402 protein-coding genes, 1 pseudogene and 1 riboswitch (2 of these 404 running past the window's edge) are annotated in these 456,003 nt (G+C 67.6%); of the genes and pseudogenes, 210 read left to right on the plus strand and 193 right to left on the minus strand.

Annotation, left to right across the window (positions count from 1 at the left end; genetic code table 11):
- From AC07WJ_RS04815 to AC07WJ_RS04835, 5 genes are all read left to right on the plus strand, one after another.
- Positions 1 to 467: the end of an IlvD/Edd family dehydratase gene (locus tag AC07WJ_RS04815; RefSeq protein WP_494933368.1), read on the plus strand. Its footprint begins 1,339 nt before the window's first position; only the last 467 of its 1,806 coding nucleotides appear in the window; its start codon lies off the left edge, out of view; the stop codon is at positions 465 to 467.
- 108 nt (positions 468 to 575) lie between these two features.
- Positions 576 to 1,508 carry a class I SAM-dependent methyltransferase gene (locus AC07WJ_RS04820; RefSeq protein ID WP_494933369.1) on the plus strand — a complete coding sequence of 311 codons (933 nt, stop codon included), beginning with the start codon at positions 576 to 578 and terminating at the stop codon, positions 1,506 to 1,508.
- Complete coding sequence (locus AC07WJ_RS04825) at positions 1,505 to 2,248, plus strand: pseudouridine synthase (protein WP_494933370.1); 744 nt, start codon at positions 1,505 to 1,507, stop codon at positions 2,246 to 2,248. Before AC07WJ_RS04820 ends, AC07WJ_RS04825 begins: the two co-directional genes overlap by 4 nt.
- Before the next feature lie 102 nt (positions 2,249 to 2,350).
- The gene (locus tag AC07WJ_RS04830) at positions 2,351 to 3,184 is read left to right on the plus strand and encodes an isocitrate lyase/PEP mutase family protein (protein WP_494933371.1); all 834 of its coding nucleotides are present in this window, start codon (positions 2,351 to 2,353) and stop codon (positions 3,182 to 3,184) included.
- A 40-nt stretch (positions 3,185 to 3,224) separates the two neighbouring features.
- On the plus strand, positions 3,225 to 4,373 hold the full coding sequence (locus tag AC07WJ_RS04835; protein ID WP_494933372.1) for a GNAT family N-acetyltransferase: 1,149 nt from the start codon (positions 3,225 to 3,227) through the stop codon (positions 4,371 to 4,373).
- Positions 4,374 to 4,403: 30 nt separating this feature from the next.
- Here AC07WJ_RS04835 and AC07WJ_RS04840 read toward each other — a convergent pair whose 3' ends face one another.
- On the minus strand, positions 4,404 to 4,643 hold the full coding sequence (locus tag AC07WJ_RS04840) for a hypothetical protein (RefSeq protein ID WP_494933373.1): 240 nt from the start codon (positions 4,641 to 4,643) through the stop codon (positions 4,404 to 4,406).
- 189 nt (positions 4,644 to 4,832) lie between these two features.
- On the opposite strand from AC07WJ_RS04840, the gene AC07WJ_RS04845 reads away from it, so the two are divergent.
- Positions 4,833 to 5,759, plus strand: coding sequence for a metallophosphoesterase (locus tag AC07WJ_RS04845; RefSeq protein WP_494933374.1), 927 nt, complete (start codon positions 4,833 to 4,835; stop codon positions 5,757 to 5,759).
- Positions 5,760 to 5,816: 57 nt separating this feature from the next.
- Here AC07WJ_RS04845 and AC07WJ_RS04850 read toward each other — a convergent pair whose 3' ends face one another.
- From AC07WJ_RS04850 to AC07WJ_RS04870, 5 genes are all read right to left on the minus strand, one after another.
- Positions 5,817 to 9,362 (minus strand): indolepyruvate ferredoxin oxidoreductase family protein, encoded by a 3,546-nt coding sequence (locus AC07WJ_RS04850; RefSeq protein ID WP_494933375.1) that lies wholly within the window; start codon positions 9,360 to 9,362, stop codon positions 5,817 to 5,819.
- 252 nt (positions 9,363 to 9,614) lie between these two features.
- A complete protein-coding gene (locus AC07WJ_RS04855) occupies positions 9,615 to 10,451 on the minus strand; it encodes a class I SAM-dependent methyltransferase (protein WP_494933376.1) in 837 nt (278 codons plus the stop codon).
- A complete protein-coding gene (locus tag AC07WJ_RS04860; protein WP_494933377.1) occupies positions 10,448 to 11,524 on the minus strand; it encodes a glycosyltransferase family 4 protein in 1,077 nt (358 codons plus the stop codon). Before AC07WJ_RS04860 ends, AC07WJ_RS04855 begins: the two co-directional genes overlap by 4 nt.
- Positions 11,521 to 11,922 carry a 6-pyruvoyl trahydropterin synthase family protein gene (locus tag AC07WJ_RS04865; protein WP_494933378.1) on the minus strand — a complete coding sequence of 134 codons (402 nt, stop codon included), beginning with the start codon at positions 11,920 to 11,922 and terminating at the stop codon, positions 11,521 to 11,523. The genes AC07WJ_RS04860 and AC07WJ_RS04865 overlap by 4 nt, the downstream gene beginning before the upstream one ends.
- An 87-nt stretch (positions 11,923 to 12,009) precedes the next feature.
- Positions 12,010 to 12,987 (minus strand): zinc-dependent alcohol dehydrogenase, encoded by a 978-nt coding sequence (locus AC07WJ_RS04870; RefSeq protein ID WP_494933379.1) that lies wholly within the window; start codon positions 12,985 to 12,987, stop codon positions 12,010 to 12,012.
- Between the two features lie 132 nt (positions 12,988 to 13,119).
- On the opposite strand from AC07WJ_RS04870, the gene mdoH reads away from it, so the two are divergent.
- The 4 genes from mdoH to AC07WJ_RS04890 all read left to right on the plus strand — a co-directional run bounded on the left by mdoH (position 13,120) and on the right by AC07WJ_RS04890 (position 17,546).
- Positions 13,120 to 14,841 carry a glucans biosynthesis glucosyltransferase MdoH gene (gene mdoH, locus AC07WJ_RS04875; protein WP_494933380.1) on the plus strand — a complete coding sequence of 574 codons (1,722 nt, stop codon included), beginning with the start codon at positions 13,120 to 13,122 and terminating at the stop codon, positions 14,839 to 14,841.
- Positions 14,838 to 15,596, plus strand: a complete 759-nt coding sequence (locus tag AC07WJ_RS04880; RefSeq protein WP_494933381.1) for an FkbM family methyltransferase — start codon at positions 14,838 to 14,840, stop codon at positions 15,594 to 15,596. Before mdoH ends, AC07WJ_RS04880 begins: the two co-directional genes overlap by 4 nt.
- Positions 15,597 to 15,620: 24 nt before the next feature.
- Positions 15,621 to 16,583, plus strand: coding sequence for a hypothetical protein (locus tag AC07WJ_RS04885; RefSeq protein WP_494933382.1), 963 nt, complete (start codon positions 15,621 to 15,623; stop codon positions 16,581 to 16,583).
- 75 nt (positions 16,584 to 16,658) lie between these two features.
- Positions 16,659 to 17,546 (plus strand): UTP--glucose-1-phosphate uridylyltransferase, encoded by an 888-nt coding sequence (locus AC07WJ_RS04890; protein ID WP_494933383.1) that lies wholly within the window; start codon positions 16,659 to 16,661, stop codon positions 17,544 to 17,546.
- Between the two features lie 22 nt (positions 17,547 to 17,568).
- On the opposite strand, the gene AC07WJ_RS04895 is transcribed toward AC07WJ_RS04890, so the two are convergent.
- The 3 genes from AC07WJ_RS04895 to AC07WJ_RS04905 form a co-directional block, all read right to left on the minus strand.
- On the minus strand, positions 17,569 to 19,236 hold the full coding sequence (locus AC07WJ_RS04895) for a pilus assembly protein TadG-related protein (protein ID WP_494933384.1): 1,668 nt from the start codon (positions 19,234 to 19,236) through the stop codon (positions 17,569 to 17,571).
- A gap of 13 nt (positions 19,237 to 19,249) precedes the next feature.
- Entirely contained in the window at positions 19,250 to 19,687 is a 438-nt protein-coding gene (locus tag AC07WJ_RS04900) for a TadE/TadG family type IV pilus assembly protein (protein ID WP_494933385.1), read from the minus strand.
- A 405-nt stretch (positions 19,688 to 20,092) separates the two neighbouring features.
- Positions 20,093 to 21,985: an outer membrane beta-barrel protein gene (locus tag AC07WJ_RS04905; protein WP_494933386.1), complete on the minus strand. Its 1,893-nt coding sequence runs from the start codon at positions 21,983 to 21,985 to the stop codon at positions 20,093 to 20,095.
- A 203-nt stretch (positions 21,986 to 22,188) separates the two neighbouring features.
- On the opposite strand from AC07WJ_RS04905, the gene AC07WJ_RS04910 reads away from it, so the two are divergent.
- Together AC07WJ_RS04910 and AC07WJ_RS04915 are read left to right on the plus strand one after the other, a co-directional pair.
- A complete protein-coding gene (locus AC07WJ_RS04910) occupies positions 22,189 to 23,175 on the plus strand; it encodes a KpsF/GutQ family sugar-phosphate isomerase (RefSeq protein ID WP_494933387.1) in 987 nt (328 codons plus the stop codon).
- A gap of 113 nt (positions 23,176 to 23,288) precedes the next feature.
- A complete protein-coding gene (locus AC07WJ_RS04915; RefSeq protein WP_494933388.1) occupies positions 23,289 to 23,996 on the plus strand; it encodes a lipase family protein in 708 nt (235 codons plus the stop codon).
- Here the strand turns inward: AC07WJ_RS04915 and AC07WJ_RS04920 are convergent.
- From AC07WJ_RS04920 to AC07WJ_RS04930, 3 genes are all read right to left on the minus strand, one after another.
- Positions 23,959 to 24,264, minus strand: coding sequence for an AzlD family protein (locus AC07WJ_RS04920; protein ID WP_494933389.1), 306 nt, complete (start codon positions 24,262 to 24,264; stop codon positions 23,959 to 23,961). The two genes, AC07WJ_RS04915 and AC07WJ_RS04920, sit on opposite strands and share 38 nt — an antisense overlap.
- On the minus strand, positions 24,261 to 25,067 hold the full coding sequence (locus tag AC07WJ_RS04925) for an AzlC family ABC transporter permease (RefSeq protein ID WP_494933390.1): 807 nt from the start codon (positions 25,065 to 25,067) through the stop codon (positions 24,261 to 24,263). Before AC07WJ_RS04925 ends, AC07WJ_RS04920 begins: the two co-directional genes overlap by 4 nt.
- Before the next feature lie 76 nt (positions 25,068 to 25,143).
- Complete coding sequence (locus tag AC07WJ_RS04930) at positions 25,144 to 26,010, minus strand: AraC family ligand binding domain-containing protein (RefSeq protein WP_494933391.1); 867 nt, start codon at positions 26,008 to 26,010, stop codon at positions 25,144 to 25,146.
- A 299-nt stretch (positions 26,011 to 26,309) separates the two neighbouring features.
- Between AC07WJ_RS04930 and AC07WJ_RS04935 the strand changes: the two genes are divergently transcribed.
- The 8 genes from AC07WJ_RS04935 to AC07WJ_RS04970 all read left to right on the plus strand — a co-directional run bounded on the left by AC07WJ_RS04935 (position 26,310) and on the right by AC07WJ_RS04970 (position 34,947).
- Positions 26,310 to 28,304 carry an AMP-dependent synthetase/ligase gene (locus tag AC07WJ_RS04935; protein ID WP_494933392.1) on the plus strand — a complete coding sequence of 665 codons (1,995 nt, stop codon included), beginning with the start codon at positions 26,310 to 26,312 and terminating at the stop codon, positions 28,302 to 28,304.
- Positions 28,301 to 29,101: an ABC transporter ATP-binding protein gene (locus tag AC07WJ_RS04940; protein WP_494933393.1), complete on the plus strand. Its 801-nt coding sequence runs from the start codon at positions 28,301 to 28,303 to the stop codon at positions 29,099 to 29,101. Before AC07WJ_RS04935 ends, AC07WJ_RS04940 begins: the two co-directional genes overlap by 4 nt.
- A gap of 184 nt (positions 29,102 to 29,285) precedes the next feature.
- Positions 29,286 to 30,230: a branched-chain amino acid ABC transporter permease gene (locus AC07WJ_RS04945; RefSeq protein ID WP_494933837.1), complete on the plus strand. Its 945-nt coding sequence runs from the start codon at positions 29,286 to 29,288 to the stop codon at positions 30,228 to 30,230.
- Positions 30,231 to 30,244: 14 nt separating this feature from the next.
- Positions 30,245 to 31,321 carry a branched-chain amino acid ABC transporter permease gene (locus AC07WJ_RS04950; protein ID WP_494933394.1) on the plus strand — a complete coding sequence of 359 codons (1,077 nt, stop codon included), beginning with the start codon at positions 30,245 to 30,247 and terminating at the stop codon, positions 31,319 to 31,321.
- 86 nt (positions 31,322 to 31,407) lie between these two features.
- On the plus strand, positions 31,408 to 32,730 hold the full coding sequence (locus AC07WJ_RS04955) for an ABC transporter substrate-binding protein (protein WP_494933395.1): 1,323 nt from the start codon (positions 31,408 to 31,410) through the stop codon (positions 32,728 to 32,730).
- Between the two features lie 181 nt (positions 32,731 to 32,911).
- Positions 32,912 to 33,757 (plus strand): ABC transporter ATP-binding protein, encoded by an 846-nt coding sequence (locus tag AC07WJ_RS04960; RefSeq protein ID WP_494933396.1) that lies wholly within the window; start codon positions 32,912 to 32,914, stop codon positions 33,755 to 33,757.
- Positions 33,758 to 33,838: 81 nt separating this feature from the next.
- A complete protein-coding gene (locus AC07WJ_RS04965; RefSeq protein ID WP_494933397.1) occupies positions 33,839 to 34,525 on the plus strand; it encodes a zinc metallopeptidase in 687 nt (228 codons plus the stop codon).
- A 26-nt stretch (positions 34,526 to 34,551) separates the two neighbouring features.
- On the plus strand, positions 34,552 to 34,947 hold the full coding sequence (locus AC07WJ_RS04970; RefSeq protein ID WP_494933398.1) for a nuclear transport factor 2 family protein: 396 nt from the start codon (positions 34,552 to 34,554) through the stop codon (positions 34,945 to 34,947).
- 192 nt (positions 34,948 to 35,139) lie between these two features.
- Here the strand turns inward: AC07WJ_RS04970 and AC07WJ_RS04975 are convergent, their stop codons facing one another.
- Genes AC07WJ_RS04975 through otnK form a run of 3 tightly spaced genes read right to left on the minus strand, consistent with a single transcriptional unit; the run spans position 35,140 to position 37,837 of the window.
- Positions 35,140 to 35,922 carry a hydroxypyruvate isomerase family protein gene (locus tag AC07WJ_RS04975; protein WP_494933399.1) on the minus strand — a complete coding sequence of 261 codons (783 nt, stop codon included), beginning with the start codon at positions 35,920 to 35,922 and terminating at the stop codon, positions 35,140 to 35,142.
- Between the two features lie 5 nt (positions 35,923 to 35,927).
- Entirely contained in the window at positions 35,928 to 36,584 is a 657-nt protein-coding gene (gene otnC / locus AC07WJ_RS04980) for a 3-oxo-tetronate 4-phosphate decarboxylase (RefSeq protein WP_494933400.1), read from the minus strand.
- Complete coding sequence (otnK, locus tag AC07WJ_RS04985; protein WP_494933401.1) at positions 36,581 to 37,837, minus strand: 3-oxo-tetronate kinase; 1,257 nt, start codon at positions 37,835 to 37,837, stop codon at positions 36,581 to 36,583. Before otnK ends, otnC begins: the two co-directional genes overlap by 4 nt.
- A 411-nt stretch (positions 37,838 to 38,248) precedes the next feature.
- Here otnK and AC07WJ_RS04990 point away from each other — a divergent pair, with 411 nt between their 5' ends.
- The 12 genes from AC07WJ_RS04990 (at position 38,249) to AC07WJ_RS05045 (ending at position 47,747) form a co-directional block, all read left to right on the plus strand.
- Positions 38,249 to 39,457, plus strand: a complete 1,209-nt coding sequence (locus AC07WJ_RS04990; protein ID WP_494933402.1) for a flagellar hook-length control protein FliK — start codon at positions 38,249 to 38,251, stop codon at positions 39,455 to 39,457.
- Positions 39,458 to 39,470: 13 nt separating this feature from the next.
- A complete protein-coding gene (locus tag AC07WJ_RS04995) occupies positions 39,471 to 40,127 on the plus strand; it encodes a flagellar hook assembly protein FlgD (RefSeq protein WP_494933403.1) in 657 nt (218 codons plus the stop codon).
- Positions 40,128 to 40,317: 190 nt separating this feature from the next.
- Positions 40,318 to 40,593 (plus strand): CtrA inhibitor SciP, encoded by a 276-nt coding sequence (gene sciP / locus AC07WJ_RS05000; protein WP_038301404.1) that lies wholly within the window; start codon positions 40,318 to 40,320, stop codon positions 40,591 to 40,593.
- Positions 40,594 to 40,771: 178 nt separating this feature from the next.
- A complete protein-coding gene (locus AC07WJ_RS05005) occupies positions 40,772 to 40,963 on the plus strand; it encodes a hypothetical protein (protein ID WP_494933404.1) in 192 nt (63 codons plus the stop codon).
- A gap of 26 nt (positions 40,964 to 40,989) precedes the next feature.
- The gene (aztA, locus tag AC07WJ_RS05010; RefSeq protein WP_494933405.1) at positions 40,990 to 41,727 is read left to right on the plus strand and encodes a zinc ABC transporter ATP-binding protein AztA; all 738 of its coding nucleotides are present in this window, start codon (positions 40,990 to 40,992) and stop codon (positions 41,725 to 41,727) included.
- Positions 41,728 to 41,741: 14 nt separating this feature from the next.
- Positions 41,742 to 42,608: a zinc ABC transporter permease AztB gene (gene aztB / locus AC07WJ_RS05015; RefSeq protein WP_494933406.1), complete on the plus strand. Its 867-nt coding sequence runs from the start codon at positions 41,742 to 41,744 to the stop codon at positions 42,606 to 42,608.
- 22 nt (positions 42,609 to 42,630) lie between these two features.
- The gene (locus tag AC07WJ_RS05020) at positions 42,631 to 43,581 is read left to right on the plus strand and encodes a metal ABC transporter solute-binding protein, Zn/Mn family (protein ID WP_494933407.1); all 951 of its coding nucleotides are present in this window, start codon (positions 42,631 to 42,633) and stop codon (positions 43,579 to 43,581) included.
- 66 nt (positions 43,582 to 43,647) lie between these two features.
- Positions 43,648 to 44,736, plus strand: coding sequence for a CobW family GTP-binding protein (locus AC07WJ_RS05025; protein ID WP_494933408.1), 1,089 nt, complete (start codon positions 43,648 to 43,650; stop codon positions 44,734 to 44,736).
- Positions 44,733 to 45,470: a hypothetical protein gene (locus tag AC07WJ_RS05030; RefSeq protein WP_494933409.1), complete on the plus strand. Its 738-nt coding sequence runs from the start codon at positions 44,733 to 44,735 to the stop codon at positions 45,468 to 45,470. Before AC07WJ_RS05025 ends, AC07WJ_RS05030 begins: the two co-directional genes overlap by 4 nt.
- Positions 45,471 to 45,597: 127 nt before the next feature.
- The gene (locus tag AC07WJ_RS05035; RefSeq protein ID WP_494933410.1) at positions 45,598 to 46,308 is read left to right on the plus strand and encodes a class I SAM-dependent methyltransferase; all 711 of its coding nucleotides are present in this window, start codon (positions 45,598 to 45,600) and stop codon (positions 46,306 to 46,308) included.
- A 69-nt stretch (positions 46,309 to 46,377) separates the two neighbouring features.
- Complete coding sequence (locus AC07WJ_RS05040; RefSeq protein WP_494933411.1) at positions 46,378 to 46,659, plus strand: Rdx family protein; 282 nt, start codon at positions 46,378 to 46,380, stop codon at positions 46,657 to 46,659.
- Positions 46,660 to 46,778: 119 nt separating this feature from the next.
- Complete coding sequence (locus tag AC07WJ_RS05045) at positions 46,779 to 47,747, plus strand: tripartite tricarboxylate transporter substrate binding protein (RefSeq protein WP_494933412.1); 969 nt, start codon at positions 46,779 to 46,781, stop codon at positions 47,745 to 47,747.
- A 25-nt stretch (positions 47,748 to 47,772) separates the two neighbouring features.
- Here AC07WJ_RS05045 and AC07WJ_RS05050 read toward each other — a convergent pair whose 3' ends face one another.
- Positions 47,773 to 49,365, minus strand: coding sequence for an OpgD/OpgG family glucan biosynthesis protein (locus tag AC07WJ_RS05050; protein WP_494933413.1), 1,593 nt, complete (start codon positions 49,363 to 49,365; stop codon positions 47,773 to 47,775).
- A 195-nt stretch (positions 49,366 to 49,560) separates the two neighbouring features.
- Here AC07WJ_RS05050 and AC07WJ_RS05055 point away from each other — a divergent pair, with 195 nt between their 5' ends.
- The 4 genes from AC07WJ_RS05055 to AC07WJ_RS05070 are packed head-to-tail and all read left to right on the plus strand — an operon-like array spanning position 49,561 to position 53,076.
- Complete coding sequence (locus AC07WJ_RS05055) at positions 49,561 to 50,340, plus strand: SDR family NAD(P)-dependent oxidoreductase (protein WP_494933414.1); 780 nt, start codon at positions 49,561 to 49,563, stop codon at positions 50,338 to 50,340.
- Positions 50,341 to 50,388: 48 nt separating this feature from the next.
- Positions 50,389 to 50,703, plus strand: coding sequence for an NIPSNAP family protein (locus AC07WJ_RS05060; RefSeq protein ID WP_494933415.1), 315 nt, complete (start codon positions 50,389 to 50,391; stop codon positions 50,701 to 50,703).
- A 32-nt stretch (positions 50,704 to 50,735) separates the two neighbouring features.
- Complete coding sequence (locus AC07WJ_RS05065) at positions 50,736 to 52,280, plus strand: acetolactate synthase large subunit (protein ID WP_494933838.1); 1,545 nt, start codon at positions 50,736 to 50,738, stop codon at positions 52,278 to 52,280.
- 40 nt (positions 52,281 to 52,320) lie between these two features.
- Positions 52,321 to 53,076 (plus strand): hypothetical protein, encoded by a 756-nt coding sequence (locus AC07WJ_RS05070; protein WP_494933416.1) that lies wholly within the window; start codon positions 52,321 to 52,323, stop codon positions 53,074 to 53,076.
- 54 nt (positions 53,077 to 53,130) lie between these two features.
- On the opposite strand, the gene irrA is transcribed toward AC07WJ_RS05070, so the two are convergent.
- Entirely contained in the window at positions 53,131 to 53,646 is a 516-nt protein-coding gene (irrA, locus tag AC07WJ_RS05075; RefSeq protein ID WP_494933417.1) for an iron response transcriptional regulator IrrA, read from the minus strand.
- A 217-nt stretch (positions 53,647 to 53,863) separates the two neighbouring features.
- On the opposite strand from irrA, the gene fabA reads away from it, so the two are divergent.
- The 3 genes from fabA to fabI all read left to right on the plus strand — a co-directional run bounded on the left by fabA (position 53,864) and on the right by fabI (position 56,723).
- On the plus strand, positions 53,864 to 54,376 hold the full coding sequence (gene fabA / locus AC07WJ_RS05080; protein ID WP_494933418.1) for a 3-hydroxyacyl-[acyl-carrier-protein] dehydratase FabA: 513 nt from the start codon (positions 53,864 to 53,866) through the stop codon (positions 54,374 to 54,376).
- Positions 54,377 to 54,441: 65 nt separating this feature from the next.
- Entirely contained in the window at positions 54,442 to 55,668 is a 1,227-nt protein-coding gene (fabB, locus tag AC07WJ_RS05085; protein WP_494933419.1) for a beta-ketoacyl-ACP synthase I, read from the plus strand.
- A gap of 197 nt (positions 55,669 to 55,865) precedes the next feature.
- Positions 55,866 to 56,723: an enoyl-ACP reductase FabI gene (gene fabI, locus AC07WJ_RS05090; protein WP_494933420.1), complete on the plus strand. Its 858-nt coding sequence runs from the start codon at positions 55,866 to 55,868 to the stop codon at positions 56,721 to 56,723.
- A 64-nt stretch (positions 56,724 to 56,787) separates the two neighbouring features.
- Here the strand turns inward: fabI and AC07WJ_RS05095 are convergent, their stop codons facing one another.
- Positions 56,788 to 57,429 (minus strand): TetR/AcrR family transcriptional regulator, encoded by a 642-nt coding sequence (locus AC07WJ_RS05095; protein ID WP_494933421.1) that lies wholly within the window; start codon positions 57,427 to 57,429, stop codon positions 56,788 to 56,790.
- Positions 57,430 to 57,575: 146 nt separating this feature from the next.
- Here AC07WJ_RS05095 and AC07WJ_RS05100 point away from each other — a divergent pair, with 146 nt between their 5' ends.
- The 6 genes from AC07WJ_RS05100 (at position 57,576) to AC07WJ_RS05125 (ending at position 64,229) form a co-directional block, all read left to right on the plus strand.
- The gene (locus AC07WJ_RS05100; RefSeq protein ID WP_494933422.1) at positions 57,576 to 58,760 is read left to right on the plus strand and encodes an ABC transporter substrate-binding protein; all 1,185 of its coding nucleotides are present in this window, start codon (positions 57,576 to 57,578) and stop codon (positions 58,758 to 58,760) included.
- Between the two features lie 91 nt (positions 58,761 to 58,851).
- The gene (locus AC07WJ_RS05105) at positions 58,852 to 59,730 is read left to right on the plus strand and encodes a branched-chain amino acid ABC transporter permease (RefSeq protein ID WP_494933423.1); all 879 of its coding nucleotides are present in this window, start codon (positions 58,852 to 58,854) and stop codon (positions 59,728 to 59,730) included.
- A 4-nt stretch (positions 59,731 to 59,734) separates the two neighbouring features.
- On the plus strand, positions 59,735 to 60,805 hold the full coding sequence (locus tag AC07WJ_RS05110) for a branched-chain amino acid ABC transporter permease (RefSeq protein WP_494933424.1): 1,071 nt from the start codon (positions 59,735 to 59,737) through the stop codon (positions 60,803 to 60,805).
- Positions 60,805 to 61,560: an ABC transporter ATP-binding protein gene (locus tag AC07WJ_RS05115; protein ID WP_494933425.1), complete on the plus strand. Its 756-nt coding sequence runs from the start codon at positions 60,805 to 60,807 to the stop codon at positions 61,558 to 61,560. Before AC07WJ_RS05110 ends, AC07WJ_RS05115 begins: the two co-directional genes overlap by 1 nt.
- A gap of 12 nt (positions 61,561 to 61,572) precedes the next feature.
- A complete protein-coding gene (locus AC07WJ_RS05120; protein WP_494933426.1) occupies positions 61,573 to 62,346 on the plus strand; it encodes an ABC transporter ATP-binding protein in 774 nt (257 codons plus the stop codon).
- A gap of 17 nt (positions 62,347 to 62,363) precedes the next feature.
- Positions 62,364 to 64,229 (plus strand): AMP-dependent synthetase/ligase, encoded by a 1,866-nt coding sequence (locus AC07WJ_RS05125; protein ID WP_494933427.1) that lies wholly within the window; start codon positions 62,364 to 62,366, stop codon positions 64,227 to 64,229.
- A gap of 106 nt (positions 64,230 to 64,335) precedes the next feature.
- Here the strand turns inward: AC07WJ_RS05125 and AC07WJ_RS05130 are convergent, their stop codons facing one another.
- The 9 genes from AC07WJ_RS05130 to efp form a co-directional block, all read right to left on the minus strand.
- On the minus strand, positions 64,336 to 65,091 hold the full coding sequence (locus AC07WJ_RS05130; protein WP_494933428.1) for a 3-ketoacyl-ACP reductase: 756 nt from the start codon (positions 65,089 to 65,091) through the stop codon (positions 64,336 to 64,338).
- Between the two features lie 3 nt (positions 65,092 to 65,094).
- On the minus strand, positions 65,095 to 65,868 hold the full coding sequence (locus tag AC07WJ_RS05135) for an enoyl-CoA hydratase/isomerase family protein (RefSeq protein WP_494933429.1): 774 nt from the start codon (positions 65,866 to 65,868) through the stop codon (positions 65,095 to 65,097).
- Positions 65,865 to 67,457 (minus strand): acyl CoA:acetate/3-ketoacid CoA transferase, encoded by a 1,593-nt coding sequence (locus AC07WJ_RS05140; RefSeq protein WP_494933430.1) that lies wholly within the window; start codon positions 67,455 to 67,457, stop codon positions 65,865 to 65,867. The genes AC07WJ_RS05135 and AC07WJ_RS05140 overlap by 4 nt, the downstream gene beginning before the upstream one ends.
- Entirely contained in the window at positions 67,450 to 68,478 is a 1,029-nt protein-coding gene (locus tag AC07WJ_RS05145) for a LacI family DNA-binding transcriptional regulator (protein WP_494933431.1), read from the minus strand. Before AC07WJ_RS05145 ends, AC07WJ_RS05140 begins: the two co-directional genes overlap by 8 nt.
- Positions 68,475 to 69,203, minus strand: coding sequence for an amino acid ABC transporter ATP-binding protein (locus AC07WJ_RS05150; protein WP_494933432.1), 729 nt, complete (start codon positions 69,201 to 69,203; stop codon positions 68,475 to 68,477). The genes AC07WJ_RS05145 and AC07WJ_RS05150 overlap by 4 nt, the downstream gene beginning before the upstream one ends.
- Entirely contained in the window at positions 69,184 to 69,840 is a 657-nt protein-coding gene (locus tag AC07WJ_RS05155) for an amino acid ABC transporter permease (RefSeq protein WP_494933433.1), read from the minus strand. Before AC07WJ_RS05155 ends, AC07WJ_RS05150 begins: the two co-directional genes overlap by 20 nt.
- Positions 69,837 to 70,520: an amino acid ABC transporter permease gene (locus tag AC07WJ_RS05160; protein ID WP_494933434.1), complete on the minus strand. Its 684-nt coding sequence runs from the start codon at positions 70,518 to 70,520 to the stop codon at positions 69,837 to 69,839. Before AC07WJ_RS05160 ends, AC07WJ_RS05155 begins: the two co-directional genes overlap by 4 nt.
- A gap of 73 nt (positions 70,521 to 70,593) precedes the next feature.
- Positions 70,594 to 71,412 carry a transporter substrate-binding domain-containing protein gene (locus AC07WJ_RS05165; RefSeq protein ID WP_494933435.1) on the minus strand — a complete coding sequence of 273 codons (819 nt, stop codon included), beginning with the start codon at positions 71,410 to 71,412 and terminating at the stop codon, positions 70,594 to 70,596.
- A 287-nt stretch (positions 71,413 to 71,699) separates the two neighbouring features.
- On the minus strand, positions 71,700 to 72,269 hold the full coding sequence (gene efp, locus AC07WJ_RS05170) for an elongation factor P (protein ID WP_494933436.1): 570 nt from the start codon (positions 72,267 to 72,269) through the stop codon (positions 71,700 to 71,702).
- A 120-nt stretch (positions 72,270 to 72,389) separates the two neighbouring features.
- Here efp and epmA point away from each other — a divergent pair, with 120 nt between their 5' ends.
- Positions 72,390 to 73,442, plus strand: a complete 1,053-nt coding sequence (gene epmA, locus AC07WJ_RS05175; protein WP_494933437.1) for an EF-P lysine aminoacylase EpmA — start codon at positions 72,390 to 72,392, stop codon at positions 73,440 to 73,442.
- Here epmA and AC07WJ_RS05180 read toward each other — a convergent pair.
- From AC07WJ_RS05180 to AC07WJ_RS05195, 4 genes are read right to left on the minus strand one after another with little or no spacing between them, the layout of a single operon-like run.
- Positions 73,432 to 74,040 carry a GNAT family N-acetyltransferase gene (locus AC07WJ_RS05180; protein WP_494933438.1) on the minus strand — a complete coding sequence of 203 codons (609 nt, stop codon included), beginning with the start codon at positions 74,038 to 74,040 and terminating at the stop codon, positions 73,432 to 73,434. The genes epmA and AC07WJ_RS05180 overlap by 11 nt on opposite strands.
- Complete coding sequence (locus tag AC07WJ_RS05185; RefSeq protein WP_494933439.1) at positions 74,037 to 75,983, minus strand: molybdopterin biosynthesis protein; 1,947 nt, start codon at positions 75,981 to 75,983, stop codon at positions 74,037 to 74,039. Before AC07WJ_RS05185 ends, AC07WJ_RS05180 begins: the two co-directional genes overlap by 4 nt.
- Positions 75,980 to 77,035 (minus strand): MoeA family protein, encoded by a 1,056-nt coding sequence (locus AC07WJ_RS05190; protein ID WP_494933440.1) that lies wholly within the window; start codon positions 77,033 to 77,035, stop codon positions 75,980 to 75,982. The genes AC07WJ_RS05185 and AC07WJ_RS05190 overlap by 4 nt, the downstream gene beginning before the upstream one ends.
- An 11-nt stretch (positions 77,036 to 77,046) precedes the next feature.
- Complete coding sequence (locus AC07WJ_RS05195; protein WP_494933441.1) at positions 77,047 to 77,937, minus strand: substrate-binding domain-containing protein; 891 nt, start codon at positions 77,935 to 77,937, stop codon at positions 77,047 to 77,049.
- A 104-nt stretch (positions 77,938 to 78,041) separates the two neighbouring features.
- Here AC07WJ_RS05195 and AC07WJ_RS05200 point away from each other — a divergent pair, with 104 nt between their 5' ends.
- The 3 genes from AC07WJ_RS05200 to AC07WJ_RS05210 are packed head-to-tail and all read left to right on the plus strand — an operon-like array spanning position 78,042 to position 80,343.
- Entirely contained in the window at positions 78,042 to 78,743 is a 702-nt protein-coding gene (locus AC07WJ_RS05200; protein WP_494933442.1) for an ABC transporter permease, read from the plus strand.
- Between the two features lie 5 nt (positions 78,744 to 78,748).
- Positions 78,749 to 79,465 (plus strand): ATP-binding cassette domain-containing protein, encoded by a 717-nt coding sequence (locus AC07WJ_RS05205; RefSeq protein WP_494933443.1) that lies wholly within the window; start codon positions 78,749 to 78,751, stop codon positions 79,463 to 79,465.
- Between the two features lie 26 nt (positions 79,466 to 79,491).
- The gene (locus AC07WJ_RS05210; protein WP_494933444.1) at positions 79,492 to 80,343 is read left to right on the plus strand and encodes an ABC transporter substrate-binding protein; all 852 of its coding nucleotides are present in this window, start codon (positions 79,492 to 79,494) and stop codon (positions 80,341 to 80,343) included.
- 6 nt (positions 80,344 to 80,349) lie between these two features.
- On the opposite strand, the gene AC07WJ_RS05215 is transcribed toward AC07WJ_RS05210, so the two are convergent.
- From AC07WJ_RS05215 to AC07WJ_RS05290, 16 genes are all read right to left on the minus strand, one after another.
- Positions 80,350 to 81,234: an ABC transporter permease gene (locus AC07WJ_RS05215; protein WP_494933445.1), complete on the minus strand. Its 885-nt coding sequence runs from the start codon at positions 81,232 to 81,234 to the stop codon at positions 80,350 to 80,352.
- Between the two features lie 3 nt (positions 81,235 to 81,237).
- A complete protein-coding gene (locus tag AC07WJ_RS05220; RefSeq protein ID WP_494933446.1) occupies positions 81,238 to 82,179 on the minus strand; it encodes an ABC transporter permease in 942 nt (313 codons plus the stop codon).
- A 12-nt stretch (positions 82,180 to 82,191) separates the two neighbouring features.
- Positions 82,192 to 83,715, minus strand: a complete 1,524-nt coding sequence (locus tag AC07WJ_RS05225) for an ABC transporter substrate-binding protein (RefSeq protein ID WP_494933447.1) — start codon at positions 83,713 to 83,715, stop codon at positions 82,192 to 82,194.
- A 65-nt stretch (positions 83,716 to 83,780) separates the two neighbouring features.
- Positions 83,781 to 84,842, minus strand: coding sequence for an ABC transporter ATP-binding protein (locus AC07WJ_RS05230; RefSeq protein WP_494933448.1), 1,062 nt, complete (start codon positions 84,840 to 84,842; stop codon positions 83,781 to 83,783).
- The gene (locus AC07WJ_RS05235) at positions 84,839 to 85,867 is read right to left on the minus strand and encodes an ABC transporter ATP-binding protein (RefSeq protein WP_494933449.1); all 1,029 of its coding nucleotides are present in this window, start codon (positions 85,865 to 85,867) and stop codon (positions 84,839 to 84,841) included. Before AC07WJ_RS05235 ends, AC07WJ_RS05230 begins: the two co-directional genes overlap by 4 nt.
- Positions 85,867 to 86,580: a DUF1028 domain-containing protein gene (locus tag AC07WJ_RS05240; RefSeq protein ID WP_494933450.1), complete on the minus strand. Its 714-nt coding sequence runs from the start codon at positions 86,578 to 86,580 to the stop codon at positions 85,867 to 85,869. The genes AC07WJ_RS05235 and AC07WJ_RS05240 overlap by 1 nt, the downstream gene beginning before the upstream one ends.
- Positions 86,577 to 88,379, minus strand: coding sequence for a gamma-glutamyltransferase family protein (locus AC07WJ_RS05245; protein ID WP_494933451.1), 1,803 nt, complete (start codon positions 88,377 to 88,379; stop codon positions 86,577 to 86,579). Before AC07WJ_RS05245 ends, AC07WJ_RS05240 begins: the two co-directional genes overlap by 4 nt.
- Positions 88,380 to 88,449: 70 nt before the next feature.
- Positions 88,450 to 89,226 carry a short-chain dehydrogenase/reductase gene (locus tag AC07WJ_RS05250; RefSeq protein WP_494933452.1) on the minus strand — a complete coding sequence of 259 codons (777 nt, stop codon included), beginning with the start codon at positions 89,224 to 89,226 and terminating at the stop codon, positions 88,450 to 88,452.
- A 24-nt stretch (positions 89,227 to 89,250) separates the two neighbouring features.
- Positions 89,251 to 90,039, minus strand: a complete 789-nt coding sequence (locus AC07WJ_RS05255; protein ID WP_494933453.1) for an enoyl-CoA hydratase — start codon at positions 90,037 to 90,039, stop codon at positions 89,251 to 89,253.
- A 37-nt stretch (positions 90,040 to 90,076) separates the two neighbouring features.
- Positions 90,077 to 91,270 carry a CaiB/BaiF CoA transferase family protein gene (locus AC07WJ_RS05260; RefSeq protein ID WP_494933454.1) on the minus strand — a complete coding sequence of 398 codons (1,194 nt, stop codon included), beginning with the start codon at positions 91,268 to 91,270 and terminating at the stop codon, positions 90,077 to 90,079.
- Positions 91,271 to 91,357: 87 nt separating this feature from the next.
- A complete protein-coding gene (locus AC07WJ_RS05265) occupies positions 91,358 to 92,155 on the minus strand; it encodes an alpha/beta fold hydrolase (RefSeq protein ID WP_494933455.1) in 798 nt (265 codons plus the stop codon).
- 3 nt (positions 92,156 to 92,158) lie between these two features.
- On the minus strand, positions 92,159 to 92,533 hold the full coding sequence (locus tag AC07WJ_RS05270; RefSeq protein WP_494933456.1) for a hotdog family protein: 375 nt from the start codon (positions 92,531 to 92,533) through the stop codon (positions 92,159 to 92,161).
- On the minus strand, positions 92,520 to 92,951 hold the full coding sequence (locus tag AC07WJ_RS05275; RefSeq protein WP_494933457.1) for a MaoC/PaaZ C-terminal domain-containing protein: 432 nt from the start codon (positions 92,949 to 92,951) through the stop codon (positions 92,520 to 92,522). Before AC07WJ_RS05275 ends, AC07WJ_RS05270 begins: the two co-directional genes overlap by 14 nt.
- Entirely contained in the window at positions 92,948 to 94,456 is a 1,509-nt protein-coding gene (locus tag AC07WJ_RS05280; protein WP_494933458.1) for an acyl-CoA synthetase, read from the minus strand. The genes AC07WJ_RS05275 and AC07WJ_RS05280 overlap by 4 nt, the downstream gene beginning before the upstream one ends.
- Positions 94,453 to 95,226, minus strand: a complete 774-nt coding sequence (locus AC07WJ_RS05285) for an enoyl-CoA hydratase/isomerase family protein (RefSeq protein WP_494933459.1) — start codon at positions 95,224 to 95,226, stop codon at positions 94,453 to 94,455. The genes AC07WJ_RS05280 and AC07WJ_RS05285 overlap by 4 nt, the downstream gene beginning before the upstream one ends.
- Entirely contained in the window at positions 95,219 to 95,839 is a 621-nt protein-coding gene (locus tag AC07WJ_RS05290) for a TetR/AcrR family transcriptional regulator (protein WP_494933460.1), read from the minus strand. The genes AC07WJ_RS05285 and AC07WJ_RS05290 overlap by 8 nt, the downstream gene beginning before the upstream one ends.
- Positions 95,840 to 96,064: 225 nt before the next feature.
- On the opposite strand from AC07WJ_RS05290, the gene AC07WJ_RS05295 reads away from it, so the two are divergent.
- The 6 genes and pseudogenes from AC07WJ_RS05295 to AC07WJ_RS05320 form a co-directional block, all read left to right on the plus strand.
- Complete coding sequence (locus AC07WJ_RS05295) at positions 96,065 to 97,252, plus strand: substrate-binding domain-containing protein (RefSeq protein WP_494933839.1); 1,188 nt, start codon at positions 96,065 to 96,067, stop codon at positions 97,250 to 97,252.
- Between the two features lie 151 nt (positions 97,253 to 97,403).
- Positions 97,404 to 98,186 carry an ABC transporter ATP-binding protein gene (locus AC07WJ_RS05300; protein WP_494933461.1) on the plus strand — a complete coding sequence of 261 codons (783 nt, stop codon included), beginning with the start codon at positions 97,404 to 97,406 and terminating at the stop codon, positions 98,184 to 98,186.
- The gene (locus tag AC07WJ_RS05305) at positions 98,179 to 98,916 is read left to right on the plus strand and encodes an ABC transporter ATP-binding protein (RefSeq protein WP_494933462.1); all 738 of its coding nucleotides are present in this window, start codon (positions 98,179 to 98,181) and stop codon (positions 98,914 to 98,916) included. The genes AC07WJ_RS05300 and AC07WJ_RS05305 overlap by 8 nt, the downstream gene beginning before the upstream one ends.
- Before the next feature lie 13 nt (positions 98,917 to 98,929).
- The gene (locus tag AC07WJ_RS05310; protein ID WP_494933463.1) at positions 98,930 to 99,961 is read left to right on the plus strand and encodes a branched-chain amino acid ABC transporter permease; all 1,032 of its coding nucleotides are present in this window, start codon (positions 98,930 to 98,932) and stop codon (positions 99,959 to 99,961) included.
- 5 nt (positions 99,962 to 99,966) lie between these two features.
- The gene (locus tag AC07WJ_RS05315) at positions 99,967 to 101,028 is read left to right on the plus strand and encodes a branched-chain amino acid ABC transporter permease (protein ID WP_494933464.1); all 1,062 of its coding nucleotides are present in this window, start codon (positions 99,967 to 99,969) and stop codon (positions 101,026 to 101,028) included.
- A pseudogene (locus tag AC07WJ_RS05320) lies at positions 101,024 to 101,164 on the plus strand (IS630 family transposase); the annotation flags it as partial. The gene AC07WJ_RS05315 and the pseudogene AC07WJ_RS05320, both read left to right, overlap by 5 nt.
- A 46-nt stretch (positions 101,165 to 101,210) precedes the next feature.
- On the opposite strand, the gene AC07WJ_RS05325 reads toward AC07WJ_RS05320, so the two are convergent.
- The 7 genes from AC07WJ_RS05325 to AC07WJ_RS05355 form a co-directional block, all read right to left on the minus strand.
- Entirely contained in the window at positions 101,211 to 102,017 is an 807-nt protein-coding gene (locus AC07WJ_RS05325) for an IclR family transcriptional regulator (protein ID WP_494933465.1), read from the minus strand.
- 94 nt (positions 102,018 to 102,111) lie between these two features.
- The gene (locus tag AC07WJ_RS05330) at positions 102,112 to 102,798 is read right to left on the minus strand and encodes a hypothetical protein (RefSeq protein ID WP_494933466.1); all 687 of its coding nucleotides are present in this window, start codon (positions 102,796 to 102,798) and stop codon (positions 102,112 to 102,114) included.
- A gap of 54 nt (positions 102,799 to 102,852) precedes the next feature.
- A complete protein-coding gene (locus tag AC07WJ_RS05335) occupies positions 102,853 to 103,563 on the minus strand; it encodes an ABC transporter ATP-binding protein (protein WP_494933467.1) in 711 nt (236 codons plus the stop codon).
- A complete protein-coding gene (locus tag AC07WJ_RS05340; RefSeq protein WP_494933468.1) occupies positions 103,560 to 104,312 on the minus strand; it encodes an ABC transporter ATP-binding protein in 753 nt (250 codons plus the stop codon). Before AC07WJ_RS05340 ends, AC07WJ_RS05335 begins: the two co-directional genes overlap by 4 nt.
- Complete coding sequence (locus tag AC07WJ_RS05345; protein WP_494933469.1) at positions 104,309 to 105,559, minus strand: branched-chain amino acid ABC transporter permease; 1,251 nt, start codon at positions 105,557 to 105,559, stop codon at positions 104,309 to 104,311. The genes AC07WJ_RS05340 and AC07WJ_RS05345 overlap by 4 nt, the downstream gene beginning before the upstream one ends.
- A 3-nt stretch (positions 105,560 to 105,562) precedes the next feature.
- Positions 105,563 to 106,504 carry a branched-chain amino acid ABC transporter permease gene (locus AC07WJ_RS05350; protein WP_494933470.1) on the minus strand — a complete coding sequence of 314 codons (942 nt, stop codon included), beginning with the start codon at positions 106,502 to 106,504 and terminating at the stop codon, positions 105,563 to 105,565.
- Between the two features lie 77 nt (positions 106,505 to 106,581).
- Positions 106,582 to 107,823 carry an ABC transporter substrate-binding protein gene (locus tag AC07WJ_RS05355; RefSeq protein ID WP_494933471.1) on the minus strand — a complete coding sequence of 414 codons (1,242 nt, stop codon included), beginning with the start codon at positions 107,821 to 107,823 and terminating at the stop codon, positions 106,582 to 106,584.
- Positions 107,824 to 108,351: 528 nt separating this feature from the next.
- Here AC07WJ_RS05355 and AC07WJ_RS05360 point away from each other — a divergent pair.
- From AC07WJ_RS05360 to AC07WJ_RS05400, 9 genes are all read left to right on the plus strand, one after another.
- Positions 108,352 to 109,170 (plus strand): SDR family NAD(P)-dependent oxidoreductase, encoded by an 819-nt coding sequence (locus AC07WJ_RS05360; protein WP_494933472.1) that lies wholly within the window; start codon positions 108,352 to 108,354, stop codon positions 109,168 to 109,170.
- Between the two features lie 51 nt (positions 109,171 to 109,221).
- Positions 109,222 to 109,992 (plus strand): SDR family NAD(P)-dependent oxidoreductase, encoded by a 771-nt coding sequence (locus AC07WJ_RS05365; protein WP_494933473.1) that lies wholly within the window; start codon positions 109,222 to 109,224, stop codon positions 109,990 to 109,992.
- An 87-nt stretch (positions 109,993 to 110,079) separates the two neighbouring features.
- Positions 110,080 to 110,823: an SDR family NAD(P)-dependent oxidoreductase gene (locus tag AC07WJ_RS05370; RefSeq protein WP_494933474.1), complete on the plus strand. Its 744-nt coding sequence runs from the start codon at positions 110,080 to 110,082 to the stop codon at positions 110,821 to 110,823.
- Positions 110,824 to 110,899: 76 nt separating this feature from the next.
- The gene (locus AC07WJ_RS05375; protein WP_494933475.1) at positions 110,900 to 111,679 is read left to right on the plus strand and encodes an SDR family NAD(P)-dependent oxidoreductase; all 780 of its coding nucleotides are present in this window, start codon (positions 110,900 to 110,902) and stop codon (positions 111,677 to 111,679) included.
- Positions 111,679 to 113,403, plus strand: a complete 1,725-nt coding sequence (locus AC07WJ_RS05380; protein WP_494933476.1) for an FAD-dependent oxidoreductase — start codon at positions 111,679 to 111,681, stop codon at positions 113,401 to 113,403. The genes AC07WJ_RS05375 and AC07WJ_RS05380 overlap by 1 nt, the downstream gene beginning before the upstream one ends.
- A 39-nt stretch (positions 113,404 to 113,442) precedes the next feature.
- Complete coding sequence (locus AC07WJ_RS05385; RefSeq protein ID WP_494933477.1) at positions 113,443 to 113,739, plus strand: YciI family protein; 297 nt, start codon at positions 113,443 to 113,445, stop codon at positions 113,737 to 113,739.
- Positions 113,740 to 114,096: 357 nt separating this feature from the next.
- Entirely contained in the window at positions 114,097 to 114,705 is a 609-nt protein-coding gene (locus AC07WJ_RS05390) for a TetR/AcrR family transcriptional regulator (protein WP_494933478.1), read from the plus strand.
- 12 nt (positions 114,706 to 114,717) lie between these two features.
- Entirely contained in the window at positions 114,718 to 115,815 is a 1,098-nt protein-coding gene (locus AC07WJ_RS05395; protein ID WP_494933479.1) for an efflux RND transporter periplasmic adaptor subunit, read from the plus strand.
- Between the two features lie 107 nt (positions 115,816 to 115,922).
- A complete protein-coding gene (locus AC07WJ_RS05400; protein WP_494933840.1) occupies positions 115,923 to 119,111 on the plus strand; it encodes an efflux RND transporter permease subunit in 3,189 nt (1,062 codons plus the stop codon).
- A 34-nt stretch (positions 119,112 to 119,145) separates the two neighbouring features.
- On the opposite strand, the gene AC07WJ_RS05405 is transcribed toward AC07WJ_RS05400, so the two are convergent.
- Entirely contained in the window at positions 119,146 to 120,246 is a 1,101-nt protein-coding gene (locus AC07WJ_RS05405) for a calcium:cation antiporter (protein WP_494933480.1), read from the minus strand.
- 152 nt (positions 120,247 to 120,398) lie between these two features.
- Between AC07WJ_RS05405 and AC07WJ_RS05410 the strand changes: the two genes are divergently transcribed.
- Entirely contained in the window at positions 120,399 to 120,971 is a 573-nt protein-coding gene (locus AC07WJ_RS05410; protein WP_494933481.1) for a hypothetical protein, read from the plus strand.
- A gap of 50 nt (positions 120,972 to 121,021) precedes the next feature.
- Positions 121,022 to 121,582, plus strand: coding sequence for a GNAT family N-acetyltransferase (locus tag AC07WJ_RS05415; RefSeq protein WP_494933482.1), 561 nt, complete (start codon positions 121,022 to 121,024; stop codon positions 121,580 to 121,582).
- A 16-nt stretch (positions 121,583 to 121,598) separates the two neighbouring features.
- On the opposite strand, the gene AC07WJ_RS05420 is transcribed toward AC07WJ_RS05415, so the two are convergent.
- The 7 genes from AC07WJ_RS05420 to AC07WJ_RS05450 all read right to left on the minus strand — a co-directional run bounded on the left by AC07WJ_RS05420 (position 121,599) and on the right by AC07WJ_RS05450 (position 127,451).
- Positions 121,599 to 122,492 (minus strand): PfkB family carbohydrate kinase, encoded by an 894-nt coding sequence (locus AC07WJ_RS05420; protein ID WP_494933483.1) that lies wholly within the window; start codon positions 122,490 to 122,492, stop codon positions 121,599 to 121,601.
- Between the two features lie 98 nt (positions 122,493 to 122,590).
- Positions 122,591 to 122,929, minus strand: coding sequence for a cupin domain-containing protein (locus AC07WJ_RS05425; protein WP_494933484.1), 339 nt, complete (start codon positions 122,927 to 122,929; stop codon positions 122,591 to 122,593).
- A 14-nt stretch (positions 122,930 to 122,943) separates the two neighbouring features.
- Positions 122,944 to 123,708, minus strand: coding sequence for a 2-dehydro-3-deoxy-D-gluconate 5-dehydrogenase KduD (gene kduD / locus AC07WJ_RS05430; RefSeq protein ID WP_494933485.1), 765 nt, complete (start codon positions 123,706 to 123,708; stop codon positions 122,944 to 122,946).
- Positions 123,709 to 123,713: 5 nt separating this feature from the next.
- The gene (gene kduI / locus AC07WJ_RS05435) at positions 123,714 to 124,550 is read right to left on the minus strand and encodes a 5-dehydro-4-deoxy-D-glucuronate isomerase (RefSeq protein ID WP_494933486.1); all 837 of its coding nucleotides are present in this window, start codon (positions 124,548 to 124,550) and stop codon (positions 123,714 to 123,716) included.
- Between the two features lie 28 nt (positions 124,551 to 124,578).
- Complete coding sequence (locus AC07WJ_RS05440; protein ID WP_494933487.1) at positions 124,579 to 125,859, minus strand: TRAP transporter large permease; 1,281 nt, start codon at positions 125,857 to 125,859, stop codon at positions 124,579 to 124,581.
- Between the two features lie 4 nt (positions 125,860 to 125,863).
- Positions 125,864 to 126,391 carry a TRAP transporter small permease gene (locus AC07WJ_RS05445; protein WP_494933488.1) on the minus strand — a complete coding sequence of 176 codons (528 nt, stop codon included), beginning with the start codon at positions 126,389 to 126,391 and terminating at the stop codon, positions 125,864 to 125,866.
- A 67-nt stretch (positions 126,392 to 126,458) separates the two neighbouring features.
- Positions 126,459 to 127,451 carry a TRAP transporter substrate-binding protein gene (locus tag AC07WJ_RS05450; RefSeq protein ID WP_494933489.1) on the minus strand — a complete coding sequence of 331 codons (993 nt, stop codon included), beginning with the start codon at positions 127,449 to 127,451 and terminating at the stop codon, positions 126,459 to 126,461.
- Positions 127,452 to 127,585: 134 nt separating this feature from the next.
- On the opposite strand from AC07WJ_RS05450, the gene AC07WJ_RS05455 reads away from it, so the two are divergent.
- Positions 127,586 to 128,281: a GntR family transcriptional regulator gene (locus AC07WJ_RS05455; RefSeq protein ID WP_494933490.1), complete on the plus strand. Its 696-nt coding sequence runs from the start codon at positions 127,586 to 127,588 to the stop codon at positions 128,279 to 128,281.
- 75 nt (positions 128,282 to 128,356) lie between these two features.
- Here the strand turns inward: AC07WJ_RS05455 and AC07WJ_RS05460 are convergent, their stop codons facing one another.
- From AC07WJ_RS05460 to AC07WJ_RS05470, 3 genes are read right to left on the minus strand one after another with little or no spacing between them, the layout of a single operon-like run.
- Complete coding sequence (locus tag AC07WJ_RS05460; RefSeq protein WP_494933491.1) at positions 128,357 to 128,758, minus strand: (R)-mandelonitrile lyase; 402 nt, start codon at positions 128,756 to 128,758, stop codon at positions 128,357 to 128,359.
- 33 nt (positions 128,759 to 128,791) lie between these two features.
- A complete protein-coding gene (locus AC07WJ_RS05465; protein ID WP_494933492.1) occupies positions 128,792 to 130,387 on the minus strand; it encodes an MBL fold metallo-hydrolase RNA specificity domain-containing protein in 1,596 nt (531 codons plus the stop codon).
- Complete coding sequence (locus tag AC07WJ_RS05470; RefSeq protein ID WP_494933493.1) at positions 130,387 to 131,163, minus strand: LOG family protein; 777 nt, start codon at positions 131,161 to 131,163, stop codon at positions 130,387 to 130,389. Before AC07WJ_RS05470 ends, AC07WJ_RS05465 begins: the two co-directional genes overlap by 1 nt.
- Positions 131,164 to 131,416: 253 nt before the next feature.
- On the opposite strand from AC07WJ_RS05470, the gene AC07WJ_RS05475 reads away from it, so the two are divergent.
- The 5 genes from AC07WJ_RS05475 to AC07WJ_RS05495 all read left to right on the plus strand — a co-directional run bounded on the left by AC07WJ_RS05475 (position 131,417) and on the right by AC07WJ_RS05495 (position 139,022).
- A complete protein-coding gene (locus tag AC07WJ_RS05475; protein WP_494933494.1) occupies positions 131,417 to 132,862 on the plus strand; it encodes an aldehyde dehydrogenase family protein in 1,446 nt (481 codons plus the stop codon).
- 247 nt (positions 132,863 to 133,109) lie between these two features.
- Entirely contained in the window at positions 133,110 to 134,024 is a 915-nt protein-coding gene (locus tag AC07WJ_RS05480; protein WP_494933495.1) for a LysR family transcriptional regulator, read from the plus strand.
- A gap of 125 nt (positions 134,025 to 134,149) precedes the next feature.
- Positions 134,150 to 136,210 carry a hydantoinase/oxoprolinase family protein gene (locus AC07WJ_RS05485; RefSeq protein ID WP_494933496.1) on the plus strand — a complete coding sequence of 687 codons (2,061 nt, stop codon included), beginning with the start codon at positions 134,150 to 134,152 and terminating at the stop codon, positions 136,208 to 136,210.
- A gap of 12 nt (positions 136,211 to 136,222) precedes the next feature.
- The gene (locus tag AC07WJ_RS05490; RefSeq protein ID WP_494933497.1) at positions 136,223 to 137,995 is read left to right on the plus strand and encodes a hydantoinase B/oxoprolinase family protein; all 1,773 of its coding nucleotides are present in this window, start codon (positions 136,223 to 136,225) and stop codon (positions 137,993 to 137,995) included.
- Between the two features lie 37 nt (positions 137,996 to 138,032).
- On the plus strand, positions 138,033 to 139,022 hold the full coding sequence (locus AC07WJ_RS05495) for a Bug family tripartite tricarboxylate transporter substrate binding protein (RefSeq protein WP_494933498.1): 990 nt from the start codon (positions 138,033 to 138,035) through the stop codon (positions 139,020 to 139,022).
- A gap of 96 nt (positions 139,023 to 139,118) precedes the next feature.
- Here the strand turns inward: AC07WJ_RS05495 and AC07WJ_RS05500 are convergent, their stop codons facing one another.
- The 7 genes from AC07WJ_RS05500 to AC07WJ_RS05530 form a co-directional block, all read right to left on the minus strand.
- Positions 139,119 to 140,456, minus strand: a complete 1,338-nt coding sequence (locus AC07WJ_RS05500; RefSeq protein ID WP_494933499.1) for an amidase — start codon at positions 140,454 to 140,456, stop codon at positions 139,119 to 139,121.
- Between the two features lie 22 nt (positions 140,457 to 140,478).
- On the minus strand, positions 140,479 to 142,233 hold the full coding sequence (locus tag AC07WJ_RS05505; protein WP_494933500.1) for a TRAP transporter large permease: 1,755 nt from the start codon (positions 142,231 to 142,233) through the stop codon (positions 140,479 to 140,481).
- The gene (locus tag AC07WJ_RS05510) at positions 142,230 to 142,898 is read right to left on the minus strand and encodes a TRAP transporter small permease subunit (RefSeq protein ID WP_494933501.1); all 669 of its coding nucleotides are present in this window, start codon (positions 142,896 to 142,898) and stop codon (positions 142,230 to 142,232) included. The genes AC07WJ_RS05505 and AC07WJ_RS05510 overlap by 4 nt, the downstream gene beginning before the upstream one ends.
- Before the next feature lie 110 nt (positions 142,899 to 143,008).
- Positions 143,009 to 144,142, minus strand: coding sequence for a TRAP transporter substrate-binding protein (locus AC07WJ_RS05515; RefSeq protein WP_494933502.1), 1,134 nt, complete (start codon positions 144,140 to 144,142; stop codon positions 143,009 to 143,011).
- Between the two features lie 219 nt (positions 144,143 to 144,361).
- Positions 144,362 to 145,114: an SDR family NAD(P)-dependent oxidoreductase gene (locus AC07WJ_RS05520; protein WP_494933503.1), complete on the minus strand. Its 753-nt coding sequence runs from the start codon at positions 145,112 to 145,114 to the stop codon at positions 144,362 to 144,364.
- 289 nt (positions 145,115 to 145,403) lie between these two features.
- On the minus strand, positions 145,404 to 145,787 hold the full coding sequence (locus tag AC07WJ_RS05525; RefSeq protein ID WP_494933504.1) for a type II toxin-antitoxin system VapC family toxin: 384 nt from the start codon (positions 145,785 to 145,787) through the stop codon (positions 145,404 to 145,406).
- Positions 145,787 to 145,999, minus strand: coding sequence for an AbrB/MazE/SpoVT family DNA-binding domain-containing protein (locus tag AC07WJ_RS05530; RefSeq protein ID WP_494933505.1), 213 nt, complete (start codon positions 145,997 to 145,999; stop codon positions 145,787 to 145,789). Before AC07WJ_RS05530 ends, AC07WJ_RS05525 begins: the two co-directional genes overlap by 1 nt.
- Before the next feature lie 261 nt (positions 146,000 to 146,260).
- Between AC07WJ_RS05530 and pimC the strand changes: the two genes are divergently transcribed.
- Both pimC and AC07WJ_RS05540 read left to right on the plus strand, forming a co-directional pair.
- A complete protein-coding gene (pimC, locus tag AC07WJ_RS05535) occupies positions 146,261 to 147,460 on the plus strand; it encodes a pimeloyl-CoA dehydrogenase large subunit (RefSeq protein ID WP_494933506.1) in 1,200 nt (399 codons plus the stop codon).
- A gap of 111 nt (positions 147,461 to 147,571) precedes the next feature.
- Positions 147,572 to 148,720, plus strand: a complete 1,149-nt coding sequence (locus AC07WJ_RS05540) for an acyl-CoA dehydrogenase family protein (protein WP_494933507.1) — start codon at positions 147,572 to 147,574, stop codon at positions 148,718 to 148,720.
- Positions 148,721 to 148,916: 196 nt separating this feature from the next.
- Here the strand turns inward: AC07WJ_RS05540 and AC07WJ_RS05545 are convergent, their stop codons facing one another.
- The 7 genes from AC07WJ_RS05545 to AC07WJ_RS05575 all read right to left on the minus strand — a co-directional run bounded on the left by AC07WJ_RS05545 (position 148,917) and on the right by AC07WJ_RS05575 (position 156,418).
- Positions 148,917 to 149,189 (minus strand): hypothetical protein, encoded by a 273-nt coding sequence (locus AC07WJ_RS05545; protein WP_494933508.1) that lies wholly within the window; start codon positions 149,187 to 149,189, stop codon positions 148,917 to 148,919.
- A gap of 292 nt (positions 149,190 to 149,481) precedes the next feature.
- Positions 149,482 to 150,405, minus strand: a complete 924-nt coding sequence (locus AC07WJ_RS05550) for a dihydrodipicolinate synthase family protein (protein WP_494933509.1) — start codon at positions 150,403 to 150,405, stop codon at positions 149,482 to 149,484.
- A 28-nt stretch (positions 150,406 to 150,433) separates the two neighbouring features.
- On the minus strand, positions 150,434 to 152,167 hold the full coding sequence (locus AC07WJ_RS05555; RefSeq protein ID WP_494933510.1) for an IlvD/Edd family dehydratase: 1,734 nt from the start codon (positions 152,165 to 152,167) through the stop codon (positions 150,434 to 150,436).
- A gap of 62 nt (positions 152,168 to 152,229) precedes the next feature.
- On the minus strand, positions 152,230 to 153,747 hold the full coding sequence (locus AC07WJ_RS05560; RefSeq protein WP_494933511.1) for a tripartite tricarboxylate transporter permease: 1,518 nt from the start codon (positions 153,745 to 153,747) through the stop codon (positions 152,230 to 152,232).
- A 12-nt stretch (positions 153,748 to 153,759) separates the two neighbouring features.
- Complete coding sequence (locus AC07WJ_RS05565; RefSeq protein WP_494933512.1) at positions 153,760 to 154,236, minus strand: tripartite tricarboxylate transporter TctB family protein; 477 nt, start codon at positions 154,234 to 154,236, stop codon at positions 153,760 to 153,762.
- A 73-nt stretch (positions 154,237 to 154,309) separates the two neighbouring features.
- Complete coding sequence (locus tag AC07WJ_RS05570; protein ID WP_494933513.1) at positions 154,310 to 155,308, minus strand: tripartite tricarboxylate transporter substrate binding protein; 999 nt, start codon at positions 155,306 to 155,308, stop codon at positions 154,310 to 154,312.
- A gap of 72 nt (positions 155,309 to 155,380) precedes the next feature.
- Positions 155,381 to 156,418 carry a 4-hydroxythreonine-4-phosphate dehydrogenase PdxA gene (locus AC07WJ_RS05575; RefSeq protein ID WP_494933514.1) on the minus strand — a complete coding sequence of 346 codons (1,038 nt, stop codon included), beginning with the start codon at positions 156,416 to 156,418 and terminating at the stop codon, positions 155,381 to 155,383.
- Between the two features lie 133 nt (positions 156,419 to 156,551).
- On the opposite strand from AC07WJ_RS05575, the gene AC07WJ_RS05580 reads away from it, so the two are divergent.
- Positions 156,552 to 157,937 (plus strand): flagellar biosynthesis protein FlgA, encoded by a 1,386-nt coding sequence (locus AC07WJ_RS05580; RefSeq protein ID WP_494933515.1) that lies wholly within the window; start codon positions 156,552 to 156,554, stop codon positions 157,935 to 157,937.
- Positions 157,938 to 158,034: 97 nt separating this feature from the next.
- Here AC07WJ_RS05580 and AC07WJ_RS05585 read toward each other — a convergent pair whose 3' ends face one another.
- Complete coding sequence (locus AC07WJ_RS05585; protein WP_494933516.1) at positions 158,035 to 158,466, minus strand: MarR family winged helix-turn-helix transcriptional regulator; 432 nt, start codon at positions 158,464 to 158,466, stop codon at positions 158,035 to 158,037.
- 65 nt (positions 158,467 to 158,531) lie between these two features.
- Between AC07WJ_RS05585 and hmgA the strand changes: the two genes are divergently transcribed.
- The 4 genes from hmgA (at position 158,532) to AC07WJ_RS05605 (ending at position 162,887) form a co-directional block, all read left to right on the plus strand.
- The gene (hmgA, locus tag AC07WJ_RS05590) at positions 158,532 to 159,881 is read left to right on the plus strand and encodes a homogentisate 1,2-dioxygenase (RefSeq protein WP_494933517.1); all 1,350 of its coding nucleotides are present in this window, start codon (positions 158,532 to 158,534) and stop codon (positions 159,879 to 159,881) included.
- A gap of 7 nt (positions 159,882 to 159,888) precedes the next feature.
- Positions 159,889 to 161,196: a fumarylacetoacetase gene (gene fahA, locus AC07WJ_RS05595; RefSeq protein WP_494933518.1), complete on the plus strand. Its 1,308-nt coding sequence runs from the start codon at positions 159,889 to 159,891 to the stop codon at positions 161,194 to 161,196.
- A 64-nt stretch (positions 161,197 to 161,260) separates the two neighbouring features.
- Positions 161,261 to 161,896 carry a maleylacetoacetate isomerase gene (gene maiA, locus AC07WJ_RS05600; RefSeq protein ID WP_494933519.1) on the plus strand — a complete coding sequence of 212 codons (636 nt, stop codon included), beginning with the start codon at positions 161,261 to 161,263 and terminating at the stop codon, positions 161,894 to 161,896.
- 184 nt (positions 161,897 to 162,080) lie between these two features.
- The gene (locus AC07WJ_RS05605) at positions 162,081 to 162,887 is read left to right on the plus strand and encodes an IclR family transcriptional regulator (protein WP_494933520.1); all 807 of its coding nucleotides are present in this window, start codon (positions 162,081 to 162,083) and stop codon (positions 162,885 to 162,887) included.
- Positions 162,888 to 163,009: 122 nt separating this feature from the next.
- Here the strand turns inward: AC07WJ_RS05605 and AC07WJ_RS05610 are convergent, their stop codons facing one another.
- The 7 genes from AC07WJ_RS05610 to AC07WJ_RS05640 all read right to left on the minus strand — a co-directional run bounded on the left by AC07WJ_RS05610 (position 163,010) and on the right by AC07WJ_RS05640 (position 170,017).
- Positions 163,010 to 163,537 carry a carboxymuconolactone decarboxylase family protein gene (locus AC07WJ_RS05610; protein ID WP_494933521.1) on the minus strand — a complete coding sequence of 176 codons (528 nt, stop codon included), beginning with the start codon at positions 163,535 to 163,537 and terminating at the stop codon, positions 163,010 to 163,012.
- A complete protein-coding gene (locus tag AC07WJ_RS05615) occupies positions 163,512 to 164,273 on the minus strand; it encodes an SDR family NAD(P)-dependent oxidoreductase (RefSeq protein WP_494933522.1) in 762 nt (253 codons plus the stop codon). The genes AC07WJ_RS05610 and AC07WJ_RS05615 overlap by 26 nt, the downstream gene beginning before the upstream one ends.
- Before the next feature lie 213 nt (positions 164,274 to 164,486).
- Positions 164,487 to 165,209, minus strand: coding sequence for a glutathione S-transferase N-terminal domain-containing protein (locus AC07WJ_RS05620; protein ID WP_494933523.1), 723 nt, complete (start codon positions 165,207 to 165,209; stop codon positions 164,487 to 164,489).
- 32 nt (positions 165,210 to 165,241) lie between these two features.
- Positions 165,242 to 165,913 (minus strand): EthD domain-containing protein, encoded by a 672-nt coding sequence (locus AC07WJ_RS05625; RefSeq protein WP_494933524.1) that lies wholly within the window; start codon positions 165,911 to 165,913, stop codon positions 165,242 to 165,244.
- 120 nt (positions 165,914 to 166,033) lie between these two features.
- Positions 166,034 to 166,987: an MBL fold metallo-hydrolase gene (locus AC07WJ_RS05630; protein ID WP_494933525.1), complete on the minus strand. Its 954-nt coding sequence runs from the start codon at positions 166,985 to 166,987 to the stop codon at positions 166,034 to 166,036.
- Between the two features lie 45 nt (positions 166,988 to 167,032).
- On the minus strand, positions 167,033 to 168,784 hold the full coding sequence (locus AC07WJ_RS05635) for an FAD-dependent oxidoreductase (RefSeq protein ID WP_494933841.1): 1,752 nt from the start codon (positions 168,782 to 168,784) through the stop codon (positions 167,033 to 167,035).
- Between the two features lie 15 nt (positions 168,785 to 168,799).
- Positions 168,800 to 170,017: an NADH:flavin oxidoreductase/NADH oxidase gene (locus tag AC07WJ_RS05640; RefSeq protein WP_494933526.1), complete on the minus strand. Its 1,218-nt coding sequence runs from the start codon at positions 170,015 to 170,017 to the stop codon at positions 168,800 to 168,802.
- Between the two features lie 380 nt (positions 170,018 to 170,397).
- Between AC07WJ_RS05640 and AC07WJ_RS05645 the strand changes: the two genes are divergently transcribed.
- The 5 genes from AC07WJ_RS05645 to AC07WJ_RS05665 all read left to right on the plus strand — a co-directional run bounded on the left by AC07WJ_RS05645 (position 170,398) and on the right by AC07WJ_RS05665 (position 176,227).
- Positions 170,398 to 171,621, plus strand: coding sequence for an ABC transporter substrate-binding protein (locus AC07WJ_RS05645; RefSeq protein ID WP_494933527.1), 1,224 nt, complete (start codon positions 170,398 to 170,400; stop codon positions 171,619 to 171,621).
- Positions 171,537 to 172,688, plus strand: a complete 1,152-nt coding sequence (locus AC07WJ_RS05650; protein WP_494933528.1) for a branched-chain amino acid ABC transporter permease — start codon at positions 171,537 to 171,539, stop codon at positions 172,686 to 172,688. Before AC07WJ_RS05645 ends, AC07WJ_RS05650 begins: the two co-directional genes overlap by 85 nt.
- Positions 172,689 to 172,692: 4 nt before the next feature.
- Entirely contained in the window at positions 172,693 to 174,504 is a 1,812-nt protein-coding gene (locus AC07WJ_RS05655; RefSeq protein ID WP_494933529.1) for a branched-chain amino acid ABC transporter ATP-binding protein/permease, read from the plus strand.
- 8 nt (positions 174,505 to 174,512) lie between these two features.
- Positions 174,513 to 175,226 (plus strand): ABC transporter ATP-binding protein, encoded by a 714-nt coding sequence (locus AC07WJ_RS05660; RefSeq protein ID WP_494933842.1) that lies wholly within the window; start codon positions 174,513 to 174,515, stop codon positions 175,224 to 175,226.
- 305 nt (positions 175,227 to 175,531) lie between these two features.
- Complete coding sequence (locus AC07WJ_RS05665; protein WP_494933530.1) at positions 175,532 to 176,227, plus strand: GntR family transcriptional regulator; 696 nt, start codon at positions 175,532 to 175,534, stop codon at positions 176,225 to 176,227.
- Positions 176,228 to 176,243: 16 nt separating this feature from the next.
- On the opposite strand, the gene nikR is transcribed toward AC07WJ_RS05665, so the two are convergent.
- Positions 176,244 to 176,678 carry a nickel-responsive transcriptional regulator NikR gene (nikR, locus tag AC07WJ_RS05670; RefSeq protein ID WP_494933531.1) on the minus strand — a complete coding sequence of 145 codons (435 nt, stop codon included), beginning with the start codon at positions 176,676 to 176,678 and terminating at the stop codon, positions 176,244 to 176,246.
- 67 nt (positions 176,679 to 176,745) lie between these two features.
- Positions 176,746 to 177,531, minus strand: coding sequence for a cobalamin-binding protein (locus AC07WJ_RS05675; RefSeq protein ID WP_494933532.1), 786 nt, complete (start codon positions 177,529 to 177,531; stop codon positions 176,746 to 176,748).
- Between the two features lie 203 nt (positions 177,532 to 177,734).
- On the opposite strand from AC07WJ_RS05675, the gene denD reads away from it, so the two are divergent.
- The 13 genes from denD to AC07WJ_RS05740 all read left to right on the plus strand — a co-directional run bounded on the left by denD (position 177,735) and on the right by AC07WJ_RS05740 (position 194,614).
- Entirely contained in the window at positions 177,735 to 178,709 is a 975-nt protein-coding gene (gene denD, locus AC07WJ_RS05680; protein ID WP_494933533.1) for a D-erythronate dehydrogenase, read from the plus strand.
- Positions 178,710 to 179,023: 314 nt separating this feature from the next.
- Positions 179,024 to 179,488 carry a (2Fe-2S)-binding protein gene (locus tag AC07WJ_RS05685; protein WP_494933534.1) on the plus strand — a complete coding sequence of 155 codons (465 nt, stop codon included), beginning with the start codon at positions 179,024 to 179,026 and terminating at the stop codon, positions 179,486 to 179,488.
- Positions 179,489 to 179,509: 21 nt separating this feature from the next.
- Entirely contained in the window at positions 179,510 to 181,666 is a 2,157-nt protein-coding gene (locus tag AC07WJ_RS05690) for a xanthine dehydrogenase family protein molybdopterin-binding subunit (protein ID WP_494933535.1), read from the plus strand.
- 22 nt (positions 181,667 to 181,688) lie between these two features.
- Positions 181,689 to 182,006, plus strand: a complete 318-nt coding sequence (locus tag AC07WJ_RS05695; RefSeq protein WP_494933536.1) for a c-type cytochrome — start codon at positions 181,689 to 181,691, stop codon at positions 182,004 to 182,006.
- Entirely contained in the window at positions 182,003 to 183,274 is a 1,272-nt protein-coding gene (locus AC07WJ_RS05700) for an FCSD flavin-binding domain-containing protein (protein ID WP_494933537.1), read from the plus strand. Before AC07WJ_RS05695 ends, AC07WJ_RS05700 begins: the two co-directional genes overlap by 4 nt.
- A 4-nt stretch (positions 183,275 to 183,278) precedes the next feature.
- Positions 183,279 to 183,710 (plus strand): sulfur oxidation c-type cytochrome SoxX, encoded by a 432-nt coding sequence (gene soxX / locus AC07WJ_RS05705; RefSeq protein ID WP_494933538.1) that lies wholly within the window; start codon positions 183,279 to 183,281, stop codon positions 183,708 to 183,710.
- A gap of 4 nt (positions 183,711 to 183,714) precedes the next feature.
- A complete protein-coding gene (locus AC07WJ_RS05710) occupies positions 183,715 to 184,182 on the plus strand; it encodes a SoxY-related AACIE arm protein (RefSeq protein WP_494933539.1) in 468 nt (155 codons plus the stop codon).
- Positions 184,183 to 184,184: 2 nt separating this feature from the next.
- Positions 184,185 to 184,502, plus strand: a complete 318-nt coding sequence (gene soxZ, locus AC07WJ_RS05715; RefSeq protein ID WP_494933540.1) for a thiosulfate oxidation carrier complex protein SoxZ — start codon at positions 184,185 to 184,187, stop codon at positions 184,500 to 184,502.
- A gap of 2 nt (positions 184,503 to 184,504) precedes the next feature.
- Positions 184,505 to 185,278, plus strand: coding sequence for a sulfur oxidation c-type cytochrome SoxA (gene soxA / locus AC07WJ_RS05720; protein WP_494933843.1), 774 nt, complete (start codon positions 184,505 to 184,507; stop codon positions 185,276 to 185,278).
- 338 nt (positions 185,279 to 185,616) lie between these two features.
- A complete protein-coding gene (locus AC07WJ_RS05725; RefSeq protein WP_494933541.1) occupies positions 185,617 to 187,017 on the plus strand; it encodes an efflux transporter outer membrane subunit in 1,401 nt (466 codons plus the stop codon).
- Complete coding sequence (locus AC07WJ_RS05730) at positions 187,014 to 188,390, plus strand: efflux RND transporter periplasmic adaptor subunit (protein WP_494933542.1); 1,377 nt, start codon at positions 187,014 to 187,016, stop codon at positions 188,388 to 188,390. Before AC07WJ_RS05725 ends, AC07WJ_RS05730 begins: the two co-directional genes overlap by 4 nt.
- Positions 188,387 to 191,506 carry an efflux RND transporter permease subunit gene (locus AC07WJ_RS05735; protein WP_494933543.1) on the plus strand — a complete coding sequence of 1,040 codons (3,120 nt, stop codon included), beginning with the start codon at positions 188,387 to 188,389 and terminating at the stop codon, positions 191,504 to 191,506. Before AC07WJ_RS05730 ends, AC07WJ_RS05735 begins: the two co-directional genes overlap by 4 nt.
- A 3-nt stretch (positions 191,507 to 191,509) precedes the next feature.
- On the plus strand, positions 191,510 to 194,614 hold the full coding sequence (locus AC07WJ_RS05740; protein ID WP_494933544.1) for an efflux RND transporter permease subunit: 3,105 nt from the start codon (positions 191,510 to 191,512) through the stop codon (positions 194,612 to 194,614).
- Positions 194,615 to 194,751: 137 nt separating this feature from the next.
- On the opposite strand, the gene AC07WJ_RS05745 is transcribed toward AC07WJ_RS05740, so the two are convergent.
- Positions 194,752 to 196,194: a hypothetical protein gene (locus AC07WJ_RS05745; protein WP_494933545.1), complete on the minus strand. Its 1,443-nt coding sequence runs from the start codon at positions 196,192 to 196,194 to the stop codon at positions 194,752 to 194,754.
- 93 nt (positions 196,195 to 196,287) lie between these two features.
- On the opposite strand from AC07WJ_RS05745, the gene AC07WJ_RS05750 reads away from it, so the two are divergent.
- The gene (locus AC07WJ_RS05750) at positions 196,288 to 197,328 is read left to right on the plus strand and encodes an OmpA family protein (RefSeq protein WP_494933546.1); all 1,041 of its coding nucleotides are present in this window, start codon (positions 196,288 to 196,290) and stop codon (positions 197,326 to 197,328) included.
- Between the two features lie 81 nt (positions 197,329 to 197,409).
- Here AC07WJ_RS05750 and AC07WJ_RS05755 read toward each other — a convergent pair whose 3' ends face one another.
- The 9 genes from AC07WJ_RS05755 to AC07WJ_RS05795 all read right to left on the minus strand — a co-directional run bounded on the left by AC07WJ_RS05755 (position 197,410) and on the right by AC07WJ_RS05795 (position 207,758).
- A complete protein-coding gene (locus tag AC07WJ_RS05755; RefSeq protein ID WP_494933547.1) occupies positions 197,410 to 197,946 on the minus strand; it encodes a nuclear transport factor 2 family protein in 537 nt (178 codons plus the stop codon).
- A 186-nt stretch (positions 197,947 to 198,132) separates the two neighbouring features.
- Positions 198,133 to 199,278, minus strand: coding sequence for an acyl-CoA dehydrogenase family protein (locus tag AC07WJ_RS05760; protein ID WP_494933548.1), 1,146 nt, complete (start codon positions 199,276 to 199,278; stop codon positions 198,133 to 198,135).
- Positions 199,279 to 199,535: 257 nt separating this feature from the next.
- Positions 199,536 to 199,976 carry a MaoC family dehydratase gene (locus tag AC07WJ_RS05765; protein ID WP_494933549.1) on the minus strand — a complete coding sequence of 147 codons (441 nt, stop codon included), beginning with the start codon at positions 199,974 to 199,976 and terminating at the stop codon, positions 199,536 to 199,538.
- Positions 199,973 to 200,812: a shikimate dehydrogenase family protein gene (locus tag AC07WJ_RS05770; protein ID WP_494933550.1), complete on the minus strand. Its 840-nt coding sequence runs from the start codon at positions 200,810 to 200,812 to the stop codon at positions 199,973 to 199,975. Before AC07WJ_RS05770 ends, AC07WJ_RS05765 begins: the two co-directional genes overlap by 4 nt.
- A complete protein-coding gene (locus AC07WJ_RS05775) occupies positions 200,809 to 202,440 on the minus strand; it encodes an acyl CoA:acetate/3-ketoacid CoA transferase (protein ID WP_494933551.1) in 1,632 nt (543 codons plus the stop codon). The genes AC07WJ_RS05770 and AC07WJ_RS05775 overlap by 4 nt, the downstream gene beginning before the upstream one ends.
- A gap of 16 nt (positions 202,441 to 202,456) precedes the next feature.
- Positions 202,457 to 204,535 carry an ABC transporter ATP-binding protein gene (locus tag AC07WJ_RS05780; RefSeq protein ID WP_494933552.1) on the minus strand — a complete coding sequence of 693 codons (2,079 nt, stop codon included), beginning with the start codon at positions 204,533 to 204,535 and terminating at the stop codon, positions 202,457 to 202,459.
- Positions 204,536 to 204,543: 8 nt separating this feature from the next.
- Positions 204,544 to 205,428, minus strand: coding sequence for an ABC transporter permease (locus AC07WJ_RS05785; protein ID WP_494933553.1), 885 nt, complete (start codon positions 205,426 to 205,428; stop codon positions 204,544 to 204,546).
- Positions 205,425 to 206,435 (minus strand): ABC transporter permease, encoded by a 1,011-nt coding sequence (locus AC07WJ_RS05790; protein ID WP_494933554.1) that lies wholly within the window; start codon positions 206,433 to 206,435, stop codon positions 205,425 to 205,427. The genes AC07WJ_RS05785 and AC07WJ_RS05790 overlap by 4 nt, the downstream gene beginning before the upstream one ends.
- Positions 206,436 to 206,738: 303 nt before the next feature.
- Entirely contained in the window at positions 206,739 to 207,758 is a 1,020-nt protein-coding gene (locus tag AC07WJ_RS05795) for a LacI family DNA-binding transcriptional regulator (protein ID WP_494933555.1), read from the minus strand.
- An 85-nt stretch (positions 207,759 to 207,843) separates the two neighbouring features.
- Here AC07WJ_RS05795 and AC07WJ_RS05800 point away from each other — a divergent pair, with 85 nt between their 5' ends.
- The 5 genes from AC07WJ_RS05800 to AC07WJ_RS05820 all read left to right on the plus strand — a co-directional run bounded on the left by AC07WJ_RS05800 (position 207,844) and on the right by AC07WJ_RS05820 (position 212,624).
- Complete coding sequence (locus tag AC07WJ_RS05800) at positions 207,844 to 208,611, plus strand: enoyl-CoA hydratase/isomerase family protein (RefSeq protein WP_494933556.1); 768 nt, start codon at positions 207,844 to 207,846, stop codon at positions 208,609 to 208,611.
- Positions 208,608 to 209,630, plus strand: a complete 1,023-nt coding sequence (locus tag AC07WJ_RS05805) for a Gfo/Idh/MocA family protein (RefSeq protein WP_494933557.1) — start codon at positions 208,608 to 208,610, stop codon at positions 209,628 to 209,630. Before AC07WJ_RS05800 ends, AC07WJ_RS05805 begins: the two co-directional genes overlap by 4 nt.
- Positions 209,627 to 210,622, plus strand: coding sequence for an NAD(P)-dependent oxidoreductase (locus AC07WJ_RS05810; RefSeq protein ID WP_494933558.1), 996 nt, complete (start codon positions 209,627 to 209,629; stop codon positions 210,620 to 210,622). Before AC07WJ_RS05805 ends, AC07WJ_RS05810 begins: the two co-directional genes overlap by 4 nt.
- Before the next feature lie 11 nt (positions 210,623 to 210,633).
- Entirely contained in the window at positions 210,634 to 211,479 is an 846-nt protein-coding gene (locus AC07WJ_RS05815; RefSeq protein ID WP_494933559.1) for an amidohydrolase family protein, read from the plus strand.
- A gap of 110 nt (positions 211,480 to 211,589) precedes the next feature.
- Positions 211,590 to 212,624 carry a Bug family tripartite tricarboxylate transporter substrate binding protein gene (locus tag AC07WJ_RS05820; protein ID WP_494933560.1) on the plus strand — a complete coding sequence of 345 codons (1,035 nt, stop codon included), beginning with the start codon at positions 211,590 to 211,592 and terminating at the stop codon, positions 212,622 to 212,624.
- 273 nt (positions 212,625 to 212,897) lie between these two features.
- On the opposite strand, the gene AC07WJ_RS05825 is transcribed toward AC07WJ_RS05820, so the two are convergent.
- From AC07WJ_RS05825 to AC07WJ_RS05850, 6 genes are all read right to left on the minus strand, one after another.
- The gene (locus AC07WJ_RS05825) at positions 212,898 to 214,523 is read right to left on the minus strand and encodes an ABC transporter substrate-binding protein (protein ID WP_494933561.1); all 1,626 of its coding nucleotides are present in this window, start codon (positions 214,521 to 214,523) and stop codon (positions 212,898 to 212,900) included.
- A 195-nt stretch (positions 214,524 to 214,718) separates the two neighbouring features.
- Complete coding sequence (locus AC07WJ_RS05830; protein ID WP_494933562.1) at positions 214,719 to 215,207, minus strand: MaoC family dehydratase; 489 nt, start codon at positions 215,205 to 215,207, stop codon at positions 214,719 to 214,721.
- A gap of 11 nt (positions 215,208 to 215,218) precedes the next feature.
- Positions 215,219 to 215,992 carry a 3-ketoacyl-ACP reductase gene (locus tag AC07WJ_RS05835; RefSeq protein WP_494933563.1) on the minus strand — a complete coding sequence of 258 codons (774 nt, stop codon included), beginning with the start codon at positions 215,990 to 215,992 and terminating at the stop codon, positions 215,219 to 215,221.
- Positions 215,993 to 216,164: 172 nt separating this feature from the next.
- Positions 216,165 to 217,781, minus strand: coding sequence for a gamma-glutamyltransferase (ggt, locus tag AC07WJ_RS05840; RefSeq protein WP_494933564.1), 1,617 nt, complete (start codon positions 217,779 to 217,781; stop codon positions 216,165 to 216,167).
- Between the two features lie 35 nt (positions 217,782 to 217,816).
- A complete protein-coding gene (locus tag AC07WJ_RS05845) occupies positions 217,817 to 219,331 on the minus strand; it encodes an ABC transporter substrate-binding protein (RefSeq protein ID WP_494933565.1) in 1,515 nt (504 codons plus the stop codon).
- 193 nt (positions 219,332 to 219,524) lie between these two features.
- Entirely contained in the window at positions 219,525 to 221,054 is a 1,530-nt protein-coding gene (locus AC07WJ_RS05850; protein WP_494933566.1) for an ABC transporter substrate-binding protein, read from the minus strand.
- Between the two features lie 246 nt (positions 221,055 to 221,300).
- Between AC07WJ_RS05850 and putA the strand changes: the two genes are divergently transcribed.
- The 8 genes from putA (at position 221,301) to cydX (ending at position 233,285) form a co-directional block, all read left to right on the plus strand.
- Entirely contained in the window at positions 221,301 to 225,176 is a 3,876-nt protein-coding gene (putA, locus tag AC07WJ_RS05855; protein WP_494933567.1) for a trifunctional transcriptional regulator/proline dehydrogenase/L-glutamate gamma-semialdehyde dehydrogenase, read from the plus strand.
- Positions 225,177 to 225,182: 6 nt separating this feature from the next.
- Positions 225,183 to 226,010, plus strand: a complete 828-nt coding sequence (gene proC / locus AC07WJ_RS05860; RefSeq protein WP_494933568.1) for a pyrroline-5-carboxylate reductase — start codon at positions 225,183 to 225,185, stop codon at positions 226,008 to 226,010.
- Positions 226,011 to 226,211: 201 nt separating this feature from the next.
- Entirely contained in the window at positions 226,212 to 226,784 is a 573-nt protein-coding gene (locus AC07WJ_RS05865) for a GbsR/MarR family transcriptional regulator (RefSeq protein WP_494933569.1), read from the plus strand.
- 145 nt (positions 226,785 to 226,929) lie between these two features.
- A complete protein-coding gene (cydD, locus tag AC07WJ_RS05870; protein ID WP_494933844.1) occupies positions 226,930 to 228,594 on the plus strand; it encodes a thiol reductant ABC exporter subunit CydD in 1,665 nt (554 codons plus the stop codon).
- On the plus strand, positions 228,591 to 230,279 hold the full coding sequence (locus AC07WJ_RS05875; RefSeq protein WP_494933570.1) for an amino acid ABC transporter ATP-binding/permease protein: 1,689 nt from the start codon (positions 228,591 to 228,593) through the stop codon (positions 230,277 to 230,279). The genes cydD and AC07WJ_RS05875 overlap by 4 nt, the downstream gene beginning before the upstream one ends.
- Positions 230,280 to 230,366: 87 nt before the next feature.
- Positions 230,367 to 231,944, plus strand: coding sequence for a cytochrome ubiquinol oxidase subunit I (locus AC07WJ_RS05880; RefSeq protein WP_494933571.1), 1,578 nt, complete (start codon positions 230,367 to 230,369; stop codon positions 231,942 to 231,944).
- A gap of 5 nt (positions 231,945 to 231,949) precedes the next feature.
- Positions 231,950 to 233,104, plus strand: coding sequence for a cytochrome d ubiquinol oxidase subunit II (gene cydB / locus AC07WJ_RS05885; RefSeq protein WP_494933572.1), 1,155 nt, complete (start codon positions 231,950 to 231,952; stop codon positions 233,102 to 233,104).
- A gap of 16 nt (positions 233,105 to 233,120) precedes the next feature.
- Complete coding sequence (gene cydX / locus AC07WJ_RS05890; RefSeq protein WP_494933573.1) at positions 233,121 to 233,285, plus strand: cytochrome bd-I oxidase subunit CydX; 165 nt, start codon at positions 233,121 to 233,123, stop codon at positions 233,283 to 233,285.
- Positions 233,286 to 233,343: 58 nt separating this feature from the next.
- On the opposite strand, the gene AC07WJ_RS05895 is transcribed toward cydX, so the two are convergent.
- Both AC07WJ_RS05895 and AC07WJ_RS05900 read right to left on the minus strand, forming a co-directional pair.
- Entirely contained in the window at positions 233,344 to 234,888 is a 1,545-nt protein-coding gene (locus tag AC07WJ_RS05895) for an MFS transporter (protein WP_494933574.1), read from the minus strand.
- A 30-nt stretch (positions 234,889 to 234,918) separates the two neighbouring features.
- A complete protein-coding gene (locus AC07WJ_RS05900; protein ID WP_494933575.1) occupies positions 234,919 to 235,659 on the minus strand; it encodes a 3-oxoacyl-ACP reductase family protein in 741 nt (246 codons plus the stop codon).
- A gap of 100 nt (positions 235,660 to 235,759) precedes the next feature.
- Between AC07WJ_RS05900 and AC07WJ_RS05905 the strand changes: the two genes are divergently transcribed.
- Both AC07WJ_RS05905 and AC07WJ_RS05910 read left to right on the plus strand, forming a co-directional pair.
- Positions 235,760 to 236,383, plus strand: coding sequence for a TetR/AcrR family transcriptional regulator (locus AC07WJ_RS05905; protein ID WP_494933576.1), 624 nt, complete (start codon positions 235,760 to 235,762; stop codon positions 236,381 to 236,383).
- Positions 236,384 to 236,517: 134 nt separating this feature from the next.
- Positions 236,518 to 236,988: a nuclear transport factor 2 family protein gene (locus AC07WJ_RS05910; protein WP_494933577.1), complete on the plus strand. Its 471-nt coding sequence runs from the start codon at positions 236,518 to 236,520 to the stop codon at positions 236,986 to 236,988.
- Between the two features lie 259 nt (positions 236,989 to 237,247).
- Here the strand turns inward: AC07WJ_RS05910 and AC07WJ_RS05915 are convergent, their stop codons facing one another.
- The 6 genes from AC07WJ_RS05915 to AC07WJ_RS05940 form a co-directional block, all read right to left on the minus strand.
- Positions 237,248 to 238,744 (minus strand): patatin-like phospholipase family protein, encoded by a 1,497-nt coding sequence (locus AC07WJ_RS05915; RefSeq protein ID WP_494933578.1) that lies wholly within the window; start codon positions 238,742 to 238,744, stop codon positions 237,248 to 237,250.
- 150 nt (positions 238,745 to 238,894) lie between these two features.
- A complete protein-coding gene (locus AC07WJ_RS05920) occupies positions 238,895 to 240,265 on the minus strand; it encodes a sensor histidine kinase (protein ID WP_494933579.1) in 1,371 nt (456 codons plus the stop codon).
- A gap of 25 nt (positions 240,266 to 240,290) precedes the next feature.
- The gene (locus AC07WJ_RS05925; protein ID WP_494933580.1) at positions 240,291 to 240,965 is read right to left on the minus strand and encodes a response regulator; all 675 of its coding nucleotides are present in this window, start codon (positions 240,963 to 240,965) and stop codon (positions 240,291 to 240,293) included.
- Positions 240,966 to 241,046: 81 nt separating this feature from the next.
- Positions 241,047 to 242,420 carry a S1 family peptidase gene (locus AC07WJ_RS05930; protein WP_494933581.1) on the minus strand — a complete coding sequence of 458 codons (1,374 nt, stop codon included), beginning with the start codon at positions 242,418 to 242,420 and terminating at the stop codon, positions 241,047 to 241,049.
- Between the two features lie 108 nt (positions 242,421 to 242,528).
- Entirely contained in the window at positions 242,529 to 242,999 is a 471-nt protein-coding gene (locus AC07WJ_RS05935; RefSeq protein ID WP_494933582.1) for a hypothetical protein, read from the minus strand.
- Positions 243,000 to 243,483: 484 nt separating this feature from the next.
- Positions 243,484 to 244,404: a hypothetical protein gene (locus AC07WJ_RS05940; protein ID WP_494933583.1), complete on the minus strand. Its 921-nt coding sequence runs from the start codon at positions 244,402 to 244,404 to the stop codon at positions 243,484 to 243,486.
- A gap of 174 nt (positions 244,405 to 244,578) precedes the next feature.
- Here AC07WJ_RS05940 and AC07WJ_RS05945 point away from each other — a divergent pair, with 174 nt between their 5' ends.
- Complete coding sequence (locus AC07WJ_RS05945; RefSeq protein ID WP_494933584.1) at positions 244,579 to 245,637, plus strand: caspase family protein; 1,059 nt, start codon at positions 244,579 to 244,581, stop codon at positions 245,635 to 245,637.
- 52 nt (positions 245,638 to 245,689) lie between these two features.
- Here the strand turns inward: AC07WJ_RS05945 and AC07WJ_RS05950 are convergent, their stop codons facing one another.
- From AC07WJ_RS05950 to AC07WJ_RS05970, 5 genes are all read right to left on the minus strand, one after another.
- On the minus strand, positions 245,690 to 247,462 hold the full coding sequence (locus AC07WJ_RS05950; protein ID WP_494933585.1) for a caspase family protein: 1,773 nt from the start codon (positions 247,460 to 247,462) through the stop codon (positions 245,690 to 245,692).
- A 141-nt stretch (positions 247,463 to 247,603) separates the two neighbouring features.
- Entirely contained in the window at positions 247,604 to 247,909 is a 306-nt protein-coding gene (locus tag AC07WJ_RS05955; protein ID WP_494933586.1) for a hypothetical protein, read from the minus strand.
- A 243-nt stretch (positions 247,910 to 248,152) separates the two neighbouring features.
- The gene (locus AC07WJ_RS05960) at positions 248,153 to 248,515 is read right to left on the minus strand and encodes a hypothetical protein (protein ID WP_494933587.1); all 363 of its coding nucleotides are present in this window, start codon (positions 248,513 to 248,515) and stop codon (positions 248,153 to 248,155) included.
- A 117-nt stretch (positions 248,516 to 248,632) separates the two neighbouring features.
- Entirely contained in the window at positions 248,633 to 249,259 is a 627-nt protein-coding gene (locus tag AC07WJ_RS05965; RefSeq protein ID WP_494933588.1) for a hypothetical protein, read from the minus strand.
- A gap of 146 nt (positions 249,260 to 249,405) precedes the next feature.
- Positions 249,406 to 250,068 carry a transposase gene (locus AC07WJ_RS05970; protein WP_494933589.1) on the minus strand — a complete coding sequence of 221 codons (663 nt, stop codon included), beginning with the start codon at positions 250,066 to 250,068 and terminating at the stop codon, positions 249,406 to 249,408.
- A gap of 1,356 nt (positions 250,069 to 251,424) precedes the next feature.
- Between AC07WJ_RS05970 and AC07WJ_RS05975 the strand changes: the two genes are divergently transcribed.
- The 5 genes from AC07WJ_RS05975 (at position 251,425) to AC07WJ_RS05995 (ending at position 257,554) form a co-directional block, all read left to right on the plus strand.
- On the plus strand, positions 251,425 to 251,835 hold the full coding sequence (locus AC07WJ_RS05975) for a hypothetical protein (RefSeq protein WP_494933590.1): 411 nt from the start codon (positions 251,425 to 251,427) through the stop codon (positions 251,833 to 251,835).
- Between the two features lie 354 nt (positions 251,836 to 252,189).
- Complete coding sequence (locus AC07WJ_RS05980) at positions 252,190 to 253,221, plus strand: ABC transporter substrate-binding protein (protein WP_494933591.1); 1,032 nt, start codon at positions 252,190 to 252,192, stop codon at positions 253,219 to 253,221.
- A 33-nt stretch (positions 253,222 to 253,254) separates the two neighbouring features.
- Complete coding sequence (locus AC07WJ_RS05985; RefSeq protein ID WP_494933592.1) at positions 253,255 to 254,280, plus strand: ABC transporter substrate-binding protein; 1,026 nt, start codon at positions 253,255 to 253,257, stop codon at positions 254,278 to 254,280.
- 11 nt (positions 254,281 to 254,291) lie between these two features.
- Positions 254,292 to 256,496 (plus strand): ABC transporter permease, encoded by a 2,205-nt coding sequence (locus AC07WJ_RS05990; protein WP_494933593.1) that lies wholly within the window; start codon positions 254,292 to 254,294, stop codon positions 256,494 to 256,496.
- A complete protein-coding gene (locus AC07WJ_RS05995; RefSeq protein ID WP_494933594.1) occupies positions 256,493 to 257,554 on the plus strand; it encodes an ABC transporter ATP-binding protein in 1,062 nt (353 codons plus the stop codon). The genes AC07WJ_RS05990 and AC07WJ_RS05995 overlap by 4 nt, the downstream gene beginning before the upstream one ends.
- 6 nt (positions 257,555 to 257,560) lie before the next feature.
- On the opposite strand, the gene AC07WJ_RS06000 is transcribed toward AC07WJ_RS05995, so the two are convergent.
- The 7 genes from AC07WJ_RS06000 to AC07WJ_RS06030 form a co-directional block, all read right to left on the minus strand.
- Entirely contained in the window at positions 257,561 to 258,454 is an 894-nt protein-coding gene (locus tag AC07WJ_RS06000) for an amidohydrolase family protein (RefSeq protein ID WP_494933595.1), read from the minus strand.
- Positions 258,455 to 258,773: 319 nt separating this feature from the next.
- Positions 258,774 to 259,574: an SDR family NAD(P)-dependent oxidoreductase gene (locus tag AC07WJ_RS06005; protein WP_494933596.1), complete on the minus strand. Its 801-nt coding sequence runs from the start codon at positions 259,572 to 259,574 to the stop codon at positions 258,774 to 258,776.
- Positions 259,571 to 260,119, minus strand: a complete 549-nt coding sequence (locus tag AC07WJ_RS06010) for a carboxymuconolactone decarboxylase family protein (protein WP_494933597.1) — start codon at positions 260,117 to 260,119, stop codon at positions 259,571 to 259,573. The genes AC07WJ_RS06005 and AC07WJ_RS06010 overlap by 4 nt, the downstream gene beginning before the upstream one ends.
- Entirely contained in the window at positions 260,119 to 260,271 is a 153-nt protein-coding gene (locus AC07WJ_RS06015) for a hypothetical protein (protein ID WP_494933598.1), read from the minus strand. The genes AC07WJ_RS06010 and AC07WJ_RS06015 overlap by 1 nt, the downstream gene beginning before the upstream one ends.
- Complete coding sequence (locus tag AC07WJ_RS06020; protein ID WP_494933599.1) at positions 260,271 to 260,876, minus strand: hypothetical protein; 606 nt, start codon at positions 260,874 to 260,876, stop codon at positions 260,271 to 260,273. Before AC07WJ_RS06020 ends, AC07WJ_RS06015 begins: the two co-directional genes overlap by 1 nt.
- An 8-nt stretch (positions 260,877 to 260,884) precedes the next feature.
- Positions 260,885 to 261,706, minus strand: a complete 822-nt coding sequence (locus tag AC07WJ_RS06025) for an alpha/beta fold hydrolase (protein WP_494933600.1) — start codon at positions 261,704 to 261,706, stop codon at positions 260,885 to 260,887.
- The gene (locus tag AC07WJ_RS06030) at positions 261,703 to 262,671 is read right to left on the minus strand and encodes a Bug family tripartite tricarboxylate transporter substrate binding protein (protein WP_494933601.1); all 969 of its coding nucleotides are present in this window, start codon (positions 262,669 to 262,671) and stop codon (positions 261,703 to 261,705) included. The genes AC07WJ_RS06025 and AC07WJ_RS06030 overlap by 4 nt, the downstream gene beginning before the upstream one ends.
- A 179-nt stretch (positions 262,672 to 262,850) precedes the next feature.
- Here AC07WJ_RS06030 and AC07WJ_RS06035 point away from each other — a divergent pair, with 179 nt between their 5' ends.
- On the plus strand, positions 262,851 to 263,813 hold the full coding sequence (locus AC07WJ_RS06035; protein WP_494933602.1) for a LysR family transcriptional regulator: 963 nt from the start codon (positions 262,851 to 262,853) through the stop codon (positions 263,811 to 263,813).
- Between the two features lie 61 nt (positions 263,814 to 263,874).
- On the opposite strand, the gene AC07WJ_RS06040 is transcribed toward AC07WJ_RS06035, so the two are convergent.
- Genes AC07WJ_RS06040 through AC07WJ_RS06050 form a run of 3 tightly spaced genes read right to left on the minus strand, consistent with a single transcriptional unit; the run spans position 263,875 to position 266,897 of the window.
- Positions 263,875 to 265,071, minus strand: coding sequence for an ABC transporter substrate-binding protein (locus tag AC07WJ_RS06040; RefSeq protein WP_494933603.1), 1,197 nt, complete (start codon positions 265,069 to 265,071; stop codon positions 263,875 to 263,877).
- Complete coding sequence (locus AC07WJ_RS06045; RefSeq protein WP_494933604.1) at positions 265,068 to 266,123, minus strand: N-acetylglucosamine-6-phosphate deacetylase; 1,056 nt, start codon at positions 266,121 to 266,123, stop codon at positions 265,068 to 265,070. Before AC07WJ_RS06045 ends, AC07WJ_RS06040 begins: the two co-directional genes overlap by 4 nt.
- 27 nt (positions 266,124 to 266,150) lie before the next feature.
- Entirely contained in the window at positions 266,151 to 266,897 is a 747-nt protein-coding gene (locus tag AC07WJ_RS06050; protein ID WP_494933605.1) for a glucosamine-6-phosphate deaminase, read from the minus strand.
- A 120-nt stretch (positions 266,898 to 267,017) separates the two neighbouring features.
- Between AC07WJ_RS06050 and AC07WJ_RS06055 the strand changes: the two genes are divergently transcribed.
- Entirely contained in the window at positions 267,018 to 268,208 is a 1,191-nt protein-coding gene (locus AC07WJ_RS06055; protein WP_494933606.1) for an ROK family transcriptional regulator, read from the plus strand.
- 553 nt (positions 268,209 to 268,761) lie between these two features.
- On the opposite strand, the gene AC07WJ_RS06060 is transcribed toward AC07WJ_RS06055, so the two are convergent.
- Positions 268,762 to 269,958 carry an ABC transporter substrate-binding protein gene (locus tag AC07WJ_RS06060; protein WP_494933607.1) on the minus strand — a complete coding sequence of 399 codons (1,197 nt, stop codon included), beginning with the start codon at positions 269,956 to 269,958 and terminating at the stop codon, positions 268,762 to 268,764.
- A gap of 110 nt (positions 269,959 to 270,068) precedes the next feature.
- On the opposite strand from AC07WJ_RS06060, the gene AC07WJ_RS06065 reads away from it, so the two are divergent.
- Positions 270,069 to 271,253, plus strand: coding sequence for an AGE family epimerase/isomerase (locus AC07WJ_RS06065; RefSeq protein ID WP_494933608.1), 1,185 nt, complete (start codon positions 270,069 to 270,071; stop codon positions 271,251 to 271,253).
- Between the two features lie 31 nt (positions 271,254 to 271,284).
- Here the strand turns inward: AC07WJ_RS06065 and uxuA are convergent, their stop codons facing one another.
- Both uxuA and AC07WJ_RS06075 read right to left on the minus strand, forming a co-directional pair.
- On the minus strand, positions 271,285 to 272,466 hold the full coding sequence (uxuA, locus tag AC07WJ_RS06070; RefSeq protein WP_494933609.1) for a mannonate dehydratase: 1,182 nt from the start codon (positions 272,464 to 272,466) through the stop codon (positions 271,285 to 271,287).
- Between the two features lie 40 nt (positions 272,467 to 272,506).
- Positions 272,507 to 273,217, minus strand: coding sequence for a GntR family transcriptional regulator (locus AC07WJ_RS06075; protein ID WP_494933845.1), 711 nt, complete (start codon positions 273,215 to 273,217; stop codon positions 272,507 to 272,509).
- A gap of 524 nt (positions 273,218 to 273,741) precedes the next feature.
- Between AC07WJ_RS06075 and AC07WJ_RS06080 the strand changes: the two genes are divergently transcribed.
- The 3 genes from AC07WJ_RS06080 to AC07WJ_RS06090 are packed head-to-tail and all read left to right on the plus strand — an operon-like array spanning position 273,742 to position 276,562.
- Positions 273,742 to 274,809 (plus strand): ABC transporter ATP-binding protein, encoded by a 1,068-nt coding sequence (locus AC07WJ_RS06080; protein ID WP_494933610.1) that lies wholly within the window; start codon positions 273,742 to 273,744, stop codon positions 274,807 to 274,809.
- An 8-nt stretch (positions 274,810 to 274,817) separates the two neighbouring features.
- Positions 274,818 to 275,714 carry an ABC transporter permease gene (locus AC07WJ_RS06085; RefSeq protein ID WP_494933611.1) on the plus strand — a complete coding sequence of 299 codons (897 nt, stop codon included), beginning with the start codon at positions 274,818 to 274,820 and terminating at the stop codon, positions 275,712 to 275,714.
- A gap of 5 nt (positions 275,715 to 275,719) precedes the next feature.
- A complete protein-coding gene (locus tag AC07WJ_RS06090; RefSeq protein ID WP_494933612.1) occupies positions 275,720 to 276,562 on the plus strand; it encodes an ABC transporter permease in 843 nt (280 codons plus the stop codon).
- Between the two features lie 110 nt (positions 276,563 to 276,672).
- Here the strand turns inward: AC07WJ_RS06090 and AC07WJ_RS06095 are convergent, their stop codons facing one another.
- The 7 genes from AC07WJ_RS06095 to zwf form a co-directional block, all read right to left on the minus strand.
- Complete coding sequence (locus tag AC07WJ_RS06095; protein ID WP_494933613.1) at positions 276,673 to 277,074, minus strand: MmcQ/YjbR family DNA-binding protein; 402 nt, start codon at positions 277,072 to 277,074, stop codon at positions 276,673 to 276,675.
- Positions 277,071 to 278,348 carry a peptidase T gene (pepT, locus tag AC07WJ_RS06100; RefSeq protein ID WP_494933614.1) on the minus strand — a complete coding sequence of 426 codons (1,278 nt, stop codon included), beginning with the start codon at positions 278,346 to 278,348 and terminating at the stop codon, positions 277,071 to 277,073. Before pepT ends, AC07WJ_RS06095 begins: the two co-directional genes overlap by 4 nt.
- Before the next feature lie 125 nt (positions 278,349 to 278,473).
- Entirely contained in the window at positions 278,474 to 279,490 is a 1,017-nt protein-coding gene (locus tag AC07WJ_RS06105) for a Gfo/Idh/MocA family protein (RefSeq protein WP_494933615.1), read from the minus strand.
- 10 nt (positions 279,491 to 279,500) lie between these two features.
- Entirely contained in the window at positions 279,501 to 280,517 is a 1,017-nt protein-coding gene (locus AC07WJ_RS06110) for a Gfo/Idh/MocA family protein (protein ID WP_494933616.1), read from the minus strand.
- 8 nt (positions 280,518 to 280,525) lie between these two features.
- Positions 280,526 to 281,713 carry an extracellular solute-binding protein gene (locus AC07WJ_RS06115; RefSeq protein WP_494933617.1) on the minus strand — a complete coding sequence of 396 codons (1,188 nt, stop codon included), beginning with the start codon at positions 281,711 to 281,713 and terminating at the stop codon, positions 280,526 to 280,528.
- Between the two features lie 164 nt (positions 281,714 to 281,877).
- Complete coding sequence (locus AC07WJ_RS06120) at positions 281,878 to 282,375, minus strand: CinA family protein (RefSeq protein WP_494933618.1); 498 nt, start codon at positions 282,373 to 282,375, stop codon at positions 281,878 to 281,880.
- A complete protein-coding gene (gene zwf / locus AC07WJ_RS06125) occupies positions 282,372 to 283,760 on the minus strand; it encodes a glucose-6-phosphate dehydrogenase (RefSeq protein WP_494933846.1) in 1,389 nt (462 codons plus the stop codon). Before zwf ends, AC07WJ_RS06120 begins: the two co-directional genes overlap by 4 nt.
- Between zwf and AC07WJ_RS06130 the strand changes: the two genes are divergently transcribed.
- The gene (locus AC07WJ_RS06130) at positions 283,641 to 284,567 is read left to right on the plus strand and encodes a YdeI/OmpD-associated family protein (RefSeq protein ID WP_494933619.1); all 927 of its coding nucleotides are present in this window, start codon (positions 283,641 to 283,643) and stop codon (positions 284,565 to 284,567) included. The genes zwf and AC07WJ_RS06130 overlap by 120 nt on opposite strands.
- A gap of 248 nt (positions 284,568 to 284,815) precedes the next feature.
- The gene (locus AC07WJ_RS06135) at positions 284,816 to 285,730 is read left to right on the plus strand and encodes an adenylate/guanylate cyclase domain-containing protein (protein ID WP_494933620.1); all 915 of its coding nucleotides are present in this window, start codon (positions 284,816 to 284,818) and stop codon (positions 285,728 to 285,730) included.
- A 20-nt stretch (positions 285,731 to 285,750) separates the two neighbouring features.
- On the opposite strand, the gene AC07WJ_RS06140 is transcribed toward AC07WJ_RS06135, so the two are convergent.
- From AC07WJ_RS06140 to AC07WJ_RS06150, 3 genes are all read right to left on the minus strand, one after another.
- The gene (locus AC07WJ_RS06140) at positions 285,751 to 286,032 is read right to left on the minus strand and encodes a PAAR domain-containing protein (RefSeq protein ID WP_494933621.1); all 282 of its coding nucleotides are present in this window, start codon (positions 286,030 to 286,032) and stop codon (positions 285,751 to 285,753) included.
- Positions 286,033 to 286,095: 63 nt separating this feature from the next.
- On the minus strand, positions 286,096 to 286,725 hold the full coding sequence (locus tag AC07WJ_RS06145; RefSeq protein WP_494933622.1) for a tail fiber domain-containing protein: 630 nt from the start codon (positions 286,723 to 286,725) through the stop codon (positions 286,096 to 286,098).
- 40 nt (positions 286,726 to 286,765) lie between these two features.
- A complete protein-coding gene (locus AC07WJ_RS06150) occupies positions 286,766 to 289,420 on the minus strand; it encodes a caspase family protein (RefSeq protein WP_494933623.1) in 2,655 nt (884 codons plus the stop codon).
- A gap of 500 nt (positions 289,421 to 289,920) precedes the next feature.
- Here AC07WJ_RS06150 and AC07WJ_RS06155 point away from each other — a divergent pair, with 500 nt between their 5' ends.
- Entirely contained in the window at positions 289,921 to 291,222 is a 1,302-nt protein-coding gene (locus tag AC07WJ_RS06155; RefSeq protein WP_494933624.1) for a peptidoglycan DD-metalloendopeptidase family protein, read from the plus strand.
- Between the two features lie 268 nt (positions 291,223 to 291,490).
- On the opposite strand, the gene AC07WJ_RS06160 is transcribed toward AC07WJ_RS06155, so the two are convergent.
- Genes AC07WJ_RS06160 through AC07WJ_RS06170 form a run of 3 tightly spaced genes read right to left on the minus strand, consistent with a single transcriptional unit; the run spans position 291,491 to position 294,118 of the window.
- A complete protein-coding gene (locus AC07WJ_RS06160; RefSeq protein WP_494933625.1) occupies positions 291,491 to 292,081 on the minus strand; it encodes a peroxidase-related enzyme in 591 nt (196 codons plus the stop codon).
- Positions 292,078 to 292,584 carry a CMD domain protein gene (locus AC07WJ_RS06165; protein WP_494933626.1) on the minus strand — a complete coding sequence of 169 codons (507 nt, stop codon included), beginning with the start codon at positions 292,582 to 292,584 and terminating at the stop codon, positions 292,078 to 292,080. Before AC07WJ_RS06165 ends, AC07WJ_RS06160 begins: the two co-directional genes overlap by 4 nt.
- A gap of 40 nt (positions 292,585 to 292,624) precedes the next feature.
- Positions 292,625 to 294,118, minus strand: a complete 1,494-nt coding sequence (locus tag AC07WJ_RS06170) for an NAD(P)-binding domain-containing protein (protein ID WP_494933627.1) — start codon at positions 294,116 to 294,118, stop codon at positions 292,625 to 292,627.
- A gap of 279 nt (positions 294,119 to 294,397) precedes the next feature.
- On the opposite strand from AC07WJ_RS06170, the gene AC07WJ_RS06175 reads away from it, so the two are divergent.
- From AC07WJ_RS06175 to AC07WJ_RS06205, 7 genes are all read left to right on the plus strand, one after another.
- Positions 294,398 to 295,189, plus strand: coding sequence for a Crp/Fnr family transcriptional regulator (locus AC07WJ_RS06175; RefSeq protein WP_494933628.1), 792 nt, complete (start codon positions 294,398 to 294,400; stop codon positions 295,187 to 295,189).
- A gap of 220 nt (positions 295,190 to 295,409) precedes the next feature.
- On the plus strand, positions 295,410 to 296,747 hold the full coding sequence (gene tssK, locus AC07WJ_RS06180) for a type VI secretion system baseplate subunit TssK (protein ID WP_494933629.1): 1,338 nt from the start codon (positions 295,410 to 295,412) through the stop codon (positions 296,745 to 296,747).
- The gene (gene tssL, locus AC07WJ_RS06185) at positions 296,744 to 298,216 is read left to right on the plus strand and encodes a type VI secretion system protein TssL, long form (RefSeq protein ID WP_494933630.1); all 1,473 of its coding nucleotides are present in this window, start codon (positions 296,744 to 296,746) and stop codon (positions 298,214 to 298,216) included. The genes tssK and tssL overlap by 4 nt, the downstream gene beginning before the upstream one ends.
- A 28-nt stretch (positions 298,217 to 298,244) precedes the next feature.
- Positions 298,245 to 301,820: a type VI secretion system membrane subunit TssM gene (gene tssM / locus AC07WJ_RS06190; protein WP_494933631.1), complete on the plus strand. Its 3,576-nt coding sequence runs from the start codon at positions 298,245 to 298,247 to the stop codon at positions 301,818 to 301,820.
- Positions 301,792 to 302,502, plus strand: coding sequence for a type VI secretion system-associated protein TagF (gene tagF, locus AC07WJ_RS06195; RefSeq protein WP_494933632.1), 711 nt, complete (start codon positions 301,792 to 301,794; stop codon positions 302,500 to 302,502). Before tssM ends, tagF begins: the two co-directional genes overlap by 29 nt.
- A gap of 4 nt (positions 302,503 to 302,506) precedes the next feature.
- Positions 302,507 to 303,325, plus strand: a complete 819-nt coding sequence (locus AC07WJ_RS06200; RefSeq protein WP_494933633.1) for a PP2C family protein-serine/threonine phosphatase — start codon at positions 302,507 to 302,509, stop codon at positions 303,323 to 303,325.
- A complete protein-coding gene (locus tag AC07WJ_RS06205; RefSeq protein ID WP_494933634.1) occupies positions 303,318 to 305,642 on the plus strand; it encodes a serine/threonine-protein kinase in 2,325 nt (774 codons plus the stop codon). Before AC07WJ_RS06200 ends, AC07WJ_RS06205 begins: the two co-directional genes overlap by 8 nt.
- 16 nt (positions 305,643 to 305,658) lie before the next feature.
- Here AC07WJ_RS06205 and tagH read toward each other — a convergent pair whose 3' ends face one another.
- Genes tagH through AC07WJ_RS06220 form a run of 3 tightly spaced genes read right to left on the minus strand, consistent with a single transcriptional unit; the run spans position 305,659 to position 309,458 of the window.
- Positions 305,659 to 307,002, minus strand: a complete 1,344-nt coding sequence (gene tagH / locus AC07WJ_RS06210) for a type VI secretion system-associated FHA domain protein TagH (RefSeq protein WP_494933635.1) — start codon at positions 307,000 to 307,002, stop codon at positions 305,659 to 305,661.
- Positions 307,003 to 307,030: 28 nt separating this feature from the next.
- Complete coding sequence (locus tag AC07WJ_RS06215) at positions 307,031 to 307,585, minus strand: DUF6931 family protein (protein WP_494933636.1); 555 nt, start codon at positions 307,583 to 307,585, stop codon at positions 307,031 to 307,033.
- A gap of 13 nt (positions 307,586 to 307,598) precedes the next feature.
- The gene (locus AC07WJ_RS06220) at positions 307,599 to 309,458 is read right to left on the minus strand and encodes a type VI secretion system Vgr family protein (protein ID WP_494933637.1); all 1,860 of its coding nucleotides are present in this window, start codon (positions 309,456 to 309,458) and stop codon (positions 307,599 to 307,601) included.
- Between the two features lie 389 nt (positions 309,459 to 309,847).
- Here AC07WJ_RS06220 and AC07WJ_RS06225 point away from each other — a divergent pair, with 389 nt between their 5' ends.
- From AC07WJ_RS06225 to AC07WJ_RS06270, 10 genes are all read left to right on the plus strand, one after another.
- Positions 309,848 to 310,402 carry an OmpA family protein gene (locus AC07WJ_RS06225; RefSeq protein ID WP_494933638.1) on the plus strand — a complete coding sequence of 185 codons (555 nt, stop codon included), beginning with the start codon at positions 309,848 to 309,850 and terminating at the stop codon, positions 310,400 to 310,402.
- 92 nt (positions 310,403 to 310,494) lie between these two features.
- Positions 310,495 to 311,898 carry a type VI secretion system protein TssA gene (locus AC07WJ_RS06230; protein WP_494933639.1) on the plus strand — a complete coding sequence of 468 codons (1,404 nt, stop codon included), beginning with the start codon at positions 310,495 to 310,497 and terminating at the stop codon, positions 311,896 to 311,898.
- A gap of 101 nt (positions 311,899 to 311,999) precedes the next feature.
- Complete coding sequence (gene tssB, locus AC07WJ_RS06235; RefSeq protein ID WP_494933640.1) at positions 312,000 to 312,518, plus strand: type VI secretion system contractile sheath small subunit; 519 nt, start codon at positions 312,000 to 312,002, stop codon at positions 312,516 to 312,518.
- Between the two features lie 48 nt (positions 312,519 to 312,566).
- The gene (gene tssC / locus AC07WJ_RS06240; protein ID WP_494933641.1) at positions 312,567 to 314,060 is read left to right on the plus strand and encodes a type VI secretion system contractile sheath large subunit; all 1,494 of its coding nucleotides are present in this window, start codon (positions 312,567 to 312,569) and stop codon (positions 314,058 to 314,060) included.
- 105 nt (positions 314,061 to 314,165) lie between these two features.
- Entirely contained in the window at positions 314,166 to 314,645 is a 480-nt protein-coding gene (locus tag AC07WJ_RS06245; protein WP_494933642.1) for an Hcp family type VI secretion system effector, read from the plus strand.
- Between the two features lie 176 nt (positions 314,646 to 314,821).
- Positions 314,822 to 315,388, plus strand: a complete 567-nt coding sequence (tssE, locus tag AC07WJ_RS06250) for a type VI secretion system baseplate subunit TssE (protein WP_494933643.1) — start codon at positions 314,822 to 314,824, stop codon at positions 315,386 to 315,388.
- Positions 315,385 to 317,349 (plus strand): type VI secretion system baseplate subunit TssF, encoded by a 1,965-nt coding sequence (tssF, locus tag AC07WJ_RS06255; RefSeq protein ID WP_494933644.1) that lies wholly within the window; start codon positions 315,385 to 315,387, stop codon positions 317,347 to 317,349. Before tssE ends, tssF begins: the two co-directional genes overlap by 4 nt.
- Positions 317,346 to 318,365 carry a type VI secretion system baseplate subunit TssG gene (gene tssG, locus AC07WJ_RS06260; protein ID WP_494933645.1) on the plus strand — a complete coding sequence of 340 codons (1,020 nt, stop codon included), beginning with the start codon at positions 317,346 to 317,348 and terminating at the stop codon, positions 318,363 to 318,365. The genes tssF and tssG overlap by 4 nt, the downstream gene beginning before the upstream one ends.
- Positions 318,366 to 318,407: 42 nt before the next feature.
- Complete coding sequence (tssH, locus tag AC07WJ_RS06265; protein WP_494933646.1) at positions 318,408 to 321,035, plus strand: type VI secretion system ATPase TssH; 2,628 nt, start codon at positions 318,408 to 318,410, stop codon at positions 321,033 to 321,035.
- A gap of 98 nt (positions 321,036 to 321,133) precedes the next feature.
- The gene (locus tag AC07WJ_RS06270) at positions 321,134 to 322,267 is read left to right on the plus strand and encodes a hypothetical protein (protein ID WP_494933647.1); all 1,134 of its coding nucleotides are present in this window, start codon (positions 321,134 to 321,136) and stop codon (positions 322,265 to 322,267) included.
- Between the two features lie 77 nt (positions 322,268 to 322,344).
- Here AC07WJ_RS06270 and AC07WJ_RS06275 read toward each other — a convergent pair whose 3' ends face one another.
- The gene (locus AC07WJ_RS06275) at positions 322,345 to 323,298 is read right to left on the minus strand and encodes a hypothetical protein (protein WP_494933648.1); all 954 of its coding nucleotides are present in this window, start codon (positions 323,296 to 323,298) and stop codon (positions 322,345 to 322,347) included.
- A 301-nt stretch (positions 323,299 to 323,599) separates the two neighbouring features.
- On the opposite strand from AC07WJ_RS06275, the gene AC07WJ_RS06280 reads away from it, so the two are divergent.
- The gene (locus AC07WJ_RS06280; RefSeq protein WP_494933649.1) at positions 323,600 to 325,195 is read left to right on the plus strand and encodes an ABC-F family ATP-binding cassette domain-containing protein; all 1,596 of its coding nucleotides are present in this window, start codon (positions 323,600 to 323,602) and stop codon (positions 325,193 to 325,195) included.
- 254 nt (positions 325,196 to 325,449) lie between these two features.
- Here AC07WJ_RS06280 and AC07WJ_RS06285 read toward each other — a convergent pair whose 3' ends face one another.
- A complete protein-coding gene (locus AC07WJ_RS06285) occupies positions 325,450 to 326,424 on the minus strand; it encodes a Bug family tripartite tricarboxylate transporter substrate binding protein (protein ID WP_494933650.1) in 975 nt (324 codons plus the stop codon).
- A 145-nt stretch (positions 326,425 to 326,569) separates the two neighbouring features.
- Positions 326,570 to 327,343, minus strand: coding sequence for an IclR family transcriptional regulator (locus AC07WJ_RS06290; protein ID WP_494933651.1), 774 nt, complete (start codon positions 327,341 to 327,343; stop codon positions 326,570 to 326,572).
- 95 nt (positions 327,344 to 327,438) lie between these two features.
- Between AC07WJ_RS06290 and AC07WJ_RS06295 the strand changes: the two genes are divergently transcribed.
- Positions 327,439 to 328,056 carry a nuclear transport factor 2 family protein gene (locus AC07WJ_RS06295; protein WP_494933652.1) on the plus strand — a complete coding sequence of 206 codons (618 nt, stop codon included), beginning with the start codon at positions 327,439 to 327,441 and terminating at the stop codon, positions 328,054 to 328,056.
- A 27-nt stretch (positions 328,057 to 328,083) separates the two neighbouring features.
- On the opposite strand, the gene lpdA is transcribed toward AC07WJ_RS06295, so the two are convergent.
- The 6 genes from lpdA to AC07WJ_RS06325 form a co-directional block, all read right to left on the minus strand.
- Positions 328,084 to 329,481, minus strand: a complete 1,398-nt coding sequence (gene lpdA, locus AC07WJ_RS06300) for a dihydrolipoyl dehydrogenase (RefSeq protein ID WP_494933653.1) — start codon at positions 329,479 to 329,481, stop codon at positions 328,084 to 328,086.
- Between the two features lie 5 nt (positions 329,482 to 329,486).
- On the minus strand, positions 329,487 to 330,794 hold the full coding sequence (locus tag AC07WJ_RS06305) for a dihydrolipoamide acetyltransferase family protein (RefSeq protein ID WP_494933654.1): 1,308 nt from the start codon (positions 330,792 to 330,794) through the stop codon (positions 329,487 to 329,489).
- A 2-nt stretch (positions 330,795 to 330,796) separates the two neighbouring features.
- Entirely contained in the window at positions 330,797 to 331,810 is a 1,014-nt protein-coding gene (locus AC07WJ_RS06310) for an alpha-ketoacid dehydrogenase subunit beta (RefSeq protein WP_494933655.1), read from the minus strand.
- A 4-nt stretch (positions 331,811 to 331,814) separates the two neighbouring features.
- Positions 331,815 to 333,047 carry a 3-methyl-2-oxobutanoate dehydrogenase (2-methylpropanoyl-transferring) subunit alpha gene (locus AC07WJ_RS06315; protein ID WP_494933656.1) on the minus strand — a complete coding sequence of 411 codons (1,233 nt, stop codon included), beginning with the start codon at positions 333,045 to 333,047 and terminating at the stop codon, positions 331,815 to 331,817.
- Between the two features lie 480 nt (positions 333,048 to 333,527).
- Positions 333,528 to 334,121, minus strand: a complete 594-nt coding sequence (locus AC07WJ_RS06320) for an ASCH domain-containing protein (RefSeq protein ID WP_494933657.1) — start codon at positions 334,119 to 334,121, stop codon at positions 333,528 to 333,530.
- 38 nt (positions 334,122 to 334,159) lie between these two features.
- The gene (locus AC07WJ_RS06325; RefSeq protein ID WP_494933658.1) at positions 334,160 to 334,591 is read right to left on the minus strand and encodes a VOC family protein; all 432 of its coding nucleotides are present in this window, start codon (positions 334,589 to 334,591) and stop codon (positions 334,160 to 334,162) included.
- Positions 334,592 to 334,660: 69 nt separating this feature from the next.
- Here AC07WJ_RS06325 and AC07WJ_RS06330 point away from each other — a divergent pair, with 69 nt between their 5' ends.
- The 13 genes from AC07WJ_RS06330 (at position 334,661) to AC07WJ_RS06390 (ending at position 345,426) form a co-directional block, all read left to right on the plus strand.
- Complete coding sequence (locus AC07WJ_RS06330) at positions 334,661 to 335,272, plus strand: TetR/AcrR family transcriptional regulator (protein WP_494933659.1); 612 nt, start codon at positions 334,661 to 334,663, stop codon at positions 335,270 to 335,272.
- Between the two features lie 151 nt (positions 335,273 to 335,423).
- The gene (locus AC07WJ_RS06335) at positions 335,424 to 335,621 is read left to right on the plus strand and encodes a hypothetical protein (RefSeq protein ID WP_494933660.1); all 198 of its coding nucleotides are present in this window, start codon (positions 335,424 to 335,426) and stop codon (positions 335,619 to 335,621) included.
- A gap of 207 nt (positions 335,622 to 335,828) precedes the next feature.
- Positions 335,829 to 336,503 carry a response regulator transcription factor gene (locus AC07WJ_RS06340; protein ID WP_494933661.1) on the plus strand — a complete coding sequence of 225 codons (675 nt, stop codon included), beginning with the start codon at positions 335,829 to 335,831 and terminating at the stop codon, positions 336,501 to 336,503.
- Entirely contained in the window at positions 336,500 to 337,864 is a 1,365-nt protein-coding gene (locus AC07WJ_RS06345) for a sensor histidine kinase (RefSeq protein WP_494933662.1), read from the plus strand. The genes AC07WJ_RS06340 and AC07WJ_RS06345 overlap by 4 nt, the downstream gene beginning before the upstream one ends.
- 290 nt (positions 337,865 to 338,154) lie before the next feature.
- The gene (locus AC07WJ_RS06350; protein ID WP_494933663.1) at positions 338,155 to 339,015 is read left to right on the plus strand and encodes an energy transducer TonB family protein; all 861 of its coding nucleotides are present in this window, start codon (positions 338,155 to 338,157) and stop codon (positions 339,013 to 339,015) included.
- A gap of 27 nt (positions 339,016 to 339,042) precedes the next feature.
- Entirely contained in the window at positions 339,043 to 339,960 is a 918-nt protein-coding gene (locus AC07WJ_RS06355; protein WP_494933664.1) for an alpha/beta fold hydrolase, read from the plus strand.
- A complete protein-coding gene (locus AC07WJ_RS06360; RefSeq protein ID WP_494933665.1) occupies positions 339,957 to 340,100 on the plus strand; it encodes a hypothetical protein in 144 nt (47 codons plus the stop codon). The genes AC07WJ_RS06355 and AC07WJ_RS06360 overlap by 4 nt, the downstream gene beginning before the upstream one ends.
- Position 340,101: 1 nt before the next feature.
- Entirely contained in the window at positions 340,102 to 340,779 is a 678-nt protein-coding gene (gene tenA / locus AC07WJ_RS06365) for a thiaminase II (RefSeq protein WP_494933666.1), read from the plus strand.
- 733 nt (positions 340,780 to 341,512) lie between these two features.
- A complete protein-coding gene (exbB, locus tag AC07WJ_RS06370) occupies positions 341,513 to 342,541 on the plus strand; it encodes a tonB-system energizer ExbB (protein ID WP_494933847.1) in 1,029 nt (342 codons plus the stop codon).
- Between the two features lie 4 nt (positions 342,542 to 342,545).
- Positions 342,546 to 343,043 (plus strand): TonB system transport protein ExbD, encoded by a 498-nt coding sequence (gene exbD / locus AC07WJ_RS06375; RefSeq protein ID WP_494933667.1) that lies wholly within the window; start codon positions 342,546 to 342,548, stop codon positions 343,041 to 343,043.
- Positions 343,040 to 343,906 (plus strand): energy transducer TonB family protein, encoded by an 867-nt coding sequence (locus tag AC07WJ_RS06380; RefSeq protein ID WP_494933668.1) that lies wholly within the window; start codon positions 343,040 to 343,042, stop codon positions 343,904 to 343,906. Before exbD ends, AC07WJ_RS06380 begins: the two co-directional genes overlap by 4 nt.
- Before the next feature lie 5 nt (positions 343,907 to 343,911).
- The gene (locus AC07WJ_RS06385; RefSeq protein WP_494933669.1) at positions 343,912 to 344,739 is read left to right on the plus strand and encodes an ATP-binding cassette domain-containing protein; all 828 of its coding nucleotides are present in this window, start codon (positions 343,912 to 343,914) and stop codon (positions 344,737 to 344,739) included.
- A 42-nt stretch (positions 344,740 to 344,781) separates the two neighbouring features.
- Entirely contained in the window at positions 344,782 to 345,426 is a 645-nt protein-coding gene (locus tag AC07WJ_RS06390; protein WP_494933670.1) for an invasion associated locus B family protein, read from the plus strand.
- Between the two features lie 232 nt (positions 345,427 to 345,658).
- On the opposite strand, the gene AC07WJ_RS06395 is transcribed toward AC07WJ_RS06390, so the two are convergent.
- Genes AC07WJ_RS06395 through AC07WJ_RS06405 form a run of 3 tightly spaced genes read right to left on the minus strand, consistent with a single transcriptional unit; the run spans position 345,659 to position 349,568 of the window.
- Positions 345,659 to 347,206, minus strand: a complete 1,548-nt coding sequence (locus tag AC07WJ_RS06395; RefSeq protein ID WP_494933671.1) for an ABC transporter substrate-binding protein — start codon at positions 347,204 to 347,206, stop codon at positions 345,659 to 345,661.
- Between the two features lie 26 nt (positions 347,207 to 347,232).
- Positions 347,233 to 348,081: an alpha/beta hydrolase gene (locus AC07WJ_RS06400; protein WP_494933672.1), complete on the minus strand. Its 849-nt coding sequence runs from the start codon at positions 348,079 to 348,081 to the stop codon at positions 347,233 to 347,235.
- Positions 348,081 to 349,568 carry an amidase gene (locus AC07WJ_RS06405; RefSeq protein ID WP_494933673.1) on the minus strand — a complete coding sequence of 496 codons (1,488 nt, stop codon included), beginning with the start codon at positions 349,566 to 349,568 and terminating at the stop codon, positions 348,081 to 348,083. Before AC07WJ_RS06405 ends, AC07WJ_RS06400 begins: the two co-directional genes overlap by 1 nt.
- 52 nt (positions 349,569 to 349,620) lie before the next feature.
- Between AC07WJ_RS06405 and AC07WJ_RS06410 the strand changes: the two genes are divergently transcribed.
- From AC07WJ_RS06410 to AC07WJ_RS06425, 4 genes are all read left to right on the plus strand, one after another.
- Positions 349,621 to 350,580, plus strand: a complete 960-nt coding sequence (locus AC07WJ_RS06410; RefSeq protein WP_494933674.1) for a GntR family transcriptional regulator — start codon at positions 349,621 to 349,623, stop codon at positions 350,578 to 350,580.
- Positions 350,581 to 350,656: 76 nt separating this feature from the next.
- A complete protein-coding gene (gene aptA / locus AC07WJ_RS06415; RefSeq protein ID WP_494933675.1) occupies positions 350,657 to 351,991 on the plus strand; it encodes an omega-aminotransferase AptA in 1,335 nt (444 codons plus the stop codon).
- Positions 351,992 to 352,099: 108 nt separating this feature from the next.
- Positions 352,100 to 352,711, plus strand: coding sequence for a pyridoxamine 5'-phosphate oxidase family protein (locus tag AC07WJ_RS06420; RefSeq protein ID WP_494933676.1), 612 nt, complete (start codon positions 352,100 to 352,102; stop codon positions 352,709 to 352,711).
- 131 nt (positions 352,712 to 352,842) lie between these two features.
- The gene (locus AC07WJ_RS06425; protein ID WP_494933677.1) at positions 352,843 to 354,513 is read left to right on the plus strand and encodes a thiamine pyrophosphate-binding protein; all 1,671 of its coding nucleotides are present in this window, start codon (positions 352,843 to 352,845) and stop codon (positions 354,511 to 354,513) included.
- A 65-nt stretch (positions 354,514 to 354,578) separates the two neighbouring features.
- Here AC07WJ_RS06425 and AC07WJ_RS06430 read toward each other — a convergent pair whose 3' ends face one another.
- Complete coding sequence (locus AC07WJ_RS06430; protein ID WP_494933678.1) at positions 354,579 to 355,790, minus strand: MFS transporter; 1,212 nt, start codon at positions 355,788 to 355,790, stop codon at positions 354,579 to 354,581.
- Between the two features lie 113 nt (positions 355,791 to 355,903).
- On the opposite strand from AC07WJ_RS06430, the gene AC07WJ_RS06435 reads away from it, so the two are divergent.
- The 3 genes from AC07WJ_RS06435 to msrA all read left to right on the plus strand — a co-directional run bounded on the left by AC07WJ_RS06435 (position 355,904) and on the right by msrA (position 357,892).
- The gene (locus AC07WJ_RS06435; RefSeq protein WP_494933679.1) at positions 355,904 to 356,506 is read left to right on the plus strand and encodes a TetR/AcrR family transcriptional regulator; all 603 of its coding nucleotides are present in this window, start codon (positions 355,904 to 355,906) and stop codon (positions 356,504 to 356,506) included.
- 119 nt (positions 356,507 to 356,625) lie between these two features.
- Positions 356,626 to 357,120: a peptide-methionine (R)-S-oxide reductase MsrB gene (gene msrB / locus AC07WJ_RS06440; RefSeq protein ID WP_494933680.1), complete on the plus strand. Its 495-nt coding sequence runs from the start codon at positions 356,626 to 356,628 to the stop codon at positions 357,118 to 357,120.
- A 40-nt stretch (positions 357,121 to 357,160) separates the two neighbouring features.
- Positions 357,161 to 357,892, plus strand: a complete 732-nt coding sequence (msrA, locus tag AC07WJ_RS06445; protein WP_494933681.1) for a peptide-methionine (S)-S-oxide reductase MsrA — start codon at positions 357,161 to 357,163, stop codon at positions 357,890 to 357,892.
- Between the two features lie 21 nt (positions 357,893 to 357,913).
- Here the strand turns inward: msrA and AC07WJ_RS06450 are convergent, their stop codons facing one another.
- Positions 357,914 to 358,618 carry a haloacid dehalogenase type II gene (locus tag AC07WJ_RS06450; RefSeq protein WP_494933682.1) on the minus strand — a complete coding sequence of 235 codons (705 nt, stop codon included), beginning with the start codon at positions 358,616 to 358,618 and terminating at the stop codon, positions 357,914 to 357,916.
- A 251-nt stretch (positions 358,619 to 358,869) separates the two neighbouring features.
- Between AC07WJ_RS06450 and AC07WJ_RS06455 the strand changes: the two genes are divergently transcribed.
- Positions 358,870 to 360,099, plus strand: a complete 1,230-nt coding sequence (locus AC07WJ_RS06455; RefSeq protein ID WP_494933683.1) for an aminotransferase-like domain-containing protein — start codon at positions 358,870 to 358,872, stop codon at positions 360,097 to 360,099.
- Positions 360,100 to 360,103: 4 nt separating this feature from the next.
- On the opposite strand, the gene AC07WJ_RS06460 is transcribed toward AC07WJ_RS06455, so the two are convergent.
- Complete coding sequence (locus AC07WJ_RS06460; protein WP_494933848.1) at positions 360,104 to 361,984, minus strand: ABC transporter ATP-binding protein; 1,881 nt, start codon at positions 361,982 to 361,984, stop codon at positions 360,104 to 360,106.
- A 300-nt stretch (positions 361,985 to 362,284) separates the two neighbouring features.
- Here AC07WJ_RS06460 and AC07WJ_RS06465 point away from each other — a divergent pair, with 300 nt between their 5' ends.
- Both AC07WJ_RS06465 and AC07WJ_RS06470 read left to right on the plus strand, forming a co-directional pair.
- Positions 362,285 to 363,220: an SMP-30/gluconolactonase/LRE family protein gene (locus AC07WJ_RS06465; RefSeq protein WP_494933684.1), complete on the plus strand. Its 936-nt coding sequence runs from the start codon at positions 362,285 to 362,287 to the stop codon at positions 363,218 to 363,220.
- Positions 363,221 to 363,266: 46 nt separating this feature from the next.
- Positions 363,267 to 364,010, plus strand: a complete 744-nt coding sequence (locus AC07WJ_RS06470) for an SDR family oxidoreductase (protein WP_494933685.1) — start codon at positions 363,267 to 363,269, stop codon at positions 364,008 to 364,010.
- A 153-nt stretch (positions 364,011 to 364,163) separates the two neighbouring features.
- Here AC07WJ_RS06470 and AC07WJ_RS06475 read toward each other — a convergent pair whose 3' ends face one another.
- On the minus strand, positions 364,164 to 364,658 hold the full coding sequence (locus tag AC07WJ_RS06475; RefSeq protein WP_494933849.1) for a Ros/MucR family transcriptional regulator: 495 nt from the start codon (positions 364,656 to 364,658) through the stop codon (positions 364,164 to 364,166).
- Positions 364,659 to 365,330: 672 nt separating this feature from the next.
- Between AC07WJ_RS06475 and AC07WJ_RS06480 the strand changes: the two genes are divergently transcribed.
- From AC07WJ_RS06480 to AC07WJ_RS06515, 8 genes are all read left to right on the plus strand, one after another.
- A complete protein-coding gene (locus AC07WJ_RS06480) occupies positions 365,331 to 366,809 on the plus strand; it encodes a DUF6212 domain-containing protein (protein ID WP_494933686.1) in 1,479 nt (492 codons plus the stop codon).
- A 41-nt stretch (positions 366,810 to 366,850) separates the two neighbouring features.
- The gene (locus tag AC07WJ_RS06485) at positions 366,851 to 369,517 is read left to right on the plus strand and encodes a glycosyltransferase (protein ID WP_494933687.1); all 2,667 of its coding nucleotides are present in this window, start codon (positions 366,851 to 366,853) and stop codon (positions 369,515 to 369,517) included.
- Between the two features lie 676 nt (positions 369,518 to 370,193).
- Positions 370,194 to 371,507, plus strand: coding sequence for a Hint domain-containing protein (locus AC07WJ_RS06490; RefSeq protein ID WP_494933688.1), 1,314 nt, complete (start codon positions 370,194 to 370,196; stop codon positions 371,505 to 371,507).
- Between the two features lie 354 nt (positions 371,508 to 371,861).
- On the plus strand, positions 371,862 to 372,662 hold the full coding sequence (locus AC07WJ_RS06495; RefSeq protein ID WP_494933689.1) for a hypothetical protein: 801 nt from the start codon (positions 371,862 to 371,864) through the stop codon (positions 372,660 to 372,662).
- Positions 372,663 to 372,705: 43 nt separating this feature from the next.
- A complete protein-coding gene (locus AC07WJ_RS06500; protein WP_494933690.1) occupies positions 372,706 to 373,830 on the plus strand; it encodes a calcium-binding protein in 1,125 nt (374 codons plus the stop codon).
- A 111-nt stretch (positions 373,831 to 373,941) separates the two neighbouring features.
- Positions 373,942 to 374,712, plus strand: a complete 771-nt coding sequence (locus tag AC07WJ_RS06505) for a SapC family protein (RefSeq protein WP_494933691.1) — start codon at positions 373,942 to 373,944, stop codon at positions 374,710 to 374,712.
- Complete coding sequence (locus AC07WJ_RS06510) at positions 374,709 to 375,557, plus strand: SapC family protein (protein WP_494933692.1); 849 nt, start codon at positions 374,709 to 374,711, stop codon at positions 375,555 to 375,557. The genes AC07WJ_RS06505 and AC07WJ_RS06510 overlap by 4 nt, the downstream gene beginning before the upstream one ends.
- Positions 375,554 to 376,852: a glycosyltransferase gene (locus AC07WJ_RS06515; protein WP_494933693.1), complete on the plus strand. Its 1,299-nt coding sequence runs from the start codon at positions 375,554 to 375,556 to the stop codon at positions 376,850 to 376,852. The genes AC07WJ_RS06510 and AC07WJ_RS06515 overlap by 4 nt, the downstream gene beginning before the upstream one ends.
- Here the strand turns inward: AC07WJ_RS06515 and AC07WJ_RS06520 are convergent.
- The 5 genes from AC07WJ_RS06520 to AC07WJ_RS06540 all read right to left on the minus strand — a co-directional run bounded on the left by AC07WJ_RS06520 (position 376,781) and on the right by AC07WJ_RS06540 (position 382,851).
- Complete coding sequence (locus AC07WJ_RS06520) at positions 376,781 to 379,303, minus strand: glycosyltransferase family 2 protein (protein ID WP_494933694.1); 2,523 nt, start codon at positions 379,301 to 379,303, stop codon at positions 376,781 to 376,783. The genes AC07WJ_RS06515 and AC07WJ_RS06520 overlap by 72 nt on opposite strands.
- An 18-nt stretch (positions 379,304 to 379,321) precedes the next feature.
- A complete protein-coding gene (locus tag AC07WJ_RS06525; RefSeq protein ID WP_494933695.1) occupies positions 379,322 to 379,966 on the minus strand; it encodes a class I SAM-dependent methyltransferase in 645 nt (214 codons plus the stop codon).
- A 75-nt stretch (positions 379,967 to 380,041) separates the two neighbouring features.
- Positions 380,042 to 381,118: a hypothetical protein gene (locus AC07WJ_RS06530; protein WP_494933696.1), complete on the minus strand. Its 1,077-nt coding sequence runs from the start codon at positions 381,116 to 381,118 to the stop codon at positions 380,042 to 380,044.
- The gene (locus AC07WJ_RS06535) at positions 381,112 to 381,978 is read right to left on the minus strand and encodes a beta-1,6-N-acetylglucosaminyltransferase (protein WP_494933697.1); all 867 of its coding nucleotides are present in this window, start codon (positions 381,976 to 381,978) and stop codon (positions 381,112 to 381,114) included. The genes AC07WJ_RS06530 and AC07WJ_RS06535 overlap by 7 nt, the downstream gene beginning before the upstream one ends.
- 12 nt (positions 381,979 to 381,990) lie before the next feature.
- Positions 381,991 to 382,851, minus strand: coding sequence for a polysaccharide pyruvyl transferase family protein (locus AC07WJ_RS06540; RefSeq protein WP_494933698.1), 861 nt, complete (start codon positions 382,849 to 382,851; stop codon positions 381,991 to 381,993).
- Between the two features lie 778 nt (positions 382,852 to 383,629).
- Between AC07WJ_RS06540 and AC07WJ_RS06545 the strand changes: the two genes are divergently transcribed.
- The 3 genes from AC07WJ_RS06545 (at position 383,630) to AC07WJ_RS06555 (ending at position 389,374) form a co-directional block, all read left to right on the plus strand.
- Entirely contained in the window at positions 383,630 to 385,378 is a 1,749-nt protein-coding gene (locus AC07WJ_RS06545) for a type I secretion system permease/ATPase (protein ID WP_494933699.1), read from the plus strand.
- Between the two features lie 16 nt (positions 385,379 to 385,394).
- Positions 385,395 to 386,729: an HlyD family type I secretion periplasmic adaptor subunit gene (locus AC07WJ_RS06550; protein ID WP_494933700.1), complete on the plus strand. Its 1,335-nt coding sequence runs from the start codon at positions 385,395 to 385,397 to the stop codon at positions 386,727 to 386,729.
- Between the two features lie 188 nt (positions 386,730 to 386,917).
- The gene (locus AC07WJ_RS06555; protein WP_494933701.1) at positions 386,918 to 389,374 is read left to right on the plus strand and encodes a glycosyltransferase family 2 protein; all 2,457 of its coding nucleotides are present in this window, start codon (positions 386,918 to 386,920) and stop codon (positions 389,372 to 389,374) included.
- A gap of 90 nt (positions 389,375 to 389,464) precedes the next feature.
- On the opposite strand, the gene AC07WJ_RS06560 is transcribed toward AC07WJ_RS06555, so the two are convergent.
- The 3 genes from AC07WJ_RS06560 to AC07WJ_RS06570 are packed head-to-tail and all read right to left on the minus strand — an operon-like array spanning position 389,465 to position 391,866.
- Positions 389,465 to 390,202 carry a TetR/AcrR family transcriptional regulator gene (locus AC07WJ_RS06560; RefSeq protein ID WP_494933702.1) on the minus strand — a complete coding sequence of 246 codons (738 nt, stop codon included), beginning with the start codon at positions 390,200 to 390,202 and terminating at the stop codon, positions 389,465 to 389,467.
- A 55-nt stretch (positions 390,203 to 390,257) separates the two neighbouring features.
- Complete coding sequence (locus AC07WJ_RS06565) at positions 390,258 to 391,043, minus strand: enoyl-CoA hydratase-related protein (RefSeq protein ID WP_494933703.1); 786 nt, start codon at positions 391,041 to 391,043, stop codon at positions 390,258 to 390,260.
- A 46-nt stretch (positions 391,044 to 391,089) separates the two neighbouring features.
- Positions 391,090 to 391,866: an enoyl-CoA hydratase gene (locus tag AC07WJ_RS06570; RefSeq protein ID WP_494933704.1), complete on the minus strand. Its 777-nt coding sequence runs from the start codon at positions 391,864 to 391,866 to the stop codon at positions 391,090 to 391,092.
- A 289-nt stretch (positions 391,867 to 392,155) separates the two neighbouring features.
- Here AC07WJ_RS06570 and AC07WJ_RS06575 point away from each other — a divergent pair, with 289 nt between their 5' ends.
- The gene (locus AC07WJ_RS06575) at positions 392,156 to 392,938 is read left to right on the plus strand and encodes an SDR family NAD(P)-dependent oxidoreductase (RefSeq protein WP_494933705.1); all 783 of its coding nucleotides are present in this window, start codon (positions 392,156 to 392,158) and stop codon (positions 392,936 to 392,938) included.
- 19 nt (positions 392,939 to 392,957) lie between these two features.
- Here AC07WJ_RS06575 and AC07WJ_RS06580 read toward each other — a convergent pair whose 3' ends face one another.
- From AC07WJ_RS06580 to AC07WJ_RS06595, 4 genes are all read right to left on the minus strand, one after another.
- Entirely contained in the window at positions 392,958 to 393,668 is a 711-nt protein-coding gene (locus AC07WJ_RS06580; RefSeq protein ID WP_494933706.1) for a nitroreductase, read from the minus strand.
- A 94-nt stretch (positions 393,669 to 393,762) separates the two neighbouring features.
- A complete protein-coding gene (locus AC07WJ_RS06585) occupies positions 393,763 to 395,022 on the minus strand; it encodes an ABC transporter substrate-binding protein (RefSeq protein ID WP_494933707.1) in 1,260 nt (419 codons plus the stop codon).
- 84 nt (positions 395,023 to 395,106) lie between these two features.
- On the minus strand, positions 395,107 to 396,807 hold the full coding sequence (locus tag AC07WJ_RS06590) for an AMP-binding protein (RefSeq protein ID WP_494933708.1): 1,701 nt from the start codon (positions 396,805 to 396,807) through the stop codon (positions 395,107 to 395,109).
- A gap of 89 nt (positions 396,808 to 396,896) precedes the next feature.
- Positions 396,897 to 397,679 carry a TetR/AcrR family transcriptional regulator gene (locus AC07WJ_RS06595; protein WP_494933709.1) on the minus strand — a complete coding sequence of 261 codons (783 nt, stop codon included), beginning with the start codon at positions 397,677 to 397,679 and terminating at the stop codon, positions 396,897 to 396,899.
- A 162-nt stretch (positions 397,680 to 397,841) separates the two neighbouring features.
- Here AC07WJ_RS06595 and AC07WJ_RS06600 point away from each other — a divergent pair, with 162 nt between their 5' ends.
- The 5 genes from AC07WJ_RS06600 to AC07WJ_RS06620 all read left to right on the plus strand — a co-directional run bounded on the left by AC07WJ_RS06600 (position 397,842) and on the right by AC07WJ_RS06620 (position 409,155).
- Complete coding sequence (locus AC07WJ_RS06600) at positions 397,842 to 399,050, plus strand: ABC transporter substrate-binding protein (RefSeq protein ID WP_494933710.1); 1,209 nt, start codon at positions 397,842 to 397,844, stop codon at positions 399,048 to 399,050.
- Between the two features lie 103 nt (positions 399,051 to 399,153).
- Positions 399,154 to 402,432, plus strand: coding sequence for an acetyl-CoA carboxylase family protein (locus tag AC07WJ_RS06605; protein WP_494933711.1), 3,279 nt, complete (start codon positions 399,154 to 399,156; stop codon positions 402,430 to 402,432).
- Between the two features lie 86 nt (positions 402,433 to 402,518).
- Entirely contained in the window at positions 402,519 to 404,147 is a 1,629-nt protein-coding gene (locus AC07WJ_RS06610; protein ID WP_494933712.1) for an AMP-binding protein, read from the plus strand.
- A gap of 46 nt (positions 404,148 to 404,193) precedes the next feature.
- Positions 404,194 to 405,798, plus strand: coding sequence for an AMP-binding protein (locus tag AC07WJ_RS06615; protein ID WP_494933713.1), 1,605 nt, complete (start codon positions 404,194 to 404,196; stop codon positions 405,796 to 405,798).
- Positions 405,799 to 405,855: 57 nt separating this feature from the next.
- Complete coding sequence (locus AC07WJ_RS06620; RefSeq protein ID WP_494933714.1) at positions 405,856 to 409,155, plus strand: acetyl-CoA carboxylase family protein; 3,300 nt, start codon at positions 405,856 to 405,858, stop codon at positions 409,153 to 409,155.
- Between the two features lie 330 nt (positions 409,156 to 409,485).
- Here AC07WJ_RS06620 and AC07WJ_RS06625 read toward each other — a convergent pair whose 3' ends face one another.
- Positions 409,486 to 410,229 (minus strand): GntR family transcriptional regulator, encoded by a 744-nt coding sequence (locus tag AC07WJ_RS06625; RefSeq protein WP_494933715.1) that lies wholly within the window; start codon positions 410,227 to 410,229, stop codon positions 409,486 to 409,488.
- Between the two features lie 348 nt (positions 410,230 to 410,577).
- Between AC07WJ_RS06625 and AC07WJ_RS06630 the strand changes: the two genes are divergently transcribed.
- The 5 genes from AC07WJ_RS06630 to AC07WJ_RS06650 are packed head-to-tail and all read left to right on the plus strand — an operon-like array spanning position 410,578 to position 414,785.
- Positions 410,578 to 411,192, plus strand: coding sequence for a glutathione S-transferase family protein (locus AC07WJ_RS06630; RefSeq protein WP_494933716.1), 615 nt, complete (start codon positions 410,578 to 410,580; stop codon positions 411,190 to 411,192).
- Positions 411,185 to 412,429 carry a CaiB/BaiF CoA transferase family protein gene (locus AC07WJ_RS06635; protein ID WP_494933717.1) on the plus strand — a complete coding sequence of 415 codons (1,245 nt, stop codon included), beginning with the start codon at positions 411,185 to 411,187 and terminating at the stop codon, positions 412,427 to 412,429. Before AC07WJ_RS06630 ends, AC07WJ_RS06635 begins: the two co-directional genes overlap by 8 nt.
- A gap of 59 nt (positions 412,430 to 412,488) precedes the next feature.
- A complete protein-coding gene (locus AC07WJ_RS06640; RefSeq protein ID WP_494933718.1) occupies positions 412,489 to 413,100 on the plus strand; it encodes a carboxymuconolactone decarboxylase family protein in 612 nt (203 codons plus the stop codon).
- Between the two features lie 3 nt (positions 413,101 to 413,103).
- A complete protein-coding gene (locus AC07WJ_RS06645) occupies positions 413,104 to 414,003 on the plus strand; it encodes an amidohydrolase family protein (protein WP_494933719.1) in 900 nt (299 codons plus the stop codon).
- A complete protein-coding gene (locus AC07WJ_RS06650) occupies positions 414,000 to 414,785 on the plus strand; it encodes an enoyl-CoA hydratase/isomerase family protein (RefSeq protein WP_494933720.1) in 786 nt (261 codons plus the stop codon). Before AC07WJ_RS06645 ends, AC07WJ_RS06650 begins: the two co-directional genes overlap by 4 nt.
- A gap of 301 nt (positions 414,786 to 415,086) precedes the next feature.
- On the opposite strand, the gene AC07WJ_RS06655 is transcribed toward AC07WJ_RS06650, so the two are convergent.
- From AC07WJ_RS06655 to AC07WJ_RS06725, 15 genes are all read right to left on the minus strand, one after another.
- Positions 415,087 to 416,058, minus strand: a complete 972-nt coding sequence (locus AC07WJ_RS06655; RefSeq protein ID WP_494933721.1) for a Bug family tripartite tricarboxylate transporter substrate binding protein — start codon at positions 416,056 to 416,058, stop codon at positions 415,087 to 415,089.
- Positions 416,059 to 416,255: 197 nt separating this feature from the next.
- On the minus strand, positions 416,256 to 417,272 hold the full coding sequence (locus tag AC07WJ_RS06660; protein WP_494933722.1) for an amino acid ABC transporter substrate-binding protein: 1,017 nt from the start codon (positions 417,270 to 417,272) through the stop codon (positions 416,256 to 416,258).
- A 16-nt stretch (positions 417,273 to 417,288) separates the two neighbouring features.
- A complete protein-coding gene (locus AC07WJ_RS06665; RefSeq protein WP_494933723.1) occupies positions 417,289 to 418,206 on the minus strand; it encodes a 2-hydroxyacid dehydrogenase in 918 nt (305 codons plus the stop codon).
- Positions 418,203 to 418,841, minus strand: a complete 639-nt coding sequence (locus tag AC07WJ_RS06670) for a fumarate hydratase C-terminal domain-containing protein (RefSeq protein ID WP_494933724.1) — start codon at positions 418,839 to 418,841, stop codon at positions 418,203 to 418,205. Before AC07WJ_RS06670 ends, AC07WJ_RS06665 begins: the two co-directional genes overlap by 4 nt.
- 7 nt (positions 418,842 to 418,848) lie before the next feature.
- Positions 418,849 to 419,718, minus strand: coding sequence for a fumarate hydratase (locus AC07WJ_RS06675; RefSeq protein ID WP_494933725.1), 870 nt, complete (start codon positions 419,716 to 419,718; stop codon positions 418,849 to 418,851).
- Between the two features lie 204 nt (positions 419,719 to 419,922).
- Positions 419,923 to 420,699: an enoyl-CoA hydratase-related protein gene (locus AC07WJ_RS06680; protein WP_494933726.1), complete on the minus strand. Its 777-nt coding sequence runs from the start codon at positions 420,697 to 420,699 to the stop codon at positions 419,923 to 419,925.
- Complete coding sequence (locus AC07WJ_RS06685) at positions 420,696 to 421,076, minus strand: nuclear transport factor 2 family protein (protein ID WP_494933727.1); 381 nt, start codon at positions 421,074 to 421,076, stop codon at positions 420,696 to 420,698. The genes AC07WJ_RS06680 and AC07WJ_RS06685 overlap by 4 nt, the downstream gene beginning before the upstream one ends.
- The gene (locus AC07WJ_RS06690) at positions 421,076 to 422,404 is read right to left on the minus strand and encodes an aminotransferase class III-fold pyridoxal phosphate-dependent enzyme (protein WP_494933728.1); all 1,329 of its coding nucleotides are present in this window, start codon (positions 422,402 to 422,404) and stop codon (positions 421,076 to 421,078) included. Before AC07WJ_RS06690 ends, AC07WJ_RS06685 begins: the two co-directional genes overlap by 1 nt.
- A gap of 275 nt (positions 422,405 to 422,679) precedes the next feature.
- Entirely contained in the window at positions 422,680 to 424,161 is a 1,482-nt protein-coding gene (gene pdxR / locus AC07WJ_RS06695) for a MocR-like pyridoxine biosynthesis transcription factor PdxR (protein ID WP_494933729.1), read from the minus strand.
- An 11-nt stretch (positions 424,162 to 424,172) separates the two neighbouring features.
- Positions 424,173 to 425,780: a hydantoinase B/oxoprolinase family protein gene (locus tag AC07WJ_RS06700; RefSeq protein WP_494933730.1), complete on the minus strand. Its 1,608-nt coding sequence runs from the start codon at positions 425,778 to 425,780 to the stop codon at positions 424,173 to 424,175.
- On the minus strand, positions 425,777 to 427,780 hold the full coding sequence (locus AC07WJ_RS06705; RefSeq protein ID WP_494933731.1) for a hydantoinase/oxoprolinase family protein: 2,004 nt from the start codon (positions 427,778 to 427,780) through the stop codon (positions 425,777 to 425,779). Before AC07WJ_RS06705 ends, AC07WJ_RS06700 begins: the two co-directional genes overlap by 4 nt.
- 43 nt (positions 427,781 to 427,823) lie before the next feature.
- Positions 427,824 to 429,464 carry a dipeptide ABC transporter ATP-binding protein gene (locus tag AC07WJ_RS06710; protein WP_494933850.1) on the minus strand — a complete coding sequence of 547 codons (1,641 nt, stop codon included), beginning with the start codon at positions 429,462 to 429,464 and terminating at the stop codon, positions 427,824 to 427,826.
- Between the two features lie 56 nt (positions 429,465 to 429,520).
- Complete coding sequence (locus tag AC07WJ_RS06715) at positions 429,521 to 430,366, minus strand: ABC transporter permease (protein WP_494933732.1); 846 nt, start codon at positions 430,364 to 430,366, stop codon at positions 429,521 to 429,523.
- Positions 430,363 to 431,394, minus strand: coding sequence for an ABC transporter permease (locus AC07WJ_RS06720; protein WP_494933733.1), 1,032 nt, complete (start codon positions 431,392 to 431,394; stop codon positions 430,363 to 430,365). The genes AC07WJ_RS06715 and AC07WJ_RS06720 overlap by 4 nt, the downstream gene beginning before the upstream one ends.
- 2 nt (positions 431,395 to 431,396) lie before the next feature.
- A complete protein-coding gene (locus AC07WJ_RS06725) occupies positions 431,397 to 433,022 on the minus strand; it encodes an ABC transporter substrate-binding protein (RefSeq protein ID WP_494933734.1) in 1,626 nt (541 codons plus the stop codon).
- A 327-nt stretch (positions 433,023 to 433,349) separates the two neighbouring features.
- Between AC07WJ_RS06725 and AC07WJ_RS06730 the strand changes: the two genes are divergently transcribed.
- From AC07WJ_RS06730 to AC07WJ_RS06740, 3 genes are all read left to right on the plus strand, one after another.
- Positions 433,350 to 434,117: an SDR family oxidoreductase gene (locus tag AC07WJ_RS06730; protein ID WP_494933735.1), complete on the plus strand. Its 768-nt coding sequence runs from the start codon at positions 433,350 to 433,352 to the stop codon at positions 434,115 to 434,117.
- A gap of 53 nt (positions 434,118 to 434,170) precedes the next feature.
- A complete protein-coding gene (locus AC07WJ_RS06735; protein WP_494933736.1) occupies positions 434,171 to 435,202 on the plus strand; it encodes an L-idonate 5-dehydrogenase in 1,032 nt (343 codons plus the stop codon).
- A gap of 51 nt (positions 435,203 to 435,253) precedes the next feature.
- Positions 435,254 to 435,351: riboswitch (glycine riboswitch) on the plus strand.
- Positions 435,352 to 435,484: 133 nt separating this feature from the next.
- Complete coding sequence (locus AC07WJ_RS06740) at positions 435,485 to 436,750, plus strand: D-amino acid dehydrogenase (protein ID WP_494933737.1); 1,266 nt, start codon at positions 435,485 to 435,487, stop codon at positions 436,748 to 436,750.
- A gap of 131 nt (positions 436,751 to 436,881) precedes the next feature.
- On the opposite strand, the gene AC07WJ_RS06745 is transcribed toward AC07WJ_RS06740, so the two are convergent.
- Complete coding sequence (locus AC07WJ_RS06745) at positions 436,882 to 437,790, minus strand: LysR family transcriptional regulator (protein ID WP_494933738.1); 909 nt, start codon at positions 437,788 to 437,790, stop codon at positions 436,882 to 436,884.
- Positions 437,791 to 437,937: 147 nt separating this feature from the next.
- Between AC07WJ_RS06745 and AC07WJ_RS06750 the strand changes: the two genes are divergently transcribed.
- The 14 genes from AC07WJ_RS06750 to AC07WJ_RS06815 all read left to right on the plus strand — a co-directional run bounded on the left by AC07WJ_RS06750 (position 437,938) and on the right by AC07WJ_RS06815 (position 453,502).
- On the plus strand, positions 437,938 to 439,275 hold the full coding sequence (locus AC07WJ_RS06750; RefSeq protein ID WP_494933851.1) for an acyclic terpene utilization AtuA family protein: 1,338 nt from the start codon (positions 437,938 to 437,940) through the stop codon (positions 439,273 to 439,275).
- On the plus strand, positions 439,272 to 439,628 hold the full coding sequence (locus AC07WJ_RS06755) for an AtuA-related protein (protein ID WP_494933739.1): 357 nt from the start codon (positions 439,272 to 439,274) through the stop codon (positions 439,626 to 439,628). Before AC07WJ_RS06750 ends, AC07WJ_RS06755 begins: the two co-directional genes overlap by 4 nt.
- 50 nt (positions 439,629 to 439,678) lie before the next feature.
- The gene (locus tag AC07WJ_RS06760; RefSeq protein WP_494933740.1) at positions 439,679 to 441,256 is read left to right on the plus strand and encodes an ABC transporter substrate-binding protein; all 1,578 of its coding nucleotides are present in this window, start codon (positions 439,679 to 439,681) and stop codon (positions 441,254 to 441,256) included.
- On the plus strand, positions 441,253 to 442,407 hold the full coding sequence (locus tag AC07WJ_RS06765; RefSeq protein ID WP_494933741.1) for a serine hydrolase domain-containing protein: 1,155 nt from the start codon (positions 441,253 to 441,255) through the stop codon (positions 442,405 to 442,407). Before AC07WJ_RS06760 ends, AC07WJ_RS06765 begins: the two co-directional genes overlap by 4 nt.
- A gap of 425 nt (positions 442,408 to 442,832) precedes the next feature.
- Positions 442,833 to 444,434: an ABC transporter substrate-binding protein gene (locus AC07WJ_RS06770; protein ID WP_494933852.1), complete on the plus strand. Its 1,602-nt coding sequence runs from the start codon at positions 442,833 to 442,835 to the stop codon at positions 444,432 to 444,434.
- An 80-nt stretch (positions 444,435 to 444,514) separates the two neighbouring features.
- On the plus strand, positions 444,515 to 445,450 hold the full coding sequence (locus AC07WJ_RS06775; RefSeq protein WP_494933742.1) for an ABC transporter permease: 936 nt from the start codon (positions 444,515 to 444,517) through the stop codon (positions 445,448 to 445,450).
- Positions 445,451 to 445,460: 10 nt separating this feature from the next.
- The gene (locus tag AC07WJ_RS06780) at positions 445,461 to 446,282 is read left to right on the plus strand and encodes an ABC transporter permease (RefSeq protein ID WP_494933743.1); all 822 of its coding nucleotides are present in this window, start codon (positions 445,461 to 445,463) and stop codon (positions 446,280 to 446,282) included.
- Positions 446,279 to 447,259: an ABC transporter ATP-binding protein gene (locus tag AC07WJ_RS06785; protein WP_494933744.1), complete on the plus strand. Its 981-nt coding sequence runs from the start codon at positions 446,279 to 446,281 to the stop codon at positions 447,257 to 447,259. Before AC07WJ_RS06780 ends, AC07WJ_RS06785 begins: the two co-directional genes overlap by 4 nt.
- On the plus strand, positions 447,252 to 448,262 hold the full coding sequence (locus AC07WJ_RS06790; protein ID WP_494933745.1) for an ABC transporter ATP-binding protein: 1,011 nt from the start codon (positions 447,252 to 447,254) through the stop codon (positions 448,260 to 448,262). Before AC07WJ_RS06785 ends, AC07WJ_RS06790 begins: the two co-directional genes overlap by 8 nt.
- Positions 448,263 to 448,313: 51 nt before the next feature.
- Positions 448,314 to 449,303, plus strand: coding sequence for a D-cysteine desulfhydrase family protein (locus AC07WJ_RS06795; protein ID WP_494933746.1), 990 nt, complete (start codon positions 448,314 to 448,316; stop codon positions 449,301 to 449,303).
- Positions 449,304 to 449,585: 282 nt separating this feature from the next.
- Entirely contained in the window at positions 449,586 to 450,617 is a 1,032-nt protein-coding gene (locus tag AC07WJ_RS06800; RefSeq protein WP_494933747.1) for an extracellular solute-binding protein, read from the plus strand.
- Positions 450,618 to 450,687: 70 nt separating this feature from the next.
- Complete coding sequence (locus tag AC07WJ_RS06805) at positions 450,688 to 451,866, plus strand: ABC transporter ATP-binding protein (RefSeq protein WP_494933748.1); 1,179 nt, start codon at positions 450,688 to 450,690, stop codon at positions 451,864 to 451,866.
- The gene (locus AC07WJ_RS06810; RefSeq protein ID WP_494933749.1) at positions 451,863 to 452,699 is read left to right on the plus strand and encodes an ABC transporter permease; all 837 of its coding nucleotides are present in this window, start codon (positions 451,863 to 451,865) and stop codon (positions 452,697 to 452,699) included. The genes AC07WJ_RS06805 and AC07WJ_RS06810 overlap by 4 nt, the downstream gene beginning before the upstream one ends.
- Positions 452,700 to 452,704: 5 nt before the next feature.
- Positions 452,705 to 453,502 (plus strand): ABC transporter permease, encoded by a 798-nt coding sequence (locus AC07WJ_RS06815; protein ID WP_494933750.1) that lies wholly within the window; start codon positions 452,705 to 452,707, stop codon positions 453,500 to 453,502.
- On the opposite strand, the gene AC07WJ_RS06820 is transcribed toward AC07WJ_RS06815, so the two are convergent.
- Entirely contained in the window at positions 453,383 to 454,462 is a 1,080-nt protein-coding gene (locus AC07WJ_RS06820) for a LysR substrate-binding domain-containing protein (RefSeq protein WP_494933751.1), read from the minus strand. The genes AC07WJ_RS06815 and AC07WJ_RS06820 overlap by 120 nt on opposite strands.
- A gap of 263 nt (positions 454,463 to 454,725) precedes the next feature.
- On the opposite strand from AC07WJ_RS06820, the gene AC07WJ_RS06825 reads away from it, so the two are divergent.
- A protein-coding gene (locus AC07WJ_RS06825) for a class I adenylate-forming enzyme family protein (RefSeq protein WP_494933752.1) crosses the window boundary here: on the plus strand, positions 454,726 to 456,003 show its 5' portion. 429 nt of this gene lie beyond the right edge of the window; 1,278 of the gene's 1,707 nt are visible here — the first part of the coding sequence; its start codon is at positions 454,726 to 454,728; its stop codon lies off the right edge, out of view.

The raw sequence follows: 456,003 nt of genomic DNA on the forward strand, positions 1-456,003 counted from the left end.
ACGCGACCTGCGTGCTGTTCGTGCGCGGCGTCGGCCCGCTCGGTTATCCGGGCTCGGCGGAAGTGGTCAATATGCAGCCGCCGGCTGCGCTGCTGAAACAGGGCATTCGTGACCTGCCCTGCATCGGGGACGGCCGCCAGTCGGGCACCTCGGGCTCGCCGTCGATCCTCAACGCCTCGCCGGAAGCCGGCGCCAATGGCGGGCTCGCCGTGCTGAAGACCGGTGACAAGGTGCGTGTCGACCTGAAGAAGCGCTCGGCCAACATCCTGATCTCGGAGGCCGAATTCGATCAGCGCATGGCCGAGCTGAAGGCCAATGGCGGCTACAAGGTGCCGAAGAGCCAGACGCCCTGGCAGGAGATCCAGCGCTCCATGGTCAGCCAGCTGTCCGACGGCATGGTGCTGAAACCGGCGGTCAAATATCAGAAGATCGCGCAGAAGCGGGGCATTCCGCGCGACAATCACTAAGGCCGCGAAGCGCGGCTTTCCGTGCTCCCCGTCTCGCCGGCGGGGAGCACTTTTCATTTGGGCCCATCACCATGGTCTTGGGGCCGGCCGCGCGTTAAGAAGCGCGCCATGACAATATCCCGCTCCACTGACGCCTCCGCCTTCGGCCTCTATGGCCTGCCGCCCGACGATCTCGCTGAAGTCCCCGCTGGCGCGCTCCAGTTCTCGCCGCTGATGCCGGGTTCTTTGACGCTCGAGGCGCAGGATGAGGGCTCGCTCGCCGGCATGGTGGTGCTGGCGCCGCCGGGGACGCTCGAGCGCCGCTATACCCTGGCGCTGGCCCTGCGCGCGACGCAGCCCGGTGCGACGCTGATCGCGCTGGCGCCCAAGGACAAGGGCGGTTCGCGTCTGCGCCGGGAGCTCGAGGATCTCGGCTGCTCCGTTGGGGAAACGGCGCGCCGGCATCATCGCATCTGCGAGGTGGCGCGGCCGGCCAGCCTCGATGGCCTGGCAACCGCGCTTGCCGAAGGCGCGCGGCGCCTCGTGCCCGAGATCGGGCTGCAGTCTCAGCCGGGCGTGTTTTCCTGGGACCGGACCGATCCGGGCAGCGCATTGCTGGTCGCGCACCTGCCGAAGCTGGCCGGCCGCGGCGCCGATCTCGGCTGCGGCATCGGCTTTCTGTCGCGCGCCATTCTGGCTTCGCCGGCGGTCCAGAGCCTCGCCCTGGTCGATATCGATCGCCGGGCCCTGGACGCGACCCGCCAGAATGTCGCCGACGCGCGCGTCGCCCGCATCTGGGCCGACCTGCGCCAGCCGCCGGGCGACCTGAAGGCGCTCGATTTCGTGGTGATGAACCCGCCCTTCCACGATGGCGGCACCGAGGACAAGGCACTCGGCCAGGCCTTCGTGCGCCGGGCCGCCGACCTCCTGAAACCGCGCGGCACCTGCTGGCTTGTCGCCAATCGGCACCTGCCCTACGAAGCGGTCCTTGCGCCGCTGTTCAAGACCGTGACCATGCGGGTCGAGACCGGGGCCTACAAGGTCTATGAGGCGCAGAAATGAGCAAGCCGACGCCCACCCTCCGGCTCGACCGGCTCCTGGCCAATCTCGGCTATGGCTCGCGCCGCGAGGTGCAGGGTTTCGTCGATGCCGGGCTGGTGACGCTGGACGGCGTGGCGATCGAGGATGCCGACCAGCGCATCGCCGTGACCCGCGACCTGTCGCAGCGCATGGTGGTGCGCGGCCGGCCGCTCGATCCGCCGCCCGGCGTGGTGCTGATGCTCAACAAGCCGCTCGGCGTCACCTGCTCGCACAAGGAAGTGGGACCGCTGGTCTATTCGCTGCTGCCCGACCGGTGGCGCCGGCGTGACCCGGCGATCTCGACCGTCGGCCGGCTGGACAAGGAAACCTCCGGGCTGCTGCTGCTGACCGATGACGGCGGTCTCTTGCACCGGATCATTTCGCCGAAAAACCACGTGCCCAAGCGTTATCGCGTCACGCTCGACCGGCCCTTGCGCGGCGACGAGGCGGCATGCTTCGCCGCCGGCACCTTGCTGCTGGAGGGCGAGGAGAAACCGCTTCTGCCGGTCGAGATGGAGACCCTGTCGCCGACCAGTGCGGTGGTGACCCTGCACGAGGGTCGCTACCATCAGGTCCGGCGCATGTTCGCCGCGGTCGGCAATCACGTCCAGGCGCTTCACCGGGACTGCATGGGGCGGCTGGCGCTGCCCGACGACCTGGAGCCGGGCCGCTATCGCATCCTGGGCGAGGCCGAGATCGCCGCCGTGCTGCCCGAGCGCTAGGCGCCTATTCGTCCCTTCAATCCCCGGCATCACCAGGATTGTCTTGCGCGGCGGGCCTTTCGGCGGAAGTCTGCCGTCGATCAAGCCTCGATGGGGAACGTCATGGACACCGCAGCGAAACGCGCAGCCTTCCGCCGCCTGCACGACACCGGCTGTTTCGTCATTCCCAATCCCTGGGATACCGGCTCGGCCATGATGCTGAAACATCTCGGCTTCAAGGCGCTGGCCACGACCTCGTCGGGCTTCTCGTTCTCGCGCGGCCTGCCCGACATGGACTGGGCGGTGCCACGCGACATGGTGCTCGAACATGTCGCCGAGATCGTCCGGGCGACCGATCTGCCGGTCAATGCCGATTACGAGTCGGGTTACGCCCATGATCCCAAAGGTGTCGCCGAGAATGTCCGGCTCTGCGCCGAGACCGGCGTCGCCGGGCTGTCGATCGAGGACAATACCGGCGATCCCGCCAAGCCGCTTTATGATTTCGACCTGGCGGTCGAGCGGGTCGCCGCGGCGGTCGCGGCGCTGAAGGGCACGGGCGTGCTGCTCACCGCACGCTGCGAGGCACATCTCGTCGGCTATCCGAATGCCCAGGCCGAGGCGGTGAAGCGGCTCAAGGCTTTTTCCGCCGTTGGTGCCGACGTGCTCTATGCGCCGGGCCTGCGCAAGGCCGACGATATCAGCGAAGTGGTCGAGGCGGCCGGGCCGAAACCGGTCAACCTGTTGATCTCCGGACCGATCGGCATCACGGTCGCCGATGCCGCGGCGCTCGGCGTGCGCCGCATCAGCGTCGGTTCGGCGCTGGCGCGCGCCGCCTGGGGCGGCTTCCTGAAGGCCGCGCGCGAGATCGCCGGGCCGGGTACATTTAATGCCCTGGGCGAGGGCGAGCCCTTCGGCGCGCTCAACACGTTCTTTCGCGAACACGGCGCCAAATCCTAGGGGATGGCGAGCACCGACACTGCATGACTGGAGCGACAACGTGACTGCATTGAAATTCGGGCCGGTCGTCGACGCGACCCCGGCGCCACGCCCGGCCCATCACATCATCGAGGGGCGCTATTGCCGATTGCGGCCGCTCGATCCGGCGCGCGACACCGATGGCCTCTACGCCCTGTCGCACGGACCGGAGATGGATGCGCAGTGGGCCTATCTGGCGTCCGGGCCCTATCCCGACAAGACCGCATTCGCCGCCCATGTCGCCAAGATCGCGGGCGGCACTACCGACCCGGTCTATTGGGCGATCATCGATCTCGATGACCGTGCCATCGGCTGGCTGTCGCTGATGCGCATCGACCTGGCCAATCGGGTCATCGAGGTCGGCTCGATCCTCTATACGCCGGCGCTGCAGCGCACTCCGGCCGCGACCGAAGCCCAATATCTGATCGCGGCCTATGTCTTCGAGACGCTCGGCTATCGCCGCTACGAATGGAAGTGCAACGATTTCAACGTGCCGTCGAAGCGGGCGGCGAAACGTTTCGGTTTCACCTATGAGGGGTTGTTCCGCCAGCACGTCATCGTCAAGGGGCGCAACCGCGACACCGCCTGGTTCTCCATGCTCGATATCGAATGGCCGCAGCGCAAGCTCGCCTTCGAGCTATGGCTGGATCCGGCCAATTTCGACGCCGCCGGCCGGCAGAAGGTGGCGCTCGGCGTGTTCAACCAGTTGAGCGCGACCGAAGGCTCGTTGACGCTGCGCCGGGCCACGCTTGCCGACGTGCCGGCCATCCAGGCATTGAAGACGGCCGCCTATTTGCCCAATGAATCCATTATCGGCGTCGCCTCCATGCCGCGCATGGCCGATTATGCCGCGCTGATGGCGAACCATGAGATCTGGGTTGCCGATGGCGACGATCATCTGGCGGCCTGCGCGGTGTTCGAGCCGGGCCCCGAGCCGGTGATCTATTCGCTTGCCGTCCATCCGAAGGCGCAGGGCAAGCATTACGGCGATGCCATCCTGGCCTTTTGCGAGGCGCGCGCGCGGGCGCTCGGGGCCAAGACGGTGAAACTCTACACCCATGTGAAGCTCACCGAGCGGATCGCTTGGTATGCGCGCAAGGGGTTCGAGCCGACCCATGTCGAGCAAATGCCCGACCGGGCGGCGCAGCACATGAAGAAGACGCTGGGCTAGACGCGCCGTCGGTGGCGCAGGCGCGACCGATCAGCGGAACGGCTCGGCCCTGATGGCCGAGCGGTAGAAGGCGATGGTGGCGACGAGGCCGGCCAGCGAGCCGATGCCGACGGCGACATGGATTGCCTGGTCGCCCATCTTCAGGAGGCCGGCCAGCGCCCAGCCGCCGGCGGCGCCCGTGCCGATGGTCTCGCAGGCGATCAGGATGGTCGCGCAGACGACATTGGTGACATTCGTCCAGTTGATCGGGCGGTCGGCGGCAGCGGCCATGAGTCTTCGGTCCCAGTCATCGGCCCCGAGGGCGAGAAACGGTTTCGATCGTTCTTTTGACGGCAAAAGCCGGCGGGATCAAGATGGCTCGCGGTCGCGGGCCGCGGGCTTCCCTCGCACGATGTCATGATGACGTAGCCGGAGATGGGCAGGATCGCTGCGAACCTCCCCTTGCATTCGGAGCCTTGGATGATCTCGCGACGCAACCTTCTGGCATCAGGCGCGGCGGCGACGCTGGTCGCCCCCTTTGCTGGCTTCATGGCTGGCCCGGCGCTCGGCCAGGCCGGGCCGCTGTTCCGCTTCGGCATCGTCGCCGATCCGCAATATGCGCCGGTCGTGCCGAACCTCCGCATGGGCCGCTATTACGCCAACAGCCTGTGGAAATTGTCGGAGGCGATCGAGGTCTTCAACAAGGAGGACCTGCGCTTCGTCGCCACCCTCGGCGACATCATCGACCGGCACTGGGAAAGCTTCGGTCACGTGCTGCCGCTCTATGACCAATTGAAGCACGAGCGCTTCTTCCTGCTCGGCAATCACGACTACGAGGTCGCCAACGACTATCTCGCTTCCGTCGTGCGCAATACCGGCATGCCCAAGGCCTATTACGACTTTGCCGGCGCCGGCTATCGCTTCATCGTGCTCGACGGCAATGACGTCAGCACTTTCGCGCCGCCGCGCGGCGACGCGCGCCGGGAACTGGCGGCCGAGCGGCTCGCCGCGCTGAAGCAGAAGAACGCCGTCAACGCGCAGAGCTGGAACGGTTCGTTGAGCGATGTCCAGTTCGCCTGGCTGGGTGAGACGATGGCCAAGGCCAAGGCCGCGGGCGAGAAAGTCATCGTCATGGGCCACTACCCAATCTACCCGGTCAATATCCACAATCTCTGGGATGCCGAACGGGTGGTCGAGCTGTTGACCGGCTTCGACAATTTCGTCGCCTATTTCTGCGGCCACAACCATGCCGGCAATTTCGGCGAGATCAACGGCAAGTATTTCGTCAATTTCTGCGGCATGGTCGATACGCCGGCGACATCGGCCTATTCGATCGTCGAAGTCCATGCCGAACGGCTGGACATCCGCGGTTTCGGCCGCGAGCCGAGCCGCTCGCTCAAGATCTGACACGGCCTCCGCCGGGCCCGCCGCCCGACAGGCCGGTCCTGTCGGGGGCGAGCAACCCTATTCGGCGGCGAGTTTCGCCGCCGGTTTCGGCTGGCTGCGGAACTCGGCGAGGAGGGCTGCCTCTTCGGCTTTGGCCGCGGCCAGATGGCGCGCCTTGACGTGGCCGAAGCCGCGGATCTTTTCAGGGATGCCGGCAAGGCCGACCGCGAGCGCGTGGTTGTCGGGTGTCAGTTTCGCCAGGATCTCGTCGACCAGCGCCTGATAGTCGGTGATCAGCTGGCGTTCGGTCTTGCGCTCGTGGCTGTAGCCGAAGACGTCGAAGGCGGTGCCGCGCAGGCCCTTGAATTTGGCCAGGATCCTGAACCCGGTCATCATGGCGGGGCCGAAGCTCATCTTGCGCGGCAGGCCGGTATTGCGGTCGATCCGGGCGAAGAGCGGCGGCGCCAGATGGAACTCGAAGCGCAGGTTGTCGCCGTCGAAGGCCTTGGCGACCTGTCTCTGGAACGTGCCGTCGGTATAGAGCCGGGCGACCTCGTATTCGTCCTTATAGGCCATCAGCTTGAACAGATAGCGGGCGATGGCCTCGCTCAGACCTTGCTTGCCCGGTGTCCGGTCGGCCTCGGCGCGGCGCGCCCTGGCGACGATATCGGCATAGCGCGCGGCATAGGCGGCATTCTGGTAGCCGGTCAGGAAGGCGACGCGGCGCGCGATGCTGTCGTCCAGCGTCTCGGAGATCCGCTCGACCGCCGAAGGGCTCGTGGCCGGCTTCACCAGGGCCTCGACCGCCGCCATGTCGTGGGCGGAAAGCCGGCCCCAGCGGAAGGCGGTGACGTTCATCGGCACGGCTTCGCCGTTCAGCTCGATCGCCCGTTCGATGGCGGCCGCGCTCAGCGGCAGGGCGCCGATCTGATAGGCATAACCGACCAGGAACAGGTTCGAGGCGATCGAATTGCCCATCAAGGCGGTCGCGAGCCGCTGCGCGTCGATCAGATGGGTCGTCTCGCGGCTGGCATGGGCGATGATGGCGCGCTTCAAACGTTCGGACGGCAGCGAGAAATTGGCGTCGCGGGTGAACTGGCCGGGCAGCATCTCCACCGTGTTGACCACTACCTTGGTGTCCGGCTTCATCGAAGCCAGCGCCTTCTTGCCGCCGGCGATGACGATGTCGCCCGACAGCACGAGATCGGCGGAGCCGGCATGGACGCGGATCGAATGGATGTCCTGGGGCGTGCGGGCGATGCGCATATGCGAGAAGACCTCGCCGCCCTTCTGGGCAAGGCCGGCCATGTCGATCAGGCCGACGCCCTTCTTCTCCAGATGGCAGGCCATGCCGAGAATGGCGCCGACGGTGACGATGCCGGTGCCGCCGATGCCGGCGATCAGCACGTTGTAGGTGTGGCCGATTTGCGGGATCACCGGCTCGGGCAGGCCGGAAATGTCGGCCGCCACGCTCAGGCCCTTGCCCTTCTTGATCTCGGCGCCGTGCACGGTGACGAAGCTCGGGCAGAAGCCCTTCACGCAGGAAAAGTCCTTGTTGCAGGACGACTGGTCGATGGTGCGCTTGCGGCCGAATTCAGTCTCGACCGGCTGGATCGACACGCAGTTCGATTGCACGCCGCAATCGCCGCAGCCTTCGCAGACGCTTTCGTTGATGATCACCCGCTTGATCGGGTCCGGGTATTGCTTGCGCTTGCGGCGGCGGCGCTTTTCCGCCGCGCAGGTCTGGTCGTAGATCAGCGCGGTGACGCCGGGCAGCTTGGCGAGCTCGATCTGGATCGCCTGCAGGTCGTCGCGATGGTCGAAGGTGGTGCCGATGGGGAAGACCGCGCCGGTGCCGGCATATTTATCCGGTTCGTCGGAAACGACCGCGATCCGCTCGATGCCCTCGGCGCGCAATTGCGCGGCGATCATCGGCACCGTCAGGCTGCCCTCGTGGGGCTGGCCGCCGGTCATGGCGACCGCGTCGTTGAACAGGATCTTGTAGGTGATGTTGGTCTTGGCGGCGACCGCGAAGCGGATCGCCAGATAGCCGGAGTGGTTATAGGTGCCGTCGCCGAGGTTCTGGAACACATGGCCGCGCTTGGAGAACGGCGCCTCGCCGACCCAGTTGGCGCCTTCGCCGCCCATCTGGGTGAAACCCTCGGTCATGCGGTCCATCCACAGCGCCATGTAGTGGCAGCCGATGCCGGCATAGGCGCGCATGCCGTCGGGCACGACGGTGGACGTGTTGTGCGGACAGCCCGAGCAGAAATAGGGCACGCGGGCGGCGATCGACGGCGTGACCTTCAGGACCTCTTGGGCCGCCTTCAGGCGCTTCACATTGGCGGCGATCTCTTCGACCGGGCCTGAATGTTTCAGGATGCGCTCGCCGATGCAGATGGCGACGTCATTGGGATCGAGCGCGCCATGGACCGGGAACAGCCACTCGCCCTTTTCGTCCTTCTTGCCGATGACCACGGGCTGGTTGGCCGAGCCGTACAGCTCTTCGCGCACCTGCACCTCGATCAGCGAACGCTTCTCCTCGACCACGATGATCAGGTCGAGGCCGCGGGCAAAATCGGTCAGTTCGCCCGGATCGAGCGGCCAGGTGCAGCCGATCTTGAACAGGCGGATGCCGAGATCATTGGCCTTCACCTCGTCCAGGCCCAGCTCGTCGAAGGCCTGGCGGGTGTCGAGATAGCTCTTGCCCGTGGTGATGATGCCGATCCTCGGCTTGCGGCCGCCTGAGGTGACGATACGGTTGATCTTGTTGGCCTTGACGAAGGCGAGCGCCGCGCCGCGCTTGTACATGTGGAGCCGCAGCTCCTGCTCGTGGCGGTCGTCTCCCGGGCGGATCGACAGGCCGCCCGGCGGCATGGCGAATTCGGCTTCACTCGGAATGACGATCTTCACCCGGTCGATCGAACCGTCGATGACGCCGGTCGATTCGACCGTATCCTTCATGCATTTGAGCGCAACCCAATTGCCGGAATAGCGCGACAAAGCCCAGCCATAGAGCCCGTAATCGAGGATTTCCTGGGCGCCGGCCGGATTGAGGATCGGCATCATCACGTCGACGAAGTGAAACTCCGACTGATGCGCGACGGTCGAGGATTCGGCGGTGTGATCATCGCCCATCAGGCAGAGCACGCCGCCATTCTTCGACGAGCCCGCGAGATTGGCATGGCGGAACACGTCGCCGGAGCGGTCGACGCCCGGGCCCTTGCCGTACCAGACCCCGAAAACGCCGTCATATTTGCCTTCGCCACGCATCTCGGCCTGCTGGGTGCCCCAGACCGCGGTGGCGGCGAGGTCCTCGTTCAGGCCTGGGGTGAAGACGATGTCGTTGGCCAGCAGGTTGCGCTGCGCCTTGAAGAACTGCTGGTCGAGGCCGCCGAGCGGCGAGCCGCGATAGCCGGAGACGAAGCCGCCGGTGTTGAGGCCGGCCAGCCGGTCGCGTTCCTTCTGCATCAAGGTGAGCCGGACCAAAGCCTGCACGCCGGTGACGAAGATGTCCTTCTTGGCCAGGTCGAACTTGTCGTCGAGGCTGACATCGTCGAGCCTCAGGCTGTTGACGAGACGGGAGGCCGCCGCAGGCGTGTTGTCCGCAGGTGTTTCGGCCATCGCGGTCTCCTGGTCTTCCTGCGGCGCCGTCGGCGCCACGCCCCCCGGCGCGGTGGATCCCCTGAATGTCCCAGGAAATGCCCGGCCCTTAGGTCGCAGATGCTGTCACGCCGAAAACGCTATGTCGATTTCATTCTAAACTGCGTGGACGCAAGGAGATTGCGTAAAGGCTTGAGAAAACTTGTCTTCTTGCTGCAGCGCACAAATTCCGCGGACGCCCGCGCGCCGGGCAAGAAGCCGCCGGGTGGCCGGTCAGCGCGGGGTTGCGAACAGGTCCTGGTGGCCTGTCTCGCAGGTCACGCCGGTTAGCCGGGCGGCGAGCCAGGCCTCGATCTCGGTTTGTCCGACATGCCCGGTTTCGCCGACCGCGCCGGCAAATCCGGTGACCAATTGCCTGGCGAGGCCGGCCATGTCGGTGCCGATATGCCAGGGGCTTGGCTCGCAGGTCACCGCATAGCCGGCCTTGGCGAAAGCCTTGGTCATGATCGGCACGGCCTCGGGACCGGCGGCCGGGCCGAAACCCTTGTCGGTCGCCTGGTGGGCATGAAAGGCCTCGCGCATGGCCTGGTCGGCCGGGTGCGGCGGTGCCCAGTTCTCCGTGCCGTCATAGGTCAGCACGGTGTAGAGCGGCAGCCGGCGCAGCGCGAGGGCGGCGACGAAACGGTCGATCCATGGCGCGGAGACGAGGTCGAACAGGGCCGCGGCCGTAACCAGGTCGGCGCTTGGTGCCAGAACCCGGTCGAGATCGGTGTTGAGATCGGCTTCGGTGAAGCTGACGCGCAGCGACTTCGTGCCCTTGGTCAGCACCAGGACCTCGCCGTCGCTGGAAGCGCCGTCGGCCCAGGCGGTCAGCCGGCCACGCGCCGCGGCGAGGAGTTTCGGATCATAATCGACCAGCCGCCAATATTGCCGATCCGGCAGGGCCTCGGCGGTGCCGCGCAGGTTCGAGCCGGCGCCGCAGCCGAGATCGACGATGTCGATCGCGGCGCGCCCGGCGAAATGCCTGGCGACTTCGGCCAGCAAGGATTTCGACCGGGCGGCATGATCGGCGGGTTCGCGCAAGGCAAGCCAGTCAGCGGAAAAACTCATGCGGTCTGCTTCCTTCGCTGGTCTCCGGCGGCGATCCGGCGCACGACCGAGGCGACGGTGCGGGCGGTGTCGTCCCAGCGCGGCAGCGTTTGCCCGACGGTCCAGGCGGCGTCGGAGAGTTGCTGGCGTAACCCGCCGTCGCCCAGAGCGCGGGCAATGGCGACTTTCAGCGCCGTGACGTCTCCGGGCGGCACCTTCAGGGCCGCGCCCTCGGGAACGGTCTCGGCGGCAGCGCCGCCCGTTGTGGTGACGATCGGCAGCCCGCGTGCCATCGCTTCCGCCAAAACCATGCCGTAGCCCTCATGGAGCGAGGGCATCACGAAGAGGTCGGCGAGGCCATAGAGCCGCGCCAGCGCCACATCGGAGAGCGGCCCGGCAAAGGTCACGTGTCGCCCGAGTTGATTGCGGGCCATGGCGCGGTGCGCGGCGCCATAGGCGTCGCGATCGCGATCGATCGCGCCGACGATGATGAGTTCCCAGGCCAATGTGCTCAGCGGGCCGAGCGCGTCCATCAGCAACTCGTAGCCCTTGCGCCGCGAGACCGCGCCGACCGCGAGGATGGTTTTTACCGCGTTGCCCGAGCCGGCGGCGCGCGGCGCCGGCTCAGTGCCGGGTTCCGCCACGCTGATGGCATCCGCGGGAACGCCGTAGTCCTGAACCAGGGTGCGCGCGGTCACGCGGCTGGTGACGATCACGGCACGGGCGTGCCGCAGTGCGTTCGTCTCGGTGACTTGGAGCCCTGCCGCCACACCGGGAGCGATGCCGCTTTCCAGCGCCAGCGGGTGGTGGACCAATGCGACGAGGGGGGCCTTGATCGACGCGCACAGGTCCGCGGGAAATGCACCAAAGGCCAGGCCATCGACGATGAGCACGTCATCGGCGGAGACCGCACTCAGCGCCGCCGCCGTTTTCGCCAGATCATCGCCGGTGGGAAAGGGGAAGGAGCCGGGAAGCTGCAGGTGGCGCGTCGCGATGCCATGGGCATGTGCGCGCGCCAGCACTTCGCGGTCGTAGCGGTAGCCGCCGGTCGGGGCGTCGAGATCCCCCGGGATGGCGAAGACCGCTTGGATCATGCGACCGGTCCCTCGAAGCTGGCGCGGGCGAGGTCGTGCTCGTGCAGCGTGACCCTGATCCTGGCGAGGGTTGCCCCGTCGGCGCCGAGCGTGCCGGATCTGGCCGCGGCCGCGCAGGCGTCGAAAACATGCTTGCACAGGAATTCGGTGGTGGTCAGCTTGCCCTTGAACTGCGGCAGGCTATCGAGATCCTGATAGGCGAGTTCCTTCAGGGTCTTGCCCAGCACGTCCAGGGCCGCGCCGATATCGACGACGACATTGTGCCGGTTCAGCGTCTCGCGAAAAAAGGCGACGTCGACGACGAAGCTCGCGCCGTGCTTGCCCTGGGCCGGTCCGAAGAACGGATCAGGCAGCGAATGGGCGATCATCATGCGGTCGCGGACTTCGACGCTGTACATGCGTGGGATTCCCTTGCAATGGCCCGGATCGGGCGGGGCGACCTTAGGTCATTCAGTGCGGATCTGAGAAGGCCGCGCGGCCGGCGATCAGTAGCGCACCGCCGTGGTCAGGCCCGGTGCGCCCGGCGCCAGGATGCGCGGCATTGCGCCGGCGAGATCGTCGAAGGCGATCTCCTCGGTGATCAGCTGGTCCAGCCGGTCGTCGGCGAGCAGCGCCACGGCTTTTTCGAGCCGGCGCCGGCAGGTCCAGCGCGGCCGGCGCGACGGCGCGACCTGGCCGACCTGCGAGGAGATCAGCCTGAGCCGGCGGGCATGGAAGGCGGCCCCCAGCGGCACCGCCGGATCCTCGTCGCCGAACCAGGAGAGTTCGACGACGCTGGCTTCGTCGCCGGCGCAGGCGAGCGCGCAGGCGAGCCCCGCCGCCGTCGCCGAGGCATGGAAGGCAATGTCGACGTCGGCCGGCCCGTCCAGCGGCTTGCTGAAGCGGACGCCGAACAGGTCGGCATAGATGCGCCTGCCCGGGTCGACGTCGACCAGGGTGACCTCGCAGCCGGTTATGCCGGAGCAGAGATAGGTGACGAGCAGGCCGACAAGGCCGGCGCCGACCACGACGATCCGGTCACCCGGGCCGACGCCGGCATCCCAGACCGCGTTCAGCGCGGTTTCCATATTGGCGGCCAGCACGGCGCGCCGGGCCGGCACATCGGCGGGCAGCACCACCAGCGGCACCTTGTCGAGCGGCACCAGCACGCGGTCCTGGTGCGGCGCCAGGGTGAACACGGTCTTGCCGACGAGCGTCTCCGGGCCGGCCTCGACCTGGCCGACGGCGCAATAGCCATATTTGACCGGGAAGGGGAATTCGCCCTGCTGCAGCGGCACGCACATGCGGTCGCGGTCGCTCGCCGGGACCAGGCCGTTGAACACGAGCCTTTCCGTCCCGCGGCTCACCCCGCTATACAGCATGCGAACCAGCGCCTCGGTCTCGCCGCGTTCGCTCAACATGGTCTCGCGCAGCTCGACATGGCGGCGCGAGGCATACCAGAGCGCGCGGGCGGCCAAAGCCATGATGTCTTCTCCCTTGGCGCCGCCCGATGGGGCGACGGAGGTCCGTTGATGAACGAGCTCATGCCCACCGTCTCGAACGATGGCGGCCGTCCTGCGGATCAAGGCTCTACGACGCCGGCGGGGCTTCAGTCCATGGCCGACTTGCGCGACCGGCGCCGGCTGGTGCTGGGATTGAATATCGGCACCTGGTTCATCCTGAACTGGGCGGCCTGGTCGATCCTCGGCGCCGGCGGCTGGACCCCTGTCGATGTCGTGCTGGCCATCGCCTTCGCGATCGCCACGCCCTGGACCGTGCTCGGCTTCTGGAACGCGGTGATCGGGCTTTGGCTGCTGCATGGCGTGGAAGATGGTTTCGAACAGGTGGCGCCGTTCGCCGCGGCCGGCGACACCGACGTGCCGATCACCATTCGCACCGCCATCTTCATGACGCTGCGCAACGAGGACCCGGCGCGGGCCATCGCCCGGCTGAGGATCGTCAAGCAGAGCGTCGACGCCACCGGCTTCGGCGACCGCTTCGACTATTTCATCCTGTCGGACACCAATCAGCCCGAAGTCGCGGCAAAGGAGGAGGCGCTCGCCGCCGCCTTCGCCACCGAGGCCGGCGCCGACCGCGTCGTCTATCGGCGGCGTACCGACAACCAGGGTTTCAAGGCCGGCAATGTCCGGGATTTCTGCGAGCGCTGGGGCATGCGCTACGAGCTGATGCTGCCGCTCGACGCCGACAGCCTGATGGCCGGGAAGACCATCGTCCGGCATGTCCGGATGATGCAGGCCTATCCGAAGATCGGCATCCTCCAGAGCCTGGTCGTCGGCATGCCCTCGTCATCGGCCTTCGCGCGCATCTTCCAGTTCGGCATGCGCCAGGGCATGCGCTCCTACACGATGGGACAGGCCTGGTGGGTCGGTGAATGCGGCCCGTTCTGGGGCCACAACGCGCTGGTCCGGATCAAGCCCTTCGTCGATCATTGCGCCCTGCCGGTGCTGCCGGGCAAGCCGCCGCTCGGCGGCCATATCCTGAGCCATGACCAGGTGGAGGCGACCTTCATGCGCCGCGCCGGCTATGAGGTGCGCGTGCTTCCCGAAGAGGAGGGCTCCTGGGAGGAGAACCCGCCGACCATCCTGGAATTCTCGCGCCGCGACGTGCGCTGGTGCCAGGGCAACATGCAGTATCTGAACCTGTTCGACGTCAAGGGGCTGGAGCCGATGAGCCGGTTCCAGCTGCTCTGGGCCGTCCTGATGTTCGTCGGCGTGCCGGCCTGGACCCTGATGATCGCGCTGTCGCCGTTCCTGGCGCTGCACGGGCCGTCGCGGGTGACCTTCCCGGCGGGGTTCGCGATCTTCATCTACATCCTGTTCTTCATCATGTACCTGATGCCGAAATTCGCGGGGATCGCCGATATCCTGCTGACGCCCGGCGGCACCACGCGATATGGCGGCGGCCTGCGCTTCGCCGCGGCGGTGGTGATCGAACTTTTCTATTCGTTCCTGCTCGGCGCGCTCACCTCGTTCCGCATCACCGTGTTCATGATCGGCCTGGCACTCGGTCGCTCCGTCGTCTGGGGCGGGCAGCAGCGCGACGCCATGGCGCTGAGCTGGCGTGAGGCCTTCGATGCGTTCTGGCCGCAAATGGCCTTCGGCGTACTGGTCGTCGGCCTGCTGTGGCTCGGCTCGCCACGCGCGGCGTGGTGGTCGCTGCCGCTCACCCTCGGCTTCCTGGTGGCGATCCCGTTCGCGGTGCTGACCGCCTCGCCGCTGCTCGGGCGCGTGTTCGTCGCACTCCGGCTCTGCGGCGTGCCGGAGGAGTTCAATCCGCCGCACGAGATCGTTTCGGCCCGGGCCGGGGAGGCGTCATGACGCCGCAGCAGCGGATCGCCGAGCTCGTCGCCGTGGCGCGCTCGGTCGTCACCTATCACGGCGACCCCGCCAAGGCCGCGCAAATGGACAGGCTCTATGCCGGTTTCGTCGGCCCGGGCAGCCTCGCCTTCGACATCGGCAGCCATGTCGGCGACCGTGTCGCGAGCTTTCGCCGCCTGGGCGCCAGGGTGGTGGCGCTGGAGCCGCAACCGGGACCGGCGCGGGTGATCGAAACCTTGTTCGGCGACGATCCGGACGTGACGCTGGTCCGCGCGGCCTGCGGCGCGACCGAGGGCACGCTGGTGTTCAAGGTCAACAGCGACAATCCGACGGTCTCGACCGCTTCGGCCGATTTCATCGCCTCCGCCGCCGGCGCCGGCGGTTGGGAGGGCCAGGTCTGGGATCGCGAAATCACGGTTGCCGCGACGACGCTCGACCACCTGATCCGCGACCACGGCGTGCCTGGCTTCGTGAAGATCGACGTCGAAGGTTTCGAGGCCGACGTGCTGGCCGGGCTGACCCGGGCGCTGCCGGCCTTGTCCTTCGAGTTCACCACCATTCAGCGCGGCGTCGCGCTCGCCTGCCTGGACCGGCTGGCGACGCTGGGCGGTTACGGCTTCGACCTGGCGCTCGGCGAAAGCCAGCGGCTGACATTCGGCCGTTTCGTCTCGAAGGACGAGATGGCGGCGCATCTGAGCGGACTGCCGCACCAGGCCAATTCGGGCGACGTCTACGCCGTGCTCTCAAGGGAATGACGCATGAATCTTGGGAGTGAACGCATGAAGCTCGCCGCCGTCCTTGCCGCCCTGTTCCTCGCCACGACCGCACGGGCGGCTACGCTCGACGGCCTGGCCGTCGACGTCACCAACGGATCCGAGCCGGTGCTCTGCGCCGAGAAGGACAATGTCACGCTCAACCTGGCCAATCCGGCGGTGCGCTCGTTCCGCATCGAGGCGGCGCATCCGGCCTATATCGGCGCGCTCAGCGTCGACCGCTTCGCCGCCGACTGGACCGCTTGCCCGATGAAGGAGGCCGCGCTCGCCCAGCCGATGCCGGATCGCATCACGCTCTACGAGACGGTGGAGTGGCAGGTCATCGGCTATCGCGAGAAGGGCTTCTGGCGGCCGTCCGACACGGTGGTCCGGGTCGGCGACCGCACCGAGCGCAACATTCACCTGATCCAGATCTGGTATCGCTTCCAGGACCGCGCCGAGGAGGTGCTGGTGGTCTATCCGACCGACGGCTATTGGCGCGCCCGACCTTTGCCCCCGGCCAATCTGCGCTGGACCGCCTATGGCTCGTCCTTCCTGATCGGGCCCGTGGTGGTCGAGGAGCGGCCGATCGTCAAGATCAAGGAAATCGCCTTCGACCCGGCGACCAAGACCTTCACCCTGGCCTATCCGGACGGCAATTCGGCGACCGTGCGCCTCGCCACGCTGAACCAGGAACTGATCGGCCTGGACGTGGCCTTCGCGCGGCCGATCGCCGGCGGGCCTTTCGCGGCGCTGCGTTCCATGTATGTCACCGAGTTCAACGCCGACGTGGCGCGGGTGGCGCTGCGCGAAAAGGATGCCGCAGGCTGGCGCGAAGAGGCGATCCTGCCGTTCCGCCGCGGCAATGCGACGGATCTGTGGGCCGGGCGGCTGGTGCCGTCGAGGCACAATACCTCGGCGCCCGACATGGTGTTCAACGCCTTCCGGGCGGAGCCGCCCGCGCCGGGCGCGGCCCAGATCCAAAGATAAGGCTGGTCACACGCCGTTCAGAAATTGCGCATTATGTCTCGAGGCACCGCACCAATCAGACGAGGTTCTTGATCCATGGTTCGTCGCATTCGCAAGGCCGTTTTCCCCGTCGCTGGCCTCGGCACGCGTTTCCTGCCCGCCACCAAGGCGATCCCCAAGGAAATGCTGACCGTCGTCGACCGTCCGGTGATCCAGCATGTGGTGGACGAAGCGCGCGAGGCCGGCATCGAGCATTTCGTTTTCGTCACCGGCCGCAACAAGCAGGTGATCGAGGATCATTTCGACAAGGCCTTCGAGCTGGACGCGACGCTCGAGGCACGCGCCAAGACCGCTGTCCTGGAAGAACTCCGGCGCGACCTGCCGGCGGCTGGCGCCACCTCGTTCACCCGCCAGCAGGAACCGCTCGGGCTCGGCCATGCGGTGTGGTGCGCGCGCGACATCATCGGCGACGAGCCCTTCGCGCTCTTGCTGCCGGACATGCTGCATCTCGCCAGGCGCGGCGGCAAAGGCTGTATCGCCGCGATGCTGAACGCCTATGAGGCGACCGGCGGCAATTATGTCGCGGGCTACGAAGTGCCCGACAGCGAGACCCATCAATATGGCATTATCGGCAAGGGCAAGCCGGCCGCCGGTGGCGCCTATGAGATCGCCCAGATGGTCGAGAAGCCGGCCAAGGGCACGGCGCCCTCGAATGTCGCGATTTCCGGCCGCTATATCCTGCAACCGGAGATCTTCAGGATCCTGGAGACCCAGGAGCGCGGCGCGGGCGGTGAAATCCAGCTCACCGACGGCATGCTGAAGCTGCAGCAGAAGCAGCCGTTCTTCGGCTTTACCTTCGACGGCGAGATCCACGATACCGGAACGAAGCTCGGCTTCCTGACCGCCAATGTCGCCTATGCGCTGCGCCGCGACGATTTGAGCGGGCCGTTCAGGGCGGAGCTCGGCCGGCTCGCCGCCGGCTGAGCGGCGCGCCCCGCTCCGGCGGTCATTGGACCAGGACGGCGCCGTCGCAGCGCAATCCGATACCCCAGACATCGGCCTGGCCAAGGCCGATGCCGAGCGACTGGAGAATACCGGACAGGAGCTGGTCGATCGACGGCGTCGCGCCCGAGATGATGCCGCTGACCAGCGGCCCGACCGCGCCGCCGAGGCCCAGGTTGAGCAGGCCCAGCACGGAGATGTCGAGCTGCAGGGTATTGACCAGACCGCTCAGCAGCGACTGGGTGAAATTCGTCGTGCCGACGGTTTTCTTGGTCTGGTTGTTGATCTCGGTCATGTTGAAGGTGACCGGCGTCGCCGTCATGTTGGTGACCTGGACATGGGCGCGTCCGAGCACCGACAGCACGGGCGTGTCGACCAGCGCGACCGCCATCGGGGCGACCGGCGCGCTGTAATTGTTGAAATTGGCCATCGAGACGCTGCCGATCCAGGCGTCGATGACGGCGGGCGTCACGCCGAGCGTCATGGTCGAGCCGCTGGCGTCGGGGAATGTGCAGTTGATGGCGTTGAGGCGCGCGGTCGCGGCCGCGACCTCGACATAGAGCGGCAGGTTGACCGAGGCGATCGAACCCGAGCCGAGCAGTTGCAGGTTGAGCAGCAGCCGGGTTTGCGCGGTGTGGACGGTGGCGCCGACATTGCCCACCGTCATCCAGCTCGTGCCCACCGGCCGCTCGCCGATGCCGAGCGTCAGCGACGCCGTGGCGATGCCCGGCACATTGAGGCCCAGGGCCAGCTGCACCTGCCGGTTGCCATTGGCGATCTGGGCCGTCGCGTTCAGCAGGTCGAAGGCGGCGACATTGATGCCGAGATTGGAGCCCTGGCCGATCGGCAAGGTCTGGTAGGGCCCGGCATCGATCAGCGAACTCAGCGCCATCCTGCTGGTCGAGGCGTTCAGCGACTGCGAGATGCTGGAAAGCGCGCGGCTGGCATTGGTCGCGCCGCCTTGCGAATTGAGCGTGGAGGCGACCAGGGCATTGACGACGTCGACGACCTTGAGGTTAGAGCTCAGCAGCTGCGAATAGGTGCCCGCGGTCAGCTGGGCCGTGGTGGCGAGCTGGTTCATGAACTTGAACAGGTCGATGCGGGCGTCGACAAGGGACTGATAATCCATCACCGACAGGGTAATGTTCGTGCCGAGCAGCGATCCGAGCAACTGGTTCAGCAGCCCGCCATTGAGCGATACCAGCCGCGAGCCGATGGCGAAGGAGGCGAAGGACGATGTCGCGGCGGTCGCGGTCGACCGGATCACGAAATAGTCCTGGCCGGTGATGACCCTGCCGAACACCAGGTTGGTTCGCGAGTTGATCGTCACCCGTGCGGCGTTGGGAGTGGTGCCGGCCAGCTGGAAACGGTTGTTGATCTGGGTGGCGGGATTGGGCGTGTAGGTGCCGAGTTCGACGGTGATGGGACTGTCGACGGTGATGGCGTTACGCTGGACGGTGGCATTGGCCGCCCGGGAGGCGCGGGTCAGGTCGCTCGCCGCCGCCAGCGCCGACAGGTCCGCCACGCTCTGCGCCTTGCGTTTGTCGACATAGATCTTGCCGAGATCGACGCTGAGGGCGCTCATGCCGATGACCACGGTGGTCATCAGGCCGGCGATGATCGCCACGGAGCCCTTGGTTTCGCGAAAGAAGGAACGCAGTGCCGGGAACAATGCTTGGCTCCTCTCAGTAGCCACCGCGTTGAATGGCGGCCGACCGGACGATCAGCGGCGACGGCATCGGGACAAGATTGGGAAGGCTGTAGATGAAGCTCTGACTGGCGTCGTAGCTCAGCTGTACCGTGAAGGTGCTGGTCGTCGGATCCGTCGCGGCGGCGACCAGAACCAGGCGGCTCGGCTGGATGAAGGGGTAATTGCCCGACTGCGTTTGAATGGTGTTCGAGGCCAGCGTGGCCCGTTCGGTGTCGCTCAGGCCGGCGACCGATGCCCTGGCGGCCTCGGCCGCGAGCTGTTGCACGCTCTGCACGACGCTGAGGTAGCCGGCGAACGTGATGATGCCGAACAGGATCATCAGGAACACCGGTACGATGATCGCGAATTCGACCGCCGATGCGCCGTCCTGGCGTCGGGCGAAAGGCCGCAACAATTTCCAGATCTTGCTCATGCCGAGAACATTGCTTGAGACAATTAAATAATTTCTGAATCATGTTCTCTAAACATATATTACGTAACGTAATGGTTTGTCGTTTAATTCGGTTTAGCTCCATCGATCTGTGGTATCCGTCGAACGAAGACAGTTCGTTCTGGCTTTTGAAAGGTTTGGCAAACTTGGTTCTCGCGGTCCGAACGTTTCCAATCCTTGATCAAAAAAATGGATACAGGACTTATTTGGTGGCGTTGAATTTGCGGGAAGCTTACGTAAGGAAATGATCGAGCTGTCAGCTAAATGCAAGCTGGCCATGGAAAGACATCGGGAGCGAAAATGCAGCGCTGGCCGAGGCGATGACTTCCCGGGATCGAGCGGACGCTTGAGGGGGTGGTCTCGCGTTCCGAGGCGACGGCGTGGCGATCAGCGCTGCAGCCTGAGGCCGAGAAGGAAGATGTTGGCCGAGTAACTTTGCCCGGGCTGGTTCGACATCAGCATCTCGCGCCGTGCTTCGCCGCGGATCTGCAGGTTGCGCGAGGCGCGGTAGATCAGGTTGACGGAGGCGATCAGCCGCTGGTCGACCCGGGGATCGCCGACATAGACGTCCTGGCCATAGGCGAGCCGCGCCGTGCCGATCAGCCAGCGCCTGAAGGAATGCTCGAGTTCGACCGAGAAATCGCGCCGCTGAATGCCGGCCGCGCCGGTGGTGAAGGTCTCGTCGATGACCGATTTGGCGCCGAAACGCACGGTGGTGAGCGCCGTGGCCGTCCAGATCAGCGCGGCATCGAAGGTCGGCACGCGAATGTCGACCAGCGTCGGGTCGAGATTGTCGCGGACGAGATAGCCGACCGCGACCTCGCCGGTGATCAGGCGGCTGAGCTCGAAGGTCGAGCCGACCCGGTAGCTTGTGGATGTCGAGCCCTGGAGAAGGCCGCTCGGTGAAACCAGCGTGTCGAAGCCGTGGCGCTCGACGCCGACCTCGACGAAGGGACGCAGGCCCGGCGTCAGCTCGTAGGAGGCACGCAGCCTCAGGCCGTAGGCGTTGTAATTGCGGTTGCCCTGCGGAATGATCGTGCCGTTATTGGTGACGGCATCGTCATAAGTATAGCGGTCGACCGCGCCGCGCAGGGTCAATTGCAGCCGGCCGACATCCTGCACCAGGGCCGCCGTGCCGCCATATTGGCGCACCAAAGGCAGGCTCTTCAGCGACGAGCCCGGGTCCGACGGCAGGTTCGACGATCCCGGTGACTGGGCGGTCAGGTTGTAGCGCGCCTCGGTGTCGATGCGCGTCGTCCGCGCCAGGTCGACACGGCCGGTGACGACGGCGTTGACCTCCGGGCGGTTGACGTCCGGATCCGAGAAATAGGCCGAATAGGTGCCGCGCAGGCGTGCCGTCAGTTCGTGGCGCGACCAGTCCGAGCGCGCCTGGACCTCGCCATAGGATTGGGTGAACAGGGAGCCTTGGGCGCCGTCATGCAGGCGGCGCGGGTTGGAATCGTAACCGAGCGTCAGGTCGGCGGTGGGCGTCACGACGAAGCTGCCGAGCCTCAGGCCAACCGGCGCGAAGGGATCGGCCTCGACAGCCGGGGTGCGGGCAAACGAGATCACCTCGCCGGTCACCGGATCGATCACCGCATTGCGGCCGAGCGGATTGGCGTTGGGCAAGGCGCGGCCGGTGGTTGCCTGGGTGCGGTCGGTGACCAGGGGCACGTCGACCGGGCGAAGCGGCTGGACCGGCGTGGCGACGCCGCGGCCACCCGGGCCCAGCGCCCGGCGATCCTCGCGCGACAGATTGATCACGGATGTCTGCGGCGGACGGCGCGCCGGCGTCGGCAGCCCTGCGGCTTGCCGCGTCGCGGCCGGATCCGGCGGCGCCGGGCGTCGCGGCATCCGGCCGGTCCGGCGGTTGGCGACCAGCGCCGGCCGGGATGTCATCGGGCGGGACGGCGTCGCCGCGGGCACCGGGGCGGGCGCGGCAAGGCCCGCTGCTGGCGGCGTTCCGGGCCGGGGCGGGGTCGGGTCGATCCAGGGCGCGCGGCGGTTCTGCGTGCGTTGCCGGTCGCGGCGCGCGGCGTCGGTCCGTTCGGCGCCCGGCGCCGGGGCCATTTCCGTGCGCAGGCCGGCGGCGTCGGCATCGCTGGACGCACCGCCGCGCGCCGTCGCGTCCCTGTCCGATTCGATCGGTGCCAGTCCGCGCCAGCCCTCGTTCTGCCCGGGGTCGTCGACCAGCGGCGCGGCGCCCGGGGACGGGGTCGAACCGCGCAAAGCCTGGCCGTGCACGGCCGCGCCCGCCCCTGCCAGGACGAGTGCGATCATGCTCACGGTTGCAAGGTGGCGGGCGGCGCGACCCAAAGATGACCCTTCCGGCACGAATTTCCTCAACAAGAGGTAAAGAGCCGTGGTTAACGTCGGGTTGATGCGCGGGTGCCTGTTCACGCAACGAACCGCCCGAGCCGGGCGGGGTGCGCTCGGGACGCAGCCGTGGTAGAGCGACCAGCCTTCGTCAGCGGACAGGCTTCATGACATCCTCCATCCCGGCCACCAACACCATTCTCACCTCGGCGCTGCGTACGCTGTCGGTGGAAGCGGCGGGCATCGTCGCGCTCGAGGACGCGCTGGCGAACGGGCTCGGCGCGCCATTCACCGCCGCCGTATCGCTCTTGATGAAGGCCAAGGGCCGCGTCATCGTCACCGGCATGGGCAAATCCGGCCATGTCGGCCGCAAGATCGCCGCGACCCTGGCCTCGACCGGCACGCCGGCCTTCTTCGTCCATCCGGGGGAAGCGAGCCATGGCGATCTCGGCATGGTGACGCCGGATGACGTCATCCTGGCCTTGTCCTGGTCCGGCGAAACCGTGGAGCTGCGCGACCTCGTCGGCTTCTCCCGTCGGTTCGGCGTCGGGCTGGTGGCGATCACTTCGGTCGCCGATTCGGCGCTGGGCAAGGCAGCCGACGTGTGCCTGGATCTGCCGCGCGCCGAAGAGGCCTGTCCCAACGGACTTGCGCCGACCACCTCGACGCTGATGCAGCTCGCCATTGGCGACGCCCTGGCCATCGCGCTCCTCGAGGAGCGCGGCTTCACCGCCGCCGACTTCCGCACCTTCCATCCCGGCGGCAAGCTCGGTGCCGTGCTGGCCCTGGTCCAGGACGTCATGCATACCGGCGAGGCCGTGCCGCTCGCCGGGCTCGGTGCGCCGATGACCGACGTGATCCTGGAAATGACCGCCAAGGGCTTCGGCTGCTGCGGCGTGGTCGACCGCGGCGGCCGGCTCGTCGGCATCGTCACCGACGGCGATCTGCGCCGCCACATGCAGGCCGATCTCCTGGCCCTGCCGGTCGAGGAGGTGATGACCAAGGCGCCGAAGACGGCGCGGCCGGACCAGTTCGCCAGCGAGGTGCTGGACCTGCTCAACCGCACCAAGATCACCGCTCTGTTCGCGCTGGAGGCCGGCAAGCCGGTCGGCATTCTGCATGTCCACGATCTCTTGCGGGCCGGCGTCGCCTGAGGCGCGGATGCGGCCCGAGCCATGCAAACGCGCCAGGATCGCCCAATTCACGCCCTGTTCGGCGGCTTCAGATAGACCGGCCTTGATGATCGGATGCGCCGGACGGGACTGAGATGAGATTTTTTCCGCTGGTGATCCCGGCGCTGTGTTTGAGCCTTGCAGTGGCCGGCGCCGCCGGTCGCGCCGATGCCGCGCCGACGCTCCAGATGGCGGGGCGCGTTCAGCAGAACCCGCCCGCCGTCGCGGCTCCGGCCGCCCGGATCTACCTGTTTCGCGGCCTGTTCGACGTGTTTTCGCTGGGCATCGACAGTCTCGGCGGCAAACTGCGCCGCAAAGGCTATGCCGCACGCACCATGGGGGTGGCCAGCTGGGAAGCGGTGGCGGCCGAAATCGTCCAGCGCCGCCGCGCCGATCCCAGCGAGCAGATCGTGGTGATCGGCCATTCGCTCGGCGCGGATGCGGCGGTCAGGATCGCCAATCGCGTGGCGCGCGAAGGCCTGGCGCCGCTGGCCCTGGTCGTCACTTTCGATCCGGTGTCGCGGCAGGAGGTGCAGGGTGGCACCCGCCGGCTGGTCAATCTGTTCCAGTCGAACAATGGCTGGGCCGTGCCGCTGCGCCGTGGGCCGGGTTTCACCGGCGACTTCGTCAACGAGGACCTTCGCGACCGCGGCGGGCTCAATCATCTGAACATCGACAAGGATCGCCGCCTGCATGACGGCATCATCGCCTGGATCGATCAGGCGGTGGCGGAGGGACAGGCGCGCCGGCAGGGCGCCAGCGCCTTCAGCCACCCAGCACAGCCCGCAAGACCACGATGGTGACGACGCCGGTCGCGATGGTGCCGATCAGCGGCAGCCGCATCGCCGCCAGGATGGTGATGGCCCCGGCGCAGGTTTCCGCCCAGCCGGTGGCGAGCAGGGTCGGCGCGATCACCGCCGTCAGCACGGCCGCCGGAATGGCGTCGACCGCCGCCTTGGCGCGACCGGTAAAGGTGATGCGATCGGCGATCACCAGGCCGCCGAGGCGGCAGGCATAGGTGACCGCCGCCATGCCCAGGATGGCCAGCATGGTCATCAGGTCGAGCTTCATGAGGTGATGTCTTTCGGGGCCATGTCTCTTGAGGCGATGTCTCTTGAGGCCACGTCTCTTGAGGCCGTGCCGTTCGGGGCAGGGGGCTCGGATGCGCCGTCCCCGCCATAAGCCAGCACGGCGGCGGCCATTCCCGCGACAGCACCGGCCAGCACGTGCCAGGGGGATCCGAGGGCGAGGTAGGCCCCGGTCGCGGCGACCGCGCTGGTCACCACCACCAGCCCGGTCCGCGGACCGGTGACGAAACCGGCGACCAGCCCGATGAAGATGGCGGTGAAGGCAAAATCGGCGCCGAACCGCCGGGGATCGCCGAGCAGCGGTCCGACGATGGTTCCGGCATAGGACCAGAGCACCCAGTTCACGAAAAACACCGCGCCCATGCCGAAGAAATAGGCGGCGGTGATCGGCCGGCGCGCGGCGCGCCGTTCGCTCAGCGCCCAGTTCTCGTCGGCCAGGACATGAAAGCCCAGCAGCCGGCCGACCAGCGGCAGTTGCGCCACCTTGGGCGCCAGCGAGGCGCTCATCAGCAGGAAGCGGGCGTTGATCAGCAGGGTTGAAAGCACCAGCGCGGCCACCGGCACCGGCACGGTCCACAATTCTATCGCGGCGAGCTGTGCGCCGCCGGCGAAGACCAACGCGGAAGACAGCGCCACTTCGAGCGGCGACAGGCCCTTGGTGGTGGCGATCGCACCGTAGAGCAAGCCAATTGGGGCGGCGGCCACCATGGCGGGCCACACATCCGCGATGGCATCGCGGAATTCGGACAGGGGTCTGGACATCGGCTCGGCCGGCAGATCGGTCATCGCGCCATCATGGCGCGCGGTGGTCTCGGGCTCTTGAACGAAATCGGCATGGGGTGGGCCTTCGGCTCGCCCGGGCCTATTCGGCGACGGAGCGCCGGTAGGCGCCGGGCGTCACGCCGAGCCGCGCCTTGAAGGCGCGGGTCAGATGGGCCTGGTCGGCAAAACCGGTGGCGGCCGCCGCTTCGGCAGGGGCTGTGCCGTTCTTCAGGCTGTCCTGGGCGCGGCGGACCCGGACGTCGATGACATAGGCGTGCGGCGTCAGTCCGATCTCGCGGCGGAAGGCGCGGATCAGGTGATGGGTCGACAGGCCGGCGGTGGCGGCGAGGTCGTCGAGCCTGAGGTCCTCGCAATAGCGTGCCTCGATCAGCGAGCGGACGCGTGCCACCGGTCCCGGCTCGCGCCCGAGGGGGCCTTCGCGCAGCTCGGCATGCAGCACGAGCATGCGGCCATAAGCACGCAGCAGCAGCTCCTCGCCGGCCAGCCCGTCCTGGTTCCGCTCGAGCGCGCCATGGGCGGCGGCGAACAGCCGCGCGCCCTCGGGATCATGGACCACCGCCTCGCGGAAGAACGGCGTGTCGTTGACGACATGGCCGGCGATCGATCCGGCGACGAGCCGGATGAAATCGATCCCGGGATAGGTCATGCGATAGGAATAGCCGCCATAGGCCGGCGCGCCGTCGTGGACGTCGAGCGGATTGTTGAACACGAGGTCGCCGGGACCGGCGAAATGCCGCCGGCCACGGGCGTTCCAGGTCTCGCAGCCGGCCTCGATATTGCCGATCGCGTAGGTGTCGTGGGTATGCGGCGCATAGGCATGGTGGACGAAGGTCGCGCGCAGGCAATCGATGCCGCCGAAGCGGCTCGCGGCGAAGAACCGCGCGGCCTCGCCCTCGCCAAGCGGCAGGGCGCCGAGCGCTTCGACCTGGGTAATCGGCCCGTCCATGGGCATTGTCTACCACGCCCGCGGCCCGGTTCTTGAACGAAATCGGCATGGATCGCCGCGCCGTGACGGCCGCCCGCGTCGCGCCCGTTCGCCGCCTACGACTTCCGTCTCATCGCTCCTCCTCCTTTCGACCCCTTGATTTCATCGACCGCGCGTTCAACTATCCGCCCAGGCTGTCCTGACGAGACGGCCCGCGGTCGTGCGAGCGGTCGCCACGAACCCGGAAAACCGGGTCGGTCAGAGGGATGGATGGTGTGGCCTCGCGCCGCGCCGCCAGGAAACCAGGGAGGACGCCGGCTGTGGCAAACCACGCCGACGCGCGTGCCGTTTCCGGCGCGAGCGATACGTTTCCGAAGCTTCTGGCCTTGAACGCCACGCGGTTCGCGACGCGTCCGGCCATGCGCCACAAGGATCTCGGCATCTGGCACAGCTGGTCCTGGGCCGAGGTCGCCCGCGAGGTGCATGATTTCGCGCTGGGCCTGCGCGAGCTCGGCCTGGCGCGGGGCGACAAGGTCGCGATCGTCGGCCGCAACCGGCCGCGGCTCTATTGGTCGATGGCGGCGATCCAGTCGTGGGGCGGGGTGCCGGTGCCGGTCTATTCGGACTCGGTGGCCGAAGAGATGGCCTATGTGCTCGAGCATGCCGAGACCACCATCGCCATCGTCGAAGACCAGGAGCAGGTCGACAAGGTCCTGTCGGTGTCGGATCGGCTGACCAAGCTCAGCCACGTCATCTATGACGAGCAGCGCGGCCTGCGCGACTACGATCATTCCCGCATGCATTCGTTCGACCAGGTCCAGGCGATCGGCCGCGCGGTGGCCAGGGACCCGGCCAAGGCAGCGGCGCTGGCCGCCTCGATCGCGGAAGCCAAGGGCTCCGATCTCGCCATCATGCTCTACACGTCGGGCACCACCGGCCGGCCCAAGGGCGTGATGCTGAGCAATGACAATCTCATCGTCTCCGCGCGCAACGGCAACCTGTTCGACCGGCTCGACGAGAACGAGGAGGTGATCGCCTATCTGCCGCTCGCCTGGGTCGGCGACAATATCTTTTCCTATGCCCAGTCCTATGTCGCGGGCTTCTGCGTCAATTGCCCCGAAAATGCCGAAACCGTCACCGACGACCGGCGCGAGATCGGCACGTCCTATGCCTTCGCGCCGCCGCGCATCTACGAGACGCTGCTGACCCAGACGATGGTGCGGATGGAGGATGCCAGTGCTTTCAAGCGCCGGATGTTCCACTACTATCTCGGCGTGGCCAAGCAGTGGGGCGAGAAGATCCTCAATGGCGAGAGCGTGCCGATCGCCGCGCGGCTGAACTATGCGCTCGGCCGGTTCCTGGTCTACGAACCCCTGAAGAACCGGTTCGGCCTGAGCAGCATTCGCGTCGCCTATACCGCGGGCGAGGCGATCGGCCCGGAGATCTTCCGCTTCTTCCGTTCGCTCGGCATCAATCTGAAGCAGCTCTACGGCCAGACCGAGGCGAGCGTCTATATCACCGCCCAGCCGGACGGCGAGATCTATGCCGACACGGTCGGCAAGCCGAATATCGATGTCGAGATCAAGATCGACCCCAGCGGCGAGGTGCTGTTCCGCTCGCCCGGCGTGTTCCAGGGCTATTTCAAGGATCCCGAGAAGACAGCCGAAACCAAGACGCCGGACGGCTGGGTGAAGAGCGGCGATGCCGGCTTCTTCGATCCCAAGACCGGCCATCTGCGCATCATCGATCGCGCCAAGGATGTCGGCAAACTGAAGTCCGGCGCGCTGTTCGCGCCGAAATATATCGAGAACAAGCTGAAATTCTATCCGAACATCAAGGAGGCCGTGGCCTTCGGCCAGGGCCAGGACTTCGTCACCGCCTTCCTGAACATCGACCTGACCGCGGTCGGCTCCTGGGCCGAGCGACACAACGTCAACTACGCCTCCTATCAGGAGCTGGCGGGCCATCCCGACGTCATCGCGATGCTGGCCAGGCATGTCGACGAGGTGAACCGGTCGCTCGCCGAAGAGCCCCTGATGGCGGGAGCGCAGATCAAGCGCTTCCTGATCCTGCACAAGGAGCTCGACGCCGATGACGGCGAGCTGACGCGCACCCAGAAGGTCAGGCGCAGCTTCATCGCCGATCGCTACCAGTCGCTGGTGACCGGCCTCTATGATGGATCGAAGCGGGCGCATATCCGGACCGAAGTGACCTTCGAGGATGGCCGCAAGGGCATCATCGAAGGCGACCTGGCCGTCATCGACATGGATCTCCACGCGGCTGCCGCGACATCGTTCCAGGAGGCCGCGGAATGAGGGGGCCGTCGCCAACCGACATCGCCGCCGGCGAAGTGATCCTGGCGGTCGAGCATGTCTCGCTCGCCTTCGGCGGGGTCAAGGCGCTGACCGACGTGTCCTTCGACATCAAGAAGGGCGAGATCCGCGCGATCATCGGCCCGAACGGCGCCGGCAAGACCTCGATGCTCAACTGCATCAACGGCTTCTATTACCCGACCGAGGGCCGGATCACCTTCAAGGGCCAGACGCGGCCGAAGATGCGGCCCTATGAGGCGGCCTCAGGCGGCATCGCGCGCACCTTCCAGAACGTCGCGCTGTTCAAGGGCATGTCGACCCTCGACAACATCATGGCCGGTCGCACGCTGAAGATGAACTCGAACTTCTTCTGGCAGCTGTGGCGCTACGGGCCGGCCATGCGCGAGGAAATCGAGCATCGCAAATTCGTCGAGGAGATCATCGATTTCCTGGAGATCCAGCATGTCCGCAAGGTGCCGGTCGGCAAACTCCCCTACGGCCTGCAGAAGCGGGTCGAGCTCGGTCGGGCGCTGGCCATGCAGCCGGACGTGCTGCTGCTCGACGAGCCGATGGCCGGCATGAATCTGGAGGAGAAGGAGGACATGTGCCGCTTCATCCTCGACGTGTCGAACCAGTACGGCACGACGATCGCGCTGATCGAGCACGACATGGGCGTGGTGATGGACCTGTCCGACCGGGTGGTGGTGCTCGAATATGGCCGCAAGATCGCCGACGGCACGCCGGACGTGGTGAAGGCCGACCAGCGGGTGATCGACGCCTATCTCGGCGTGGCGCATTGAGGAGGGCCCGATGACCGATGTGAGCATCGCCCCGAAGCCGACCCTGTCCGAGGGCCAGCGCGGCTGGTTGACCGCCGCGGCCGTGCTGGTCGTGCTGGTCGGCGGCCTGACCTTCGCGACCCTGAAGGGGCTGATCGGCCCGGCCGACTGGACCTACAAGATCCTGGTCGACCCCTTCGTCACCATGTGGGGCCTGCCCGACCTGTTCATCCAGACGGTCTGGGAGGGTTTCGTTGCGGGTGTCCTCTATGCCCTGATCGCGCTCGGTTTCGTGCTGATCTTCAAGGCCTCGGGGGTGTTCAACTTCGCCCAGGGCATCATGGTGGTGTTCGCCGCGCTGTCGCTGGTCGGGGTCTATGAATTCCTGACCCAGAAGCTCGGCCTGCCGCCGGGCCATGTCGCCGCCCTGCTCGCCACGCTCGCCGCCGTCGGCATCATGCTGGTGCTGTCGATCGCGGTCGAACGCGTGGTGCTGCGGCCTCTGGTCAACCAGCCCGACATCATCATGCTGATGGCGACCGTCGGCCTGTCCTATTTCCTCACCGGCTTCGGCGAATATGTCTTCGGCGGCAATCCGAAGGTGATGATCACCAGCGAGCTGGGGCTGCCGACCGGCTCGTCCAGCATCGACGTGCCGGGCGGACGGATCAGCGTCCAGCATCTCGACGTCGCGGCGGCGGTGATCGCGCTCGCGATGATCGTCATCCTCGCCCTGTTCTTCCAATATACCCGGATCGGGCGGGCGCTGCGGGCGGTCGCCGACAGCCACAAGGCGGCGCTCTCGGTCGGCATCTCGCTGAACCAGATCTGGGTCATCGTCTGGTTCACCGCCGGCATCGTGGCGCTGGTCACCGGCATCATGTGGGGGGCGCGATCGGATGTGTCCTTCGCGCTGGAGATCATCGCTCTGAAGGCGCTGCCGGTGCTCATTCTCGGCGGCTTCACCTCGGTGCCCGGCGCCATTGTCGGCGGCCTGATCATCGGCATCGGCGAGAAGCTCGGCGAGTTCTACTGGGGGCCGCTGATGGGCGGCGGCATCGAGACCTGGCTCGCCTATATCATCGCGTTGATCTTCCTCATGTTCAGGCCGCAGGGCCTGTTCGGCGACAAGATCATCGAGCGCATCTGACGGGAGCCTGAGCCGTGTTCTACCGCGAGGCCGGACAATACAAGACCAGCTACCAGGCCGACATGGCGATCTTCCCGCTCATGCAGGATCGCCTGGGCGTCGCCGCCATCGTCGCGCTCGCCTATGCGGTGCCGCTGTTCACCGGCAATTTCGTCATCTCGACGATCATGCTGCCGTTCATGGCGCTGGTGCCCGCGGTGATCGGGCTCAACATCCTGACCGGCTATACCGGGCTCATCTCGCTCGGCTCGGCCGGTTTCATGGGGGTCGGCGCCTATGCCTGCTACAAGCTGACGACCCTGCTGCCCGAGGTGAATATCCTCGTCTGGATCCTCTGCTCGGGCTTTTTCTCGGCGGCGATCGGCGTGGTGTTCGGCCTGCCGAGTCTCCGGATCAAGGGGCTCTATCTGGCGGTGGCGACGCTGGCCGCGCAGTTCTTCCTGCAATGGTCCTTCGTCCGCATTCCCTGGCTGTTCAACTACAATCCGTCGGGTGCGATCGAGGTGCCGCTGCGCACCCTGTTCGGGGTCGCGATCACCGGTCCAACGGCGGCCGTCGAGGTGAAATACCTGGTCGCCCTGTCCTTTGTCGTGCTGCTCACCTGGGTCGCCTCGAACCTGGTGCACGGGCGCGTCGGCCGCTCCTGGATGGCGGTGCGCGACATGGACATCGCGGCCCAGCTGATGGGCATCAAGCTGTTGGAATCGAAGCTCCTCGCCTTTGCCGTCTCGTCTTTCTATTGCGGGGTATCGGGCGCGCTCTTCGTGTTCATCTATCTCGGCGGCGCGGAAGCCGGCACCGAGTTTTCCATCCGCCTGTCGTTCCTCATCCTGTTCGCGGTCATCATCGGCGGGCTCGGCTCGACCATCGGCTCGTTCTTCGGCGCGGGCTTCATCGTGGCGCTGCCGACGATCCTGAAATTCGGCCTGCCGGCGATCGGCATCGCGATTACCGGATCGATCGCGGAAAAGCTGGTGGTCATGGTGATCGGCGCATTGACCATCTACCTTCTCATCGTCGAGCCGCACGGGCTTGCCCGGTTGTGGCAGATCACCAAGCAGAAGCTCCGGGTCTGGCCGTTCCCCTATTGAACCACCGCCCCAACCCTTCACGACCGGACGATCAACGGCCGGCAGAACAATCAAGACCGAGCGCGTCGCTCAAGGGAGGATATGCCATGAAGCTCACTCGAACCGTACTGGCGCTCGCCGCCGGCATCGGGGCCTTCGCCTCGCTGCCGGCCGCCGCCCAGGACCAGATCATCTTCGTCAACAACACCTATCGCACCGGCCCGTTCTCCGGCTCCGGCATTCCGATCGCCGACGGCACGCGCGACTATCTGATGATGCTCAACGCCCGCGACGGCGGCATCGGCGGCGCCCGCATCGTGTTCGAGGAATGCGAGACGCAATACGACACCCGCCGCTCGGTCGAGTGCTGGGAACAGGCGAAGTCGCGTGGCTCGGTGCTCTATGCGCCCTGGTCGACGGGTGCTACCCTCGCCACCATTCCGCGCGCCCATATCGACAAGATGCCGATCTTCGCCATGGCCTATGGCCTGTCCGCCGCCTCCGTCGGCGGGTCCTTCCCCTGGGTGTTCAATCCGCCGTTGACCTATTGGGACGGCGCTTCGGTCTGGATCCAGTATATTGCCGGCCGCGAGGGTGGCCTGGAAAAGCTGCGCGGCAAGACCATCGGCCTCGTTCATCTCGACGCCCCCTTCGGCAAGGAGCCGATCCCGGTGCTCGAGGCGCTGGCCAAGGAATATGGCTTCACGCTGAAGCTCTATCCGATCAATCCGAACGAAATGCAGAACCAGTCGTCGACCTGGCTCGGCATTCGCCGCGACCGGACAGACTGGGTGCTGCTGCAGGGCTGGGGCGCGATGAACCCGACCGCGGTGCGCGAGGCCGGCCGCGCCGGCTTCCCGCGTGACAAGCTGCTTGGCATCTGGTGGGCCGGCGGCGATGACGACGCGCGTCCCTCCGGCGCCGATGGCAAGGGCTATCTGTCGATCTCCTGGCACCAGGTGGGCACCAATTTCCCCGTCATCCAGGACATCCTCAAGCACGTCGTCGATCGTGGCCAGTCGCAGGCGCCGCGCGAGAAGGTGGGCGAGAACCTCTACAATCGCGGCGTCTATCAGGGCATCCTGATCGCCGAGGCGATGCGCACCGCCCAGCGCCTGTCCGGCCGCAAGGCCATTACCGCCGACGACATGCGGCGCGGCCTGGAATCGCTCGATATCTCGGCGGCCCGCTGGACCGAGCTCGGCGCGCCCGACTTCGCCGCGCCGGTCAAGCTGTCCTGCCAGGACCATAACGGCCACCAGGCCGCCTTCCTGGTCCAGTGGGACGGCACGAAATGGGCGCGCGCGACCGATTGGATCACGCCGGACCGCGCCCGCATCCGGCCGCTGCTGGAAGAGGCCGCGCGGGCCTATGCCGCCTCCAACCAGGGGTGGCCGCAGCGCACCGAGGCCTGCGACCAGCGCTCGTAAGACGACAGATCCCGGGGCCGCGATCCGTCGCGGCCCCGCCTTATCCGGACCCGTGCCCTTGCCGCCATTCGCCCGATCGGGGCGGCGCGCGCAGGCGCCGGTCCGACCGGGGCGAGCCCCATCCACCCGCGCTTTGCGGCGCCCCTCCTGCGTTCATGGAGGGTGACTGACGGACCGCCTCATGATCGTCGAGACCACCGCCGGCATCGCCGCCGAAACCGGGCAGGACGAGATCCTGGCGGTCAGCAATATCGAGGTCGTCTACGACCATGTGATCCTGGTGCTGAAGGGCGTGTCGCTGACCGTCCAGCGCGGCGGCATCGTGGCGATCCTGGGCGCCAACGGCGCCGGCAAGACCACCACGCTCAAGGCCATTTCCAATCTCCTGCATGCCGAGCGCGGCGAGGTGACCAAGGGCTCGATCGTGTTCGAGGGCGAGCAGGTGGATCATCTCTCACCCAACGACCTGGTGCGCCGCGGCTGCATCCAGGTGATGGAGGGGCGGCATTGCTTCGGCCATCTGAGCATCGAGGAGAACCTGATGACCGGCGCCTTCACCCGGCGCGACGGCAAGGCGGCGATCCGTGCCGACCTGGAGAAGATCTACAATTATTTCCCCAGGCTGAAGCAGCGGCGCACGTCCATGGCCGGCTACACCTCGGGCGGCGAGCAGCAGATGTGCGCCATTGGCCGGGCCTTGATGTCGCGGCCCAAGATGATCCTGCTCGACGAGCCCTCGATGGGGCTGGCGCCGCAGATCGTCGAGCAGATCTTCGAGATCGTGAAGGATATCAATGCCAAGGAAGGCGTGTCCTTCCTGCTGGCCGAGCAGAACACCAACATGGCGCTGCGCTACGCGACCTATGGCTACATCATGGAGACCGGCCGGGTGGTGATGGACGGCACGGCGCAGTCGCTGCGCGAGAACGAAGACGTCAAGGAATTCTACCTGGGGGTCGCCGAGGGCAACAAGAAGAGCTTCCGCGACGTGAAAAGCTACAAGCGCCGCAAGCGCTGGCTGGCATAGCCGATCGCGAGCCGCCATGTTCGCTGTCCTGGCCCGCGGCGGATTCGTGTCCCGCCGGGGCGGTCAACGGCGCTTTCGACCATGCCCTTCATCATTCTTCTCGGTATCGCCGCACTGCTCCTCCTGATCTTCGGGCCGCAATTCTGGGTCAAGGCGGAGATGCGCCGGTACGCGGCCGAAAGGGCCGACTTTCCCGGCACCGGTGGCGAGCTTGCCGAGCACCTGCTCGAGCGCGCGGGCCTGTCGCGCATCAAGGTCGAGCTGACCGACGGGGGCGATCACTACGATCCGATCGACGGGGCGGTCAGGCTCAGCCCCGATATCCATGGCGGCCGCTCGGTCACCGCGGTCGCGGTCGCGGCGCACGAGGTCGGCCATGCCCTGCAGCATCGCGACGGCGACCGCCTGCTGCTGGCGCGGATCAAGATGGCCGAGGGTGCGCGGGCGCTGGAGATCGGCGCCACCGTGCTGTTCGCCACGGCGCCGCTGGTGCTGGCTTTCGTCCACTCGCTGCCGCTGGTGATCCTGCAGATCGTGGTCGCCGTGATCCTGCTCGGCTCGCGCCTGGCCATGCATGTGCTGACCCTGCCGGTGGAGTTCGATGCGAGCTTCGGCAAGGCTCTGCCGATCCTCGACAAGGGCGGCTATCTGCCGGCGGGCGACCTGCCGGCGGCGAAATCGGTACTCAGGGCGGCGGCCTTCACCTATGTCGCCTCGGCCCTGGTGACGCTGCTCGACGTCACGCGGCTGTTCCGGATCTTGCGTTGATTTGTTTTGGTGGGCATGAAACCGCGATGAGCTCCGAGATTCTCGATCGCTGGTACGCAGCGCTGAAGGCCGGCGATGCCGGGGCACTGGCCGCCGTCACCACCGAGGACGTCAGCGTCCGCTGGAACGGCCCGGTCGGGGTCGTGCCCTGGGCCGGCCTGTGGCAAGGCCGTGCCAAGGTGATCACCTTTTTCAAGCGGGTCGCCGAGCATCTCGAGATCGTGTCCATGACGACGATCCAAAAGATCGAAACGCCGGACGCCGTCGCGCTGGTGCTCGACGGCCATTGGCGGGTGCGCGCGACCGGCGAGGAGATGCAGGTGCGCGCCGCCAATCTGTTCCGCTTCGAAGACGGCCGCGTCGCGGCTTATGAGATCTATCCCGACAGCTTCACCTTCGCCCAGGCGATCGCCCGGGCGTGAGCGGCGCCGGGACGCCCGGCTTCACCACCCGGTCCGTCATGGCCGGCCTTGTGCCGGCCACCCACGTATTGCCTTGGCTGAGAAGACGTGGATGGCCGTGACAAGCACGGCCATGACGCAGTGAAAAACGGTGTGCCGGCGGTCGATCGTGGGTGGTTCCTCTCGCCGGCGATCGGACACGCCCGCGTCCCGTCAAAGCGTGACGCCGAGCTTCCTTACCCAGGCCAGGCCCTTGTCGGTGCCGGCGCGCGGCCGATATTCGGCGCCGACCCAGCCGGCATAACCGAGCCGGTCGAGGGCCGCGAAGACCGCCGGGAAATGCACCTCGCCCTCGTCGGGTTCGGCCCGGCTCGGCACGGCGGCGATCTGCACGTGGCCAATATGCGGGAGCCAGTATTCCAGCTTGGTCAGGATGTCGCCCTCGGCGACGCCGACATGGAAGACGTCGAACATGATCTTGATATTGGGCCTGGCGGTGCGGGCGATCATCTCGCCGGCGCCGCGCAGCGTCGAATAGAAATAGCCGGGGGCCGCGCGCGGGTTCAGCGGTTCGAGCAGGATGGTCAGGCCATGGGCCGCCGCCTTGTCGGCGGCGAGCCGCAGGTTGTCGGCGAAAACCGCGGTGGCGACGGGAATGTCGGCCGGAGCGACCAGGCCGGCCATGGCATGGATCGAGGTGCCGCCGGCCGCGACCGCCCAGGCGATGGACTGGTCGATGGCCGCCTGGAACTCGGCCTGCCGGCCGGCCAGTGCGCCGAGCCCGCTCTCGCCCTTGGCGAGATCGCCCCGCGCGGTATTGACGCCCAGCACCTGCATGCCGTGCCTGGCGCAAGCGGCGCGCACGGTGGCCGGATCGGTGTCATAGGGCCAGTGCAGCTCGATCGCCTTGAAGCCGGCCCTGGCGGCGGCCTCGATCTGGTCGAGGAGCGGCCGGTCGGGCCACAGGAAGCCGAGATTGGCGGAAAAACGCGGCATGGCGGTCAGCCCTTCAATTTGAACGTCGCTTCGAGATCGGCAATCTCCCGCGCGGCGAGGTGGCGCACCGCCATGCCGCGCGTCAGGATCGTCAGCTTGGCAGTCTCCTCCAACTCCTCCATGGCGAAGACCGCCGCGTCCAGGCTGGTGCCGGCAACCACCGGGCCATGATTGCCGAGCAGGATCGCCGGATGGGCCGGCGCCGTGGCGCGGATCAGGGGCGCGACGTCGGCGGAGCCCGGCCGGGTATAGGGCACGACCGGCACACGGCCGACGCGCATCACCACATAGGGCGTGATCGGCGGGATGGCGTCGTCAGGATCGACATCGGCGAGGCAGGACAGGGCGGTTGCATAGGTCGCGTGCAGATGCACCACCGCGCGGGCGGAGGCACGAGCCTCATAGAAGGCAAAGTGCAGCGGCAGTTCCTTGGTCGGAGCGTCGCCGGCCAGGTGCTTGCCGTCGGCATCGAGCCTGCTGAGGCTCGCCGCATCGAGAAAGCCGAGGCAGGAATTGGTCGGCGTGACCAGGAAGCCGTCGGCGAGCCTGACGCTCATATTGCCCGACGAGCCGGGTGTCAGGCCGCGCTCGAACAGCGAGCGGCCCCAGCGCACCAGGCCCTCGCGCGCGGTTGTTTCCTCCGATGTCCAGGCCGCGCTCATGGCGTCCCCAGGGCGGCCAGCGCCTTGTCGTAGAAGTCGACGGCACCGAAATTGCCGCTCTTCAGCGCCAGCCGGATCGGCCGGGGGCCTTCCGCCGCGAGCGCCGGCACGCCGGGATCGATCTCCGGCCCGATATGGAAGCGCTCGACCTCGAGCGCGGTGACCACGGCCCCCGAGGTTTCGCCGCCGCCGACCACCAGCCGCTCGACCCCGGCATCGGCGAGCATCACCGCGAGCTCGCCGAAAAAGCCTTCGATCGCCTCGGCGACCTCGGCCGTGCCATGGCGCTCCTGGGCGGCCTTGACCTCGGCCGGATCGGCCGAGGAATAGACCATGGGGGCAAGCCCGATACGGCCCATCACGTGGTCGAAGGCTTTTCCGGTGGTCATGGCGCCGCTGATCACCTCGTCGGGCAGCACCAACAGGCCCGGATGTTTGGCGGTGTAGGCAACGACCTGGGCGCGCGACTGGGTCGAGCAGGAGCCCGACAGCACGGCGGCCGGCCCCTGCGCCTGGGAGAAGCTGGTGCCGCTGCCGGAGAGCAGGCCCGCGGCACGGAAATTGGCCGGCAGGCCAAGCGCGATGCCCGAGCCGCCGGTGACCAGCCGCGCGTCGGCGATGGCCGCGCCGATGGCCAGGAGATCGTCGTCGACCACGGCATCGACCACGGCGAGGCGACGCTTCGCGGCGGCCTCGGCGGCCAGCGCCGACGCGATCGCCGCGCTGCCGCCGCGCACGGTCGCGTAGGGCACGAGGCCGACCTCGCCCTGCGTCTGATAGGCGAGCCAGCGGCGAATATCCGGGTCGCTCATCGGGGTGAGCGGGTGGTTCTGCATGCCGCTTTCGTTGAGCAGCCGGCCATTGACGAAGAGATGACCGTTGAACAGCGTGCGGCCGGTCGCCGGGAACACCGGGCAAACCACCGCGACATCGGCGCCGAGCCGCTCGATCAGCGCCTCGGCCACCGGGCCGATATTGCCTTCCCGGGTGGAATCGAAGGTCGAGCAATATTTGAACAGGATCTGGCGGGCGCCCTGAGCCAGCAGCCATTCGCAGGCCGCCAGCGACTGGGCGATCGCTTCGCCGGCCGGGATGGTGCGGCTTTTCAATGCGACGACGCCGGCCTCGCAGGCGGCGGGCGCGGCACCCGAGGGCACGCCGACGAATTGCATGGTGGCCATGCCGCCCTTGGCGAGCGTGTTGGCGAGATCGCTCGCGCCGGTGAAGTCGTCGGCGATGCAGCCGAGAAGCATGGTGTGGGCCCTTGGGAATCGGTCGGGGCTGCGATCTTAGTTATTTGAGACGACCCGGCAATTCTTGCCGGGCCCGGCAGCGGATTCCGAGCGCGAAAAACGGGCGGCATTGCTGCTTCGCTGAAATTGCTGGGCTTTTCGATGCCGGGCCCCTGGCCCGGAGCTTGCTGATCCGACGGCGGTTCTTCAGGTCCGACGACGGGGGCATGCGCGGTGGCAGCGACGACAACAGGAACGGTTTCGACCGCGACCTCGAATCCGGTCACGCGCAGTGACAACCGCACCCGATCCGGCCAGGGCGGTGCCAGCGACGCGACGTCGCCGCAGTTCAGCGAAGCCCTGGATGCCGAGGACAAGAGGAACGAGACGCGTCCGAGCGCGCGACCCGTGCGGCCGCCGCCGCGTCGCCCGATGGCCGCCCCCGATGTCGCGCCGGCCTCGCAGGACGCGGTCGCCGCCCCGCCGCCGGCTCCCGAGAAGCGCCAGGCGGCAAAGACCGAACGCGACGGCGATCACGATGCCAAGGCGGACGACAAGACCAAGGCCGCGCCGCCGGCCAGGGACGATGCCGCCCCTGCCAAGGATGCGGCGGTCGTCGACGCCTCCCAGCCACAGCAGGCCCCGGCCGCAACGCCGGCGGCCGTTGCGCCGGTCGCGGGCCAGCCGGCCGCCGCGCCGGATGCCGCGAGCGCCGAGGGCGACGCGACGGCCGTCGCCGCCATCGGCAACGCCGCGCCGGTCGTCGATCCGAACGCCGCGGCCGCGGGCCAGCCAGCGGCCGCCGCGGCCAAGGCCACGACGGAAGCGCCCGGGCAGGGCCCGGCGCTGGCGGCGGCTCTGACCGAGGCGGCGCCGGCCGCGGCCGAGGCGGTCAAGCCGGAATTGCATGCCGCCAAGGCGGAAGCCGCCACGCCGGCCAACGCCGCGCCCGCAGCCGCAGCGGCTCATGCCGCGCCGGTGGAGGCCCCCAAGGCCGAAGCCAAGACCGACGGCAAGTCGGAAGCCAAGGCCGAGATCCGAGCCGATGCCGCCGCGCCGCAAGCCGCGCCGACATCGGCCGAGACCCGGGCCGCGGCGCCGGCCGACGCGCAGACACCGGCCGCGGCGAGCACGGCCTCCTCCGGTCCTCTGTCCTTTGTCGGCGAGGTCGCCCAGAAGGTGGCGGCCCAGACGGCCGCGCCCGGCTCGGTGGTGCCGATCCATGCGCTCGCCGTCACCATCGCTGCGCGCGCCTCCGCCGGTTCGACCCGGTTCGACATCAAGCTCGATCCGGCCGAACTCGGCCGCATCGAGGTGAGCCTGACGCTCGACCGGGAGGGGCGCGTCAAGTCGAAGATCGTCGCCGAGAAACCGGAGACGCTGGAGCTCCTGCAGCGTGACCAGCGCAACCTGGAGCGGGTCTTGAGCCAGGCGGGCCTGAACGCTTCCGAGGGCTCGCTCGAGTTCTCGCTGAAGGACCAGGGCAATCAGGGCTCGCCGCGCGACCAGTCGAACCCCGGCCAGACGCGGACCTGGCAGACGCTTGTCGAAGATCCCAACGGCGCGGCCGTCCAGCAGGCCTCGGCCGCGACCTATGCCCGTCTCGCCGCAGCCCGCGGTGGCGTCGATATCCGAATTTGAGAGGAACGAAGCAATGGTGGACGCAACCTCATCGGCCTCCGGCGCCAGCAATACGTCGGGCACGAGCGGCGCCAGGCAGAAGCTGTCGACCAATTTCGACACCTTCCTGATGATGTTGACGACGCAGTTGAAGAACCAGGATCCGACCCAGCCGATGGACGCGAACCAGTTCACCCAGCAGCTGGTGCAATATTCCCAGATCGAGCAGCAGCTGGCGACCAACGACAAGCTGGACAAGCTGATCGCCAACTCGCAGAACAGCCAGACGACGACAGCGCTCGGTTATCTCGGCACCAAGGTGTCCTTCGACGCGAGCCAGGCGACGCCCGGCACGGCGTCGACGTCCTGGACCTTCACCGCGCCGACGTCGGGCGACTATACGATCCGCGTCCGGGATGCCGCGGGCACGCTGGTCAAGGAGACCACGGCCAGCATCACCGGCGGCACCGCGTCGAGCTATACCTGGGACAATGTCCGCAGCGACGGCTCCCCGGTCGGCACCGGCACCTACACGATGGAGCTGTGGCAGGGCAGCGGGTCGAATGCCAAACAGGTCGGCGTCGTCAATAACGGCCAGGTCTCATCGGTCGACACCTCGGGCAGCGAGGTCACCGTGACCGTGGGCACGCAGAAAGTGCCGGTCAGCAAGATCAAGACGATCTCGCTCTGAGGTGTCGGGCCATGACGGCGAGCGCTCTCCTGAGGCCATTTCCGGGACGCGTCCTCGCGCGTTTGCAGGCGATTCGGAGAAGCTACAACGATCGCTTGTTTGTACGGATCCCATTTAGGCCAAATTTAACCCCCGGTCGGTACTCTCGCTTCATGACGTGGTCAGTCGCGTGCGTTGTGTGAGAGTATCTATGACCGAACCCATGCGTCCGAGGGTGAAATATGTGATCGGTCCGGACGGTAGTCCGCTGACGATCGCGGATCTCCCACCGCCCGACACCCATCGCTGGGTGATCAGGCGGAAAGCGGAAGTTGTTGCCGCCGTGCGTGGCGGTTTGCTGAGCCTCGAAGAGGCCTGCAAACGCTATACGCTGACGGTCGAGGAGTTCCTGAACTGGCAACATTCCATCGACCGCCATGGTCTTGCTGGTCTGCGCACCACCCGCATCCAACAATATCGTCAATAAATCCTTAATGCCCCGTGCATTCGTTACGTCGGTGCCCGACCGGGCGCCGGCGCTTTCGGCGTTTGGCCGGGCGTGACGAGGGGCAGGGCATGGTGCCCCGGGCCTTGCCGGACCGGCGCATTCTGGACATGATTTCTGTGATACTATAACAAGATCGTTTGAAACTGCGGTCCGCGTTATGCACGATCACGTCCACGCTTCGCACAGCCATTCCCCCGTTGCGCATGCCGCCGCGCCGCACCGCCATGGCGCGGCGCCGGCGGCCCCATCGGGCGTTTCCGTGCTGCTGATGTCGGTGCCGGCGCGGCTCGGGGTGGCGGTGGGTCTCGTGGCAGTGCTCTGGGCGCTGGTTGCCTGGGCTCTGGTCTGAGGCGAAAAACGGTGTCATCCCCTGCCATGTCCGCTGTCCGGTTTCGCAACCTCACCCTCGGTTATGATCGCCATCCGGCGGTGCATCACCTCGACGGCACGATCCAGGCGGGCGACATGCTCGCGGTCGTCGGCCCGAACGGCGCCGGCAAGTCGACGCTGCTGAAAGGCCTGGCGGGGGCCATCAGCCCGCTCAGCGGGGCGATCGAACTGAGCGATGCCGGTCGCGGCAAGGTCGCCTATCTGCCGCAGGCCGCCGAAATCGACCGTTCCTTCCCGATTTCTGTGTTCGAGCTGGTCGCCATGGGCCTGTGGCGGCGCAGCGGCCTGTTCGGCGGCCTGTCGCGCGCCGACCGCCACACGATCGACCATGCCCTGGCCGCCGTCGGGCTGACGGGCTTCGAGGGCCGGATCATCGGCACGCTGTCGGGCGGACAATTGCAGCGCATGCTGTTCGCCCGCCTCCTGGTGCAGGACGCCCAGCTGATCCTGCTCGACGAGCCGTTCACCGCCATCGACGCCAAGACGACGGCGGATCTGCTGGCTCTCGTCTGCCGCTGGAATGCCGAGAAGCGCACCATCGTGGCCGTCCTGCACGACATGGAAACGGTGCGCGCGACATTTCCCCAGGCGCTGCTGCTGGCGCGCCGGCCGATCGCCTGGGGCCGCACAGTCGACGTGCTGACCGCGGAAAACCTCACCGCCGCGCGGCGCATGACCGAGGCCTTCGACGACCACGCGGCGGTTTGCGCCGTGGCAGCCTGAGGGCCGGTTTCGTGATGTATGACATGTTCATCGGACCCTTCGTGGAGTTCGAATTCATGCGCCGGGCGCTGGTCGGCGCCATCGCGCTGTCGCTCGGCGGGGCGCCGATCGGCGTGTTCCTGATGCTCCGGCGGATGTCGCTGATGGGCGATGCCATGGCGCACGCGATCCTGCCGGGGGCGGCGGTCGGCTTCCTGCTGTTCGGGCTGCAGCTCATCCCGATGACGGTCGGCGGCATCGTCGCGGGCCTGGCCGTGGTGTTCGCGGCCGGCGTTGTCGCCCGTTTCACCGCCCTGAAGGAAGACGCCTCGCTCGCCGCCTTCTACCTGATCTCGCTGGCGCTCGGCGTCATCATCGTCTCGATGCGCGGCTCCAATGTCGACCTGATGCATGTGCTGTTCGGCACGGTGCTGGCGCTCGACGACCCGACGCTGCTGTTGCTCGCCGGCATCACCACGGTGACGCTGATCGCGCTGGCCGTGCTCTGGCGGCCGCTGGTGCTGGACTGCGTCGATCCCGGCTTCCTGCGCTCGGTCAGCCGCGCCGGAGCGCCGGCCCATATGGTTTTCCTAGGCCTCGTGGTGCTCAACCTGGTCGCCGGCTTTCATGCGCTCGGCACGCTGCTGGCGGTCGGGCTGATGATGCTTCCGGCGATCGCCGCGCGCTTCTGGGGACGCGATGTCACGGCGCTCTGCGCCATCGCCATGCTGTTCGGCGTGGTTTCGGGCTATGCGGGATTAGTGTTATCTTATAACATGGCGACGCCATCGGGGCCCTCCATCGTCTTGATGGCCGGGCTGGTCTATGCGGTGTCCCTCGTGTTCGGGCCGCGCGGTGGTCTGGTGCCCACTTACTGGCCCGCGCGCCATCGCGAGGCCTGAACTCGCGAAAAGGATGCCGCGGATGATCACGCGCCGCTTGCTCTTGCCGACGCTGCTGCTGGGGCCGGGCTTTGCCTCGACCGCGCTGGCCCAGGCGCCCGTTGCGGCCGCCGCCGCCGGCGCGATGCCGGTGGTGACCACCTTCTCGATCCTGGCCGATCTGGTGCGCTCGGTCGGCGCCGAGCGGGTCGCGGTGACCAGCCTGGTCGGCCCGGACAGCGACGCCCATGCCTATTCTCCGAGCCCGGCCGACGCCAGGACGATCGCCGCGGCCAAGCTCGTCTTCGTCAACGGCCTCGGCTTCGAGGGGTGGATCAACCGGCTGATCCGATCGTCGGGCACCCGCGCCAAAGTGATCACCGCGAGCACCGGTGTCGCCGCGCTGAAGGCCGAAGACGACCATGGGCATGGCCATGGGAGCGGCCACAGCCACAGCCACAATGAGAACGATCCGCATGCCTGGCAGAACGCCCTGTTCGTCAAGCGCTATGTCGCCAATATCCGTGATGCCCTGACCGCCGCCGATCCGGCGGGCGCCGAGCTGTTCGCCCGCAACGCCGCCGCTTCCTCGGCCTTGCTCGATGCGCTGGATGCCGAGATCAAGACCGAGACGGCGCGCATTCCGGCCGAGCGCCGGCGCATCCTGACCACCCATGATGCCTTCCAATATTTCGAGAAGGCCTATGGCATCGAATTCGTGGCGCTGCGCGGCGTGGCGAGCGACGCCGAGCCCTCGGCGCGCGAGCTCGCGCAGATCATCCGGCAGATCAAGCAGGGCCGGATCACCGCGCTGTTCATGGAAAACATCACCGATCCCCGGGCCATGCAGCGCATTTCCGCAGAGACCGGCGCGCGCCTCGGCGGCCGGCTCTATTCGGACGCGCTGTCGGGCCCGGACGGCCCGGCCGCCACCTATCTCGCCATGATGCGCCACAATATCCGACAGATCAGCGGTGCATTGGCGCAAAGCTGACGCGCCTTTTGCAGCGCGCTTGCGTACCCTATCTATTGCCGACGCTTGTCCCCCGACGGATGACCCATGACCGAAGCTCTCCAGAAGATCCCCGTGACCGTGCTGACCGGCTATCTCGGCGCCGGCAAGACCACGCTGCTCAACCGGATCCTGTCCGAAAACCACGGCAAGCGCTTCGCCGTGATCGTCAATGAATTCGGCGAGATCGGCATCGACAACGACCTGGTGGTCGGCGCCGACGAAGAAGTCTTCGAGATGAACAACGGCTGCATCTGCTGCACCGTGCGCGGCGACCTGATCCGCATCATCGAAGGCCTGCTGCGCCGCAAGGGCAAGTTCGACGCGATCATCGTCGAGACCACCGGGCTCGCCGATCCCGCCCCGGTGGCGCAGACCTTCTTCGTCGACGAGGAAGTCGGCGCCAAGACCATGCTCGACGCGGTGGTTACGGTCGCCGACGCCAAATGGCTCCTGGACCGGCTGAAGGACGCGCCGGAGGCGAAGAACCAGATCGCCTTCGCCGACGTGATCCTGCTCAACAAGACCGACCTGGTCAGCCCGGCGCAGCTGCGCGAGGTCGAGGCGCGCATCCGTGCCATCAACCCCTATGCGGTGCTGCACCGGACGCAGAAATGCGCCGTCGAGCTCGACGCCGTGCTCGGCCGGGGCGCCTTCGACCTGGAGCGCATCCTGGAGATCGAGCCGGCCTTCCTCGAGCGCGACGATCACGACCATGATCACGATCATGGCCATGACCATGGTCATCACCACCACCACGGCCACGATCATCACCACGATCACGACCATACCGGCGACGATTGCGACCATCCGAGCCACGGCCTGAAGCACTATCACGACGAGGACATGCAGTCGGTATCGTTCCGGACCGACAAGGTGCTGGATCCCGACAAGTTCTTCCCGTGGATCCAGGACCTGACCCAGGTCGAAGGCCCGAAGATCCTGCGCTGCAAGGGCATCGTGGCGTTCAAGGACGACCCGGACCGCTTCGTGTTCCAGGGCGTGCACATGATCCTCGACGGCGATCACCAGCGCGCCTGGAAGGACGATGAGGCGCGGGAAAGCCGGGTCGTGTTCATCGGCCGCGAATTGCCGATCGACAAGATCAAATCGGGCTTCGAGGCCTGCGTCGCGTGACCGAAACGGCGATACGCCGGCTGAGGCTCGCCTCCGGCCTGGTGCTTTTCGCCTATATCACGCTGCACCTGATCAATCATGCGCTCGGCGTGATCTCGCTGGATCTCGCCGAGCGCGGCCTCGGCCTTGCCGTGGCCGTCTGGCACAGCCGGCCCGGCACCGTGCTGCTTTATGGCGCCGCCGCGGTTCATTTCATCCTGGCCTTGCGCACGGTGTTCCTGCGCCGCCACTGGAACCTGCCGCCGATCGAAATCGTCCGGCTGGCCTCGGGCTTCACTTTGCCGCTGCTGCTGATCGGCCATGTGGTGGCGACCCGCGTCTCCGCCGCCTTCTTCGAGATCCCGCCGAGCTATGGCCGCATCGTCACCTTGCTGGTCGCCTCCGGGTCCGAGGGCTGGCAACTGGCGTTGCTGGCGCCGGGCTGGCTGCATGGCTGCCTCGGCCTGTGGATCTCGCTCAGGCGCCTGGCCTGGGCGCAGCGGTCGAAGCCGGTTCTGATCGCGCTGGTGGTCGCCATGCCGCTCGTCGCCGCGCTTGGTTTCTTCAGGATGGCCAGCGAGGTCGATATCAGCCCGGTCGCGGTGGCCCTGCGGCAGCCGGCGGCCGGGCTGCGGCCGGGCCTCGCCGCCTGGCAGACCGGCCTGATGCGCGGCTATCTCCTGGTGCTCGGCCTGACGCTGATCGCCGGGCAGCTGCGCTACCGGTGGCTGGCGCGCCGGGGCCGGGAGACCTGAGGGCAAGCGCTTCGGCCGGCCGGCGTCGGGCCGACATGGCGTGGCCGGATGGCTGGCCTGCCGGCCGGTCATTGCTCAATGGCCCAGGCTCTGGTCCTTGTTGCGTGGCAGGAGGCATCGGTCCGACATGAGCAATGATCCCGCGGCGAAATTCGATCCTTCCCGGGCCGGCGAATACGAGCAGCAGAGCCGCATTGCCCTGGCCGGCTATGACGCCTGCCACGAATTGTCGGCCTGCATGCTGGCCGCCGCGCTCGGCAGCGGCCAGGCCGCCCGCGTCCTGGTGGTCGGGGCGGGCGGGGGCGCCCAGGAGATCGTCACGGCGGGCGCGCTCGAGCCGGCCTGGGACTTCGTCGCGGTCGATCCGTCGGAACCGATGATGGAGCTGGCGGTGGCGCGGGTCGAGGCCAAGGGGCTCGCCGAGCGGACCACTTTCCATCTCGGTTATGTCGACGACCTCTCGGCCCATGAACGTTTCGACGCGGCGACGCTGATCGGCGTCCTGCATCATTTGCCCGGCGATGCGGCCAAGCAGGCGATCCTCAAGGCCATCGCGGCCCGGCTGCAGCCGGGCGCGCCGCTCATCCTCGCCGGCAACCGCTTCGCCTATCAAAGCCAGCCGCTGCTGCTGGCGGCCTGGGGCCAGCGCTGGCGCATGCATGGCGCGACACCGGCGGACATCGAGGCCAAGCTCGGCAAGATCCTCGAGGGTGCCGACCCGCCGCATTCCGAGGAGGCGATCGCCGCGCTCCTGCACGGCGCGGGTTTCGAGGCGCCGACCCGGTTCTTTTCCAGCCTGTTCTGGGGGGCCTGGATCGCCCGCCGAAAGGCCAATTGAGCCGACCGGTTCCGATCGGGTCCGCGTCACGCTGGACGGCGCGCCCTTTCCTCGCCATCGTCTGACACCATGACCGACAAGCCGCGCATCGCCATTCTCTACTGTACCCAGTGCAACTGGCTGCTGCGCGCCGCCTGGATGGGCCAGGAGCTGCTGTCGTCCTTCGGCCAGGACCTGGGCGAGGTGGCGCTGATCCCCGGCACCGGCGGCGTGTTCGAAGTGCGGGTCAACGACGCGCTCATCTGGGAGCGCAAGCGCGACGGCGGCTTTCCCGAAGCCAAGGTGCTGAAGCAGCGGGTGAGGGACCTGGCCTGGCCGGAGCGCGATCTCGGCCATTCCGACCGGAAATGACCGGTTTGGCATGGCCGCCGGGGTGAGCCCGGCTCAGCAGTCCAGCCATAGAACTCATTTGATCGGGTGACCGCCGCTCGCCATCCTCGCCGCCTGGACGACTGTCGGAGAAACAGCCCATGGCGCGCCTCGCAGCCCTTTTCGCCGCCCTCATCGGCCTCGCGGCGCAACCGTCGCCGGCGGCGGCCCAGGCCTTTCCCCAGCGGCCGGTGCAGATACTGGTGCCCTTTGCCGCCGGCGGCGCGGTCGACGTCATCGCCCGCACATTGGCCGATGCGCTGGCCAAGAGCTGGGGCCAGCAGCCGGTGGTCGACAACCGTCCGGGCGCCGGCGGCCAGGTCGCGTCGCAGGCGCTGGTCCGCTCCGCACCCGACGGCCAAACGCTGCTGATCGTCGCCAGCGGCCATCCGCTGAACCAGTTCTTCTATCCCAGGCTCGGCTACGACACTTTCGCCGACTTCACCCCGATCACCCAGATCGCCTCGTCGCCGCTGGTCATCGCCGTCAGCGCCAAGGATGCCGCGCCCGACCTGAAGCGCTTCCTGGAAGGCGCGCGCGGCCGCCCCGGCGGGCTCAATTACGGCGTCTCGGGGTTCGGCACCTCGGCCCATCTCGCCGGCCTGCTGGTGGCCTCCTCGGCGGGCGTCGAGCTGACGCCGATCCCGCACCGGTCGGGTACGCAAGCCCTGCAATCGGTGATCTCGGGCGACCTGCCGATGAGTATCAACCCGCTGGTCGAGGTGCTCGGCCAGGTGCAGTCCGGCCTGGTCCGGCCCATCGCGGTCACCAGCGCCGTCCGCTCGCCGGCCCTGCCCGATGCCCCGACGGCGGCGGAGGCGGGCTATCCGGGCTTCGAGGCGGGCGTCTGGTGGGGCGTGCTGGCGCCGGCCAACCTGCCGGCGGAGCTCAAGGCGCGGTTGCACAAGGACATCGTCGCGGCCCTGGCCGAACCGAATGTCCGGCGCATGCTCGAGACGATCGGGGCGACGCCGGTCGGCTCGTCGCCTGAGGAATTCGACGCCTATATGCGCGTGGAAGCCGCCAAATGGGGCCCGGTCATCCGCGCCGCCAATGTCCGGATCGAATAGATTCCGGGGGGCGGTTCCTGTCCGGCTACTCGACCTTCCAGGGGAAGGTCCAGGTTTCGGTCAGCGCCTTGGTGCCAGTGCGCAGGAAGGCGCGCAGGTCGACCGTCTGGCCGGCCTCGCCGATCACGTCGATGCCGGCGCGGAAGCCGCGCGTCTGGGTGTTCGGCACCAGGAAAGTGCGGGTGATCCGGGCATTGGAGGCGGTGGGCACCACCTGCACCAGGTCCGGCTGGGTCAGGTAATATTCCAGGTCGCCACCGACGAAGTCGACGATGAAGCGGGCGGCATTGGCTGGCAGCGCCTCGCTCGAGCCGAGCGCGACCGGTTTGGTGCGATAGGTGTTCAGCGCATAGGCGCCGGGATGCAGCCTGGCCTCGTTGGTGGTCGACACCACCCGATAGGCGAAGGTCAGGGTCTGGCCCTGCTCGACCGGGCGGCTCGGCACCCAATAGGCGACGATATTGTCGTTGGTCTCGTCGGATGTCGGCAATTCGACCAGCTCGACCCGACCGTCGCCGAAACCCTCGCGCGGTTCGACCCAATAGCTCGGCCGCATCTCGTAATTGAGGTCGAGATCCTGGTAGTGCTCGAAAATCCGGTCGCGCTGCATCAGGCCGAAACCGCGGACATTGCGGTCGGCGAATTGCGAGATCTCGGGGGCCTTGGGATTGCGCAGCGGCCGCCAGATCCATTCGCCGGTGTCGGAATGGATCAGCAGGCCGTCGGAATCGTGCAGTTCCGGCCGGAAGTCGTCGAAGGCCCGGCGGTCGTTCTCGGCGTAGAAGAACATGGACGTCAGCGGCGCGACGCCGAGCTTCGGGATGGCGCGGCGCGGGAACAGCGTGCAGTGGACGTCGAGCACGGTTTCCTGGGCCGGAAACACAGTGAAGCGGAAGGCACCCGTCAGGCTTTCGCCGTCGAGCAGGGCGAAAATGGTGCAGGAGGCGGCATCCGCGGTCGGCGTCTCGACCCAGAATTCGCGGAAGATCGGGAATTCCTCCTGGCCGGGGCCGGCGGTGTTCACCGCGATGCCGCGCCCCGACAGGCCGTATTTCTGGCCGCGCCCGAGGAAGCGGAAATAGCTCGCTCCCAGGAACGAGATGAGCTCGTCCTGCACGCGCGGATCGTTCAGGGGATAGTGGATACGGAAGCCGGCAAAGCCGAGATCGACCGGCAGCGGCCGTTCGAAGCGGTTGCGGCCGTAGTCGAACAATGCCGCGGCATAAGGCACGGGCGTGGGAATGCCGTCGCGGATGACGTTCACCACCACGGGGTCGCGGTAGATGAAGCCGAGATGGAACATCTGCATCCGGAACGGGCCATTGGCCTGGCCGAGCAGCGCCCGCTCGGGGCGGAAGCGCATTTCGCGATACTGATCGAAATTCATCGTGGTGAGCGCCGGCGGCAATTGCGGCCGCGGCGGCTCATAGGCCAGTCCGGCGAGTTCACGGGCCCGGCGCACCACGTCCTCATAACCGAAGCGTGCGGTCGGCTGCGGCGTGGCGGATGCCGGAGGCGGGGTCTGGCCGGTCTGTGCCTTGGCGGCGGCGGGCCAGGCGATGCCCGCGGCGGCAAGCAGCTTCAGGGCATCGCGGCGGGCGAAAATCGGCAGACTCATGAAGCCTCTCGGCAGAAACACGCGCACGCCGAAGGAGGCGTCCTGGGGTCATGACCCCAAGGCATGAAACCGTCAAGAGGGAGGTATATGGGCACACGCAAACGGATGCATCTGCATCGCAGCTCATCGCGTCGCCGGCTTGCAGACAGGGCCGCCGATTTGCCAGTGTGCCGCGGCAATCAGTGGAGATGCGTAATGGCCCCCAGGGATCTTCTCGACATGACCGGGCGCGTCGCGCTGGTGACCGGCGCCGGCACGGGCCTGGGTGCGCGCTTCTGCGCGGCATTGGCCGAGCATGGCGCGGCGGTGGCCGCGGTCGCCCGGCGCGCCGACAAGGTCGAGAGCGTGGCGGCGGCCATTCGCGCCGCGGGCGGCAAGGCGATCGCGGTCGCCGGCGACGTTACCGACCCGGCCTCGATCAAGCAGGCTTTCGATGCCGCCGAACAGGCCTTCGGAACGGTCGACGCGGTCGTCGCCAATGCCGGCATCGCCATTCCGGGCCGGGCCGTGGAAACCAGCGACGCCGACTGGCGCGCGGTGATGGCGACCAATCTCGACGGCGTGTTCTTCACCGGCCGCGAGGCGGCCCAGCGCCTGCTGGCCGCCGGCAAGCCGGGTGCCATCGTCAACATCGCCTCGATCCTGAGCTATGGCGTCAGCAAGGGCACGGCGTCCTACGCGGTCTCCAAGGCGGCGGTGGCGCAGGTCACCCAGGCCATGGCCTACGAGCTGGCGTTCAAGGGCATCCGGGTCAATGCCATCGCGCCCGGCTATGTCATCACCGACATCAACCGCGACTACCTGACCAGCGACAAGGGCCAGACCATGCTGCGCGACATTCCGGTCGGGCGGTTCGGCGAGGAACAGGATCTCGACGGCGCGCTGCTGCTGCTGCTCTCCGAAGCCGGCCGGTTCATGACCGGCACCGTGGTCACCGTCGACGGCGGACATCGCATCGGGCTGCGGGGCGTCTAATCGCACGCGGCATAGCTCGGCAGCGAAAACTCGACTAGGGACCACGCCATGATCATCGACGAACGCACCTACACGACGCTGCCCGGCAAGGTGAAGGCCTTCCTGGAGATCTACGAGCGCCTGGCCCGGCCGATCCAATGGCCGATCCTCGGCGATCCCATCGGCTTCTTCGTCACCGAGGTCGGCGAGCTGAACCAGGTGGTCCACATGTGGCGCTATGACAGCATGGCCGACCGCGAGCAGCGCCGCGCCAGGCTGGCGACGGCGCCCGGCTGGGGTGCCTATCTCGATACCGGGACGCCGCTTCTCCTCAAGATGGAGAACCGGATCCTCGTCCCCACCGCCTTTTCGCCGTTGAAGTGACGGCCGTTTCCGGAGCTCTTATGACCAAGTCCATGAACGGGGCCGAGAGCCTCGTGCGCACCCTCGTCGCCGGCGACGTGACGGTGAGCTTCACCAATCCGGGCACGTCGGAAATGCACTTCGTCGCGGCGCTCGATCGCGTCGACGGCATGCGCTGCGTGCTCTGCCTGCATGAAAACGTCGCGACCGGCGCGGCCGACGCCTATTACCGGATGACCGGCAAGCCGGGCTCGACCCTGCTGCATCTCGGCCCCGGCCTCGCCAATGGACTGGCCAACCTGCACAACCTGAAGCGCGCGCGTTCCGGCGTGGTCAATATCGTCGGCGAACATGCGACCTATCACCGCGTCTACGACGCGCCGCTGACCTCCGACATCGAGGGCATTGCCGGTTCGATGTCGCAATGGGTGAAGACCTCGGTCTCGGCGACCGATGTCGCCGCCGACGGCGCCGCCGCGATCACCGCGGCGAGCCAGCCGCCGGGCCAGATCGCCACCTTGATCCTGCCCGCTGATACCGCCTGGAATGTCGGCTCGGGTCCGGCGCCGGTCGCCGCCGCCGCCGCCCCGGCCAAGGTTGCCGAGGCCGCCATCGAAGCGGCCGCCAAGGCGATCCTCGCCGGCGGCAAGCCAATGATCCTGCTCGGCACCGACGGCGTGCGCGAAAAGGCGGCGGCGCTCGCCTCGCGCATCCAGCAGAAGACCGGGACGCGCATCCTCGGCCAGACCTCGGTTGCCCGCATGGAGCGCGGCGCCGGCCGCGTGGCCCTCGACCGCTTGCCTTATCCGGTTGACAGTGCGCTCGCCGCCACCAAGGGGATCACCCATCTGATCCTGGTCGGCACGCAGGCGCCGGTCGCCTTCTTCGCCTATCCGAACAAGCCGTCCATGCTCTATCCGCCGGAGGCGGAGGTGGTGACGCTGGCGACCCCGGCCGAGGACGCGGTCGATGCCCTGGAGCGGCTGGCCGAGCGGCTGGGCGCCGCCAAGACCGAGCCCCTGCTGACGGCGCCGCGCCGGACCGAGCTGCCGAAGGGCGCGCTCAACCCGGATACGATCGCCGGGGTGATCGGCAATCTGATGCCGGAAAACGCCATCGTGGTCGACGAGTCGGTGACGACGGGCCGCGGCTTCTTCCCGCATTCCTACGGCGCCGCGCCGCATGACTGGCTGCAGCTGACCGGCGGCGCCATCGGCGAGGGCCTGCCGCTGGCGGTCGGCGCGGCGGTCGCCTGCCCGGATCGCAAGGTCGTGTCGCTGCAGGCCGACGGCTCCGGCATGTATTCGCTGCAGGCCTTGTGGACCATGGCGCGCGAAAGGCTCGACGTGGTCGTCTGCATCTGGGCGAACCGGACCTATGCGATCCTGAAGCTCGAGCTCGCCAATGTCGGCGCGGAAAATCCGGGCCGGAAAGCGCATGACATGCTCTCCCTCGGCGATCCCGACCTGGACTGGGTGTCGCTTGCCCGCGGCATGGGCGTGGAAGCGACCAGGGTCGATACGGCCGAGGCCTTCGCCGACGTCTTCGCCGCGGCCGCCAAGCGCAAGGGGCCGTTCCTGATCGAGGTCCTGTGCTGAACCGGTCGCGTCACGCCCGCGATTCAGCGATGATCCGGGCGTGACCGAATTGCCCGCACCCGCCGCGTCGTCCTTCGCCGCCCGCTACGGCCTCGCGCTCGTCGATGCGGGCTGGCGGGTGGCGCTGCATCTGCTGCCCTATGCGCTGCTCGCCGGCATCGTCGCCGAGATGATCATCAGGCTGCGCGTGGCGGCGGTGTGGAAGTTGCCGCTGGTGCTCGGCGTGCTCGGCTCGCTGCATTTGGCGGTCATGCTCGGAGCCTATGTCGCGACGCTCCGACGCCTGGTCCAGCAGGGTCTCGACGTGCCGTCGGCGCGCCATCACGTCGGCGCGGCCTGGCGGATCACGCTCGAGACGGCCAGCATGCTCCTGCTGGCGCTGGTCGCGGGACTGGCACTGACCGGCGCGATCGACCTGGCCGTCAATCTTGCCGATGCGAGTTTCGACGAACGCTGGCCGTGGATCCTGGCGCGGGCGGTGGCGACCGCCACGGCGCTCGGCGTCATCATGATCTTGCTGATCGCGGCGACCGCTCTTGCCGGCTCGTCGGCCGGCGCGCGCGTCGGTCTCGCGCAGGCGACCAGCGCCTTGAACCGCGCCTCGACCCGGGCAGCGGCGGTCATCTGCGTGGTCGTCGTGGTCGGGACGCTGGCAACCGTCCTCGGGGGCCTGTTGGGGCAAGCGGCGGGCCTTTGGCCACCTGCGCTCGCCGCCGGGCTCGCCAAGGCGCTCGGGTTCCTCGGCGCGGCGACGACACTGAGCATCGGCGCGTCGACGCTCGCGGCGGGCGATTGACCGGCGGCGTTGGAATGATCGTCTTTGAGGAGCGGCGTGCCGGAGCCTTTTGGCTCAGGCTTCCTTGCGGCGCAGGCGGACGATCACGTCGACGCGGGCGACCTCATAACCTTCCGGCGTCTGCGGCAGCTTGTCGACCGCGATATGCGGGCCGGGAATATCGAAGACCGTCGTCTCGCCTTCGACGATGAAGTGGTGGTGGTCGGCGAGGTTAGTGTCGAAATAGGCCTTCGAGCCGTCCACGGCGATTTCACGCAGCAGGCCGGCCTCGGTGAACTGGTGCAGCGTGTTGTAGACGGTGGCCAGCGAGACCGGCACCCGCGCCTTGGCCGCCTCGTCGAACAGCATTTCCGCGGTCACGTGCCTGTCGCCCTTGGCGAACAGGATCCAGCCGAGCGCCATGCGCTGGCGGGTGGGCCTGAGGCCGACCTCGCGCAGCATGGTGCGCACGTCATGGATCGGGCAGCCCGTGCGTTGCAGCAGGCTGACCCGCTCCTGGGCCGACAACTTCCCGTCCGCCGAAAGGGGCGGCTCGTGATGCGTGAGGTCGATGAGTGTCCGGATCGTCATTGGTTCTATTTTAGGAATTCCCCAGCGGTTCTGCAACCCATTCGCAGCGCAGAAGGTTGATGAACTGGGAAGCGCCGCGGCGGCCGGTCAAAGGACCTGTCCGGAAAGGCCAAATTCGGATCTCGTCTCCTTTTGCCCCACCCGAACCCCTGTGTTAGAGAGGCGCCGCAATGGTCCCGGCGGAGGGGCCGCGACAAGAGGCGGATGAAACAAAGCAATGAGCGAGCGCAAGTCGAGCTTCACCTATGAAGAGCTTCTCGCCTGCGGGCGGGGCGAATTGTTCGGCCCCGGGAACGCGCAGTTGCCGCTTCCGCCCATGCTGATGTTCGATCGCATCACTTCGATCGCCGAAGATGGCGGCGCCAACAACAAGGGCCATGTCACGGCCGAACTCGACGTGAAGCCCGACCTTTGGTTTTTCCCCTGTCATTTCAAGGGCGATCCGGTCATGCCCGGCTGCCTCGGCCTGGATGCGTTGTGGCAATTGACCGGCTTCCATCTCGGCTGGCAAGGTCTCCAGGGGCGCGGCCGGGCGCTCGGGGTCGGCGAGGTGAAGTTCTCCGAGATGGTGCTGCCGACCACCAAGAAGGTGGTCTATGGCGTCGATTTCAAGCGTGTCTTCAAGTCGAAGCTGGTGCTCGGAATCGCCGACGGCTGGCTGGAAGCCGACGGCAAGCGCATCTACGAGGTCAAGGACATGCGGGTCGGCCTGTTCAACGCCGCCGCTTGATCGCCTGATTCGTCAGTACAACCTCGCGGCACGATACCCGCGACATTTAACCGAAGAGGCCGCCTATGCGCCGCGTCGTCGTCACCGGAATGGGCATCGTCTCATCCATCGGCAACAATTCCAACGAGGTCCTGGCTTCGCTTCGTGAGGCCAGGAGCGGCATCGCGCTGGCGCCGTCCTTCGTCGAGCACGGCTTCCGCTGCCAGGTGTCGGGGGCGCCGACGCTCGATCCCGCGACCATCCTCGACCGCCGCGCCATGCGGTTCCATGGCGGCGGCTCGGCCTGGAACCATGTCGCCATGGACCAGGCGATCCTCGATGCCGGTCTCGAAGCGGCCGAGATCAGCCACGAGCGCACCGGTATCGTGATGGGCTCGGGCGGCCCGTCGACCCGGGCGCTGGTGGATGCCTATGACAAGGCGCGCGAGAGCGGCAATTCAAAGCGCGTCGGGCCGTTCGCGGTGCCGAAGGCGATGTCGTCGACGGCCTCGGCGACCCTGGCCACCTGGTTCAAGATCAAGGGCGTCAACTATTCGATCTCGTCGGCCTGCGCGACCTCCAACCACTGCATCGGCAATGCCTATGAGCTGATCCAGTGGGGCAAGCAGGACGTCGTCTTCGCCGGCGGCTGCGAAGAGCTGGACTGGACCCTGTCGGTACTGTTCGACGCGATGGGCGCGATGTCGTCAAAGTTCAACGACCGGCCGAGCACCGCCTCGCGCGCCTATGACGCCAATCGCGACGGCTTCGTGATCGCCGGCGGCGCCGGCGTGCTGGTGCTCGAGGAATACGAGCACGCCAAGGCGCGCGGCGCCAAGATCTATGGCGAGATCGCCGGTTATGGCGCGACCTCCGACGGCTACGACATGGTCGCACCGTCGGGCGAAGGCGCGGTGCGCTGCATGCGCATGGCGCTGCAGGGCGTGAAGGCCAAGGTCGACTATATCAACCCGCACGGCACCTCGACGCCGGTGGGCGATCTCAAGGAAATCGAGGCGATCCGCGAGGTCTTCGGCGGTGCCGACAAGAGCCCGCCGATCTCGGCGACCAAATCGCTGACCGGCCATTCGCTGGGCGCGACCGGGGTCCAGGAGGCGGTCTATTCGCTGCTGATGATGAACAACGGCTTCATTTGCGAGAGCGCTCATATCGAAGAGCTGGATCCCGACGTCGCCGACATGCCGATCGTGCGCAAGCGGATCGACGATGCCAAGCTCGGCTGCGTCCTGTCCAATTCCTTCGGCTTCGGCGGCACCAATGCCACCATCGTGATGAAGCACGTCGATGCCTGAGGCGGCGCGGTTCGCTTTCATAATTCGTATCCAATCGTGATGAGTTTAATGTCACCGGGCGGTCGCAGACTCGTGGAAGATGCGGGAAGATCAGGATCCCAGGGCGAAAGGCCATGTGGACGGACCGTTTCGCACATCCCCACCTTCACCTCGTCGAACGCGGTGGCACGGCCGGTCGTCAACCGAGGAGCAAGCGCGTGACGGGATTGATGCAGGGCCGTCGCGGCCTGATCATGGGAGTGGCGAACGATCACTCCATCGCCTGGGGCATCGCCCGGACGCTCGCTGCCCATGGCGCCGAGATCGCCTTCACCTATCAGGGCGAAGCGCTCGGCAGGCGGGTGCGGCCGCTGGCCGACAGCATCGGCTCGTCGCTGGTGCTGCCCTGCGATGTCGAGGATATCGCGACCGTCGACCAGACCTTCGCGACGATTGCCGAGACCTGGGGCGGGCTCGACTTCATCGTTCACGCCATCGGCTTCTCCGACAAGAACGAGCTGAAGGGCCGCTATTCCGACACCACGCGCGAGAATTTCTCGCGCACCATGGTGATCTCCTGCTTCTCCTTCACGGAAGTGGCCAAGCGCGCCGCGGCCCTGATGCAGCCGGGCGGCTCGATCCTGACGCTGACCTATGGCGGTTCGACCCGGGTCATGCCGAACTACAACGTCATGGGCGTTGCCAAGGCGGCGCTTGAGGCTTCGGTGCGCTATCTCGCGGCCGATTACGGCCCGCTGGGCATCCGGGTGAATGCGCTGTCGCCGGGTCCGGTGCGGACGCTGGCCGGCGCCGGCATTTCCGACGCGCGGCTGATGTTCAATTTCCAGAAGCGTCACGCCCCGCTCCGGCGCACCGTGTCGATCGATGAGATCGGCGGCTCGGCGCTCTATCTCCTGTCGGACCTGTCGACCGGCGTGACCGGCGAGATCCACTATGTCGATTCCGGCTACAACATCGTCTCCATGCCGCATCCGGAGGCCCTGAAGACCCTGGACGCGGCCGAACAGGCGGTGGAAGACGCTTCCAGCCGTTCGCGCGGGCAGGCCGCCGAATAGGCTGTGGCCTCGGCCGGGTTCGGCGCCTCCGCGCACGGTCTCGCGCAGGCGTCGATTTGACCCGTCAAGGCGCAGGCAGAGGCTCGAGCCCGGCAAAGACCTGGGCGACCACGGCTTTCGCGAGCTCCGCGGGGCCAAGCTCGCCATCCGCCTTGTGCCAGCGGCCGATGCCGTTGAGGCTGCCGAGCATCGTGAAGGTCGCGATTTTCGGATCGCAGGGGCGGATCGAGCCGTCCTTGATGGCCTCGACGACCAGCGCGCGGATGCGCGTATCGATCCTGCGGCGATGGAAGTCGATGCTCTCGCGGCTCTGCTGGCTGAGGCCGCTGATCGAGACGCGGACGGCGCATTTGCCGAAATCCTGGGTCATGATCTCGGCATAGGCCTGAAGCGCGTTGCGCAGTCGCTCGGCGCCGCTGCGGGTGGTGTTCTCGGCGGTTTTCAGCGTCGCCTCGATCAATTCGAAGCCGACCTCGAAGCAGCCGACGAGAACCTCCTCCTTGTTCTTGAAGTAATAATAGATCGTCGGCTTGGTGACGCCGAGCTGGCTCGCCACGTCGCTCATCTGTGTTTCGCTATAGCCCTTGTGGCAAAACAGCCGGGCGGCCTCGCGCAGTACGGCCTCCTTCTTCTGCCGGCGTTCGCGATCCCTGTCCTCGGCGGACAGGAAGGGCGAGGCTCGCATCGGCGATGTCGATGTCCCCACGAAACAGCTCCTCGGGCCGCGTCAGGCAGCGCGCCTGCCTAGCAGGCTCCTCTGTCGAATGGCCACCCTTCTGCGCCCAACTTACCCGTTGGTAAATACGCTGATCCACTGGTAGCCTTCAAAAAAAACGACAGAGGGAGGACATCATGACTTCACGCTTGGCCACGTCCCGCTTCGCATCGGCGGCGCTCATCGCTGCCTTGGCGTTCGCCGCGGTTCCGGCGGCGGCGCAGACCGCGGGCGTCACCGATACCGAGATCCTGCTCGGCTCGTCGGTCGATCTCACCGGCCCAGTGGCGGCCATCGGCGTTCCCATGAAAGCCGGCTTCGAGATCGCCGCCGACATGATCAACGAGGCGGGCGGCATTCACGGCCGCCGGATCCGGGTGATCGTCGAGGACAATGGCTACGATCCCCGCCGCGCCATTCTGGCGGTGCAGAAGCTCGCGACCCGCGACCGGGTCTTCGGCATCGTCGGCCTGCTGGGGTCGGCCATCACCCAGGTGGCCTTGCCGATCACCGCCGAGCGCGGCTTGCCCATGCTGTTTCCGGGCGCGCCGACGCGGGTCGTCTATGATCCGCCGCAGCGCCTGTCGTTCGGGTTCGTCACCGGTTACGACATCCAGATGAGCGCGGCGACGAAATATGCCCATGACGAGCTGGGCAAGCGCCGCTTCTGCATGATGTACCAGGACGACGAGTCCGGCGAGCAGGCGCTGGCCGGGGTCGAGCGCAAGCTTGCCGAGCTGAAGCTCGCCCTGGTCGAGAAGACCACCTACAAGCGCGGCGCGACCGATTTCAGCGCGCAGTTCGCCAGGATGCGGGCCGCCAATTGCGACGTCGTCATGCTGGGAACCATCACCCGCGAGACGGCGGCTGCCGCTCTCGAGCGCGAGAAGATCGGCTGGGACGTGCCGCTGTTCGCGCCGCAGGGCGGCGTGGCGCGGTCGGTGATCGCGCTCGCCGGCAAGGCGGCCGAAGGGCTCTATGGCTTTACCCCGTCGCTGCCGATTCCGCTGGTGACCGATGAACCGAAGGTCGCCGAGGCGATCCGCCGCTTCAAGGAGCGGAGCGGGCGGACCGACAATCCCGACGACTTCTTCCTGACCGGCTATGCCGCGGTCATGCTGTTCGCCGAAGGCGCGCGCCATGCCGGCCGCCAATTGACCATAAACAGCTTCGTCGCCGGCATGGAGCAGGTTCGCGACTTTCCGGTCGGCGCGGGCTTTGGACGGATGACCTTCACGCCTCAGCAGCGCCTCGGTTCCAGCGCCACCTTTGCCCTGCAGGTGCGCAACGGCGCCTGGACCTTGATCCGGCAGATGAACTGACCGGCGGCCGAGACGTCAGGCCCGGCCCGGCGGGGGCCGGGCTGCCTCATGCCATTCCCAGCCTCTTGATCCAACCGGCAGGTGGTGCCCCTTGGCCCAGTTCCTCCAGCAGATCGTGTCCGGCGTCTCGGTCGGATGCGTCTACGCGCTCATCGCGCTGGCCTTCGTGCTGATCTACAAGGCGACCGAAACCGTCAATTTCGCCGCCGGCGAATTGATGATGATCGGCGCCTTTCTCGGCTTCACCTTCATCTCGATCTATGCGCTGCCGCTCTGGCTGGCCGCGATCGCGGCAATCGCCGCGACGGCGGCGCTGGCGGCGGCGCTGGAGCGGGTCTTCCTCCGGCCGATGGTCGGCGAGCCGGCCTTCGCCGTGCTGGTCGTCACCATTGGCCTCGGCCTGTGCATCCGCTCGGTGGCGCTGATGGTCCCGGCCTGGTCGGGCGAGACCGTCAGGATCACGACGCCGCTCAGCGGATCGGTGCTCAGGGTCGGGTCCATCGTCGTGTCGGCCGATCACCTCGCGGTCATCGCGGCAACGGTTGCGATCGTCGGCGGCTTCTTCGTCTTCTTCCGGCGGACCCGCGCCGGCCTCGCCATGCAGGCGGTGTCGCAGAGCCAGCTGGCGGCGACCTATATGGGGGTCAGGACGCGCTCGATCTCGACGCTGGTCTGGGCGATCGCCGGTGCGATCACCGCGATCGCAGGCCTGCTGCTCGCGCCCATCGCCTTCATCCACGTCAATATGGGCCTGCTCGGCCTGAAGGCCATTCCGGCCGCCATCATCGGCGGTTTCTCCAGCCTGCCGGGGGCGGTGGTCGGCGGCATCACGCTCGGCATCTGCGAGAGCCTGGCGGGCTTCTATCTGCCCGAGGGCTTCAGCGACATTGCCGGCTACATCCTGGTCCTGGTGGTGCTGGCGCTCCGCCCCGAGGGCCTGTTCGGCGAAAAGATCCAGAAGCGGGTGTGAGCCAATGCGCTATATCCTCAGGACCAGCTATCGCCAGGATACGCGCCTGTTCAAGGAGGGACTGCCGCAATATGGCTGGTATCTCGCGATCCTGGCCGCAGCGCTCGCAGCGCCTGCCGTTCTCGGTATCCACCACGTCAGCCAGCTCACCTTCGTCCTGATCTTCGCGATCGCCGGCATCGGCTTCCAGATCATGCTCGGCTTCTGCGGCCTGATCTCGCTGGGGCAGGCGGGGTTCCTGGCGATCGGCGCCTATGCCTGCGTGTTCCTGGAGCGCCGGGGCGTGCCCTTCGTGCTGGCCTTGCCGGCGGCGGCGCTGATCTCGGCTGCCGCGGGTGCGGCGCTCGGCGTGCCGGTGCTCAGGCTGAAGGGCCTCTATCTCGCCATGGCGACCATGTCGCTCGGCTTCATCATCGAGGAGGGGGCTGCCCGCTGGACGACGGTGACCGGCGGCAATTCCGGGCTGTCGGTTCCGCCCATCTCGGTCTTCGGCCATCGCCTCGGCAGCGACGTTCCGCTCTATTTCCTCTGCCTCGGCCTCCTGCTGGCGTCGCTATGGATCGCCGCCAACCTGCTGCGCTCACCGACCGGCCGCGCCATGGTGGCGGTGCGCGACAGCCAGATCGCGGCGCAGTCGATGGGCGTAGAGGCGGCGCGCGTGAAGACCAAGGCCTTCGCGCTCAGCGCCTTCTTCACCGGCATCGCCGGCGCGCTGATGGCGCATAAGCTCAGCTTCATCAGCCCCGACCAGTTCACGCTCGCCATCTCGATCGACCTGCTGATCATGATCCTGATCGGCGGTGTCGGTTCGCTGCGCGGCGTGGTGTTCGGCGCCGTCTTCCTGGTGGCCATGCCGGAGCTCTTGGCCGAGCTCGAAAAGCTGCTTCCCGGCGGCAATATTCCGGCGCTCAGGCCGCTCGCCTTCGGCCTGCTGCTCATCCTGGTCATGCGGTTCGAGCCGCGCGGCATCAACGGGTTGGTCGAGAAGGCGGTGGACTACGTCAAGCTGGCGCCGCTCTATCGCAAGGGCATGTTCAGCCGGCAGCGCAGCTTCGCCAAGTCGGAGCGCTGGTAATGCTGCTGGAGGCGCGCAATCTCTCGGTGGCCTTCGGCGGTATCAAGGCGGTCGACGACGTCAGTTTCACGGTGCAGCCCGGCGAGATCTTCACCATTATCGGGCCGAACGGCGCCGGCAAGACCACCATCTTCAACCTGGTCAGCCGGATCTACGATCCGACCGGCGGCGACATCTTCTATGGCGGCGAGGCGATCACCCGCGTCGCGCCGCAGGCGGTCGCACGGCTCGGCATTGCCCGGACGTTCCAGAACATCGAGCTGTTCGACCATGCCTCGGTGATCGACAACATCCTGGTCGGCTGTCACGTGAAGGTCCGCAGCGGGCTTCTGTCGGAGCTGCTGTTCACGCCGGCCGTGCGGCGCCAGGAAATGGATTTCCGCCGCAAGGTCGAGGAGATCGTCGCGTTCCTCGAGCTCGAGCACCATCGCGACGCGCCGATCGCCTCGCTGTCCTACGGCATCCGCAAGGTGGTCGAGATCGGCCGGGCGCTGGCGCTCGGGCCGAAGCTCCTGCTGCTCGACGAGCCGTCGTCCGGGCTCAATCCGGAAGAGACCGAGGACATGGTGCATTGGATCCGCGACATCCGCGACGATCTCGGCGTCACGGTGATCATGGTCGAGCACGACATGACACTGGTCCGGCGTGTCTCCGACCGCGTTCTGGCGCTGGAATCGGGCCGCGTGCTGGCGCTGGGCGACGCCGACCAGGTGATTTCCGATCCGCGTGTCGTGCGCGCCTATCTCGGCGACTGAGGGAGACCGGCCATGACCTCCACCCTGTTGTCGCTGTCGAATGTCGAGACCTTCTACGGGCGCATCATGGCCGTTCGCGGGGTCAGCCTGGCGGTGCCGGAGGGCGCCATCGTGACGATCCTCGGATCGAACGGCGCGGGCAAGTCGACCATTCTCAAGACGATTTCCGGCATCATGGCGCCGCGCAAGGGCACGATCACCTTCCAGGACCAGCCGATTACCGGCCTTGAAGGCGCCGAGGTCGTCCGCCGCGGCATTTCCCACGTGCCCGAGGGCCGGGAGATCTTCCCGTTCATGACGGTCCACGAGAACATCCTGATGGGCGCCTATCTGCGCCGGGATCGCGACGCGGTGGAGCGCGAGATCGCCGCCTGGTTCGAGACCTTCCCGATCCTCGGCGAACGGGCGCGCCAGCCGGCGGGGCTCCTGTCCGGCGGCCAGCAGCAGATGCTCGCCATCGCCCGCGCCATGATGAGCAAGCCGTCGCTCCTGCTGATGGACGAACCCTCGCTCGGCCTGTCGCCGCTGCTGACCAAGCAGATCTTCGCCATCATCGGCGACATCAACCGGCGCTTCGGCACGACCATCCTGCTCGTCGAGCAGAACGCCCGGCAGGCGCTGGCGACCGCCCATTTCGCCTATGTGCTGGAGCTCGGCCGGATCGTGCTGGAGGGGCCGGCGGCCGAGCTCATGGAAAACGCCGACGTCAAGGAGTTCTACCTCGGGCTCGCCGACCAGGGCGTGCGCGGCGAGCGGCGCTGGAAGCGCAAGAAGATGTGGCATTGAGCGGAGCACCGGCACCGATGAACGCAGTTCCGCACGAGCCACCCCGCACGGCCTTCGACGATGCCTCATGGACCGAGGCGCCGTCCTTCCTGCGCAATTTCACCGACCTGTTCCTGGCCCGTGCGCAGGCCTCGGCGGATCGCCCGGCGCTCTACGAAAAGCGCCTGGGGCTGTGGCAGGAAACGACCTGGCGGGGCTATGCCGAGCGGGCCGCGCAGATCGGCCACGGTCTGCTGGCGCTCGGCCTGGGCAAGGGCGCGGTGGTCAGCGTACTGGCGCAGAACGCGGTCGACTGGGTCGCCGTCGACATGGGCACGCTCGGCATCGGCGGCATCTGCAGCGGCATCTATCCGACCGATTCACCTGCTCAGGTCGGCTACCTCTTGAAGGATTCCCGCACCCGGGTGGTGTTCGTCGAAGACGAGGAGCAGCTGGACAAGGTCCTGGCAGGGCGGACGGACTGCCCGGAGCTCACGGCGGTCGTGGTCTTCGACATGAAGGGCCTGTCGCATTTCAGCGATCCCATGGTCATGTCGTTCGAGGCCTTCCTGGCGCTCGGGCGCGACCACCAGATGGGCCATCCCGGCGCCTGGCACGATGCCGCGGCCAGGCAATCGCCCGACGATCCCGCCATCATCGTCTATACCTCGGGAACGACCGGGCCGGCGAAGGGCGCGCTGGTGACCCATCGCAGCCTTCTGTTCATCTGCTACAGCGTGCGCCAGTGCCTCGAGCGGCCAGAGGGCGCCACGCTCCTGTCCTTCCTGCCGCTCTGCCACATGGCCGAGCGCATCTGCGGCTCCTACCTGCAGATCATGTGCGGCAACGTGCTCTATTTCGCCGAGAGCATGGAGACGGTGCCCGAGAACCTGCGGGAGGTGCAGCCGCATTTCGTGCTGGCCGTGCCGCGGATCTGGGAGAAGCTGCATTCGCAGGTCGTGGTCGGGCTGAAGGAGGGCGTCGGCCTGCAGCGTTGGCTCTACGAGCAGCCGCGCGCCGCCGGCGAGCGGATCACGCTGGCCGCCGAGCAGGGCCGTCCCGGGGCGCTGCGCGACCGTCTGGTCTTCGCGGCTGGCGAATGGCTGGTCCTGCGCAACCTGAAGCGCATGATGGGGCTGTCCCGCGCAGGCAGCCTGCTGACCGGAGCGGCGCCGATCTCACCCGACCTGATCCGCTGGTATCGCAGCATGGGCTTCAGGATGCAGGAGGCTTACGGGCAAACCGAATCGACCTGTTTCCTGACCGTGACGCCGGCCGACGTCGCCCGTCCAGGCACCGTCGGCAAGGCGATCCCGGGCTGCGAGGTGAAGCTGTCGCCTGAAGGCGAGATCATCGCGCGCGGTCCCAACGTCTTCCGCGAATATCTGAACAAGCCGGACAAGACCGCCGAGGCGATCCAGGACGGCTGGCTGCGCACCGGCGATGTCGGCCGCTTCGACGATGATGGCCTGCTCAGGATCGTCGACCGGCTGAAGGACATCATCATCACCGCCGGCGGCAAGAACATCACCCCGTCGGAAATCGAAAGCCAGCTGAAGTTCAGCTCCTATATTTCCGATGCCATCGTCATCGGCGACCGCAAGCCCTACCTGACCTGCCTGGTCATGCTCGACCACGACAACGTCGCCAAGTTCGCCCAGGACAAGAGCATCCCGTTCTCGAACTTCGCGAGCCTGACGCGGGCGCCCGAAGTCGTCGCGCTGATCGAGGGCGAGGTCGCCCGGGTCAATGGCCAGTTCGCCCGCGTCGAGCAGGTCAAGCAGTTCCGCATCATCGATCGCGTCCTGACCCCCGAGGACGAGGAAATCACCCCGACCATGAAGCTCAAGCGCAAGTTCGTGCACGAGAAATTCGCGACCCTCATCGCTGAAATGTATCGCTGAGACGCGACGGCGACACCGAGGGCTCGCTCCCACGAGCGGCAATGGCCGCCGCCTTCGCTTCAGTCGACAGCGCCCACTTGACCACGAGGATGGCGCCGGGCCGGTGTCACAGGCGGTGCAGATGCAAACCGCCGTCGACATGGAAGACGTCGCCGGTGCTGAAGGGATGGGCGCCCGAGGCAAGCGAGGCGACGGTGCGTCCGACATCCTCCGCCTCGCCCCAGCGGGCGACGGGCGTCAGGCCGTCGGCGATCAGGGCGTCGTAACGGGAGGCGACCGGCGCGGTCATCGGCGTGCGGATCACGCCCGGGCGCACTTCGTGGCACATGATGCCGAGCTCGGCGAGCCTGAGCGCGAAGAGCTTGACCATCATCGATGCCCCGGCCTTGGACATGCAATAGGCGCCGCGCTCCGGCGAGGGCAGCGCCGCGCTTGCCGAGGTGATCGAGATGATCGAGCGCGGCGGGCCGGAGGGAGCCGGCTCGCTCGCCATCTGGCGGGCGACCGCCTGGGTCAGCAGGAAGGTACCGCGCAGGTTGACCCCGAGCACATGGTCGAATTCCGCGGCATCGCCCTGCAGGAGATCGCCACGGGTCCGCATGGGAATTCCGGCATTGTTGACGTGGCAGGCGAGCGGCCCGAGGGCAACGGCCATCCGGGCGCCGATCGTGGTGGGATCGGCGGCGATGTCGCCGGCGACCAAAGCGAATTTTCGGCCGCGCGTCGCGACGGCCTCGGCCGTCTCGGCGAGAGCGGCCTCGTCCAGGTCGTTCAGGACGAGATCGTGGCCGGCCTCGGCGAGGGCGACCGCGATGGCGCGCCCGATGCCGCGGGCGGCGCCGGTGACGCTGGCAATGGCCATGATTCAGCGTCCTTGCCAGACCGGCGGGCGCCGGTCGCGGAACGAGGCGATGCCTTCGCGGGCGTCGTCGGTGGCGGCAGCGATCGCCCCGCCGAGTGCCTCGAGCGCGCGCGACGGACCGTCATTGTCATGCGCGGCGAGCGCCAGCTTGGCGGCGGCGACCGCGACCGGCGCGCGCCCGGCGATCATCTCGGCAAGGCGCGTGGCCTCGGCCGCTGCGTCGGCTCCGTCGAACACCTCATTGACCAGCCCCCAGCTCTCCGCCCGGCCGGCATCGATCCGATCGCCGGAAAAGATCATCTGCTTGGCGCGCGGCAGGCCGATCGCGCGCGGCAGGCGGCCGGTGCCGCCCCAGCCGGGGAAGGTGCCGATGGAGACTTCCGGCATGGCGAACATGGCTTGCCGGCTGGCGAAACGCATGTCGCAGCAAAGCGCGAGCTCGAGCCCGCCACCGAAGCAGGCGCCCTCGATCACCGCGATGGTCGGCACGCGCAAGGCGGCGAGCCGTCCGAACACCGCATGGCCCGGAATGATCCAGCGCTGCCACATCTCCACCGCGCTCAGCCCCGACCAGGCATGGATATCGGCGCCGGCGCAGAAGGCCTTGCCCTCGGCACGCAGAATGACCGCACGGATGTCGGATGCCGCTTCGATCGCGGCGCAGGCGCCGGTCAGCCCGTCGAGCATCGCGAGCGTCAGGGCATTGAGCTTGGCCGGCCGGTTGAGCGTGATGGTGGCGATGGCGCCGCTGACCGAAAACAGCAGTTCGTCGTTCATGCCTGTGCTCCGAGATCGAGGCCCATCGGGGCCGGGTCGAACAGCCGCGGATCCATCGGCTTCAGGTCGCTCGCGACCTTCAGCGGGATCTCGGCCTGGTCGAGAATGTCGCGCTTGAGATCGATGCCCGCGGCGATCTCAATGATTTCAGGGCCTTCCGCGCCGAGGCGGAGCACGCAGCGTTCCGTGACGTAGAGCACCTGCGTGCCGACCGCCCGGCCGCGGCGGCCGGAGAAGGTGACGTGTTCGGCTTCCGGCACGAATTTCCTGAGCTTGCCTTCCTTGAGAATGGACAGGCCGCCATTGGCGATGGCGACGTCGAGCCCACCGGTGGTGAAGGTGCCGCTGAAGACCACGCGCTTGGCGTGCGCCGTGATATCGACGAAGCCGCCGGCGCCAGCGGTCAGGTAGGGCCTGGAACCGAGCCGCGAGACATTGACGTCGCCATCGGCCGAGACCTGCAGGAAGGACAGCATGGCGCAGTCGAAGCCGCCGCCCTGAAAGTAGGTGAATTGCTGGGGCGAGGCCAGGATGGCATCGGCATTGGCGGCGCAGCCGAAGGCGAAACCGGTGAGCGGCATGCCGCCGACCGCGCCCTGCTCGATGGCCCAGGTGACCTTGTCGGCCTGGCCTTCCGCGAGCAGCACGCGCGGCACCACGGCCGACACGCCGAAGCCGAGATTGACCGCCCAGCCCGATTTCAGCGCCATGGCGGCGCGGCGCGCGATCACCGTCTCGATGCCGAATTCGGGGATCTCGAAGGCGGAAACGGGAAGGCGGATCTCGCCGCTGATCGCCGGGTCGTAGTCGATGCCGGTGGTCTGGCGCTGGTCGGCCGCCACGACGACATGGTCGACGAGATGGCCGGGCACCACGACCTGGCGCGTCGGCAGCGAATTGCCGGCCACCACCCGCTTGACCTGGGCGATGACGATACCGCCGTGATTGCGCACGGCGATGGCCTGGTCCAGGGCGCCGAGCGGCGCGCCTTCATGTTCCATGCTGATATTGCCGCGCTCGTCGGCGGTGGTGCCCCTGATGATCGCGACGTCGGGCACGATATTGGGGAAGTGCAACCACTCCTCGCCGCCGAATTCGACGACCTTGACCACCGGCGGCCGGGCGCGGGCGGCCTCGTTCATGGCGCAGCCGTGGCGGCGCGGATCGACGAAGGTATCGAGCCCGACCTTGGTGAGCACGCCGGCGCGGCGCGCGGCGACATCGCGGTGCATGTCGAAGAGAATGCCGGATGGAACGTTCCAGGCGGCAATTTCATTGGCTCCGATCATCGACCAGATGCGCGGCGAGGGCAGCGATGACGGGCCTGACGGATAAGAGCCGGCGAGCACGGCGCTGATCAGCCCGGGCTGTGCCAGATGATCGATGCCGGCAATGCCATACATGTCGCCGGCGGCGATCGGATGCAGGGTGGTGAGGTTGCGCGGATGGCCTTCCGCCGCGAAACGCTCGCCGATGGCCTGGAGCACGGCATCGGGGCAGTTCAGGCCGGAGGAGGAGGACACCGTGACGACGGCGCCGTCCGGGACCAGGCGCGCGGCGGCCTGCGCTGAAATGACCGACTTAGACATGGCGAGGTCCATTGGCTGAAGGCGCGCCGGTCGTATGGCGGACGACCAGGCGGGCGGGTTGAAGGGCGGCCCGGGCCGGGGCGTCCGGCAGCCTGAGGCGGTCGAGGATCAGTTCGGCGGCCTTGCGCCCGAGACCACGCGCCTCGCTGGCGACGGTGGTCAGGGCGGGCGTGCGCAAGGCGGCTTCCATGATGTCGTCGAAACCGGTGATCGAGAGGTCGCGGCCGGGCGTCAGGCCGTGCTGGGCCAGCGCGAGCGCCGCGCCGATCGCCACGATGTCGTTGAAGCAGACGAGCGCGGTCGGTCGCGGCACGAGCGTCAGGAGCGTCTCGGTCGCGGCGAGGCCGCCGGCCAGTGTCGGCGGGCAGGCGATCGTGGCGGGGCGGGCAAGCCCGGCCGCCGCCATGGCCTGGATAAGACCGGCCGAGCGCTCGCGCTGGACCGAGGTTTCGCCGGTATGGCCGGCAAAGGCGATGTGGCGGTGGCCGAGCGCGATGAGATGATCGCCAATGGCCCGCATGCCCGGCTCGTTCTCGACGCCGGCATAGTCGGAGGTCAGGTCGTCGACCCGTCGCAACATCTGCACCAAGGGCAGGCCGGCGGGGATCTGCGCCCGGAGATCGGCGGCCGCGCTGCCGGCGGCGGCGCACAGGATCAGCCCGTCGAGGCGGTGCTCGCGCATGCGCGCCAGGATGCGCGACTGGCGGTCGCGATCGTCCTGGGAGTCGGCGATCAGCACCAGGGCGCCATCCGCCTCCAGGCCCTCGGAGACGCCGGCGGCCAATTCCGAATAGAAGGGGTTGGCGAGATCGAAGACGATCAGGCCGATCGTGCCGGAGCGGGCACCGCGCATGGCGGCCGCTGCCCGGTCATAGACATAACCCAGCTGCGACGCGGCCTGATGGACCCGCTCGCGGGCCTCGACCGAGACCGGCGCGCCGCGCAATGCCAGCGAAGCCGTCGATTTCGACACGCCGGCCTGCTCGGCGACCTCGATCAGCGTCGGCCGCGTGGTCGTCACAGAACGGCCCCCAGGAACTGCTGGAGCTCGGGCGTGCGCGGCTGGCCGAAGAAGGCTTCGGGCGCGCCCTCCTCGTGGATGCGGCCCTGGTGGAAGTAGACCACCCGGCTCGCAGCGCGGCGCGCGAAGGCCATTTCATGGGTGACCAGCAACATGGTCATGCCCGAGCGCGACAGGCCTTCCATGACCTTCAGCACCTCGCCCGTCAGTTCCGGATCGAGCGCCGAGGTCACCTCGTCGAACAGCATCACCTTGGGCCGCATGGCCAGGCTGCGGGCGATCGCCACGCGCTGCTGCTGGCCACCGGAGAGCTGCTCGGGGAAGGCGTCGTATTTCTCGGCGAGCCCGACCTCGGCCAGCACCGCCTTGGCGGTGTCGCGGGCTTCCGCCGGGCTCAGCTTCTTCACCAGGCGCGGGGCGAGCTCGATATTCTTGCCGACGGTCAGGTGCGGAAACAGATTGTAGGACTGGAACACCATGCCGACATCCTGGCGCAGCGCCCGGAGCGAGGGCTCGTCGCCGGCGAGCTGGTGGCCGGCAATGGTCACCTTGCCGGAGTCGGGCGTTTCCAGGCCGTTCAGGCAGCGCAGGAAGGTGCTCTTGCCCGAACCGCTGCGACCGATCACCGCGATCAGCTCGCCCTCGGCGACCGACAGCGAGACGCCGTCGAGCACGGTCAGCGAACCGAAGGACTTGCGGACGTCCTCAGCCACGACGACTGACATGGAGCCTCCTCTCGAGCCGCTGGCTCATCACGCTGAGCGGCCAACACATGGCGAAATAGAGCAGGGCGACCGAGCCGAAGACCCAGAAGGGCTGGAAGGTCACGTTGTTCATGAGGGTGCCGGCGCGGGCGAGCTCGACGAAGCCGATGATCGAGGCGACCGAGGTGTTCTTGACGATCTGGACCATGAAGCCGACGGTCGGCGCCACCGCCAGCCGGACCGCCTGCGGCAGCACGACATAGACCATGCGCTGCATCGGCGAGAGCGCCAGCGACGAGGCGGCCTCCCATTGCTGGCGCGGCACGGCCTCGATACAGCCGCGCCAGATCTCGCCGAGGAAGGCGCTGGCATAGACGGTCATGCCCAGCGCGGCGGCGACCAGCGGCGGAAAGCGCCAGCCGAAGGCCGGCAGTCCGTAAAAGACCAGGAACAGGACGATCAGCACGGGGGTGCCCTGCACCATGCCGATCCAGCCGGCTGCAAGGCCGCGGATCACCGCATTGCGCGAGACCCGCATCAGCGCGACCACGAGGCCGACCATGCCGCCGCCGAGGAAGGCGAGGCAGGACAACAGGATGGTCCAGCGTGCCGCCTCGACCAGAAAGGTGAATTCGGCGGGCCCGAAAGCGCGGATCATCGGCGCACCACCACCGCGCGGCGGCGCGCGAACAGGAGTTTGCCGACCAGGTTGAAACTCAGCCGGAACAGCACGGTGAGGCCGAGATAGAGACCGGCGAGCACGATGTAGATCTCCATCGAGCGATAGGTGCGGCTATCGATCAGCGCGCCGGCGGAGGTCAGCTCCTCGACCGAGATCTGCGACAGGATCGAGGAGGCGAGCATGGTCAGCACGAACTGGCTGGAGAGCGCCGGCCAGACCCGTTCGAGCGCCGGCAGCAGCACCACATGGACCAGGATGTCGCGGCGCGTCAGGCCGAGCGAGGCGCCGGCCTCGATCTGCGACTTGTGCGTCGCTTCGATGCCGGCGCGAATGATCTCGGCGGAATAGGCACCGAGATTGACGGTGAGCGCGATCAGCCCGGCCGTCACCGCGGATATGCGCAGCCCGATTCCCGGCAGGCCGAAAAAGACCAGGAAGAGCTGGACCAGGAAGGGCGTATTGCGGATGGCTTCGACATAGGCTCCGGCCAGGATCGACAGGACCCGGCTGCGGCTGGTGCGCGCGATGGCGCAGAGCGTGCCGATGACGACGCCGAGCAGGATGGCGACGGCGGAGATCCAGACCGTCTGGACGAGGCCGTTGAGGAGCGCGTCCGCTTGCGCCCAAACGTCGGAAAAGACGAGGACCGGGAACATGACGATGCCGTTCTGAGCGATGAAAAGGCGGTCGAGCCGGCGCGGCCGAGGCGGCCGCGCCGGCTTTGCGGGATCAGAAGACCGGCAGTTCCGGCAGCGGCGCGTTCAGCCACTTCTTCGAGATCTCGTCGAGTTCGCCGGAATTCTTCATCCACCAGATGGTGTTGTTCAGCCACTGGTGCAGCTCGAACTGGTCCTTGCGCACCGCCATCGAATTGGGCTGCAGCGCGAAGACGAATTTGAGCTCGGCATTGGCGCCGCGGTTCTGGCCGAGGATCTGGGTGATGGTGGTGTCGGGCATGGCCGCGGCATCGACCTGGCGGCTGAACACGGCCTGGGCGCAGGTGGCATCGTCGTCGAAGCGCACGATATTGGTGCCGGCCATGGCCATGCGGGTGAGGGTGGTGTCCTGCGGGCTGCCGCGCGGCACCGCGACACGCTTGCCGGCGAGGTCGGCGAGCGAGGTGGCGGCGAGGTCCTTGGCCGCCATGATCGACGTGCGGAACGTGCTGTAGGGCATCGGGAACATGATGGTCTTGGCGCGCTCGGGTGTCGGTCCGAGGGTGGCGATCAAGAGGTCGACGCGCTTCGACTGGAGCGCGGGGATGCGCGCCGGCGGCGCAAGAGCCGTGATCTCGGCCTTCACGCCCATATATTTGGCGATGAGATTGGCGACGTCGACATCGTAGCCGACCGGCTCGCCGCGCTCGTTGACGCTGCCGAAGGGCGGTACGCCGGAAACGACGCCGATCGCGATGCTGCCGCGCTTGGTGAATTCTTCCGGGGTCGAGGCCTCGGCGGCCTCGGAGCTGGCCATGACGGCGGCTGTCGCGACCGAGCCGATGGCGAGAGCGCCGAATGCGAGGCGGCGTGACGGATTGTGGTCGTCCATGAAGACTCTCCTCGTCTGCGTTTCCAACGACTGGGCTTCTGGAACGTTCCAGTCTTGATTTAGATCGTTCCATATGACGAAATTTGAGTCAAGCGCCGCGCCTGTTCGGAGCGGCCGGAACCGCGCGGGGCGTTGCTCAGGCACCTGGCCGGCGTCCGAAGCGGCCGGCCTGGCGACGGTTCGGCGCAATAAAAAAAGGGACGGCCGAAGCCGTCCCTTTTTTCATATGATCCGAACCGGGCCGGAGCGTCGCGAAGCGCTCCTGAGTCCCTGCCTTGGTTCTTGCTTCAGTCCTTGGCGCGCTCGTAATAGGCGCCGTCCTCGGTGTTGACGACGATGCGCGTGCCGGCGCCGATATGCGGCGGCACCAGGGTGCGCACGCCATTCGACAGGATGGCCGGCTTGTAGGACGAGGACGCGGTCTGGCCCTTGGTCACCGGCTCGGTCTCGACCACTTCCAGCGTGATGCGCTGGGGCAGTTCGATGCCGACCGGATTGCCCTCATAGACGGAGAGCTTCACTTCCATGTTTTCCTGAAGATAAGGCTTCATATCGCCCAGGATGTCGTCGGGAACCCCGATCTGCTCGAAGGTTTCCTTGTTCATGAAGTGATTGCCGTCGCCATCCGAGTAGAGATAGGTGTAGGGCCGGTCCTCGACGAAGGCGCGCTCGACCATCTCGGTGGTGCGCCAGCGCTCCGACACCTTCACGCCATCGGACAGACGGCGCATGTCGACCTGGGTCACCGGAGTGCCCTTGCCGGGATGGATGTTCTGGGCGGTGACGATCAGATAGAGCCTGCCGTCGACTTCAAGGATGTTGCCCTTGCGGACGGAAGAGGCGATGACCTTCGGCACGGATGTCGTCCTTGGATTGGCGGGTGCAGCTTGGATGGGGCGGTCGCCCCTCGCAATCGGTTCCGCCGTCGCATAGACGAAGTTTCCGAAAAGCGCCACCCCGAAGCGGTCAAGACGCCAATGACATCCTCTCCCTGGTGGGCCAAGGACCGCCATGCCGACCGCCGTCCGTTCCTGGTGGCGCGCGGCAGGATCAAGCAGCGCTTGCGCCGGTGGTTCGAAGCCGAGGGCTTTACCGAGGTCGAGGCCGGCCTGCTGCAGGTGTCGCCGGGCAACGAGGCGCATCTGCACGCCTTCGCGACCGAAGCGGTTGCCATCGACGGCCGCCGCGCGCCGCTCTACCTGCACACCTCGCCGGAATTCGCCGCCAAGAAGCTGATCGCCGCCGGCGAGACCCGGATCGTCGATTTCGCCCGGGTGTTCCGCAATCGCGAGCGCGGCCCGCTGCACCATCCCGAATTCACCATGGTCGAGTGGTATCGGGTCGGCGCTCCCTATGAACAACTGATGGCCGATTGCGCCGCCATCCTGGCGCTGGCCTGCGAGGCCGCCGGCCGGACGCAACTGACCTGGCGCGAGGCGGTGGCCGATCCCTTCGCCGAACCCGAACGGGTGACGCTGGCCGAGGCTTTCGACCGCCATGCCGGCATCGATCTCCTGGCGACCATCGCGGCGTCGGGCGAAGCCGATCGCGACGATCTCGCCGGCCGGACACGCGCGGCCGGCATCCGCGTCTCCGACGACGACACTTGGGCCGACATCTTCTCCAAGGTGCTGGTCGAGCGGATCGAGCCGAAGCTCGGTTTCGGCCGGCCGACCATCCTGTGTGAATATCCGGTGAGCGAGGCGGCTCTCGCACGCCCCAAACCCGCCGATCCGCGGGTCGCCGAGCGGTTCGAGCTCTATGCCTGCGGCGTCGAGCTCGCCAATGGCTTCGGCGAATTGACCGATCCGGTCGAGCAGCGCCGTCGCTTCGAGATCGAAATGACCGAGAAGGCGCGCGTCTATGGCGAGCGCTATCCGATCGACGACGATCTGCTGGCGGCGCTTGCCGTCATGCCGCCGACCAGCGGCATCGCGCTCGGTTTCGAGCGGCTGGTGATGCTGGCGGCCGGCGCCCGGTCGATCGACGAGGTCGTCTGGACACCGGTGCCGGACAGCTTCAGTCGATGAGCGGAATGTGCGGCGCGGCGGAGCGCGGCAGGAGGCCGGTCAGTCGCGGATCGTCGAAAATGTCGATGCCGAAGGCATAGGGCACGAAGCCGCAAGCGGTATAGAATTTCATGGCGCCGGGATGGTCGTGCGTGCAGGTGTGCAGCCAGACCTTGGCGATGCCGGGGCGCCAGGCGCTCTGAAGCGTCTTGGCCATGACGAGACGTCCGAGGCCCTGGCCGACGGCTTCCGCGACCAGGCCGAAATAGACGATCTCGACTTCGCCGTCGGATCTCAGATCGAGCTCGACCATGCCGATCTCGGCGCCGTCGCGCTCGACCGCATAGACCTCGACCCGCGGGTTGCCGATGATCGCGGCGAGCGCCGCATCGGACAGCACCAGGCGCGATGTCCAGAGCCAGTCGTCGCCGACGCGGCGGAACAGGGTGCGATAGCCGGCAAGCTCGGGCGCGGCGATCCGGCGCAGCCTCGGCTCGTCGGGCAAGGCGGCCTGCGGCGGCGGCGCGGTCATGCCGAGCCAGGTGACAGCGGCGGTCAGCTTGCCCTTCGGCACGAGATGGGTGCCGGTGAGGCTGGTGGGCGTCGAAACATCGGTCATGCCTGGGATCCGTGGTCGGCCGGGGTGAAGCCCAGCGCTTCGAGCGCCGCGCCCGCCTCGGCGATCGCGCTGCGAAAGGTCTCGATCGCCGCCGCCTTGCGCGGTTCGACCGCGACGGCGAAATCGTAGTGTTCCTCGGCGAAGGCAATGAAGCCGAGGCCGTTGGCCTCCGCCACCTGGCGGATCGCCATGCCCCAGTCGGCCCGCCCCTGGGCGACGCTGGCTGCGACCGCATTGTGCGACCGGGGCTGGTTCCAATAGCCCGGAGGCTTGCGGCCGGCGAGCAACTGGTCGAGCAGGATGCGCGTGCCGGCCCCCTGGTTGCGGTTGACCATCAGGCAGGCGGGATCTGCCAGGGCCCGTTCCACCGCTTCCCGGGCTTCGGTGATCCCGGCGAAGCGCGGATCTCCCAAGGCATGGACAATGCCCTGCATGCGCCGCCAGCCGGCAATCAAGGTCATGGCGTGGTCGAGGAAGGGCCGGTTGTAGATGCCACTCTTCGGATCGAACAGGTGGATCGGTGCGAGATCGCATTCGCCGCGCCGGAGCGCCGAAAGTCCGCCGAGACTGCCGAGCGCCAGCGAGCGGGCGCTCAGGCCGTGATCGACGAGGCGGCCGATCACCGCGTCGAGACCGACGCAATGGCTGCCCATGATGACGAGGTCGGGCACATGGACATGCGGCGTGAACAGGGTCACCGGCGTCACGGTGTCGGCCGGCATGGCTTCCGCCAGCGCCGCGATGGTGACGAAGCCGTCGGCCTGGGAGAAAGCGGTGACCGAGCCGGAGCCCTTGCCGATCGGATAGGCGACGGGGCCCTCGGCGCTCGCCGACAGCGCGACCATGACGAATTCCGTGCGGCCGAGATCGGACGGCACGCGCACCGGCACGCGCGCGGTGAGCTCGACATCCTGGCGCGCCGGCTGACCCGCCAGCACCCGCAGCACCGGCACGACGATGTCGTGAAAGGTGAACATGGCCGAGGTCGGAAAGCCCGGCAGGATCACCACCGCCTTGCCGTCGCAGACGGCAAGGCACAGGGGCTTGCCGGGCTTCAGCGCGACGCCATGGGCGACGATGCCGGGCGATCCGAGCGAGCCGACGATGCGATAGGTGAGGTCGCCGGCGCCTTTCGAAGTGCCGCCCGACAGGATCACCGCGTCACAGCTGGCATGGGCCTCGCGCATCGCGGCTTCGAGCCTTGCGGCGTCGTCGGCTATGGCGCCGAAGCGTACCGGTTCGCAGCCATTCTCCTCGAGCGCGGCGGCGACGATGGCGCCGTTGGAATCATAGATCGCGGCGGGGCGCAGCGGCTCGCCGGGGGCCACGAGTTCGTCGCCGGTCGAGATCACCGCGACGCGCGGCTTCCGCCAGACCTCGGCCTCGGCAAGGCCGACGGCGGCCAGCATGCCGATCTCGCGCGCACCGACCGTGGTGCCCCGGCGCAGCAAGGTCTCGCCGCGGGCGATATCGGATCCGGCAAAGGCGATGTTCTGGCCGGGCGCCGGGGCGCGCCTGACCATGAGCCGGCCGTCGGCCGCGATATCGGTATGCTCGATCATCACCACGGCATCGGCGCCGCGCGGGATCGGGCCGCCGGTTGCGATCGGCGTGGCGGTCGCCGAGAGAACCGCGAGCCTGGGCGCGAAACCGCAGGCGATGGTCTCGCCGTTGAGCGTGAGAAGAGCGGGGGCCGCCTCCGAGGCGGTGGCGACGTCACCGGCCTGCACCACGAAGCCGTCGACCACCGAGCGGTCGAAAGGCGGCGTATCGACCGGGGCTGCGATATCGGCGGCGAGCACGCGGCCGACGAGCCGATCGAGCGGCACGGATTCCGATCCGAGCGGCCGCGGCGCCAGCGCCGCGCCGAACCGGCTGACCGCCTCCGCGCGCGTCAGCACGGTGAGGAACTGATCCTGGTCGAGGCTTGAACGTTCGGTCATGCGTCTGGTCCAGGTATCAGCGGGGTGTCGATGGGAATGGCGGCAAGCGGCGTACCGGGGCCTGCCCCCTCGCTCTCCGGCGGGATCAGCGCGACCGCCTCGGCCCTGAGCAGGGCCTGCAGCGTCACCTGGCCGACCGAGAGAGGTTCATAGCCGCCAGCGACGACCCGCAGCAATGCGACATCTGTGCAGCCGATCGCCGAGCTGATCTTGGCCGTGAGTGGCAGCGTGCGGGCGTTGATCGCGCGGGCGGTCAGGCGTGCGACGACCGGCAGGACGAGGGCGTAGAAGGCCGCGAGCGCGCCGTCGAAGCGCCCGGGCAAGAGGATGACGGGGGAGCCGTCCGCCCGCACGGCTGTGCCGGCGGCTTCGCCGGGGCGCAAGGCGAGGCCGCGAACGGCCGATGACGCCGCCGGGCCGGCGGCGGGGACATCGCCTTCGCCGAGGCAAAGGATGAGATCAGCGTCGGCCGGCTGAACCTCGACGAGGCCCAGCGCGCCGAGGCGGGCGGCAAGCCAGCGGCGGGTGGCCGGATCGCCGGACGAGACGATGGCGAAATGCCCGCTCAGCACGGCGATTTCGGCAATGCCGGCCATGGCGAGGGCGAGCCGGATCTCCGGCGTGACGGTGGCGCCGCGTTCGAGGATCAGGGCTTCCCAGGCGAGGTCGGAGCCGGCCAGGGCGACCTGCTCGCCGGGATAGGCGGCCTGGCCGATTTCGATGAAGGGGCCGGACATGGTCGCGGCGGCGGCCGGGATCACCGCGTCGGTTGCCGGCGGCAGGGCCTCGCCGCTCCGGATGGGCGGCGGCGCCTCGGCCAGGACCACCGGGGCATAGGGTGACGCTCCCACCAGGTCTGCCGCCGCCACCGCGATGCCGTCGCGCATGGCGATCGCATCTGACGGCACCGGGCCGGGAGCCCGCACAGGCTCGGCCGCGACACGCCCGAGCGTTTCGGCCATTGCGATCCTGGTGGCGCCAACCGGCCTCAGATCCGCGAGCAGCGGGGCCAGCGCATCGGCAACCGAAACAAGGCGAGGCGGCTCGGTCATCGGCTGCGGCTTCACATGTTGAGCCGGACCAGGCCGGCTTCCGTCACATCATAGCCGCCAAGCGAGCCGGCGCGACGGGCGAAGTCCTGATGACGCAGGCAAGCCAGAAGTTTCTGCGGTCCCGGCTCGAAATAGCTGCGCCGGCGCAGCACGAGATCGAAACGCTCCCAGATGACCGGCAGAAAGCCGAGCCCATGGGTGGCGGCCACCGCGCGTGTCGCGATACCGCAATCGGCTTCGCCCGTGCGTATGGCGAGCGCCAGGTCCATGCCGGTCGGATAGGGGCCGGCCGCGCTGTTCAGCTTGTCTGATGGCACCGAGAGCCGGTCGAGCATGGCGGCGAGCAGCAATTGCGCGCCGGCGCCGGCCTGGCGCAGCGCGAAGCGCGCGCCGGCCTTGACCGCGCCGGCGAGGTCTTCCAGCGCCAGGGGATTGCCGGCCGCGACCACCAGGCCCTGCTCGCGGCGAGCAACCGCGATGACCACCGCGTCGTGCAGGCCGGAGCGCGCGGCCACGCCGGCGAGATTGCTCGCGCCGTCGTGATCAGGGCCGTGCAGGTGAATCGCAGCGGCCGCCACCTCGTTGCGCTCCAGGCGGTCGAGACCGGTTTCCGAACCCTCGGCCAGCAAAGCAAGGCCGGAGCCCGACTGCCGCGCCGCCCATTCGAGCAGCGGATCGTGGCTGCCGCCGATGATCGGCGGCGGTGTCTCAGCGACGAAACCGGCCGGCCGGGCAAGCCCGGCGGCGAGCCAGCGGTCGAGTGCCGCCCGGGGAAACAGCCATTTGCCGGTCACCTTGGTGCAGGGCACGGCGCCCTGGGCGACGAGGTCGTAGAGCTTGCGGTCCTTGAGCCTGAGATAGGCCGCGGCTTCATCGGTTGTCAGATAGCTGGTCCCATGCATTGAGCTGCACCTTCATGCAGGAATTCCATTGTTGAAAATCATAGGCCCGGCTCCATAACCAATGCAATCGAGATGAAGGTCTTCAAGAGGAAGGACCGTCGCTCTTGGATGTCAGCGCCGCCTTCGCCGCAGCCTTTGGCCTGATCCTCGGGCTCGATCCGGGCTTCCTCGCCATTGTCGGCCTGTCCCTGACGGTGACATTGACCGCCGTGCTGATCGCCGCCGTCATCGGCCTGCCGCTCGGCGCGCTGCTGGCGCTGGCGCGGTTCCCCGGCCGGTCCGTGGTCGTGGTGGTGGTCAATGCGCTGATGGGCCTGCCGCCGGTCGTCGCCGGCCTGATGATCTTCCTGGTCCTGTCCAGGTCCGGTCCGCTCGGGCGCCTCGGCCTCCTGTTCACGCCATCAGCCATGGTCGCGGCTCAGGCCCTGCTGGTGCTGCCGATCATCCTGGCGATCACGCGCCAGATCGTCGAAGATCTGCACGGCGAATATCGCGAGCATCTCGCCTCCATCGGTTTGACCGGCTGGCGAGCCATTCCGACGCTGCTGTGGGACGGCCGCTTCGCGCTGGCGACGGCGCTGCTCGCGGGCTTCGGCCGGGCCAGCGCCGAGGTCGGCGCCGTGCTGATCGTCGGCGGCAACATCGCCGGCTACACCCGCACCATGACCACGGCGATCGCGCTGGAGACGTCGAAGGGCGACCTGCCCTTGGCGCTCGGCCTCGGCATCGTGCTGATCGGGCTGACGCTCACCATCAATGCGGTCACCTATGGCGCGAGCCGGATCGGCGCGCGCTATGTGGGGTGACGGTCATGCGTGACACCGTGTCGATCCTGCCGCTGACGGTGGAGGGGCTCGGTTACGAGGCCGGCGGCAAGCAACTCGTCGGCGATGTCGGCTTCGTCGTGGCGCGCGGCGGCATCACCGTCCTGCTCGGGCCGAACGGCTCGGGCAAGTCGCTGACGCTCAGGCTCTGCCACGGCCTGCTCACGCCGAGCACCGGCCGCGTCGCCTGGGCCCATGCCGGTGGCGCCAAGCGCCATGCCATGGTGTTCCAGAAGCCGGTCATGCTGCGGCGCTCGGCGGAGGCCAATATCGTCCATGCCCTGGCCGCCGGCGGGGTGCCCTGGCGATCGCGCCAGGGGCTGGCGCGCCAGGCGATGGAGCGCTTCGGCCTGGCGGCGCTGGCAAGCCGGCCGGCCCGGCTCCTGTCCGGCGGCGAGCAGCAGCGGCTCGCCATCGCGCGCGCCTGGGCTCTCAAGCCGGAGCTCCTGTTCCTCGACGAGCCCTCGTCGCAGCTCGATCCCGGAGCGACCCGGCAGGTCGAGGCGATGCTCGAGACGCTGGCCGCCGAAGGCGTGACGCTGGTCATGGCGACCCATGATCTCGGCCAGGCGCGCCGGCTCGCCGACCAGGTGCTGTTCTTCCATCGCGGCCGCCTGGCCGAGCAGGCCCCGGCTGAAGCTTTTTTCGCAGCACCGGCGACCCCGGAGGCGCGCGCCTTCCTCGCAGGTGAACTCTTGTGGTGACCCCCATCCGCTCAAGGAGCCGTCCAATGATCACGACCCGTCGTCTTCTCCTCGGTCTCGGCGTGGCCGCCGCCCTGGGTGACGTCGCCTTCGGCCAGACCGCGCCGGCGCCGGCGGCCGGGCGCTTCATCACGGTGGCCTCGACCACGTCGACGGTCGATTCCGGCCTGTTCAACCACATCCTGCCGCTGTTCAAGGCGAAGACCGGCATCGAGGTTCGGGTGATCTCGCAAGGCACCGGCCAAGCGCTCGACACCGGCCGGCGCGGCGATGCCGACGTGGTCTTCGTTCATGCCCGCGCCGCGGAAGACAAGTTCGTCGCCGAGGGGTTCGGCGGGCCGCGCCGGCCGGTCATGTATAACGACTTCGTGCTGGTCGGGCCGAAGGCCGATCCCGCCGGCGTGCGCGGCAGCCGCGACATCGCCGCGGCCCTCAAGGCGATCCAGACCAAGGCCGTGCCCTTCGTGTCGCGGGGCGACCGCTCGGGCACCCACCAGGCCGAACTGGCGCTGTGGACTGCTTCCGGCATCGATCTCGCGGCAGTACGCGGGCCCTGGTATCGCGAGATCGGCCAAGGCATGGGAGCCGCCCTCAATACCGCCTCGGCGATGAACGGCTATGTGCTGACCGACCGTGGCACCTGGCTGTCGTTCAAGAATCGCGGCGACCTGGAGATCGTCGTCGAAGGCGACCGCCGGCTGTTCAATCAATATGGCATCATGCTGGTGAACCCGCAGCGCCACGCCCATGTGAAGGCGGCCGACGGCCAGGCCTTCATCGACTGGGTCCTGAGCGCCGAGGGGCAGAAGGCGATCGCCGACTACAAGATCGAGGGCCAGCAGCTGTTCTTCCCGAACGCCGGCGATGCCGGCGCTTGAGATCGCCTATTTGGCTTTCGGATCGAGCGCGTCGCGCAGGCCGTCGCCGAGCAGGTTGAAGCTCAGCACGGTGACGAAGATGGCAAGGCCGGGGAAGATCGCCATCCAGGGCGCCTGGGTGAGGAAGCGCTGGGCCGCGTTCAGCATCGAGCCCCAGGACGGCGTCGGCGGCTGCTGGCCGAGCCCGAGGAAGGATAGCGAGGCCTCGGCGATGATGGCGGTGGCCACCGTCAGCGTCGCCTGAACCAGCAACTGCGGCAGGATGTTCGGCAGGATATGGCGCACGGCGATGCGCCAGCGCGGATTGCCGACGGCGCGGGCCGCCTCGACATAGTCCTCGGTCTTGACCGCGATGACCTGGCCGCGCGTCAGGCGAACGAAGACCGGCGTCGCGGTGATGCCGATGGCGATCATGGCATTTTGCAGCGAGGGGCCGAGAAAGGCGGCGAGTGCGATCGCCAGGATCAGGAAGGGGCAGGCCAGCATGGCGTCGGTGAAGCGCGAGATCAGCCCGTCGGTCCAGCCGCCCAGATAGCCGGCGGTGAGCCCGAGCGGCACGCCCGCGAGAATGGCGATGGCGACCGAGACGACGCCGGCGGCAAGCGAAGCGCGGGCGCCGAAGACGACACGGGCGAAGACGTCGCGGCCGACCTCGTCGGAGCCGAACCAATGGGCCGCGGACGGGGCCTGGCGTACCGCGCGCCAGCTCTGCTGGATCGGGTCGTGGGGCGTGAGATAGGGCGCGAAAATCGCGGCGACGACGATCAGCACCAGGACGGCGAGCGCCACCATGGCGCCCTTCCGGGCCTTCAGGCGGCGCCAGGCCCGGCGCGCCGGGCTCTCGACTTCCGCCGCGGCGATGGCGGCGAGAATGCCTTGGCTTGAGGCCATGGGTCAGCTCCTCAGCCGCGGGTTGGCGAAGATATAGCCGATATCGGCCAGGAGGTTGAGCACGATATAGGTGGTGGCGGTGACCAGCACGACGCCCTGGACCACGGCGTAATCGCGGTTGAACACGGCATCGACGATCAGCTTGCCGAAGCCGGGGACCGAGAAGATCTGCTCGGTCAGCACCGCGCCCGACAGCAGCGTGCCGAACTCGAGCGCGCCGAGCGTGATGATCGGGGTCAGCGCATTGCGCAGGGCGTGTTTCAGGATCACCCGCTCCTCGGCCAGGCCCTTGGCCCGCGCGGTGCGGACATAGTCGCTTTCCAGCGCCTGCAGCATGGCGGCGCGGGTGTGGCGCATGAGCACGCCGGCGAAGGAATTGCCGAGCACGAAGGCCGGCATGACGGTGGCTGCCATCGAGCCCCAGAAATTCTCGAAGGGCGAGACGTAGCCGGAGGCCGGCAGCCAGCCGAGCTGCACCGAGAACAGGAAGATCATCATGATGCCGAGCCAGAAATTCGGCGTCGAGATGCCCCAGAGCGCGATCACGTTGACCGCGTAGTCCCACACCGTGTTCTTCTTGACCGCCGAAATGATGCCGGCGGGGATGCCGATGGCCAGTGTGAACAGCATGGCCATGACGGCGAGCTGGACGGTGACCGGCAGCTTCTGGGCGACCAGATGGGCCACCGGTTCCTTCAACCGCATGCTTTCGCCGAGATCGCCGGACAGGACGCCGCCGATCCAGGCAAGATACTGGACCGGCAGCGGCTGATCGAGGCGATAGCGCTGGCGGATCTGTTCGATCACCAGCGGGTCCTTGTCCTCACCGGCCATGACGAGCGCCGGATCGCCCGGCAGCAGTTGCTGCAGCAGGAAGATGATCACCGAAACGAAGAACAGGGTCGGGACCAGCTGGACGATCCGCTTGCCGATGAGGGTCAGCATGGTGGCCGCCCGTCAGTTCGGCTTGAGCGTCAGGCCGATGACCCGGACCAGGCCGTCGGGCATGGGCCGGTAGCCCTCGAGCCTGACGGTGTGGGCGATGATGACGGGGCGATGATAGAGGTAGACGATCGATCCCTCCGTCAGCAGTCGCTCGGTGACGCGCTCATAGATCGCCTTGCGGGCGGCCGGGTCGGATTTGGCGCGCGCCTCCTGCATCATCGCGTCGACCTCGCGATTGCAATAGCCGCCATAGTTCTGCGGCTGATTGCAGCCGTGGAAGATGAACAGGTTGCCGTCCGGATCGGTGCGTCCCGACCAGTTGAGCATATAGGCCTGGTAGCGGCCCTGCTCTGCCTCCTGCAGCGAGGTGGCGAATTCGGTGACGCGGATCTTCAGGTCGAAGCCGGCCTCGGCGGTCATCGCCTGCAGCACCTCGGCGACCTGGCGAACCTCCGGATTGTTCGGCACCATGAAGTCGACGGCGATGGGCGTGCGGATGCCGGCCTCGCGCAGCAGGCGCTTGGCCCGCTCGATGTCGCGCAGCGGCACCGGGAAGCGGCTCTGATAATAGGGGTTCTGCGGGTTGATCCACTGATTGCCGGGCGCGGCCTGGCCGTTGAACACCACCTGGTTGATCGCCACCCGGTCGATCGCCAGCGAGAAGGCCTGCATGACCCGCGGATCCTGGCCGAAGGCGGTCTTGGCGGCATCGCTCTTGGCGACATTGAGCGTCACGCCCTGGTAGCCGAGGTCGATGGCGGTCGACAGCCGGAGGCGCGGATTGGCGCGGATCTCGGCGACGTCGGTCGCCAAGGCGCGCTCGATCAGGTCGAGCGAACCGGCGCGCAGATTGGCGAGCCGGACGGTCGAATCATTGATCGGCCGGTATTCGATCCGGTCGATCCTGACCTGATCCTTGTTCCAGTAATCGGCGAAACGCTCGACCACGATGCGGTCCTGCTGGACGCGCTCGACCAGGCGATAGGGTCCGGCGCAGATCGGCCGGGCGCCGAAGCGTTCGCCGGCCGCGCGCGCGGCCTTCGGGCTGATGATCATGCCGGCGCGGTCGGTGAGCTGGGACAGGAGCGGCGAGAACGGCTGTTTCAGCACCAGGCGGACGGTCAGGGGATCGACCACCTCGACCTTGTCGACGGAAGCGAGCTCCGGCCGGCGGAACGAGCCGGGCAAGGTCATGTGCCGCTCGATCGAGAACTTCACCGCCTCGGCATCCATCGGCTCGCCGTCGTGGAATTTGACATCGGGCCTGAGCCTGATGGTCATCGACAGGCCGTCGGCGGCGGTTTCCTGCGACAGCGCCAGTTGCGGCACCACCTGCAGCTTGTCGTCGATGTCGAACAGCTTGTCGCAGATCGACGCGAAGACGATGCGTCCGACATAGGTGCGGCCCAGCGTCGGATCGAGCACGTCGGGATCCTCGGCAAGGCCGATGCGCAGCGTCGTCGGCTGAGCGCTCGCGGCGGTCATCGAAGCGGCAAGCAGCAAGGCCGCGGCAGTCCATCTGGTGATTTTTTTCATCGGTCCCATCCTCTGGTGTTCAGGCGCGTTCGCGCTCTTGAATCGGGTCGTCTCGCAGCCGGGGTTCAGCCGGCCGTTTCGGGTTCGCGCGCAAAGGCGGCGATCAGCCTCTCCAGTCTGAGATCGGCAACCGCCTCGCGCGGCACGATGTCGCCGGCCGGCGGCAATTCGGACCAGCGATGGCAGGCGGTGGCGTGGTTCGCGCCGGTCAGCGCCGGCCGTTCGCTCCGGCAGCGGTCGATCACGTGGGGGCAGCGGGTGTTGAGGTGGCAGCCGGTCGGCGGATCGAGCGGCGAGGGCACATCGCCCTCCAGAAGCTGCCGGTCGCGGGCGATGCCGGGCGCGGCCACGGGGATCGCCGAGAGCAGGGCGCGCGTATAGGGATGGCGCGGCTCGGCGAACAGCGTGTCGGTCGGCGCCGTCTCGACGATGCGGCCGAGATACATCACCGCGATCCGGTCGGCGATATGTTTGACCACCGCGAGATCGTGGCTGATGAACAGGAGCGCCAGGCCGCGCCGGCGCTGCAGGTCGCGCAGCAGATTGAGAATCTGGGCACGGATCGACACGTCGAGCGCCGAGACCGGCTCGTCGCAGACGATCAGCTTCGGCTCCACCGCGATGGCGCGGGCAATGGCGATGCGCTGGCGCTGGCCGCCGGAAAATTCATGCGGGTAGCGCAGCGCCTGGTGTGGCTGCAGGCCGACCTCGGCCAGCAATTCGCCGACCCGCCGCGGCCGTTCGGACGACGGCACGATACCGTGCAGCATCAAGGGCTCGGCCAGGATGTCGCCGACCGTCATGCGCGGGTTGAGGGAAGCGAAGGGGTCCTGGAAGATCAGCTGGGCGTGCCGGCGCTTCTCGCGCAGCGCCGTGGCGCCGAGGGTCGCGAGGTCATCGCCGTCGAACGTCACCTGGCCGCCGGTCGCCTCGATCAGCCGCAGCACCAGCCGGCCGACGGTGGACTTGCCGCAACCGCTCTCGCCGACGAGCGCCAGGGTCTCGCCGGCGGCGATGCTCAGGCTGACGCCGTCGACCGCGTGAACCTTGGCCAGCACCCGGCCGAAGGCGGAGGTCCTGGCCGGGAAATGCTTGGTGAGGTCCCGGGTTTCGAGCAGCGCGGTCATGCCACCAGCCTTTCCAGCGGCGCGCGCCGGCAGCGCGAGGAATGGCCCGCGCCAATGGCGGCGAGTGTCGGCGGTGCGGCGAGGCAAGCGGGCTCGACAAAGGGGCAGCGCGGCGCGAAACGGCAGCCCTTGGGCGGCGCCGTCATGTTCGGCACGCTGCCGCTGATGGCGGCAAGCCGGTCCTTGCGGATGTCGAGCCGCGGGATCGAGCCGATCAGGCCGACCGTATAGGGATGCTGCGGATTGCGGAACAGCTCGGCGACCGGCGCGCGTTCCACCACTTGGCCGGCATAGAGAACGATCACCTCGTCGCAGACCTCGGCGACCACGCCGAGATCATGGGTGATCAGGATGATCGCGGTGCCGGTCTCCTCGCGCAACTGGCGCATCAGCTCCAGGATCTGTGCCTGGATGGTGACGTCGAGCGCGGTGGTCGGTTCGTCGGCGATCAGCAGGCGCGGATCGCAGGCGAGCGCCATGGCGATCATCACGCGCTGGCGCATGCCGCCGGAGAGTTTGTGGGGATAGTCGTGGAAGCGCGCCTCGGGCGTCGGGATGCGCACGCGGCGCAGCATCTCGATGGCGCGCCGGGCGGCCTCCTCGCGCGACACCTTGCGGTGGCGGATCACTGCCTCGCAAATCTGGTCGCCAATGGTGAAGCTCGGATTGAGCGAGGTCATCGGCTCCTGGAAGATCATGGCGAGCCGGTCACCACGCAGGTCGCGCAAGCCGTCCTTCGGCATGTGCAGGAGCTCGTGGCCCTCGAACCTGACGGCGCCGGTCACCTCCGCCGCGCCCGGCGGCAACAGGCCCATGATCGACAGCGAGGTGACGCTTTTGCCCGAGCCGGATTCGCCGACAATGCCGAGGGTGCGCCCGGCCTCCAGGGTGAAGGAGACGCCGTCGACGGCATGGGTGCGCCGGCCGTCCTGGCCGTGAAAGGTGACGGAGAGCTCGCCGACATCGAGGAGCGGACCGGTCGCCGCGCCGGCAGCCGAGGCGGACGGGGCGAGCGGCGCGCTCATCAGGATGCTTCCTTTGTCACAGCGGCCGCGATGGCGGCGTTGATCACATCGCGGTCGATGCCGCCGACCGGATCCGCCTTTGTGGCGAAGAACCGGGCGAAATGGACATAGCGCTCATGGGAGACCCGCTCGAGGCGGGCGAGTTCGGCGAGCGGATCGGCGTGGTCGTCGACCCGCAATGACAGTGCCGGATAATCCTCGGTGGTGTGGATCAGCAGTGCCGCCGACTGCCGGCCGCGCTTGTCGCCGCCGGCGGCCTCGCCTGCCGCCATGGCCTCGATCAGCCGGCGGGCGAAGGGCAGGGCGCCTCCGGCCCGGAGTGCGGTCGCGGTGGTGTCGATGACCCCGGGGCCGGCCAGCATATTGCCGGCGATCGAGAAGCCGTCGCCGATCAGGTGGCCGTGCCAGCCGACGCAATCGGCGCCGGTATGGGCGGCGAAGCGCCCGCTCCGGTCCAGCACATGCAGCTGGCGCTGGCTGGCGCCGGCATCCGGGCCGGTGAGCTGGCGGACGACGTCCTCGGCCGGCACTCCGTCGCGCAGCAGGCGCAGCCCGCGGGCGCCATAGGTCGGATTGGTCAGCGCCTGGGTCGCCAGCGCGCCGGCAGCCGGGTCGATATGGGGCACCAGCGCGCCGACGGCAAAGAAACGGGTCGCCACGGCGATGCCGATCGCACCCGTTTCATGATCTCGCGCGATGATGGACCAGGTCATCGGCCGACCGCATATCCCTGCATGCCGCGCGGATTGGCGGCGGCCTTCAGCCGAACGCCTTCGCGGCTGGCGCCGGTGAGCCGGCCTTCCGACCAGTCGCCGCCGATCTCGACCTTATGGCCGCGCCGGTCGAGCTCCTCGATGGTCGAGCGCGGCAGGCGGTTTTCCACCACGACGACGCCCGGGCGCGATTCGCGTGGCCAGAACGAGCCGGGGAAATGCTCGGTGTGCCAGGCCGGTGCGTCGATCGCCTCCTGAAGATTCATATTGGAATGGACGTGGCGCAGGAACATTTGCGGGATCCACTGGTCCTGCTGGTCGCCGCCGGGCGAGCCCCAGGCGAGGTAGGGCTCGCCATCGCGGAAGGCGATGGTGGGGGTGAGCGTCGAGCGCGGCCGCTTGCCCGGCTGGAGCGCGGCCGGATGGCTCTCGTCGAGCCAGAACATCTGGGCGCGCGAGCCGAGGCAGAAGCCGAGCTCCGGAATGACCGGCGAGGATTGCAGCCAGCCGCCCGAAGGCGTCGACGACACCATGTTGCCCCAGCGGTCGATAATGTCGAAATGCACGGTGTCGCCGCGGGTATTGCCGCTGGTGAAGGTCTCGATCTCGCCGACCGTCGGCTCGCCGGCGCCGGTCGCGCCGACCGCCACGCGCTTGCCCGCCGACACCCGGGCCTCGACCTTGCCGCCCGCCCCCGCGATGGTGCCGGGGCGAAGCTCCAGCGAGGCGCGGTCGGTGATCAGCTTGCGGCGCTCGGAGTTATAGGCTTCCGACAGCAGGGTCTCGATCGGCACGTCGACAAAGGCCGGGTCGCCGTAGAAGGCCTCGCGGTCGGCGAAGGCGAGCTTGGCGGCCTCGACCACCAGATGGACGAAGTCCGGGCCGGCCGGATCGAGCTTGTCCAGGTCGAACCCTTTGAGCAAGGCGAGCTGCTGCAGGCAGACCAGGCCCTGGCTCCAGGTGGTCGGCTTGAACACCCGGTAGCGGCCGTAGTCATAGTGGATCGGCGCTTCGACGGAAGCCTTCCAATGAGCCATGTCGTGGCCGGTCAGGACGCCGCGATGGTGCCGGCCGGTGACGTCGAAGACGTCCTGGGTGCGGCAGAACATGTCGATCGCCTCGGCGACGAAGCCTTGCGACCAGACATGGCGGGCGCGTTCGATCTCCTGCTCGCGGGTGCCGCCCTGGCATTCACGCAGGATCCGCTCATAGGTCTCGGCCAGCCGGACATTGGTGAACATTTCGCCCGGCTGCGGCAGCCGGCCGCCAGGCAGATAGACCGCGGCCGACGTCAGCCAATGGTCGCGGAACAATTGCTCGACGGTGCGGATCGTCTCGGTGATGCGTTCGACCAGCGGATAGCCGTGGCGGGCATAACCGATCGCCGCCTCCAGCACGTCGCTGGGCCGCATGGTGCCGTAATCGCGCAGCATCAGCATCCAGGTGTCGAAAGTGCCGGGGATGCAGGTCGCGAGCAGGCCCGTGCCGGGCACGAGATCGAGGCCGAGCGAACGGTAATGGGCAATGGTGGCCCCCGCCGGCGCCGGGCCCTGGCCGCAGATGACCTCGGTCTGCTGGCGCCTGACGTCATAGAGAATGACCGGCACGTCGCCGCCGGGACCGTTCAGATGCGGCTCGACGATCTGCAGCGTGAAGGCGGCGGCCGCCCCCGCGTCGAAGGCATTGCCGCCGCGCTCCAGGATGCCCATGCCGACCGCGGAGGCGATCCAATGGGTCGTGGTGACGACACCGAAGGTGCCGTCGATCTCGGGGCGGGTGGTGAAACGGGGGGCGCTCAAGGTCTTATCCTGAATGATAGGGAAAGGCAGTGCTGGAACCGCGCCGGGACAGGCCGGCACGGTTCGATCATCATGCGCCACGGAAGGCGCCGCCACCGTCGACATCGAGGACGGCGCCGGACACATAACCGCAGGCGGGAGAGGCGAGGAATGCCGCGGCATTGGCGATTTCGGCAGGTTCGATCGGCCGGCCGAAGGGCAGGTCGGCCAGCATCTCTTCCCAGCGGCTCTCGTCGCCGAAGGTCGCCTTGGCGCGCTGCTTCGACAGCGACACGATCCGGTCGGTGCGGGTCGCCGCCGGGTTGATGCCGAAGACCCGCACGCCCCATTCCTGCGACTTGCCGCCGACGGCGCCGGTAAAGGCCATCAGCGCGGCATTGCCGGTGGCGCCGCAGATATAGCCGTAGCGCGGCGACCGGCCGGCCATGCCGATGACATTGACGATGACGCCGGAGCCGCGGGTCTTCATGGTGCCGAGCGCGAGCCGGGTCAGGTGGATATAACCCATGACCTTGAGCGACCAGGCCTCCTCCCATTGCTCCATGGAGAGGTCGAGCAGGCCGCCGCCGGGAATGGCGCCGGCATTGTTGACGAGAATGTCGACGGCCGGCTGGGCGGCCCAGAGCTTTTCGCGCTCCGGCCCCTTGGACAGGTCGGCCGCCACCGTTTCGATCGGGCCCTGGTGGCGGGTGCGCAGGTCGGCCGCGGCCGCGTCCAGCCTCGCCTGGTCGCGCGCCACCATGATGACGCGTGCGCCTTCGGCTGCAAAGACCTCTGCCGAAGCCAGGCCGATGCCCTTGGAGGCGCCAGTGACCAGGACGGTCTTGCCGCTCAATCTGAGATCCATGGGCCGGTCTCCCTGTCTTGCCTGCTATTCGCCGATGAAGTTCGGCAGGCGCTTTTCCAGGAAGGCCTTCTGGCCCTCCTTGTAATCGGCGCTGTCGAAACATTTGGCGATCAGGGCTTCGACCGCCGCCGGATCCTGTTTCGCCTCCGGCCGCGACAGCTCGATCAGCGAGCGCTTGATCGCGGCGAGCGTCAATGGCGCATTGGCGGCCACCGTGCCGAGATAGGCGTCGACCTCGGCCTGGAAGGCCTCGCGCGACCAGGCGCGGCTGATCACGCCCAGGCGCTGGCCGTCGGCCGCGTCCAGGATGCGCGCCGAGATCATGATGTCGGCGACCGGGCCGATGCCCAGCTTGTTGACCATCATGCGCATGTTGGAGAAGCCGTAGCCGAGGCCGAGGCGGGCGGCCGGCACGCGGAAGCGCGAGTCGGCGGTGGCGAAACGCAGGTCGCAGGTCAGAGCCAGGGCGCAGCCGCCGCCGAAACAGATGCCGCGGATGACGGCGACCGTCGGCTTGGCCGCGTCATGCACCGCCGCCATGCCGGCCGCGACTGCCTTGTCGTAGGCCTTCACCGCGTCCTCGCCGGTGCGCCTGGCGCCGAATTGCGAGATGTCGGCTCCGGCGCAAAAGGCCTTTTCGCCGGCGCCCTGCAGCACGATGACCCGCACCGACCTGTCGTCCTCGGCACGCTTGATCAGCGCCGGCACGCTCGACCACATGTCGAAGGTCATGGCGTTCATCTTGGCCTGGTGATCGATGGTCAGCCGGGCGATGCCGCCGGCCGCCTCGTAATGGATCGATGCCTGGTCCACGGGATGCCCTCTCAAACGATCTTGTCAAACGATCTCGTCAAACGATCTTGTCGGTCTTCAGCCGTGCGATGGCGGCCGCGTCGAAACCGGCCTCGCGCAGGATCTCGTCGGTATGCTCGCCGGCCTCGGCGATCGGCGTGGCGATGCCGGCGGGCGTGCGCGACAGCACCACGGGCTGGGCGATCAGGCGAATATCGCCGCGCGCGTGATGCGTGACCGGCACGGCCATTTCGAGGTGTTGGACCTGCGGATCGGCAAAGACCTCGTCCATGCGGTAGATCGGTCCGGCCGGCACGCCCTCGGCCTCCAGCCGCTCCAGCCAGACGGCCGAGACCTCGGCGCGGAAGATCGCCTCGAGAATTTCGCGCAGCTTCGGGCGGTTGGCGAAACGTTTGGGCGCCGAGGCGAAGTCGGGATGGGCGGCGAGGTCAGGGTGGGCGATGGCGCGGCAAAAGGCTTTCCACTGGCCTTCGCCGCCGACCGCCACATTGATATGGCCGTCCTTGGTCGGCACCACGCCCATGGGCGTGGAATTGGGATGATCATTGCCGTTCTGCGGCGGCACCTTGCCGTCGACCGTGTAGACGGCGGCCTGGAAGTCGCACATGGCGATCTGCGCCTGCAGCAGCGAGGTATGCACCCATTGGCCCTCGCCCGAGCGCTCGCGCTCGGCCAGGGCCACCAGGATGCCGGTCACGGCATAAAGCCCGGCGGCGCTGTCGGCGACCGCGATGCCGGCGCGCATCGGGCCCTCGCCGGGATGGCCGGTGATCGCCATCAGGCCGCCCATGCCCTGGGCGACCTGGTCGAAGCCGGCGCGGGTGCGATAGGGGCCGTCCTGGCCGAAACCGGAGATCGAGGCCAGGATGACGCGCGGATTGACCGCCTTCAACGCCTCGTAGCCGATGCCCATGCGGTCCTTCACGTCGGGCCGGAAGTTCTCGACCACGATATCGGCGGTTTCGACCAGCTTCATGAACACGGCGTGGCCGGCCGGCGTTTTCAGGTTGAGGGTCAGCGAGCGCTTGTTGCGATGCAGGTTCTGCATGTCGAAGCCGTGGCGCGCGCCCGACATGCCCTCATTGGGGTCGACGCCGGGCGGGGCCTCGATCTTGATCACGTCGGCGCCGAAATCGGCCAGCACCCGGCAGCAGGTCGGGCCGGCGCGCACCCGCGTCAGGTCCAGGACCTTCAGGTTCGACAAGGCGGATGACGGCTGCGGACGGGTCATGGCTGGCGGCACTTCCTTCGGGGCGTCACACTAGGATCGAATGGCGCCTGTCAGGAAGAGGGCAGCAGACATGACAGCTTGTTTTGATCAGAGGAGATCGGCGAAGGCGGTGATCGCGGCGTTGAAGGCCTCGGGCTGTTCGAGCTGCGGGGCATGGCCGGCGCCGGCCAGGCTGACGGCGCGGCCGCGCGGCGCGTTTGCGCCGATCCATCGGGACACCGCGGGCGAATAAAGCTGGCTGTCGGCGCCGGCAATCGCCAGCAGCGGCAGGTCGAGGTGCCTGACCGTCTCGCGGTGATCGGCCGCGGCCAGCGAGCGCCAGAGGCTCGCCATGGTCGGCCCGTCGCTGGTCTCGACCACCAGGGCCGTCCCGCGATAGATATCCCCGGCGGGATCGAGGCTGGCTGAGAACATCGCCCTAGCGATCTTCGGCGCATAGCGCGGCCAGGCGTCGGCCATCCGGTCGGCGGCGCCGAGCATCTCGGCGAGCGTCTGGCCATTGGCGAGACCGAGCGGCCAGGTCGCATCATTGGCGACCTTGGCCGTCATGTCGACCACGACAAGTCCGGCAAGTCCCGCCGTTCCGCGCCGCGCGATATGGTCGAAAGCGACTGTCGCGCCCATCGACCAGCCGACGAGAACGACGTCGTGCAGCCGGGTCTCGTCGAGATAGGCCGCGAGCGCGGCTGAGAGATCCGCGATCGAAAGCCGTGGGTCGGGCCGGGCTTTGGAACCATGGCCGGGCAGGTCCGGCGCGATGGTGCGAAAACCCCGCGCCGCCAGGCTCTCCTGTTCCACGAAGAAGGCGCCATTGGCCGACCAGCCGTGCAGAAAGACCAGGGGGCGGCCCTGCCCGACATCGTCGATATGGGTGAAGACCGCCACGCGTCAGGTCTCCATCGACCGGGCGACGTCCTTCACCAGGACCAGCGCGCGGCCGGTCGCCAGGACATGGCCGTCGGCGCCGGTCAGCGTGGTCGAGAGATCGCAGAGATGCTTGTCGGGGCGCAGCCTGATAATGGCGACGGTGGCGGTGACCTTTTCATCGAGCCGCGGGCTGGCGGCGAAACTCAGCTCCTGCTTGAGATAACTGGTGCCGGACCCGGGCAATTCGACGCCGAGGAGGTAAGAGAACAGCGCCGCGATCAGCGGCTCCGGAACATGGGTGATGCTCGCCGGCGGGACACCCGCGAGGCCGGCAAAGGCCGCGATGTCTTCGGGCGTATAGCAGCGGGTCAGGCTGGCGCTGTCACCGACCTTCATGGCCGCCTCCGCTGATCGCGATGTCGGCGGTCGCCTCGCAGACGGTCTCGCCATCGGCGAGGCGGGTGACCCGGAACGCCAGGCGCGCGCCGGCCACCGAGACCGCTTCGACTTCGCCGGAGAAGACCAGCGGCTCGTCCGCGAAGGCAGGCGCCGGAAACATCAGGGTCTGGCCTGTCTGGCGCGCCGCGGGCCAATGCCGGCGCACCAGGCCCCAGAGCACGGTATAGAGCAGCATGCCGTGGGAGACCGTGCGGCCGAAACGGGTGGCGCGCGAGAAGTCCGGATCGACATGGATCGGATTGTCGTCGCCGCTGACCCGCGCGAAGCGGTCGAAATCGGCCTGGGACAGGGTCACGGTTTCGGCGAAGAGCGGGCCGAGTGCGATCGGCGGGCCGGCTGCGGGACTGCCGGTCATGATTTGGCCCCGTCGGCGACGATGGCGCGCAGCACGTGTTTCTGCACCTTGCCCGCCGCGGTGCGCGGGAAGTCCTGAACCAGGGTGATGTGTTTCGGCACCTTGTAGGCGGCGAGCCTTTCGCGGGCATAGGCCCGCAGCGCCTCGATATCGATGGTTACGCCGGGCCGCGCCATGACGACCGCGTGGCCGACCTCGCCCCACCGCGGGTCGGCGACGCCGAGGACGGCCGCCTCCAGCACCGCCGGGTGGGCGTGCAGGACGATCTCGACCTCGGCCGGATAGACGTTCTCGCCGCCGGAAATGAACATGTCCTTGATCCGGTCGACGATGAAATAATAGCCGTCCTCGTCCTGCCGGCCGACATCGCCGGAGCGCAGCCAGCCGCCGGGCGCGAAGGCTTTCGCGGTGGCGTCCGGATTGCCGAAATAGCCGGGTGTGATCCCGGGGCCACGGAACAGGATCTCGCCGGATGCGCCCTGCGGCACATCCCGGTCCTCGAGGTCGACCAGGCGCACCTCGGCCATCAGCTGCGGCTTGCCGACCGAGCCGATCTTGGCCAGCGCATTGGGCCGGTCCATGAAGAACACGGTCGGCCCGGTCTCGGTCATGCCCATGCCGTTGCAGACCACGACGCCGCGTTCGAGGAAGGCGCGGATCAGGCTTTCCGGCAAGGGTGCGCCGCCGCAGCCCCAGTGCCGCACGGCGGAGAAATCGGTGGTGGCGAAGGCCGGATGCAGGCTGATCGCCTGGTAGATCGCCGGCACGCCGAAGAACAGCGACAGCTTGGCCTCGGCGACCAGGGTGATCACCGCATCGGCGTCGAATTTCGGGATGATATGCGAGGTGCCGCCGGCGATGAACACCGGCAGGCTGTGCAGGTTGATGCCGGCGGTGTGGAACAGCGGCAGGAAATTCAGCACGTGGTCGCTGGCCGAGGCGCCGGTCGCCTGCTGGACGTTGACGGCATTGGCCAGCGCCATGCCGGCGGTCTGGATCACCGCTTTCGGCTTGCCGGTCGTGCCCGAGGTATAGAGCAGATACCAGGGGCGGTCGGTTTCCCAGGGCGTGCCGGGCCGGCCGCGTGGCACGGTGCCTTCGCGCCTTGCCTCGTAGTCGGTGAAGCTCAGGAGCGGTACCCGGTCGCCAGCGAGGGCCGCCGCAAGCTCGGCGGTCGCACTGTCGGCGAGCAGCAGGCGCGCGCCGCTGTCGGCGAGGATCGGCGCGAGTTCGGCCGCGGTCTGGCGCCAGTTGAGTGGCACCAGGATCAGCTTGACCTTGGCGCAGGCGAACAGGATCTCGAAGAAGATCGCGGTGTTGTGGCAGAGCACGGCGACACGCTCGCCCTCGCCAAGCCCCATGGCTTCGAACAAGGTCGCGGCGCGCTCGGCATGGCCGTCGACATCGGCGAAGGTCCAGCTGCGGCCGGTCGCCAATTCCGCGAAGGCGATGGCGTCCGGCGTCAACTCGGCCCGGCGGCGGCAGAGATCGGGAACGGTCTTCATGCGGTCCTCGACAGGAAGCGGGCCATGCCGGCCTCGGTCTCGGGCGTTTCGATCAAAGCCAGGAAATGCTGGCGCTCGCGTTCGAGGCCGCGGGCAATGGTCTCGTGGCGCTCGGCGCCGATGAGCAGCGACCGGGTTGCCCGCAAGCTCGACGGCACCTTCGCGCGCAGAGCGGCGAGCCAGGTCTCGACGGTCGGCACGAGGCGGTCCTCGGCGACCGCCTCGGTGGCGAGCCCGAGCGCCACCGCCTCGTCGGGGCCGATCCGGCGGTTGAGCGCCTGGATGGCGCCGGCGCGCGCCGGGCCGATGCGTTCGGGCAGGAGAGCGGTCCAGCCGCCATCGGGGGCGAAGCCGACCTCGACATAATAGGGCTGGATGAAAGCGCGTGGGCCCATGGCGACGAGGTCGGCGGCGAAGACCAGGCCGCAGGAGCCGCCGGTGACCGGGCCGGCGAGCGCCGTGATCAGCGGGCAGGGCAGGTCGAGGAGTTTGAGGATCACCGCATTGAGCGCGCCGATCAGGGCTGCCGCATAAAGCCGCCGCTCGACGCGTGGCCGGCCGGCAAAGGCTGCGACATCGCCGCCGGTGGAGAAGCTGCGGCCGGCGCCGGAGAGGACCACCGCAGCGAGATCGGCGCCGGTGCAAAGGGCCAGCGCCGCGTCGAGTTCGGCCAGCAGTTCCGGCACCAGGCTGTTGTGCCGCTCTGGGCGGTTCAGCACGATGCGGGCGACGCGGTCGTCGATCCGCAGATAGACCAGCGGTTCAGCCATGTCGCCGCGGCCCCATGCCATGGGCGATGAAATCATAGGCCGCTTCGGCGATGTCGTGGAGCGGCGTCGCATCGTCCCAGATGGCGAAGCGGCGGCCGACCATGTCGGCGACCCCCATCAGCGCCCAGGCGCGCACCTCGGCATGGCCGGGCGAGAGCTCGTCGCGGCCGACGGCCGCTTCCAGGTTCGCCGTGTAGGTCGCAGCGAGGTCGACATAGTATTGCCGGTGAATGGCGGCATCGACGAACTGCGATTCCGCCACCACCCGGTAGAGGTTCGGATTGTCGCGGACGAGGGCCAGGAAGGCGTGAAGGCCGCGCCGCTCGGCGTCCAGGCGGTCGGTCGCGTCGACGATCGCCAGGGAGAGATGGCGGCGCAGCTTCCGGCCCATGCGCAGCACCAGTTCGCGCAGCACGTCCTCCTTGGACCGGAAGTACAGATAGAAAGTGCCCTGGGCGACGTCGGCTTCCGCGGTGATGGTGGCGATCGAGGCCTCGGCGAAGCCTTTCACCCCGATCTCGCGTTCGGCGGCATCGAGAATGTTCTGGCGCGTTCGCTCGCCGCGCTTGGTTTTCGGGACGGGCAGCGGGCCGGCGGGATGGGGCGAGGACATGGCCGTCTCAAGCTGGTGTGGCGGCGCTCGGGCGCTTGTCGGCGGCCTTCGCGCTTGACGCATTTCGATGCTCAAGCTAGCGTGACATGAAACATGACTCAAGTGTCAGTTTTGATGTCATCAACCGGTGATGCCAGGATCGAATGATGATCCGGACCGGGTGGTGGTGTTGATGGTTGGATGGTCCGGATCAGGGAGGATCCCATGGGGAAGCTGAAATATGCGATGGTCGCGGCGACGCTGGCCGTCGGTGCGCTCACCGGCATGAGCGACATGGCGAGCGCGCAGGTGCGCGACGTGAAAATCTGCCTGATCGCCGGCCGCACCGGCCCGCTCGAAGCCTATGCCAAGCAGACCGAAGCCGGCTTCATGATGGGCCTGGAGTTCTTGACGCGCGGCACCATGCAGGTCGGCAACATGCGCCTGCAGGTCATCGTCAAGGACGACCAGCTCAGGCCCGATCGCGGCAAGGCGCTGCTCGAGGAATGCTATAACGACGACAAGGCGGATATCGCCGTCGGCACCACCGGTTCGCCGGTCGCGCTGGCCATGCTGGCGGTCGCCGAAGAGGCCAAGAAGATCCTGATCGTCGAGCCGGCGGTGGCCGACAGCATCACCGGCGAGCGCTGGAACCGCTACATCTTCCGCACCGGCCGCTCGTCCTATCAGGACGCGCTTGCCGCGGCCGCCTCCGTGCCGGCCAATGAGGACGTGTCGATCGGCATGCTCGGCCTCGACACCGCCTTCGGCCGCGACGGCGTCGCCGCCTACAAGGCGGCTCTCGCCGCGATCCGGCCGCGCGCCAGGATCGTCGCCGAGGAATATGCCGCCGGCAACACCGCCGACTTCGCGCCCTTCGCCGAACGGCTGTTCGCCAGCCTGCGCGACCGGCCGGGCAAGCGGATCATCGGCTTCATCTGGGCCGGTGCCCACCCGATGGCGAAATTCGTCGACATGCGTCCGGAGCGGTTCAACATCGCGCTGGCGCCGGGCGGCAATATCCTGCCGGCGATGAACGCCTGGAAGGCCTTCGCCGGCACCGAGGGCGGCATCTATTATTACCACGACTTCCCGCGCAACCCGCTGAACGACTGGCTGAAGGCGGAGTACCAGAAGCGCTTCAACGCGCCGCCGGACTTCTTCGTGGCCGGCGGTTTCGCGGCCGCCGCGGCGGTCGTCGCAGGTCTCGAAAAGGCCGGCTCGCCCGATACCGAGAAGCTGATCACCGCGCTCGAGGGCCTGACCTTCCAGACCCCCAAGGGCCCGATGACCTTCCGCCGCGAAGACCATCAGGCGCTGCAGGACATGTATCACTTCCGCATCCGACCGAATGCCCGCGACAATGATCTCCTGGATCTGGTCGCGACCATCCCGGCCGCCGACATGCCGCTGCCGATCACCAACCGGCGCTGAGGCGCGCCACCGTCGTCATGGCCGGGCCTGGCCCGGCCATCCACGCCTTCGATCCGGCGGACAAGTCGTGGATGCCCGGCACAAGGCCGGGCATGACGAATTGGTTCAGGTTCGATCCCGTCGAGACATTCAAGTCCTGCCTGAGATATCCATGTCCACACCCGTCCTGGAAACGCGCGACCTGACGATCCGCTTCGGCGGCCACGTCGCCGTCGACAGCGTCAGCTGCGCCTTCCATGCCGGCCAGCTGACCGCCATTGTCGGCCCCAACGGCGCCGGCAAGACAACCTATTTCAACCTGGTCTCCGGCCAGCTCGCCGCCACTTCGGGCCAGGTGCTGCTGCGCGGCACCGATATTACCGGGCTCGGCGCCGCGGGACGGACCAAGCGCGGCATCGGCCGGGCCTTCCAGATCACCAGCCTGTTTCCCAATCTCTCTGTCATCGAGAACGTCCGGCTCGCCGTGCAGGCGAAGGCGCGTGGTGCCGCCGGCCTTCTGTCGCGCTGGGCGAGCCATGTCGACTGGATCGACAAGGCGGAGATCTATCTCGCCGAGGTCAATCTCGGCGCCGTGCGCGACACCGTGGCCGCGGCCTTGCCGCATGGCGACAAGCGCAAGCTGGAGGTGGCGATCATGATGGCGCTGGAGCCCGACGTCTTCATGTTCGACGAGCCGACCGCCGGCATGTCGGTGGACGAGGTGCCCGTCATTCTCGACCTGATCCACAAGCTGAAAGCGCGCGGCGACAAGACCATCCTGCTGGTCGAGCACAAGATGGACGTGGTGCGCTCGCTCGCCGACCGGATCATCGTGCTGCACAATGGCCGCCTGGTCGCCGATGGCGAGCCGGCCGAGGTGATCGCCTCGGCGGTCGTCCAGGAAGCCTATCTCGGCCAGGCGCCGAAGCGCGCCGCGGAGGCCGCCCATGGCTGATGTTGCGACCCTTGATCCGCTGATGACGCTGCAGGGCGTGCACACCCATATCGGCCAGTACCATATCCTGCAGGGGGTGGACCTCGTGCTGCCGCGCGGCGGCATGACCGTGCTGCTCGGCCGCAACGGTGCCGGCAAGACCACGACACTGCGCACCATCATGGGGCTCTGGGCACCGTCGCAAGGGTCGATCCATTTCGACGGCCGGCTGATCGGCGGCCTGCCGACACCCGACATCGCACGCTCCGGCATCGCCTATGTGCCGGAGACCATGGCGGTCTTTTCCGACCTGTCGGTGCGCGAGAACATGATCCTGGCGGCGCGCGACGGGCCGATCGACCAGGCGCGTCTCGACTGGATTTTCGGGCTGTTTCCGGCGCTCAAGAAGTTCTGGCAATTGCCGGCCGGCGTGCTGTCCGGCGGGCAGAAGCAGATGCTGGCCATTGCCCGGGCCATTGCCGAGCCGCGCCGGCTGATCCTGATCGACGAGCCGACCAAGGGCATCGCGCCGGCCATCATCGAGGCGATGATCCTGGCTTTCGCGGAGCTGAAGCGGGAGACGACGATCCTGCTGGTCGAGCAGAACTTCCGTTTCGCGGCGAGCCTCGGCGATCAGGTCGCCGTGATGGATGACGGCCGCATCGTCCATCGCGGTTCGATGGCCGAGCTTGCCGGCGACGAGGCGCTGCAGACGCGGCTCCTCGGCCTTTCCCTCGATGCTCACCAATAGGAACCGGCGCGCCATGACGATCGCCACGCCTGTTGCTCCGACGACCGCCCCGGCCGAAACCTTGCCGGCGGTCCGCCGCGACCTCCTGCCGATCCTGCTGCCGATCGGGCTGGCGGCGGCGGCGCTGCCCTTTGTCGGCAATCCCAGCACCTGGGTGGCCCTGACGATTGCCGCGCTCGCCATGGGCATGATGATCTTCGTCATCGCCAGCGGCCTGACCCTGGTCTTCGGCCTGATGGACGTCTTGAATTTCGGCCATGGCGCCTTCATCGCGGTCGGCGCCTATATCGCCATGAGCGTGCTGGCGCTGCTCAGCGGCTGGATGCAGGTCGATTCGCTCGCCTGGAACCTGACCGCGCTGGGGCTTGCCGCCGCGATCGCCATGATCGGCACCGGCCTGCTCGGCTGGGCCTTCGAGCGGGTCATCATCAAGCCGGTCTACGGCCAGCATCTCAAGCAGATCCTGATCACCATGGGCGGCCTGATCGTCGCCGAGCAGATGATCCATGTGATCTGGGGCGGCGACCAGAAGGCCATGCCGCTGCCGCAGGGCCTGCGCGGCGCCTTCATCGTCGGCGACATCGCCTTCGAGAAGTTCCGGCTGCTGGCTGTTGTCGTCGGCCTCGTCGTTTTCGCGGCCATGGTGCTGGTGCTCAACCGCACCAAGATCGGGCTCCTGATCCGCGCCGGCGTCGAAAACAGCGAAATGGTCGAGGCGCTCGGCTACCGCATCCGCCGGCTGTTCGTCGGCGTCTTCGTCGCGGGTTCGGCGCTGGCCGGGCTCGGCGGCGTGCTCTGGGCGCTCTACCGGGAAACCCTGACGGCGGCGATCGGCGGCGACGTCATGGTGCTGGTCTTCATCGTCATCATCATTGGCGGGCTCGGTTCGGTCGGCGGCTGTTTCCTCGGCGCCATCCTGGTGGCGCTGATGGCCAATTACACCGCCTTCCTGGTGCCGAAAGTGGCGCTTGCCTCCAACATCCTGCTGATGGTCGCCATTTTGATGTGGCGCCCGCAGGGCCTCTATCCGGTCGCCAAGAGATAAGCGCCATGCTCAACGCCATCCTGTCGGACGACCTGCCGAAGAGCCGCATCCTCTCGGTTATCCTCGCCGCCATTCTGATCGGACTCGCCTTCGCGCCCTTCCTGTTCGGCGGCGCCGCGGCGATCAACACGGCGGCGAAGATCTGCATCTTCATCGTGCTGGTGGCGAGTTACGACCTGCTGCTCGGCTATACCGGCATCGTCTCCTTCGCCCACACCATGTTCTTCGGCATTGGCGGCTATGGCGTCGGGCTGGCCATGTACAGTTTCGGCCCGACCTGGCCGCTCGTCTTCATCGGGCTGGTGATCGCGCTGGCCGTCGCGGTGGTGCTCGCTTTCCTGATCGGCCTCTTGTCGCTGCGGGTGCGCGCCATTTTCTACGCGATGATCACGCTGGCGGTGGCTTCCGCCGTGACCATCCTGGCAACCCAGTTCTCCGAATATACCGGCGGCGAGGACGGCCGGTCGTTCCGGGTGCCCGAAATGCTCCGCCCGGGCTTCAAGCTGATCGACACGCCGCTGTTCGGCCTCGATATCACCGGCCGGGTGGTCGCCTATTACCTCATCTTCATCTCGGCCCTGGCGCTGTTCCTGGGCGCACTCAGGGTGGTCAACTCGCCCTTCGGCCGCGTGCTGCAGGCCATTCGCGAAAACGACATGCGTGCCGAGGCGCTGGGCTTTCGCGTGGTCTATTACCGCACCGTCGCCAATTGCCTCGCCGCCGCCATGGCGGTCTGCGCCGGCGCCATGAGCGCCTTGTGGCTGCGCTATACCGGTCCCGACACCACGCTGTCCTTTGCCATCATGCTCGACATCCTCTTGATGGTGGTGATCGGCGGCATGGGCACGATGTATGGCGCGGTGATCGGCGCCACCCTGTTCATCGTCGCGCAGAACTACCTGCAGAAGCTGATGGCGAGCGGGGCCGCGGCCACCGAGGGCGTTCCGCTCCTGTCCAAGCTGCTGCACCCGGATCGCTGGCTGCTGTTTCTCGGCGTGCTGTTCGTTCTGAGCGTCTATTTCTTCCCGACCGGCATTGTCGGCCGGCTCAGGGCCGGGCGGCGCTGAGACGCGGGGCCAGGGGAAACGCAACAAGCGGCCCGTCGCACGCGTCCCCTGCAAGACCATGACCTTCATTGCAGCCCTTCGCCGTGATCGGACCGGCGCGCCTTGGGTGCTGAACGGCCCGATCAACGGCGAGGCGTCCTGGACCTGTGCCCAAGTCGAACCGATCGGCGACGCCCAAGTTTCTACTCGGCCGCATCCAGGTTCTTCTTGCCGTCGGCGAGTTCGGCGACGCGCAGCGTGATGTCCTTCGCCGCCTTCTTGGCGAGCTTGATCAACTGGGCCTCGGTGACCGGCGGGGGGCTCAGCGTCGGATAGGATAACGAGATCGCGCCCATGATCTCGTTGTTCTCGTCGAACACGGGCGTCGCGATCCCCACGAGCCCCTCGGAGATTTCGCCGCGGGACAGGTAGTAACCGTCCCTGCGATTCTTCTGAAGCGCCGCGCCGAAGGCGGTCCAGTCGGCCCCGATCGCATCTCGACCGGGATCGCCCTCGGAGCGCTCGAAAATCCGTCGCTGGCGCCGCCTGTCGAGGTGGGCGAGGATGATGCGCGCCTGGGCTCCTCTGAAGACGGGAAGACGCCTTCCCGGCTTGAGCGGCATTTCGGAGGAATTCTCAGGCCGCGTTGAATAGACGTTGACGGCGCGGTCCTGGTACATCCTGCACAGGAAGGTATGGACGCCGAGTTTCGTCGAAAGCGCCTCCATCACTTCCTTGGCGGCGAGCAGGATCGGATCGAAGTTCGAGAGGATGAATTCGAGCTCCATGACCGTCGGCCCGGGTGCGTACCGCCCGGAAATCCGCGAAAGCAGCCCGATCTCGTGCAGGTCGTGCAGATACCGGTAGGCCGTCGCCTGACTGACCTGCAGGACCGATTCGACGTCTGCGACTGAAATGGTCGGCGAATTCTCCGAGAACAGATTCAAGATCTCGGCGACGCGCTTAAGTACAGAGGTCTCGTTCTGCGACTTAGCAGGAGGCATCAGCATTCTCTCGTTTCGTCATGCGACGACGTAGCGTTCTGTGTTAACGGAGGCCGGCAAAAAATCAAATTGCGCAAACTATAGCGAATCGTCATGGCGATTATTTTCGAAGAACGAATTCGCCCGCGAAGAAACGCGTCCCGCTCGCGATGAAGTGAGATATGTCGTGCATGATTTCCTCCTTTCCACGATCGCTGTCGAAGTATCTCGTCAACATGTCGTCGAATGTCGGGAAGTTCAGCTCGGCGATCCCGCCAGCAGGGCGTCCTCGTGAAGCATCGACGATCCAGTTTCTGACGTATTTGTCCATTCCCACATGCACGCGCAGGGCAAGCGGAACGTGGATATCCCAGCTGCGCCGAGCCGCCGATGCGGGCAGGTCCGGGTGGAAGTTCAGCCGGCCAATGTATTTTATTCCGGGCGATCGCTCCCCGAGCGCCACGACCTGCCGGTCGAGCTGTACGATCTCCTCGACCTGATAGATCTCGGCCGCGGCGACGTCGTCGACACAGGAAACGAGCGCCTCGAGCCCAGGCTCCGCCTCGTCCACCGGAGGGGAGAGCTCGACGATGACGTCGTAGATCGCATCGTCCTCCTTATGGTCCAGATTCACGGGACGAAACGGAACCCCTGCAGGCGTTTCCTCGACCAGGTTGACGATCAGCTGCCCGCCTTGGGGAGCCGCTGCGGCGACCTTGCGCGCGGCGCGCAGGTACTCCGCCTGGAAATCCGCCTTTCGGCTGCGATCGCGTCCGGTCAGGTAGATGAAGTATTTCGATGCCGTCACGTGCAGCTCCTGCGGCCGGGGTTCGCCGCGCAGACAGGTGCGAGGACCCGATGCCTAGGCGACTTCAAGCCATTCCCGACGCACTGACGGTGTCGCGAGCAGCTCTTCCGGCGTTCCCTCGAAGACAATGGCGCCATGTCCCATGATCAGGCATCGGCTGCAGAGCTTCAGGGCGATCGTCATTTTCTGCTCGACCAGGACCGACGCCACGCCTTGTCGGTTGATGTCTCGCATCACGTCCGCGAGATGCTCAACGATCTTGGGCGCGAGACCTTCGGTCGGTTCATCGATCAGGATGACCGCCGGTTGGCCCAGCAGCGAACGGCACAGGGTGAGCATCTGCTGCTCGCCGCCCGAGATCGATCCCGCCTTGACGTTACGGCGTTCCCTGAGGCGAGGGAAAAAGCCGTACATCTCCTCGAGGCTCCACGTCTTGGCGTTCGGCCGGGGAGCGGCAATACCGATCTGCAGGTTCTCCTCGACCGTGAGGTTGCTGAACGCCAGTCGCTCTTCCGGGACATAGGCGATGCCGGCGCGGTTGATCTTGTGGGACGGAAGCCCGGCAAGCTCGTTCGCGCCCAATTTGATCGAACCGCGGGTCGGTGGGACCAGACCCATGATGGCCTTCATGGCTGTCGACCTGCCCGACCCGTTGCGGCCGAGCAGGGCGATCATCTCGCCGGCCGCCAAGGTGAAACTCATTCCGTGCAGAATGTGGCTCTTGCCGTAGTGGCTGTGCAGGTCGGTCACGGATAGCAGGGTCATGCGGCCACCTCGCCGAGATAGGCTTCCTGGACCCGGCTGTTCGCACGTATCTCGTCCGGCGTACCCGACGCGATGATCTCGCCATAGACAAGGACCGATATTCGGTCGCAGAGGGAAAAGACGACTTCCATGTCGTGCTCGACGACGAGGAGCGTTTTCCCGGACGTGATGTCTCGGATCAGATTGATCATGTAGTGCGTTTCCTCGCGCGACATGCCGGCCATAGGCTCGTCCAGAAGGATCACGTCGGCGCCCGGTCCGATCGCCATTCCGATCTCGAGGGCGCGCTGCTCCGAATAGGTCAGATCGCCGGCGAATTTGTCCCGCGCATGGGTGAGGCGAACCAATTCCAGCAACGCGTCGGTGTCGCGGTTGACTGCGGTCGCCCTGGCGGCGAGCGAGAACAAGGCAAAACGTCGGCCGTGCTTGGCCATCGCCGCGATCCGAAGATTCTCGTACACGCTGAGGCGCGGGAAGATCGTCGTAATCTGAAACGATCGCGACAATCCACGGCGGGTGATCAGGTGAGGAGCCAGCCCGGCGATGGAGATGCCGTTCAGCCGGATATCGCCGCTCGATGGCTTGTACAGGCCCGAGATCAAATGGAAGAGCGTCGATTTTCCGGCACCGTTGGGGCCGATCAGGGCGTGTCGCTCGCCCGGCTTCACGTCGAGATCGACGCCCCGGATGATCTCACTCTCGCCAAAACGCTTTCTGAGGCCGACCAGCTGGATGATGTCGTTGGTCATCGGGTGTGCTCCTCGGCGAGGGCGGCCGTCGGAGATGTCCGGCGACCGGTCCGGGACAGCACCAGCCATAGGAGGCCGGCGCCGGCGGCGATCGCCAGGGGCGGAACAAGCCAGGTCGACACGGCGGTCGGATCCCAGCTGAGGCCATAGAGCGTTACGGGTGGCCAGGCCTTGGTTCTGGCGACGATTGCGGAATAGCGCTGGTCGAGGATACGGGAGGTCAGTTCGAGGAGGGTGACGACGCCCGCCGCGGCGAGCAAGCCCGGCGGGAACAAGAGGGCCCGCAGCTTGAGGGCGCCCCAGTTGCGCTCCTTGAACTCGCTTACGACCCTCAGCCAAAGCATGGCCACGCCGTCACCCATGAACATCATGATGATGACGAAAAGGATGCCTTGATAGAGCAGCCAGTTCTTCGTCACGTCGGAGACCAGGCTGCCGAACAGCGCGAAGACGAAGGCACCGACCGCCGGGCCGAAGAACACGCCTGAACCCCCGACGAAGGTGTGCAGGACGACCGAGGCCGACAGGCCCATGCCCAGCATCGAGTAGTTGATGCTTTCCGTGGTGAACGCCAGAAGGCCGCCGGCGATGCCGGAAAACATGGCCGACACGCCGAACACGATGACCTTGGTGTGATGGAGGTTGTAGCCCAGGAAGGAAACCCGGCGCTCGGCCTCTCTCAATCCGAGGGTCAAACGGCCGAACAGCGTCTGGTTATAGGCGTAGAGCAGGCCGATACAGAGGACGGTCCAGGCGACGACCGTATAGTAGACGTGAACCTCGTTGCCGTAGTCGAACGCCGACCAGGGCATCCGCATCGTGGTCAGTCCCACCTCGCCGCCGAAGATCCCGCCGAGATTGGGCGCGAGCGCATGGAGCAGCTCCGCCAGGGCGAGCGTCACCATCGAGAAGTAGACGCCGCTCCTCAAGGTGGCAAAGTATCCCGCGCAAAGTCCGCCGATCAGACCGGCGACGCCGCCGACGAGCGGCAGAAGCGGTGTCGGAAGCCAGAGAGTACCCTTCTCGACCGCTTGCATCGCGTGGATGACGGCAAACCCGCCGATGGCGAAATAGGCCGCGTGGCCGAAGGAGAGCATGCCGGCGCGGCCGCTCAGAAGATTGAACGCCATCGCGAACAGGACGGCGATCAGCGCTGTCGTCAGCACGCCGACCACGTGTCCGCTGAGGACGAGGGGCGCGCCGAGAAGCAGGACGACGACCGAAGCCAGTTTTCCGATCCTGAGCATGTTCTAGTTCCTGTCGCCCATGAGGCCGGCGGGCCGCGTCAGCAGCACGACGAGCATCAGCAGCGCGGGTAGGGAGGCGGACAGCGACGAGATCTTCAGGGTGAGAAGACCCCCGATCTGCCTGGCCTGCTCGCCGTAGCCAAAGATCTGCGCGACGTCCGCGAGCGAGACCTGGAACCCGACCGAGAACGAGGTGAGGAGGCCGATCAGCAGGGACGCAATGAAGGCGCCGAGAAGTGAGCCGAGGCCCCCCACGACCACGACGACGAAGGCGATGACGCTCATCTCCGCCGCCATTGTCGGGCTCGTCGTCAGGAGAGCGCCGCCCACCGCTCCCGCCAGGCCCGCCATCCACGCGCCGACGCCGAAGACCCCCAAGAAGACCAGGGGGACGTTATGGCCGAGCACGGAAACCATGCCCGGGCGTTCGACGGACGCGCGAACGACGATGCCGATGCGGGTCTTTTGGAGCAGCAGGTAGAGTAACCCCAGAAGCACCATCGCGACTGCGGCGACGAAGACCCGGTAGGAGGGAAAATTGGTTCCGAACAGCGAGAAAGCAGGGCCGCTCAAGAGCGAGGGAGGACGATAGGCGACCGGGAAATTGCCCCAGAAGAGCTTGGTCAGTTCCTCGAATACGAAGGCGACGCCGAAGGTCAGGAGGAGTTGCTGCGAATGCCCAAAGCCATGGACCCGCCTCAGCATGAAGCGTTCGATGAACATCCCCGTGGCCATCACGATCAAGGGCGCGATCAGCAGGGCCAGCCAGAAATTGGACATTCGGGCGATCGTGAAGGAGAGATAGGCCCCCAGCATGTAGAAGGACGCGTGTGCGAAGTTGACGATGCCCATCATGCCGAAAATGAGCGTCAAGCCTGCCGAAATCATGAAGAGAAGCAGGCCGTAGACGAGGCCGTTGAGCGTCGAAATTACGATGAATTCCATGCCGGGTTACCCTTGTCGAGAACGCCGGCTCCCTGACATCGGAAGCCGGCGTCCAAATCGCCTTGAACGCTGGCGTGTTACGACGGACGTTCCATCCGGCACCGCGGATCGACAGGCACCGCGCTGTCTTCGGGCGAGACGACTTTCAGGAGCCTGAAGCCCATATCGGTCCCGTCGACCTTGTAGCGAGCCTCCCTCGAGACCTCGGACACGGTCACGGGGAGAAGCACCTGGTGGTCCTCTCTCCTGAACGACCAACGGCCGGCCGGGCTCTCGTAGCTGGCATTCTCGAGGGCCAGGGCGATGGCCCGCATGTCGACATTCCCACCGGGCGTGCTGACCTTCTTCAGGGCTTCGCCCAGAAGCAGCGTCCCGAACGCGGTCGTCGGCTCTTCGTTGTAGGGGTAATGGCCGATCACCGCCTTGAAGTCTTCGGCGAAGGCTTCACCGGCCCTGCCACCAGCCTCCAGGTTGTAGAGCTTCACCAGGACGGCGCCCAAGGCCGAGGGCCCCATCGTGCTCAACGCCCCGGTCGTATCGAGACTGGTATTGCCGACGTTGATCTTGAGGCCGGCATCGCCCAGCGCACGCATGAACAGGATGATGTCGTTGCCCCAGTTCCCGCTCAGGATCGTGTCCGCGCCCGAGGCTTTGATCTGCGCGACGTAGGGTGAGAAGTCCTGGATCCTCGCGGTGTCGTGCAAGGTCGAGCCGACGATCTGCGCGCCGGCGGCCCTTACGTTGAGCGCCTGTGCCCTCTCGTGATCGACGCCGTACGAGTAGTTCTGATTGATGCTATAGACCCTGCTTCCCAGCCTGCCCGTATCCCGCATCGCGGTCACGAGCGCCCTGATCCTGATGAACGGGTTGCTGGCGACCTTGAACGCCCAGAAATGGCATTTGTCCGCGGTGAATTCCGCGGCTTCGGATCCCTCCATCATGAAGAGGATCTCTTTGCCCCTGTTGCGCAGGTTGTATTTGCGAATGTCTTCGGAGATCTGCGCGGTGATAGCCGAATTGGTCGATTGGATGATGATACGCGCGCCATCCGCGATGGCGGCCCTCAGCTTCTCGGCGGCGCCTGCGGTCTGATTGAGGCTGTCATATTCGGTGACGACGATCGGCTCGCCGTTGAAGCCACCCTGCTGGTTCAGCTTTGCGATGGCGTAACGGACGCCTTCGACGAAGGGGATGGCGGTTTGAGCGTTCGGCCCCGAGAACGCCTCGATCACGGCGATCCTGAGAGGTTCGGCATGCGCCGTGGCGCTGCCGAAGGCGCACAGGGCAGCGATGGCGGCCGAGCGAAGGTATTTTTTCATCGAATACTCCTTGGGCATCGTATTATAAGCTTTTTTTGAGAAGAAGAAGGCGCACGAAATCATCCCGCGAGCCAGGTCGGCTCGTGATGATTGAATTCGCTGCGTCAGATCTCGATCGCCATCGCTCGGTCGCTGGTCGCCCCGTCGAAGCGCACCCGAAACCATCGGGAGCCGGGCGCGATGCGGCGATCGCTCGCAGAGCTAATCAATTGATCGAGAAGGGATTTATGTTCCGGTTCAGCCGCCTTCCGCATGGGCGGTATGGGTCATTTCGTGGCTCCTCCCCCTTGTGCCGATGGTTTTCTTGTGCGATCAAACTTCGCATATAACGAGAATACGGTCGCACACCTCCCGAGGGCTGTCAACGAGGTGGCGCGCAGGGTCGGCCGGCGCGCAAGTATTCGATGTCGTGTTCAAAATAATGTTCGGGCGAACGAATGTTCGGCCATTGCCCTGTCTTCGGTGACGGGGCGCGAGACGTGGGCGGCCTCGCAGCCGGTCACCGGAAACGAAGGTAGGAAGCGGCTGATGAGTGCTCAACGCGAAGCGTGGTTGGATTTCTCGGGCAAGACCTGCGTGGTCACCGGAGCCGGCGGAGGTATCGGGCAGGAAATCGCGGCGTCGTTCGCCGCCTCGAAAGCGAAAGTCGTCGTTCTCGATCACAGCCGGGAGGGGGCGGAGGCGACGGAGACGATGATCCGCGACGCCGGCGGAACGGCGATTTCGATCGTTGCCGACGTGACGGATGCGACCGCGATCGATCGGGCCGTCGACCGGACGAAAGAAGCATTCGGGGACTGCCACATCCTCGTCAACAATGCCGGCATCCTCCGTTTCGGTCCGTTGGAAACGGTCGCTCCGGAAACGTGGGACCAGACGATCGCCGTCAACGTGAAAGGCTACCTGCTTTGCGCCCAGCGCTTCGGGGAGCGCATGCGGCAGCGCCGATCGGGAGCGATCGTCAACGTCGCGTCGATCGCAGCCACCGAACCCCATCCCTATTGCGGGTCCTACAGTGTGAGCAAGGCGGCGGTGGTCATGCTGACGCAGCAACTGGCATTGGAGTGGGGGCCGTCAGGCGTTACGGTCAACGCCGTCAGCCCCGGCTTCATACCGACCCCGCTCAATACCGAATTTTACGCGGTTCCAGGCGTGACCGAGCAGCGCAGCAAGCTCGTGCCTCTGCGCTCCCTGGGGTCGACGCGCGACGTCGCCCATTCGGTCATGTTCCTCGCCAGCGGCTTCGCCCGCTACGTCAACGGCCACAACCTCGTGGTCGATGGCGGGCTCTCGCATACCTCGATGATCCACGTCCCGCGGCCGGGCTACGACGACGGCGGACGCTAGCCGCACCCCGGTTCAGCACGATCGCGCACAAAGCCCCAGGAAAGAAATCAAATGTCGAATTCCGATCAAGCCACGACGGGTTGGTTGCCAGAGCGATATTCGCTCGCGAATCAAACGGCGGTCGTCACCGGGGGTGCCAAAGGCATCGGCGCCGCCATCGTTCGCGAACTCATGGCGCTGGGGTGTCGCGTGGTCGTGTGGGATCAGGACGTCTCCGGTGTCGAGACGATGCCTGGCAAGCTCGACGCCATCGCCGTCGACGTGACGAGCCAGGAAGCGATCGAGGCCGCCGAAACCCGAACCGCGTCGCTCATTGGTACGCCCGACATCCTGGTGAACAACGCGGGCATCCAGGGCCCGACGGTCCCGCTCCAGGACTATGAGAGGACCGCGTGGGATCGTGTCATCGCGGTCAACCTCACCGCTGTCTACGCGGTCAGCAAGATCTTCGTGCCGGGGATGAAAAAGCGGAAGTCCGGGCGGATCATCAACATCGCTTCGGTCGCCGGGATACGCGGCCTGACCGACGGATCGGCCTATGGCGCATCGAAGGCCGGGGTGATCGGCTTTTCCGTCGGGTTGTCCAAAGAGCTGGTGGCCGACGGCATCTCGGTGAACTGCGTGGCTCCGGCGCTCATCGATACGGACCTCAAGCTGCAGATGTCGGCCGACTTCATTCAGAAGGCGACCGATCGGGTGCCGATGGGACGTCTGGGCAAGGCGGAAGAAGTGGCGGCCACCGTGGCTTGGATCGCGACGCCGGCCTGCAGTTTCACCACCGGCGCGGTTTTCGACGTCGCCGGCGGGCGGCTCGGCCTGTAGCCGCCCCATGAGCGCGAACGGCCGGAGGGAGGATCGCTTCCGTCGGGCCCTTTCCCATTCACCTTCACCATGAAAGCGGCACAGAAAATGAGCCAGCAAACCGACATGCCCATCGTCCTTGTTACGGGCGCCGCCAGGGGTATCGGACTTGCGACCGCCAAGCGATTGGCGGCCGACGGTTTTCACGTCGTCATGACGGACGCCGACCGGCAAACCCTGGAAGCATCGGCGACGGCCCTTTCGCAGGCAGGCGCGCCATCCGTCGAGGCGCATCAACTCGACATCCGGGACGAGAGGGCCTGCGAGGCCCTCCTTGACCGGTTCACGCACATCGATGCGTTGATCAACAATGCCGGGGTCTTCGAGGTCAAGAAGACGGCCGAGCTGACGACCGACGACTTCAGGCGCATGTTCGACATCAACGTGATCGGAATGTTCGTGCTGGCGCGCGGTGCCGCTGCCCGAATGACATCGAGCGGGCGCATCGTGAACATCGCGTCCCGCGCCTATCTCGGCGCGGTTGACTATGCTCACTACGTTTCGTCGAAGGCCGCCGTCGTTGGCTTGACGCGCGCGCTGGCGCTGGAACTGGCGCCGCGCGGCATCCTCGTCAACGCCGTTGCGCCCGGCGTCATCGACACCCCGATCCTCGCCGCCTGGAGCGATGAAGCCAGGGCCAAGCTTGCCACCGCCCAACCCGTCGGTCGTCTGGGGCGCCCCGAGGACATCGCGGCGATGGTTTCGTTCCTCGCCTCGGCGAAGACCGAATTCATCACCGGTCAGACGATCCTCGTCGATGGCGGGCGCTCGCTCGGCGGGCTCGCGACCTGAGAGACGAATTCAGTTCCCCATGTGACTCCCAGGATACGCAAACGTACCCGCGCGGTACGTCGCAGAGGATCCAGAAATGCTTCAGTTGAAAGATAAGATTGCCGTCATCACCGGTAGCTCCTCGGGTATCGGTCTCGCCACCGCGAAGACCTTTCTGCGCGAGGGTGCCGTCGTTCTCGGCGTCGATCTGACCCCACCGCCGGCCGATTTCGCCGAGACGAAGAACTTCGCAGCGCTCCAGCTGGATCTCACCTCGCCAGGAGCGCCCGAGCGCGTCATTGCCGACGCGATGGCAAAGCACGGCCGCGTGGACGTGCTGGTCAACAATGCCGGTATCGGCAACTCCCGACCGGTCCTCGATACCAGCGACGAGGACCTGGCGCGCTACCTCAGCGTGAATATCGCGGCGCCTTTCGCGCTTTGCCGGTCGGCGATCGCCGTGATGAGGGGCAAGGGCGGCAATATCATCAATATCGCCTCGGTATTCGGGATGTTGGGAACAGCTCGCGCCTCTGCATATGCTGCGACGAAAGCCGGTCTGGCAGGGCTGACGCGGCAGTTGGCGGCCGAGTACGGCCGAGATGGCATCCGCGTCAATGCGGTTTCACCGGGGCTCATCGCCACCCCGCTGGTCCGCGAGCGGCTGGAAACGAACCCGTGGTTTCGACGGTCGATGATCGAGGATTGTCCGTTGGGCCGCCCGGGCCGCCCCGAGGAGATCGCGGAAGTGTGTGCCTTCCTCGCGTCCGATGCGGCAAGTTTCGTATCGGGCATCGTGATGCCCGTGGACGGCGGCTGGTCCAGCACCAAGTTCCTGCCCGAGCCCTACGCCCAGGCGGAAGCGGAATCGGTCTGATGCACGCCATCTCAAACGGCCAGGCGGCGGCCGAGGAGGCCGTGGACATCCTCGTCTTCGGCAGCGGGGCCGGCGGATTGGCGGCGAGCCTGTTTGCTGCCAAGCGCGGCCTGAAGGTGTTGCTATGCGAGAAGTCCAGCCTGCTCGGCGGCACGACCGCGACGTCGGGGGGCGTGCTTTGGGTGCCCGGCAATCGTCAGGCGCGGGAGGCGGGGATCGACGATACGATCGAAAACGCCCGCACTTACCTGCGACACGAGCTCGGCAACTATTATCGGGAAGATCTCGCCGAGGCCTTCCTGGAGAGCGCGGGCCCGGCAATCGACGATATCGAGGACGGCACGTCGGTCGCATTCGACCTGATCGCGTCGCCGGACTACCACCCGGATAGCCCGGGCGGCGTCGACAAGGGGCGCTCGATCATGGCGCGCCGCTACGATGGCAATCGGCTGGGAGCGGATTTCGCGCTGGTGCGTCCGCCGATGGACAGGCTCATGGTCTGCGGCGGCATGATGGTGGGTCCGGACGAGATTCCCGCCTTCGTCAGACCCTTCGCCTCCGTGGCGAACTTCAGGCGCGTCGTGGCAAGGCTGGCTCGGCACGGCCTCGACCGGCTCAGATATCGACGGGGTGCACAGGTCAGCAACGGCAATGCCTTGGTCGCGAGGCTGCTGCACAGCCTCAGGATGCACAAGGCCGACATCTGGGTCGATGCGCCGTTGAAGGAGCTGATACGGACCGGCAACCGCGTGGAAGGGGCGATCGTTGAAAGGAATGGACGCCTGGTTCGGGTGCATGCGCGGTTGGGAGTCGTTCTGGCGACCGGTGGGTTCCCTCAGGACCCCGCGCTGCGCCGCGAGCTCTCGGCTTCTTTCCCGCACGACCACTCGATGGCGTTCGAAGGAAACACCGGCGACGGCCAACGTGCGGCGCGCGCCGTCGGTGCGGTCGTCGACACGGAACTGGGCAGCCCTTGCCTCTGGACCCCTTCTTCTTTGCTGAAGGAACGTGACGGGAAGAACGTCCCGGTCATCTACGGTTATCTCGACCGGGGCCGCCCCGGGATCATCGCGGTCGATCCCGAAGGGCGCCGGTTCGTCAACGAGTCCAATTCGTACCACGACATCGTGGCGGCTCTGTTCGAACGCCGGGCATCGCTCGGCGCCGCCGCGAATGCCCGCTTCCACTTCATCTGCGATGCGGCCTTTGTCCGAAAGAACGGATTGGGCGCGATCCGGCCCTGGCCATGGTCGCCCAGTCTGTCGCCCTTCGTTCGGAACGGCTACATCACCACGGCTCGGACCCTGCCGGAGCTTGCGCGCAAATTGGGTATCGATCCCGCGGCCCTCACGGCGACCGTCGCGCGTCACAACGGGTTCGCCCAGACCGGCAAGGATATCGATTTCGGCAAGGGGTCGACCTCGTTCAATCGTGTCTGGGGCGATCCGGCCGCGGGACCCAATCCCAATCTGACGCCGATCGTGAAGGCTCCCTTCGTCGCCCTCCCGATCCTGCCGGCGACGCTCGGCACGGCAGTGGGCCTGAAGACCAACGGCGACGCGCAGGTGCTCGACGCATCGGGGGCCGTCATCCCGGGATTGTTCGCTTGCGGGAACGAATTGGCCTCGTCGATGCGCGGCTTCTATCCGGGGGGCGGGATCACCCTCGGTCCCGCGGTCGTGTTCGCTTACCGAGCGGTTCTGAAAAGCTTGGCGGCAGTCTGAGCACGTCCCGCGCCGTCAAGACGTCAATGGAGATGATCGATGCCCTATGCAATCAGCTGGATGGACGAGCCGGGAACCGCGGAGCTTCGCCTGGAGCTGCGCGGCGCGCACCTGGACTATATGCGCGAGAACCTCGCGCGCGTGCTCGCCAGTGGAGGACTGCTGGACGACCCCGGTGAGGTCGGCTTGGGCGGGCTGATCCTGCTCGATATCGACAGCAGGGAGGAGGCCGAGAATTTCGTGAAGGCGGATCCATTCTACACGGGCGGGCTCTATAAGAACCCGGTCATTACCCGTTGGAGGAAGGCCTTTTACGACGGGAAGGCCTTTATCTGAGCGGCCCTTGGATATCCTTCAAAACAGCGCTGGCTGAGCCATGCGGCGGCCTGGTGCCCGATGGCCTCGGGTGCAGGCGCCCCGACCGATTCCGGAAAAGGGGCAAGCTCGTCTTGCCCAGGCTGGTCCCGGCCATCCACGTCTTCATCGTCGCGGCGATGCGTGGATGGCCCGTGACGCCCATTGGACGCGCTTTTTGTCCGCTCCTCGCGCCGGCCTGGCTCCGGACTATGGCCTCCCACGTCCATCCACACGGATTTGTTAACCCAGGGCGGCGTTCCGATCATCCTTCCCGCTTGACCGATTTCTGATAACTGATAAATATCCAAAATCATCAGTCATCAAGAATCAGGTGTCATGACGGTCAAAGCACGCCTCACCCCGGAAGAGACCCGCGAGCGCATCCTTGAGGTGGCCGAGGAGCATTTCCGGCGTGTCGGTTATGCCAAGACCGCGGTTGCCGACATTGCCGGCGCGCTCGCCATGAGCCCGGCCAATGTCTATCGCTTCTTCCCGACCAAATCGGCGATCTGCGAGGAAATCGCTAAGCGCCTGCTCGCGGAAAGCACCGCCGAGGTGCGCGCCATTGCCGCGCGGGAGACCTCCGCCGCCGATCGTCTCGGCGAGATGGTCCTGGCCATCCACCGCTACAACAAGGGCAATTTGACCGAGGAGCGCCGGCTCCACGACATGGTCGAGCACGCCATGGTGGAGAGCTGGGGCGTCATCAAGGCCTATCTCGAAGGCCTGACCATGATCTTCGCCGACGTTATCCGCGAGGGAATGGTGGCGGGTGAATTTGCCATTCAAGATCCGATCGAAGCCGCCCTGTCGTTCAAGCAGGCCCATGTGACCGTGTTCCATCCGACCCTGATCGCGCATTGCGCCGGATTGGACATGATCGATGACCTGGAAGAGCAGGCCCGCCGCCTGACCCGTTTTGCGCTTCGCGCGCTGAAAGCCTGAGGAAACGCCGCCATGCGTCACCGCGTTCTCTCCCTTCTCACCGTTTCGCTGCTGGGCCTGGGGCTCGCGGCCTGCAATGACGGCAATGCCAAGACCGAGACGCGCGCCGGCGAGGGCGATGCCCGCGCCGTCGTGGTCGAGACCGTGCGGTTCCAGCCGCGCACCAGCGAGCGCAGCTTCGTCGGCAGCGTCCGTCCGCGCATCGAGAGCGATCTCGGTTTCCGCGTTTCCGGCAAGATCGCCGAGCGCCTGGTCCAGCAGGGCGAGCGGATCAGCCGCGGCCAGCCGCTGGCCCGGCTCGACGCGGCCGATCTCGCGCTGCAGAAGCAGCAGGCCGAAGCGGAACTGGCGGCGGCCGAAATCAATCTCAACGCCAGCGAAGCCCAGGACAAGCGTTCGCTCGACCTGAGGCGCGCCGGCTGGGCGACGCAGGCAACCGTCGACCAGCAGATCGCCCGCACCGCCGACCTGCGTGGCCGGCTCGACCGCGCCAAGCGGGCGCTCGACCTCGCCGTCAACCAGCTCGCCTATGCGACCCTCATTTCCGACGTCGACGGTCTGGTCACCGCGACGCTGGCCGAGCCCGGCCAGGTCGTGGCCTCGGGCACGCCGGTGGTCCGGGTGGCACGCGCCGGCGAGCGCGAGGCAGTGGTCGCGGTGCCGGAGGCGCTGATCGAGCGCGTGCGCACCGGCCAGGCGACGGTTTCGCTCTGGTCGAATGCCGGCAAGCGTTACGGCGCCAAGCTGCGTGAATTCGCCGCTTCCGCCGATCCGGCCACGCGGACCTTCCAGGCCCGCTTCACCATTCAAGATGCCGATGATGGCGTCGTCATAGGTATGACGGCGACTGTCACGGTCGGCGAGCCCGCGTCCGCCCGCGTGGCTCGCCTCCCTATCTCCGCGCTCTATTCGGAAGGGCGCGGCGCGTCGGTCTTCGTGGTCGATCCGGCCACCGGAGGACTGACGCTGAAGCCGGTCACCGTCGAGGGCTATGACGGCCGCGACGTGCTGATCGCCGGCGGCGTGGCCGATGGCGAGAAGGTTGTCGCGCTCGGCGTGCACAAGCTCGATGCCGGCCAGCGCGTGCGGGTGGTCGAGACCCGCAACTGAGAGGGCCGGACGGCCCCGTCAGAGCATCCGTCGCATCATCCCAGTCAGCGCCCGAGTTTCGCGGGAGAGGCCCCATGTCCGCCGCACACGACGCCCATGATCCGTCCCTGACCCGGAACAACTGGTCGCATTGGGCGGTGACCCATCCGGCGCTGGTCCTGTTCATGATCCTGGCGCTGGTCGCCGGCGGGGCCTTTTCCTATTTCCGGCTCGGCCGCGCCGAAGACCCGTCCTTCACCATCAAGGTCGCGGTCATCACCGCCGTCTGGCCGGGCGCCACGGCGCGCGAGATGCAGGACCAGGTCGCCGAGCGGATCGAGAAGAAGCTGCAGGAGCTGCCCTGGTTCGAGCGGGTGCAGACCTATACCAAGCCCGGCTTCACCGCGATGCAGCTGGTGTTCCGCGACAATACGCCGGCGCGCGACGTGCCGACCCTGTTCTACCAGACCCGCAAGAAGCTCGACGATCTGCGCGGCGAGCTGCCGGCCGGCCTGATCGGCCCGAACGTCAACGACGAATATGGCGACGTCGATTCGGTGCTCTACACGCTGACCGGCGACGGCGCGAACTATGCCGAATTGAAGCGCATCGCCGAGCGGCTGAAGAGCCGGCTGCTGCGCGTGCCCAATGTCACCAAGGTCAATCTCTACGGCGCCCAGGACGAGCGCATCTTCGTCGAGTTCAGCCATGCCAAGCTGGCCACCCTGGGCGTACCGGCCTCGGCCATTTTCGAAAGCTTGCAGCGGCAGAATGCGGTGGTGCCGGCGGGCACCATCGACACCGGCTCGGTGCGTGTGCCGCTGCGCGTCACCGGTGCGCTCGACGGCGTCGCGGCGGTGGCGGCGACACCGGTCGAGGTCAATGGCCGGATCTTCCGGCTCGGCGACATCGCGACCATTACCCGCGGCTTCGTCGACCCGCCGACCTTCCTGATCCGGCAGGAAGGCCAGCAGGCTCTGCTGGTCGGCGTGGTCATGCAGAAGGGCGCCAATATCACGACGCTCGGCGAGGAGCTCGCCAAGGCCCGCGACGAATTCCGCCGCGATATTCCCGTCGGCATCGAGCTCGGCCAGATCGCCGATCAGCCCAAGGTGGTCGAGCACGCGATCTCGGAATTCGCCCGCTCCTTCCTCGAGGCACTGGCGATCGTGCTCTTCGTCAGTTTCGTGTCGCTCGGCTGGCGCACCGGCATCGTGGTGGCGCTGTCGGTGCCGCTGGTGCTCACGGTGGTGTTCATCGCCATGTTCGCGCTCGGCATCGACCTGCATCGCATCTCGCTCGGCGCGCTGATCATCGCGCTCGGCCTCCTGGTCGACGACGCGATCATCGCGGTCGAGATGATGGTGGTGAAGATGGAGCAGGGCTGGGACCGCCTGTCGGCGGCCGGCTATGCCTGGACCTCGACCGCCTTTCCCATGCTGACCGGCACTCTCGTGACGGCCATCGGCTTCCTGCCGGTCGGCCTCGCCAATTCATCGGTCGGCGAATATGCCGGCGGCATCTTCTGGGTGGTCGGCCTGGCGCTGATCGTCTCCTGGTTCGTCGCGGTGATCTTCACGCCCTATCTCGGCGCCAAGCTGCTGCCGGATTTCCACAAACTGGAGCAGCGCAAATATGAGCGCGCGGCGGCCCGCGCCGCCAAGCGCGGCAAGCCGGCGCCGCCGCGGCCGGATCATTCCGACCCGCATGCGATCTACGAAACCCGCATGTACCGAATCCTGCGCCGTGCCGTCGGCTGGTCGGTCGACCACAAGTTCTTCGTGGTGGCCAGCACGCTGGTGGTGTTCGTCGCCTCGGTGGTCGCCTTCGGCCGTGTCCAGCAGCAGTTCTTCCCCATCTCCGAGCGGCCCGAGCTGTTCTTCGAGATGCGCATGCCGCAGGGCACGGCAATCACCGCGTCGCTGGAAACCGCCAAGCGGGCCGAGGCCATGCTCAAGGGCGACAGCGATATCGAGACCTATACGACCTATGTCGGCCAGGGCTCGCCGCGCTTCTGGCTCGGCCTCAATCCGCAGCTGCCGGACGAATCCTTCGCTCAGATCGTCATCATCTCAAAAGACCTGGAAGCCCGTGAGCGCATCAAGGCGCGGCTCGAGGCCGAGGTCGCCAGCGGCAAGTTGTCGGAGGCGCGGGTGCGCGTCGACCGCTTCAATTTCGGCCCGCCGGTCGGCTTCCCCGTGCAGTTCCGGGTGATCGGCACCGAGCCGCAGGCGGTGCGCGACGTGGCGATCAAGGTGCGCGAGGTCATGCGCGCCAATCCGAATACCCGCGATGCCCATCTCGACTGGAACGAGCAGTCGCCCTCGGTGAAGCTGGTGGTCGACCAGGACCGCGCCCGCTCGCTCGGCCTCAATGTCCAGGACGTGGCGCAGACGCTGCAGACGCTTTTGTCCGGCGTCACGGTCACCAGCGTGCGCGACCGCACCGAGCGCGTCGACATCGTGGCGCGTGCCGTCGGGCCGGAGCGCGTCGATCTCGGCCGTATCGGCGATCTCACCATCATCGCCCGCGGCGGCGTGCCGGTGCCGCTCGCCCAGGTCGCCCGCATCGAATTCGAGCAGGAAGACCCGATCCTGTGGCGGCGCAACCGCGACCTGACCATGACGGTGCGCTCCGACGTGCGCGACGGCATTCAGCCGCCGGTCGTCAGTGCCCAGGTGCAGGCCGCGCTGAAGGACGTGATCGCCACATTGCCGGTCGGCATGCGCATCGAGCAGGGCGGCGCGGTCGAGGAATCGGCCAAGGCCAACAGCTCGATCTTCATCCTGTTCCCGGTCATGCTGCTCGCCATGCTGAGCGTGCTGATGCTGCAGCTGCAGTCGTTCTCGCGGCTGTTCCTGGTGTTCTCGACCGCGCCGCTCGGCCTGGTCGGCGCCTCCTTCGCGCTCAACGTCACCGGCGCGCCCTTCGGTTTCGTGGCGCTGCTCGGCCTGATCGCGCTCGCCGGCATGATCATGCGCAACACGGTCATCCTGGTGCAGCAGATCGACGAGGACCAGGCCAATGGCTATTCGCTGCACGACGCGATCATCGAGGCGACGGTGCGCCGGTCCCGTCCTGTGGTGCTGACCGCGCTCGCCGCGATCCTGGCCATGATCCCGCTGGCGCGCTCGCTGTTCTTCGGGCCGATGGCGATCACCATTGCCGGCGGCCTGTTCGGCGCGACCATCCTGACGCTCTTGTTCCTGCCGGCGCTCTATGCGGTCTGGTTCCGGGTCAAGCCGGCGCACAAGCAGGAAACCTCCGCGGCGCCGGCGCCCATCGGGCAGTTGCAGCTGCCGATGGCGGCAGAGTGACGGTCTGACCTCGTGATTCCCCGCCTTCGCGCCCTTATGGCGCGAAGATCAGGAAGACATAGGTGGCGAACAGCACCAGGTGCACCACGCCCGGCAGGATGTTGGTGCGGCCGCCGCCAAAGGTGACCAGGCTGACGCCGAAGGTCAGGATCAGCACCACCATGTCGCGGTTGTCGAGGCCGAGGCCGATCGGCTGGTTGAGCACGATGGCGACCAGGCAGACCGCGGGAATGGTCAGGCCGATGGTCGCAAGCGATGAACCGAGCGCCAGGTTGAGGCTCTTCTGCAGCTCGTTGCGCTTGGCCGAGCGGACGGCGGCGATGCTCTCCGGTAGCAGCACGAGCATAGCGACCAGCAGGCCGATGGCGCCGATCGGCGCGCCGACGAAGTTGACCGCGATCTTGACCGATGCGGCGAAATGCTTGGCGAGCAGCACCACGCCGACCAGTGCCAGCGTCAGCAGTGCCACGCTCTGGGCGACCGCGCGATTGTCGGGCACATGGGCATGTTCGTCGGGCGTGGAAACGCCGGAATCCGACAGGAAATAGTCGCGGTGCCGCACGGTCTGGACATAGAGAAACACGCCGTAGAGCACCAGCGTCGCCACGCCGACATAAACGAGTTGGGAGACGTTGAAGAACGGCCCGGGCACGCTGGTCGTGTAATTGGGCAGGATCAGCGTCAGGGTCGCAAGCGGCATCAGCACGACCAGATAGGCGCTGGCGCCGGGCAGGCGGAAGCCCTGTTCGCCATAACGCAGCCCGCCGAGAATGATGCAGATGCCGACGAGGCCGTTGCACACCACCATGACCACGGCGAAGACCGTTTCGCGCGCCAGCATCGGGCTGCCGTCGCCGGCCAGCATGATCGAGACGATCAGCGCCACCTCGATGATGGTGACGGCAAGGGTGAGCACCAGCGTGCCATAGGGCTCGCCGGTACGGTGGGCGACCACGTCGGCGTGATGGATGGCGGCGAAGACGGCGGCGACCAGCACGGCGAATTCGATCAGGGGCCAGACCACGGCGGTGCCGGGAATGGCATTGATCAGCCCGGGGGCAAAGGTACCGATGACCGCGACGACAAGCGCGAGAATGGGCGTGATGACGGATTTTGGGCGCCGGCCGGCGGTCATGCGGGGTGTTCCATTGTTCTGGGTGCTGCCGCACAGTGCGGGCGATCGTCCGCGGGTTCAACCCCGTGTGACCACGGAAACGGCGATTGACCGGCTTTCCCGGGGCGGCCTAGCGTCGCAAGATCTGTCGCGACTCACGGAGCCGGTTCGTCATGGCGCCAGCCGATAGCATGATGCGCACCCTGGCCGGGCTGGTCGCGGCCCTGATGACCATGGTCGTTCCGGCCGCCGCGCGGCCGGCCGACGATATCGCCGCGGCGCGGGCCTGGGATATTCTCGGCACCTGGCGGATCGATTGCGCCGCGCCGCCGAGCCGGGCCAATGGCAGCCTGACCTATGCGGTTCGCGACGGCCGCCTGGTTCATCCGCGCGATTTCGGCGACGTTCGCGACGAATTGCAGGTGCTGTCGGCACGCGTGCTGGCGAACGGACGGTTCGAATTCGTCATTCGGTTGCCGGATGGCGACCAGCGCCGCAGGTTCACCCTGACCAGGGGGGATGACGGGCGCATCCGCGTGATCGACAATGTCGCGGTCGGAACCCGCAACTACTCGATCCGCGACGGTGCCCTGGTCGCGACCGGCAAGCCGAGCCGTTGGCAGACCCGATGCGAGACGGAGGGTGTCGGGGCGTCCGGGCCGGCGTCGGTCACCCCCGCCGCGCTTTCGGCGACAACCGTCCCCCACGGCCCGATCTCACGCGCGCGGTGGTTTCAAGGGCTGTGACGCCGGTCTCGAATCCGCTTTGCTGGCTGCCCTGACAGGATGCGCCCGACATGGCCAAACAGTCCATCCCGCACCCGATCCTCTCGACCCAGCGCCTGCGCCTGCGCCAGTTTCGTGCCGAGGACGCGGACGCGATGCATGAATGTTTCGCCGATCCCGCGGCGATGCGCTTCTGGAACCAGCCGGTCTATACGAAGCGCATCGAAACCGAGCGTAGCGTACGCAACTTCATCGACTGCACACCGTCCTATTATCGCTTTTGGGCGGTGGCCGATGCCGGGACCGATCGCTGTCTCGGTCTCGTCAATTATCACGACGGCCACATTCGCAGCCGGCGCGCCAGCATCGGCTATATGATCGATCCGGCGCGCCACCGGCAGGGCATCGCCACCGAGGCGGTTTCGGCCATGCTCGACTTCTGCTTCGGCGAACTCGGCCTGCACCGGCTTCAGGCCTTCATCCACCCCGACAACAGCGCCTCGATCGCGCTCGCCGAAAAGCTCGGCTTCCGCCGCGAAGGCCTGTTGCGGGACAACCTGCGCGTCGGCGACCTCTGGCGCGACGATCTCGTCTACGGCCTGCTTTCGAGCGATCGGAGGAGCCGGGCCTGACGTCGCATTGCGCGTCTCAGCCAGCCGTTTCGAATTCTTTCCTCACCGCCGCGATATCGGCCAATGTCGGCAGGCTCGTCTCATTGCCGAGATGCTGGACCGAATAGGCGGAGGCCGCGCGGGCGAACCGGAAATGCTCGTCCCAGCCGGCATCGGGATGCGCCAGCCAGGATGCCACATAGGCGCCGTGGAAAATATCGCCGGCGCCATTGGTGTCGATCACCCTGATGGCGGGCACCGCCAGCGCCGGCATGGCGTGGGTAGCGGCCTTTTCGTCGATCCAGATCAGGCCGCGCTCGCCGAGCGTCACCGCGCCGATGCGGCAGCCCCGGGCATGCAGATAGGTCAGCATTTCCCGGGGCGTGAGCTCCATCTGCTCGCAGAGCCGCTCGGCGACCACGGCGATATCGATGAATTCCAGCAGTTCATGGGTGTTGGAACGCAGGCCGCCGCCGTCGAGCGAGGTGGCGATGCCGGCATGGCGGCAGGCCTTGGCATAGGCGATGGCGGCGTCCGGCTGGTGGCCGTCGAGATGCAGGATGCGGCAGCCGGACAGATTGAGGTTGGGGAAGGGATGCAGATAGTCGTCGTCGCGGGCGCGCAGGATGGCGCGCTTGCCGTCATTGGGGATGACGAAGGAGAGCGAGGAGCGTTTCACCGGGCGCGGATGCAGGAACACGCCGTAGCGGGCCGCCATGTCGGAGAACATCCGGCCGAGCCAATCATGCGCCAGCGAGGCCAGAAGGTCCGGCGCGACGCCGAGCTTGGCGGCGGCGAAGGCGGCGGTCACCGCGTTGCCGCCGAAGGAAATGGCGTAGTCCCTGGCCACGGCCTTGTCGTCGCCGGAGGGAATGGCGTCGGCGACCATGGTCACGTCGATATAGGTCTGCCCGATGAAAAGCGCTTGCACGATCACTCTCGATGCTGATTGCCAAAATCACCCGCGAGAGTGGCCGAGATGAGGCCGAGGTCCAAGAGTGGCGCGGCCAAGGCTGCCTTGCATCGCCCTCAGCCGATGAAATCCGCGCGCATCGGCGCGAAGGTATCGACCAGCTCGCCGGCCTCCAGGCAGAGCGCCGAATGCACCACGTCGGTCGGCACGATGAAGCTGTCGCCGGCCTTCAGGATGCGTTTGACGCCGCCAATGGTCATTTCGAACCGGCCGCTGGCCACCAGCGTGCACTGGATATGCGGATGGTGGTGGGCAGCGCCCACCGCGCCGGTCTCGAAGACCACCCGGACCAGCATGACGGTGGCGTCGTAGCACAGGATCTTGCGCTTCACGCCGCCGCCGAGATCCTGCCACGGCACGTCGCCGTCATGCAGATAGATGTCGCTGCCGATCATGTCGGTTCTCCCGGTCAACGCGCCAGCCAGCCGCCGTCGACGGCGAGCACGGTGCCATGGACATAGCTTGCGGCATCGGAGGCGAGAAACACGGCGGCGCCGCCGAGTTCGCCCGGATCGCCCCATTTGCCGGCGGGAATGCGCGCGAGGATGGCGGCGTTGCGCTCCGGATCGGCGCGTAGCGCCTGGGTATTGTTGGTGACGAAATAGCCCGGGGCGATGGCGTTCACATTGATGCCTTTGGCGGCCCATTCGCAGGCGAGCAGACGGGTCAGGCCGGCAAGCCCGCTTTTCGACGCGGTATAGGAGGGGATGCGGATGCCGCCCTGGAACGACAGCATCGAGGCGATGTTGATGATCCGGCCGCGGCGGTGCTCGGCGACCATGCGGCGGGCCACCGCCTGGCTGAGGAAGAACACCGACTTCAGGTTGACGTTCATCACGTCGTCCCAGTCGGCTTCGGTGAAATCGAGCGAGTCGGCACGCCTGATGATGCCGGCATTGTTGACCAGGATGTCGATCGGGCCGGCCTGGCTGGAGGCCTCGGCGACGACCGGCTCGATCACGTCGATGGTGGCGAGATCGGCCTTGATCGCCAGGAACCGGCGGCCGAGCGCGGTGACCGCCGTCTCGGTCTCGTCCATGGCCGAGCGACCGACGGCGACGATGTCGGCGCCGGCGACCGCCAAGGCGATGGCGATCGCCTGGCCGAGGCCGGTATTGGCGCCGGTCACCAGGGCGCGGCGGCCGGCAAGCGAAAAATTGACCGGGTTCGTCATGGCGATCACCGAAGGTCCGCCATGGGCACCATATCCATGTCGGCGAAGTCCTGGTTGTCGCCGCCCATGGCCCAGATGAAGGAATAGGCCGCGGTGCCGCAACCGGAATGAACCGACCAGCCGGGCGAGAGGATCGCCTGTTCGTTGGCGACCACCAGATGGCGCGTCTCGGTCGGCTCGCCCATCATGTGGAACACCCGGGCGTCGGCCGCGAGATCGAAATAGAGATAGGCCTCGCAGCGCCGGTCATGGACGTGGCTCGGCATGGTGTTCCAGATATTGCCGGGTTTCAGTGTGGTGAGGCCCATGACGAGCTGGCAGGAGGCGACCCGGCCAGGGATGATATATTGCCGCAGCGTGCGGGTATTGGCCTGTTCCTGACTGCCGAGCTCGATCGCATTGGCGTCGGCCTCGCGCACCAGCACCGTCTTGTGGCGGGCATGGGCCGGCGTGCTCAGCAGGTAGAACTTGGCGGGATGGGCGGCATCCAGGCTCTCGAGCTGCACCTCCCTGGTGCCCATGGCGACGTAGAGCATGTCGCGCAGGTCGACCTTGAAAGCCTCGCCGTCGCAGGTGACCCGGCCCGGGCCGCCGATATTGCAGATGCCGAGCTCGCGCCGTTCCAGGAAAGTCTCGGTGCCGATCGCCTTGGCGGTTTCGAGCTTCAGGGGCGCCACCGTCGGGGTGATGCCACCGACCACCAGCCGGTCGACATGCCAATAGGTCAGCTTGATCTCGCCGGGATGGAACAGGCTTTCGATCAGGAAGTGGCGGCGGAGCGCGGCGGTGTCGTAGCCGGCGGCGGCTTCAGGGTGAGAGGCTTGACGAATGTCGATGGTCATCGAAATCCCCGATGCGGTGAGGCTGAAATCAGCGGAACAGGTTGGGCAGCCAGAGCGAGAAGCCCGGGACGTAGGTGATCAGGAGCAGCACGGCGACGGAGGCGCCGTAGAACGGCCAGATGGTGCGCATGCTCTCGGCGATCGTCACCTTGCCGATCGCGCAGGCGACGAATTGCACCGAGCCCACCGGCGGCGTGTTCAGGCCGATGCCGGCATTGAGGATCAGGATCACGCCGAAATGGATCGGGTCGATGCCGAAGGCTTTCACCACGGGCAGGAAGATCGGCGTGCAGATGATGATCATCGGCGCCATGTCCATGAAGGTGCCGAGCACCAGCAGCACGATGTTGATCAAGAGCAGGATGACGATCGGGTTGTCGGAGAGCTGGCGCATGAAGGCAATCGTTGCCGCCGGCACCTGCAGGAAGGCCATCAGCCAGCCGAAGGCGCCGGCCGTGCCGATGACCAGCAGCACCATGGCCGTGGTGCGCACGGCGCCGAGGGTCGCATCGACGAACTCGCGCCAGCCGAGCTGACGATAGACCACGAATGTCAGCAGCAGCGCATAGACGACCGCGACGCACGAGCTCTCGGTGGCGGTGAACACGCCCGAGCGGACGCCGCCGAAGATGATGCCGATCAAGAGCAGGCCGGGAATGGCGACGACCAGCGCGCGGGCGATCGCCAGCCCGCCGGGAAAGGACTCGGCGGGATAGCCGCGCCGGACCGCGACGATATAGGCGGTGATCATCAGCGCCAGCGCGAGCAAAAGGGCCGGCACGATGCCGGCGGTGAACAGGTCGGCGATCGAGATATTGCCGCCGGCGGCGAGCGAATAAATGATCATGTTGTGCGATGGCGGCACCAGCAGCGCGATGATCGCCGCATTGGCGGTGACATTGACCGCATAGTCCCGGTCATAGCCGCGCTTGGCCATTTGCGGGATCATGATGCCGCCAATGGCGGAGGCATCCGCCACCGCCGACCCCGAAATGCCGCCGAAAAAGATCGAGGCCAGCACGTTGACCTGGCCGAGCCCACCCCTGAGATGGCCGACGAGCGTCGCCGCGAAGGCGATCAGCCGGTCGGCGATGCCGCCGCGCATCATCAGGTCGCCGGCATAGATGAAGAAGGGGATGGTCAGCATGGCGAAGGCGTTCATGCCGGAATTGATCTGCTGGAACACCACCATCGCCGGCAGGCCCATATAGACGACGGTGGCGAGCGAGGCGATGCCGAGGCAGAACGAGACGGGCGTGCCGATCAGCAGGAGACCGCCGAACACGCCGAAGAGAATCCAGAGTTCCACGACGTCAGATCTCCACTTTGGGGGCTTCGACCGCCTTGATGGCGGCGTCGGGATCGGCGATGACGCGCACGAGCTTTTCGAATGAGAACAGGGCGATGAGCAGCCCGCCGCCGGCCAGCGGCATGTAGTCGACGCCCTGGGGCAGGTTGATGCCGGGCATCTTGGCCGCCCAGGTCTCGACGGTCAGCTCGTAGCCGTACCAGGCCATGAACAGGCCGAAGCAGATGATCAGCAGATTGGTCGTCTGCATCAGCACGATCTTCAGCGTCGGCGGGGCGTAATGCAGGCCGATCTCGAAACCCATATGGGTGCCGTCGCGCACGCCGACGGCCGAGCCGAGCAGGATGAACCAGCTCATCAGCAGGAGCGCCGCCGGCTCGGTCCAGCTCGGCGAGGCATTGAGCACGTAGCGGCCGAACACCTGCCAGGCGACCATGGCGGTCATGACCAGAAGGCCGATGCCCGAGAGCCACAGCGCAAGTCTCGAAATCGGCGCGAGCACGCGCGAAAGTGCCGCCGCGGTTTGACGCATGAAAGCCTCGTGGAATGGAGAAGTCGAAGGACCGGCGCGTCGGCCGCGCCGGCCCGGCCCAGCCCGATCAGGCCGAGGTGACCGCCTGGATCTTCGCGACCATGGCCTTGAGCCCGGCATCCTTCACATATTTGTCGTAGATCGGCTTCATCGCGTCGATGAAGGCCTGTTTCTCGACCGGATTGACCTGCGCCCCGCGGCCGCGGACGGTGGCCTCCGAACTCTTCTCGCGGGCCTGCCAGAGCTCGCGCATCTTCAGCACGGATTCCTTGGCGCTGGCGCGAACGATGTCGCGATCGCCGGGGCTGAGCTTGTCGAAGGAGCGTTTCGACATGACCAGCACTTCCGGCGACATCGAATGCTCGGTCAGCGAATAGAATTTCGCGACCTCGAAATGGCGGGTCGATTCGAAGCTCGGCCAGTTGTTCTCGGCGCCGTCGATGACGCCGGTCTGCAGGCTGGTATAAACCTCGCCGAAGGGCATCGGCGTGGCATTGGCGCCGAGCGCATTGACCAGGTCGATGAACATGTCGGACTGCTGGACCCGGATCTTCATGCCCTTCATGTCGGCCAGCGTCGCGATCGGCCGCTTCGAATTGTAGAAGGAGCGGGCGCCGGAATCGTAGAAGGCGAGACCGACCAGGCCATGGGCGGAAAAGGCGTTCAGGATGCCGTCGCCGATCTCGCCGTCCATCACCTTCTGCATATGCGCCACCGAGCGGAACAGGAACGGCAGCGACGGCACGTTGGTTTCGGCAATCAGATTGTTGAACGGCGCCATGTTGATGCGGTTCATATCGATGACGCCGAAGCGGGTCTGCTCGATGGTGTCCTTTTCCTGGCCCAGCTGGGCGGAATGAAACACGTTGATCTTGATGCGGCCGCCGGTGCGCTGCTCGATCAGGCTGCCCATGAACTTGACCGCCTCGATGGTCGGATAGCCATCGGGATGGATGTCGGTGGATCTGAGCGTCACGGTCTGGGCAAAGGCCCGGCCGGTGAGGGCGGGGGTCGCGACAAGCGCGGCGGCGGTGGACATGAGCGTCCGGCGTGACAGCATGGTTTCCTCCCGGTTGGCCGTCATGTTCCCTTCTGGCGACGGGGAACATTCAAAGCGCGCCCGCGTTTATGGGGTTTCGCTTCGCCGGATAGTCTAGTATGCACTTGTATGGAAGTTCAAGCCCAGGACCAATGATGCTCGATCTCGCGCCTCTTCAATCCGGTTCGCCCCGCGCGGTCGAAAGCGCCGCGGCCCGGATCGAACGTGAATTGCGGATGCAGATCATCGATTTGACGATCAAGCCGGGCGAACGCCTGTCGGAGACCGAAATCGGCGAGCGCTTCCACGTTTCGCGCCAGCCGGTGCGGGAGGCCTTCATCGCACTGATGCGGGCCGGCCTGCTCGACGTTCAGCCGCAGCGCGGCACCGTCGTGGTGAAATTGTCGGTGCGCCGCATGCTCGACGCGCGCTTCATCCGCGAGGCGCTGGAGCTGGCGATCATCCGGCGTGCCTGCGAGCGCTTCGATCCGCATTACCGCGACCGTGCCCATGCGTTGATCGAGGCCCAGGCCAAGGCCGTCGAGGCCGACGATCACCGAACCTTCCAGAAGCTCGACACGCTGTTCCACGTGGCGCTCGCCGAGGGCGCCGGCTGCCTCGCGGCCTGGGCGGCGATCGAGCAGCAGAAGGCCCATATGGACCGGGTCTGCGCCCTGACCCTGCACAGCATCGGCACGATGGAGCCGCTGGTGGCGCAGCACCGGGCGATCCTGGAGGCGGTCGAAGCCGGCAATGCCGAGGCAGCGGTCGCGGCGATGACCCATCACCTCAACGAGATTCTCCGCGCGGTCGCCGGCATCGAGCTGAAATTCGCCGATCTTTTCGAGTGAGGCGGGGCGCAGAAAGCTCAGCTGAATCAACCCTCTCCCTTTGGGAGAGGGTTGATTTATCGTCGCTTTTCAAATTCAGGCCCGCGGCCCGTACTGCTCTTCCGACACCTGTTCCAGCCAATCCACCGTCTTGCCGTCCAGGCTCTCCTGGATGGCGATATGGGTCATCGCGGTGGTGGCCGTCGCGCCGTGCCAGTGTTTCTCGCCCGGAGGGATCCAGACGACGTCGCCCGGGCGAATCTCCTGGATCGGGCCGTCCCAGGTCTGGGTCCAGCCGCAGCCGGAGGTGACGATCAGGGTCTGGCCGAGCGGATGGGTATGCCAGGCGGTGCGGGCGCCGGGTTCGAAGGTGACGTTGAGGGCGCGGACCCTGGCCGGGGCGGGGGCCTCGACGATCGGGTCCTGTCTGACGCTGCCTGTGAAATAGTCGCTCGACGGCCTGGTCGAGGGGCGGGATCCTGACCGCTTGATGTCCATCTCAGTCTCCTTCGGATTGTCGGGACAGCCGTTTCAGTCTTCGCCGGCGAGCGCGCGCTTCAGCCGCCGCAGGATGACGTTGCGCGAGCGGTCGTCGGCGGCCTTGTCGAGCGCGGCGCGCAGGTCGAGCAGAAAAGCCGCGGTATCGTTGTGCCAGTCGTGGCCGACCACGCGGTCGGGCTCGAGCCGGCGGGTCGGCACCGGCGCCAGGATGCGGGCCTGGCCGGCAGCGATCTCGATGGTGTCGTCGAGATGCGGCACCATGACCTGTTCGGGCGGCACGATCCGTTCGCCGACGGTCGGCGCGAAAGCCGCGAGCGCCCGTTCCTCGGCATGGACAAGGACCACGCCCGAGCGGATCGGCTTGCGCGCGGCGAGCCAGTCGAGCACTTCGCTGCGGTCGGCGTGGCCGGAATAGGCGTCGATCATCCGGATCGTCGCCTGCACCTTGACCTCGTCACCCTGGATGTTCACCGTCCGGGCACCGTCGAGGATGATGCGGCCGAGCGTGCCCTCGGCCTGATAGCCGACCATCAGCACCGTGGTCGACGGCCGCCAGAGATGGTTCTTCAGGTGGTGGCGAATGCGGCCGGCGTCGCACATGCCGCTTGCGGCGATGATGATGTGGAAGCCGCGCAGGCGTTCGAGCGAGCGGCTCTGGTCGGCGGATTCGGTGAAGCGCACCTGCGGCGAATTGGCCAGCCGTTCGAGCCCGCCATTGTCTTCCAGTTCGCCGGCATGGCTCTGAAAGATCTCGGTGGCTTTGATGGCGAGCGGCGAGTCGACGAAGATCTGGGCTTCGGGCACCTCGCCCTGTTCCATTGCCGACAGGAGGTCGGCGAGGATTTCCTGGGTGCGCTCGACGGCAAAGCAGGGGATCAGCAGCGGGCCGCCGCGCTTGGCCGCGGCATTGACCTCGGCGGCCAGCACCGCGCGCCGGCCGCTCACCGTCGTCGCCGGCCGGTCGCGGTCGCCATAGGTCGCCTCGCAGACGACCAGGTCGAGATCGACCGGGCCGTTCGGATCCGGGTGGAACAGCTTGGCGTCGGGCCCGAGGTCGCCGGACATCAGCACCCGGACCGGCGCTGTGCCGTCGCTTTCGGTGAACTCCAGTTCGATCGAGGCCGAGCCGAGAATATGGCCGGCATTCCAGTAGCGGGCCCGGATGCCGGCGCCGAGCGGCAGCCACTTGCCGTAGTCGACAGCGCGGAACTGGTCGAGGCAGGCGACCGCGTCGGCCGCCGTATAGATCGGCTCGACCTTGGCCTCGCCCTTGCGGCTCTTGCGCCGGTTGAGCTGCTCGACCTCCATTTCCTGGATATGGCCGCTGTCCGGCAGCATGATCGAGCAGAGATCGACGGTCGAACGGGTGGCGTGGATCGGCCCGCGGAAGCCGGCCTTGGTGAGTTTCGGCAGCAGGCCGGAATGGTCGATATGGGCGTGGGACAGCAAGACCGCGTGCAGGTCGGCCGGGCGGAACGGAAAGGTCCGGTAGTTCAGCGCCTTGAGCGTCTTCGAGCCCTGGAACATGCCGCAGTCGACCAGGATGCGCCGGCCATTGGCCTCGAACAGATAGGACGAGCCGGTGACCACCCGGGCGGCGCCCAGAACATGCAAGCGGATCGACATCAGGCGGCTCCCTTCGGTGATGGCGGGGCGATACCGTCGGCCTTGGCGATCAGGTCCCAGAGCGCGGCGGGCGTATCGGCGAAGCTCAGGAGGTCGAGTTCGGCCCGGCTGACCATGCCGGTTTCGACCAGGGTGTCGAAATGGACGACCGAGCGCCAATATTGCTCGTCGAACAGCACGACGGGAATGGCGCGCATCTTGTTGGTCTGCATCAGTGCCAGCACCTCGAACAGCTCGTCGAACGTGCCGAAGCCGCCGGGAAACACCACCAGGGCATTGGCGCGCATGGCCAGATGCATCTTGCGCATCGCGAAATAGTGAAACAGGAAGGTCAGGTCGGGGGTCGAATAGGCGTTCGGCTCCTGCTCGTGCGGCAGGCGGATGTTGAAGCCGATCGAGGGCGCGCCGGCATCGGCCGCGCCGCGATTGGCGGCCTCCATCAGGCCGGGGCCGCCGCCGGTGGCGATGACATTGTCGCGACCGCCCTGATTGGCCCTGAGGGCGCCGCCGTTCAGCGAGGCCAGGCGGCCGAATTCGCGTGCCGCCGCATACCACGCGGCTTGCCGCCCCGGGCCGTCCTCGCGCACCCGCGCGCTGCCGAACACGACGATGGTCGAGCGCACGGCCCAGCGGCGCAGCGCCTGTTCGGCCTTTTCGTATTCGAGCAGGAAACGAACGCCGCGCTGGGCTTCGGCCAGCAGGAAATCCTGGTCGAGGGCGGGCAGGACATAGGAGGGGGAGGCGAGCTGGGCGGCGTTGGAAGCGGGGTCATGCATGTCTTGATGTCTCAGGCTCACTGTCGGGATCCGATGGTAGACCCAGGACGGGCCGCGGTCGACCGGCCGCGATCGGGCCGGCCGGCCGGCGACCCTGCCATGCGGGCGGCTTGCTCTGGTTTCACGCGCCGGAATGTGCAAACCATGCCGGCCCTATCAGGGCCTTGGTCGTGCTGAGCGGCACCCAAGCCCGACTACAGGCCGCGATCCGGTATCCCCGTCCGGATCGATGCAATCTCGGAGAAGCGACGCCATGACCACCGTGTTCCGCAATTTCATCGCAGGCGAGTTTGTCGCCGTTGAGAAGGCCTCGCCCAACCTGAACCCGTCCAATACCGGCGATGTCGTCGGCGAATATGCCCAGGGCTCGGCCGACGACCTGAAAGCGGCGGTCGCCGCCGCCAAGGCCGCCTTCCCGGCCTGGAGCCGCTCGACCCCGCAGGAGCGCTATGAGGTCCTGAAGAAGGCTTCCGACGAAGTGCTGGCGCGCAAGGACGAGCTCGGCAAGCTGTTGTCGCGCGAAGAGGGCAAGACCCTGCCCGAGGGCATTGGCGAGGTGACCCGCGCCGGCCAGATCCTGGCCTTCTTCGCGGGCGAGGCGCTCCGCCTCAACGGCGAGCTGGTCAATTCGGTGCGTCCGGGCGTCGGCATCGAGGTCACCCGCGAGCCGGTCGGCGTCATCGGCCTGATCACGCCCTGGAACTTCCCGATCGCCATTCCGGCCTGGAAGCTGGCGCCGGCGCTCGCCTATGGCAATACCGTGGTGCTGAAGCCGGCCGATCTGGTGCCGGGCTCGGCCTGGGCGCTGGTCGACATCCTCAACCGTGCCGGGCTGCCGAAGGGCGTGCTGAACCTGGTCATGGGCCGCGGCTCGGTGGTCGGCCAGGCCATGCTGGAACATCCCGATGTGGCGGCGATTTCGTTCACCGGCTCGGTCTCGACCGGCCGGCGGGTGGCCGCGGCCTGCGTCGCATCGACGCCGATGAAGAAGGTGCAGCTCGAAATGGGCGGCAAGAACCCGCTCGTGGTGCTCGACGATGCCGACCTCGGCGTCGCGATCGAGGTTGCCGCCAACGGCTCGTTCTTCTCCACCGGCCAGCGCTGCACGGCGTCTTCGCGCCTGATCGTCACCGAGGGCATTCACGACCGCTTCGTCGACGCCCTGACCGAGCGGATGAAGGGCCTGGTGGTCGACGACGCGCTGAAGGCCGGCACCCATATCGGCCCGGTGGTCGACGAGAGCCAGCTCGGCCAGGACGAGAAATACATCGCCATCGGCCGCGACGAGGGCGCCAAGCTGCATTGGGGCGGCGAGCGGCTGAACCGCGACACGCCTGGCTTCTTCCTGCAGCCGGCGCTGTTCACCGGCGTCACCAACGACATGCGCATCGCCCGCGAGGAGATTTTCGGGCCGGTCGCGGCGGTGGTCCGGGTGAAGAACTATGACGAGGCGCTGGCGGTGGCCAACGACACCGATTTCGGCCTCGCTTCGGGCATCTGCACCACGTCGCTGAAATACGCGACCCACTACAAGCGCAATTCCGACGCCGGCATGGTGATGGTCAACCTGCCGACGGCGGGCGTCGACTATCACGTGCCCTTCGGCGGCCGGAAGGGCTCGAGCTACGGCCCGCGCGAGCAGGGCGCCTATGCCCGCGAGTTCTACACCACGGTGAAGACCAGCTACACGCTCGCCTGAGCCTGGCCCGTGACTGCCCGGGCCCGACCAGGCCCGGGCTTTCGCCGCTCCTGCAGCGCATCGCTTGCGCCCCGGCCGGCCGTCCACGCAGGACCGCCCGCCGGGGCGCAATGCTGTTCGGCCCGCCCTCCCGGCCGGGGCCAGGTGCCGCGCCCCGGCCACATGACGCGATATGCGCCGGGGACTGGCGCCGGAGCCGCCGGCGCGGAAGACTGCGTGCCGTTGTCCCGGCGCGGTAGGACTTGCCATGGAACTCGACGCCTTTCGCCTGTTCGCAGCCGTCGTCGATCACGGCAGCATCGCCGCGGCCGCGCGCAGCTTCGGCATTTCACCGTCGCTCGCCAGCCGGCGCATCGCGGCGCTGGAGCAGGATGTCGGCGCAAAGCTTCTGCTGCGCACGACACGCTCGATCGCAACGACCCAGGCCGGAACCGCCCTGCTCGGCTGGGCGCGCCATGCGGTCACCGACTGGGCCCGCATCCGCGATGAGATCGGCGCCATGCAGGGCCGGGCCTCGGGCCTCGTCCGCATCGCCACCAACGACTATGCGGCTTCCGCCTATCTGCCGACGCTGCTGGCGAGCTTCGCGGAGCGCCAGCCGGACGTGCGCATCGTGATTTCGATCGCGCAGGAGCCGGCCCGCCTGCTCGACGGCGCCTGCGATCTCGCCATTCACGCCGGCCGGCGCCCCGATGCCGAGCTGATCGGCCGCCGGATCTATGAATATAGCCGGCGGATCGTCGCCTCGCCCGCCTATCTGGCGCGCCGGGGCACGCCGAGGACGCTTGCCGAACTCGCCGGCCACACCTGCCTGACTCATACGGTGAGCGAGCCGGCGGAATGGCATTTCGAGGCCGCGGACGGCCGCCTGCATGCCCTGCGCATCCATTCGCAGCTGGCTTGCGACAGCTGGACCATGCTGCTGGCGCTGACGCTTGCCGGCGCCGGTGTCGCTCGCCTCTCCGACTCGCTGGTCCGGGACGGGATCGCGGAGGGCCGGCTCGTCGACCTGCTCGGCGAGCTGCGCTCGGTCTATCCCGACGGCGATCCGCCGGCGATGTGGGTCCTGGCCGCCCACAAGGATCTGCCGCTGCGCACGCGCCTGCTGGCCGATCACCTGACCGAAGGCTTGCTGGCCAACCATCGCCGCATCCGCGGCTAGCTTGCCATTCGGCGGGGACTCATTCGTGCAGAATCTGCACGAACCCAAATCATGCGCGCCGGCTACTCATGCCGCCGTCCCTGGCTCACTCTCGGTGTCAAGAGCTGACGGGTGAGGGAACGAACGTGCCGCATTTCATTGCCGCCGATACCGGCGGAACCTTCACCGACGTGACGGTCTACGATCCGGTCAAGGGCGAGATCCGCTTCGGCAAGACGCTGACGACCTATCGCGACCTGATCGACGGCGTCGTCGCCGGCATCGACGAGGCGGGTGGGGACATCGGCGACACCGCGGCGCTGCGTCATGGCACGACCCATGTCATCAACGCCTTTCTGCAGCGGCGCGGCGCGAAGGCCGCGCTGGTCGCGACCCGCGGTTTCCGCGACGTGCTGGAGATCGGGCGCGGCAACCGGCCGGTGCCGTTCGACACCGGCTCGCGCCGTGAGCCGCCGCTGGTGCCGCGCGCGCTGCGTTTCGAGGTGACGGAACGGGTGGGTGCGGATGGCAGCGTCATCGAGGCCCTCGACGAGGCCGAGGTCGAGGCGCTCGCTTCCGTCCTGATCGCGGCCGGCGCCGAGGCGGTCGCCGTTTCCTTCCTCAACGCCTACGCCAATCCGCGCCATGAACAGCGCGCCGCCGCGATCCTGAGCGCACGCCTGCCCGGTGTCTATGTCACCGCGGCCACCGCGCTGACGCGGGAATGGTTCGAATATGAGCGCAGCGCGACCGCCGCGGCCAATGCCTTCGTCGGCCCGGCGATCGCGGCCTATGCCGGCGGCTTCTCGCGGCGCCTGAGCCAGCGGGGCTTTGCCGGAACGCTGGCGATGATGGGCTCCAATGGCGGGGTCATGCCGTTCGAGGCCGCGGTCGAGCGGCCGGTGGCGCTGGTCGAGTCGGGGCCGATCGGCGGTGTGATCGCGGCGGCGGCCTATGCGCGCGCGCTCGGCCTCGGCAAGATGATCGCCTTCGACATGGGCGGCACGACGGCGAAATGCGCGCTGGTCGAGGATGGGGTCTTCGCCGTGCAGCCGACCTATTGGGTCGGCGGCTATGCCCGCGGCTTTCCGATCAGGAGCCCGGTGCTCGACATTGTCGAGGTCGGTGCCGGCGGCGGCTCGATCGCCTGGGTCGATCCGCAAGGGCGCCTGCGAGTCGGGCCGCGCAGCGCCGGCTCGGAGCCGGGTCCGGCATGTTTCGGCCGGGGCGGCGGCGAGCCGACGGTGACCGATGCCAATCTCAGGCTCGGACGTATCGGGGGGCAGAGCTTTCTCGGCGGACGGCTGGCGCTCGATGCCCAGGCGGCCCATGCGGCGATCGCCGGGCGCGCGGCGGTGCCGCTCGGTTATGGCGACGGCGAGGCGGCGACCACGCGGGTCGCCCATGGCATCCTGGACATGGCGACCACCCTGATGGCCGGGGCGGTCAAGGAGGTGACGGTCGCGCGCGGCCACGATGTGCGCGATTTCACGCTTTTCGTGTTCGGCGGCGGCGGCCCGATCTTCGGCGTCGAGCTGGCGCGGCATCTCGGCATCCGGCAGGTCATCGTACCGCCGCAACCCGGCAATTTCTCGGCGGTCGGCATGCTGCTGGCCAATGCCCGGCTGGATGTGGCGCGCAGCCTGGTAACCGATCTCTCGGCCGCCGGCATGGCCATGCTCGAGGCCGCCCTGGCGGAACTGAAGGGCGAGGCCCTGGCGGCGGCGGCGCGGGAATTCGCCGGCCGCGACGTCCTCCTGCACTGGCAGGCGGACATGCGCTATCGCGGCCAGCGCCACAGCATTCCCGTCGATTTCGTGGGCGTGCCGACCGCCGACGGGCTGCGCGCGGCTTTCGAAGCCGGCTACGGCAAACGCTTCGGCCGCACCTTGGGCGAGGACTTCGCGCCCGAGATCGTCGGGCTGCGCGTCACCGCCGAAAATCCCGGCGACCGGCCGGACCTCGGCTTGCTGGCGCCGGCCGCCGCGGCCGGGACGCGACCGGCGCCGGTTGCCCATCGGCCGCTGCATCTGCGCCCGGGTGGCTGGGTCGATGCGCCGGTCTGGCGGCGCGACACCTTGCCAGCCGGCTTCACCCTGACCGGTCCGGCGGTGATCGAGGAATACGGCTCGACCACGCTGATCGGCGCCGGCGACGTCGCGACGATCGGCGCCCTCGGCGAGATCGCCATCCGCCTGATCGATTGAGGAGAATTGTCCGTGAGCGACGCATTGCCGGAAACCGATATGGCGCAGGACCCGATCGAGATCGAGATCCTGCGCCACGAGATCCTGTCGATCCCCAACCAGATCGAGCGCAATATCGAGCGCAGCGCATTCAGTCCGCTGGTGCAGGAATATAAGGACTATTCGGTCGGACTGGTCGACCCCGAGGGGGCACTGATCGCCCAGTCGCGCGGCAGCCTGCCGATTTTCGTCGCCAATGCATTGGGCACCGGCGTGCGCGAGGCGATCACGGTGCATGGCGCGGGTGCGCTCCGCCACGGCGATGCGATACTGACCAATTCGGCGGCAACGCTCGGCCAGCACCTCAACAATGTCGTCCTGCTCACGCCGGTGCGCGAGGGCGGCGAGGCCAATGGCGCCCTGCTCGGCTTTTTCGCCGTGCTGGTTCATTGGATCGATGTCGGCGGCTCGGCGCCGGGATCGAGCACCGGCACCGAGACGACGGATGTCTGGCAGGAGGGGCTGCAACTGCCCTGCGTCCGGTTGCTGGATGGCGGCCGTCGGGTCGAGGACATGTTCCGGCTCTGCGCCACCAACAGCCGCTTTCCGCGGCTTCTGCTCGGCGACCTCGAGGCGCAGCTCGCCGGCTGCCTGCTCGGGCGCGACATGGTGCTCGACATCGCGCGCCGGCGCGGTGCGGCCATGCTGCGCGCGACCGTCGAGACGATGCGGCGCCAGGCGCGGGAGGCGGCCGCCGATGTGATCGCCGCGATCCCGGCCGGCATCTATGAGGCGGAGAGTTTCCTCGACGGCGAGAAGGGCGTCAGCGTGCCGATCCGCGTCGCGGTCCACGCGGCGGACGGGCGGCTGACGGTCGATCTCTCGGGCCTCGGGCCGCAAATGGCGGGCCCGTCCAATGCCGGCCGCAACGGCGGGGCGGTCGCCGCGGCACGGATCGCCGCCAAATATGTGCTGACGCCGGAGGAGCCGGTCAGCCAGGGCGATTTCGACCTGCTCGACGTCGAGGCGCCCGACGGCACCTTTCTGACGGCGAGCCCCGATGCGCCCATTGGCGGCTCGGGCAACACCATACCGACCGTCGTGGACACCATCCTCCGGGCGATCGGCGGGGCGCTGCCCTCGCATGTCGCCGCGGCCCACCATGGCACCTATGGTGTCCACACCCTGTTCGGCCGGCTGCCGCAAACCGGCGAACTTTTCACCAATCTGGATACGGTGACGGGTGGCTGGGGCGCGACCGCGGAGGAGGACGGCGCGTTTCCGTTGCGCTCCAACGCCCATGGCGACGTGCCCGACATTCCCGTCGAGATGCAGGAGGCGCTCTACCCCTTCCTGCTCATGCGCAAGGCCCTGCGGCCCGACAGCGGCGGGCCCGGCCGGCGCCGTGGCGGATTGGGCGTGGAGAAGGACTATCGCATTGTCGCGCCCTGCAAGGTGGGCCTCAAGTTCGAGCGCGGCCAGTGCCCACCCTGGGGCCTGGCGGGCGGCGGCGCCGGCGAGACCTGCTTCGTCGAGATCACCAGGGCCAATGGTGAGAGCCTGCGTGCCTGGAAAGGGACCTTCGCGCTCGACCCCGGCGACCGGATGCGGGTCGTCTCCGGCGGCGGCGGCGGCTACGGACCGGCCTTCGAGCGTGAACCGGAGCGTGTCCTGGCCGATATCGAAGCCGGCTATGTAAGCGTGGAGCAGGCTGCCGCCAGCTATGGCGTCCTGCTGACCGCGGAGGGGCGGCTGGACGTCGCGGCCACCGCCGCGCGCCGCGCCGCGCCGGGCGCAAGACCGTAAATCCAAGCGTGACGACAAAAAAGACAGGGAGAGAGAAATGCCGGATTTCCTGATACCACGGCGCACCGTCCTGGGGGCGGGCGCCGCGCTGCTCGCCGCAACAAGCGGAGCCAGGGCACAGGCCTGGCCGAGCCGGACGATCCAGATCCTGGTCGGTTTCGGCGCCGGCGGCGTCAGCGACGTGGCGACCCGCCTGCTCGCCGAAGGGCTCAGGCCGCTGATCGCACAGCCCATCGTGATCGAGAACCGCGCCGGTGCCAGCGGCATGATCGCCGCCGGCGTGGTGGCACGTGCCGCTCCCGACGGCTACATGCTGCTCGGCGTGCCCGGCACCATCACCATCGTGCCCTCGGTGATGAACAACCTGCCGATCGACGTGCTGCGCGATCTCGAGCCGATCACCATCTACGCAACCTCCCCCAACGTGCTGGTGGTCAGGCCGGATCTGCCGGTGCGCGACGTGGCGGAATTGCTGGCCGCGATCCGCGCCAAACCGCCGGAGGACTTCGCCTATGCCTCGTCGGGCCTCGGCACGACGGTGCACCTGATGGCCGGCATGATCGAGCGCGCGGCCGGCATTCGCATGCGCCACATTCCGTTCCGCAGCTCGGCCGATTCGATCCGCTCGGTCATGGCGGGCGAGCTGCCCATGGTGTTCTCCTCGGTCAATTCGGCGCTGCCGTTCATCCAGTCCGGTTCGGTCAGGGCGCTGGCGGTGGCGACCGAGAAGCGCACGGCCTTCCTGCCCGATGTGCCGACCTTCGACGAGGCGGGGCTGCCGGGCATCCGCTCCGACACCTGGTTCGGACTGGCGGGCCCCGCCGGCATGCCGCGGGCGCTCGTCGAGCAGATCGCCGCGCTATGCGACAAGGTCATGGCGGATCCCGAGATGCAGGCGCGGTTCTCGGCCCTCGGCGCCCAGCCGACCGGGCTCGGGCCGGATGCGGCACGCGCTCAGATGGAGCGCGAGGTGAAGGCCTTCGCCGAACTCGCCGCGGCCATGGGCATCAGGCGGGAAGGGCAGTGACCGGTATCGGAACGATCCGCGGCGCCTGAGCTGGAGGATGGGCGCGCGGCTCAATCCGCCGCGGTGCCTGTTCTTCAGGACGGGGCGAAAGGCGTCTCAGGTCTCGCGCGCCAGCTGCTCGACCAGCAGGCGCGCGGTCCGCAGAAGCCGGCCGTCATCGCGGCGGGCGCCGACCAGCTGCACGCCGATCGGCAGGCCGTCGGCCTCGAGCAGGGGCAAGGTCACCGCCGGCACGCCGAGACAGGTCCAGAAGGCGTTGAACACGGGATCGCCGGTGTAATCGATGCCTGACGGTGCCGGCCCGGCGGCGGCGGGCGTCAGGATCGTGCCATGGTCGTAGAACAGTGCCTCGATGGTGCGGTAGAGCGTCTCGCGGCGCTCGAGCGCCGCGGCGTAATCGACGCCGCTGAAGGCCCGCCCTTCCTCGATCATCACGACGAGTTCGGCCGAGACAAGCGCCGGGGTGCGGTCGAACAGCGGGCCGAAATGATAGGCGAGCTCGACCAGCTGGATGACGCGGGCGGCGGCGAGGCCCGCTTCGATCGACCGGTCGATGTCGATCTCGACGACCTGGTGGCCGAGCACCTCGGCGAGCTCGCCGAAGGCCTCGCGCATCGACGCGGCGGCGGCGCCCCAGGCCGGCGATTTGACCAAGGCGAAGATCGGCGGGATCGGCCAGTCCATGGTGGCGAGCCCGACCAGGCCGGCGCGGCTCTGCGCCAGGCTTGCCGGGTCGCGCGGGTCATAACCCTGGAGCACATCGCCGGCGAGCGCCAGGTCATCGACCGAGCGGGCCATGACGCCGACGGTGTCGAGCGAATGCGCCTGGGTGAGCACGCCCGGGCGCGGGATGAGGCCGAAGGTCGGCTTGAAGCCGTAGACGCCGCAGAACGAGGCCGGACGGATCACCGAGCCGGCGGTCTGGGTGCCGAGCGCCAGCGGCACCATGGTGTCGGCGACGGCGGCCGCCGAACCGGAAGACGAGCCGCCGGGCGTATGGGCGGGATTGTGCGGGTTGCGTGTCGGGCCGGGATGGCGAGCGGCAAGCTCCGTCGTCACCGTCTTGCCGATGATCACGGCGCCGGCGGCCCGGAGTGCCGCGACGCAGGCCGCATCCGTCTCGGGCCGGTTGCCGACAAAGGCCGGCGAGCCATGTTCGGTCGGATAATCCGCCGTCTCGATGACGTCCTTGACCGCCACCGGCACGCCGTGGAGCGGGCCGGTGCCCTTGCCTTCGATCCGCGCCTGGTCCGCCGCCCGGGCGGCCCTCAGCGCATGGTCGGGATCGATATGGACGAAAGCCTGGAGCGCGTCCTGGCGGGCCGCGATCCGGTCGAGACAGGCGCCGACCAGCGCCTCGGAGGTGATCTCGCCACGCCGGATCAGATCGGCCGCCGCGGTCGCGGTCAGCCCGGTCAAGGGGTCATGCGTCATCGCTGCTCGCTCAGTCCCCAACCTAGGACCCGCCATAGAGGAAATTGGGTAGCCAGACGGTGAGGCCGGGCCACACGTACATGATCACCATACACAGCACGACGATGAGCATGTAGGGCATCATGCCGGCGAAGATCTGGTTGATGGTGACGTGTTTGGGCGCGACCCCCTTCAGGTAGAAGGCCGACATCGCCACCGGCGGCGACAGGAAGGCCGCCTGCAGGTTGACGAAGACGAGCACGCCCCAAAGGATCGGGTCGATGCCGAAATGCTTGAGCAGCGGCAGGAAGATCGGCACGAAGATGATGATGATCTCGGTCCATTCCAGCGGCCAGCCGAGCACGAAGATGATCGCCTGCGACAGGATCATGAACTGCATCGGGGTCAGGTCGAGCGACAGCACCCAGCGCTCCAGCAGGGCCTGGCCGCCGAGAATGGCGAAGACGCCCGAGAACAGGGCCGAGCCGACGAACAGCCAGCACACCATGGAGGTGGTCTTGGCGGTGAGGAACACCGCCTCCTTGGTGCGCGACCAGTTGAGCGTGCCGGCATGGAGCGCCAGCAGGAAGGCGCCGGCGGCGCCGACCGCGGCCGATTCGGTCGCCGTGGTGATGCCGAACAGGATGACCACCAGCACGACGGCGGTGAGGATGCCGAGCGGCAGGATCGAGGTGGTGAGCAGCTTGACCAGCTCGAACCGGTCCGCCGTCATGCGCCAGTAATAGCGCGCGAGCATGAGCGCCGAGGTCGAGGCGAGGCCGGCGAACCAGAGATAGAAGGCACGCGACGGTCCCTTCTCGGCGGCGCTGGTCGGCTCGGCTGAAACGCTCGCGGAGCCGAGCTGTTCGAGCCCGGCCGGGCCGGCCTCGACCGCGCCGGCCGGCAGGTGAATGGCGACATACCACCAGATCAGCGCATAGGTGCCGGCGGTCAGCGCGAAGGGCACCAGCGCGTAGCCGAGATTCTGCAGCAGGGCGGCGTAACCCATGGGCCGGCCGTCGACGGTGATGGCGCGCGCCTTGGCGGGTGAGACCAGCGCCTTGCACAGGCCGGCGAGAATGTTCTTCGAATAGGCCTCCTGGAACCGCGTCAGCCAATCCGGCACCGGTACCTTGGTCTGTTCCGGCGGCAGCGGCGGGGCGAGCTTCGGATTGATCAGCGCCGAGCCGACGATATAGACGAGATAGAGCAGGGCCAGGAAGAAGCCTGGGAACATGGCCGCGGCATAAAGCTTGACGATCGACTGCCCGGCGACCGCGGCATAGACGATGATCATCACCGAGGGCGGAATGAGGATGCCGAGCGTGCCGCCGGCGGTGATGACGCCAGCCGCCAGCCGGACATCGTAGCCGGCGCGCAGCATCGGATTGAAGGCGATCACGCCCATCAGCACGACGACCGCGCCGACCAGTCCGCTGGCGATGCCCCAGAAGGTGCAGACGATCAGCGTCGCCACCGCCAGCGAGGCCGGCACCCGGCTGAAGGCCAGCTGGATCGAATAGAACATCTTGTCGACCAGGGCGCCGCGCTCCATCACATAGCCCATCAGCACGAAGAGCGGGATGGACAGCAGCACGTCATTGGTCATCGAGCCGTAGGTGCGCTGGACCATCAGGTCGAAGACGAGATTGTCGGTCCAGGCCTGGCCGGACTTGAAATAGGCGATGAAGCCGAAGACGATGCCGAGCCCCATCAGCGTGAAGGCGGTGGGAAAGCCCAGCATGATGACGACGACGATGAGCCCCAACATCAGGAGGCCGAGGGCGGGATCGCTCATAGCTGGGGGCCTCCGCCGAGGCCACGCTGATGGGCCGCTTCGTCGATGTTCTTGGCCTGCGCGATGGCCAGCTTGCGGGTTTCGTCGTCGACATATTCGCTCTGGGCGAGCTGCTGCTCGACCACGTCGATCTCGTTGACGTCCTTCAGCCGGCTCGGCCATTCGCCGGTCTTCAGGCAGACGACGCAGCGCACGACTTCGGCGAAGCCCTGCAGCATGACCAGTGCGCCGGCGATCGGGATGATGGTCTTGAACGGATAGATCGGCGGACCGTCGGCGGTGACGCTCGAGTGCTCGCCGATGCGCCAGGAATCGGCGGCATAATGATAGCCGGCATAGATCAGCGCCAGGATGCCGGGGAAGAAGAACACCAGGTAGAGCACGAGATCGAGGGAGGCCTGGGTGCGCGGCCGCATCGAGCTGTACAGGAAGTCGCCACGGACATGGGCGTTCTGGGCCAGGGCATAGGCGCCGCACAACATGAAGGTCGAGCCGTAGAGCATGTTGCTCGCGTCGAAGATCCAGGCGGTCGGGGCATTCAGGACGTAGCGCTTGAACACTTCGCCGCAGACCAGCAGCATCAGGATGACGATCAGCCAGGCCGCAGCCTTGCCGACCCAGGTGCTGATGCCGTCGACCGCATGCAGGAATTGTTGAACCGTCATGGCAAACCGGGGTTGGAGCACGCGGCCGGCGGCGCGCATCGGCCAGGACAAGGGCAAGACAAAGCCGGCACCATTCGCCCGCGGGGAGCAAACGGGCCGGCGTTGTCGGGTCAGCGCTGCCTTGCGACGCCGTTGGCGCCGAAATAGTGGTCATAGGCCATGCGGCGATTGACCACCGTGTCCTGCTCCCACTGGGTGGCACGGCGCGCGAAGGCCAGCTGCGATTCGAGGATTTCCTTGAACAGCGGGTTTTCCGCCGACTTCTTGGCGATGACCTCGTCATAGACCTGCAACTGGCGGCGCAGCACCGTGTCCGGGGTCTTGTAGAACCGCACCCGGTCCTTGGTCTGCAGCTCGATATAGTCCTGCGAATAGCGGTCGATGGCCTTCCAGGACATGTCGGAGGAGGCCGCCTCGACGGCGTTCTCGATGATTGCCTTCATCCGGTCGGGCAGTGCGTCGAATTTCGCCTTGTTGAACGAAATCTCGAACTGCTCGGCGTTCTGGTGATAGCTCTGCAGCATGCAGACCTTGGAGACGTCGGCGAAGCCGAGCACCCGGTCCGACGAGGCGTTGTTGAACTCGGCCGCGTCGAGCAGGCCGCGATCCATCGCCGCGACGATCTCACCGCCAGGCAGCGCATTGACCGCGGCACCCATGGCGCTGAACACGTCGATCGAAATGCCCACGGTGCGGAACTTGAGGCCCTTCAGGTCGTCGACGCTGGTGATCGGCCGCTTGAACCAGCCGAGCGGCTGGGTCGGCATCGGGCCGTAGGGGAACGACACGACATTGGCGCCGATCGAGCTGTAGAGCTTGGCCAGCAATTGCTTGCCGCCGCCATATTTGTGCCAGGCGAGCAGCATGTTGGCGTCCATGGCGTAGCCGGGGCCGGAGCCCCAGAGCGCCAGCGCCGTCTGCTTGCCGTAGTGGTAGACGAGCACGCCGTGGCCACCGTCCAGCGTGCCGCGCGAGATGGCGTCGAGCAGGCCGAAGGCGGGCACGACGGCGCCCGCCGGCAGCACCTCGATCTTCAGGTCGCCGCCGGTCATGTCGTTCACCTTCTTGGCGAAATCGACGGCGAATTCGTGAAAGATGTCCTTGGACGGCCAGGTGCTCTGCCACCGCATCGAAATCGGCCCCTGGGCCTTGGCGACGGTCGGTGCGACGACGGTCGCCGCGGCGGCGAGTGCCGATCCGCGAAGGAATTTACGGCGTGATTGTGCTGACTCTTGTAGTGCCATGGTGCTCCGCTCCCTGATGTCGAGACCTCTTTGCGGGTCATCTGTTCAATATACGACATCGGGCGAAGCCGAACGCAAGGTTAAACATGCGCCGTGATGTAACTGCGTCGTCCGGTCGCTCGTGCCTTTACGTCAATCATGGCGGTGGCGCGCGGGACGGGGTCGGCGGGACGGGCCGGCCGGCGGCGGGGTATCGGCCGCCGCCGGCCGCGCCGCGGATCAGCCGAGCAGCTGGCCGCCATCGGCGATGACGGTCTGGGCGGTCACCCAGCTGGCCAGAGGCGAGGCCAGGAACAGCACGACATTGGCGATTTCCTCAGGTCTTCCGAGCCGGTCGAAGGGGATCGAGCCGAGCACGCGGTTGTAGAGCGTCGGATCGGTGGTCTTGCGCGCCTCCCAGGTGCCGCCGGGAAATTCGACCGAGCCCGGCGCGACGCAATTGACCCGGATGCCCTTGCGGGCGAGGGCCGCGGCCTGCGACGTCGTGTAATTGATCACGGCGGCCTTCACCGCGGCATAGGCGGCCGTGCGCAGCGACGGACGGAAGCCCGAGATCGACGCGATATTGATGATCGACGCGCCCTTGGCTTGTTCCAGGAAGGGCAGGGCGGCGCGGCTCGCGCGGACCACCGCCATGATGTCGACCTGCATGCCGGCTTCCCAGCCCTCCTCGGTGTCGCCCTGGCCGAAGCCCGAGGCATTGTTGACGAGGATGTCGATGCCGCCGAGCGCCTTGGCGGCGTCGGGAATATAGCCGGCAATGGAAGGCGCGCTCGCCAGATCGCAGGGCGCAAAATGCACGGTGCCGCCGAACCGGCCGATCTCGGCGGCGGTCGCCTTCAGTGTGTCGGCGCCGCGCGCGCAGATCGAGACGCTGGCGCCGGCCTCGGCGAAGCCGAGCGCGATGGAGCGGCCGATGCCCCGGCTGCCGCCGGCGACGACGACGCGCTTGCCCTTGAAATCGAAACTCATGATGCACTCCTGGTGGGTTTGGTAAGGGGTGAGTTGCGCCGCCGGCGGGCGGCGGGGCACGGCCTCGTCACGTCGACGATGTGGCGGATGGCGATAATGCGTATTGTCCGACGACCCGGGCGCCCTGGTGGGTTCGCGAGCCTAGCCGTGGCGGCGTGCGCCGCAAGGGCTGAAAGGCCGGCCTGCGCGCGGGGCAGGCGCGCTTTTGCAATTGGTTCCTTTGCAGCGACCGCGTTCTCTACGAAGCCCTAGGTCTTGCATCGATGGTTTGGCCGCTTTGCCTTCGCCATCATCCCGATTTGGTCTTGGGCACCAGAATCACGTCGGGAAGGCCTTCGAAGTGGCTGTCGCAGGTAAGGCAATCCGCCCCGAGATCGAGTGCGGTGGCATAAATGATCGCATCGGCCGTTGCGAGCTTATGGGTGCGACAGATCTCCGCCGCCCGCAATGCGATGCGTGTTTCCAGCGGTGCAACCAGACATCCCATCGTATAGGCGATCGCTTGATCGGCGGCTTCCTCGGAAACCTCTCGTGTCAGCCATTTGACGAGTTCGAGCTGAACAAGTGTCGGTACCACCGTGTCGGTGACCTTCGGCCAATGTTCGGCCAAGGCCGCAGCCGTTGGGCTTGCCTTCAACCATTCGATCCAGGCGGAGGTATCGACGACCCGCATTACGCACGATCCTTTCGGTCGCGATAACCCCTGTCGTCGGCCCCCCGGGCGATGCCCGCAAGATCGGCAAGTTCCGGCGCCGGCATCACCATGACACCCTTGCCCTTGGGAATGAAAACAAACTCCTGGCCCGCATGCCATTGCTGGGCAGTGCGGACTTCCTTGGGGATGCTGATTTGGAATTTGGCCGACAATTTCGCGCGAGCGGTCATTTCTGGCAATTTCCCTATCGATCAAAGAAATGTAAGAATATCATAACCCCGGACTTCTCCAAAGGCCTCGGCGATCCTTCCAATGACGCTGGCTCCGCCCCTCGGCTGAAAGGGCGATCCCAGGTTCCTGTTGCCATGGCGGCCGCATGACGGTTGAATGCGCCAACAAACATTCGCGCGGGTATGTCGGCCCGGGCATGAGGAAACGATCAGCCCGATGCCGTGAGGCGGCCGGGCCGCGATAGTTCGAAGGAGGACGAGATGGAACTCAAGTTCACCGATGAGGAACTGGCTTTCCGCAAGGAGGTCCGCGCCTTCATCGACAAGCACCTGCCGACCGCGCTGCGCGAGAAACTCGCCGCCGGCCATCATCCGAGCCGCGACGACATCGTGTTCTGGCAGAAGACGCTGAACGCTCATGGCTGGGGCGTGCCGCATTGGCCTAGGGATTATGGCGGCACCGGCTGGAGCGCCATCAAGCAATATATCTTCCAGGAAGAGATGATGATGGCGCCGTCGCCGCCGCCGCTCGCCTTCGGCATCAACATGGTCGGGCCGGTCATCGCGACCTTCGGCAACGCTGCCCAGAAGGCGCGCTATCTGCCGCGCATCGCCAATCTCGACGACTGGTGGTGCCAGGGCTTCTCCGAGCCCGGCGCGGGATCGGATCTCGCCTCGCTGAAGACCAAGGCGGTCAAGGACGGCGACCACTATGTGGTCAACGGCCAGAAGACCTGGACGACGCTCGGCCAATATGCCGACTGGATCTTCTGCCTCGTGCGCACCGACCCGACGGTGAAGCAGCAAATGGGCATTTCGTTCCTGCTGATCGACATGAAGACGCCGGGCATCACGGTCAAGCCGATCCAGACCATCGACGGCGGCCACGAGGTCAATGAGGTGTTCTTCGACGATGTCAGGGTGCCGGTCGAGAACCTGGTCGGCCAGGAGAACAAGGGCTGGGACTATGCCAAGTTCCTGCTCGGCAACGAGCGCACCGGCATTGCCCGGGTCGGCATTTCCAAGCAGCGCATTCGGCGCATCAAGGAGCTCGCGGCGATCGAGCAGCGCGGCGGCCGTCCCCTGATCGAGGACCAGCGCTTCCGCGAGAAGATCGCCGCCGTCGAGATCGAGCTGAAGGCGCTGGAGATCACCCAGCTGCGCGTCATCGCCGCCGAATCCAAGCGCGAGAAGGGCCGGCCGGACCCGGCCTCCTCGGTGCTCAAGATCAAGGGCTCCGAGCTGCAGCAGGCGACCACCGAACTCCTCATGGAGGTGATCGGGCCGCATGCCGCGCCCTATGCGCCGGAGGACGATCACGGCTCCAACGAACCGCCGATCGGCCCGGAATGGGCCCAGACCATCGCGCCGACCTATTTCAACGTGCGCAAGGTCTCGATCTATGGCGGATCCAACGAGATCCAGAAGAACATCATCGCCAAGGCCGTTCTCGGGCTTTGACGGGTTTCAGGGCGTGAGCGTGCTCGCGGCCGGTTGCGGCTGGCCGCGATGCGCAGGTCTCACGCCGATCAACCGACATCAGTCCCGCTCAGGGCAACAGGATCGCAAGACATGGATTTCGATCTGACGGAAGAACAGCGCCTGCTGAAAGACTCGGTCGACGGCTTCCTGACGGACAGCTACGACTTCGAGACGCGCAAGAAATACGCCGCGCTGGCCGGCGGCTACAGCCCCGAGATCTGGGCGAAATTCGCCGAGCTCGGCTTGCTCGGCCTGCCCTTCGCCGAGGCCGATGGCGGTTTCGGCGGCGGCGCGGTGGAAACCATGCTGGTGATGGAGGCGCTGGGCAAATCGCTGGTACTGGAACCCTATCTCGCAACGATCGTGCTCGGCGGCGGCGTGCTGCGTCATGCCGGTTCGGCCGCACAGAAGGCGGCCCATATCCCGGCCGTCGTCGAGGGCACGCGGACGCTGGCGCTCGGCACCACCGAGCGGCATTCGCGCTACGACCTGTTCGATGTCTCGACCACGGCGAAGAAGGACGGCGCGTCCTTCGTGCTCGACGGTGAGAAGGCGGTGGTGGTGAATGGCGCAACAGCCGACCATGTCATCGTCACCGCGCGCACCGCCGGCTCGCGCCGCGACAAGGGCGGCATCGGACTGTTCCTGGTTCCGGCCGACGCCAAGGGGGTTACCCGGCGCGATACCGCGACCCAGGACGGCACCCATGCGGCCGAGATCACGCTGTCGGGCGTGCGGGTCGGGCCCGAAGGCGTGATCGGGGATCCGGAAGGCGGCCTCGCGGTCGTCGAGCGGGTGGCCGACGAGGCGATCGCGGCGCTTTCGGCCGAGGCGGTGGGCGCCATGGACGAATTGCAGGCGATCACCGTCGACTATCTCAAGACGCGCAAGCAGTTCGGCGTCAATATCGGCGCCTTCCAGTCGCTGCAGCATCGCGCGGCCGAAATGTTCGTGGCGCTCGAGCAGGCCCGCTCCATGGCCATGCTCGCGGCCATGACCAGCGAGGAGCCGGACGCGGTCGAGCGCCAGGCCATGGCGTCGGCCGCCAAGGTTCAGATCGGCCGCTCGGCCAGGATCATCGGCCAGGGCGCGATCCAGCTGCACGGCGGCATCGGCATGACCATGGAGTACAAGGCCGGCCACTATTTCAAGCGCCTGACCATGATCGACACGCTGTTCGGCGATGCCGACCACCACCTCGCCAAAGTCGCCGAATTCGGCCGGCTCGTGGCGGCGTAGGGGGAGGCTTAACTGATCCTCTCCCAGAGGGAGAGGGTGGCAGCGTCAGCTGCCGGGTGAGGGGTCGTCCCTCTCCGGATAGGGCGGTATTCGCGGCGCGCATCGGCATCAGTTCTAAGCGGTTACGCCCCTCACCCGGCGCCTGACGGCGCCACCCTCTCCCTCCGGGAGAGGGTTGATTTGGTGGCGCCTTTTCTCACGGCGGTATCTGAGCACGCTGGCGATAGATGCCGGCAGCTCTCGCAATCATCTCGCGGGCTGTGTCCTGCGGCATCCAGCCCGCGTCATAGGGAGCTTCACCCCACGGTTCCTCGTATTGCCACTCGGCGGGGTAGACGTTCGGGCCTGGGTAGACTTCAAAGCTCCATTGCTGCCCTCTGGCGCGAAAATAGAACGGCTTGCCGTCGATGCGGCCTTCCGCTTGGACGGGGCAATTGCCATCCATCCAGTCGATCGAAAACTCGGTCATTCATGGCCCCCCGGGAGAGCGTCGCAAGCTAACGTAGGCTGGGAGGGCGACAGCGCCAAGGTCGCCGATTTCGGCCGGCTGGTGGCGGCGTATGGGGGCGGGTGAGGCGCGTCAATTGACCCTCTCCCAGAGGGAGAGCGCGGCAGCGGCAGCTGTCGGGTGAGGGGTCGTCCCTCTCCGGATAGGGCAGTATTCGCGGCGCGCATCGGCATCAGTTCTGAGGGCTTACGCCCCTCACCCGGCGCCTGACGGCGGCACCCTCTCCCTTCGGGAGAGGGTTGATTTATCTGCCTCAATGCCCCCAGCGCAGCGCCAGCGGGTTGACCTCGCGGGCGAGCTCCAGGAGCCCGGCCTTGGTCGCCGGATGCAGGGCGTCGAGCGGGTGGCGGACGTGGTCGGAGGCGATCACCTTGCCGGCCTGCATCACCGTCTTGGTGGCGCGCAGGCCGCATTGCCGGTTCTCGTAGTTGATCAGCGGCAGGATGCGGGCGTAATGGGCGGCGGCTTCGGCGCGGCGGCCGGCGGCGTGATGCTGCACCACCGGCTTGATCAGGTCGGGCAGCAGCGCGCTCGACATGGTGGCGGTGGCGCCGGCGTCGAGATCGGCCATCAGGGTGATCGATTCCTCGCCGTCCCAGGGGCCGACGATGGCGGCACCGCCCTGTTCGATCAGGCCGCGGAGCTTGGCCGCGGTACCGGCGATCTCGATCTTGAAATAGCAGACCGCCGGCACGGCCTTGGCGAGGCGGACCAGCGCCGGCACCGGCAGCGCGACGCCCGAGAGCGGGGCGTCCTGCAGCATGATCGGGATGGGGGCAGCTTCCGCGACGCGGGCGAAATGCTCGACCATGCTCGCCTCGTCGGCGCGCAAGGTCGCGCCGTGATAGGGCGGCATCAGCATCAGCATCTTGGCGCCGGCCTTATAGGCCTTGGCGGCACGCTCGGCGGCGATGCGGGTGGAGAAATGGCTGACCGTGACGATGACCGGCACGCGGCCGGCGACATGGTCCAGGCAGAGCGTGGTCAGCTGGTCGCGCTCGACATCGGTCAGCACGAACTGCTCGGAATAATTGGCCAGTATGCAAATGCCGTCGACGCCCTGGTCGATCATGCAGTCGAGTACCCGGCGCATGCCGGCGAGGTCGAGGTCGCCATTGTCGAGAAAAGGGGTCGGGGCGACCGGATGGACGCCCTTGTAGACGGGGAAGGCCGACATGCGTTTCTGCTCCCTGGGATCTTGAACGTCAGTGGTTGTCGCGCGGCACGGCCGAGCCGGACCGGCCGACCAGGAAGTCCAGGTCGGCGCCCTTGTCGGCCTGCATGACCGTGTCGACATAAAGCTTGGCATAACCGCGGCCGGTGTGCAGCGGCGGCTCGGGCGGCGTCCAGGCGGCGCGGCGCGTGGCAAGTTCGGCGTCGTCGACATGCAGGTGCAGCCGGCGCTCGGCGACGTCGAGGGTGATCAGGTCGCCATTCCTGACCAGTGCCAGGTTGCCGCCGGCGGCGGCCTCGGGCGCGACATGCAGCACGACGGTGCCATAGGCGGTGCCGGACATGCGGGCATCCGAAATGCGCACCATGTCCTTGACGCCCTTTTTCAGGAGCTTCGGCGGCAGCGGCATGTTGCCGACCTCGGCCATGCCCGGATAGCCCTTGGGGCCGCAATTCTGCAGCACCATGATCGAGCTCTCGTCGATGTCGAGGGCGTCGTCATTGATGCGATGGTGCAGGTCCTCGATCGAGGAAAACACCACGGCGCGGCCGGTGGTTTTCAGGAGATGGGGCGAGGCGGCGGAGGGCTTGATCACCGCGCCGTCGGGGGCGAGGTTGCCCTTGAGGATGGCGATGCCGGAATTGGCCTTGAACGGCTTGTCGAAGGCGTGGATCACCTCCTCGTTCCAGCATTCCGCGCCCTGGACATTGTCCCACATCGAGCGGCCGTTGACGGTAACGGCGTCCTTGTGCAGCAGGCCCTGCTCGGCCAGGCGCTTGAGCACCACCGGCAGGCCGCCGGCATAATAGAAATCCTCCATCAGGAACGAACCCGAGGGCATGATATTGACCAGGCAATGGACCTCGCGGCCGAGCCGGTCGAAATCGTCCTGGTTGAGCTCGACGCCGAGGCGGCCGGCCAGCGCCAGGAGGTGGATCACCGCATTGGTCGAGCCGCCGATGCCGGCCAGCGCGCGGATGGCGTTCTCGAAGGCCTGGCGGGTGAGGATCTGCGAGATCCTGATATCGTCCTTGACCATCTGGACGATGCGCCGGCCGGCCTCGCGGGCGAGCAGGTTGCGGCGGGCGTCGACCGCGGGGATCGCGGCGTTGCCGGGCATGCCCATGCCCAGCGCCTCGACCATGGAGGCCATGGTGGAGGCCGTGCCCATGGTCATGCAATGGCCCTGGCTGCGATGCATGGCCTGCTCGGCCTCATGGAATTCGGCCAGCGTGATTTCGCCGGCGCGCAATTGCTCGGACATCGAGATCGTATTGGTGCCTGAGCCGATGAGCTGGCCCTTGTAGCGGCCGGACAGCATCGGGCCGCCGGATATGCCGATCGTCGGCAGGTCGACGGAAGCCGCCCCCATCAGCAAAGCCGGCGTGGTCTTGTCGCAGCCCATCAGCAGCACCACGCCGTCGAGCGGGTTGCCGCGGATCGATTCCTCGACATCCATCGAGGCGAGGTTGCGGAACAGCATGGCGGTCGGCCGCAGCTGGGTCTCGCCCAGCGACATGACCGGGAATTCCAGCGGAAAGCCGCCGGCCTCCAGCACGCCATATTTGACGTGCTCGGCAATGGTCTTGAAATGCGAGTTGCAAGGGGTGAGCTCGGACCAGGTGTTGCAGATGCCGATCACCGGCCGGCCATCGAACTGGTCGGCCGGGAAGCCGCGGTTCTTCAGCCAGGAGCGGTAATAGAAACCCATCTTGTCCTGGCGGCCGAACCATTCCTGGCTGCGCAGCTTTCTGGTCGAGCTCATGGGGTGGGACTTTCGAAGAAGGTGGATGCGGGGTGGAGGAAGCGTGGCCTGGGGAACGGGCCTCAGCGGGTCTCGGCGGCCGGCCTGAAGGCGCTGAGCAGCCAGCCGGCGAGCCGGGTGACCAGCGGCCAGAACAGCAGCAGGAAGGCGAGCGCCATCAGGGTCGCGACCAGCGGATTGGCCCAGAAGATCGCCGGCGAGCCCTTCGACATGATCAGCGACTGGCGAAAGGCATCTTCCGCCTTGTCGCCGATCACCATGGCGAGAACCAGGGGCGCGATCGGATAGTCGAGCTTCTTGAAGACATAACCGACAAAGCCGAAGGCGAGCGCCAGCCAGAGGTCGAAAGGCCGGCCGGCGACGGTATAGGCGCCGATGAAGCAGATGGCGACGATGGCCGGGCCGATAATGGCGAAGGGGATGCGCAGGATCGCCGCGAACAGCGGCACGGTCGCCAGCACCAGGACGACGCCGACAATGTTGGACAGATACATCGAGGCGATCAGACCCCAGACGAAATCCGGCCGCTCGACGAACAGCATCGGGCCGGGATTGAGGCCCCAGATCATCAGGCCGCCGAGCATGACCGCCGCGGTGGCCGAGCCCGGCACGCCGAGCGCCAGCATGGGCAGCATGGCGCTGGTGCCGGCCGCGTGGTCGGCGGTCTCGGGCGCGATGATGCCGTCCGGCTCGCCGGTGCCGAGCTTGTCGCGGTTCTTCGAGAAGCGGCGGGCGAGGCCGTAACTCATGAAGGACGCCGCCGTCGGGCCGCCGGGCGTGATCCCCATCCAGCAGCCGACAATGGCGGAACGGAGCAGCGTCACCCAATAGCGCGGCATGCTGAGCAGGGTCTTCCAGACGTCGCGCGCCGAGACGCGGGCGCGGATGCCGTCGAGCTTCATGCCCTCCTCGATGGTGATCATCAATTCGCCGAGGCCGAACAGGCCGATGACCGCGACCAGGAAGCTGACGCCCGCGATCAGGCTGTCGAAGCCATAGGTCAGGCGCAGGCTGCCGGAGACCGAATCCATGCCCATGGCGGCGAGCGCGAAACCGACGCCGATGGAGACGATGGTCTTCATGGCGGTGGCGTTGCCGAGGCCGACGAAGCTGGCGAAGGCCAGGAAATAGACCGCGAAGAATTCCGGCGAGGAGAACTTCATCGCGAAACGGGCGACCGTGCCGGACAAGGTGGTGATCAGGATGATGCCGAAGAAGGCGCCGATGCCGGCCGACAGGAAGGCGTAGCTGAGCGCCGCCGTCGGCTGGCCCTTCTTGGCCATGGGATAGCCGTCGAAGGTGGTGGCGACCGATGACGGCTCGCCGGGAATATTGAACAGGATCGAGGTGGTCGAGCCGCCGAACAGGGCGCCCCAATACATGCTGGTGAGCAGGATGATCGCCGCCACCGGGTCCATGGTGAAGGTCAGCGGCAGCAGCAGCGAGACGCCGTTCGGCGCGCCGAGGCCGGGCAGCACGCCGACCAGGATGCCGAGCAGCACGCCGACCACCATCAGCATCAGGTGATAGCTGGTCAGCGCGACGCTGAAGCCGTGGATCAATGCGTTCAAGCCATCCATGACAAGCGTCCTCTAGAGACCGAGAGCGGCCTCGAGAGGCCCTTTGAGGAGCGGCGTGCTGAAGGCGTATTCGAGCACGAGATAGAGGAACACGGGTATGCCGAGCGAGACCGCGAGTGCGGCCGGCAGGCGATAGCCGTTCTGGAACACCATGGTGGCGAACAGGTAGAGCGCGGTCGCGACATAGAGCCCGAGCAGCATGGCGACCGCGACGAAGGTGATCATCGGAATGACGAAGCCCATGACCGACCTGAACTGCTCGCGGCTCAGGAAGTCGGCGGTCAGGCCGGCGCGCTGGGCCACGCTCTGGCCGGCGATGACCAGGCTCGCGGCGGTCACGACGAGCCCCATATAGAGCGGAAAGGTGCCGGCTTCGGGACCGGACGGCCCCCAGCCGACGCCGAACTCCAGCGCGCCGACCGCAATGGTGAGCCCGAAGGCGGCGGTCACGCAGGCGGTCGCGATCTCTGCGGCGAAGCGCGTAATCATCGCTGTCTCCCGGAGCGGCAAGGGGAGGGGGAAGGGAAGGACGCGGCCCGTGGGACGGGCCGCGGCGGAGAGGTCAGCGGGCGGTCCAGCCCTGCTGCTCGAAGACGGCGCGGTTCTTCGCCTCGTCATCGGCGATGAAGGCGCGCAGCTGGTCGCCGGCCATGAAGGTGCCGGTCTGGACGGTGCGCGTGATGTAGTCCTGCCATTCCGGCGTCTCGCTCACCTTTTTCAGCACATCGGCATAGAAGGCGACGGCATCAGCCGGAACATTGGCCGGCAGCCAGACCGTGCGCGGCATCTGGAAGCGTTCGATCGGAATGCCTTCCTCGCGGCAGGTCGGAATGTCGGCCCAGCCCATGTCGGCGGTGACCCGGGGACCCGAGGCCAGGCGCTGCTGCGAGAACACGCAGAGCGGCCGCACCTGGCCGGCCTTCCACTGGCCGATATTCTCATTCGGGTTGTTGGTGTTGGAATCGATATGACCGCCGGCGAGCTGGTTGGCTGCCGCGCCACCGCCCTGGAACGGCACATAGATGAACTTCACGCCCGACGCGGTCTCGATCATGCTGGTCAGCGTCTGATCGGTGTCGCGCGACTGGCTGCCGCCCATCTTGATGGTTTCCGGGCGGGCCCGGACCGCGTCCAGGAAGGCGCGCGCGGTGCGATATTCCGAATTGCTGTTGACCCAGAGCAGGAACTCGTCGAGCGCCATGCCGGCGACCGGGGTCAGGTCGGTGAGCTTGTAGGCGAGCCTCGCCACATAGGGCAGGAGATAGGCGTTGTTGGTGCCGAAAATCAGCTTGTGCGGGTCGCTCGCGGCCGTGCGGGCATAGATATAGCCTTCGGCGCCCGAGCCGCCGCCCTTGTTGACCACCACGACCGGACGGTCGAACAGCTTGTACTTGGTGATGATCGCCTGAATGACCCGGGCGAAATTGTCGGTGCCGCCGCCGGGCGACGAGGTCACGACGAATTCCACCGGGCGCGACGGCTGCCAGGCGGCCTCGGCCGCGCCTGCCGTCAGTGCGATGCCGAGGATCGCCGAACCAATGCGTTGAGCCAGTTTGAGCATGAGGCCTTCTCCCTGATGTTGCCTGCCCGCCGGCGGCCGTTGGATCGGCCGTCCGGAATGGTTGGTGAAGCGTCAGGCCGCGACTTTGCGGCGATTCAGTCCTTCGGTCGCCATGCGGATGGCGAGCTTGAGCGCGGCGCGGCTGGCGCCCAGATTGGCGATGCCCTCGCCCGCGATCTCATAGGCCGTGCCATGGGCCGGCGTGCAGATCGGGAAAGGGAAGCCGCCGATCAGGGTGACGCCGCGGTCGAAGCCCATCAGCTTCATCGCGATCTGTCCCTGGTCATGATACATGGTCAGGACCGCGTCGAAATCGCCGTTCTTGGCGCGCAGGAACACGGTGTCGGACGGGAACGGGCCCTGGACGTTGAACCCCTGGGCCTTGGCCTTGGCCACCGTCGGTTCGAGAATCTCGATCTCCTCGCGGCCGAAATTGCCACCGTCGCCGGCATGGGGATTGAGGCCGGCCACCGCGATGCGCGGAGAGGCGAAACCGGCGGCGCGCATGGCGCCGTCGGCCAGCGCCAGGGCGCGCAGGATGCGGTCCTCGCTGATGTTGCGGGCAACCTCGCTCAGCGGGATATGCGAGGTGACGCGGGCGTTCCACAGGCCTTCGAGGATGTTGAATTCGCTCGCCGGGCCGTCATAGCCGATGGCGTCGCGAACGAAACGGATCTCGTCGTCGTAACCGGGATAGGCAAAGCGCATCGCCGCCTTGTTGAACGGGGTGAAGAACACCGCGTCGGCGCGGCCGCCGGCGGCATGGCGCAGCGCGCGCCGGAAGTTCTCGGTGGCGAAACGGCCGCCGGCGAGCGTCGCGGTGCGCGGCGTGACATCGGCGATGCCGAGATGGCCGAGATCGACCAGCATGGGCCGGCCGGGCTCCGGCTGAGCCGCGTCCTCGGAGGCCACGACCTCGACCGCCGGGTCGACCTTGGCGACGGCGGCGCCGCCATCGAGGATGCGCTTGTCGCCAAAGATCACGAAGCGCGCGGCCGACCGGAGGTCGGGTTCGACCAGGAGCTTGGCCAGCAATTCCGGGCTGATGCCGGCCGGGTCGCCCATGGCGACGGCAATGGTGGGCAGCTCTGTCGCGGCCGTGGCTGTCATGTCGCGCCTCTTTGATCCGTCTCGCCGAGGAGACGTTGCACACTCAGTATTCTGTATGCAATATTCAGCGCAAAGGTCAAGGGGCGGGTCAAACCACCTCCGTGGACGGAACGCAGAGGACGCTGGGCTCACGATGAATTTCCACACAACCTACGCCGCCATCGCCACGCCGATCGAGACCTGCGTCGTCGGCAGCGGCGGCTTCGGCCAGAGCTTCATCGCGCAGGCCCAGCACGTGCGCCTGATGGGCGCGCGGATCGCGGTCGATCGCGATGCCGAGACCGCGGCCCAGGCGCTCCGCCTGTCCGGCATCCCGGCCGACCGGATCCGCGTCTGCGCCGACACGCGGGCGGCCGCGGCGGCCTGGAAGGACGGACTGTTCGTCGCCGCCGGCTCGCTGGAGACGGTCATCGACCTGCCGTTCCAGGTGCTGGTCGAGGCGACCGGCCATCCGGAGGCGGCCGCCCGTCATGCGCTGCTGGCGATCGAAGCCGGCCGGCATGTCGCGCTGGTCTCGAAGGAGACCGACAGCGTCTGCGGCCCGGGCCTGGCGCGGCTGGCGCGCGACCGCGGCCTGATCGTTACGCCGGTCGACGGCGACCAGCCGAGCCTGCTGATCGGCCTGATCACCTGGGGCCAGGTGCTGGGCCTGGAGATCATCGCCGCGGGCAAGTCGAGCGAATATGACTTCGTTTTCGATCGTGCCGCTGGCACGGTGACCAGCAACGAGGTGAGCCGGCCGCTGCCCGAACTCGCCGGCGCCTGGGACGTCGGCCCCCGCGACCTGAAAGCGGTCAGTGCCGCGCGCGAGCGGCTCATCGGTGGACAGTTCCCGCTGCGTGCCGTGCCGGATCTGTGCGAGCTGACACTGGTCGCCAATGCCACCGGCTTCATCCCGGATCGTGCCGATTTCCATGCGCCGGTGGCCCGCATCCCCGAGGTCGCCGGCCTGCTCGCCGAACGCGCCGATGGCGGCCTCATGGACGGCATGGGCCGGCTCGATGTGTTCCATCATCTGCGCGCGCCCGACGAGGCGAGCTTTGCCGGCGGCGTCTTCATCGTGGTCAAGTGCCGGGACAAGACGAGCTGGGACATGCTGGCCAGGAAGGGCCACGCGGTGAGCGCCTCCGGCGAGACCGCCATGCTCTACTTGCCGCGCCACATCCTGGGACTGGAGGCGGCGACCAGCATTCTCGATGCCGCGGGCCTCGGCCGCTCCGGCTATGGCGACGACTACCGGCCGCGCATCGACCTGGTGGCCGTCGCCGTGCGCGATCTGGCGGCGGGCACCGTGCTGACCGCCAGCGGACACCACCACACCATCGACGGAGTGCGGGCGGAGATGCGGCCCGCCGCCGCGCTCGCCGCCGGCGAGCCGGCGCCGTTCTACCTGGTGGCCGACCGGCCGCTGGCGCGCGCGGTCAAGGCCGGTGAGCCGATCCGGCTCGGCGATGTGGCGATGGACGAAAAGTCACGGCTCTTCGGCCTGCGTTTGCGGCAGGATCAATTGTTCGCCTGAGGCCTGCGGGGGCCGTCCCGGCGGCCTCGCATCCTGGCAAGCGCCGCCGATCGCCGCCGATCCGACCGGACTCGAAAAAAGCCGGCGCCGCGCGCCGTCACACCCGGAACAGCTTCTCGAGCTTGTCGAGCGAGGCGATGAGTTTGTCAGCCTCGGGGCCGAGCGCAGCCAGGATGCGCTGTTCGAATGCCAGCGCCCGTGGAACGAGGTCGGTATAGGCGCGGCGCCCGAGTGTCGTGAGCGTCAGGATTTCCTCACGGCGATCGGTATCGCTTTCGTACCGCTTGAGCCAATGCCGTTCGTCCAGGGCGCGCACGGCGCGGCTCACCTTGGTCTTGTGCATGGATGAATGGGTGCCGATCGCTTTCGCGCCCATCTTCTCGAATTGGCCCAATGTCGCCAGGACCCGCCATTCCGGCACGGTGAGATCGTGGTGGGCGCCGTAAACCGTCCTGAACTCGAGCGAGACGGCACTCGTGATCCGGCTGAGCCGGTAGGGGAGAAATCGTTCGAGCGCGAGGGTGGTCATGGATTGTTAGTTACAAAAGCAACGGTTACAAATGCAACAGATATCGTTCAGACGGGATGACGACCATGGAAAAATCCTCGTTTCCGGTGCAATCGACCGCAACCGGCGGGTCGACGCTGCAGGCCGGCTACATGTCGGGCTTCGGCAATGGCTTCGAGACCGAGGCGCTTCCGGGCGCGCTGCCGATCGGTCGCAATTCGCCGCAAAAATGCGCCTATGGCCTCTATGCCGAACAGCTCAGCGGTTCGCCCTTTACCGCGCCTCGGACCACCAATGAGCGCTCCTGGCTCTATCGGATCCGCCCGACCGTGGCGCATTGGGGCCAGTTCAGGAAGCTGGATGCCGGCCTCTGGCAGACCGCGCCGGGGGAGCAATCGGAGCTGCCGATTGGCCCGCTGCGCTGGGACCCGATCCCGATTCCCAACGAGCAGCTGTCTTTCGTCGAGGGGGTCCGGACGATCACCACGGCCGGCGACGGCGGCACCCAGGCGGGGATGGGCGCGCATGTCTACCTGATCACCCGTTCGATGACGGACGAGTATTTCTACAATGCCGACGGCGAGATGTTGTTCGTTCCCCAGCAAGGCGACCTTCGGCTCTGGACCGAATTCGGCATTATCGAGATCGAACCCGGCGAGATCGCGGTCATCCCGCGGGGCGTGAAGATCCGGGTCGAGCTCCGCAACGGTCCGGCGCGCGGCTATCTCTGCGAGAATTATGGCGGCGCCTTCACGCTGCCGGAGCGCGGGCCGATCGGCGCCAATTGCCTGGCCAATCCGCGCGATTTCCTGACGCCTGTCGCGGCCTACGAAGACAAGGACACGCCGTCGCGCATGTATGTGAAATGGGGTGGGGCGATCTGGGCCGCCGACATCGCCCATTCGCCCCTCGACGTGGTCGCCTGGCATGGCAATTACGCGCCGTACAAATATGATCTTCGCCGCTATTCGCCGGTCGGCCCGGTGCTCTTCGACCACGCCGATCCCTCGATCTTCACTGTGCTGACATCGCCCTCGGAGACGCCGGGCACGGCCAATATCGACTTCGTGATTTTCTCCGACCGGTGGCTGGTCGCGGAGAATACGTTCAGGCCGCCCTGGTACCACATGAATGTCATGAGCGAGTTCATGGGGCTGGTCTATGGCCAATACGATGCCAAGCCGCAGGGTTTCGTGCCGGGCGGGGTCTCGCTGCACAACTCGATGCTGCCGCACGGCCCCGATGTCGAGGCCTTCGAAAAGGCCAGCAATGTCGAGCTCAAGCCGCACAAGCTCGAGGGCACCATGGCCTTCATGTTCGAGACGCGGTTCCCCCAGCGGGTCACCGCCTATGCGGCCGGCTCCGCGGCGCTGCAGAAGGACTATGGCGCCTACGGGCACCAGTTGAAGAAGCACTTCAACCCGAACCAGCGATAACCGGATCATGCAGCAGATCGACAAGACGCACGACCGGACGCTCCGGAGCTGGTTGCCGTCGGCCAATGGCCATCAGGATTTCCCGATCCAGAATCTGCCATTCGGCATCTTCAGTCCGCCCGGCGGGGGGGCCAGGGGAGGCGTGGCCATTGGCGACGCAATCCTGGACCTTGCCGCCGCGCTGGCCGCGGACCTTTTCGAGGGCGAGGCGCGAAAGGCAGCCGAAGCTGCTTCAGGCGCGACGCTCAATGCTTTTCTGGCTCTGGGCGCGGAGCCGCGGCGAAGGCTGCGCGCCCGTCTGTCGGAGATCCTGGCCCTCGGCAGCGCCGCGCAGGGCGCGGCCGAACCATGCCTGCACGCCGCCGCGGATTGCACGGTGCACCTGCCGGCCACCATTGGCGACTACACCGATTTCTATGTCGGCATCCATCACGCCACCAATGTCGGCCAGCAGTTTCGGCCCGACAATCCCCTGCTGCCCAACTACAAGCACGTTCCCATCGGCTATCACGGCCGGGCCTCCTCGATCGGCCCATCCGGGACGCCCGTCCGCCGTCCCAACGGCCAATCGAAACCGCCGGACGCCATCGGCCCGAGCTTCGGTCCGACGCAGCGGCTCGACTACGAGCTGGAGCTGGGGGTCTGGATCGGCGCAGGCAATGCCCTTGGCGAGGCGATCCCGATTGCCGCGGCGAGCGAGCATGTCGCGGGTTATTGCCTGCTGAACGATTGGTCGGCACGCGATATTCAGGCGTGGGAATATCAACCGCTGGGGCCGTTCCTGGCCAAGAATTTCGCCAGCACGATCTCCGCCTGGGTGGTGACGCCGGAGGCATTGGCGCCGTTCCGTATCGCCCAGCCGCCGCGGCCCGAGAACGATCCCGTGCCGCTGCCCTATCTGCTGGACCAGGCCGATCAACGCGAAGGCGCGCTCGATCTGGAGCTCGAGGTCCTGCTGCTCACGCCCGGCCTGCGGGCCAAGGGACTAGCGGCGCATCGGCTCGGCCTTTCCAACGCGCGGCACATGTATTGGACGGTCGCGCAGATGATTGCTCATCACACCTGCAACGGCTGCAACCTGAGGCCGGGCGACCTCCTCGGCACCGGGACGATTTCCGGGCCGGACGCCACGGCTTGCGGCAGCATCCTGGAAGCGACGCTCGGCGGGAAAAATCCCATCGTGCTCGCTTCCGGTGAAGAGCGTCGCTTCCTGCAGGACGGGGACGAGGTGATCCTGCGGGCGCGCGGCCGCCGCGAGGGTTTCGCCGCGATCGGCTTCGGCGAGTGTCGCGCCACCATCATGCCGGCGCGGTGACGCGCCGGCGATCCGCCGCCTGTCGCGGTGCGATCGCGAATGTCCTGAAGAGCGAGGCGATAGCTTGAAACTCTATACCTACTGGCGATCCACCTCGTCCTATCGGCTGCGGATCGGCCTCGCGCTGAAGGGCGTCGAGGTCGAGCATTGCCCTGTGCACCTGGTCCGCAACGGTGGCGAGCAGAATGGCGAAAGCTACAGGGCGATCAACCCTCAGGGCCGGGTTCCGGCGCTTGCGCTCGACGACGGTGCCGTCCTCACGCAATCGCCGGCCATTCTCGAATATCTCGAGGAGGTCTATCCCGATCCGAGGCTCCTGCCGGCGGACCCCGTCGCACGCGCAAAGGTCCGGGCCGTCGCGGCGATCATCGGCTGCGATATCCATCCTCTGCACAATGTCGGTCCGCTGAACCACCTCCGGAGGGAATTCGGCGGCTCGGACGCGGATGTCGGTATTTGGATCTCCACCTGGTCGCGGCAGGGCTTCGCGGCGATCGAAACGATGATCGGCGGCGACGGATTTTGCTTCGGCGCGGAGCCGAGCCTCGCCGACGTCTATCTCGTGCCGCAGCTCTATGCCGCGCGGCGGTTCAAGGTGGACCTGGCGGACTATCCCCGGATCGTGCGGGTCGAGCGCATCGCGGCGGAACATCCCGCCTTTCAAAAGGCTCACCCGTCGCGCCAGCCGGACGCGGAATAGCGCCCGTCTCGGGCGACGGCGTCGCGGCAGGCCCCGAGGAACCCGTTGCGAGGCCGCCGGCGCGCGCTTCGGCCGGCCGGCGCATCGCGAGGCGCCGTGCCTTGAGGTGCCTCCTGGGCTCGGCTATAGCCGGCGGGGTGGCGGGCTCGCTGCCGATTCGACAATTTTACGGGATCCCGGGGGCATGAGCATCAAGGGGCGCGGCGTGCAGTCGATCGAGGTCGGCGGCCGCATTCTCGTCGTCCTCGGTTCCGAGGCGCGGCCGATGATGCTGCGCGACCTCGCCCATCGCGCCAAGCTCACCCCGGCGCAGGCCCATGCCTATTTGCTGTCGCTCCGCCGGCTCGAGTTGGTGGAACAGGACGAAGCCGGCCGCTATCGCGTCGGCCCCTTCGCGCTGACCCTCGGCATCGCCCGCATGTGGGGCTCCGATCCGCTGAAGCTGGCCATGCAGCGCCTGTCGCAGCTTGCGGAAGAGACCGGCATGATGGCGACGATCCTGGTGTTCGGCACCCGTGGCCCCACGGTCGTCTATGTCGAAGAAGGCGCCAACCAGATTCAGGTGAACGTGCGTGCCGGCACGCTCTATTCGATGATGGGAACGGCCAGCGGCCGGGTGTTCTCGGCCTATCTGGCGGACAGCGTCGCCAGGGTGCGGATCAAGGCCGAGATCGCCGAGGGTCCCTCGCAGTTCATGGTTGGGGCGCCGGCCTCGCTCCGCGCGGTCGCGGCCTCCAACAAGATGGTGCGCGCCGCCGGCTATGCGACGACGGAAGGCGTGCCGATCCCGGGCATCAATGCGGTGTCCGCACCGGTGTTCGACAGTGCCGGCAGGATGCAGTTGGCGATCACGCTGATCGGACCCGTCGGCGGGATGAGTGTCGCCGCCGAAAGCCCGTTCGTGGCGGCGACCGTCGCCTTCTGCGCGAAGCTGTCGGCCGATCTCGGCTATGATCCGAACCGGCTGCTGGGCGGCGAAGGGCCGGTCTGACGGGAAAAGCAAAGGCGGCCGAGCCGCGGGGGCACCCTGCAAGGTCAGCCGGCCGAAGCATGGACGCCCGCCAATGCGCCATCGGACGATGGTCGCGCTGGCGGGCTCGATGCTGCGGCAGGTCAGGACGCGGTGCGCGCGGCCTTCTCGATCCCGTTGCGGATCCAGTTGTTGTACATGGTCTTCATATCAGGCGAGGCCGGCTGCAGCTTCATCACCGCGCCCACCATCTCGCTGGCGAACATGAAGGTGATCCAGGCGGTCAGCTCGACGATTTCCTCGTCGGAGAAATGCGCCTTCAGGGCCTGCCAGTCCTGTTCCGGCACGTCCGTCGGGTTGGTCGCGACGGCCTTGCCGAAAGCCACGGCGGCTGCCCAGCGGGGATCGTCATAGCTGCCCCTCGGCGCGCCGAGCGAGGCGCAGAACGCGCAGCCCGAATGTTGCGCGACCATCCGGCGGACTTCTTCCTTGAGGCCGGCGTCGACGACGCCGCTGAAGCGCATCGCTTCGTCGAGCGCGTTCCACGGTTTGGCGATCTCCGGACGAAGCGCCATGATCTGGCGGAATTCGCTGCCCGGGACGCCCGTCTTTCCTTGTATCCTTGCCATTGTTGGCCCTCTCCGTTCACATCGCAAGAAATCCGCCGTCAACGGGGATCATGACCCCGTTGACGTAGCTCGCCAGCACATCCGATGCGAGGAACAGCGCGGTGCCGACGAGTTCGTCGGGTTCGCCCACGCGGCCCATCGGGATGCGCTTCACCAGCATCTCCATCTTGGCGTGGTCCACGCCGATCCAGGTGTTCATCGGGGTCCGCATCGTGCCCGGGGCGATGCCGTTCACCCGGATGCCGAAGGGCGCGAATTCGACGGCCATCTCCTTGGTCAGGAGCAGGACGCCGCCCTTCGACGAGGCATAGGCCGCGCCCTTGGTCGCCAGCCCGAGGAAGGATTGCAGGGAACCGATATTGATGACCGTGCCGCGCGTCCGCTTGAGCTGATCGAGCAGCGACACCGTCGCGTAATAGACGCCGGTCAGGTTGACGTTGATGATCCGCTGCCAGGCATCGAGCGCCTGCTCGCTGTCGCTGTCGCCGCGGAAGATGATCCCGGCATTGTTGATCAGGATCGACGCATCGCCCATTTCGGCTGCGATCCGCGCCGCGACGTGCTTGCCGTCCTCGCGGCTGGAGACGTCCCAGCGCAGCCCCAGCGCCGCCCGGCCCTCGGCGCGCACCAGCTCGGCCGTCTCATTGGCCAGCGCCTCATCGACATCGGTCGCGACGATGCTGGCGCCCCATTTGGCCAGGCCGACCGCCAGCGCGCGGCCATTGCCTTGCCCGGCACCCGTGATGACGCAGAGCTTGCCGTCGAGAAGTGGGTACATTGAAATTAGCTCCCTTGTGCGGACGGATGGCCGGTCGGCCTGTGGGATTCTGGCTCCCGGCCTGATCGATCACCGCTTCCTCTCCGAAACGAAACCCGCCAGTGGCGTGTCATTCGTCGTTTGTTATCTGCAAATCTATTCGCTATTTGATAGCGCCGGACGATGGGCTGCGCAAGCCGGAAAACGACGATCTCGCACCGGCTTGGGCAGGGGTCAGCGTGTAGCGGCATGGGGGCCGCGGCCGAGGACGCGATCCACCTCCGCCGGGGTCGCGGTGGCGAAGGTGGACGGGTGCGCGTCGATCTTCGCCAGCGCGCGAATGACCGCCGGCCGCTCGGCGATCCGCCGATACCAATGCCAGAGATGGGGATAGCTTTCGCCATTCTCCGCGGTGAACGGATGTGTCTCGCCGAACATCCGCGCCTCGGTGCGGAACCACGGAAAGGTTGCGATGTCGGCGATCGAATAGTCGTCACCGCCGAGGAAGGCGGTCTTGGCCAGCCGGTCGTCGATCAGCCGGTAAAGCCGTTTGACCTCGGTGGTATAGCGCGACACGCCATAGTCGTTCTCGGCGGCGAAGCGGTTGAAGTGGTTGAACTGGCCGAATATCGGGCCGATGCCGGTCAGCTGGATCATCAGCCATTGAAGCGCGTCGCTGCGCCGGCGCGGATCCGCGGGCAGCAGCGCACCGGTCTTTTCCGCCAGATAAAGGAGGATCGCCCCCGACTCGAAGACCACATAGTCGCCACCACTGGGCCCGTCGTGGTCGACGATCACCGGAACCTTGGCGTTCGGATTCAGCGCACGAAATTCCGGCGCGAACTGCTCGCCTTTCCAGATGTTGATCTGATGCGCGGCATAACGAAGCTCGGTCTCCTCCAGCATCAGATAGATCTTCTGGACGTTCGGACTGGCCATGGCATAGAGGTCGATCACAGGCTGCATCCTCTGGTTCGCGGCGGTTCGCGCTAGGCGACCTGCGTGGTCTCGACGAAATAGGGCGCGACGCCCGCCACGATCGTGTCGGTGTGCTCCTTGGTCCGCGCGAAGGCGGCGGTGGTCAGGACCGCGGCGGCGTCTTCCTTGCTGCGAAACCACAGCTCGACGACGCCATCGACCAGGATGTCGTCATGCGAGGCGTCGCTTACGCCCGCGCTGTGCCGGGCAATGACGAGGTTCTGCGTGTAGCCCAGCAGCTTTGGCCAGGTCCTCACGAGCTCGGCATGGCGCCCGAGCCATTCGCGCCGGAATTCCTCGGCCGAGACCTCCGGCCGGCGGCGCAGGATCGACATGCGCTTGACCATCGGGCCGGCGCCGGCGGCGAGCGGAATTGCCGCGTGTTTCTCGCAGACGACAATGTCGGCGCGGTCCAGAAATTGCGCGGCGGCCGTCGTGACGGCGGCAAAGGCTTCCGATGCGACCGCGGCATGCATGGCGTCGGCATCGGAGAATTGCAGTTCGGAAATGCCGTCGATGTTCCAGTCGCCGCGCGGCCCCGGATCGGTGACACGATGCTGGAGATAACCGTGCAGTCCGGGCAGGCGGGTGACGACGGATGGGCCGGCATCGTGCCAGCGCGTGGCGAAATCCGTGTCGGTGAGGTCGGCTTTGCGTCGAAGCAGGCCCAGGCGGCTTATCATCATCGTCCTCCAGTCGTAGGCAGCGCGGCCTAACCCGCGATCCGGCGGCTTTCTCGCCGGGGCGAAATCATCGGTCCGGCGGCGCGGGCGAGCGCGGGCGCGCCGCCGTCGGCTCGTCGATCAACCCTGCAGGTCGGCCCACATGCGGCGGTCGCGCTCGGCGGTCCAGACGCGCGGCCGGTCGACGCCCCGCGCCTCGTCGAAAGCGCGGGCAACATTGAACGGCATGCAGTGCTCGTAGATCGCATAGCCGGCGAATTTCGGATCCATCACCGCCCGGCATGCATCGAAACTCTGCTTGAGGCTGAGGCCGCGCGCCGCGCTCTTCGACACCGAAGCGTAGAGGGTGGTCAGGAAGTCGCGGGTGCTGGCGAGTGCCGCCCGCACCTCGTCCTCGCCGACCACCGCGCTGCCGCGGCCGGGAACGAGGGCATGGGGCTTCAGTTCGGCGATGCGATCCAGCGTCGCCGGCCAGTCGGCGAAATGCGCGTCGCCGCAGTAGCAGGCCGAGTGATATTCGACGAGATCGCCGGAGAAGACCACGTCGGCGTCGGGCACATGGGCGACGATATCGCCGGCGGAATGACCGCGCCCGAGATGCATCAGCCGGACCTCGCGGTCGCCGAGCCAGACCGACATGCGGTCCTGGAAGGTGACCGTCGGCCAGGTCAGGCCCGGAACCGTTTCGGCGGCCTGGAACAAGCGCGGGAAGCGACCGAGCTCGCTGTCCCAGTCCTCCTGTCCGCGCTCGACGATCAGGTCGCGGGTCGCCTTGGAAGCGATGATTTCCGATGCACCGAAACCGCTGGCGCCGAGCACGCGCACCGCGTGGTAGTGGCTGAGCACGACGTGCTTGATCGGCTTGTCGGTCACCGTCCGGATCTTCTCGACGACGGTCTTCGCCATCACCGGCGTCGCCTGTGCGTCGATGACCATGACGCTGTCCCGGCCGATGATGACGCCGGTGTTCGGGTCGCCTTCGGCGGTGAAGGCATAGAGGCCCGAGCCGATCTCGTCGAAGGAGATGGTCTTGCCCGCCGTATCGGCGGTGGAGGCAAAGCTGGGCTGGGTCATGTCATGTCCTTGAAAATGCGGGGTCCCGGCTGTCGGCCGCCGGGTTCAGGCCGGGCTGGCGACGGGGCTGCGCCCATCGGCGCCACCACCCGAGGTGTCGCCACGCGTGGCAGCCAGATGCCTGCCGGCGATGTAGCCAAAGGTCAGGGCGGGCCCCAGCGTGATGCCGCCGCCGGGATAGTTGCCACCCATGATGCTGGCCATGTCGTTGCCGGCGGCATAGAGCCCGGCTATCGGCCGGCCATCCTGGTCGAGGACCTGGGCGTTGCCGTTGGCCCGGAGCCCGGCAAAGGTTCCGAGATCGCCCACAACCACTTCGACCGCGTAAAACGGCCCGGTGTCGATCGGCGCGAGGCAAGGGTTCGGCTGGAATTCGGGATCGCCGTTGAACCGGTTATAGGCGGTCGATCCCTTGCCGAAGGCGCGGTCCTCGCCCGAGGCCATGTCGCGGTTCCAGGCGGCGATGGTCGCCTCCAGGCCCGCCGCGTCGATTGCTGCGTTGCGCGCCAGCTCGGCGATGGTCTTGCCGGTCTTGAGATAGCCGGACCGGATGTTCGGCCCGACCGGCACGGGGAAGGGTTTGACGAAGCCGAGGCCGAAGCGCTTCAGGAAGGGCTTGTCGACCACGAGGAAGGCCCGCGCCGGTCCCTTGGCGCCATCGCCGCGCGCGGCGAACAGCGCCTGCACGAAATCATGGTAGGAATTGGCTTCGTTGACGAAGCGCCTGCCGTTCGGCAGCACCGCGATCAGCCCGGGCTTGGCGCGGTCGATGAAATGGGGAAATACGCCGAAGCTTCCATCGGCGCGCGGCACCCGCGAAACCGGCACCCAGGCGGCGGCGTTCGGATAGCTGTCCTCGACCTTGGCGCCGGCCGCCTCGCCGAGACGCAGGCCGTCGCCGGTGTTCGATGCCGGCGCGGGCGAGAAATGCCCGTTATTGTCGGCGTCGTGGGGGAACATGGCGCGGCGTCGCGCCGCATCCTGCGGGAAGCCACCGGCGGCGAGAACCACGCCGCAACGGGCGCGCACCGTCACCGTCCGGCCGTTCTTCTCCACCTCCGCGCCATGAACCGCGCCGGCCTCGACGAGCAGCCGCGAGACCGGCGCATCGGTCCAGACATCGACGCCGAGATCGAGCGCGCTGCGGAACAGCCGCCCCGCCAGCGCATTGCCGTTGGTCAGCAACATGCCGCGCCCGTGGCGTGCGAGGTCGCCGGCATGGGCGGCCAGCCGCTTGGCGACATAGATGGCGGATTTGAGCGAGCGCGTGACGTTGAAGAAATGCTTCAGCTCCGGACCGGAGCCGATCATCAGCCCGACGAAGGTCAGTTCCGGGAGGGGCTGGCGCAGGCGCTTGAGCTCCTTGCCCAGCCTCTCGCCGCGGAAGGGCTGCGCCTTGATGGACCGGCCGCCGGAGCGCCCACCCGGCACGGTTGGATGATAGTCGGAAAAGGCCGAGGCCGGCTCGAACGTCACTGACGTCCGGCTGTCGAAGAAGGTGATCGCCTCCGGGCCGGTGCGCAGAAAAGCGTCGACGCAGTCGGGATTGAAGTGGTTGCCGGCCTCGTTCTGCAAATAGGTGCGTGCGGCATCGACCGTGTCCTCCACGCCGTCGCGGCGGGACACGGGATTGTTCGGTACCCACATGAAGCCGCCGGAGAAGGCGGTCGTGCCGCCGACCCAATGGTCCTTCTCGGCGACGATCACCGTCAGGCCCTTGGCCGCGGCGGTGACCGCCGCGGCAAAGCCACCGGCGCCCGAGCCCACAACCAGCACGTCGCAGTCGAAATTGTCCATCATGTCGCGATACCGTCAGTTCCTGATGTCGACGCCGCGGCGCGTGGCCGACAGCAGGTCCTTGCGCTCGCGGAGCGCGGTGCCGAGGCTCTGCTCGCGCTTGGTGAGCCAGGCGCCGTGGCGAACCGGCCAGGCGGAATAGTCCGGCCCGTGTCCGAGCTGTTCGGCCGCACGACGCGGCCAATAGGGGTCTTCGAGCGCGGCGCGGCCAATGGCCACGAGATCGGCGGCCCCCGACCGCAAGGCCTCCTCGGCCTGCGGCCCGTCGACGATCATGCCGACCGCCTGGGTCAAGACCTGCGCCTCGCGCCGGATGGTTTCGGCGAACTCCAGCTGGAAACCCAGCCCGCGCGGCACGTTCATCCGGCTGACCTCTTCGGACAGACCTCCGGAGGAGACGTCGACGACATCGACGCCGACCGCCTTCAGCTCGCGGGCGAAGATGATCGAATCCGCGAGGTCCCAGCTGTCGGCCGCGCCATCCACGGCCGAGATCCGGCAGAACAGCGGCCGCCCCGCCGGCCAGGCGGCACGGACCCGGCTGGCGATCTCGAGCGGGTAGCGCATCCGGTTCTCGATCGGGCCGCCGAACTCGTCGGTGCGACGATTGGCCAGCGACGAGAGAAAGGTCGGGATCAGATAGCCGTGGGCGAAATGTAGCTCCACCGCATCGAAGCCGGCGGCGAGCGCCCGGCGCGTGGCTGCTTCGAACTGTTGGGCAACCTCTTCCATGCCGGCGCGGTCGAGCTCCTCGGGCACGGTCCAGGTCGGGCCGGCGGAGACCGCGCTCGGCCCGATGCGCCGCCAGCCCTCGGCGCCGGCGAAGCGGTCGAGATCGGCTGCCGTGAACGGCTGGCCACCCTCCCAGACGGGGAAGCTGCCGGCCTTGCGCCCGGTATGGGCGAGCTGGACGCCGATGAGGCCCGATTGCGCATGAATGAAATCAACCACCCGGGCGAGCGGCGCCACCTGATCGTCCTTCCACAAGCCGAGGTCGTTGATGCCGACCCGGCCATGCGGCGACACGGCCGTGCTCTCGGCAAAGATCAGGCCGGCCCCGCCGAGCGCGAACTTGCCCAGATGCACCAGGTGCCAGTCGCTTGCGCGGCCGTCGTCGGCGGCGTGCTGGCACATGGGCGAGATGACGATGCGGTTCGGCAGGACCAGATCGCGCAAAGCGAGGGGAGAGAACAGCACGGACTGGCCGGCCTTTCCGGTGGAATCGGTGGTCACGAGGAAGCTCCGCTCAAGGACATCGACTGGCTCAGGGACGAGGATTGCCGGCGTCGCCGGGCGGCGTCGGCGGCCGTCAAAGCGGTGTCGTTGCTGTCCATCCGCATGGGAACGCTCCCCTTCGTCGGATCGGCGGCGTGCCGCGAGGACACGCCGGCCGTCTCCTTCGACCAATCGCATGTAACGAATCGATTCACAACAAGCGAATTTGCCGAAATTCATCTGTTGCTAATCGCTTCGTTGTGAGCTAATTTTTTTCAGTCTGCCGGCGAACCGAAAAAGCCAAGCGCGCCGCCGGCACGACCAAAGCTGGAGGAGCCGCGCCGGAGCCTGTCGTGTTCTGCATCGCGACGGCCCGCGCGGACCATAGGGAGGTGGGAATGGACGAATTTTCAGGAACGCGGAGGCGCTTTCTGCGCGGCGCGGCCGTCTTGGGCGCGACTGCGCCCTTCGTCGACTTCGTCCGTCCGTCATGGGCGGCGGACGACATCAAGCTCGGTTTCAACGGCGACCTTTCGGCCTCGCCCTCCGCCCAGTCGGGGCGCGCGGCGATCGTCGGAATCCAGGCCGCGCTCGACGATCTGAACGGCAAGGGCGGCGTGCTCGGCCGGAAGCTGACACTTGTGGTTCGCGATGATCTTTCGCAGCCGCCCAAGTCGATCAACAACATGAGCGAGTTGATCGACAACGAACGCGTCGTGGCGGTGTTCGGCCCGACCAATTCCGGCAATGCGCTGGCCTGGAAACACATCCCCAATCGCAAGAAGATCCCGGTCATCGGCTGCCTTGCCTCGGCGACCGATATCACCAAGCCGACCAGCCCGTCGGCCGACAACTACATGTTCCGGGTCGGCAGCGTGGACCGCTTCCAGGTCGTGGCGCTGACCACCTATGCCCGCAAGAATCCCGCGACCAAGGTCGTCGGCTTCCTGACCGAGACCACGGGTTATGGCCAGGCCGGGCTCAAGGATCTCGAGGAGGTTGCGGCAGCCCAAGGCATTACGCCGGCCGCGAGCGGGAAGTTCGGTGTCGCGGACACCGACATGACCTCGCAGCTCAGCAAGCTGCGCGATGCCCGGGTGGATACCGTGCTGATCTGGGCGCAGGGCACGCCGACCGGCCAGCTCATGCGCAGCATGGACAAGATCGGCTACTTTCCGACGGTCCTGACCAGTTGGGCGGCGCTCAACCTCAGCTTCGTGAATACCGCGGGCCCGGCTTTGGCCGAGAAGCCGATCTTCCTGCAGACGGTGTCCGAGGATCGCACGCCGCACCAGCAGGCCTTCTTCGATCGGTTCATGCCCAAGCTCGACAATGCCTCGTCCTTTGCCTTCGCGGTTCACGCCTATGACGCGACCCAACTGGTCGCGCTGGCGATAGAACAGGCCGGGTCGACCGATGGGGCGGCACTGCGCGAGGCGCTCGAGAACCAGCGCAAGCCCTATGCAGGCATTGCCAAGACTTATCACCCGCCGTTCACCCGCGAGCGGCACGAGGCGCTCGGTCCCGCCGACCAGCAATGGACCTGCTGGCGCGGCGGCAAACTCGCCTCCTTTACGGACGCGGTGGTGACGTCGCTGAAGCCGGAAGACTTCAAGGGCTGACGAACGGCCGGACGGCCGCAGCGGGGCTCTCGCAGCCGTGGCCGGCCGGCCCCTCACCGGTTTCAAGGATTTCGCAAGCGGAGCTTCGCCCGGTTCGCCGGGCGGTTTCGCGTTGCGTGGGAGACGGCACGCCAATGATGTCTACACTGTTGCAGGCCCTGGTCAGCGGGCTGGCGATCGGCGGGGTCTATGCTCTGATCGCGCTCAGCTTCAGCATTACCTTCACGACCACGACGTCGCTCAATTTCGGCCAGGGCGAGTTCGTCGGCATCGGGGCCTTCATGGGCGTGACCGTGCTCTATGTCATCGCGACGATGGCCGGCGAAACCGTATCCTTCGACTCGCTGCCGGCAGCGACGTCGAACGGCTTCACCTATCCCGCTGCCGCGCTCGTCGTCACCGTGCTGTTCGGGGTTCTCGGGATCCTGCTGTTCGTCCTCGCGGTCCGGCCATTCGCCGGCAAGACCGGAATGAACTGGGTGATGAGCACGATCGGCTTCGGCATCATCCTGCAAAGCATCGGGCTTGCGATCTGGGGGCCGGCGCCGGTCAACCTGCCGTCGCCGCTCGGCGACGACGTCATCCGCATCGCCGGCGCCGGTGTGCGGCCGCAGGAGATCCTCGTGCTCATCGTTGCGCTCATTCTCATGATTGGGCTGGACGTGCTGATGCGGCGCACACGCGTCGGCAAGGGCATGCGCGCCGTCGCCGCCAATCCTCAGGCCGCGGCGCTAATGGGCATCGACGTCTCCAGCATGATGATCGGCGCCTTCGCACTCTCCGCGGCGCTGGCCGGGCTTGCCGGCCTTCTGGCCGCGCCGATCGCGTCCGCCTCGCTGTTCCTCGGCCTGGGGATCGCACTCAAGGCTTTCTCGGGGGCCATTGTCGGCGGTCTCGACAATCCGCGCGGCTGCATCCTCGGCGGCTTCGTGCTCGGGCTTCTCGAGTCCGGCGTCGCCCTCTGGAATGCCCAATGGCGCGAGATCGTGATCTTCGTGCTGATCATTCTGGTGCTCGCCGTGAAGCCGAACGGCCTGTTTGGCGCCCGGTCGCTGGACAAGGTCTGACGCCATGAAGGATATCGCCTTCGCCGTCGTCATCGCCATCGGCGCCGCGCTGCTGGTGCCGTTCCTGACCAATGACTTCTACCTGCGCATCCTGTTCTCGATCGGCACCTACTTCATCTGCGCTTCGGGCATGAACGTGCTGCTCGGCTACGCCGGACAGAAATCGCTCGGGCAAGCCGGACTGTTCGCGGCCGGCGCCTATTCGGCGGCGCTGCTGACGAGCTCGGCCGGGATGAACGGTTGGGCCGCGCTTGTGCTGGCCACACTCATCTCGGCGCTTTGCGGCGTCCTCATCGCCGTGCCGTCGCTGCGGGTCCGCGGGCCCAGCCTGGCGATGGTGACGCTGGCCTTCGGCGTGGTGATCGAGAAGCTCGTCACCGAGGCGACCGAGATCTTCGGCGGCGCCATGGGCATCTACGACATCAAGCCGCCGACGATCGGCGGCGAGCCGCTGACCATGGCGCAATGGGTGTGGCTCACCATCGCGCTTGGTCTCGCAACGCACCTGCTCATCCGCAATCTTCTCGTCGGCCGCTTCGGCCGGGCGTTCCGCTCGATCCAGGCCGACGAGGTGGCCGCGGGCGCCGTCGGCATTCCCGTGGTGCGCTACAAGGTCCTGGCCTTCGTCATCGCGGCCGCCGCCTGCGGTCTGGCCGGCGCGCTCGTCGCCCAGCAGAACGCCTATATCAATTCCGACTTCATCACCTTCCACCTGTCGATCTTCATCCTGCTCCTGGTCTTGTTCGGCGGCAGCGGTTCGCTCGGCGGACCTTTCCTCGGCGCGGTCATTCTCACGCTGCTGTCGAGCCTGCTCGCGCGGTGGACCTGGATCGAGCATCTGGTCAACGGCGCGCTCCTCCTCTTCGCGCTCTATGTGATGCCGAGCGGCGTCGCCGGCATGCTGTCCAGCCTCAAAACCCGCCTTTTTCCGCGCGGCGCCAGCGGCCGGACGGCCGCGCCAATCCCGGCCGCCGCCGCATCGCTGCCGCGACGCAAAAGCGCGCTGCCGGACGACGCCATTGTGATGACCGCCCAGAACGTCTGCAAATCCTATGGCGGCATCAAGCCGGCGCAGAACATCACCTTTGCGCTGAAGGCCAACCATATCCACGCGCTCATCGGCCCGAACGGCGCCGGCAAGAGCACGATGATCAACATGCTGTCGGGCATCGTGAGCAAGGACACGGGCAACATCGCCTTCCTTGGGCACGATCTCGGCGATCGGCCGTCCTACAGGATCTGCGAGCTCGGCGTCGCCCGCACCTTTCAGAACCTGCGGCTGTTCAAGGATCTGACGGTTCTCGACAACGTGCTGCTCGGCAGCCATAGCCGCATGAAGAACGGCTTCTTCCGGTCGCTCTTCGGGCTGGGCGGCCGGGAGGAGTCTGCGGCGCGCGGCCGCGCGTTCGACATCCTGCGCTTCGTCGATCTGGCCGACCTGGCCGATGCGCGCGCCGGCAGCCTGGCTTATGGATTTCAGCGTCGGGTGGAACTGGCCCGCGCCCTGGCGACGGAGCCGGTTCTGCTGCTGCTGGACGAGCCGGCGGCCGGACTGAACCCCCAGGAGACGGCGGAACTCGGTGAGTTGCTGCTCCGCATCCGGGATCAGGGCCTCACCATCCTGCTGGTGGAGCACCACATGGACCTGGTCATGCGCATTTCCGATCACGTGCTGGTGCTCGACTACGGCGCAAAGATCGCCGAGGGCGAGCCGGCGCTGGTGCAGGCCGATCGCCGGGTCGTGGAGGCCTATCTCGGCACCGACGACAATGAGATCGCCGATCTGGCGCGTCCCGTGGAGCGTGTTCCGGCATGAGCGACATGATGCTTGAGTTGGACAATGCCTGCCTGTCCTATGGCCCCATCGACGCGGTCAGCGGCGCGACCCTCCAGGTGCGGCGTGGCGACGTCGTCGCCATTGTCGGCGCCAATGGCGCGGGCAAGACGACGCTGCTCAAGGCGATTTCCGGCCTGATTCCCCTGAAAGCCGGCCGGATCCGCTTCGAAGGCAACGACATCACCGCGATGCCCGCGCACAAGCGCGTGCAGGCCGGCATCGCCCAATCGCCCGAGGGGCGGCAGGTTTTCCCCAACCAGTCGGTCATCGACAACCTGGCGCTCGGCGCCTATGCGCGGCGGCTATCGCCGTCCGCCCTGGCGCGCGAGATCGACGATCAGTTCCGCTTCTTCCCGCGGCTCGGCGAGCGTCGCAGCCAGGTCGCGATCACCCTGTCGGGTGGCGAACAGCAAATGCTGGCGATCGGCCGAGCGCTGATGGCCGGGCCGCGGCTGCTGTTGCTCGACGAGCCCTCGCTCGGCCTCGCGCCGCTGGTGATCAAGGACATCTTCCGGGCGATCGCGCGTCTGCGCGACAGCGGGATGACGATCCTGCTGGTGGAGCAGATGGCCAATCTGGCCCTGGCCATTGCCGACCGCGGTTATGTCCTGGAGACCGGACGCATCAGCATGTCGGGCACCGGGCGCGAATTGATGCGGGATCCCCGGATCCGCGAAGCCTATCTCGGCGTCGGCCACTGACGGCGGCGCCCGGCGAGCGCGCCGCCGCGGGCTGGCCGCGGCCGGCTCCGGGCTTTGAATCTTTCGGGTTCGGCGCCGGATCGTCTGGCGGCGACGCCGGAGGCCGGATCCGCAAGACCGTTCCGTGGCCAAACGGATCTTCGATGCGGATCTGGAGGTCCGGGCCGGCGGAGGAAAGCTCCGGCCAACTTCCCAAGCGGCATGAATCATGGCAAACGCCGCGCCGCTACAGACTTCTTCAGCAGCCTGCTAAAGCTTGGACGCGGCGCCTGGGCGCTGAAGACAGCCATCGAGGAGAGGGTCCATTGAGCGAACCTCCACACAGCAGCGCGCAGCCGCCCGAGGTCTTCGGTGAGATTCCGCGCATCACCCGCCGCACCCTGCATGAAGAGGTGGTCAATCACGTCCGCGACATGATCATCGAAGGCCGGCTGGCGCCGGGCGCGCGGATCAACGAGGTGCAGGTGGGGGCCATGCTCGGCGTTTCGCGCACGCCCTTGCGCGAGGCGATCAAGACGCTGGCCAGCGAAGGGCTGGTCGAGGTGGTGCCGGCCAAGGGCGCCGTCGTCCGGCGGTTCAGCGAACAGGATCTGTCCCAGATCCTGGAGGTGCTGAAATCGATCGAGCAATTGGGCGGGCGGCTCGCCTGCGAGCGCGCCGACGAGGCGACGATCGCCGGCATCGCCGAGCTGCACCGGCGCATGATCGCGCTCTACCAGGCCGGCAACCGGCTCGAATATTTCAAGCTCAACCAGGCCATCCACAGCGCCATCGTGCGCGCCTCCGGCAACGAGGTCCTGGCGGAGACCCACACCATGCTGCAGTCGCGCATCAAGCGCGCCCGCTTCCTGGGGCATGGCGAGCCGCAGAAATGGGCGGGCGCGGTGGCCGAGCACGAGGAAATGGTCGAGGCCCTGATGCGGCGCGACGGCGACGGGCTCGCCGAGGTGATCGGCCGCCACCTGGACGCCTCGCTGGTGCGGGTCCGCGACGCGATCTGAGCGCCGGCGACCGCCGTCAGTCGTGGCTGTGGCCGCCCGGCCCGTGGCCGTGCCGGAGCGGAATGACCTGCAGGTTGCCGAACCTGACGCCGCGCTGGGTGACGACACCGTCGGCGAAGCGCCTGACCGCGTTGACCGGACCCCGCAGGACCGCCACTTCCAGGCAGTCATGGTGGTCGACATGGACATGCAGGGAGGCGACCGAGAGGTCGTGATGTTCGTGCTGGGTCTCGGTGAGGCGCCGGGCGAGGTCGCGGGTGTCGTGCTCGAACACATAGGTCAGCGCGGCGATGCACGGCGTATCGTTGTCGGAGGCGGCCTGTTCCCGTGTCACCGCCTCGCGCACGATGTCGCGCAGCGCCTCGGAACGGCTGGTATAGCCGCGCCGCTCGCTGAGCTGGTCGATCGTCTCCAGAAGATCGTCGTCGATGCTGATGGTGATACGCTGCACGGCCGAATCCCTGTCGTTTTTAATCGGTTCATATTAGGGGCAATACGTCGGCGAGCCAGACGCTGGATCACATGCCGTCCATGGCCCGGACGATGGCGTCGAGCCCGTCGGTCAGCGCCGCCGGGCCGGGCTGCAGGATCAGCGGCGATTTGATCTCGACGATCCGGCCGTCGCGAACCGCGGGGATGGCGTGCCAGCCCGGGCGCTGCCTGATGCGGTCGATCGCAACCCGCTTGCCGCACCAGGAGGCCAGGATGAGGTCGGGCGCGGCGGCGATGACCGCTTCGGAAGAAACAATCCGGTCCCTGGCCGCCTGCCCGTGGCGAAGGGCGGCGAAGACATCCTCGCCGCCGGCAATGCCAATCAGCTCGGAAACCCAGCCGATGCCCGAGATCATCGGTTCGTCCCATTCCTCGAAATAGACGCGCGGGCGATGTCCGCGCCGCCCGGCACCGGCCGCAACCAGGGCCAGCCGGCGCGCCAGGCCGTCGGCCAGTACTTCTCCCCTGGCGGCAACGCCGACGAGGGCCGCGAGCAGGCGGATCATCGCCAGGATGCCGGCGACGTCGCGCTGGTTGAACAGGTGAACGGCGAGGCCGGCCTTCGCGAGATCGGCGGCGATCGGCGCCTGCAGATCGGAGAAGCACAGGACGAGGTCGGGTTCGAGCGCCAGGATCTTCGGCAGGTCGGCCGTCGTGAAGGCCGAGACACGCGGCTTCTGGCGCCGGACCTCGGGCGGTCGCACGGCATAACCGGAGACGCCGACGATCCGGTCCTGTTCGCCGAGAAGATAAAGCGTCTCGACCGTTTCCTCGGTCAGGCAGACGATCCGCCGGGGTGGAAAATCGCGCATCCGGTTCGCCTGCTCCCGCCTTGGCTTGACTGCCGCCGCCGCTGTGCAACCCTCGGGCGCGTCCGGCCGCCGCCAGCGGCCGGCGCGTTCGAAAAGCAGGCCGAACGACCCGCCGATCATATCCAATGACGGGTGGCGGCCAACAAGGGCGCGCGGCGGTTCGGTCCGGACCGGCAAGCGTGACGACCGAGGGAACCCCTGACATGCGCATTCTGATCCTGGGCGGCGCCGGCATGCTCGGCCGCAAACTCGCCGAGCGGCTCGTCGCCGACGGTTCGCTCGACGGCCGGGCGATCACTGGCATCCTGCTTCACGATATCGTCGAACCGGCGGTGCTCACCGCGCCGTTCCCGGTGACCACGGCGGTCGGCGACCTCGCCGAGCCGGGCGTCGCCGAGGCGGCCATTGCCGGCCGGCCGGACCTGATCTTCCATCTGGCGGCGATCGTCTCAGGCGAGGCCGAGGCCGATTTCGACAAGGGCTATCGGGTCAATCTGCACGGCACGCTGAAGCTGTTCGAGGCGATCCGCCATGCCGAGTTCGCGCCGCGACTGGTGTTCTCGTCGTCGATCGGCGTGTTTCGCGGGCCTTTCCCGGACACCATCACCGACGAGTTTCATGCCGTGCCGCAGACCTCCTACGGCACCCAGAAGGCGATCGACGAGCTGCTTTTGACCGATTACAGCCGCAGAGGCTTCTTCGACGGCATCGGCCTTCGCCTGCCGACCATTTGCGTTCGTCCCGGCAAGCCCAACAAGGCGGCGACGGGCTTCTTCTCCAACATCATCCGCGAGCCGCTGGCCGGCAAAGACGCGGTGCTGCCCGTCGGCGACGAGGTCGGCATGTGGCACGCCTCGCCGCGCGCCGCGATCGGCTTCCTGATCCACGCGGCCGGTCTCGACAGGACCGTGGTCGGGCCGCGCCGCAACATCACCATGCCCGGCGTTTCCTGCACCGTCGGCGACCAGATCGCGGCCTTGGGCGCCATCGCCGGCGAGCGGGTGGTGGCGCGCATCCGGCGTGAACCGGACGCGACGATTCAGCGCATCGTCGCGGGCGCCGCCTGGAAGTTCACCCCGAAGCGGGCGCTCGATCTCGGCTTCGTCGCCGACCGCGATTTCGCGGCGATCATCCAGACCCATATCGCCGATGAACTCGGCGGCCGGATTGCCGTCTGAGTGGTGCCGGCGGACCGGGAGAGCCTGAGGTGGGCCCCAGGCTTTGCCGGCTTCGGAGCGGCCCGGGGCCGGATTGCCCGATGCCACCACCGGCGTTCATCACAATTCATTGATGCCTACTGCCGATTGACGCTTCGCCACCGGCCGTCCCACACTTTGGAAGCATTCTGTTCTGTTGGGCCAGGGTTATCGGGGATTTCGGCGTGCGGCCGCCCGCGGGAATGGCCGAGCGTCTCGAGAGGCCACGTGGCCTGTCGCCAAATGCCTTGCCCAAGCACCAAGCCCAAGAGCCTTGCCGACAAGGGGGAAGCACCATGCCGCGACTGATGATCAACGGGAAGGCCGTCGACGTGACGGTCGAGGATGACACGCCGCTGCTCTGGGTGCTGCGCGAGCAGGTCGGCCTGACCGGCACCAAATATGGCTGCGGCATCGCCCAATGCGGCGCCTGCACCGTTCATATCGACGGCCAGCCGGTGCGCTCCTGCTCGATGCCGGTCGGCTCGGTCACCGCCGAGCAGAAGATCGTCACCATCGAGGGCCTGTCCGCGGACAGCTCGCACCCGGTCCAGAAGGCATGGGCGGCACTCGACGTGCCGCAATGCGGCTACTGTCAGTCGGGCATGATCATGGCCGCTGCGGCGCTGCTGGCCGCCAATCCGAAGCCGACCGACGCCGATATCGACACGGAAATGACCAATATCTGTCGCTGCGGCACCTATAACCGGGTGCGTGCGGCAATCCATCTGGCCGCCGATGGCGGCGTGCGGCGCGGCTGACGGCGGAAACAGGGGATTGCCATGACAACGCTCGATGTTTCACGCCGCTCGTTCCTGGTGGCTTCGGCCGCCACCGGTTTCACGCTTGGTTTCCATGTGCCCTTCGAGGGCGAGGCGCTCGCCCAGGGCATCGCCCCGGAGGTCAATGCCTGGGTCGTCATCAAGCCCGACGATACCGTCGTCATTCGCATCGCCCGCTCGGAAATGGGGCAGGGCACCTTGACCGGGCTCGCCCAGCTGGTCGCCGAGGAGCTCGAATGCGACTGGTCGAAGGTGACCACCGAATATCCGAGCCCGGGCCAGAACCTGGCGCGCAACCGCGTCTGGGGCAATTATTCGACCGGCGGCAGCCGCGGCATCCGCGAGAGCCAGGACTATGTTCGCCAGGGGGGCGCCGCGGCGCGCGTCATGCTGATCCAGGCGGCCGCCCAGCAATGGGGCGTGGCCGCCTCCGAATGCCGGGCCGCCAATAGCCGGATCAGCCACGCGGCCTCCGGCCGCTCGGTCAGCTATGGCCAGGTGGCGGCCGCGGCGGCGCGGATCGAGCCGCCGAAGGACGTACCGCTCAAGGACCCGAAGGACTGGCGCATCGCCGGCCAGCCGGTGATGCGGCTGGATACCGCCGACAAGCTGAACGGCCGGCAGGTCTATGGCGCCGACCTGGTGCTGCCGGGCATGCTGAACGCTGCGATCAAGGATTGCCCCGTCTTCGGCGGCAGGGTCAGGAGTTTCGACGCGGCGGCGATCGCTTCCAGGCCCGGCGTCAAGCGCGTGGTGCAGGTCGGCGATAGCGCGGTGGCGGTGGTCGCCGACACCTGGTGGCGCGCCAAGACCGCGCTCGAGGCCCTGCCGATCGTCTGGGACGAGGGACCCAATGCCCAGGTCAGCAGCGCCACCATCGACGCCATGCTGAAGGAGGGCCTCGACGCGCCCCAGGCCTTTGTCGGCAACGAGGCGGGCGATGCTCGCAAAGCCATTGCCGGGGCGGCCAAGACCGTCGAGGCGGTCTATAATTATCCGTTCCAGAACCACGCCACGATGGAGCCGATGAACGCCACCGCGCTGTTCACGGCCGACAAATGCGAGGTCTGGTGCCCGACCCAGAACGGCGAGGCGGCGCTGGCGGCGGCCGCCGCCGCGGCCGAACTGCCAGTGCAGAAATGCGACGTCATCAAGCTTCATCTCGGCGGCGGCTTCGGCCGGCGCGGGGCGACCCATGATTTCGTCCGCCAGGCGGTGCTGATCGCCAGGCAGATGCCGGGCACGCCGATCAAGCTCCTGTGGTCGCGCGAGGAGGACATGCTGCACGGGCGCTACCACCCGATCACGCAGGCGAAGATGGTCGGCGGCCTCGACGCCAACGGCAAGCTGGTCGGCCTGCACATGCGCATTTCCGGCCAGTCGATCCTTGCCGGTCTCGCGCCGCAGAACATGCAGAACGGCGTCGACCGCGTGGTGTTCCAGGGCGTCGCGCCGAGTGGCGAGGCGGCCTTCGGTTACACCATCCCGAACCTGCTGGTCGACCACGCCATGCGCAATCCGCATGTGCCGCCGGGCTTCTGGCGCGGCGTCAATGCCAATCAGAACGCCATCTATGTCGAGTGCTTCATGGACGAGCTCGCCAAGGCCGCCGGCAAGGATCCGCTGGCGTTCCGGCGCGAGATCATGAGCGGCAACCCGAAAAATCTCGCGGTGCTGAACGCGGTCGCCGAAAAGGCCGGCTGGGGCACGCCGGCGCCGGCCGGCGTGTTCCGCGGGCTCGCTCATCTCATGGCCTTCGGCAGCTATATTGCCGCCTGCGCCGAGGTCTCGGTCGACAAGGGACGGCTGAAGATCCACCGCATCGTCGCCAGCACCGACCCCGGCTATGTCGTCAATCCGCAGCAGGTCGACGCGCAGATCGCCGGTTCCTTCGCTTATGGGCTCTCGGCGCTTCTTTACGGCGAATGCACCGTCAAGGGCGGGCGAATGGAGCAGGAGAATTTCGACAGCTACAACGTGTTGCGAATGGACGAGATGCCGAAGGTCGAAACCGTGCTGATGCCCTCGGGCGGGTTCTGGGGCGGGGTCGGCGAACCGACGATCGCGGTGGCGGCGCCGGCGGTGCTGAATGCCATTTTCGCGGCGACCGGCAAGCGTATCCGCTCGATCCCGCTGAAGAACCAGCAACTGGCCTGAGGTGGGCAGGAGCCGACGGGTCATGCGTGGATCTGGCGCCGTCGCGGCGGGGCTCGCCGCCGCGGTTCTGGCGGGGGCTTCGCTCGCCGCTCGCGCCCAGGGCACGCCAGGAGAAACGATGCCGCCGGGGGCTCTCGCCTGCGGCGGCTGCCATCCGGCCGCGCCCGGCGGGCTGGTCCCGTCGCTTGCCGGGATGCCGGCCGATGGCATCACCCAGGCCATGCTGGCCTTTCGCGCCGGCACACGGCCGGCCACCGTCATGGACCGCATCGCCAAGGGCTTTTCGGAAGACGAGATCAAGGCGCTCGCCGCATGGTTCGCCCGGGAGAAACCGCCATGACGCCATCCCGTCCGGATCGGCGGGCCGTGCTCGGCGCCGGCATGGCGACCGCCCTCGGTCTGGCGGCGCCGCGGCTGGTGCGGGCCCAGGCGCGGCCCGCGGTGGTGGTTATTGGCGGCGGTTTCGGCGGCGCAACCGCGGCGCGGATGCTCGCCCGCACCGGCCATGCCGTGACGCTGGTCGAGCGTGACGCGGCTTTCCTCGCCTGTCCGTTCAGCAATGCCGTTCTGGTCGGCCTGCGCCGTCTCGATCAGCAGCGCTTCGGTTATGACGGGCTTGTCGCCGCCGGGGTGAAGCTCGTCATCGACACGGCCACCGGTGTCGATCCGGCGGCGCGGCGGGTGACGCTGGCGGGCGGTGCCGTGCTCGGTTACGACCGGCTGATCCTGGCTCCGGGCATCGAGCTGAACTATGGCGCCGTCCAGGGATACGGTGCCGGAGCCGCCGAGGTCCTGCCGCATGCCTGGCGGGCCGGCGCGCAGACGGTGCTGCTGGCGCGCCAGCTCGAAGCGATGGCCGATGGCGGCACGGTGGTCATGTCGGTGCCGGCCAATCCCTATCGCTGCCCGCCCGGCCCCTACGAACGTGCCAGCCTGATCGCCTGGTACCTGAAGGCGAACAAGCCGCGCTCCAAACTGATCGTGCTCGACGCCAAGGACACCTTCTCCAAGCAGCGGCTGTTCCAGAAGGCCTGGAGCGAACTCTATCCCGGGCTGGTCGAATGGGTCGGCCAGTCGGCCGGCGGCACGGTGACCTCGGTCGATGTAGGCGAAAAGACGCTGGTCACCGATTTCGGCCGGCACAGGGGCGATGTCGTCAACATCATTCCGCCGCAGCGTGCCGGCCGCATCGCCGAGCTCGCCGGCGTCACCGATCGCAGCGGCTGGTGCCCGGTCGACCCGGTGTCGTTCGAAGCGCGGCGCCAGCCGGGCATTCACGTCGTCGGTGATGCCGGCATCATGGGCGCCATGCCGAAATCCGCCTTCTCGGCCAATGCCCAGGCCAAGGCCTGCGCGCTGGCGGTGGCGGCCATGCTGCGCGGCGCCGAGCCGCCGCCGGTCCGGCTGATCAACACCTGCTACAGCCTGGTCGCGCCCGACTACGGCATTTCGGTCGCCGGCGTCTACCGGCCGGCCAACGGCCTGCTGGCCGATATCGAGGGTGCCGGCGGCACCAGCCCGCTGGACGCCCCGCGCGAGCAGCGCAGTGCCGAGGCGCGTTATGCCGAAGCCTGGTTCCAGACCATTACCAGCGACGTCTATGGCTAGAGGAATGCTGGTTCTCGGCATGATGCTGGCGGGCCTGGCCGGGGCGGCGGCCCAGGGGCCGGCCCGGTGGCCGGCCGGACCGGGGGCCGGCGCGGCCGCGCTTACCGACATGCCGGGCGATGCGGTGCGCGGCCGGGCCATCGTCGCCGACCGGCGCAAGGGCCTTTGCCTGCTGTGCCATCCAGGGCCGATCCCGGAGGAGCGCTTCATGGGCAATCTCGCGCCGGCGCTCGACGGCGCGGGCCGCCGCTGGAGCGCCGCGGAGCTGCGGAGCCGGCTGATCGACGCCTCGCGTCTCAACCCCGACACGATCATGCCGTCCTATTTCCGGACCGAAGGGTTCGAGCGGCTGGCGCCGGCCCTGCGCGGCCGGACCATCCTGACCGCCCAGGAGATCGAGGATGTCGTCGCCTATCTCGTCAGCCTCAAGGATTGAACCGATGCCTGGGACGATCGACCACGCCTTGCCGTCGCGCCGCGCCTGCCTCGCCGCGGCCGCCGGCCTCGTCTCGGTCATGGTCGTGCCCCAGGCTCGCGCGACGCCGGCCGGAATGGCTGAGGCGATCAGGCGTTTCACCGGCGGCGATGCGGTGGCCATCGGACGCGTCCGGCTCGACATTCCGCCACTGGTCGAAAACGGCAATGCCGTGCCGCTGGCGGTCAGCGTCGACAGTCCGATGACCGCCGCCGACCACGTCACGGCGATCGCCGTGTTCAACGAGAAGAACCCGCAGCCCAATGTCGCGACCGGCTATTTCGGGCCGCGTTCGGGCCGCGCCGGGTTCCAGACGCGGATCCGGCTTGCCGATACGCAACAGGTCACCGCGGTCGCCCGATTGAGCGACGGCACCTTCTGGTCGGCGACCGTCGAGGTGATCGTGACGCTCGCCGCCTGCCTGGAGGGATGACCATGGCCGCCCTCCTGAATGTTCCGAAAACGGCGAGAGCCGGCGAGATCATCGAGATCAAGACGCTGATCTCGCACCCCATGCATACCGGCTACAACAGGGACGACAGCGGCCAGCCGGTGCCGCGCGACATTATCAGCCTGTTCACCTGCCGTTATGACGGCGCCGAGGTGTTCCGGATGGAACTGACCCAGGCCATCGCTTCCAATCCCTTCATCGTCTTCTCCACCGTCGCGACCCGGACCGGCACGGTCGAATTCGAATGGACCGACGAGAAGGGCCAGGTCTGGCGCGAGACTGCGGTCATCACGGTGGCATGACGATGCGCTCCGCCGCCGCGCTGGTGATCCTGGGGCTCGCCTCGCTGCCGCTGGCGGCCCGCGATATCGCGCCGGCCGAACGTCTCTCGGGCTTCGACCAGATGCAGCCGGAAACCCAGGCCATGCAGCGTGAGGACACGTCCAATCCAGGCATGCTGGCGGTCCGCGCGGGCGAGGCCTTGTGGAACGCCAAGGCCGGACCGGCCAGCGGCGCCTGCGCCGATTGCCATGGGGACGCCACGACCTCGATGCGCGGCGTCGCGGCCCGCTATCCGGCCTTCGACGCCGGCAGCCGCCGCCCGATCGACCTGACCGGCCGGATCAACCTGTGTCGCAGCGAGCGCCAGGGTGTCGCGCCGCTGCCGCCCGAATCCGCTGAAATGCTGGCGCTGACGGCCTTTGTCGGCCGGCAGTCGCGCGGCATGGCGGTCGCGCCGCCCGAAGACGCCCGGCTCGCATCCTTCCGGACCGATGGCGAGAACCTGTTCCGGCGGCGCATGGGCCAGCTCGATCTGTCCTGCAGCCAGTGTCACGACGACAACTGGGGACGCCGGCTCGGCGGCAGCATCATCCCGCAGGCCCATCCGACCGGCTATCCGATCTACCGGCTCGAATGGCAGGGCATGGGTTCGCTGGCGCGCCGCCTGCGCAACTGCATGGTCGGTGTCAGGGCCGAGCCCTTCGCGGCGGGGTCGGCGGAAGCGATCGCGCTCGAACTCTATCTGGCCACGCGGGCGCGTGGCATGCCGGTCGAGACTCCCGCCGTGCGCCCCTGAGCCGGTCCCGAACCGCCGGCGCAATGTCCCTGCAAAGCTGTGGACGAATGATGGCGGATGCCAGGAAAGACGGCACAGCCCGTCGCCGCGCAATGACAACGGGAAACGTAATGATACACCATGCGCCATGGACAAATTGTAATGACACAAACAGATGGGATCAGTGCACTCTCGCGAGACCGCATCCCCGTCCCGACTGGCGGCGGATGACTTGCTGATTGACCAGCCGTCCCCGGACCGGCTGGTTTTGATTATAACAGAACTGCATCATGTCGACGATTGTTGAACGCATAGACCGATATTCGAAGAGAGAATCGCGGGTATTTCGCGCGGTCATGATGACCGTTGCGGGTTTGGCCATCAGTGGTTGCTCGACCGATACGCCGACACGGGAGCTCGGCTTCCAGATGCCGGCCCGTTATACCGAGGCCTTACCTCAGACCGGCCATATCAGCGCGAACTGGTGGCGCGCCTACCGGTTGCCGGCGCTGACCCAGCTGGTCGAGACCGCGCTCGAGAAGAATCTCGACATCAACGCGGCGATCGCGCGCATCCGGCAGGCCGAGGCGCAGATCATGACGGCGCGGGCGCCGCTGCTGCCGACGCTCAACGGCACGACCAGCGGCAGCCGCGCGCGGTCGTCGGGGGCCGGATTCGAGACGAGTTCATTCGCGCTGGGGGTCAATACGACCTTCATTCTCGATGTCTTCGGCCGCAATCGCACGCTGCTGGAGGCGGCCCAGGCGACCGCCGCCGCGAGCCGGGTCGACAAGGACTATGTCGCGCTGGTCGCCGCGGCGACCGTGACCTCGACCTATTTCCAGCTTCTGGCGCTGCAGGACCGGGTCGGCATCGCCGAGCGCAACGCGGCCTCGGCAAGCCGCATTCTCGGTGCGATCCGGGCCCGCGCCACCGCCGGCACCGTGTCGGATTTCGAGATCTCGCAACAGGAGGCTCTCGCCGCGAACCTGCGCGCGGTCGTGCCGAGCCTGCGCCAGCAGGTGGTTTCGACGCGCAACGCGCTGGCCATTCTGGTCGGCAGCGTGCCGCAACAGTTCGACCCGCGCGGCGGTTCGCTGGCGAACCTGTCGATCCCGGCGGTGCGGCCCGGCCTGCCGTCGGACCTGCTGCAGCGCCGGCCCGACGTCAAGGAAGCCGAGATCCGGCTGGCTTCGCTCGACGCCAATATCCGTGCCGCGCGGCTCGCCTATTTCCCGACCATCAGCCTGACCGGCCAGGGCGGGTTCCAGAGCGCCGCGCTCGGATTGCTGCTGCAGCCGCATTCGGCGATCTATTCGGTGGCGGCCAGCGCCACCCAGACGATCTTCGACACGGGCACCTTGCGCGGCAATCTCGAACTGCAGCGCGGCCTTTATGACGAATCGCTGCAGACCTACCGCAAGACCGTGCTGACCGCCCTGTCGGATGTCAGCAACGGCCTCGAGGGAACGCGGCAGACGGCCGAGCAGGTGCGCTATCAGGCGCAGGCGGTGGCGGCGGCGAGGCGTGCTTTCCGGATCACCGATGACCGTATCACCGCCGGCGTCATCGATATCGTGACCCTCCTGAACACCCAGCAGTCCCTGTTCTCGTCGGAGGACGCCCTGGCGCAGGCGCGGCTCGCGCGGGCGCTCGCCTCGGTGTCGCTGTTCCAGGCGCTGGGTGGCGGATGGACGCCGGAGACATCACATACGGCCGTGGTGCCGAATGCGGACGCCGAATGGAGGCGCACGCCATGAAGCGGACGTCCGGCTTTTTCCTGCTGGTTCTCGCCGCCGCCGCGGCGGGCGGCGGCTATTACTGGTGGACCGTCTATCGCCCGGCCCAGACGGTGCAGGCGCCGGGTGCGGCCAATCCGGGCGGCGGCGCCGGCCCGCGCGGCGGTGGTGGCGGTGGCCGGCGCGGCGGCTTTGCCGGCGATCCGCCGCCTTCGGTGGTGGTGGCGGCGCCCCGTATCACCGACGTGCCCGTTCATATCGACGCGGTCGGCACGGTCCTGCCGCTGCGCAACGTGACGGTGCGGCCGCAGGTCGACGGGCGGCTGCTGGAGGTGACTTTCCGCGAGGGCCAGACGGTCAAGGCGGGCGACGTGCTCGCCCGGATCGATCCGACCGTCTACCAGGCGCAATATGACCAGACGGTCGCCAAGAAGGCCCAGGACGAGGCGATCCTGGCCAATGCGCGGCTCGATCTCGCGCGCTACACCCGGCTTGCCACCGACAATTCCGGTTCGCGCCAGCAGGCCGACACGCAACGCGCGCTGGTCGCCCAATACGAGGCCCAGGTCCGGCTCGACCAGGCGGCGATCGACAATGCCAAGGCGGTCCTGTCCTATACCACGATCGTCTCGCCGATCGACGGCCGCACCGGCATCCGCCTGATCGACGAGGGCAATTTCGTCCAGGCGAGTTCGACCACCGGACTGGTTGTGGTGGCCCAGGTCAATCCGATCGCGGTGACCTTCGCGGTGCCGCAGCAGCAGCTGCGCACCGTGGTGGCGGCGCTGGCGCGCGGCCGACCGAAGACCGAAATCGTCAGTGCCGAAGGCGGACGGGTGCAGGAGACCGGCACACTGGAAGTCGTCGACAACCAGATCGACCAGACCACCGGGACGGTGAAGCTGAAGGCCATCTTCGGCAATGACGCCGCGCATCTGTGGCCCGGTCAATATGTTGCGATACGGCTCGAAGTCGACATCCTGAAGGGCGTGACGGTGGTGCCGGGCGAAGCGGTGCAACGCGGCCCGAACGGCACCTTCGTCTATGTGATGAAGGGCGAGACCAGCGTCGGGGTCAGGCCGGTGCAGGTGACACGCGAGGCCGAGGGGCTCGCGGTGCTGTCGGGCGTGACGCCGGAGGACCGGGTCGTGACGATCGGCTTCGCCAGGCTCGCCGACGGCGCGGCGGTGCGCGTGGCGCAAGGCCAGGGCGGCGCCCCGGCCCCGGCCGCGCCGACCAGCCCCACCGATGCTCCGGCGGCGCAGACAACACCGGCGCCCGGCAACCCCACGGCACAGGACGGTCCGGCCGCGCCCGCAGAGCCGCAGCAGGGACGGCGCGGGCGCCGGGCCGAAAACGGAGGCCAGCCCCGCGGAGCTCCGGCGACGCCATGAACGTCTCCGCGCCCTTCATCCACCGGCCGATCGCCACGTCGCTCCTGGCTTTCGCTCTCGTGCTGGCCGGCGTGCTCGGCTATCTCAGGCTGCCGGTGTCGTCGCTGCCGCAGGTCGAATTCCCGACGATCCAGGTGACCACCCTCCTGCCCGGTGCCAATCCAGACACCGTCGCGGCCCTGGTGACCGCGCCGCTGGAGCGACAGCTCGGGCAGATTCCCTCGCTTGCCAGCATGACCTCGTCGAGCTCGCTCGGGCTGTCGCAGGTGACGCTGCAGTTCGACCTTGACCGCGACATCGACGCAGCCTCCCAGGACGTCCAGTCGGCGATCAACGCGGCCGGCTCGGTGCTGCCGCGCACGCTGCCCTATCCGCCGACCTATTCGAAGGTGAACCCCGCCGACGCGCCGGTGGTGACGCTCGCGATCACGTCCGAGACCGCGCCGCTCGAACGCCTCGCGGATATCGCCGATACGCTTCTGGCCCAGCGGCTGAGCGAAATCTCCGGCGTCGGCCGTGTCTCGGTCGCCGGCAACCTGAAACCCGCCGTCCGCATCCAGGCCGATATCAGTCGGCTGGCCGCTTACCAGATCGGGCTGGAGGATGTCCGGGCCGCGATCACCGCGGCCAATGTCGCCGGCCCGAAGGGCTCGCTCGACGGCCCGCGCCAGTCCTTCACCATCGCCGCCAACGATCAGGTGACGGCGGTCTCCGCCTACAAGGCGGTCATCATCGCCTATCGCAACGGCGCGCCGGTGCTGCTGTCGGATCTCGCGCGCGTCACCGACGGCCTGGAAAACACGCGGGTCGGCGCCTGGTACCAGGGCAAGCCGTCGATCGTCCTGTCGATCCAGCGCCAGCCGGGCGCCAATGTGGTCAAGACCGTCGAGCGCATCCTGGCCGAGCTGCCGCGCCTGGAGCGTGCCCTGCCGAGCGGGGCCAAGCTGGTCGTGGTCAATGACCGGACCGGAACGATCAAGGCCTCGATCCACGACGTGCAGCTGACGCTGGCGATCAGCGTCGGCCTAGTGGTCATGGTGGTGCTGGTCTTCCTGCGGTCCTGGCGCGCCACCGTGGTCGCCGGCGTCGCCCTGCCGCTGTCTCTGGTCACCACCTTTGCCGTGATGTCGCTGGTCGGCTTCTCGCTCGACAACCTGTCGCTGATGGCGCTGACCATCGGCACCGGCTTCGTGGTCGACGACGCCATCGTCATCATCGAGAATATCGTCAGGCGCATGGAGCGGGGCGAGGGGCCGTTCGAGGCCGCGCTCAAGGGCTCCAAGGAAATCGGCTTCACCATCGTGTCGTTGACGGTGTCCCTGGTCGCCGTGTTCATCCCACTGCTGTTCATGAGCGGCCTGGTCGGTCGCATGTTCCGCGAATTCGCGCTGACGCTGACCATCGCGGTGGTCGTCTCGGCGGTCGTGTCGCTCACGCTCAGCCCGATGATGTGCAGCCGGTTGCTGAAGCACGAGCCGGAGAGCGAGGGCGAGCAGAAGGCGACCTGGAGCACGCGTCTGGTCGACGCCTATGGGCGCAGTGTCGCCTGGGTGGTCGACCGGCCGGCCGGCATGCTGCTTTTGACCGCGCTGACGCTGGGCATCACGGTCTGGTTCTATGTCGTCATGCCCAAGGGGTTCCTGCCGCCGCAGGATACCGGCGTGCTGACGGCGATCCTGCAGGCCGGGCCGACCACGTCGTTTCCCGAACTGAAGCGGCTGCAGGAGGAGGCGACGACACTGTTCCGCGCCGATGGCGACGTGACCGGGCTGGTCTCGGTGGCCGGCGCCGCGGCCTCCAATCCGACCACCAACATGGTGCGGATGCAGATCATTCTCCGGCCGCGCGACGACCGCTCCGACACGGCGAGCGAGATTGCCGAGCGCCTGCAGCGCGCCGCGCTGCGCGATCTGACCGGGCTGGTGGTGACGGTACGGCCGGTGTCGGACATCCAGATCGGCTCGACCGAAAGCCGGGCGGCGTATCAGTACACGCTGGTCGGGGCGTCACGCCCGGAGGTGGTCGGCTGGGCCCGGCGGCTCGCCGAGCGCATCGAGACCGAGCCCCAGTTCCGCAACGTCTCGCTGGAGATCCAGGAGGGCGGCGGGCGGCTCACGATCCAGATCGACCGGGATGCGGCAGCGCGACTGGGGGTGTCGATCCAGGGGATCGACGACACGCTCTACGATGCCTATGGCCAGCGCCAGATCAGCACGATCTATGCGCAGACCAATCAGTACCGGGTCATCCTGGAGGCGGATCCCAGCCAGGCCAGCGATCCCGCCGCGATCGCGCGTCTCTATGTTCCCGCCGTCAATCAGGCGACCGGCGCCACCGTGCCGATACCGCTGATGTCGGTTGCCCGGATCGAGCGGGGCACCGCGCCGCTGATGCTGTCGAACCAGGAGCAGTTTCCGTCGGCGACGGTCAGCTTCGACCTGGCGACCGGTGCGGCGCTCGGCGATGCGGTGACCGCCATCGCGCAGGCCCGCGCCGAGCTCGGCGTGCCCGATTCCGTGTCGGGCGATTTCGCCGGCGAGGCCGCCGAATTCGCCCGCTCGCTCGCCGGCCAGCCCTGGCTGATTCTGGCCGCGGTGGTGGTCATCTACATCGTGCTCGGCGTGCTCTATGAGAGCTATATCCATCCGATCACCATTCTCTCCACCTTGCCGTCGGCTGGCATCGGCGCGCTGCTGGCGCTCTGGCTGACCGGCAACGACCTCTCGCTGGTCGCCCTGATCGGCATCGTCCTGCTGATGGGCATCGTCAAGAAGAACGCCATCATGATGATCGACTTCGCGCTCGACGCGGAGCGCGAACGCGGCATGGACCCGCGCTCGGCCATCATCGAGGCCTGCCGGCTGCGCTTCCGGCCGATCATGATGACGACGCTGGCGGCCCTGTTCGGCGCGCTGCCGCTCGCCCTGCAGCACGGCACGGGCTCGGAATTGCGCATTCCGCTCGGCATCACCATTATCGGGGGCCTGCTGCTCAGCCAGTTGCTGACGCTCTATACGACGCCGGTCATCTACCTGGAGCTGGAGCGGCTGAGATTGGCGCTGGGCGGCACCACGCACGTGCCCGGTCAGCAGCCCGCGATCAAGCCGGGGGAGTGAGCGATGGGCTTCTCCACGCCGTTCATCCTGAGGCCGGTCGCGACGAGCCTGCTCGCGGTCGGGCTGCTGATGGTCGGCATCGTCGCCTATATCTTCCTGCCGGTGTCCAGCCTGCCGAGCATCGACCTGCCGACCGTCCGGGTGCAGGCATCGCAGCCGGGCGCCGATCCCGCGATCATGGCGGCGACCGTCGCGGCGCCGCTGGAACGACGGCTCGGCGAGATCGCCGGCGTGACCGAGATCACTTCGTCCAGCTCGCTCGGCTCGACCCAGATCGCCGTGCAGTTCGAGCTCGGCCGCAACATCGACAGCGCGGCGCGCGACGTTCAGGCGGCGCTGAACGCGGCCGCGACTGATCTCCCGCCCAACCTGCCGTCCTTGCCGGTTTTCCGTAAGGTCAACCCGGCGGCCGCGCCGATCCTGATCCTGGCGCTCACCTCCGACACCTTGCCGACCAGCGCGCTCTACGACGCCGCCGACAGCGTCCTGGCGCAGCGCATCTCGCAGCTTCCCGGGGTCGCCGACGTGACCGTCACCGGCGCCGAGCAGCCGGCGATCCGCGTGCGCGTCGATCCCGGTGTGCTCGCTTCGCTCGGGCTCGGCATCGACGCGGTGCGCACCGCCATCGTCAATGCCAATACGTTGTCGCCGGCCGGATCGATCGAAGGCGACCGCACGTCCTACACCCTGGCGGCGAACGACCAGATCACCAAGGTCGAAGACTACAAGGCGCTGATCCTGTTCGCCGCCAATGGCGACGTCATTCGCCTCGGCGCCATTGCCGACGTGCGCAATTCGACCCGCAATTCGCGCGCGGCCGGCTGGTATAACGGCAAGCCGTCGGTGGTGCTGATCATCACCAAGCAGGCCGGCGCCAATGTCATCGAAACCGTCGACAGGGTGCGTGAGCTGCTGCCGGAGCTGAAGCGCTGGGTGCCGGCCGGCATCGACATCTCCATCATGAACGACCGCACCACGACGATCCGCGCGAGCGTCACCGAGCTCTATCGGACATTGGCGATCTCGGTGGTGCTGGTCATGGCCGTCGTGCTGGTGTTTCTGCGGCGCGCGCGGGCGACGATCGCCGCCGGCATCACCGTGCCGCTGTCGCTGGCGGGCGCCTTCGCCTGCATGTGGTTCGCCAAGTTCTCGATCGACATCCTGTCGCTCATGGCGATCATCGTGGCGGTCGGCTTCGTCATCGACGACGCCATCGTGATGATCGAGAATGCCGACCGGCACGCCGCCATGGGGCTCAGCCCCATGCAGGCCGCGATCGACGGCGCGCGGCAGATCGGCTTCACCGTCGTGTCGATCAGCATCTCGCTCATCGCCGCCTTCATTCCGCTGCTGTTCATGCAGGGCGTGATCGGCCGGCTGTTCAGCGAATTCGCCTGGACCATGGTGTTCGCCATCGCCGTATCGGCGGTTGTCTCCCTGACCGTGACGCCAATGATCATCGCCCGCATGAAACCGGCCGGCGACGCCAGGCCCTGGCTCATCGGCCGTGCCATCGACGCGGCGCTCGACGCCATGACGCGGGCCTATCTGCGCACGCTCAGGCCGGTGGTCGCCCATCCCGGCCCGATGTCGCTGGTGCTGGTGCTGACCATCGCCAGCACGATCTTCCTGTTCCAGAAACTGCCCAAGGGTTATTTCCCGCAGGACGATACCGGCCTGCTGATCGCCTGGACCGAGGCGTCGCCGGAGATCTCGTTTCCGGCCATGCGCGAGCTGCAGACCCAGGTGAACGCCATCATCGCCAATGATCCGGCGATCGCCGGCGCGGCCTCGTCCGTCGGCGGCGGGGGTGGCGGTTCGGTCAATAACGGACGGCTGTTCATTTCGCTGAAGCCGCTGGCGGAGCGGCAGGTCGAGACATCCGCGGTGATCGCGCGTCTGCGCCGGGCGCTGTCCAATATCCCGGGCATGCGCGTGTTCATCGTCCAGGCCCAGGATCTCAGGGTCGGCGCGCGGTCCGGCAAGTCGCAATATCAGTTCACGCTGTGGGATGCCGACTACGCGGAATTGCAGGCCTGGGTGCCGCGGATCGTCGAGGCGGTGCGCAAGGTGCCGGGACTGGTCGATATCTCGACCGATCAGGAGCGCGGCGGACTGCAGACCAATCTGGACATCGACCGGATGGCCGCGCAGCGACTGGGCGTGGCGGTGAGCAGCATCGACGCGGCGCTTGCGAGTGCCTTCTCGCAGCGCCAGATCGCGACCATTTACGGGCCTCGCAACCAGTACAAGGTGGTCCTGGAGGTGGAGCCGCGCTTCGCCCGTTCGCCGAACGACATTTCCAGGATCTATGTGCCGGGCACCGGCGGCGTGCAGGTGCCGCTGTCGGCGCTGGTCAAGGTGAACACCACCACCGCGCCGCTGGTGGTCAATCACCAGGGGCCGTTCCCGTCGGTGACCATCACCTACAATCTGGCCGAAGGCGCGGGCCTCGACGAGAGCATGGCGGCGCTCAGGCGGGCGGTCGACGACCTGCACCCGCCGCAGGGGCTGCGCACCGAATTCGCCGGCGACGCCAAGGATTTCGCCCAGAACTCGAGCGGCCAGGCGATGCTGATCATCACCGCGCTGCTGGTCATCTATATCGTGCTGGGCGTGCTCTATGAGAGCCTCGTGCATCCCCTGACGATCCTGTCGACCTTGCCATCGGCCGGGCTCGGCGCCCTGCTGGCGCTGTGGGGCGCCGGCATGGATCTCTCGGTCATCGCCATGATCGGCATCATTCTGCTGATCGGGATCGTCAAGAAGAACGGCATCATGATGGTCGATTTCGCCATCGAAGCGACACGGGATCGCGGCCTGGCGCCGCGCGAGGCGGTGCTGGAGGCCTGTCACGAGCGCTTCCGGCCGATCCTGATGACGACGCTCGCCGCCATGCTCGGCGCGCTCCCCCTGGCGCTCGGCCACGGTCCGGGATCGGCGCTGCGCCAGCCGCTCGGCGTCACCATCATCGGCGGGCTGGTCGTCTCCCAGGTGCTGACGCTCTACACCACGCCGGCGCTTTATCTCGCACTCGAAAACCTGCGCCTCAGGTTCAGCCGTCGGAAGGCTCCACCGATTGCAGGCCTCGCCGCCGAGCGGTCGTGACGCCGAAGTGCTCCCGGCGGGAACCCGTCTGGCCCGCGGGCGTTGATGTCGGGCGGTACCGGCGCCGGGGCCAGGATTGACTGGCCGATGCGGTTGTCGGAGCGCAAGAGGCGGTCGGAGCGGGGAGTTTGGCAGGGTCAACCGGTGCGTCGGGCGATTTCGCCGCGCCGGGGTTCTGCCACAACCTCATCGTGTTCTGACCCTGATGACGCCGCGTTTGCCATATGCGATGCAGAGGTGGGGTTAATTCTCGAGTTATCCGGCGACACGTCGCTGCGAGAAGGGGAAACATGTCTAAGACCAGAGAACTGCTGCTCGCGGGCACCATGGTGCCCGCGCTCATGCTGTCCCAGCCGGGCCTGGCGAACGCGCAAGCGGTTCCCGGACATATGATCCTGGCGCAGGCGCCAAACGAGCAGGACCCACGCCGCCCGCGCCCGCCGGGGCTGCCGCCGCAGCAGCAGCGGCCACAGGCTCCGCCGGCCCAGGCGCCGCGGCCCATGCCACCAGCCGCCCAGCCGCAACAGCCGCGTCCGCAGGCTCCGCCGCCGGCCATGGCGCCACGGCCCATGCCGCCCGCGGCCCAGCCGCAACAGCAGCGTCCGCCGGCCATGGCGCCGCGCCCGATGCCCCCCGCCGCGCAACCGCAGCAACCGCGCCCGGTGCCGCCTGCGGCCCAGCCGCGCGAGCCGCGCCCGCCGGTCGCGCCTCCGGCCATGGCTCCGCGTCCGGTGCCGCCCGCTGCCCAGCCGCAATTGCCGCGACCGCCGGTGGCGCAGCCGCCCGCGACGCAGCGGCCGGCCACGCCCGGATTGCCGCCGCCCGGCAGCTTCACCGGCCGGCCCCCGCAAGGCCAGCCGCCCATTCCCGGCCAGCCGCCGGTCGGACAGCGTCCGGGTGTTCCGGGCCAGCCGCCGGTCACCGGTCAGCCGCCCATTCCCGGCCAGCCGCCGGTCGGCCAGCGCCCGGGGGTTCCGGGCCAGCCGCCGGTCACCGGCCAGCCACCCATTCCCGGCCAGCCGCCGGTCGGTCAGCGCCCGGGTGTTCCGGGCCAGCCGCCGGTCACGGGCCAGCCCCCCATTCCTGGCCAGCCGCCGATCGGTCAGCGCCCGGGTGTTCCGGGCCAGCCGCCGGTCACCGGCCAGCCACCCATTCCTGGCCAGCCGCCGGTCGGCCAGCGCCCGGGTGTTCCGGGCCAGCCGCCGGTCACGGGCCAGCCACCCATTCCTGGCCAGCCGCCGGTTGGCCAGCGCCCGGGTGTTCCGGGCCAGCCGCCGGTCACCGGCCAGCCGCCCATTCCGGGCCAGCCGCCGGTCGGCCAGCGCCCCGGTCTGCCCGGCCAGCCGGGTGGCGCAGGCTTGCCGCCCATCCCCGGCCAGCCGCCGGTCGGCCAGCGTCCGGGCGTTCCTGGCCAACCGCCGATCCCGCCGGTCACCGGCCAGCCGCCGATTCCGGGGCAGCCGGGCCAACCGGGCCTGCCGCCGCCCGGCAGCTTCACCGGCCGTCCGCCGGGACCCGGCCAGCCGTCGGTGCCGCAGGTGGGCCAGCCGCAGGTTCCGGGCCAAGGCCAGATCCCGCAAGGCCAGCCTCCGTTCGGCCAGCGCCCCGGTGGCCCCGGCCAACCGCCGTTCGCCGGCCAACCGCCCTTCGGTGGTCCTGGACAACCTCCGGGCGTGCCGCCCGGTGCCCCGCCGCCGCGCACCGGCTCGCGGATCGGCCCGGCCGGCGCGCTCGCCATTGGCGGCGCGGCGGGCCTGGTCGGCGGCTTCCTGATCAGCCGCGGCACCCGCGGCAATATCGACGAGGTTCGCCAGCAGCGGCAGGAGTTCAGCCGCGACGGGGTCATGGTTATCCAGGAGCCGGGTCGCACGATCGTTCGTGACGGCGACGGCATCTTCATGCGCCATGACGAGACCTCCCGGTTCCGCGATCTCGGCGGCGACATCCGGACCGAACGGCGCAACGGCCAGATCTATTCGGTCTATGACCGTCCGGGCGGCGTGCAGGTGATCACCGTCACCGACGACAATGGCCAGCTGCTCCGCCGCATCCGGCGCTTCCCCGACGGACGTGAGGTGATCCTGATCGACAACAGCTATCGCGGTCCGCCGAGGACCTTCGAGGAGCAGGTCATCGTGCTGCCGCCGCCGCGCATGGAGATCCCTCAGGATCGCTATGTGCTGGATGCCGGTGAGGCCGACGAGGGTCTGATCTACGAAACGCTGTCGGCGCCTCCGGTCGCGCCTTTGCCGCGGCGCTACACGCTGGACGAGGTGCGTTACAGCCCGGCGGTGCGCGCCTATACGCGCAGCGTCGACATCAACACGATCAATTTCGAAACCGGATCATGGACGGTGTCGCCGGATCAGGTCCAGCGCCTGGCGGCTCTCGCCCAGGCGGTGAACCAGGCGGTGCAGCGCAACCCGAACGAGGTGTTCCTGATCGAAGGCCATACCGACGCGGTCGGCACGGATGTCGACAACCTGTCGCTGTCCGACAATCGGGCGCAGGCGGTCGCCACCATCCTGACCCGCAACTTCAATGTGCCGCCGGAAAACCTGACCTCTCAAGGCTATGGCGAGCAATATCTGAAGGTGCAGACGCAGGGGCCGTCACGCGAGAACCGCCGCGTCACGGTGCGCCGGATCACCGATCTCCTGGCGCAGCAGCAGCAACAGCAGCAGTCGCAGCAGCCTCAACAACAGCCGCAGTGACGGCCGCAGCGCGTGGATGAGTGGCGCCGCCTTCGGGCGGCGCCATTTTTTTGCCTGCCGTGTCATCGCTCGAACGATGTCTCAGGCCTTCGGCGGCGCATCGACGCTCTGTGCCGTGAAAGGCAGATTGCGCACCGCGGTCCATGGCACGTCGAAACGGGTCATGAATTTCAGCCGGAAGGTCATCCGGCTCATCTTCCAGCCGTCGGCGGTGCGCACATAGTCGTCGTCTTCGATCGCCGACATCCAGGAGGGCGTGTCGCCTTCGGTCAGGGTGCAAGCCTGCCAGAGCATCCAGCGGCCGGTCGCCGCGTCGCCGTCGATATCGATCAGCGGATTCAGGAAGTAATGCATGGCGAAGCTCCAGCCGCCCTTGCGCACGAAGGCGTGGATGGCCGCGCGTCCCGTGAAGACGCCGAAATGCTCGCCGCCGTCCCAGATCGCATCCTCGGTGAACAGCCCGGCCTGCAGCTCGGCCAGCCGGTCGAGTTCGTCCTGGGGCTTGCGCCGGTGGTCGTCGGTATATTTCTCGTCGGCATATTTGGCGTAGCGCGCCTTGAGGTGCCGGATCGCCTCGACGTCTTCGAGGCGGCGAATGCGGTGTTCAAGCGTGGTCATGCGAGCTCTCCTCGGCGGGCCGGGCGCGGGCGGTCGGTGCCGTTATCGTTAGCGCGAGGCCGCGCGGCGGACTGCCGGAGAGAATGCGGATCAGCCCGGCGCGGGTGAGGGAGCCGCCCGGGCCGACAGTTGCCGCGCTTCAGCCGGGCTGAAGAAGCAGGACTTCAGCCGGGCTGAAGAAGGACTTCAGCCGGGCACTCCGTGGCTCAGCAGCTCGCGGGCGATGATCGAGCGCTGGATCTGGTTGGTGCCCTCGTAGATCTGGGTGATCTTGGCGTCGCGATAGAGCCGCTCGACCTCGAAGCCCCTGATATAGCCGCTGCCGCCGAAGATCTGCACGGCATTGGCGGTCTGGGCCACGGCCATGTCGGCGGCGAAGCATTTGGCCATGGAGCAGTAGATCGTCGCCGACCGGCCGGTCTCGAGCGCCTCGGCCGCGTTGTGGACCATGAGCCGCGCCGCCGTGATTTCCTTGGCCATGTCGGCCAGCATCCATTGCAGGCCCTGGAACTCGGCTACCGCCTGGCCGAACTGCCGGCGCGTCCTGGCATAGTCGAGCGCGGCCTCCAGGCCCGCCTGGGCAATGCCGACGGCAAGCGCCGCGATGCCGACACGGCCCTTGTCGAGCGCGCTCATCATGATGTGGAAACCGCGGCCCTCGGTGCCGAGCAGGGCATCGGCCGGCAGTTCGACGCCGTCGAACTGCAGCCCGCCGACCTGCGAGGCGCGCTGGCCCATCTTGTGTTCCTTGGGTCCGCGCGACACGCCCGGCCGGTCGAGTTCGACGATGAAGATGCTCATGCCGCGCTTGCCGGCGGCCTTGTCGGTGCGCGCCAGCACGAAGCCGACATCGGCGACCGGGGCATTGTGGATCCACAGCTTGGAACCGGAGAGGCGCCAGCCGGTGGCCGTGCGTTCGGCTGTGGTCTTGATGCCGGAGACATCGGTGCCGGCCTCGGCTTCGGTGATGCAATAGGCCGGGCGGAAATCGGCCTTGAGCAGGCTCCCGAGCCATTTTGCCTGCTGTTCCGGGGTGCCGTGCACCGACAGGAGCGTGGCGATCAGCTCGTAGAGGCCGCACTGGTCGGCAATGGATGCATAACCGCGCGACAATTCCTCCATGACCAGCGCATAGGCCAGCGGATCGAGCCCGGCGCCGCCGAGCTCGGCCGGCGTGGTGATGCCGAACAGGCCGAGCTCACCCATCTGCCGGTAGATGTCGCGCGGAAAGGCCTCGTCGCGGTCGAGCGCCTCGGCCTGCGGGCGAATGACCTCGTCGGCGAAGCGACGGGCCGTGCGGCGGATTTCCTGATGGGTTTCGGAGAGTTGCATGGTGGGGGCTTTCGGGTGTCTAGGACGGACGAAGCATTCGAATGGCGCTGCATTCCGGTTGGCCGTCCTTCGAGGCTCGCTTCGCTCGCACCTCAGGATGAGGGGAGTTGGGGAATTGCATTGCCGTTGCTCATGCGGCGGAACGGATGATGCACGCCTTGCACCGCCACTGTTGCAATTCTCGACGATCCTCATCCTGAGGTGCGAGCTCTTGCGAGCCTCGAAGGACGGCCAACCGAACTGCAACAGGAAAGGCCTCAGCCCGCAGCCGCGACCCATTTCATGATGTGGGTGCCGGCCAGGCAGAGCTCGCCGTCCTGGTTGGTCACCTCGACTTTGGACCTGCTGCGGCCCTTGGCTTCGTCGATCTCCTCGATCGTGTAGCGGGCGGTCAGCGTGTCCTGGATGAAGACGGGTTTCAGGAAGCGGATCCTGTCATAGCCGAGCGACACCGAGACGCCGGTCGAGCCGCGCTCGGTCGAGCGGCGCGACATCATCGAGGCGGTGGTCGACAGGAGCCCCATGACCAGCGCGCCATGGGCGATGCGCCGGCCGAAGGCGGTCTTGCGGGCATAGTCTTCGTTGACGTGGATCGGATCGAAATCGCCGGTCAGGCCGGAGAACAGCACCAGGTCGGCTTCGGTGATGGTCTTGGCGAAGGTCGCGGTCTCGCCAATCTCGAGGCGGGTCGTGTTCATGCGCGGCCTCCGATGCCGAAAAAGCGCGCGACTTCCTCGGCCTGGCCCTCCAGCATGACCTTGCCGCCGAGCGCGACGCAGCCGAGGCCACGGGCATGCGCGAGCAAGGGCGTCACCTCCGGCTTCATGATGATATCCACCACCAGAATATCGGCGGTCAGGCCGTCGAGCGGCGTGGGGAAGCCGTCGCCCGGCGCCATGCCGATCGGCGTGGCGTTGATCAGGGTGTCGTGGCCGGTGATCTCGGGCGCGCCGGCGCTGACCTCGCAGGCCGGATAGGCCTTGGCGACACGATCGGCGAGGGCTGCCGCCTTGGCGGGGTCGACGTCGGAAATCCTGAGCTTTGCCGCGCCGGCATCGGCCACCGCCACGGCGACGGCACTGCCGCCGCCGCCGGCGCCCATGAGCATGATGCGACGGCCGCCGAGCCGGATGTCGCGTTCGCTCAAGCCCCGGATGAGGCCTCGGCCGTCGAACATGTCGCCGGTCCAGCTGCCGTCGGTCTCCCGGCGCATGGCGTTGACCGCGCCGACCTTGGCCGCCATGGGCAGGACGTGGTCGAGGAGCGGGATGACCCGCGCCTTATAGGGCACCGTCACCATCATGCCGTCGAGATTGCCGATCGCCATCAGGCCGCGGACGGTTTCCTCGAAGCGGTCGGGGTGGACATGGACCGGAATCTTTACCGTGTTCATGCCGGCGGCGGCGAAACGCGGATTGAACACGCCGGGTGATTTCACCTGAGCGATGGGATCGCCGATAATGGCGTAGAGCCGGGTGGCGCCGTCGATCAGGACTTGCTGGTTCAGGGGATTGGTCATGACCTCCACCGTCATTCCGCCGCCACCTGGCGGGTGCCGACTTGCGCGAATTCGGCCTCGGCCAGATGGGCCGGCGGCGCGCGCCGCGGCCGGCCGCCGAGATGACCGGCGAGCCCGATCGGCTCGGGCCGGAACAGCCGCTGGTCCATCAGCTTCAGCTCGGACGAGACGCGCGGCCGGAAACCCATGCGGCCGATGACGTCGCGTTCGACGTCGATGCCCGGAGCGATCTCGATCAGCTCGACGCCGTCGGGACCGAGCCGGAACACGGCGCGTTCGGTGACATAGAGCACGCGCTGGCCGCGCTCGGCGCCGTAGCGGCCGCTATAGGTGATCTGCTGGACCGCCTCGACGAGCTTGGCCTGGGGCCCATCCTTGACGATGCGCATGGCGCCGTCGCCCCAGCCGATCTCGGATTTGCCGGCGGTGAAGGTGGCGCTGAAGATCACGCTCTTGGCGTTCTGGCTGATATTGATGAAGCCGCCCGGACCGACGATGCGGTCGCCGAAGCGGCTGACATTGACATTGCCGGAGGCGTCGACCTCGGCGAAGGACAGGAAAGCGAGGTCGAGCCCGCCGCCGTCATAGAAATCGAACTGATAGGGCTGGTCGACGATCGCCATGTAGTTGCGGGCAGCCCCCGCGTCGCCGCCGGATGCCGGCGCGCCGCCGATCAGGCCTTGCTCGTTGGTGAGGCACACCTCGTCGAGCACGCCCTCCTCGGCCGCGACATTGGCGATGCCGGTGGAAATGCCGGAGCCGAGATTGCAGATCGCGCCGGGGAACAGTTCGAGCGCGGCGCGCCGGGCGATGACCTTGCGGGCGTCGAGCGGCAGAACCGGAATGTCCGACAGCGGCATGCGCAGCTCGCCGGCATAAGACGGGCTGTATTCGACCAGATAGGTCTGCCACTGGCCCGGCTCGACCACGACGAGGTCGACCAGGATGCCTGGGATCTTGACCGATTTCGGCGGCAGCGTGCCGCGCTTGGCGATGCGCTTGACCTGGACGATGACCAGGCCGCCGCAGCGCTTGGTGGCCTGGGCCTCCGACAGCATTTCCAGGAACACGGCCTCCTGCTCCATGCTGATATTGCCGTCCTCGTCGGCGGTGGTGCCGCGCAGGAAACAGACGTCGATGTGGAAGGACTTGAAGAACAGGTAGTCTTCGCCGCGGAAATCGACCCGCTCGACCACGCCTTCGGGCGCGCAACGGCTCTGCCGGCCGCCGCCGTGGCGCGGGTCGACGAAGGTGTGCAGGCCGGTCTTGGTCATCAGGCCCGGCCGGCCGGCGGCGATCTCGCGCATCAATTGCGAGAGCGCGCCTTGCGGCAAGGTGTAGCCCTCGACCTTGTCGGCGATGGCCATGTCGGAAATGCCGGGCGAATTGACGAAGGTGCCGCAGACGATGCGCTTCAACAGGCCTTCATGGGCGAAATGTCCGGCGCCCCGGTTGGCGCCGTCGCCGAGGCCGACCGGATGCACGGCGGTAATGTCGCGCGGCAGGCCTTCGGCCAGGAAACGGCGTTCGACGGCGGCCATCAGGGCCTCCGGGACGGCATGACCGCCACCGGAACCGCCGATGACGATGGTGTCGCCGGAGCGGATCAGTTTGACGGCTTCGTCCGCGCTCACGCGTTGCACGGTACCCTCCTGATGTTCACGACAGCTGGCCCGCGAAATGGCAGGCGACGAGATGGTTGGGGGCATGTTCGACGAGCGCCGGCGGCTCGCTGGCGCAGATCGGCTTGGCGAGAGGGCAGCGTGTGCGGAAGCGGCAGCCCGACGGCGGGTCGACGGCGCTCGGCGGTTCGCCGGTGAGCTTCAGATGCGAGCGGCCGCGTTCGACCGCGGCGTCCGGGATCGGCACGGCCGAGATCAGGTAGCGGGTATAGGGATGCAGCGGCCGGTCGAAGACGGCATCGGCGGGAGCCACTTCCATGACCTTGCCGAGATAGAGCACGACGACACGGTCGGAGATGTGGCGCACCACCGCCAGGTCATGGGCGATGAACAGATAGGTCAGCCCGAAGCGATCCTGCAGATCGAGCATCAGGTTGATGATCTGGGCCTGGATGTTGACGTCGAGCGCCGAAATCGGTTCGTCGGCCACGATGAAATCCGGCTTCACCGCGAGCGCCCGGGCGATCGAGATGCGCTGGCGCTGGCCGCCGGAGAACTCATGCGGGAAACGCTCGGCTGAGCGTGGGCTCAGGCCGACGGTCGCGAGCAGGTCCTCGACCCGCTCCCGGGTTTCGGCGGCTGTGGTCGTCAGGCCGTGGAAGCGCAGCGGCTCGCCCAGGATGTCGGCGACGCTCATGCGTGGATTGAGCGAGGCATAGGGGTCCTGGAACACCATCTGCATGCGCCGGCGCAGCGGCCGGATCTGGCTCTGCTTGGCCTGGGCGATGTCGGTGCCGTCGAAGCTGATCTCGCCGGCGCTCGGCTGGTGGATGCGCATGACGACGCGGGCCAGCGTCGACTTGCCGCAACCGGACTCGCCGACGAGGCCGACGGTCTCGCCGCGATAGACGTCGAGATCGACATGATCGACGGCATGGACATAACGATAGGGCTCGAAGAAGCCGCTTTTCGGCAGGGCGAAGTGCTTGACCAGCCCGCGCACCCTGAGGATCGGCGTGCCCTCGTGTTTCGGCCCGGCCCGGCGCGCCGACGGCGTGCCGGGCGCCTGGGCTGCAGTGGCGTGACGTTGCTTCAGCGCGAGGGTCTCGCCGCCCTGGGTCACCCAGCAGCGGGCCTTGCGGCCGGGCAGGACCTCGCCGAGATCGGGATGCTCGTCGCAGCGCGCGACCCGGAACGGGCAGCGCGGCGCGAAACGGCAGCCGGCCGGCATGTTCAAGGGATCCGGCGGCTGACCATCGATGGTGGTCAGCCGGCGGTCGCCCGAGGTCGTCTCGTCGATGCGCGGCACGGCGTTGATCAGCGCCCAGGTATAGGGATGGCGCGGGTCTTTCAGCAGGCCTTCGGTCGGGCCTTCCTCGACCACCTCGCCGCCATACATGACGATGGTGCGGGTGCAGACCCGGGCGATGACGCCGAGATCATGGCTGATCAGCACGATGGCGGTGCCGAAATCGCGGTTGAGCTCGCGCAGCAGGTCGAGGATCTGCGCCTGGATGGTGACGTCGAGCGCGGTGGTCGGCTCGTCGGCGATCAGCAGCGCCGGCTCGTTGCTCATGCCGAGCGCCAGCATCACGCGCTGGCGCATGCCGCCGGAGAACTGGTGCGGATAGCTGTCGACGGCGCGTTCCGGCGCACTCACCCCCATGCGCCCGAGCAGGTTGACAGCGCGCTTGCCCGCTTCTTCCGGCGTATAGCGGCCATGGACCACCATGGTCTCGATCAATTGCTTGGCGATCTTGATCACCGGATTGAGCGAGGTCATCGGATCCTGGAACACCATGGCCAGGCGGTCGCCGCGCAGGTTTCGCAACTCCTCCGCCGAGGCCTTCAGCAGGTCCTTGCCCTGGAAGCGGATCTCGCCGCCGACGATGCGGCTCGGTTCGTCCAGGAGCCGCATCAGGGAGAGCGCCGTGACGCTCTTGCCCGAACCGGATTCGCCGACGATGCCGAGCGCTTCGCCGGCGGCGACCGAGAAGCTGACGCCGTCGACGGCGCGCACCACGCCCTCGTCGGTGAAGAACTGGGTGTGCAGGTCGGTGACTTCGAGGGCCGGCGTGACGGCCTGGCCGTCCGGTGGCTTGATGTTCATGTTCATCGGGCCACTCACCGTTTTCTCGCGCGCGGATCGAGCCAGTCGCGGACGCCGTCGCCGAGGAAGTTGAAACCGAGCACGATGGTCAGGATGGCGATGCCGGGGAAGGTGGCGACCCACCATTGCTGAACCAGCTCGCGGCCCTCGGCCACCATCGAGCCCCATTCGGGGGTCGGGGGCACCACGCCGAGCCCCAGGAAGGACAGGCCGGCAAAGGTGATGATGGCGTTGCCCACGTCCAGGGTGACCAGCACGATCAGCGGCCCGATCGAGTTCGGGATGATGTGGCGGATCAGGATGCGTGCCGGACTGAGGCCGATGACCATGGCGGCCTCGACATATTCCTGCGAGCGCTGGACCAGCACGAGGCTGTGGGCGAGGCGGGCGAATTTCGGCCACCAGACCACCAGCATGGCGATGATCGTGTTGAGCGTGCCGATGCCGAGCGCGGCCGCGATGGCCAGTGCCAGGATGATCGGCGGAAAGCACAGCACGAGGTCGGTGATGCGCATGATCACCTCCTCGGTCCGGCCGCGCGCATAAGCCGCGAAACCGCCGACCAGCGTGCCGAAGACGGCGCCGACGATGACCACCACGAAGCCGGTGGTGAGCGAGATGCGGGCGCCGTAGAGCAGGCGCGTCAGCACGTCGCGGCCCAGCACGTCGGTGCCGAGCCAGTGCTGCCAGGAGGGCGGCTGCAGCCGGTTGGTGACGTCGACGGCGTCGGGCTTGTAGGGCGTCAGCCAGGGCGCCACCAGGGCGATGACGACCCAGAGCAGGACGATGGCTGCGCCAATGGCGGCCAGGCCATAGCGGCGGCGCCAGCGCTGCGCCTTGGTGGCGACCGGTGCGATGACGCGGGCGGTCGCGGCCTCGTGATCCGCGGTGACGGTCATCGTTTCACCCTCGGGTCGAGCAGCGCGTAGCTGATGTCGATGATCAGGTTCACCAGGAGGTAGACCAGGGCGACGATCAGGGTGATGCCCATGATCGCCGGAAAATCGAGGGTGGCGGCGCTGCGGAAGGTGTAGCGGCCGAGCCCCGGCCAGGAGAATACCGTCTCGGTCATGACGGCGCCGGTGAGCAGGTTGGCATAGGCTAGGCCGCCGAGCGTGACCACCGGGATCATCGCGTTCGGCAGGACATGGCCGACGATGACGGTGAAGCCTTTCAACCCCTTGGCGCGTGCCACCCGGACATAGTCCTGCTGGATGCTCTCCAGCATGCTGGCGCGCATGGTGCGGGTGATCAGGCCGAGGGTTGCTGCCGCCAGCACGATCGAGGGCAGGACCAGGTGGGCCGCGGCGTCGCGGAACATCTCCCAGTCGCCGGCGACGATGGTGTCGATCAGGAGCAGGCCGGTGACGGTGGGCGGCGGCAGGGCGATGGCGTCGAGCCGGCCGGGACCGGGGGCGATTTCGAGCCCGCCGTAAAAGATCGCCAGCATGATGAAGGCGAGCCAGAAGGTCGGCGAGGACACGCCGACCAGCGAGACCACGCGGGCCACGTGGTCGATCCAGGTATCACGCCAGACGGCGGCCATGATGCCGAGCGGAATGCCGGTGACCAGGGCCAGAAGAAAGCTGATGGTGGCGAGTTCGAGGGTCGCCGGGGCGAATTGCGCGATGTCCTCGAGCACCGGCCGCTGCGAGGCGATGGAGACGCCGAGGTCGCCCTGGACCAGTCCCTTCAGGAAGATCAGGTAGCGCTCCCAGAGCGGCAGATCGAGCCCCCATTTGGCCCGCCATTCCGCGACGAATTCCTTGTTGGAGGCGGCGATGTCACCGAGCTGCGCCAGGATCGGGTCGCCCGGCACCATGTTGGAAATCAAGAAGATCACCAGGGTCGCCATGATCGCCATCATGACGGTGATGCCCAGTCGCGAAACGATGAAGCGTACCATGGGCTAGCTCCCCGCGAACCTGGGGGAACAGGGGCGCCCGAGGCGGGCGCGGGAAGACAGGGGAGCAGCAGCCGATAAGCCGCGCATGGGGCGGGCGAGCATGTTTCCTCCGGTATTTTTATTATTTAGATCGTTCTAAATTCCGGATGACGCGGTGTCAATCCCAACGTAGTGTATCCGGAAATCAGCCCGGCGCATCTGAAAACAAGGCCGGGACGAGGGGGAGGCATGGCGGGTCGGCCGCGCGCGGCGGAGCAGCAGGATCGGGGCCGGGCCGGTGTCTCCGCCGGGGCTCGGCGGGCGCTATTTGCGCGGCGGACCGCTCGATTCCCGCAACATCAGCTTCGGCTGCAAAATGACCCGGCGCGCCGGTGCATCGGGATCTTCGATCCGTTCGAGCAAGAGCTTGGCGGCGGCATGGCCGATGCCGACCGAGTCGATCTCGACGGTCGACAGCGCCGGCATCCACAATTCGGCTTCGGCGAGGTCATCATAGCCGACGACCGCGAAGTCGCGACCGGGTTCCTGGCCGATCTGGCGCAGGCCGAGCATGACGCCGAAGGCAAGGACGTCGTTGAAGCAGACGGCGGCGGTCGGCGGGTCGGGCTGCGCCAGCAGGGCCTTGACGGTCTGGGCGCCGAAGCTGCGGGTCGCCGGTCCGGGCTGGATCAAGGCGGGATCGATGGCGATGCCGTGGTCGGTCAGCGCCTGGCGGTAGCCGGCGCGCCGCTCGGCGCCGGTCGAGACCAGGTCGTTGCCGCCGATCATGGCGATCCGGCGATGGCCGAGCCCGATCAGATGGGCGGTCGCCATGCGCATGCCGGCCTGGTTGGCGTGGCCGGCATAATCGAGGCCGGAGCCGGCGATGTCGCGCGAGATCAGGACGCAGGCGACGCCCTGTTCCTTCAGCCGGCGAAGCGTGTCGCGCGAGGTGCCCTGGGCCGGGCAGATCGCCAGGCCGTCGGCGTTATATTCGCGCATGGTGGCGATGAACTGGTCCTGGCGGGCCGGATCCTCGTCGGAATTGGCGATGAACACGGTGCGGCCGAGATCGAGGAACGAGCGCTGGATCGCCGCCGTCAGCTCGGTGAAATAGGGGTTGGTGATCTCGTTGATCGACACCCCGATGGTGTGGGTGTGCTGGGTGCGCAGGTTGGCCGCGCCGCGGTTGTAGACATAACCGAGCACCCGGCAGGATTCGAGCACCTTGAGCCGCGTCTTCTCGGCCACCAGCGGGCTCTTGCGCAGCACCAGCGACACGGTGGCGCGCGACACGCCGGCATGGATCGCCAGGTCGTGCAACGTCACACGCTGCGGTCTCACGACGCTTTTCGGCTCACCGCTCATGCCTTGTCGTGTGCCCCCGGGCGCCAATCCCAAATCTGTCCTTATTGGAAAGGAATGCGCGATGGAAGATGAGGTTCTACTGATAAAAGACGGCTTCGTCGCGGAAATCGTGCTCAACCGCCCGGCCAAGCTGAATGCCGTGACCCCCGCCATGGCGGCGCGGCTGGAGCGCCTCTGCCGCGAGATCGATCGCGACGACGGGGTGCGCGCCGTGCTGATCCGCGGTGCCGGGCCAAGGGCCTTCTGCGCCGGCAGCGACCTCAACGCGCTGGCCGAATATCCGAGCTCCTGGGCTTTCCGCAACCGGGTGGAATATGCGACCGCCGTGCGCGACATGCGCAAGCCGGTGGTGGCGGCGCTGCACGGCTGGGTGCTGGGCGGCGGCGCGGAGACGGCGCTGTCGGCCGATATCCGGGTGATGGGGCGCGGCGCCCGCCTCGGCTTTCCCGAAGTGCAAAGGGGCTGGGTCGGTGGCGGCGGCGCCTCGCAGATGCTGCCGCGCCTGATCGGCTACGGCCAGGCGATGAAGCTGCTCCTGACCGGCGATCCGATCGACGCGGCGGAGGCGCATCGTCTCGGCCTGGTCGAATATCTGGTCGACGATGACAAGGTCGAGGCCGAGGCGCGCGCGCTCTGCCGGAAATTTGCCGGCTTCAGTCCGGTCGCCGTCGAAGCGGTCAAAGCCTCGGTTCGCATGGCGCTGGCCTCGACGCTCGCCGCCGGGCTGCGCTACGAAAACGAGATGAACACGCTGTGTTTCGCGGCGGGCGATCACATGGAGGGCATCCGGGCCTTCCAGCAAAAGCGCGACGCGGAGTTCAAGCAATGACCCTCGGGATCGCCGTCGTGGGCCTCGGCATGGCCCACAAGCCGCATATCCAGAGCCTCCGGGAGCTCGGCGACCGCGCCCGGATCGTCGCCTGCCAGGCGCCGAGCGCCGAGCGCCGCCAGGCCTTCTCGCAGGCCCATCCGGACCTGCCCGTGGTGGCCGATCTCGACGCGGTGCTGGCCGACCCGGCGGTCGACGCGGTGATCCTGCTGACGCCGCCGATGACCCATCTCGACCTGACCGCGCGTTGCGCCGCCGCCGGCAAGCATGTGCTGCTGGAAAAGCCGCTCGACGTGACCGTCGAGCGGGCCGAACGCTCGGTCGCCGCGATGACGGCGGCCGATCGCCGGTTCGGCGTGGTGCTGCAGCATCGGTTCCGGGCCGCTTCGCTGAAACTCGCCGCGATGGTCAGGAGCGGCACATTCGGGGCGCTGGTTTCGGGCTCGGCGTCGATCCGCTGGTGGCGGTCGCCCGACTATTTCGCCCAGGCCGGGCGCGGCATGAAGGCGCGCGACGGGGGCGGCGTGCTGCTGACGCAGGCGATCCATACGCTGGATCTGTTCCAGAGCCTGACCGGCCGGATCACGCAGGTCTCGGCCATGGCCAGGACCTCGCCGTCGCGGGCGATCGATACGGAAGACATCGTCGCCGCCGCAGTTCGTTTCGAGAACGGTGCGATCGGCGCGATCGACGCCACCACTGTGGCTTTTCCGGGTTTTGCCGAAAGGATCGAACTCGCCTGCGAGCATGCGACCGCGGTGCTGGAGGCCGAGACGCTCAAGGTCTATTTCCGCGACGGCCGGGTGGTCGTCCATGAGGGCGGCGAATCGAAAAGTGGCGGTGCCGACCCCATGGCCTTTTCGCATGAGGCGCATAAGGCGGTGATCACCGACTTCCTGGACGCGATCGAGGCCGGGCGCGATCCCGCCGTCAGCGGGCGCGAGGCGCTGAAGGTCCACCATCTGATCGACGGCCTGCTGGCCTCCGCGGGCGCCGGCGCAACACGGGACATCCCATGACCAACAAGCGTGTCTTCCTGACCCACACGCCCGACATGCTGGCCAATTATTATGGCCCGCGCGCCGTCGCGGCGCTCCGCGACATGGCCGAGGTGGTGATCAATCCCACCGGCCGGGTGCTGGACGCCGAGGCTCTGGTCGAGGCGGCGGCGGGCGCCGCCATCATCGTCTCCGACCGGCTGACGCCCGGCTACGGCGCCTTCTTCGAGAAGGCGCCCGACCTTGTCGCTTTCCTGCGCTGCGCGGTCGACATCCGCAATGTCGATGTCGCCGAGGCAAGCCGGCAGGGCATTCTGGTGACCCGCGCGACGCCGGGCTTCATCGCATCCGTCGCCGAACTCGGCTTCGGCATGATGATCGATCTCGCCCGTGGCGTCTCGGCTGCGGTCGGCAGCTATCGCGCGGGACTGGCACCGGTGCCGCGCACCGGCCGGCAATTGCGCGGCTCGGCGATCGGCATCATCGGCTATGGCGCGATCGGCCGCACCATGGCCGACCTTGGCCGGGCCTTCGGCATGCGGGTGCTGGCGAGCGATCCCTACAAGACGATCGACGAGGACGGGGTCGAGCAGGTGTCGTTCGAGACCCTGCTGGCCGAAGCCGACTTCGTCATCTGCCTGGTGGTGGCAACGGATGCGACCGAGAACCTGATGAACGCCGCGGCCTTCGCGCGGATGAAGCCGTCGGCCTTCTTCGTCAATCTGTCGCGCGGCAACCTGGTCGACGAGACGGCGCTCGCCGCCGCCCTCGATGCCGGGCAGCTCGCCGGGGCGGCCATGGATGTCGGCCGCGCGCCCGACCAGATGCCGTCGCTGGAACTCGCGCGCCGGCCGGATGTCGTCGCCACCCCGCATACCGGCGGGCTGACGCCGGCGGCGATCGAGCATCAGGCTTTCGATACGGTCGGCCAGGTGCGTGCATTGCTCGCTGGCGAAGTGCCGCCGGGCGCGGTCAATAGCGACGCCGCGGCGCGGCTCGGCCGGCTGAAATAGGGGAGGCGATCATGACCGCGACCGAGGGCAGCGGCATGCCCGGCCTCAAGGCGCCGCCCGGCGCCACCGACACCCATTTGCACGTCTACGATGCCGGTTATCCGCTGGCGCCGAACGCCGCGAGCAAGCCGCCCGCCGAGGCGAGCGTCGAACATTACAAGGCGGTCCGCGCCCGGCTCGGGCTGAGCCGGGCGGTGATCGTCCAGCCCTCGGTCTATGGCACCGACAATGCCTGCACGCTCGCCGGCATCAAGGCGCTCGGCGGCGCGGTCGCCCGCGGGGTCGCCGTGGTCGACGACCAGGTGCCCGACGAGGTGCTGGAGATGCTGACATCCGGCGGCATGCGCGGCGCGCGCTTCCTCATGATGCCGGGAGGCGCCATCCCCTGGGACCAGCTCGACCGGATCGCGGCCAAGGTGCAGAACGTCGGCTGGCACGTGCAGTTGCAGATGGACGGCCGGCTGCTGCATGAGCGCATCGCGCAGATCCGGTCGTGGCCGGGCCGGATCGTCATCGATCACGTCGGCAAGTTCCTCGAGCCGGTGCCGGTCGACGGCCCGGCTTTCCGGCTGCTGCTCGATCTGGTCGGGAGTGGGCGGGTCTGGGTCAAGCTGTCGGCGCCCTATGAGGTGTCGAAGACCGGCGCGCCCGGCTACGAGGATGTCAGCCGGCTGGCCCGGGCGCTGGTCAAGGCGGCGCCCGAGCGCATGCTCTGGGCCAGCAACTGGCCGCATCCCGGCATGAACCCACGGCCGGACGAGGCGCATCTTCTGGATATCCTGGCCGACTGGGCTCCCGACGAGGCCGACCGTCGCAAAATTCTGGTCGACAATCCCGCGGAGGTCTACGGCTTCTAGCAGGAGAGACTTGCGTGACGCCGGCCGCGCAAACTGACTAGACTTCCGGCCCGGAGCATTTGAACCGCCAAGCATAACGAACCTTCGGGAAAGAGCAGGGGAACGGACAGATGAGCAAGCCTTCCGATCGTGGCCGGTCCACGCCACCGTCCGAAACGACCGGTCACGCCGCCATCAGCCGCAGGCGCTTTGCGGGCCTCGTCGGTGGTTCCGCGGCGCTGGTCGCGGCACCGCGCATCGCCGCCGCGCAGGCCTACCCGGCCCGCCCGGTGCGGGCCATCGTCACCTTCGCCCCTGGTGGCACGGTGGATGTCTATGCCCGGCTCGCCTGCCAGCACCTGTCGCAGAAGCTCGGCCAGCAATTCGTCGTCGAGAATGTCGCCGGCGCCACCGGCAATCGCGGCACGGCGCAGGCCGCGCGATCGGCGGCCGACGGCTATACGCTGCTGTTCGCGCTCAGCACCCATGCCGTGAACGCGTCGATCTTCAGCAACCTGCCTTATGATCCGGTCGCCGATTTCGTGCCGATCAACCTGTCGGTGTCCTCGACCCATGTGGTCTCGGCCCATCCGTCGGTCGCCGCCAAGGGCGCCCGCGAATTCGTCGCCGACCTGAAGGCAAGACCCAACCAGAACTATGCCCATGGCGGCATCGGCACGCAGGGCCATCTGCTCGCCGAACGCCTGAAAGTCACGCAGAATCTCGACCTGGTGGCCGTCACCTTCCCCGGCGCCGGGCCGGCGATCCAGGCGGTGGTCTCGAACCAGATCTCGAATGCCTGGACCACCATGGCGTCCGCCGGGCCGATGATCGCCGGCGGCCGCCTGAAGGCGCTGGCCGTCACCGGCCAGTCGCGCTCACCGCTCCTGCCCGACGTGCCGACCATGGCCGAGCAAGGCTTTCCCGAGGTCACCGGCGACACCTGGGTCGGCATCATGGCGCCCAAGGGCACGCCGGACGAGGTGGTGACGACCATCAACCGCGAGATCGCCGAGTTCCTGCAGCAGCCGGCGACCCGCCAGCGCCTCGCCGATGTCGGCTTCGACGTGGTCAACAAGGGACCGGCCGAGTTTGCCTCGGTGTTGAAGGACGAGATCGTGTTCTGGAAGAAGGTGGTCGAGGAGACGAAGGTCAGGATCGAGTGAGGTTGGCCGGGCCGATCTCTCCCATGAGCACGATGAAAAGCTCAACCAAATCAACCCTCTCCCAGAGGGAGAGGGTGGCGCCGTCAGGCGCCGGGTGAGGGGCGTGAGCGTTGGAAGTCAGCGCCAACGCACCCGCCGCATGCTGCCCTTTCCGGAGATGGACGACCCCTGACCCGGCAGCTGACGCTGCCACCCTCTCCCTCTGGGAGAGGGTCGATTTGGCGGAGCCAAACACCGGCTCCCGACCCTCTGGCCGAGAGCCGGGCCGGCCGATCAGGCCGAGACCGGTTTCACGTCGTACATGTCGAGCATCCAGCCGGCCGCGGTCAGCGGCAATTTCGACAGGTTGCTGCGCACGGCGATCTGGTAGATCGGCTGGAACAGCATGATCAGGTTGGCCTGATCGACCAGCCGCTTCTGATATTCCACCCAGAGATCGGCCTGTTTCTTGGCGTCGGTCTCGGCCGCGGCGTCGCGGACGAGCTTGGTGACGTCGGCCGGCACCTCCCAGTGCACACGCTTGGCGACGCGCTCGACGGTCGCCGCCGCCCAGAGCAGGTTTTCCACCGCCGGCGGGTTCCAGAAGGTCAGCAGGCCGCCCTGCGCCTTGTTGCCGGTATAGGTGGTGCGCAGGTTGACCTGGTCCATCGGATTGAGCTTGGCGCGGATATTGACCCGGGCGAGGTCGGCCTGGATCTTCTGCGCCAGCGTCTGATAGGTCACGCCGGCGATCGCGGCATTGCCATAGGCGATCTCGAATTCGAAACCGTCGGCCAGGCCCGCGCCCTGCAGCAATTGCTTCGCCTTGTCGAGATCCTGCCGGAAGCCGATCTGCTTGGCGATTTCCTCGGTCGAGCCGGAGACGCCGATGGGCAGGAAATGGGCCGGGTGCAGGGCGGCGCCGCCGAGCAGGTTCTTGATGATGCCATCATAGTCGATGGCATAACCGATCGCCTGGCGGGCGCCCTTCTGGGCCAGGGCCTTGTTGTATTCGACCTCCTGGGTCACCGCCATGTAAACGAAGTCCAGGCTGGTGAGCGCTTCCAGCCGCAGGTTCGGATCGGCCTTGATGGTCGAGACCTGTTCGGGGATCAGGTTGAAGGCAATGTCGATATCGCCGCGGCGGATCGACAGGAGCTGGGCCGCGCTGTCGCCGATATGGCGGATGATCACCCGCTCGAACGGCGGCTTGCCGCGCCAGTAATTGTCGTTGCGGGTGAACTGGATCTGGGCGCCGCGCTCCCAGCGGGTCAGCCGGTAGGCGCCGGTGCCGGCCGAATTCTCGTTCAGCCAGGTGGTCGCCTTGTCCTTGGTCTTGGCCTCGCGGCTGGCGTCGCCGCCATGCTGCTCGACCAGCTTGCGGTCATAAACGACGAAGCCAGGCGCGGCGATGATGGTCAGCAGCGGCTGGGTCGGGTCTTTCAGGATGATGTCGACGGTCTTGGCGTCGACGATCTCGGTGCGCTCGACATGCGAGATATATTGCGAGGTCTGGTCGCCGAGATGGAGCACGCGGTCCATCGACCACTTGACGTCCTCGGCGGTCATCGGATTGCCGCTGGCGAATTTGACGTTCTCGCGCAGCGTGAAGCGCCAGCCCTTGCCGTCGGGCGTGCGGTCCCATTTGGTGGCGAGCGACGGGCGAATGGTGATGTAGTCGCCGGGCGCCATGGTGACGAGCATGTCGTAGGCGGCGAGCAGCGTCATCGGCGGCGTATATTGCGCCTGGCGGGCCGGATCGAGGGTAATGGTGTCGCTGATGTCGATGCCGATCACCAGCGTGTTCCTGCGCGTCTGGGCATAGACCCGCTCGGGCAGGCCCGCCGCGATCGCCGCACCGCCAATGCCGAGCAGCTTCATCAGCTCGCGCTTGGTCATCCAACCCTTATCGAAGGCCATTATCGTTTCTCCCTGGATCGTGTTGATGCGCCAAGGTTCGAGCCCGGCGGCGGTTATTCTTTGGATCGATCTAAATCGACGGCGCGAAAAAGTCCTCTGCCGCCGTCGCCGACATGGGACGCGAACTTTGCGTCGGGTCGCCGCTGCCGTCAATCCGCGCGATGACGCAAGGACAACAGGCAGGACAGGCGCGGTTCAGGCCGGCGTCTCTCCTTGCGGCTTCAGCCGGGTCAGCAACGCGGTCTCGCCGTCCTGGACCACGGTGCCGTGCTGATTGGTGACCGTGAAGCCGAGCGTCGCGATGCCGCGATCGCCCTTGCTGGTGAGGCGTTTGGCCTTGACCTCGACCAGGACGCCGATGCGGTCGCCGGCCAGGATCGGGCCCTTGAAGTTCCAGTTCCAGCCGAGGGATGCCACCGCCATGATGCGCACCGACGAGCGGTTCTTCAGCCCGTCGGCCATGGCGAGGCCGAGCAGACCATGGGCGACGCGTGCCTGGAAGCCTTGTGAACGGGCAAATTCGTCGTCCATGTGCAGGTCGAAGAAGTCGCCGGAGAGACCGGCGAAACCGACGATATGGGCATCGGTGATGACGATGTGGCCGGTCCGGTAGTGGTCGCCGACATCGAGGTCCTCGAACCAGTATTCGCCGGGCGCGAGCAGCCTCGGCTGTTCCGTGCTCATGGCAGTCCCCGTCACAGCTTGGAAATGGACAATCCGCCGTCGACATGGACGACTTCGCCGGTGGAATAGGCGAGGGCGCCGCTGGCCAGCGTCGCGACCGCTTGGCCGACATCCTCGGGCTCGCCCCAGCGCGCGATCGGCGAGAAGCCCTCGGCGAACATCCGGTCGTAACGTTCCCTGGCGACCGCGGTCATGCCGGTGCGGATGACGCCGGGACGGACCTCGTAGGTGTGGATGCCCTCGCCCGCGAGCCGCAGCGCATAGACCTTGCTCATCATGCTGAGCCCGATCTTGGAGATGCAATATTCCGCGCGGTCGGGGGAGGCGGCTTCGGCATTCATCGAGGATATGGTGATGATGCTGCGAAAGCCGCCCGACGGTGACTGGGTCATCCGCTTCGCCACGCCCTGGGTGATGAAGAAGGGGCCGCGCAGGTTGGTGCCGATCAGCCGGTCGAAACTGTCGGGCGAGACGTCGAAAATGTCGCCGCGCGTCTTCACGGATATGCCGGCATTGTTGACCAGGCAGTCGATGCGACCGAAGGCCGACCATGCCGCCTCGACCAGAACTCCCTGGCCGGCGAGGTCGGCGATGTCGCCGGGCACGGCCCTGGCCTCGACGCCGCGGGCCTCGATGGCCTTGAGTGTTTCGTCGAGATCGGGCGAGGCGGCGAGATCGTTGACGACAAGACTGAACTTGCGATCGGCCAGGGCCAGCGCGATGGCGCGGCCGATACCGCGTCCGGCCCCGGTGACGAAGGCGACCTGTGATGGGTGCTGGGCCATGCCCTGTCCTCGACTTCCGCCAGGCGCTGTCGCGCGCCGGCTCTCCCTTGGCGATCTCGCGGCGGTATCGGCTCCAGCGAAGCGCGATCCGCTCGTTCTTGGCTATTAGAACGATCTAAATCGCGGGCGATGTCAAGACATGAAGCGGCCGTCTCGCCGTGCCGCGATCAGCCTAGGTGACGCTGACGCCGTAGGCGACGCCGTCGCGACCGGGGTCGGCGCCGCCTTCGAGACGGCCTTCGGGCGTGACGCGGATGCCATGGACCACGCCGAAATAGTGGCTCATTGGATTGCGGATGACCTCGTAGCCCATCGCCTCGAGCGGCTCGGTGGTCCAGCGCGGGATGCGGTTGGTGACGTCGATGGCGTTGCTGGTGGCGGAGAAGCGTGGCGCGCTCACCGCCTGCTGCATGTCCATGCCGAAATCCACGACATTGAGGATCGCCTGCAGCACGCCCATGACGATCTGCGTGCCGCCGGGCGCGCCGATCACCAGCTCGACCTTGCCTTCGTTGAACACGATGGTCGGGCACATGGCGCTGAACCGGCTCTTGCCGGGCGCGATGCTGCCGGCGCGGCCCGGGCGCGGGTCGAACACGCCCATGCAGCCATTATACATGAAGCCCAGCCCTTCGGTGATCACGCCGGAGGGCATGCCGAGCGAATGGGTGACGGTGACGCAATTGCCCTCGGCATCGACCACGCTGACATGGGTGGTATCCCTAGGCACTTCGGAGGCCTGGTAGCGGGTGACATGGGCCTTGATCCCGGCCTTGATCTCGGCCGCCGCCTCGCGGCCATAACGCTTGGACAGGAGATGCTCGACGGGAATGTCGACGAAACGGGGATCGCCGACATGGCGATCCTTGTCGATGGTCGAGCGCTTCATCGTCTCGCAGACCACCCGAATATATTCGGGACTGTTGTGGCCGAGCGCGCGTAGGTCGAAATTCTCCAGGATGTTGAGCATCTGGACCAGCATGATGCCGCCGCCGGGCGGCTGGTTGGTGGTGATCCGGCGGCAGCGATAGCTGCCCTCCAGCGGCGCCTGAACGGCCGGTTCGAAGGCGGCGAGATCTTCGGCGCCCATCAAGGCGTCATGGGCGGCCATGTCGCGGGCGATCCTGCCGCCGATCTCGCCGGTGTAGAAATCCTGCGCGCCGGCCGCGGCGATGCGCCGGAGCGTCGCGGCGTAGTCGGGATTGCGGATGAGTTCGCCGAGGCGCTTCGGCGAGCCGTCCGGCCGGCGGTAGAGCGCGCGACCGGCGGCGGTGTAATTGACCCGGTCCTGGTTGGAGGCGCGGCCCATGCTGCCTTCGTCGGTCCAGAACGAGACGACCGCCGGCCGCACCAGCCAGCCGTCCTCGGCGAAGCGGATCGCCGGCGCCAGCACCTCGGCCCAGGTCAGGCGGCCATGCGCGCGATGCGCGGTGTCGAGCGCCTTGAGGGTGCCGGGCACGGCGATCGAGCCATAGCCGACATCGTTGACGCCGCCCTTCAGGATGAAGCCGAAACCGTCGCGGGTCTCCCCCTCGATCAGATCCTGCCACATGGTGGGCGTGGCTTTCAGCGGCGCCGGCGCGTGGAAGTCGATATAGTCGTGGCTCTTGCCGGGCTTGTAGATGCCCATGCTGCCGAAGCCGGCAATGCCGCACATCAAGGGATCGACCACGGTCTGGACGAGCGCCGCGGCGACCGCCGCGTCCACCGCATTGCCGCCGTGCATCAGCATCAGCGCGCCGGCTTCGGCCGCTTCGGGCTGGGCGGCAACGACCATCGCATTGTCCATGGCTGGCTCTTTCCTTCGGTGATGCGGATGGCGCGTCAGCGCCAGCGCTGCATGTAGAAACGCGGGTTCTCGTCCGGCCAGGTCCGATAGGCGAGGTCACTGGTGAAGGCGGTCACCGACGGGTTGGTGTAGAGCGGCAGGACAAAGACATTGTCGGCGATCTTGCGCAGGATCAGGCCGTAGAGCCGCTTGCGCTCGTCCGGGTCGATGGCGGTGGAGGCGGCATCCGCCCAGGCCTTGATCTCGGCATCACGCACCATGTCGTCGGGCAGGTGGGTGAAGAACGGATTGACCATGGCGGCGGTGTCGTTGAGCGAATAGGAGCCCCAGGACGTGTCGACCAGGCGCGCCTGGCCCTTGTGCTGGCGGTCACGCACCGCGGCATAGGCCATGAAGGCGAGGCGCGGGCGAATGCCGGCGGCGGTCAGGAAACCGTTCAGCGCCTCGATGCGCGGGCGCGAGCGGAAACCGAGGATCTCGGTGTCGAAGCCGTTGGGATAACCGGCCTCGGCCAGCAGCTGGCGGGCTTTCGCCGGGTCATAGGGAATGCGGCGGACATCGGTGGTGCAGCCGAACTGGGTCTCGAAACAGAAGGCGTGCCAGCTGCGCGAGCCGGCGCCGATCAGGTTCTTGACGATGGCGTCGCGGTCGATCGCGTAAGCAACCGCCTCGCGCACGCGCCGGTCCTGGAACGGGTTGGCGCCGGAGCGGCCTTCGACGTCGAACTGCAGGAAGATGATCCGCATGGTCTCGGCCGACAACACCGAGATGTTGGGCACGGTGGCGAGTTTCTGCGCCGTCTCCTCCGGCAATTGACTGATCCAGTCGATGCCGCCGGCCATCAGCTCGGCCATCTGGGTGCCGCTGTCGGGCACGACACGCATGATGACCCGGCGGATCGACGGCCGGCCCTTGGGACTGTCGGCCATATAGGCCGGATTGATCTCGAACTGGGCTTCCTTGCCGGGATCCCAGCGGGTGAAGCGATAGGGGCCTGTGCCGATCAGCCGGTTCGCCGGCACCATGCGGCCGGCGCCGGCATCGCGGTAAAAACCATCGGGCATGATGGCGATCGGGCCGGAGAGATATTCGATCGCCGCCGGGAAGGGCGCATGCAGCAGCAGGCGAACCTGGTGCGAGCCGGTTTTCTCGGCGTGGCGGATCCAGTTCACATTGCTCGGATTGTTGACCTTGTTGGCGGGGTCGATGACGAAATTGAGGGTGTAGACGACGTCATCGGCCGAGAAGGCCCGGCCGTCGTGAAAGGTGACGTCGCGGCGCAGGTCGAGCTCCAGCGTCAGCGGGTCGATCCAGCGCCAGGCGGTGGCGAGCAGGGGTTTGTATTCGGAGGTGTCGGGGTCGCGATGGATCAGCGTGTCCCAGACCATCTGGCCGATGAACAGGACGCCCTCGCGGAACGAGTTGTAATAGGGTTCGCCCGAGGGAATGGCGAAGGTGGAGGCCCAGCGCAGCGTATCGTCGCGCTTGCCGGCCTGGACCGGCGCGGCCCAGGCGATCGCGAATGCCAACAGGAAGGCCGTCAGGCTCATCCGCCGCTGCCTCGTCGAAAAGGCTCTCATACCGTCCCCCCCGTGCAACGGCCTGGCCATTCTTGACGTGGCGTGCCGGTTTCGGCCGCGAGCATGGCAAGAAAGGCCTGCCGCGACAACGCCGGCCAGCGCATTGCTCGGGGCCCGGCTGGGCGGGCTTCGAGGCCGGCGCGGGCCGCGATCCACTGATGCCTCAACGCCAGCGCTGCATGTAGAAGCGCGGGTTCTCGTCCGGCCAGGCCCGATAGGCGAGGTCGGAAACGAAGGCCGTCACCGAGGGCAGCGTGTAGAGCGGCAGGACGAGGACATTGTCGGCGATCTTGCGCAGGATCAGGCCATAGAGCCGCCGCCGCTCCTGCGGATCGATCGCGATCGCCGCCGCCGCGGCCCAGCTCCTGATCTCCGCGTCCTGCACCATGTCGCCGAGGCGGTTGGTGAAAAACGGGGTGATCAGGGCCGAGACGTCGTTGATCGACAGGGAACCCCAGGAGGTGTCGAGGAGCTGGACCTGGCCCTTTTGCTGGCGTTCGCGCACCGCGCCGTAACCCATGAAGGCCAGGCGGGCGCGGATTCCCGAGGCGCTCAGAAAGCCGCTCAGCGCCTCGACCCGCGGACGGGCCCGAAAGCCGATGATCTCGGTGTCGAAGCCGTTGGGATAACCGGCCTCGGTCAGCAATTGGCGGGCCTTCGCGGGGTCGTAGGGGATCCGCCTGACATCGTCGGTGCAGCCGAACTGGGACGGGAAGCAGAAGGCCTGGAGGCTGCGCGAACCGGCGCCGATCACGGTCCTGACGATGGCGTCGCGGTCGATGGCGTGGGCCACCGCCTCGCGCACTCTCAAGTTCTGGAACGGGTTCGGGCCGGAGCGGCCCTGGACGTCGAACTGCAGGAAGGCGATCCGCATGGATTGGGCCGTCAGCACCCTGATATTCGGCGCGGCGCCAAGCCGTCGGGCCGCGGTCTCGGTCACCTGGCCGATCCAGTCGAGACGGCCGGCCGTCAGTTCGGTCACCTGCGTGTCGGCATCGGGCACGACACGCATGATCAGGCGGGGGATCGACGGGCGGCCCTTGGGGCTGCCGGCCATATAGTCGGGATTGATGTCAAATTGGGCCTCCCGGCCCGGCTCCCAGCGGGTGAGGCGATAGGGGCCGGTGCCCGGATAGCGCGATGCCGGCGGTCCGCGATTGGCATCCGTGTTCTGGTAAAAACCGGCCGGCATGATGGCGATCGGGCCGGACAGATATTCGAACGCGGTGGGGAAGGGTGCGCGCAGCAGCAGGCGCACCTGGTGCGAGCCGGTTTTCTCGGCGCCTCGGAGCCAGTTCACATTGCTCGGGAGGCTGACCCTGTTGGCGGGGTCGAGCGCGAAATTGATGGTGTAGACGACGTCGTCGGCCGAGAACGGCCGGCCGTCGTGAAAGCGGACATCGCGGCGCAGGTCCAGTTCCAGCGTCAGCGGGTCGATCCAGCGCCAGGCGGCGGCGAGCAGCGGCTTGTATTGCCCGGTGTCCGGGTCGCGATAGATCAGCGTATCCCAGACCATCTGGCTGATCACCAGGGCGCCGTCGTTAGAGATATTGTAATAGGGCTCGGCCGAGGGCAGGGCGACGGTGGTGGCCCAGGTGAGCGTATTGTCGCGTTTGCCGGCCTGAACCGGCATGGCCGCGCCGGCGACCAGCAAAAGCACGACCCCGATCAGGCGGACAAACAGTCTCCACACCGGCCAAAACGCCATGCGTCCCCCATCGGGAGCGGTCGGGCCAATCTTGCCGCGGCGTGCCGATCCCGGGGCCGAGCTTGGCAAGAATGCCGCAAGCCGGCAACGCTTGATGTCCCCGTGAAACTGCGCATGGCGCACCGTGACGACGGGTTCGGTTGCGCCTCGTCTTTCGACGGGTTGCGCCGAGGCGCAACCCGGTGCTATCAGAGCCAATACCTTCATTCGCCGATACGGGGACGCATCGCCATGGCCAATACGACGATTGGTGTGAAGATCGACGAAGACCTGCGCAATCGGCTGAAGGCCGCGGCCGAAAGTCAGGGCCGGTCGCCCCATTCGCTGATCAAACACTCGATCCTGTCGGTGCTGGAACATCTCGATCGCGGCGAGCCCTTGCCGAATTTCCCCGGCATCGGCGGCGCAACCGGCGCCGCCGAGGGCGAACCGGTCCCGGCGCCACCCTTCCTCGCCTTCGCCCAATCGGTCCAGCCGCAGACCGTGCTGCGCGCCAAGATCACCGCGGCCTACCGCCGGCCCGAACCGGAATGCGTGCCGGTGCTGCTGGCCGAAGCGGCCATGCCGGAACAGCGGGTCGCCGCGACCCGCACGCTCGCCCGCAGCCTGGTCGAGGCCCTGCGCCGCAAAGGCGAGCGCGGCGGCGTCGAGGGGCTGATCCACGAATATGCCTTGTCGAGCCAGGAGGGCGTGGCGCTGATGTGCCTCGCCGAGGCGCTGCTGCGCATTCCCGACCGGGCGACGCGCGACGCGCTGATCCGCGACAAGATCAGCAGCGGCGACTGGAAATCGCATCTCGGCCACAGCTCGTCGGTCTTCGTCAATGCCGCGACCTGGGGCCTGTTGATCACCGGGCATCTGACCTCGACGTCGAGCGAGACGGGCCTGTCCTCGGCCCTGACGCGGCTGATCGGCCGCAGCGGCGAACCGGTGATCCGCAAGGGCGTCGATATCGCCATGCGCATGATGGGCGAGCAGTTCGTCACCGGGCAGACGATCTCGGAGGCGCTCGCCAACAGCCGCAAGATGGAGGCCAGGGGCTTCCGCTATTCCTATGACATGCTGGGCGAGGCGGCGATGACGGCGGCCGACGCCGAGCGTTACTTCGCCGACTATACACAGGCCATTCACGCAATCGGCAAGGCCGCCGGCGGCCGCGGCATCTATGAAGGCCCGGGCATTTCGATCAAGCTGTCGGCGCTGCATCCGCGCTATTCACGCGCCCAGCGCGACCGGGTGATGAGCGAATTGCTGGCCCGGGTGAAGACGCTCGCCGTGCTGGCGCGGCGCTACGATATCGGCCTGAATATCGATGCCGAGGAGGCCGACCGCCTCGAACTGTCGCTCGATCTCCTGGAGACGATCTGCTTCGACCCGGAGCTCGCCGGCTGGAACGGCATCGGCTTCGTGGTCCAGGGTTATCAGAAGCGCGCCCTGTTCGTGATCGACTACCTGATCGACCTGGCGCGGCGCAGCGGCCGCCGGCTGATGGTGCGCCTGGTCAAGGGCGCCTATTGGGACAGCGAGATCAAGCGCGCCCAGCAGGACGGGCTGGAAGGTTTCCCGGTGTTCACCCGCAAGGTGCATACCGACCTGTCCTATCTTGCCTGCGCCAAGAAGATGCTGGCGGTGCCGGACGCGCTGTTCCCGCAATTCGCCACCCATAACGCCCATACGCTGGCGGCTATCCATTCCATGGCCGGCGAGAATTTCTATTCCGGCCAGTATGAGTTCCAGTGCCTGCACGGCATGGGCGAACCGCTCTACGAAGAGGTGGTCGGGCGCGACAAGCTGAACCGGCCGTGCCGGATCTATGCGCCGGTCGGCACCCATGAGACGCTATTGGCCTATCTGGTCCGCCGGCTGCTGGAGAACGGCGCCAACACCTCCTTCGTCAACCGGATCGCCGACCTGTCGCTGCCGATCGACGAGCTGATCGCCGAACCCGCCGACATCGTCCGCGCGGTCGAGCCTCTGGGTGCGCCGCATGACAAGATCGCCCTGCCGGCCGACCTGTTCGGTGCCGAGCGGGCCAATTCCGCCGGCATCGACCTGTCGAACGAGCAGCGGCTGGCCTCGCTCTCGGCCGCGCTGCTGCTCAATGCCGCCGAGCCCTGGCGTGCCGCGCCGATGCTCGCCGATGGCGAACGCGACGGCCAGGGCCGCGACATTCTCAATCCGGCCGATCTGCGCGATCTCGTCGGCCATGTGCTGGAAGCGACGCCCGCCGATATCGAGGCAGCGCTCGGCCATGCCGTCGCCGCCGCGCCGATCTGGCAATCGACCCCGCCGGAAGAGCGGGCCGCCTGTCTCGACCGCGCGGCCAATCTCCTGGAAGCGCGCATGCCCTCGCTGCTCGGGCTGATCGTGCGCGAGGCCGGCAAGTCGCTCGCCAACGCGGTCGGCGAGGTGCGCGAAGCCGTCGACTTCCTGCGCTATTACGCCGCCGAGCTGCGCGCCGGCTTTTCCAACGACACGCATCGCCCGCTCGGCCCGGTGGTCTGCATCAGCCCGTGGAATTTCCCGCTGGCGATCTTCACCGGCCAGGTTGCCGCGGCGCTCGCCGCCGGCAATCCGGTCATTGCCAAGCCGGCGGAGGAGACCCCGCTGATCGCGGCGGAAGCGATCCGCATCCTGCGCGATGCCGGCATCGGCGCGGGCGCCGTGCAATTGCTGCCCGGCGCCGGCGATGTCGGCGCGGCGCTGGTGGCGGATCCGCGCGTGCGCGCCGTCATGTTCACCGGCTCGACCGAGGTCGCCCGGCTGATCCAGCGCGAGCTCGCCGGGCGCCTCAGCCCGGATGGCCGGCCGATCCCGCTGATCGCCGAGACCGGCGGGCAGAATGCGCTGATCGTCGATTCCTCCGCGCTGGCCGAGCAGGTGGTGGCGGACGTCCTGCTGTCGGCCTTCGATTCCGCCGGCCAGCGCTGCTCGGCGCTGCGCGTGCTGTGCCTGCAGGATGAGGTCGCCGACCATGTGCTGACCATGCTGAAGGGCGCGCTCGCCGAACTGTCGGTCGGCAATCCCGACCGGCTGTCGACCGATGTCGGCCCGGTGATCAGCACGGAAGCGCAGGAGCGGCTGACCGCCCATATCGAGACGATGCGCGGCAAGGGGCACGGCATCCATGCGCTCGACCTGCCGGCCCAATGCCGGAACGGCATCTTTGTCGCGCCGACGGTCATCGAGATCGGCGGCCTCGCCGAGCTCGAGCGCGAGGTGTTCGGCCCGGTGCTGCATGTGCTGCGTTATCGCCGCCCGGAGCTCGACGGCCTGATCGCCGACATCAACCGCACCGGCTACGGCCTGACCTTCGGCCTGCACACCCGCATCGACGAGACCATCGCCCATGTCACCCGCAAGGTCGAGGCGGGCAATATCTACGTCAACCGCAACATGATCGGCGCGGTGGTCGGCGTGCAGCCGTTCGGCGGCCATGGCCTGTCGGGCACCGGCCCGAAGGCCGGTGGACCGCTCTATCTCCGCCGCCTGGTCGCCGCTTATCCGGCCGACCGTGAGACCCTGCCGCGCGCGGCGGAGGCCGCTCCGGCCGCCAAGGCCCTGCAGGCCTGGCTGGACAGCAAGGGCTTTCGCGAGGCATCGGTGCGTTTCGCCGCCTATAACGAGCGCTCGCGCGTCGGTGCGATGCAGGAGCTTCCCGGTCCGGTCGGCGAGCGGAACCTCTATGTGCTGGAAAGCCGGGGCACGGTGCTCTGCGTGCCGCAAAGTGAAACCGGCCTGCTTGCCCAGATCGGCGCGGCGATCGCCACCGGCAATCGCGCCGCGGTGCTCGGTGCCGAAGCGCTGTTCGCGCCGCTCAGGGCATCGCTGCCCAAGGACCTGAAGGCCTGGATCGCACCGGTGACCGACATCACCGCCGAACCCTTCGGCGCGGCGCTGTTCGAAGGCGACAGCGACAATTTGCGCGAGCTCAACATCAAGCTTGCCGGATTGTCCGGCCCCATCGTGCCGGTGTTCGGCGTGGCGCGCGAGGCGCTCGCTGCCGGCACGGAGGACTACCCGATCGTCTGGCTGTTGCGCGAACGGGCGATCAGCACCAACACCGCGGCGGCCGGCGGCAATGCCAGCCTGATGAGCATCGGGTAGGCATCGATGGCGGTCCAATCGCAGCATCACGGCGACGGCGTCGTCATTGTCGGCGGCGGCAATATGGGCCTGGCGCTCGCGGTGGGTTTTGCCGCGACCGGTGCCGCGGTCACGGTGGTCGATCCGGCGCCGGAGCGGGCGCGCGAGCGCCTGCCGGCGGGTTCGGCGATAGCGCTGGTCGAGTCGCCCGCGGCGATAACAGCTGTGCCGGCCATGATCGTGCTGGCGGTCAAGCCGGCGCTGGTGCCGGCGGTGCTGGCCGATTACCGCAGCCACGCCGACGCCGGTGCGCTGGTGATCTCCATCGCCGCGGGCGTGACCCACGGCACGATCCGGTCGCATCTCGGCCCCGAGGCCCGGGTGATCCGCGCCATGCCCAATACCCCGGCGCTCGTCGGCCAGGGCATGACCGTGCTCTATGGCGAGGCGGGGCTGGCGGAAACCGACCGGCAACGCGCCGAGGGTTTCTTCACGGCGGTCGGCGCGACCGCCTGGGTCGACAGGGAAGAGCTGATCGACGCGGTGACCGCGGTGTCCGGCAGCGGCCCGGCCTATGTCTTCGCCTTTGCCCAGCACCTGGCGGCCGCCGGCATGACGGCGGGCCTTCCGGAGGCGCTCGCGACCGAACTCGCCCGGGCGACCCTTGCCGGTGCCGTGGCTCTGCTGAACCAGCCGGGCACGGAAGCCGCGGCGCTGAAGCGCGCCGTGTGCAGTCCGCGCGGCACCACCGAGGCGGGCTTGAACGTGCTCGAAGGCAAGCCGGGGCTCGCCGAGCTGCTGGAGGGCACGGTGCGTGCGGCGCATGCGCGGGCCGTGGAACTGCGCCGGGGGTAGCGGCGCGGGCATTGATTTCGGCGAAAAGCTCAACCAAATCAACCCTCTCCCTCTGGGAGAAGGCCGATTGGGCGTTGTCGCCATCCGACCTGCAAGTCTCGTCCCGCCCACCTGCGGCAATGCGTCGCTTGCCGGGCTTCGCGCCTGTTTGTACGGTGATTTCAGAAATTACTGAAATAACCGATATCAGGAAAAACAACGATGAACCTGCCGCCGCTGGTCCAGGCCTTCGTGCTGCATTTCGGCGAAATGGGCAGCCGGTGGGGCATCAACCGTACGGTCGGGCAGGTCTATGCCCTGCTCTATGTCTCGCCGGCGCCGCTATGCGCCGACGAGATCGTCGCGGCGCTGGGCATCTCGCGCTCCAATGTCTCGATGAGCCTCAAGGAGCTGCAGGCGTGGAACCTGGTGCTCCTGAAACATCTGCCCAACGACCGCCGCGATTTCTTCACCACGCCCGAGGACGTCTGGCAGATCCTGCGGACGCTCGCCGAAGAGCGGAAGAAGCGCGAGGTCGACCCGACCTTGTCGGTCCTGCGCGAGATCCTGATGCAGCAGCCGGCAAGCGATGCGGAACGCCATGCCCAGGAGCGCATGGCCGAAATGCACGCCCTGATCGAGCGGCTGACCACCTGGTATGACGAGGTCAAGCAGTTGGAGACGGCGCGCCTGACCACGCTTCTGACGCTCGGCGCCAAGGTCACGCGCCTCCTCGAGACCAAGGACAAGATCGTCTCGCTCGGCCGCTCCAAGCGCATCAGCGACAAGGGGTGATGGCGTGGACCGGAGCGCGCCCGCCGATGTCGACCCGACCGGAGCGGAACAGCAGGCCGCCGTCGCCGGCCAGGGTTTTCACCTGGACGCGCGCCGGGCAAGACCGGATGGCGTCGCTCCACCCGATGTCTCGAATGAGGCGGTGATGGTGCCGGGAGCCGAAAGCGATGCCAGGCATGGGCGAGGTGTTCGACGCGGCGGCCTGCTGCAGATCGCAGCCGCGCTGGTCTGGCTGCCGCAGGCGGCCCTGCTGGCCCTGGCGGTCGGTCGCATCGCCGATGGCGGCGGCATCAGGGCCGTGCTCTGGCCGGCCGTCCTGGTGCTCGGGCTCGGGCTGATGCGCGCGGCCCTCGATGCCGCCGGCAGCCGCCTGGCCTTCCGCGCGGCACGCGAGACCCTGTCGGAGCAACGCGACCATGCGCTGGCCGCGCTCGGCGCCGGCTCGCCGCTGGACAGCGGCCGTCCGGCTTCCGGCCTTGCCGCCAGTGTCATCGCCGAACAGGCCGACGCCGTGACGCCCTATCTCGCCCGGTTCCAGCCGGCGCGGCTGAAGGCGACCGTCGTCCCGCTGGTGATCCTCGCGGTCGTCCTGCCGCTGTCCTGGGCGGCGGCGCTGGTGCTGCTGGTCGCGGCCCCGCTCATCCCGGTGTTCATGGCGCTGATCGGCTGGCGCGCCAAGGCGGCGAGCGAAGCCCAGATGGTCGAGCTCGGCGGCATGAATGCCTTCCTGCTCGACCGGCTGCGTGGACTGGCGACGATACGCGGGCTCGGCGCGGTCGACCTGACCGCGCGCCGCCTGAGGGCCAATGCCGAAGCGCTCCGGCGGCGCACCATGGCGGTGCTGCGCATCGCCTTCCTGTCCTCGGCGGTGCTCGAACTGTTCGCGGCGCTGGGCGTCGCCATGGTCGCGGTCTATGTCGGGTTTCACCTGCTCGGCCAACTCGAATTCGGCGCCTGGGGCACGAGGCTCAGCCTCGCGCAGGGCCTGTTCATCCTGCTGCTGGCCCCGGCCTTTTTCGAGCCGCTGCGCGACCTCTCGGCGGTCTGGCACGATCGTGCGGCCGGCGAGGCGGCGATCGGCGCCTTGCGCCGGCTGAGCGTCGGCCGCCTGGTTCTGCCCGGCGCGGCCACAGATGCGGCGCAGCCGGCGATCCGGCGGCCGGAGCCGCCGTCGGTCCGGATCGAAAATCTCGGCTATCGCCACGCCGGCGCCGCGACGCCGGTGTTCGACGGTTTCAACCTCGCCGTTCGACCGGGCGAGCATGTGGCCCTGCTCGGTCCGAGCGGATCGGGCAAGTCGACACTGCTGGCCCTGATCGCCGGCCTCGCCCCCACGACCGGCGGCCGGATCACCGTCGGCGACATCGCGCTGAGCGCGGAAACGGCGGCGATGCAGCGCCGGCGCATGGCCTGGATCGGCCAGCGCCCGTTCATCTTCGCCGGCTCGATCCGGGCCAATGTCACGCTCGGGCGCGCCGGCATCCCGGCCGATGACGTCGCTGCGGCCCTGCACGTGGTGGCGCTCGGCGACATCGCCGCGCGGCGGTCCGGCGCCGAGCTCGGCGAGGGCGGCGCCGGGCTCTCCGGCGGCGAGGTCCTGCGGCTGGCACTGGCCCGCGCCGCGGCCGATACCCGGGCCGACCTCCTGCTGGTCGACGAGCCGACCGCCCATCTCGACGGCGCGACCGCATCCGAAGTCGGCGACGGCCTGATCGCCGTCGCCCGGGGACGGACATTGATCCTCGCGACCCATGATCCGGTGCTGGCGGCGCGAATGGACCGGATCATCAGGCTGGAGGTGAAGCCATGACCATCCGGCGTGACCTTCGCCCGGTGCTGGCGCTGTTCATGGCCGAGCGCCGCGGCCTGATGGCCGGCGGCATGGCGCTCGCCGCGGCGACCATTCTCGCCGGGGTCGCGCTGCTCGGGCTTTCCGGCTGGTTCATCACCGCGACCGCGCTGGCCGGCATGTCGGCCACGGCGGCGCTGGCCTTCGATGTCTTCGCGCCCTCGGCGGGCATCCGCTTCCTGGCCCTGGCGCGGACCGGCGCGCGTTATGGCGAGCGCCTGGTGACCCATGAGGCGACGCTCAGGATCCTGGCGGCCCTGCGCGAGCGGCTGTTTCGCGGCTGGGCCGAGCCCGAGGCGGCACGATCGCTGCTGGTCCGGCCGGCCAAGCTCCTGTTCCGGCTGACCGCCGATATCGACGCGCTGGATTCGCTCTATCTGCGCCTGCTGGTGCCGGCCGGGGCGGCCGTCGCGGCGGCGCTCGCCGCAGGCGTGGCGCTCGGGCTGATGCAGGCCTGGCTAGGCCTCGCGCTCGGCGGCTGGCTGCTCCTGGCCGGCTTCGGCCTGCCGGCATGGGCGGCGCGTCGGGCCTTGCCCTGGGCGCGCCGGCGCGCCCATGCGGCGGAGGCCTTGCGGGCACGCACCATCGATCTGGTCGCCGGGCAGACCGAGCTCGTCATGGCCGGACGGCTCGACGCCCAGCTGGCGGCCACGCGCGCCGCCGATCGCCGTCTGATGGCGGCGGAAGACCGGCTGAACCGGATCGAGACCGGGGTCTCGGCCGGTTTCGGTGCCGCCGCGGCCGTGGCGCTGGCCGGCACGCTCCTGGGCGTGGCGGCGCTGGCCGAGGCGGGGACGATCGGCGCACCGGTGGCGGCGCTCGGCCTGCTGATCGCGCTTGGATCGGTCGAGCCTTTCGCCGGCCTGCGCCGTGGCGCGGTCGAACTCGGCCGCACCTTGCTCGCCGCGCGCCGCCTGTCGCCGCGGCTCGCGCCGGCGCCCGCCGCGGCGCGGCCATCGCCGCCTCCCGACGGCTGCGCGGTCCGCTTCACCGCCGTCTCCGCCGGTTATCCGGGGTCCGGACGGCCGCTCTTCCAGGACCTGTCGCTGACGATCCGCCGTGGCGAGCGCATTGCCGTCATCGGCCCGAGCGGCGCCGGCAAATCGACCTTGCTGGCCTTGATTGCCGGCGAAATGGCGCCGGCGAGCGGTGTGGTCGAGGCGGTCGGCAGCACGCTGCTGACGCAGCGCAGCGAGCTGTTTCACGACAGCCTGCGCGAAAACCTCGCTCTCGCCGACCCGGCCGCCGACGACGCCAGCCTGTGGGATGCGCTGGATGCGGCCGGCCTGGGGCCGGACCTGCGCGCCAGCGGGCGCGGTCTCGATGCGCCGGTCGGCGAAGGCGGCCTCGGCCTGTCCGGCGGCCAAGGCCGGAGGCTTGCCTTGGCGCGGCTGCTGCTGCGCGCCTCGCCGCTCTGGCTCCTCGACGAGCCGACCGAGGGGCTCGATCGCGAGACCGCCCGCGACGTGCTCGAACGCCTCACCGGGCGGCTCGGCGGGCGCTCGCTCATCGTCGTCACGCACCTGAGGCGCGAGGCCGCAGGCGCCGACCGCTTGCTGATCTTGGAAATGGGTTGCATCGTCGCGTCGCCGCAACGCGGCGAGCTCGGTTTCGATGCCGCACTCGCCGGCCTGCGGCCGGATTGAGTGAGGCCCTGTCGATTGACTGGCCGGCTCCGCCTTTGATGGCGCCGGCCCCAGCAGAGGACGCCGGGCTCCCTCGGCGGTAACAGGATGGAACTCGACATCGTCGCGCTGTCGCGGCTGCAATTCGCGCTGACGGCGCTCTACCACTTTCTGTTCGTGCCGCTGACCATCGGCCTGGCCGTGATCCTGGCGATCATGGAGACGGTCTATGTGATGACCGGCCGCGTCGTCTGGCGTCAGATGACCAAGTTCTGGGGCGGGCTGTTCGGCATCAATTTCGTGCTCGGCGTCGCCACCGGTATCGTGATGGAGTTCCAGTTCGGCATGAACTGGAGCTATTACAGCCACTATGTCGGCGACATCTTCGGGGCGCCGCTGGCGATCGAGGGCCTGATGGCCTTCTTCCTCGAGGCGACCTTCGTCGGCCTGTTCTTCTTCGGCTGGGACAAGCTCTCCAAGGTCGGCCATCTGGTGGTCACCTGGCTGGTCGCCGCCGGCTCGAATTTCTCCGCCCTGTGGATCCTGATCGCCAATGGCTGGATGCAGAACCCGGTGGGGGCCGCCTTCAACCCGCAGACCATGCGCATGGAGGTCACCGATTTCTTCGCGGTGCTGTTCAATCCGGTGGCCCAGGCGAAATTCGTCCACACGGTCTCGGCGGCCTATGTCGTCGCGGCGATCTTCGTGCTCGGCGTCTCCGCCTGGTACCTGTTGAAGGGCCGGCACATCGATCTCGCCAAGCGGTCGATGACGGTGGCCGCCTCCTTCGGCCTCGCCGCGTCGCTGTCGGTCGTCGTTCTCGGCGACGAGAGCGGCTATCTCTCCACCGAGCATCAGAAGATGAAGCTCGCTGCGATCGAGGCCATGTGGAAGACCGAACCGGCGCCCGCCGCCTTCACGCTGATCGGCTTTCCTGACCAGGCGGCGCGCGAGACCCACTATGCCATTCATATCCCCTGGGTCATGGGCCTGATCGGCACCCGCTCGCTGACCACCGAGATCCCGGGCATCGTCGATCTCGTCGACCGGGCCAAGCTGCGCATCCGCCAGGGGCTGATCGCCTATGACGCCCTGCAGAAGATCCGGGCGGCCGGCAGCACCGCGGCGATCCCCGCCGACGTCAAAGCCGCCTTCGAGGCCAATGGCGCGGAGCTCGGTTATGCGCTCCTGCTGAAGCGTTATGTCGACGATCCGCGCCTTGCCACCGAGGCCCAGATCGACAAGGCCGCCTGGGACACGGTGCCGGCGGTGGCGCCGCTGTTCTGGGCGTTCCGGATCATGGTCGGGCTCGGCATGTTCTTCATCCTCCTGACCGCGACCTTCTTCGTCCTGTCGGCGCGGCGCATGCTGGATCGCTATCCCCTGCTGCTGCGCATCGCGGTTCTCGCCATTCCCTTGCCCTGGATCGCGGCGGAGGCCGGCTGGATCGTCGCCGAGGTCGGCCGCCAGCCCTGGGTGATCGAAGGCGTGCTGCCGACGGCGGCGGCGGTGTCCAGCCTCGGCATCGGCCAGGTGCTGCTCACCATCGTCTGTTTCGCGCTGATCTACACGGTGCTGATCGTGATCGAGATGACGCTGATGGTCCGGGCGATCAAGGCCGGTCCCGAGCCCGACCAGGAGCCGGAAGCGGTCCTGCTGTCGCCCCTCGTCGTGCCTGCGGAGTGAAGACCATGATCCTGCACGAACTGATCGACTATCAAACCCTGCGCCTGATCTGGTGGGTGCTGCTCGGCGTGCTGCTGATCGGCTTCGCCGTCACCGACGGCTTCGACCTGGGCGTCGGCATCCTGCTGCCCTTCGTCGGCCGCAACGATCTCGAAAGGCGCGTCGCCATCAACACGATCGGCCCGGTCTGGGAGGGCAATCAGGTCTGGCTGATCCTGGGCGGCGGCGCGATCTTCGCCGCCTGGCCGCCGCTCTACGCGGTGTCGTTCTCGGGCTTCTATCTCGCCATGTTCGCGATCCTGGCGGCCCTGATCCTGCGTCCGGTCTCGATCAAATATCACAGCATGCGCGAGGATCTGCGCTGGCGGCAGGCCTGGGATTGGGCCTTGTTCGTCGGCAGCTTCGTGCCGGCGCTGATCTTCGGGGTGGCCGTCGGCAATGTGCTGCAGGGCGTGCCGTTCCGCTTCGACGCCGATCTGCGCATCTTCTATGACGGTTCGTTCTTCGGCCTGCTCAACCCCTTCGCGCTCCTGTGCGGCCTGCTTTCGGTGGCCATGATGGTCATGCATGGCGGCGCCTGGCTGGCGCTCAAGAGCGACGGGCCGGTGAGCGACCGGGCGCGTGCCTATGGCAGCCTGGGGGCGCTCGCCGTCATCGTGCTGTTCGCGCTGTGCGGCCTGCTGCTCTGGCTGTTCATCGACGGCTATCGCATCACCGGCACCGTCGTCACCGACGGTCCGTCAAATCCGCTGTTCAAGACGGCGGCCCGCGAACACGGCGCCTGGTTTGCCAACTATGCCGCCAGGCCCTGGCTGCTGGTGGTGCCGGCGCTCGGTTTCCTCGGCGCCCTCGGTGCCTTCTTCGGCCTGAGGTCGAGGCGCGAGCTGACGACATTCGTGGCGAGCAAGCTGGCGGTCACCGGCGTCATCGCCACGGTCGGTGTCTCGATGTTCCCGTTCATCCTGCCCTCGTCGATCGATCCGCGCGCCAGCCTGACGGTGTGGGATTCGTCGTCGAGCCACCTGACGCTGTTCATCATGCTGGTGGTCAGCGCGATCTTCCTGCCGCTGATCATCGCCTACACCAGCTGGGTCTATTGGGTGCTCTGGGGCAAGGTCGACGAAGCCTCGATCACCGACCATGGCGGCCACGCCTATTGAACGACGGAGCGCAACGATGTGGTACTTTTCCTGGCTTCTCGGCTTGCCCTTGGCCGCCGCCTTCGCCGTGCTCAATGCCATGTGGTACGAGCTGATGGAGGATGCCGCGCGCGACAAGGCGCGGCAGGCGGCGGACGCGGAGCGGGCCTCCGAACGCGCCTCCGGCTATGTCAGCACGTGACGGGATGAGGCATGTCCGGGCCGGCGTCGTCGTGTAGGCGGCGCCGGTCCGACCGCCGTCAGGCCTGGCAGGCCTGGTGCGTGCCGGCATTGACCACGCGTCGTGGCCGGAGCGTCGCCAGCGCTACTCCCGCCGTCGCCAGATTGACCGCGGCCAGCACGAAAAACGTCGTGCGATAGGCATCGCCATAGACCAGCAGCAGGGCGGCGCGGCCCAGGTCGGGCGCCAGCATGGTCGCCCGCGCCAGTCCGCCGCCGGCCAGTTCATTGGCGAGCGTGGCCAGATGCGCCTCGCCGCGATGAGTGCCCGCGACCTGGCCGAGGCCCGCCTTGGTCAGCCCCATCAGCACGGCGCTGGTCGCGGCCAGGGCCAGCGCTTCGCCGGCGACCCGGACCGTGGTGAAGATGCCGGTGGCCATGCCGGCGCGCTCCTTCGGCACGACGCTGACCGCCAGGGCGTCCATCAGGCCCCAGGGCAGGCCGCTGCCGATGCCGATCAGCGCCAGCGGCAGGATGAAGGCGGTGCGGGCCGCGCCGGGGGCGATGGTGGCGAGCCAGACGAGGCCGCCGGCGGCGAGCGCGAGGCCGACAGCCGCGAGCGTCGCCGCCGGGATCCAGCGGGTGAGCATCGCGCCGGCGAGCGGCACGATCGCGATCGGCAGGCAGAGCGGCAGCAGCATCAGGCCGACCTCGATCTCGGTCATGCCCTCGGCGCCGATGAAGCGGGCCGGCAGGATGACCAGCGGCACGACGAAGCCGAAAGCGGTGGCGAGCGGCAGGGCCTGGGCGCCGAGAAAGCGCGGATAGGCGAACAGGCCGAGGTCGAGCATCGGGCGCCGTTGCAGCTTCTCGACCAGCACGAACAGGCCGAGCATGACAGCCGCGCCTCCCAGCATCGCGAGGATCCAGGGATCGGACCAGCCCCGCAACGGCCCCTCCATGATGGCGAAGGTGAACAGGAGAAGCGTCGCGGTGAAGGTGGCGGTGCCCCAGGGGTCGACGCCGGTCGCGTCGGGGTCGCGCGACTCGCTCATGCGCGGCACGCCGAAGGCCAGAACCAGAAGGCCGATCGCCACGCCGGTCAGGAACACCGAGCGCCAGCCGAAGGTCTCGATCAGGAAGCCGGCCCAGACCGGGCCGAGGGCCAGCCCGATACCGAAGCTGGTGCCGAGCAGGCCATAGGCGCGGGTGCGCGCCTCACCATCGAATTCATGCGCCAGCGAGGCCGCGCCGCCGGCCATGGTGAGCGCGGCGGCAATGCCTTGCAGGGCGCGCAGGAGCTCGAGGGCGAGCAGGTTGGGCGCATAGCCGACCACCGCCGAGATCGCCGTGAAGGCGGCCATGCCGATGGCGAACATGCGCTTGCGGCCATAGCGGTCGGCCAGCGCGCCGGCCGCCATCACGGTGGAGCCGAAGGCCAGGATGAAGGCGTTCATCACCCAGCCGAGCTCCACCGGGCTGACGTTGAAATTGCGGCCGATCGCCGGCAAGGCGACGCTCGGCGCGGTGAAGCTGAGTGGCATGGTCAGGCCGGCGAAACAGACGGCGGCGAGCACGAGCAATTTGTCAGCGGAGCCCTGGCGGGCCACTGTCTGAACGGACATGGGGATCGACCTGTCTGATCTGGCGGAGGCTCAGGCGGCGAAACCGCCATCGACGGCAAGGGCCGCGCCAGTGACGAAACCGGCATCGTCGCCGGCGAGATAGGCAACGGCGGCCGCGATATCGGTGGTCTTGCCATAGTGCCCGAGCGGCATCTGGGACCGCTGCTTGTCGGCATGGGCGCCTTCGGCCGGGTTCATGTCGGTATCGACAGGACCGGGATGGACGATGTTGACGGTGATGCCACGCGGCCCGAGATCGCGCGCCATGCCCTTGGTCATGCCGACCAGTGCGGCCTTGCTGAGCGAATAGAGCGTGATGCCGGAATCGCCGACCAGTTCGGCGAGGCAGCTGCCGATGGAGATGATCCGGCCACCGCGCTGCATGTGCCGGGCGGCCGCCTGCGAGCCGACATAGACGGCGCGGACATTGACCGCCAGCGTGCGGTCGATGTCCTCGATCGTGTCGTTGTCGAGCGAGCCGCCGACAAAAATGCCGGCATTGTTGACGAGGATGTCGATCCGGCCGAACACCTCGACGGTGCGCTCGACGGCGCTGACCACGGCAGCGGCGTCGGCGCTGTCGGCGGCCAGCGCCAGGCCCCTGCGGCCGAGAGCCTTGATCTCGGCGACGACGGCGTCGGCCTTGGCGGCGGAACTGACATAGGTCAGCGCCACATCGGCGCCGTCCTCGGCCAGCCGCCGGGCGATGGCGGCGCCGATGCCGCGGCTGCCACCGGTGACCAGGGCGACCTTGCCAGCGAGCTTGCTCATGGGGAACTCCATTTATGTGATGATCGATACATATTTAAGAACGCAGTTGCGCCGCGGCGTCAACAGAATTATTTATCGATCGTCACAGAAAGGGAGAGCCATGGCCGAACGTGGCCGTCCGCGCCGTTTTGACCGGGTCGAGGTGCTGCGGAAGGCGATGGAGCTGTTCTGGCGGCGCGGCTATGACGGGGCGTCGCTCGCCGACCTGACGGCGGCGATGGGCATCAACTCGCCGAGCCTTTATGCCTGCTTCGGTTCGAAGGAGCAGCTGTTCCGCGATGCGGTTGCCCTCTATGGCGAGACCGACGGCAATCTGACGACCCTGGCGCTGCGGGACGCGGCGACGGCGCGCCAGGCGGTCGAGACCATGCTGCGCAGCAATGCCGCAGCATTCGTGCGCCCGGGCCATCCGACCGGCTGCATGGTGACGCTCGCAGCTCCTGCCTCCAGTTCCCAGAGCGACGCCGTGTGCCAGTTCCTGATGGAGCTGCGCCGGCAGTCGCGCGCGGCCCTGGAACAGCGTCTGCGGCGCGGCATCGCCGATGGCGATCTGCCCGAGGGGACCGACACCGCGGCCTTGACCGATTTCTATTCGACCGTGCTCCAGGGTCTGTCGATTCAGGCCCGTGACGGCGCACGCCCCGAGACGATGAAGGCGGTGGTCGATTGCGCCATGGCCGGTTGGGACGTCCTGCTGCCGGCGGCACCGCGGCCCGCGGACTGATGTTTCGCCGGCCCTTGGCCATCACGCGAATGTGCCATGTGTTGACCGCCGGCCCCGGCGCCGGTTCGCCCGGCGCGGTGTAGCTTGCGCTCCGCAGCCTGAATGACGCTGAACCGTGATGCCGGAGATCTCCCATGGACAGACGAAGCTTTGGCCTGGCTCTCGCGGCGGCGCCCGCCGCCGCCATTCCCGCTCTTGCGGCCGCGGCGCCGGGGCCCGAGACCGAGGGGCCGCTCGAGGCCAACAAGAAGGTGGTGCTCGATTTCTACGAGAAAGCGCTCAATCAGAAGGATTTCGAGGCGGCGGCGAAACATTTCGGTGGCCACTACATCCAGCACAACCCGACCGCGGCCGATGGCATCGAAGGCTTCCGCAAGTTCATAGCGTTCCGCCGGGAGCGCATGCCCAATGCCCATAACGAGATCAAGCGGGTGATCGCGGACGGCGACCTCGTCGCTCTGCATGTCCATTCGAAACGCGAGCCGTCGGAGCGGGGTGTCGCGATCGTCGATATTTTCCGGCTCGAGGCCGGCAAGATCGTCGAACATTGGGACGTGATCCAGCCGATCCCGGAAACCGCGGCCAATTCGAACGGCATGTTCTGAGGTCGACGTCCTCGTGCTGTCGAACGGCGATTGTGATGGCTTGATTTCCGCGCGTGGATAAATTCGTGGATATCCGGGACAAGCCCGGGCAGGACGATATGTCGACCTCGCCATGTGCAGGGCGACGGTGCGGGTTTTGCAACCGGTCGATCCGGCAGCTGTCGCTCCAAGGACAATTCTCGTCTTGTCCGGGCTTGTCCCTGATATCCACGAATTGTTTGCACCAGGATCAACCGGTCAAGATCACGGCGCAACGATGCTAGCGCTGGGCGATCGCCGGGCCCGCAAGGCCCCGCGGCGGTCTGGTCAGGCTGCGCCGGAAAGCCGGATGGGCGGACAGGAGCCCGCGTCCGAGCCCGACGATCAGGCTGACGTCGTCCGGCTTCAGCGTCAGCTTGTTGTGCAGGGCGAGAATGTGCCGTCTCTGCTCATGATCGGTGACATCGGCCAGCGCGATCCGGATGACCTCGACGTCGAAACGCGCGCAGGCCGGCAGGCGCTGGGTGCAACGCCAGCGTACCACCTTGTCGCGCCAGGCCCGGGCCTCCACCCGCAAGGCATCGACGCCGTGGCGGCTGGCGCTGTCGATCATCGCGTCGGTCGCCCCGACGATCGCCTCGATGGCGTTCGGAGCGGCGGCGGTCTGCGACATGTCGCCGCCGATCCGGGTCGAGGCGTCGACGACGATGAAGACGACGCGCTGAAGGCGCATGGCCTGGGCCGCCGAGAGCGGTTCCGGCGCTGTCCGTCGCATCAGGTGGACCAGGCTTTGCGTGCCCAGGCCGTCGACCAGGCCGCCGTCATAGAGTTTGAGGAAATTCAGGTCCGGCTCGGTGCGGTAGCGAGCGAGCGCGTCCTGATAGTCGCGTTCGGTCAAGGTGGGGTCTGTGCTGCGGGTGGCGCTCAACTGCCGCCATTGCATGGCCGGCGGGACCGGGCAGGCGCCGTTGAAATTGCGCAAGACGATGGGCGAGAACACCACCGGCACGGCGGCCGAAGCCGCCACCGCATGGGACAGCGGGTAGCTGTCGAGCTCGCTGCACAGCGCCGAAAACGACGGCCGGTCGAAGATGAACGGCGCCCGGTTGTAGAGATCGGTGGCATGCACCACCAGCCTCGGGCGATCGGCGCGGTCGAGATCGCCGAAAGTCGCGCCGTGGAACAGATTGGCGTCGAGCCAGGCCGGCAGTCCGGACAGGTCGTTTGCGCCGCCTTGATAGGCGCGTACGAGATTGGTCGGGGTGAACGCGGTGTGCAGCGCGGCCTCGACATCCTGGTCGAGAAATCCGCGCCGGAAACGGCCGAGGCCGGGCGGCCCGTTAAGGGCGAAATAGGAGGCCAGGATCGCGCCGCCCGAGACGCCGGATACCACCACGACGTCATCGGCCAGGCTCCGACCGCGTCCCGTCGCGGAGGCCTGCTCGGCGAGCACCTGCAACGCCCCATAACCAAAGGCGGCCGAGCGGGCCCCGCCGCCGGAAAACGCCATGACGATGCCGGTTTCGCCGCCGGAGGCGCGCCCCGGCTGGGCCGCCGCGGCGGCCGAGGTCAAGGGACCATTGGCCGGCCGCATATCGAGGCTCGCGCAGGCCGAAAGCAGCAAGGCAAAGATAATGGTCAGGCTGGCGAATATTCGGTTCGACCGATTGAACGTGGACAGTCGTTGTCTGAGTCGAATGGGGTGATACGTCGTTTCGCCGCCAATATCGGAGAATAATGACAATATCACGACGGCCAATGTCCACGCGAATGGCATTCACCGGCGGATCTTCCGCTAGCGAATACGTCTTTCAACGCGGAGAGTGCCGTGTGAAAATTGCGCTAGCATTGCGCTCTCGCACGAAGACGAAAAATCGCGACGTCGCCAGGGTGTTTGTCGCGCCGTCGTCCTCCCGGCGCGGCGCGCTCAGGCGTGGGCGACCAGCGGCACGGCGAGCCTGAAACAGGCGCCGCCGCCCGGCCGCTCGAAGACGGCGACGGTTCCGCCATGCATGTCGGCGATTTCGCGGACCAGGTTGAGGCCGAGCCCGGCGCCGCGATCGAGCGGCTTCAGCCGATGGAACGGCTCGAAGATCCGCTCGTGCTGATCGGCCGGAATGCCGTCGCCTTCGTCGGAGACTTCGATCGAACCGTCCCTGGTCACCGCGATGGTGATCGTGCCGCGCCGGCCGCCGTGCTGGATGGCATTTTGTACCAGGTTGGTCAGTGCGCGCTCGAGGGCGGCCTGATCGCCGATCGCCTGGGCCTTCTGGGCCTCGGTCTCGAACGACAATTCATAACCGGCGGCAATGGCGAGCGGCGCGAGGTCGACGGCGACACGGCGGCCGATCGCCACCAGGTCGATCGGCGCGAAATGATCGACCCGCTGATTGAGGCGCTGCAGGTCGAGCAATTGCTCGGCGAGGTTGGACAGCCTGGCCATGTCCTCGAGCAGCCGGGTCTTGTCGGCGGTGGTCGGAAGCGCCTCCAGGCGCGTCTGCAGGATGGCGATCGGCGTGCGCAGCTCGTGGGCGGCGTCGACCAGGAAGCGCTTGTGGCGCTCGTGACCTTCGTCGAGGCGGCCGAGCGCGTCGTTGACGGCCCGGACCAGCGGCGCCACCTCGGTCGGGACGGTCTCCACGGGCAGGCGCGTCCCGCGCTGATTGCTGTCGATGCGTTCGGCTTCGGCCGCCGCTTCGCCGATGCCGGCGAGCGACCGGCGCACGACCATCGAGGTGGCGATGACGGTGGCAAGCGTCATCAGCACGAGATTGGGCAGGATGGCGCTCAGGAACAGGATGGAGGCGCCGAGCACGAGCTTGCGCAGCAGCAGCTTGCCGCCCGAGCCGGAGATGATCTGGACGTTGCCGGCCGCCGTATCGACCCGCTTGATCCGCGCCGTGGGCAGTTCGGGGTCGTCGCCGATCTGCCAGCCGAGGCGGGCCTGGCTGATATGATCGAGCGCGTCGCCGATGCGGTCGAATTCCGGTGGCACCTGTCCCTCCGACAGGACCTGGCCCTGCCGGTCGCGGACGACGAACCAGAGATTGGGGCTGTCCTGCCGGAGCCGGGCCAGGTCCTCGGTCCGGCGCAGGATGAGGCGCCCCTCGGCATCACGCGTCAGGGCCACCTGGACCGCGTCGGAGACGGCGTCCTCGTCGGGTTCGTCGATGAGATAGCCAGCCGCCCAGAGCGTGCCGACCGCGAGCACGAGCAGGAGCGCCAGCATGGCGCCCTGCAGCAGGACCAGCCGCCAGACCAGGCGCCATTTCAGGGATCGGACGGGGCCGAATGTCATCGTGGCGGCCTTGGTCGCTTCGTGCCTATGGCGCGTGTTTCAGGAGATAGCCGATGCCGCGAATGGCGTGAATGGCGACGCCCGCCTCGGCGTCGGCGAGCTTGCGGCGGAGCCGGGAGACATGGGTGTCGAGCGCGTTCGACTGGATCTCGTCATCCATGCTGTAGACGGCTTCCTCGAGCGAGGAGCGCTGGACGGTGCGGCCCATGCGGCGCAGCAGGGTTTCCAGCACCAGCAGCTCGCGGCGGGGCAATTCGAAGACCACGCCGTCAATGCTCGCCTCGCGGTGGCTGAAATCGAAGGACAAGCGGCCGACGCGCAGGATATCGGCCGACAATTCGCTCGAGCGCCGGCGCACCGCCCGCAGCCGCGCCAGCAATTCCTCAACCGCGAAGGGCTTGGCCAGATAGTCGTCGGCGCCCTTGTCCAGCCCGGCGATCCGGTCGGCCAGGTCGCCGCGCGCCGTCAGAACGATGATCGGAACCGAAATGCCCTTGGCGCGCAGGGTCGGAATCAGAGTCAGGCCTTCGCCGTCGGGCAATTGGCGGTCGAGCAGGATCGCGCCATAGACGCAGGAGGCGATCGCCGCGTGGGCGTCGGTCAGCGTCGCCACATGGTCGACGATCATGTCGTATCGTTTCAGGGCCGCGCCAAGTGCCGAGGCCATTTCCGGCTGGTCGTCCACCAACAGAACACGCACAATCAATTCCTTCGCCGCGGAGCAGCCCCGGACGGCCGGTAGCACCACGGCATTGCGTCAGCATTGCGCCAGCCGCGGCCGCTACTGCACGCAGTCGAGCGGCAGCACCACCGGAAAGGCGTAGTCCTGCATGGTCGGCAGGCGGCGCGTCTCGCCCTGGGCGACTTCGGTGATCTCGACATTGTTGCGCCGCAGGAAGCGGGCGATGACGTCACGCTGGATGCCGGTTCCCGGCCGGCCGGTGAATTGCGGGTCGTTGGCGATGCCGACCACCAGGCCGCTGCCGTCATAGATCGGCGCGCCCCAGGGTTCCTCGACCGCACCGCCCTGGAACTGGAAGCGGCTCGGGTCGCTGCCGGAGCCGGTCGTCGCGGTAACCGTGCTGCCGACGACAGCCACCGCGCCGAGCGTGCGCCGGGCGGGATAACCGACGATCACCAGGTTCTCGCCGACCCGCAATCCGGCCGAGCCGAGCCGGAACGGGGCGACCGGGCTGGTCAGATCGGGCACGCGGTAGAGGGCCAGGTCGAATTCGGCATCCTCTGCGACCCGCACCATGGCGACCCGCTGCCCGCCCGGCCGCGCGATCGATACGGTGGAACAGTTGCGCACCGAATGGAACGTGGTCAGCACATGGCCGAAGCGGCTGACATAGAAGCCGGTTCCCGACGAGATGACCTGACCTGGCTGGGCGCGGGCGGCGACCGTCAGCTCGGGTTGTTCGCAGAGGTTCTGGGCCTGGCGGGTGTCGACGCCGCCGCCGGCGAAGACGAAGCGCAGGTTCCAGGTGCAGCCGTGCTCGCTGGCGAGCCGCAGGTGGAACCGGCCGGCTGCGCGCAGCGTGCCGGCGCCGAGCCGGTCGGGCCCCCAGTCGACGGTGTTGGTGGCCTGCACGAAGAGCGCGACGATGACCGCCGGGCCCTGGTTGATGATCATCGTATCGACGGCGCGTGGCGGCTGCGGTGGTTGGATCGGCTGGGTCGGCTGCGGCGGCTGGGTCGGCTGCGCAGGTTGGGTGGGCTGATTCGGCTGGGGCGGGTTGATCGCCTGGTTGCCTTGCGGAAAGGTCGCATTGGTGCCGTCGAACACCACTTCGCTGATGTCGCAGAGCTCCTGCCGACGCTTCTCCTCCTCCCGGCCGTTCTGGTAGATCACCCGGAGGTCCCAGATGCAGCCACGCCCTCGCTCGGGCCGCAGCTCGCCGCGCTGGCCGGCGGCGATGGTGCCGCCATTGAGCCGGTCACGCCCCCAATTGTCGTCGCTGACCGGCGAGGCGTAGAGCCGGGTGATGGCGGCCGAATACCTGTTGATGACGAAGACGTCGGGATTGTTGCGGTCGGTGGAGCGCTGCTGGGCATGGCTCGCCGACGGCGGCAGCAGCGCCGCGACGCTCAGCAAGGCCGCCATGGTCGGGCCAATTGCGACAAAAGTGCTCAGGACGCGCGCGAACCGCATCGACGAATGCCATCTGTTGATCGGTGGTTGAACTTAGACGCCGCGCCATCCGCTGTCACGGCCTGCCGCAGGCACGTCCGGGCAGGCCGGACTGGGGCGCATCGGCTGTCAGTAGCGTGCGGCGTCATTGGCGCGCTCGATGCTGCGTGGGCCGGCGGGCGGCTGGGTCGTGCCGTCCCAGAAACGGCTGAGCGCGCGGCGTGCGGCGGTCGCTTCGCCGCCGGCGCAGCCCTTCTCCGCGAGAAAGGCCTTGGCATCCTGGTAGCCGGCCTCGACCGCCGCGGCCGCGCCCTGCGGGCCGCGCGCCTGGTTGGCGTTCTTCACCCGCAGCCGGATGGCTTCGAAGGTCGGCATCGGCAGGAAGTCGCAATTGCTGTCGTACCAGAGGGTGAAGCCGGCGAGGTAGTTGGTTCGTTCGCTCCGAATCGATGCGCTGGTCTGCTGGAACAGGTCATGGATCCGGTCGTTGACGAGGGCCTGGACAACCTGGTCCTGGCGATAGGGGCCGGCCTCGACCGGAGCGGCGGCGAAGCCGGAGGCGATCGCGACCGTGGTCAGAAGCGTCAAGATGGCCGACATGTCCTGCTCCCTGGTCAGGGCGGATCGGGGATCCGCTCCGTCTGCTTAGGGGTTAGCGAGAGGCCGCGATGTGCGGCATTGCACAACGTTGCGACGGGTTGCGATGGGCCGACGGGATGGTGGCCGCACGCCGGCCGGTGGCGGCCGAGGCCCGTGCCGAGCGGGCCTGCAGGGCGCAATGCACCAGGACCGGGACGCGCCGCTGCGGGCGGCGATGGCAGAGCGCAACCATCGCGACGATCCATGGCAGGGCGGCCGCGAAGGCGAGAAGGGCAGTGATCCGCATGACAGGCTCCCGTGGGTCGAGGCGGTCGAACCGCTTGCGACCTGATTAGGCGGGAGCCCCTCGGCTGGGCATTGCTGGGTGTTGCTGATGGTTGCGACCGGTGGTGCTCAGCCGGCAAAAGCCGAGGGCCTCGCTGATATCCATCGGGACATCGGCGAGGCCCTCGACAGGCCGGTCGGTTCGGTCAGGCAGGCGCGTTCAGGCGACCTTGGCCTCGCGCACGACATAATCGCTGCCGCAGAAGCCGACGGCATTGGCGTGGCTCTTGGTCAGGCGGGCGAGATTGGTCAGGAAGCGCGCTGTCTCCTCCTCGTCGAGAGGCGCTGCCTGCGGATTGCCGCCGCGCGGATCGAGCCGGCCCAGAATGTCCGGATTGCGCACCACGATGGCGGTCAGCCGGAACCGGCCGGGGATGGGCTGCACCGGCTTCGGCTCGCGCATCAGCAGGATGCGGCCGGCCTCCACCGAGGGCTCGAACGGTGACGGCAGCCAGCGCACGACGTCCTGGAAGGTCATGTCCCAAATCCGTCCGCCGAGCATGGAGGGATCGCGCGAGAACATGACATAGACCTTTAGGGCGCCGGCATCGGCGGGAATGCCGTCAATGGCGAACAGCCCTTTGTGCCGGCCGATCTCGAACACCGGAGGGCCGGATGCCGCCGCCGAGGCGCCCTCGAAGAAGCGGGTCGAGCCATATTGCTCGATGGCGACCTGCAGGCTGCCGGGCGCATTGGGGGCATCGGGCGAGAATTCGCGCACCAGCGCCTTGTGGGTGCGATCGAGCACGTCCTGGTCGATGACCTCGGTCGTGTCGATCAGCTGGCGGGTGAAGGACAGCACCGGGGCCTCGAAATCATGCGGGCGGAAGGCGTAACCCGCCGGTTCCGACCGGCCGGCCGCACCACGCACGACGGCGACCCGCTTGTTCACGACATCGGCGAGCTCGCCCGCGACATCGGGCTCACAGCCATAGTCGCCGCGCAGCATCTTGGAGAATTTGGACGGGCCGTCGTCCGGCCCCCACAGCCTGGTGGCGATCTCGGCATTGGATTGCGGCAGGCGCAGGAGCTCGCGGACGGCAAGCCATTTCAGAAAAAGATTGGGAATAGCGTTGGCCATCGTTTCGTCTCCGGTTCACGGCCCCCAATCAGCCAGATCTCACGCCCGCGGAAAAGACCGAAGGCAAGGCGCCGCAACACACTGCAAGACGCCGCAATTCCGGCCGGGGGCTCCCCGCGGCATCGTCCGTCCAGACAGCGACGACGCCTGTCGCACCAGGATGGAGTTCCGAACATGCGCAGTCGTAGCCTTATCGTAGCGCTTCTCGCCGCCCTGTCACTCGTCTTGGCCGCGCCCGGCGCCTTTGCCGGCGAGCGTGTCGCTCTCGCGATCGGGGTTTCCGCCTATCGCTCCTCGCCTCTGCCGAGCCCGGTGAAGGACGCCACCGAAGTCGCCCAGACACTGGCCGGCTTCGGCTTTTCGGTGACGCTTGCCAAGGACCCGAATTCCGAGGACTTCAAGGCCGCGGTCAATGCCTTTGTCGCCAAGGCGCGCGGCGCCGAGGCGGCGGTGGTCTATTTCTCCGGCCATGGCCTGCAGGTCAATGGCGAGGTCTACATGATGGCCAGCGACACCCGCGCGGACCGTCCGGAAATTTTCCAGCGTGACGATTTCACCGTCAACGGCATCCTCGATCGGCTGCAGGCGGCCGGTGTCGACTTCAAGTTCGTGATCGTCGACGCCTGTCGCGGCAATCCCTTCCTGGACGCCGATGGCCGCACCGCGCTGGCGACCGCCAATGCCGGCCGCGCCGAGCGCCGCCGTCCGGCCACCAATGCCCTGGTCAGCTTCGCGTCGGCCTCGGGCCAACTGTCGCAGGACTGGGGCGGCTCGATCGGCCTGAGCCTCTATACCTCGGCGCTGCTCGAGGTGATGCGCCGCAACGAGCGCATCGAGGTGCGCGACCTGACCCAGCAGACCCGGGCTCTGGTCGAGCAGCGCGTCGCCAGCCGCGGCGCCAGCGCCCAGAACCCGTGGGAAGGTTCCTCGCTGGTGCGCCCGATCCATTTCGAGCGCCGCGCCGCCGGTCCGGTCGTGGCTTTCCTCGCCGACCAGGAGCGGGGCTCCTTCGATCGGCGCGACGGCCGCATGGCGTCGCTCGAGCGCCAGCCGCGCCAGCCCGTGGCCCGGGCGGCCGAGAGCGACATCAATGTCAGCCGCTCATCCGGCCAGACCGGGAACCGGGCGTGGGAATATAACGTGGCTTCGGTGCAGGACCGCGACGGTTCGCGTGCCGAGCGGCGCAGCGCGCTCAGCTCCGGTGGCCGCTACGGCATGGCCGAATGGCGCTGAAACGACCAGGCGCAAACGAAAGAGGCCTCGCGGCACGTCGCCGCGGGGCCTTTCACCATAAGGCCATGGCAAGGCAGTAATCGGCGTTTTCCAGCACCGTCGTCTCGGCCGGGCAGGCGGTCAGCCGCCGATAGGCGGTCAGCGAAATCGGGCCGGTGCCGGTATCGGGACTGGACAGGCGCTCGTGGCCGAGCGCCGTCGGCGTCACCAGGCCGAGATTACCGGCGCCGGCCAGGCAGTAACCGGCGAACGGAAATTGCGCCGACGACGCGGCGCAGTCGGCCGAGGTCTTGGGCGCCAGCGTTGCCGTACCGGTCGCGGCGCCCGTGATGGTCAGGCCGGTGGTGCCGGGCGCGGCGGTCAGCCAGGGCGGGCTGGCCGGGGCAAGGCAGGCGGCCTCGGCCTCGAACAGGGCGGTGGCGGGGCAGCGCTCGCCCGACTTGGCCGTGACCTTCAGGTCGACGGCACCGGCGAGCGGTGCCGTCAGGCGCCCGCTGTCCCAGATCGCTCCAATGGGCTGGCCGGATTTGAGGCAGTAGAGGCCGTCGAGCACCCGGGTCCAGCCGTCGCGGCAGGGCTGGCCCGGCTGCGCGCGCCAGATCAGCGCCTCGTCGGCGGCGACCGGCCAGGATTCGGGATTGCCGGCATCGACGGAGAGCCTGGCGGGCCAGAGCGCGTAGCCGACGGCCAGGCCGGCCACCAGCAAGGCCGCCCCGGCCATCAGGACAGGGCGCGCCCCCGAAAGCCGCCCGCCCCGATCCGCTTCGATCGGACTCAAGGGCTGGGGAACCTGGCTGACGAGGCGGGCCGGCAGAGTCGGCGCAGGCGCCGGCGCGGCAGGGATCAGGGGGACGGGTTCCGGGGCGATCGGGGCCGGCACAAGGGTCGCGGCCGTGGCGAGGCTCGCCATCGTGCCGATACCAGCCAGCGACGGCCCCGGCTCGGCTACCGGTGTTGCGACGGCTCCGCGCGTCGGTGCCATCTCGACGGCCGCCGGCGCCGCCTGCGGCGGTGCGGGCTGGGGCGGCGGGGGCGCGACTTCGGCGACCGGAGGCGGGGCGGGCGGCGGTGCCTCCGCGACCGGCATGAGAACGAGCGGGGCAATCGCCCCTTGGACGAACAGCGCCGGCCGTTGGCTGTTGCCGGTCGTCTGGGCGACGTCGCGCGACACGGAGAAAAAGATCTCTTCGAGCCGCCGGTTGGGTTGCAGCAGGTGACGCACCAGCGCGCCGGCATAGGGGCTGTTGTCGCCGGAGCCGTCGTCGGCGACCTGTCCGGCGGCCGTGGAAAACACCACCAGCGTGCCGTCGGGCAGGTTCTGGATCGAGGCCAGCCCCTGGGTGAGGCCGCCGCCGGTATCGCGCACGGCGCTGTCGCGGCAGGCGTCGAGCACGATGACATTGGCCAGTGACCGGGTCCGGGCCAGTTCCTCGACCAGATAGTCGACCAGGATGGCGCCGCTTTTCAGGTAGCGCGTGTCGGGGATATGGGCATCGATCGGCACCAGGTAATTGGCACCCTGGTGCTGGATGCCGTGGCCGGCGAAATAAAAGAAGCCGACGGCTTCGGGGCCCGCCTTCTCCATGCGTTCGCCGAGCCGTACGATCGCCGTCTCGAGAATGGTCTTGCCGGCGTCGATCGCCAGTTCGGTATCGAAACCCAGCTGATCCAGGGCCGAGGCGACCAGCCGCGCATCACGCGCGGGGTTCTCCAGGCGGCTGGTCCGATAGGCGCCATTGCCGACGACCAGCGCAACCCGCGGCGACGCGGGGGCGGCCGGGGCTGTCCAACCTGAATCGTCGTCACCGAAGAACCGAGGGGGCATGGCACATGGGGTCGCAACTGACCGAAGGGCATCAAGAATAGATCGCCCGCCCCGCCGATTCAACGACCTGTCCGGTTCGGCCGCCTTCGATGCGTCCCATGCTCGGCCGGTTACGCCGTGTCCTGCCCTGTCGTGACCTCGTCAAACCGGAGCCAAAGTCTGGAAGCGCTCGGGCATCCGCTTGGCTTCGGCGGTGCCGATGAAGCGCTGCGGGCTGCGCGGCAGGCGCTGCGCGCGCGGGCTGGCGGTCGCCAGGCGGTAATCGTCGGGGCTTTCGACGACCGGGTGGCTGGCGGTGCCGTGGTGGATGGCCGTGGCTTCGCCATGGGCCGAGGTGAGGATGCCGGTGACGAGAGCCAGGCTGGCCAGCGTGGCGAACAGGAACGAGGCGCGGCGCGGATCGATCCGGCCGATGATGCCTGCCTTCGGTTGCTGGGTGGTGGTCATGGCGCGATCTCGCTGGGTCCTGGCCACGTCGAAAGCGTGGGTCGATGAGGACGGGCTTAGCGGGATGGCCGGGCTTGCGGCATTGCGCGGGATTGCAGCGGGTTGAAGGGGATTTCGCGCGGTGGCGTTCCCATGACCGGAAGGGGCGGCCGGAACGGCTGCGACCCGCCGGGCGGCAGCCTCGGCGGGTCGCTGGGTCGGGGGGAGGGACAGGCGCCGGTCGTGGCGCGGCGCTTGCCGGCGTCACTCGTTCAGGGTGTAGCGGCCGAGCCGGCAGATGTTGATGCGGCGCTTCTCGACGATATCGCCGTCGGCGAACTTGAACTTGAAGTCGTAGATGCAATCGGGCCGGCCATCGGTCATGTTGATGTTGATGCTGCGGCCGGCGCCCAGCGTGTTGTCGCCGAGAATGTCGTTCTCCCAGTTGGAGACGCTGGGCGGCGATGCCCAGAACGAGTGCAGTTCGACGCCGGTATTGTTGACCAGGCGGAACGAGCAGGCCTCTTCGCCACGATCACAGGCGCTGGCGGCGCCGGCGCCGGCCACCAGGGCGGCGGCGAGAGCAAGACCGGCGATGGTGGTGTTGCGAAAACGATTGAACGACATGACGATCTCCTCTTGGCTGGACAGCGTCGGGCGCTGTTGAGGAGATGCTTAGACCGCGGTCGCCGGGCGTGGCATTGCTACGGCTTGCACCGGGTTGGGACTGCTTTCCGTGGCAGGTCAGGATCCGGCTCGCGGTTCGGCTCCGGGGGCCGGCCGAATGCCGCGTCCGGGCCGGGCGGGCTGGCCGGCGGAGCCGTCGCCGCCGGCCTCCAGCCGCGGCAGGAGATCCCAGATCGCGCGATTGAGGTCGTTGAGTTCGGCAATGGCCCGGGCGAGCTGCCGCATCCGCGCCTCATCGAAGGGATGACGCACGCCGAAGCGGATGCGCCCGCGCGATTCCTCGATCTTCATGGTCTGGGTATCGGTGATCACGCCATGCGCGTCGACCACGAAAATGCAATGGGTGAGTTCGTTGCGCAGGCGCGTCAAGCGGGCAAAGGCCTCGACAATCCGGCCGATCTCGCGCCGGAGCCGGGCTTCGCCGACATGCACCTTGGCCAGCCGGGTCACCAGGTCGAGGCGGGCGCGGGTGGTGTTGAGCGTCGAGAAGACGATGGCGGCGGAGATGTCGTCCGTGGCCAGGAGCAATCTCAGGACATAGATGAACAGGCTCTCGTCGTTGCTCCAGCTGAAGTTGAGATCGCCGATGAGCGCCATGATGGTCCTGCGCCGTTCGGCCGATGTCGCGGCAGCCGCCTCGATGGCCGCGAAGTCCGGGCGTGGCGGGAGCGATGACGGGGGCATCATCCAAACCTGCGATGGATCGACCGAGGGTCGGTCCGAACGGACCGGACGGCCGATATCCGGAAGGCGGGGCAGCACGGGCGCGGGTTGCGAGGACCAGGTCCGACCGCCTCGCCCGTCGAGCGGCGGCCCATGCGTGGCCCCGCCTATTTGTCGGCCCGCATGAACAGGTCGAACTGCCCTTGCGGTTCCAGATTGCCGCAAGGCCCGAGGTCCGGGCGCGCGCTGTCGCGGGGGCTGAAGGCGAGCAGCCGGACAATGGCGCTCTCGAAACGCTCGGCGAGGTCCGGGTCGTCGAAAATCTCGGAGGCGATGCGCAGGTTCTCGATGCGCTGCTGCGCGACCGTGCGCTTGCGCTGGCCGTCCGGGGCATCGGGAACCGCGGGCCAGCGGATCGGCGGCCCGGCCGTGCCGTCCTTGGCGTCGCGTTCCGGGCAGATCAGGTCCCAGCCGACGGCGTGGACGATCTTGCGCTTCAGGCTCCAGGCCGACATCAAGGAGACGTGCAGGAGGCGTTCCAGATTGTGGGCGCCGAGCCGGCCGCGCGAGGCGACCGTCAAATAGAGCGCTTGCAGCCAGATATGCAGCGGGATGTGACTGCCTTCGAAGATCGTGCCGGCGCGCAGCGAGAACGACTTGCGGCAAGCGTAACATTTGAAGGTGGATTTGCGCGTCGATTTGCCCTCGAGCCGTCCGATGCGCTTGGTTTCGCCGCAATGCGGGCAATTCAGGTTCTCCGCGCCGAGACAGTTTTCCAGGAACCGGCAGGCCGCGTCTTCATCTTGCATGTCTTCGAGATTGATCGGCATTACGATCCCCATCCCAATTGGAGACGATATCCAGGTATGACCGCGGTGCTCCAGAGGTGCTCATCGTCGACCACATCGAGGCCGCAGCGCGGGGCATCACCGGTCGCGGACGGGCAGCCAAGCGCGCCGAGGCTGGTGAAACCGACAAGGGCCCGATTGCCGAAGCGATCAGGTCAACCGGCTTTGGGAGTTGTAGAAAGGTGCGCGGACAAAACAGATCTCGCGACGCCAAAGCGGACCCCTGGCGCCGGACGGATCTGATCATGCTCCAAGGTCGATCGTGGCCAGCCTCGTGCCCGGCTGTCGCTTTCGACGACCTCGTGGCGCCGAGCTGTGCCCCCGGCTCGCCGCGTCTTTGCTGGATTCTTTCGGCCTCGTGCTTCGGTTGGTCTGGCCGAAGAATCTCTCGTGGGGCTCCCCCGCCTGCGTTTCAGCGCGGCGGCGCCAGGCTCATTAAGGTAGGTATCATGGTGCCTCAATTGTTGTTCTATTACATGATGATGACCGCGAGGTCCATAATTTTACCGAGGGGTGACGCTTATAGTACGCATTTACACAAGCTGGGTTGTGGTTCGGATATGACTGGCTCGACCCTTGGTGGCGATTATAGAACTTGACGGAATTGCCCGCCGCCACCCATCATCCGGTCCCTTGGCAGGCGAGCATTTTTTGCGGCGTTTGGTTCGAAATGTCGCGCTGGTTTGGACGCGGCTGCCGGCGTGCTTCGGCAGAAGCTCAAGGCGTCGAGCCAGGGTGCGTCGAGACAGGGAGAGTGTCATGTCCTGGGCTCGGTTCATCGGGGCTGTCGGGTAGCGGCGATCCCAGCACGACCGGTGGCTCTCCGCCCCGGACGTCTTCCAGTCCTTCCACACCAGATCGGATGTCAGTCGCGGTTCCGGCGCCCGAGGTGCCCTGGAACCTGCGGCGGTCACGGCGTTCGCATTCGGCGCTCAGATCAAGACGTCAGGCTCGAGCGTAAGGAGTTGGCGAGCCAGGACTTGATCTGAGAACGAAGACCTGATCCGCGGACGAAGACTTGATCCGTGGACGCAGACTTGGCGGGCAATGCGTTCTCCGACGCCTTGTATCTGTTTGTCGTGATGTCGCGGCGGATGACATCCGGCCGCGGCGACGGCGGAGATTTGCCCGTTCCGTCAAACCAGGGAGGTCGCCATGTCCGGGTAGCCACGAAGGACCAGATCAGCAAATCACCTTGTTCCTGATGGCATTGCATAACGCTCCATGTCCAGACGTCGAAATGGGGCACACAGGTCCGAAGTTCTTGTGCCGCGACCCAGAAGAGACGCGGTCAGGCGCCGAGGACCTGGTGTCTCCGTCTTCGACGAGGAGATCGACATGTCGCTTCACGGTCGCGCCCGAGGCCGGCCCGAGAGCCAGGCCCGGCGCCATGCGCGGACGGACCGCGAAGCCCGGGAGCGCAGGCTCGAGCAGGCGGATTGTCAGCGGTCCCTTGGCCGGCCGGCCGGTGGTGCCGCCGTCTGCGACGACAACAGCCGTTCCGATTTTGTGGCGCAGGTCGGTTCGACCCCGGTCGCGCCCGGCGCAATCCATACCGATGGCGAGGGCGGCCTGACCCTTGCCGCGGCAACCGGCGGCGAGGTCATTGGCGAGAGCGGCGCGCGTTCCGCGGCCGAGCCCAGCGCGGCGAACAGCTTGCCGGTGCCAAACGCCGCGCAGTCCATTGCGATGGGCTCGAACGTCCAGTTCAGCCAGACCCATTCAAAGCCTGCAGGTGACGACGACTGAGGGGCGGTTCGCGATCATCCCTTGGCCCTGCCGCATGGGCGTCTTCACGCGCTCGCCTCCCGCACGACCGACGACATCTCCGCCAACTCCACCGTCGCCGGCCGCGTCGGGCGCCGCCTCTGCCGCGCCGCTCGACGGTGTGACGGGGGCGGCGACTTCTCCTGCAGCCGCCGGCCGGCACGAGCGAAACCTGCGGCAAGATTGGCTGGCCGGCGGCAAATCGACCGGTTGGGGCGCCCCGGTGTCGACGGCCGCACGCCTGTGACGTTGGCGTGACATTTTCGTGACAAGGCCGCCGTGCCATTCTAATCCTAGCGTCAAGGCCCGATCAAAAAGGGCCGCGGAGGCGACGCTATGACGAGAATGAAATGGGTTGCCTGCGCGACCGTCGTGCTGGCCGCGGCGCTCGCGACGCCGGCACGCGCGCAAGGGGCGCTCAACCTCTATTGCTCGGTCCAGGTCGAGTGGTGCCAGGCCATCGCGACGAATTTCCAGCGCGACACCGGCATCCGGGTCAGCATGACCCAGCGCGGCTCGGGCGAGAACCTCGCCGCCATCCGCGCGGAGGCGCAGAACCCGCGCGCCGACGTCTGGTTCGGCGGCACCGGCGACCCGCACCTGGCCGCGGCCGAAGAAAACCTGACGCAGGACTACGAGAGCCCGAACAATTCCCAGCTCCAGCCCTGGGCGCTGACCCAGTGGCGCCAGTCCAATCGGCGCGCCGTCGGGGTTTATGCCGGAGCCATCGGCTTCGGCTTCAACACCGAGCTGCTCGGGCGCAAGACCATCGCCAGCCCGCGCTGCTGGGCCGATCTGCTCGATCCGCGCTTCAAGGGCGAGGTGCAACTGGCCAATCCGAACTCCTCCGGCACCTCCTATGTGATCATCGCCACGCTGGTGCAATTGATGGGCGAGGATCAGGCCTTCGCCTATTTGCGCCAGCTGCATCCGAACGTGAACGCCTATGCACGCACCGGCACCGGCCCGATCAAGGCGGTGGCGCGCGGCGAGACCGGCGTGTCGCTGTCCTTCGTCCATGACGCGGTGGTCGAACGCAATGCCGGTTTTCCCGTCGGCTATGCCACGCCCTGCGAAGGCACCGGCTTCGAGATCGGCTCCATGTCAATCCTGCGCGGCGCGCGCAATCTGACCCAGGCCCGGCGCTTCTACGACTGGGCGCTGACCGCCAATGTCCAGCGCCTCGGTTATGACGTCGGACTGCAATTGCAGACGCCGTCGAACCGGGCGACGCCGCTGCCGCCCAATGCTCCCGACCTGACCCGGATCAAGCTGATCGACTACGATTTCGCCCGATATGGCCGCTCCGCCGAACGGCGCCGGCTGATCGAACGCTGGGATCGCGAAGTCGGCAGCCTGCCGCGCTGAGCCCCGTTTCGCTGCTCCGACAGAGGCCGTCCCATGCTGTTTCGATCGATCCTCGGTGTCGTGCTGGCGCTGGTCTGCGGGCAGGCGATGCCCGCACGGGCCCAGGGCCAGTTGAACATGCTCTGTGCGCCGCAGGCCGACTGGTGCGAAGCGATCGCCACGGCGTTTCAGCGCGAGACCGGCATCCGGGTCAACATGACGCGCAAGTCGACCGGCGAGATCCTGGCGCAGGTGCGGGCGGAAGCGCAGAACCCGCGCACCGACGTCTGGTTCGGCGGCTCGGCCGAGCTGCATTTCGCGGCGGCCGAAGAAAACCTGCTGCAGGCCTATACCTCGCCCAACATGGCCGAGCTGCATCCCTGGGCGCAGCGCGTCCACGCGCAGTCCAACGGGCGCTGCGTCGGGGTGTCCTCGGGCGCCATCGGGATCGCCGCCAATACCGAGCTGCAGGCACGTAAGAACCTGCCGGTGGCGCAGAGCTGGGCCGACCTCTTGAAGCCGGACTATCGCGGCGAGATCCAGCTGCCCAATCCGAATTCGTCGGGCACCGCCTATACCATCATCGCCGGCCTGGTTCAGCTCTGGGACGAGGATCGCGCCTTCGACTACCTGCGCCGGCTGCATGCCAACGTGAACGCCTATACCCGCTCGGGCGCAGCTCCGATCCAGGCGGTGGCGCGCGGCGAGACCGGGCTTGCGGTCACCTTCAACATGGAGGCGCAATCGGTGATCCAGGCAGGCTTCCCGGTCGCCGTCACCTATCCGGCCGAAGGCACCAGCTACGAGGTCGCCTGTCTCTCGATCATCCGCGGCGCGCGCAATGTCGCGGCCGCCCGGCGCTTCTACGACTGGTACCTGACGCCGGCCGCCATGGACATCGCGCCCAAGGCCAATCAGTGGCATGTGCCGGCTCATCGCGGCGCCACTCCGGATCCGCGCGTGCCCGACATGAGCAAGATCAAGCTCATCGATTATGACATCGCGACCTATGGCGCGAGCCAGATGCGGCGGCGGCTGATCGACCGCTGGGACCGCGAGATCGGCTCTCTGCCGCGGTGAGGGCCGGGCCGATGTTCGCGCGGACTTCGCTGCCGGTCTGGCTGATCGCCGCGCTCGGCACGCTCGTGTTGCCCTGGCACATGCAGCAATCCGGGCTGGAGCTTTCCGGTATCCTCGGGCTTGGTCAGTCCGATCCGGAAGCGGCCTCCGCCCTGTGGCAGGCGCTGGCGCATCGGCGCTTCTGGTTCTGGCCGGTCGTGGCGGCGCTGATCCTCGCCTTGCCCGGTTGCTGGCCCGCGTTGTCCCGGGACCGGCGTGCGGTATTGCTGCTCGCCGGCGGAGGCCTCGGTCTCGTGGCCATCGGCCTGCAGGGCCTCGCCATCGGCATCCAGGGCTGGTCCTGGCCTTGGCTCGAAGCCCTGTTCGGCGAACTCGGCGACCGGCAATTCGGCATCGGCCTCGGCGGCACGCTGGCGGTCATCGGCTTCCTCGTGCTGTTCACCGACGGGCTGGCGCTGAAGGGCCTGTTCCGCGGCGACCGTTTCATCGCCGGCACGGTCGGTCTGCTGGTCCTGTCGATCGCGGTCTTCACCGCCTGGCCGGTCGGCAATATTCTCGGGCAGATGTTCGTGCCGCGCGGTGAGCTCGGCATCGCCGCGTCCTTTGCCGACCGGCTTTTCGACGGCAAGATCTGGGGCCTCGGCTGCGTCACCCGCGGCGCCAATTGCGGGGTGTTCTGGAACACGCTGACGCTGGCCGTCGCGACCGCCAGCGCGGCGACGGTTCTCGGCCTCTGCTTCGCGCTGATCGTCACACGCTCGCGCTTTCCGGGACGACGGGCCATGCGCCTTCTGACCGTCCTGCCGATCATCACGCCGCCTTTCGTCATCGGCCTCGGCCTGATCCTGATCTTCGGTCGGTCGGGTGTGCTCAACCAGCTGGTCGAGGCCGTGAGCGGGCTGCAGCTCGGCCGCTGGATCTATGGTTTCAACGGCGTCTGGCTCGCCCAGGTCTTTTCCTTCACGCCGACCGCCTTCCTGGTGCTGATCGGCGTGGTCGAAGGTATTTCGCCGAGCATGGAAGAGGCCTCGCAGACGCTGCGCGCCAGCCCGATGCGCACTTTCAATACGGTCACCTTGCCCTTGATGCTGCCAGGCCTCGCCAATGCCTGGCTGGTGGTCTTCGTCGAGAGCCTGGCCGATTTCGGCAATCCGATCGTGCTCGGCGGTTCCTTCGGGGTGCTGTCGACGGAGATCTTCTTCGCTGTCGTCGGCGCCCAGCAGGATTTCGGCCGCGCCGCCGTGCTCGCCAGCATCATGCTGGTCATGGCGCTCATGGCCTTCATGCTGCAGCGGTTCATCGTCGGCACACGGTCCTATGTGTCGATGACCGGCAAGGGCGACACGGGCCTGCCGACGCCGCTGCCGGCGCCGGTCAGGCGCGCTGCCTTCGCCATCGCGGTGCCCTGGGCCGTGCTGACGCTGACGGTCTATGGCATGGCGCTCGCCGGCGCCTTCGTGAAGGTCTGGGGCCGCGACTGGACACTGACCCTCGACCATTTCCGCCGGGCCTTCGCGGTCGAATGGGCGCGCGACGGCACCATCCTGCTCGCCGGCGGTGCCTGGCATTCGCTCGGCACCACGATCGGGCTCGCCGCGATCGCGGCGCCGATCACCGCCGGCATCGGCCTGCTGGCGGCCTGGGTGCTGAGCCGGCAGCGTTTCGCCGGCCGCACGGCGCTGGAATTCGCGCTGATGCTGACCTTCGCCGTGCCCGGCACGGTGATCGGGGTTGCCTATATCCTGACCTTCAACGTGCCGCCGCTGGAGATCACCGGCACCGCGACGATCCTGGTCGCCTGCTTCGTCTTCCGCAATCTGCCTGTTGGCGTGCGCTCGGGCGTCGCCGCGATGAGCCAGCTGGACAAGTCGCTGGACGAGGCCGCCGTCACATTGCGCGCTTCGACCTTCCGGACGCTGCGCACCGTCGTGCTGCCGCTGATGAAGCCGGCCATCGTCACGGCGCTGGTCTATGCCTTCGTGCGCGCCATGACGACGGTCTCGGCGGTCATCTTCCTGGTCTCGGCGGAATATGAAATGGCGACCGTGTTCATCATCAACCGGGTGATCAATGGCGACTATGGGCTCGCCATCGCCTATTGCGCCGTGCTGATCGTGCTGATGATGGCGGCGGTCGGGATCATTCAACTGCTTGTCGGCAACAGGAAGCTCGGACGGCGTGGCGCCGCGCCGGTGGCTGTCGGAGGTCGGGCGTGACGAACAAGACGGGCGCCGAAGTTCGCCTTCAGGGCATCGCCAAGCGATATGGCCAGGTGACCGCGGTCAAGCCGCTCGACCTGGTCATTCAAGGGGGCACGCTTGTGACGCTGCTCGGCCCTTCGGGTTGCGGCAAGACCACCTTGCTCAGGATGATCGCCGGGCTCGAACAGTCCTCCGAAGGCAAGCTGTTCATCGGCGGCAAGGACGTGACGCTGCTCTCGGCCGGCGAGCGCAATGTCTCGATGGTGTTCCAGAGCTATGCGCTGTTTCCGCATATGAGCGTGCGCGACAATGTCGCCTATGGGCTGATCTCGTCGGGAATGGGCAAGCGCGACGCCCATGCCCGCGCCGAGCTGACGCTGGAGACGGTCGGCCTGAAAGGTTTCGGCGGGCGCCTGCCGTCGGAAATGTCCGGTGGGCAACAGCAGCGGGTGGCGGTTGCCCGGGCCCTGGTGCTCGAACCCGACGTGCTGCTGTTCGACGAGCCTTTGTCCAATCTCGATGCCCGCCTGCGCCGCTCGATGCGCGAGGAGATCCGGGCGCTGCAGCAGCGCCTCGGCCTGACCGTCGTCTATGTCACCCACGACCAGTCGGAGGCGCTCGCCGTGTCCGACACCATCGTGGTCATGCGCAATGCCGAGATCGCCCAGGCCGGCAGCCCGGCGGGGCTCTATGCCATGCCCGACAATGTCTTCGTCGCGACCTTCATGGGCGAGGCCAATGCGGTGAAGGGCCGGATCGAGGCGATATCGGGCGATGTGGCGATCGTCGCCCTCGACGATGTCCGACTGACCTTGCCGCATCGCGGCCTGCCGCCGGGACCGGTCGACGTGGTGATCAGGCCCGAGGCGATCAGTCTCGGGGAGCCGGGTCAGGCCGGGCTCGCCGCCACCGTTGCGCGCGCCACCTATATGGGCTCGCATATGGAATATCACCTGGCGACGCCGCTCGGCGATCTCTTCGCCACCTGCCACGACCATCAGGCGCCGCGCGATGTCGGCGCCAAGGTGACCGTCCGCCTGGCGCCCGAAGGCGTGATCGCGGTCAGGCCGTGACGATCGTCAGTCGAAGTCGAACAGCCGCGCCGGATTGGCGACCAGAAGTTTGTGGCGTGCCGCCTCGTCCGGCGCGATCTCGGCGATGAGATCGACCAGCTCGCCGTCGTCGGGCATCGGGCCGTGCAGGTTGGGATGGGGCCAGTCGGTGCCCCAGACGACCTGGTCGGGGGCATGCGCCGCGAGCGCTCGCGCAAAGGGCAGGGCGTCGTCATAGGGCGGGCCCTGCCGGGACAGGCGGTCGATGCCGCTGAGTTTCAGCGCGATCCGCCCGCCGTCGAGCAGCCGCAGGAGCGTGGTGAAGGCCTGGCCCGCCAGGCCATCGCGGATATCGAACCGCGCCATGTGGTCGATCACCACGGGCGCGCGGATCGACCGGATCAGCGCCTCGCAGGCGATCAGGTCGGCGCCGGTGACATGGATAGCGAAATGCCAGCCATGCGGCTCAACCAGCCTCTCGACATGGCGGATCAGGCTTTCCGGCGGATAGCCGCCGAGATGCGGCAGGAAGTTGAAGCGCGCGCCGCGCACGCCGGCCTCGTGCAGGGCAAGAACCTCCCCGGCGGTCGCGGTGGCGCCGAGCAGGGCGACGCCGCGATAGCGGCCGGCGCCGGTGCGAAGGGCATCGACGAGGGCAGCATGATCGGTGCCGTGGCAGGCCGACTGGACGATCACCGCGCGGTCGAAGCCGAGATGATCGTGCAGCCCCCGCAGCCGCGCCTCGGGCATGTCATGGGGCGTGAAGCTGCGCCCCGCCGCATAGGGAAAGCGGTGATGCGGGCCGAAGACATGGCAATGGGAATCGCAGCTTCCCGGCGGCAGCCGCAGGCGCGGCCGGCGCGGCGCGGTCAAGGGTGGCGGAATGGTCGGTTCGGGCGACGCGGCGGCCGTGTCGGTCATGGCAGGTTCTCGGGATTTTTCGGAGCAAAATAGACCTAGTGCCAAACATTCGAACCGCCTTGCAGTGCGGTCGGCCGTCCTTCGAGGCTCGCGCAAGAGCGCTCGCGCCTCAGGATGAGGTGGTGCTGAGACCTGCATCCGAGGCGGTGCCGCATGCGCATCGCCTCTCGCTTCATGAGCAACGGTCATGCAGCTCAGCCTCCCACCTCATCCCGACGCAAAAGCTCCGCTTTTGCGTGGAGGCGCGAGCGCAGCGAGCCTCGAAGGACGGCCGACCGATGTGCCAGAGACGGATGTTTCCATCGGGGAGCATTTCCCTCTAGTCGCAACGGGCGGTCATGCCGCCGTCGACGACGATTTCGGTTCCGGTGATGAAGCGGGCCTCGTCGGAGGCCAGGAACAGCGTCGCATTCGCCGTGTCGCGGCCGTCGCCCATGAAGCCGAGCGGGATGCGGGCGACGCGCTGCTTGAGCAAGGCCTCGACATTGCCGCCGGCGCGCTGGCCGGCAAGGCGTGCCTCGACCATCGGGGTGTGCAGCTGGCCGGGCACCACGGTGTTCACCCGGATGCCGTGTTCGGCATATTGCACGGCGAGCACCCGTGAGAACTGGATCACGCCGGCCTTGGCCGCGGCATAGGCGACCTGGGCAGCGCCGGTCCAGCGCAGGCCGGAGGTCGAGGCGGTATTGACGATGGCGCCGCCGTGCTGGGCGACCATGACCGGCAGCACGTGCTTGCAGGTGAGGAAGACGCTCTTCAGGTTGAGGTCGATCTGCGCGTCCCAGGCGGCTTCGCTGAGCTCGACCGGGCCGCCGGCGGCCGAGCCGCCGATATTGTTGACCAGGATGTCGATGCGGCCGAAGCGGGCGAGGCAGGCGGCGACCATGGCCGCGACATCGCGGGCCTTGGTTGCGTCGCAGCCATGGGGCGTGATCCGGTCGGCGAGATCGCCGGCGCGCGCGATGGTCTCGTCCAGCGCCATGCGGTCGCGATCGACGGCGAAGACATTGGCGCCCTGTTCGACGAAGGCCACCGCGGTCGCCCGGCCATTGCCCCAGCCCGGGCCGACACAGCCGGCGCCGGTGACGATGGCGACCTTGCCCTGCAGCCGCCCGCTCATCGCCGGAGCTCCGGGTTCTCGCCCGCGGGCAGGCCGATCTCGAAGGCGTTCAGCGTCATGGCGACGAGCGTGTAATAGCCGAGCACGCCGACCAGTTCGACCACGCCGCGCTGGCCGAGAACGCGCACCGCTTCGGCATGCAAGCCTTCGGGCACGACGGTCGTCTCGTGCAAGGCCCGGCCGTAATCATAGACGATGCGCGCGGCTTCGTCCTTGAACGGCGGCGGGCGCCGTTCGGCGATGGCGGCGACGATCTCGGATTCGAGCCCGGCCTTCAGCGCCTCGGTCCTGTGGGCGTACCATTCGTACTGCGAGGTCCAGTGGCGCGCGGTGACCAGGATCGCCAGTTCCGAGAGCCGCGGCGGCAGCGTCGTATCGTAGCGCAGGAAAGCGCCGAGCCGCTGGCCATGGCGCGCCAGTTCCGGGCTCTCGATCCAGGCCCGCATCGGCGCCGGCATGCGGCCGCGCTTGCCGGCGACCGCCTCGTCATGGACCGCTCTTTGCTCTGATGTCATGGCCTCGGGAGCCGGGGTCGTCAATCGCATCACATGTCCTCCATCACCTCTCGCACCTGCGTGCCGATTGCCTCGGCGCGCGGGGCGACCTGTGCTTGAACCGGGGCGACCAGCAGGGCCGATGCGATCGTCATGATGATCCGATGTCGCATCACCGTCTTCCTCCCGGCACCCATTTCCATCAGCCGCGCCGGTAGGGTGCGTAGATATTGAAAATCTCGGCGCCCCGGCCATCGACGTGGCCGATCGCGTGGCGGAGTTCGGCGGCGCCGAGCGGACGATCAAAGGCCGACACCAGCCACAGGTCGTCGCCGTCATCGGCCGCGGGGCGAAAGGCGCGGATCTGCGCGCCGGCAAGAGCCTCCAGGCGTCTGCCAAGTGCCGAGATCGCGGCTGGTTCGTCGGCCCTGCCGATGCCGGGATATTTCGCCAGGGCCAACCGGGCGATGGGCGACGCGGCGAGCGCGGCATTGCCGGGTAAGACCTGGCGGGCGACGATCCGTTGCCGGCCGCGCATGCGCGGCAGGATGCGGCGGCTCCAGGGTGTGGCGTTGTCGCCGGAGACGGCGCGATAGTCGGGCGTTTCGAGTGCCGCTTCCGAAGCGAGGTCGTAGAGCGCCAGCCAGCGCGGCCAGCCATCGAGGCAGACGAAGCGCTGACCCGTTTCGAAACCCGGCAGGGCGCAGCGTTGCGGGAAGTGTTCCATGTCGTACCAGTCGTTGAACTCCTCCTCGAGCGTCGCCGGAGGTTCCATCATGACGAGCAGCAGGGCCTTGTCGGGGGACATGTCGCGCCTCACGCGCCGCGGGCCGGACGGGCGGCTTGCACCTGCGCCGCGACGAAAGCCTCGACATGACCCGCCACGGCGTCGGGCGCCTGGACGGCCATCAGGTGGCCGCCATTCACGGCGGCGAAGTGGCCATGGTGGAACCGGGCGGCCAGCGCGCGCAGTTCGTCGACCGGCCGCAGCGGATCCATAGTTCCGGCCAGCACCAGGCAAGGGCTGTCCAACCCGGCGACGACCTCACCGAGATCGGTCGCGGCCAGCAGCCGGTTGGCCGCGGCATAGGACGCCGGATCATTGCCGATGAAGCGCTCGCGATAGGCGGCGAAACGCTCACCGTCGCCGCGCAGCGCGACCGGGTAGGAGCGCGCGAGCGCCGCGTCGGCGATCGCCTCCATGCCGCCGGCGAGGCAGGCTTCGGCCCGCTCCAGAAGATAGGCGCGGCGACGGGCATCGGCGCCGATGGCGGGCGCGCAGAGCACCAGGCCGGCGACGTCGCGCGGGTGCCTGCCGGCAAAGCCGAGCGCGATCAGCGCGCCGGCGGCGCCGGCCACCAGATGGAGAGGACGGGGCAGGTCGAGCCCACGGACGAGGTCTCCGAGATCGGCGACGTGCCGGTCGAGCGAGACGGGTGACTTCGGCCGGTCTGATCGTCCGGCGCCGCGCTGATCGTAGCGCAGAACCGTCGCGTGGGGGCCGAGCCGCGGCACCACCCCATCCCAGCTCTCCAGCGAGCCGCCGAGCTCGTGGATCAGCACGATGGTCTGATCGCCGGCACCGGAGATCTCGTGACGAAGCCCGCTCGTCGCCGGCGTTTCGCAAGTCGCCATCATCGGGTGCGCGCGCCCGAAGCCGCGACGACCGCCGCCCATTTGTCGATCTCGCTCTTCAGATAGGCGGCGAATTCCTCCGGCGAATTGCCGACCGCGATGGCGCCCTGCTCGGCGAGCTTGGCCTGGACGTCGGGCGCCCGCAATCCCGCGACCATGGCGGCGCGCAGCTTGGCCAGAACCGGCGCCGGCATGTTGCGTGGTCCGATCATGGCGTACCAGTTGTCGGCCTCGACCGCGGGAAAACCGAGCTCGGCGGTGGTCGGCAGGTCGGGCAGGGCGGCGGCGCGCTGGCGCGAGCCGATGGCGATGGCCCTGACCGCGCCCGATTGGACATGCGGCAGCAGCACCGCGATATCCATGAACATCATCTGGATATGGCCGCCGATAATGTCGTTCACTGCGGGTGCGGCGCCCCGGTAAGGGGTGTGAACGATGTCGATCGCGGCGTGGCGCTTGAGCAGTTCGCCGGCCAGATGCGGCATGCTGCCCGGTCCCGACGAGGCGAAATTGAGAACTCCCGGGCGGGCGCGGGCCAGGGCCACGAGTTCGGCCAGGTTGGCGGCGGGCAGGTTCTTGGCGACCACCAGCAGTTCCGGCACGCGGGCGGCCAGCGTCAGCGGCTCCAGGTCCTTGACCGGGTCGTAGCCCAGGCCCTCCTGCAGGCTCGGGCTGATCGCCAGCGCGCCGGCTGTGCTGATGCCGATCGTATAGCCGTCGGGTTCGGACTTGGCCACCGCGAGCGTGCCGGTCGCGCCGCCGGCGCCGCCACGGTTCTCGATCACCACGGGCTGGCCGAGGCTTGCTCCCATCTTCTCCGCCACCAGCCGGCCGATGATGTCGGCCGGGCCGCCGGCCGGAAACGGCACGATGAGTTTGATCGGCCGGGTCGGGAAGTCCTGTGCCGTCGCCGGCAAGGGCAAGCCGGACAGGAGCAACGCGAGCAAAAGACCCAGCCGTTTCAGCATCGCGACGTCTCCCCAGACGGCATCCGGGCCCGCCGGCGTTGTCGAGCCCGGCTGGGCCATGTCGGCCGGATCATGCCAGTCGGAGCCGGGCCTTGACCAAAACCTTCTTGCGATGACATTCCATGCCAAAATGGCATATCTTGAGGAAGCTATGCTCCTTCGCTGGGCGAGGTGACGGAATGGATTTGCGAAAGCTGCGCTATTTCGCAGCCGTTGCCCGGGCCGGCAGCTTCAGCCGGGCGGCCGAGGAATTGCGTATCGCCCAGCCGGCCCTGAGCCGGCGCGTGCAGGAACTGGAGGAGGAGCTCGGCAAGCCGCTGCTGGTGCGCCACGGGCGCGGCGTGCGCCTGTCGGCGACGGGCGCGGTGGTCCTGAAACGGGCCGAGGAGATCGACCATCTCGTCGCGCAATTGCGGATCGACGCCGATGACGGCGCCGACGTGATGGGCGGCAGCATCTCGCTCGGCGTACCGCCCTCGGCCGGCCTGCTGATCGTGCCGCCGGTGGTCGCCCGTTTCGCCGAGGCCAGGCCGGATGTCGCCCTGCATGTGCGCGAGGGCATCAGTTCGCTGATCCACGAGTGGCTCGGCGAACAGCGGATCGATGTCGGCGTCGTCTACAATCCCCTGCCGGTCGAGGGCTTGCATGTCGTGCCGGTGCTGCGCGAGCGCATGGTGCTGGTCGGGCCGCCGCCGGAGCGGGACGCCTCGCCGTTGCCGCCGGAGGTGCGGATCAAGGATCTGGCCGACCTGCCTTTGGTCATGCCGAGCCTGCCGCACAACAACCGGCGGGTGCTGGAGCAGGCGGCGGCGCAGCACGGCATCCGGCTCCGCATCCGCTCGGAGGTCGACAGCGTGGCGCTGACCAAGGCGCTGGTCGGCGCCGGCCTCGGCTATACGATCCTGACCTATGCGTCGGTCCACGAGGCGGTGAGGCGGGGCGAACTGACCGCAAGGCGGCTGGACCGGCCGCCGATCGTCGCGACGCTCGCCATTGCCATGCGCAGCGCCGACCGGACCGCGCCGCTGGGGCGCGACCTCTCGGCGACGCTCAAATCGGTCCTGGCGGAGCTGGTCGCCGCGAAGACCTGGCGCGGCGCCCGCGTCATGCCGGCTTCAACCGAGGCCCCGCCGGACTGGTGATGCGAGGGGCCAAGGCGATAGGCCGGGGCGATCGGCGCGGTCGCCGATCGCCGGATGGTCGTCAGCGCGGGCGCTTGGAGCCGACCAGCTCGTCCCAGCGCCGGAACGCCACCACCATCTTGTCGGGCTTCAGCGGCAGCTCGATCGGGTTCTTGGCGATCAGGTCGGCATATTCGGGCCGGCCGAATTCCGCGATGACCTCCTGGCTGCGCTGCGGCGCCATCGAGACCGGCACGTTCCTCACCGCCGGGCCCGGATAGAGATAACCCTCGTCATAGGCATAGGCCTGGGATTCGGGTTTCAGCACATGGGCCATGAGGTCGAGCACGACGGCGAGGCGGTCGTTTGGAATGCCCTTGGGCACGCACATGAAGAAGGCGTCGGAGACCCAGTGGAACCCCTTCAGCGTGCCGATCATCGCCGATTTCGGCACGATGCCGAGGGCCCGCGGATTGATGTCCCAGCCGGTGGTGGTGATGATGATGTCGCGCGAGCCTTCGCCGAACTCCTTCATCGTGACGCCGGTGCCGGCCGGGTAATAATCGACATATTGGCCGATCTCCTGGAGATAGGCCCAGGTCTTGTCCCAGCCGCCGATCGGATCCTGCGGATCCTTGTCGCCGAGAATATAGGGCAGGCCCATCATGAAGGTGCGGCCGGGGCCTGAATTGGCCGGGCGGGCATACATGAACTTGCCCGGATTGGCCTTGGCCCAGGCCAGCAGTTCCTCGGCGGTGGTCGGAACCGTCTTCACCCGCTCGGGGGCATATTCGATCAGCGGGCCGGAGGGGTAATAATTGACCACGACGCCGAAGCCGTCGCCCTGCGCCTTGTGCAGGGCGAGCGCCGCCGGCTCGTAGTTTTCCTCGAGCTTCGGGAATTTCTCGGCGAAGTCGGGCAGGAGCTTCAGCCAGAGGTTCTGTTCGAGGCCCGCGGCCAGGCCGTCGCTGCCGGTGAGGATCAGGTCGAGATCCGAGCGGCCGGCATTCTGCTGGGCTTTGATCTTGCTGGCGAGTTCGGGCGCCGGCGCCTTCACGAAGACGATGCGCGAGACCAGGTTGGGGTTGGCCGCGGCATAGTTCTCGAAGGCCTTCTGCATCAGCGCGAGCGCGCCGCCGACATCGATGACGCTGATCACCACAGGCGAACGCGGCATGGCCGGCACCGCGGCGCGGGCGCCGGATCCGCCCATGGCGACCGTGGCGGTCAGGCCGCCCAGCACGGTTCGCCGGTCGAGATTGCCAATCCGTGACGTCATTTCAAGTCTCCCCTCTTGTTGTCATGTTCGGATGTCGCATAGTCGCGTTCGATGCCGCCGAGGCGCAGGCGCTGCACGAAGAGATCACCCGACCAGGTGACCTCGCTCGCCGGGAGCCCGAGGCCATGGGCGTCGAGCGCCGGAGCGATCGCCGCGAGCGGCCGCTCGGCGGCCATGGCGATCGCCTCGGCCGGCGTCGCCAGGCCCCAGGCCACGACATTGCGCAGCGCCTGGTCGAGGCAGAGCGAAGAGCCGGCGAGCAACTTGCTGTCGGCGAGCCGGACCATGCCATCGGCGGAGCGGTCGATATCGGTGCCGGCGAAGCGATAGCGCCCGGGCCCGCTCGCGGCGGCGGCCACCGCATCGGTGACCAGGATCGAGCGCGCCGATCCCTTGGCGCGCATCAGCACTTTCAGCGCCTTGGGGTGAATGTGGATGCCGTCGGCGATGAAGCTCGCGGTCAGCCGGTCCTCGGCGAGCTGTGCGAAGATCGGGTTGGCCAGCTTGTGGGTGGTCTGCGGCATGCCGTTGCCGAGATGGGTCGACAGCGTCGCGCCGGCGGCGGCTGCTGCCTGAATCTGCTCGAAATCGGCGGCGGTGTGGCCGAGCGCGACGATCCGGCCGGAGTGGCTCAGCGCCCTGATCAGGTCGAGCGCGCCGTCGATCTCCGGCGCCACCGTGACCATCAGGATCGGTCTTGTGACCATGGCCTGCAGCCGGTCGACCAGAGCCGGGTTCGCTGCGGTCATGGCGCGGGGCGGATGACAGCCCGAAAAGCCGTCGACCGGGCTGAGAAAAGGCCCTTCCAGGTGATAGCCCGGGCACATCAGGGGCCCGAGCCGGCTGCCGCCGATCGCCGCGTCGAGCGCCTTGAACCGGCTTTCCAGCTCACCGGGATAGGCGGTGATGATGGTCGGCAGGCAGGTCGTCACGCCGGTGCGCAGCATGGCCTCCAGGGCATGATCCAGCTCGGCCGCGGTGATCGTGCCGGAATTGAAGTCGATGCCGGCGAAACCGTTGACCTGGAGATCGATGAGGCCCGGGGACAACATGGTCTGGTGCTCTCCGTCCGGCCGGGGTCAGCGGCGCTGCAGGAGCGAGGCGGCGGCCGGGTCGAGCAGCAGCACGGTGCGGGGATGCTGCTGCAGGATCGAGGCGGGATGCGCCGGGCTGACCGGGCCTTCGACGGCGTCGCGCACGGCCTCGGCCTTGCGCTGGTCGGGCACCGACAGGACGATCAGCCGGCTCTTCATGATCTGCCGGACGCTCATCGAAATGGCGCGCGCCGGCACGGCGTCGAGGCTCGGGAACCAGCCCTCGCCCAGCTGCTGGCGGCGGCAGGCCTCGTCCAGGGTCACCACGATGAACGGCGCCTCGGTGTCGAAATCGGCCGGCGGATCGTTGAAGGCGAGGTGGCAGTTCTCGCCGATGCCGGCGAGGCAGAGATCGATCCGGCGGTCGCCGATCAGGCCGTTCAGGCGGCGGGCTTCGGCCTGCGGGTCGGCGGCGTCGCCATTGACGGCGACGAACTCGACCGCGCCGGCCAGCGGCTGGACGAAGCGCTCGTCCAGATATTTGCGAAAGCTCGCGGGATGGGTGACGGGCAGGCCGACATATTCGTCGAGATGAAAGGCGGTCACCTTCGACCAATCGATGCCTTCGGCGGCGACCAGATGTTTCAGCGTGTCGAACTGACTGGCGCCGGTCGCCACGACGATGGTTGCCTGGCCGTGCTCGGCCAAGGCCGCGCGGATAGCGCCGACCGCCAGTTCGGCCGCAGCGGCACCCATGGCCGATTTGTCTTCGGTGATACGAATATCGAACATGTTAATTTTGAACCTCAAGCACATAAATTGTTTCATTTATGTGTCTCGAAGTTTATGAGCGTCCCGACAAAAGGCAATATCTATTTTGAACAACACAGTTCTAAATTAGGAAATCGAGACGTGGTCATAGCTGAGATCGCCGACATGCCCTTCGCCGGCGCCCATGAACGCGACTGCGCCAGGGCCTTCGCGCTGGTGGCGCGCGGGGCCGCGCATTCCCGTGCCGAGATCGGCGAGCAGCTGGGGCTCCGCTCGACCACGACGTCGCGGGTGGTCGGTGATCTCGTGGCGCGCCGCCTGCTGCTGGAGAGTTCGGGAGAACGGGCCGGTCGCGGCCGGCCGGCGGGGCTGCTGATGGCCAATTCCCGGCGCGTCGGCGCTTCCGTCATTCACGTCGCCAGCCGTTCGCTTGCCGGCGTGCTGGTCGACCTCAACGGCCAGGTGATCGAGCAGCGGCTGGCGGAGGTCGCGCCCGATGCGGATAATCCGGTCATGGCGCGCGCCATGGCCGGGCTTGCCGGCGAGCTCGCGGCCGCCATGCCGCGCGGCATGGAACATGCCGGCACGGCGGTGTCGCTCTCCGGCCTGCTCGACCTCAGGCAGCGGCAATGGCTGATGTCGTCGCGCTGGCCGCGCATGCGCGGCCTCGATGTCCAGGCCGTGCTGGAGCCGATCACGCCGCCGGTGGCGGTCTGCCGCAATCTCGATGCCGAGCTCAGGGCCCGCGCGATGCAGGATCCGGCGGGCCATTCCGGCGGCTCGCTGCTGCTGCATTGGGGCTGGGGGGTGGGCCTCGCCTATGCCGTCGACGGACAGTCCTTCGCGCCCGCCGGCGGCTCCTTCGGCGAGATCGGTCACTGGCGCTTCTCGCGCCTGGCCGGCCGCACCTGCGGCTGCGGCAATACGGCCTGTCTCGAAACCGGTGCCGCACTCTGGTCGCTGATGCCGCGGCTGAGGCAGGAATGGCCCGCGCTCAGCGAGGACGAGGCGACGCTGCAGGCGCAATTGCCGGACTGCGACCTGATGAGCCTCGCCGAGATCGACATGGCGGCGCGGCTGCTGGCGCGCGCGCTCGCCAATGTCTGCCGCCTGCTGTTTCCCGCCCGTATCACCGTCACCGGCCCGCTGGCCGCCAATGCCCGGCTCTGGGCGCATTTCGATGCGCTGTTCCGGGCCGAGGGGTCGATGGAGGGCCTCGCCACGCCGCAACTGGTCAATGACCGGTCGAGCCAGAACTACGAGATCTATGGCGCGGCCCAGCCGCTGCTGAGCCGGGCGGTGGAGCGGGCCTTGAGCGCCCGGCGGGCGTGAGGCGGGGACAACTGACCCTCTCCCATAGGGAGCTAGCGTTCGCACACATCTCAAAAATCTACGTCTTGTCAGCGCCTTACGCGGTCTCCGCCTTGCCTTGAAGGCGCGCGCCGGAACCAACACTCTTTACCTCTCCCCGGCGGGGAGAGGTCGACTGCGAGCGTAGCGAGTGGTCGGGAGAGGGGGCAAGGCGCTCGACGAGACGTCACCATGCGAAACGCGCAAGGTGTTGTTCTGAAAATACAATTCCCCCTCTCCCGGCCTTCGGCCGACCTCTCCCCGCCGGGGAGAGGTGAAGAGCGGTGGTTCCGGCACTAAACTTCGAAGGGCGACGCGTTCAGGCTCATCTGAAAGATGTGTGCGAACGCTTGCCCGCAGGGAGAGGGTGGCGTCGTCAGGCGCCGGGTGAGGGGCGTAAGCCCTCAGAATTGGTCCCCACGCTCGCCGAGCGTACCGTCTCATCCGGAGATGGACGACCCCTCACCCGCCCGCTGACGCGGGCACCCTCTCCCACTGGGAGAGGGTTGGCTCAGTGCAACGGCCGTCCCGGCCGTCAGCTCCGCTTCGAGCCGATTTCCTCGTCCCAGCGGCGGAAGGCGAGCACCATCTTGTCAGGGTTGATCGGCGTCTCGACCGGCACTTCGGCGATCAGCTTTTCATATTCCGGCCGGCCGAATTCGCGGATCGCCGCCTGGCTTTCCGGCGGCGCCATGGACAAGGGCACGTCCTTGACCGCAGGGCCCGGATAGAAATAGCCCTCGTCATAGGTATAGGCCTGCTGCGCCGGGCTCAGCACCCATTTGATCAGCTCGAGCAGGACGGCCATCTTCTCGTCGGAGAGGCCCTTCGGCACGAACATGAACTGAGCGTCCGAGACCCAGTGGAAGCCCTTCAGCGTCTGGATCGCCGCCGATTTCGGCACGATGCCGAGGACGCGCGGGTTGATGTCCCAGCCGGTGGTCGAGACGATCATGTCGCGCGAGCCCTCGCCGAGCTCCTTCATCGTCGCGCCGGTGCCGGTCGGATAATATTCGATCGAGCGGCCGAGCTCCTTCAGATAGGCCCAGGTCTTGGCCCAGCCATTGACCGGATCCTTCGGGTCGCTGTCGCCGAGAATATAGGGCAGGCCCATGATGAATGTGCGCCCCGGTCCGGAATTGGCGGGCCTGGCATAGAGGAAGCGGTTCGGATTGGCCTTGGCCCAGGCGAGCAGTTCCTCGGCGGTCGTCGGCGGCGTCCTGACCCGTTCCGGCAGATATTCCAGCAGCGGGCCGGAGGGGTAATAGACCATGCACATGCCGAAGCCGCGGCCGAGATTGTGATTGTCGAGCGCGCCCTTCAGATAGATGTCCTCCGGCTTCGGCAGCACCGAGGCGTAGGTCGGCAGAAGCGGCACCCAGAGCTGCTGATCGATGCCCGCCGAGAGCACGTCCATGCCGCCGAGCACCAGATCGAGATCGACGCGCCGGGCATCCTGCATCGCCTTGATCTTGCCGGGCAGTTCCGGTGCAGGGGCCTTGGTGAAGGTCATTCGCGAGACGAGGTTCGGCTTGGCCGCGCGGAAGTTCTCCAGCGGCTTCTGCACCAGGGCCAGCGCGCCGCCGACATCGATGACGTTGAGAGTGATGGGCGAGCGCGGCAGGGCAGGTGCCTGCGCGCGGGCGCCGGTTGCGCCAAGCGCCGCCGCGCCGGCGAGGCCGCCGACGACGATGCGGCGCGAGACGGATGAATCGCGGTCTGAAATGTCCATGGCGTCGTTCCCTTTCACAGTTCGGAAGCTTGGCGCTTCCCCATTGACCTGCCCGTGGGCAGAATTCCGGTTTCGATGCTATGGCCTGCGGCCAGCAATGGAGTGACGTGGTGACGGATCAGAACAGCAGCGGGCCGGCGGGCGTACCGGGCGATGTCGGGGCCTGGCTTGGGCAGGTTCTGATTCCGGTCTGGGCGGCCCTGGTCGTCGATCCCGACCGTCCCGGTTTCGTCGAGCTGATGCGGGCGGACGGCACGCCGGACCTCGGCGATCGGCGCACCACCCTGGTCACGGCCCGGCTCATCTATCTGTTCAGCCATGCGCATTGCCTCGACCCGGCCGGGCCTGGACTTGCGGCGGCACGGCACGGCCTGCGCTTCCTGCTCGATCGCTGTCGCGGGCCGGACGGCCAGTTTCGCCATGTCGTGACGGCCGGCGGAGCGCCGATCGACGGCCGCGCCGATCTCTATGACCTGGCCTTCGTGCTGTTCGGTCTTGGCTGGTTCGCTCGCGCCTCCGGCGACCTGTCGGCCCTGGCGGTTGCCGATGAGGTCGCCAGCTTCATCGAGACGCGCCTCGCCCATGCCTCGGGCGGCTTCGCCGAGGACACGCTGGGATCGCTGCCGCGCCGGCAGAACCCGCATATGCACCTGCTCGAAGCCTTCCTGGTCCTGGCGGAGGTGGCGCCGGCTGGTGCCTGGCTCGCCCGGGCGACCGCCATGATCGAGCTGATGCGAACACGCCTGGTCGATGACGAGACCGGTTCGCTCGGCGAATTCTTCACCGAAGACTGGCGGCCGGCGGACGGTTTGAGCGGGCGCATCCGCGAACCCGGCCATCATTTCGAATGGTGCTGGCTGATTCACCACCATGCCCGTCTCAGCGGCGACGGCAGCGCGCTGGCCCTCGCGGACCGGCTGTTCGCCTTCGGCCGCGCCCATGGCCTGGCCGACCGGCCGGCGGGGGCCGCCTTCGACGAGGTCGATCGCTCGGGCGCGGTGATCAAGCCGACCAAGCTGCTCTGGCCGCAGACGGAGCTGCTGAAGGCGCTGGCCGCACGGCAGGAGTTCGGCCGCGACGACGGCACAGGCCCCCGGATCGATCAGGTGCTGACGCTGATCTTCCGGCACTACGTGGACGCGCGCACCGGCCGCTGGCTCAATCAGCTCGACGCGGCGGGCCGGCCGATCCGGGCCGATATCCCCGTGCGCGTGCTCTACCACCTGATGTTTGCCCTCGCCGAGGCAGCGCGGGTCCAGGTGCTGGCGCATGGACCGGCCGGGACCGGCGCCTGACCGGCGCGGGCCCGGATCGGACCAGGTGGGGTCAGAGCGCGCCCAGCGCATAGAGAATACCGCGCAGTTCGGCGAGGCCGCGCAAGCGGCCGATCGCCGGATAGCCCGGGCTGACCTGTTTGGTGAGATCGTCGAGCATGCGATGGCCGTGGTCCGGGCGGAAGATGATGGTCTCGCCCGGCGACCGCTTGCGGTCTTCGGCGACCAGCTCGCGCAGCACGGCGAGCATGTCGACATCGCCTTCGAGATGCGCCGATTCATGGAAGCTGCGGCCGTCGCCTTCGCGCTTGGTCGCCCTGAGATGAGCGAAATGAATGCGCGGAGCAAAATGCCTGACGATCGCGGGCAGGTCATTGTCGGCGCGCACGCCGAGGCTGCCGGTGCAATAACACATGCCGTTGGCGGGCGAGGGCACGGCATCGAACAGGGCGGCATAGTCGTCCGCCGTGGAGGCGATGCGCGGCAGGCCGAACAGTGAGCGCGGCGGGTCGTCGGGATGCAGCGTCAGCTTGACGCCACGCGCCTCGGCCGCCGGCGTCACCGCCTCCAGGAAGCCGATCAGATGGCCGCGCAGTTTCGCGGCATCGATGCCGGCATAGGCGCGCAGCCGGTCGCGAAAGGCCGGAATGGTCAGCGGCTCGGTGGTCGAGCCGGGCAGCGCGCTGGCGATATTGTTGGTCAATTCGGCGATGTCGGCCTCGCTCATCGCCGCGTGAACCTGGCGCGCGCGCTCCTTGTCGGCGGCCGAATAGTCGTTCTCGGCGCCGTCACGCGCGAGAATATGCAGGTCGAAGGCGGCGAAGCGGTCCTGGTCGAAGCGCATGGCGGTGGCGCCGGTCGGGATCACATGATCGAGATCGGTGCGCGTCCAGTCGACCACCGGCATGAAATTGTAGCAGATCACCTTGATGCCGCAGGCGGCCACCGCCTCCATGCTGGCGATCCAGGCCTCGATCTCGGCACGCGCGGCGGCGCCCTGGCGTTTGACCGCATCGGGGATCGGGATGCTCTCGACCACCGACCAGGTCAGCTGGGAGCGGCCGGGAGGAGCGGTTTCGATCAGGGCCTTGCGCGCGGCAACCTCGGCGATGGTCCAGGCGCGGCCGATCGGCACCTCGTGAAGGGCTGACACCACGTCGGTCGCGCCGGCCTGGCGCACCGCGTCGAGCGGCACATTGGCGTGCGGGCCATACCATCTCCACCCCTGACGCATCGTGCTGGCTCTCCTGAAGATCTCTGGTGATGTCCGGCGGTCAGACGAAGCTGTCCGGGAAGGTGCTGCGCAACGAATCAATGTCGGGAATGACCGCGCTGAGGTGCTTGTGCATGGCCGCGCGGGCCGCCTCCACGTCATGGGCCGCAACCGCGTTGCGGATCAGGTCATGTTCGCCCAGCACGAATTCCATGCGGCCGAGCGCCGGCAAGGTGAGGCGGCGGCAGCGGTCGATCTGGATCTTCGCCGGCTTCAGATAGGTCCAGATGCCGGGGTGGCCGGAGATCGCGGCGATCGCCTCATGGAAGGCCTCGTCGGCCTCGTGAAAGGCGTTGAGATCCTGGCGGCCGGCGAAGAATTTCTGGCGGGCCAGGATGTCGTCGAGCCGCGCCATATCCTCCGGCGTTGCCGAAGCCGCCGCACGCGACACGGTGGCGTCCTCCAGGGCCTGGCGGATGATCACGGCTTCCGGGATCAGGCCGACCGGGATACGGGCGACGAAGGTGCCCGACTGCGGAAAGATATCGACGAGGCCGTCCTCGACCAGGCGGATGAGGGCTTCGCGCACCGGCGTGCGGCTGACCCCGAAGCGCTCGGTGAGCATCTTCTCATTGAGGGCCGTGCCGGGCGGCAATTGCATCGAGACCATCGCGGCGTGAAGATCCCGGTAGATCGCCGTGGCGGTGGTCGTGCGTTTCACCGCCGGACTGCGCTGCTGGGCTGACAAAGGGCGTGGCGGCGCGCCCCGCATGGCGAGGCTGCCGGCTTTTTCATCCGATTTTTCGAACAGGCCCACGCGCGCTTGCCCCCGCTTTGATGTTCTTTGCATACTAATATATTGTTTCTCGATCGGCGCCAAGCTACCAAGCGGTCGCGATCTCCGATCCGGACGGCCAGTGGGGGCCTGCGGCAATCGTGCCGGGCTCGTCACGGATGGGTCGGGTTGCAAAGACTATCTGATAGATTAGTATATCAACCTGAGATGCGATCTGAAATCGACAAGGGTCCGGGTCACACGGGCTCGTCGGATCGCCCTCATGAAGGCCAGGAAACGCTAGCCCATGCGCGACGAACCGCACCGACAGGCGATCGAGGGACCGAAGGGTGATGCGCCCCCGCCGGCCAGTGGCGATTGCCGGCTGTACGGCGGCGCCGGCGAAGCCGGCCCCCAATCGAAACAATCATCACCAGGTCGCGCGTAAGGCGCGAAGCCGCTTCGGCGCGGCACCGATGTCCGCCATCATCATTGGACCCGACAACAGGACGTTTCCTCAGATGCTGCTCGCCTCGTCCCCCTTCAAGGAAATCCGGCTGGATCGCGTGAGCCGCGCGTTCGGCAACGTCAACGCCTTGCGGGACGTCACGCTGACGATCGCCAAGGGGGAGTTCATCGCATTGCTCGGGCCTTCGGGCTGCGGCAAGTCGACGGCGCTCAACTGCATTGCCGGGCTCCTGGCGACCACCGGCGGCGGCATCTATGTCGACGACCGGCGCATCGATCAGCTGAAGCCCGAGGATCGCGGCTTCGGCATGGTGTTCCAGAACTACGCGCTGTTCCCGCATATGACGGTGCGCCAGAATATCGGCTTCGGGCTGAAGATGCGGCGCACGCCCAAGGCCGAGATCGACAAGCGGGTCGAGGAGGCGCTCGGCCTGGTTCGCCTGGAATCGCAAGGCCACAAGCTGCCCGGGCAATTGTCCGGCGGCCAGCAGCAGCGGGTGGCGATCGCGCGGGCCATCGTCATCGAGCCGCCTTTGGTGCTGATGGACGAGCCCCTGTCCAATCTCGACGCCAAGCTGCGCCTGGAAATGCGCGCCGAAATCCGCCGCATCCACAACCAGCTCGGCGCCACCACCATCTATGTCACCCATGACCAGGACGAGGCGCTGTCGCTGGCGGACCGGGTGGTGGTGCTGCGCGATGGTTCGATCCGCCAGGTCGGCGCGCCGCACGAGCTCTATGAGGCGCCCGACCATCTCGACGTCGCCGAATTCATGGGCTTCCGCAACCGGCTGACCGGCAAGGTCACCGCGCGCGACGGGACGCGTGCCACGGTGTCGGTCGGCGGCACCACGCTGTCGGGCCATCTGCGCGCCGATCTCGCCGAAGGGACTTCCGCCGTCATCGCGGCGCGGCCCGACGACGTGGCGGCCGGCTCCGGCGGGGCCAATTCGATCGGCGCCACCGTCGAGACGATCGAATATCGCGGCCGGGAATTCGTCGGAACCGCGCGCACCGCCGACGGCCTCGAACTGATCTTCCACGCGCCGCGGCGCGCCGAGATCGGCAGCTCCGTCTCGCTCACGGTCGATCCCGACCGTGCCCTCGTCTTCGGCGCGTGAGGCTCGTCATGGCTCACTCCGATCACGCCGACAGCCCCGGTTTCCGCCAGCGCCTGGCGCTGCGCGGCATCGACGGCATCACGCTTCTCATCCTGCCGGCCGTGCTCTTCGTGCTGGCGATCTTCGTCTATCCGTTCCTCTATGGCCTGCTTCTGTCGTTCACGCCGCGCGAGGGCGGCCTGCTGGCGAACTATCAAAAGTTCTTCGCCGATCCGTTCCTCTACGACACGATCTGGACGACCCTGAAGCTCGCCATGCCGGTGACCATCATCAGCCTGCTGGTGGCGATCCCGATCGCCTTCCGCGTGCGCCTGATGCGCCATCAGCGGCTGCTGACCACCATCCTGGTCCTGCCGGTGACGCTCGGCACCGTGCTGGTCGCCGAAGGCCTGCTCAACTATCTCGGGCCGCAGGGCTGGTTCAGCCGTACCCTCATGCTGATCGGCGCGATCGACCGGCCGGTGAAGCTGACCAACAATTACTGGGGTGTCTTCGCCTCGCTGATCATCACCGGTTTTCCCTTCACCTTCCTGCTGACGCTGTCCTATGTCACCGGCATCGATCCGGCGCTGGAACAGGCGGCCGCCACCCATGGCGCCAGGAGCTGGCAGCGGTTCCGCTTCGTGCTGCTGCCCCTGCTGATCCCGGGACTGGCGATCGCCTTCTGCCTGTCCTTCGTCCAGGCCTTCGCGGTGTTCCCATCCGCCGTGCTGCTCGGCGCGCCGGCGGGCCCGACGCGGGTCATCTCGATCGCGGCCTATCAGGCGGCCTTCGAGCAATATGACTACTCCATGGCCTCGGCCATCGCGATGATCATGGCCGCGGTGCAGCTGGCCATCGTCATCGGCGTGCTGGCCTTGCGCGGCCTGTTCTACCGGGGCGCCACATCGGGCGGAAAGGGCTGACGATCATGATCCGCGATACCACGATCGGAGCCAAGCTCTGGATCACCGCCGTCTGGGTGATCGTCGGCTTCTTCGTCCTCAACTTGCTTGCCGTGATCGCCACGGTCGTCCTGTCGTCGTTTGGCACGCGCTGGCTCGGCACCTGGCTGCCGGCGGCCTTCACCACGCGCTGGTATTTCGCCGCCTGGGCCGAGTTCCAGCTCCACGACGTGCTGATCGTCACCTTGCAGATCGCCTTCACCGTGGTGGCTCTCTCAGGCATCATCGGCGTGCCCGCGGCCTATGCCCTGGCGCGCCGGGAGTTCCCCGGCAAGAAGGCGGTGATGCTGCTGTTCCTGCTGCCCTTGCTGGTGCCGCCGATCACCTTCGGCATTCCCTTGGCAACCGTGCTCTACCAGGCCGGCGTCGGCGGCACGTTCTGGGGCGTGGTGCTCGCCAATCTGGTGCCGACCGTGCCCTTCGTCATCCTGGTGATGATCCCGTTCATCGAGCAGATCGACCCGAAGGTGGAAGCCGCCGCCCGGGTGTTCGGCGCCGACACCTTCCGGCTGTTCATCCACGTGCTGCTGCCCATGCTGCTGCCCGGCATCCTGGCGGCCCTGCTGCTGGTGCTGGTGCGCACCATCGCCATGTTCGAGCTGACCTTCCTGACCTCGGGACCGACCAGCCAGACACTCGTCGTGGCGCTCTATTATTCGGTCTTCGCTTCGGGCGTGCGCGCCGTGCAGTCGATCGACGCCATGGCCGTGGTCTACATGATCTCGACGCTGATCTGGCTCCTGATCGCTCTGCGCTTCGTCAACCCGACCCAGATCGTCGCGCGGGCGAAACAGCAACAGACGACCTGAGACCGGAGCATCTTGTGCTGAAACAAAGCCCTGGCGGGTTCACCCGCCGGGGTTTTTCATGGGCGAGTGTTCTGCTTCCGGGGCTGGCTATGCCGGGGCTGCAGTCTTGCTCAGCCGCGCGCGCGTCGAGACTTGGGCCGGGCCGCCGGAACCGTCTTCGGCGCGTCATCAAATCCGAGTTCGGCGCGCAATTTCTTGGGCAGCGCGCGCGCCACCATCGCGTAGGCATGGCGCAGATAGTCGGCCAGCGCCTCGTCGGGCAGGCCGGGTTCGGCATAGTGCTGCAGCCATTTCAGGCCGCGCGAGGCGAGATAGGGGGCCGGCCGCAGGCCCGGATGGTCCTGGAGCAGCTGATAGGTCATGTCGCTTGCCTTGAAGGTGATCGCGCCGGCGGGCCCGGCCAAGGCGAAGACCTTGCCGCCCACCTTCCAGACATGCGCGCCGCCCCATTGGATGACGCGGGTCGTCGCGGGGAGCGATCCGCACAACAGATCGAAATCTTCGCGGGTCATCGCCGCTCATCCCGCGGCGCGACAGCGGCGGCACGACCCGGAGCGCCGCCCGTCTCGGCCGCCAAAAGGCAGATCCTGCGCGCCACCTGCCACGACTGCTCGAAGGCGGCCACGGGCAGGAACTCGAAACGCGAGTGGAAATTATAGGCGCCGGTGAAGAAGTTCGGTGTCGGCAGGCCACGGGCGGAGAGCGCCGCGCCGTCGGTGCCGCCGCGCATGGGCAGTTGCTTCGGCTCGATGTCGAGCGCCGCCAGCGCGGCGAACAGCAGGTCGACGGAGCGGCGGTCGTCGCCCAGGCTGTCGAGAATATTGCCATAGGTGTCGGTGATCCGGCAGTCGACCCGGCCGGTCGGATAACGCGCGGCGATGGTCTCCGCCGCCGCGGCGAGGCTCTGCTTGCGCTGTTCGAACCGGGTCTTGTCGAAATCGCGGATCATGACCTTCAGGCGCGCTTCGCCGGCATCGGCGGTCATGCCGGTGAACCAGACATAACCCTCGCGCCCCTCGGTGCGCTCCGGCGTCTCGGCGCGGTCGAACATGGCGACGAGATCGAGCGCCATCAGCAAAGGGTTGACCAGGACGTTCTTGGCCGACATCGGATGGGCGCTGACGCCGGTGAAGACGATTTCGGCGCCCGCCGCGTTGAAGTTCTCGATCACCACCTCGCCGAGTTCGCAGCAGTCGATCGTATAGGCGAAATCGGCGTCGAAACGGGCGAGGTCGAGCGCCTTGGCGCCCCGCAGCCCGATCTCCTCGTCGGGGACGAAGGCGACCAGGATGTCGCCATGGCCATCTCCGGGCCCGAGATCCGCCAGAAGCGTCATGATCGCGGCGATGGCGGCCTTGTTGTCGGCGCCGAGCACGCTCGTGCCGTCTCCGACAATGATATCGGCGCCGAGCCAGGGCAGGATTTCGGGATGCTCCGCCACGCGCAGCCAAATGTCGTCTTGCCGGTTGAGGCAGAGATCATGGCCCTCGAAGCGCAGGAGCTGCGGCCGGATCACCGGCGAGAGGCCCGAATCGACCGTGTCGAGATGAGCGATGAAGCCGATTTTCGGCGCGCCCGGTCTATTGCCCCGCTTCAGCGCGGTGACGGTGGCGTGCTCGTCGACGACCACGTTTTCGAGCCCGAGGCCGCGCAACTCCTCGGCGAGCAGGTCGGCCAGCCGCTGCTGGCCGGGCGTGCTCGGCAGCGTCGCCGCTTTGGCGTCGCTCTGGCTCTCGATCGCCAGATAGCGGAAGAACCGCTCGATCAACTGCTCGCGAATGCTCATGCCGGCTCCGTTCGATCCGCAGGACCACGGCGTCGGTCGTGATCGCCGCGAACCGGGTCCGCGAACCTTCTACCCGAAACGACGGCGGCGCCAAGACAAGGACGGCCGGGGGGCGCCCTTGCCGGTCAGACCGGCTGGCTGCAGCTCGGATCGGCGCGGATGATGTCGGCGATCAGTTGCTGGGTCGCCAGCGCCTCCTCGCCGGTCACGCGCGGGTCGCGTCCCCCGGCGATGGCATCCAGGAAGTCGGCGATCAGCGCCCGGTGAGCGTCATGCGGGAAATCCATGATCGCGGCGCCACCGCCGGAATTGCCCTCGGGCGCCATCTCTTCGGTGCGGCCGTCGAGATAGCCGACCGTCAGGCCGCCGCCCGCAAGCGTCGCCGTGCCGGTCGCGCCGATGATCTGCATCGTTTCGGCGGAGCCGGGATAGGCCGATGTCGTCGCGACGAGGGATGCCGGCGCGCCGCCCCGGAGCGTCAGGAGCGCGGTGACGTGGTCCTCGGCCTCCATCCGGTGCAGGCTGGTGCGCCGGACCTGGGAGGCCACCACCGTGTCGACGCCGAGCAGCGAGCGGAACAGGTCGAGGGCGTGGATCGCCTGCGACATCAAGACGCCGCCGCCGTCGCGGGCGAAGGTGCCGCGGCCCTCGGCATCGTAATAGCTTTGCGGCCGCCACCAAGGCACGGTGAGGGAGGCCGCCTCGATCGTGCCGAGGCCGCCTTCGGCCAGGATCTCGCGCAACCTGAGGCTCGCCGGCCGGAAGCGATGCTGCAGCACGACGCCGAGCTTGCGCCCCGACCGCCGGCCGGCCGCGACGATCGCCCCGGCGCGCTCGAGCGTGGTGTCCAGCGGCTTTTCCAGCAGCACGTGCTTGCCGGCGGCAAAACAGGCTTCGGCCACGCTGCCATGGGCATTGGCCGGGGTCAGCACCAGCACGGCTTGAACCGCCGGATCGGCCAGCGCCTTTGCCATGTCGGTGGTGACGGGGAAGGGGAACTGGCCGGCAAAGGCCTGGGTGCGCTGTTCGCTGCGGCTCACCGCCCAGCGCACGTCGACGCGGTCGGCGAGATCGATCAGGCTCTTGGCATGGGGCAGCGACGCCGGGCCGAGGCCGACGATGGCGATACCGGTCTTGGTCATCGGAATGTCCTCAGTTCGGCCTGATATTCAGCACCACCGCGCCGGCCTGGGCTTCCAGCGCCAGGCGGCTGACGGTGAAGACGTGGGCCTGGGCCATGGCGGTTTCCGTGCGGTCGCGGCAATCGGCCAGGAAGCGGCGGAAATAGGTGATCGGCTCGCGCGAGGCGTCGATATGGCGGGTGCCGTGACGGTCGACCAGGAAGACGTGGTCGGTGCCCGGCCGGCCGGCGATGTCGACATATTTGCGCAGCTCGATGGTGCCCTCGGTGCCGAGGATCACCAGCCGCCCATCGCCCCAGGTCGGCAAGCCGTCGGCGGTGAACCAGTCGACGCGGACATAACCGGTGGCATGGGCGCTGCGCAGCAGCACCTCGCCGAAATCCTGGAAATCGGGCAGGTCGGGCACACCGAAATGGCCAATGGCGCTGGAGGCGACGGTTGCGTCTGCCGAGCCGGTGAAGGTCAGGAACTGGTCGATCTGGTGCGAGGCGATGTCGACCAGGATACCGCCGAAATGGGCGGCGTCGAAGAACCAGGACGGGCGGATCGCCCGGTTCAGCCGATGCGGCCCGAGCCCGAGCGTCTGCACCACCCGGCCGATCGCGCCGTCCGCGATCAGGTTCTGCGCGACCGTCGTCGCCGGCACGATGAAGCGCTCGGAAAAGCAGATCGAGAAGATCCGGCCGGTTTCCGCGGCGACGCGCCGGACCGCGTCCAGCTGTTCGAACGAGGTGATACCCGGCTTGTCGGCCATCACGTCCTTGCCGTGGCGCATGGCGGCAACGGCGATGCCGGCGCGCTCGGCCGGCACGGCGGCGGTGATGATCAGGTCGATCGCCGGGTCTTCGAGGAAGACCCGGCGGTCAGTCACTTCGGCAAGACCGGGAAAACGCTCGCGCAAGCCCTCCAGCACCCGCTGGTCGGTGGTCGCGGGATCGAAGCCGGCGCAGGTCGCGCCGGCTTCGATCAGCCCGGAGATCATGTGGTAGATATGGCGGTGATCGATCCCGATAACGGCGAAACGCATGGTCAGGCTCAGCCCCGTCGCTTGGCGCCGCCGACCTCGCGGTCCCATTTCTCGAAGGCGGCGACCAGTGCCGCCGGCTTCAGCGGCGCCTCGACCGGATATTTGGCGATCAGCGCCTCATATTCCGGCCGGCCGAATTCGGCGAGCACGGCGCGGCTCTCGGCGGGCGCCGCGCTCAGCGGCACGTTCTTCACCGCCGGGCCCGGATAGAAATAGCCCTTGTCATAGGTATAGGCCTGTTGCTCTGGCTTCAGCATATAGGACATCAGGCGGAGCAGGGCCGCCACCTTGGGCGTCGGCACGCCCTTCGGGACGCACATGAACTGGGTGTCGGGCACCCAATGCGTGCCGTCGAGCGCGAAGGTCTTGACCTCGGCCGGCACGACGCCCAGCGCGCGCGGGTTGATGTCCCAGCCGAAGGTCGAGACGATCATGTCGCGGCTGCCTTCGGCGAGCTCCTTCATGGTGACGGTGGTGCCGGGCGGGTAATATTCGATGCCCTTGTCGAGCTCCTTCAGATAGGCCCAGGTCTTGTCCCAGCCATTGATCGGATCGGACGGGTCCTTGTCGCCGAGGATGTAGGGCATAGCCATCAGGAAGGTCCAGCCGGGGCCGGAATTGACCGGGCGGGCGTAGCAGAAGCGGCCCGGATTGGCCTTCACCCAGGCGAGCAGCTCGTCGGCATTCTTCGGAACCGTCTTGACCCGGTCGGGCGCATATTCGAACAGCGGGCCGGACGGCGAATAGACCACGGCGACGCCGGCGGTCTGGCCGAAGTTCCGCTGCATCATGAGGGCGCTCTCATGATAGATCTCCTCGGGCTTCGGCATTTCCTCGGCATAGTCCTTCCAGACCTCGATCCAGAGCCCCTGGGTGATGCCGTCGGACATGGCGCCGGGGCCGGTCAGGACCAGGTCGATATCGACCGCATTGGCCTGCTGCTGCGCCTTCAGCTTGGCTGGCAGTTCGGGCGAGGGCGCGCGCGAAAAGATCAGGCGCGAGACGATCCTGGGGTTTTCGCGGGCGAATTTTTCGAGGGCGGCCTGAGTCAGCTGCAGATTGCCGGCGACATCGACGATGTTCAGCGTCACCGGCGACGAGGCCAGCGGCAGGCTGGCGGCCAAGGCCTCGATCGAGGGGAGTGTCATGGTGCCGGCCATGCCGGCGAGCGCCTGGCGCCGCGTGATCCCTAGCATTGTGGTTGTTCCTGTCCGTTTCCACCTGATGACGTCCGGGCCCTTGGATCCGCGTCATCCGACGCGGCGGCCCGGTTGTCTGATATACTAGTGGACCAGCGGCGATTGGCAATCGCCGTCCGGCCGGATTCGCGGGATGGCCACCATGCCGAAACCGCGCGCCGTCAGCCCAGGGCCTCTTCCAGCAGCGAGAGGGCCGCCACCGCGAACAGCCGCATATTGAGGACGCGATCGCCGAGGCCGGTTTCGAGTGTGCGCACCCGTGTGGAGGGACCGCTGATCGCCAGGCAGCTATGGCCGGCAGCGTCGCCATATCGGTTGCCGGTTGGACCGGCGGCGCCGGTTTCCGCCAGTCCCCAGCTGGCCTGCAAAGCCAGACGGGAGCGTTCGGCCAGCAGCTGCGCATAAGGCTCGGAGGACGAGCGCATGCCGGCCATGTCGTCGAGCGATATGCCGAGCAGGGCTTCCCGGGCCGCGGCGGTATAGACCACCGCGCCGCCGAGAAAGTAGCGCGAGGCTCCGGGAACCGCCAGCAAGGTGGCCGAGAGCAGCCCGCCCGTGGAGGATTCGGCGACCGCGATGGTTTCCTTGCGGGCGATCAGGCGGGCCGCGACGCGGCCGGCGACGATATCCAGATCCGTGCTCATCATATCCTTGCTCATGCTCCGTCCTCTTGCCAGGTGCGCCCATCGCGCTCGATCAGGGCGATCGAGGCCGAGGGGCCCCAGGTGCCGGCCGTATAGGGGCGCGGCGGTTCGTCCATATTGCGCCAGGCTTCCAGGATCGGATCGATCCAGCGCCAGGCCGCCTCGACCTCGTCGCGGCGCATGAACAGGGTCTGGTTGCCGCGCACCACATCGAGGATCAGCCGCTCATAGGCGTCGGGATTGCGCGCCTTGAAAGCCTCGGCGAAGGTCATGTCGAGCGGCACGTGGCTGAGCCGGATGCCGCCGGGTCCAGGATCCTTGATCATCAGCCACAGCTTAACGCCCTCGTCCGGTTGCAGCCTGATCACCAGCTGATTGGGAAGGATCGGCCCGACGCTGGCGTCGAAGGCCGAATGCGGCACCGGCCGGAAGCCGATGACGATTTCGGAAACGCGGGCGGCGAGACGCTTGCCGGTACGCAAATAGAAGGGGACGCCGGCCCAGCGCCAGTTGGCCACCTCGGCCTTCAGGGCGACGAAGGTTTCGGTCCGGCTCAGGTCGGAGCCGAGTTCGTCGAGATAGCCCGGCACGGCGCCACCCGAAGAGGCGCCGGCCCGATACTGGCCGCGCACGGTGACGCTTGCGGCATTGCGCTGGTCGATGGGCTTGAGCGCGCGCAGCACCTTGAGCTTCTCGTCGCGCAACGCATCGGCCTCGAGCGAGGGCGGGGGCTCCATGGCGACCAGGCACAGCAGCTGCAGCAGGTGGTTCTGCACCATGTCGCGCAGGGTGCCGGCGGTGTCGTAATAGCTGGCCCGCCCCTCGACGCCGAGGCTTTCGGCCACCGTGATCTGGACGTGGTCGACATGCGCGCTGTTCCACAGTGGCTCAAACAGCGCATTGGCGAAGCGCAGCGCCATCAGGTTCTGCACCGTCTCCTTGCCGAGATAGTGATCGATCCGGTAGACGCGCTCCTCCGGAAACACCTTGCCGATGGCCTCGTTCACCTGGACGGCGGAAGCGAGGCCCCGGCCGATCGGCTTTTCGATCACCACCCGGGCGTCGTTGCCGGCGAGGCCGAAGCGGCCGAGCTTCTCGCAGATCGGCCCGAACAGCTGGGGCGCGGTGGCGAGGTAGTGGACGGGAACGCGGTCCGAGAAGCCGGCGATCATGGTCGCCAGATCGGTCCAGCCGGCCTCGCCTTCGGCATCGACGACGACATAGTGCAGCCGCGCCAGGAAGCGGTCGAGGTCCGGCCCGGCGCCGTCCGAGCCCGGCACATGCTCGACAATGGCGGCGCGGGCGAGGCCACGGAAGTCATCGCGCGTCATCACGCGCCGCGCCACGCCGACAATGACCGCTTCAGCGGGCAATTGGCCGCCGACATCGCGTTGAAACAGCGCCGGCAGCAGCTTGCGGCGCGCGAGATCGCCGGTCGCCCCGAAAACGGTCAGGACGAAGGGCGGCACGGGTATCACGCGGCTGGTCATGCAAAAACCTTTCCCAATCCGATCTCGAGGGCCGTCCCAGCCGGCGCGCCGATCATGCCCTGGACGAAGCGCGCCTGGAAGCTTATCGGCTTCATGCCAGCATGGAGCCAGAGCCGAATGAAAGCCGAAGACACGGATCAGCCCATCATCGCCTTCGCCAGCGCGGCGGAATGGGAAGCCTGGCTCGGCGCGCAACCCAGGACGTCGTCGGGGGTATGGCTCAAATGCGCCAAGAAGGGTTCGGGAATTCCCAGCGTGTCGCAACCGGAAGCGGTCGAGGGCGCGCTGTGCCACGGCTGGATCGACGGCCAGAGCAGCCCGGTTGACAAGGATTTCTGGCTGCTCCGCTTCACCCCGCGCAAGGCGAGGAGCCGCTGGTCCGAGGTCAACCGCACCAAAGCGCTGAAACTGATCGAGCAGGGGCGGATGGCGGCGGGCGGGCTGGCCGAGATCGAGCGCGCCAAGGCCGACGGCCGCTGGGAAGCGGCCTATGCCCCGCAGAGCACCAGCGGCACCCCGGACGACCTGCAGGCCGCGCTCGACGCCAACCCGGCCGCAAAAGCCCTGTTCGATCAATTGGACGGCCGGAACCGCTATTCCGTGCTGCACCGGATCGCGGCGGTGAGAAAGGCCGAGACCCGCGCCCGCCGCATCGAGACTTATGTCGCCATGCTCGCCCGCGGCGAGACCATCTATCCGCGAACGGGCAAACGTTAGCCGCCGGCGGCTTCCAGGCCGGCGATGACCTCGGCATGGTCGACCTGCGGGAAGCTCATGCAATGCAGGCTCGCTGTCGCCGGTCGCCGGCGATCTCGCCGAGCGGGGGCGGACGAGATGCCGGCCGTCGGGACGAGACTTGACGCCGGGGCTCCGTGCCACTCAAGTTCGGCGCGCCCAAATCGCAACGCACCGCCCGGACGGGGGCCCCGGCCGGGTGTGGTGGCCGGCGCGTCGGGATGCATGCGATGAATCAGCGCCGAACCGACCGGGGAATCCTGTTTGCCGACGTGGAAGGCAGCGTGCGGCTGTTCCGCCGCCTGTCCGACCCGGTGGCCCATGACGCGGTCGAGGCCTGTCTCGGCGAAATCCGCCTGGCCGTCGACGAGGCCGGTGGCCAGGTCGTCAAATCGATCGGCGACGGCGTCATGGCGGTGTTCGACGATCTGCCGGCGGCCTGTGATGCGGCGATTGCCGCCCAGCGCCGCCTGAGCGCGCGCCCGAGCGATCGCCAGGTGCCGGATGACGAGGCGACCCGGCTGAGGATCGGCATTCATGCCGGACCGGTCATCGCCGATGCCGGCGACTTCTTCGGCGACACGGTCAATATCGCCTCGCGGCTGGCCGGGGTCGCAAGCGGCGGCGAAATCATCATGGACATGGCGCTGGCCGGCCGGTTGTCATCGGTGCAGCGGCGCATGATGCGACGGCTCGGAACCATCGCGATCAAGGGCGTGACGTCGCCGCGCGCCATTGCCGAGCTGCTGTGGGACGCCAATCCGGTCTCGACCGTGACGGTGGTGACCGATCGGTTGAGCGGGCCGGGATTGGGCGGCCGGCGGCTGGGGCTCGCCTATGCGGAGCGGCGCTGGACCGCGCTCGGGAGCAGCGAGCGGATCACCATCGGGCGCAGCGACGGCAATACCATCGTCATCGCCGAGCCGCGCGCCTCGCGCGATCACGCGACCATCGAATTTCGCGGCGACCTGTGGGTGCTGATCGATCACAGCACCAACGGCACCTCGGTGGCTTTCGCCGACGAGCCGGCGATCATGCTGAAGCGCCAGGAGCTGATCCTGCACGGCCTGGGTGCCATCGGCGCCGGTTTCGATCCGGCTCAGGATCCGACGGCGGCGATCCGCTTCACGGTGCTGAGCACCTGAAACGGGCAGCGGCAGGCGGGTCAGCCGCCGATCAGCACGGTGAAGCAACCGGTGACGATGACGCCGCCGGCAAGCGTGAGATCGGCCATGCGGGCAGCCGGAAGGCCGCCGATCAGCACCGAGGTCGAGCCTTTGATGATCGGATCCGGCAGCGGCACGCAGACGCAGACATCGGTCACGCGCGCGGCCGGCAGGCCGGCGATCAGCACGTTGAGGGCGCCGACCGTGACGATCGGCGTCATGCCCGGCGCCACCATGGGGCAAATGTGCATGTCGGTGAGGCGTGCCGCGGGAAGGCCCATTCGGTTTGTCTCCTCGAGGCGCGGGCGCCGGTCCGCGCGCCAGGCGGACCGGCTGGTCGCGGCTCAGGCCGGCACGCGTGCCGCCAGCCAGTCCTCATAGGTGGTCATGCGAACGTCGATCATGTCGTAATCGACCATCAGGTAGCCGCTGCCGGTGGCGATCACCGCCTCGGGCCGCACCTGCAACAGGTCCTGCGCCATCACGCCGACATGACGCGGGCCGCCCCAGACATAGTCGAAGGCATAGATCGGCAGGCCGCTCGGCGATGTGCCGAGCCGCACGATATTGCGCTTCAGGCGGCGGTCCGACCAGCCGCCGCCGCCACCACCGCCGCCGCCACCGCCGCCACCGCCGCTTCCGCCCCCGTCGGGAATATAGGCGTCCCGGGGCGCCGGCGCGGGAGCCTGCGTAGCCGCGGGTCGCGGCGCGGCCTGCTGCACCCGGCGAGGCTGCTCGACATAGCGCACCGGCCGTTCGCGGACCCGGCGCGGTTCTTCGACATAGCGCGCGGGCCTCTCGCGATAGACGCGCGGCGCCTCGACATAGCGCGCCGGGCCTTCGCGATAATAGGTCCGGCCGGCCCTGGTGGGCGGGCCGTCGACCCATTCGGTCCGATCGCTGACGCAGCCGCCGAGGGCCACCCCCGCCGCCAGGATGCATGCGGCCGCGGTTGTCTTGCGCAGGTTCGACATCATTACCTCCGTTGTCGGTAGAGAGGGTCGCCCATTCGTCTCAGAACAGGTCGATGCGCGGATTGCGTTGCTCCCAGCCTCGCCGCGCCAGGGCGACGAGCCGGTCATCGAGCGAGGCGGTGCCGGCGGTTGCCGCGTCGGCGCCGTTCAGCTGGCGCAGCAGCCGCTGCTCCACCTTGCGCTTGTCCTCGTCGGACAGGCGCTGGAGCATCTGGCGAGCATTGTTGTCGGGATCGCCGACGCCCGGACGATTGAGGGCGGTCGCCAACGCGAAATAATAGCCGGCGTCGACCGTGTTGCGCAGGCGCCCGGCGCCCTGCAGCGCCAGCCGGCCGCGGTCGAAGGCGCCCCAGTAGTCGCCGCGCTCGGCGCCGCGCTCGAACCAGGTGGCGGCCAGCGCCTCGTTGCGCGGCACGCCGGCGCCGTCGCGATAGAGACGTGCGACATTGGTCGGAGCATAGGGGTGTCCGCCCGCGGCGGCCCGGACGAAGTAGTCCATGGCCTTTTTCAGGTCGCGCTGGACGCCGGTGCCACGCAAATAGGCGATGCCGACATTGTTGAACGAATAGATATCGCGCCGCTCGACGCCGGCCTGGTAGAAGCGCATGCCGCGCTCGGTATCGGCGGTCATGCCCGAGCCGGAAGTGAAGATGTAGCCGAGTTCGTTCATCGCATAGGTGTGGCCGAGATCGGCCGCGCGCAGCATCATGGTCAGGCCATTGCTGACGTCCTTGTCGACGCCGCGGCCATAAAACAGGGCCTTGCCGTAGTCATAGATGCTGTAGGGATCGCCGCGATCGGCGCCGCGCTTGAACATTTCCACGGCGGCGGTCTCGGAGGCCGGCCGGCCGACGCCGAGCCGATTGAGGTAGCCGATCTGATAGAGCGCGCGGACATGGCCACGGTCGGCGGCCGCCTCGACATGGCGCCAGCCCTCGGCGACGGCTCGCGCGGCGAGGTGAGCCCGGCCGAGCTGGAACTCGAACCGGGCGATCCCGGGATATTGCGCGACGGCCTCGGTGCAAGCCTTCAGCGCCGCCGGCGGGTCGATCTCGTTGGGCAGTCGTCCCGGCGCCACGCCTTGCAGGTCGAACGGTTCGGCCGCGGCGGCATCGCAGGGATGGATCACCGGGCGCGCCGCGAAGCCCGAGGCGGTGCGGCGGTCGCCGGTGTCGAGGGTCAGCCGGAAGGCCTGCGCCTGGCCCTGGGTGCCGATCTGCGGCTCGAAGGTCAGGCTGGTGATCTCGCCGAGCGGCAAGGTCGAGCCGGTCTCGACCACCTTCTCGCCGGCACGCAGCATGCCGGTCGCCGGAACCTCATTGAAGGTGACGTTGAGCACTTCGCCGCTGGGAATGCCGCGCGGCTCGGGCAGGCGCAATGGCACCGGCCCGACGCCGATCGGGATTTCAGGGGCGGAGCGCTGCAGCAGCGCGACATAAGCGTGCGCCTCCTGGTGGCGCGGCGGCGCCGGCGCGGGGCGGGCCTGTTGGGCGACCCGGGTGGACGAGCGCGCCATCTGGGCGGCTTCGGTTACCGACACCGCGATGGCGCCCTGGCTCGACTGTTTCCAGGGATCGGACACGGCATAGGTCAGCAACTCGACGTGACCGGCAGCCGCGGTCCCCGGATCGAAGGTGAGATGGGCGAGCTGGGCGATCTGGATCGGCCGGCCCGGTTCGACCGGGCGCCCGTCGACCAGCAGCCTGCCGGTTTCGGGAGTGCGGTCGAAGGCGACCGTCAAGGGCGCGCCCGACGGGCTGCGCGGCGTCGGCAGGTCGATCGGCGCCGGGGTTGCTCCGGCCACGACGTTCAGCCGGTGGATCGCCGCGGTCACCGGCGCGCCGGGCAGGCGCAGCATGAAGAAGTCGTCGACCAGCGACGAGTTCTCCCAGGGGATCTGCTGGCCGTTGGTGGCGGTGATGACGTCCCGGCGAACCTGGGTCAGCATCTGCCGGACCTCCAGATTGGGGGTCAGGGCCCGGCGCACGAAGGCCTGGGTGTAATGGCTGAGATCGCCGCTGCCGTCATAGGCGACGCGGCCGGGTTCGGTCGAAAACGCGAAGAGGCTGCCATTGCCGGAGAGTGCGCGCGACGGCGAGGCGGCGCTGGCCGGGCGGGCGAGGCCCTGATTGCCGGTGGCGCGCTCCAGCCGGTCGGCGATCCAATATTGCTCGATCCGGAACGGGTTGTCCCGGCAGGCGTCGAGGAACACCAGCTGCATCTTCGAGTTTTCGCGAATGTAATTGTAGATATTGTCGATCATGACGGCTTCGATTTCGACGTCATAGGGCGTCGACAGCCTGGCATCGACCGGGATCAGGTAGTTGTGGCCGGCGATCTGGACACCGTGGCCGGAATAATAGACGAGACTGACATCGGCGTTCTCGACCGAGCGCAGGAATGTCTTGGTCAATTCCTCGAACTGGATACGGGTCAGGTCCCGGCCGTAGATGACCTCGAACTGCGCGGAGCGGAGAACCGCCACCACCTCGCGCACGTCGTTGGTCGGGTTCCTGAGCTTCGGCAGGTGGGCGTATTCGGAATTGCCGATGACCAGGGCGACGCGCTTGCCGGTGGTCTGCGCCAAGGCCCCCTGAACCGTCGGGAGGGATGTCAGGACGACCGCGATCGCAGTCAGGACCGTCAGGGCAAAGCAACGCGCGATCGCGCGCAAATTGTCACGTTGTGCTATCATTTCTCGCCTCGCCACGTTGTTGGCCTTGCGGAAAAGGACGGTCGCACTGTCATCACGATGTAAGGTGTCATGACGATGAACCAATGCTTGGGGAGCGTCAACGATTGCTCGTTCAAATCAGGAAGATGGTCCGTGCGCTGGCGCACATGACGCAGAGTTGAGTGGCGTTATGACATGCACCGCAAAGATGCTGCCGGCACGACGGAGATGTCGATGCGAGCCGCCAGCGCCGGTGCGACGGATGGAAGGCGAGGCCAATTGCCGCCCGTCCGAAATTGACAGTACGGGCATCGAGACCTAGCTTTTTTAGTAAAGTTGACCCTCAACCGCTGAAAACTGCCATGTGGAAGGCCGGTTCTCCAGGTTCCGCTTCACGCAGCCGCCCGGGCAATCTTGCGGGCACGCGAAATAATTCGTCGGTTCGTGAATTTTCTGTCGGCACCGGCACGATATTTGTCGTCATATTCGTTTTCGGGCTGGTCGCCGCCTGGGGCGCCGGCATGACTTACTTGCTGTTCGCCGGCAACAAGCTGGCGGCGAGTGCGGTTGCCCGAACCTCGCAATTGCAGGACCTGCATGAGCAGCAGGTGGTGGAATATCGCCGCGCCCTGACCGCGGCGAAGGCCGAGGCGAACCGGGCTCAGCGCGATCTCGACCGGATGAGCCTCGACCGCACCGGCGTCGAAGGGCGGCTGATCGATCTCGCCCGGCGCCAGAGCCAGATCGAGACGCGGCAATCGGCCTTTGTCCGGCTGACCGAACAGATCGGCGGAGCGCCGATCGCGGCGCTGAGCGCCGGGCTCGGCCGCGCCAGCGGCACCGATGCCGTTCCGGTTCCGGCGGCGCGTCCGAGCGCGCTGCGCGAGAGGACGCGCTCGCTGCTGCCGCTGGCGGAAGAGCCGGACACGGACGTCAATCTCGACCCGGATGCCGAGCCGGCCGAGCTGCCGCCGCCGGAGGCCCAGCATGGCGAAGCCGACAGGCCGCGGCTCGGCCAGGCACGGGCGATCGCCGAGGCGCCAGGCCGGCCGCTCTTGCCCGGCGGGCTGACCCTTGCCGAACGCGACGTGTCGCAGGTGGTCGAACTGCTCGACCGGCGTATCAAGCGGCTCGAAACGGATCAGGTCCGCGCGGTCCAGGCCATGGGCGCGGCAACCCAGGCGCGCGCCAACCTGCTGCGCCAGGCGGTCGACGTCGCCGGCCGCGAGCTCACCGACATCGTCGAGCCGGCGCGCAACCGGGCGGCGGCCTCGGTCGCAGTGGTGGCGCGCCAGGGGCCGGAAGATGCCGGGCCCTTCGGGCTTGCGATCACCGCGATCCGCCAGAATGTCGCGACCATCCGGCGCCTTTCGCCGACCATCGAGACCCTGCCGCTGCGCCGGCCGGTAGGGCCGGAGAGCCGCGTCTCCAGCCGTTTCGGCCCCCGGTCCGACCCCTTCCTGGGCACGGCCCGGATGCATGCGGGACAAGATTTCGCGGCCGCCACGGGGACGCCGGTCTTCGCCACCGCCGGCGGTGTCGTGCTGTCGGCCGGCTGGGGCGGCGGTTATGGCAACCTGGTCCAGGTGGACCATGGCAACGGGCTGGTGACCCGCTATGCGCATCTCTCCGAAATCCTGGTCAGCCAGGGACAGCCGGTGGCGGTGGGCGCCCGGGTCGGGCTGGTCGGCTCGACGGGACGTTCGACCGGTGCGCATCTGCATTATGAAACGCGCCTGCGCGGCACCTCGAACGATCCGATGCGGTTCCTGCGCGTCGGCGAGGAGCTCGGCATGAGCCTGCCGAGACCGCGCCAGGACTAGGATTTTGGTGCGAGCCAGTCGTGGATATCAGGGACCAGCCCGGGCAAGACGATGTGTCAGCTTCGGGCTGTCCCGAGACATCGGAAGGCGTCCTGCGGCCGGAGGTCCAGTGCGCGCTCCTCGACGGCGCTTCTCGTCTTGGCCGGGCTTGGCCCGGCCATCCGCGCTGCTTCTGGGGAACGGCGCATTCGGGGTTGGGCCGGGCAGGGAAACAGGAGGCCACAGGCTCCGGGCGTCGCCTGGCCCCGCCGTCTCGGGACCTTCCGGATCAGGCTGCGCCGGCCGACGTCTCGTCGGGTGGCATGACCGGGTCACCGAGTGCCTGCATCAGCCGGTTGGCATTGGCGAACATGGCGATGGAATGGATGAGATCCAGGATCTCCAGATCGCCGAGCCCAGCCGCCCGCAAGGGCGCGAGGTCGGCCGCGGTCATGGCGGTCGGGTCCTCGGTCAGCTTGGCGCTGAAGGCGATGATGGCATCCTGACGGGGGTCGAAGGACGCACCGAGCCCCTCGTCGAACAGCCGCTGCATGACCTCCGGCTTTTTGGTGAGCTCGGCATAGCGGCGGGCGTGCACCGAGGTGCAATAGACGCAGCCATTGACGATCGAGACGATGGCGGTGGCGAGCTCGCGCTCGGCACGGGGCAGCCCGCGTGGCGCATACATCACGCTCTTGAACAGCGCGCCTCGGTGGGCCAGCGACCCCGGATCATGGGCGAGCGTCAGCAGATAGGGCGAATGGCGCTGGTTCGCCGGAGCGGCGTCGAGTGCGGCGATCTGCTCCGTGGTCGCCTGGTTCTCGTCCAGCGGCGGCAGGCGGGGGTCCCAATCGACCGGGGCGAGGGTGAAGCGTGTCATCGGGCTGCCTCCTGCCTGAGGATCCGCAGGCCGGCGAGGACGCGGGTTTCGTAGGTCATGAAGGCGATCAGCTGGGTGACCGCCACGATGTCGCGCGCATCGAGGCCGAAGCCGCGCAGCCGCGCCATCTCCTGGCCATCGGCCCGGTCCGGCGTGCTGGTGACCAGATCGGTGAAGGCGAGCAGCGCCTGCAGGCGCGGGGTACCGGAGGCCGCCCCTTCCACGGCCGCGATGAGATCGTGCGCGGCGGCGGCGTCGAGCACGGCCCGGAAATGCGCGGCGAAAGTCTCGTCGCGTTCGATCCGGGCGACGCGCAGCGCAATCGCCGCGCGCTCGGCATGGCTGACATGGCCGGGGTCGGGCGGATCGACGAGCGCGTCATAGGCTCCCTGCATATGGGCCCGGATGTCCGGGCGCTGCCGGCGAAGGAGCGCCAGCGGCGAGGCCGGGGCGATGCCGGCGAGCCGGTCGATCAGATCAGGGCCATCGGCCTCCGCACTCATATGTCACCTCCCAGGCAGATATCGCGGATATGGCGATCGGTCACGGCTCGACGTCCGCCTCGGCATCGGTCCATTCGTCACCCAGCAGTTCGGGCTTGTCATAAGCGACGAGCTGATCCCAATGGCGCTCGATATCCCGGCAGAACAATTCGCCCGCAATGGCCTCGGCGAGCCATGTCGCGCCATCGCTGACCTTCGGAATGTCGCCGCTGACCTTGCCGAGGCTGAGCGTCGCGGCATGGTTGAAACAGTGAATGTCACGCAGGAAGGGGGCCGCGCCGGCGCTCCGCTCCTCGAAGGCGAAATGCGGCGACAGGTAGGGAAAGCTTGCCAGTTCGGCGCTGGCGAGTTCCGGCGGCGGCGTGTAGCGGTCGGCCCAGGTGGCGATCGCCGAGGCGAAGACGGACAGCTCCGGACGCTCGCCGATCTCGACCGTGAAGCCGGTGCCGAGGATCAGGAAATCGGTCTCGAAGGCGCGGCCCCTGGCCGTCTGCAGCCGCAGCGCGCCGGCGACTTCGGTGAGCCCGGCCAGGCCGGAATTGAGATGGAAGCTCGCATTGGGATGCCGGCTGACGCGTTGGGTGGAATTGCGCGGCGCCGGCGTCTGCATCCGCTCGGCATAATGCATGAAGCGCCAGCGCCAGGCGTCCGAGAGCATGGGATAACCGAGCGTGAAGCCCTGGCTGCCGATGCCCATGAGCTTGTTGATGCGCGGCATCTCGGCTCGCCGGACCAGCACCCGGACGCTGGCCGCGCCGTGCTCGAGCGCTTCCGCCGCATTGTCCATGGCCGAGGCGCCGCCGCCGATCACCGTCACGCGCCGGTCCCGCAGGGCGTCGAAGTCGATATCGTCGGAGGAATGGGCCCAGAGCGCGGGCGACACGGCATCGACAAAGGCGGGGACGAAAGCACGGCCAAGGCCTGCGCGGCCGGTCGCGAGCACGACCTTGCGGGTGAAGATCGCCGGCCCGCCTGCGCGATCGAGCCGGATCAGCCCGGCCTGCGGCACGATGCCGGTGACCTCGACGTCGTTTTCGACCGGCAGGCCGATCACCTGGCGATACCAGGCGAGATAGTCCATCCAGAGTGGTCGCGGGATCCGATAGAGCTCGGACCAGGCCGTTTCGCCGAAACGGGCCTCGTACCAGGCCCGGAAGGTCAGGGCGGGCAAGCCGAGTGCCGGGCCGAGCAGCTCCTTGGGCGAACGCAGGGTCTCCATCCGCGCGAAGGTGATCCACGGCCCCTCGCGCCCGGCCGGGCTGCGATCGAGGATGCGGATGTTGCGCACTCCCGAGCGGATCAGCGCGAAGCCGGCGGCGAGCCCGGACATGCCGGCACCGATCACCACCACATCACTCGCCGGTGTGCCGTCCGGCGCCGATGTCGGCGGCACCCAGTTCTGCGGCGGCACGTTGAGGCAGGACAGATCGTAGCCGAGCCTTGCTTCGAGCGCCGCGAGGCCGGCGGATTGCGGCGCGGCAGCCGGGTCGGCCGATGTCCCAGGCAAGGGCTTGGCGATTGCGGAGGCACTCATGGCGCCGAAGGTAGTGGCGGTGCGCGGGCGTGTCCATGAGCGCGGTCACCGCCGTCACCCAACCGCCCGGCCCGACCGCGCGAACGTCCGCCGGCACCGCCGAGCCCGATCCCGGACGCGGTCGCGCCCGGCGGCGACGCCTGGTCGGGTTTCACCACAATCGACGCGAGCGGCCGCGCAGCCCATGCTGCCGGCGCGGAGCCCGTCCGCCAGGTTTGTCGCCGGCGGTCTTGATCCCGTGTCTTACCTTAGGGCAATCTGCGCCGGGAGAGGATCGCCATGTCGCAATCTGACCAAGCCGGACGTTCCGCGGTTCCCACCGGGACCGGCGGCCAGCCGCAGCCCAGGGGCACCGGCGCCGCGCCGGCCCATCAACTGACCGATCTTGCCTTTTTCAACGGCGCCGAGCCGACCATCGTCGCGCGCAACGAGGCGCGGGTGCGCTGGATCGAGTTCAAGCCCGGCGCGCTGGTGATGGATTTCGACGACGAAAGCGACGATGTCTTCGTCGTCATCCGTGGTTCGGTCAGGGTCTTGATGCGGACCAATCTCGGCCACGAGCTGATCCTCGGCGATTTCGAGGGCGGCACGATCATCGGCGAGATGGCGGCCATCGACGGGCTGAGGCGCGGCGCCAATGTCACCGCCCTGGTCCGGACCCAGGTCTGCCGGATTCCGGCGGCGGTGTTCCTCGATATCGTGCTCGGATCGCCGCCGGTCGGGCTCAGGCTGATGCGCATGCTGACCGCGCGGGTGCGTCTCGGCAACATGAAGCTGCTCGAGCATACGATCCTGTCGGTGCGGCTGAGGCTGCTCAGCGAATTGCTGCGGCTCGCCCGGCCGGGGCGGGTGGCGCCAGGGCTCATCGTCAGCCCGCCGCCGATCCAGTCGGATCTCGCCGCGCGCATCGGGGCGCGCCGCGAGGCCGTCTCGCGCGAGCTGAACGATCTCGACCATGGCGGCCTGATCCGCCGCGAGCGCGGCGCCTTGCTGATCCCGAAACCCGAACTCATCCGCAGCGAAATCGAAAAGCTCGGCGTGGTCCCCGGTGGCCGCGCCGAGGCCTCGTGACCCATTCCGCGAGCCGCTGATGTGCGTCAGCACACAGCCTGATCCAAGGAAGGCCGTCATGGTTTGCCGACAAGAAGTCTCCCGGAAATAATGCCGCATTACACTCCGCTCAGTCTTCGCCGAAGACGAGACAAATCGTGCCGCCTCTTCTCATCCTTGGAATGCCGCGCTACGATCTTTGAGGCCCTTATCGCTGCGCGATAGAACATATGGATTGTTCATGTCGTGGTTCGGGAAAGTCGCGTGGTCCGAGGGTCTGTTCCTGCGGCCCCACCATATGCAGCAAGGCGATCGCTATCTCGAGCGCCTGGTGGAAACCCGCGTGCGCTGCATCACGCCCTATCCCTGGGGTTTCGCCGAGGTCGAGATCGATCGCGATCTCGCCCAGCAGAGCCGCTTCGCCTTGCGCCGGGCCACCGGCATCATGCCCGACGGCACGCCGTTCGACCTGCCGATGGACGGCCCGCTGCCGGCGCCGATCGAGATCCCGGAAAATGCCGCCAAGAGCACCGTCTGGCTGTCGCTGCCGGTGATCGCGCCGAATACGCGTGAGGTCGATGCCGGCAGTTCCGAGACCGGCAGCCGGTTCGTGACGGCGACCCAGACGATCATCGATTCCAATTCCTCGCTGCGGGTCGAGGAAGAGATCGACATCGCCTTTCCGCGGCTCGGCTTCGATGTCCGCAAGACCCAGAAGCCGGGCTACGTGTCGCTCGGCGTCGCCCGCGTGCTCGAGATACGCGACAAGGCGATCATCTTCGACGACCGCTACGTTCCGCCGCTTCTGATCTGCAACGCCCATCCGACCGTCGACGGCTGGATGGACCGGATCATCGGCTGGATGGACAACAAGCTTGAGGAGCTGGCGCGCTACGCCGCCGACCCGACCGCCGGCGGCGGTCTGCAGACGGTCGACTATTTCGTCCTGCAACTGCTCAACCGCCACCTCGCCGCGCTCAAGCATCTCCGGATGACCCGGTTCGCCCATCCCGAGCGGCTCTATGTCGAGCTCCTGCATTTCGTCGGCGAACTCGCGACCTTCGCGTCGCCCGAGCGCCGGACCAACGACTATCCGGCCTATGACCACGACGATCTGGAAAACACCTTCGCACCCGTGGTGCGCGACATTCAGGAATATCTGAGCATCCGCTACGGCCGCCGGGCGATCCGGCTGGAGATCGTCGAGCGGGCGGCCAATGCCTTCGTCTCGACCATCAAGGACCGCTCGCTGTTCCGCAACGCCAACCTGGTGCTGGAGGTGTCGGCGCGCCGGCCGCTGACCGAGATCCAGAACGAGTTCCCGCAGCTGTTCAAGGTGGGGCCCAATACCAAGATGAACGAGATCGTGCACGCCCATCTGCCGGGCGTGCCGCTGATCCATCTGCCGACGCCGCCGCCGCAGATCCGCGCCATGGCGGACCATGTCTATTTCCTGCTTGACCGGACCTCGCCGCTCTGGCCCGAGTTCTCCACCGCGAGCGCGGTCGGCTTCCATTTTTCGGGCACCTGGCCCGACCTGGAGCTGGAGTTCTGGGCGATCCTGGGAGATCGTCCGTGAGCGACAAGAGCCCGCCCTTCGATCCGTTCGGCCGCAGCGACCGCACCATCGTGCAGCCGAACCCCGGAGGCCGTCGGGCTCAGCCGCAGGCGCCGCAACCGCAGGCGCCGCCGCAGCCACAGGCGAACAGCCCCGGATCGCCGGCGGTGGAAGACGACTGGACCACCGGCCGCGCCGCCGCGCCCGAGCCCGTGCCGCAGCCCGTGGCCGGTCGCGGGCCGGAACCGCAGCAGCCGGGCCAGGTCATGTTGCTGAAGCGTGACGTGCCGATCGCGCCGAACGACAACATCCTCCTGGAGGCTGCCTGCCCGCTGCTGCTGCTGCTCGGCCGGCTGCGCGCCTCGCTGATGCATGCGCGCTTCGCCGACCTGATGGACCAGGTCGCGGACGCGATCGACGGTTTCGAGAAGGATGTCCTGGCGCATGGGGCCACCCCCGAGCAGGCGACCGACGCGAAATATGCGCTCTGCGCGACCGCCGACGACATCGTCCAGAACATCCCGTCCGAGGACCGGCCGATCTGGACGCAGTACAGCATGCTGTCGCGGTTTTTCGGCGAGCGGATCGGCGGTGTCCGATTTTTCGAAAAGCTCGACAAGGCCAAGCAGGACCCGCTCAGGAACTACGATCTGCTCGAGCTGATGTATGCCTGCCTCGCGGTCGGCTTCCAGGGCATTCACCGCACCTCCGGTGGCGGCGCGGCAGCGCTCCAGACACTCCAGCGCAATCTCTACGAGACGCTCAGGCGGGTCCGCCCGAGGACCGATCTCGACCTCTCGCCGCATTGGCGCGGCCAGGACATTCCGCCGGCCGCCGCGACGTTCCGTGTGCCGCTCTGGTCGGTCGCAGCCGTTGCCGCCGCCGTCCTCGGCGTGACCTATATCACGCTGCGGCTCCTGCTGGCCGGATCGGCCGATACGGTGGCGACCGAAGTGCGGCGGCTGGTGCCCACGGACACCATCGCCCTGCTGCGCCGGGCGCCGGTGCAACCGCCGCCGCCGCCGCCGACCTCGACGCAGCTCGACTGCATTCGCGCGGCGCTGGCGGCCGAGATCAGTACGGACCGGGTGAGCGTGGTCGAATCCGCCAATTCGGTGATCCTCCGGGTCGGCGCCTTTGCCTCCTTCGAGTCGGGCCAGGCGACGGTGCTCGACAGTTTCCGTCCCGTCGCGACCAAGATCGGCGCGGTTCTCGAGCATCAGGCCGGCGCGATCAAGATCATCGGCCATTCCGACAGCACGCGCATCGCGACCGCGCGCTTTCCGTCGAACTGGCACCTGTCGGTCGAACGCGCCCAGGCCGTGGCCAATCTGATCCGGCCGGGCCTGACCCAGCCGCAGCGCGTCGAGGTCGACGGCAAGGGCGCCGACCAGCCGATCGGCTCCAATGACACCAATGAAGGCAGGGCCCGCAACCGGCGGGTCGAGCTGGTCATCCCGCGCGACCGCGCGGTGACATCGTGCCGGTAGGCCGACCGAGGGACGGCAGGCGATGAAAATGAAGATCTGGCTGTTGCTCGTCTGCTACGCGATCGGGGGGCTGGCGCTCGCCGCGCTCGTCTGGTTCGTCGGCCCGCTGGTGGCGGTCGGCACGATCCGGCCGCTCGATCCGCTCTGGATCCGCGCGCTGGTCGTCGGGCTGATCGGCCTGGTGCTGCTCGCCGCCATCGTCGTCACCGTGCTCAGGCGCCGCAAGGCGGAAGCGCTGCTGGCCAAGAGCCTGGAAGGCCAGGGCCTTGGCGAAGCCGAGCCGGCGGGCGACGGCGAGGTGCTCGCCGACAAGATGAAGGATGCCCTGCAGACGCTGAGAAAGGCGTCGGGTGCGAAGGGCGACTACCTCTACGACCTGCCCTGGTACATGATCATCGGGCCGCCGGGCTCCGGCAAGACCACCGCGCTGATCAATGCCGGGCTCAAATTCCCGCTGGCGCGCGGCATGACGCCGGCGGCCGTCGCCGGTGTCGGCGGCACCCGCTATTGCGACTGGTGGTTCACCGAAGACGCGGTGCTGATCGACACCGCCGGCCGCTACACCACCCAGGATTCGGAACAGAAGGGCGACCAGAAGAGCTGGCTGTCCTTTCTCGAACTGCTCAAGGAAAACCGGCCGAAACAGCCGATCAACGGCGTCATCGTGTGCATCAGCCTCGAGGACCTGGTGACCGGCGGGCCGGAGATGACCAGGGCCCATGCCGAGGCCATCCGGGCCCGCCTGATCGAGCTCCACGACCATCTCAAGGTGGATTTCCCGGTCTACGCCATGTTCACCAAGGCCGACCTGGTGGCCGGCTTCGTCGAGTTTTTCGGCCATCTGAACGAGGCCGGTCGCAAGGTCGTCTGGGGCACGACGTTCCAGACCGACGACAAGACGCTCAACAAGGTCGGTGAGGTTCCGGACGAATTCGACCTGTTGATCGAGCGGCTGAACCTGGAACTGGTCGACCGGTTGCAGGATGAGCCGACGCCGGTCGCGAAGGTGCAGGTGCTCAGTTTCCCCAGCCAGATGGCGGCGAGCAAGGAAGCGATCGTCAACTTTCTCGGCCGCATCTTCGAGCCGACGCGCTACCACGCCAATGCGACGCTGCGGGGCTTCTATTTCACCTCGGGCACCCAGCTCGGCACCCCGATCGACCGGCTGATCGGCGCGCTCAGCCGCTCCTTCGGCGCGCAGCAGCTGGCGGCGAGCGGCTATTCCGGCATCGGCAAGAGCTATTTCCTCACCGATCTCATCACCAAGGTGATCGTCGGCGAAGCCGGCTGGGTCTCGACCAACCGGGCGGTGGTCCGGCGCAACACGGCCTTGCGCGGCTTCGGCTTCGCGGCGATCGCGCTCGTCTGCGCCGGCCTGTTCGGCGCCTGGTGGCTCAGCTATCAGCGCAACAGCGATCTGATCGAGCAGACGTTCCAGAGCGCCAGCCGCTACCGGCTGATCGGCGAGGATGTCAGCGCCGAGACGGTGGTCGGCGACGGCGACCTCAGCCGGCCGCTCAGGCACCTGCACCATTTGCGCCACATGCCGGCGGGTTTCGCCGAGCGCGACATGGCGACGCCGTTGCCGGAGACCTTCGGGCTGAGCCAGCGGCCGCGCCTCAACTCGGCCGCCGAAAGCACCTATCAGGCGGGCCTCGAACGGCACTTCCGGCCACGGCTGCTGTACCGGCTGGAAACCGAATTGCGCAGCCGGCAGCAGGACGCGGCCTATGCCTACCAGGCCTTGCCGATCTATCTGATGCTGGGCGGCCGCGAGCCGCTCGCCAAGGACCAGGTCCGGTCGTTCCTGCGCAGCGACTGGGAGCAGAACCAGTTCCGCGGCGCGGCCAATGCCGATGGCCGGCGCGCGCTCGGCGAACATCTCGACGCGCTGATGGAGTTCGACCCGCCGACCGATACACGCGCCGTGGCGCTGGACGAAGCGCTCATCCTGGAGACGCAGCGCACGCTCGGGCGCATGGGCGTCATCGACCGGGCCTTCGAGCTCATTCGTTCGTCGGCCGCCCAGCAGCGCAACCGCGACTGGACCGCCAGGGCGAAGGGCGGCCAGGACGCCGGACGGGTGTTCGAGGCCCGTGTCGGTGAGGACCTCGATGCGGTCCGCGTGCCCTTCCTGTTCACCTATGACGGTTTCCACGAAGCTTTTCTCGGCCGGCTCGCCGATGTCCGCGCGCAGGTCGAGCGCGAGCGCGGCCTGATGGGCGAGGTCGCCGACCAGCAGGCGCTGCAGCGGCAATTCGACCAGCTCGAGCCGGCGCTGCTCGAGCGCTACGGCCGCGAGTTCGGCCGGGCCTGGGATACGGCGCTCCGAAGCCTGCGCATCAAGTCGCTGACCGCGGACCGGCCGGGTTACGTCACGCTGGACGCCGCGGCGCGCGCCACTTCGCCGCTGATCGCGCTGTTTGAATCGATCCGCGAGGAAACCCAGCTGACGCGCGAAAAGCCGAAACCCGCGGGTGCGGCGCCGGCGCCGAGCGCGCCGCCGCGGGTGGCCTTTCCGGCCGGCGTGGTCCCGGGCGCCGAGATCGAGGCATCGTTCCGGGCCATGCATGTGGTGGTCGAAGCCCAGGGCGGCCGGCGACCGATCGACGACCTGATCAAGAACCTGAGCGACATCCATCAGTCGCTGATGGCGATGTCGGACCCGGCCCAGACGGCGGCCGCGACGCAGATGTTCCGCACCCACCTGCAGTCCCTGCGCGGCAATGCCACGCGCCTGCCGCCGCCGTTCTCGACCATGATGCAGACGGCCGCCAATTCCTTCGATTCCGATGCCACCGGCACGACGGTGGCGCGGATCAATCAGGCGCTGGTCGAGCAGGTCGCCGAGCCGTGCCGGCTCGCCACCGCCGGCCGCTATCCGTTCACCCGCGGTGCGACCACCGAGATATCGCTGGCGGATTTCGAGCGGCTGTTCGGCACCAACGGCATCATCGACCGCTTCTTCGCCGCCAATCTCGCGCCCTATGCCGATACGACCCGGCGCGACTGGGCGTGGAACCAGACCAATCCGGTCGGGCGGCAATTGCCGGTGGCGCTGCTGCGCGACTTTCAACGCGCGGCGGCGATCCGCGAAACCTATATGCGCACGGGAACCGCCGGCTTTTCCTTCGTCGTCCGCAACATGGTGATGCCGCAGGGCGTTGCGTCGGCGAGGCTCGAGGTCAATGGCGCGATCCTCGCCAAGGACGCGCCGGAAACGCCACCGCCGCCGCCCGCACCGTCCGGCCTCGAAGTCCTGTTTGGCCAGCGGCCCCAACCGCAACCGCCCCAGCCGCAACGGCCGAAGCCGCCGGATGCGCCGACGCCGATGCAATGGCCGGGGCCGGCGGGCATGCAGAAGGCGGCGGTGATCATGGTGATGGACCAGACGACCGGGCGCAGCGTGTCGCTGCAGCGCGAAGGTCCCTGGGCGCTGTTCCGGCTCATCGAGGCCGGCACCGTCCAGCGCAGCGGCGAGACGCTGATCGCGACCTTCCCGGTCGGCGGCCGCGAGATCGCCTATGCGATCAACGTCGCCGCGCCGGTCAATCCGCTGACATCGACGGTGCTGCGTGAATTCCGCTGTCCCGGCGCACGGTGACTGGACCATGTCCTATGGCGTGTTCGGAAAACTGCCGGCCAAGCGCGATTTCGTCGCGCTAGACCTGCCGTCATCGGTGCTGCGACCGTGGGAGACCTGGCTGCAGGGGGTGATCGCGGCGACCAGGCAGTCGCTCGGTGCCGGCTGGACCGCGGCCTTCGTCAAGGCGCCGATCTGGCGCTTCTGGTGCGGTTCCGGCGTGCTCGGCACCTCGCTGGTCGGGGCGCTGATGCCGAGCGTCGACGGCGTCGGGCGCTATTTTCCCTTGACCGTGCTGGCGCCGGCCCCGGCCGCGCATCGCTTCGCGCCGCCGAGCCGGGATGGTCGGACAGCCGCGCTCGCGGCGCTGGAGGAGCTGATGCTGGCGGCGCTCGAGCCGGATTGCGACTTCGATGCCTTCCTGGCGGAGCTCAGGGCGGTGGAGCCGCCCGCGGCACTGGCCGGTCCCGTGGCGCCGGCGTCCGCCGAGGCGTTTTTCGGCGCCGGTTCCGGGGAGACGCCGCTCGGCGACATGCTGAACGACGCCCAGCGCCAGGCCGAGGCGGCGGCGGTCGAGGCCATGTCGGTCTGGTGGACGGTGGGCGGCGAGGGCTTCGCGCCGATGGCGTTGAACGCGCGCGGCCTGCCGTCGCCGGTGACATTCGCAGCCATGCTGACCGGAGCTTTCGAACAGGGGGCGTGACACCATGACGGCGCGTCGATCTTCCGAGGATCCCGACCTGATCTCCGAAACCGCCGCCGCCAGCCATGTCGGCTGCGTGCGCGAGGAAAACCAGGATGCCTTCATCGCGCGCGCGGATATCGGCCTGTGGGCGGTCGCCGACGGGGTCGGCGGGCTGACCGATGGTCAATTGGCCAGCGCCACCCTGGTCGAAGCACTGGCCACCATCGGCCGTCCGGCGACCGCGGCGGACCTGCTCGCCCAGTTCGAGGAGCGGACCTGGCAGGCCAACCGGGCGCTGCGCAGCTATGCGGCCGAGAAGGAAGTCTCGCTCGGCACCACCGTGGTGGCGCTGCTGGTCTTCGGCGAGGCCTATGCCTGCGTCTGGGCCGGCGATAGCCGGCTCTACCTCGTCCGCAACGGTGCGATCAGCCGGATTTCCGAGGACCATACCGAGGTCGCCGCCCTGTTGAAGCGCGGCCTGGTGACGCCCGAAGAGGCCCGGACCTGGCCACGCCGCAACATCATCACCCGCGCGATCGGGGTGGCCGACGAGCTCGAGCTGGATATCGCCCAGGGAAAGGCGGAAGATGGCGACGTCTTTGTCCTGTGCTCGGATGGATTGAACACCCACCTGGCCGATACCGAGATCCTGGCATTGCTGGCGGGCCGCACGCCGCGCGCGGCCTGCGACGCATTGGTCGCCGCGACATTGTCGCGGGGGGCCAGCGACAATGTCAGTGTGATCGTCGTCGGCCTGCAGCGCCACGACCGGACCGGCGCGTTGCGTCATCCGCGCGAGCGGACGGTGCTGATGTCTCGAAGGAATGCCGCCGATGGCTGAACAGACCGCCGTCATCTTCGGCCGGGTGCCGCCGGGAACCCGGCTGAACGATACCTATGAGATCGACACGCTGATCGCCGCCGGCGGCATGGGCGAGGTCTATCGGGGCCATCTCATCGAAACCAACGACCAGGTCGCGATCAAGCTGATCCGGCCGGAACTGATCGGCAACGAAGCCGCGCTGGCGCTGTTTCGCAAGGAGGCCTCGGCGCTGCATCAGCTGCATCACGAGGCGATCATCCGCTATTTCGTCTTCGCCATCGATCCGGTGCTGCGGCGGCCCTATCTGGCCATGGAGTTCGTCGACGGCGAGCCCCTGTCGGACCTGGTCAAGCGTGGCCCGCTCGCCGTCGGGCAGTGCTTCGTCCTGCTCCGGCGGCTGGCAGCCGGGCTCGCCGCCGCCCATGAGATCGGCATCGTTCATCGCGACATTTCCGCCGACAACGTGATCCTGCCCGGCGGAGACCTGCGCCGGGCTAAGATCATCGATTTCGGCATCGCCAAGTCGACGCTGTCGGGCGCGACGACGGTGATCGGCGACGGCTTCGCCGGCAAATACAACTATGTCTCGCCCGAGCAGCTCGGATTGTTCGGCGGCACTATCACGCCGAAATCCGATATGTACAGCCTCGGATTGCTGATCGCCGAGGCCTTGCGCGGCCGGCCGCTCGATATGGGTCGCAGCCATGTCGAGACCATCGAGAGCCGCCGCAAGGTGCCCGATCTCGACGGCGTCGACGTCGCGCTCGTTCCGCTCCTGACCGCCATGCTGCAACCCTCGCCGGCCGATCGGCCGGCCTCGATGGAGGCGATCCGCGATTGGCAGCTCCGGCCGGCGCCGGAGGCCGATGGTGGGCAAGGCCTGTCGGCCGGGGCGCCCGGCGGCCGTCGCCGGGGCCGCCTGCGCGCGGCGGAAGACCAGTTGCTCGCCGCACCGCCACGCCGCCGCTGGCTGCCGGCCGCCGTCGCCGCCGCTGTGCTGGTCGCGCTCGCCGCCACCGGCGTGGCCGTCGTCACCTGGGCTCCCGCGCTGATCCCGGGGCAGACGATATCGGCGCGCGATGACGATCCCTTTCCACCGCTGACGGAGGCCAACCGGCCACGGGAGCGGGATGACGGCCAGTCGCCCCTGCTGACGCCGTCGCCGCGGGAAGAAGCCCGCGCCGATTCACAATCCGCGCCGGCCGCCGGTCAGAGCGATCAGGCGGCGGCAAGTGCTGTTGACCCAGGCGCAGCCGAACCGGGCGCTGCCGGGGCGGGGCCGGCCGAGCCCAGTCTCGCCGATGCGCTGGCGACGCTGCTCAGGCGGCCGCCGGAGCCCCCCGGAGGCCAGCCGTCGACGCCGGCGCGCAGTGATGGTGGTGCACCGTCGCCTGATGATCCGGGGCCGGCGCGGCCGCCGCCGGCGGCGCCCGGTCCCGGGGCTTCGACGAGTGGCGGCCGGCCGCCGGCACGGCCGGCCGAACCGAACCTCGCCGCGGTCGCGCCAGCCGCGCCCGTGCCGCCGAGGCCCGCGCCGCCGGTGCCACCGCCACCGGCGGGGTCCGGGTCAGGGGCTTCGACGAGCGGCGAGCGGCCGCCGGCACGGCCGGCCGAGCCGAGCCTTGCCGCCGTTCCACCAGTCTCGTCCGTGCCGGCGAGGCCCGCGCCGGTGCTGCCCGTGCCGCCCTTGGGGCCGCCACCGGCGCGCGTGCCGGAGCCGGCCACGCCGGCCGATTTCGTTCGCGCCTATGACGGCGGATCCTGCCTGTTCCTGGCGGTCCGTTCCGCCGGCGACCGGCGGGCCGATATCGAGGCCTTCGGGATCTCGACCGAGGCGGTCCGCAAATTCGACGCGGATTTCAAGAGGGCGCTCGGCTTCGAGGCCAATATTCAGTTTCGCCTGCTGAGTGAGGCGCAATGTCCGGCGGTCGACTTCCTGCGCTCGATCAGCGGCGAACGCGATCCGGCGCTGCGCTTCGACCTGCAGGCGTTCAACATCCGCGCCGGGCAGACGATCGAGGGGGCGATCCAGGGGGCCGGTCTGAAGAGCGTCAGCGTTCTCGTGGTCACCGATGACGGCGCCGTGCAGCGGGCTGTCGTGCGGACCCAGCCCGGCGGTCGCCCGATGAGCGTCAGCATCGCGACCGAGCCGGGCGCGGCCGCGCAGCGGCGGCCGAAACTGGTGCTGGCGATCGTTGCGCCCCAACGGCCGCAGGCGCTCGATTTCCGTGGCCAGGCTTCCGCCGCGACGCTGTTTCCGGCGCTGCAGCGGGAACTGGCGGGCGATCCGCAATCGGTGTCCGTGCTCAGGCAATATTTCCGTATCGAGAACTGACCGCGCCAACGTCGGTTCAGCTGCCTCGTCCGGTGCGGCGGTCATAGGCTGACGCGAAGAAGCTCATGAAGGCGCCGCGCAGGCCGTCGTCATGGGCGACGGCCAGCGCCTGCCAGCGCGCGAGCTGCAGGTCCCATAGCCTGGCCTTGCGCGAGGCGAAGATCTGGCCGAGCGCCTTGTCCGGTTCGGCGTTTCGCTCGACCGCGGCCGGGTCGAGCTGCTCGATCAAGGCGTCTACCGCGGCCTGCATGGCGATGAACGTATCGAGCTGGTGGGTCTTCAGCGCGTCGAAGCTCTTCTTCATCGCCGCCTCGGCGCCGAGATAGCCGGGGCCCGTGCCGGCGAGCATGAGGCGAAGCGCATCCTCGGGGGTCGGGGCAAAGGGGATCGGATTGTTGTCGAGCGCCTGAACCGTGGTCTGGTTGGTGCTGCGTATCGCGCCCTTGGTCTGGGCCCGCGCCTGCATCAGCGCCTTGAGTTCGGTGGTGACGGCGAGCATCAGGCGGCCGAGCTCTTCGGCGAGCTCGGCCGGGTCGCGGTCTTGCAGGAGGCTGGCGGGAAGGCCGGCGCCCCTGGCGAAACGAGTGAGAAATTCCGCTGGGGCAGCTGCGGGCCGGGACGGCGAAGCGGCCTCGCGCCGTGGTTCCGGTGCCGGCATCTCCATGGCCCGCGCGGGCGGCGGCTGTTCGGCCCCGTCCTCGGTGGGCGCCACGGCCACCGCCGGCAGCGACCAGTCGACGGTCTCGCCGGCATCGGCCGTGGCGCCGCCGTTCGCGACGGGGGGCGGCCGGGACCGCGGCGTGGGAACCACGGGCGGTTCCGGCGGCCGGCCGATCGGGCCCGGCAGATCGACCGCCCAGTCCATCATGTCGCCGGATACCACCGGCCGCGACGATCGCCGGGCGCGGATCTCGCCGGCCGCCGCGGGCGCTGCGGCCTCGCCGTCAATGCTCCAGATGTCGCCGGCGCCGGCGAGCGGCTCCGGCCGGTCCGGCATGGGCTCGGCGGCCGGCTCGCCGCTGACTTCGACCTGGATGATGTAGCGGCCGATCTCCAGCCGGTCGCCATTGCGCAGGCGCCGCGGTTCGACCGGCCTCGACGCATTGCCGTTGACGAAAGTGCCGTTGCTCGACACGTCATGCAGCCAATAGCCGCCGTCGCGGAAGCGGATCTCGCAATGCTTGCCGGAGATATAGCGGCTGGGATCGGGCAGCACCCAATCGAGATGCTTGTCGCGTCCGATGTCGATGCCGCGCTTGCCCGCCAGCGTATAGGACAGCGGGCCGCCATCGGGCAGGGAGGTCTCGTTTTCGATCGTCAGGCGCAGCGCGATCAACGACGTCTCCGCGGCTTGGGACATGACCCGGCCCGACCGGCCCGTCCCCGTTTCACATGGCCTCCGCGGCGGCGAGCCGAATGCCGCCCTCGATGCAGGAGCGAAGTTTAGCACGGCGTTCCGTGGCGGGAACCCTGGCGAGCGCCATCAGCACGCAGGCGCGCGTCGCCTTGGCGGTCAGATGGGGCGGCGCCGGCGCGCCGGGATGCTCGCCGATCGACAGGTTGCCACCCGACCAGGCCGCGGCGAGCGCGGCCCAGGTGGTCGGCCGCGTCCGGTCGGCGGCGTTGCCGATGCTCAGCGCCAGCGTCCGGCGCTCTTCGTTGGGGTCGCGCACCCAGGTCTCGGCGGCGACCAGCGCCTCGTCCTCGACCGCCGCCTGGTCGCGGGCCAGCGTGCGCGTGCAGCGGCAGGCCCACCAGACCGCGTCGCGGCGCGGCAGCAGATAGGCGCAGAAACTGATCGCATCCTCGGGGGTCGGACCGCCGGCCAGCTCCGCCAGAAAGGCCAGCGGCTCGCGGTCGGCGGGCGGCGTGAGCATGTCGTCGGCCAAAGCGGGGAAGGCCTCGAAGACGTCGCGGGCGGTTGCAAAACGAAGCTTTCCCATGATGCCTGCTCGCTCAGTTGATGGTCACGAGGGCACCGGCCAGCGTCAGCACGCCGTCGCCCTTGACCATCGTGATCGGCGCGGTCGCGGCCAATGTGGCGTCGCCCTTGATGGTGACCACCGGCGACTGGATCGAAATCGACGCCGGCGTCATGACGATCTTGCTGGCACCGACCACCAGCTCCAGGTACAGGCCGGCGGTGATCTTGATGGACTGGGCGACGTCGACGGTCTGGTTGCCGGTCTCGACCTTCAACTCGTCGTCGCCGGCCTTCAGCGTCGTGCTGCGCGAGGCCTTGCCCATCGGCACCGGAAACTCCGCGCCGATCTCGCGGGTCTCCGCGTTCTTGATCTTGGCCTCCAGATCCTTCTCGGCGTGCAGGCGGATCTTCTCGCTGGAGGATTTGTCCTCGAAGACCAGCTCGTTATAGCCGTTGTCGGATTTCGACGAGCGCGATTTGACGCCGGCCATCGTCTTGTTGGCGGGCAGCTCGTAGGGGTGCTTGTTTTCGCCGTTGTAGACCGTGCCGGTGACCAGGGGATGATCCGGGTCGCCCTCGATGAACTCGACCACTACTTCCATGCCGATGCGCGGGATGACCACGCCGCCCCAGGACTTGCCCGACCAGGTCTGCGCGACGCGCACCCGGCGCGACGGCTTCTTGTCCCGGTCCCAATGGAACTGGACGAGAATGCGGCCGTGCTCGTCGACATCGATCTCTTCGCCCGATTTGCCCACGACCTTGGCGGTCTGCGGGCCGGATATGATCGGGCGAGGGGTGACCCGCGGCGCGCGGAACGGCCGGTTGCCGGGCTGGAACAGGTAGCGGCCGGTGTAGAGCGGCGCATCGGCCGCGTCACCGGAAACATAGTTCTGGTCGCCGATCTCGTGGGTGCAGGAGACGACGAGATATTGCTTGTTCTCGCTGCTCTCGGAATGGTCCTTAAGGGTGGTCAGGCCGCCGGGCAGCAGCGATGCGGCGTCGCCCGCGCATTCGCGCCGGAGGTCGAGGGCCTGGCGCGCCTCCAGCCGGACCTTGGCCAGTCTCTCGCCCTTGCCGCGGTCCTTGTAGCTGGCGTGATAGTCATAGAGTTCCAGGCTGCCCTTGGCATAGCTGCCGGGCTGGCTCGATTCCGCCAGCAGCGAGGCATTGGGCTTCAGGTAGTCGAAGTCGTTCAGGCTGACCTTGCCGGTCTGGAACCGCCGCACCGGCTTCCACTCGGTCAGGAACTGCTCGTCGCGATAGTTTTTGTCGGTGAGATGGCGCAGCGGTACGGTGGCCAGGCCGGTGACCGGCTGGTGCGACGACCGGCCGTCGGCCAGGATCATCTCGTGCTTGTCGCTCGAATGGTCGAAGAAATAATAGATGCCGTAATGTTCCATGAGGCGGCTGACAAACGCAAAATCGGTTTCCCGATACTGAACGCAATATTCGATCTTTTCGTAATTTTCGTTGGTCTTGAACATGAAGTCGGTAAAGCCGGCGTCGCTGAAGACCTTCTTGATGATGTCGGTGACCGACATTTCCTGGAAGAAGCGGCAATTGGCGGTGAAGCCGAGTAGCGAGAACCAAGGTTGCAGCTTCAGCCGGTAATGGTGCAGGCCGCTGCGCTTGCCGAGCCATTCGCCCTCGGTGAGCACGCCATTGAAATAGCGCTTGGCCTTCTGGGCGGTGTGGTAGGTGACGCAACAGTTGCGGCCGAGCGCCTTGTCGAAATCCAGGCCCGCCTCCGTGCTCACCGCCTCGATCAGATAATCGAACGGCTCGCTGATCGCCTCGCTCGCCTTGAGGCTGACGAGGCTGAGCACGTCGCCGCCGAAGGGGCTCGTCAGGCGCGCGGGGCGTTGGTCTTGCGTCGGGGTGACCGGCATGAGTGTCCTCGTAGACGGTTGGATGCGGAGGCCCGTCGGCGGTGCGACCGGCCTGTTTCAGAAGAGCCGCGATCTGAAATCTCCTGCGCCGTCGCGCGACATGAAATCCGAGCTGCAACCAAGCAACAATCCGGCCCTCGCGCTGTGCGTTCCGTCACATCGACGACCAGCGTGGCGTGGCAGTGTTGCCGGTGTTCGCAGCCGGTTGTGACGGCTCGGCGCAGGCGCAAAATCGCGTCGGCTGGATCAACGGCATCGAATGTCTGTCTCGCAGAGGACCGCCCGTCATGGTTGCTCATTTGCAAATATTCCACGCCGTCCCCTCGATTGACGCTCCTGGCAGTCTGAGTCATTCTCGCACAGTATTCAATCGCTTCGGAGAACGTGCCATGCGCCCGATCTTCTGGTGTTTTGTTTTATTGGCACCGATGACTGTGGCTGGTCCTGCGATTGCGCAGCCGGCTTACACGTCGGATCAGATCATCGAGCGTTTTTCCGGCGCAGGGCGCCCGGCGGCGGCCCTTCCTCTCGGTCAGAGCAGGGGGCTGGGTGGCACGCGCGCGGTTTGCGTGGGAACGGAGGCGGAGTGCGGCCGGCAGGCGAGCCCGTCGCCGAGCTTCGACCTGATGGTGAACTTCGCGCTGGATTCCGACCGGCTGACCCCGGAGGCCCGGCGCAATCTCAACGAATTCGCCCAGGCGCTGAAGGATCCGCGCTTGACCGTGCTGAATTTCCAGGTGGAGGGCCATACCGATGGCCGCGGCAGCGATGATCACAACATGGATCTGTCGCGTCGCCGCGCCAGCGCGGTGGTGAACTATCTCGAGGGCCGCGGCGTCGAACGCTCGCGCATCTCGGCGCGGGCCCTGGGCAGCACCCAGCCCAGAACGCCCGACCCGATGGACCCGACCAACCGGCGTGTCGAGACGCGCCTGGCGCAGTAACCGACGCATCGAGCAATCCGTCGCGCCATCGGCGCCACGGCTATCCCGGCCAGGCCGAGCGCCGGCTGCGCAGCATTGGATGAGTTGAGGACATGGGCGCCACCGACTATGCAAAATTCGCGGCGCCCATTTCCGAGGACGACCCTTGCGGTCCCGATCTCGATGCCCTGGCGGATGACGACCACCTGAATTTCCTGGCGCGCGTCGAAGGCGTGCTGCCGCCGGTGTTTTCGGAGTTCGACCGGACGACCATCGATTTCGACTTCGAAACCAAGGCGGCCGCGGGCCTGCTTGGCCGCTCCCGCGATCTGCGCGTGCTGGTGGTGCTGGCCAAGCTCCTGATCCTCGACCGGAAGCTGGACGACTTCGCGGCGGTGGTCGAGGTCATGGCGGCGCTGCTCGAAGAGCAATGGGCGACGGCGCACCCGATGCCGGAGGGCGCCGATATCGAGCTGCGCCGCGGCATCCTGATGGCGCTCGACGACATGCCCCACACGGTCATGCCGCTGCAATCCGTTCCCTTGTTCGAGTCGCGCAATCTCGGAAGCCTGTCATATCGCGACCATCTGGTGGCGAGCGGCGCGGCCGCGCCGCGCGACAACGAGAGCGTGTTCGAGCCGAGCGCGATCAATGCGGCGCTGGAGCGGGCGGAGCTGGACGAGCTGCAAACCGGCCACGCGGACCTGGTCAGGCTGGAGCGCGGTCTCGCCCGCATGGCGGCGAGCTTTGCCACCCATCTCGGGCCGGGCCGGGACCTGGCGATCCCCAAGCTGCGCAAGCTCGCCGGCGAGCAGGCCGCCTGGCTCGGCGTCGAACTGCGCCGCCGCGACCCCGGCCGAGAGCTCGACGGCCCGGCGCCCGCGCCGACGGCCGACGACACCGCCGTCGCGCCATCGGGCAGCGTCACGGATCACGGCCAGGCGGCGGCGGCGCTGGACGCCATCGCGCACTACCTGGCCCGGCAGGAGCCGTCGTCCGTCGGCCTCCTTCTGGTGCGGCAATGCCGTCAGCTCGCCGGCATGTCGTTTCTCGAGGCCTTCCGGACGCTGGTTCCCGACTCGGTCCAGGCCGCCAGCATTCGCGTCGGCCAGGCCTCGGGTTTCAACATCCCGATCGAGCGCCTGGCGGCTTTCGAGATGGCGGAGGCGTCGGGCGGCGACAATGGCGATGAGACCGGCGGTGAAACCGAAGCGGGGTTTCCCGACGAGAGCGGTGCCGAGGACACCGATGATGCGGAGCCGGCACCGGCCGAGGCCGCCGAGACCGGGCTCGCCGCCCCGCCGCCCACCGCGCGGCCGGCCGTCATCCGGTTGCAGTCGCGCGGCCAGGCCAACGACCTGATGGCCCAGGTGGCGCAGTTCTACCGCGCGATGGAGCCGTCCAGTCCGCTGCCTCTGCTGCTCGACCGTGCGCGCGGCCTAGCCGGTCGCGACTTCCTGACGATCCTCGAAGAAATGCTGCCCGCATCACATCTTCGCGTGAGCAACGACGAGTAGATCCGCCCGGTCGCGGCTCGTTTCGTCCTGCTCGTGCTCCCGGAGAATTTCTCCAGCATTCGAGACCCAAAGCATTCGAAACCCAAGAGAGGGGGCTTATCATGAGCGACAGTGGCCAGAAGTTCATTCGCCGCAACCGCAAGCCGCGCGTGCACATCACCTACGAGGATCCCTACAATTCCGAGAAGCTGGTCGAGCTGCCCTTCATCATGGGGGTGCTGGCCGATCTCTCGGGCAATGCGTCGACGGTCGAGAAGCCGGAGGTGGCGCAGCGCAAATTCCTCGACATCGACATGGACAATTTCGACAAGCGCATGGCGGCGATCAAGCCGGGCCTGACGTTTCGCGTCGCCAACAAGCTCGGCGACGAGAGCGAGAAGCTCGGCGTCACGCTCGAATTCAAGACCATGGACGACTTCAAGCCGACGGCCGTCGCACGCCAGGTGCCGGCGGTGGCGAAGCTGCTCGAAGCCCGCGAGCAGCTGAAGAATCTGCAGCGCTACATGGACGGCAAGGTCGGCGCGGAAAACCGGCTGAAGGAGCTGCTCAACGATCCCGCGCTGATGGCCGCGCTGCGCGACCGCGCCGCCATCGCGGGCCCTGCCGGCGATCAGGAATGAGCCGGTCGCCAGCCCGCAGCGAATGCACCGATTTGAAGGGGTTAGACCATGGCCAATGACCATCAGAAAGTCGCAACCGAACCGGGGGCCGCGACACGCGACGTCGACGAGTTCGCCTCGCTCCTGAAGCAGAGCTTCAAACCGCGCAACGAGCGCGCCGCCAGCGAGGTCGAGAGCGCGGTGGCCACCCTGGTCCGCGAGGCGCTCGCCGACCAGTCGCTGGTCAAGACCGACGTGCTCGACACGATCGACGAGATGATCGCGCGGCTCGACGAGAAGCTCTCGGCCCAGGTGAACGAGATCATCCATGCACCGGAGTTCCAGAAACTCGAAAGCTCCTGGCGCGGGCTGAACTATCTGGTCTTCAACTCCGAGACCGACGCCACGCTGAAGATCAAGTTCATGAATGTCGGCAAGACCGAGCTGAACAACAATCTGAGGAGCTATCCGGGCGCGCGCTGGGATCAGAGCCCGTTGTTCAAGCAGGTCTACGAGCAGGAATTCGGTCAGCTCGGCGGCGAGCCTTTCGGCGCCATGGTGACCGATTATCAGTTCTCGCACGAGGCGGTCGACATCCAGCTCCTGCGCAGCCTGACCAAGATCGCGGCGAGCGCCCATTGCCCGCTGTTCTCGGCCGCCCACCCGACGCTGATGGGCATGGACAGCTGGACCCAGCTGTCGGATCCGCGCGACCTGTCGACGATCTTCGAGACGCCCGACTATGCCGCCTGGAAGAGCCTGCGCGATTCCGACGATGCCCGCTATCTCGGCCTGTGCCTGCCGCGCGTGCTGTCGCGATTGCCCTATGGCGCCAAGTCCGACCCGGTCGAGGAGTTCGGCTTCGAGGAAGAGACCGACGGCCATGACGGCAACAAATATGCCTGGATGAGCGCGGCCTATGCGATGGCCACCAATGTCAACCGGGCCTACAAGGAATGGGGCTGGTGCACGCGCATCCGCGGCGTGGAATCAGGCGGCGAGGTGATCAACCTGCCGGTTCATACCTTCCCGACCGACGACGGCGGCATCGACCTGAAATGCCCGACCGAAATCGCCATTACCGACCGGCGCGAGGCCGAGCTCGCCAAGTCCGGGCTGATCCCGCTGATCCATCGGAAGAACTCCGACAAGGCCGCCTTCATCGGGGCGCAGTCGGTCTATCGGCCGAAGAAGCGGATGACCGACGAGGCCACCGCTTCCGATAACCTGTCGTCGCGCTTGCCTTACATGTTCGCGGTGTCGCGTTTCGCCCATTACCTGAAATGCATGGTGCGCGACAAGATCGGCTCGACCAAGGAGAAGACGCAGCTCCAGCGCTGGCTGAACGACTGGATCAACCTCTACGTCGACGGCGACCCGACCAACTCCTCGGAAGAGACCAAGGCACGCCGGCCGCTGGCCGGTGCCTCGGTCGAGATCATCGAGAACGAGGAGAACCCAGGCTACTACTACGCCAAGTTCATGCTGCGCCCGCACTATCAGCTGGAGGGCATGGATATCGGCCTGAGCCTCGTGTCGCGCCTGCCGGCCAAAGCAAGCTGAAATTCATCCGGGAATTGGGCGCGTCGCCCGTTGCGACGTGCCTCAGCGCACAGCCGGCATGGGGCCGGCCCGCTATAGATGACACGTCCACACAAGGAGGCTTTCATGGCCGTAGACATGCTTCTCGAGCTTGATGGTGTGAAGGGTGAATCCGCGATCAAGACCAATGCGATCGACATCGAATCCTGGTCGTTCGGCATGAGCCAGACGGCGACGGCGCACACCGCGACCGGCGCCGGCGCGGGCAAGGCGAATGTCCAGGACATTCACGTGATGAAGAAACTCGACTTTGCGTCGCCGACCTTGATGAAGTTCTCGCTTCAGGCCCACCACATTCCCAGCGGCAAGATCATTTGCCGGAAGTCGGGCGGCCCCAAGGTGGTCGACTATCTCGTCATCGAAATGAAGAACATCGTCGTGGCCTCGTCCCAGGTGACTGGATCGAACGGCAACGACCTCGTCAGCGAAAGCCTGGCGCTCAACTTCGCCACCTTCAAGGTCATCTACAAGACCCAGAAGGCGGACCAGTCGGAAGGGCCGCCGAACGAAGTCGCCTGGGATATCGCGGCGAACAAGACCAACTGACCGGCGCGCGGCGACCACGAGCACAAATCGACGGGCCGCGGGCCGCAAGGCTCGCGGCTCGGTCGGCTCAGGTCCCGGGCGGCGGTCGCAGGCATCGGCGCAGGCAGGATGGCAGGGCCTGCCCGCGCATGCGGTTCGTCCTGGCGTTCCGCAACACAGGCATCAAGGGGGCTGTCATGGGACATTCGGCACGCAAGGACAGGCTCTCGCCGCCCTTGATGCATGCCTTCCGCAGCGCCCATGCCGAGCGCGTCTTCGCCGCCAGGACCGTCCCCGCCGCGGCCGAAGAACCGGGCGAGCAGCCGGGCCGCGCCGCCCGCCGGATCTCGCTGAGACCGCCGATCACCGAAGCGGCGCTGCGCCAGGAGGTGGCGCGCGATCTCGCCGACCTGGTCAACACCGTCAACCTGGAATCGGCCGTCGATCTCGACGGCTTCGACGCGGTTCGCCGCTCGATCCTGAATTTCGGCCTGCGCGAGGTCACCTCGCGCTTCGCCGACCAGGCGGCCGACGGCCGGCTGGCGCGCGACGTCGAGGAGGCCATTCGCAACTACGAGCCGCGCCTCGTCGCCGGCAGCCTACGGATCAATCAGGTGGTGCGGGTCGACGAACCCTCGCTCAGCGTCCGCCTCGAGATCAGCGGCGACCTGTCCTGCGAACCGGTCGACGTTCCCGTGGTGTTCATCGCCGATGTCGATGTCGACAACCGCAAGGTCAGTGTCAGCCGGGCGGCCGTGTCATGAACCGTGAATTCCTCGATCTCTATAACCGGGAACTGCTGCTGCTCTACGAGCAGGCCAGGGAGTTCTCCGAGGAATATCCCGATATCGCGCAGCGGCTCGGCGGCCTGGTCGCCGAACGGACCGACCCGATGGTGGCGGGCCTCCTCGAGGGCTCGGCCTTCCTGGCGGCGCGCGTGCAGCTGAAGATGAAGCACGAGTTTCCGGAGTTCACCGGCAATCTGCTCGAACAATTGCTGCCCAACGCGCTCGCGCCGATACCCTCGGCCGCGCTCGTCCAGATGCGTCCGCGCTTCGGCGATCCGGCGCTGCGCGAGGGGCGCCTGATCGAGGCGGGCGAAGCGATGGACGCCGTCCAGGTCGAGCGCGAACGCCAGGTCGCCTGCCGCTTCCGCCTGTCGCAGGCGACGACGCTCTGGCCGTTCGAGATCGTCCGGGCGCAGTATTTCGGCGCGCCGGCGCCGCTGCAGTCGATGGGGGTTCCGATCGATCGCAGCGTCGCGGCCGGCCTCGTCCTGTCGCTGCGCCACCGCACCGTCGCGGATGCCGCCGAGGAGCCGGAGGACGCCGCGGCCCTCGCCGAACCGCTGGCCTTGTTCGCCGGCTGCCGGATCGACCGCCTGCCGTTCCACATTCTGGGTGCGGAAGCCGACGCCATCGGGCTCTACGAACAGCTCTTCGCGCGGCGGCTGTCCGTCCATTTCCGTTTTCTCGATACGCTCGGCGATCCGGTCGTATTGCCGGCACGGGATGTCGGGCTCAGGCAGATCGGCTTCGGCGACGACGAGCAGCTGTTTCCCGACGACGCCAGGGCGTTCCGCGGCTTCGAACTGCTGCGGGAGTTTTTCGTTCTCGCCCGGAAATTCATTGGCTTCGAGCTTACGGGCTTAGGCTCGATCATGCCGAAGCTGCGGGCCAAGACCGTCGACGTGATCATCGCCTTCGACGAGGTCAATCCGCGGCTTGCCGCCTTCGTCAAGCCGGAGGTCTTCGCCCTCTACGCGGCGCCGGCGATCAATCTGTTCGAGAAGACCACCGACCGCCTGCCGGTCAAGACCGGGCTGCACGAATATAACGTGGTTCCCGATCGCGGGCGGCCGCTGGACTATGAGCCGCACCGGATCATTTCGGTTCATGCGCACCGGCTCGGCGGACGGGAGAAGCTCGCCGTGCCGCCGCTCTACGGCGCATCGCTCGACGGCGCCCCGGCGGCCGATCGTCTCGCCTATGCGGTGCGGCGATTGCCGCGCCGGCGCACCGCGGCCGAGCGGCGCTACGGCACGGCCTCCGACTATGTCGGCACCGACATGTATCTGGCGATCACCTCGCCGCTCGGCACCAGCGACGAGGACCGCTTCGTCGAGCTCTCGGTGCGTGCTTTGTGTTCCAACCGGCATTTGCCGGAATTGCTGCCGGTCGGTACCGGCGGCGGCGATTTCCGCCTGCTCAACGATACCGAGCTGGAGGTCGGCTGCATCGCCGGTCCGACCCGGCCGCGCGAGCCGGTGGTGTCGCAGCGGCGCGGCCGCACCGAGACCTGGTCGACCGGCGCGACGGTCTGGCGCCTGCTCAACCTGCTGAGCCTCAACCATCTCGGCCTGGTCCAGGACAAGGCCGGCGGTGACGCGCGCATGCTCAAGGAGACGCTGTTCATCTTCGCCGACATTGCCGACGGCACCGCCGAGCGGCGGATCTGGGGCATCCGCTCGGTGGCGAGCCGCCCGGTCGTGCGCCGCGTGCAGCGGCGCGACGGGGCGAGCGTGGCGCGCGGGCTGGAGATTACCGTGACCTTCGACGAGAAGGCCTTCGAAGGCTCCGGGATCTTCCTCATCGGCGCGGTGCTCGACCGCTTCTTCGCCGAATACAGCCATCTCAACCAGTTCACCCAGACGGTGATCCGCAGCAGCGAGCGCGGCGAGGTGATGCGCTGGCCGCCACGGCTGGGCTTGAGGAGGCAGCTGTGAAACTGCCTGGCGGACTGACCGAAACGCCCGAGATGTTCGATTTCTTCGCGGTCATGCGCATGCTCGAGGCCGCGCACCCCGACCGGCCGCGCATCGGCGACAGCGCCACTTTGCGCAGCGAATATGTCAGCCTCGGCCAGGATCCGTTCCTGACCTTTCCGGCCTCCAATCTCAGCAAGGCCGAACTGACGCCGGCCGGACGCCTGCGCCTGGCGGTGCGCTTCCTCGGCCAGCTCGGCCCGCAGGGCGCCCTGCCGCTCGCCGTCACCGACGAAGCCAATGGCTATGTGCTGCGCGGCGACGATACCTTCGTCCGTTTCATCGACCTTCTCAACAACCGCTTCCTGCAGCTGTTCTACCGGGCCTGGGCCGATGTCCGGCCGATCGCCCAGGCCGACCGGCCGCTGGAAGACCGGTTCAAGGTTTATCTCGGTTCGTCGATCGGCCTCGGCACGCCGAACACGGTCGGTCTCGGCTCGGTTCCAGATGCCTTGAAACTGCATTTCGCCGGCCTGATGAGCGCGCAGGCCAAGAGTGCCTCGCGTCTGAGGTCGCTGATCTCGGGGGTGTTCGGCATTCGCTGCGAGATCGAGGAATTCGTCGGCAGCTGGCAGACGCTGGAGCCCGCCGACCGCAGCCGTCTCGGCGGCGGCAATGCCGGGCTCGGCACCACCTTGATGCTCGGCTCGCGGACCTACAGCATTTCCGACAAGTTCCGCATTCGCCTGTTCACCGCGACGCTCGCCGAATACGAGACCTATCTGCCGGGCAAGCCGCGCGCCGACCATCTCGACGACCTCGTCAGCTTCTATCTCGGCGAAGAGCTGGAATGGGATGTCGAGCTCGCCATTCCCTCCGGCCAGGTCGCGCCGGTCACCCTTGGCCGGACTGGACGGCTGGGCTGGACCTCCTGGATGGCGCCCAATTGGGCGGTGGCCGAGGGGACCTTGCGCACCGACGCCCGTTTCGACGTGCACGAGAGAGCCAAGAGGCAAGGCCGCGCTGCCAGCGCATGATCGCCGACCGCATGTTCAACCGGACGAACGAGGACAAAGCCGATGGCCGATATCAGTCTGGAAACCGTTGCCGGCAAGCTCAACCGCGTCGGCTACGACGCCTTCATCCAGGCGCTGCGGCAGGCCAAGACCGCCGGCAACCGCAATCTCGAGCTGGCGCACTGGATCTATCAGGTGATGCAGGCCGAACGGACCGATCTTGGCCTGACGCTCGATCATTTCAAGCTCGATCGCGGCAAGCTCGCGGCCGACGCGCTCACCGCCATCAACGGCTTTCGCAAAAACGAGAGCGAGATGCCGGGCGTCGCCAATGCCATGGTCGACCTGCTGGATCGCGGCTGGCATTACGCGACGCTGTTCTTCGGCGAGGTGCAGATCCGCACCGGCCATGCACTGCTGGCCGCGCTCAAGTCGATGGATCTGCGACGTGCCCTGGTGGCGATCTCGCCGGAGTTCCAGAAGATCAACGCCGAGACGCTGGCCGCCGAACACCGCGCCATCTGGAGCGGATCGGTCGAGGACAGCATGCGCCCGATGGACGGTGCCGGCGCGACCCTGCCGGATCCTGCGAGCGGGCAGAAGGGCACCACCGCCCTCGACCGTTTCAGCCAGGACCTGACGGCGCGCGCCAGGAGCGGCGGCATGGATCCGGTGCTCGGCCGGGACGCCGAAATCCGCCAGCTGATCGACGTTCTGCTGCGCCGCCGGCAGAACAATCCGATCCTCACCGGCGAGGCCGGCGTCGGCAAGACGGCGGTGGTCGAGGGGCTGGCGCAGCGGATCGTCGCCGATGAGGTGCCGCCCTTGCTGCGCGGCGTCAGGCTCTGCGCGCTCGATGTCGGGCTGATGCAGGCCGGTGCCTCGATGAAGGGCGAGTTCGAGCAGCGGCTGCGTTCGGTGATCGACGAGGTGCAATCCTCGCCGACGCCGATCATCCTGTTCATCGACGAGGCCCATACCTTGATCGGCGCCGGCGGTTCGGCCGGCACGGGCGATGCCGCCAATCTGCTGAAGCCGCCGCTCGCCCGCGGCACGCTGCGCACCATCGCCGCCACCACCTGGTCGGAATACCGGCAATATATCGAGAAGGACCCGGCGCTGACCCGGCGCTTCCAGCCGATCGCCATCGAGGAGCCGGATGCCGCGCGCTGCTGCGACATGCTGCGCGGCATTCTCGGACCCATGGAGAAGCACCACGGCGTGCGCATCTCGGACGCGGCGGTGGTGGCGGCGGTGACCTTGTCGCAGCGCTACATCCCGGCGCGCCAGCTGCCCGACAAGGCGGTGAGCCTGATCGACACCGCCTGCGCCCGGGTGGCGGTGAGCCAGACCACCACGCCGGCGGCGATCGAGAGCACGCGCGCCGCGATCGCGGCGCGCGAGAAGGAGAAGGCCGCATTGCAGAACGACGCCGACCTCGGATCGGACACCACCGCGCGCATCGCCGAGATCGATGAAGAGATGGCGTCGCTGACCACCCGGCTCGGCGCGACCGAAGCCGGCTATGCCGCCGAAAAGGCCCTGGTCGACGAGATCCTGGCGCTCCGGGCGAGCCTTGCGGCCTCACCGCCGCCCGATGACGGCGCGGAGCGGCGCACGCAGCTGCAGGCGCGCAGCGTGGCCCTGGACGAGCTGCCGGCGGACGGCCGGATGATCTATCCGCATGTCGACGAGGACGCGGTCGCGGCCGTCGTCTCGGCCTGGACCGGCATTCCGGTCGGCCGCATGGTCAAGGACGAGATCGAGGCCGTGCTGACGCTCGCCGACGTGCTCAACCGCCGGGTGGTCGGCCAGTCCCACGGCCTCGCCATGATCGCCAAAAGGATCGAGACCAACCGCGCCAAGCTCGACAATCCGAACAAGCCGATCGGTGTCTTCATGCTCTGCGGCCCGTCGGGCGTCGGCAAGACCGAGACCGCGCTGGCGCTCGCCGAAGCGCTCTACGGCGGCGAGCAGAACATCATCACCATCAATATGAGCGAATTCCAGGAGGCCCATACCGTCTCGACCCTGAAGGGCGCGCCTCCCGGCTATGTCGGCTACGACCAGGGCGGCAGGCTGACCGAAGCGGTGCGCCGCAAGCCCTATTCGGTGGTGCTGCTGGACGAGGTCGAGAAGGCCCATCCGGATGTCCACGAGATCTTCTTCCAGGTCTTCGACAAGGGCGTGATGGAGGACGGCAGCGGCCGGCGCATCGATTTCAAGAACACGCTGATCATCCTGACATCCAATGTCGGCACCGACCGGCTGATGCATCTTGCCGCCAAGGACGAATACAAGGCCGACACCGAGAAACTCGCCGCCGCGCTGAAACCCGATCTGCTCGAGGTGTTTCCACCCGCGCTGCTCGGCCGCATCGTCACCATCCCCTACCTGCCGCTGTCAGCGGACATGCTGGCCGGCATCGTGCGCCTGCAGCTCGATCGTGTCGGCCGGCGCATCAGGGACAATCATGGCGCCGCCTTCACCTATGACGATGCGGTGGTCGAGACGATCGTCGGACTGTGCAACGACCCGGCCAGCGGCGGGCGGATGATCGACAACGTGCTGACCAACACGGTGCTGCCGGAACTGTCGCGGCGGATCCTCAACCAGCAGATCGAAAAGAAGGAATGGACCGTCGCGAGCATGGCGCTGGCCGACGGAAACTTCGTCTTCGACGTGCATTGACGCGTGTTTCGCGGCTCGCCGGCGCGGCCACCCCGGGCGCGCCGAAGACCGCCTGCTTGCCTCGCCATCCTGCAAACCGCGCCCATCGGAGATTTGTCATGACGCATTTCGTCAAATGGTCCGGGCCGAACTATCACAACGGTGCGCCGCGCATTTCCAAGACGATCCAGACCATCGATTTCAACCAGGCCTTCAAGTTCGGTGTCTGGGGGTTGCCCGATGGCCTGGAGGTCGGGCCGAACGATCCGTCATTCGGCGTGACGACGCGGGCCGAGGCGGTGGTCGACCGGGACAACGACATCACCTGGTTCGACATTACGCCACGACGGTCGGGCAATGTCCTGGTCGATATCCGCGATTCCGGCGGCGCGTCCTGGGACATGTTCCAGCTGGCGGTGCGGCCGCAAAAGAGCGCGCAGCGGCCAACGCTCAGGGGCATAGACTACGACGTCACCCTGGACACCAAGGGGATGTCGAAGAGCTGGAACGCCAGCCTGAAGGTCACCTTGCGTATCCATTTCAAGCAGATCAACCCCAAGGCCAATCCTTTCGTCACCGATACGTCCGGCTTCAAGTGGTATACGCAGGCCTGGACGGCGAAGGAGTGGAATGCCTTCATCGTCGAGTTCATCGCCCAGGCGAAGCGCAGCCTGAACGAGAAATTCTGGCTGAAGGCGCCCTCGGGGATCAGCGAGCTTTCCACCGCCGACGACGCCAGCGGTGCGACCTTCATTTCGAACCTGCACTGCCAGTTCGACATCGTGCCGGTCTGGGACCCGAAAGGCGCACATCAGTCGGTCGAGTTCACCAAGATCCCCAAGACCCCGCCGGGAACGCTTCCGATGCTGCCGGCCGACTCGACCCACATGAACAACATGGTGATATACAAGATCCCGTCGTCATCGCTGGTCGTGGGCGTGCCCGGCGAGCAGCATCGGGTGCCCCATGAGGTGCGGCACCTGCTCGGGCTGCACCATGTCTTCGAGGGCATGGCGGTCGACGCCAATGCGCAGGCCACGGCCAATCCGAATTATTGCCGGCTCGATTCGGCTAACAATCCGCATCCGGGCTGCATGTTGTCGATGGGGGTCGGCGACGGCATCTCGATCCTCGATGCCAAGCCCTGGCAGAAGGCGGCGGTGAAATGGTTCAAGGCGCTGGGCAAGGGTTACAATTTCGCCGACTACGACTTTCCGCCGTCGATGACGCGCGTGGTGCCCTACCAGAAATGACCGGCCGGGCCGGCTCCGGTCGCCGGTGAGGACGGACGATCCCCGTCCGGGTGCCTGCAACGGTATCCGGACGGGGTTCAGATCAGCGCATGAATGAACACCAGGGCCGGGGATCGGCCGTCGCCGGTCTTCTTGGCCAGGCTGCGCTGGGTGCGCTTGATGGCGTTATAGGCCCCCTGGTTGCCGTCCATGGTGGTCAGCGCATCGCCGTCGACGGTGTCGACCAGGCAAACATGTTTCCAGTCGGTCGCGTGGCCGGCCCGCAGCAGCACGATGTCGCCGCGTTCGAGAGTGTTGCCGTCCCAGCCGATTTCTCGATAGTCCTGCTTGCCCTTGCCATCCATCGGGCTCTCGCCGGCATATCGCAGCAATTGGCCCGCCGATTCCGGCTTCATCGCCCAATGGATCGCCTTCTGCGGCGAAAACAGCACATTGTTGTTGGGGCCGAAGGGGTTGGCGGTCTTCTTGACCGCCGCCGCGCGGGCCCAGCACCAATAGGCGAAGGCGCCGCACCAGTTGTATTTCTTGTCGATGTCATAGACGCCGAAACCGTCGCCCTGCTTGGCGATGGCGCTGTACATCTGGTCCTCGGCGATGCGGATGACCGCGTCGCGCAGCGGCATCTTCTCGAGTTCCTGGACGAGCGAGGGGGTGATCTCGGCGGTCTTCACGCCGGCATGGCACCAGTTCTGGTTCATGACCACCTGGATGCCGACCGGCTGAGCCCAGTCGCGGCCGTCGAGCTTGGCGCGCAGGGTGGTGCTGGTGCCGGGATTGTTGGCGGCGGTGATCACGATCTTGCGGATCTGCTGGCCTTTTTCCCATGCGCTCAGGCCGCCGGCGCCGTGCGCCGACTTGTCGTCGCCGCTGCCGATCTTGAGCCTGGCCACGCTGTCGTCGTCGACGGAGACGTCGAGATCGGCGCCGGCGACCAGGTAGAGGGTCGCCTGCTTGCCGACGGGCAGCACCTGCACGCTGTGATCGGGATCGAAGCCGACCTGATCCCAGCCGATCTTGCGGAAATGCGCCATGCCAGTCCCCACCTGATGTCCTGCCCCGAAGTGCTCGCTCCGGCGGCTGCCTGTTGGTCTGGAACCGTGAGCATCCCAGAAACGGCGGATCGATGCCAGATCCGCGGCCATTGGCCTGTGCGCCGGCGCACGGCCGGATGCGCGGCAGGCCTCACGGACAAGGGCGATTGACGGAGGGGCAGGTTGATCGAAGCCGCGATTGCTCCTATTTGAACGGCGCAGAAGCCGCAGGGAGCACAGCCGATGACCATAAGGACGCGTACCGGATCCGCCCGTATCGTCCTTGTCTCATGGGGTCGCCATGTCGGCTCTTCTTTCGCTTCGCAGTCTCTCCTACGCGACCCCCGATGGGCGTGACCTCTTCGATGGCCTGACGCTCGCCTTCGGGCGTGAACGCACCGGCCTGATCGGCCGCAACGGCGTCGGCAAGTCGACCCTTCTGCAACTCCTGGCCGGCACGCTCGAGCCGAAGGCAGGGTCCGTGTCGCGCCATGGCTCGCTCGGCGCGCTTCGCCAGATCGTCCAGGTCGCACCGGACGAAACGGTGGCGGACGCGCTCGGCGTCGGCGCGCGGCTCGCCCGGCTGGCGCGGATTGCCGCCGGCCTCGGTGACCTGGACGAGGTCGCCGACGACGACTGGACCCTGGAGGCGCGGCTGACGGAGGCCCTGGCGCGCATGGATCTCACCGGCATCGGCTTCGACCGGCCGCTCGCCACCCTGAGCGGCGGCCAGCGGACCCGGCTGGCGCTGGCGGCTCTCGTCGTCGACCCACCGGATCTCGTCCTGCTCGACGAGCCGACCAACAATCTCGACCGCGACGGGCGCGACGCGGTGGCGCGTTTCCTGTCCGACTGGCGGGGCGGGGCCGTCGTCGTCAGCCACGATCGCGAACTGCTCAGGCGCATGGACCGGATCGTCGAACTCACCGGTCTCGGGGCGACCGTCTATGGCGGCAACTGGGACCTCTATGCCGACCGGAAGGCGCGCGAGATCGCGGCCGCCGAGCGCGATCTCGCGGTGGCCGAACGGGATGTGGGCGACGCCGCCCGCAAGGCTCAGGTCGCGGCCGAGCGCAAGGCGCGCAAGGATGCCGCGGGCAAGCGCTCACGCCCCAAGGCCGGCATGAGCAAATTGCTGCTGGACGCCCGCGAGGATCGTGCCGAGAAGACGCTGGGGCGCGGCAACAACCTGGCCGACCGGCAGCGGGCGGAAGCGGGCGAGGCGCTCGCGGCGGCGCGCGCCAAGGTCGAAATCGTCAAGACATTGGCCTTCTCGATCAGTGGCGCCCGGCTGCCCGCCGGCAAGACGGTGCTGGCTTTCGACCAGGTGACAGGCGGGCCGGTTGCCGGCGCGGCGATCATCAAGGATCTGTCCTTCGCCATTGTCGGCCCCGAACGGATCGCGGTCACCGGCCCGAACGGCAGCGGGAAATCGACATTGCTGCGGCTGGCGACCGGCGCGCTCGAGCCCTTCGGCGGATCCGTCAGCCGGGCGCGCCATGCGGTCATGCTGGACCAGCAAATGAGCCTGCTCGATCCCGAGGGGTCGATCCTGGACAATTTCCGCCGGCTCAATCCGGGTTGCAACGACAATGCCTGCCGTGCCGCCCTGGCGCGCTTTCTGTTCCGGGCCGATGCGGCGCTCAAGCGGGTCAAGGCGCTGAGCGGCGGCGAGATGCTGAGGGCCGGCCTTGCCTGCACGCTCGGCGGCGGCGCGCCGCCCGATCTCCTCATCCTGGACGAGCCGACCAATCACCTCGACATCGCCTCGATCACCGCGGTCGAGGCGGCGCTCTCCGGTTTCGACGGGGCCTTGCTGGTGGTCAGCCACGACGAGGATTTTCTGGAGTCCATCGGCGTGACCAGGCGGATTGTGCTGGGGCCGGCGGCGAGCTGATGGTCTTCCGTCGCAGTGGTTATGACTCTTGGCCGGATCGATTGGGCGACGTTGGTCTCAGTATTTTCGATAGCGCACGGCTGAATTCGTGGATGGCCGGGACAAGCCGGGCCAAGACGGTGAGAGTGCGGCGATAGTGGCTCGGCACCACGTGCCTATGCTCACGTCATTTCGTCTTGACCGGGCTTGTCCCGGGCATCCACGAATTCATTCCCTAGCGGCGCTCAAGCCATCACAATCACTGTGCAGCAACACTAATTCGACGCTTCGCGCAGGCCGGCGGCCTGGACGAGGGCCGTCCAGCGCTCGACATCGCGGCGGATCAGCGCCTCGGTTTCCGCGCGGCCGAGGCGCAGCACGCGGCCGCCGGTGCGTGCGAAGGTCGCCTCGACCTCGGGCAAGGCGAGCACGGCGGCAAGCTCGCGGCTGAGCCGCTCGATCACGTCGGGAGGCGTCGCGGCCGGCGCGAACAGGCCGAACCAGCTTTCCATGTCGAGCGCGGCGACGCCGGTCTCGGCGACGCTCGGTACGTCCGGGTGGAACGGCTGGCGGCCCGCCGACGACACGGCGAGCGCACGCACGGTGCCGGCCTGGACCTGCGCCATGGCGGTCGAGGAAATGTCGAAGAACAGATCGACCCGGCCGCCCATCAGGTCCTGATAGGCGGCCTGGGCGCCGCGATAGGGCACATGGGTCATCTTGACGCCGGCGAGGTGCTCCGTGACGGCGGCCGCGATATGCTGGCCGGAGCCGCGGCCGGCGGAGGCATAGGTCACCGTGCCCGGATTGGCCCTGGCGAAGGCGATGAGCGCGGGCAGGTCGACCTGGGCCAGGTCCTTGCGGGCGATCAGCGTGTAGGACCAGCTGACGGCAAGCCCGATCGGCACCAGATCCTTTTGCGGATCATAAGGCAGGTTCGGATAGAGCCCGGGATTGAGCGCGATGTTGGAGAGACCGCCGAGCAGCAAGGTGTAGCCGTCGGCCGGCGCCTGGGCCGCGGCCTGGGTGCCGACAATGGTGCCGGCGCCCTGCCGGTTCTCGACCACGACGGCCTGGCCGAGCCGGGGCGACAGCCGGTCGGCCAGCACCCGGGCGACCGTATCGAAGCCGCCGCCGGCCGGCTGCGGCACGATCAGCTTGATGGTTTGCCGGGGGTAGTCGTTGGCCATGGCGGGGGCTGCGGCGGCCAGCGCCCACATGGCCAGCATGACGTGTCCTGCGCGACGCATGGATGTCTCCTCGATAGCCCAATGGGAACGATCAATGTCGCTCCTCGTTTGGTTCCGTATATGAAACTGTTCTTGTCCATGAACCAAACACAGTCCGGCGATCGGGTCAACCGCGATGGCCGCCGAAACCGGCGGGCGGGCGGCCTCAGGCCGCGTGGCCGGCCTCGATGGCGCGGGTCAAAGCGGCGGATGTCGATTGCAAGTGCCGACGGAAGAGGCTGTCCTGGCTCTGCGGGAAGCGGGCGGTCGGAACCGCCAGATTGAGCGCGCCGAAGACCTGGCCGTGGCGCATCACGGCCGTGGCGATGCCGGTAATGCCCGGCGTGAACTCCTCGCGGGAATAGGCGAAACCCTCGCGCCCGGCGGCGGCGACTTCCTCGCGCAGCCGGTCCTTGGAGCGGATCGTGTTCGGGGTGATTTCGTCCAGGCGAACGCGCTCGAGATAGGCCGAGAGGTCTTCGGGCGTCATGGCCGCGAGCAGGATCTTGCCGCCGGAAATCGCATAGAGCGGCGCTCGCTCGCCCATCTTCATCGTGTAGGACAGCGCCTGCTGGCCGACCGCCGAGGCAATGGTCTCCATGGCGTCGCCGACCCGCAGATAGAAGGCCGAGGTCTCGTTCAGCGCACCGCTCAATTGGGTCAGCAGCGGCTGGACGACGGTCGCGAGCGGCGGCCCGGCGATCTGGGCCGCCAGTTGCCGGATGCGGTCGCCGAGCCGGTAGCGGGCGCTGTCCGGATCCTGGGCGAGATAGCCACGCGCCTGCAGGTTGTTCAACAGGTGGAACAGGCTGCTCCTGGGAATGGCGAGATTGGCCAGAAGCTTGGAGAAGGACGGCGGCTCCGGCGCGTCGGCGACATAGTCCAGGATGTCGAGCGCGCGGTCGACCGACTTGACAGTGGCATTGTCTTCAGGTTTCATAGTGAAAACCAGTTCATATTTATAAACTAATATTTCCGGCGCGGCTTGTCCAGAGGCCTGGTCACCCGGGAACCCGCTCAGGGAGAGCGACCGCCATGAATGCCGAACTCATCGATCGACTGGCCATTCGCGATCTCCTGGAGAACTGGGCGGTGTGGCGCGATGCCGGCGATTGGCAACGCTTCCAGACGGTCTGGCACGATGACGGCTGGATGTCAGCCACCTGGTTCCAGGGACCGGCCACCGAATTCATCCGGGTCAGCCGGGAGGGCTGGGACAAAGGTGTCAGCATTCTGCACTTCCTGGGCGGCACCAGCATCGACCTCGAGGGCGACCGGGCGATCGCCCAGACCAAGATGACCATTTCCCAGCGCGCCACCGTTCATGGCGTCGCCTGTGACGTCGTCTGCACCGGCCGCTTCTTCGATTTCCTGGAAAAGCGCGGCGACCGCTGGGGCATCGTGCTGCGCCAGCCGATCTATGAAAAGGACCGGCTCGACCCGGTCGATCCGGCGGCCCCGGTCGCCTTGCGCCAGGATGCCCTGCAGGCTCTGCCCGAGGGTTATCGCCATCTCGCCTATATCCAGGAAGAGATCGGCTATCGGGTGAAGCGCGACATGCCCGGCCTGAAGGGGCCGGAGGTCGAGGAACTCTATGCCCGCGGGCGAGGCTGGCTCAAGGGCGGCCCGGCGGCGAAAGCGACCGCCGCCTGAGGCCTGCCGAAAGCGACCCGGGCCGCGTCAGATGTGCAGCGCGTGGCCGAGCGTCTTCAGCGCCGCCTCCTGGAACCCTTCGCCCTGGGTCGGATGGGCGTGAATGGTGCCGGCGATGTCTTCGAGCCGCGCGCCCATTTCCAGTGCCAGGCCGAAGGCGGTGGCAAGCTCGGAAACGCCGTGGCCGACCGCCTGGATGCCGAGCACCAGATGATTGTCGGCGCGCGCCACCACGCGGACGAAGCCGGCTTCGCCGACCATGGTCATCGCCCGGGCATTGGCGGTGAAGGGAAACTGGCCGGTCTTGATCTCCAGTCCCGCCTGCCGCGCCTCGTCGGGGGAGAGGCCCGCCGTGACGATTTCCGGATCGGTGAAGCAGACCGCGGGAATGACGCGCTTGTCCCAGCTCCTGGGATTGCCGGCGACGATCTCGGCGACCATTTCGCCCTGGGCCATGGCGCGGTGCGCCAGCATCGGCTCGCCGGTGACGTCGCCAATGGCAAAGATGCCGCGCATCGATGTCCGGCACTTGTCGTCGATGCGCAGGAAGCGCCCGTCCATGTCGAGGCCGAGCTCGTCCAGGCCCCAGCCCTCGGTCACCGGCCGGCGGCCGACGGTGACCAGCACCTTGTCGGCTTCGATGCGGCGGTCTTCACCACCGGCGGTCTCGATCAGCAGGCTCTCGCCCTTGGGACCAAGCGCCTTGGCCCTGGCGCCGGTCAGCACCTCGACCTTGAGCTCGGCCAGCCGCTTGGCGACCGGACGGGTGAGCTCGGCGTCATATTGCGGCAGGATGCGTTGCTCCGCCTCGACTACCGTGACCGCGGTGCCGAACCTGGCGAAGGCCATGCCGAGCTCGAGCCCGATATAACCGGCGCCGACAACGGCGAGCCGCGCCGGCAGCCTGGTCAGGGCCAGCGCTTCGGTCGAGGAGATCACCGGGCCGCCGAAGGGCAGGAACGGCAGTTCGACCGGCGCCGAGCCGGTGGCGATGACGATGGTTTCGGCGCGGATCACCTGCAGGCCGGTCTCGGTCTCGACCTCCACCGTCTTGCCGTCGCGAAAACGGGCGCGGCCGCCGACGATCTTGACCCGGGCCTTTTTCAGCAAGCCGGCGACGCCGCTGTTCAGGCGCCCGACAATGCCGTCCTTCCAGCCGATGGTCCTGGCGAGATCGAGCACAGGCTTGCCGACGGTGATGCCGAGCGGGCTCGAACCGCCCGCCATATGGCTGGCCTTCTCGAACTCCTCGGCGGCGTGAATCAAGGCCTTTGAGGGAATGCAGCCGATATTCAGGCAGGTGCCGCCGAGCCGGCGCTGCTCGACGATCACGGTATCGACGCCGAGCTGGCCGGCGCGGATGGCGCAGACATAACCGCCGGGGCCGCCGCCGATGACCAGCAATTTGCAGGAAATCTCTTTCATCGGCTTCAGCCTTCCACGAAAATCATCGCCGGGGTTTCGAGCAGCGTCTTGATCCGCTGGACGAAGACGGCGGCGTCCCAGCCGTCGACCACGCGGTGGTCGAAGCTCGACGACAGGTTCATCATCTTGCGTGGGATGAAAGTGGCGCCGTCCCAGACCGGACGAACCATCATCTTGTTGACGCCGATAATGGCGACTTCCGGATAGTTGATGACCGGCGTGGTCACCACGCCGCCGAGCGCGCCGAGCGAGGTGATGGTGATGGTCGAGCCGGTCAGCTCGTCGCGTGTCGCCGTACCGGCTTTTGCCGCATCGGCCAGCCGGTTGACCTCCGCCGCGCAATCCCAGAGGTCCCGCGCCTCGGCGTGCTTGACCACCGGCACGACCAGGCCCGCGGGGGTCTGCGCCGCGATGCCGATATGGATGCCGCCATGCTGGTGGATGATGCCGGCCTCGTCGTCGAACAGGGCGTTGAGGCCCGGCTGGTCGGCGATCGCCTTGACCATGGCGCGCATCAGGAAGGGCAGCATGGTCAGCTTCGGCTGGTCCGCCCGCTTGCCCTTGTTGAGGGCGGCGCGCAGGTCCTCCAGCGCGCTGACATCGACCTCCTCGACATAGGTGATGTGCGGGATGCGCGATTTCGACAGCGCCATCTTTTCGGCGATACGCCGGCGCAGGCCGATGATCTTGATGTCCTCGACCGCGTGGTTCTCCTGCAGCCCGGCCGCACGCGCGGCCTGCGGACCGCGGGCGATGAAGGCATCGAGATCCTCGTGGCTGATCCGGCCGGCCGGCCCTGTGCCGCGCACCTGGCGCAGGTCGATGCCGGCCTCGCGGGCGCGCAGTCGGATCGCCGGCGAGGCGAGCGGCTTGTCGCCCTCGGCCCGCGGCGCGCCGAACGAGGCCTGGCGCGCCGGCGCCGGCACGGTGGCTCTTGCGGGGGCCGCCTCGGCGGCTGCTTTGGGCGGCGCGGCCGGCGGTTTGGCGGCGGGTTTCGTTTCGGCCTTGGCTTCGGCCTTGGCCGGGGCTTCGGCCTTTGCCGGCGTCTCGTCCGCCGGTGCTGTACCTTCGCCCTCGACCTTGAGCCGGATCAGGGCGGAGCCGACCGCGACGACGTCGCCGATCTCGGCGCCGAGCCAGGTGATTTCACCATCGACCGGCGAGGGGATCTCGACGGTCGCCTTGTCGGTCATGACGGCGGCGAGCAACGTGTCCTCGCGGACGAGATCGCCGACCTTGACGTGCCATTCGACCAGCTCGGCCTCCGCGACGCCTTCGCCGACATCGGGCAGCTTGATCACATGTTCGCCCATGATCAGGCCTCCATGGCTTCGACGAGGGCGCGGCCGAGCCTGGCCGGTCCGGGGAAATAGTCCCATTCCTGGGCGTGCGGATAAGGCGTGTCCCAGCCGGCGACCCGGATGATCGGCGCTTCCAGATGGTAGAAGCAGTTCTCCTGGACAAGCGCGGCGAGCTCGGCGCCGAAGCCCGAGGTCAGCGTCGCCTCGTGAATGACCACGCAGCGGCCGGTTTTCCTGACCGAGGTCACGATGGTGTCGAGGTCGAGCGGCAGCAAGGTCCTCAGATCGATGATCTCGGCGTCGATGCCGGTCTCGGCAACCGCGGCCTCGGCGACATAGACCATGGTGCCATAGGCGAGGATGGTGATGGCGGCGCCCTTGCGGCGGATCGCCGCCTTGCCGAGCGGCACGGTGTAATGGCCGTCCGGCACTTCGCCGAGCTCGTGTTTCGACCAGGGTGTGACCGGCCGGTCGTGATGACCGTCGAACGGGCCGTTATAGAGCCGCTTCGGCTCGAGGAAGATCACCGGGTCGGGGTCCTCGATCGCCGCGATCAGCAGGCCCTTGGCGTCATAGGGATTGGACGGCACCACCGTCTTCAGGCCGGAGACGTGGGTGAACAGGGCTTCCGGGCTCTGGCTGTGGGTCTGGCCGCCGAAAATGCCGCCGCCGGTCGGCATGCGCACCACCAGGGGGCAGGTGAACTCGCCATTGGAGCGATAGCGCAGGCGCGCGGCTTCCGAGACGATCTGGTCATAGGCCGGATACATGTAGTCGGCGAACTGAATTTCGACGCAGGGCCTGAGGCCATAGGTGGCCATGCCGACCGCTGTACCGACAATGCCGAGCTCGTTGATCGGCGCGTCGAAGCAGCGGCTCTTGCCGTATTTCTGCTGCAGCCCCTGGGTGCAGCGGAACACGCCGCCGAAATAGCCGACATCCTCGCCGAACACGACGACATTGTCGTCACGCTCCATGGACACGTCCATGGCGCCGCGAATGGCTTCGATCATGGTCATTCTGGGCATGGCGTCAGACCCCTGCCTGCTGGCGCTGGCGGCGCAGATGCGGCGGCATCTCGGCATAGACGCCCTCGAACATGTCGCGCGCCGAGGGCCGGCCGCCGGCATGCAGCGTGCCGTGGCGCTCGGCTTCCTTCTGCGCCGTGATCACCGTGTCGAGGATTTCCGCCTCGGCCTGCTTGTGGCGGTCCTCCGACCAGAGGCCGCGCAGGATCAGGTGGTTCTTCAGGCGGATCACCGGGTCGCCCAGCGGCCAGGCAGCGGATTCGGTTTTCGGCCGGTAGGCGGAAGGGTCGTCCGAGGTCGAATGGGCGCCGACCCGATAGGTGACATATTCGACCAGCGTCGGGCCGAGATTGCTGCGGGCGCGCTCGATCGCCCATTTGGCCACCGCATGAACGGCCAGGTAGTCATTGCCATCGACACGCAGCGCCGGCAGGCCGAAGCCGAGGCCGCGCGCTGCGAAAGTGCCGGAACCGCCGCGGGCAATGCCCTGGAAGGTCGAGATGGCCCACTGGTTGTTGACGATGTTGAGCACCACGGGCGCCCGATAGGTCGAGGCGAAGACCAGGGCCGCGTGGAAATCGGATTCGGCGGTCGAGCCGTCGCCGATCCAGCCGGCGGCGATCCTTGTGTCGTTCTTGATCGCCGAGGCCATGGCCCAGCCGACGGCCTGGACGAACTGCGTCGCCAGATTGCCCGAGATCGAGAAGAAGCCGTGTTCCTTCGACGAATACATGACCGGCAGTTGCCGGCCCTTCAGCGGATCGCTTTCGTTCGAATAGATCTGGTTCATCATCTCGACCATCGGATAGCCGCCCGCGATCAAGAGGCCGGCCTGCCGGTAGGTCGGGAAATTCATGTCGCCGGGCTGCAGCGCGCGGCGAAAGGCGCAGCTCACCGCCTCCTCGCCCATATGCTGCATGTAGAACGAGGTCTTGCCCTGGCGCTGGGCCATCTGCATGCGCGCATCGAAGGCGCGCAGCGTCATCATGTGCCTGAGCCCCTCGGCCAGCTCGTCGTCGCTGAGCGAGCCGGCCCAGGGGCCGACCGCCTCGCCGTCGCGGTTGAGCACGCGGATGATCGAATAGGCGAGATCGCGGATCGATTCGGGATTGGCGTCGATGTCGGGGCGCCGGACCGAACCCGCCTCCGGGATCCTCACATTGGAAAAGTCAGGCGTGCCGCCGGGGCGGACCTCCGGTTCGGGCACGTGAAACTGCAAGGGGGTAGTGTCGGTCATGTCGGTTCCCTCATCGGCCCCGCGGGGCGCGCCGCCGGGCAGGTGCCTCTGGCATCAAGATGGCCATCCAACTGTCGCAGAGGAAGGGCCGGCTTTCCGCATCGCGCCAGTGGCGGGCCCACAAGAGCGGATGAATTTTCAGGACGGCTCATGCGGGCGCACGATCGCGGCGCGCGGATGAGAAACGCCGGTGATCCCGCGCGATCATGGCCGGGACGGCGTTACGGCAGGCAGGGCCCGGCTGTCTTGCAGCTTCTTGGTTCATGAAAGGCGATCAACCCCAGATCGCAGAACGATATTTCATAACGCTTTGGCCGTCTTGTTCCGAAATGTCTAAAATCTGTTCCGCGGCAGAATTTCATTGCTAAGTTTGCCGTCGAAATCAGCGATACTTGCGACGGCCATGATTTCGGCCCCGCCTGATCATGAATCGGGCCTGGCGCGGGGCAGCGAGCACCGTCGCCGCCGGCCGGGAGCGGCCTATGCCGCGCCGCCGCCCCGGTCGCTGCCGAGGAAGGCGTGGCCACGCGGCGACAGGCGGTAGCCCGAGGCGAGGCTCTCGGTGAGGCCGAGCTCCTTCAGCTTGCGGATCTTGATCTTCAGCGCGGGTTTCTCGGTGCCGAGGCGGACGGCGATTTCGCCGGCGGTGATGCCGTCGCGGGCTGCGATCAGCGCCAGCGTCGTGCCGGTCCAGGGGCCGGTCCGGCTGCCTCGGTCGAGCGCATCGAGCTTGGCTCGAAGCGCGGCCCGCGCGCCCGGGTCGATCCGGTCGTCACCACGCAAGGCCTCGCGCGGGTCGTCGCCGGCACGGTGGAACGCTATCCGGTAAAGCATGCCGCCGCGGGACCGGCCGATATCGGCGAGAAGGGCGGTGACCGAGGCAAATCCGGCGGAGGCCGCGTCCGCCTCGGTCAGGTCGTCGGCCTCGACCGGTTCGAGCCGGTCGATGGCCAATATGCCGATGGCGGTGCGCAAGGTGCCGCCCGGCCGGACGGTGGGTTTCTGCCAGCGCCGGAAGGCCTGGCGGATCTCGCCGGTGGCGATCCGGTCGAGCACGGCCTGTTTGAACAGCATGCGCGGGCCCCCATCGTGAGCATGGCCGCCGGCGATCGTCAGGCGTCGCGCGGCAAGGCGGATGCATCATATTGTAGGGCGAATTCGGCGCTTGGCGGGATCGGCTTGATGACGTCGATGAGCACGCCGTTGGGGTCGGCGGTGATGAAATGGCGCTGGCCGAACGGCTCGTCGCATAGGGGCGTCAGGATCGGCAGGCCCGCCGCCATGATCTCGCGATAGACGGCGTCGGGATCGTCGACCTCGAAATTGAGGATCAGGCCGGAGACCTGGCCACGTGCCTGTTCGGGCACGGTGTGGTGGTTGCCGTCGAGAACCGCCAGGTTGTTGCTGCTGTCCTCGGCCGATTGCAGGTGGACGTACCAGTCGCTGGTGAACAGCGCCCGATAGCGGAAGTGCCTGACGTAGAAGGCGGCTGTGGCCGCCACGTCGCGGGTCATGATGACGGGATAGGAGCTGGTTGTTTTCACGGCTGGCCCTTTCCTCCGGAGAGACATACAGTCTGCATGTATCTTGGATTTAACATACAGGCTGAATGTATGCAACAATTGCAACAGCCCCGCTCCAACCGCGAGCGCAGCGAAACCACCCGCCATGCCCTGCTCTCGGCCGCCCGGGCGCTGTTTGTCGAAAAGGGTTATGCGGAGACGTCGACACCGCAGATCGCGGCGGCCGCCGGCACGACGCGCGGGGCGCTCTATCACCACTTCGAGGACAAGCGCGCGCTGTTCCGCGCTCTGCTCGAACAGGAGGCGGGCGCGGTCGCCGCGGAGATCGAGGCGGCGGCGCCCATGGGCCTGCCGGCGCGGGCCGCGCTGATCGCCGGCAGCAATGCCTATCTCGACGCCATGACGCTTGCCGGCCGGACCAGGCTGCTGCTGATCGAGGGGCCGGCCGTGCTCGGCAGCGCCGCCATGAACAGCCTGGACGAGGTCCACGCGGCCCGGACGCTGCGGGCGGGCCTGGAAGCGGCCATGAGCGCGGCGGCGAAGGCGGCGTTGCCGGTCGCGGCTCTGTCCGTGTTGCTCTCGGCCGCCTTCGATCGCGCCGCGCTCGCCATCGACGCCGGTGCCCACGCGGCCGACTTCAAGGTGGCTCTCACCGGCATGATCGAGCGGATCCTGGGCGAAACCGGTGGTGTCCGGTCATAGCGGGCAGCGTGTCGCGGCGGCGGTTGCGACGCCGCGCCGGATGGCGCGACGCCGGGATTGTTCAGTCCGCGGCCGGCCCGGGGCGCCGGCCGTCCCGGCGTCAGCGCCGTTCGACCGGTGCGCTGCGTTCGGCCCAGCGCGGCCGGCCGTCATGAGGATGCCAGCCGCGGGCCGGCTCGACATGACGCGGGCCGTAGTGCCCATGATGGCCGTGGTGGCGATGATGCCGATGGCGATCCGTTTCGCAGCCGGCCAGGACGGTGCCGAGAACCATCGCAACCGCCGCCAATTTCAATCCGTGCATGTCATGCTCCTGCAAATGTCGAGGCTGGCGACGCTGACGCCGTGACATTGCCCGGGCATTGCAGCCGGTTTCCATCAGGCCGCGCCAAGTCGTCGCAGCGCGGCCGCCGACCTGGGCGAAGGCCGGTGTGGCCGGTAGGAGCGCGCGAGCGGAGATCCCCGCCGACCTGACGCAGGGCCGCCTTGCGGCCGCTGCAATGTGCCTGCAATCCGGCAGGCGTGTCTGGGCGCGGGCCGCCGGAGCAGGTGCATCATGCGAATCATGCTGGTCGAAGACGAACGCGAGATGGCCAATGCGCTTCGTTCGGCCCTGGCGAAACACGACATGCTGGTCGACCACGTCATGACCATCGGCGACGCCGAGCTCGCGGCCGGAACCTTCCAGTATGATGCCATCCTGCTCGACCGGCAGTTGCCCGATGGCGACGGCCTGGCGCTGCTGCCGCGGCTGCGCGGGCGCGGCCTGAGCGTGCCGGTGATCGTGCTGACGGCCAAGGGCGACCTGGCCGAGCGGATCAACGGGCTGGATACCGGCGCCGACGACTATCTGGCCAAGCCCTTCGCGCTGGAGGAACTGCTGGCACGGCTGCGCGCCGTGCTGCGCCGCCCTTCGGGAATGGCGGCCGAAATGCTCAAGCTCGGCCAGCTCACCTTCGATTTCGGCAACCGGCAGGCTTTCGTCGCCGGCGAGCTCGTGCCGCTGCGCCGGCGCGAATTGCTGGTCCTGGAAGCGCTGGCGCGCCGCAAGGGCCGTACCGTGCTGCGCTCCGTGCTCGAAGAGGCCGTTTATAGTTTCGACGACGAGATCCAGTCGAATGCGCTGGATACCCATGTGTCGCGGCTGCGCAAGAAGCTCAGCGAGGCTGGTGCCGAGGTCGAGATCCATCCGATCCGCGGTGTCGGCTATCTGATGAAGCGGGCTTCATGAAAACGGCGGATTGCGTGAAAAAGCCGGCCCGCTCACTCAAGTGGCGGCTGGTCTGGCGGCTGATCGCCTTGCAGGCCGGCGTTCTCTTGATGCTGGTGGTCGGCCTCATGAGCCTGCTGCTGCACGCCGACATTTCCGGCAAGATGATGGAGGCGGGAGCCGCCGATATCGTCGCCGGCGCCGTCTCGCGCGATGCGGCGGGAGAGCTGACGCTCAACCCCTCGCCCGACCTCACCTGGCTCTACGGCGAGGCGCCGGATTTCTGGTTCGTGGTCGTCGACGACCGCGGGAAATCGCTGTCGCGCGGCAACATCCCGCCGGCTTTTCATCGCATGGCGGAGGACCTCGGCCGGTTCAGCTATGGCGAGATCCGCGGTGCGGTGGGCGACGAAAAGCACTCGGGTGTGATCCGGACGGTCGACAGCAAGGTCGGCCCGCTCAATGTGCTCGCCGGTGCCGGCCGCATGCTGAGCCTGCCTTTCGTCGTCTTCATCCTGTCGCAACTGCTGGTCCTGCCTTTGTTGGCGGTCCTGGCCCTGGTCACGCTCATCGCCATTCCGGTCATCGTCACGCGCGCCTTCGCCGGGATGAAGGAGATCGCCGCCGATGCCGAACGTATCGATATCGACGAGCGCGGCACCAGGCTGTCGGCGGAGAACGTGCCGGCGGAGGTCGTTCCGCTGGTCAATGCGGTGAACGAGGCGCTGAACCGGCTCGATATCGGCTACGGCAAGCACAAGCGCTTCCTGGCGGATGCGGCGCATGAACTGCGCACGCCGATCGCCATCCTGCAGACACGGCTGGAGGACCTGGCATCGGGGCCCGAGCAGGCGCGCCTGCTGGCGGATGTCGCGCGGCTGTCGCTGATGGCCGAGCAATTGCTCGACCTCCAAAGGCTCGATCAGCAGCCCAGGCAGATGTCGCCGGTCGATCTGGTGGCGCTCGGCCTCGGCGTCACCGCCGACCTCGCGCCGCTCGCCATCGCCGCGGGCTATCAACTGTCCTACGAGGCCGGCAAGGAACCGGTCCTGGTCTCGGGCGACCAGGCGTCGCTGCAGCGGGCGCTGATCAATCTCGTGCAGAACGCCATCGAGCATGCCGGCGGCCGGGGCACGATCACGGTCGTCGTCGAGCGAAGCGGCAGCATCGAGGTCCGTGACGAGGGGCCGGGCGTTCCGGCGCAGCACCGCGACCAGATCTTCGAGCCGTTCTACAGGGTGCAGGCGCGCGATCACGGCGCGGGGCTCGGACTGCATCTGGTGCGCGAGGTGGTGCAACGCCATCACGGCCATGTCGCGGTGATCGATCATGCGTCGGACGGTTCATGCTTCCGGATGACGCTGCCCCTGCTGCGGGTTTGATCCAGGCCCCATGCCCGCCGACGATCGCGAGCGGTCGCGTTGTCTCGACCCGCAGACGCTCGCCTCGCCGCGCGATGCCATCCGGCCCGGTGGAATGGACCATTGCCGCGATCCCGCGCATGACGGCCGGCCTCCCGCCGCAGAAGGCCCTAACCGGCCGCTCGGCCAGGACTATTCGCGCACATTCGAATTGTTCTATTTTATCAATAAAAACAATGGCTTGATGTCAATTTTCGGAGCCTCTATGGATACCCGGGTCAGGTGGGCGCGACACCGTGAGGTGTCTGGAGATGAGCGCGAAGGTGAGCGACGACATGCAGCGCGGCCGGGCCGGGGCGATCGCTCGTGGCATTGCCCTGTGGGGCGGTGCCGGAGCCGTCGTGCTGTTCAGCCACGTCGCCTTTGCCTGGATTCTCAGTGCCGGGGCCAGGCCGAAGCTTTCGGCCGGCGAGCCGCCGGCCGCGATCATGGTCGATCTCGCACCCTTGCCGGCCTCGGTCCTGCCGGCGGCCGATCCGAAAGCCCCCGACATCACCACCCACGAGGCGGCCTTCGGTCGGGCGTCCGATGTTTCGACGGTGGCCGTGGCCGGCCCGGCCATGGCGCAACCGCTCGAGCCGGCCACTCAGGCGATCCAGGCATCGGCCCCCGCCGCGCCGGCGGCGGCTCCGCTCGCGACGGCCGTGCCGCTGCCGGTGTCGCGGCCAAGGCCGCGGGCGGCGCCGGCGCGGACCGCCGATGCCGGCAAGCCCGAACATCTGCCCCGCCGCGCCGCGCCTGCCCCGGTCCGCGACGCGGTCAGCACGCCCGACCAGCCGACAGGCGCGGCGGCGACGCCGACATCGGGCATGGGGGCGGCCGCCGCCCATGTTCAATCGACCTGGAAGAGCCGGCTCTTGGCCCATCTCGACCGGCACAAGCGCTATCCGGCCCAAGCGAGAGGCGCCGAGGGTGTTTCGCTCTTGAGTTTCACGATGGATCGCCAGGGCGCGGTGCTCGGCTTCTTCATCGCGCGTTCCTCTGGTTCGGCGGCGCTCGACGCGGAGACGCTCGCGATGGTCCAGCGGGCCGCGCCCTTGCCGGCTGCTCCCGGTGAGATGCCGGGGAACCCGCTGCAATTCACTGTCCCCGTGCGGTTCAGTCTGCGATGAAGGGCCGTCTCATGACCGGAGGCTTTGGTGACCAGCCGTGAAATTCTGTGGCGCTGGCGCGGCCAGACCATTCCTCTGGGCCTTGACGAGGCTGGCGCGGGAGAGACCCTGCTGCTCCTGCCCGCCCTCAGCTCGATATCGACCCGCGGCGAGATGATCCCGCTCATGCGGGCCTTGGCGCCGCATTTCCGCGTGGTGACGGTCGACTGGCCCGGCTTCGGCGACCGGCCGCGGCCGCCGATCGATTGGACGCCCGATATCCTGTCGGCCTTTCTGGACTGGCTCGTGGCCGAAGTCGTGTCGGATCCCTTCGCGATCGTGGCGGCGGGACACGCCGCGGCCTATGCGCTGCATCATTTCGCCGCGAGGCCGGGCACCGCGACGCGGCTCGTTCTTGTCGCGCCGACCTGGCGCGGTCCGTTTCCGACCATGATGGGCGGCCAGCGGCCCTGGTTCGGCCGTGTCCGCGCCGCGCTCGACGCGCCGCTCGTCGGGCCGGCGCTCTATCGCCTGAACCTCAGCGGCCCGGTGATCCGCAAGATGGTCGTCGAACACGTCTACAGCGACGGGGCATGGCTGACGGCGGAGCGGCTGGCGGCCAAGCGCACCGTCAGCCGCCAGGCTGGAGCACGCCACTCATCCGCGCGTTTCGTCACCGGGGGTCTCGATCGCATCGGCGACCGCGGCAGCTTCATCGATCTGGCCCGCGGCACCGGCCTGCCGACATTGCTGGTCTACGGCGCGGAAACCCCGGCCAGATCCCGCGCCGAGATGGCGGCGCTCGCGACGGTCGCCGGAGTCGAGACGGTGCTGCTCGACCGTGGCAAGCTCGCGATCCACGAAGAATTCGCCGATGCGACGGCGCGCGCGATCCTGCCGTTCCTGGCAGCCCGCCCACGGCCCGGCGGCCCGCCGGTCCAGATGCCCGCCAGGGATGACCCATGAGCGACGGTTTCACCGCGCTTCGGCGTTCCGCGCGCGCCTGGCCCGGGCGGCCGGCGGCCGCGACGAGCCGGGATTTCTTCCTGCGCGCGATTTCGCTAGAACGCACCTTGTTCGATGCTGCTGACCGGGACGGACCCTGAGATGGATATTTTCGAGCGCCTGAAGGCAGCCGCGCCGGCGGAATGGTCGAGCTATGTCGATCACGATTTCGTCCGTCGGATGGGTGCGGGCACACTGCCGGCCGCGGCCTTCCAGGTCTATCTGGTGCAGGACTATCTGTTTCTGATCCAGTTCGCCCGTGCCTATGCGCTGGCGATCTATAAGGGCCGGACGCTTGCCGACATGCGGGCGGCGCAGCGGGGGCTGTCGGCCATTCTCGACGTCGAGATGGACCTGCATGTCCGGCTGTGCGGGCGGTGGGGCCTGACCCCCGACGCGATCGAGGCGGCGCCCGAACATCAGGCGACCATTGCCTATACCCGCTTCGTCCTGGATTGCGGCGTCTCAGGCGACCTGCTCGACCTGCATGTGGCGCTGGCGCCCTGCGTCATCGGTTATGCCGAAATCGGCCGCCGCCTGGCGCCCGATGGCGTGGCCGCGCTTGGCGATCATCCCTACCGGGACTGGATCGGCGAATATGCCGGAGAGGTCTATCAGGAGATCGCCCATGGCGCGCGCGCCCATCTCACCGGGCTTGCCGCGCGCGCCATGACCGAGCAGCGCTTCGCCGAGCTGGCCGGCATTTTCGCCAAGGCCTCGCGGCTCGAGGCGGATTTCTGGCAGATGGCCTTGAATGAAAGCCAGGCCTCGCCGGCCTGAGGCAGGTGGCCGGAAATCGGATATCGGCTCCAGCCGGCATGCGACGGCATCGAAGCAGCCGTGTCGCCGGGCCGGCGGTTTTTTCGCCGACGCGCCTGGTTCCGGCGAGGTCGCTGCCGATTCAATATGTTAGCCGCGGGGCGGCGACGGCCTCCCGGCAATCGGCCGCAATCTTCTTAGAATTTGTCTAAACTATTGAGATTGCGTGATATTTCGTTAGGGGCTAATCAGCCCCTGCGGCGGAGGCTGTTCGGGTCTCGGCCGGGTTGGCCGTCGCCGCATGGATTGCCTGTGCTATCTTCCACAGGGCACGCCCGCGGCGTTCCGGTGCATCTGCAACCTGAAGTCGGCACGATGGCGCGATCGCGAGAGCGAAAAAAAGGTGGCGGACGGGAGGAAACTGCTCCCTCGTTCGTCTTACCTCATGGAGGCCAGGACGGACCCGGCCCGATGGCAGGACGATGATGGCCTCGAACCAGCCCCATGTCCCGGAGAAAGCGGAACGCCGGTTCCGGCCGGCGAGCGGGACGCCGCTGGCCTCGACGCCCGGTCATGGCCCGCCCGCCGCATTTCGATTTCGACGCCTCCGGCCACAATCGCGCCGGATGATCACGCCCTCCGGGGCTTGAGCGACCCGCAAGCCAGTCTGTTCCTGACCTCCAGGCAGGCAGCCAGCGGCAAGCTCTCATTCAACAGACGAGTGAGAACAATGGTTGGCGAGTACCTGGCGCGGATGAACCGCGGGCCCTTGACGAGGAACCGGCGCGGCGGCCCGACGCTGCTGGTCGCGGCTTTGCTGGCGATCGCTCCGCCGAATGCCGGATGGGCGCAGGTCGCGCCGGCGCCAGCGGCCAGCGTGGGCGCTTCGCCGTCGCCGGCTACCGGCGCCGCTTCCAATGCGCCGGTGGCGCCGACGACCGCTCCGCCGGCCGCGACCGATGCGCTGCCGTCGCCGGCGTCGCTCGACACGGTGGCGGCGCCTCAGCCGGGGCCTTCGCCCACGCTGCCGGCGGCCGCGCAGCTGCCGCACGACCTGTCGCCCTGGGGCATGTTCATGGCGGCCGATATCGTCGTGAAAGCGGTCATGCTCGGCCTCGCCTTCGCGTCGCTGGTGACCTGGACGGTCTGGCTCGCCAAGGGCCTGGAGCTGTTCGGCGCCAAGCGCAAGGCGACGCGCGCGGTGCGCAAGCTCGCCGGGGCCGATGGCCTGGCCCAGGCGGCGCGCGCGGTCGATACCGGCTGGACCCGGCGAGGACCGGTCGCCGACCTCGTCCGCGCCGCCATGCGGGAGACGGTACGGTCATCCGAGCTTTCGGCCGACGGCATCAAGGAGCGGGTATCGATCGCGCTGTCGCGGATCGAGGCCAAGGCCGGACGCAACATGGCGAAGGGGACCGGCCTGCTCGCCACCATCGGCTCGACTGCGCCCTTCGTCGGCCTGTTCGGCACGGTCTGGGGCATCATGAACGCCTTTATCGGCATCTCCCAGTCGAAGACCACCAATCTGGCGGTCGTCGCCCCGGGCATCGCCGAGGCTCTGCTGGCGACCGCCATCGGCCTGGTCGCGGCGATCCCGGCGGTCATCATCTACAATGTCTTCGCCCGCTCGATCACCGGCTATCGTGCGCTGCTGTCGGATGCCTCGGCGGAGATCCTGCAGCACCTGTCGCGTGACCTGGCCCGCGACGAAGCCGAAGCGGCGCGGCTTCCCGCCGCCGCGTCTCCGGCCCGGCCCGGCTCCCTTCACGCGGCGGCGGAGTAACAGCATGGGCGTCAGTCTCAAGGATCCGCAGGAAGGCGACCTCGCCGAGGTCTCCGATATCAATGTCACGCCGTTCATCGACGTGATCCTGGTGCTGCTGATCATCTTCATGGTGGCGGCGCCGCTGTCCACCGTCGATGTCGCCGTCGACCTGCCGGTGTCGAATGCTCAGCCGCAGCCGCGGCCGGACAAGCCGGTCTTCCTGACCGTGAAGAACGATCTCGTCCTGGCGCTCGGCAATGACGACGTCCCGCGCGAGGCGCTGCAGGCGACGCTCGACCGGCAGACCCAGAACGATCGCGAACAGCGGATCTTCCTGCGCGCCGATGGCGCGGTCGCCTATCGCGAACTGATGAATGTCATGAACCTGCTGCGCCAGGCCGGCTATCTGAAGATCGCACTGGTCGGCCTCGAGGATACCGGTGCCGCTGCGGGGGCGGGGGCTGCTGCCGGCGCGCTGCCGGCGCCGGCCGCTCCGGCCGCGGGTGCGCCGCGGCCATGACCGAAATGGCGACCGATCGCGGCGGTGATACCGGGTCGCGTCCCTGGCTCAGGCTGGCCGGCTGGACCGGCGCGGCGGCGGCCGTCTGCGCGGTTCACGCCGGTGCGGTCTGGCTTGCCGTCAACTGGCAGCCGGCGGCGGCGGCGGCCGGCGAGCCGCCATCCGCCATCATGATCGAGCTGTCGCCGGTCTCGGTGGCGCCGGAAGCGCCGCCGCAGGACATGGCGCCCGGACCGCAGATGACCCAAGCGGAGCCGGCGCCGATACAGCCGGAGACCGAACCGGAGGTCGAGCGCACGCCGGTCGAGGATACGCCACCGCCACCGCCGCCGCCCGAACCGGAGATCCGGATCCCCGAATTGCCGCCCATGCCGGACGCGGCGGCGGTGCTCACGCCGCCGCCACCGCCGCCGAAACCGCAGGTCGAGCGGCCGCCACCGCCGCGACCGGTGCAGCGGGTCGAACGACCGCGTCCGGTCCGGCCGGATCGGGCGCGGGTGCGCCAGACCACCGCGCCGCCGACGGCGCAGACCCAACGTGCCGACACGGCGGCGGCGCCTTCCGCCGGCGCGGCCGCGGCCTCGGCCGCCTCGCAGGCCAATTGGCGCAGCAGCCTCATGGCCCATCTCAACCGCTTCAAACGCGCGCCGCCGGGGGCCACCAGCGGCGTCGTCCAGGTCGCCTTCACCATCGACCGGTCGGGCCGCGTGCTGTCGTCGCGGCTGGTGCGGGGCTCGGGCGACAGCGCTCTCGACAACGAGGCGGTGTCGATGATGCGTCGCGCCAGCCCGGTGCCGGCCCCGCCGGCCAGCGTCGCCGGTAGTTCGATCTCGTTCTCCGTTCCGGTCCGGTTCAACCGATGAAGTCCATGCTCAAGCTTGTTCCAAGGCCTGCCGAACCGCCGCCGAGGTCTGCCGGAACGGACGCGCTGTTCGAACTCGACGGCGTCAGTTTCGCGGTCCCCGGCCGGGTGCTGCTCGAGCCCTTGACCATGAGCCTGCCGGCGCGCCGCGTCGTCGGACTGATCGGCCATAACGGCTCGGGCAAATCGACGCTGGTCAAGCTGCTGGCGCGCCAGCAGCCGGTCTCGGCCGGCACGATCCGCTTCGAGGGCAAGGCGCTGGAGGCCTGGGGCGACCGGCCCTTCGCGCGCAAGGTCGCCTACCTGCCGCAGCAGACGCCGCCGGCCTCGGGCATGCTGGTCAAGGAACTGGTGGCGCTCGGCCGCTATCCCTGGCACGGCGCGCTCGGCCGCTTCGGCCAGGCCGACCGCGACAAGGTCGCCGAGGCCATGGCCTTGGCCGATGTCGAGCCCTTTGCCGAACGGCTGGTCGATACCCTGTCCGGCGGCGAACGCCAGCGCGTCTGGCTGGCCATGCTGGTGGCACAGGACGCCGAATATCTGCTGCTGGACGAGCCGATCTCGGCGCTCGACATCGCCCATCAGATCGAGGTGCTGTCGCTGGTCCGGCGGCTGTCGCGCGATCGCGGGCTGGGCGTCGTCGTCGTGCTGCACGACGTCAACATGGCGGCGCGCTTCTGCGACGAGATCGTCGCCTTGCACAGCGGCAGACTGATCGCCCGCGGCGCGCCGCCGGCAATCATGACGCCGAAGGCACTCCAGGCGGTCTATGGCGTCGCCATGGGCGTCATGCCGCATCCCGTTTCCGGCTTGCCGATCAGCTATGTCAGCTGAGCCCTGCCGTCCCGACTCCCGCTCTCAACAAGGCCCGAGACCATGTTCCGCTCCAAGCTTCTCCTGCGCTGCACGGTGATCGCCGGCATCGCTATTGCCGCCGGCACGGCGTTGGCCCAGCAGCCGGCACCGGCCGCCAATCCCCGCCGTCCCGCGCCCGCGCCGGCCGCCGCCGCGCCGGCTCCCGCGCCGGCCCCGACGCCTCTGGCTGCCCCGCTCATGCCTCCCGTCGCGCAACTGCCGAACGGCGCGACCTCGATCAACGAGACCTATGGTGACTGGACCGTCGACTGCCGGATCATCGAGGGCCGCAAGGCCTGCGCCTTCTCGCAGGCCCAAGGCAACCAGCAGACCGGCCAGCGCACCTTCGCCATCGAGCTTCGCCTGCCGGAAAGCGGCAAGACCGACGGTGTCCTGCTCCTGCCCTTCGGGCTCAACCTGGATCTTGGCGTGAAGCTCAAGATCGACGAGCAGGATCTCGGCCAGGGCGTGCGCTTTTCCACCTGCCTGCCATCCGGCTGCCTGGCGCCGATCAGCCTGCCGACGGTCGCCACCGAAGCCCTGAAGAAGGGCACCCGGCTGATCGTCAGCGCCACCTCGCTGAGCAGCGGCGAGACCGCCACCTTCAACGTCTCGCTGAACGGCTTCGCCGCTGCCATCGCCCGGGTCGCCCAACTCGGCGGCTGACCGTCCGCCGGCCCGGACTTTGCGCCGCTCGGAAACCGCTGGCGACCTGGTTCCAGCGGAGATCTCACGTCGTCTCGGCCGACCTTCTCCCGGCCTTCACGACGTGTGCGTTTTGAATGGGTGGCTCCCCGGGCCAAGCCCGGGGATGACGGGCCAAGCCCGGGGATGACGGGCCAGGCCCGGGGATGACGAGCGGTGGTGAGATGCCCGGTCGGTGCTCCCGAACGGCTGCTCAGGACCTGCGGACGCCCCAGGTGATCGGCTGGTTGGCCGGCCATGACACATAGCCCTGGACGCGGGGGTGAATGGCCTCCAGGACGGGATCGTAATAGAGCCCGATGATCGGCACGTCGGCGGCGATCTTGGCGTGGATCCTGGCGAAGATCTCGCGCCGGGCGGCGTCGTCGGAGGCCCGTGCGCTCTCGGCCAGCAGGGCGATCGCTTCCGGATCGCCATATTGGGCGGTCTTGGTGTTCGTCTTGCTGTCGATGAAGGTCATGTACATCTGGGTCGGGTCGAAGCGCACCGAAAAGGAGAAGGACTGCAGCTGGAAGCGACCGTTCAGATAATTGCTGAGCTGGGTTGCCCAATCGAGCACTTCCAGCTGAACCTTGAAGCCCGCGGCGGTCAGCATGGCCTCGATGACGACCGCGTTCTGATACATGCCGGGATATTGCCTGTTGGTCTGCAGTTTGATCGGCTGGCCGCGATAGCCGGCCTCCCGCAGCAGAGCCGCGGCGCGCGCCGGGTCATAGGCCGGCCATTCGGCGAAACGCTGATCGTAGAAGGCCGTCGAATTGCTGACGCCCGAAGGGTTGGCCTGGGTCAGGCCGGCGGCGCGCGCTTCGGCGATGTCCTTGAGGTTGATGGCATGGGCCAGGGCCAGGCGAATCTTGACATTGGACAGCAGCGGGTCGTCGGTCTGGATCAGCATGGTCGACCAGCCGAGCCCCGGCGCGGTGACGATGCGCATGCCGCGCTGGCGCAGCGGCTCGACCTGCTCGGGATCGATCCTGGCGAGGATATCGACGGCGCCGGTGGTCAACGCCGCCTCGCGGGCGGTCGAGTCCGGAATGACCCGGAACAGCACCTGGTCGACCAGCATGTCGCGGGCGCCGGAAAAGCCGCTGGCGGGAGCGGCACTCGGTTTATAGTCGGCAAAGCGATCCAGCAGGATATATTCGCTGCGGCGCCATTCGCGCAGCTTCAGCGGCCCGGAACCGATCGGCGTCGTCCATTTGCCCGTCGCATCGAGGCTGTCGGGATGAGCCGCGACGACATGGCACTGGATATTGGCGAGCTGCTTGAGAAACAGCGCATTGGCCTGGTCGAGCCTGAACACCACCGTCTGGGCGTCGGGGGCTTCGACCGCGACGACCTTGACCCCGCCGCCGCCGAAGAAGGTGGTGCGGCAGGCCCAGGCGGCGCCTTGCACCAGCCGGTCCCACATCCATTTCACCTCGGCCGAGGTGACAGGCTTGCCGTTGTGAAACAGGGCGCCGCTGCGCAGTTTGAACGTATAGGTCCGGCCCTCGTCGGTGACCGCCCAGCTGTCGGCGAGGGCCGGCCCGACGCTCAGGTCGGCGCGGAAGGCGACCAGGCCCTCGAAGATCTGATGGACGACACCGTCGGTATTGGCGTCGCGATTGACGCCCGGTTCCAGGCTGCGGATGTCGGCATTGAGGGCGACCGTCAGGCGGCTGCCGGTGGGAGCGGGCTGGGCAAGGGCAGGGGAGGCGATGATCGCTCCCAGGAGGCCAAGCCAGGCGGTGCGGATCATGCTGCGTCCCCTTCTTTTTTTGATGGTCAGTCGGCCGGCCAGTTGGCCGTGGCGTCGTCGAAGAAAGCCTCGACGGCCTGGAAGATGCCGGCGCTGCGATGGCCGACGCCCGGCACGATGTCGTGGCGCACGGCAATGCCGTGATTTTCGAAGCTCGACTTCAGCGCGCGCATGCGATCCTGGCGATTGGCGCCGGCAATGTCGCCGTCGGGACGCCAGGTCCGGCTGCTCTGCGGAATGGTGATCTCCCAGGTCTCGGTGTCGTCGCCGCCGATGACCATCTGCACCGCTGCCCGGCGCATCGCCGGCAGATTGATCGGGCGGCCCATGACGGCCTCGATGTCGCGGACGCCGACCCAGAAATCGTGATCGAAATCGAGCAGGGTAACGACGCCCGGCGCGCCGATCGAAACGGCCGCGACCCGTTCGGGATGCAGGTAGAGGAAGCGATGGGCGAAATGGCCGCCGCCGGAAAAGCCGAGCAGGCCGAAACGGTCGCCGCCGATGCGGTAGCGGGCCTTCATCTCCTCGATCATCGAGAGCAGCAGCAGGTCGTAGCGTACCGCCGTCGGCGCCAGCATCTTGTAGCTCGACACGTCGGTCGGGCTCTCGATGCCCGCCGGAAACAAGGGGGCGAGGACGATGCAGCGGTGACGTTCGGCGAAGGGAATGAACGCATCGCGATAAGGCGTCATGTCGCGCAGCGTGCCGTGAACGGCGACCAGCAGGCGATAGCTGTCGGTGCCGTGCTCGTCGTAATCTTCGGGCACATAGGCCGAATAGGAAAAGCGCTGGTCCATGCGGCTGGCATAGACGGTGGTCCGGCCGAAATCATAGGCCGAAAGCCTGGTGCCGTGGCCTCTGGGGCGTGCCATCAGCGTGCTCCCGCCGGCTTGGGGTCGATCGGCCTGGGGTCGATCGGCGTCGACAGCATATGGCCGGCGGCGATGACCTCGCCGATCTCGAAACAAAGATCCTCGCGGAAACGTCCGGCGACCACCTGGACGCCGACGGGAATGCCGCCGGCAAGGCCGGTGGGCACCGAAAGGCCGGGAAGCCCGAGCACCGAGATCGACATCAGCGGGTTCTGGGCGGCGATGACGGCGGCGGTGGCCGCGGCGTCCTTGAGGTCGAAGCCGACCTCGAAGGGCAATTGGGTCGAGACGGGCATGACCACGACCGGATGGGTTTCGAAGAAGATCTGCCAGCTTCGCAGCGCCGCCGACCGCTCGCCGAGCGCGACCAGCACGTCGCTCGCCTGGTATTTCGGCAGGGCCTCGTTCCACAAGGCGATGGCGCGCCGGATGCCCGCGTCGCCATTGGCGTCGATCAGCGGTTGAAGGCTCGCCATGACGTCGGCCATGGCGAGTTTCGCCCAGATGTCGCCGATCTCGGCGAGACCGGGCGGGGCGACCTCCTCGACGATATAGCCGGCGGCCTCCAGGGCGCGGCCGGCCTGGCGAACCGCCTCGGCCACCGCCGGATGGACGCCGCGGCCGCCGGGATCGACAACCAGCGCGATGCGCATCGGCCGCGCCGGCGGTGCGAAGGGGGCCGGCTCGACGCAGCGCGGGTCGAGCGGGCTCGGCCTCGCCATGGCCGCGAAGGCCAGGCGCTGGTCGCGCACCGTGCGGGTGAGCGGCCCCTGCACCGCCATCAATTGCGAGGAGATCGGTGCCAGCCCCTTGGCGGTGCCGTTGCTGGAGGGAACCCGGCCATGGGTCGGGCGCAGGCCGACAAGGCCGCAGCAATAGGCGGGATAGCGGACGGAGCCGGCAATGTCGTTGCCATGGGCGATGGGACCGATGCCGGCGGCGACCGCCGCGGCCGCGCCGCCGCTCGATCCGCCGGGCGTGATGCCGGCATGCCAGGGGTTGAGGGTCGCGCCGTGCAGGTCGTTCTCGGTTTGCCAGCGCATCGAATAGGCGGGTGCGTTGGTGCGGCCGATGACGACCGCGCCGGCGGCGCGCAGATTGGCGACGACCGGATTGTCGCTCGTGGCGACGAGATCGGCATAGGCGGCGACGCCGCCATCGGTCGGGTGGCCCTTCTGGTCGATATTGATCTTGATGGTCACCGGTACGCCGTGAAGGGCGCCGAGCGCGTCACCCCGCCGGCGCGCCGCGTCGGCCGCATCGGCCTCGGCGAGCGCCTCGTCGTCGAAACGGCGGACGACGGCGTTGATCGCGCCGTTCACCTGATCCATGCGCGCAAGACAGGATTGTACTGCCTCGCGGCTCGATACCGTGCCGGCGCGGATCATCGCCGCGAGTTCAGCGGCTTCCCATTGCCAGGGTTGGCCGGCATTGGGCACCTTTGGCGCGGGCGGAGCGGTCCGGGCGGATTGCGGCTGCATCGTCATGCCTTTCGATCGTGCTTCCTATGGAGGCGTATCCAATGTATTTTGTCAAACCATGATACACAGAAAGTCGTCACGACAAGGCACCGATGCCGAATCGCCCAGCCGGCTGCAGCGCGACCTGTTGCCGCGGATCGTCGAGGTCATCCGCAGCGACGGGCTGGCGCCCGGCAGCCGGCTGCCCGAGGCATTGCTGGCGCAACGGCTGCAGGTCTCGCGCACGCCGGTCCGCGCGGCGTTGCGTCATCTCGCGGAGCGCGGGGTGATCAGCCCGCTGCCGGGCGGCGGTTATGCGCTGGCGACCCCGGCCGACCAGATCGCGGGCGGTGAGTTCCCCCCCGTCGTGTCCGATCTCGACGAATATTGCGTGCGCATCGCCCGCGACCGGGTCGACGGCATCCTGCCGCGGCAGGCCTCCGAGGCCGACCTGATGCGGCGCTACGATATCGGCCGGCCGCTGCTGCTGCGCATCCTGAACAAGCTCGCCGAGGTCGGGCTGGTCGAGCGCCTGCCCGGCCATGGCTGGCTGTTCTCGCCGCTCAACGATCCCGCGGTCATCGCCGAAAGCTACGCCTTCCGCCGCATCATCGAGCCGGCGGCCCTGTTCGAGCCGGGCTTCGCCCTCGATCCGGCCTGGCTCGCCGACATGCGGCGGCGCCATGAGGACATGTTGCAACAGCCGTGGACCGCCTTGCTGAGCGTCGCGCTGTTCGAGATGAATGCCGAGTTCCATGAGGGGCTGATCGCCGCCTCCGGCAATCGCCACCTCGTGCTGGCGCTGCAGCAGCAGACCCGCCTGCGCCGCTATTCCAATTATTCCTGGCGTTACGGGCCTGAGCGCGTCGTCGTGTCCTGTCGCGAGCATCTCGAGATCATCGCCCGGCTGTCGGCCGGCGAGATCGAGCTGGCGGCGGCACTGCTGCGCCGACACCTCGATCTCGCGCGCGATCTCTGCCGGGATTTCCGCGGCGCGGCCGTCGCTTCCGCCAAAGGCATTGCGGAAGGTATTTTATAGATACATAGTACAGAGATTATTCTGAGAGCCGCGGTATCCCCAAGGGCGATCCGCGGCCTGATCCGGTGGGGAAGCCATGACAATCGTTCCGCAGATGAACCTGAGCCGCGAAGCGCTCGAGCCCTATTGGCTGCCGTTCACGGCGAACCGCGCGTTCAAGGCCAATCCGCGGCTCTTCGTCGGCGCCAAGGGCATGTATTACACCACCGCCGAGGGCCGCCAATTGCTCGACGGCATGGCCGGGCTCTGGTGCGTCAATGCCGGCCATGGTCCGGAACGGATCACCGCCGCCATCCGCGAGCAGGCCGGCCATCTCGACTATGTCTCGTCGTTCCAGATGAGCCATCCGCTCGCCTTCAAGCTGGCCGAGCGGATCGCCGGCCTGACGCCCGCAGGGCTCGACCGGGTGTTCTTCGTCAATTCCGGGTCGGAGGCCGTCGACAGCGCGCTGAAGATCGCGCGCGCCTATCACCGGGCCCGCGGCGATGCCGGCCGCACCCGCCTGATCGGCCGCGCCAAGGGTTATCACGGCATGGGTTTCGGCGGCCTGTCGGTTGCCGGCATCGCCCGCCATCGCCGCGATTTCGGCCCGCTGCTCGCCGATGTCGACCATTTGCCGCATACCTATAACCGCGAGCACCAGGCCTTCTCGCGCGGCCAGCCGACCTGGGGCGCCCATCTCGCCGACGAACTGGAAGCGCTGACCCAGATCCACGATCCCTCGACCATCGCGGCCGTCATCGTCGAGCCGGTCACCGGCTCGGGCGGCGTGCTGCCGCCGCCGAAAGGCTATCTGGAGCGCCTGCGCGCGATCTGCGACCGGCACGGCATCCTGCTGATCTTCGACGAGGTCATCACCGGCTACGGCCGCCTGGGCGCCGCCTTCGGGTCGACCGCGCTCGGCGTCACGCCCGACATCATCACCTGCGCCAAGGGCATGACCAATGGCGCCGTGCCGATGGGTGGGGTGATCACCTCGACCAAGGTCTACGACGCCTTCATGGCCGGGCCGGAGGGGGCCGTCGAACTGATGCACGGCTATACCTATTCCGGCCATCCGCTGGCCTGCGCCGCGGGGCTCGCGGCGATCGACGTCTATGAGGAACTCGACCTGTTCACCCGGACCGCGACCATCTCGGCCTATTGGGAGCAGCAGGCGCATTCGCTGCAGGGCGAACCCCATATCGTCGATGTCAGGAATATCGGCCTGCTCGCGGCCATCGAGATCGCGCCGCGGCCGGACGAGCCGGGTAGCCGAAGTGCCGCCGCCGGCAATCTCTGCTATGAGGCCGGCGTGCTGGTCAGGACCGCGGGCGATGCCCTGGTGCTGTCGCCGCCGCTGATCATCACGGAAGCCGAGATCGACCGGATCTTCGACACGATCCGCCAGGCGGTCCGGGCGATCGCCTGAGGCTTTGGCGTCGGGGCCGGCCCTGCGCGGGGTCGGCTTTCGCCGCGGATGGTTCTATAAGGCCGCGATTGCCGGGCCGGAGCGGCCCGGGCGGAAGGAGGCGCCTTGATGACCGAGATCACCGCAACCGACGAGCTTCGGCAGGCCTATGCCGAACCCGCCGAAATGGTCCGCAAGAAGATCCTGGCCCGGCTGGACGGCCACGCCCGCCGGTTCATCGCGCTCTCGCCGTTCCTGACGATCGCCAGCAGCAATGGCAGCGGCACGGATTGTTCGCCGCGCGGCGACGAGCCGGGTTTCGTCCATGTCGTCGACGAAACGACCCTGCTGCTGCCCGACCGGCGCGGCAACAACCTGCTCGACACGCTGCAGAACGTGCTGGCCAAGCCCGAGGTCGGGCTCTTGTTCTTCGTGCCCGGCGTCAACGAGACGCTCAGGGTGAATGGCCGGGCGCGCATCGTCACCGATGCCGCGGTGCTGCAGTCCATGGCGATCAAGGGCAAGATCGTGCCGAGCTCGGCGCTCGAGGTGACGGTCGAGCAGGTCTATTTCCACTGCGGCCGGTCGCTGCTGCGCGCCGACCTGTGGAACCCGGACAAGAAGATCGGGCGCGACGATTTTCCGCTGCTCGGCAATATCCTGGCCGATCAGGTCAAGGGCGTCGACGCGGACGCGGCCAATCAGCGGCTCGAGGTCGCCTATACGACCAGCCTCTACTGAGGCCGCGCGGGCGTTCCCAAGGGATCCCCGGCATCCCGGTTTTTCAGGGCAGCGATGCCCTTGCCGCGCCATCGCCGCGGTGATCATCATCATGGAACAATGTTCCACAGGATGAGAGAGCCGGGACCCGGATGGAAACGCCCTATACCGTCAGCGATCTGGTCGCCGAGTTCCTCGACCGCTGCGACGTGACGACGGCCTTCGGCATCGTGTCGGTGCACAACATTCCGATGCTGGATGCGCTTGGCCGGCACAACGGCATTCGCTTCGTGCCGACCCGCGGCGAGCTCGGCGCCGGCCACATGGCGGATGGCTGGGCGCGCGCTGCGGGCAAGCTCGGGGTCGTCTTCACCAGCACCGGCCCGGGCGCCGCCGGCGCCGTCTCGGGCCTGGTCGAAGCGCGCTTCGCCGGCACGCCCCTGCTGCACATCACCGGACAGACAGCGACGGCATTCGTCGATCGCGGCGTCGGCACCGTGCATGACGTGCCCGACCAGCTCGGCATGCTGAAGAGCGCCGGCAAGGCGGCCTATCGCATCCGTTCCGCCGGCCAGGCCTTCGGCGTGCTGACCAAGGCCGCGGTCGAGGCGCTGACGGCGCCGGGCGGACCGGTGAGCGTCGAGATCCCCATCGATATTCAGCGCGCCGTCGTCGCGCGGCCGGCGGCGTTGGACGATTTCAAGCTGCCGCTCGGCCTGCCGCAGGCGCCGTCGGACGCCGATCTCGACCGGCTCGCCGCCCTGGTGCTCGGCGCCAGGCGGCCCATGCTCTGGCTCGGGCGCGGCGCCTCCGGCGCCGGCCCGGCGGCGCGCAAGCTGCTCGATCTCGGCTTCGCCATGGTGACGAGCTGGGCGGGCAGGGGCGTGGTGTCCGAAGACCACCCGATGAATCTCGGCGGGCTCAACGGCCAGGGCGTGCCCGAGATCGAGGCCTTCTACGAAACCGTCGATCTGATGCTGGTGGCGGGATCGCGGCTGCGCGGTCACGAGACCATGGATTGCTCCGTGCCCTTGCCAAAGGTCATGGCGCAGATCGACGTCGATCCGCTGGCCGACGGCCGGACCTATGCCAACCGGTGTTTCGTGCTGGGCGACGCGGGCATCACGCTCGAAGCGCTGGCGACCAGGATCGCCGGAAGGACGACGATCGATCCGTCCTTCGGCGATGAATTCCGCAGGCTGAAGCGGCGGGCGCGCGCCGCGTTCCGCGCCACGCTCGGGCCCTATGCCGATTTCGCCGAGCAGCTTCGCGCGGTGGTGCCCCACGATGCGATCTGGGCGCGCGACATCACCATCAACAACAGCACCTGGGGCAACAAGCTGTTTCCGCTGCACCATCCGAGCAGCAACATCTATCCGATCGGCGCCGGCATCGGGCAGGGCCTGTGCCTCGGCATCGGCGCGGCGTTGGCGCCGGGCGGACGCAAGGTCGTGGTGATGACCGGCGACGGCGGCTTCTTCCTGAATCTGACCGAGCTCTGGACCGCGGTTCAGGAAAATCTCGACATGACCATCCTGGTCATGAACGATCGCGGCTATGGGGTCATCAGGCATATCCAGGATGCCGCGGCCGGCGGCCGGCGGCGCTTCGACACCGTGCTCGGGCCGGATCTCGAAGGTCTCGCCCGGCTCGCCGGCATTGCGTTCCGCCGGGTCGACCGACCGGAGCATTTCGGCGCGCGCGTGGCCGAGGCGATCGCGATCAAGGGACCGGCGCTGGTCGAGGTCGACATGACCGCGATCGGCGATCATCCGCCCTATTTTCCTTATGGCCCGAAGGCGGTGGCCGTCGCGGACGACTGAGCCGGTGCGCCGCAACGGCAGGGATGCCGGCGGCGTCGCGCCGGACATCCTGGTGGTCGCGGCGCTCAGGCCATCGCCTGGACCATGGCGCCTTGGCGCGCCTGTTCCGCGACGTGGCGATAGCCGAGCAGAATGATGGCGAGCGCGACCACGCCGGCGGCGATCGACACCCAGAAACCGCTCGCCGCGCCTAACTGGTCGATCACCCAGCCGGAAAGCGACGACCCGATGGCCATGCCGGTGCCGACGCCGGTCATCGCCCAGGTGACGCCCTCGGTCAGCTTGGCCGCGGGCACGACGCGCTCGATCAGGCCAATCGAGATGATGAGCGTCGGCGACACCGCGGCTCCGGCCAGGAACAGCACCGCGGCCAGCATCGGCAAGCTGCCGATGACCAGGAGCGGCAAAGTGGTCAGCGCGGCGAGCCCGATCGCCAGCACCAACTGGCGGGCGAGCGGCATGCGCAGCTTCAGCGTGCCGAAGACCAGGCCGACGATCAGCGAGCCGGCGGCATAGCTCGCCAGCACCAGGCTGGCCGCGGCCTTCTGGCCCTGCTGCTCGGCAAAGGCGATCGCGGTCACCTCGGCCGTGCCGAAGATCGCGCCGATCGCGATCAGGGTCAGCACGATGATCCGGACCGAGCCGAGGCGGATGACCGAGGTTCCGGCGCTCCGGCCCTGGGCGTGGACCGGCGGTTCGGTCGTCTTCTGCAGCACGAACAGCAAGGTGCCGAGGGCCAGGAGCAGGGTGGCGGCGAGCGGTCCGGCTTCCGGGAAGAGCGCGACGCTGAGCCCGATCGAGATCACCGGGCCGGCCATGTAGATGACCTCGTCGACCACCGATTCGAAAGCGAAGGCGGTGTGCAGCTTGGGCGTGTCGCGGTAGAGCTCGGTCCAGCGGGCCCGGACCAGGGCGCCCATGCTGGGCATGAAGCCGCTGAGCATGGCGAACAGGAACAGGGTCCAGGCCGGAGCGCCGAGGCGGGTGGCGAGCATCAGGCCGGCCAGGGCGACAACCGTCAGGGCGGTCGCCGGCGGCAGCACGCGGCTCTGGCCGTAACGGTCGACCAGCCGGGAAATCTGCGGCGCGATCAGGGCATTGGCGAAGGCGAAAGTGGCCGCGACCGCGCCGGCCAGCCAATAGACGCCATGGGTCTGCGACAGCATGGTGACGATGCCGAGCGTGACCATGACCCAGGGCAGGCGGGCAATGAAACCGACGGCTGAAAAGGACTTGGCTCCGGGAGCCCGGAAAATCTCACGATAAGGATTGGACATGGCGGACGCCGCAATGGAGAGGGGCCACTTGCATACGTGGCGTATGTCAGCCACGTAATTGCATACGGAGCGTATGTCAAATAATATACGAGGCGTATGTGAGAGGGGCAGGCATGAGCTACAAGCCGCGCAGCGCGATGATCGCGGAGACGCGCGCCAAGCTGGTCGGCGCGGCGCGCCATGCTTTCGGCGCGGTCGGTTATGCCGAGGCGTCGATGGATCAGTTCACCGCCGCCGCTGGCCTGACGCGCGGCGCGCTCTACCATCACTTCGGCGACAAGAAGGGATTGCTGGAGGCGGTCATCGCCGAAATCGATGCCGAAATGAGCGCCCGGCTCGGTGCCGTCTCGCGCCGCGCCGCCGATCCCTGGCAAGGTTTCGCCGCCGAGTGCATCGCCTATATCGAAATGGCGCTGGAGCCGGAGATCCAGCGCATCATGCTGCGTGACGGTCCTTCCGTGCTCGGCGACCCTTCGACCTGGCCGGGCCAAAGCGAATGCATCCGCTCGATGGCGGCGAGCCTGCAACGCTTCGCCGATGACGGGACCATCGTCCCGATCGACACCGAGGCGGTGGCGCGGCTGCTGAACGGCGCCATGCTTCATGCCTCCTTGTGGATCGCCAATGCGCGGGACCCGCAGGCGACATCGCAAAAGGCGGTCCAGGCCTTCCAGGCCTTGCTCGACGGCCTTCTGCTCGACCGGGCGAAACCCTGAGTACGGCCGGCCTTATCACATGCGCGTGAGCCCGGCTCTCGCCGCAACGAAACGGTGCTTCACTCCGTATCCGCTGCAGGGACATCGCCGTGGCGATGTCGGAACGCGGGATCGGGGCCATGACGACAAGACGCTTTTTCCTGGCCGGTGGAACGCTCGGGCTGGCGGCGGCCGCAGGCTTGCCCTGGCGGGGCGCGGCGGCGTCCGGCTCCGCCGAGACCTTCGCGGTGTCGTTTGGCGATGCGGAATGGCGAGGGCGACTGACCCCGGCGCAATATGCGGTGCTGCGGCGGAGCGGCACCGAGCGGCCCTATAGCAGCGCGCTGCTGCACGAAGAGCGACGCGGCCAGTTCGCCTGCGCCGGCTGCGGCCTCAACCTGTTCTCGTCGGCGACGAAATTCGACAGCGGCACCGGCTGGCCGAGCTTCTGGGCACCGCTGGAACGGGCCGTCGGCACGACCCGAGACAGCAGTTTCGGCATGCAGCGCGAGGCCGTTCATTGCAGCCGCTGCGGCGGCCATCTCGGTCATGTTTTCGACGACGGACCGCGCCCGACCGGGCTGCGCTACTGCATGAACGGCGTCGCCATGGTCTTCAAGCCCGCGGTCGCCTGACCGCCGTCCCGCCCCCTTTCATCGAACCCGGAGAGAAACCATGTCCCCTCTGTCCCAGAAATCGCTCTCGCGCCGTTCCGCCCTGTCGATCGCCGGCGCGCTGGTGCTGGCCGGCGCCGGCCTCAAGGCATCGACGGCGGCGGCCGAGGGCGGCCGCGCCTTGCCGGCGCCGGCACTGGACGAGCCGGCCGGCCAGGCGTCATCCGAGGTGGCGGTTTTCGCCGGCGGTTGCTTCTGGGGCGTGCAGGGCGTGTTCCAGCATGTCGAAGGCGTCACCAATGCGGTGTCCGGTTATGCCGGCGGCGAGCGGGCGACCGCGCAATATGAAAAGGTGACCAGCGGCCGGACCGGCCACGCGGAAGCGGTGCGGGTCACCTATGACCCGCGCAAGATCAGCTATGGCCGGTTGCTGCAGATCTATTTCTCGGTCGCTCACGACCCGACCGAACTCAATCGCCAGGGCCCCGATATCGGCACCCAGTATCGTTCGACGATCTTCCCGACCAATGCCGAACAGGCGCGGGTGGCGAAGGCCTATATCGCCCAGCTCAACCAGGCCCGCGCATTCCGCGCCGCGATCGTCACCACCATCGAGCCCGACCGGCCCTTCTATGCCGCCGAGGCCTATCACCAGGACTATCTGACGCGGAACCCGACCGCGCCCTATATCGTCATCAACGACCTGCCGAAGATCGAGGACCTGAAGCGCCATTTCCCCGGCGTCTATCGTTCGACGCCGGTGCTGGTCGCAACCGCCGGGGTGTCGAACTGAGCCGCGGCGCCGAACCCGGCCTCAGGCCATGAGATCGGCGAGATCCGTCATCGAGCCGACCAGGATATCGGGCTGGTGCGGCGTGATGCCGAAGGGACGGCGGCGGCGGTCGATGAAAGCGGTCCGCATGCCCGCCGATTTGGCGCCGATGCAGTCGAAGGCGTGATTGGCGACGAACAGGACCTCGTCCAGGCGGCAGCCGATGAGGGCGGCCGCCTTGGTATAGGTCGCGACATGCGGCTTGAAGGCATTGGCCTCGGCAACCGAGATCACCCGGTCGAAGGGGATGCCGTGATAGGCCTTGGCGGTCTCCAGCATGTCCGGGTCGCCATTCGACAGGACCACCAGCTGATAGCGGGCCTGCAGCCGGGCGAGCGCCGCCGGCACCTCCGGGAAGCAGCGCAGCTTTTCGATCTCGCCGACGAGCCGCCGCACGTCGTCCATGGTGTAGGTGATGCCTGCGCGTTCCAGCACATGCGCCACCGAGCGATGACCGATTTCGCGGTAGGGCGTGTGCTCGCGGTGCAGCAGGGCGTCGATCATCGAGTTCTCGAAATGGGTCCGGCGCCACCAGGTCACGAATGAACCGGGATCGCCGGTCCAGCCCTTGGCCTTCAGGAAAGGCGTCGCGATCTCGGTCAGCCCGGACTGCATGTCGACCACCGTGCCGTATTGATCGAACATGCAGACCTTGATGGTCGCGCGCAGTTCGTCCGACAGACTCATTCCCGCCTCCCCCTTGGCATCGCGTCGGGATGCGTTTCGCCCGATCGCGGGCATCTTCCGGGCAAAGCCCGGGGCCGGCAACCGCCCGTCCCGGTCGGGCGGGCTGCGCCGGCCGCAGGGCCGCTGCCGCGCGGCGGCTCTTGCGCACCCATGCCCCGGGACGGCAAACAGGGACGAGGTTCCGGCAAGAGGACCTCGCCGGCGCGGCAGGCTCGGCCTCACGCGCTGCGCGGCACCAGGGGAGACGACGCATGAGCGACCAGTCCTTCGCGCTGACCAGCATGTTCCGGCCCGGCTTGCCCGAGCCGGCGCCGCGCTTTGCCGGGTTGCCGAAATACAACTTCGTCTACGGCCACAACGACCCCTCGCAGGTGCCAGCCGAAGCGCTCGCGGCGGCGGCGGAGCGCGTGCTGCGCGACAATGGCCGGCTACTCGGCATGTATAATCTCGGCCAGGCGCCGCAGGGCCATGACCGGCTCAGGGCCTTCATCGCGGCCAAGCTCGCCCGGCGCAGCGGCATCACCTGCACGGCCGATGACGTGCTGGTCACCTCAGGCTCGCTGCAGGCGATGGATCTCGTCAACAATTTGCTGGTGGCGGCCGGCGACACGGTGATCCTGGAAGAGTTCACCTATGGCGGCGCGATCGGCAAGGTCCAGAAGCTCGGCGCCAAGGTGGTCGGCGCGCCGCTCGACGACGGCGGCATCCGCATCGACGCGCTGAGGGCGATCCTCGAAGACCTCGCGCGGCAGGGCGTGACGCCGAAATATATCTACACCATCCCGACCGTGCAGAACCCGACCGGCAGCATCATGGATCTCGGCCGCCGGCACCAGCTGATCGCGCTGTCGCGCGAATTCGGCGTGCCGATCTTCGAGGACGAATGTTACGCCGACCTGGTCTGGGCCGGCGAGCGGCCGCCGGCGCTCTATGCGCTCGACCCGAGCCGGGTCATCCATGTCGGCTCATTTTCCAAGTCGCTCGCGCCGGCGCTGCGCGTCGGCTACATCGTCGCCGACTGGCAGGTGCTGAGCCGCATCCTGGCGACCAAGACCGATGCCGGTTCGGGCGCGCTGGAGCAAATGGTCGTCGCCGAATATGTCGAGACCCATTTCGACAGCCATGTCGCCGAACTGACCGGCGCGCTGCGCCTCAAGCTCGACACGGTGATCGATGCGCTCGGCCAGGAGTTCGGCACCTCGGCCGAACTCTTCGTGCCGCAGGGCGGCATCTTTCTGTGGCTGAAGTTGCCCGATCATGTCGATGTCCGCAGCTTCGCGCAAAAGGCGCTGGACGGCGGGCTGGCCTTCAATCCAGGACCGGACTGGGCCTGCGACGGCGAGGCGGCGAAAAGCCATATGCGGCTCTGCTTCGCCTTGCCGACGGTCGAAACGATCCGGGACGGTGTCGCCGAACTGGCGCGGGTCTGTTTCGAACAGACCGGCGTGCCCGAGCGCGGCGTCAACCGACGCCGCGGCTGAGCCCTCAGGACTTCTCCCATTCCTCGCCCCAGACCTGCACGACATGGCCGGGCGAGGCCTCGCGGTATTGCCGCGGCGGCAGCACGTAGTCGGGCGCCCGGACCGGGCTGCGGATCTCGTCATTGGACACGCCACGCTTGTCCGTCCGGCGGGTCGGGTCGGGGATCGGCACGGCGGCCATGAGCTTCTTGGTATAGGGGTGTTGCGGGTTGCCGAAGACCGCCGCGCGCGGGCCGATCTCGACGATCTCGCCGAGATACATCACGGCGACGCGGTGGCTCATCCGTTCGACCACCGCGATGTCGTGGGAGATGAAGAGATAGGCGAGGCCCATGCTGGCCTGCAGGTCGAGCATCAGGTTGACCACTTGGGCCTTGACCGAAACGTCGAGCGCGGAGACCGCCTCGTCGGCGACGATCAGCTTCGGCTCGAGCGCAAGCGCCCGGGCGATGCAGATGCGCTGGCGCTGGCCGCCGGAAAATTCGTGCGGATAGCGTTCGGCCATGTCAGCGGTCAGGCCAACCCGGACCAGCAGATCGGCGACCCGCTCGCGCGCCTGCTGCCTGGAGGCCAGGCCGTGGGAATGCAGCGGCTCGGCAATGGCCGCGCCGACCGACATGCGCGGGTTGAGGCTGGCGAAGGGATCCTGGAAGATGATCTGCATGCGCCGGCGCATGGCCCGCAGCGTCTGGCCGTCCATGGCCAGCACATCTTCGCCGTCGACCAGCACCGATCCGCTGTTCGGCTGGATCAGCCGCAGGATGGAGCGGCCGGTGGTCGACTTGCCGCAGCCGCTTTCGCCGACCAAAGCCAGCGTCTCGCCGGCATGCAGGCTGAAGGACAGGTTCTCCACCGCGTGGACGCGGCCGGAGACCCCGCCGAAAAAGCCCGAGCGGATGTCGAAGCGGGTGGTGAGGTTGGCGACTTCGAGCACCGGCCGCTCGGCCGATGCGACCGTGTCCGGCGTCTCCACCGGCACATCCGACGTGCCGGTCACCTTGTCGACGATCGGGAAGCGCATCGGTCTCGGCCGGCCCGTCATCGAGCCGAGGCGGGGAACGGCAGAGAGCAAAGCGCGGGTATAGGGATGGGCGGGGCTTGCGAAGATCCGCGGCGTCTCGCCGGCTTCCACCGCCTGGCCGCCATACATGACCACGGTCCGGTCGGCGATCTCGGCGACCACGCCCATGTCATGGGTGATGAAGAGGACCGACATGCCCTCTTCCTCCTGCAGCAATTTCAGCAATTGCAGGATCTGCGCCTGGATGGTCACGTCGAGCGCGGTGGTCGGCTCGTCGGCGATCAGCAGTTTCGGCCGGCAGGCCAGCGCCATGGCGATCATGACGCGCTGGCGCATGCCGCCGGACAGCTTGTGCGGATATTCGTGGAAACGCGAGGCTGCGGCGGGAATGCGCACCTTCTCGAGCAGCCGGACCGCTTCCGCCTCGGCCGCGGAGCGCGACATGTCGCGATGATAGATCAAGGCCTCGGCGATCTGGAAACCGACCGTCAGCACCGGATTGAGGCTGGTCATCGGCTCCTGGAAGATCATGGCGATCTCGTTACCGCGGACCTTGCGCATGTCCTTGTCGGGCAAGGTCAGAAGCTCGCGGCCGTTGAGCTTGATGCTGCCCTGGATCCGGCCGTTCTGGGCCGGCACCAGCCGCATGATCGAGAGCGCGGTGACGCTCTTGCCTGACCCGGACTCGCCGACAATGGCAACCGTCTCCTTCGGCGCGACGGCGAAGGAGACGTCGCGCACCACCGGCCGCCATTGCCCCTCGCGCAGGAACGCGGTGGTCAGGCCGGTGACCGCCAGGACCGGCTCGGCGCCCGCGCCGGAAGGATGGGGGGCGGGTTTGGCGGCGGGATGATCGAGTGCAATCAAGACGGACCTGTTCAATGTCACGGGTTCGGAAATCGGATGGGTTCTGCCGCCGCTGTTCGCGCGATCTTAGGGGGCGATGATTTTTCCTTCAAGCTATTGAAAAATATATGGAATTATAATCATTAAAAGGTAGCTGCGCGGACCCCGGTGCATGCACCACGCACCCGGACCGGCAGCGTGCCGGCCTGCTGGAAACCGGAGCCACGACACCGCAGGCCAGCCGTCCGCCAGTTCCTGATGCGCAATGCCCGGCTTTGCTGTTTCATCCCCTCGTGACCGCTGTGATGGGAGAACGCCATGCCAGACACGCTTCGTGAGCTCGCTTCGGGACTGCTGTTTCCGGAGGGACCGGTTGCCATGGCCGACGGCTCGGTGCTGCTGGTCGAGATCGGCCGGGGCACGCTGACCCGCGTCGCCGCCGACGGCGCGATCTCCTATGTCGCGGCACCTGGCGGCGGGCCCAATGGCCTGGCGATCGGCCCCGACGGCTTCTGTTATGTCTGCAACAATGGCGGCTTCAAATGGACGCAAGCCGGCGATCCCGGCGGTTACCGGCCGATCGCCCAGGCCGACGACTATAGCGGCGGCCGCATCGAGCGGGTGGACCTGACGAGCGGCGCCGTCGAGGTGCTCTATACCGGCACCGACAAGGGCCCCCTGAAGGGGCCGAACGACATCGTCTTCGACAATCATGGCGGCTTCTATTTCACCGATCTCGGCAAGGTGAGGGCGCGCGAACAGGATCGCGGCGCGGTCTATTACGCGCGCGCCGACGGCAGCGCGATCCGCGAGATCGTGTTTCCGATCCTGACGCCGAACGGCATCGGCCTGTCGCCCGACGGCCGGACGCTTTACGTCGCGGAGACCCAGACCGCCCGGCTCTGGGCCTTCGACATCACCGGACCCGGCGAGATCGCCAAGCAGCCGTTCCCGTCGCCCCATGGCGGCCGCCTGGTGGCGGGTCTCGGTGGCTACAGGATGTTCGATTCGCTCGCCGTCGACGCCGCCGGCCATATCTGTGTCGCCACCCTGGTCGAGGGCGGCATCACGATCATCTCGCCCGACGGCGCGCAGATCGAGCATGTGGCGATGCCGGATCGCTGGACCACCAATATCTGCTTCGGCGGTCCCGATCTCAGGACCGCCTTCGTCACCCTGTCCTCGTCCGGACGTCTCGTTGCGTTGCCGTGGCGGACGCCGGGATTGCCGTTGAACTCTCCCAACCAGCCCTGATCGTCGCATCGGGGCCGAAGCAGACGCGACCAGGAAGGCATGGACCATGGCAAACCAAGGCACTGAAACGACCGGGCCGGCGGCGCTGGTCACCGGCGGCAGCCAGGGCATCGGCGCGGCGATCGTCGCGCGGCTGGCACAGCGCGGCATTCCGGTGATCAATCTCGACCGGGTGCCGGCCGCGTCGCCGTCACCGGCGCGCTGGGTCGAGGTGGATCTGACCGATGCCGGGGCGACCGGCGCGGCCCTCGCCGAGATCGTCGGCCGGCACGACATCCTCTGGCTGGTCAACAATGCCGGCATCGCGGCGCCGGCCGCGCTCGAGGAGACCACGCTGGACGATTTCGAACGGGTGGTGGCGATCAACCTGCGCAGCAATATCCTGTGCGCCCAGGCCGTCCTCCCCGCCATGAAGGCAGCGGGCCGCGGCCGCATCGTCAGCATCAGCAGCCGCGCGGCGCTCGGCAAGGAGTTGCGCACCGCCTATTCGGCGACGAAGGCGGGCGTGATCGGCCTGACCCGTACCTGGGCGCTGGAACTCGCGCCGTTCGGCATCACGGTCAATGCCATCGGGCCCGGACCGATCGAGACGGAGCTGTTCCGCACCGCCAATCCGCACAACAGTCCGCGCACGCGGGCGATCATCGAGGGGGTGCCGGTGCGCCGGCTCGGGCAGCCCGAAGACATCGCCCATGCCGCCGATTTCTTCCTGTCGGACGAAGCGTCCTTCGTCACCGGCCAGGTGCTCTATGTCTGCGGTGGCATGACCGTTGGCGTCGCGCCGATCTGACCGGGCTTCGCGGCGGCCGTCATACTTGACCCGCGCGGCGGGCGCAGCCGGCCGGTGCCGCGCAGGCGATCGCCGGCACGGTCCCGGACAAGTCGCCGATTCCAGAGCGGCCAGCGGCGGCGCGAACCGCCGCTCGCTGCCCGGGATAGTTGGTCAGGCCTTGGCCTTCCGGCCCTTGGCCGCGGCCTTGGCGGGCGCTGCCGCCTTCGGCGCCTTCACCGGCGCGCTGACCGCCTTGCGGCGCTGCTGACCGAGGCCCGAGGATTTGGCGAGCGCCGAGCGCGCGGCGGCGTAGTTCGGCGCGACCATCGGATAGTCCGACGGCAGACCCCACTTCGCCCGGTACTGGTCGGGGCTCAAGCCATAGGCCGTGCGCAGGTGGCGCTTCAGCGACTTGAACTTCTTGCCGTCCTCCAAGCAAATGATGAAGTCGGGGGTCACCGACTTCTTGACCGACACCGCCGGCACCAATGCCGCCGGCGCGGGTGCCTGGGCCGGCATCGCGAGTGCCCGCAAGGCCGCGTCGACGCTGCCGATCAGACCGGCGAGGGCGTCGACGGCGATCTTGTTGTTGCTCACATAGGCCGAGACGATATCCGCCGTCAGCTCGATGCTCTCGTCCGCGCTCATCTGTGTCTGGTCGCTCATCACTAGTTCCTGTGTTGAATTCATTCCGCGCTTCTATGCCGGTATTGCTTCGACGGCAAATGTCTGAATGCGATTTACGTGAATAATTGTTGATGCTCGCAATATTGTGTCGACCGGAGCGGCGTTTCGGGACCCCGCTGGGGGCGACGCCGGCGCGCTGGGCCTCCGGCTTCGGGCTCTCGCGCCGGCGGGCGGAGCCGCCCGGACCATTGGCGAATCGGCAAAGGCGGCGTGCGGATAGCGGCATGCCCGTGATGCTCGCCTCATTTCCGGGCGGCGGCGGCGTTACATGGAACATCAGGGAGGCATTGTCACAGTCGCGACCAATGACCCTGGCAGGATCCAAGAATTGCTCGATTGCTGATCGAGCATTGCTGCGGTCGGCGCGAATCCGGGTTTGTGCGAACCCAGCGCGAAAGCCCGGACAATCGTGCTGACGCGTTTCATCGGGCGTTATGGTTTGGAGCGAAAAATGGATCGAGGGAATCACGATCGATACCCCGAGAGCGGTGCCGCCGGCATCCGGGCCGGCCTCGCCCATGGCCGCCGTTCGGCGATAGCCAAGTCTTGAAAGATGTTGGCGGGAGCGAGCTTGGCACAGGAAATGCTGGATCTCGCAGCATCGTTTTGGGCCTCCGCGGGGGCCGGTTTACGCATGGATGATGGAGTAGCATGTTGCGATTGGCGGTGATCACGACGGCCCGGATCGATCAGATCGTCACGAACCCGGCAGAAAGCCTCTTCGACCCGATCTTCGTCTCGGCCGACAACGCGTTTGTCGATTCCAGGAGACAGCCGTTCGCCTTCAAATCGGTGCTGAACACCCCCTGCGTCGCGCTCGTCGGCTGGTCCGAGGCGGATGCGGCGACACTCGAGCGCGTTCAGGAGCGGCTGATCGATTCGAAGGCCGCGATCGTTCCCGACATCGTCATCCTGGAGGACACGCCGTCCTGGGAATCGATGATGCTGGGGGTCTCCCACTGCCTCGAGCCGTTCATCGCGCTGCAGTCGAAGCTGATCGGCCAGCAGACCCGGGATCTCCTGGAACTGCGCCGGCATCACGACAGCCTGCAGGAGAGCTTCACCGGGCTCGAACGCTACCTGGCCGAGCGCGTCGTGCCCATGCTCGAAGAGGCGTTCGTCTGCGAGCCGCGCCAGCCCATCGCGCTCGGCGAGTTCAAGCCGACGCGGACGCGCGCGAAACTGCGCCAGTACCTGCCGGTCTCGACCAAGACATTGGGCGCGGTCGCCGTCCACGTGGCCGAGGCGGACGCGGGCGCTTCGGGGCACTTCGTCGCCGAGATCTTCATTCCCGAATTGAACAGATCGATCGCCTCCTGGCGGATACCGGTCGCTTTCCTGCAGCGCGGCTGGATGACCCTCGGCCTGCAGCGAACCTTCGGCGGCCTGCCGAAGAGCGCGCATCTGATGATCTGGTGCGATGGCGATCCCGGCCGCGTGAAACTCTCGCTCGGCCCGGTCAATCCGCTGCCGCTCTACCAGTTGTCGGCCCATTCGGGCGAGCCGATGGCCGCCCGTCCGCTGGCGCTGCGCGTCTTCATCGCCTTGCCCGGTATCGAGCTGAAGCATGACGATCTGACCTTCCTGACCGACGACGTGGCGGGCGCGACCAGGTCGGCGCCGCCGCGCCTGAACCGCCTGGGCATTCCCTTGGCGCGGCTGCAATCGCCCCGGCTCATCCTGCCGAAGGGCGGCGAGGACACCAATTTCGACCTGGTGCGGCTGATCGAGGCCGAAAGCGCCGTCCTGGTGCATCCGCGCCGGGACGAACCGACGATCGCCTTTTGCGAACATTGCATTCCGCCCGGAGCCGACCAGGTCATCGCCGATATCGTCGTCGACCACCCGGATGCCCAGACCGTGGGCTTCAGGCTGGGTGTCGTCGGTGCCGTACCGGTCGATCGCGTCGATATCCAGATGATGGGGGCGGACCAGTTCGCGTCATCATCCCTGCACATATCGGACTGGACCTTTGTCGGCCCCGGCCGCCAGCAGACCATCACCTTGCGGCTTGACCCGCCTGTCGGTCCCGAAGGTGCGTCGTTGCTCCTGGCGACGCGCATGCCCGACCAGGTGTCCCCCGACTTCGCCTGGGCGAAGTTTGTCAGGCTGCGCGTCGAGATCGCGTGATCTTCAGGACGGAACGAGAGGCGTCACCCTTGGACAGCTTGATGAGCCCGGATTCGACCATTGACGGCATAATCGATCCCCGGCCGGAGGGCCCCGGCAGCGGGCCGGCGGTCGCGGTCGTCATCCCCGTCTTCAAACATTCCGTTTTCCTGGCCGAGGCCGTGCAGTCGATCCAGGCGCAGGAGGCCGATTTTTCCGTCGTGACGATCATCGTCGACGACGGCTGCCCCTTCGTCGAAACGGCGGTCATGGGATCGAGCCTGGCGCTGGCCTATGACGACGTCGTCTACCTGCGCAAGGTCAATGGCGGCCTGAGTTCGGCACGCAATCACGGCATCGACTACGCGATGGCCCATTTCCCCTCGCTCAAGGCGATCTATTTCCTGGACGCCGACAACCGGGTCAGCCCGACGACGCTGGCCTCGTGCCTGGCTCAGCTCGATCCGGACAAGGGCGTCGGCTGGATCTATCCCAATGTCGACAAGTTCGGCGCCGAATGGAACGGCAATTACACCGGGCCCTATTCGAAGCTCGTGCACTGCCTGTTCGACAATATCTGCGAGGCCGGCAGCCTGGTTTCGCGCGCGGTGTTCGATGCCGGCATCCGCTACGACGAGGCGATGAAACAGGGCTGCGAGGATTGGGAGTTCTGGCTCCAATGCCTCGACCATGGCTTCACCGGCCTCAACAATCCGCATTTCGGCTTCGAGTACCGGCTGCGCGGCGAGAGCATGGTCAGCGACACGGCGCGCGACATCGCGGGCATCAAGCAATATATGTTCAAGAAGCATCCGCGGCTGTTTTCGACCAGTGCGCTGATGACGTTCGAACACAAGGAGGCGCCGCGCTTCCTGTGCATCTCGCCGCCCACCGACCAGGCTGCCGCCTTCACCGATCCCGCGGCCGATCACCCGGTCACATCCCATGACCAGGTCATCGCTTCCCTGTACCGCGGACTTTTCGAGGCCGACAGCTTCGGCACGCCGGAAACGATCGTCTGGCTGCGCAGGGAGCTGCTCGACGCGCTGAAGCGCACGAGTGTCGTCTGGACGCTGTTTCACAATATCGAGAAACTGGTGCCGCAGACCAATTTCATCTGCCTGCGCTTCATCTCTTCGGCCGACGAGATCTCGATCGAATTCAAGGAGGTGGGCGAGGCCCATGACATGCCGCGGCGCGTCCACGGCTGGGCCTGCTCGCAGCAGCTTCTGAAGCAGTGTATCACCGATCCGTCGCGCGACTGGGTCGGCTCCCTGTCCGAACGCCATCCGTCGCCCAAGGTCATCGAAATGACCGTGCGGGTCCCGGTCGCCGAAGCGTTCCTGCAGAAATATCACCTGCCTTTGCCGATGGCGATCCTGGCGACCATCGAGGCCGCCGACGATCTCGGGCTGTCACTGGATGATCATCAGCGCTGGAGTTGGCGCGAAGCCTATTATCCGGCCATGAAGGAGCGGCCGGCACTGATCGAAAAACATCTCGGCGCCGAGAGCCTGCTGCCGATGATCCGCGCGGCCGAGCGGCCGCAGGTTGGCATCGCCCTGCCGATCGCCGCCTATGGCGGCGTCGAACGCGTCGCCTTCGCCGTGGCCAAGGTCCTGAAGGACTGGGGCTGCGACGTGCACCTCTATTGTTTCGGCAAGCCGAGCGTGAAGACCTACAAGGGCCAGGCGGGCGTCTTCAAGAGTATCAATTTCTTCAACGAGCCGGGCTACAGCCTGTGGGGCGGATCGCGTTCCTTCATGGGCCATGAGCTCCGGATGGAGTGGGACGATGCTGCCCGCGCCAAGAAGGTGCTCGGCTTCCTGGGGTCCCTCGACATCCTGATCAACTGCCAGGTCGCGCCGCTCAATGCGGTGCTGGGCACGCTCCGCCGGCGCGGGGTCAAGACGGTCGCCCATGTCCACGTCATCGACCAGACCTATTTCGGCCGTTCCGTCGGCCACCCCTATCTCACGCTCGGCTTCGAGCATGCCCATGACCTGATCCTGACCTGTTCGCAGACCCTGAAGGACTGGTTTCACGGGATGGGGGTTCCGGACGAGAAGATCATCCACATTCCCAATGCGGGCGCCTATACCCCGCCCGACTACAAAGCAGAGGCGGAGCTCGCCAGGCGGCGGGCGCCCAAGGTGAAGCGGCCGGTCAAGGCGCTGTTTGCCGGGCGGCTCGATGCGCAAAAGGGTGTCGAGCGCCTGCTGGAGCTGGCCAAGGCCGGTCAGGATCACGGCCTCGACATGAGCTGGCGCCTGATCGGATCGGAGCTCATCAACGCCAATGGCCGCCAGCGCTGGAAGGCGGCCTTCGCGGCCCTGGGAATTGCCGTCGAGGACCCGATCTACGATCCCCAGAAACTCTGCGACGTCTACCGGGATGCCGACATCCTGATCATGACGTCACGATGGGAAGGGGCGCCGCTGGCCATCATCGAGGCGCAGCGCTTCGGTTGCGTTCCGGTGGCGACCGGTGTCGGTGCCGTCGCCGAGCTGATCGACGACGGCGTCGACGGTTTCGTCATTGCCGACGGCGCGGACGAGACCGTTGTCGAGGATTTCCTCAAATGCGTCGCCGGCCTCGCCGGCGATCCCGCGCGGCTGCTGCCGATCGCCGAACGGGCCATCGACCGGGCATCACGGGCGGAATGGGCGAAGAGCTGCGGTCCGTTCCTGGAGCGGATGAAGGTCTGGTTCCCCGCGGCGGACCGGTAGCCAATGGCGCGCGAGGCGGGCGCCGGGGCGGCTGCTCCGGGCTCTCGCGGAGGTCCGCGTATTGGCCGCGGGAAGCCCCCTCTGTGCCGCCGCGCGAGGGGCTGCTCCGCCCGACCGGGACGAGCGGGCGATCGCCGCGCGGAATAATGATGAGCCGGCAAATATCATTGGAATTCGTAAAGACGAGTTGAGCAGTAGGACTGCCGGTGTGAGGAACATACGATGCCTTACGCAGGGGGCGGTCGTACCCGTTATCAGATTGTCAGGTTGCGTCGCAGCATAATAATACCACAGCCGCTAATGTATTATAAGAATTAACACGTTAAAGACTTCGCAATTGTCATGTCTATGTCCGAGTATAATTTTATTTTCGGTATATTTGCAAGTATTTCCTATAAGTATGAGAAATCTAATGTATTTTGATACAGAAATGATATTCTGTAGAATAGAGATATAATCATAAAATTGCGCGCAAGCTTAGGTTGTAGCAGAATTGACACATTTCAATAAAAGAAATAGAAAACAAGACGAAGATAGAGTGTGGCTATTTTTGGTGCAAATTGCCTTTTATATCGTCAGTACAGCGATTGATCCATATTTAGATAAAGTTGTCGCGGTGTGGTCACAATTGATCTGATTTACAGACTTTACAGTACTGGATCGGTTTGTTAGCCTTTTGTCAGGTACCGGGATCGGTGCGCTCACCACCTTTTTTGCATCGCACATAAGGGAGTCCGGGCTGATGGCGACTGGGACAAGCGGTGATGATAGTCTGACGGGCACGCCCGGGATCGACGTGATCAGCGGTGGCGACGGTGACGATGTCATCGTGGGGCGTGCGGGAGCCGATACGCTGAACGGCGATGCCGGCGACGATATTTTGCGTGGGGGTGCCGGCAACGACATGCTTTCCGGCGGCGACGGCGACGACCAGCTCTATGGCGGCGCGGGCGACGACACGCTTTCCGGAGACGATGGCGACGATCAGCTCTATGGCGGGGCGGGCAATGATGTTCTCTCCGGCGGCGCGGGCGACGACCAGATCCGCGGTGGCGCGGGCAACGATACGCTCTCCGGCGGCGACGGTGACGATCAGCTCTTTGGCGGCGCCGGGCGCGACACGCTGTCCGGCGGAGCCGGCGACGATTTCCTGTCGGGTGGCGCGGGCGCGGATATTCTCAACGGCGGCGCTGGCGACGACGTTCTCGAAGGGGGAGCCGGAGCCGATCGGTTCGTCTTCGACGGGGACTCCGGCGCCGATACGATCCTCGACTTCCAGAACAATGATCGCATCGAGCTGACGGGCCTCACCTCCTATGCGATCGCGCAGGACGGCGATGATGTCGTGATCACCACCGGTTCCGGGTCGATCCTCGTGAAGGGGGCGACGGTGCAGCAGGTGGCGAGCCGGATCGAGGTCGCCTGCCTGGTCAAGGGCACTCTGGTGCAGACGCCCCGCGGCGAGGTCGCGATCGAGGCGATCGCGATCGGTGACGACGTCGTGACCGCCGATGGCGGCTCCGCCAGGGTCAAGTGGATCGGCACGCGGGCCTATTCACGCAGCTTCCTCAATGCCAACGACAAGATCGCGCCCGTGCTGATCCGCGCCGGTGCCCTGGGGCGCCACGGCCCGCGGCGTGACCTGATGGTTTCGCCTGAGCATGCCGTGCTCATCGACGGCGTGCTCGTGCCCGCCGGGCTGCTGGCCAATGGCGATAGCATTCGCCAGGTCAGGGATCTCGACCTGGTCGAATATTTCCATCTGGAATTCGACGAGCCGCAGGTGATCGTGACCAACGGTGCCGCCACCGAGAGCTATGTGGAGCAGGGTAACCGGCGGATGTTCGCCAACCATGCCGACTATGCCGCGCTCTACGGTGAGGCCGAGCGTTCCGGCGCACGTCTGCGCCGGTTCGAGCTTGTCGATCGCGGACCGAAATTGCAGCGCATTCGCGAGCGTCTTGGTGCCGACCTTGCGTCGGCCGCCTGAATATCTTACATGTAAATACAAATAGATCCTCATTTCACTTCAATATAGAAATTAAAAAAATATCTTCGTTCACGAACAGGACGAGGAAAAGTAAACGGACGTAAATAATAATTGCCAATGATATATTGGCGAGTCATGTTCGCTATAGATGCAGATTTGGCGACTCGACGTCAAAATGCGCAACAGTGATGGGGGCATTCGGTGCTTGTCTCGCGTTCTAGCCAACATGCCGGGGGAGAGCGACGTGACCTGCGCATTCCGCGGGGTATCGTCATTGTCCGTTACGCCGCGTCGAAAGGCGGTCGGGCCGCGCCGGCCATCGTCCTGACCGTGCCGCGTGGGTCCGGCGCAGAATTGATCGATCTGACCGAACGGGCGGAACAGACGCTGCCCCAGCCCGGGACGGCGACGGTCGTCCGCGCGCAGCGCGACACGACGATATCGCTCGAGGTCGTCCCGAGCCATCGGGGCGGCAGCCTGGATGCCGAGATCCATGTCGAGCGAATGACCGCGACGACCCTTCAGCCCGATGGCCGCCGGCCGTCGGCGCCGCCCTTTGTCGTTTCGCCAGAGGTCATGGCGGACCTGCAGGTGCTGGCTCATGTCTCCCGGCGCGGCGACATTGTCGCCGGCACCGGCGAGTGGATCTGCGGGCCACAGGTCCCGATGTCGATCGAGGGCATCGAGATCCGGCTCGGCCGCCTGGCGGCCGACCTGGACATCATGGTTTCGGGTTCGGCCAGGGGCAAGCTGCCGGTCCATTTCCCGGTGACGTCATCGGGGATTTTCGTTGGTACGCGTGGCCGCGCGGCCCCCTTGACGACCCTGACGTTTTCGCTGATCGGCCGTGCCGCCCCGGCGTTTCAGCTCTCCGTGGACGCATTGTTTCTTTCCGCGCCGGTGGTGTCGAGGCTCGGCAATTCGATCGAGCTTTCGGGCCCGACCGGAAACGAACCGCTGGTCGGTCTTCGCCTCGCATTGCGGGCGATGGGTCGGCCGGACGTGCAAGTGCCCTCGCTCCAGCCGATGGCGGCCATTCCGCTCAGGCCGGCGATAGAGGGTGCAAACCAGGGAGACGTTTCATCAAGGAGTATTGCGTCCGGCTCCGCCGGACGTGTTCGTGTATTCAAGGCCTCACGTCTGCGAGGCAATTAGGGTCAGGTGAGCGTAACCGCTTGGTCTAGAAGGGAGTGCCGTGATGGCAACTTACGACTACACCCAACCCCAGTTGAATGAAAAGCTTGATTCAACAGGGACCTTTTCCGAATCGGATGTCAACGCCATCCTCAAAGGACTTGAAGACGCCGGCGTTTTTTCCGCCGATAGTACAGCCGGTGAACTTGGTCGGGGAGAAAGCCTGTTTATCGGAGATCCCTCGCAGTCGGATAACGAAGAATTCCTTCTTTACGAAGGAGATCCGACTGATCCGGTGAAAATTACCGGTGACAACAAATACGTCATCTTCGAGACCACCGAAAGCATCGACGTCAATATCAAGGCGTCGGGCAACACGGTCGTGGCGACAGGTGCCGGTAGCGACGTGATCACCAGCGATGGTGCAAGCCGGGACTACATCGTCGCCGGTGACGGTGAAAACGTCGTCCATGCCGGAGCCGGGGCCGATACGGTCATTTCCGGCACGGGCAACGACACCATCGACGGCGGTGCCGGCAATGATTGGATCTCGTCCGGCGACGGCGACGATTCCATCATCGGCGGCAGCGGCAACGACACCCTGTTCGGCGGTGCCGGTGACGACACCGTCGACGGCGGCGCGGGCAACGACATCATCGATGGAGGCTCGGGCGATAACCGCATCGATGCCGGCAGCGGCGACGACTCGGTGCTCGGCGGTTCGGGCAACGATACCATCCTCGGTGGCTCGGGCAACGATACCATCGATGGTGGCGGCGGCGACAACAGCATCGATGCCGGCAGCGGCGACGATTCCGTGGTCGGCGGCTCGGGCAACGACACCATCTTTGGTGGCGCGGGTGACGACACCATCAACGGCGGCGGCGGCGACAACGTCATCGACGGCGGTTCCGGCAATGATGTGCTGACCTTCTTCAGCGGCAATGATTCGGTGCTCGGCGGTTCGGGCAACGACAATTTCTACAGTATGACTGAAGGCGGCGTGCTCGGTCACGACACCGTCTATGGCGGCTCCGGCAACGACACGCTCTATATCGACCATCTGGAAAGCGATATCGCCGAAGGCGGGTTGGTCGTGTCGGGTTCATCCACCGAGATCACGTTCAACAACGGCGATACGCTCAAGATCTTCGACGTCGAGCATATCGTCTTCAAGTCGACGACCTGACCCTGACGGTCACCGTCGTCGCGCATTGCAAAACTGGGAGAGGGGTCCATCCGGACCTCTCTTTCATTTTTGGCGCGCCGGGCAAATCCTGGCTTTGGTAACATCCGATCGATGTCGTTTCTGCACAGTCTTTACGAAACGCCGACGCCGATTGACGCTGCGTGGGGGCACCACCGGATCTTCGCACACCATGCCTACAAGGTCGTCCGGGAGGCGCAGTTCGCACCGATCGTCATGGCGGAGGCCCAGGACCTCGCGCGCTGGTTCCCGATCTGCTGGGCCCTGGACGACGATGGCGAGCCGATGCTCGTCGTGTTCAGGAGCCTGCTCGCCGGCGGCCAGGGCTACCCGGGGGATGCGAGCTTTCGCGAGGAGTGCCTGCCGCGGGTCCTCGGGGCCTATCCCCTGGTGGTGCCGAGCAGCGAAAGCCTGGAAAAGCGCCAGGTGCTGGCCGATCGCACGATCCCGGACAACCCGACCGATATCGGCGCGCCGCTGCTGACGGCCGAGGGCAAGTTCACCCGCGCGGCGCTGACGCGGGCCAAGGTCGCCATTGGCGTGGCGAGCGCGCTGCCGGCGACCACCGCGTTCACCCGCGCCCTGTTCGACCGCGGCATGCTCGAGCCCTGGGCGGTCGACCTGGATCTCGGCCACAACCAGCGCGCCACTTTCGACAAGCTGCTCATCATCGCCGCCAGGAAGCTCGATGATCCGCTGCTGCACGCGCTGATGGTCGAAACCGGCGTCGATGCCGCCTTGCTGGTGGCCGGGCACAGGCTGTCGCTGTTTCGCATGAGCGCTCTGCTGACGGCTGCGCGCCGCGACGTCCAGAAGGCGCGCGACGCTGCGGCCGAACCGGCCGTCACGGTCAGCCTGCCATGACCGCCGCCAGCCGCGGCCCAGGCGAATTGCTGTTCGTTCCGGTCAAGGATGCCGGGCTTGCGGGCTGGTCGCGGCTCGACGGTTTTCCGTGGCTGGACCGGATCGGCGCGCTGCCGGTCGCCGATACCGAGTTCATGGCGCTGTCGCATTTCTGCCCCCTGGCGATCGAGATGCACGACCATGGTCCGCGGCCCGTCGTCATTCTCCATGCCCGGCTGGTCGGCCATCGGCTTGTTTCCGAGGATTTCCGGTGGCGGCCGCCTTATGCGCCGCTGGCCCTGCGCAGCCTGCCGTTCAGGAACGGCGCGGCGATGGTGGCCGAAGCTGTCGAGATCTGTCCGGAGCTGGCGGAGGCCACCGCGGATCCCAAGCCGCGCCAGGCGATTTTCGGGCAAAAGGGCAAGCCCACGCAATCCTATGCGGCGATCGTGTCGATGCTGGATCGGATCGCCAGGAGCCATGCGAAATTGCGCAATGCCGCCAAGGTTCTGCTGGCGGCCGATCTGCTGGTGCCGCTTGCCGATGTGGCCGGCGGCCGGTTCGGTCAGCTTCACACGATAGACCCCGATGCCATGCAGGCCTTGCCGCCGGGCCGCCTGATGGGCCTGACCGCCGACAGCTGTTGTCCGCTGGAGCTGGCCACCGCCATCAGCTTTTCCCGGCGCTGGCTGGCCAGGGACGCGTTGAAGCGGGTCGACGGCCCGTTTTCGGCGACGGCCGGCGCCGCCAGGCAGAAGGCCTACGAGCATGGCGTGGTCGAGCCGCTCGATCAGCTGTTCGGGCTCGACGACAGCCCGCTGTTCTCGTTCGACGATTTTCTTCGCAGCCACGCGGGTTCGCCATGAACGACATCGACATTCTGTTCGTTCACAACAATTTCCCCGCGCAGTTCCGCAATCTCGCGCAGAAATTCGCGTCCTATCCGAACATCCGCGTCAAGGCGATCGGCATGGCGACCGCTCCCGGCATGGCCGGCATCGAGCTGCAGAAATACAATTTTTCCGGCCGCGAGCTGAGCTCCGTTCATGCCTTCGCCCGCCGTTTCGAGATGGAGGCGCGGCGCAGCGAGCAGATCATCTATGCCGCCAACGCGCTCAAATTGTCGGGTTTCTATCCGAAGCTCATCTATGTGCATCCGGGCTGGGGCGAGGCGCTGCCGCTGCGCTCGCTGTTCCCGGCCGCGACGATCTGCTCCTATTCGGAATTCTATTATTGGCCGTTCGGCGCGGATGTCGGTTTCGACAAGGAGTTTCCGTCCTTCGGCGTCGACGGCGAGGTGCGCATTTCGCTCCGAAATGCCGCGACGCTGCTCGCGCTGGTCGATGCCGACCTGTCGATCGCGCCGACGCATTGGCAGCGCACGGTGTTTCCGGAGGAGTTCCACCGGAAGATCCACGTCGTCCATGACGGGCTCGATATCGCGCGTCTGACCGCGCTGGCCGACGCCGGGATCAGCCAGATCAACGGCGAGGCGGTCCGGCCGGGCGACGAGATCGTCACTTTCGTGGCGCGCAATCTCGAGCCCTATCGCGGATTCCACATCTTCATGCGCGCCCTGCCGGCGATCCTGCGCGAGCGGCCGAATGCCAGGGTCTATATCGTCGGCCAGGACAATGTGTCCTACGGGATCAGACCGGAGGCGCATGCCAACTGGCGGCAGGCGATGATGGCGGAGGTCGGCGAGGAGATCGATCTGCGCCGTGTCCATTTCCTGGGGCAACTGCCCTATGAGAAATATCTCCGGCTGCTGAAAGTCTCCTCGGCGCATGTCTATCTGACCTATCCCTTCGTGCTGTCCTGGTCGATGCTGGAGGCCATGGCGCTCGGTTGCCTGATCGTCGGATCGGACACGCCGCCGGTGACCGAGATCATCCAGGACGGGGTCAACGGCCTTCTGGTGCCGTTTTTCGGGGTCGAGGAGATCGCCGCGACCGTGGTCGAGGCGCTGGCCAATCCGGCACGCTATGCCCCCTTGCGCGCCGCGGCGGCCGAGACGGTGCTGCGGAATTATGATTTCGAGAGCGTCATCTGGCCGGCCCACGTCCGGCTGCTCCAGGAATATGTTCTTTCAAACGCCGTTCTCGACACGATCGGCCTGCTGCCGCAGGTCGACGCCCGGCGCGCCGGCAGGGCCGGCTAGCCACGCCATCCATTGGACCAGGGCGGCGGCGACCCGGGCCTCGTCCAGGCCGACCGGCAGCACCAGGCGCTGCCGATCGCCACGGGCCCGTTCGACATCCGGATCGAAGAAGGCGACGGGTATCCCAGCCTGTGCCCAGAGGTCGATCCGCGCGTCGGAAACGCCAAATCGCCTGGACGCGAAGAAGCATGGACCATAGCCGGCCAAGTCGAACCAGTCCGGCAGTTCGGCCGGCGCGAGTTGGCCGGCCCAGGCGAGCGCCTCGGCCGCCTGTTGCATGTCCGGTTCGGCCAGCACCACCGTGGCAAAGGGCGTTCCGCCTCCTGCCGTGGCAAGCCGGCGGCCGATCGCGCCGCAGAGCTCGTTCGGCGGCTCGCCAGCCCGAGCTGGCAACAGATAGAGCACATCGGCACGCACCGGGCGGCGCGCCAGCGAGGTGGCATTCGGCGAGGATGCCAGGCGCGAGACGTCGAGGCCGGCCCGCCGGACATGGGCTTCCAGCCGGCCGGTCGGCACGTAGCACTGGCCGAAGCGATCCGCCCAGCCCGAAGGCAAGGCGGCGCCATCGGCATGGCTGAGGAACAGGGCGGCGGGTTTCACGCCGGTGGCTTCGATCAGGCTCAAGATGCCCTCGGCCATTCGGTGCGGATCGACGATCAGGAAAGCCGCCGCCCGTTCAAGGAGATCGGTCATCGCCGCGGCATCGTTCTCGCCGGCATGGCCGTCGCCGAGCGCCAGAACGAGGTTCTGCGGCATGTGCTGCCCGGCGCCTCGTACCGCGAGCACGCCCCCCTCCGGCGCGGGCGCGCCATGCGCCAGGACAAGGTCGGCCTCATCCAGGCCGAGCCCGGCCGTGATGAGAGGCACAAGCTCACGGTCCGGGGCCTCCGGCAGCAGGACGAGCAGGAACGGCGGGCATTCGGCGAGCCAGGCCCGTTCGAGGCGCGCGGCGAAACGCGCCAGCGGATCGGCCTGGAAGAACCGGTCGGCCTCGGCCCGGTAATCGGGGAAAGCCCGGTTCAGCCGCTCGAGATTGCGCCGCACCAGCGGGCGCTTGTCATCCAGGAATGACCGCGAGCCGCTATGGCCAACATAGATGCCGGCGGCGCAGACATTGTCGAAGCCGAGACCGCGTGCCGCAAGGCAATAGGCGACATCCTCGAAATAGCCCCGGCCGTACTCGCTCGGCAGTTCGGGCTGGCGGGCAAGCAGGCTGGCGCTGATCAGCATGCAGAAACCGACGCCGTTCGGTATCACGACCGTGGCATTCCGGTTGGCGCGCCAGGCAAGGTCGTTCAGGCGTGCGACGTCTTGCTCCGATCCGAGCGGGCTCGAGCGGAACCGGCAGGGGACGCTCACGTCCTCGCCATTGTTGGACAGCGGCGTGACGGTTCCGATCCGGGTGTCGGCTTGGACAATGTCATGGAGCCTGCCGATGGCCTGGGGCGGCACGATCGTGTCGGCATTGAGCAGAAGGACATCTTCGCAGGCGAGCCGGGTCCGCAGCGCCCGGTTGACGCTCGCCGCGAAGCCCAGGTTGATGGCGTTGCGGATCAGCGCGATGCGGCCCGATCGGGCGAGCTGGTCGAGCAGGGCGGCAATTGCCGGATCGGGGGTCGCGTCATCCACCGCGACGATCCGGACCCGGTCGTGGCCGGGCACGTTGGCGAGCAGCGAATCGAAACAGGCGCGGGTGGCGTCGAGATCGTCATAGACCGGGACGATCACGAGAAGCCCGGACGGGGAAGACCGGACACTCCTGCCGGGCGGCGCGGTCCCCGCGCTTGCCACGCCGGGCCTGTGGATGGTCGCGGGATGAACCAGGACCCGGTCGCCGGCGGATGTCAGCGCCACGGCCACCTGTCCGTCGCGCCAGGCGATATGCGTCGTCGCCGCATAGGGCACGCCGGCCTCGCCGGCCGGCTGGTCGATGTCCAGCGCGATGGTCCATTGCCGCTGTTCATCGCGGCAGGTCAGGCTCACCGATAGCGGGCTTTCGGCATAACCTGACAACGAGAAACCGCCGTCATCGGCTTCGCACCGGATAAGGGCGGCGTATCCCAGCCGCGCAAGCCCCGTGAGCACGGCCGGCGGCAGGGCTGGGCTGCTCGAATCGATCAGCCGGCGCAGCGCCTTCTCACCTTGCGCGGGCGCGCCGGATGCGATGATGGCTTCGTTGGCGAGGCGGTCGAAAGGGTCGATGAAAACGGCGCGTTCGAGATCCTGTTGGCCGGCCTCGCTGCGCCCGAGCCGCGCCAGCGCGGAGGCCCGCAGCACAAGCGGCAAGGGGTCGGCTCCGCCGGTCGCGCGCGTCAGCCTGTCGCTGAGCAGCCAGGCGGTCGGATAATCCGCCCGCCTGAAGGCGTCGCGCGCGCGCACCAGCAGTTCGGCCGGCTGCAGGGCTGCCTGTCCGGCAATCTCCGAAAAGGCGGGAAACCGTCTATCGGGCACGCCGCGCCTCCGGCCCGCTCATGTCTCGTCGAAAGTGATGCCGCTGGCCGATAGTTGCGCCAGGACGGTCTCGGTCGCGGCGGCATCGACGACGGCGACCGCCCACAGGTCGAACATGGCCCGTTTGGTCCGCACTTCGGCGAACCCGGCCTCGACCAGCAGGCGACCGAGCCTGAGATCGGTAAAGCCGGTCTTGTGCGCCATATAGCCATTGCCGCGCGCGATCGACGGGCGGAAGCCGTAGAGCATGTCGAGAGGCGTCACCGGCCCGGCCGGCGCGACATAGGCCACCGATTCCAGGCCATCCGTGCGGATCGCCTCGATGATGGCCGCGAGATCCGGGCAGCGGATCAGGGCGAAGCCGGTTCGCCTGAGCACGCGCCGGAATTCGGCGAGGGCGAGGCCGACCTCGTGGTCATGGAGATGCTCGATATTGTGGGACGACCACAGGGCATCGAAGCTCCCGTCCTGAACGGCCTGCCGCATGTCGGTGGTCGAACAGACGATATCGGGCTTCACGCCGGCATCGACGTCGAGCCGTACCTCCTGCCAGCGGCCGGGGGTCCGGAACACCGGATGCAGGCGGTCGATGCCGGGGGCACCGCAGCCGACATGCAGAACGCATCGGGTCGTCTCGGTCACACCGTCCAATGGCTCGTCCACCGCATGTCTCGATCCTTGTCCTGGGCGATCCGGCAGGCGCGATCCGGCTGTCGGGTTTTCGGTCCGCATGCCCGTCTAATCCAGCACGATCCGGCCCGAAGGGGTCAGCTGATCGCAGCGCCAGATGCTGAACCGTCGGTCGCTGTCCCAGTCGTAATAGATCAGCGCCTTGACCCGCCCAGAACCGGAATAGGCCAGGAACTCCGCCTCGATGGCGCGAACCCGCTCGGCGCGCGCCCGGTCGTCGGCCGGGCAGGCGCGGTCGGTGTTGGGGACGCCCCATTCGGTGATCCAGCACGGCGCATGGGCCGGGCCTGCCTCGCCGCAGAGCTGCATCTGCTGCCGGACATGGGCCTGCCACCGGGCGCCTTCGGGGTAGAGATGGAGGCCGATGCCGTCGATCAGCGCGAAGAGGCCGCGCTGCCGGAGCGCCGACAGGAAGACCGAGGCCTCGACCGCGTCGCCACCCGAGCGGTCGGCCCAGGCGGCGGGGATATCCGCGAGGCCCGCCGAAAGGATCGGGACACGCGGAAAGACGCTGCTCGCGTCGCGCAGCTTCCGGGCGACGCGCAGGACGGCGATATAATTGTCGAGCCCACGCTCGAATTCCGGCAGGCCGGGCATGCGCGCAATCGACGTGCCGTCATAGACGGTGCCGCGCTCGCCGACGCCGAGATCGCCGTTGAAATCCGCCCAGTTCAGCTCATTGCTGAACTCGACGGCCAGGAGCGACACCTGGCTCTTCTCGATTTCGCGCCAGAGCCAGGAGAAGCGGGCCTCGAATTTTTCGATGTCCAGTTCGGACAGCCGGGGCCGCGCGGTGAACCTGCGGGCGGCGGGACGGGCCGTGGCGTCGCCGCGCATATAGTCGGGTGCGAGAATGCCGATGTTCAGCACGACCGAGAGGCCGTTCTCACGGGCGATCCGCAGCGTCTCGATGCCGTCCGCGCTCGGCCGGACGATATTCAGGCGGGCGACCCGGACACCGTTGCCGACCATCTGCCGGATGATCCGCTCGCGTTCGGCAAGAGGCAATCCGTTGAGGTTCACGCGGTTGACCCCGACAATGACCTGCTGTTCAGCCGCGCCGGGCCGCGTCGTCGCGAAAAAGGACAGGACGACCGCGAAAACGAGAAGCGTTCTGGCTACCAAAGTTCCTCCTCGATCCTTTCGATCAAAGCGTCCGATGCCGCGCTGAACTTGCGGGCGAGCGGTCGCTTCTGGCCGACGAGAAAGGCGATGTCCTCGACCCGCTCGAAGGTGTGGGGGGCCGGAACCGTGTCCCACTTGGCAAAAACCAGGCTGGGTTTGATCGTCTCGTGCAATCCGAGCTTTACGATGGCCGTCTGAAAAAAAGCCTCGTCGGGAATGGCGGAGAATCGGAAGGCTTCGACGAAGCGGGGATCCGCCTCGACGAGCGCGACGATCTTTTCGGCGGTGGCGCGGGTCAGCGACCACCACTGCGCGCCCTTGGCGTAGCGGTAGTCTTCGAGGAATTGGGGCCTCGCCAGGCGTGAGCGCTCGGCCTCGACGACCATGGCGCTGATGTCTTCCTCATCCAGATGGCGATGCAGGAAATGGGTGCCCGGCCGGATCTCGCCGAGCCGGCTATCCGGAAGATAGGCATTGCTGATGCGCTGCATCGTTTCCGATGCCGGGGCGACGAGATCGGAATCGATGCAGTCGACCCGCTGATCGAGAATTTCGGCAAGCTTGCGCGGTGAGCAGAGCGGATAGGTATCGCCGGATATCAGCGTGAAGGTCTCCGCTTTCTCCATGGCCAGCCCATGTCTGAGCATGTCGAGGGCGGCCGCGATCATGTTGTAGGAGCCCCAGCGGATGCGGTGCGAATGGGGCAGCAGGAGGACGCCGGGCGTGCCATCGAAGTCCTGCCTGTCCGCGGAGGCATCCAGATGCGCGACGACGGTGAAATCTCCCGCGAGACGCTCCCCCAGGCGCTTGAAAAGCCCGGGGAAACGATGCGCCAGAATCATGATGCAATGGACGGACATCAGCCTCACCAATCACTCGACAAAAGCGACCGAACTCCATCGGCGCAGGCTGTGGCGGTAGACTTCCTTGTTCTTGCCGTAGGAGTTGTCATAGAGCCTGCAGGGCTTGTTCAGCATGGCGGAACCGATCGCCACGTGGAGCCGATCGGTGACCACGGCCTGCGAGGTTCGGATCGCTTCGAGGAAGCACCAGGACGAGCGCTCCGAATTGCGCGGCCAGACGCCGAACTCGAACAGCGAGGAAATGTCGACATCGCCGGCGCCGTGCTTGCCGGTCGATTCGCCGTCCAGCCGGAAGAACCGCATCTCCGGCTTTTTCGACAAGGCGGCCGGACTGGTGCCGGCTTCTGCGAGCTTGGTTACGAAGACGTTCTGGAATTCCTCGGCATCCGGGTCATTGGCGAGCAATTCCTCGGGATCGAGGTGGAACGCCATGTCGTGAGCGAGCGCGACCTCGCATTTGGGATTGACCGTGACGACATGGTCGTAGCTCGGAATTTCGCGGCAGATGAGCAGGGTATCCGCGGGCAGCGTGGCGAGGATGTCCTCGTTGCCGCGAATGGTGTGCGGGAGCAGGACGATCCGTTTGGCGCGCCCGGCGAAGCGTTGAAGGGCGTTCTTGATCGTTGCGTATAGCGGGATGAAATTTCCGCCGCCGCCCAGAATGACGGTCCGGCCGTCGACGTTGGCATCCAGAGTTATTGCCTGATACGAAATATTGAGGCGACGAAAGCACTGCATGGTCGCGGTGGATATCAGCGAGTCTCCGGCATTTCCAGAATTCGGAAGATAGAGGACTTCGCTGTTGCGGAATTCTCGTAATATTTCGATGGCCTCATACCGCCTGAGCCAGCGGGAATTCAATCGATCCATCAGCTCTGTTCCCTCGGAATTCGCCAGAAGGCGGGGGTTCGAGTTGCGCCAGGGTTCGGGCGACCGGTCCACGAGACCGGCCCAAAAACGCCATCGGGTTTTTGCTCCTGTTCGCCCCTGCCGGTTGTCTCATCGGGGCGTGTCGGATTTGTTAAACCCGACCTGGGCCGAAGCCCGACATGCCGGTGGCGAGCTTATGGCACCGCAGCAAAGATTGTCCATCCGCCCAGGGCGAGGCGGTGCGTCACAGTCCTGTCGCCGGCCCTTGGCGGCCAGGCTCGACCGGCGCGCCGGGCCGGCCGGGTCGCGACCGGTCATCATCGCGACATCGTTCACCGCTCCAATCGGGGCGTGAGATCATATCTGGCTCTTTTGGGGGCGCCTGCCGCGCGTTGCGGCAGCGAACCCCCCATGCCCGGCCTCTGCCACGCGGCCGAGCGTCGTGGCGGCGGTCGCGGCCGCGGAATCGTCCGCCTCGGAGCGATCTTTTTTCGGGTGGCGAGGCCGGCCGTTCGAACACCATGCCGCAGGCGGCCCGCCGCCGTTTTCGGCGGCCGGGTTTTGCCTGCGTTTCAAATTCGCCAGCATTTTCAGACGAACTCTTTAGGAGTGCGGCCCCAATCTTGGCCTCATTCTTGCGGCAGAAGTCCTGTCGGAAACCGATGGTGTTCGGACAGAGCAGGGCGCGTCGTCGCTCTTTTTGCACGGCCCGGCGGGCCGTGAAAGCGAGCGCTTCAACGATGTTGCCCTTCATTCGCGAGTTTAAGGATCAGGTCGCTTGAGTCTTTTCTCCGATGATCACTTCCTTCGGCAGGAGCTGCCAAAATTTCGACCGGCGCTTTATGCGCTCCTGCTTTTCAGCGCGATCATTACGCTGCTTTTCCTGTTGCCCTCGCTCTACATGTACCAGGTGTTCGAGCGGGTGATGCAGAGCCGAAACATGTCGACTCTGATGTTCCTGAGCCTGATCGTCGCCGGCCTGACGGTGATCTGGACCGGGCTCGAACATATTCGCGCGCGCGTGCTCGGCGAGATCGCCAACGCGCTGGACGAAAGCATCAGCACGCGGGTGTTCGACGCGGTGAACCGGCAGACCAAGGCGCTCAGCGCGGATTCGCGGGCGATCGTCATCCAGGACCTCAACATCATCAGGGATTTTGTCGGTGGCGCGCTGCCGGTCCAGTTCATGGACCTGTGCTTCGTGCCCCTGATCGTGCTCGCCGTCGTGCTGTTCCATCCCCTCATGGGCGCGGCTTTGCTCGGCCTCAGCATCATCGTCGTCGGCCTGTCGCTGTGGACCCAGCGCGCCGCGCGTCATGAGATCAAGCGGTCGCTGACCGTCTCGACCAGGGCCAACGAATTCGCCCGTTCGGTGATGGCCTCTTCGGAGGCATCGCGCGTCATGGGTATGATGCCCTCGCTCTCCGGGCGCTGGCGCGATCAGGTGCGCAGCGCGCTCGGCTGGCAGCAGGCGGCGACCAGCCGGGCCGCGCTGCCGGCGTCCATGCTCAAATATCTCCGGCATCTCTACACGCCGATCATGCTGTGCATCGGCGTGGTCCTGTTTCTGCTCGAAGAGGTGGGTCCGGGCGTCGTGTTCGCCGCCGTCATGGTGGTCGGCCGGGCGATCCAGCCGGTCGACGCGATCGCCAACAACTGGCGCAGCTTCTGGAGCGCCCACATGTCGATCGACCGGATCGACCGGCTGCTGCGCGAAGCCGGCCCGCCACGGGCCAAGGTGGCCTTGCCGGCGCCGAACGGTCCCCTGCAGGTGTCGCGCATCGTCGCGACCCCGTCCGACCGGGACAATATCGTCCTGAGCGACGTGTCGTTCAGCGCCAGTCCCGGTTCGATCACCGCGGTGGTCGGGTCGAGCGGCGCTGGCAAATCGTCCTTGGCCAAGGTGCTGGTCGGCGCCTGGAGCGTCCGGAAGGGCACGATCACGCTCGACGGGCACGACCTGACCCATTGGGACCAGGACCATCTCGGCCGCCACATCGGCTATGTTCCGCAGGATGTCGTGCTGCTGCCCGGAACGCTCGGCGAGAACATTGCCCGTTTCGACACGCTCGGCGGCGATACCGACCGCAAGATCATCGAAGCGGTCAAGCTCGCGGGCATCCAGGACATCGTGTCGAAACTGCCCGATGGCCTCAACACCAAGATCGGGCCGAACGGCCACACGCTGTCCGGCGGCCAGCGGCAAAGGGTGGCGCTGGCGCGCGCCGTCTATGGCGACCCCCAGCTCATCGTTCTCGACGAGCCGAATTCCAATCTCGACGCCATCGGCGAGAAGGGACTGGCGGAGACGCTGGAGGTCCTGCGCGATCGTGGCGCCATCGTCATTCTCGTGACGCACCGGCTGAACATGCTGGCTTATTGCGACCATGTCCTGGTGATGAACAGCGGAACGGTTCACGCCTTCGGTCCGCGCGACGCGGTCGTGAGCCGTCTCTCGATGGGGCAGCCGGCCCGCCAGATCGTCCAACAGGGCAGTGCCGGCCAGGCCGGCTCGACTGCCGCCTAGGTCACGGGAAAAGTCCATGTCGATCATCGAACTCGGACAGTCTCATCCCGACGCGCATGCCGGTCCGTCGACCGATTGGCGACGATCGGTCCGCATCGGCTATGCCATCGTCATCGGCGCCTTCGGCACCTTCGCGGTGTGGGCGAGCCTGGCGCGGCTGGATGGCGCGGCGATCGCCAATGGCGTCGTGGCGAGCGAATCCTATCGGCGGACGGTTCAGCATCTGGAAGGCGGCATCGTCCAGGACATCCTGGTTCGCGACGGCGATCGGGTGAAGGCCGGCCAGGTCCTGTTGAAGCTCGACCCGACGCGCGTCACCGCCCAGAGCGACCTGTTCGGCAATCAGCTCGCCATTTTCGGCGCGCAGGAGGCGCGCCTCCTGGCCGAATTCGAGGGCCAGAGCAGTTTCGAGTTTCCAGCCGACGTCCTGGCCCGGCAGAACGACGCCGCGGTGCGCCCGGTGATCGAGGACCAGAAGCGCCTGTTCGAGAGCCGCAGGCGCGCGCTCTCGGGCAATGTCCAGATCGCCGAAGCGCAGATCGAGCAGGCCCGGCGCGAGATCGAGCAGATCACCTCCGAGACCGAGACGGCGCGGGCCACGCTCGAGCAGGTCGACGCCGAACTCGCGCAACTGCGCCCCTTGTTCCGGCGGCAGCTGGTGCCGACGACCCGTATCGCGCCGGTCGAGCGCGAGCGGTTGCGGCTGGCCGGCACGATCAGCACGGGCACGATCCAGGCGGCCAAGCTCAGGGAGCGGCTGTCGGAAGCGGAACTGCGCCGGCAGCAGGTCCTGCAGGAGCACCGCGAGGAGACCTCGGGCCAGCTCGCCGATGTCCGCAAGCAGCTCAACGACACGCGCCAGCAGATCCTGTTGAGCGCCGACAGCCAGAGGCGCACCGACATACGCGCGCCGATCGACGGCACCGTGCAGCAGCTCCGGATCTTCACGGCCGGCGGCGTGGTTCGGCCGGGCGAGCCGATCCTCGACGTCGTTCCGGCCAACGACGTCCTCGTCGTCAGGGCCAAGGTGCTGCCCAACGATGCCGACCGGGTGAGCGAAGGCATGTCCGCCGAGGTGAAGTTCCCGGCCTTCCACTATGTCGGGACCCAGGTCGTGCGGGGTGAGATCAGGGCCTTGTCACGGGACCGGATCATGGATGACGGGCTGAAGGATCCCTATTTCGCGGCGGAGGTGGTGGTCGACAAGTCGACCATTCCGGCCGCGGTCGCGCGGCGTCTCAGCGCCGGCATGGTCGCCGACGTGGTCATTCCCACCGGCGAGCGGACGGTGATGAACTATCTGCTCCGCCCGATCCTGGAACGGTGGTCATCGGGCATGCGCGAACGATGACGACGCGATCACCGCGCTCGCGCGATCCGGGGTTCCCGGGATGCGCCGACATGTCCGGCAGCCGGCCGAATGCCGTCGCCTCGTGGTGATGCCGTGCGCAACGACGTGACGCCGGCCGGCGGCTGGGCCTTGCGGGCGGGTCCCCCGGGTCTTCGAACAGGCTGCCGGGCGGCCGGGTTGGGCAGGCCATGCTGAGCGGGCATCTCGATTACGTCGGTCCGGACCGGATCGCCGGCTGGGCGCGCGACGACCGCGATGACGGGCGCCGTCTGGTGCTGGAGCTCTATGACGGCGAACAGCGGATCGCGCGTTTCGTCGCCGACAAGATGCGGACCGATCTGGCCAAGGCCGGCCTTGGTGACGGCTGCTACGGCTTCTGGCTGCCATTGCCGGCTTCGCTGTTCCCGATGCCGGTCCACCGCGTCAGCGTCCGCTTCGCCGAGACCGGCCTCGATATCGGCGGTTCGCCACGACACCTCTACCGCGCCGATCCGGCCCTCGACGAGGCCTTCGCGCAATGGATCGACCGTCAGGTGGAGGCGACCATCGCGGCCGCCGAGAGGCCCGCGCAGCTGGAACCGCTGCTGACCCTGTCGACCAACCTGATGGCCCGGGTTCTGGGCGCGATCGACCGGTTCGATACGTTGAACCAGAGCACGCCGCTCGGCGATATGGCGCTGGCGACCTTGCCGGACCGGCTCCGCCGTTCCGCCGAACAGCTGGCGAGCGGATTGAAGCCGGTCCATGTGCCGATCCAGGCGACCCCGCGGATATCCGTCATCATCGCCTCGAGCGGCCGGCTCGGCGACGATCACGCGCTGGTCCGATCGATCGTTGAGACGTCGACGAGCTGCCGTTTCGAGATCGTCGTCGTCGACAATAGCGGGGCGGTCGAGACGACGCTGCTGCCATTGCTGGTCCGGGGCGGCGCGCGCGTGGTGCGCATCGCCAGGCCGGGCGGTGTCTTGGCCGCCTATGCCGATGGCGCCAGGATGGCGCGTGGCGAGATCCTCTTTTTCGCCACGGGCCTGCGCGAGGTCGGCCCGGACGCCTTGCAGGTCCTGCTCGAGACGCTGGATCGCGAAGGGCGGGGGCATCTGGTCGCGCCGCGGCTGCTGGATGTCGACGGGCGGCTGCGCGCCAGCGGGTTGTCGATCGAGCCGCTGGGCAACCGATCGCCCATCGGCCAGGGCGCGGACGCCGCCACCATGCGCTTCCGGATCCTGCGCGAGGCCGACGATGTCGCTCTCAACGCCTTGATGATCGATCGCGCCACCTTCGACGCGCATGGCGGCTTCGAGCGTGCCGAGGCCTTCCTCGACTATACCACCGCCAACCTGGGCTTCGCGCTGAGGACGGCGGGCGGCAAGGTGCTGGTCCAGGGGGCTGTCGACGCGGTGCTGGCCGGCCCGCTCGTCGGCCTGTCATCGAAGACCCAGGGCCGCTCCCGCTTTCTGGCCCGCTGGACCGGCGCACTGCCGACGATCGGCGCGACCGGTGGCGGCGGGAAGGCCGGTGCGGTCTTGTTCGTCGACGAGCATTTTCCCGCGCCCGACGAAGACGCCGGATCGGTCGCCGTGCTGAGCCATGTCCGCGCGTTCCGGCGACTGGGCTACCACGTCGAGTTCCTGGCGACCGAGCGGTCGCCGGGCGCGGCGGGCCTGGCGCAAAGGCTGCGCGCACGCGGCATCGAGGCCCATGACGGCGTCGAGAACATCGACCAGTTCCTGCGGTCGCGCCACAACCAGTTCGATGTGGTCTATGCCCATCGCTATCATGTCGCCAAACGGGTTCTCGACCCGGCCGGGAATGCCAATCCGGGAGCGCGGCTGCTGTTCAGTGTCGCCGATCTTCATCACGTGCGCGCCGAACGCGCCCTCGGGACGACAGGGGAAGCCGGCGACGAACTGGCGCTCGCGACGATGCGCGAGGAGGAGCTGGCCTGCATCCGCTCAGCCGATGTCACCATCACCCATTCCACCTGGGAAAGGGACCATATCGCGACGCATGTTCCGGCCGCGCAGGTGGCCGTGGTGCTGTGGGATGTCGAAAGCCCCGGGCCGGATGTCGGCCCGGAGCACCGGAAGGGGATCTGTTTCCTCGGCAGCTTCCGGCACGCGCCCAATGCCGATGCCGTCAGGCATTTCTGCCGGGCGATCTGGCCGGAGGTTGCCGAAGGCGTCCGGCGTGACGGTTTCGACATTGCCGGGTCGCACAGCAACCTCCTCACCCTCGACGCCGTCTCGGCGGAGACCCGCATCATCGGCTATGTGAAGGACATTGCCGGCTATCTTGGCCAGAAGCGGTTGATGGTGGCGCCGCTGCGCTTCGGCGCCGGGGTCAAGGGCAAGGTGCTCTTGTCGCTCGCCCATGGACTGCCTTGCGTCATGAGCCCGATCGCCGCCGAGGGCATCCCGCTGACGGCGGATCTCGTCCGTGTCCTGGTGGCCGGTGACGACGCCGATTTTGCCGCCAGGATCGACGCGCTTCACGGCGACGATTCCCTGTGGCGGGAGACGTCGAAGGCGGCACGTGAGTGGGCCCGGGCGACCTTGAGTGAGGATGCGATCGACAGGGCGCTGGAGGCGGTTCTTGCGCCCGCGGACCGGGCGGCCGGCGCGGGCATTTTCAAGGTCGGATCCTGATCGTTTCGACATGCGGGACCGCATGAAGGGCAGGCCGCCCGTCAGTTCGAAACGGCTCCTCCTTGGGCTGGCGACCTTGCGTCCCGAACGCTAGCCGGATGGGGCGCGGCCCGCTTTCGGCGGCGTTGCGGGCAGTGCGGGAATTTGCCCGAGCGCAGCCAGGGTGTCGGGCGAGGGCGGCTGGCGCAGCAGGCCCTCGATACTGTCCAGGAGATTGTCGCGCGCCGCCGGATGTCCCCAGAGGTAACGCCACTGATCCGGCTGTGCGTGGGCCGCCTCGCGCGACGAGGCGACCGCAAACAGATAGAGCATGGCGAGCATCAGGCGCTGCTGCACCAGCGGCGCCGGAAACTCCGGCAGCAGTCGTTTCAGGTGATCGAAACAGCGGCGGATGCCGCGATCGGCGCCACCTTGCACGGCCTCGAACAAGAGGTCACGGTGGTTGATCATCACCATGTTGAGAAAGCGCAGGGCGTGGTCGTCGCTGCCCCGGTCGTCGGCCGCGATATGTGGTGGTTCGGCAAGAATGGCGATGATGGCGCGCAGGGTCGGCGGTTCGCCCGCGGCCTCCAGCGCGTTCAGCCGCGCTTCGTGATGGGCGTCGCGGAGCCGCGCGACGTCCAGGATCAGCTCGCGGATCAGGTCGTCCTTCGAGCGGAAATAGTAGTTGATCGAGCCGGCATTCTTCTGGCCGGCCGCCTTGACGATTTCGCGGATCGACACGACCTCCAGGCCGCGGGTGGCAAACAGCCGGCGCGCCACCTGCTTGATGTGCCGGCGCGTGGCTTCGCCGCGGGGCAGGTCCCGCGGCGGCCGATCTGCGTCCATGGCGGTCGTCCGATCCGTGCCGGCTGAATGGCGCATGGCGTGGCTTGCCGGAGGTTCAGGTTCCGGTGAAGCGGGCGGGGCGCTTGTCGCGGAAGGCGGCGACCCCTTCCCTGAAATCGGTGGTGCGGCCGGCCTCGGCCTGCGCCATGCGTTCGGCCTTGAGCGAGGTTTCGAAATCGGCGCTGGTCGCGAGCCAGGCCGATTTGCGGATCAGCCCGAAGGCGACCGTCGGTCCGCCGGCCATTTCGCGCGCCAGCGCGAGCGCCGTCTCGTCCACCGCCTCGTCCTCGACCACCCGGTTGATCAGGCCCCAGGCGAGCGCCTTGCCGGCCGGGATCTTCTCGCCGAGCAGCATCATCTCCATGGCCCGGACCCGGCCCACCGCCTTGACCAGGAGGTAGGTCGAACCACCGTCCGGAACCAGGCCGATGCGCCGGAACGCCTGCAGGAAATAGGCGCTGTCGCCGGCGACGATCAGGTCGGCGGCGAGCGCCAGCGAGCAGCCGACGCCGGCCGCCGCGCCACGCACCGCGGCGATCCAGGGAATGCCGAGATCACGCAACGCCACCATCAGCGGATTGATGTGCTGTTCCAGGATGGCGCCGGCATCGAATTGCGAGCCGGGCCGTTCATCGAGCAGATCGCCGGTCAGGTTGGCGCCGGAGCTGAAGGCTCGCGCCGAACCGGCAATGACCAGCACGCGGGCCGATCGCGCGGCCTCGGCGACGGCCGCCTGCATGGCCTCGACCATTTCGACCGACAGCGCGTTCATCGAGGCGGGGTCGTTCAATCGCAGGATCGCGACCGGGCCGGACAGTGAGAAGTCGATCTTGCTGGACATGGCGAAGTCTCCCTGCGGTGCGGGCGCGCAGCCCCGATCGGATGAACTATTGGCTGCGGCCGCGCGCCTGCACGCCGGCGCGCCTGGCTTCGAGTTCGGCCGCCGGGACGGCGCTGTTGTAGCGGCGCGAACGTTCCTGTTCGAGCGCCATGGCCTCGCCGTAGGGGAGGTCGAAACCGTCATCGATCAGCCGCTTGTAGTCGGCGAGGTACCCGGCCGACACCTGCGCCATCTCGGCGGCGAGCTTCAGCGCCGCCGGCATCAGTTCGCCGGGCTCGACCACGCGATTGACCAGGCCCCAGTCGCAGGCGGTGCGGGCGTCGATGAAATTGCCGGTGAAGGAGATTTCCTTGGCGCGATAGACGCCGATGAGCCGCGGCAGCTTCTGCGACAGGCCCCAGCCGGGGATCACGCCGACGCGGCCATGGGTATCGGCGAAGCGCGCGCCGGTCGAGGCGATCAGCACGTCGCAGGCGAGCGCCAGCTCGAAGCCGCCGGTGATGGCGACGCCGTTGATCGCGGCAATGACCGGCTTCGGACAGGCCTCGATCGCCTTGACCGGATTTTCCTCGATCGACGCGTCGTCGACCGCGCCGAGGATCGAGGCATCGGCGCCCAGCTCCTTCAGGTCGAGGCCGGCCGAGAAAGCGCGCTCGCCGGCACCGGTCAGGATGATGACGCGCACGCCGTCGTCACGGCCGAGCGCGCTGACGGTGCGGGCGATCGTCCGCATGAGGGAATGCGACAGGGCGTTCATCGCCTGCGGCCGGTTGAGGGTGAGGACCGCCGTCGAGCCCCGCCGTTCGATGTCGAGTTCACTCATCGGCCATGTCCTCCAAAGGCTTCGGTCGGGACCGTGACGCCGGCTGGAGCCCGCGGCCGCCGGAGCCTGTTTCGGGCGCATCCCGCGCCGCTGGATCCGATCAGGCGCAGATTATCGGCGAGGCCGCATCTCCGCACTTCGGCCGAGGCTAGGCGTGGTGGACTCTCAATTCAAGCAGTGTTCTAATTTCGCGGTCCGGCGCTCCGGGCCGAGGCTCCGGCGCCCGAACGGAACCCTTCGGCATGGCCGAAGCCGTGCCTCGATGTCACCGAGCCCCGGGGGAGCTCCGATGTCCCATCTCTTCGACCTGTCGAACCGCGTGGCCGTCGTCACCGGCGGCAATGGCGGCATCGGGCTGGGCATGGCCGAGGCGCTGGCCGGTGCCGGTTGCGCGCTGTCGATATGGGGCCGCAACGCCGCGAAAAACGCCGCCGCCGTCGACCGGCTGACCCGGCTGGGGGCACGGGCCGAGGCCCAGCACTGCGATGTCGCCGACGCCGCCTCGGTGGAAGCGGCCTTCGCCGCGACGCTGGCGCGGTTCGGCCGCGTCGACGGCCTGTTCGCCAATGCCGGCATAACCGGCGCGAGCCCGGGCCCGTTCATCGACCGCAAGGCGGAGGACTGGCGCGCCGTGATGGCGGCCAACCTGGATGGCGTGATGCACACGTTCCAGGTCGCCGCGCGGCACATGACCGAGCGGGCCAAGGCGGGCGATGCCTTCGGCCGGCTCGTTGCCACGTCGAGCGTCGCCTCGGTCGAGGGCGCCGCCTTCAACGAGCATTACGGCGCCGCCAAGGGCGCGGTGAATGCGCTGGTCCGGGCGCTGGCCGTCGAACTGGCACGGCAGGGCATCACGGTGAATGCGATCCTGCCCGGCTGGATCGAGACCGACATGACCGCCGGCGCATTGCAGAACGAAAAATTCCTGCGCAACGTGACGCCGCGCATTCCCATGCGGCGCTTCGGCCAGCCTGCCGATTTCGCCGGCATCGCGCTCTACCTGATGAGTGCCGCCTCGGCCTATCACACCGGCCAGACGCTGGTGATCGATGGCGGCTACACCATCTACTGATCCCGCGATGGGCCACGCTTCAATCCTCGACCCAGCGCACGACCTCGTCGAGGCCGGCACGTGCCGTGCGGTATTGATTGGCGGGGGCTGCCCGGTCGGCGAAACCGAAAGAAATGCCGCAGACGACGTGCCGGTCGGGGGAAATCGAAAAATGCGCGCGGATCCTGTCGGCATGCACCGCCAGCGCGGCCTGGGCGATGGTCGCCACGCCGAGGCTCTGGGCCGCCGTCATGAAGTTGGTGACATAGGCGCCGCAATCGATCGCGCCATAAGGGCCGAGCGCCTCGTCGGAGGTGACGATGGCGACATGGGGGGCGTCGAACAGCTGATAGTTCCTGAGTGACTGGCGGGCATAGGCCTGCTTGTCGCCGCGCTGGACACCGACCGCGTCATAGAGCTGGAAACCGCAGGCGCGGCGCCGGTCGAGATAGACGCCGCGATATTCGCGCGGGAACGGCAGGTCGCTATGCGGCGGCTCGCCGTCCCGGACGGCCGCGACCATCAGGTCGCGGAACCGCTCGGTGGCGGCGCCGGCGGTGATGATCACCTGCCAGGGCTGGGTATTGTTCCAGGAGGCGGTCTTCTGCGCGGTGGCCAGCATGGTCTGGATCGTGGCGCGCGGCACCGGCTCGGATTTGAATGCACGGCAGCTGTGCCGCGCGGTCAGCAGGCGCGCGAAGACGGCATCGTCGGCTTCGGCTGCGCTTGCATGATGGTCTGGCGCTGTCATGTCGAAACGCTCGCTGCTGGGTCTGGAGGCCTGCCGGTCGGAGCAAGGGGCCGGCGCTTGCGCGCCCGGCCCCTGCGGGGCGTTCAGATGTCGCTCATTGGCGCATGAGCGGGCATTCGCTCTGCTGCGCAGGTGTGAAAGCCTGCTCGCCGGGCACCCGGCTGACCAGGGTCAGCAGGTCGTCGGCATTGCGCATCTGGCCGGGCGCCTTGGCCTCGGCATAATAGACGTCGCGCATCAGCCGGCCGTCGGCCCGGATGCGCGCGCCGTGGGTGAAGAAATCCTCCACCGGGGTCGCCCGCATCCTGGCGAGCACGGCCGCGGTGTCGCGGGTGCCGGCGGCCTGGACCGATTTCAGATAATGCAGCACGGCGCTGTAGACATTGGCCTGCGGGTCGGTCGGCAGGCGCCCGGTGGCCCGCTTGAAGCGGTCGGCCCAGCGCTGGGTCGCCTCGTTCTCGCCCCAGTAGAAGCTGAGCACCAGCGGCATGCCGGCGGCCACCTGGCTGCCGACCGCGGATATGTCGACCGTGGTCATCGAGAACGGCACGAAGCGCTGGCCGGCGGCCCGGATTCCGAACTCGTCGGCCTGTTTCATGGCATTGATCATGTCGGCGCCGCCGCCGATGAAACCGACATTCTTGGCACCCGAACTCTGCGCGCGCAGCAGGAAGGACGAGAAGTCGGGTGAGCCGATCGGGAAGCGCACGGCGCCGACCACGGTGCCGCCGGCGGCCTTGATCATCCGCCCGGCATCGGCCTCGATGCTGTGGCCGGCGGTATAGTCGACGGTGATGAAGAACCAGGACGTCGGCGCGGAACCGGCGGGGCCGCGCACCGTCAGGTTGGAGACGACATAGCCGTCATTGGCCCATTGCATGCCGTTGGCCGAACATTGCTGGCCGCTGATCAGGCCGCTGCTGGCCATCGAGACGACCAGGAGCTTGTTCTTGTCCTGGGCGATCTTCTGCACCGCCAGCGACACACCCGAGCTGTAGATGTCGAAGATGGCGTCGACGCCCTGCACGTCGAACCATTCGCGCGCGATCGTCGCGCCGAGATCGGGCTTGTGCTGGTGGTCGGCGACGATGATCTCGACCGGGCGGCCGAGCACCGTGCCGCCGGCATCCTCGATCGCGAGCCTGGCGGCGGCGACCGATCCGGGCCCGGTAATGCTCGAATAGACGCCCGACTGGTCGTTCAGGATGCCGATCCTGATCGGCGCGGGCGCCTGAGCGACGGCGATGCCGGCCTGGCCGAGCAGGGCGACCGCCGCGGCCGTCATCGTCATGGCCTTCCACAGCGCCGCTACGGCCCTGGTTCCTGGTGTCCGCTGCGCCTTGATGTCAGACATGGTGGTTTCCTCCGCGGCCGTATCGCGCCGTCGTTATGATGTCGTTGAATGTCATGCGTGGAGCCGCCGGCCTCGGCCGGCGCGCTAGAGCAGCTCCCTCAGCTGTTCCTTCTTGACCTTGCCGGTTTCGGTCATCGGCAATTGGGCGACGAAGCGGATCTCCGGCAGCTTGTAGCTGGACAGCGTCTTGGCGCACCAGGCGCGGAAGGCGGCTTCGCCCTCGGCGCCGCGCCGGTCTTCGGCGAGCCAGACGAAGGCCACCGGCACCTCGCCCTTGGCCTCGTCCGGCCGGCCGATGACGCCGCTGCCGAGCAGGCCCGGATATTGGCCGAGGATCGCCTCGATCTCGCCGGGGAAGACACTCATGCCGTTGACCTTGAGCATCTCCTTGCGGCGGCCGAGGAAGTGCAGGATGCCGTCGCTGTCGTAGACGCCGATGTCGCCCGTGTGGAACCAGCCGTCCCGGAAGGTCCTGGCGCTTTCGTCGGGACGGTTCCAATAGCCCTTCAGCACCGAGGGCGAGCGGATGCAGATCTCGCCCTCCTCGCCGAGCGGTTTCAACGCGCCGGTCTCGAAGTCGCAGATCTTGAAGTCGGTGCCCGGAACCGGGAAACCGACAAAGACCGGCTGCGACTTCAGGTCGAAATCGTCCTCGTCGAGGCCGAAATTCATGGTGTCGCAGGTGTGCGTCTCGGTCATTCCCCAGGCGACCTCGCGAATGGTCGAGCCGGTCAGGTCGCGCCAGCGCCGGCGGAACTCCGGGTTGAGCTTCTTGACGAAGGAAATGCCGCCGGTCCGTTCCAGGCTGGTGAGGTCGTAGTCGCCCCGGTCCTTGTGATCGAGGATCTCGACGGCGCCGTCGACCAGGAAGCTCGCATGGGTGACCTTGTAGCGGTCGATCGCCGCCATGCAGGCGACCGGATCCCAGCGGGTCAGCAGCACCACGGTGCTGCCGGCGAAGATCGGGAAGATCAGGCCGAACACTTCGCCGGCCATCCAGAACACCGGCAGCATGCAGAGATAGGTGCTCTTGGGCTCGATGCCGAGCGAGAACGGCACCGTGGTCGCCGCCGTATAGACCATGTCGCCCTGGGTGTGGATGCAGCCCTTGGGCAGTCCGGTCGTGCCGCCGGTGTAGTTCAGCGCGGCGATGTCATCGAGCGTGATGCCCGCCGGCGCGACGAAGGGCTTTCCCGTCGCTTCGAGCGCCGGCAGCAGGTCGATCGCACCGGCTATGTCGCGCCTGGCTTGCAGGAGCGCCGGCGGCGCCGGAATGTCCGGCCTGGCCGGCGCCATTTCGCCGAGCGAGGTGACGACGACATGCGCGATCTGCGTGTCGGCGCGAACCTCCTGGACCACGTCGTGCAACTGATCGAGAACCACGATCAGCCGGGCGCCGGTGTCGACCAGCTCATAACGAAGCTCGGTTGCCTTGAACATCGGATTGACCGGCACATGGATCGCGCCGAGCTTCAGGATGCCATAGAAGGCAATGAAGAACTGCGGGCAGTTCGGCATGTAGACGGCGACCCGATCGCCCTTGCCGATGCCTTTTTTCATGAGGAATGCGGCGAAGCGGTCACTCAGCCGGTCAAGCTCGGCATAGCTCAGTTCCGCCCCGTAGAAATTGACGGCGGCCTTGGCCGGCTGAAGCTCCGCCCAGCGCCTGAGATAATCGGTGAGCAGTACCCTGCCGAACCGGTATTGCGGCTCCTGCGGCCAGCCCTTCGGCCAGCGCTTGGCGCGCAGCTCGGCAAGCCGGGCCAGATAGTCGGTTTCCTCCACGGGGCCTCCTGATGGTTCTTGTTATCAGGCGAGGCTGGCCTCATATTTCACAAAAATCAATAGCTGTATTGATTAAGCCCGATGCGCCGCTATGCGCTGGCCCGGTTCGGCCGGGCCCGGCCGGCCTTGGTCAGCGCCGGGGCCTTGGCCGTCCGGCCGGGTTTCGCGGCGGCCGGCTTGTTCAGCAGGCCGTCGAACAGGATCTGGATCACGCTGTCGCTGAACGACCTGATATGGGCGGCATCACGGACCTCGATGCCATAGATGCCCTCGACCATGGCGCGAAGCCCGAAGGTCAGCGAGGCGGCCGAGGTGATGGCATTGGTCACGTCGTGAACCGGCAGATCGGGGATCGCCTTTGCCGCAATGGCTTCGCGCACGGCCTCGTCGAAGACCCCGAAGCCCGGCGCGAAATAATTGTCGACGAGCCATTTCAGGCGCGGACTGCGCGCCGTGCCCTCATGGACGGCGATCCGGACGAAGTCGGGATTCTCGGCATTGGCTTCGATCAGCCTGCGGGTCAGCGCCTTCAGCTTGTCGACCGGGTCGAGACCGGCGAGATCGCGCGTGGCCATGCGGAACAGCGCGCCGCGCTTCTGCATCATGCGCTTGATCGCTTCTTCCCAGAGCTTCGATTTCGAGCCGAAATGATAGTGCACCATCGACTGGGTGAGGCCCGCGGCTTCGGCGATCGCGCCGGTCGTGACCGGATCGTAGCCGTAGCGGGCAAACAGCTTGAGGCCGGCATCGAGCAGCATGTCGCGGGTCTGGTCGGCATTGCCGCGGTCGGCGAGCCGTGGCCGGCCGGGCGACCGTTTCACGGCCACGGCTACGGCGTTCGAAGGGCCGGATTTCTTGTTCTTCTGGGTCATGGACCGGTTCTAGCGCGGCAGCGCGCGATTTGAACACATGCTAGCGCGAACGGTCGGTCGCGCAATAATTAATTGACCTATTGATTTTTTCGAAAGGACCAATAGGGTCGTCCGCCAGGGGAGAGCAAATCTCCCGCATAAGACCCTTGGGAGGACGGAGCGATGATTTCACGGCGTATGTTCACGGCTTCGGCGCTGGCGCTTGGCGCGGGCCCGGTCCGGCAGGCCTTCGCCGCCGCCGGCGATCCGGTGAAGATCGGCGTGCTCAGCGACATGTCCGGCATCTTCTCGGATTTCGGCGGGCGCGGATCGGTCGTGGCGGCGACGCTCGCGGTCGAGGATTTCGGCGGCTCCCTGCTCGGCAAGCCGATCGAGATCACCTCGGCCGATCACCAGAACAAGCCGGACCTGGGCGTCGGCATCGTGCGCAAATGGTATGACGTGGACGGCGTCGACGTGATCGTCGACGTGCTGAATTCGGGTCTCGCCTTGCCGGTGCAGACGCTGGCGCAGGAGAAGAACAAGCTGGTCATCTTCTCCGGCCTGAACAACAAGGATCTCAGCGGCAAGCTCTGTTCGCCGCACGGCGTCGTCTGGGGTTATGACAGCTATTCGCTGGCCAACGGGGCGGCGACCGGCGTCATGCAGGCCGGTGGAAAGTCCTGGTATTTCATCACGATCGACTATGCCTCGGGCCAGACGCTCGAGCAGGACACGGTCTCGGTCGTGCGCAAGAACGGCGGAACCATCGCCGGCACGGTTCGCTACGCGCTCGGCACGAAGGATTTCGCCTCGTTCCTGCTGCAGGCCCAGGCGTCGCGCGCCGACGTGATCGCGCTGGCCACCGGCGGCTCCGACACCCAGACCATGATGAAGCAGGCGGCCGAATTCGGCATCACCCAGCGCATGGTGCCGCTGTTCTTCACCACCATGGATATCCAGGCGCTCGGGCTCGAACGCGCCCAGGGCGCACCGGTCGTGACCGATTTCTACTGGGACCAGAACGACCGGACGCGAGCCTGGAGCAAGCGGTTCCAGGAGCGTCACGGCGGACGCATCCCGACCGATGTCCAGGCGACCGTCTACAGCAGCACGCTGCACTATCTCAAGGCGGTCAAGCAGGCCGGAACCAAGGACAATGCCGCCGTGCTGGCGGCGCTCAACGCGCTTCCCGTGGAAGACTTCATGACCAATGGTGCGCGCATTCGTCCTGATGGCCGGCTGCTGCGGGACATGTATTTCGCCGAGGTCAAGAAACCCTCGGAATCGAAGGCTGCGAACGACACGCTCAAGATCATCTCGACCATTGCCGGCGCCGAGGCCTACCGGCCGGCGGACGAGAGCGAATGTCCGCTGCTCAAGCGCGCCTGATCGGCCATCGAACGGCTCCGGTGTCCCGGAACACCGGGCCTTTGCGCCGCGATCACAGGAGCGGGGCGGGCCACCATGCCGCCTCGCCGGGACCAGAGGATCCATGTTCAGGAAACTGCTGATAGCGAACCGGGGCGAGGTCGCGGTGCGGATTGCGCGGGCGGCGAGCGAGCTCGGCATCGAGACCGTCGCGGTCTACGCGGCCGAGGACGCGGCGTCGCTGCATGTGCGCCGGACCGATATGGCGATGGCGCTGCCAGGGACGGGGGCGGCGGCCTATCTCGGTAGCGCGGCGGTGGTGGCTGCGGCGGTCGCGGCCGGCTGCGACGCGGTCCATCCGGGTTACGGCTTTCTCTCCGAGAATGCCGCATTCGCCAGGGCTTGCGCCGCGGCGGGCCTGACCTTTGTCGGCCCGAGCCCGGCGACGCTCGACCTGTTCGGCGACAAGGGCGCGGCGCGGCGGCTGGCGCGCGAGGCCGGCGTACCGCTGGCGGCGGGCACCGAAGGCGCGACCAGCCTTGCCGAAGCCGAGGCCTTCATGGTCTCGCTCGGCGGCCGACCGTTGATGGTCAAGGCGGTGGCCGGCGGCGGCGGCCGCGGCATGCGGGTGGTCGACAAGCCGGCCGATCTCGCCGAGGCCTATCGGCGCGCCGGTTCGGAAGCCAAGGCGGCCTTCGGCTCGGATGCGCTTTATGTCGAGGAGCTGATCCGGCCGGCGCGTCATGTCGAGATCCAGGTGCTCGGCGACGTCGCCGGCCAGGCGATCCACCTGTTCGAACGCGAATGCAGCCTGCAGCGGCGCCACCAGAAGCTGATCGAGATCGCGCCGGCGCCCGGGCTCGATCCGGCCTTGCGCGACCGGATCGCCGCGGCCGCGGTCAAGCTTGCCCGGATCGCGCGAACCCACACGCTGTGCACGTTCGAATTCCTGGTCGAGCCGGGGACGGACCAGCCCGGCCGCTTCGTCTTCATGGAGGCCAATCCGCGGCTGCAGGTCGAGCACACCGTCACCGAGGAGGTGATGGGCGTCGATCTCGTCCAGACCCAGCTGCGGCTGGCGGCGGGCCGCTCCCTCGCCGAACTCGGGCTGACGCAGGAGGCCGTCGGGCGGCCGCGCGGCATGGCGGTGGAGCTGCGCATCAACATGGAGCGGATCGGGCCGGATGGCTCGGCGGCGCCGACCGGCGGCACGCTCGGCGCCTTCGATCCGCCGGGTGGCGCCGGCATCCGGGTCGAAACATCAGGTTATGCCGGCTACCGGACCACGACCAGCTTCGATCCCTTGCTCGCCAAGGTCATTGCCTTCGCGCCGTCGGGACGGCTGGAGGATGCGCTCGGCCGCGCCTATCGGGCGCTTTGCGAGTTCCGCATCGAGGGTGTCGGCACCAACCAGGGGTTCCTGCAGAGCCTGATCAAGCGCCCCGAGGTGATCGCCGGGGCCTTCGATACCGGTTTCGTCGAACGGCACGCGGCCGACCTGGTCTCGGCCGCCGGCGGTCACCCGCGGCTGCATGCCCAAGCCGGCGACACGGCTGGGGCGACCGGGACCGGTGGCGCGGTGCTGGCGGGACCTGTCGGGACGGTCGCCCTGCTGTCGCCGATGGGCGGCCGGGTGGTCAGCTTCGATGTCGCGGAGGGCGACGCGGTCGGCGCCGGCCAGCCGGTGGCGGTGATCGAGGCGATGAAGATGGAGCATGTGGTCACCGCCAGCCAAGCCGGCTTCGTCCGGCTCGTCGCCGGGGCCGCCGGCGACAATATGGTGGCCGACCAGCCGCTGGTGTTCATCGAGCCGGGCGAGGTCGATATTGGCGCCGGCGACGACGCCGGGGCGCAGCGCGCCGACCATGTCCGCGCCGACCTCGCCGAGGTCCGGGCCCGCCACGAGGCGCTGCTCGACCACATGCGGCCGGCAGCCGTCGCCAGGCAGCATGGCCGTGGCGCCTTGACCGTGCGCGAGCGCATCGCGCGTCTCTGCGATGCCGGTACTTTCAGTGAAATCGGCGGATTGATCCGCAACGACAAGGTTGAGAAGGATGCGCCGGCCGACGGCGTCGTGGTCGGTTCGGCCCGGATCGACGGCCGCCATGCGATGATCATGGCGCAAGACTTCACGGTTTTCGGCGGCAGCTCCGGCCATCTCGGCGGCGACAAGATGGAGCGCGCCGCGCGGCTGGCGAAGAACCAGGGCATCCCGGTGGTCATGCTGCTCGACGGCGGCGGCCATCGCATTCAGGACGGCCAGAGCTCGCGGGCCTATGCGGCCGCCGTGACGATCTTCCACGAGTTCGCGCGCATGTCGGGATGGGTGCCGATGGTGTCGGCGGTGCTCGGCGCCGGCTTTGCCGCCAATACCAACTATAGCGGCATGGCCGATTTCGTCGTCATGGTCCGGGGCCGCTCGACCATGGGGCTCGCCGGGCCGGCCTTGGTCAAGGCGGGAACCGGCGAGGATAGCCATGCCGAGGCGCTCGGCGGCACGGCGATCCAGGTCGATCGCCAGGGCCTTGCCGATCTCGGGGTCGACAGCGAGGAGGCGGCGCTTGCCGCGGTGAGGCGCTTTCTGTCCTATCTGCCCGCCAATGCCGGCCAGGCCCCGCCGATGACGGAAGCCCCGGCCGTGGAACCCGATGGCGCGGTGCTGGAGCACATCGTGCCGGTGAATACGCGCAAGTCCTATGACATGCGCGAGGTCGTCCAGGTGGTGGCGGATGCCGGCAGCCTGTTCGAGATCAAACCGACCTTCGCGACCAATATCATCACCGCGTTCGGCCGCCTCGCCGGCCGGCCGGTCGGCTTCATCGCCAACCAGCCGCTCTCGCAGGGCGGCATGCTGGATGCCGACGGCTCCGAGAAGGCCGCGCATTTCATCGCGCTCTGCGACGCCTTCGGCCTGCCGCTGATCTATCTCGTCGACATTCCCGGCATGTCGATCGGCAGCCAGGCGGAGCGGACCACGCTCGGCCGGCGCAGCGCCAAGCTGCTGTTCGAGCTCGGCCACGCCACCGTGCCGCGCATCTCGGTGATCCTGCGCAAGGGCTACGGTCTCGGCTATCTCGCCATGGCCGGCGGCCGCAGCTTCGATGCGGATGCCTGCTTCGCTTGGCCGACGGCGGAGATCTGCGCCATGTCGGTCGAGGGATCGGTCGATGTCGCCTATCGCCAGGACTATGAGCGCGCCGCCGATCCGGCGGCGCGGCGGCGCGAACTGATCGCCGAGATCCGCTCTGGAATCAGCCCGATCAAGGCGGCCGAAGGTTTCGGCATCGACGACGTCATCGATCCCGCCGACACCCGCGCGCGGCTGATCGAGGTGCTCGATCGCGCGCCGCTTCGGCGTCAGAATGACATGCCACCGAAGGTCCGGTCGATCGCGCCGATCTGAGGTGGCCGTGGTCGGCCCCGGCCGATCCAATGCGCCGTGCTCGCAGGAGCAGGGCAACAAGAAGCGATGGCCCTGGGAGTAACGCGATGAGCCGCACCGATCTCGTTCCCGCCCGCGAGGACTGCGTCCTGCGCTCGCTGCTCGACCGCCATGCCGAGCAGACGCCCGAGCGGATCTTCGCCATGTTCGAGGACGGCAGTGAACTCAGCTATCGGCAGCTGCGCGACGCGGTGCGCCAGACCGCGCGTGGATTGCAGGATCTCGGCGTCGGCCAAGGCGACCATGTCCTGGTCTGGCTGCCCAACGGTGCCGACATCCTGCGCCTGTGGTTTGCCATCAACTATGCCGGCGCGGTCTATGTGCCGATCAACACGGCCTATCGCGGCGGCATCCTGGAACATGTCCTGCGCAATTCCGGTGCCCGGCTGATGATCGCCCACGCCGCCCTGGCGGAGCGGCTGAAGGAGGCCGATACGGCCGCGCTGGAGCGGGTCGTCGTGCTGCACGGGGAGGCCACGCCGATCGGCACCCTGGACGTCCTGCCGTCGGAGCGGCTCGTCGGTTCCGGCGAGGTCCTGCCGCTGGAACGGCCGATCGAACCCTGGGACACCCAGAGCATCATCTATACGTCAGGCACGACCGGGCCCTCCAAGGGGGTTCTGTCGTCCTATGCCCATCTCGGCGCCATGGGCAATGCCCTGGTCGCCGATGTCGATGGCGTGGCCTTCCTGGACGCCTCCGACCGCTTCATGATCAACCTGCCGATGTTCCATGTCGGTGGCACCGCGCCGACCTATGCCATGCTGGTCAAGGGCGGCTCGATCATGCTGCTCGATGCCTTCGACACGGCGTCGTTCTGGGCGACGGTGAACCGCTCCGCGACCACGGCGGTCATCCTGCTGGGCGTCATGGCGACCTTCCTGATCAAGCAGCCTGTGCTCGCGGGCGAACGCGAGACCACGCTGAGACAGGTCATCATCATTCCGCTGACGGCGGAGGGCGTCGCCTTCCGCGAGCGCTTCGGCGTCGCGACCCACACCCTGTTCAACATGAGCGAGGTGTCGTGCCCGCTCATCGCGGAGCTCGATCCGACCGTGGTCGCCACCTGCGGCAGGCCGCGCAAGGGCGTTCAGGCGCGCCTCGTCGACGCCAATGACTGCGAGGTGGCGCCTGGCGAGATCGGCGAGCTGATCCTGCGCACCGACAGTCCCTGGGCGCTCAACCACGGCTATAACGGCGAGCCGGCGGCGACCGCGCGGGCCTGGCGCAATGGCTGGTTCCACACCGGCGACGCCTTCCGGATCGACGAGCACGGCAACTACTTCTTCGTCGACCGGTTCAAGGATTCGATCCGCCGGCGGGGCGAGAACATCTCCTCCTTCGAGGTCGAGCTGGAGGTCTGCGCCCATCCGGCCGTGCGCGAGGCGGCCGCCGTCGCCGTGCCGAGCGAATTCAGCGAGGACGACATTCTGGTGGCGGTGTCGCTGACCGAGGGAGAACGGCTGGACCCGGCCGACCTCCTGGCTTTCCTGATCCCGCGCATGGCCCATTTCATGGTGCCCCGCTACGTCAGGATCATCGACGAATTGCCGAAGACGCCGACCCGCAAGGTCGAGAAATATCTGATCCGCCAGGCCGGCATCACCGGCGACACATGGGATCGCGAGCGCGCCGGCATTTCGGTCCGGCGCGACCCGTTGCAGCGCAAGGCCTGAGACGCGGCGAGGCCGCCGATCCGAACCGGCGAAATGAGGTGACCCGATGATCCACGATCCCCGTATCCCGCCTGCCGAAGACTGCGTGCTGCGTGATGTGCTCGACAAATTCGCCGGGCAGACGCCGGACAAGGTGTTCGGGGTGTTCGAGGGCGGCGTCACCTGGACCTTCGCCGAGCTCAGGCAGCGTGTCCGGGCGACCGCCCAGGCGCTGCGCGGGCTCGGCGTCGGTCAGGGCGACCATGTCCTGGTCTGGCTGCCGAGCGGCCGCGAGGGTCTCAGGGTCTGGTTCGCGGTGAACTATCTCGGTGCCGTCTGCGTGCCGATCAACACGGCTTATCGGGGACGCGTGCTCGAGCATGTCGTGGCCAATTCGGACGCGGTCGTCGCGGTCGCCCATGCCGACCTGGTGCCGCGGCTCGCCGAGGTCGACAAGGCGAGGCTGGAGCGCGTGGTGGTGCTGCACGGCAGCGCCGCGCCGGTCGCGGGCCTGGACCTGCTGCCGGCGGCGGCGCTCGACGGCTCCGCCGACGATCCGCTGACGCTCGAGCGGCCGATCGCGCCGTGGGACACCCAGGCGATCCTCTACACATCGGGCACGACCGGACCCTCCAAGGGCGTCTTGTCCTCCTACCTGCACCTGCATTCGATGGGCGAAGGCTTTCCGCTGGTCGACGGCACCGACCGCTTCCTGGTCAACCTGCCGCTGTTTCATGCCGGCGGCACCGGGCCGGTCTACTGGATGCTGTGCCGGGGCGGGTCGATCACGCTGGTCGGCACCTTCTCGACCGAGAATTTCTGGCCGACGATCCGCGAGACCGGCACCACCACGCTGATCCTGCTTGGCGTCATGGCCGGCTTCCTGATGAAGCGGCCCGATGACGGGGCCGACAAGGGCGCCTTGCTGCGCTCGGTCATGGTCCTGCCGCTCGACGAGGACGCGATCGCCTTCGGGCGCCGCTACAAGCTGCCCTGGATGACCGTGTTCAACATGACGGAGGTCTCCTGTCCGCTGGTCTCGCCGCTCAATCCGACGGTTGCCGGCAGCGCCGGCCGGCCGCGTGCCGGCGTCGAGGCGCGCGTCGTCGACGAGAACGATATCGACGTCCCCATCGGCGCGGTGGGTGAGCTGATCGTGCGGACCGACCGGCCCTGGGCGCTGAACCACGGCTATTACAAGAACCCGGAGGCCACCGCGCGCGCCTGGCGTAATGGCTGGTTCCATACCGGTGACGGTTTCCGCGTCGACACCAATGGCGAGTTCTTTTTCGTTGATCGGATGAAGGATGCGATCCGCCGCCGTGGCGAGAACATTTCCTCCTTCGAGGTCGAGGCGGAAATCTGCGCCCATCCGGCGATCCGCGAGGCGGCGGCGGTCGCGGTCGCCAGCGAGGTCGCCGAGGACGAGGTGCTGGTCGCCGTTTCGCTCGGCGCGAACCAGTGCCTGGATCCGGCCGAGCTGATCGCCTTCCTGCGTCCGCGCATGGCCCATTTCATGATCCCCCGTTATGTCCGCATCCTCGACGACCTGCCGAAGACCCCGACCCAGAAGGTGCAGAAGCATCTCCTGCGAACGGCCGGGGTGACAGCCGATACCTGGGACCGCGAGACTGCCGGCATCGTGGTCAAACGCGAAAAACTGAGCAGCTAGCTTCCGCCGTTCTCGCTGCCCCCCATCCCTGCGCCCACAGATCGAGACATCAGACATATGTTCAGGAAATTGCTGATTGCGAACCGGGGCGAGGTCGCGGTGCGGATTGCCCGGGCGGCGAGTGAGCTCGGCATCGAGAGCGTCGCTGTCTATGCGTCGGAGGATGCCGCCTCCCTGCATGTGCGACGGGCCGACGCCGCGGTGGCGCTGCCGGGGGCGGGGGCCACGGCCTATCTCGATAGCGCGGCGGTGGTCGCGGCGGCGGTTTCGACCGGCTGCGATGCGGTGCATCCGGGCTACGGCTTCCTGTCGGAGAACGCGGGTTTCGCCAGGGCTTGCGCCGCGGCCGGGCTGACCTTTGTCGGCCCGAGTCCGGAGACGCTCGACCTGTTCGGTGACAAGGGGGCCGCGCGCCGCCTGGCGCGCGAGGCCGGCGTGCCGCTGGCCGCAGGCACGGAGGGGGCGACCAGTCTCGCCGAGGCCGAAGCCTTCTTGGCCTCGCTCGCCGGCGGGGCTGTCATGGTCAAGGCGGTGGCCGGCGGTGGCGGTCGCGGCATGCGGGTGGTGGAAAAGCCCGATGATCTCGCCGAAGCCTACCGGCGGGCCGGTTCGGAGGCCAAGGCCGCCTTCGGCTCGGACGGGCTTTATGTCGAGGAGCTGATCCGGCCGGCGCGGCACGTCGAGATCCAGGTGCTGGGTGATGTCACCGGCCAAGTGATCCACCTGTTCGAGCGCGAATGCAGCCTGCAGCGGCGGCATCAGAAACTCGTCGAGATCGCGCCAGCACCTGGGCTCGATCCGGCCTTGCGCGACGCGATCGCGGCAGCGGCGGTGAAGCTTGCCAGGATCGCGCGGACCCACACGCTGTGCACCCTGGAATTCCTGGTCGAGGCGGCTCCAGGCCAGCCCGGCCGCTTCGTTTTCATGGAGGCCAATCCGCGGCTGCAGGTCGAGCACACCGTCACCGAGGAGGTGATGGGCATCGACCTCGTGCAGACCCAGCTGCGGCTGGCGGCGGGCAAGTCGCTCGCCGAGCTCGGATTGACGCAAGAGGCGGTCGGCCGGCCGCGCGGCATGGCGGTCGAGCTTCGGATCAACATGGAGCGGATCGGGCCGGATGGCTCGGCGGCGCCGACGGGCGGCACGCTCAGGGCTTTCGACCCGCCGGGCGGAGCGGGCATCCGGGTCGAAACATCGGGTTATGCCGGTTATCGCACCACGACCAGTTTCGACTCGCTCTTGGCCAAGGTGATCGCCTTCGCGCCGTCGGGGCGGCTGGAGGATGCGCTCGGCCGTGGCTATCGGGCACTCAGCGAATTCCGAATCGAAGGGGTCGGCACCAACCAAGGCTTTCTCCAGAGCCTGATCATGCGGCCGGAGGTGATCGCCGGGGCCCTCGACACCGGTTTCGTCGAGCGGCATGCCGCCGACCTGGTCTCGGCCGCGGGGCGCCATCCCCGGCTCTATGCCGAGGCGCGAGAGACAACAGGCACGCCCGAGCCCGGCATGGCGACGCTGGCTGCGCCAGCCGGGACCATCGCCCTGCTGTCGCCGATGGGCGGCCGGGTGGTCAGCTTCGATGTCGCGGAGGGGGATGCGGTCGGCGCCGGCCAGCCGGTGGCGGTGATCGAGGCGATGAAGATGGAGCATGTGGTCACCGCCAGCGAGGCCGGCTTCGTCCGGCTCGTCGCCGGGGCCGCCGGCGACAATGTGGTGGCCGACCAGCCGCTGGTGTTCATCGAGCCGGGCGAGGTCGATATTGGCGCCGGTGACGACGCCGGGGCACAGCGCGCCGACCATGTCCGTGCCGACCTCGCCGAGGTGCGGGCCCGGCACGAGGCGCTGCTCGACCATATGCGGCCGGCGGCGGTCGCCAGGCGCCGCAAGACGGGCCAGCGCACCGCGCGGGAGAATATCGCCGATCTCTGCGATCCCGGCTCCTTTGTCGAATATGGCGGCCTTGCGCTCGCCGCCCAGCGCCGGCGCCGGCCGCTCGACGAACTCATGGAAATGAGCCCGGCCGACGGGCTGATCACCGGCATCGGCGCGGTCAACGGCGCGCTGTTCGGCGAGGACGCGGCGCGCTGCATGGCGATGTCCTACGACTACACGGTGTTTGCCGGCACCCAGGGCTTCATGAACCACAAGAAGATGGACCGGATGTTCCGGCTCGCCGGCGAGTGGCGGCTGCCTCTGGTCGTCTTCGCCGAGGGCGGCGGCGGGCGTCCGGGCGAGACCGACTATATGGGCGTCGCCGGCCTCGACGTGCCGACCTTCCGCATGCTCGCGCGCTTGAGCGGCCAGGCGCCGACGGTCGCCATCGTTTCCGGCCGCTGCTTTGCCGGCAATGCCGCCATTGCCGGCTGCTGCGACGTGATCATCGCCACCGACAACGCCAATCTCGGCATGGGCGGCCCGGCCATGATCGAAGGCGGCGGGCTCGGCGTGTTCAAGCCCGAGGAGGTCGGGCCGATGAGCGTCCAGGCGCCCAACGGCGTCGTCGACATCCTGGTCAAGGACGAGGCCGCGGCGGTCGCCACCGCCCGGCAATATCTGTCCTATTTCCAGGGACCGGTGACCAACTGGACCTGCGCCGACCAGGACCTGCTGCGCGGCGCGATCCCCGAAAACCGGCTGCGCGCCTATGATGTGCGGGCTGTGATCGAGCTTCTCGCCGATACCGGATCGGTGCTCGAACTGCGTCCGGCCCATGGCGTCGGCATGATCACCGCGCTGATCCGTGTCGAAGGCCGGCCGCTCGGCCTGATCGCCAACAATCCCCGGCATCTCGGCGGCGCGATCGATGCCGAGGGCGCCGAAAAGGCGGCGCGCTTCATCGAGCTCTGCGAAGGCTACGGCCTGCCGGTATTGTCGCTCTGCGATACGCCGGGCTTCATGGTCGGGCCGGAGGCCGAGACCACCGCGCTGGTGCGCCGGGTCGCCCGGCTGTTCCTGTCGGGCGCCAATGCCACGGTGCCGATGCTGACCATCGTGCTGCGCAAGGGCTACGGGCTCGGCGCCCAGGGCATGGCCGCCGGCAGTTTCCAGGCGCCGCTGTTCATCGTCTCCTGGCCGACCGGCGAGTTCGGCGGCATGGGGCTCGAGGGCGCGGTCAAACTCGGCTATCGCAACGAGCTCGCCGCCATCGCCGATCCGGTCGAGCAGAAGGCCGTCTATGACCGCCACGTCGCCGAGCTCTACGAGCGCGGCAAGGCGGTCAACATGGCATCTTTCCTGGAGATCGACGGGGTGATCGACCCGGCAGAATCGCGCCACTGGATCATGCGCGCGCTGAAATCGGTTCCGAAGGCACAGGAGCCGGCCGGCAAGCGACGCCCGTTCATCACGCCGCGCTGAGGCAGGCTTCCCTTGGCGCTGGATGGATCGACAGGCGCAAGCCCGGTCTCGGCAAGGTCAAGGGCCTGATGCTACTGCGGAGTGGCATGGGCGGTTCTATCCGGCGCAAGCAAGTCGTGGATGCCCGGGACAAGCCCGGGCAGGACGATGTGGTGCGGGCAAGGGAACGTCTCCTGCCAGGCCGCCATCGCCCGGCTCTCTCCGTCTTGGCCGGGCTTGTCCCGGCCATCCACGACTTCATCCCCACCGTTGATCGAGAAAGATCCATTCGGGGCGCGGATCCGGTCAAAGGATCATGCTCGCCGACCGCAGCACCAGCCGCCCGCCCGCTCAGCGCAGCTTGAGCTCCATGCGCACCATGTCGCCGCGATAGATGCCGATGGCGATCAGGATCAGCCGGCCGTGCTGGTCGATCGCCGAGCGGTCGACCAGGCAGACGGGGGCGTTCAGGGGCATGTCCAGGAGCTCGGCCGTTTCCATGTCGGCGGTGCCGATGGTCAGCGTCTGGCGGGCATCGGCGATATTGATGCCCGGTATGCTCGCCGCCAGCCTGAGCGCCGTCTTCGAGGTGAAGGCGGCCTCGGGGATGCTCCTGGCGAGCATCTCGTCGATATAGACGTCGGCGAGCAGGAAGGCCTTGCCGTCGCGCGAATGGCGCCGGCGCAGGTGGCGGTAGTTCGGCGAGACGGTGCCGACCGCATGCGGCGCGTGCGGCAAGGGCACTCCCGCCTGGTCGGCGAGGATCTCGATATGGGCGCCTTCCCGCGAAATCAGCAGGCCGTTCCAGTCGGTCTCGACGTCGCACCAGATCTGCGGCTGGCGGCGCTCGTTGACGAAGGTTCCCTTGGCGCGAAAGCGCGACACCAGCCCTTCGCCCTCCAGCAGGCCGACCGCCTGCCTGATGGTCGAGCGGGCGACACCGCTTTCCTCGGCCAGTTCGTCGACGGTCGGAATCTGCTGGCCGACCGGCCACTGGCCGGAATCGATGCGCCGGCGGAACAGCGTCGCGAGCTGAATGTAACGCGATATGCCGCTGCGGCTGAAATCGGCTTTTCGGTCGGGCGATTGGCTCATTGCTCATCCATGCGGTTCGCCGGGCCCGGGCAGGCGCGGCGTCATGGCCATTGTCGAGCCCGGCATGGTCGGGTCCGGTCCCGTCCGCCCGAACAATGACGCAAGATACGATCTATTGACCGATAGGCCGAAGTCAAATCGCCGGGCGCCATGCCGGCGGCGCGGCGCAAACAGTCCGACATTCGGCCATCGGCCCCATGCGAGAGCCCAGGGGGCCATGGTCTTCTTGCCAAAGGTCATAAAGTACGTATGATTGGCCTAATGAACGAAAGACCCGAACCCAATCCAGCGAAGGGGCGCGCTGCGGCGAGGCGATAGAGCCTCTCCGGCAGGCCGTCGGACAGATCGATGAAATTGCACTGGTCTCCCCGCTCTCCCTTCGTTCGCAAGGTGATGATCGCAGCGCATGAGCTTGGCCTTCAGGACAGGTTCGAGCGGGTTCGCACGGTCGTCGCCATGACCACGCCCAATCCGGCGCTGCTGGCCGACAACCCCTTGTCGAAGATCCCGACCCTGGTGCTCGACGACGGCCAGTGCCTCTACGATTCCCTGACGATCTGCGAATATTTCGACGATCTGGCCGGCGGCAACATCCTGTTCCCGGCGGAACGGTCGGCGCGCTGGCGGGTGCTGACCTGGCACGCGCTGGGCAATGGCCTGCTCGATGTCCTGATCCTCTGGCGCAACGAGCGCGACAAGCCGGAAGAGCGGCGCACGCCGGAATGGCTGGCCGCGTTCGCGCTGAAGACCGAGCGGTCGCTCGACCAGATGGAGGCGCTCGCCGCCGACCTTCAGGAGACGCCTTTCGGCATCGGCCATATCGCCATCGGCTGCTGCCTGTCCTACCTGGATTTCCGGTTCGGCCAGTTCGACTGGCGCGCCGGCCGGCCGGGTCTCGTCGCCTGGCACGACACATTCCGCGCGAGGCCTTCGGCCATCGCGACGGAGGTCGTCGATGGCTGAACCGGTCAAGAGCGAACGCAGCGGCCCGCTCTCCCACATCCGCGTGCTCGACCTCGGCCGGATCATGGCCGCCCCCTGGGCGACCCAGATGATGGCCGATCTCGGCGCCGACGTGATCAAGATCGAGCGGCCCGAGGTCGGCGACGACACGCGCGCCTGGGGCCCGCCCTTCCTGAAAGACAGGGACGGCAAGGTCACGCGCGAAGCCGGCTATTATCTCTCGGTCAATCGCGGCAAGCGTTCGGTGACGGTCGACATGACCAAGCCGGACGGGCAGGCGATCCTCCGGCAGCTCGCCTCGGGCGCCGACGTCGTCATCGAGAACTTCAAGGCCGGCGCGCTGCAGCGTTATGGTCTCGACGCCGCGACCTTGCGCGGCCGCAATCCCCGCCTGATCTATTGCTCGGTCACCGGCTTCGGCCAGGACGGCCCGCGCCGCGACCAGGCGGCCTATGACTTCGCCATCCAGGCGATGGGCGGCCTGATGAGCGTGACCGGCGAGCGCGACGATGTCGCCGGCGGCGGGCCGCAGAAGGTCGGCGTGCCGATCGTCGACCTGATGACCGGCATGTATGCGGCGGTCGCGATCCTCGCGGCGCTGACCCGGCGGGCGGAGACCGGCGAGGGTGAGACGATCGACCTGGCGATGCTCGACGTGGCATCGGCCTTCCTCGCCAATCAGGCGATGAACTGGCTGATCGGCGGGCGCACGCCGAAACGTGGCGGCAATCGCCACCCCAACATCCAGCCGCAGGACGTGTTTCCCTGCGCCGATGGCCATCTGGTGCTGGCGGTGGGCAATGACGGCCAGTTCGCCAAGCTCTGCGAAGCGCTCGGCCGGTCCGAATGGGTCGTCGATCCGCGCTTCGCCACCAATGCCGCGCGGGTCGGCAGCAATGCCGTGCTGACGGGCCTGCTGGCCGCCGAGTTCTCCCGCTTTCCCCGGACCGAGATCACCGCCCTGCTGGATGCGGCGGGCGTGCCCTGCGCGCCGATCAACGAGGTGCCGCAGGTGTTCGACGATCCGCAGCTGAAACATCGCCGGATGTTGCGCGACCTGCCGCATCCCTTGTCCGGCACTGTGCCGCAGGTGGTCTCTCCCATGCGCTTCGAGACAGCAGCGCTCAGTTTCGACCGGGCGCCGCCGCTGCTCGGCCAGCATACGCGCGAGGTCCTGGCCGAGCTCGGCATCACCGACGAGGCTTTCACCGATCTCGCCGGGCGGGGCGTCCTGTGAGGCGGCGATCGGCCGACAGTCGACGCCTTTGATATCTGTTCCGTTCACGGAAAGGCCCGATGGCACGTATTCCGCTTCCTCTGCCTGAAGACATGACGCCGGAACAGCAGCGCGTCCATGACGCCGTGGTCTCGGGGCCGCGCGGCCAGATGATCGGCCCGTTGCGGGCCGCCATCCACAGCCCGGAGCTCGCCGAACGCTGGTCGCGGCTCGGCGAGTTCCTGCGCTACCACACCTGCCTGCCGGCGCGGGTTACCGAGCTTGCGATCATCGTCACCGGACGGCGCTGGACCAGCCAGGTCGAATGGTGGGTTCATGCCCGTGTCGGGCTCGAGGCCGGCCTGCCGCGAGACGCGGTCGAGGCGATCCGCGACGGCGCGGTGCCTGTCTTCGCGGATGCCGGCGATCTGGCGGTCTACGAATTCGCGCGGCAGCTTCAGCAGGAGGGCAAGCCGGGCCTCGACAGCTACCGGGCCGTCGAGCGCCATTGGGGCGCCCGCGGCGTGGTCGAGCTGACCGCGGTCATCGGTTACTACACACTGGTCGCGATGACCTTGAATGCCCATGAGATTCCCTTGCCGGAGGGCGTCGATCCGCCGCTGGCCGCGCTGTCCGACACGGGCCTGGCAACCTTGCCGGCGGCGCGCATCGCGGCCGGGCAGGAGGCCTGAGCCGTGGTCGCGATCGGGACAGCGCCGGCCCCTGCCACCTCGCGCCCGATGCGGCCGCTGCCATCGGGCGCCTGCGATTGCCACAGCCACGTCTTCGGCCCGTTCGATCGTTTTCCGCCACTGCAGCCGTCGGTCTACGACCTGCCCGAGGCCGGTCCGCCGGTGCATGCGGCCATGCGTGCCGGGCTCGGCGTCGCGCGCGGCGTCCTGGTTCAACCCGCCCCCTATGCGGACGACCCCTCGGCGCTGCTCGACGCCATCGCCGGGTCGGCGGGCGCGTTGCGCGGCATCGCGGTGGCGGGTCCGGACATCTCCGATGACAGGCTTGCCGCCTGGCGCCGCGGCGGCATCCGCGGCCTTCGTTTCGTCGACATGCGTGCGCCCGGCGGGGGCCGCTATCCCGGCAGCGTCGGCTTCGACGCGCTGATCCGGCTCGCACCGCGGCTGCGGGCTCTCGGCATGCATGCCGAGCTCTGGGCGACGGTCGCGGACCTCGCGGCGCATCTTCCCAATCTGCTGGGGACCGGCCTGCCGCTGGTGCTCGACCATATGGGATCGCCGGATGCCGCGCGCGGTTCGGCGGACCCAGCGTTCCAGGAGATCCTTGGGCTGCTCCGACACGATACTCTCTGGGTGAAGCTGCCGGTGTGCCGGGTGTCGAAGGCCGCGCCCGGCTATGCCGATGCCAGGCCGTTCCATGAGGCCTATCTCGCGGCCGCGCCGGATCGGCTGCTGTGGGGCTCGGACTGGCCCTATGTCCGCATGGTGCCGGCGCCCGATGCCGGGCGCATGCTCGACCTCTTTTTCGAATGGACCCCGGACGAGGCGGCGCAGCGCCGCATTCTCGTCGACAACCCGGCCCGGCTCTACGGGTTCGACACTGACCAGGGAGCGGCACCATGAATGGCCTCGACACCCTCCAGCGCTTCGGCGTGGAGATCGCCGATCACATCGCGACGGTGACGATCAAGGCGCCGCCGGTGAACGCTCAGGACCGGCTGTTCCGCGAGGAGATCATCCGGCTGTTCGACATCCTGAGCGATGCGCCGGACGTGCGGGTGATCGTTCTCACCGGCGACGGGCGAGCCTTCTCGGCCGGCGCCGACCTGCGCGAACGGCCGGCGCTCGCCGAGGAGCCGGGCGGCTATGGACGGCACAACCGGCTGGTCCGGGCCTCCTTCGACGTGGTCATGGAATGCACCAAGCCGGTGATCGCCGCCGTCAATGGCGCGGCGATCGGCGCCGGCTGCGTGCTGGCGCTGTGCTGCGACATCCTGCTGGTCGCCGAGGAGGCCTATCTGTCGATGACCGAGGTCGATTTCGGCCTCGCCGGCGGTGTCCGCCACGTGTTGCGGGCGTTCAGCCCGTCGGACGCGCGGCTGGCGATCTATACCGCACGGCGCCTCACCGGTGCCGAGCTCTACCGGATGAACGTGGCCTCGGCCTGCGTGCCGAGGGAACGCCTGCTCGACGAAGCCATGGAGATCGCCCGGACCATCGCGGCCAAGGTGCCGCTGGCGGTGATCGCAGCCAAGCGTTCGTTCGGGCTGACCGAGGAAATGCCGCTGCGCGACGGCTATCGCTACGAGCAGACCCAGACCGCCGCATTGGCGACGACCGAGGACACCAGGGAGGCCCAGCGGGCCTTCGCCGAAAAGCGCAAGCCGGTGTTCCACGGGCGCTGAGCAGGCCGGGCGCGGCCGCGCGTCCCGTCACGCGGAAGCAATGGGAGATCGCGTGAGGTCGTTTGCGACGGGGATGTTCGCCGGGCTGGCTCTCATGACGGCCGCGACGGCTGCTTTGGCCGATACGGAGCGCACGCGCAGCCTCGTTCGTTCCGGCGACACCACGATCGACGTGATCGTCGAGGGCCGGGGGCCGGTGGTCGTGCTGCTGCCGTCGCTCGGGCGTGGCTCGGCGGACTATGACGCGGTTGCCGAGGGGCTGGCGGCGGCGGGGTACCGGGTGCTCAGGCCGCAGCCGCGCTCATGGGTCGAGCTTGATGCCGGTCGCCTTGACGATCTCGCCCCAGCGCTCGAAATCGGCGCGGATATAGGCGGCGAAGGCCGCTCGGTCGAGCGTCGAGATCAGGCATCCCTGGTTCTCCAGCGTTTGCCGCGCGGCAGGGATCGCGAGCGCGTCCTTGAGGGCCCCGTAGAGCCGGTCGAGCCGATCCTCCGGGGTGGCCTTGGGGGCGAGCAATCCGTACCAGGTCTCCGAGATCACATCGAGGCCGGTTTCCGGCATGGCCGGAACGTCGGGGAGGAGCGCGAGCCGCTGCTTCGCCGTCACGGCCAGCGCCTTCAGCGCACCACTCTGGATCTGTGCGATGAAAGCCGGTGCGTCGGCGAGCATGAACTGAATGCGGCCGCCGAGCAGGTCCATCAGCGCGGGCGCGGCGCCACGATAAGGCAGGTGCGTGACCTCGATGCCGGCGCGCAGGCGGAACAGTTCGCCGGCCAGATGAAGCGACGAACCGACGCCGGCCGAGCCATAGATGAGCTCGCCGGGCCGCGCCTTGGCGCGGGCGACGAGCGCGGCGACGCTGTCGACCTTGAGGTCCGGCGAAACCACGAGGATCTGCGGCGTCGCCATCGCCAGGCCGACCGGAACGAGATCGCGCAGGGGATCATACCTGAGGTTCGTCATGAGATGGGGCAGGATCGCCATGGCGCCCGTGCTGATCATGCCGATGACGTGACCGTCGGGCGCCGACGCGGCGACCGCCGCCGCGCCAATGGTGCCGCCGGCACCGGCGCGATTGTCGATGATGATCGGCTGGCCCAGCTGCTTTTCCATCGCTTCCTTGGCCACGCGGGCGACCAGGTCGGCCGGGCCGCCGGCCGGGAACGGCACCACCATGCTGATGGTACGGCTCGGATAGCCCTGTTGGCCGAGAGCCGGACCCACCAGCGCCGTGCCGCATACCGAGGCGAGAAATCCGCGACGATCGATCATGAGGACGCTCCGCTCCATTGTCCGCCCGGCACGGTCTCGCCGCCGAATGGCGAGCCGGCCCTGTTTTCTATTATTTGAAAGGTCAGACTATAGAACTATATAGGCAATGCAAGGCTTTTTGGCCCTGCGGCCCGGACCTGACGTGCCTTTGAGGCAAAGGGGCGCCCGCGAAATCCCGGCGTCCCGATGCCCCGGCGTCAGCGCATGGGCGGGGCGTATTGCAGGCCGCCGCGGCTCCAGAGATTGTTCTGCCCGCGCGGGATGGCCAGCAACGATCGGGAGCCGAGGTTACGCTCATAGGCCTCGGCGTAATTGCCGACCTGCCTGACGATCCGGAAGGCCCAGTCCTTGCCGACGCCAAGCCCTTCGCCGAGATTGCCGTCGACGCCAAGGAAGCGGCGGATTTCCGGATTGGCAGATTTCAGCATGTCCTCGACATTGTCCGAGGTGATGCCGAGCTCTTCGGCGGTGACCATGGCGAAATGCACCCATTTCACCAGGTCGGACCATTGCTGGTCGCCCTTGCGCACGGCCGGACCCAGCGGCTCCTTGGAAATGATCTCGGGCAGCACGACGAAGGCGGCGGGCTCGGCGAGTTTCAGGCGATAGGCATGCAGGGCCGAGGCATCGGTGGTGAAGACATCGCAGCGGCCGGCTTCGAGCGCCTTGATCGCCTCGTCGCCGCTGTTGAAGGCGACCGGCTCGTAGCGCATGGCGTTGCTGCGAAAATAGTCGGCGAGATTGAGCTCGCTGGTGCTGCCGGCCTGGACGCAGATGGTCGCGCCGCCGAGCTCGCGGGCGGATGCGACGCCGAGCGTCCGCCGCACCATCAGGCCCTGGCCATCGTAATAGTTGATCGCCGCGAAATCGAGGCCGACGGTGGTCTCGCGCGACAAGGTCCAGGTGGTCTGGCGCGCCAGGATGTCGATCTGCCGCGACGTGAGTGCGACGAAGCGGTCCTTCGGGTTCAGCGCGGTGAACACGACCTTGCCCGCGTCGTTGAACAGGGCGGCGGCGACGGCCCGGCAGATGTCGACGTCGAGACCGCTCCAACGGCCCTGGCTGTCGGGCAGGGAGAAGCCCGGCACCCCGGGGCTGACGCCACAATTGACCACGCCGCGCGCCCTGGTGTCGTCGAGCGTAGCGGCTGCGGCGGCGGTGGCCGGCAGCAGGGCCACGAGCATCAAGGCGAGAGCCTTCACGATGAAGGTCATGGGCGTTCCCCTGGCGTTATTTCGTGTTGAACGACTCCGCGATGGCGGCCTGCAGCAATCCGATGATGGCCTTGCGGGTCTCGAACGTGATGCTGGCGTAGTGCGGCTGGAGCACCACGTTGTCGAAGGCAAGCAAGGCCTGGTCGAATTGCGGCTCGACCGCGAAGACGTCGAGCCCGGCCCCGGCGATGCCGCCCGATGCCAGCGCCGCGATCAGGGCGGCCTCGTCGACCACCGAGCCGCGCGAGATGTTGATCAGGATGCCGTCCGGGCCAAGCGCCTCGAAGACGGCGGCATCGACCAGGTTCTGCGTCGCTGCGCCGCCGGGACAGGTCAGGACCAGGAAATCGGATTGGCGTGCCAGCTCCACCACGTCGTCGACAAAGGGATAAGGCAGTCCCGGCTTCCGGCGCGGGCCGGAATAGCGCACCGAGAGCCCGACGCCGGCCGCCCGCTGCGCCACGACCTCGCCGATGCGGCCAAGCCCGACAATGCCGCAGACCTTGCCCGCGACGCGCCGCGACGGCACCGGCCGCTCGGTCGCCCAGCGTCCGGCCCGCATGAACTGGTCGGCGCGGACGATGTTGCGCGACACCGCGTAGATCAGCGCGATGGCGAAATCCGCGGTGTCCTCGGTCAGCACGTCAGGCGTGTTGGCGACCGTGATGCCGCGTGCTTGCGCAGCCTCCAGGTCGATCTTGTCGAGGCCGACGCCCTGGCAGGCGATCAGCTTCAGATCGGGCAGGGCGTCCATCAGCGCGGCATCGGCGCCGGCCATGCTGGTGGTCAGCGCGACGCTCACGCCCGGCAGCGGCGGCCAGGCGCCATCGGAGCCGCGCGCGTGATCCCGCAGGTGGTATTGCGCCGAAAGCGCGTCCCGGAGATCCCGGGGAACGGTGGCGATCACCAGGACGGTGTCGGAAGCATCGGTCAAGGTTTGTCTCCGCCGGCTGCGGCCGCGCGGGCGACGCGCAGGCCGTCGAGGATCGCGGGCATCGCCTTCTCGGCTTCGTCCTGCAATGTGTCGTAGAGGCTGTTGCCATGGGCATCGATCGCAACCGTCAGCGGCCCGAGCTGCTCGACCCGCAATTTGACGATGCGGTAATGGGAGATCATGTCGTTCCAGCTGACCGAGACCACCTCGCGGATGGCTTCGGAGAGCAGGGTGCAGCCGCCACCGAGGAAGGAGAGATAGACGCAGCCGACCTCCTTCATCGCTTCGGCGCAGGCCCGGTCGAGCCCGCCCTTGCCGCCGACGGCACGCAGGCCGAAGGCGCGGATCAGGGTCGGCATATAGGGGTTGAAGCGCGTGCTGGTGGTCGGGTTGAGATAGAGCACGTCGAAGGCGCCGTCGGCCTCCGTGTTGTAGCTGCCGAGATGGAAGAAGCCGGCATGGCCAAGGTCGGTCGGCAGGGCCTCGCCGGTCTCCAGGCATTGCATGATGCGCTGATGGGTCGGCAGGCCGGCGGTCATGACGATCTCGCCGTCGAGATAGACCATGTCGCCGAGCGCGAGCTTGCGGATATCGGCTTCCTGGACCGGAAAGGTCAGGGTGTGGGTCTCGCCCATGACGCGCCTATTCGTGGAGGGTGACGGAGCCGTCGGCGCCGATGCGCGCGCCCATGCGCCGGTTGATCCAGCAGTTGAAGCAGACCGCGACCGGGACGAAGCCGTGGCTCGCGGCATAACCGACATGGACGCCGAGCGCGGTGGTGTCGCCGCCGGTGCCCATCGGGCCGAAGCCGGTGGCGTTGACCGCCTTGGTCAGCCGCTCCTCCATGTCCCTGAGGATCGGTTCGGGATTGACCGAACCGAGCGGGCGCAGCGTCGCCTCCTTGGCGAGTTTGGCGGCGTAGTCGAAAGTGCCGCCGATGCCGACGCCGAGCACGACCGGCGGGCAATGCTGCGAGCCGGCCTTCATCACGCATTGCATGACATAGGTCTCGATCGTCTCGAGCGACGGGAAGCTGAAGATTTCCAGCGCCGCCCAGCGCCCCGAACCGAGCGCCTTGGGCTGGCACATGATGTCGATGTAGTCGGCGCCGGCGATCACGTCGAAAGTGGTGACCGGCATCTCCTTGCCCTTGTAGCCGCGCTCCAGCGTCAGGGGATTGGTGACGTGTTTCAGGATCGGCGGCTTGATCGTCTCGACCAGGTGATCGAAACCGTCGGATATCGCCTGCCGGATGTCGAAACCGAGCGGGGCATGGGTGCCGATCTTGACGAAATAGACGGGAATGCCGGCATCCGAACAGACCAGGTGGTCGCGCTCTTCCGAAGCGATGGCGCTGCGCAGCATGAAGGCCAGGGTCTTTTTCGAGACCTCCTTCGTTTCGCTCTCGTAGGCGTGGCGGAGCGCGTCCTTGGTGTCTTCCGGCACCTTTTTCAGTGCCGCCTCGTAGAGCTGCGCGGCGACCGACTTCACGAGCGCGTAGGTGATGGCCATCGGTCGTCTCTCGGAGCTCCCAGGCGTGGCGGCGGGCGGCCATTCCATCCTGGCGGGCCCGTCGCCATGCCCGGGCGAAGCTACGAGCGCACCCCCTAAAGGTCAATAGTCTCACCTAACGAATTAAAAGGAGGATCGGAGCCGTGAGGACAGCATCGGGCCGGTGACGGGTTGCCCGCGCCGACCTCGCCCCGCCACCGCCTCTCACGGGGTCCAGCGCGGCCGTCGTTTTTCGGTGAAGGCTTTCGGGCCTTCGACACGGTTGGGCGAGGACCTCATGCGGGCATAGGCCGGCAGGGTGCCGCCGCGCATGACGGCATAGGCGTCGCGTTCGGAGAGATGGCCGGTGCGCCGGACGATCTCCTTGGTCGCGGCCACCGATGTCGGAGCCGCGGCGGCGATCTGGCGGGCGAGATCACACGCGGTATGCATCAGTTCCGGCCGCGGCGCGATCCGGTTGACCAGGCCGTGCCGGTGCAGTTCGGCTGCGTCCGCCGGGCGGCCGGTGAGCAGCAGCTCCATGGCCAGCATGGGCGGCAGGCAGCGCGGCAGGCGGATCGCGCCGCCGCCTTCCGCGACCATGCCGTGACGCACCTCCGGCAGAACGAAACGGGAGGCTTCGGTGGCAACCACGAGATCGCAGGCCAGCGCCAGTTCGAAGCCGCCGCCGGCCGCCGTGCCGTTGACCGCGGCGATCACCGGCTTGGCCAGGCTCCAGCGCTCGGTCAGGCCCATATAGCCGCCGCTGCCGAAGCCGCTCTCGTCGTCGCGGCCGGCGGCCACCTCCTTGAGGTCCCAGCCGGCCGAGAAGAAGCGGTCGCCTGCCCCGGTCACGATACAGACCCTGAGGGCCGGATCGGTCTCGAAGCGGGTGAAGGCGGCGTCGAGGCCGTCACTCATCTCCTGGTCGATGGCATTGGCCGGCGGCCGGTCCATGGTGATGACCCAGATGGCGTCGGCCTCGACGGTCGTGCGGATCATGCCGGCTTGGCCGCCGTGTCATAGGCCCAGGCCTTGGAGACGATCTTCCAGCCGCCGGCGAATTTCACCAGCAGCAATTCGTCGACGAAGCGGTTGGGCAGCAGCGCGTCGCGGACCCGCACATGGGCGGTGGTCGGGCTGGCGATGGTGACGCTCACCACCTGGTCGTGGCGGGGGTCCTGGCGCGACGCCGGCGCGGCGCGATTGGCCACGCGGGTCATGTAGCTGTCCATATCGAGGGCCGCTTCGTTGCCGCCCTCGGACGAGAACAGCTGGGCCTGCGGATGAAACACCGCGCGGAAACCTTCGACGCTGCCGTCATAGAGAGCGTCGAAATAGCCCTGCACCGTGGCGAGGACCGCCTTCTGATCATCCATCACTGAACTCCCTGCATCATGACGTTGTGCTCGCGGTCGGCGAGCTCCAGGCTCTCGTCGAGAATGGCGAGCAGCCGTTCGGAATCGGCTTCGGAAATGATCAAAGGCGGCGCCAGGAACAGCGAGGTCTGCTCGCCGCTGGTGCCGATCACCGCGCCCTTGTCGAGCGCCAGTCCGGCGATGCGCGAGGCGAGCGGCGCCTCCGGCGTGTCGGCCAGCCAGTTGCGCCAGTCCGGGCCATGCAGCTCCAGCGTCCAGTGCAGGCCTTGTCCGGCGACGCGCGAGACGCTCGGATGACGGCTGGCGATTTCCGCGAGCCGCCGGGCATAGAAGCCTTCCAGCGCATGCACCCGCTGCAGCAGGGCCTCGTCGCGCAGGATGGCGAGATAGGCGCTGACCGCCGCCATGGTCATGGGATGGCCGCGCAGGGTGCCGTAGTTCTGCCAGCTCTTGCCGTCCAGCTCGGCGGCGAGATCCTTGGAGATGACGATGGCCGCCACCGCCATCATGCCGCCGCCCAGGCCCTTGCCCAGCGTCACCATGTCGGGCCGGCTGGTGCCGCCCTGGAAGGCGAAGGCGCGGCCCGAGCGGCCCATGCCGGTGACCACTTCGTCGGCGATCCAGAACGCGCCCTCGCGTCGGGCGATGGCCGCGACAGCGTCCTGATAGGCGCCGTCGTGATAGAAGCCGCCCTGGGTGTAGTCGATGATCACGGCCGCCGATGAGCGCAGCATGGCCGGAGCGCCGGCGAGACGCTGGTCCAGCGGTTTCCGCGGCGAAGCCGCGGCCTCGGCGCGGCTGCGATAGAGCGTGCCGTCGGGCGCCGGCAGGACATGAACGGGCGCGCCGGCCGGCGGCAGCCGCGTGCCCCCGGCGGGAGCGGCCAGCCCGCCGTGCCAATGCGGTTGCACGGTGACGTCGCGGGCGAGGCCGACCAGGCCGTGATAGGCCCGTTCGCGCGTGGCGATCGCCTTGCGGCCGGTCAGCGCCTGCGCCAGCGACAGGGTGATGTCATTGGCCTCGCTGCCGCTGATGCAGAAGCGCACGGCGCCGGCCCAGCTCTCTTCGCCCGCCAGGCCTATCTCGAACAGATCTTCGGCCGCCTTGTCGCGGCCGCTCCAGCTCCAGCCCTCGCTGACCATGGGCAGGTCGGCCGCCTTGCGCAGCGCCTCGGCCATGCGCGGATGGCCGTGGCCGAGCGGCCCGCCGGTATTGCTGCCGTCGAGTACCCGGCGGCCGTCGTCGAGCACGAAGTGGACACCGGAGCCGCCGACGACGCGCGGTGCTTCCGTGCCGGCGTTCAGCCCCGTCCGCAGCAATCTGCTCATCACTGTTCCCTCTTCGCCATGGCCGAAAACTAGGCGGGCCGATCTGGTTCCGACAGCGCCAGATATCGACGAGACCGATGAGCCAGAGCGGCGGACATGCCGTGCGCTCGAGGATCGCTCGAGAACCCCATCCGGGCGGTTGGTCGCCGCTCGTGATCTCCTGGCCTGGCCTGGGAACCCACGCATGCCTTGGACCGAAGCAAGACGTGGATGGCCGGGACAAGCCCGGCCAGGACGGCGCGGGACCTCGCTGGACCGTGTTCCCGCACGCTCTCTCAGGCGCGCAGCAGCGCGGCCACGGCGGCGAGGCGCGGGTGGGCCTCGTCGGCAGGCAGGCGGCCATAACCGATCAGCAGTCCCTGCCGGTCGGGTTCGCCGAGATAGCATTGCGACAACGGCTGGATGAAGCCGCCGGCCTGGCGGCTCAGCCGCGAGGCCTGGCGGTCGGTGATGCGGGCCGCGAGGCTCGGCTGGAACAGCGCGGTCAGATGCAGGCCGGCGGGCGTCGGCGGCACGGCCAGCTCGTCGGGCATGAGCGCCTGCAAGGCGTCGAGGACGGCCTGCTGGCGTTCCGCATAGACCTTGCGCATGCGCCGGAGGTAGCGCAGCAGGTGGCCGTGGCGGAGGAATTCAGCGAGCGCCGGCTGCGCGGTCCCGGCGGTGTGGACATCGATGCGCGCCCGGCCGCGGCCGAAAGCCTCGATGAAGCGCGGGCTGGCGACGAGATAGCCGATCCGGAGGCTCGGCAGCATGACTTTCGAGAAGGTGCCGAGATAGATGACGCGGCCGGTACGATCGAGTGACTTGAGCGAGGCGGTCATGCTGTCGCGGTGGCGGAACTCGGAATTGTAGTCGTCTTCGATGACCCAGCTGCCACGGCGGTTGGCCCATTCCAACAGTTCCTGGCGCCGCTCCAGCTTCATCGCGACGCCGAGCGGAAACTGGTGCGAGGGCGTGACCACCGCGAGCTTGGCATTGGGCGCGCGGCGGATGCCCTCGGCGACGCACAGGCCCTTGTCGTCGACCGGCACCGGCACCAGCTTCGCGCCGGCGGCCTTCAGGCTCCAGCGGGCCTCGATGAAGCCGGGCTCCTCGACCCAGACCTCGTCGCCGGGATCGAGCAGCATGCGGCAGCAGAGATCGAGCGCGCCGGAACTGGCCTGGGTGATCGCGACCTCTTCCGGGCGGCACAGCAGGCCGCGCACGGATCCTAAGAATTCCGCGGTCGCCTCGCGCAGCGGCTGCCAGCCGAGCGGCGACATGTCGATACAGGCCGAGCGCAGCGGGTTCTGCCAGGTTTGCCGGAGCAGGCGCGACCAGACGTCGAAGGGAAATTCGGCGATGTCGGGGGTGCCGGTGCTGAACGGCGAGCCGAGCTCGAATTCATATTCGGTCGCCAGCAGGGATTGCCAGCGCTCGGAGAACCAGGCGCCGCTCGCGGCCGCTTCCGGCGGCGCGGGCGAGGCGCCGGAGGGACGGGCAATGGCCGCCACCTCGACGCCGCCGCGCGGCACCGACTGCAGATAGCCTTCGGCATAAAGCAGGTCGAAGGCGGTCAGCACGATGGCGCGCGAGCAGCCGAGTTCGGCCGACAGCTTGCGCGACCCGAGCAACCGCGTGCCGGCGGGCATGCGGCCGTCGAGGATCTGGTTGCGCAGATGCGCCGCCACCTGCTGGTACAGCGGCATGTCGGACTGGCGATCGAGATGCATGCCGGCCATGGACATGCGCCGGCCGCTCGATCCATCCTTCGCCATGTTCCGCCCCGTCATTGCCGGCGGGAAGCTCCTCGAGCGTCCTCGCCGGCAAGGCCATAGCCGCCGCCGCCACAGCTTTCCAGCGTGACGAGGTCGTTCTGGCTCAGCAGCAGGTTCGCCTTGCCCGACAGCGGCGTCGCCGTGCCGTCGCGCTCCAGCGTGATCGTGAAAGGCTTGCCGGCATCGCCCCCCTTGAGCCCATAAGGCGGGATCCGGGTCCGTTCGACGCAGGTGGTCAGCCACATGGTCGGGGCAAGCACCCGATAGCTGCGGATGACGCCGTCGCCGCCCTTGAACCGGCCGGCGCCGCCGGCGTCGCGGCGGATCGCCTGGCGCTCGATCCGGATGGCGTAATTGGCCTCGATCACCTCGGCCGGCGTGTTCGAGGTATTGGCGAGATGGACACGCGTCGCCGGCACGCCGTCGCGGTCGTGGCGGGCGCCTTCGCCGCCGCCGTGAACCTCGTAGAGCATGCGCCAGGACTGGTCAGGCCGCGGCTCGGCAAAGGCGAGCAGGCCCGAGGTGGTCGGGCCGCCGGCCGAGAGGCGTTCGGGGATGACATGTTCCATGGCCCGGAAGATGGCGTCGACCACCCGCATCGAGGTCTCGTGATTGCCGGCGGCGACCGCCGCGTTCCAGCCGGGCTCCAGGATCGAACCCGGGCGGGTGACGATGGTCAGGGGCCTGAGCGCTCCGGCATTCTGCTGCATGTCGCGGCCGCTCATGATGCGGGCGGCATAAGCGACGGCCGAGCGCGCGATGAAAGGCGTGGTGTTGCAGAAATTGGCGACCCGGTCGCTGCTGCCGGAGAGGTCGAACAGCGCCTCGTCGCCCTTGATCTCGATGCGCACGTGAATGCGCGCCGGCGCGCCGTCCGGGCCGCCATCGTCGAGGAAGTCCTCGCCTTCATAGGTGCCGTCGGGCAGGTCGGCGAGGGCGGCGCGCATCTCGGCCTCGGAGAGGTCGTGCAGCCGCGCCAGGCTGTCGAGGAAGGTCTGCGTGCCATGTTGCTCGCAGAGTTCATGAATGCGCCGCTCGGCGGCCTGCGTCGCCGAAAGCTGGGCCAGCAGATCGCCCTCGCAGGAGACCGGGTCGCGCACATTGGCGAGGATGAAATCGAGCACCGGCTTGTTCAGGCCCTTGCTGCTGGCGATCGGCATGGGCGGGATCCGGATCGCCTCCTGGAAGGTGTCCACCGCCTGGGCCAGATAGCTGCCCGGCCAGGTGCCGCCGACGTCGGGCCAGTGGGCGAGGCTCAGCGCGAAGGCGACGAGCTTGCCGGCGACGAAGACCGGCCGCGCCACCTTGACATCGTTCAGGTGATTGCCGCCGAGCGCGCCGACATTATAGATCAGCGCGTCGCCCTCGCGCATGTCCTCTGCCGGGCAGACCTTCAGCAATTCGCGTACGGTATAGGCCATGGCGCCGAGATGGATCGGGATGTCGCGGCCCTGGCCGACCAGCCCGCCTTCGGCATCGGTGATCGCGGATGACAGGTCACCGGCCTCGCGCAAGAGCGGCGAGCGCGCCGAGCGGGTCATCACCAGGCTCATTTCTTCAGCCGCCGCGGAGAGGCCGTGGCGGATGACCTCGACAACGAAGGGATCGAGCTTGCTCATGCCGCGCTCCTGGTCAGGAAGAGATTGCCCGCGTCGTCGGGCCGCGCCTGCCAGCCGGGCGAGACGACGACGGTGGACCAGGCATCCTCGATGATGGCCGGTCCCTGGACGGTTGCGGAAAGCGATTCCCGGGACAGGATGGGCGTGGCGACCACTTGGCCTCCGGGGAAGATGCAGTCGCGCGCCCGCTCCGGGCGCGGCGGGCGCCCGACATCGGGCCGCGCGACCGGTGTCGACGAGGCCTTGCGCGCCTGCACCCTCAAGGATTCGATGACGCAGGCTTCGGCCGTGGCATAACCGAACAGCTCGCGATGGCGGCGATGGAAGTCAGCCTCCAGGACGGCGGCATCGAGCGGCATGGCGAAGGGCACCGGCATGGCGTCGCTCTGCGCGGCATAACGCATCAGCGCGACGTGCTCGACGGCGATGCTGTCGGCGGCGATGCCATTGGCGATCAGCGGCGCGGTGGCCTCGCGCGTCAGCTCGCCGATGCGATCGGCGAAGGTGGCCGCCGACAGGCCGGCGAGCGGCAAACGGACGGTGCGCTGCTGCAGGAAGCTGAAATCGGCGGTAAGGCAGCCGAGCGCCGAGAAGGCGCTGGACGCGGCCGGCACGATGATTTCGCCGAGGCCATACATGTCGGCGAGGCCGGTGGCATGCATCGGTCCACCGCCGCCGAAGGCGAGCAGCGTGCAGCCGCGGCCATCGACGCCGCGTTCGACGGTGACCCGGCGCAAGGCGCGCGCCATGGTCGCATTGGCGACGCTGACGATGCCGAGCGCGGTGGCGGTGAGGCCGAGGCCGAGCTTTTCGGCGATCGGCGCGATGGCCCGGCGGGCCGCCTCGATATCGAGATCGATGGTGTCGCCGAGCCGCACGTCGGGGTCGAGATAGCCGAGCACGGCATTGGCGTCGGTGATGGTCGCCTCGCGGCCGCCGCGGCCATAACAGGCCGGGCCCGGCTCGGAGCCGGCGCTCTGCGGGCCGACCGTCAGTCCGCCGGGGCCGAGGCGGACGATCGATCCGCCGCCCGCGCCGATCGAATGGACCGCCAGCATGGGTTGGCGCAGGGGCCGGCCGCCGATCATGCGGGTATCGGCCATTTCGGCGACGCCGTCGACGATCAGGCAGACATCGGTGGTGGTGCCGCCCATGTCGAAGGTCAGCACGCGTGGCCGGTCGAGCTCGCGGGCGATGCGCGCGGAGGCGGAGACGCCGGCGGCCGGTCCGGACATCGCCATGACCAGAGGCCGGCGCTTGACCGCCGGCACCGGCACCATGGCGCCGGCCGAATGGAACACCTGCAGCCCCGCGCCGATCGGCAGCTTCTCTTCGAGCTCGGTCAGATAGGCGACTGCGATCGGCATGGCCGCGGCATTGAAGGCGGTGGAGGAGGCCCGCTCATATTCGCGCGCTTCCGGGTTGATCTCGTGCGACACGCAGACATGCGGCACCACGCCGGTCAGCCGTTCGGCGAGCATCTTCTCGTGCGCTGGATTGGCATAGGAATGGATGAGGCTGATGGCGACGCTCTGCACGTCCTTTTCGCGCAGCCAGGCCACGAGCCGCTCGATCTCGGCCTCCTCCAGTGGCTGCAGCACGGCGCCTGTGTGATCCAGGCGCTCGTTCAGGCCAAAGCAGAGCTCCGGCGGCACCAGCGGCGGCGCCTTCGGGCGGATGTCCAGGCGATAGAGTTCCTGGCGGCGATAGCGACCGATCTCCAGCACGTCCTCGAAACCGGCGGTGGCGACCAGCGCGATCCGCGGCAGCCGTTCCTCGACCAGGGCATTGGTGACACGGGTGGTGCCGTGGACGAAGCGCCTGACATCGTCGGGCGCCAGCCGGACGGCGGCGAGTGCCTCGATCATGGCGCGCACCGGCGCGTCCGGGCGCGAGGGCACCTTGGCGATGCGCGTCTCGTTGGTGTCTGTGCGCACGGCGATGATATCGGTGAAGGTGCCGCCGATATCGGTGCCGATATCCCAGATCCTGTGCTGCAAGTCAGTCGTCTCCTCGATCCAGTGCCGGGTGCGCGGCCAGATGTCAGCAGGCCAGCGCCGCCTCGGGTTCGAAATGGGGAATGGCGGCCAGGAGCTCGCGGGTATAGGCGGCCTTGGGGCGCACGAACAGCTCGCGGCTGACGCCCTGTTCGACGATCCGGCCCTGGCGCAGCACGATGATATGATCGCACATCATGCGCACGACGTTGAGGTCATGGCTGACAAACAGAAAAGCCAGGTCTTCCTCGCGGCGCAGGTCATCGAGCAGTTTCAGGACGACGGCCTGGACCGACACGTCGAGCGCCGCGGTCGGCTCGTCGAGCACCAGCAGGCGCGGCTTGACCGCGATGGCGCGGGCAATGCCGACGCGAGCCTTCTGGCCGCCCGACAACTGGTGCGGAAAGCGCGTCAGAAGGTCGGCCGCCAGGCCGCAGCGCTCGGCGCTGTCCTCGACCCGCCGGCGCAGCTCGTCGCCGCCGAGGCCGAGCAGCCGCTTCACAGGATGGGCGATGCAATCGAAGGCGCTGAAACGCGGGTTGAGGCTGTCATGCGGGTCCTGGAACACGATCTGGATGTCGCGTCGCAAGGGCGAAGCATGGAAATCGCGCGACGGCAGCGCGCCGATGTCTTCGCCGTCGAACCGGATGCTGCCGCCATCATGGTCGATCAGCCGGCAGATCAGCCGCGAGACCGTGCTCTTGCCCGAACCGGATTCGCCGACGAGGCCGAGGCTCTGGCCGGGCTCGAGACTGAACGACACGCCGTCGACGGCGGTGGCGCCGCCATAACGCTTCACCAGGTTCTGGACGTCGAGCAGCGGCGGCGCGCCGTGTGGCCGCTGCCGCGGCGGGCGGGGCATTGACGGGGCCGCGCCGACCAGGTCGGCAATGGTCGAGCGCAAGGTCGGGGAGGCGGCGACAAGCCGCTTCGTATAGGGATGGCGGGGCGCGCGGAACAGGCTGGCGGCGGGGGCCTGCTCGACCACCTGGCCATGCTGCATCACCGCCACCTCGGCGCAATAGCGGGCGGCCAGGCCGAGATCATGGGTGATCAGGATCATCGCCATGTTGCGCTCGGCGGTCAGCCGCGCCAGCAGGTCCATCACCGCCTTCTGGGTCGTGACGTCGAGGCCGGTGGTCGGTTCGTCGGCGATCAGCAGAGCCGGGTTCGAGGCGATCGCCATGGCGATCATCACGCGCTGGCACATGCCGCCGGAGAGCTCGTCGGGATAGGCGTCGAAGCGCTTGTCCGGGTCGCGGATGAGCACGGCCTGGAGGAGCTCGAGCGCCCGGGCCCTGAGGTCCCGGCCGGACAGAGCCTGATGCGCGTCGATCGCATCCATCACCTGCCGGCCGATGCCGCGGATCGGGTTGAGCGCGGCGCGCGGGCTCTGGAACACCATGGATATGGCGGCGCCGCGCAGCGCCTTCATCTCGGCGGCGCTGGCCCGGGTGATATCCTGGCCGCGGAACCGGATGCGCCCGCGCGGCACGCGCGCCGAGGATTCCAGCAGCCGGGTGACCGCGAAGGCGGTGACCGACTTGCCCGAACCGCTCTCGCCGACGACAGCCAATGTGCCACCGGGCGCGACGCTGAGCGAGGTGCCGCGCACCGCCTCGACCAGGCCGCGCCGGGTGGCGAAGGAGACGTGCAGATCGTCGATCTGCAGAAGCGGCTCGGTCATGTGCCGGCTGGTCGTGTCCGCATCGGTCGTGTGCGCTTGGGTCATGTCCGCATGGGTCATGTGCGCATCCTCGGATCGAGGATGTCGCGCAGGCCGTCGCCCAGGAGATTGAAGCACAGCACGGCCAGCATCAGCGCCAGGCCCGGGAAGGTGACGAGCCACCACTGGCCGGTGCCGATGAAGCGGGCGCCCTCGGCCACCATGATGCCCCATTCCGGGGTCGGCGCCTGGACGCCGAGGCCGAGGAAGGAGAGGCCGGCGGCATTCAGGATGGCCCAGCCGAGATTGAGCGAGATCTGCACCGCCATCGCCGGCAGGATGTTCGGCAACAGGAAGCGCAGCACGACGGAGAGATGGCTGTCGCCGCCGGCGCGCGCCGCCTCGACCCATCCGGCGCCGCGCCGGCTGTTCACCTCGGCGCGGGCGAAACGGATATAGAAGGGCAGGTTGATCACGGCGGTGGCGATGATGATGTTCTCGACCCGGTTGCCGAGCGCCGCCACCAGCGCCATGGCCAGGACGAACAGCGGAAAAGCCATCAGCACGTCGACCGCGCGGCCGACCGCCCGGTCGAGCCAGCCGCCGCGATAGCCGCAGAAACTGCCGATCACCGCGCCGACCAGGAAGGACAGGCTGACCGCGGAAGCCGCAATGGCGAAGTCGAGGCGTGCCGCCGCGATCAGCCGCGAAAAGATGTCGCGGCCGAGCTGGTCGGTGCCGGCCCAATGCGCCGCCGACGGCGGCTGCAGGGCGTTCGGCACGTTCGAGGCCAGGGGATCATGGGGCATGAGCCAGGGCGAGAAAACGGCCACGATCAGCATCAGCGTGGTGCCGAAGGCGGCAACCGCGGTGACCGGGTTGGTGCGCAACACCCATCCGGTATGGCGAAGGGTGGCGTTCATGCGACTGAAACCCGGGGATCGGCGACGCCGTAGAGAATGTCGATCAGCAAGTTGACGGCGACGAAGATGGCGGCCACCAGCAGGACGAAACCCTGGACCGGCGCATAGTCGGAGGCGAGCAGGGCATCGAGCGCGTAGGAGCCGATGCCGGGCCAGGAAAACACCTTCTCGACCAGCACATTGGCGCCGAGCATGGTGGAGAAGACGATGCCGATAATGGTCAACACCGGCAGCAGCGCGTTGCGCAGGGCATAGGCGACGATCACCCGGCGCCTGGACATGCCGATGGAACGGGCCGTGCGGATGAAATCGCTGCCGAGCACGGCCAGCAGCGAGGCGCGGGTCATGCGGGCGAGCGGCGCCAGCACGAACAGCGCCATGGTGAGCGCCGGCAATACGAGCTGGGCGGCGGCGGCGCGCCAGCCGGCGAGATCGCCGGTGAGCAGGAAATCGACCAGCATGAAGCCGGTGATGTCGGGGGCGGCGGCGGCAAAGATGTCGAGCCGGCCGGTCGGGTCCGGCGCGATGCCGAGCACGACGTAGAACAGATAGATCAGCAGCAGGCCCGAGACGAAGGTCGGCACGCAGACCCCGAGCGTGCAGACGAAGCGCACGGCGTGGTCGACGAGCGAACCCGGCCGGAGCGCCGCCGCCGTGCCGAGCGGAATGGCCAGGCCGAGCGCGATGATCAGCGCGCAGAGGCTGAGTTCGAGCGAGGCCGGCAGGCGATGAGCGAGATCGCTGACCACCGGCTGGCCTGTTGTCAGCGAGCGGCCGAGATTGCCGGTGGCGACGTCGCCGAGATAGCGCAGCAGCTGCTCGGGGATCGGCCGGTCGAGGCCCATGGCGCGCCTGAGGTCGTCGATCTCCTGCTGGCCGGCATTCGGCCCGGAGGCGAAGAAGGTCGCGGGATCGCCGGGCAGCACCCGCATCAGGAGGAAGGTGAGCACGACAACGCCGAGCAGCGCCGGCAGGGAGGCGAACAGCCTCCGCGCCACGCGCCGCCCGATGCTTCGAAAGGCTGCCATGCTCAGGCGCGCCTGAGGTCGCGATAGTCGACCTGGCGGTGGAACCAATAGGTGAAACCGTCGATGCCGGGCGCCATGACGGCATCCTGATTGGGCTGCCACAACATCAGGCTCGGCGCGTCTTGGCCGAGGATGGTGATCATGCGCTTGCAGGCGCTGGCATATTTGCCAGGGTCGGTCTCGAAGCGGGCGGCCTGGACGAGGTCGTCGAGCTCGGTGTTCTTGAAGCTGCTGAAATTCCAGCGATGCCGGCCGCTGAAATAGGTGCGGAAGAAATAGTCGGTGGCGGGCAGCCAGGCCGTGCCGGATTCGGCAAAGAACGGCAGGCGCCGCTCGACCTGCATGGTGGTGAACTGGGCGTCCGGCAGCTTCTGGATGGTCACCTCGATGCCGATCTTGGCCAGCGCCTCCTTGATCAGCGCCGCCATCGGTTCGGCAACCGCGGCCGCGCCCGCCCCGAAGGAGAAGGACGTCGCGAAGCCACCGGCCATGCCGGCCTCGGCCATCAAGGCCTTGGCGCGGGCAAGGTCGGTGCGCAGCGGCAGCGCCTGGGGAAAGCTGGCGTCGGGCGCTTCGGTCCAGCTCGCACCGAACAGCTGGCGTCCGCGGGCGAACAGGGCCGCCTTGAACATGTCGTCATAAGGCAGGGCGGCGGCGACCGCCTGCCGCACCTTGACGTTGTCGAAGGGCGCCGTGCTGGTGTTGAAGATGATAGCGTTGAAGCCGTTGGTCTGCGGGATCGAGACGAGCTTGACCTTGCCGCGCTCCTGCAGGCCGGCCACGTCGCTCGCCTGCAAGTCGATGGCGAGGTCGGCATCGCCGCGCTCGATCAGGTTCGCCCGGGTCGCCGGCTCCGGGACGGTCTGGACGATCAGGCGGCGGAAGAATGGCAGCTTGCCGTCGGCGCCGCCCTTCCAGGCCTCGTTGCGCTTCAGCGTCGTCTGTTGCCCGGGACGGTGCGATTCGACGGTATAGGCACCCCCTGCCGCGGTGTTGTCCTTGAGCCAGGCCTGCGCCCAGACGTCGTCGGCGGTCGCGTTCTTCTTGACCAGCTGACTGTTCATCATCGGCGACAAGGGAATGCAGAGATTGGCCAGGGCCAGACGGTCCGGCTTGTCGAGCAGCACTTCGACGGTGCGTTCGCCGGCGATGCGGAACTGGTCCGGCTTGGTCAGCGAGCCGCTGGCGATCTGCGCCGCGCTCAGCGATTTCGCCGAAACGGCCCGGTCGAGCGACCATTTCACGTCTTCGGCGGTGACCGGTGAGCCGTCGTGCCAGGTGGCGCCCTGGCGCAGATGGAAGGTCAGCGTGCGGCCATCGGCCGAGCGGTCGATCCGCTCGGCCAGCTCGCCGCGGATATTGTCGAAGTCGAAGGTCCAGACGCCATCGACCTGCTTGCGGCCGAACGAGGCCAGCCGGTCGTAGATGTTCATCGCCAGGCCGAAGACCTCGCGCGTGCCGCCGGGCGCGGTGGCATCGAGCGTGTTGATGGTGCCGGCCATGACGTGGCGCAGGGTCTCGGCGCGCGATTGCGCCTCGGCTGCGCCCGGCACGGCGGTGGCGCCCAAAGCGCCTCCCATGGCGGCCCCGAGAACGGTCTTGAGCCCCTGTCGACGCGTCAGTTTCATGGTCGGATACCCCTGGATCATCGCCCACGGCCTTGGGTGCCGTGGTGTCGTTGTTCTGGCCCATCCGACCGCACTCGGAGGCCGCAACGGAAGGTCCAGAATCGGCCCAAAGACCTGAGCCAGATCAACCGGCCGGACAGGGCCCCAGGCGGAGGCCGCGGCGGGCCGCGATCGCGAGCGGCCTCGGACGGCCGAATTCGCGCGGAGCGCATGACCGGCGCGCAGCTCTTTCATCTCGATTCCGCGCACGTCCCGCGTATCGGGCGGCGGGTGATCGAGACTATGCTCGGGCGGTGAGCCGAGGGCGCGCGCCACAAGGGGGACATCATGGCATTCGAACTGTTCGACCTGAGCGGCAAGCGGGCGCTGGTCACCGGCTCTTCCCAGGGGATCGGGCTGGCGATCGCGCGGGGCCTTGCCGAGCACGGCGCGGAGGTCGTGCTCAACGGCCGCGACGGCGGCAAGCTGGAGGCCGCGGCGGCGAGCCTCGCGACGGCCGGCCATCGCGTCTCGATCGCCGGTTTCGACGTGACGGTGGCCGAAGCGGTCAGGCAGGGCGTCGCTGCGATCGAGCACGACGCCGGCCCCATCGACATTCTCGTCAACAATGCCGGCATGCAGTTCCGCGCGCCGCTCGAGGACTTTCCGGCCGAACGCTGGGAGCAATTGCTCAGCACCAATATTTCGAGCGTGTTCTATGTCGGCCAGGCGGTCGCCCGGCACATGATCGCGCGCGGCAGCGGCAAGATCATCAATATCGCGTCGGTGCAGAGCGAGCTGGCGCGGCCCGGCATCGCGCCCTACACGGCGACCAAGGGCGCGGTGAAGAACCTGACGCGCGGCATGTGCGCCGACTGGGCCAGACATGGCCTCCAGGTCAATGCCATCGCGCCCGGCTATTTCAAGACCCCGCTGAACCAGGCGCTGGTCGACAATCCGGAATTCTCGGCCTGGCTCGAAAAGCGGACGCCCGCGGCGCGCTGGGGCAATGTCGACGAACTGATCGCCGCGGCCGTCTTTCTCGCCGGCAAGGGCTCGTCCTTCGTCAACGGCCATACGCTTTACGTCGATGGCGGCATCACGACCTGCCTCTAGGGCCGCGCCGCCGCCATGTCCTTCAGTCGTGCCCTTCGCCCGGGAGTGAAATGATGAAAGCCGTGGTCATTCATGCCGCACATGATCTCCGGGTCGAGGAGCGGCCGTCCGAGGTTGCCGGGCCGGGCCAGGTCGAGGTGGCGATCGAGGCCGGCGGCATCTGCGGCTCCGACCTGCACTACTACCATCATGGCGGCTTCGGCACGGTCCGGGTGCGCGAGCCGATGATCCTCGGCCATGAGGTCGCGGGAACCATCAAGGCGCTGGGCGAGGGTGTCTCGGGCCTGGCGATCGGCGACCGGGTGGCGGTCTCGCCGAGCCGGCCCTGCAATGCCTGCGACTATTGCCTGAGGGGCCAGCAGAACCACTGCCTGAACATGCGCTTCTACGGCAGCGCCATGCCGATGCCGCATATCCAGGGCGCCTTTCGCCAGCGGCTGGCGGCGGAAGCCTGGCAATGCCACAAGGTCGCCGACGGCGTATCGGCCAACGAGGCGGCTTTCGCCGAGCCCTTCGCGGTGACCTTGCATGCGGTCAACCGGGCGGGATCGCTGCTCGGCAAGCGCGTGCTGGTGACCGGTTCGGGGCCGATCGGCGCCCTGGCGGTCATTGCCGCGCGCGCCCATGGCGCGGTCGAGATCGTCGCGACCGATGTGATGGACGCGGTTCTCGCGACGGCGCGCCGGGTCGGCGCCGACCGGACCATCAATGTGGCGAACCAGGGCGCGGAGCTCGACGCCTATTCCGCCAACAAGGGCTATTTCGACGTGCAATTCGAGGCGTCGGGCAATGAGCGGGCGGTGCGCTCGGGGCTCGAGGTGCTGAAGCCCCGGGGGGTGCTGGTCCAGCTCGGCCTCGGCGGCGACGTCGCGATCCCGCAGAACCTGGTGGTGGCCAAGGAAATCGAGATGCGCGGCACGTTCCGGTTTCACGAGGAGTTCGGCCTGGCGGTCGACCTGATCAACCGGCGCAAGGTGGACGTGAAGCCGCTCTTGTCCGGCGTCTACGGATTGGACGAGGCGGTGACGGCTTTCGAGGCGGCGGGCGATCGCAGCCGATCGATGAAGGTCCAGCTCAGCTTCTGATGACCGCCTTCCCAGTCCTGGCTTGACAGGCCGCGCGGGAAGGCGGATGAGCAGGTCAACGCGGAAGAGATCCTCCTGTCACGCGACAGGAGGGCGCCGACGGAGCAACCGCCCCGGAAACTCTCAGGCAAAAAGACCGCGTTCGATTTTGGACTCTGAAAAGTGGAGCCTCATGCTCCCGCCGACGGTGTAAGTTGCCGCTCAGTCCGTGAGCGCCAATGATGCTCTCAGGCCAATGACAGAGGGGGCGTTCGAACCCGCGATGCGCGGGAAGGAGCGCCTATGTCGTCAGTCCAAGAGCCGCATGTCGCCGTGATCGGCGCGGGCATTACCGGCATCACCACCGCCTATAACCTGGCCAAGCGCGGCTGCCGCGTGACCGTGTTCGACCGGCATCCCTATGCCGCGATGGAGACCTCGTTCGCCAATGGCGGCCAGCTCTCGGCCTCCAATGCCGAGGTCTGGAACAGCTGGGCGACCGTGCTCAAGGGCCTGAAATGGATGTTCACGCCCGGCGCACCGTTGCTGGTGAACCCGACGCCGTCCTGGCACAAGCTGTCCTGGATGGCCGAATTCGTCGCGGCGATCCCGAAATATGAGGAAAATACCGTCACGACGGCCCGCCTTGCCGTCGAGGCCCGGGCCCATCTCACCCGCATGGCCGCGGAAGAGGGCATCGATTTCGACTGCGAGACCCGCGGCATCCTGCATTTCTATCACAGCAAAGCCGATTTCGAGGCCGCCGCACGGGTCTCGAAACTGCTGGCCAAAGGCGGCCTCGAACGGCGCGCGGTGACGCCGGAGGAAATCCGGTCGATCGAACCGGCGCTCAAGGGCACCTTCCACGGCGGCTTCTACACGCCATCCGATTTCACCGGCGACATTCACAAGTTCACCAATGGCCTGGCGCGCGCCTGCGAGCGGCTCGGCGTCACCATGCGGCTGGCGACCGAGGTGACCCATGTCGCCGCGACCGATGTCGCGGTGAGGATCAGCAGCCGCTCGGTCGAACCTTCGACGGACGAGACCAGGGCGCCGGTCAGGATCGACCGCTTCGACCAGGTGGTCGTCTGCGGCGGCGTGATGTCGCGCGATCTCGGCCGGCAGGTCGGCGACCGGGTCAATGTCTATCCGGTCAAGGGCTATTCGATCACCGTGAACCTGCCCGACAAGGCGGACCAGGACGCGGCGCCCTGGACCAGCCTGCTCGACGACAAGGCCAAGATCGTCACCAGCCGGCTGGGCGCGACCCGCTTCCGGGTCGCCGGGACCGCCGAATTCAACGGCGCCAACAAGGATATCCGGGCCGAACGCATCGATCCGCTGATCGCCTGGTGCCGCGCCCATTTCCCGGGCATCAACACCCGCCAGGTGGTGCCCTGGGCCGGGCTCAGGCCGATGATGCCGGACATGCTGCCGCGGGTCATGCGCGGGCGGAACCCGCGCGTGCTCTACAATACCGGCCATGGTCATCTCGGCTGGACCTTGTCGGCGGCGACCGCCGACGCGATCGGCGCGCTCGCCGTCTCGCGCAGCAACGCGGCCTGACGCCCCCGGGGGCAGAGGCCAGGAGGCGCGCGCAAAAGTGCCTCCTGGGTTTCGGAACGGGCCGGTGGTCGGTGGCCGAGCATCCGGCGCCGGCGCACCGATCACGGCGGCTGCGCGATGCGCCCGGCGCCCTATGTCGCGACGATGTCCTTGGCCGCGGCCTCGATGCAGTCGAGGAAGATCCGGGCGGCCGGCGGCAGCGACCGTCCGGCGCGCGTGATGATGCCGATCTGGCGGCGGACCACCGGCGCGCGTAGCGGCCGGAACACCAGGCTGGACACCGACATCAGCGGCAAGGCCAGCCGCGGCATGGCCGAGATGCCCAAGCCCCGGTCGATGAGGTGGCCGGCGGTGCCCAGGAAGCTGCATTCATAGTGGGGCGCGACGACCAGGCCGGTCTGCAGGAAGGCCGCATTGGTCATGGCGCGGACGCTGCTCGCCGGCGCCATGGCGACGAAGGGTCGCTCGGCGAAAACGCTCCAAGGCGGCTGGCGCATGCGGGCGAGCGGGTCGTCGCGGCGACAGACGAGCCCGAAGGCCTCGTCGGCCAGCGGCCGGTAGTGCAGCTTGCCGTTGGGCAAGGGCTGAACCGTCAGGCCGATCTCGGCATGGCCTTCGACCACGGCGTCGACCACGTTTTCCGACAGGCCGTCGCGGATCAGCACCTCGACATCGCCCTGCAAGCCCTTGAGCGTGGCGATGGCGCTGGGCAGCAGCACCGCCGCGATCGAGGGCAGGGCGGCGACCGTGATCCGTCCGCGCCGGCCGGCGATATAGAGCGCCAGTTCGCCGAAGGCACCCTCGAACTCGGCCAGCAGGCGCTCGGCGATCGGCCGCAGCTCCACCCCGGCCGGGGTCAGGGCGACATTGCGGGTGTCGCGATCGAACAGCCGGGTGCCGAGCGCCTCCTCGGTCAGCCGGATGGTCCGGCTCAGCGCCGGCTGGGACACGGCAAGGCGGCGCGCGGCCTCGCTGAAGCTGCCGTTCTCGGCAACCCGCAGGAAACAGTTGAGCTGCTGGGGCGTGACATTGATCCGCATTGTGGATCAATCTATCCGGAAATTGTCTTTGTTGAATAGGTGGGCCGGCCGTAGCGTTCGGGCCGGCCTCGAATGGCAGCGCTTCCGCTCCGCCAGGCGTCCGGTGATCGCTATCGTGTCAACCCGACGACTTTCATGTTGCCCCCGATGAAGACGCTCCGGATCGGCGCCGGCGCCGGCTATTCCGGCGACCGGATCGAACCCGCAGTCGAACTGGCCGAAAAGGGCGATCTCGACTTTCTGGTCTTCGAGTGCCTGGCCGAGCGGACCATCGCGCTCGCCCAGCAGGCGCGCAGCCTCGATCCCGAGGCCGGCTACGACCCGCTGCTCGCCGACCGGTTGCGCGCCGTGCTGCCGGCATGCGCCGCCCGCGGCACGACGATCATCACCAATATGGGCGCAGCCAATCCGGCGGCCGCGGCGCGCAAAGCCGTGGCTGTCGCCCGGCAGCTGGGCCTGGCCGGCCTGAAGATCGCGGCGGTCAGCGGCGACGACGTGACGGACATGGTAAGGCATGCTGACCTCGCCTTCATCGATCGGGCCGGCCGAACCGCGGACCTCGGAAACACGCTGATCTCGGCCAATGCCTATCTCGGCGCCGGCCCCATCGTGCAGGCGCTTGCCGGCGGCGCCGACATCGTCATCGCCGGGCGCATCAGCGACCCCGCCATGTTCCTGGCGCCGCTGATCCATCGTTTCGGCTGGGCGGACGGCGACTGGGTCCGCCTCGGCAAGGGCACGCTCGTCGGCCATCTCCTGGAATGTGCCGGCCAGGTCACCGGTGGCTATTTCGCCGATCCCGGCCGCAAGGACGTCGCCGGCCTCGCGCGCCTCGGCTTTCCGCTGGCCGAGGTGACCGAGGACGGCGATGCCGTGATCACCAAGGTCGCGGGTTCGGGTGGCCAGGTGACGCTCGGCACCTGCAAGGAGCAATTGCTCTACGAGGTCCACGACCCCGCCCGCTATCTCCAGCCCGACGTGGTCGCCGACTTCACCGGTGTCCGGCTCGAGGCGGTGGGTGCCGACCGCGTCGCGGTGCGGGGCGGTAGCGGTACGGCGCGGACCGGACAGCTCAAGGTCTCGGTCGGCTATCGCGACGGCTTCATCGGCGAGGGCCAGATTTCCTATGCCGGCGCCGGTGCCTTCGAGCGGGCAGCGCTCGCCCGCGCGATCGTCGAGCAGCGGTTCGAACTGACCGGGCTTGCCGCTGAGGAATGGCGCCTCGATCTCATGGGCGTCGACGCGGTGCATCGGGGCGCGGCGAGCGGCCGCCGCAACGACAGCGAAGTCAGGCTGCGCGTCGCCGGGCGGGTGGCGTCGCAGGCTGACGCGACACGCATCGGCAACGAGGTGGAGACGCTCTACACCAATGGTCCGGCCGGCGGCGGCGGGGTCAGCAAATCGGTGCGCGAGGTCGTCGCCATCGCATCCGTCCTGATCCCGGAGGACATTGTGCGGCCCCAGATCGAATGGCACGTGGCATGAGGATATTGCGCGATCTCGCCCATGCCCGCAGCGGCGACAAGGGCAATATCTCGAACATCGCGGTCTTCGCCCATGACGAGGCGGACTATCCGTTCCTGGCGCTCCACGTCACGGCGGCGCGGGTCAAGGCCCATTTTTCCGACATCGTCCACGGTCCGGTCGAGCGCTACGAACTGCCGGGCCTTCAGGCGCTGAACTTCGTGCTTCACGGCGCCCTTGGCGGCGGCGTCACGCGATCCCTGTCGCTCGACGCCCATGGCAAGTCGCTCTCCTCGTCGCTGCTCGACATGGAGCTTCCGGACGACATGGAGCTTCCGGACGAGGCACCAGGCGCGCTCCAGCGCGCGCCGTGAACCGGCTGGAGCCAGGACCGATCTCACTTTTTCGACGAGGCAGCAGAACGATGAAACGACGACAGTTCCTGGCCGGCGCGGCCGCGCTTCTCGCGGCGCCGGGTGTTGCCCGCGCACAGGGCGCCTCGGTGCTGAAATTCGCGCCGCAGGCCGATCTCGCCATTCTCGATCCGATCACCAGCGTCGGTTATGTCACGCGCAACCACGCGCTCATGGTTTTCGATACGCTTTACGGGGCGGACGCGAACAACCGCGCCCATCCGCAGATGGTGGCGGGGCACCTGGTCGAACGCGACGGGCTGCAATGGACGCTGACGCTCAGGCAGGGCCTGCGCTTCCACGACGGGTCGCCGGTGCTGGCCCGCGATGCCGTGGCCAGCCTGCAGCGCTGGGCCAAGCGCGACAATGTCGGCCAGGTGCTGTTCGCCGCGACCGACGAACTGGCCGCGGTGTCGGACCAGGTGTTGCGGTTCCGGTTGAAGCGGCCCTTTCCGTTCCTGCCCGACGCGCTCGGCAAATATGGCACCAATACCGCCGTCATCATGCCGGAGCGCCTGGCTGCGACCGATCCCTCGGTCCAGGTCACCGAAATGGTCGGCAGCGGACCCTATCGTTTCGTCGCCAATGAGCGGGTGCCGGGCGACCGGGCGGTCTATGAGCGCTTCACCGGCTATGTGCCCCGGCCCGATGGGGTGACCAGCGGCCTGTCCGGGCCGAAACACGCCCATTTCGACCGGGTCGAATGGCTGACCTTGCCTGATGTCGCGACCGCCGCCGCGGCGCTGCAGACCGGCCAGATCGACTGGTGGGAACAGCCGAGCCCCGACTATTGGGGCCTGCTCGCCCGCCACCGTGCCATCAAGGTGGAGGTCATCGACCCCTTCGGCTCGGCCGGCGTGATCCGCTTCAACTTCCTGCAATCGCCGACCAACAATCCGCTGCTGCGCCGCGCGGCGCTCGCCGGGATCAGCCAGGCCGAGGTGATGACCGCGGTCGTCGGCGAGGACCGGACCAACTGGAAGGATCATGTCGGCTATTTCCTGCCGGGCACGCCAATGGCGAGCCAGGCCGGATTGGAGGCGCTGAAGGAGCCGCCCGACCGCGACGCCGCGCGGCGCATGCTCAAGGCCTCCGGTTACGATGGCGAGCCGCTGGTCTTCATCGTTCCGGCCGACGTCGCCTCGATCAAGGCCCAGGGCGAGGTGGTGACCGACGCCCTTAAGCAGATCGGCATGAATATCGACATGCAGGTGATGGACTGGGGCACGCTGCTGGCACGGGCCAACAACCGGCAGGCACCCGACAAGGGCGGCTGGCATATTGTCGGCACCTTCACCGCCGGCGTCGGGCTGCTCAATCCCTCCGCCAACAATTTCCTGCGCGGCAGCGGCCAGTCGGCCATTTTCGGCTGGTCGGACATTCCGCGCCTGGAGGAATTGCGCACCGCCTGGTTCCAGGCGCCCGACGAGGCGGCGCAAGCCGCCATCTGCCGCGAGATCCAGACGGTCGCCTTTGAGACCGTGCCCTATGCGCCGACCGGGCTCTACACCCAGCAGACCGCCTATCGGCGCAGCCTGACCGACGTTCAGAAGGGCATGCCGCTGTTCTACGGAGTGCGCCGCGCATGAGCGACATCATCGCGCTGCCGCGGCAGCATGTTCCCGCCGGCGAGGACTTCCTCCTGCTCTCGCCGACCCAGCAGGCCTATGCCTATCGCAATGTCGACCGCATGTTCGCCACCCGCGCCATCCGGCGCGGCGAGCAGGTCATGGAATTGCGGCGCGGCCGGGAGATCGCGCCGCGCTACCGCTCCGAGGGACAGGAGCGCGGCCTCGACGACTATATCGACCGCGCCCATGTCGCCGGGCTGCTGGTCATCAAGGGCGACGAGATCGTGCTCGAACGCTACGCCCTCGGCCTGGAGGAGGCCGGCCGCTGGTCGTCCATGTCGATGGTCAAGTCGCTGACCTCGACCCTGGTCGGCGCGGCGCTGAAAGACGGGGCGATCGGCAGTCTCGACGACGCGGTCTCGCGTTACCTGCCGGGCTTGCGCGGCTGCGCCTATGACGCGGTCACCATTCGCCAGTTGATCACCATGTCGTCGGGCGTCGCGTGGAGCGAGGTCTATACCGATCGCAATTCCGACGTGAACCGCTACAGCAAGTCGCTCGGCGACAAGGTGCCGGGCGGCGTGCTGGCGCTGATGCGCGGCCTGAAGGCGGGGCATCCGCCGGGCAGCACGTTCAACTACAATACCGGCGACACCTATTTGCTCGGCAGCCTGGTCTCGGCGGCCACCGGCATGACGCTCGCCGATTACATGTCGCGAACCGTCTGGGCTCGCCTCGGCATGGAATATGAGGCCTTCTACACGCTGGAATCGGAGGGCGGCCAGGAGATCGGCGGCAGCCGCGCCGGCATGGCGCTGCGCGATTTCGGGCGCTTCGGCCTGTTCCTGCTGCAGGACGGCGTGGTCGGCGGCGCGCGGGTGCTTCCCGCCGATTGGGTCGCGGAGGCCGGCCGCGCCAGCTTCGCGCTGGACCCGGCGCTGAACTCCTACGGCGCCGTCGGTTATGGCTATAGCTGGTGGATCGACCCGGACGGATCCATGGTGGCCGTCGGCTTCGCCGGCCAGTCCCTCTATATCAACCGGCAGCGCAAGGTGATCATCGTCACCTTGTCCTGCCATCCGCAGCCGCCCTTTTCGGCGGCCTATACGGTCGACCTTCAGGCGGAGCGGCAAAGCTTCAAGGACGGCGTGCTGGCCGAGCTCGTCTGAACGCGGGCCGAGTGCGCGGATGGGACGGCGACGCACCACGCCGTGGCCCGGAGACGGCTGGGCCGGCACATCGTCCTGCCCGGGTCTGTCCGGGCACCCACGGCGTATTTGCACCAAGACCGGCCGGTCGCCACGGTCCGACGACGCCCCTGTATTGCCGAGCACCGCGTCGCGGCCTCTGAGGGCAGGCGAACGCCTCGGCGCGGCCGCTTCATGCGGCAAGCCGCCGGCGGCCCCGGAAGTTCGCTCATTGCATAGGGGATTGCCCCGAAATGAGTGTCGCAATTTTAGGTACAGGCTCTAGGCTACCCCCCAACAAGAAGCTCGTCCGGACCGAAGCAAACAATGCTCGTGGCCGAACGCTCCGGACCGGACCACCGGCCCTGGAGGAATGACACCAGGGACCACGGGGAGGAACGACAGTGCTGAGGAAAGTGATTATCGCGACGGCGCTAGCCGCCGTCATGGGGGCGGCCGGCGTCCTGGCCGGCGCCGCCGAGGCGCAGACGCCGCGCCGGGGCGGCACGATCCGCTTCACCGCGCCTTATGGCTCCAGCTTCGCCAGCCTCGACATCCACACCACCAACCGCTCGCAGGATGAGATCTGGGCGCGCGCGATCCACCGCACGCTCTATAGCTGGGACGCGAGCAACAACAAGCCGGTGCTCGAGCTCGCCAGGGAGGTCACGGTCTCCGGCGACGGCCTGGTGCATACGTTCAAGCTGCGCGACGACGCCTATTTCCACAATGGCCGGCGGATGACGGCGGACGACATCATCTGGACCTATACCCGCCTGATGGATGGGTCGAAGGCCTATCCGGGCGCGCGCTTCGCCCGCCTGATCAAGGGTGCGATCGATGTCGAGAAGGGCCAGGCGCGGGAGATTTCCGGCCTGCGCAAGATCGACGACTTCACGCTCGAGATGACGCTGACCGAAAAGATCGAGCCCGGGTTCAATTTCTACCAGGCGACGACGTCGATCTATCCGGTCGGCGAGGGCAGCAGCGAGGCCTTCGCCGCGCGCCCGATCGGTCTCGGCCCCTATAAGTTCGTCGAATATGTGCCGGGATCGCGCATCGTCGGCGAGCGCTGGGACCGGTTCTACAAAGCCGGCAGGCCTTATGCCGACCGGGTGGTGATTTCGATCATGGGCGAAGCGGCGGCCCGCGACGTCGCCTTCCGCAGCCGCGAGATCGACGCCTCCATCCTCGGCGCGGCGCAATATGTCGCCTACCGGGCCGATCCCCAGCTGTCGAAGGGGCTGCTCGAAGTGCCCGAGGTGTTTACCCGGGTGATCGGCATGAACCCGACGTTCAAGCCCTTTGCCGATGCGCGCGTGCGCCGGGCGGTCGGCTATGCCATCGACGCCGAACTGGTCATCAAGCGCCTGCTCAGGGACAAGGCCTTCCGGGCCACCAGCTGGCTGCCGATCTCGTCGCCGGCCTATGACCCCAATCTGACGCCTTATGCCTTCGACACGGCCAGGGCCAAGCAGCTGCTCGCCGAGGCAGGCTATCCGAACGGCATCGATTTCGAGATCACGGCGACCGCCAACGAGAGCTGGGGCATCCCGGTCGTCGAGGCGATCATCCCGATGCTCCAGCGGGCCGGCATCCGGGTCACCATCAAGCCGGTGGAATCGACCGTGCTCGCCGAGGCCGTCCGCAGCGGACAGTTCCAGGCCTTCATGTATTCGATGGTCTCGGGGCCGGATCCGGCAACGGCGCTGCGCTGCTTCCACTCGGCGACGCCGCAGTCGGCCTGCAACTACACCCAGTACAAGAACCCCGCCTTCGACGCGCTGCTCGAAGAGGCCGGCCGGACCGACGATCCGGCCAAGCGGAACGACCTCCTGCGCAGGGCCAATGCCATCCTCTACGAGGAAGCGCCGATGTGGTGGTTCAACTACAACAAGGCGGTGATGGCCTACCAGCCCTGGGTCAGGGGCCTGCAGCCGAACGCCACCGAGCTCGCGGTCCAGAACTTCGAGGACATCTGGATCGACGAAAGCTCGCCGGCCCGCTAGGCCGCGACCGGGCCAGCCTTGCGTGACCTGTGGTTCTGGCGCTCCGGACATGGTTCCGGGGCGCCCGGGTGGAGCCTCCCATGCTGAATTTCATCCTCCGGCGCCTGGTCCAGGCGGTGCCGATCATCCTGGCCGTGGCGGCCCTGATCTTCCTGTTGTTCAGCGTGATCCCCGGCACCTTCGCGTCGAGCCTGGGTGACGACGGCCGCAACGTCGTCGACGCCGAGGTCATGGCGCGCATGAACAAGGAGCTCGGGCTCAACGATCCCGTCTATGTCCGCTTCGGCCACTATGTGGCCAAGCTCGCCCAGCTCGATCTCGGCACCTCGTTCCGCACCCGGCAATCGGTGACCTCGATGCTGGCGGCCAGGCTCTGGCCGACCGCGCAGCTGACCTTCGCCGCCATGGTCTTCGCCATCGTCTTCGGCGTCAGCCTGGGCTTCATCGCCGCCTTGCGGCCGGGCAGCTGGATCGACAGCGTCTCGATGATCGGTGCCGTTTCAGGTCTGTCGCTGCCCAAGTTCTGGCTCGGCCTGCTGCTGATGTATCTGTTCGCCCTGCAATTGGGATGGTTTCCGAGTTTCGGCTACGGCAATGGCGGGCTGTCCCACCTGATCCTGCCGGCGGTGACGCTCGGCGTCGCGCCGCTGGCCTTGCTCGCCCGCACCACGCGGGCCGCGGTGCTCGAGATCATGAATGCCGATTTCGTCCGTACCGCCCGCTCCAAGGGCATGAGCGAGCGGCGCGTGGTGCAATGGCACCTGGCGCGTAATGCGCTGGTCATCGTGCTCACCACGATCGGGCTGCAGTTCGGCTCGGTGATCGGCCAGGCCGTGGTCGTCGAGAAGCTGTTCGCCTGGCCGGGGCTGGGATCGCTGCTGGTCGACAGCGTGACCTTGCGCGACATCCCGGTCGTGCAAGGCACGATCCTGTTCATCGTCCTCTTGTTCCTGCTGATCAACACGCTCGTGGACGTTCTCTGCGCCATGATCGATCCGCGCATCAAATATACCTGAGGGCGGCACCATGAAGCTGAACGCCAATCTCATCATCGGCGGCATCGCCCTGATCATCGTGGTGGTCGCCGGGCTTTTCGCGCCCTGGCTCGCCCATACCGATCCGGTGCTCGACGCCAACCTGATGAATGCCGAGCTGCCGCCGGGCAGGGAGTTCTGGTTCGGCACCGACGCGCAGGGCCGCGACATCTACAGCCGGGTTCTCTACGGCGCCCAGATCTCGCTCACCGTCGGCATCGTCTCGCAGCTGATCAATACGGTGATCGGCGTGGCGCTCGGTGTTTCTGCCGGCTATTGGGGCGGCTGGTGGGACGATTTCGTCAGCGGCCTGACCAATATGATGTTGTCGATCCCCTCGCTGATCTTCGCGCTCGCCATCATGGCGATCCTCAATCCAGGGCTGACCAGCCTGCTGATCGCGCTCGGCCTGACCAACTGGTCGTTCACCTGCCGGCTCGCCCGCGCCTCGACCCTGTCGCTGAAGAGCCAGGGTTATGTCCAGGCGGCGAAGACGCTGGGCTATAGCGATGCGCGCATCATGCTGACCCAGCTCCTGCCCAATATGCTCGGCCCGATCATCGTGATCGGCACGCTCGGCATCGGCGGCGCGGTGCTGGCCGAAGCGACGCTGTCCTTTCTCGGCCTCGGCATCCGGCCGCCATTCCCGAGCTGGGGCAGCATGCTGTCGGATGCGCGCGACCAGATCACCACGGCGCCGTGGATCTCGATCTTCCCGGGGCTCGCCATCTTCGTCACGGTGCTCGGCCTGAACCTGCTCGGCGACGGCCTGCGCGATATTCTCGACCCTCAGTCGCGGAGCCGGCGGTCATGACCGACCATGCGCTGCTCGAGGTCGAGAACCTCAGGATCGATCTGAGCGTCGGTCACCGCAGGTTCCCGGCCGTCCAGGACGTCTCGTTCAGCATCGGACGCGGCGAGACTTTCGGCCTGGTCGGCGAGTCCGGCTGCGGCAAGAGCATTACCAGCCTGGCGCTGATGGGATTGCTGAAGGCGCCGCTGAGCATTGGCGGCGGCAGCATCCGTTTCAACGGCCGCGAGATCCGGGACCTGTCCGCGGCCGAGGCGCGCAAGCTGCGCGGCGATCGCATCGCCATGATCTTCCAGGAGCCGATGACGGCGCTCAATCCGCTGCTGCCGGTGGGGCGGCAGATCGCCGAGATGTTCGTGCTGCATCGCGGCGCGAGCTGGCGCGAGGCCGAACGCCAGGCGGTCGAGGCGCTGGCGAGCGTGCGCGTGCCGGCACCCGAGCGGCGGGTGAAAGACTATCCGCACCAGCTCTCCGGCGGCATGCGCCAGCGCGTAATGATCGCCATCGCACTCGCCTGCGGGCCGGACCTGCTGCTCGCCGACGAGCCGACGACGGCGCTCGACGTCACCGTCCAGGCCGAGATCCTCGACCTGATCCGCGACCTGTCGGCGGCCAAGGGCACCGCCGTGCTGATGATCAGCCACGATCTCGGGCTGATCGCCAATATGTGCAGCCGGGTCGGCGTGATGTATGCGGGCCGCCTCGTCGAGCAACGCTCCGCCGACGAGATCTTTCAGACCCCGAGCCATCCCTATACCGGCGGTCTCGTCGCCTCGCTGCCGCTGCTCGGCGCGCGCTCCAGGCACGGCCAGCAAAGGCTCAACGAAATCACCGGCGTGGTGCCGCCGGTGACGGCCTTCCCCGCGGGTTGCCGGTTCAATCCGCGTTGCCATGCCCGGACCGAACTCTGCGAACGCCAGGATCCGGAGGTGACGCCGCTCGCCAATGGCGGTCTCGTACGGTGCCATCACCATGTCTGAGCCATCAGCCGAAACGATCCTGAAGGTCGAGAACCTCGCGGTTCATTTCCCGCTCGGCGGTGGGCTGTTCGGCGGCAAGCGGCGCGTGGTGCATGCCGTCAACGGCGTCGACCTCGAACTGAAGCACGGCGAATGCCTGGGCCTGGTCGGTGAATCCGGCTGCGGCAAGTCGACGCTCGCGCTCGCCATGCTCGGCCTGCAGGCTCCGACCCAAGGGCGCATCGTCGTCGGCGGGCACGAGCTCGGCACCGTCGGGATGGACCGCAAGGCGCGGGCACGGGTCGCCCAGATGGTGTTCCAGGATCCCTATTCCTCGCTCAACCCGCGCCAGACCGTGCGCAAGACCCTGGAAGGGCCGCTGCGCCTCCACGGCGTGACGGCGAAGAGCGAAATCGATGCCCGCATCAACGGCATGCTGGCCCAGGTCGGCCTGCGTCCGGAGGCCGCCGAACGTTATCCGCACGAGTTTTCCGGCGGCCAGCGCCAGCGCATCGGCATTGCGCGCGCCCTGATCCTCGAGCCGAAGATCGTCATCCTCGACGAGCCGGTGTCGGCGCTCGACGTCTCGATCCGGGCGCAGATCATCAACCTGCTGCTCGAACTGAAGGACCGGCTCGGGCTCTCCTACATCATGATCAGCCACGATCTCGGCGTGGTCGAGCACATGAGCGACCGGGTGGCGGTGATGTATCTCGGCCGGATCGTCGAGACCGGCACCTGGGAAGAGATCTTCACCAAGCCGGGCCATCCCTATACGCGCGCCCTGATCGCCGCGATCCCGGATCCGTTCAAGCGCAGCCGGGGCACCAAGATCACCGGCGAGCTGCCCAACCCGCTCGAACCGCCGACCGGCTGTGGGTTCCATCCGCGCTGCCCGCAGGCCCGCGATCTCTGCCGCGCCCCGCCGATACCGGGGCTGGAGGAGGTTTCGCCCGCTCACCTGGTGCGATGCAGGCGCTATCACGAGATCGCCCGGGACGAGCAGGTCGTCGCAGCGGGCTGACATCGGGCGGCGACCGGCACGGCCGGCGAACCAGGTTCTTTGGGGATGATGATGACACTCGACGACATGCCGCGCCTGCCGCTCGGCTTCCTGCCGACCCCGGTCCAGACCCTGGCGCGGATCGGCGCGAAACTGGGGGTCGATCTCCAGGTGAAGCGCGACGACTTCACCGGTCTCGGCGGCGGCGGCAACAAGGTTCGCAAGCTCGAATTCCTGATGGCCGACGCGGCGGCGCGCGGCGCCAAGGTGCTGATCACCGCCGGCGGCCTGCAATCCAACCACGCGCGGATCACCGCCGCGGCGGCGCGGACCTGCGGCATGAAGCCGGTGCTGGTGCTGCGCGGCGACCGGCCGGATGAGGTTCAGGGCAACTTGCTGCTGGATCATCTGTTCGGCGCCGAGATCGATTATCGCGATGCCGATACCTTTCCCGCCGAAGTCGGTCCGCGCATGCAGCATCATGCCGAGGCGGCCGAGGCGCGCGGCGAAAAAGCCTATGTCGTGCCGATCGGCGGATCGAACGCGCTGGGGGCCGTCGGCTACGTCGCCTGCGTCAAGGAAATGGCGGCGCAATATGAGGCGGCCGGCAAGCCGGCGCCCGACTGCCTGGTGGTGCCGCTCGGCTCGGGCGGCACGCTGGCCGGCTGTCATGTGGGATGCGCGCTGTTCTGGCCACGGACCAGGGTGGTCGGCATTGCCGTGACCGTCAGCGTCATCCCGTTCGGCGAGCGCATCGCCGTGCTCGCCAATGCCACCGCCGCGCTTCTCGGCCTGGCGCGGCGCTGGACGCCCGAGGAGATCTGGATCGAGCACGGCCATGTCGGGCCGGGTTATGCGATGCTGAGCGACGACGGCCATGCCGCGATCGTCATGGCGGCGCGCGAGGAGGGCATGATCCTCGACCCGGTCTATACCGCCAAGGCATTTGCCGGCCTGATGGGCTGCGTCGGCACGGGCGCCATTGCCGGCGGCAGTTCGGTGCTCTTCCTGCACAGCGGCGGTTCGCCGGCCCTGTTTCATTTCGCCCGGCAACTTGCCTGAGGCACGCGCGGCAAGCGAGATCGCCGGAAATACCGGGCTGACGGCCGGGCGGCGTGCCGCATCAAACCGATGGATGCGGGCTCGCGAGGCCCGCGGGGCGGCCGATCGAGCATGGCTGGGCCCAGCGTCCGGCGGTGTCCATCGGCCTTGGCATAGTTCATAACCTCAGCGAATGAAGTGCTCGCCCGTTTGAATTTGCAATGGCGGGTCACGCGGATGACTGTCCAGGCGCGAAGGAGCCGCGACGGATGACGGCTCCCGTGGGAACTTGGGAGAATTCGAATGAAGCGATGGGTCTCGGCCTTGGCGGTCCTGGTGATGGCGGGCAGCTTCGCCCGGGCCGACGTCATTCATGCGACCTGGGGTGGCGGCGGGGCCGCGATCCTGCGCGACCACTTCCAGGCCCCCTTCGTGCAGCGGACCGGCATCCCCGCCCGGATGGCGGAGGTTCCCAACACCGCCGGCCTGGTCAGGTCGCCGACCGCGTCGCAATATAACGTGGTCGAGGTGACCTATTTCGAGGCCATCGGTCTCGCCAAATCCAGCCTGCTCGAGACATTCGAGGATCGCGAGATCCCGGGCATCGCCAACCTGCCGCGGGAGCTCGTCGTGCGCAATGCGCAGGGCAAGATCGTCGGCCTGTCCACCCATTTCGCCTATTACGCCATCGCCTTCAACACGACCCTGGCCAAGGCGAGCGACTTCCAGTCGTGGAACGACCTCGCCGATCCGCGCTGGAAGGGCAAGCTGGCGGTTACCCGGCCGATCTATGCCACGTCCTACGACCTGACGATCCTCGCCCATGCCAATGGCGGCAGTGCCGGCAATGTCGAGCCGGGCGTCGCGCCGCTGCGCGCCATATTCGGCAATGCGCTGACGACCTATACGTCGCTTGCCCACATGAACACGCTGCTGGCGCGGGCCGAGGTGGCGGCGGTGCCGTTCTATTCCACGCGGGTGTGGAACCTGCGCCGCGACGGCCAGACGACCATCGACATGGTCATCCCGCGCGAGGGCGCGCTGATGCTGCCTTATGTCGTCGTCGTGCCCAAGGGATCGGCCAACCGGGCCCAGACGATCACCTATCTCAATGCCCTCATCGACGCCGAGGCGCAGACGCGGATGTCCGCCCAGAACGGCTCGATCCCCTCCAACAACCTGGCGGTCCTGCCGCCGGAGGTCGAGCGCAGCCTGGGCATGACGCGCGCCGAGCTGATGCAGCGCATGTACATTCCCGATTGGAATGTCATCGTCAGCAATTATGAGGATCGGCTCAATCAGGTCGAGCAGATCGCCGCCGGCGCGCGCCGCTGAACCGGCCGGCATTCTCGGGGAGACGGCCAGCCCGTCTCCCGCCTCTCCATCGTTTCCCGGTGATCAATCCATGTCTCATGCCACGTCCGGACCTCGCGCTCCGGCCCATCCCGGGCCCGCGTCCCAGGGATCCATTCACATCGCCGGCGTATCGAAAAATTACGGCAGCACGCGCGTCCTGTCCGATGTCAGCCTGGCGATCGCTTCGGGCACGTTCCTGACGCTGCTCGGGCCGTCCGGCTGCGGCAAGACCACGCTGCTGCGCCTGATCGCCGGTTTCACCGAGCCGAGCGCCGGCGGCATCGCCATTGACGGGCGCGACATGGCGGGCCTGCCGCCGCAGCGCCGGCCGATCGGCATGGTGTTCCAGAACCTCGCGCTGTTTCCGCATTTCTCCGTCGAAGAGAACATCGCCTATGGCCTGCGCCTGCGGAAGGTCGGCGCCGAGGAGATGCGCCGCAAGGTTGGCCAGTTCCTCGACCTCGTCGGCCTCGGGGGCCTTGGCGCACGCCGCATTTCGCAGCTCTCCGGCGGCCAGAAGCAGCGCGTCGCGCTGGCCCGCTCGCTGGTGCTGGAACCGTCGATCCTGCTGCTGGACGAGCCGCTCTCGGCGCTCGACCTGCAATTGCGCAAGCAGCTTCAGGTCAGCCTGAAAGAGATCCAGAAGGAGCTCAAGACCACCTTCGTCTTCGTCACGCACGACCAGGAAGAGGCGACCCTGATGTCGGACAGCGTCGTCGTGATGAGCGCCGGCAGGGTGCAGCAATTCGGCTCGCCCCAGGCGATCTACGCCCGGCCGGAAAACCTGTTCGTCGCCAAATTCATCGGCGAGCTGAACGAGCTTGCCGGTTCGGTGGTGTCGGTGGGCGGCGGCGCGATGGATATCGACACGAGCGTCGGCCGGCTGAGCCTGCCGGCCTCGAGCGCGCGCGACCTGACGCCCGCGGCCGGATCGTCCTGCCTGGTCTGCCTCAGGCCCGAACGGATCGACGTGCGCCACCCGGGGGCCGTCACGCCCGGCCGCCTTGCCCTGCCCGCGACGGTGGTCGAGCGCATCGCGCTCGGCCCGGTCATCCGGGTGGTGGTGCGCTGCGGCGAGCGCCGGATGACCGCGGTCCGGCTCGCCTGCGACAGCGAGGCTCTGCCCGAGGTCGGCGCCGCCTGCACCGTGGCCTTCGATCCGGCCGACGCCCAGGTCTTCGCGCCGCTCGAGGGCGAGATGGCGACCGCTTTCGGAGAGCGGGAATGACCGAGACAGAACGCGCTTCGCCGGCCAAGGCGCTGCTGCTCCTGCCGGTGCTGCTGCTGCTCGCCATGTTCTTCGCATCGGCGATCCATCTGTTCAGCAGCGGCTTCACCGACGACAGCGGCTGGTCGCTCCGCTACTTCCGGCAGATCGTCAGCCGGACCGACTATCACGTCGTCTTCGCGCGCACGATCGTCTCGTCGCTGGTCGTTTCGCTGCTGTCGGTCGCGCTCTCCTACCCGATCGCCCTCCTGCTCTGGCGCACCGATCGCTGGCGCAACACGCTGCTGATCGTGGTGCTGGTGCCCTGGCTGGTGAGCCTGGTGGTGCGCACCTATGGCTGGCTGGTCCTGCTCGGCCCGAAAGGCGTCATCAACGCCATGCTGGCCTGGGTCGGCGTGATCGAGCAGCCGCTGGCCCTGATGTTCAACGATCTCGGTATCGTCATCGGCCTGACCCATGTGCTGATCCCCTTCGCTGTCATCTCGATCCTGGCCTCGCTGCTGGCGATCGAAAGCAATCTGGAGGAGGCATCGGGCGTGCTCGGCGCGAGCGGCTTCCAGACCTTCCGCCATATCGTGCTGCCGCTGTCGCTGCCGGGCGCCTTTACCGCGCTGATGGTCATTTTCCTGGCGAGCATCGGGGCGATCGTCACGCCGATCATCCTCGGCGGCATGTCGCATCAATTCGTCGGATCGCAGATCTATCAGGAGGTCATGTACACCTTCAACATCAACAAGGCCGCCGCCTGGTCGATCTGCCTGCTGACCATCAGCTTCCTGTCGCTGCTCCTGCTCAAGCTGATCGAGCGGTGGCTGGTCAAGGGCCAGGAGTAACAGCCATGGTATCGACGCACAGACTGACCAAGGCCCTCGGCATCGTCCTGCTCGTCTCGCTGCCGGCGCCGATCGCCATCGTCGTGGCGGCCTCCTTCAGCGACAGCAGCTATATCCAGTTTCCGCCGGAGGCGCTGAGCCTGAAATGGTATCGCGAGACGATCGTCGATCCGCGCTGGCCACGGGCCTTTGCCGTCAGCATCGGCATCGCCGCGGTCACGGCGGTGCTCGTCACCGCGTTCAATTTCATGGCCGCCTATTACACCCAGCGCTACGCGCCGCGGATCGCCGCATGGCTGGAACTGGCGATCTTCTCGCCACTGTTCTTTCCCCATGCCGCGATGGGGGTCGCCATGGTGGCGCTGATCGCCAAGCTCGACCTGATCGGCTCCGCGCCGGGCATCATTCTCGCCCATCTGGTGGTGACGCTGCCCTTTTCCTACCGGCCGATCCATGTCGCGCTGCGCAGCATCGATCCCGACCTGATCCGGGCGGCCAATGTGATGGGCGCGAGCGAGTGGCGCGCGCTCAGGGACATCGTGCTGCCGATGTGCCGGTCGGGCATCCTGACCTCACTGCTCTTCGCCGGCATCATTTCCTTCGACGAGGTGACGGTGACGATGTTCCTGATCGGCCCCAACATCACGACGCTGCCGGTGCAGATCTTCTCCTTCATCCAGGATTCAGCGACGCCGGTCCTTGCCGCGATCTCGACGATCAGCGTGCTGGTCACCTTCATCGCCGTCCTGGTGCTCGATCGGGTCGCCGGCCTCACCTTCTTCGTCCGGCGCGACGGCGCCTGAGACATTTCCGTCCCGGCCGCGGCGCGGCGGCAGCCTGATCGACAGGCTGGCCGCCGCGCGCGGATCCTCGCCGCGGCTCAGCGCCTCGATCCGCCGCCGCAATTCCTGCAGGAAGGCTTTGGTCAACGGCGAGACCTGCCGGCCGCGCGGCAGCACCGCGTTGAAGGTGAACTCGATCGCGGGCTCGAAACGGCGCGCGACCAGATCAGGCCAGAACCCCTGGTGAACGCTCATCGGCTCGACGATGGCGATGCCGAAACCGCGCGAGACCAGCGCATTGGCCTCGACCGAGGAGAACACCTCGGCGCGCATCTTGCGCGACACCCGCTGCTGCTCGAACACCGCATCGGTGAGGTGGCGCATCCGGCTGTTGCGGGTGAAGGAGATGAACTCCGCCCCCTCCAGGTCGGCCGCGACGATCACCTCGCGCCCGGCGAGTGGGTGGTCGCGGGTCATCACGCAGACCGCGCCGGCGTGAAACAGCGGGTAGGTCAGCAGGTCCGGGTGGTGGAACTGGCTGACCGAGAAGCCGATATCGACATTCTGGCCCAGCACGTCATTGCCCACGACGCTGGAGACGTCGAGCGAGACCGAGACCGACGGGTTGGCGGTCGCGAAGTCGACCAGGGCATCGGCCACCAGGGTATGGCCGATGGAGGCCGCCGAGACGATGCGCAACTCGCCCATGCGCAGGCTGCGCAGGTCCTGGGCGAAACGCTCGACATCGCCCAGGGCTGCGAATAGCCGGCGAACCTCCTTGTAGAGCAGATGTGCCTGGCCGGTCGGCACCAGGCGCTTGCGCTCGCGCAGAAACAGGTTGAGCCCGAGGTCGATCTCGAGGCCCGCGAGGATCTTGCTCATGGCCGGCTGGGACAGCCGCATGCGCTCCGCCGCGGCGGTGACCGTGCCGGTTTCCATGAACTGGATATAGGCCTCGAGCTGGCGGTGGGTGATCCGCATGGCGTCCTCGACATGATAGCGCGTGAACATAACCATAGAGAATGAATTGCGGCAAAAAAGAAATTTGCAGCTTTCGGACGCGCGCGGAATACTCCGGCCCGCAACAGCCCTTCAGGCACCCGGCAGGCCATTGAAGGCAAGATATCGCCGCAAATTTCTGAGGCCGAAGGCCGACCGCGGATAGGCGGGGAGATCACCTCGCGCCGCCGTCACTGTTCATAACTTCAGAGCTTGTTCGAACGCAGATCGCCTTTGGAAATCACATGACCCAAGAGCCTATCGAGACTACGCAGCCCGTCTGGGCCGATGCCTATCTGGCCCGTCTGGCGGCCCTGAGCGTGGCCGACCGGCATCGCGAGATGGAGGCCTTCAGCTTCCCGCGCAATATCGGCGCGCTGCTTCGGGAGGCGGCGGCGGAAACGCCGGAGGCGCTCGCCTGGAACTTCTTCGAGACCGGCGAGACGATCACTTATGGCGCTCTGGATCGCGCGGTCGATCGCATGGCGGCGGCGCTCGCGACATTCGGGGTCGGCCGCGGCATGCGGGTCGGCGTGATGCTGCCGAACTGTCCGCAAATGCCGACGACCTGGCTCGCCCTGGCCCGGATCGGCGCCGTCATGGTGCCGGTGAACCTGCGTTATACCGGCCGCGAGCTCGCCTATGTGCTGGGCGATGCCCAGGCCGAGGTCCTGGTCATCCACGACGAATGCGGCAGCCAGTGGCAGGAGGCCGTCGCGCTGGCGGAAGCCGGCCGGTTCCCGGCGCGGAACCGGGTGATCCGGATGGCCGGCGAGGCCGGAACGCCGAGCCTCTTGCCGGCGGAAGCGACGACCATCGATCAACTGCTCGCCTCGGTCGCCGCCGATGCCCGCTATGACGGCGCAGAGCCCGGGCAGGGCGACCTGATGAACATTCAATACACCTCGGGAACCACCGGCTTCCCGAAGGGCTGCATGCTGACGCACCGCTATTGGCTGGGCGCGGCCTTCGTCAACGGCTTCAGGGATGCCCAGCGGTTCCACCGCGTGCTGGCGTCGACGCCGTTCTTCTACATGGATCCGCAATGGCTGCTGCTGCTGTGCTTCTACCAGCGCGGCACCTTGATGGTCGCCAGGCGCCAGAGCGCCAGCCGCTTCGCCGCGTGGCTGCGTGAGCACCGGATCAATTTCTGCCTGTTTCCGGAGATCGTGTTCAAGCAACCGGAAAGCCCCGACGACGGCAAGACCGAGCTCAGGCGGGCCAACATCTACGGCCACCGCAAGGAGATCAATGCCGCGCTGCGCAAGCGTTTCAATGCGCCGGCCATGGAGGCCTTCGGCATGACCGAGGTCGGGCCGGGGCTCTATATGCCGCTCGATGCGCTCCACATGGTCGGATCCGGCTCCTGCGGCATCGCTTCGCCGTTCCGCGAGGCGCGGATCGTCGACGAGAACGGCCAGGATGTGCCGCGCGGCGAGATCGGCGAACTGGTGCTGCGCGGACCCGGCCTCATGCTCGGCTATTACAACCGGCCGGAAGCCAACCGGGACAGTTTCTTCGGC

Source organism: Phreatobacter sp. GW821-FHT04C01, from assembly GCF_059420385.1.

Coding starts and splice junctions, on each gene's coding strand:
- AC07WJ_RS05220 (WP_494933446.1), bottom strand. CDS start 82,179: ATGCTGACCCTCATCGGCAAGCGGATCGTCCAGCTGGTCCCGACCCTG.
- AC07WJ_RS06115 (WP_494933617.1), bottom strand. CDS start 281,713: ATGCTAGGGATCACGCGGCGCCAGGCGCTCGCCGGCATGGCCGGCACC.
- AC07WJ_RS06650 (WP_494933720.1), top strand. CDS start 414,000: ATGAATGGCCTCGACACCCTCCAGCGCTTCGGCGTGGAGATCGCCGAT.
- tssE (WP_494933643.1), top strand. CDS start 314,822: ATGGGACATTCGGCACGCAAGGACAGGCTCTCGCCGCCCTTGATGCAT.
- AC07WJ_RS05335 (WP_494933467.1), bottom strand. CDS start 103,563: ATGACCCTGCTATCCGTGACCGACCTGCACAGCCACTACGGCAAGAGC.
- AC07WJ_RS04855 (WP_494933376.1), bottom strand. CDS start 10,451: ATGAGTTTTTCCGCTGACTGGCTTGCCTTGCGCGAACCCGCCGATCAT.
- AC07WJ_RS05150 (WP_494933432.1), bottom strand. CDS start 69,203: ATGTCAGTCGTCGTGGCTGAGGACGTCCGCAAGTCCTTCGGTTCGCTG.
- AC07WJ_RS05570 (WP_494933513.1), bottom strand. CDS start 155,308: ATGCTCAAACTGGCTCAACGCATTGGTTCGGCGATCCTCGGCATCGCA.
- AC07WJ_RS04870 (WP_494933379.1), bottom strand. CDS start 12,987: ATGGCTTTGGCCGCCCGCGCGCTCTGGTATGCCTCGCGCCGCCATGTC.
- AC07WJ_RS05990 (WP_494933593.1), top strand. CDS start 254,292: ATGTTCGCGCGGACTTCGCTGCCGGTCTGGCTGATCGCCGCGCTCGGC.
- AC07WJ_RS05575 (WP_494933514.1), bottom strand. CDS start 156,418: ATGACAGCCACGGCCGCGACAGAGCTGCCCACCATTGCCGTCGCCATG.
- AC07WJ_RS06595 (WP_494933709.1), bottom strand. CDS start 397,679: ATGACCCAGAAGAACAAGAAATCCGGCCCTTCGAACGCCGTAGCCGTG.
- AC07WJ_RS06740 (WP_494933737.1), top strand. CDS start 435,485: ATGTCGTCAGTCCAAGAGCCGCATGTCGCCGTGATCGGCGCGGGCATT.
- AC07WJ_RS05760 (WP_494933548.1), bottom strand. CDS start 199,278: ATGCAACTCTCCGAAACCCATCAGGAAATCCGCCGCACGGCCCGTCGC.
- pdxR (WP_494933729.1), bottom strand. CDS start 424,161: ATGGCGAAGGATGGATCGAGCGGCCGGCGCATGTCCATGGCCGGCATG.
- pimC (WP_494933506.1), top strand. CDS start 146,261: ATGGAACTCAAGTTCACCGATGAGGAACTGGCTTTCCGCAAGGAGGTC.
- AC07WJ_RS05690 (WP_494933535.1), top strand. CDS start 179,510: ATGACAACGCTCGATGTTTCACGCCGCTCGTTCCTGGTGGCTTCGGCC.
- AC07WJ_RS05695 (WP_494933536.1), top strand. CDS start 181,689: ATGCGTGGATCTGGCGCCGTCGCGGCGGGGCTCGCCGCCGCGGTTCTG.
- AC07WJ_RS05515 (WP_494933502.1), bottom strand. CDS start 144,142: ATGGCACTACAAGAGTCAGCACAATCACGCCGTAAATTCCTTCGCGGA.
- AC07WJ_RS06450 (WP_494933682.1), bottom strand. CDS start 358,618: ATGAGTCTGTCGGACGAACTGCGCGCGACCATCAAGGTCTGCATGTTC.
- fabB (WP_494933419.1), top strand. CDS start 54,442: ATGCGCCGCGTCGTCGTCACCGGAATGGGCATCGTCTCATCCATCGGC.
- AC07WJ_RS06155 (WP_494933624.1), top strand. CDS start 289,921: ATGACTTACTTGCTGTTCGCCGGCAACAAGCTGGCGGCGAGTGCGGTT.
- AC07WJ_RS05935 (WP_494933582.1), bottom strand. CDS start 242,999: ATGTCGGCCATCTTGACGCTTCTGACCACGGTCGCGATCGCCTCCGGC.
- AC07WJ_RS05460 (WP_494933491.1), bottom strand. CDS start 128,758: ATGGACATCAAGCGGTCAGGATCCCGCCCCTCGACCAGGCCGTCGAGC.
- AC07WJ_RS05285 (WP_494933459.1), bottom strand. CDS start 95,226: ATGGCTGAACCGCTGGTCTATCTGCGGATCGACGACCGCGTCGCCCGC.
- AC07WJ_RS06345 (WP_494933662.1), top strand. CDS start 336,500: ATGAAAACGGCGGATTGCGTGAAAAAGCCGGCCCGCTCACTCAAGTGG.
- AC07WJ_RS04920 (WP_494933389.1), bottom strand. CDS start 24,264: ATGAAGCTCGACCTGATGACCATGCTGGCCATCCTGGGCATGGCGGCG.
- AC07WJ_RS06390 (WP_494933670.1), top strand. CDS start 344,782: ATGTTCCGCTCCAAGCTTCTCCTGCGCTGCACGGTGATCGCCGGCATC.
- AC07WJ_RS06105 (WP_494933615.1), bottom strand. CDS start 279,490: ATGACCAAGACCGGTATCGCCATCGTCGGCCTCGGCCCGGCGTCGCTG.
- AC07WJ_RS04820 (WP_494933369.1), top strand. CDS start 576: ATGACAATATCCCGCTCCACTGACGCCTCCGCCTTCGGCCTCTATGGC.
- msrA (WP_494933681.1), top strand. CDS start 357,161: ATGTCCCCTCTGTCCCAGAAATCGCTCTCGCGCCGTTCCGCCCTGTCG.
- AC07WJ_RS05140 (WP_494933430.1), bottom strand. CDS start 67,457: ATGTCTAAGTCGGTCATTTCAGCGCAGGCCGCCGCGCGCCTGGTCCCG.
- AC07WJ_RS05785 (WP_494933553.1), bottom strand. CDS start 205,428: ATGACCGTCACCGCGGATCACGAGGCCGCGACCGCCCGCGTCATCGCA.
- cydX (WP_494933573.1), top strand. CDS start 233,121: ATGTGGTACTTTTCCTGGCTTCTCGGCTTGCCCTTGGCCGCCGCCTTC.
- fahA (WP_494933518.1), top strand. CDS start 159,889: ATGCAGCAGATCGACAAGACGCACGACCGGACGCTCCGGAGCTGGTTG.
- AC07WJ_RS06350 (WP_494933663.1), top strand. CDS start 338,155: ATGAGCGCGAAGGTGAGCGACGACATGCAGCGCGGCCGGGCCGGGGCG.
- AC07WJ_RS04885 (WP_494933382.1), top strand. CDS start 15,621: ATGAAGCTCGCCGCCGTCCTTGCCGCCCTGTTCCTCGCCACGACCGCA.
- AC07WJ_RS06745 (WP_494933738.1), bottom strand. CDS start 437,790: ATGCGGATCAATGTCACGCCCCAGCAGCTCAACTGTTTCCTGCGGGTT.
- cydB (WP_494933572.1), top strand. CDS start 231,950: ATGATCCTGCACGAACTGATCGACTATCAAACCCTGCGCCTGATCTGG.
- AC07WJ_RS05530 (WP_494933505.1), bottom strand. CDS start 145,999: ATGACCGCTCGCGCGAAATTGTCGGCCAAATTCCAAATCAGCATCCCC.
- AC07WJ_RS05020 (WP_494933407.1), top strand. CDS start 42,631: ATGATCACGCGCCGCTTGCTCTTGCCGACGCTGCTGCTGGGGCCGGGC.
- AC07WJ_RS05235 (WP_494933449.1), bottom strand. CDS start 85,867: ATGAGCGCGCCGCTCGCCCCGTCCGCCTCGGCTGCCGGCGCGGCGACC.
- AC07WJ_RS04995 (WP_494933403.1), top strand. CDS start 39,471: ATGGTGGACGCAACCTCATCGGCCTCCGGCGCCAGCAATACGTCGGGC.
- AC07WJ_RS06205 (WP_494933634.1), top strand. CDS start 303,318: ATGGCTGAACAGACCGCCGTCATCTTCGGCCGGGTGCCGCCGGGAACC.
- AC07WJ_RS04965 (WP_494933397.1), top strand. CDS start 33,839: ATGCCCTTCATCATTCTTCTCGGTATCGCCGCACTGCTCCTCCTGATC.
- AC07WJ_RS05465 (WP_494933492.1), bottom strand. CDS start 130,387: ATGTCGATCCGCTTGCATGTTCTGGGCGCCGCCCGGGTGGTCACCGGC.
- AC07WJ_RS05190 (WP_494933440.1), bottom strand. CDS start 77,035: ATGACCGAGCCGCCTCGCCTTGTTTCGGTTGCCGATGCGCTGGCCCCG.
- hmgA (WP_494933517.1), top strand. CDS start 158,532: ATGGAAAAATCCTCGTTTCCGGTGCAATCGACCGCAACCGGCGGGTCG.
- fabA (WP_494933418.1), top strand. CDS start 53,864: ATGAGCGAGCGCAAGTCGAGCTTCACCTATGAAGAGCTTCTCGCCTGC.
- AC07WJ_RS05930 (WP_494933581.1), bottom strand. CDS start 242,420: ATGCGGTTCGCGCGCGTCCTGAGCACTTTTGTCGCAATTGGCCCGACC.
- AC07WJ_RS06220 (WP_494933637.1), bottom strand. CDS start 309,458: ATGCCGGTCACCCCGACGCAAGACCAACGCCCCGCGCGCCTGACGAGC.
- AC07WJ_RS05345 (WP_494933469.1), bottom strand. CDS start 105,559: ATGCTCAGGATCGGAAAACTGGCTTCGGTCGTCGTCCTGCTTCTCGGC.
- AC07WJ_RS06765 (WP_494933741.1), top strand. CDS start 441,253: ATGAGCGACATCATCGCGCTGCCGCGGCAGCATGTTCCCGCCGGCGAG.
- AC07WJ_RS05950 (WP_494933585.1), bottom strand. CDS start 247,462: ATGCCCCCTCGGTTCTTCGGTGACGACGATTCAGGTTGGACAGCCCCG.
- aztA (WP_494933405.1), top strand. CDS start 40,990: ATGTCCGCTGTCCGGTTTCGCAACCTCACCCTCGGTTATGATCGCCAT.
- AC07WJ_RS05340 (WP_494933468.1), bottom strand. CDS start 104,312: ATGACCAACGACATCATCCAGCTGGTCGGCCTCAGAAAGCGTTTTGGC.
- AC07WJ_RS06505 (WP_494933691.1), top strand. CDS start 373,942: ATGTCGTTTCTGCACAGTCTTTACGAAACGCCGACGCCGATTGACGCT.
- AC07WJ_RS06795 (WP_494933746.1), top strand. CDS start 448,314: ATGACACTCGACGACATGCCGCGCCTGCCGCTCGGCTTCCTGCCGACC.
- AC07WJ_RS06465 (WP_494933684.1), top strand. CDS start 362,285: ATGCCAGACACGCTTCGTGAGCTCGCTTCGGGACTGCTGTTTCCGGAG.
- AC07WJ_RS05305 (WP_494933462.1), top strand. CDS start 98,179: ATGGCTGATGTTGCGACCCTTGATCCGCTGATGACGCTGCAGGGCGTG.
- AC07WJ_RS06360 (WP_494933665.1), top strand. CDS start 339,957: ATGAGCGACGGTTTCACCGCGCTTCGGCGTTCCGCGCGCGCCTGGCCC.
- AC07WJ_RS06515 (WP_494933693.1), top strand. CDS start 375,554: ATGAACGACATCGACATTCTGTTCGTTCACAACAATTTCCCCGCGCAG.
- AC07WJ_RS05395 (WP_494933479.1), top strand. CDS start 114,718: ATGCGTCACCGCGTTCTCTCCCTTCTCACCGTTTCGCTGCTGGGCCTG.
- AC07WJ_RS06455 (WP_494933683.1), top strand. CDS start 358,870: ATGAGCGACCAGTCCTTCGCGCTGACCAGCATGTTCCGGCCCGGCTTG.
- AC07WJ_RS04915 (WP_494933388.1), top strand. CDS start 23,289: ATGAGATTTTTTCCGCTGGTGATCCCGGCGCTGTGTTTGAGCCTTGCA.
- AC07WJ_RS05005 (WP_494933404.1), top strand. CDS start 40,772: ATGCACGATCACGTCCACGCTTCGCACAGCCATTCCCCCGTTGCGCAT.
- AC07WJ_RS05280 (WP_494933458.1), bottom strand. CDS start 94,456: ATGAAGACCGTTCCCGATCTCTGCCGCCGCCGGGCCGAGTTGACGCCG.
- AC07WJ_RS06535 (WP_494933697.1), bottom strand. CDS start 381,978: ATGTCCGTCCATTGCATCATGATTCTGGCGCATCGTTTCCCCGGGCTT.
- AC07WJ_RS05540 (WP_494933507.1), top strand. CDS start 147,572: ATGGATTTCGATCTGACGGAAGAACAGCGCCTGCTGAAAGACTCGGTC.
- AC07WJ_RS04970 (WP_494933398.1), top strand. CDS start 34,552: ATGAGCTCCGAGATTCTCGATCGCTGGTACGCAGCGCTGAAGGCCGGC.
- AC07WJ_RS06395 (WP_494933671.1), bottom strand. CDS start 347,206: ATGATCCGCACCGCCTGGCTTGGCCTCCTGGGAGCGATCATCGCCTCC.
- AC07WJ_RS05315 (WP_494933464.1), top strand. CDS start 99,967: ATGCTCAACGCCATCCTGTCGGACGACCTGCCGAAGAGCCGCATCCTC.
- AC07WJ_RS06575 (WP_494933705.1), top strand. CDS start 392,156: ATGTCCCATCTCTTCGACCTGTCGAACCGCGTGGCCGTCGTCACCGGC.
- AC07WJ_RS06615 (WP_494933713.1), top strand. CDS start 404,194: ATGATCCACGATCCCCGTATCCCGCCTGCCGAAGACTGCGTGCTGCGT.
- AC07WJ_RS06785 (WP_494933744.1), top strand. CDS start 446,279: ATGACCGACCATGCGCTGCTCGAGGTCGAGAACCTCAGGATCGATCTG.
- AC07WJ_RS05955 (WP_494933586.1), bottom strand. CDS start 247,909: ATGACCACCACCCAGCAACCGAAGGCAGGCATCATCGGCCGGATCGAT.
- AC07WJ_RS06060 (WP_494933607.1), bottom strand. CDS start 269,958: ATGGACATTTCAGACCGCGATTCATCCGTCTCGCGCCGCATCGTCGTC.
- AC07WJ_RS05565 (WP_494933512.1), bottom strand. CDS start 154,236: ATGATTACGCGCTTCGCCGCAGAGATCGCGACCGCCTGCGTGACCGCC.
- AC07WJ_RS05180 (WP_494933438.1), bottom strand. CDS start 74,040: ATGACCGATGTTTCGACGCCCACCAGCCTCACCGGCACCCATCTCGTG.
- AC07WJ_RS04905 (WP_494933386.1), bottom strand. CDS start 21,985: ATGATCGCACTCGTCCTGGCAGGGGCGGGCGCGGCCGTGCACGGCCAG.
- AC07WJ_RS05425 (WP_494933484.1), bottom strand. CDS start 122,929: ATGATCGGCAGCGACATCTATCTGCATGACGGCGACGTGCCGTGGCAG.
- AC07WJ_RS06565 (WP_494933703.1), bottom strand. CDS start 391,043: ATGTCCAGCAAGATCGACTTCTCACTGTCCGGCCCGGTCGCGATCCTG.
- AC07WJ_RS06680 (WP_494933726.1), bottom strand. CDS start 420,699: ATGATCCGCACGACCGTCGAGGCCGACGCCATCTGGGTCATCACCATG.
- AC07WJ_RS06215 (WP_494933636.1), bottom strand. CDS start 307,585: ATGGGAAAGCTTCGTTTTGCAACCGCCCGCGACGTCTTCGAGGCCTTC.
- AC07WJ_RS05770 (WP_494933550.1), bottom strand. CDS start 200,812: ATGACGGTGGAGGTCATGACCAATCCCCTGAACCAGCAAGTCCTGATC.
- AC07WJ_RS06075 (WP_494933845.1), bottom strand. CDS start 273,217: ATGCGGGGCGCGCCGCCACGCCCTTTGTCAGCCCAGCAGCGCAGTCCG.
- AC07WJ_RS05905 (WP_494933576.1), top strand. CDS start 235,760: ATGGCCGAACGTGGCCGTCCGCGCCGTTTTGACCGGGTCGAGGTGCTG.
- AC07WJ_RS05270 (WP_494933456.1), bottom strand. CDS start 92,533: ATGAAGGTCGGTGACAGCGCCAGCCTGACCCGCTGCTATACGCCCGAA.
- otnK (WP_494933401.1), bottom strand. CDS start 37,837: ATGCTTCTCGGCTGCATCGCCGACGACTTCACCGGCGCGAGCGATCTC.
- kduI (WP_494933486.1), bottom strand. CDS start 124,550: ATGACCATCGACATTCGTCAAGCCTCTCACCCTGAAGCCGCCGCCGGC.
- AC07WJ_RS05295 (WP_494933839.1), top strand. CDS start 96,065: ATGGTCGCGGCGACGCTGGCCGTCGGTGCGCTCACCGGCATGAGCGAC.
- AC07WJ_RS05290 (WP_494933460.1), bottom strand. CDS start 95,839: ATGTCCTCGCCCCATCCCGCCGGCCCGCTGCCCGTCCCGAAAACCAAG.
- AC07WJ_RS05230 (WP_494933448.1), bottom strand. CDS start 84,842: ATGACCGCGCTGCTCGAAACCCGGGACCTCACCAAGCATTTCCCGGCC.
- AC07WJ_RS05800 (WP_494933556.1), top strand. CDS start 207,844: ATGGAAGATGAGGTTCTACTGATAAAAGACGGCTTCGTCGCGGAAATC.
- AC07WJ_RS06750 (WP_494933851.1), top strand. CDS start 437,938: ATGAAGACGCTCCGGATCGGCGCCGGCGCCGGCTATTCCGGCGACCGG.
- AC07WJ_RS06400 (WP_494933672.1), bottom strand. CDS start 348,081: ATGGCACGCCCCAGAGGCCACGGCACCAGGCTTTCGGCCTATGATTTC.
- AC07WJ_RS05505 (WP_494933500.1), bottom strand. CDS start 142,233: ATGAGCGATCCCGCCCTCGGCCTCCTGATGTTGGGGCTCATCGTCGTC.
- AC07WJ_RS06710 (WP_494933850.1), bottom strand. CDS start 429,464: ATGACCGAGCCGCTTCTGCAGATCGACGATCTGCACGTCTCCTTCGCC.
- AC07WJ_RS05470 (WP_494933493.1), bottom strand. CDS start 131,163: ATGCATGACCCCGCTTCCAACGCCGCCCAGCTCGCCTCCCCCTCCTAT.
- AC07WJ_RS05805 (WP_494933557.1), top strand. CDS start 208,608: ATGACCCTCGGGATCGCCGTCGTGGGCCTCGGCATGGCCCACAAGCCG.
- AC07WJ_RS06225 (WP_494933638.1), top strand. CDS start 309,848: ATGCGCCCGATCTTCTGGTGTTTTGTTTTATTGGCACCGATGACTGTG.
- tssC (WP_494933641.1), top strand. CDS start 312,567: ATGGCCAATGACCATCAGAAAGTCGCAACCGAACCGGGGGCCGCGACA.
- AC07WJ_RS05300 (WP_494933461.1), top strand. CDS start 97,404: ATGTCCACACCCGTCCTGGAAACGCGCGACCTGACGATCCGCTTCGGC.
- AC07WJ_RS06160 (WP_494933625.1), bottom strand. CDS start 292,081: ATGACACGCTTCACCCTCGCCCCGGTCGATTGGGACCCCCGCCTGCCG.
- AC07WJ_RS05310 (WP_494933463.1), top strand. CDS start 98,930: ATGACGATCGCCACGCCTGTTGCTCCGACGACCGCCCCGGCCGAAACC.
- AC07WJ_RS06150 (WP_494933623.1), bottom strand. CDS start 289,420: ATGATAGCACAACGTGACAATTTGCGCGCGATCGCGCGTTGCTTTGCC.
- AC07WJ_RS06735 (WP_494933736.1), top strand. CDS start 434,171: ATGAAAGCCGTGGTCATTCATGCCGCACATGATCTCCGGGTCGAGGAG.
- AC07WJ_RS05250 (WP_494933452.1), bottom strand. CDS start 89,226: ATGGATCTCAGATTGAGCGGCAAGACCGTCCTGGTCACTGGCGCCTCC.
- AC07WJ_RS05025 (WP_494933408.1), top strand. CDS start 43,648: ATGACCGAAGCTCTCCAGAAGATCCCCGTGACCGTGCTGACCGGCTAT.
- AC07WJ_RS06245 (WP_494933642.1), top strand. CDS start 314,166: ATGGCCGTAGACATGCTTCTCGAGCTTGATGGTGTGAAGGGTGAATCC.
- AC07WJ_RS06760 (WP_494933740.1), top strand. CDS start 439,679: ATGAAACGACGACAGTTCCTGGCCGGCGCGGCCGCGCTTCTCGCGGCG.
- AC07WJ_RS05675 (WP_494933532.1), bottom strand. CDS start 177,531: ATGCGCGATTTTCCACCCCGGCGGATCGTCTGCCTGACCGAGGAAACG.
- AC07WJ_RS05725 (WP_494933541.1), top strand. CDS start 185,617: ATGACCGTTGCGGGTTTGGCCATCAGTGGTTGCTCGACCGATACGCCG.
- AC07WJ_RS05820 (WP_494933560.1), top strand. CDS start 211,590: ATGAGCAAGCCTTCCGATCGTGGCCGGTCCACGCCACCGTCCGAAACG.
- AC07WJ_RS06135 (WP_494933620.1), top strand. CDS start 284,816: ATGAATCAGCGCCGAACCGACCGGGGAATCCTGTTTGCCGACGTGGAA.
- AC07WJ_RS06330 (WP_494933659.1), top strand. CDS start 334,661: ATGCAACAATTGCAACAGCCCCGCTCCAACCGCGAGCGCAGCGAAACC.
- AC07WJ_RS05980 (WP_494933591.1), top strand. CDS start 252,190: ATGACGAGAATGAAATGGGTTGCCTGCGCGACCGTCGTGCTGGCCGCG.
- AC07WJ_RS04850 (WP_494933375.1), bottom strand. CDS start 9,362: ATGGCCGAAACACCTGCGGACAACACGCCTGCGGCGGCCTCCCGTCTC.
- AC07WJ_RS05625 (WP_494933524.1), bottom strand. CDS start 165,913: ATGATAAGCCGCCTGGGCCTGCTTCGACGCAAAGCCGACCTCACCGAC.
- lpdA (WP_494933653.1), bottom strand. CDS start 329,481: ATGAAAGAGATTTCCTGCAAATTGCTGGTCATCGGCGGCGGCCCCGGC.
- denD (WP_494933533.1), top strand. CDS start 177,735: ATGCGCATTCTGATCCTGGGCGGCGCCGGCATGCTCGGCCGCAAACTC.
- AC07WJ_RS05225 (WP_494933447.1), bottom strand. CDS start 83,715: ATGAAAAAAATCACCAGATGGACTGCCGCGGCCTTGCTGCTTGCCGCT.
- AC07WJ_RS05065 (WP_494933838.1), top strand. CDS start 50,736: ATGAACGGGGCCGAGAGCCTCGTGCGCACCCTCGTCGCCGGCGACGTG.
- AC07WJ_RS05945 (WP_494933584.1), top strand. CDS start 244,579: ATGCGCAGTCGTAGCCTTATCGTAGCGCTTCTCGCCGCCCTGTCACTC.
- AC07WJ_RS05985 (WP_494933592.1), top strand. CDS start 253,255: ATGCTGTTTCGATCGATCCTCGGTGTCGTGCTGGCGCTGGTCTGCGGG.
- AC07WJ_RS06580 (WP_494933706.1), bottom strand. CDS start 393,668: ATGACAGCGCCAGACCATCATGCAAGCGCAGCCGAAGCCGACGATGCC.
- AC07WJ_RS05215 (WP_494933445.1), bottom strand. CDS start 81,234: ATGGCCTCAAGCCAAGGCATTCTCGCCGCCATCGCCGCGGCGGAAGTC.
- AC07WJ_RS05475 (WP_494933494.1), top strand. CDS start 131,417: ATGACCACCGTGTTCCGCAATTTCATCGCAGGCGAGTTTGTCGCCGTT.
- AC07WJ_RS05205 (WP_494933443.1), top strand. CDS start 78,749: ATGCGTGACACCGTGTCGATCCTGCCGCTGACGGTGGAGGGGCTCGGT.
- AC07WJ_RS05895 (WP_494933574.1), bottom strand. CDS start 234,888: ATGTCCGTTCAGACAGTGGCCCGCCAGGGCTCCGCTGACAAATTGCTC.
- AC07WJ_RS05685 (WP_494933534.1), top strand. CDS start 179,024: ATGCCGCGACTGATGATCAACGGGAAGGCCGTCGACGTGACGGTCGAG.
- AC07WJ_RS05975 (WP_494933590.1), top strand. CDS start 251,425: ATGTCGCTTCACGGTCGCGCCCGAGGCCGGCCCGAGAGCCAGGCCCGG.
- AC07WJ_RS06175 (WP_494933628.1), top strand. CDS start 294,398: ATGTCGCAATCTGACCAAGCCGGACGTTCCGCGGTTCCCACCGGGACC.
- AC07WJ_RS06080 (WP_494933610.1), top strand. CDS start 273,742: ATGCTGCTCGCCTCGTCCCCCTTCAAGGAAATCCGGCTGGATCGCGTG.
- AC07WJ_RS05240 (WP_494933450.1), bottom strand. CDS start 86,580: ATGACCTGGTCCATCATCGCGCGAGATCATGAAACGGGTGCGATCGGC.
- AC07WJ_RS05195 (WP_494933441.1), bottom strand. CDS start 77,937: ATGCATGGGACCAGCTATCTGACAACCGATGAAGCCGCGGCCTATCTC.
- AC07WJ_RS05815 (WP_494933559.1), top strand. CDS start 210,634: ATGACCGCGACCGAGGGCAGCGGCATGCCCGGCCTCAAGGCGCCGCCC.
- AC07WJ_RS05875 (WP_494933570.1), top strand. CDS start 228,591: ATGACCATCCGGCGTGACCTTCGCCCGGTGCTGGCGCTGTTCATGGCC.
- AC07WJ_RS06030 (WP_494933601.1), bottom strand. CDS start 262,671: ATGCTGAAACGGCTGGGTCTTTTGCTCGCGTTGCTCCTGTCCGGCTTG.
- AC07WJ_RS05155 (WP_494933433.1), bottom strand. CDS start 69,840: ATGATCCGCGCTTTCGGGCCCGCCGAATTCACCTTTCTGGTCGAGGCG.
- AC07WJ_RS05580 (WP_494933515.1), top strand. CDS start 156,552: ATGAATTTCCACACAACCTACGCCGCCATCGCCACGCCGATCGAGACC.
- AC07WJ_RS06730 (WP_494933735.1), top strand. CDS start 433,350: ATGGCATTCGAACTGTTCGACCTGAGCGGCAAGCGGGCGCTGGTCACC.
- AC07WJ_RS06095 (WP_494933613.1), bottom strand. CDS start 277,074: ATGACCCGCGAAGATTTCGATCTGTTGTGCGGATCGCTCCCCGCGACG.
- AC07WJ_RS05040 (WP_494933411.1), top strand. CDS start 46,378: ATGACCGACAAGCCGCGCATCGCCATTCTCTACTGTACCCAGTGCAAC.
- AC07WJ_RS04860 (WP_494933377.1), bottom strand. CDS start 11,524: ATGATCCAAGCGGTCTTCGCCATCCCGGGGGATCTCGACGCCCCGACC.
- epmA (WP_494933437.1), top strand. CDS start 72,390: ATGACATCCTCTCCCTGGTGGGCCAAGGACCGCCATGCCGACCGCCGT.
- AC07WJ_RS06715 (WP_494933732.1), bottom strand. CDS start 430,366: ATGAACGCCACCCTTCGCCATACCGGATGGGTGTTGCGCACCAACCCG.
- AC07WJ_RS04910 (WP_494933387.1), top strand. CDS start 22,189: ATGACATCCTCCATCCCGGCCACCAACACCATTCTCACCTCGGCGCTG.
- AC07WJ_RS06510 (WP_494933692.1), top strand. CDS start 374,709: ATGACCGCCGCCAGCCGCGGCCCAGGCGAATTGCTGTTCGTTCCGGTC.
- AC07WJ_RS05830 (WP_494933562.1), bottom strand. CDS start 215,207: ATGAGCACGGAACAGCCGAGGCTGCTCGCGCCCGGCGAATACTGGTTC.
- AC07WJ_RS06675 (WP_494933725.1), bottom strand. CDS start 419,718: ATGGCCATCACCTACGCGCTCGTGAAGTCGGTCGCCGCGCAGCTCTAC.
- AC07WJ_RS05880 (WP_494933571.1), top strand. CDS start 230,367: ATGGAACTCGACATCGTCGCGCTGTCGCGGCTGCAATTCGCGCTGACG.
- AC07WJ_RS05450 (WP_494933489.1), bottom strand. CDS start 127,451: ATGCTGTCACGCCGGACGCTCATGTCCACCGCCGCCGCGCTTGTCGCG.
- AC07WJ_RS05130 (WP_494933428.1), bottom strand. CDS start 65,091: ATGGCCATTGCCAGCGTCACCGGCGCCGCCCGCGGCATCGGGCGCGCC.
- AC07WJ_RS04940 (WP_494933393.1), top strand. CDS start 28,301: ATGAGGGGGCCGTCGCCAACCGACATCGCCGCCGGCGAAGTGATCCTG.
- AC07WJ_RS06385 (WP_494933669.1), top strand. CDS start 343,912: ATGCTCAAGCTTGTTCCAAGGCCTGCCGAACCGCCGCCGAGGTCTGCC.
- AC07WJ_RS04880 (WP_494933381.1), top strand. CDS start 14,838: ATGACGCCGCAGCAGCGGATCGCCGAGCTCGTCGCCGTGGCGCGCTCG.
- AC07WJ_RS06755 (WP_494933739.1), top strand. CDS start 439,272: ATGAGGATATTGCGCGATCTCGCCCATGCCCGCAGCGGCGACAAGGGC.
- AC07WJ_RS05415 (WP_494933482.1), top strand. CDS start 121,022: ATGGCCAAACAGTCCATCCCGCACCCGATCCTCTCGACCCAGCGCCTG.
- AC07WJ_RS06380 (WP_494933668.1), top strand. CDS start 343,040: ATGACCGAAATGGCGACCGATCGCGGCGGTGATACCGGGTCGCGTCCC.
- exbB (WP_494933847.1), top strand. CDS start 341,513: ATGAACCGCGGGCCCTTGACGAGGAACCGGCGCGGCGGCCCGACGCTG.
- AC07WJ_RS05455 (WP_494933490.1), top strand. CDS start 127,586: ATGCTCGATCTCGCGCCTCTTCAATCCGGTTCGCCCCGCGCGGTCGAA.
- AC07WJ_RS06430 (WP_494933678.1), bottom strand. CDS start 355,790: ATGTCCAATCCTTATCGTGAGATTTTCCGGGCTCCCGGAGCCAAGTCC.
- AC07WJ_RS05525 (WP_494933504.1), bottom strand. CDS start 145,787: ATGCGGGTCGTCGATACCTCCGCCTGGATCGAATGGTTGAAGGCAAGC.
- soxZ (WP_494933540.1), top strand. CDS start 184,185: ATGGCCGCCCTCCTGAATGTTCCGAAAACGGCGAGAGCCGGCGAGATC.
- AC07WJ_RS06625 (WP_494933715.1), bottom strand. CDS start 410,229: ATGAGCCAATCGCCCGACCGAAAAGCCGATTTCAGCCGCAGCGGCATA.
- AC07WJ_RS06020 (WP_494933599.1), bottom strand. CDS start 260,876: ATGTCCCCCGACAAGGCCCTGCTGCTCGTCATGATGGAACCTCCGGCG.
- AC07WJ_RS05380 (WP_494933476.1), top strand. CDS start 111,679: ATGCACGCCATCTCAAACGGCCAGGCGGCGGCCGAGGAGGCCGTGGAC.
- AC07WJ_RS06500 (WP_494933690.1), top strand. CDS start 372,706: ATGGCAACTTACGACTACACCCAACCCCAGTTGAATGAAAAGCTTGAT.
- AC07WJ_RS05510 (WP_494933501.1), bottom strand. CDS start 142,898: ATGACGGTTCAACAATTCCTGCATGCGGTCGACGGCATCAGCACCTGG.
- AC07WJ_RS05900 (WP_494933575.1), bottom strand. CDS start 235,659: ATGAGCAAGCTCGCTGGCAAGGTCGCCCTGGTCACCGGTGGCAGCCGC.
- AC07WJ_RS05660 (WP_494933842.1), top strand. CDS start 174,513: ATGCTTGAGTTGGACAATGCCTGCCTGTCCTATGGCCCCATCGACGCG.
- AC07WJ_RS06670 (WP_494933724.1), bottom strand. CDS start 418,841: ATGGGCGAGACCCACACCCTGACCTTTCCGGTCCAGGAAGCCGATATC.
- AC07WJ_RS05050 (WP_494933413.1), bottom strand. CDS start 49,365: ATGAGTCTGCCGATTTTCGCCCGCCGCGATGCCCTGAAGCTGCTTGCC.
- AC07WJ_RS05495 (WP_494933498.1), top strand. CDS start 138,033: ATGCCGGATTTCCTGATACCACGGCGCACCGTCCTGGGGGCGGGCGCC.
- proC (WP_494933568.1), top strand. CDS start 225,183: ATGGCGGTCCAATCGCAGCATCACGGCGACGGCGTCGTCATTGTCGGC.
- AC07WJ_RS05185 (WP_494933439.1), bottom strand. CDS start 75,983: ATGACCGAACGTTCAAGCCTCGACCAGGATCAGTTCCTCACCGTGCTG.
- AC07WJ_RS06045 (WP_494933604.1), bottom strand. CDS start 266,123: ATGTTGTCCCCGGGCCTCATCGATCTCCAGGTCAACGGTTTCGCCGGC.
- AC07WJ_RS06655 (WP_494933721.1), bottom strand. CDS start 416,058: ATGATCGATCGTCGCGGATTTCTCGCCTCGGTATGCGGCACGGCGCTG.
- AC07WJ_RS06230 (WP_494933639.1), top strand. CDS start 310,495: ATGGGCGCCACCGACTATGCAAAATTCGCGGCGCCCATTTCCGAGGAC.
- soxX (WP_494933538.1), top strand. CDS start 183,279: ATGCTGGTTCTCGGCATGATGCTGGCGGGCCTGGCCGGGGCGGCGGCC.
- AC07WJ_RS06275 (WP_494933648.1), bottom strand. CDS start 323,298: ATGGCGCATTTCCGCAAGATCGGCTGGGATCAGGTCGGCTTCGATCCC.
- AC07WJ_RS05865 (WP_494933569.1), top strand. CDS start 226,212: ATGAACCTGCCGCCGCTGGTCCAGGCCTTCGTGCTGCATTTCGGCGAA.
- AC07WJ_RS05055 (WP_494933414.1), top strand. CDS start 49,561: ATGGCCCCCAGGGATCTTCTCGACATGACCGGGCGCGTCGCGCTGGTG.
- AC07WJ_RS05035 (WP_494933410.1), top strand. CDS start 45,598: ATGAGCAATGATCCCGCGGCGAAATTCGATCCTTCCCGGGCCGGCGAA.
- AC07WJ_RS05645 (WP_494933527.1), top strand. CDS start 170,398: ATGGACGAATTTTCAGGAACGCGGAGGCGCTTTCTGCGCGGCGCGGCC.
- AC07WJ_RS06280 (WP_494933649.1), top strand. CDS start 323,600: ATGTCGGCTCTTCTTTCGCTTCGCAGTCTCTCCTACGCGACCCCCGAT.
- kduD (WP_494933485.1), bottom strand. CDS start 123,708: ATGACGAACCCGGTCAATTTTTCGCTTGCCGGCCGCCGCGCCCTGGTG.
- AC07WJ_RS06285 (WP_494933650.1), bottom strand. CDS start 326,424: ATGCGTCGCGCAGGACACGTCATGCTGGCCATGTGGGCGCTGGCCGCC.
- AC07WJ_RS05635 (WP_494933841.1), bottom strand. CDS start 168,784: ATGGACAATTTCGACTGCGACGTGCTGGTTGTGGGCTCGGGCGCCGGT.
- AC07WJ_RS06405 (WP_494933673.1), bottom strand. CDS start 349,568: ATGACGATGCAGCCGCAATCCGCCCGGACCGCTCCGCCCGCGCCAAAG.
- AC07WJ_RS06690 (WP_494933728.1), bottom strand. CDS start 422,404: ATGAGCAGATTGCTGCGGACGGGGCTGAACGCCGGCACGGAAGCACCG.
- AC07WJ_RS05630 (WP_494933525.1), bottom strand. CDS start 166,987: ATGACCCAGCCCAGCTTTGCCTCCACCGCCGATACGGCGGGCAAGACC.
- AC07WJ_RS06120 (WP_494933618.1), bottom strand. CDS start 282,375: ATGAGCAAGGATATGATGAGCACGGATCTGGATATCGTCGCCGGCCGC.
- AC07WJ_RS05325 (WP_494933465.1), bottom strand. CDS start 102,017: ATGCTGATGCCTCCTGCTAAGTCGCAGAACGAGACCTCTGTACTTAAG.
- AC07WJ_RS05060 (WP_494933415.1), top strand. CDS start 50,389: ATGATCATCGACGAACGCACCTACACGACGCTGCCCGGCAAGGTGAAG.
- AC07WJ_RS05920 (WP_494933579.1), bottom strand. CDS start 240,265: ATGACATTCGGCCCCGTCCGATCCCTGAAATGGCGCCTGGTCTGGCGG.
- AC07WJ_RS06640 (WP_494933718.1), top strand. CDS start 412,489: ATGGCACGTATTCCGCTTCCTCTGCCTGAAGACATGACGCCGGAACAG.
- AC07WJ_RS06605 (WP_494933711.1), top strand. CDS start 399,154: ATGTTCAGGAAACTGCTGATAGCGAACCGGGGCGAGGTCGCGGTGCGG.
- AC07WJ_RS06800 (WP_494933747.1), top strand. CDS start 449,586: ATGAAGCGATGGGTCTCGGCCTTGGCGGTCCTGGTGATGGCGGGCAGC.
- AC07WJ_RS05550 (WP_494933509.1), bottom strand. CDS start 150,405: ATGTCGGCCTTCCCCGTCTACAAGGGCGTCCATCCGGTCGCCCCGACC.
- AC07WJ_RS05765 (WP_494933549.1), bottom strand. CDS start 199,976: ATGAACACGACCCGCCTCGAGATTGGCGAGACCGCGACCTTCGCCAAG.
- AC07WJ_RS06435 (WP_494933679.1), top strand. CDS start 355,904: ATGAGCTACAAGCCGCGCAGCGCGATGATCGCGGAGACGCGCGCCAAG.
- tagH (WP_494933635.1), bottom strand. CDS start 307,002: ATGTCCCAAGCCGCGGAGACGTCGTTGATCGCGCTGCGCCTGACGATC.
- AC07WJ_RS04890 (WP_494933383.1), top strand. CDS start 16,659: ATGGTTCGTCGCATTCGCAAGGCCGTTTTCCCCGTCGCTGGCCTCGGC.
- AC07WJ_RS06630 (WP_494933716.1), top strand. CDS start 410,578: ATGAAATTGCACTGGTCTCCCCGCTCTCCCTTCGTTCGCAAGGTGATG.
- cydD (WP_494933844.1), top strand. CDS start 226,930: ATGGTGCCGGGAGCCGAAAGCGATGCCAGGCATGGGCGAGGTGTTCGA.
- AC07WJ_RS06270 (WP_494933647.1), top strand. CDS start 321,134: ATGACGCATTTCGTCAAATGGTCCGGGCCGAACTATCACAACGGTGCG.
- AC07WJ_RS05445 (WP_494933488.1), bottom strand. CDS start 126,391: ATGCGTCAAACCGCGGCGGCACTTTCGCGCGTGCTCGCGCCGATTTCG.
- AC07WJ_RS05520 (WP_494933503.1), bottom strand. CDS start 145,114: ATGAGTTTCGATTTCAAGGGCAAGCGCGTCGTCGTCGCCGGCGGCAGC.
- AC07WJ_RS05585 (WP_494933516.1), bottom strand. CDS start 158,466: ATGACCACCCTCGCGCTCGAACGATTTCTCCCCTACCGGCTCAGCCGG.
- AC07WJ_RS06145 (WP_494933622.1), bottom strand. CDS start 286,725: ATGTCGAACCTGCGCAAGACAACCGCGGCCGCATGCATCCTGGCGGCG.
- AC07WJ_RS05940 (WP_494933583.1), bottom strand. CDS start 244,404: ATGGCCAACGCTATTCCCAATCTTTTTCTGAAATGGCTTGCCGTCCGC.
- AC07WJ_RS04865 (WP_494933378.1), bottom strand. CDS start 11,922: ATGTACAGCGTCGAAGTCCGCGACCGCATGATGATCGCCCATTCGCTG.
- AC07WJ_RS06685 (WP_494933727.1), bottom strand. CDS start 421,076: ATGGATGATCAGAAGGCGGTCCTCGCCACGGTGCAGGGCTATTTCGAC.
- tssH (WP_494933646.1), top strand. CDS start 318,408: ATGGCCGATATCAGTCTGGAAACCGTTGCCGGCAAGCTCAACCGCGTC.
- tssB (WP_494933640.1), top strand. CDS start 312,000: ATGAGCGACAGTGGCCAGAAGTTCATTCGCCGCAACCGCAAGCCGCGC.
- AC07WJ_RS05410 (WP_494933481.1), top strand. CDS start 120,399: ATGGCGCCAGCCGATAGCATGATGCGCACCCTGGCCGGGCTGGTCGCG.
- AC07WJ_RS04845 (WP_494933374.1), top strand. CDS start 4,833: ATGATCTCGCGACGCAACCTTCTGGCATCAGGCGCGGCGGCGACGCTG.
- AC07WJ_RS06635 (WP_494933717.1), top strand. CDS start 411,185: ATGGCTGAACCGGTCAAGAGCGAACGCAGCGGCCCGCTCTCCCACATC.
- AC07WJ_RS06010 (WP_494933597.1), bottom strand. CDS start 260,119: ATGCGATTGACGACCCCGGCTCCCGAGGCCATGACATCAGAGCAAAGA.
- AC07WJ_RS05605 (WP_494933520.1), top strand. CDS start 162,081: ATGAGCATCAAGGGGCGCGGCGTGCAGTCGATCGAGGTCGGCGGCCGC.
- AC07WJ_RS05965 (WP_494933588.1), bottom strand. CDS start 249,259: ATGCCCCCGTCATCGCTCCCGCCACGCCCGGACTTCGCGGCCATCGAG.
- AC07WJ_RS05615 (WP_494933522.1), bottom strand. CDS start 164,273: ATGTACCCACTTCTCGACGGCAAGCTCTGCGTCATCACGGGTGCCGGG.
- AC07WJ_RS05810 (WP_494933558.1), top strand. CDS start 209,627: ATGACCAACAAGCGTGTCTTCCTGACCCACACGCCCGACATGCTGGCC.
- AC07WJ_RS06620 (WP_494933714.1), top strand. CDS start 405,856: ATGTTCAGGAAATTGCTGATTGCGAACCGGGGCGAGGTCGCGGTGCGG.
- AC07WJ_RS06040 (WP_494933603.1), bottom strand. CDS start 265,071: ATGACGTCACGGATTGGCAATCTCGACCGGCGAACCGTGCTGGGCGGC.
- AC07WJ_RS05825 (WP_494933561.1), bottom strand. CDS start 214,523: ATGGCCTTCGATAAGGGTTGGATGACCAAGCGCGAGCTGATGAAGCTG.
- tenA (WP_494933666.1), top strand. CDS start 340,102: ATGGATATTTTCGAGCGCCTGAAGGCAGCCGCGCCGGCGGAATGGTCG.
- AC07WJ_RS05275 (WP_494933457.1), bottom strand. CDS start 92,951: ATGACCGGCAGTCCCGCAGCCGGCCCGCCGATCGCACTCGGCCCGCTC.
- AC07WJ_RS05260 (WP_494933454.1), bottom strand. CDS start 91,270: ATGACCCGTCCGCAGCCGTCATCCGCCTTGTCGAACCTGAAGGTCCTG.
- AC07WJ_RS05555 (WP_494933510.1), bottom strand. CDS start 152,167: ATGAGCTCGACCAGAAAGCTGCGCAGCCAGGAATGGTTCGGCCGCCAG.
- AC07WJ_RS04900 (WP_494933385.1), bottom strand. CDS start 19,687: ATGAGCAAGATCTGGAAATTGTTGCGGCCTTTCGCCCGACGCCAGGAC.
- AC07WJ_RS06600 (WP_494933710.1), top strand. CDS start 397,842: ATGATTTCACGGCGTATGTTCACGGCTTCGGCGCTGGCGCTTGGCGCG.
- AC07WJ_RS05700 (WP_494933537.1), top strand. CDS start 182,003: ATGACGCCATCCCGTCCGGATCGGCGGGCCGTGCTCGGCGCCGGCATG.
- AC07WJ_RS06775 (WP_494933742.1), top strand. CDS start 444,515: ATGCTGAATTTCATCCTCCGGCGCCTGGTCCAGGCGGTGCCGATCATC.
- putA (WP_494933567.1), top strand. CDS start 221,301: ATGGCCAATACGACGATTGGTGTGAAGATCGACGAAGACCTGCGCAAT.
- tssK (WP_494933629.1), top strand. CDS start 295,410: ATGTCGTGGTTCGGGAAAGTCGCGTGGTCCGAGGGTCTGTTCCTGCGG.
- AC07WJ_RS05740 (WP_494933544.1), top strand. CDS start 191,510: ATGGGCTTCTCCACGCCGTTCATCCTGAGGCCGGTCGCGACGAGCCTG.
- AC07WJ_RS05135 (WP_494933429.1), bottom strand. CDS start 65,868: ATGAACGACGAACTGCTGTTTTCGGTCAGCGGCGCCATCGCCACCATC.
- AC07WJ_RS04840 (WP_494933373.1), bottom strand. CDS start 4,643: ATGGCCGCTGCCGCCGACCGCCCGATCAACTGGACGAATGTCACCAAT.
- AC07WJ_RS05960 (WP_494933587.1), bottom strand. CDS start 248,515: ATGTCGTTCAATCGTTTTCGCAACACCACCATCGCCGGTCTTGCTCTC.
- aptA (WP_494933675.1), top strand. CDS start 350,657: ATGACAATCGTTCCGCAGATGAACCTGAGCCGCGAAGCGCTCGAGCCC.
- AC07WJ_RS05350 (WP_494933470.1), bottom strand. CDS start 106,504: ATGGAATTCATCGTAATTTCGACGCTCAACGGCCTCGTCTACGGCCTG.
- AC07WJ_RS05500 (WP_494933499.1), bottom strand. CDS start 140,456: ATGACGCATGACCCCTTGACCGGGCTGACCGCGACCGCGGCGGCCGAT.
- AC07WJ_RS06410 (WP_494933674.1), top strand. CDS start 349,621: ATGATACACAGAAAGTCGTCACGACAAGGCACCGATGCCGAATCGCCC.
- AC07WJ_RS05970 (WP_494933589.1), bottom strand. CDS start 250,068: ATGCCGATCAATCTCGAAGACATGCAAGATGAAGACGCGGCCTGCCGG.
- AC07WJ_RS05120 (WP_494933426.1), top strand. CDS start 61,573: ATGACCTCCACCCTGTTGTCGCTGTCGAATGTCGAGACCTTCTACGGG.
- aztB (WP_494933406.1), top strand. CDS start 41,742: ATGTATGACATGTTCATCGGACCCTTCGTGGAGTTCGAATTCATGCGC.
- AC07WJ_RS06780 (WP_494933743.1), top strand. CDS start 445,461: ATGAAGCTGAACGCCAATCTCATCATCGGCGGCATCGCCCTGATCATC.
- AC07WJ_RS05835 (WP_494933563.1), bottom strand. CDS start 215,992: ATGGCCCAGCACCCATCACAGGTCGCCTTCGTCACCGGGGCCGGACGC.
- AC07WJ_RS05045 (WP_494933412.1), top strand. CDS start 46,779: ATGGCGCGCCTCGCAGCCCTTTTCGCCGCCCTCATCGGCCTCGCGGCG.
- AC07WJ_RS06660 (WP_494933722.1), bottom strand. CDS start 417,272: ATGACCTTCATCGTGAAGGCTCTCGCCTTGATGCTCGTGGCCCTGCTG.
- AC07WJ_RS05710 (WP_494933539.1), top strand. CDS start 183,715: ATGCCTGGGACGATCGACCACGCCTTGCCGTCGCGCCGCGCCTGCCTC.
- AC07WJ_RS05560 (WP_494933511.1), bottom strand. CDS start 153,747: ATGGATGGCTTGAACGCATTGATCCACGGCTTCAGCGTCGCGCTGACC.
- AC07WJ_RS06815 (WP_494933750.1), top strand. CDS start 452,705: ATGGTATCGACGCACAGACTGACCAAGGCCCTCGGCATCGTCCTGCTC.
- otnC (WP_494933400.1), bottom strand. CDS start 36,584: ATGAGCGCGGCCTGGACATCGGAGGAAACAACCGCGCGCGAGGGCCTG.
- AC07WJ_RS06140 (WP_494933621.1), bottom strand. CDS start 286,032: ATGGGCCTTCCCGCGGCACGCCTCACCGACATGCACATTTGCCCCATG.
- AC07WJ_RS06130 (WP_494933619.1), top strand. CDS start 283,641: ATGCTCGACAATGGCGGCGCGGGCGAGGCCACGGAAGTCATCGCGCGT.
- AC07WJ_RS05355 (WP_494933471.1), bottom strand. CDS start 107,823: ATGAAAAAATACCTTCGCTCGGCCGCCATCGCTGCCCTGTGCGCCTTC.
- AC07WJ_RS06050 (WP_494933605.1), bottom strand. CDS start 266,897: ATGTTCGATATTCGTATCACCGAAGACAAATCGGCCATGGGTGCCGCT.
- AC07WJ_RS05545 (WP_494933508.1), bottom strand. CDS start 149,189: ATGACCGAGTTTTCGATCGACTGGATGGATGGCAATTGCCCCGTCCAA.
- AC07WJ_RS05780 (WP_494933552.1), bottom strand. CDS start 204,535: ATGAACATGAACATCAAGCCACCGGACGGCCAGGCCGTCACGCCGGCC.
- AC07WJ_RS06470 (WP_494933685.1), top strand. CDS start 363,267: ATGGCAAACCAAGGCACTGAAACGACCGGGCCGGCGGCGCTGGTCACC.
- AC07WJ_RS06335 (WP_494933660.1), top strand. CDS start 335,424: ATGAGGATGCCAGCCGCGGGCCGGCTCGACATGACGCGGGCCGTAGTG.
- AC07WJ_RS05735 (WP_494933543.1), top strand. CDS start 188,387: ATGAACGTCTCCGCGCCCTTCATCCACCGGCCGATCGCCACGTCGCTC.
- AC07WJ_RS05480 (WP_494933495.1), top strand. CDS start 133,110: ATGGAACTCGACGCCTTTCGCCTGTTCGCAGCCGTCGTCGATCACGGC.
- AC07WJ_RS06290 (WP_494933651.1), bottom strand. CDS start 327,343: ATGAAACCTGAAGACAATGCCACTGTCAAGTCGGTCGACCGCGCGCTC.
- AC07WJ_RS05790 (WP_494933554.1), bottom strand. CDS start 206,435: ATGGTACGCTTCATCGTTTCGCGACTGGGCATCACCGTCATGATGGCG.
- soxA (WP_494933843.1), top strand. CDS start 184,505: ATGCGCTCCGCCGCCGCGCTGGTGATCCTGGGGCTCGCCTCGCTGCCG.
- AC07WJ_RS05125 (WP_494933427.1), top strand. CDS start 62,364: ATGAACGCAGTTCCGCACGAGCCACCCCGCACGGCCTTCGACGATGCC.
- AC07WJ_RS04945 (WP_494933837.1), top strand. CDS start 29,286: ATGTGGGGCCTGCCCGACCTGTTCATCCAGACGGTCTGGGAGGGTTTC.
- AC07WJ_RS06805 (WP_494933748.1), top strand. CDS start 450,688: ATGTCTCATGCCACGTCCGGACCTCGCGCTCCGGCCCATCCCGGGCCC.
- AC07WJ_RS05915 (WP_494933578.1), bottom strand. CDS start 238,744: ATGCCATTCGCGTGGACATTGGCCGTCGTGATATTGTCATTATTCTCC.
- AC07WJ_RS04830 (WP_494933371.1), top strand. CDS start 2,351: ATGGACACCGCAGCGAAACGCGCAGCCTTCCGCCGCCTGCACGACACC.
- AC07WJ_RS04925 (WP_494933390.1), bottom strand. CDS start 25,067: ATGACCGATCTGCCGGCCGAGCCGATGTCCAGACCCCTGTCCGAATTC.
- AC07WJ_RS06420 (WP_494933676.1), top strand. CDS start 352,100: ATGACCGAGATCACCGCAACCGACGAGCTTCGGCAGGCCTATGCCGAA.
- AC07WJ_RS05405 (WP_494933480.1), bottom strand. CDS start 120,246: ATGACCGCCGGCCGGCGCCCAAAATCCGTCATCACGCCCATTCTCGCG.
- tssM (WP_494933631.1), top strand. CDS start 298,245: ATGAAGATCTGGCTGTTGCTCGTCTGCTACGCGATCGGGGGGCTGGCG.
- irrA (WP_494933417.1), bottom strand. CDS start 53,646: ATGACGATCCGGACACTCATCGACCTCACGCATCACGAGCCGCCCCTT.
- AC07WJ_RS05390 (WP_494933478.1), top strand. CDS start 114,097: ATGACGGTCAAAGCACGCCTCACCCCGGAAGAGACCCGCGAGCGCATC.
- AC07WJ_RS06810 (WP_494933749.1), top strand. CDS start 451,863: ATGACCGAGACAGAACGCGCTTCGCCGGCCAAGGCGCTGCTGCTCCTG.
- AC07WJ_RS06310 (WP_494933655.1), bottom strand. CDS start 331,810: ATGCCCAGAATGACCATGATCGAAGCCATTCGCGGCGCCATGGACGTG.
- AC07WJ_RS06480 (WP_494933686.1), top strand. CDS start 365,331: ATGTTGCGATTGGCGGTGATCACGACGGCCCGGATCGATCAGATCGTC.
- AC07WJ_RS06315 (WP_494933656.1), bottom strand. CDS start 333,047: ATGACCGACACTACCCCCTTGCAGTTTCACGTGCCCGAACCGGAGGTC.
- AC07WJ_RS06720 (WP_494933733.1), bottom strand. CDS start 431,394: ATGGCAGCCTTTCGAAGCATCGGGCGGCGCGTGGCGCGGAGGCTGTTC.
- AC07WJ_RS05165 (WP_494933435.1), bottom strand. CDS start 71,412: ATGGACGACCACAATCCGTCACGCCGCCTCGCATTCGGCGCTCTCGCC.
- AC07WJ_RS06485 (WP_494933687.1), top strand. CDS start 366,851: ATGAGCCCGGATTCGACCATTGACGGCATAATCGATCCCCGGCCGGAG.
- AC07WJ_RS06085 (WP_494933611.1), top strand. CDS start 274,818: ATGGCTCACTCCGATCACGCCGACAGCCCCGGTTTCCGCCAGCGCCTG.
- AC07WJ_RS05655 (WP_494933529.1), top strand. CDS start 172,693: ATGAAGGATATCGCCTTCGCCGTCGTCATCGCCATCGGCGCCGCGCTG.
- AC07WJ_RS06035 (WP_494933602.1), top strand. CDS start 262,851: ATGGATTTGCGAAAGCTGCGCTATTTCGCAGCCGTTGCCCGGGCCGGC.
- AC07WJ_RS06170 (WP_494933627.1), bottom strand. CDS start 294,118: ATGAGTGCCTCCGCAATCGCCAAGCCCTTGCCTGGGACATCGGCCGAC.
- AC07WJ_RS06165 (WP_494933626.1), bottom strand. CDS start 292,584: ATGAGTGCGGAGGCCGATGGCCCTGATCTGATCGACCGGCTCGCCGGC.
- AC07WJ_RS05730 (WP_494933542.1), top strand. CDS start 187,014: ATGAAGCGGACGTCCGGCTTTTTCCTGCTGGTTCTCGCCGCCGCCGCG.
- AC07WJ_RS06200 (WP_494933633.1), top strand. CDS start 302,507: ATGACGGCGCGTCGATCTTCCGAGGATCCCGACCTGATCTCCGAAACC.
- AC07WJ_RS05160 (WP_494933434.1), bottom strand. CDS start 70,520: ATGTTCCCGGTCCTCGTCTTTTCCGACGTTTGGGCGCAAGCGGACGCG.
- AC07WJ_RS05910 (WP_494933577.1), top strand. CDS start 236,518: ATGGACAGACGAAGCTTTGGCCTGGCTCTCGCGGCGGCGCCCGCCGCC.
- AC07WJ_RS04955 (WP_494933395.1), top strand. CDS start 31,408: ATGAAGCTCACTCGAACCGTACTGGCGCTCGCCGCCGGCATCGGGGCC.
- AC07WJ_RS05360 (WP_494933472.1), top strand. CDS start 108,352: ATGAGTGCTCAACGCGAAGCGTGGTTGGATTTCTCGGGCAAGACCTGC.
- msrB (WP_494933680.1), top strand. CDS start 356,626: ATGACGACAAGACGCTTTTTCCTGGCCGGTGGAACGCTCGGGCTGGCG.
- AC07WJ_RS05370 (WP_494933474.1), top strand. CDS start 110,080: ATGAGCCAGCAAACCGACATGCCCATCGTCCTTGTTACGGGCGCCGCC.
- AC07WJ_RS06570 (WP_494933704.1), bottom strand. CDS start 391,866: ATGAGTGAACTCGACATCGAACGGCGGGGCTCGACGGCGGTCCTCACC.
- AC07WJ_RS04975 (WP_494933399.1), bottom strand. CDS start 35,922: ATGCCGCGTTTTTCCGCCAATCTCGGCTTCCTGTGGCCCGACCGGCCG.
- AC07WJ_RS04960 (WP_494933396.1), top strand. CDS start 32,912: ATGATCGTCGAGACCACCGCCGGCATCGCCGCCGAAACCGGGCAGGAC.
- AC07WJ_RS04825 (WP_494933370.1), top strand. CDS start 1,505: ATGAGCAAGCCGACGCCCACCCTCCGGCTCGACCGGCTCCTGGCCAAT.
- AC07WJ_RS06550 (WP_494933700.1), top strand. CDS start 385,395: ATGTCGATCATCGAACTCGGACAGTCTCATCCCGACGCGCATGCCGGT.
- AC07WJ_RS05365 (WP_494933473.1), top strand. CDS start 109,222: ATGTCGAATTCCGATCAAGCCACGACGGGTTGGTTGCCAGAGCGATAT.
- AC07WJ_RS06425 (WP_494933677.1), top strand. CDS start 352,843: ATGGAAACGCCCTATACCGTCAGCGATCTGGTCGCCGAGTTCCTCGAC.
- AC07WJ_RS06110 (WP_494933616.1), bottom strand. CDS start 280,517: ATGCGTTTCGCCGTTATCGGGATCGATCACCGCCATATCTACCACATG.
- uxuA (WP_494933609.1), bottom strand. CDS start 272,466: ATGCGTCAGGGGTGGAGATGGTATGGCCCGCACGCCAATGTGCCGCTC.
- AC07WJ_RS06540 (WP_494933698.1), bottom strand. CDS start 382,851: ATGGATCGATTGAATTCCCGCTGGCTCAGGCGGTATGAGGCCATCGAA.
- AC07WJ_RS05100 (WP_494933422.1), top strand. CDS start 57,576: ATGACTTCACGCTTGGCCACGTCCCGCTTCGCATCGGCGGCGCTCATC.
- AC07WJ_RS04990 (WP_494933402.1), top strand. CDS start 38,249: ATGGCCGCCCCCGATGTCGCGCCGGCCTCGCAGGACGCGGTCGCCGCC.
- AC07WJ_RS05210 (WP_494933444.1), top strand. CDS start 79,492: ATGATCACGACCCGTCGTCTTCTCCTCGGTCTCGGCGTGGCCGCCGCC.
- AC07WJ_RS06090 (WP_494933612.1), top strand. CDS start 275,720: ATGATCCGCGATACCACGATCGGAGCCAAGCTCTGGATCACCGCCGTC.
- AC07WJ_RS05755 (WP_494933547.1), bottom strand. CDS start 197,946: ATGACCACGCTTGAACACCGCATTCGCCGCCTCGAAGACGTCGAGGCG.
- tssF (WP_494933644.1), top strand. CDS start 315,385: ATGAACCGTGAATTCCTCGATCTCTATAACCGGGAACTGCTGCTGCTC.
- AC07WJ_RS06610 (WP_494933712.1), top strand. CDS start 402,519: ATGAGCCGCACCGATCTCGTTCCCGCCCGCGAGGACTGCGTCCTGCGC.
- AC07WJ_RS06000 (WP_494933595.1), bottom strand. CDS start 258,454: ATGACCGACACGGCCGCCGCGTCGCCCGAACCGACCATTCCGCCACCC.
- ggt (WP_494933564.1), bottom strand. CDS start 217,781: ATGGACAATGCGATGGTCGTTGCCGCCCAGCCCGAAGCGGCCGAAGCC.
- AC07WJ_RS06320 (WP_494933657.1), bottom strand. CDS start 334,121: ATGCTGTTCAAACAGGCCGTGCTCGACCGGATCGCCACCGGCGAGATC.
- AC07WJ_RS06725 (WP_494933734.1), bottom strand. CDS start 433,022: ATGAAACTGACGCGTCGACAGGGGCTCAAGACCGTTCTCGGGGCCGCC.
- AC07WJ_RS06555 (WP_494933701.1), top strand. CDS start 386,918: ATGCTGAGCGGGCATCTCGATTACGTCGGTCCGGACCGGATCGCCGGC.
- AC07WJ_RS05385 (WP_494933477.1), top strand. CDS start 113,443: ATGCCCTATGCAATCAGCTGGATGGACGAGCCGGGAACCGCGGAGCTT.
- AC07WJ_RS06340 (WP_494933661.1), top strand. CDS start 335,829: ATGCGAATCATGCTGGTCGAAGACGAACGCGAGATGGCCAATGCGCTT.
- AC07WJ_RS05845 (WP_494933565.1), bottom strand. CDS start 219,331: ATGAGCCTGACGGCCTTCCTGTTGGCATTCGCGATCGCCTGGGCCGCG.
- sciP (WP_038301404.1), top strand. CDS start 40,318: ATGACCGAACCCATGCGTCCGAGGGTGAAATATGTGATCGGTCCGGAC.
- AC07WJ_RS06585 (WP_494933707.1), bottom strand. CDS start 395,022: ATGTCTGACATCAAGGCGCAGCGGACACCAGGAACCAGGGCCGTAGCG.
- AC07WJ_RS06820 (WP_494933751.1), bottom strand. CDS start 454,462: ATGCGGATCACCCACCGCCAGCTCGAGGCCTATATCCAGTTCATGGAA.
- AC07WJ_RS05110 (WP_494933424.1), top strand. CDS start 59,735: ATGCGCTATATCCTCAGGACCAGCTATCGCCAGGATACGCGCCTGTTC.
- exbD (WP_494933667.1), top strand. CDS start 342,546: ATGGGCGTCAGTCTCAAGGATCCGCAGGAAGGCGACCTCGCCGAGGTC.
- AC07WJ_RS06700 (WP_494933730.1), bottom strand. CDS start 425,780: ATGAGCAAGCTCGATCCCTTCGTTGTCGAGGTCATCCGCCACGGCCTC.
- AC07WJ_RS06005 (WP_494933596.1), bottom strand. CDS start 259,574: ATGAGCGGGCGGCTGCAGGGCAAGGTCGCCATCGTCACCGGCGCCGGC.
- AC07WJ_RS05115 (WP_494933425.1), top strand. CDS start 60,805: ATGCTGCTGGAGGCGCGCAATCTCTCGGTGGCCTTCGGCGGTATCAAG.
- AC07WJ_RS04930 (WP_494933391.1), bottom strand. CDS start 26,010: ATGGACGGGCCGATTACCCAGGTCGAAGCGCTCGGCGCCCTGCCGCTT.
- AC07WJ_RS05375 (WP_494933475.1), top strand. CDS start 110,900: ATGCTTCAGTTGAAAGATAAGATTGCCGTCATCACCGGTAGCTCCTCG.
- AC07WJ_RS06475 (WP_494933849.1), bottom strand. CDS start 364,658: ATGAGCGACCAGACACAGATGAGCGCGGACGAGAGCATCGAGCTGACG.
- AC07WJ_RS06305 (WP_494933654.1), bottom strand. CDS start 330,794: ATGGGCGAACATGTGATCAAGCTGCCCGATGTCGGCGAAGGCGTCGCG.
- AC07WJ_RS06295 (WP_494933652.1), top strand. CDS start 327,439: ATGAATGCCGAACTCATCGATCGACTGGCCATTCGCGATCTCCTGGAG.
- mdoH (WP_494933380.1), top strand. CDS start 13,120: ATGGCCGACTTGCGCGACCGGCGCCGGCTGGTGCTGGGATTGAATATC.
- AC07WJ_RS06015 (WP_494933598.1), bottom strand. CDS start 260,271: ATGGAAATGGGTGCCGGGAGGAAGACGGTGATGCGACATCGGATCATC.
- AC07WJ_RS06025 (WP_494933600.1), bottom strand. CDS start 261,706: ATGATGGCGACTTGCGAAACGCCGGCGACGAGCGGGCTTCGTCACGAG.
- AC07WJ_RS05650 (WP_494933528.1), top strand. CDS start 171,537: ATGGACCTGCTGGCGCGGCGGCAAACTCGCCTCCTTTACGGACGCGGT.
- pepT (WP_494933614.1), bottom strand. CDS start 278,348: ATGAGCATTCGCGAGCAGTTGATCGAGCGGTTCTTCCGCTATCTGGCG.
- AC07WJ_RS06790 (WP_494933745.1), top strand. CDS start 447,252: ATGTCTGAGCCATCAGCCGAAACGATCCTGAAGGTCGAGAACCTCGCG.
- AC07WJ_RS06560 (WP_494933702.1), bottom strand. CDS start 390,202: ATGGACGCAGATCGGCCGCCGCGGGACCTGCCCCGCGGCGAAGCCACG.